414 protein-coding genes, 1 tRNA gene and 5 pseudogenes (1 of these 420 cut by a window edge) are annotated in these 461,373 nt (G+C 71.0%); 200 read left to right on the top strand and 220 right to left on the bottom strand.

All coding sequences use genetic code 11. From position 1 onward, the window contains the following. Window positions 1-410 precede the first annotated feature (410 nt). The 5 genes from O7608_RS11860 (at window position 411) to yicI (ending at window position 7,102) form a co-directional block, all read left to right on the top strand. Window positions 411-1,523, top strand: a complete 1,113-nt coding sequence (locus O7608_RS11860) for a LacI family DNA-binding transcriptional regulator (protein WP_289210005.1) — start codon at window positions 411-413, stop codon at window positions 1,521-1,523. A 36-nt stretch (window positions 1,524-1,559) separates the two neighbouring features. Continuing rightward, on the top strand, window positions 1,560-2,855 hold the full coding sequence (locus O7608_RS11855) for an ABC transporter substrate-binding protein (protein ID WP_289210004.1): 1,296 nt from the start codon (window positions 1,560-1,562) through the stop codon (window positions 2,853-2,855). An 82-nt stretch (window positions 2,856-2,937) separates the two neighbouring features. Next, complete coding sequence (locus O7608_RS11850) at window positions 2,938-3,957, top strand: carbohydrate ABC transporter permease (RefSeq protein WP_289210003.1); 1,020 nt, start codon at window positions 2,938-2,940, stop codon at window positions 3,955-3,957. Next, on the top strand, window positions 3,957-4,868 hold the full coding sequence (locus O7608_RS11845; RefSeq protein ID WP_289210002.1) for a carbohydrate ABC transporter permease: 912 nt from the start codon (window positions 3,957-3,959) through the stop codon (window positions 4,866-4,868). Before O7608_RS11850 ends, O7608_RS11845 begins: the two co-directional genes overlap by 1 nt. Further along, entirely contained in the window at window positions 4,865-7,102 is a 2,238-nt protein-coding gene (gene yicI / locus O7608_RS11840; RefSeq protein WP_289210001.1) for an alpha-xylosidase, read from the top strand. Before O7608_RS11845 ends, yicI begins: the two co-directional genes overlap by 4 nt. Before the next feature lie 6 nt (window positions 7,103-7,108). Here yicI and O7608_RS31980 read toward each other — a convergent pair whose 3' ends face one another. The 7 genes from O7608_RS31980 to O7608_RS11805 form a co-directional block, all read right to left on the bottom strand. Next, complete coding sequence (locus O7608_RS31980; protein WP_353850562.1) at window positions 7,109-8,842, bottom strand: ABC transporter permease; 1,734 nt, start codon at window positions 8,840-8,842, stop codon at window positions 7,109-7,111. Beyond that, window positions 8,740-9,630, bottom strand: a complete 891-nt coding sequence (locus O7608_RS11830; protein WP_289210000.1) for an ABC transporter permease — start codon at window positions 9,628-9,630, stop codon at window positions 8,740-8,742. The genes O7608_RS31980 and O7608_RS11830 overlap by 103 nt, the downstream gene beginning before the upstream one ends. A 1-nt stretch (window position 9,631) precedes the next feature. Further along, entirely contained in the window at window positions 9,632-10,069 is a 438-nt protein-coding gene (locus tag O7608_RS11825) for a hypothetical protein (protein WP_289209999.1), read from the bottom strand. A 217-nt stretch (window positions 10,070-10,286) separates the two neighbouring features. Continuing rightward, on the bottom strand, window positions 10,287-10,952 hold the full coding sequence (locus tag O7608_RS11820; RefSeq protein ID WP_289209998.1) for a response regulator: 666 nt from the start codon (window positions 10,950-10,952) through the stop codon (window positions 10,287-10,289). Further along, window positions 10,949-12,283 carry a sensor histidine kinase gene (locus O7608_RS11815; protein ID WP_289209997.1) on the bottom strand — a complete coding sequence of 445 codons (1,335 nt, stop codon included), beginning with the start codon at window positions 12,281-12,283 and terminating at the stop codon, window positions 10,949-10,951. Before O7608_RS11815 ends, O7608_RS11820 begins: the two co-directional genes overlap by 4 nt. Window positions 12,284-12,309: 26 nt before the next feature. Next, window positions 12,310-12,924, bottom strand: coding sequence for a SigE family RNA polymerase sigma factor (locus tag O7608_RS11810; RefSeq protein ID WP_289209996.1), 615 nt, complete (start codon window positions 12,922-12,924; stop codon window positions 12,310-12,312). Further along, on the bottom strand, window positions 12,921-13,562 hold the full coding sequence (locus tag O7608_RS11805) for a permease-like cell division protein FtsX (protein WP_289209995.1): 642 nt from the start codon (window positions 13,560-13,562) through the stop codon (window positions 12,921-12,923). Before O7608_RS11805 ends, O7608_RS11810 begins: the two co-directional genes overlap by 4 nt. Before the next feature lie 188 nt (window positions 13,563-13,750). Here O7608_RS11805 and O7608_RS11800 point away from each other — a divergent pair, with 188 nt between their 5' ends. Together O7608_RS11800 and O7608_RS11795 are read left to right on the top strand one after the other, a co-directional pair. Continuing rightward, the gene (locus O7608_RS11800; protein ID WP_289209994.1) at window positions 13,751-15,553 is read left to right on the top strand and encodes a sulfatase-like hydrolase/transferase; all 1,803 of its coding nucleotides are present in this window, start codon (window positions 13,751-13,753) and stop codon (window positions 15,551-15,553) included. Between the two features lie 322 nt (window positions 15,554-15,875). Continuing rightward, window positions 15,876-19,310, top strand: coding sequence for a reprolysin-like metallopeptidase (locus tag O7608_RS11795; RefSeq protein ID WP_289209993.1), 3,435 nt, complete (start codon window positions 15,876-15,878; stop codon window positions 19,308-19,310). 75 nt (window positions 19,311-19,385) lie between these two features. Here the strand turns inward: O7608_RS11795 and O7608_RS11790 are convergent, their stop codons facing one another. Both O7608_RS11790 and bluB read right to left on the bottom strand, forming a co-directional pair. Further along, window positions 19,386-21,056 (bottom strand): bifunctional NAD(P)/FAD-dependent oxidoreductase/class I SAM-dependent methyltransferase, encoded by a 1,671-nt coding sequence (locus tag O7608_RS11790; RefSeq protein WP_289209992.1) that lies wholly within the window; start codon window positions 21,054-21,056, stop codon window positions 19,386-19,388. Between the two features lie 96 nt (window positions 21,057-21,152). Continuing rightward, window positions 21,153-21,767, bottom strand: coding sequence for a 5,6-dimethylbenzimidazole synthase (gene bluB / locus O7608_RS11785; RefSeq protein ID WP_289210863.1), 615 nt, complete (start codon window positions 21,765-21,767; stop codon window positions 21,153-21,155). Window positions 21,768-21,846: 79 nt separating this feature from the next. On the opposite strand from bluB, the gene O7608_RS11780 reads away from it, so the two are divergent. Continuing rightward, a complete protein-coding gene (locus O7608_RS11780; RefSeq protein ID WP_289209991.1) occupies window positions 21,847-22,443 on the top strand; it encodes a GNAT family N-acetyltransferase in 597 nt (198 codons plus the stop codon). Window positions 22,444-22,447: 4 nt separating this feature from the next. On the opposite strand, the gene O7608_RS11775 is transcribed toward O7608_RS11780, so the two are convergent. Next, entirely contained in the window at window positions 22,448-23,977 is a 1,530-nt protein-coding gene (locus O7608_RS11775; RefSeq protein WP_289209990.1) for a class I SAM-dependent methyltransferase, read from the bottom strand. Window positions 23,978-24,041: 64 nt separating this feature from the next. Here O7608_RS11775 and O7608_RS11770 point away from each other — a divergent pair, with 64 nt between their 5' ends. Together O7608_RS11770 and O7608_RS11765 are read left to right on the top strand one after the other, a co-directional pair. After that, window positions 24,042-24,560, top strand: a complete 519-nt coding sequence (locus O7608_RS11770; protein ID WP_289209989.1) for a mycothiol transferase — start codon at window positions 24,042-24,044, stop codon at window positions 24,558-24,560. A 104-nt stretch (window positions 24,561-24,664) separates the two neighbouring features. Then, window positions 24,665-25,336 (top strand): class I SAM-dependent methyltransferase, encoded by a 672-nt coding sequence (locus tag O7608_RS11765; protein ID WP_289209988.1) that lies wholly within the window; start codon window positions 24,665-24,667, stop codon window positions 25,334-25,336. 90 nt (window positions 25,337-25,426) lie between these two features. Here the strand turns inward: O7608_RS11765 and O7608_RS11760 are convergent, their stop codons facing one another. Both O7608_RS11760 and O7608_RS11755 read right to left on the bottom strand, forming a co-directional pair. Next, window positions 25,427-26,101, bottom strand: a complete 675-nt coding sequence (locus tag O7608_RS11760) for a potassium channel family protein (protein WP_289209987.1) — start codon at window positions 26,099-26,101, stop codon at window positions 25,427-25,429. Then, the gene (locus O7608_RS11755; RefSeq protein ID WP_289209986.1) at window positions 26,094-27,545 is read right to left on the bottom strand and encodes a TrkH family potassium uptake protein; all 1,452 of its coding nucleotides are present in this window, start codon (window positions 27,543-27,545) and stop codon (window positions 26,094-26,096) included. Before O7608_RS11755 ends, O7608_RS11760 begins: the two co-directional genes overlap by 8 nt. Here O7608_RS11755 and O7608_RS11750 point away from each other — a divergent pair. Together O7608_RS11750 and O7608_RS11745 are read left to right on the top strand one after the other, a co-directional pair. Beyond that, window positions 27,544-28,461 (top strand): potassium channel family protein, encoded by a 918-nt coding sequence (locus O7608_RS11750; RefSeq protein ID WP_289209985.1) that lies wholly within the window; start codon window positions 27,544-27,546, stop codon window positions 28,459-28,461. The genes O7608_RS11755 and O7608_RS11750 overlap by 2 nt on opposite strands. A gap of 147 nt (window positions 28,462-28,608) precedes the next feature. Continuing rightward, the gene (locus tag O7608_RS11745; RefSeq protein WP_289209984.1) at window positions 28,609-30,015 is read left to right on the top strand and encodes a trypsin-like serine protease; all 1,407 of its coding nucleotides are present in this window, start codon (window positions 28,609-28,611) and stop codon (window positions 30,013-30,015) included. Window positions 30,016-30,049: 34 nt separating this feature from the next. Here the strand turns inward: O7608_RS11745 and O7608_RS11740 are convergent, their stop codons facing one another. The 6 genes and pseudogenes from O7608_RS11740 to O7608_RS32160 form a co-directional block, all read right to left on the bottom strand. Next, window positions 30,050-30,898 (bottom strand): LLM class flavin-dependent oxidoreductase, encoded by an 849-nt coding sequence (locus O7608_RS11740; RefSeq protein ID WP_289210862.1) that lies wholly within the window; start codon window positions 30,896-30,898, stop codon window positions 30,050-30,052. Window positions 30,899-31,020: 122 nt separating this feature from the next. Next, window positions 31,021-33,093 carry an amylo-alpha-1,6-glucosidase gene (locus O7608_RS11735; RefSeq protein ID WP_289209983.1) on the bottom strand — a complete coding sequence of 691 codons (2,073 nt, stop codon included), beginning with the start codon at window positions 33,091-33,093 and terminating at the stop codon, window positions 31,021-31,023. Further along, window positions 33,090-33,518 (bottom strand): SCP2 sterol-binding domain-containing protein, encoded by a 429-nt coding sequence (locus O7608_RS11730; protein ID WP_289209982.1) that lies wholly within the window; start codon window positions 33,516-33,518, stop codon window positions 33,090-33,092. The genes O7608_RS11735 and O7608_RS11730 overlap by 4 nt, the downstream gene beginning before the upstream one ends. A gap of 130 nt (window positions 33,519-33,648) precedes the next feature. After that, the gene (locus O7608_RS11725) at window positions 33,649-34,311 is read right to left on the bottom strand and encodes a GNAT family N-acetyltransferase (RefSeq protein WP_289209981.1); all 663 of its coding nucleotides are present in this window, start codon (window positions 34,309-34,311) and stop codon (window positions 33,649-33,651) included. 161 nt (window positions 34,312-34,472) lie between these two features. After that, entirely contained in the window at window positions 34,473-37,166 is a 2,694-nt protein-coding gene (locus O7608_RS32165) for an NAD-glutamate dehydrogenase domain-containing protein (protein ID WP_502959213.1), read from the bottom strand. A 53-nt stretch (window positions 37,167-37,219) separates the two neighbouring features. Further along, window positions 37,220-39,338 (bottom strand): annotated as a pseudogene (locus tag O7608_RS32160) (NAD-glutamate dehydrogenase); the annotation flags it as partial. 371 nt (window positions 39,339-39,709) lie between these two features. Here O7608_RS32160 and O7608_RS11715 point away from each other — a divergent pair. Together O7608_RS11715 and O7608_RS11710 are read left to right on the top strand one after the other, a co-directional pair. Beyond that, window positions 39,710-41,677, top strand: a complete 1,968-nt coding sequence (locus O7608_RS11715) for a penicillin-binding transpeptidase domain-containing protein (protein WP_289209979.1) — start codon at window positions 39,710-39,712, stop codon at window positions 41,675-41,677. A gap of 189 nt (window positions 41,678-41,866) precedes the next feature. Continuing rightward, window positions 41,867-43,243 carry a helix-turn-helix domain-containing protein gene (locus tag O7608_RS11710; protein WP_289209978.1) on the top strand — a complete coding sequence of 459 codons (1,377 nt, stop codon included), beginning with the start codon at window positions 41,867-41,869 and terminating at the stop codon, window positions 43,241-43,243. On the opposite strand, the gene O7608_RS11705 is transcribed toward O7608_RS11710, so the two are convergent. Next, the gene (locus O7608_RS11705) at window positions 43,240-43,803 is read right to left on the bottom strand and encodes an NUDIX hydrolase (RefSeq protein WP_289209977.1); all 564 of its coding nucleotides are present in this window, start codon (window positions 43,801-43,803) and stop codon (window positions 43,240-43,242) included. The genes O7608_RS11710 and O7608_RS11705 overlap by 4 nt on opposite strands. A gap of 482 nt (window positions 43,804-44,285) precedes the next feature. Here O7608_RS11705 and O7608_RS11700 point away from each other — a divergent pair, with 482 nt between their 5' ends. The 6 genes from O7608_RS11700 (at window position 44,286) to O7608_RS11675 (ending at window position 48,413) form a co-directional block, all read left to right on the top strand. Next, entirely contained in the window at window positions 44,286-45,308 is a 1,023-nt protein-coding gene (locus O7608_RS11700; RefSeq protein ID WP_289209976.1) for a hypothetical protein, read from the top strand. Between the two features lie 138 nt (window positions 45,309-45,446). Continuing rightward, a complete protein-coding gene (locus tag O7608_RS11695) occupies window positions 45,447-46,313 on the top strand; it encodes a nucleotidyl transferase family protein (RefSeq protein ID WP_289209975.1) in 867 nt (288 codons plus the stop codon). Continuing rightward, window positions 46,310-46,564, top strand: coding sequence for an SDR family oxidoreductase (locus O7608_RS11690; RefSeq protein WP_289209974.1), 255 nt, complete (start codon window positions 46,310-46,312; stop codon window positions 46,562-46,564). The genes O7608_RS11695 and O7608_RS11690 overlap by 4 nt, the downstream gene beginning before the upstream one ends. 32 nt (window positions 46,565-46,596) lie before the next feature. Beyond that, complete coding sequence (locus tag O7608_RS11685; protein ID WP_289207449.1) at window positions 46,597-46,908, top strand: transposase; 312 nt, start codon at window positions 46,597-46,599, stop codon at window positions 46,906-46,908. Continuing rightward, a complete protein-coding gene (locus O7608_RS11680; RefSeq protein ID WP_289207450.1) occupies window positions 46,905-47,831 on the top strand; it encodes an IS3 family transposase in 927 nt (308 codons plus the stop codon). Before O7608_RS11685 ends, O7608_RS11680 begins: the two co-directional genes overlap by 4 nt. A gap of 231 nt (window positions 47,832-48,062) precedes the next feature. Beyond that, window positions 48,063-48,413 (top strand): hypothetical protein, encoded by a 351-nt coding sequence (locus tag O7608_RS11675; protein WP_289209973.1) that lies wholly within the window; start codon window positions 48,063-48,065, stop codon window positions 48,411-48,413. 22 nt (window positions 48,414-48,435) lie between these two features. Here O7608_RS11675 and O7608_RS11670 read toward each other — a convergent pair whose 3' ends face one another. The 7 genes from O7608_RS11670 to icmA all read right to left on the bottom strand — a co-directional run bounded on the left by O7608_RS11670 (window position 48,436) and on the right by icmA (window position 60,703). Next, entirely contained in the window at window positions 48,436-49,455 is a 1,020-nt protein-coding gene (locus O7608_RS11670; protein ID WP_289209972.1) for a tryptophan--tRNA ligase, read from the bottom strand. Between the two features lie 103 nt (window positions 49,456-49,558). Then, window positions 49,559-50,851 carry an arginase family protein gene (locus O7608_RS11665; RefSeq protein WP_353850526.1) on the bottom strand — a complete coding sequence of 431 codons (1,293 nt, stop codon included), beginning with the start codon at window positions 50,849-50,851 and terminating at the stop codon, window positions 49,559-49,561. A gap of 8 nt (window positions 50,852-50,859) precedes the next feature. After that, a complete protein-coding gene (locus tag O7608_RS11660) occupies window positions 50,860-51,801 on the bottom strand; it encodes a tetratricopeptide repeat protein (protein ID WP_289209971.1) in 942 nt (313 codons plus the stop codon). Between the two features lie 6 nt (window positions 51,802-51,807). Continuing rightward, window positions 51,808-54,873 (bottom strand): FtsX-like permease family protein, encoded by a 3,066-nt coding sequence (locus O7608_RS11655; protein WP_289209970.1) that lies wholly within the window; start codon window positions 54,871-54,873, stop codon window positions 51,808-51,810. Then, window positions 54,870-58,001 (bottom strand): ABC transporter permease, encoded by a 3,132-nt coding sequence (locus tag O7608_RS11650; protein ID WP_289209969.1) that lies wholly within the window; start codon window positions 57,999-58,001, stop codon window positions 54,870-54,872. Before O7608_RS11650 ends, O7608_RS11655 begins: the two co-directional genes overlap by 4 nt. A 5-nt stretch (window positions 58,002-58,006) precedes the next feature. After that, complete coding sequence (locus tag O7608_RS11645) at window positions 58,007-58,918, bottom strand: ABC transporter ATP-binding protein (RefSeq protein WP_289209968.1); 912 nt, start codon at window positions 58,916-58,918, stop codon at window positions 58,007-58,009. 96 nt (window positions 58,919-59,014) lie between these two features. Then, window positions 59,015-60,703 (bottom strand): coenzyme B12-dependent isobutyryl-CoA mutase large subunit, encoded by a 1,689-nt coding sequence (gene icmA, locus O7608_RS11640; protein ID WP_289209967.1) that lies wholly within the window; start codon window positions 60,701-60,703, stop codon window positions 59,015-59,017. Between the two features lie 213 nt (window positions 60,704-60,916). On the opposite strand from icmA, the gene O7608_RS11635 reads away from it, so the two are divergent. The 5 genes from O7608_RS11635 to O7608_RS11615 all read left to right on the top strand — a co-directional run bounded on the left by O7608_RS11635 (window position 60,917) and on the right by O7608_RS11615 (window position 66,321). Continuing rightward, complete coding sequence (locus O7608_RS11635) at window positions 60,917-62,464, top strand: arylsulfotransferase family protein (protein WP_289209966.1); 1,548 nt, start codon at window positions 60,917-60,919, stop codon at window positions 62,462-62,464. Window positions 62,465-62,484: 20 nt separating this feature from the next. Continuing rightward, complete coding sequence (locus O7608_RS11630) at window positions 62,485-63,414, top strand: LLM class F420-dependent oxidoreductase (protein WP_289209965.1); 930 nt, start codon at window positions 62,485-62,487, stop codon at window positions 63,412-63,414. A 251-nt stretch (window positions 63,415-63,665) separates the two neighbouring features. Beyond that, a complete protein-coding gene (locus tag O7608_RS11625) occupies window positions 63,666-64,457 on the top strand; it encodes a putative endonuclease domain-containing protein (protein WP_353850524.1) in 792 nt (263 codons plus the stop codon). A 101-nt stretch (window positions 64,458-64,558) separates the two neighbouring features. Next, on the top strand, window positions 64,559-65,212 hold the full coding sequence (locus O7608_RS11620; protein WP_289209964.1) for a GntR family transcriptional regulator: 654 nt from the start codon (window positions 64,559-64,561) through the stop codon (window positions 65,210-65,212). A gap of 83 nt (window positions 65,213-65,295) precedes the next feature. Next, complete coding sequence (locus O7608_RS11615) at window positions 65,296-66,321, top strand: 1-aminocyclopropane-1-carboxylate deaminase (RefSeq protein ID WP_289209963.1); 1,026 nt, start codon at window positions 65,296-65,298, stop codon at window positions 66,319-66,321. Between the two features lie 19 nt (window positions 66,322-66,340). Here the strand turns inward: O7608_RS11615 and O7608_RS11610 are convergent, their stop codons facing one another. From O7608_RS11610 to O7608_RS11600, 3 genes are read right to left on the bottom strand one after another with little or no spacing between them, the layout of a single operon-like run. Continuing rightward, window positions 66,341-67,045, bottom strand: coding sequence for an ATP-binding cassette domain-containing protein (locus O7608_RS11610; RefSeq protein ID WP_289209962.1), 705 nt, complete (start codon window positions 67,043-67,045; stop codon window positions 66,341-66,343). 28 nt (window positions 67,046-67,073) lie between these two features. Then, window positions 67,074-68,063: a methylmalonyl Co-A mutase-associated GTPase MeaB gene (meaB, locus tag O7608_RS11605; RefSeq protein WP_289209961.1), complete on the bottom strand. Its 990-nt coding sequence runs from the start codon at window positions 68,061-68,063 to the stop codon at window positions 67,074-67,076. Beyond that, entirely contained in the window at window positions 68,060-69,247 is a 1,188-nt protein-coding gene (locus O7608_RS11600; protein ID WP_289209960.1) for an acetyl-CoA C-acetyltransferase, read from the bottom strand. Before O7608_RS11600 ends, meaB begins: the two co-directional genes overlap by 4 nt. Window positions 69,248-69,326: 79 nt before the next feature. On the opposite strand from O7608_RS11600, the gene mce reads away from it, so the two are divergent. The 4 genes from mce to O7608_RS11580 all read left to right on the top strand — a co-directional run bounded on the left by mce (window position 69,327) and on the right by O7608_RS11580 (window position 74,186). Beyond that, window positions 69,327-69,806: a methylmalonyl-CoA epimerase gene (mce, locus tag O7608_RS11595; RefSeq protein WP_289209959.1), complete on the top strand. Its 480-nt coding sequence runs from the start codon at window positions 69,327-69,329 to the stop codon at window positions 69,804-69,806. Between the two features lie 357 nt (window positions 69,807-70,163). Then, a complete protein-coding gene (locus O7608_RS11590) occupies window positions 70,164-71,411 on the top strand; it encodes a DivIVA domain-containing protein (RefSeq protein WP_289209958.1) in 1,248 nt (415 codons plus the stop codon). 235 nt (window positions 71,412-71,646) lie between these two features. Next, window positions 71,647-73,428, top strand: coding sequence for a coiled-coil domain-containing protein (locus O7608_RS11585; RefSeq protein ID WP_289209957.1), 1,782 nt, complete (start codon window positions 71,647-71,649; stop codon window positions 73,426-73,428). A gap of 50 nt (window positions 73,429-73,478) precedes the next feature. Then, the gene (locus O7608_RS11580; RefSeq protein ID WP_289209956.1) at window positions 73,479-74,186 is read left to right on the top strand and encodes a hypothetical protein; all 708 of its coding nucleotides are present in this window, start codon (window positions 73,479-73,481) and stop codon (window positions 74,184-74,186) included. 28 nt (window positions 74,187-74,214) lie between these two features. Here O7608_RS11580 and O7608_RS11575 read toward each other — a convergent pair whose 3' ends face one another. Next, entirely contained in the window at window positions 74,215-74,862 is a 648-nt protein-coding gene (locus tag O7608_RS11575; protein WP_289209955.1) for an acyltransferase, read from the bottom strand. A 378-nt stretch (window positions 74,863-75,240) separates the two neighbouring features. On the opposite strand from O7608_RS11575, the gene O7608_RS11570 reads away from it, so the two are divergent. The 8 genes from O7608_RS11570 to O7608_RS11535 are packed head-to-tail and all read left to right on the top strand — an operon-like array spanning window position 75,241 to window position 83,518. After that, entirely contained in the window at window positions 75,241-76,314 is a 1,074-nt protein-coding gene (locus O7608_RS11570; RefSeq protein WP_289209954.1) for a Gfo/Idh/MocA family protein, read from the top strand. Further along, window positions 76,311-77,360 carry an SDR family NAD(P)-dependent oxidoreductase gene (locus O7608_RS11565; RefSeq protein ID WP_289209953.1) on the top strand — a complete coding sequence of 350 codons (1,050 nt, stop codon included), beginning with the start codon at window positions 76,311-76,313 and terminating at the stop codon, window positions 77,358-77,360. Before O7608_RS11570 ends, O7608_RS11565 begins: the two co-directional genes overlap by 4 nt. Further along, window positions 77,357-78,505 (top strand): DegT/DnrJ/EryC1/StrS family aminotransferase, encoded by a 1,149-nt coding sequence (locus O7608_RS11560; RefSeq protein ID WP_289209952.1) that lies wholly within the window; start codon window positions 77,357-77,359, stop codon window positions 78,503-78,505. The genes O7608_RS11565 and O7608_RS11560 overlap by 4 nt, the downstream gene beginning before the upstream one ends. Further along, window positions 78,502-79,197, top strand: coding sequence for an acetyltransferase (locus O7608_RS11555; protein WP_289209951.1), 696 nt, complete (start codon window positions 78,502-78,504; stop codon window positions 79,195-79,197). Before O7608_RS11560 ends, O7608_RS11555 begins: the two co-directional genes overlap by 4 nt. After that, window positions 79,194-80,324, top strand: coding sequence for a DegT/DnrJ/EryC1/StrS family aminotransferase (locus tag O7608_RS11550; protein ID WP_289209950.1), 1,131 nt, complete (start codon window positions 79,194-79,196; stop codon window positions 80,322-80,324). Before O7608_RS11555 ends, O7608_RS11550 begins: the two co-directional genes overlap by 4 nt. Before the next feature lie 11 nt (window positions 80,325-80,335). After that, on the top strand, window positions 80,336-81,607 hold the full coding sequence (locus O7608_RS11545) for an MFS transporter (protein WP_289209949.1): 1,272 nt from the start codon (window positions 80,336-80,338) through the stop codon (window positions 81,605-81,607). Then, complete coding sequence (locus tag O7608_RS11540) at window positions 81,607-82,632, top strand: TolB family protein (protein ID WP_289209948.1); 1,026 nt, start codon at window positions 81,607-81,609, stop codon at window positions 82,630-82,632. Before O7608_RS11545 ends, O7608_RS11540 begins: the two co-directional genes overlap by 1 nt. 19 nt (window positions 82,633-82,651) lie before the next feature. Further along, window positions 82,652-83,518, top strand: coding sequence for a DUF6492 family protein (locus O7608_RS11535; RefSeq protein WP_289209947.1), 867 nt, complete (start codon window positions 82,652-82,654; stop codon window positions 83,516-83,518). Window positions 83,519-83,579: 61 nt separating this feature from the next. Here the strand turns inward: O7608_RS11535 and O7608_RS11530 are convergent, their stop codons facing one another. Then, window positions 83,580-85,016, bottom strand: a complete 1,437-nt coding sequence (locus tag O7608_RS11530) for a hypothetical protein (RefSeq protein WP_289209946.1) — start codon at window positions 85,014-85,016, stop codon at window positions 83,580-83,582. A gap of 171 nt (window positions 85,017-85,187) precedes the next feature. Between O7608_RS11530 and O7608_RS11525 the strand changes: the two genes are divergently transcribed. After that, the gene (locus O7608_RS11525) at window positions 85,188-86,261 is read left to right on the top strand and encodes a glycosyltransferase (protein ID WP_289209945.1); all 1,074 of its coding nucleotides are present in this window, start codon (window positions 85,188-85,190) and stop codon (window positions 86,259-86,261) included. Window positions 86,262-86,308: 47 nt separating this feature from the next. On the opposite strand, the gene O7608_RS11520 is transcribed toward O7608_RS11525, so the two are convergent. From O7608_RS11520 to O7608_RS11485, 8 genes are all read right to left on the bottom strand, one after another. Beyond that, window positions 86,309-87,424, bottom strand: coding sequence for a glycosyltransferase family 2 protein (locus O7608_RS11520; protein ID WP_289209944.1), 1,116 nt, complete (start codon window positions 87,422-87,424; stop codon window positions 86,309-86,311). Window positions 87,425-87,485: 61 nt separating this feature from the next. Then, window positions 87,486-89,081 (bottom strand): lipopolysaccharide biosynthesis protein, encoded by a 1,596-nt coding sequence (locus O7608_RS11515; RefSeq protein ID WP_289209943.1) that lies wholly within the window; start codon window positions 89,079-89,081, stop codon window positions 87,486-87,488. Next, window positions 89,071-90,285, bottom strand: a complete 1,215-nt coding sequence (locus O7608_RS11510) for a glycosyltransferase family 4 protein (RefSeq protein WP_289209942.1) — start codon at window positions 90,283-90,285, stop codon at window positions 89,071-89,073. The genes O7608_RS11515 and O7608_RS11510 overlap by 11 nt, the downstream gene beginning before the upstream one ends. Window positions 90,286-90,351: 66 nt before the next feature. Further along, window positions 90,352-95,025 (bottom strand): DUF4082 domain-containing protein, encoded by a 4,674-nt coding sequence (locus O7608_RS11505; protein WP_289209941.1) that lies wholly within the window; start codon window positions 95,023-95,025, stop codon window positions 90,352-90,354. 352 nt (window positions 95,026-95,377) lie between these two features. Then, window positions 95,378-96,751, bottom strand: coding sequence for an O-antigen ligase family protein (locus O7608_RS11500; protein ID WP_289209940.1), 1,374 nt, complete (start codon window positions 96,749-96,751; stop codon window positions 95,378-95,380). Window positions 96,752-96,767: 16 nt separating this feature from the next. Beyond that, window positions 96,768-98,003, bottom strand: coding sequence for a hypothetical protein (locus O7608_RS11495; protein WP_289209939.1), 1,236 nt, complete (start codon window positions 98,001-98,003; stop codon window positions 96,768-96,770). A gap of 305 nt (window positions 98,004-98,308) precedes the next feature. Then, window positions 98,309-100,216, bottom strand: coding sequence for a DUF4082 domain-containing protein (locus tag O7608_RS11490; RefSeq protein ID WP_289209938.1), 1,908 nt, complete (start codon window positions 100,214-100,216; stop codon window positions 98,309-98,311). 405 nt (window positions 100,217-100,621) lie between these two features. Next, the gene (locus O7608_RS11485; RefSeq protein WP_289209937.1) at window positions 100,622-101,551 is read right to left on the bottom strand and encodes a glycosyltransferase family 2 protein; all 930 of its coding nucleotides are present in this window, start codon (window positions 101,549-101,551) and stop codon (window positions 100,622-100,624) included. 115 nt (window positions 101,552-101,666) lie between these two features. On the opposite strand from O7608_RS11485, the gene O7608_RS11480 reads away from it, so the two are divergent. Both O7608_RS11480 and O7608_RS11475 read left to right on the top strand, forming a co-directional pair. Then, window positions 101,667-102,575 carry a WecB/TagA/CpsF family glycosyltransferase gene (locus O7608_RS11480; RefSeq protein WP_289209936.1) on the top strand — a complete coding sequence of 303 codons (909 nt, stop codon included), beginning with the start codon at window positions 101,667-101,669 and terminating at the stop codon, window positions 102,573-102,575. Further along, on the top strand, window positions 102,572-103,603 hold the full coding sequence (locus O7608_RS11475) for a glycosyltransferase family 2 protein (RefSeq protein WP_289209935.1): 1,032 nt from the start codon (window positions 102,572-102,574) through the stop codon (window positions 103,601-103,603). The genes O7608_RS11480 and O7608_RS11475 overlap by 4 nt, the downstream gene beginning before the upstream one ends. Window positions 103,604-103,618: 15 nt before the next feature. Here O7608_RS11475 and O7608_RS11470 read toward each other — a convergent pair whose 3' ends face one another. The 4 genes from O7608_RS11470 to O7608_RS11455 form a co-directional block, all read right to left on the bottom strand. Continuing rightward, window positions 103,619-104,452: an alpha/beta hydrolase gene (locus O7608_RS11470; RefSeq protein WP_289209934.1), complete on the bottom strand. Its 834-nt coding sequence runs from the start codon at window positions 104,450-104,452 to the stop codon at window positions 103,619-103,621. A gap of 90 nt (window positions 104,453-104,542) precedes the next feature. Next, window positions 104,543-104,908: an Rv1322 family protein gene (locus tag O7608_RS32155; RefSeq protein WP_502959197.1), complete on the bottom strand. Its 366-nt coding sequence runs from the start codon at window positions 104,906-104,908 to the stop codon at window positions 104,543-104,545. 31 nt (window positions 104,909-104,939) lie between these two features. Further along, complete coding sequence (locus O7608_RS11460) at window positions 104,940-106,652, bottom strand: 3-hydroxyacyl-CoA dehydrogenase family protein (RefSeq protein WP_289209933.1); 1,713 nt, start codon at window positions 106,650-106,652, stop codon at window positions 104,940-104,942. 77 nt (window positions 106,653-106,729) lie between these two features. Continuing rightward, the gene (locus O7608_RS11455) at window positions 106,730-107,269 is read right to left on the bottom strand and encodes an FHA domain-containing protein (RefSeq protein ID WP_289209932.1); all 540 of its coding nucleotides are present in this window, start codon (window positions 107,267-107,269) and stop codon (window positions 106,730-106,732) included. A 288-nt stretch (window positions 107,270-107,557) separates the two neighbouring features. Between O7608_RS11455 and O7608_RS11450 the strand changes: the two genes are divergently transcribed. Continuing rightward, the gene (locus tag O7608_RS11450) at window positions 107,558-109,060 is read left to right on the top strand and encodes an aldehyde dehydrogenase family protein (RefSeq protein WP_289209931.1); all 1,503 of its coding nucleotides are present in this window, start codon (window positions 107,558-107,560) and stop codon (window positions 109,058-109,060) included. 60 nt (window positions 109,061-109,120) lie between these two features. Here the strand turns inward: O7608_RS11450 and O7608_RS11445 are convergent, their stop codons facing one another. Together O7608_RS11445 and nucS are read right to left on the bottom strand one after the other, a co-directional pair. Then, window positions 109,121-110,494 carry a DUF2786 domain-containing protein gene (locus tag O7608_RS11445; protein WP_289209930.1) on the bottom strand — a complete coding sequence of 458 codons (1,374 nt, stop codon included), beginning with the start codon at window positions 110,492-110,494 and terminating at the stop codon, window positions 109,121-109,123. Window positions 110,495-110,571: 77 nt separating this feature from the next. Continuing rightward, entirely contained in the window at window positions 110,572-111,228 is a 657-nt protein-coding gene (gene nucS, locus O7608_RS11440; protein WP_282229044.1) for an endonuclease NucS, read from the bottom strand. Window positions 111,229-111,298: 70 nt separating this feature from the next. Between nucS and O7608_RS11435 the strand changes: the two genes are divergently transcribed. Next, on the top strand, window positions 111,299-111,916 hold the full coding sequence (locus tag O7608_RS11435) for a DUF4126 domain-containing protein (protein WP_289209929.1): 618 nt from the start codon (window positions 111,299-111,301) through the stop codon (window positions 111,914-111,916). A gap of 126 nt (window positions 111,917-112,042) precedes the next feature. Further along, window positions 112,043-112,747 (top strand): annotated as a pseudogene (locus tag O7608_RS32150) (polysaccharide deacetylase family protein); the annotation flags it as partial. Window positions 112,748-113,006: 259 nt separating this feature from the next. On the opposite strand, the gene O7608_RS11425 reads toward O7608_RS32150, so the two are convergent. From O7608_RS11425 to O7608_RS11405, 5 genes are read right to left on the bottom strand one after another with little or no spacing between them, the layout of a single operon-like run. Next, complete coding sequence (locus O7608_RS11425) at window positions 113,007-113,750, bottom strand: ABC transporter permease (protein ID WP_421359630.1); 744 nt, start codon at window positions 113,748-113,750, stop codon at window positions 113,007-113,009. Continuing rightward, complete coding sequence (locus O7608_RS11420) at window positions 113,747-114,649, bottom strand: ABC transporter ATP-binding protein (protein ID WP_289209927.1); 903 nt, start codon at window positions 114,647-114,649, stop codon at window positions 113,747-113,749. The genes O7608_RS11425 and O7608_RS11420 overlap by 4 nt, the downstream gene beginning before the upstream one ends. Window positions 114,650-114,659: 10 nt before the next feature. Then, window positions 114,660-115,385, bottom strand: coding sequence for a hypothetical protein (locus tag O7608_RS11415; protein ID WP_289209926.1), 726 nt, complete (start codon window positions 115,383-115,385; stop codon window positions 114,660-114,662). Continuing rightward, window positions 115,382-116,272, bottom strand: a complete 891-nt coding sequence (locus tag O7608_RS11410) for an ATP-binding cassette domain-containing protein (protein WP_289209925.1) — start codon at window positions 116,270-116,272, stop codon at window positions 115,382-115,384. Before O7608_RS11410 ends, O7608_RS11415 begins: the two co-directional genes overlap by 4 nt. Continuing rightward, the gene (locus tag O7608_RS11405) at window positions 116,269-116,664 is read right to left on the bottom strand and encodes a GntR family transcriptional regulator (RefSeq protein WP_289209924.1); all 396 of its coding nucleotides are present in this window, start codon (window positions 116,662-116,664) and stop codon (window positions 116,269-116,271) included. Before O7608_RS11405 ends, O7608_RS11410 begins: the two co-directional genes overlap by 4 nt. A 144-nt stretch (window positions 116,665-116,808) precedes the next feature. Between O7608_RS11405 and O7608_RS11400 the strand changes: the two genes are divergently transcribed. Together O7608_RS11400 and O7608_RS11395 are read left to right on the top strand one after the other, a co-directional pair. Continuing rightward, entirely contained in the window at window positions 116,809-117,669 is an 861-nt protein-coding gene (locus tag O7608_RS11400) for an ABC transporter ATP-binding protein (protein ID WP_289209923.1), read from the top strand. Window positions 117,670-117,698: 29 nt separating this feature from the next. Next, complete coding sequence (locus O7608_RS11395) at window positions 117,699-118,541, top strand: ABC transporter permease (RefSeq protein ID WP_421361482.1); 843 nt, start codon at window positions 117,699-117,701, stop codon at window positions 118,539-118,541. Between the two features lie 10 nt (window positions 118,542-118,551). Here O7608_RS11395 and O7608_RS11390 read toward each other — a convergent pair whose 3' ends face one another. Together O7608_RS11390 and O7608_RS11385 are read right to left on the bottom strand one after the other, a co-directional pair. Beyond that, window positions 118,552-118,851, bottom strand: a complete 300-nt coding sequence (locus O7608_RS11390; RefSeq protein WP_289209922.1) for a P-loop nucleotide/nucleoside kinase family protein — start codon at window positions 118,849-118,851, stop codon at window positions 118,552-118,554. A 157-nt stretch (window positions 118,852-119,008) separates the two neighbouring features. After that, window positions 119,009-119,227, bottom strand: coding sequence for a winged helix-turn-helix domain-containing protein (locus tag O7608_RS11385; RefSeq protein WP_289209921.1), 219 nt, complete (start codon window positions 119,225-119,227; stop codon window positions 119,009-119,011). A gap of 350 nt (window positions 119,228-119,577) precedes the next feature. Here O7608_RS11385 and O7608_RS31975 point away from each other — a divergent pair, with 350 nt between their 5' ends. Then, a complete protein-coding gene (locus O7608_RS31975; protein WP_353850523.1) occupies window positions 119,578-119,982 on the top strand; it encodes a DivIVA domain-containing protein in 405 nt (134 codons plus the stop codon). After that, window positions 119,979-120,644: a GNAT family N-acetyltransferase gene (locus O7608_RS11375; protein ID WP_289209920.1), complete on the top strand. Its 666-nt coding sequence runs from the start codon at window positions 119,979-119,981 to the stop codon at window positions 120,642-120,644. The genes O7608_RS31975 and O7608_RS11375 overlap by 4 nt, the downstream gene beginning before the upstream one ends. A 340-nt stretch (window positions 120,645-120,984) precedes the next feature. Here the strand turns inward: O7608_RS11375 and O7608_RS11370 are convergent, their stop codons facing one another. Together O7608_RS11370 and murA are read right to left on the bottom strand one after the other, a co-directional pair. Beyond that, window positions 120,985-121,833 carry a 3-hydroxyacyl-CoA dehydrogenase family protein gene (locus tag O7608_RS11370; protein WP_289209919.1) on the bottom strand — a complete coding sequence of 283 codons (849 nt, stop codon included), beginning with the start codon at window positions 121,831-121,833 and terminating at the stop codon, window positions 120,985-120,987. Between the two features lie 189 nt (window positions 121,834-122,022). Next, window positions 122,023-123,450, bottom strand: a complete 1,428-nt coding sequence (gene murA / locus O7608_RS11365; RefSeq protein WP_289209918.1) for a UDP-N-acetylglucosamine 1-carboxyvinyltransferase — start codon at window positions 123,448-123,450, stop codon at window positions 122,023-122,025. On the opposite strand from murA, the gene O7608_RS11360 reads away from it, so the two are divergent. Both O7608_RS11360 and O7608_RS11355 read left to right on the top strand, forming a co-directional pair. After that, window positions 123,449-124,021 (top strand): cob(I)yrinic acid a,c-diamide adenosyltransferase, encoded by a 573-nt coding sequence (locus O7608_RS11360; protein ID WP_289209917.1) that lies wholly within the window; start codon window positions 123,449-123,451, stop codon window positions 124,019-124,021. The two genes, murA and O7608_RS11360, sit on opposite strands and share 2 nt — an antisense overlap. A gap of 15 nt (window positions 124,022-124,036) precedes the next feature. After that, window positions 124,037-124,426 (top strand): VOC family protein, encoded by a 390-nt coding sequence (locus O7608_RS11355; protein ID WP_289209916.1) that lies wholly within the window; start codon window positions 124,037-124,039, stop codon window positions 124,424-124,426. Window positions 124,427-124,433: 7 nt separating this feature from the next. On the opposite strand, the gene O7608_RS11350 is transcribed toward O7608_RS11355, so the two are convergent. From O7608_RS11350 to prmC, 15 genes are all read right to left on the bottom strand, one after another. Then, the gene (locus tag O7608_RS11350; protein ID WP_289209915.1) at window positions 124,434-124,871 is read right to left on the bottom strand and encodes a DUF2550 domain-containing protein; all 438 of its coding nucleotides are present in this window, start codon (window positions 124,869-124,871) and stop codon (window positions 124,434-124,436) included. Between the two features lie 13 nt (window positions 124,872-124,884). Further along, window positions 124,885-125,175, bottom strand: a complete 291-nt coding sequence (locus tag O7608_RS11345; protein WP_289209914.1) for a F0F1 ATP synthase subunit epsilon — start codon at window positions 125,173-125,175, stop codon at window positions 124,885-124,887. A gap of 85 nt (window positions 125,176-125,260) precedes the next feature. After that, window positions 125,261-126,391 carry an LCP family protein gene (locus O7608_RS11340; protein WP_289209913.1) on the bottom strand — a complete coding sequence of 377 codons (1,131 nt, stop codon included), beginning with the start codon at window positions 126,389-126,391 and terminating at the stop codon, window positions 125,261-125,263. Window positions 126,392-126,557: 166 nt separating this feature from the next. Then, window positions 126,558-128,012 (bottom strand): F0F1 ATP synthase subunit beta, encoded by a 1,455-nt coding sequence (gene atpD, locus O7608_RS11335; protein ID WP_289209912.1) that lies wholly within the window; start codon window positions 128,010-128,012, stop codon window positions 126,558-126,560. Beyond that, on the bottom strand, window positions 128,012-128,944 hold the full coding sequence (locus tag O7608_RS11330) for a F0F1 ATP synthase subunit gamma (protein WP_289209911.1): 933 nt from the start codon (window positions 128,942-128,944) through the stop codon (window positions 128,012-128,014). Before O7608_RS11330 ends, atpD begins: the two co-directional genes overlap by 1 nt. Window positions 128,945-128,955: 11 nt before the next feature. After that, window positions 128,956-130,602: a F0F1 ATP synthase subunit alpha gene (atpA, locus tag O7608_RS11325; protein ID WP_289209910.1), complete on the bottom strand. Its 1,647-nt coding sequence runs from the start codon at window positions 130,600-130,602 to the stop codon at window positions 128,956-128,958. A gap of 56 nt (window positions 130,603-130,658) precedes the next feature. Continuing rightward, the gene (locus tag O7608_RS11320) at window positions 130,659-131,483 is read right to left on the bottom strand and encodes a F0F1 ATP synthase subunit delta (protein ID WP_289209909.1); all 825 of its coding nucleotides are present in this window, start codon (window positions 131,481-131,483) and stop codon (window positions 130,659-130,661) included. Continuing rightward, window positions 131,483-132,025 carry a F0F1 ATP synthase subunit B gene (locus O7608_RS11315; protein ID WP_282229070.1) on the bottom strand — a complete coding sequence of 181 codons (543 nt, stop codon included), beginning with the start codon at window positions 132,023-132,025 and terminating at the stop codon, window positions 131,483-131,485. Before O7608_RS11315 ends, O7608_RS11320 begins: the two co-directional genes overlap by 1 nt. Before the next feature lie 67 nt (window positions 132,026-132,092). After that, window positions 132,093-132,302: an ATP synthase F0 subunit C gene (gene atpE, locus O7608_RS11310; protein ID WP_278171189.1), complete on the bottom strand. Its 210-nt coding sequence runs from the start codon at window positions 132,300-132,302 to the stop codon at window positions 132,093-132,095. A gap of 111 nt (window positions 132,303-132,413) precedes the next feature. After that, on the bottom strand, window positions 132,414-133,214 hold the full coding sequence (gene atpB / locus O7608_RS11305) for a F0F1 ATP synthase subunit A (RefSeq protein WP_278171190.1): 801 nt from the start codon (window positions 133,212-133,214) through the stop codon (window positions 132,414-132,416). Window positions 133,215-133,242: 28 nt separating this feature from the next. Then, window positions 133,243-133,374: a hypothetical protein gene (locus O7608_RS11300; RefSeq protein ID WP_282229072.1), complete on the bottom strand. Its 132-nt coding sequence runs from the start codon at window positions 133,372-133,374 to the stop codon at window positions 133,243-133,245. Window positions 133,375-133,720: 346 nt separating this feature from the next. After that, window positions 133,721-134,119, bottom strand: a complete 399-nt coding sequence (locus O7608_RS11295) for a Cg1360 family ATP-synthase-associated protein (RefSeq protein WP_289209908.1) — start codon at window positions 134,117-134,119, stop codon at window positions 133,721-133,723. A gap of 56 nt (window positions 134,120-134,175) precedes the next feature. Next, window positions 134,176-134,793, bottom strand: coding sequence for an arsenate reductase/protein-tyrosine-phosphatase family protein (locus tag O7608_RS11290; protein WP_289209907.1), 618 nt, complete (start codon window positions 134,791-134,793; stop codon window positions 134,176-134,178). After that, the gene (locus O7608_RS11285) at window positions 134,794-135,438 is read right to left on the bottom strand and encodes an L-threonylcarbamoyladenylate synthase (protein WP_289210858.1); all 645 of its coding nucleotides are present in this window, start codon (window positions 135,436-135,438) and stop codon (window positions 134,794-134,796) included. 90 nt (window positions 135,439-135,528) lie between these two features. Beyond that, window positions 135,529-136,467 (bottom strand): peptide chain release factor N(5)-glutamine methyltransferase, encoded by a 939-nt coding sequence (prmC, locus tag O7608_RS11280; protein ID WP_421359616.1) that lies wholly within the window; start codon window positions 136,465-136,467, stop codon window positions 135,529-135,531. Window positions 136,468-136,573: 106 nt separating this feature from the next. Between prmC and O7608_RS11275 the strand changes: the two genes are divergently transcribed. After that, on the top strand, window positions 136,574-138,130 hold the full coding sequence (locus O7608_RS11275) for a GGDEF domain-containing protein (RefSeq protein WP_289209905.1): 1,557 nt from the start codon (window positions 136,574-136,576) through the stop codon (window positions 138,128-138,130). A 43-nt stretch (window positions 138,131-138,173) separates the two neighbouring features. Here O7608_RS11275 and prfA read toward each other — a convergent pair whose 3' ends face one another. The 4 genes from prfA to thrB form a co-directional block, all read right to left on the bottom strand. Then, window positions 138,174-139,262 carry a peptide chain release factor 1 gene (gene prfA, locus O7608_RS11270; protein WP_289209904.1) on the bottom strand — a complete coding sequence of 363 codons (1,089 nt, stop codon included), beginning with the start codon at window positions 139,260-139,262 and terminating at the stop codon, window positions 138,174-138,176. A 101-nt stretch (window positions 139,263-139,363) separates the two neighbouring features. Next, window positions 139,364-139,588, bottom strand: coding sequence for a 50S ribosomal protein L31 (gene rpmE / locus O7608_RS11265; RefSeq protein WP_289209903.1), 225 nt, complete (start codon window positions 139,586-139,588; stop codon window positions 139,364-139,366). Between the two features lie 235 nt (window positions 139,589-139,823). Continuing rightward, window positions 139,824-141,773: a transcription termination factor Rho gene (gene rho / locus O7608_RS11260; RefSeq protein WP_289209902.1), complete on the bottom strand. Its 1,950-nt coding sequence runs from the start codon at window positions 141,771-141,773 to the stop codon at window positions 139,824-139,826. Window positions 141,774-142,062: 289 nt separating this feature from the next. After that, a complete protein-coding gene (thrB, locus tag O7608_RS11255; protein WP_289209901.1) occupies window positions 142,063-143,007 on the bottom strand; it encodes a homoserine kinase in 945 nt (314 codons plus the stop codon). 75 nt (window positions 143,008-143,082) lie between these two features. On the opposite strand from thrB, the gene O7608_RS11250 reads away from it, so the two are divergent. Continuing rightward, a complete protein-coding gene (locus O7608_RS11250; protein ID WP_289209900.1) occupies window positions 143,083-143,460 on the top strand; it encodes a hypothetical protein in 378 nt (125 codons plus the stop codon). Here the strand turns inward: O7608_RS11250 and O7608_RS11245 are convergent. From O7608_RS11245 to O7608_RS11230, 4 genes are all read right to left on the bottom strand, one after another. Next, the gene (locus O7608_RS11245; RefSeq protein WP_289209899.1) at window positions 143,389-143,628 is read right to left on the bottom strand and encodes a type II toxin-antitoxin system antitoxin; all 240 of its coding nucleotides are present in this window, start codon (window positions 143,626-143,628) and stop codon (window positions 143,389-143,391) included. The two genes, O7608_RS11250 and O7608_RS11245, sit on opposite strands and share 72 nt — an antisense overlap. Window positions 143,629-143,642: 14 nt before the next feature. Next, on the bottom strand, window positions 143,643-144,518 hold the full coding sequence (locus O7608_RS11240) for an SPFH domain-containing protein (RefSeq protein WP_289209898.1): 876 nt from the start codon (window positions 144,516-144,518) through the stop codon (window positions 143,643-143,645). An 83-nt stretch (window positions 144,519-144,601) separates the two neighbouring features. Next, a complete protein-coding gene (locus O7608_RS11235; protein WP_289209897.1) occupies window positions 144,602-145,831 on the bottom strand; it encodes an MFS transporter in 1,230 nt (409 codons plus the stop codon). 111 nt (window positions 145,832-145,942) lie between these two features. Then, the gene (locus tag O7608_RS11230) at window positions 145,943-149,230 is read right to left on the bottom strand and encodes an efflux RND transporter permease subunit (protein WP_289209896.1); all 3,288 of its coding nucleotides are present in this window, start codon (window positions 149,228-149,230) and stop codon (window positions 145,943-145,945) included. Between the two features lie 155 nt (window positions 149,231-149,385). Between O7608_RS11230 and O7608_RS11225 the strand changes: the two genes are divergently transcribed. Continuing rightward, window positions 149,386-149,931 carry a MarR family winged helix-turn-helix transcriptional regulator gene (locus O7608_RS11225; RefSeq protein WP_289209895.1) on the top strand — a complete coding sequence of 182 codons (546 nt, stop codon included), beginning with the start codon at window positions 149,386-149,388 and terminating at the stop codon, window positions 149,929-149,931. On the opposite strand, the gene thrC is transcribed toward O7608_RS11225, so the two are convergent. The 4 genes from thrC to argS are packed head-to-tail and all read right to left on the bottom strand — an operon-like array spanning window position 149,899 to window position 155,432. Beyond that, entirely contained in the window at window positions 149,899-150,948 is a 1,050-nt protein-coding gene (thrC, locus tag O7608_RS11220) for a threonine synthase (RefSeq protein ID WP_289209894.1), read from the bottom strand. The genes O7608_RS11225 and thrC overlap by 33 nt on opposite strands. Before the next feature lie 40 nt (window positions 150,949-150,988). Further along, window positions 150,989-152,293, bottom strand: a complete 1,305-nt coding sequence (locus O7608_RS11215; RefSeq protein ID WP_289210857.1) for a homoserine dehydrogenase — start codon at window positions 152,291-152,293, stop codon at window positions 150,989-150,991. Window positions 152,294-152,327: 34 nt separating this feature from the next. Next, window positions 152,328-153,713, bottom strand: a complete 1,386-nt coding sequence (gene lysA, locus O7608_RS11210) for a diaminopimelate decarboxylase (protein ID WP_289209893.1) — start codon at window positions 153,711-153,713, stop codon at window positions 152,328-152,330. Window positions 153,714-153,767: 54 nt separating this feature from the next. After that, window positions 153,768-155,432 (bottom strand): arginine--tRNA ligase, encoded by a 1,665-nt coding sequence (argS, locus tag O7608_RS11205; RefSeq protein WP_289209892.1) that lies wholly within the window; start codon window positions 155,430-155,432, stop codon window positions 153,768-153,770. Window positions 155,433-155,536: 104 nt separating this feature from the next. Between argS and O7608_RS11200 the strand changes: the two genes are divergently transcribed. Further along, on the top strand, window positions 155,537-156,406 hold the full coding sequence (locus tag O7608_RS11200; RefSeq protein WP_289209891.1) for a thioredoxin-like domain-containing protein: 870 nt from the start codon (window positions 155,537-155,539) through the stop codon (window positions 156,404-156,406). Window position 156,407: 1 nt separating this feature from the next. Beyond that, window positions 156,408-157,064 (top strand): DUF305 domain-containing protein, encoded by a 657-nt coding sequence (locus O7608_RS11195; RefSeq protein WP_421359603.1) that lies wholly within the window; start codon window positions 156,408-156,410, stop codon window positions 157,062-157,064. Between the two features lie 50 nt (window positions 157,065-157,114). Here the strand turns inward: O7608_RS11195 and O7608_RS11190 are convergent, their stop codons facing one another. Beyond that, window positions 157,115-157,924: an AfsR/SARP family transcriptional regulator gene (locus O7608_RS11190; protein WP_289209889.1), complete on the bottom strand. Its 810-nt coding sequence runs from the start codon at window positions 157,922-157,924 to the stop codon at window positions 157,115-157,117. A 272-nt stretch (window positions 157,925-158,196) separates the two neighbouring features. Between O7608_RS11190 and O7608_RS11185 the strand changes: the two genes are divergently transcribed. The 4 genes from O7608_RS11185 to O7608_RS11170 all read left to right on the top strand — a co-directional run bounded on the left by O7608_RS11185 (window position 158,197) and on the right by O7608_RS11170 (window position 160,328). Continuing rightward, window positions 158,197-158,568 (top strand): hypothetical protein, encoded by a 372-nt coding sequence (locus O7608_RS11185; protein WP_289209888.1) that lies wholly within the window; start codon window positions 158,197-158,199, stop codon window positions 158,566-158,568. A gap of 270 nt (window positions 158,569-158,838) precedes the next feature. Beyond that, window positions 158,839-159,534, top strand: coding sequence for a winged helix-turn-helix domain-containing protein (locus O7608_RS11180; protein ID WP_353850522.1), 696 nt, complete (start codon window positions 158,839-158,841; stop codon window positions 159,532-159,534). A 76-nt stretch (window positions 159,535-159,610) separates the two neighbouring features. After that, window positions 159,611-159,682: transfer RNA gene (locus O7608_RS11175), tRNA-Arg, on the top strand. Window positions 159,683-159,956: 274 nt separating this feature from the next. Next, window positions 159,957-160,328 (top strand): GntR family transcriptional regulator, encoded by a 372-nt coding sequence (locus tag O7608_RS11170; protein ID WP_353850561.1) that lies wholly within the window; start codon window positions 159,957-159,959, stop codon window positions 160,326-160,328. A gap of 9 nt (window positions 160,329-160,337) precedes the next feature. On the opposite strand, the gene O7608_RS11165 is transcribed toward O7608_RS11170, so the two are convergent. Continuing rightward, window positions 160,338-161,506, bottom strand: a protein-coding gene (locus O7608_RS11165; RefSeq protein ID WP_421357131.1) for an IS3 family transposase whose coding sequence is annotated in 2 segments (ribosomal slippage) — window positions 160,338-161,251 and window positions 161,251-161,506 — 1,170 coding nt in all. Because the reading frame shifts where the segments join, the coding sequence is not laid out codon by codon here. Window positions 161,507-161,733: 227 nt separating this feature from the next. Beyond that, complete coding sequence (locus tag O7608_RS11160; RefSeq protein WP_289209886.1) at window positions 161,734-162,621, bottom strand: SAM-dependent methyltransferase; 888 nt, start codon at window positions 162,619-162,621, stop codon at window positions 161,734-161,736. Window positions 162,622-162,834: 213 nt separating this feature from the next. Between O7608_RS11160 and O7608_RS11155 the strand changes: the two genes are divergently transcribed. Further along, window positions 162,835-163,284, top strand: coding sequence for an SCP2 sterol-binding domain-containing protein (locus O7608_RS11155; RefSeq protein ID WP_289209885.1), 450 nt, complete (start codon window positions 162,835-162,837; stop codon window positions 163,282-163,284). Window positions 163,285-163,319: 35 nt separating this feature from the next. Here the strand turns inward: O7608_RS11155 and O7608_RS11150 are convergent, their stop codons facing one another. Beyond that, window positions 163,320-163,586, bottom strand: a complete 267-nt coding sequence (locus tag O7608_RS11150; RefSeq protein WP_289209884.1) for a helix-turn-helix transcriptional regulator — start codon at window positions 163,584-163,586, stop codon at window positions 163,320-163,322. 84 nt (window positions 163,587-163,670) lie between these two features. Here O7608_RS11150 and map point away from each other — a divergent pair, with 84 nt between their 5' ends. Continuing rightward, complete coding sequence (gene map / locus O7608_RS11145) at window positions 163,671-164,468, top strand: type I methionyl aminopeptidase (RefSeq protein ID WP_289209883.1); 798 nt, start codon at window positions 163,671-163,673, stop codon at window positions 164,466-164,468. Between the two features lie 96 nt (window positions 164,469-164,564). Further along, entirely contained in the window at window positions 164,565-166,265 is a 1,701-nt protein-coding gene (locus O7608_RS11140; protein WP_289209882.1) for a glucuronyl esterase domain-containing protein, read from the top strand. Window positions 166,266-166,269: 4 nt separating this feature from the next. On the opposite strand, the gene O7608_RS11135 is transcribed toward O7608_RS11140, so the two are convergent. Further along, window positions 166,270-167,139, bottom strand: coding sequence for an AfsR/SARP family transcriptional regulator (locus O7608_RS11135; protein ID WP_289209881.1), 870 nt, complete (start codon window positions 167,137-167,139; stop codon window positions 166,270-166,272). Window positions 167,140-167,448: 309 nt separating this feature from the next. Here O7608_RS11135 and O7608_RS11130 point away from each other — a divergent pair, with 309 nt between their 5' ends. Further along, the gene (locus O7608_RS11130) at window positions 167,449-167,883 is read left to right on the top strand and encodes a hypothetical protein (RefSeq protein WP_289209880.1); all 435 of its coding nucleotides are present in this window, start codon (window positions 167,449-167,451) and stop codon (window positions 167,881-167,883) included. Between the two features lie 40 nt (window positions 167,884-167,923). Here O7608_RS11130 and O7608_RS11125 read toward each other — a convergent pair whose 3' ends face one another. The 3 genes from O7608_RS11125 to O7608_RS11115 all read right to left on the bottom strand — a co-directional run bounded on the left by O7608_RS11125 (window position 167,924) and on the right by O7608_RS11115 (window position 170,636). Further along, on the bottom strand, window positions 167,924-168,808 hold the full coding sequence (locus O7608_RS11125; RefSeq protein ID WP_289209879.1) for an IS3 family transposase: 885 nt from the start codon (window positions 168,806-168,808) through the stop codon (window positions 167,924-167,926). Window positions 168,809-168,908: 100 nt separating this feature from the next. Beyond that, complete coding sequence (tnpC, locus tag O7608_RS11120) at window positions 168,909-170,312, bottom strand: IS66 family transposase (protein WP_289208516.1); 1,404 nt, start codon at window positions 170,310-170,312, stop codon at window positions 168,909-168,911. A gap of 45 nt (window positions 170,313-170,357) precedes the next feature. Further along, window positions 170,358-170,636, bottom strand: coding sequence for a transposase (locus tag O7608_RS11115; RefSeq protein WP_289209878.1), 279 nt, complete (start codon window positions 170,634-170,636; stop codon window positions 170,358-170,360). A gap of 310 nt (window positions 170,637-170,946) precedes the next feature. Here O7608_RS11115 and O7608_RS11110 point away from each other — a divergent pair, with 310 nt between their 5' ends. From O7608_RS11110 to O7608_RS11100, 3 genes are all read left to right on the top strand, one after another. Continuing rightward, a complete protein-coding gene (locus O7608_RS11110) occupies window positions 170,947-171,540 on the top strand; it encodes a hypothetical protein (RefSeq protein WP_289209877.1) in 594 nt (197 codons plus the stop codon). Between the two features lie 167 nt (window positions 171,541-171,707). Then, window positions 171,708-173,234 (top strand): catalase, encoded by a 1,527-nt coding sequence (locus tag O7608_RS11105; protein WP_289209876.1) that lies wholly within the window; start codon window positions 171,708-171,710, stop codon window positions 173,232-173,234. 201 nt (window positions 173,235-173,435) lie between these two features. Continuing rightward, a complete protein-coding gene (locus O7608_RS11100) occupies window positions 173,436-174,986 on the top strand; it encodes an NCS1 family nucleobase:cation symporter-1 (RefSeq protein ID WP_289209875.1) in 1,551 nt (516 codons plus the stop codon). Here the strand turns inward: O7608_RS11100 and O7608_RS11095 are convergent. Beyond that, entirely contained in the window at window positions 174,878-175,552 is a 675-nt protein-coding gene (locus tag O7608_RS11095) for a TetR/AcrR family transcriptional regulator (RefSeq protein WP_289209874.1), read from the bottom strand. The genes O7608_RS11100 and O7608_RS11095 overlap by 109 nt on opposite strands. Before the next feature lie 146 nt (window positions 175,553-175,698). On the opposite strand from O7608_RS11095, the gene O7608_RS11090 reads away from it, so the two are divergent. Next, on the top strand, window positions 175,699-176,532 hold the full coding sequence (locus O7608_RS11090; protein WP_289209873.1) for an alpha/beta fold hydrolase: 834 nt from the start codon (window positions 175,699-175,701) through the stop codon (window positions 176,530-176,532). A gap of 70 nt (window positions 176,533-176,602) precedes the next feature. Here the strand turns inward: O7608_RS11090 and O7608_RS11085 are convergent, their stop codons facing one another. Together O7608_RS11085 and O7608_RS11080 are read right to left on the bottom strand one after the other, a co-directional pair. After that, entirely contained in the window at window positions 176,603-176,977 is a 375-nt protein-coding gene (locus O7608_RS11085; protein ID WP_289209872.1) for a sensory rhodopsin transducer, read from the bottom strand. Window positions 176,978-177,101: 124 nt separating this feature from the next. Further along, window positions 177,102-177,380, bottom strand: coding sequence for a type B 50S ribosomal protein L31 (locus O7608_RS11080; RefSeq protein ID WP_289209871.1), 279 nt, complete (start codon window positions 177,378-177,380; stop codon window positions 177,102-177,104). A gap of 149 nt (window positions 177,381-177,529) precedes the next feature. Between O7608_RS11080 and O7608_RS11075 the strand changes: the two genes are divergently transcribed. Next, entirely contained in the window at window positions 177,530-177,823 is a 294-nt protein-coding gene (locus O7608_RS11075) for a hypothetical protein (RefSeq protein WP_289209870.1), read from the top strand. On the opposite strand, the gene O7608_RS11070 is transcribed toward O7608_RS11075, so the two are convergent. The 11 genes from O7608_RS11070 to O7608_RS11020 form a co-directional block, all read right to left on the bottom strand. After that, window positions 177,808-179,463, bottom strand: a complete 1,656-nt coding sequence (locus O7608_RS11070) for a TIGR03773 family transporter-associated surface protein (protein WP_289209869.1) — start codon at window positions 179,461-179,463, stop codon at window positions 177,808-177,810. The two genes, O7608_RS11075 and O7608_RS11070, sit on opposite strands and share 16 nt — an antisense overlap. After that, window positions 179,463-180,578 (bottom strand): WxL protein peptidoglycan domain-containing protein, encoded by a 1,116-nt coding sequence (locus O7608_RS11065; protein ID WP_289209868.1) that lies wholly within the window; start codon window positions 180,576-180,578, stop codon window positions 179,463-179,465. Before O7608_RS11065 ends, O7608_RS11070 begins: the two co-directional genes overlap by 1 nt. A gap of 90 nt (window positions 180,579-180,668) precedes the next feature. Beyond that, window positions 180,669-182,138, bottom strand: a complete 1,470-nt coding sequence (locus tag O7608_RS11060) for a choice-of-anchor M domain-containing protein (RefSeq protein WP_289209867.1) — start codon at window positions 182,136-182,138, stop codon at window positions 180,669-180,671. A gap of 94 nt (window positions 182,139-182,232) precedes the next feature. Beyond that, complete coding sequence (locus O7608_RS11055) at window positions 182,233-183,174, bottom strand: anchored repeat-type ABC transporter permease subunit (RefSeq protein ID WP_289209866.1); 942 nt, start codon at window positions 183,172-183,174, stop codon at window positions 182,233-182,235. Next, a complete protein-coding gene (locus tag O7608_RS11050; RefSeq protein WP_289209865.1) occupies window positions 183,174-183,929 on the bottom strand; it encodes an anchored repeat-type ABC transporter ATP-binding subunit in 756 nt (251 codons plus the stop codon). The genes O7608_RS11055 and O7608_RS11050 overlap by 1 nt, the downstream gene beginning before the upstream one ends. Next, a complete protein-coding gene (locus O7608_RS11045; protein ID WP_502959212.1) occupies window positions 183,926-184,846 on the bottom strand; it encodes a choice-of-anchor M domain-containing protein in 921 nt (306 codons plus the stop codon). The genes O7608_RS11050 and O7608_RS11045 overlap by 4 nt, the downstream gene beginning before the upstream one ends. Window positions 184,847-184,877: 31 nt before the next feature. Further along, entirely contained in the window at window positions 184,878-186,518 is a 1,641-nt protein-coding gene (locus tag O7608_RS11040) for an anchored repeat ABC transporter, substrate-binding protein (RefSeq protein ID WP_502959196.1), read from the bottom strand. A gap of 94 nt (window positions 186,519-186,612) precedes the next feature. Next, window positions 186,613-187,269, bottom strand: coding sequence for a choice-of-anchor M domain-containing protein (locus O7608_RS11035; protein WP_289209864.1), 657 nt, complete (start codon window positions 187,267-187,269; stop codon window positions 186,613-186,615). Between the two features lie 28 nt (window positions 187,270-187,297). Beyond that, on the bottom strand, window positions 187,298-187,930 hold the full coding sequence (locus tag O7608_RS11030; RefSeq protein WP_502959211.1) for a choice-of-anchor M domain-containing protein: 633 nt from the start codon (window positions 187,928-187,930) through the stop codon (window positions 187,298-187,300). A 113-nt stretch (window positions 187,931-188,043) separates the two neighbouring features. Then, window positions 188,044-189,363 (bottom strand): GTP-binding protein, encoded by a 1,320-nt coding sequence (locus O7608_RS11025; protein ID WP_289209862.1) that lies wholly within the window; start codon window positions 189,361-189,363, stop codon window positions 188,044-188,046. Between the two features lie 48 nt (window positions 189,364-189,411). Continuing rightward, entirely contained in the window at window positions 189,412-190,287 is an 876-nt protein-coding gene (locus O7608_RS11020) for an AraC family transcriptional regulator (RefSeq protein ID WP_289209861.1), read from the bottom strand. Between the two features lie 91 nt (window positions 190,288-190,378). Between O7608_RS11020 and O7608_RS11015 the strand changes: the two genes are divergently transcribed. Then, window positions 190,379-191,392 (top strand): aldo/keto reductase, encoded by a 1,014-nt coding sequence (locus O7608_RS11015; RefSeq protein ID WP_289209860.1) that lies wholly within the window; start codon window positions 190,379-190,381, stop codon window positions 191,390-191,392. A gap of 27 nt (window positions 191,393-191,419) precedes the next feature. Here O7608_RS11015 and O7608_RS11010 read toward each other — a convergent pair whose 3' ends face one another. After that, complete coding sequence (locus tag O7608_RS11010) at window positions 191,420-191,920, bottom strand: DUF456 domain-containing protein (RefSeq protein ID WP_289209859.1); 501 nt, start codon at window positions 191,918-191,920, stop codon at window positions 191,420-191,422. Between the two features lie 109 nt (window positions 191,921-192,029). Between O7608_RS11010 and O7608_RS11005 the strand changes: the two genes are divergently transcribed. After that, complete coding sequence (locus O7608_RS11005; RefSeq protein WP_289209858.1) at window positions 192,030-194,096, top strand: alpha-glucuronidase; 2,067 nt, start codon at window positions 192,030-192,032, stop codon at window positions 194,094-194,096. Between the two features lie 133 nt (window positions 194,097-194,229). Next, the gene (locus O7608_RS11000) at window positions 194,230-197,100 is read left to right on the top strand and encodes a type 1 periplasmic-binding domain-containing protein (protein ID WP_289209857.1); all 2,871 of its coding nucleotides are present in this window, start codon (window positions 194,230-194,232) and stop codon (window positions 197,098-197,100) included. A gap of 43 nt (window positions 197,101-197,143) precedes the next feature. Here O7608_RS11000 and O7608_RS10995 read toward each other — a convergent pair whose 3' ends face one another. Both O7608_RS10995 and O7608_RS10990 read right to left on the bottom strand, forming a co-directional pair. Further along, on the bottom strand, window positions 197,144-197,707 hold the full coding sequence (locus tag O7608_RS10995; RefSeq protein ID WP_289209856.1) for a Uma2 family endonuclease: 564 nt from the start codon (window positions 197,705-197,707) through the stop codon (window positions 197,144-197,146). A gap of 210 nt (window positions 197,708-197,917) precedes the next feature. Beyond that, a complete protein-coding gene (locus O7608_RS10990) occupies window positions 197,918-198,508 on the bottom strand; it encodes a hypothetical protein (protein ID WP_289209855.1) in 591 nt (196 codons plus the stop codon). A gap of 159 nt (window positions 198,509-198,667) precedes the next feature. On the opposite strand from O7608_RS10990, the gene O7608_RS10985 reads away from it, so the two are divergent. The 6 genes from O7608_RS10985 to O7608_RS10960 all read left to right on the top strand — a co-directional run bounded on the left by O7608_RS10985 (window position 198,668) and on the right by O7608_RS10960 (window position 202,212). Beyond that, entirely contained in the window at window positions 198,668-199,516 is an 849-nt protein-coding gene (locus tag O7608_RS10985) for a helix-turn-helix domain-containing protein (protein ID WP_289209854.1), read from the top strand. Then, window positions 199,513-199,722, top strand: a complete 210-nt coding sequence (locus tag O7608_RS10980; RefSeq protein WP_289209853.1) for a DUF397 domain-containing protein — start codon at window positions 199,513-199,515, stop codon at window positions 199,720-199,722. The genes O7608_RS10985 and O7608_RS10980 overlap by 4 nt, the downstream gene beginning before the upstream one ends. Before the next feature lie 33 nt (window positions 199,723-199,755). After that, window positions 199,756-200,277, top strand: coding sequence for an HAD domain-containing protein (locus O7608_RS10975; RefSeq protein ID WP_289209852.1), 522 nt, complete (start codon window positions 199,756-199,758; stop codon window positions 200,275-200,277). Between the two features lie 145 nt (window positions 200,278-200,422). Further along, window positions 200,423-201,274: an ATP-grasp domain-containing protein gene (locus O7608_RS10970; RefSeq protein WP_289209851.1), complete on the top strand. Its 852-nt coding sequence runs from the start codon at window positions 200,423-200,425 to the stop codon at window positions 201,272-201,274. Window positions 201,275-201,422: 148 nt separating this feature from the next. After that, the gene (locus O7608_RS10965) at window positions 201,423-201,635 is read left to right on the top strand and encodes a helix-hairpin-helix domain-containing protein (RefSeq protein WP_289209850.1); all 213 of its coding nucleotides are present in this window, start codon (window positions 201,423-201,425) and stop codon (window positions 201,633-201,635) included. 16 nt (window positions 201,636-201,651) lie between these two features. Beyond that, complete coding sequence (locus tag O7608_RS10960; RefSeq protein WP_289209849.1) at window positions 201,652-202,212, top strand: GNAT family N-acetyltransferase; 561 nt, start codon at window positions 201,652-201,654, stop codon at window positions 202,210-202,212. On the opposite strand, the gene O7608_RS10955 is transcribed toward O7608_RS10960, so the two are convergent. Continuing rightward, complete coding sequence (locus O7608_RS10955) at window positions 202,197-202,622, bottom strand: hypothetical protein (protein ID WP_289209848.1); 426 nt, start codon at window positions 202,620-202,622, stop codon at window positions 202,197-202,199. The two genes, O7608_RS10960 and O7608_RS10955, sit on opposite strands and share 16 nt — an antisense overlap. A gap of 73 nt (window positions 202,623-202,695) precedes the next feature. On the opposite strand from O7608_RS10955, the gene O7608_RS10950 reads away from it, so the two are divergent. The 8 genes from O7608_RS10950 (at window position 202,696) to katG (ending at window position 209,642) form a co-directional block, all read left to right on the top strand. Beyond that, entirely contained in the window at window positions 202,696-203,370 is a 675-nt protein-coding gene (locus O7608_RS10950; RefSeq protein WP_289209847.1) for a nucleotidyltransferase domain-containing protein, read from the top strand. A gap of 125 nt (window positions 203,371-203,495) precedes the next feature. After that, window positions 203,496-203,903: a YciI family protein gene (locus O7608_RS10945; protein WP_289209846.1), complete on the top strand. Its 408-nt coding sequence runs from the start codon at window positions 203,496-203,498 to the stop codon at window positions 203,901-203,903. Further along, the gene (locus tag O7608_RS10940) at window positions 203,900-205,045 is read left to right on the top strand and encodes an RNA polymerase sigma factor (RefSeq protein WP_289209845.1); all 1,146 of its coding nucleotides are present in this window, start codon (window positions 203,900-203,902) and stop codon (window positions 205,043-205,045) included. Before O7608_RS10945 ends, O7608_RS10940 begins: the two co-directional genes overlap by 4 nt. A 63-nt stretch (window positions 205,046-205,108) precedes the next feature. Beyond that, a complete protein-coding gene (locus O7608_RS10935; RefSeq protein WP_289209844.1) occupies window positions 205,109-206,005 on the top strand; it encodes an ADP-ribosylglycohydrolase family protein in 897 nt (298 codons plus the stop codon). A gap of 184 nt (window positions 206,006-206,189) precedes the next feature. Next, on the top strand, window positions 206,190-206,417 hold the full coding sequence (locus O7608_RS10930) for a hypothetical protein (RefSeq protein WP_289209843.1): 228 nt from the start codon (window positions 206,190-206,192) through the stop codon (window positions 206,415-206,417). 4 nt (window positions 206,418-206,421) lie between these two features. After that, window positions 206,422-206,832: a type II toxin-antitoxin system VapC family toxin gene (locus tag O7608_RS10925; RefSeq protein ID WP_289209842.1), complete on the top strand. Its 411-nt coding sequence runs from the start codon at window positions 206,422-206,424 to the stop codon at window positions 206,830-206,832. Between the two features lie 84 nt (window positions 206,833-206,916). Beyond that, the gene (locus O7608_RS10920) at window positions 206,917-207,372 is read left to right on the top strand and encodes a Fur family transcriptional regulator (RefSeq protein ID WP_289209841.1); all 456 of its coding nucleotides are present in this window, start codon (window positions 206,917-206,919) and stop codon (window positions 207,370-207,372) included. Next, window positions 207,369-209,642: a catalase/peroxidase HPI gene (gene katG, locus O7608_RS10915; RefSeq protein WP_289209840.1), complete on the top strand. Its 2,274-nt coding sequence runs from the start codon at window positions 207,369-207,371 to the stop codon at window positions 209,640-209,642. Before O7608_RS10920 ends, katG begins: the two co-directional genes overlap by 4 nt. A 75-nt stretch (window positions 209,643-209,717) precedes the next feature. On the opposite strand, the gene O7608_RS10910 is transcribed toward katG, so the two are convergent. The 7 genes from O7608_RS10910 to O7608_RS10880 all read right to left on the bottom strand — a co-directional run bounded on the left by O7608_RS10910 (window position 209,718) and on the right by O7608_RS10880 (window position 219,705). Further along, the gene (locus tag O7608_RS10910; protein ID WP_289209839.1) at window positions 209,718-211,424 is read right to left on the bottom strand and encodes an FAD-binding oxidoreductase; all 1,707 of its coding nucleotides are present in this window, start codon (window positions 211,422-211,424) and stop codon (window positions 209,718-209,720) included. Between the two features lie 311 nt (window positions 211,425-211,735). After that, on the bottom strand, window positions 211,736-213,772 hold the full coding sequence (locus O7608_RS10905; RefSeq protein WP_289209838.1) for a beta-galactosidase: 2,037 nt from the start codon (window positions 213,770-213,772) through the stop codon (window positions 211,736-211,738). After that, window positions 213,769-214,458: a DUF624 domain-containing protein gene (locus tag O7608_RS10900; protein WP_289209837.1), complete on the bottom strand. Its 690-nt coding sequence runs from the start codon at window positions 214,456-214,458 to the stop codon at window positions 213,769-213,771. The genes O7608_RS10905 and O7608_RS10900 overlap by 4 nt, the downstream gene beginning before the upstream one ends. Next, a complete protein-coding gene (locus tag O7608_RS10895; RefSeq protein WP_289209836.1) occupies window positions 214,455-215,981 on the bottom strand; it encodes a GH39 family glycosyl hydrolase in 1,527 nt (508 codons plus the stop codon). Before O7608_RS10895 ends, O7608_RS10900 begins: the two co-directional genes overlap by 4 nt. Window positions 215,982-216,069: 88 nt before the next feature. Beyond that, complete coding sequence (locus tag O7608_RS10890) at window positions 216,070-217,719, bottom strand: ABC transporter substrate-binding protein (protein ID WP_289209835.1); 1,650 nt, start codon at window positions 217,717-217,719, stop codon at window positions 216,070-216,072. A 64-nt stretch (window positions 217,720-217,783) separates the two neighbouring features. Beyond that, entirely contained in the window at window positions 217,784-218,710 is a 927-nt protein-coding gene (locus tag O7608_RS10885; protein WP_289209834.1) for a carbohydrate ABC transporter permease, read from the bottom strand. Beyond that, entirely contained in the window at window positions 218,707-219,705 is a 999-nt protein-coding gene (locus tag O7608_RS10880; protein ID WP_289209833.1) for an ABC transporter permease, read from the bottom strand. Before O7608_RS10880 ends, O7608_RS10885 begins: the two co-directional genes overlap by 4 nt. A gap of 299 nt (window positions 219,706-220,004) precedes the next feature. Between O7608_RS10880 and O7608_RS10875 the strand changes: the two genes are divergently transcribed. Together O7608_RS10875 and O7608_RS10870 are read left to right on the top strand one after the other, a co-directional pair. After that, entirely contained in the window at window positions 220,005-221,111 is a 1,107-nt protein-coding gene (locus tag O7608_RS10875) for a LacI family DNA-binding transcriptional regulator (protein ID WP_289209832.1), read from the top strand. Beyond that, window positions 221,112-222,098, top strand: a complete 987-nt coding sequence (locus O7608_RS10870) for an acetylxylan esterase (RefSeq protein WP_289209831.1) — start codon at window positions 221,112-221,114, stop codon at window positions 222,096-222,098. Here the strand turns inward: O7608_RS10870 and O7608_RS10865 are convergent. Next, window positions 222,088-222,615 (bottom strand): hypothetical protein, encoded by a 528-nt coding sequence (locus O7608_RS10865; protein WP_289209830.1) that lies wholly within the window; start codon window positions 222,613-222,615, stop codon window positions 222,088-222,090. The genes O7608_RS10870 and O7608_RS10865 overlap by 11 nt on opposite strands. A gap of 444 nt (window positions 222,616-223,059) precedes the next feature. On the opposite strand from O7608_RS10865, the gene O7608_RS10860 reads away from it, so the two are divergent. Together O7608_RS10860 and O7608_RS10855 are read left to right on the top strand one after the other, a co-directional pair. Further along, window positions 223,060-224,637, top strand: coding sequence for a S8 family peptidase (locus O7608_RS10860; RefSeq protein ID WP_289209829.1), 1,578 nt, complete (start codon window positions 223,060-223,062; stop codon window positions 224,635-224,637). A gap of 122 nt (window positions 224,638-224,759) precedes the next feature. Next, on the top strand, window positions 224,760-225,272 hold the full coding sequence (locus O7608_RS10855) for a DinB family protein (RefSeq protein WP_289209828.1): 513 nt from the start codon (window positions 224,760-224,762) through the stop codon (window positions 225,270-225,272). Window positions 225,273-225,339: 67 nt separating this feature from the next. Here O7608_RS10855 and O7608_RS10850 read toward each other — a convergent pair whose 3' ends face one another. Continuing rightward, window positions 225,340-226,437, bottom strand: a complete 1,098-nt coding sequence (locus O7608_RS10850) for a cellulose binding domain-containing protein (RefSeq protein WP_289209827.1) — start codon at window positions 226,435-226,437, stop codon at window positions 225,340-225,342. Window positions 226,438-226,627: 190 nt separating this feature from the next. Then, window positions 226,628-227,320 (bottom strand): SanA/YdcF family protein, encoded by a 693-nt coding sequence (locus tag O7608_RS10845; RefSeq protein ID WP_289209826.1) that lies wholly within the window; start codon window positions 227,318-227,320, stop codon window positions 226,628-226,630. A gap of 105 nt (window positions 227,321-227,425) precedes the next feature. On the opposite strand from O7608_RS10845, the gene O7608_RS10840 reads away from it, so the two are divergent. Beyond that, window positions 227,426-228,811, top strand: a complete 1,386-nt coding sequence (locus tag O7608_RS10840) for an outer membrane protein assembly factor BamB family protein (RefSeq protein WP_289209825.1) — start codon at window positions 227,426-227,428, stop codon at window positions 228,809-228,811. A 114-nt stretch (window positions 228,812-228,925) separates the two neighbouring features. Here the strand turns inward: O7608_RS10840 and O7608_RS10835 are convergent, their stop codons facing one another. The 4 genes from O7608_RS10835 to O7608_RS10820 form a co-directional block, all read right to left on the bottom strand. Continuing rightward, a complete protein-coding gene (locus tag O7608_RS10835; protein WP_289209824.1) occupies window positions 228,926-229,957 on the bottom strand; it encodes an iron-siderophore ABC transporter substrate-binding protein in 1,032 nt (343 codons plus the stop codon). Between the two features lie 145 nt (window positions 229,958-230,102). Then, window positions 230,103-231,164: a FecCD family ABC transporter permease gene (locus tag O7608_RS10830; protein ID WP_289209823.1), complete on the bottom strand. Its 1,062-nt coding sequence runs from the start codon at window positions 231,162-231,164 to the stop codon at window positions 230,103-230,105. Window positions 231,165-231,183: 19 nt separating this feature from the next. Next, window positions 231,184-232,209, bottom strand: a complete 1,026-nt coding sequence (locus O7608_RS10825) for a FecCD family ABC transporter permease (protein WP_289209822.1) — start codon at window positions 232,207-232,209, stop codon at window positions 231,184-231,186. A gap of 48 nt (window positions 232,210-232,257) precedes the next feature. Further along, complete coding sequence (locus O7608_RS10820; RefSeq protein WP_289209821.1) at window positions 232,258-234,483, bottom strand: glycosyl hydrolase family 95 catalytic domain-containing protein; 2,226 nt, start codon at window positions 234,481-234,483, stop codon at window positions 232,258-232,260. A 136-nt stretch (window positions 234,484-234,619) separates the two neighbouring features. Between O7608_RS10820 and O7608_RS10815 the strand changes: the two genes are divergently transcribed. Beyond that, window positions 234,620-235,486: a DUF3152 domain-containing protein gene (locus O7608_RS10815; RefSeq protein WP_289209820.1), complete on the top strand. Its 867-nt coding sequence runs from the start codon at window positions 234,620-234,622 to the stop codon at window positions 235,484-235,486. A 3-nt stretch (window positions 235,487-235,489) separates the two neighbouring features. Here O7608_RS10815 and O7608_RS10810 read toward each other — a convergent pair whose 3' ends face one another. Together O7608_RS10810 and O7608_RS10805 are read right to left on the bottom strand one after the other, a co-directional pair. Further along, entirely contained in the window at window positions 235,490-236,479 is a 990-nt protein-coding gene (locus O7608_RS10810) for a sulfite exporter TauE/SafE family protein (protein WP_289209819.1), read from the bottom strand. A 217-nt stretch (window positions 236,480-236,696) separates the two neighbouring features. Continuing rightward, the gene (locus O7608_RS10805) at window positions 236,697-238,112 is read right to left on the bottom strand and encodes a GH1 family beta-glucosidase (protein WP_289209818.1); all 1,416 of its coding nucleotides are present in this window, start codon (window positions 238,110-238,112) and stop codon (window positions 236,697-236,699) included. 182 nt (window positions 238,113-238,294) lie between these two features. Between O7608_RS10805 and O7608_RS10800 the strand changes: the two genes are divergently transcribed. Continuing rightward, complete coding sequence (locus O7608_RS10800) at window positions 238,295-238,936, top strand: hypothetical protein (protein WP_289209817.1); 642 nt, start codon at window positions 238,295-238,297, stop codon at window positions 238,934-238,936. Window positions 238,937-239,169: 233 nt separating this feature from the next. Then, a complete protein-coding gene (locus O7608_RS10795; protein WP_289209816.1) occupies window positions 239,170-240,369 on the top strand; it encodes an RtcB family protein in 1,200 nt (399 codons plus the stop codon). Between the two features lie 190 nt (window positions 240,370-240,559). Here the strand turns inward: O7608_RS10795 and O7608_RS10790 are convergent, their stop codons facing one another. Continuing rightward, a complete protein-coding gene (locus O7608_RS10790) occupies window positions 240,560-241,600 on the bottom strand; it encodes a glycoside hydrolase family 11 protein (RefSeq protein WP_289209815.1) in 1,041 nt (346 codons plus the stop codon). Window positions 241,601-242,114: 514 nt separating this feature from the next. Here O7608_RS10790 and O7608_RS10785 point away from each other — a divergent pair. The 4 genes from O7608_RS10785 (at window position 242,115) to O7608_RS10770 (ending at window position 245,297) form a co-directional block, all read left to right on the top strand. After that, window positions 242,115-242,654, top strand: a complete 540-nt coding sequence (locus O7608_RS10785) for a SigE family RNA polymerase sigma factor (RefSeq protein WP_289209814.1) — start codon at window positions 242,115-242,117, stop codon at window positions 242,652-242,654. 14 nt (window positions 242,655-242,668) lie between these two features. Then, a complete protein-coding gene (locus O7608_RS10780; protein WP_289209813.1) occupies window positions 242,669-243,328 on the top strand; it encodes a hypothetical protein in 660 nt (219 codons plus the stop codon). 70 nt (window positions 243,329-243,398) lie between these two features. Beyond that, window positions 243,399-244,256 carry a class I SAM-dependent methyltransferase gene (locus O7608_RS10775; protein ID WP_289209812.1) on the top strand — a complete coding sequence of 286 codons (858 nt, stop codon included), beginning with the start codon at window positions 243,399-243,401 and terminating at the stop codon, window positions 244,254-244,256. Between the two features lie 33 nt (window positions 244,257-244,289). Continuing rightward, window positions 244,290-245,297 carry an ADP-ribosylglycohydrolase family protein gene (locus tag O7608_RS10770; RefSeq protein ID WP_289209811.1) on the top strand — a complete coding sequence of 336 codons (1,008 nt, stop codon included), beginning with the start codon at window positions 244,290-244,292 and terminating at the stop codon, window positions 245,295-245,297. Between the two features lie 37 nt (window positions 245,298-245,334). Here O7608_RS10770 and O7608_RS10765 read toward each other — a convergent pair whose 3' ends face one another. Beyond that, window positions 245,335-245,862, bottom strand: coding sequence for a hypothetical protein (locus tag O7608_RS10765; RefSeq protein WP_289209810.1), 528 nt, complete (start codon window positions 245,860-245,862; stop codon window positions 245,335-245,337). 267 nt (window positions 245,863-246,129) lie between these two features. Here O7608_RS10765 and O7608_RS10760 point away from each other — a divergent pair, with 267 nt between their 5' ends. The 4 genes from O7608_RS10760 to O7608_RS10745 all read left to right on the top strand — a co-directional run bounded on the left by O7608_RS10760 (window position 246,130) and on the right by O7608_RS10745 (window position 250,305). Next, complete coding sequence (locus tag O7608_RS10760) at window positions 246,130-247,017, top strand: helix-turn-helix domain-containing protein (protein WP_289209809.1); 888 nt, start codon at window positions 246,130-246,132, stop codon at window positions 247,015-247,017. Window positions 247,018-247,063: 46 nt separating this feature from the next. After that, window positions 247,064-247,462, top strand: a complete 399-nt coding sequence (locus O7608_RS10755; protein WP_289209808.1) for a hypothetical protein — start codon at window positions 247,064-247,066, stop codon at window positions 247,460-247,462. 358 nt (window positions 247,463-247,820) lie between these two features. Next, window positions 247,821-248,147, top strand: a complete 327-nt coding sequence (locus O7608_RS10750; RefSeq protein WP_353850559.1) for a DUF397 domain-containing protein — start codon at window positions 247,821-247,823, stop codon at window positions 248,145-248,147. A gap of 430 nt (window positions 248,148-248,577) precedes the next feature. After that, window positions 248,578-250,305, top strand: coding sequence for a family 43 glycosylhydrolase (locus O7608_RS10745; protein WP_502959210.1), 1,728 nt, complete (start codon window positions 248,578-248,580; stop codon window positions 250,303-250,305). A 200-nt stretch (window positions 250,306-250,505) separates the two neighbouring features. Here O7608_RS10745 and O7608_RS10740 read toward each other — a convergent pair whose 3' ends face one another. The 4 genes from O7608_RS10740 to O7608_RS10725 form a co-directional block, all read right to left on the bottom strand. Then, window positions 250,506-254,147 (bottom strand): hypothetical protein, encoded by a 3,642-nt coding sequence (locus tag O7608_RS10740; RefSeq protein WP_289209806.1) that lies wholly within the window; start codon window positions 254,145-254,147, stop codon window positions 250,506-250,508. Between the two features lie 32 nt (window positions 254,148-254,179). Further along, window positions 254,180-258,820, bottom strand: coding sequence for a hypothetical protein (locus tag O7608_RS10735; RefSeq protein WP_289209805.1), 4,641 nt, complete (start codon window positions 258,818-258,820; stop codon window positions 254,180-254,182). Between the two features lie 82 nt (window positions 258,821-258,902). Then, window positions 258,903-259,745 (bottom strand): ThuA domain-containing protein, encoded by an 843-nt coding sequence (locus O7608_RS10730; protein WP_353850521.1) that lies wholly within the window; start codon window positions 259,743-259,745, stop codon window positions 258,903-258,905. Then, window positions 259,742-260,485, bottom strand: a complete 744-nt coding sequence (locus tag O7608_RS10725) for a GbsR/MarR family transcriptional regulator (protein WP_289209804.1) — start codon at window positions 260,483-260,485, stop codon at window positions 259,742-259,744. Before O7608_RS10725 ends, O7608_RS10730 begins: the two co-directional genes overlap by 4 nt. A 185-nt stretch (window positions 260,486-260,670) precedes the next feature. Here O7608_RS10725 and O7608_RS10720 point away from each other — a divergent pair, with 185 nt between their 5' ends. Next, a complete protein-coding gene (locus O7608_RS10720; RefSeq protein ID WP_289209803.1) occupies window positions 260,671-261,621 on the top strand; it encodes an ABC transporter ATP-binding protein in 951 nt (316 codons plus the stop codon). Next, complete coding sequence (locus O7608_RS10715) at window positions 261,618-263,225, top strand: ABC transporter permease (RefSeq protein WP_289209802.1); 1,608 nt, start codon at window positions 261,618-261,620, stop codon at window positions 263,223-263,225. Before O7608_RS10720 ends, O7608_RS10715 begins: the two co-directional genes overlap by 4 nt. 13 nt (window positions 263,226-263,238) lie before the next feature. Here O7608_RS10715 and O7608_RS10710 read toward each other — a convergent pair whose 3' ends face one another. The 4 genes from O7608_RS10710 to O7608_RS10695 form a co-directional block, all read right to left on the bottom strand. Continuing rightward, a complete protein-coding gene (locus O7608_RS10710) occupies window positions 263,239-264,339 on the bottom strand; it encodes a sensor histidine kinase (protein ID WP_289209801.1) in 1,101 nt (366 codons plus the stop codon). After that, window positions 264,332-265,081: a response regulator transcription factor gene (locus O7608_RS10705; protein ID WP_289209800.1), complete on the bottom strand. Its 750-nt coding sequence runs from the start codon at window positions 265,079-265,081 to the stop codon at window positions 264,332-264,334. The genes O7608_RS10710 and O7608_RS10705 overlap by 8 nt, the downstream gene beginning before the upstream one ends. An 8-nt stretch (window positions 265,082-265,089) precedes the next feature. Further along, a complete protein-coding gene (locus tag O7608_RS10700) occupies window positions 265,090-265,689 on the bottom strand; it encodes a DM13 domain-containing protein (protein WP_502959195.1) in 600 nt (199 codons plus the stop codon). Between the two features lie 107 nt (window positions 265,690-265,796). Next, a complete protein-coding gene (locus O7608_RS10695) occupies window positions 265,797-266,198 on the bottom strand; it encodes a hypothetical protein (RefSeq protein ID WP_289209799.1) in 402 nt (133 codons plus the stop codon). Between the two features lie 115 nt (window positions 266,199-266,313). Here O7608_RS10695 and O7608_RS10690 point away from each other — a divergent pair, with 115 nt between their 5' ends. The 7 genes from O7608_RS10690 (at window position 266,314) to O7608_RS10660 (ending at window position 273,837) form a co-directional block, all read left to right on the top strand. Beyond that, on the top strand, window positions 266,314-266,883 hold the full coding sequence (locus O7608_RS10690) for a TetR/AcrR family transcriptional regulator (protein ID WP_289209798.1): 570 nt from the start codon (window positions 266,314-266,316) through the stop codon (window positions 266,881-266,883). A 49-nt stretch (window positions 266,884-266,932) separates the two neighbouring features. Beyond that, window positions 266,933-267,910, top strand: coding sequence for an oxidoreductase (locus O7608_RS10685; RefSeq protein ID WP_289209797.1), 978 nt, complete (start codon window positions 266,933-266,935; stop codon window positions 267,908-267,910). Then, complete coding sequence (locus O7608_RS10680; RefSeq protein WP_289209796.1) at window positions 267,907-268,494, top strand: TetR/AcrR family transcriptional regulator; 588 nt, start codon at window positions 267,907-267,909, stop codon at window positions 268,492-268,494. The genes O7608_RS10685 and O7608_RS10680 overlap by 4 nt, the downstream gene beginning before the upstream one ends. A 2-nt stretch (window positions 268,495-268,496) precedes the next feature. Continuing rightward, window positions 268,497-269,408, top strand: coding sequence for an oxidoreductase (locus O7608_RS10675; RefSeq protein WP_289209795.1), 912 nt, complete (start codon window positions 268,497-268,499; stop codon window positions 269,406-269,408). A 92-nt stretch (window positions 269,409-269,500) separates the two neighbouring features. Further along, window positions 269,501-272,164 (top strand): LuxR C-terminal-related transcriptional regulator, encoded by a 2,664-nt coding sequence (locus tag O7608_RS10670; RefSeq protein WP_289209794.1) that lies wholly within the window; start codon window positions 269,501-269,503, stop codon window positions 272,162-272,164. A 192-nt stretch (window positions 272,165-272,356) separates the two neighbouring features. After that, window positions 272,357-273,208 (top strand): hypothetical protein, encoded by an 852-nt coding sequence (locus O7608_RS10665; RefSeq protein WP_289209793.1) that lies wholly within the window; start codon window positions 272,357-272,359, stop codon window positions 273,206-273,208. Further along, complete coding sequence (locus O7608_RS10660; RefSeq protein WP_289209792.1) at window positions 273,205-273,837, top strand: hypothetical protein; 633 nt, start codon at window positions 273,205-273,207, stop codon at window positions 273,835-273,837. Before O7608_RS10665 ends, O7608_RS10660 begins: the two co-directional genes overlap by 4 nt. On the opposite strand, the gene O7608_RS10655 is transcribed toward O7608_RS10660, so the two are convergent. After that, on the bottom strand, window positions 273,802-274,722 hold the full coding sequence (locus O7608_RS10655) for an SDR family NAD(P)-dependent oxidoreductase (RefSeq protein ID WP_289209791.1): 921 nt from the start codon (window positions 274,720-274,722) through the stop codon (window positions 273,802-273,804). The genes O7608_RS10660 and O7608_RS10655 overlap by 36 nt on opposite strands. A 62-nt stretch (window positions 274,723-274,784) precedes the next feature. Between O7608_RS10655 and O7608_RS10650 the strand changes: the two genes are divergently transcribed. Beyond that, complete coding sequence (locus O7608_RS10650; protein ID WP_289209790.1) at window positions 274,785-275,414, top strand: winged helix-turn-helix transcriptional regulator; 630 nt, start codon at window positions 274,785-274,787, stop codon at window positions 275,412-275,414. On the opposite strand, the gene O7608_RS10645 is transcribed toward O7608_RS10650, so the two are convergent. Next, entirely contained in the window at window positions 275,389-276,678 is a 1,290-nt protein-coding gene (locus O7608_RS10645) for a PLL family lectin (protein WP_289209789.1), read from the bottom strand. The genes O7608_RS10650 and O7608_RS10645 overlap by 26 nt on opposite strands. Before the next feature lie 349 nt (window positions 276,679-277,027). Between O7608_RS10645 and O7608_RS10640 the strand changes: the two genes are divergently transcribed. Then, entirely contained in the window at window positions 277,028-277,222 is a 195-nt protein-coding gene (locus tag O7608_RS10640; protein ID WP_289209788.1) for a hypothetical protein, read from the top strand. 8 nt (window positions 277,223-277,230) lie between these two features. Here the strand turns inward: O7608_RS10640 and O7608_RS10635 are convergent, their stop codons facing one another. Next, window positions 277,231-277,563 carry a ribbon-helix-helix domain-containing protein gene (locus O7608_RS10635; protein WP_289209787.1) on the bottom strand — a complete coding sequence of 111 codons (333 nt, stop codon included), beginning with the start codon at window positions 277,561-277,563 and terminating at the stop codon, window positions 277,231-277,233. A gap of 587 nt (window positions 277,564-278,150) precedes the next feature. Here O7608_RS10635 and O7608_RS10630 point away from each other — a divergent pair. Both O7608_RS10630 and O7608_RS10625 read left to right on the top strand, forming a co-directional pair. Beyond that, window positions 278,151-278,579, top strand: a complete 429-nt coding sequence (locus O7608_RS10630; protein ID WP_282229209.1) for a hypothetical protein — start codon at window positions 278,151-278,153, stop codon at window positions 278,577-278,579. A 25-nt stretch (window positions 278,580-278,604) separates the two neighbouring features. Beyond that, a complete protein-coding gene (locus tag O7608_RS10625) occupies window positions 278,605-279,039 on the top strand; it encodes a hypothetical protein (RefSeq protein WP_289209786.1) in 435 nt (144 codons plus the stop codon). A 69-nt stretch (window positions 279,040-279,108) separates the two neighbouring features. On the opposite strand, the gene O7608_RS10620 is transcribed toward O7608_RS10625, so the two are convergent. The 3 genes from O7608_RS10620 to O7608_RS10610 all read right to left on the bottom strand — a co-directional run bounded on the left by O7608_RS10620 (window position 279,109) and on the right by O7608_RS10610 (window position 282,294). Continuing rightward, window positions 279,109-279,978: a carbohydrate ABC transporter permease gene (locus O7608_RS10620; protein ID WP_289209785.1), complete on the bottom strand. Its 870-nt coding sequence runs from the start codon at window positions 279,976-279,978 to the stop codon at window positions 279,109-279,111. Next, window positions 279,975-280,928 (bottom strand): carbohydrate ABC transporter permease, encoded by a 954-nt coding sequence (locus O7608_RS10615; protein WP_289210851.1) that lies wholly within the window; start codon window positions 280,926-280,928, stop codon window positions 279,975-279,977. Before O7608_RS10615 ends, O7608_RS10620 begins: the two co-directional genes overlap by 4 nt. A 79-nt stretch (window positions 280,929-281,007) precedes the next feature. Then, entirely contained in the window at window positions 281,008-282,294 is a 1,287-nt protein-coding gene (locus O7608_RS10610; protein ID WP_289209784.1) for an ABC transporter substrate-binding protein, read from the bottom strand. 228 nt (window positions 282,295-282,522) lie between these two features. Here O7608_RS10610 and O7608_RS10605 point away from each other — a divergent pair, with 228 nt between their 5' ends. After that, complete coding sequence (locus O7608_RS10605) at window positions 282,523-283,167, top strand: LysE family transporter (protein WP_289209783.1); 645 nt, start codon at window positions 282,523-282,525, stop codon at window positions 283,165-283,167. 25 nt (window positions 283,168-283,192) lie between these two features. On the opposite strand, the gene O7608_RS10600 is transcribed toward O7608_RS10605, so the two are convergent. From O7608_RS10600 to O7608_RS10585, 4 genes are all read right to left on the bottom strand, one after another. Beyond that, window positions 283,193-284,125, bottom strand: a complete 933-nt coding sequence (locus O7608_RS10600; RefSeq protein WP_289209782.1) for a methylenetetrahydrofolate reductase — start codon at window positions 284,123-284,125, stop codon at window positions 283,193-283,195. A gap of 397 nt (window positions 284,126-284,522) precedes the next feature. Next, the gene (locus O7608_RS10595) at window positions 284,523-286,733 is read right to left on the bottom strand and encodes a hypothetical protein (RefSeq protein ID WP_289209781.1); all 2,211 of its coding nucleotides are present in this window, start codon (window positions 286,731-286,733) and stop codon (window positions 284,523-284,525) included. Next, a complete protein-coding gene (locus tag O7608_RS10590; protein ID WP_421361473.1) occupies window positions 286,730-287,059 on the bottom strand; it encodes a DivIVA domain-containing protein in 330 nt (109 codons plus the stop codon). The genes O7608_RS10595 and O7608_RS10590 overlap by 4 nt, the downstream gene beginning before the upstream one ends. A gap of 294 nt (window positions 287,060-287,353) precedes the next feature. Then, window positions 287,354-287,572: a hypothetical protein gene (locus tag O7608_RS10585; RefSeq protein WP_289209779.1), complete on the bottom strand. Its 219-nt coding sequence runs from the start codon at window positions 287,570-287,572 to the stop codon at window positions 287,354-287,356. Window positions 287,573-287,713: 141 nt separating this feature from the next. Here O7608_RS10585 and O7608_RS10580 point away from each other — a divergent pair, with 141 nt between their 5' ends. Both O7608_RS10580 and O7608_RS10575 read left to right on the top strand, forming a co-directional pair. Further along, the gene (locus O7608_RS10580; protein ID WP_289209778.1) at window positions 287,714-287,902 is read left to right on the top strand and encodes a hypothetical protein; all 189 of its coding nucleotides are present in this window, start codon (window positions 287,714-287,716) and stop codon (window positions 287,900-287,902) included. Between the two features lie 156 nt (window positions 287,903-288,058). Then, complete coding sequence (locus tag O7608_RS10575; protein WP_289209777.1) at window positions 288,059-289,198, top strand: NsdA family TPR-like regulatory protein; 1,140 nt, start codon at window positions 288,059-288,061, stop codon at window positions 289,196-289,198. Here the strand turns inward: O7608_RS10575 and O7608_RS10570 are convergent. The 6 genes from O7608_RS10570 to O7608_RS10545 form a co-directional block, all read right to left on the bottom strand. Then, complete coding sequence (locus O7608_RS10570; protein ID WP_289209776.1) at window positions 289,195-289,815, bottom strand: NUDIX hydrolase; 621 nt, start codon at window positions 289,813-289,815, stop codon at window positions 289,195-289,197. The genes O7608_RS10575 and O7608_RS10570 overlap by 4 nt on opposite strands. Before the next feature lie 735 nt (window positions 289,816-290,550). Then, the gene (locus O7608_RS10565) at window positions 290,551-291,486 is read right to left on the bottom strand and encodes an RHS repeat-associated core domain-containing protein (protein WP_289209775.1); all 936 of its coding nucleotides are present in this window, start codon (window positions 291,484-291,486) and stop codon (window positions 290,551-290,553) included. Between the two features lie 84 nt (window positions 291,487-291,570). Then, window positions 291,571-291,756: a hypothetical protein gene (locus O7608_RS10560; protein WP_289209774.1), complete on the bottom strand. Its 186-nt coding sequence runs from the start codon at window positions 291,754-291,756 to the stop codon at window positions 291,571-291,573. A 6-nt stretch (window positions 291,757-291,762) separates the two neighbouring features. After that, the gene (locus tag O7608_RS10555) at window positions 291,763-293,286 is read right to left on the bottom strand and encodes an RHS repeat-associated core domain-containing protein (RefSeq protein ID WP_289209773.1); all 1,524 of its coding nucleotides are present in this window, start codon (window positions 293,284-293,286) and stop codon (window positions 291,763-291,765) included. A 69-nt stretch (window positions 293,287-293,355) separates the two neighbouring features. Further along, window positions 293,356-293,727: a hypothetical protein gene (locus tag O7608_RS10550; protein ID WP_289209772.1), complete on the bottom strand. Its 372-nt coding sequence runs from the start codon at window positions 293,725-293,727 to the stop codon at window positions 293,356-293,358. A gap of 81 nt (window positions 293,728-293,808) precedes the next feature. Beyond that, window positions 293,809-300,042, bottom strand: a complete 6,234-nt coding sequence (locus O7608_RS10545; protein ID WP_289209771.1) for a DNRLRE domain-containing protein — start codon at window positions 300,040-300,042, stop codon at window positions 293,809-293,811. A 314-nt stretch (window positions 300,043-300,356) separates the two neighbouring features. Here O7608_RS10545 and O7608_RS32145 point away from each other — a divergent pair. Then, a pseudogene (locus O7608_RS32145) lies at window positions 300,357-300,731 on the top strand (NsdA family TPR-like regulatory protein); the annotation flags it as partial. Here the strand turns inward: O7608_RS32145 and O7608_RS10540 are convergent. From O7608_RS10540 to O7608_RS10530, 3 genes are all read right to left on the bottom strand, one after another. Then, complete coding sequence (locus O7608_RS10540; protein ID WP_289209770.1) at window positions 300,685-303,090, bottom strand: hypothetical protein; 2,406 nt, start codon at window positions 303,088-303,090, stop codon at window positions 300,685-300,687. The pseudogene O7608_RS32145 and the gene O7608_RS10540 overlap by 47 nt on opposite strands. Window positions 303,091-303,465: 375 nt before the next feature. Continuing rightward, window positions 303,466-304,056, bottom strand: coding sequence for a DUF4276 family protein (locus O7608_RS10535; RefSeq protein WP_289209769.1), 591 nt, complete (start codon window positions 304,054-304,056; stop codon window positions 303,466-303,468). Between the two features lie 16 nt (window positions 304,057-304,072). Then, window positions 304,073-305,263, bottom strand: coding sequence for an AAA family ATPase (locus O7608_RS10530; RefSeq protein WP_289209768.1), 1,191 nt, complete (start codon window positions 305,261-305,263; stop codon window positions 304,073-304,075). A gap of 382 nt (window positions 305,264-305,645) precedes the next feature. On the opposite strand from O7608_RS10530, the gene O7608_RS10525 reads away from it, so the two are divergent. Continuing rightward, entirely contained in the window at window positions 305,646-307,526 is a 1,881-nt protein-coding gene (locus O7608_RS10525) for a S8 family serine peptidase (protein ID WP_289209767.1), read from the top strand. A gap of 102 nt (window positions 307,527-307,628) precedes the next feature. On the opposite strand, the gene O7608_RS10520 is transcribed toward O7608_RS10525, so the two are convergent. After that, a complete protein-coding gene (locus O7608_RS10520) occupies window positions 307,629-308,675 on the bottom strand; it encodes an NAD-dependent epimerase/dehydratase family protein (protein ID WP_289209766.1) in 1,047 nt (348 codons plus the stop codon). Between the two features lie 132 nt (window positions 308,676-308,807). Between O7608_RS10520 and O7608_RS10515 the strand changes: the two genes are divergently transcribed. Genes O7608_RS10515 through O7608_RS10505 form a run of 3 tightly spaced genes read left to right on the top strand, consistent with a single transcriptional unit; the run spans window position 308,808 to window position 312,945 of the window. Beyond that, window positions 308,808-310,850, top strand: a complete 2,043-nt coding sequence (locus O7608_RS10515) for a serine hydrolase domain-containing protein (RefSeq protein WP_289209765.1) — start codon at window positions 308,808-308,810, stop codon at window positions 310,848-310,850. Between the two features lie 53 nt (window positions 310,851-310,903). Beyond that, on the top strand, window positions 310,904-312,244 hold the full coding sequence (locus tag O7608_RS10510) for a sensor histidine kinase (RefSeq protein ID WP_289209764.1): 1,341 nt from the start codon (window positions 310,904-310,906) through the stop codon (window positions 312,242-312,244). After that, window positions 312,241-312,945: a response regulator gene (locus O7608_RS10505; protein WP_353850519.1), complete on the top strand. Its 705-nt coding sequence runs from the start codon at window positions 312,241-312,243 to the stop codon at window positions 312,943-312,945. The genes O7608_RS10510 and O7608_RS10505 overlap by 4 nt, the downstream gene beginning before the upstream one ends. Window positions 312,946-312,982: 37 nt before the next feature. Here the strand turns inward: O7608_RS10505 and O7608_RS10500 are convergent, their stop codons facing one another. Further along, window positions 312,983-313,396 (bottom strand): RidA family protein, encoded by a 414-nt coding sequence (locus tag O7608_RS10500; protein WP_289209763.1) that lies wholly within the window; start codon window positions 313,394-313,396, stop codon window positions 312,983-312,985. An 80-nt stretch (window positions 313,397-313,476) separates the two neighbouring features. On the opposite strand from O7608_RS10500, the gene O7608_RS10495 reads away from it, so the two are divergent. Then, on the top strand, window positions 313,477-313,851 hold the full coding sequence (locus O7608_RS10495; RefSeq protein ID WP_289209762.1) for a winged helix-turn-helix transcriptional regulator: 375 nt from the start codon (window positions 313,477-313,479) through the stop codon (window positions 313,849-313,851). On the opposite strand, the gene O7608_RS10490 is transcribed toward O7608_RS10495, so the two are convergent. Next, entirely contained in the window at window positions 313,830-314,726 is an 897-nt protein-coding gene (locus O7608_RS10490) for a hypothetical protein (protein ID WP_289209761.1), read from the bottom strand. The two genes, O7608_RS10495 and O7608_RS10490, sit on opposite strands and share 22 nt — an antisense overlap. Window positions 314,727-315,111: 385 nt before the next feature. On the opposite strand from O7608_RS10490, the gene O7608_RS10485 reads away from it, so the two are divergent. The 4 genes from O7608_RS10485 (at window position 315,112) to O7608_RS10470 (ending at window position 321,449) form a co-directional block, all read left to right on the top strand. Continuing rightward, complete coding sequence (locus O7608_RS10485; RefSeq protein ID WP_289209760.1) at window positions 315,112-317,766, top strand: sensor histidine kinase; 2,655 nt, start codon at window positions 315,112-315,114, stop codon at window positions 317,764-317,766. Window positions 317,767-317,798: 32 nt separating this feature from the next. Further along, window positions 317,799-318,203, top strand: coding sequence for a roadblock/LC7 domain-containing protein (locus tag O7608_RS10480; protein ID WP_282229226.1), 405 nt, complete (start codon window positions 317,799-317,801; stop codon window positions 318,201-318,203). A gap of 5 nt (window positions 318,204-318,208) precedes the next feature. After that, on the top strand, window positions 318,209-319,426 hold the full coding sequence (locus O7608_RS10475) for an ABC transporter substrate-binding protein (protein WP_289209759.1): 1,218 nt from the start codon (window positions 318,209-318,211) through the stop codon (window positions 319,424-319,426). 130 nt (window positions 319,427-319,556) lie between these two features. Then, a complete protein-coding gene (locus O7608_RS10470; protein ID WP_289209758.1) occupies window positions 319,557-321,449 on the top strand; it encodes a CocE/NonD family hydrolase in 1,893 nt (630 codons plus the stop codon). A 152-nt stretch (window positions 321,450-321,601) separates the two neighbouring features. Here the strand turns inward: O7608_RS10470 and O7608_RS10465 are convergent, their stop codons facing one another. From O7608_RS10465 to O7608_RS10455, 3 genes are read right to left on the bottom strand one after another with little or no spacing between them, the layout of a single operon-like run. Then, the gene (locus O7608_RS10465; RefSeq protein WP_289209757.1) at window positions 321,602-322,258 is read right to left on the bottom strand and encodes a TlpA family protein disulfide reductase; all 657 of its coding nucleotides are present in this window, start codon (window positions 322,256-322,258) and stop codon (window positions 321,602-321,604) included. Further along, window positions 322,255-322,728 (bottom strand): hypothetical protein, encoded by a 474-nt coding sequence (locus O7608_RS10460; RefSeq protein ID WP_289209756.1) that lies wholly within the window; start codon window positions 322,726-322,728, stop codon window positions 322,255-322,257. The genes O7608_RS10465 and O7608_RS10460 overlap by 4 nt, the downstream gene beginning before the upstream one ends. Further along, window positions 322,725-324,773 (bottom strand): M6 family metalloprotease domain-containing protein, encoded by a 2,049-nt coding sequence (locus tag O7608_RS10455; RefSeq protein WP_289209755.1) that lies wholly within the window; start codon window positions 324,771-324,773, stop codon window positions 322,725-322,727. Before O7608_RS10455 ends, O7608_RS10460 begins: the two co-directional genes overlap by 4 nt. 220 nt (window positions 324,774-324,993) lie before the next feature. Here O7608_RS10455 and O7608_RS10450 point away from each other — a divergent pair, with 220 nt between their 5' ends. Continuing rightward, window positions 324,994-326,226, top strand: a complete 1,233-nt coding sequence (locus O7608_RS10450; protein WP_289209754.1) for a PucR family transcriptional regulator — start codon at window positions 324,994-324,996, stop codon at window positions 326,224-326,226. Window positions 326,227-326,272: 46 nt separating this feature from the next. Here O7608_RS10450 and O7608_RS10445 read toward each other — a convergent pair whose 3' ends face one another. From O7608_RS10445 to O7608_RS10435, 3 genes are all read right to left on the bottom strand, one after another. Beyond that, window positions 326,273-326,671, bottom strand: coding sequence for a hypothetical protein (locus O7608_RS10445; protein WP_289209753.1), 399 nt, complete (start codon window positions 326,669-326,671; stop codon window positions 326,273-326,275). A gap of 108 nt (window positions 326,672-326,779) precedes the next feature. Then, window positions 326,780-327,220, bottom strand: a complete 441-nt coding sequence (locus O7608_RS10440; protein WP_289209752.1) for a GNAT family N-acetyltransferase — start codon at window positions 327,218-327,220, stop codon at window positions 326,780-326,782. Window positions 327,221-327,251: 31 nt separating this feature from the next. Next, window positions 327,252-329,759, bottom strand: coding sequence for a PLL family lectin (locus O7608_RS10435; RefSeq protein ID WP_289209751.1), 2,508 nt, complete (start codon window positions 329,757-329,759; stop codon window positions 327,252-327,254). Window positions 329,760-329,904: 145 nt separating this feature from the next. Here O7608_RS10435 and O7608_RS10430 point away from each other — a divergent pair, with 145 nt between their 5' ends. Continuing rightward, window positions 329,905-330,615 (top strand): aspartate/glutamate racemase family protein, encoded by a 711-nt coding sequence (locus tag O7608_RS10430; protein ID WP_289209750.1) that lies wholly within the window; start codon window positions 329,905-329,907, stop codon window positions 330,613-330,615. A 132-nt stretch (window positions 330,616-330,747) separates the two neighbouring features. Here O7608_RS10430 and htpG read toward each other — a convergent pair whose 3' ends face one another. The 3 genes from htpG to O7608_RS10415 are packed head-to-tail and all read right to left on the bottom strand — an operon-like array spanning window position 330,748 to window position 334,717. Then, the gene (gene htpG, locus O7608_RS10425; RefSeq protein WP_289209749.1) at window positions 330,748-332,661 is read right to left on the bottom strand and encodes a molecular chaperone HtpG; all 1,914 of its coding nucleotides are present in this window, start codon (window positions 332,659-332,661) and stop codon (window positions 330,748-330,750) included. 20 nt (window positions 332,662-332,681) lie between these two features. After that, a complete protein-coding gene (locus O7608_RS10420) occupies window positions 332,682-333,827 on the bottom strand; it encodes an ABC transporter ATP-binding protein (protein WP_289209748.1) in 1,146 nt (381 codons plus the stop codon). Beyond that, complete coding sequence (locus tag O7608_RS10415) at window positions 333,824-334,717, bottom strand: ABC transporter permease (RefSeq protein ID WP_289209747.1); 894 nt, start codon at window positions 334,715-334,717, stop codon at window positions 333,824-333,826. The genes O7608_RS10420 and O7608_RS10415 overlap by 4 nt, the downstream gene beginning before the upstream one ends. 404 nt (window positions 334,718-335,121) lie before the next feature. Between O7608_RS10415 and O7608_RS10410 the strand changes: the two genes are divergently transcribed. The 11 genes from O7608_RS10410 to O7608_RS10360 all read left to right on the top strand — a co-directional run bounded on the left by O7608_RS10410 (window position 335,122) and on the right by O7608_RS10360 (window position 347,886). Next, on the top strand, window positions 335,122-336,123 hold the full coding sequence (locus O7608_RS10410) for a sugar transferase (RefSeq protein ID WP_289209746.1): 1,002 nt from the start codon (window positions 335,122-335,124) through the stop codon (window positions 336,121-336,123). Continuing rightward, window positions 336,116-337,723: a lipopolysaccharide biosynthesis protein gene (locus tag O7608_RS10405; RefSeq protein WP_289209745.1), complete on the top strand. Its 1,608-nt coding sequence runs from the start codon at window positions 336,116-336,118 to the stop codon at window positions 337,721-337,723. Before O7608_RS10410 ends, O7608_RS10405 begins: the two co-directional genes overlap by 8 nt. Further along, window positions 337,720-338,568 carry a class I SAM-dependent methyltransferase gene (locus O7608_RS10400; protein ID WP_289209744.1) on the top strand — a complete coding sequence of 283 codons (849 nt, stop codon included), beginning with the start codon at window positions 337,720-337,722 and terminating at the stop codon, window positions 338,566-338,568. Before O7608_RS10405 ends, O7608_RS10400 begins: the two co-directional genes overlap by 4 nt. Continuing rightward, window positions 338,565-339,479 (top strand): class I SAM-dependent methyltransferase, encoded by a 915-nt coding sequence (locus O7608_RS10395; protein WP_289209743.1) that lies wholly within the window; start codon window positions 338,565-338,567, stop codon window positions 339,477-339,479. The genes O7608_RS10400 and O7608_RS10395 overlap by 4 nt, the downstream gene beginning before the upstream one ends. Further along, window positions 339,476-340,807, top strand: a complete 1,332-nt coding sequence (locus O7608_RS10390; RefSeq protein WP_289209742.1) for a glycosyltransferase family 2 protein — start codon at window positions 339,476-339,478, stop codon at window positions 340,805-340,807. Before O7608_RS10395 ends, O7608_RS10390 begins: the two co-directional genes overlap by 4 nt. Beyond that, window positions 340,800-341,996 carry a glycosyltransferase gene (locus O7608_RS10385; protein ID WP_289209741.1) on the top strand — a complete coding sequence of 399 codons (1,197 nt, stop codon included), beginning with the start codon at window positions 340,800-340,802 and terminating at the stop codon, window positions 341,994-341,996. The genes O7608_RS10390 and O7608_RS10385 overlap by 8 nt, the downstream gene beginning before the upstream one ends. 29 nt (window positions 341,997-342,025) lie before the next feature. Continuing rightward, complete coding sequence (locus O7608_RS10380; protein ID WP_289209740.1) at window positions 342,026-343,270, top strand: O-antigen ligase family protein; 1,245 nt, start codon at window positions 342,026-342,028, stop codon at window positions 343,268-343,270. Next, window positions 343,267-344,226, top strand: coding sequence for a glycosyltransferase family 2 protein (locus tag O7608_RS10375; RefSeq protein ID WP_289209739.1), 960 nt, complete (start codon window positions 343,267-343,269; stop codon window positions 344,224-344,226). Before O7608_RS10380 ends, O7608_RS10375 begins: the two co-directional genes overlap by 4 nt. Further along, on the top strand, window positions 344,157-345,452 hold the full coding sequence (locus O7608_RS10370) for a glycosyltransferase family 4 protein (RefSeq protein ID WP_289209738.1): 1,296 nt from the start codon (window positions 344,157-344,159) through the stop codon (window positions 345,450-345,452). The genes O7608_RS10375 and O7608_RS10370 overlap by 70 nt, the downstream gene beginning before the upstream one ends. A 26-nt stretch (window positions 345,453-345,478) precedes the next feature. Next, window positions 345,479-346,921 carry a hypothetical protein gene (locus tag O7608_RS10365; protein ID WP_289209737.1) on the top strand — a complete coding sequence of 481 codons (1,443 nt, stop codon included), beginning with the start codon at window positions 345,479-345,481 and terminating at the stop codon, window positions 346,919-346,921. Between the two features lie 110 nt (window positions 346,922-347,031). Next, a complete protein-coding gene (locus tag O7608_RS10360; RefSeq protein ID WP_289209736.1) occupies window positions 347,032-347,886 on the top strand; it encodes a TylF/MycF family methyltransferase in 855 nt (284 codons plus the stop codon). 25 nt (window positions 347,887-347,911) lie between these two features. Here O7608_RS10360 and modA read toward each other — a convergent pair whose 3' ends face one another. After that, complete coding sequence (gene modA, locus O7608_RS10355) at window positions 347,912-348,709, bottom strand: molybdate ABC transporter substrate-binding protein (protein ID WP_289209735.1); 798 nt, start codon at window positions 348,707-348,709, stop codon at window positions 347,912-347,914. 43 nt (window positions 348,710-348,752) lie between these two features. Then, window positions 348,753-349,328 carry a TetR/AcrR family transcriptional regulator gene (locus tag O7608_RS10350; protein WP_289209734.1) on the bottom strand — a complete coding sequence of 192 codons (576 nt, stop codon included), beginning with the start codon at window positions 349,326-349,328 and terminating at the stop codon, window positions 348,753-348,755. 79 nt (window positions 349,329-349,407) lie between these two features. On the opposite strand from O7608_RS10350, the gene O7608_RS10345 reads away from it, so the two are divergent. Both O7608_RS10345 and O7608_RS10340 read left to right on the top strand, forming a co-directional pair. Continuing rightward, window positions 349,408-351,312, top strand: a complete 1,905-nt coding sequence (locus O7608_RS10345) for an ABC transporter ATP-binding protein (protein ID WP_289209733.1) — start codon at window positions 349,408-349,410, stop codon at window positions 351,310-351,312. Window positions 351,313-351,384: 72 nt separating this feature from the next. Continuing rightward, entirely contained in the window at window positions 351,385-352,062 is a 678-nt protein-coding gene (locus tag O7608_RS10340; protein WP_289209732.1) for an HhH-GDP family DNA glycosylase, read from the top strand. On the opposite strand, the gene O7608_RS10335 is transcribed toward O7608_RS10340, so the two are convergent. Beyond that, window positions 352,040-352,867 carry an AfsR/SARP family transcriptional regulator gene (locus tag O7608_RS10335; protein WP_421361469.1) on the bottom strand — a complete coding sequence of 276 codons (828 nt, stop codon included), beginning with the start codon at window positions 352,865-352,867 and terminating at the stop codon, window positions 352,040-352,042. The genes O7608_RS10340 and O7608_RS10335 overlap by 23 nt on opposite strands. Window positions 352,868-353,181: 314 nt before the next feature. Between O7608_RS10335 and O7608_RS10330 the strand changes: the two genes are divergently transcribed. The 12 genes and pseudogenes from O7608_RS10330 to O7608_RS10275 all read left to right on the top strand — a co-directional run bounded on the left by O7608_RS10330 (window position 353,182) and on the right by O7608_RS10275 (window position 364,542). Beyond that, window positions 353,182-353,517: a TcmI family type II polyketide cyclase gene (locus O7608_RS10330; protein ID WP_289209730.1), complete on the top strand. Its 336-nt coding sequence runs from the start codon at window positions 353,182-353,184 to the stop codon at window positions 353,515-353,517. After that, window positions 353,514-355,247 (top strand): annotated as a pseudogene (locus tag O7608_RS10325) (acetyl-CoA carboxylase carboxyltransferase subunit alpha); the annotation flags it as partial. The gene O7608_RS10330 and the pseudogene O7608_RS10325, both read left to right, overlap by 4 nt. A 134-nt stretch (window positions 355,248-355,381) precedes the next feature. Continuing rightward, window positions 355,382-355,918: an acetyl-CoA carboxylase biotin carboxyl carrier protein gene (locus O7608_RS10320; protein WP_289209729.1), complete on the top strand. Its 537-nt coding sequence runs from the start codon at window positions 355,382-355,384 to the stop codon at window positions 355,916-355,918. 50 nt (window positions 355,919-355,968) lie between these two features. Further along, window positions 355,969-357,342, top strand: coding sequence for an acetyl-CoA carboxylase biotin carboxylase subunit (locus tag O7608_RS10315; RefSeq protein WP_289209728.1), 1,374 nt, complete (start codon window positions 355,969-355,971; stop codon window positions 357,340-357,342). Between the two features lie 31 nt (window positions 357,343-357,373). Continuing rightward, a complete protein-coding gene (locus tag O7608_RS10310; protein WP_289209727.1) occupies window positions 357,374-358,180 on the top strand; it encodes an SRPBCC family protein in 807 nt (268 codons plus the stop codon). Further along, a pseudogene (locus O7608_RS10305) lies at window positions 358,177-358,548 on the top strand (cupin domain-containing protein); the annotation flags it as partial. The gene O7608_RS10310 and the pseudogene O7608_RS10305, both read left to right, overlap by 4 nt. A gap of 125 nt (window positions 358,549-358,673) precedes the next feature. Next, entirely contained in the window at window positions 358,674-359,957 is a 1,284-nt protein-coding gene (locus tag O7608_RS10300) for a beta-ketoacyl-[acyl-carrier-protein] synthase family protein (RefSeq protein WP_289209726.1), read from the top strand. Then, on the top strand, window positions 359,954-361,222 hold the full coding sequence (locus O7608_RS10295) for a beta-ketoacyl synthase N-terminal-like domain-containing protein (protein ID WP_289209725.1): 1,269 nt from the start codon (window positions 359,954-359,956) through the stop codon (window positions 361,220-361,222). The genes O7608_RS10300 and O7608_RS10295 overlap by 4 nt, the downstream gene beginning before the upstream one ends. A 129-nt stretch (window positions 361,223-361,351) precedes the next feature. Continuing rightward, complete coding sequence (locus O7608_RS10290) at window positions 361,352-362,080, top strand: CdiA C-terminal domain-containing protein (RefSeq protein WP_289209724.1); 729 nt, start codon at window positions 361,352-361,354, stop codon at window positions 362,078-362,080. A gap of 16 nt (window positions 362,081-362,096) precedes the next feature. Next, window positions 362,097-362,546, top strand: coding sequence for a SitI3 family protein (locus O7608_RS10285; protein ID WP_289209723.1), 450 nt, complete (start codon window positions 362,097-362,099; stop codon window positions 362,544-362,546). Between the two features lie 81 nt (window positions 362,547-362,627). Continuing rightward, window positions 362,628-363,494: an ion transporter gene (locus O7608_RS10280; RefSeq protein WP_289209722.1), complete on the top strand. Its 867-nt coding sequence runs from the start codon at window positions 362,628-362,630 to the stop codon at window positions 363,492-363,494. A gap of 79 nt (window positions 363,495-363,573) precedes the next feature. Beyond that, window positions 363,574-364,542, top strand: a complete 969-nt coding sequence (locus O7608_RS10275; protein ID WP_289209721.1) for a TIGR03557 family F420-dependent LLM class oxidoreductase — start codon at window positions 363,574-363,576, stop codon at window positions 364,540-364,542. 31 nt (window positions 364,543-364,573) lie between these two features. On the opposite strand, the gene O7608_RS10270 is transcribed toward O7608_RS10275, so the two are convergent. Further along, the gene (locus tag O7608_RS10270) at window positions 364,574-364,792 is read right to left on the bottom strand and encodes a hypothetical protein (RefSeq protein WP_282229254.1); all 219 of its coding nucleotides are present in this window, start codon (window positions 364,790-364,792) and stop codon (window positions 364,574-364,576) included. Between the two features lie 166 nt (window positions 364,793-364,958). On the opposite strand from O7608_RS10270, the gene cobF reads away from it, so the two are divergent. Both cobF and O7608_RS10260 read left to right on the top strand, forming a co-directional pair. Then, window positions 364,959-365,729 (top strand): precorrin-6A synthase (deacetylating), encoded by a 771-nt coding sequence (gene cobF, locus O7608_RS10265; RefSeq protein ID WP_289209720.1) that lies wholly within the window; start codon window positions 364,959-364,961, stop codon window positions 365,727-365,729. Continuing rightward, window positions 365,711-366,682: a helix-turn-helix transcriptional regulator gene (locus tag O7608_RS10260; RefSeq protein WP_289209719.1), complete on the top strand. Its 972-nt coding sequence runs from the start codon at window positions 365,711-365,713 to the stop codon at window positions 366,680-366,682. Before cobF ends, O7608_RS10260 begins: the two co-directional genes overlap by 19 nt. Window positions 366,683-366,694: 12 nt before the next feature. Here the strand turns inward: O7608_RS10260 and O7608_RS10255 are convergent, their stop codons facing one another. After that, on the bottom strand, window positions 366,695-367,609 hold the full coding sequence (locus O7608_RS10255) for an SDR family oxidoreductase (RefSeq protein WP_289209718.1): 915 nt from the start codon (window positions 367,607-367,609) through the stop codon (window positions 366,695-366,697). A gap of 312 nt (window positions 367,610-367,921) precedes the next feature. Here O7608_RS10255 and O7608_RS10250 point away from each other — a divergent pair, with 312 nt between their 5' ends. Continuing rightward, window positions 367,922-369,484 (top strand): RICIN domain-containing protein, encoded by a 1,563-nt coding sequence (locus tag O7608_RS10250; protein ID WP_289210849.1) that lies wholly within the window; start codon window positions 367,922-367,924, stop codon window positions 369,482-369,484. Between the two features lie 148 nt (window positions 369,485-369,632). Here O7608_RS10250 and O7608_RS10245 read toward each other — a convergent pair whose 3' ends face one another. The 3 genes from O7608_RS10245 to O7608_RS10235 all read right to left on the bottom strand — a co-directional run bounded on the left by O7608_RS10245 (window position 369,633) and on the right by O7608_RS10235 (window position 373,283). Continuing rightward, window positions 369,633-370,508, bottom strand: a complete 876-nt coding sequence (locus O7608_RS10245) for a hypothetical protein (protein WP_289209717.1) — start codon at window positions 370,506-370,508, stop codon at window positions 369,633-369,635. Then, a complete protein-coding gene (locus tag O7608_RS10240) occupies window positions 370,505-371,617 on the bottom strand; it encodes a WxL protein peptidoglycan domain-containing protein (RefSeq protein ID WP_289209716.1) in 1,113 nt (370 codons plus the stop codon). Before O7608_RS10240 ends, O7608_RS10245 begins: the two co-directional genes overlap by 4 nt. A gap of 157 nt (window positions 371,618-371,774) precedes the next feature. Continuing rightward, window positions 371,775-373,283 carry an HtaA domain-containing protein gene (locus O7608_RS10235; RefSeq protein ID WP_289209715.1) on the bottom strand — a complete coding sequence of 503 codons (1,509 nt, stop codon included), beginning with the start codon at window positions 373,281-373,283 and terminating at the stop codon, window positions 371,775-371,777. 217 nt (window positions 373,284-373,500) lie between these two features. Here O7608_RS10235 and O7608_RS10230 point away from each other — a divergent pair, with 217 nt between their 5' ends. Genes O7608_RS10230 through O7608_RS10200 form a run of 7 tightly spaced genes read left to right on the top strand, consistent with a single transcriptional unit; the run spans window position 373,501 to window position 378,879 of the window. Then, the gene (locus tag O7608_RS10230) at window positions 373,501-374,391 is read left to right on the top strand and encodes a hypothetical protein (protein ID WP_289209714.1); all 891 of its coding nucleotides are present in this window, start codon (window positions 373,501-373,503) and stop codon (window positions 374,389-374,391) included. Then, complete coding sequence (locus O7608_RS10225) at window positions 374,388-375,419, top strand: heme/hemin ABC transporter substrate-binding protein (protein ID WP_289209713.1); 1,032 nt, start codon at window positions 374,388-374,390, stop codon at window positions 375,417-375,419. Before O7608_RS10230 ends, O7608_RS10225 begins: the two co-directional genes overlap by 4 nt. A gap of 5 nt (window positions 375,420-375,424) precedes the next feature. Continuing rightward, on the top strand, window positions 375,425-376,474 hold the full coding sequence (locus O7608_RS10220) for a FecCD family ABC transporter permease (protein ID WP_289209712.1): 1,050 nt from the start codon (window positions 375,425-375,427) through the stop codon (window positions 376,472-376,474). Continuing rightward, complete coding sequence (locus tag O7608_RS10215; RefSeq protein ID WP_289209711.1) at window positions 376,471-377,319, top strand: heme ABC transporter ATP-binding protein; 849 nt, start codon at window positions 376,471-376,473, stop codon at window positions 377,317-377,319. Before O7608_RS10220 ends, O7608_RS10215 begins: the two co-directional genes overlap by 4 nt. Then, window positions 377,316-377,993, top strand: a complete 678-nt coding sequence (locus O7608_RS10210; protein ID WP_289209710.1) for a biliverdin-producing heme oxygenase — start codon at window positions 377,316-377,318, stop codon at window positions 377,991-377,993. Before O7608_RS10215 ends, O7608_RS10210 begins: the two co-directional genes overlap by 4 nt. Continuing rightward, on the top strand, window positions 377,990-378,391 hold the full coding sequence (locus O7608_RS10205; protein WP_289209709.1) for a DUF2470 domain-containing protein: 402 nt from the start codon (window positions 377,990-377,992) through the stop codon (window positions 378,389-378,391). Before O7608_RS10210 ends, O7608_RS10205 begins: the two co-directional genes overlap by 4 nt. Before the next feature lie 41 nt (window positions 378,392-378,432). Next, entirely contained in the window at window positions 378,433-378,879 is a 447-nt protein-coding gene (locus O7608_RS10200; protein WP_289209708.1) for a hypothetical protein, read from the top strand. A 25-nt stretch (window positions 378,880-378,904) separates the two neighbouring features. Here O7608_RS10200 and O7608_RS10195 read toward each other — a convergent pair whose 3' ends face one another. After that, window positions 378,905-380,533, bottom strand: coding sequence for a PQQ-dependent sugar dehydrogenase (locus tag O7608_RS10195; RefSeq protein ID WP_289209707.1), 1,629 nt, complete (start codon window positions 380,531-380,533; stop codon window positions 378,905-378,907). Between the two features lie 114 nt (window positions 380,534-380,647). On the opposite strand from O7608_RS10195, the gene O7608_RS10190 reads away from it, so the two are divergent. Beyond that, window positions 380,648-381,805 carry a tetratricopeptide repeat protein gene (locus O7608_RS10190; protein ID WP_289209706.1) on the top strand — a complete coding sequence of 386 codons (1,158 nt, stop codon included), beginning with the start codon at window positions 380,648-380,650 and terminating at the stop codon, window positions 381,803-381,805. 60 nt (window positions 381,806-381,865) lie between these two features. On the opposite strand, the gene O7608_RS10185 is transcribed toward O7608_RS10190, so the two are convergent. Further along, complete coding sequence (locus O7608_RS10185) at window positions 381,866-382,135, bottom strand: GlsB/YeaQ/YmgE family stress response membrane protein (RefSeq protein WP_289209705.1); 270 nt, start codon at window positions 382,133-382,135, stop codon at window positions 381,866-381,868. 246 nt (window positions 382,136-382,381) lie between these two features. Between O7608_RS10185 and O7608_RS10180 the strand changes: the two genes are divergently transcribed. The 5 genes from O7608_RS10180 (at window position 382,382) to O7608_RS10160 (ending at window position 388,371) form a co-directional block, all read left to right on the top strand. Further along, window positions 382,382-383,542 (top strand): LCP family protein, encoded by a 1,161-nt coding sequence (locus tag O7608_RS10180; RefSeq protein WP_289209704.1) that lies wholly within the window; start codon window positions 382,382-382,384, stop codon window positions 383,540-383,542. 110 nt (window positions 383,543-383,652) lie between these two features. After that, entirely contained in the window at window positions 383,653-384,393 is a 741-nt protein-coding gene (locus O7608_RS10175) for a Crp/Fnr family transcriptional regulator (RefSeq protein ID WP_289209703.1), read from the top strand. Window positions 384,394-384,572: 179 nt separating this feature from the next. Next, window positions 384,573-385,451: a hypothetical protein gene (locus O7608_RS10170; protein ID WP_289209702.1), complete on the top strand. Its 879-nt coding sequence runs from the start codon at window positions 384,573-384,575 to the stop codon at window positions 385,449-385,451. Further along, window positions 385,448-387,658 carry a hypothetical protein gene (locus tag O7608_RS10165; protein WP_289209701.1) on the top strand — a complete coding sequence of 737 codons (2,211 nt, stop codon included), beginning with the start codon at window positions 385,448-385,450 and terminating at the stop codon, window positions 387,656-387,658. Before O7608_RS10170 ends, O7608_RS10165 begins: the two co-directional genes overlap by 4 nt. Next, window positions 387,658-388,371, top strand: coding sequence for a hypothetical protein (locus tag O7608_RS10160; RefSeq protein ID WP_289209700.1), 714 nt, complete (start codon window positions 387,658-387,660; stop codon window positions 388,369-388,371). The genes O7608_RS10165 and O7608_RS10160 overlap by 1 nt, the downstream gene beginning before the upstream one ends. A 43-nt stretch (window positions 388,372-388,414) precedes the next feature. Here the strand turns inward: O7608_RS10160 and O7608_RS10155 are convergent, their stop codons facing one another. Together O7608_RS10155 and O7608_RS10150 are read right to left on the bottom strand one after the other, a co-directional pair. Next, window positions 388,415-389,260, bottom strand: coding sequence for a response regulator (locus O7608_RS10155; protein ID WP_502959209.1), 846 nt, complete (start codon window positions 389,258-389,260; stop codon window positions 388,415-388,417). Continuing rightward, entirely contained in the window at window positions 389,239-390,501 is a 1,263-nt protein-coding gene (locus tag O7608_RS10150) for a sensor histidine kinase (protein WP_289209698.1), read from the bottom strand. Before O7608_RS10150 ends, O7608_RS10155 begins: the two co-directional genes overlap by 22 nt. Window positions 390,502-390,654: 153 nt before the next feature. On the opposite strand from O7608_RS10150, the gene O7608_RS10145 reads away from it, so the two are divergent. The 4 genes from O7608_RS10145 to O7608_RS10130 all read left to right on the top strand — a co-directional run bounded on the left by O7608_RS10145 (window position 390,655) and on the right by O7608_RS10130 (window position 393,338). After that, on the top strand, window positions 390,655-391,554 hold the full coding sequence (locus tag O7608_RS10145; RefSeq protein WP_289210848.1) for an ATP-binding cassette domain-containing protein: 900 nt from the start codon (window positions 390,655-390,657) through the stop codon (window positions 391,552-391,554). Then, entirely contained in the window at window positions 391,551-392,285 is a 735-nt protein-coding gene (locus O7608_RS10140; protein WP_289209697.1) for an ABC transporter permease, read from the top strand. Before O7608_RS10145 ends, O7608_RS10140 begins: the two co-directional genes overlap by 4 nt. Further along, the gene (locus O7608_RS10135; protein WP_289209696.1) at window positions 392,272-392,985 is read left to right on the top strand and encodes a YqeB family protein; all 714 of its coding nucleotides are present in this window, start codon (window positions 392,272-392,274) and stop codon (window positions 392,983-392,985) included. Before O7608_RS10140 ends, O7608_RS10135 begins: the two co-directional genes overlap by 14 nt. Window positions 392,986-393,131: 146 nt before the next feature. Further along, a complete protein-coding gene (locus tag O7608_RS10130; RefSeq protein ID WP_289209695.1) occupies window positions 393,132-393,338 on the top strand; it encodes a hypothetical protein in 207 nt (68 codons plus the stop codon). A gap of 30 nt (window positions 393,339-393,368) precedes the next feature. Here O7608_RS10130 and O7608_RS10125 read toward each other — a convergent pair whose 3' ends face one another. Further along, window positions 393,369-393,836: a PPOX class F420-dependent oxidoreductase gene (locus O7608_RS10125; protein WP_289209694.1), complete on the bottom strand. Its 468-nt coding sequence runs from the start codon at window positions 393,834-393,836 to the stop codon at window positions 393,369-393,371. Between the two features lie 69 nt (window positions 393,837-393,905). Here O7608_RS10125 and O7608_RS10120 point away from each other — a divergent pair, with 69 nt between their 5' ends. Both O7608_RS10120 and O7608_RS10115 read left to right on the top strand, forming a co-directional pair. After that, entirely contained in the window at window positions 393,906-394,658 is a 753-nt protein-coding gene (locus O7608_RS10120; protein WP_289209693.1) for a YqjF family protein, read from the top strand. Between the two features lie 97 nt (window positions 394,659-394,755). Beyond that, a complete protein-coding gene (locus O7608_RS10115) occupies window positions 394,756-396,405 on the top strand; it encodes a hypothetical protein (protein ID WP_289209692.1) in 1,650 nt (549 codons plus the stop codon). A gap of 34 nt (window positions 396,406-396,439) precedes the next feature. Here O7608_RS10115 and O7608_RS10110 read toward each other — a convergent pair whose 3' ends face one another. The 7 genes from O7608_RS10110 to O7608_RS10080 all read right to left on the bottom strand — a co-directional run bounded on the left by O7608_RS10110 (window position 396,440) and on the right by O7608_RS10080 (window position 402,089). Further along, the gene (locus O7608_RS10110) at window positions 396,440-397,315 is read right to left on the bottom strand and encodes a Sco1979 family transcriptional regulator (RefSeq protein WP_421361463.1); all 876 of its coding nucleotides are present in this window, start codon (window positions 397,313-397,315) and stop codon (window positions 396,440-396,442) included. Between the two features lie 8 nt (window positions 397,316-397,323). Further along, window positions 397,324-398,133: an SAM-dependent methyltransferase gene (locus tag O7608_RS10105; RefSeq protein WP_289209690.1), complete on the bottom strand. Its 810-nt coding sequence runs from the start codon at window positions 398,131-398,133 to the stop codon at window positions 397,324-397,326. 101 nt (window positions 398,134-398,234) lie between these two features. Further along, window positions 398,235-400,568, bottom strand: a complete 2,334-nt coding sequence (locus O7608_RS10100) for a putative bifunctional diguanylate cyclase/phosphodiesterase (RefSeq protein WP_289209689.1) — start codon at window positions 400,566-400,568, stop codon at window positions 398,235-398,237. 101 nt (window positions 400,569-400,669) lie between these two features. Further along, on the bottom strand, window positions 400,670-400,954 hold the full coding sequence (locus O7608_RS10095) for a HesB/IscA family protein (RefSeq protein WP_289209688.1): 285 nt from the start codon (window positions 400,952-400,954) through the stop codon (window positions 400,670-400,672). Window positions 400,955-401,246: 292 nt separating this feature from the next. Then, window positions 401,247-401,414, bottom strand: coding sequence for a 50S ribosomal protein L33 (gene rpmG, locus O7608_RS10090; protein WP_282223713.1), 168 nt, complete (start codon window positions 401,412-401,414; stop codon window positions 401,247-401,249). Continuing rightward, window positions 401,414-401,650, bottom strand: coding sequence for a 50S ribosomal protein L28 (gene rpmB / locus O7608_RS10085; RefSeq protein WP_289209687.1), 237 nt, complete (start codon window positions 401,648-401,650; stop codon window positions 401,414-401,416). The genes rpmG and rpmB overlap by 1 nt, the downstream gene beginning before the upstream one ends. Beyond that, window positions 401,634-402,089, bottom strand: a complete 456-nt coding sequence (locus O7608_RS10080; protein ID WP_289209686.1) for a winged helix-turn-helix domain-containing protein — start codon at window positions 402,087-402,089, stop codon at window positions 401,634-401,636. Before O7608_RS10080 ends, rpmB begins: the two co-directional genes overlap by 17 nt. Before the next feature lie 46 nt (window positions 402,090-402,135). Between O7608_RS10080 and O7608_RS10075 the strand changes: the two genes are divergently transcribed. Continuing rightward, window positions 402,136-403,377 (top strand): CobW family GTP-binding protein, encoded by a 1,242-nt coding sequence (locus O7608_RS10075; protein ID WP_289209685.1) that lies wholly within the window; start codon window positions 402,136-402,138, stop codon window positions 403,375-403,377. A gap of 89 nt (window positions 403,378-403,466) precedes the next feature. On the opposite strand, the gene O7608_RS10070 is transcribed toward O7608_RS10075, so the two are convergent. Beyond that, a complete protein-coding gene (locus O7608_RS10070) occupies window positions 403,467-404,060 on the bottom strand; it encodes a hypothetical protein (protein WP_289210847.1) in 594 nt (197 codons plus the stop codon). 484 nt (window positions 404,061-404,544) lie between these two features. Between O7608_RS10070 and O7608_RS10065 the strand changes: the two genes are divergently transcribed. Continuing rightward, complete coding sequence (locus O7608_RS10065) at window positions 404,545-405,456, top strand: ParA family protein (protein WP_289209684.1); 912 nt, start codon at window positions 404,545-404,547, stop codon at window positions 405,454-405,456. A 9-nt stretch (window positions 405,457-405,465) separates the two neighbouring features. Continuing rightward, the gene (locus tag O7608_RS10060) at window positions 405,466-405,927 is read left to right on the top strand and encodes a hypothetical protein (RefSeq protein ID WP_289209683.1); all 462 of its coding nucleotides are present in this window, start codon (window positions 405,466-405,468) and stop codon (window positions 405,925-405,927) included. 3 nt (window positions 405,928-405,930) lie between these two features. On the opposite strand, the gene O7608_RS10055 is transcribed toward O7608_RS10060, so the two are convergent. The 7 genes from O7608_RS10055 to O7608_RS10025 form a co-directional block, all read right to left on the bottom strand. Beyond that, on the bottom strand, window positions 405,931-408,093 hold the full coding sequence (locus O7608_RS10055; RefSeq protein ID WP_289209682.1) for a HelD family protein: 2,163 nt from the start codon (window positions 408,091-408,093) through the stop codon (window positions 405,931-405,933). A gap of 76 nt (window positions 408,094-408,169) precedes the next feature. Next, window positions 408,170-410,734, bottom strand: a complete 2,565-nt coding sequence (locus O7608_RS10050) for an ABC transporter permease (protein ID WP_289209681.1) — start codon at window positions 410,732-410,734, stop codon at window positions 408,170-408,172. A gap of 7 nt (window positions 410,735-410,741) precedes the next feature. Continuing rightward, on the bottom strand, window positions 410,742-411,512 hold the full coding sequence (locus O7608_RS10045; protein WP_289209680.1) for an ABC transporter ATP-binding protein: 771 nt from the start codon (window positions 411,510-411,512) through the stop codon (window positions 410,742-410,744). 96 nt (window positions 411,513-411,608) lie between these two features. After that, entirely contained in the window at window positions 411,609-412,337 is a 729-nt protein-coding gene (locus O7608_RS10040; protein WP_289209679.1) for a response regulator, read from the bottom strand. Next, the gene (locus O7608_RS10035) at window positions 412,334-413,578 is read right to left on the bottom strand and encodes a sensor histidine kinase (RefSeq protein WP_289209678.1); all 1,245 of its coding nucleotides are present in this window, start codon (window positions 413,576-413,578) and stop codon (window positions 412,334-412,336) included. Before O7608_RS10035 ends, O7608_RS10040 begins: the two co-directional genes overlap by 4 nt. 54 nt (window positions 413,579-413,632) lie before the next feature. Then, complete coding sequence (locus O7608_RS10030; protein ID WP_289209677.1) at window positions 413,633-414,826, bottom strand: FAD-dependent oxidoreductase; 1,194 nt, start codon at window positions 414,824-414,826, stop codon at window positions 413,633-413,635. After that, the gene (locus O7608_RS10025) at window positions 414,823-415,443 is read right to left on the bottom strand and encodes a TetR/AcrR family transcriptional regulator (RefSeq protein ID WP_289209676.1); all 621 of its coding nucleotides are present in this window, start codon (window positions 415,441-415,443) and stop codon (window positions 414,823-414,825) included. The genes O7608_RS10030 and O7608_RS10025 overlap by 4 nt, the downstream gene beginning before the upstream one ends. Window positions 415,444-415,629: 186 nt before the next feature. On the opposite strand from O7608_RS10025, the gene O7608_RS10020 reads away from it, so the two are divergent. Beyond that, the gene (locus O7608_RS10020; protein ID WP_289209675.1) at window positions 415,630-416,460 is read left to right on the top strand and encodes a DUF8757 domain-containing protein; all 831 of its coding nucleotides are present in this window, start codon (window positions 415,630-415,632) and stop codon (window positions 416,458-416,460) included. Here O7608_RS10020 and O7608_RS10015 read toward each other — a convergent pair. Next, window positions 416,444-418,315: an AfsR/SARP family transcriptional regulator gene (locus O7608_RS10015; RefSeq protein ID WP_289209674.1), complete on the bottom strand. Its 1,872-nt coding sequence runs from the start codon at window positions 418,313-418,315 to the stop codon at window positions 416,444-416,446. The genes O7608_RS10020 and O7608_RS10015 overlap by 17 nt on opposite strands. A gap of 218 nt (window positions 418,316-418,533) precedes the next feature. On the opposite strand from O7608_RS10015, the gene O7608_RS10010 reads away from it, so the two are divergent. From O7608_RS10010 to O7608_RS09990, 5 genes are all read left to right on the top strand, one after another. Further along, entirely contained in the window at window positions 418,534-418,668 is a 135-nt protein-coding gene (locus tag O7608_RS10010) for a hypothetical protein (RefSeq protein ID WP_289209673.1), read from the top strand. A gap of 83 nt (window positions 418,669-418,751) precedes the next feature. After that, the gene (locus O7608_RS10005; RefSeq protein ID WP_289209672.1) at window positions 418,752-420,065 is read left to right on the top strand and encodes a YcaO-like family protein; all 1,314 of its coding nucleotides are present in this window, start codon (window positions 418,752-418,754) and stop codon (window positions 420,063-420,065) included. A gap of 147 nt (window positions 420,066-420,212) precedes the next feature. Further along, window positions 420,213-421,334 carry an NHL domain-containing protein gene (locus O7608_RS10000; protein ID WP_289209671.1) on the top strand — a complete coding sequence of 374 codons (1,122 nt, stop codon included), beginning with the start codon at window positions 420,213-420,215 and terminating at the stop codon, window positions 421,332-421,334. Window positions 421,335-421,409: 75 nt separating this feature from the next. After that, window positions 421,410-421,748 carry a hypothetical protein gene (locus O7608_RS09995; protein ID WP_289209670.1) on the top strand — a complete coding sequence of 113 codons (339 nt, stop codon included), beginning with the start codon at window positions 421,410-421,412 and terminating at the stop codon, window positions 421,746-421,748. A gap of 38 nt (window positions 421,749-421,786) precedes the next feature. Continuing rightward, the gene (locus O7608_RS09990; RefSeq protein ID WP_289209669.1) at window positions 421,787-422,203 is read left to right on the top strand and encodes a helix-turn-helix transcriptional regulator; all 417 of its coding nucleotides are present in this window, start codon (window positions 421,787-421,789) and stop codon (window positions 422,201-422,203) included. Window positions 422,204-422,224: 21 nt separating this feature from the next. Here the strand turns inward: O7608_RS09990 and O7608_RS09985 are convergent, their stop codons facing one another. Together O7608_RS09985 and O7608_RS09980 are read right to left on the bottom strand one after the other, a co-directional pair. Next, on the bottom strand, window positions 422,225-422,752 hold the full coding sequence (locus tag O7608_RS09985) for a DUF6036 family nucleotidyltransferase (RefSeq protein WP_289209668.1): 528 nt from the start codon (window positions 422,750-422,752) through the stop codon (window positions 422,225-422,227). Continuing rightward, window positions 422,749-423,135: a hypothetical protein gene (locus O7608_RS09980; protein ID WP_289209667.1), complete on the bottom strand. Its 387-nt coding sequence runs from the start codon at window positions 423,133-423,135 to the stop codon at window positions 422,749-422,751. Before O7608_RS09980 ends, O7608_RS09985 begins: the two co-directional genes overlap by 4 nt. Before the next feature lie 145 nt (window positions 423,136-423,280). Between O7608_RS09980 and O7608_RS09975 the strand changes: the two genes are divergently transcribed. Further along, entirely contained in the window at window positions 423,281-423,688 is a 408-nt protein-coding gene (locus tag O7608_RS09975; protein WP_289209666.1) for a VOC family protein, read from the top strand. 51 nt (window positions 423,689-423,739) lie between these two features. Here O7608_RS09975 and O7608_RS09970 read toward each other — a convergent pair whose 3' ends face one another. The 4 genes from O7608_RS09970 to O7608_RS09955 all read right to left on the bottom strand — a co-directional run bounded on the left by O7608_RS09970 (window position 423,740) and on the right by O7608_RS09955 (window position 425,671). Further along, window positions 423,740-424,735, bottom strand: coding sequence for a hypothetical protein (locus O7608_RS09970; RefSeq protein ID WP_289209665.1), 996 nt, complete (start codon window positions 424,733-424,735; stop codon window positions 423,740-423,742). Beyond that, a complete protein-coding gene (locus tag O7608_RS09965) occupies window positions 424,732-425,088 on the bottom strand; it encodes a PadR family transcriptional regulator (RefSeq protein ID WP_289209664.1) in 357 nt (118 codons plus the stop codon). The genes O7608_RS09970 and O7608_RS09965 overlap by 4 nt, the downstream gene beginning before the upstream one ends. A 105-nt stretch (window positions 425,089-425,193) precedes the next feature. Beyond that, window positions 425,194-425,451 (bottom strand): hypothetical protein, encoded by a 258-nt coding sequence (locus O7608_RS09960; RefSeq protein ID WP_289209663.1) that lies wholly within the window; start codon window positions 425,449-425,451, stop codon window positions 425,194-425,196. Further along, window positions 425,441-425,671 (bottom strand): hypothetical protein, encoded by a 231-nt coding sequence (locus O7608_RS09955; RefSeq protein ID WP_289209662.1) that lies wholly within the window; start codon window positions 425,669-425,671, stop codon window positions 425,441-425,443. The genes O7608_RS09960 and O7608_RS09955 overlap by 11 nt, the downstream gene beginning before the upstream one ends. 169 nt (window positions 425,672-425,840) lie before the next feature. On the opposite strand from O7608_RS09955, the gene O7608_RS09950 reads away from it, so the two are divergent. From O7608_RS09950 to O7608_RS09940, 3 genes are all read left to right on the top strand, one after another. Next, the gene (locus O7608_RS09950; protein ID WP_289210846.1) at window positions 425,841-426,620 is read left to right on the top strand and encodes a helix-turn-helix domain-containing protein; all 780 of its coding nucleotides are present in this window, start codon (window positions 425,841-425,843) and stop codon (window positions 426,618-426,620) included. After that, complete coding sequence (locus tag O7608_RS09945) at window positions 426,617-426,868, top strand: DUF397 domain-containing protein (protein WP_289209661.1); 252 nt, start codon at window positions 426,617-426,619, stop codon at window positions 426,866-426,868. Before O7608_RS09950 ends, O7608_RS09945 begins: the two co-directional genes overlap by 4 nt. A gap of 426 nt (window positions 426,869-427,294) precedes the next feature. After that, entirely contained in the window at window positions 427,295-428,275 is a 981-nt protein-coding gene (locus tag O7608_RS09940; RefSeq protein ID WP_289209660.1) for a hypothetical protein, read from the top strand. A 66-nt stretch (window positions 428,276-428,341) separates the two neighbouring features. On the opposite strand, the gene O7608_RS09935 is transcribed toward O7608_RS09940, so the two are convergent. From O7608_RS09935 to O7608_RS09920, 4 genes are all read right to left on the bottom strand, one after another. After that, a complete protein-coding gene (locus O7608_RS09935) occupies window positions 428,342-429,259 on the bottom strand; it encodes a glycine betaine ABC transporter substrate-binding protein (RefSeq protein ID WP_289209659.1) in 918 nt (305 codons plus the stop codon). Between the two features lie 118 nt (window positions 429,260-429,377). Continuing rightward, the gene (locus O7608_RS09930; RefSeq protein WP_289209658.1) at window positions 429,378-430,265 is read right to left on the bottom strand and encodes an ABC transporter permease; all 888 of its coding nucleotides are present in this window, start codon (window positions 430,263-430,265) and stop codon (window positions 429,378-429,380) included. After that, window positions 430,262-431,506, bottom strand: coding sequence for a quaternary amine ABC transporter ATP-binding protein (locus tag O7608_RS09925; RefSeq protein ID WP_289209657.1), 1,245 nt, complete (start codon window positions 431,504-431,506; stop codon window positions 430,262-430,264). The genes O7608_RS09930 and O7608_RS09925 overlap by 4 nt, the downstream gene beginning before the upstream one ends. 210 nt (window positions 431,507-431,716) lie before the next feature. Then, window positions 431,717-431,980, bottom strand: a complete 264-nt coding sequence (locus O7608_RS09920; RefSeq protein WP_289209656.1) for a hypothetical protein — start codon at window positions 431,978-431,980, stop codon at window positions 431,717-431,719. Between the two features lie 513 nt (window positions 431,981-432,493). On the opposite strand from O7608_RS09920, the gene O7608_RS09915 reads away from it, so the two are divergent. Further along, the gene (locus O7608_RS09915; RefSeq protein ID WP_289209655.1) at window positions 432,494-433,432 is read left to right on the top strand and encodes a hypothetical protein; all 939 of its coding nucleotides are present in this window, start codon (window positions 432,494-432,496) and stop codon (window positions 433,430-433,432) included. 290 nt (window positions 433,433-433,722) lie between these two features. Beyond that, a complete protein-coding gene (locus O7608_RS09910) occupies window positions 433,723-435,126 on the top strand; it encodes an FAD-dependent oxidoreductase (RefSeq protein ID WP_289209654.1) in 1,404 nt (467 codons plus the stop codon). On the opposite strand, the gene O7608_RS09905 is transcribed toward O7608_RS09910, so the two are convergent. The 3 genes from O7608_RS09905 to O7608_RS09895 all read right to left on the bottom strand — a co-directional run bounded on the left by O7608_RS09905 (window position 435,078) and on the right by O7608_RS09895 (window position 438,582). Beyond that, a complete protein-coding gene (locus O7608_RS09905; protein WP_289209653.1) occupies window positions 435,078-436,817 on the bottom strand; it encodes a M16 family metallopeptidase in 1,740 nt (579 codons plus the stop codon). The two genes, O7608_RS09910 and O7608_RS09905, sit on opposite strands and share 49 nt — an antisense overlap. Beyond that, window positions 436,814-437,761 (bottom strand): hypothetical protein, encoded by a 948-nt coding sequence (locus tag O7608_RS09900; RefSeq protein WP_289209652.1) that lies wholly within the window; start codon window positions 437,759-437,761, stop codon window positions 436,814-436,816. Before O7608_RS09900 ends, O7608_RS09905 begins: the two co-directional genes overlap by 4 nt. A gap of 101 nt (window positions 437,762-437,862) precedes the next feature. Continuing rightward, a complete protein-coding gene (locus O7608_RS09895; RefSeq protein WP_289209651.1) occupies window positions 437,863-438,582 on the bottom strand; it encodes a helix-turn-helix transcriptional regulator in 720 nt (239 codons plus the stop codon). A gap of 207 nt (window positions 438,583-438,789) precedes the next feature. Here O7608_RS09895 and O7608_RS09890 point away from each other — a divergent pair, with 207 nt between their 5' ends. Then, window positions 438,790-439,479, top strand: coding sequence for a DsbA family oxidoreductase (locus tag O7608_RS09890; RefSeq protein ID WP_289209650.1), 690 nt, complete (start codon window positions 438,790-438,792; stop codon window positions 439,477-439,479). Between the two features lie 29 nt (window positions 439,480-439,508). On the opposite strand, the gene O7608_RS09885 is transcribed toward O7608_RS09890, so the two are convergent. Further along, a complete protein-coding gene (locus O7608_RS09885) occupies window positions 439,509-439,862 on the bottom strand; it encodes a hypothetical protein (RefSeq protein WP_289209649.1) in 354 nt (117 codons plus the stop codon). Between the two features lie 69 nt (window positions 439,863-439,931). After that, a complete protein-coding gene (locus O7608_RS09880) occupies window positions 439,932-441,188 on the bottom strand; it encodes an extracellular solute-binding protein (RefSeq protein ID WP_289209648.1) in 1,257 nt (418 codons plus the stop codon). A gap of 212 nt (window positions 441,189-441,400) precedes the next feature. Between O7608_RS09880 and O7608_RS09875 the strand changes: the two genes are divergently transcribed. From O7608_RS09875 to O7608_RS09860, 4 genes are all read left to right on the top strand, one after another. Beyond that, complete coding sequence (locus O7608_RS09875) at window positions 441,401-442,414, top strand: hypothetical protein (protein WP_289209647.1); 1,014 nt, start codon at window positions 441,401-441,403, stop codon at window positions 442,412-442,414. A gap of 125 nt (window positions 442,415-442,539) precedes the next feature. Next, window positions 442,540-443,757, top strand: coding sequence for a M20/M25/M40 family metallo-hydrolase (locus tag O7608_RS09870; protein WP_289209646.1), 1,218 nt, complete (start codon window positions 442,540-442,542; stop codon window positions 443,755-443,757). 28 nt (window positions 443,758-443,785) lie between these two features. Continuing rightward, a complete protein-coding gene (locus O7608_RS09865; protein ID WP_289209645.1) occupies window positions 443,786-444,907 on the top strand; it encodes a carboxylate-amine ligase in 1,122 nt (373 codons plus the stop codon). A 189-nt stretch (window positions 444,908-445,096) separates the two neighbouring features. Continuing rightward, window positions 445,097-445,696, top strand: coding sequence for a nitroreductase family protein (locus O7608_RS09860; RefSeq protein ID WP_289210845.1), 600 nt, complete (start codon window positions 445,097-445,099; stop codon window positions 445,694-445,696). Between the two features lie 27 nt (window positions 445,697-445,723). On the opposite strand, the gene O7608_RS09855 is transcribed toward O7608_RS09860, so the two are convergent. From O7608_RS09855 to O7608_RS09845, 3 genes are all read right to left on the bottom strand, one after another. Further along, window positions 445,724-447,277 (bottom strand): NAD(P)-binding domain-containing protein, encoded by a 1,554-nt coding sequence (locus O7608_RS09855; protein WP_289209644.1) that lies wholly within the window; start codon window positions 447,275-447,277, stop codon window positions 445,724-445,726. Between the two features lie 125 nt (window positions 447,278-447,402). After that, the gene (locus tag O7608_RS09850) at window positions 447,403-448,071 is read right to left on the bottom strand and encodes a copper resistance CopC family protein (RefSeq protein ID WP_289209643.1); all 669 of its coding nucleotides are present in this window, start codon (window positions 448,069-448,071) and stop codon (window positions 447,403-447,405) included. 5 nt (window positions 448,072-448,076) lie between these two features. Beyond that, window positions 448,077-448,664, bottom strand: coding sequence for a hypothetical protein (locus O7608_RS09845; RefSeq protein ID WP_289209642.1), 588 nt, complete (start codon window positions 448,662-448,664; stop codon window positions 448,077-448,079). A gap of 298 nt (window positions 448,665-448,962) precedes the next feature. On the opposite strand from O7608_RS09845, the gene argG reads away from it, so the two are divergent. Continuing rightward, complete coding sequence (gene argG / locus O7608_RS09840; RefSeq protein ID WP_282223750.1) at window positions 448,963-450,381, top strand: argininosuccinate synthase; 1,419 nt, start codon at window positions 448,963-448,965, stop codon at window positions 450,379-450,381. Window positions 450,382-450,453: 72 nt separating this feature from the next. Here the strand turns inward: argG and O7608_RS09835 are convergent, their stop codons facing one another. The 5 genes from O7608_RS09835 to O7608_RS09815 all read right to left on the bottom strand — a co-directional run bounded on the left by O7608_RS09835 (window position 450,454) and on the right by O7608_RS09815 (window position 455,214). Continuing rightward, a complete protein-coding gene (locus O7608_RS09835; protein WP_289209641.1) occupies window positions 450,454-452,895 on the bottom strand; it encodes a DUF4132 domain-containing protein in 2,442 nt (813 codons plus the stop codon). Continuing rightward, window positions 452,895-453,293 (bottom strand): hypothetical protein, encoded by a 399-nt coding sequence (locus O7608_RS09830; protein WP_282223752.1) that lies wholly within the window; start codon window positions 453,291-453,293, stop codon window positions 452,895-452,897. The genes O7608_RS09835 and O7608_RS09830 overlap by 1 nt, the downstream gene beginning before the upstream one ends. A 118-nt stretch (window positions 453,294-453,411) precedes the next feature. Continuing rightward, window positions 453,412-453,675: a hypothetical protein gene (locus tag O7608_RS09825; RefSeq protein ID WP_289209640.1), complete on the bottom strand. Its 264-nt coding sequence runs from the start codon at window positions 453,673-453,675 to the stop codon at window positions 453,412-453,414. Window positions 453,676-453,953: 278 nt separating this feature from the next. After that, window positions 453,954-454,346, bottom strand: coding sequence for an Imm1 family immunity protein (locus tag O7608_RS09820; RefSeq protein WP_289209639.1), 393 nt, complete (start codon window positions 454,344-454,346; stop codon window positions 453,954-453,956). 418 nt (window positions 454,347-454,764) lie between these two features. Further along, complete coding sequence (locus O7608_RS09815) at window positions 454,765-455,214, bottom strand: DUF4143 domain-containing protein (RefSeq protein WP_502959194.1); 450 nt, start codon at window positions 455,212-455,214, stop codon at window positions 454,765-454,767. A gap of 213 nt (window positions 455,215-455,427) precedes the next feature. Between O7608_RS09815 and O7608_RS09810 the strand changes: the two genes are divergently transcribed. Together O7608_RS09810 and O7608_RS09805 are read left to right on the top strand one after the other, a co-directional pair. Beyond that, a complete protein-coding gene (locus O7608_RS09810; RefSeq protein ID WP_282223753.1) occupies window positions 455,428-455,745 on the top strand; it encodes a helix-turn-helix domain-containing protein in 318 nt (105 codons plus the stop codon). A 51-nt stretch (window positions 455,746-455,796) separates the two neighbouring features. Then, on the top strand, window positions 455,797-456,180 hold the full coding sequence (locus O7608_RS09805) for a helix-turn-helix domain-containing protein (protein WP_289209637.1): 384 nt from the start codon (window positions 455,797-455,799) through the stop codon (window positions 456,178-456,180). Here O7608_RS09805 and O7608_RS09800 read toward each other — a convergent pair. Then, window positions 456,112-457,335 carry a helix-turn-helix domain-containing protein gene (locus O7608_RS09800; RefSeq protein WP_289209636.1) on the bottom strand — a complete coding sequence of 408 codons (1,224 nt, stop codon included), beginning with the start codon at window positions 457,333-457,335 and terminating at the stop codon, window positions 456,112-456,114. The two genes, O7608_RS09805 and O7608_RS09800, sit on opposite strands and share 69 nt — an antisense overlap. Beyond that, entirely contained in the window at window positions 457,332-457,475 is a 144-nt protein-coding gene (locus O7608_RS09795) for a hypothetical protein (protein WP_289209635.1), read from the bottom strand. The genes O7608_RS09800 and O7608_RS09795 overlap by 4 nt, the downstream gene beginning before the upstream one ends. Window positions 457,476-457,724: 249 nt before the next feature. On the opposite strand from O7608_RS09795, the gene O7608_RS09790 reads away from it, so the two are divergent. Further along, a complete protein-coding gene (locus O7608_RS09790) occupies window positions 457,725-459,092 on the top strand; it encodes an NsdA family TPR-like regulatory protein (protein WP_289209634.1) in 1,368 nt (455 codons plus the stop codon). Window positions 459,093-459,118: 26 nt separating this feature from the next. Then, a complete protein-coding gene (locus tag O7608_RS09785) occupies window positions 459,119-459,307 on the top strand; it encodes a DUF397 domain-containing protein (RefSeq protein WP_289209633.1) in 189 nt (62 codons plus the stop codon). Between the two features lie 200 nt (window positions 459,308-459,507). Here the strand turns inward: O7608_RS09785 and O7608_RS09780 are convergent, their stop codons facing one another. Both O7608_RS09780 and O7608_RS09775 read right to left on the bottom strand, forming a co-directional pair. Then, entirely contained in the window at window positions 459,508-459,765 is a 258-nt protein-coding gene (locus tag O7608_RS09780) for a MafI family immunity protein (protein ID WP_289209632.1), read from the bottom strand. A gap of 1 nt (window position 459,766) precedes the next feature. Beyond that, window positions 459,767-461,373, bottom strand: the 3' end of a protein-coding gene (locus tag O7608_RS09775) for an RHS repeat-associated core domain-containing protein (protein ID WP_502959193.1). Its footprint extends 6,085 nt past the window's final position; 1,607 of the gene's 7,692 nt are visible here — the last part of the coding sequence; its start codon lies off the right edge, out of view; its stop codon occupies window positions 459,767-459,769.

The raw sequence follows: 461,373 nt of genomic DNA, 5'->3' as shown, positions 1-461,373 counted from the left end.
ACGGGGATCGCGCAACCGGACGGCTCGACTCGTTCTACCGCAAACGTCAGCGGCGCCCAGGGCCTGGTGGTAGGTCGGCATCCGGCGGACCGTCCAGCGGTACCGGCAACCGTTGACAACGATCGGCCGACGCCCCCCGCTTGACGACCGCCACCGAGGCACCTCCTCCGTCTCCACAACAGCGCCGCCAGCCATACAGCCGAGGCACGCTGCCAGCGCGGACGTCGGCCGGCAGTCACGGACGAAGGTGCCGACGCGGACCTGTCATTGCCTATTGACGTGGCCGTAACACGTGGCCTACGTTCTGTCGAACCGCTTCGTCGAAGCGATTCGACGAAGCGCACGGGGCCCACCCATCCGGCCACCGGCCGGGCGAACCGGGCCCGACGCGACACGCAGGGAGGTGTCCGATGGCCACCATGCAGGACGTCGCACGCCTCGCTCAGGTGTCGGCCAGCACGGTGTCGTACGTGCTCACCGGCACCCGGCCGATCTCCCCGGCGACCCGGGACAAGGTGCTGGCCGCCATGGCCCAGCTCGGCTACCAGCCCAACGCGATGGCCCGGGGGCTGGCCAGCCGGCGCAGCCGCATCCTCGGCCTGCTGATGCCGATGGACGAGCGGGGGCTCGGCGCCACCGAGACGGCGTTCGTCACCGGTGCGGCGGCCGCAGCCGGCGCGGCCGGCTACCACCTGGTGCTCTCGCCCATCGGCGCGGGCGACCTCGATGAGCTGCGCCGTCTCGCCAGCCAGCGGATGCTCGACGGCGCGCTGCTGATGGAGGTGCAGCTGCACGATCCCCGGGTGGAGGTGCTGCGGGAGATCGGCGTACCGCAGGTGTTGATCGGCCGCACCGCCGACACCACCGGCTTGTCGTACGTCGATATCGACTTCGACCGGACGGTCCGGGACGCGGTCGGCTACCTGGTCGGCCTGGGCCACCGCCGGATCGTCTACGTCAACCATTCCGCCGACGCGGTTGCCGCAGGCTACGGCCCGGCGCTGCGGACCCGCGACGCGTTCACCGCCGCGATGGCCGACCACGGCCTGACGCCGCTGACGACCTTCGCCGAGGACAGCGCGGCCGGGGGCCGAGCCGCGCTGGCCACCGCCCTGCGGCTGGCGCCCGACCTGACCGCGATTCTCGCCATGAACGAGAGTGCCGTCTTCGGCCTGCTCGGCGAGCTGACCGCCCGGGGCCGGACCGTGCCCGACGACGTCTCGGTCGTCTCCATGGTCACCTCGCCCCAGGTCGCCGACCTGGCGACGCCGGCGTTGACCGCCATGAACTCACCCGGCTCGGCACTGGGCCGGATCGCCATCGAGACGCTGCTGCGGCACGTCGACGGTGGCAGCGACGAAGTCCACCAGCAACTACTGCCGTGCACGTTGGAGATCCGAGGGTCCAGCGGGTCTCCGCGTACCCGAAGCGACACCGCGCGCGACGACGGGGCCGGCGGCGACCCGCCGACCCCCGACACCGAAGTAGCCCGCCGCCGCGCTGGCACGCGGCGACGGGCTTGAGGAGTACCGGCTAGATACTCATCAGGGAGATTAGCAATGCGACGATTTCACAGAGTAGCCACGGCGGTCGTGGTGGCCGCGCTCACGGCGACCGGGCTGACCGCCTGCGGCGACGACACGGCCGACGGCGAGGCGAACGTTCTCAAGCTCTGGCACTACGAGAGCGAGAACAGCGCGATGGGCATCGGCTGGGACCGGGCGATCGAGATCTTCGAGGAGGAGCACCCCGGGGTGGAGGTGCGCTTCGAACGCAAGGCGTTCGAGCAGATCCAGCAGAACGCGGGCATGATCATCAACTCCGATGAGGGCCCGGACATCATGGAGTACAACAAGGGCAACGCCACCGCCGGCCTGCTCTCCTCGCAGGGGCTGCTCGCCGACCTCACCGAGGAGGCGACCGCCCGCGGCTGGGACACCGCACTCAGCCCCAGCCTGCAGACCACCGCCCGGTACGACAACGGGGTGATGGGTTCGGGCGCCTGGTACGGCGTACCCAACTACGGCGAGTACGTGATGGTCTACTACAACACGGAGCTCTTCGCCGAGCACGGGGTGAGCGTCCCGACCACCCTGGCCGAGATGACCGCCGCGATGGACACCTTCGTCGACGCGGGCATCACCCCGCTGGGCATGTCCGGTGCCGAGTACCCGGCCGGGCAGCTCTTCTACCTGCTCGCCCTCTCCCGCGCCGACCGGGGCTTCGTCGACGACTACCAGCTCTACGAGAACCCGGTCGACTTTCAGGCCGACCCGCTGCGCTACGGCGCCCAGACCTTCGCCGAGTGGGTCGAGAAGGGCTACATCGCCAGCGACTCGGCCAGCCTCAAGGCCGAGGACATGGGCACCGCGTTCATCGCCGGCGACGTACCGATGATCGTCTCCGGTAGCTGGTGGTTCGGCCGGTTCAAGAGCGAGATCAGCTACGACTGGGACACCTTCCTCTTCCCCGGCACCACCCTGCACCCCGGCTCCTCGGGCAACATCTGGGTCGTCCCGGAGTCCAGCAAGGCCAAGACCCTGGCGTACGACTTCATCGACATCACCCTGCGGCCGGAGATCCAGGCGTTGATCGGCAACAACGGCGGGGTGCCGGTGGCCGGTGACCCGGCGACGATCAGCGACGAAAAGGACCGCAAGCTGGTCGAGAACTTCAACACCATCAGCGCTCAGGACGGCCTCGCCTTCTACCCGGACTGGCCGGTGCCGGGCTACTACGACGTGCTGGTCTCCGGCCTGCAGGGGCTGATCAACCAGTCCAGGTCGCCCGAGGAGGTCCTCGACGCGATCGCCAAGCCCTATCAGGACGGCGTCGCGGAGATCACGCGCGACTGAGCGGCGGTCGGGACGGGCGCGCGCCCGGCGTACTCCGGTCGATCCGGTCACCGTGCGCCCGTCCCGCCGTGGAGGAACCCCCATGGCAGTTCCCGAGACCGTCACCGCCGCCGGGCGGACGACGGCGTCACCCTCAGCCACGTCACCCCCGGCCCAGTCACCCCCGACCCCGACCAATCCGACCCGGGGCGGCCGGTCCGCGCGCCGGCCCGGCGGACGCGGGACCGTGTACTGGCTCTACCTGCTGCCCGGCGTGCTGCTGTTCCTGCTCGTCATCGGCGGTCCACTCGGCTACACCGGCTACCTCTCGCTGACCAGGTGGTCCGGCGTGGGTGAGCCCCGGTTCACCGGCCTGACCAACTACCGGAACCTGCTCACCGACGACGTCTTCTGGACCTCGTTCCAGAACACGGTAGCGATGATCATCGCGATGGTGGTGCTGCCCACCCTGATCGGGCTGGTACTCGCCGCGGTGCTCTTCGACACCATCGGACGCCGGTTCCGTCCCCGCACCGCCGCCGCGCTGCGCGCCGCCTTCTACCTGCCGCAGGTGCTCCCGGTCGTGGTGGCCGGCATCATCTGGGGCTGGATTCTGCGCCCCGACGGGGCACTCAACGGGCTGCTCGACGCGGTCGGGCTCGGCGCGTTGGGGCACGACTGGCTCGGCGACCCGGACAGCGCACTGCCGGTGGTGATGGCCGTGATGATCTGGGTGCAGCTCGGCTACCCGGTGGTCGTCTTCATGGCGGCGCTGGAGCGGGTCAACCCGGAACTGTACGAGGCGGCCGAGATCGACGGTGCCGGCTGGTGGCAGCGGTTCCGGTCGATCACCCTGGCGCAGATCCGCCCGGAGACCTTCGTGGTCGGCCTCACCTGCACCATCGCCGCGATGAAGGTGTTCGGCCCGATCTACGCGCTGACCCGTGGTGGCCCGGAGAACGCCACGAACGTGCCGTCCTACTTCGCCTACTACACGTTCTTCAAGCGGCTGGAGGTCGGCTACGGATCGGCGATCTCGATGGTGCTGACCCTGATCATCGTCCTGATAGCGGTGGGCTTCCTCGTGGCACAGCACCGCGCCGAACGCCGGGGAGGGCTCTGATGGCCGTCGTACCCGCCATGCCCGACACCGACCGCGTACGCCGGCCGGTACGCCGGCCCGGCCGGGCCCGGCGGCCCGCGGACCGGCACCACCGTGGGGTCAGCCGCTGGATCGTGCTCGCCCTCGTCGGCGCGGCCGCGCTCGTCATGCTGGTGCCGTTCGCGTTCATGCTGCTCAACGCCTTCAAGGCGCCGGGCGACTACTCCACCAACGGGCCGCTGTCCTGGCCGACCGAGTTCTACACCACCGGTCTGCGCACCTACTGGGAGCAGGTCGACTACCCGGTCAAGTTGTGGAACTCGATCCTCATCTCCGGCTCCGTCGCGGTCCTCGCCGTACTCGTCTCGCTGCTCAGCGCGTACGCGCTCGGCATCGGCCGGGTCCGTGGCCGGCTCTGGATCGTCGGCGTCTTCCTGCTGGCCAACATGCTTCCGCAGGAGGCGCTGGTCTACCCGCTCTACCACTTCGCCAAGGAGGCGGGGCTCTACAACACCCGGCTGGCCGTGATTATCATCTTCACCGTCATCCAGGCCGCGTTCGGCACCTACCTGCTCTCCTCGGTGCTCGGCACCTTCCCCCGCCAGCTGCTGGAGGCCGCCGCGCTCGACGGCGCCGGCACCTGGCGAATCCTCTGGCGGGTGGTGCTGCCCAACATCCGCTCCACCATCTCGGTGCTGCTGGTCTTCTTCTTCATCTGGACCTGGAACGAGTTCCTCATCCCGTTGGTCATGCTGATCGACAACCAGACCCAGACCGTCCCGGTCGCGCTCGCCTCGTTGCAGGGCGACCGGCTGATGGACGCGCCCACCACCAACGCCGGAGCGCTGCTGAGCATCCTTCCGGCGATCATCTTCTTCGTCATCTTCCAGCGCACCCTCGCGCGCGGCGTCACGGCAGGAGCCGACAAGTGAAGTTCACCGACGGGTACTGGCAGTTGCGTCCCGGGGTCAGCGTGCTGCGCCCCGGCACGGTGGAGTCGGTGGAGGTGGAACCGGACGGACGCGCGCTGACCGTCTTCGCGCCGATCGGGAAGATCACCGGACGCGGGGACACCCTCAACCGCCCGGTGATCACCGTACGGTTCTTCTCCCCCGCCCCCGGCGTGGCCGGGGTGACCATCGGACACCACTCCGGCGGCCTGCCCAAACAGCCCCGGTTCGCGGTCGCCGACCGCACCGACCATCCGGTGCAGGTGACCGTCACCGGGCTCAGCGCGCAGCTGACCACCGGCGAGTTGACCGTCCGGGTGGCGCTGACCGGGCCGTGGCGGGTCGACTTCCGGCGGGGCGACCGGCTGGTCACCTCCTCCTCCGAACGCAGCATCGGCGTGGTGACCGACGCGCAGGGGCACACCTACGTGCACGAACGGCTGGCGCTGGGCGTCGGCGAGACCATCTACGGGCTGGGCGAGCGGTTCGGGGCGTACGTCAAGAACGGCCAGACCGTCGACATCTGGAACGCCGACGGCGGCACCGCCAGCGAACAGGCGTACAAGAACGTGCCCTTCTATCTCAGCGGCGCCGGCTACGGGGTGTTCGTGGACCACCCCGAGCATGTGTCGTTCGAGGTCGGCTCCGAAGTGGTCTCGCAGACCCAGTTCAGCGTGCCGGGCCAGTCGCTCACCTACTACCTGTTCGACGGACCCACCCCCAAGGACGTGCTGCGCCGGTACACCGCGCTGACCGGCCGGCCGGCCCGGGTGCCGGCCTGGTCGTACGGGCTCTGGCTCTCCACCTCGTTCACCACCTCGTACGACGAGAAGACGGTCACCGAGTTCATCGACGGGATGGCCGAACGGGACCTGCCGCTGTCGGTGTTCCACTTCGACTGCTTCTGGATGCGGCAGTTCCACTGGGTCGACTTCATCTGGGACCCGGCGACCTTCCCCGACCCTGAGGGGATGCTGCGCCGGCTGCACGAGCGCGGCCTGAAGGTCTGCGTCTGGATCAACCCGTACATCGCCCAACGGTCGTACCTGTTCGAGGAGGGCCGCAAGGCCGGCTACCTGGTCCGCAACCCGGACGGTTCCATCTGGCAGTGGGACAAGTGGCAGGCCGGCATGGCGCTCGTCGACTTCACCAACCCGGCGGCGGCGCAGTGGTACGCGGGCAAGCTGAAGGTCCTGCTCGACATGGGCGTGGACTGCTTCAAGACCGACTTCGGCGAACGCATCCCGACCGAGGTCGTCTGGCACGACGGATCCGACCCGCAACGGATGCACAACTACTACTCGTACCTCTACAACAAGGCCGTCTTCGAACTGCTGGAGGCCGAGCGCGGACCGGGCGAGGCGGTGCTCTTCGCCCGGTCGGCGACCGCCGGCGGCCAGCAGTTCCCGGTGCACTGGGGCGGCGACTGCGAGTCCACCTTCGTGGCGATGGCCGAGTCGCTGCGCGGCGGCCTGTCCCTGGCCGCGTCCGGCTTCGGCTACTGGAGCCACGACATCGGCGGCTTCGAGGGCACGCCGGACCCGGCCGTCTTCAAGCGTTGGATCGCCTTCGGGATGCTCTCCTCGCACTCACGGCTGCACGGCTCCGGCTCGTACCGGGTGCCGTGGGCGTACGACGACGAGGCGGTCGACGTGCTGCGCCGCTTCACCCGGCTCAAGCTGAGCCTCATCCCGTACCTGGCGGCGGCGGCCGAGGAGGCCCACCGCGACGGCGTACCGGTGATGCGGCCGATGATCGTGGAGTTCCCGGACGACCCGGCCACCGCGTACCTCGACCGGCAGTACATGCTCGGCCCCGACCTGCTCGTCGCCCCGGTGATGAGCGCGGACGGACAGGTCACCTACTACCTGCCCGCCGGCACCTGGACCCACCTGATGACCGGCGCCCAGGTCACCGGCCCGGGGTGGATCACCGAGAAGCACGGGTTCGACAGCGTACCCGTGCTGGCCCGGCCCGGCGCGGTCATCCCGTTCGGGGCGGTCACCGACCGGCCCGACTACCCCTGGGCCGACGGGGTGACGCTGCGGCTGTACGCGCCGGCACCGGGCCAGCGGACCCGGGTACGGGTACCCGCCCCCGACGGTGGCCCCGGTGCGGAGTTCGAGGTGCGCTACCAGGATGGAACGGCCACCGTGGACCTGGTAGCGGGCCACTCGTCGGGTTACCACTGCGAGGTGGTGCGGGTGGCGACGTGACCGGGCTCAGTCCGGGGTGCCGATGGCGGCGACCGGGCTGACCCGGGCGGCCCGGCGGGCCGGCGACAGCCCGGCCAGCGCGGTGATGGCGCCCAGGGCTGCGACGATCACCAGCAGCTGGCCCGCCGGCAGCGCCAGCGGGGTGCCCAACTGCAGTGCCTCGATCGTCAGCCAGGCCAGCGGTACGCCCAGGGCAAGGCCGAGCACCGCACCGACGATCCCGTACATGCCGGATTCCAGCAGGATCATCGCCCGTAGCCGGGGGCGGCTGAGGCCGAGCGCCCGCAGCAGGCCGACCTCCTGGGTGCGTTCCAGCACCGACAACGCGGTGGTGGTGCCGACCCCGACGACCGCTATCGCCACGGTCAGGGCAAGCAGTCCGAGCGCGATCAGGAACAGCGACGACACCTCTGACTCGACGGTCTCCCGGTAATCCGCCATCACCCCCACGTCGGCACCGTTGGCGACCGCGAGCTGCCGTACGGCGGCCACTGTCGCGCCGTGGTCGCCGCCGGCGAAGTCGGCCAGCACCCCGGTCTCGGTGGGGTCGGTACCACCGAGCAGAGCCAGGTCGCCCGAGGTCAGCACCACATCGGTGTCCAGCGGTGCACGGCCGCCGAGCACCGCCGTGACGGTGACGCTCACCTGCCCTGCGTCACCGGTCAGGGTGATCTGGTCGCCGACGTCGGCCGACAGGTCCTCGGCCAGGTTCTGCCCGAGCACCGCCTGCCCCGGCCCGACGTTGGTCAACGTGCCGTCGTCGACGGCCAGCGCCGCCATCCGGGGCAGCGCGTCGAGGTCGATGGTGACAGCCGTGTACGAGAACTGGTCGATGTTGAACGAGAGCAGCTCCATCGGGGTGACGTGGCGGAGTTCCGCCATCGCCCGCAACTGGTCGACGACCGCCGGGGTGAGCGGCTGGTCGCTGCCGACCACCATCAGATCGGCCGGGGCGCGGGCGGCCATCGTCTGGTCGGTGAAGGCTCGCAGGCTGGCGGCACCGACCGCCGCGCCGCCGACGAGGGCCACCCCCAGGGCGACCACCACCGAGACTGCGGCGGCCCGGCGCGGCACCCCGCCGATCGTGCTCACCGCGAGGGTGCCGACCGGCCTGAGCTTGCGCAGCGGCCAGCCGACGACTGCCAGCACCGGCCGGATCAGCAGTGGTCCGAGTGCGACGAGCGCACCGAACGCGAAGGCGCCGATCCCGACGATGCCCAGCAGCGTCCCGGCCGAATCCGGTGCCTCCGGCGCCGAGACGCGGGAGATGGTCGACGCGACCGTGGCGGCCGACGCGGCGGCCAGCAGCAGCCCGACGAGCAGGCGCCCGGCACTGATTCCCGACTCGGCGGTCACCGTGCCGGCGCTGCGCAACGCCTGCAGCGGCGGTACGTTCGCGGCGGCCAGCGCCGGCACCAGTCCCGCGCCGGCGGTCAGCACGACCGCCCCGACGACGACCGCCACCAGGGCTCCGACCGGCACCTCGGGCAGGGAGACCTGCTGGCCCGCGGCGGCGAGCGCCGGTGCGGCCAGCCCGAGGCCGACCGCGAGCAGCACCCCGACGGTGCCGGCGAGCAGACCGACCAGCGCACCTTCGATGGTCAGCGCCACGACCAGTTGCCGGCGGTGGGCGCCGATCAGGCGCAGCAACGCCAGCTGGCCCATCCGCTGGGCGAACACGATGCGGAACGTCGACGAGGCGACCAGCAGGGCGGCGACCACGGCGACGGCCAGGAACATCGCGGCGAGCGCGAAGACCTGGTCGAAGCGGGCCACGGCCTCCTGTGCCTCGGCCAGCCGTTTCGATTCGCCGGGTGCCGCGCTGGGGTACAGCTGCGGGTCGACCGGTCGAGGTAGTTGAGGATCTCGTCCGAGAGCCCGCCGACGTCGGTCCCCGGCGCGGCGGCGACGTCGATCCGACCCCAGCCGACCGGGGTCGTCGTCACCGTCGCGAGCAGCGTGTCCGGCGTGTACGCCCGCTCCCAGTTGGCGTCCGGGCCGTCGACGACGCCGGTCACCGTCGCCGTTGTCGGCGCGGCGGTCGGGTCGCCGCCGTACAGCCGAAGGGTGCTGCCGGGGGCGATGCCGAGCCGGTCGACGGCGCGCTGGTTGACGGCGATCTCGCCGCCCGCTGTCGGGTACCGTCCGGTGAGCAGCGTGGTCCGCGCCAGCGGTCCGGCGCCGGGGTCGGTGACCAGCAGGATCGACGTGCCGGCAGACGGTTCACCCACCCCGAGCTGGACCTCGTCGCGGCCGACGGCCTGGCTGACGCCCGGGAACGCGGCGATCGCGGCCCGCTGCTCGTCGGCGATCAGGGTGCCGTTCACGGTGACCACCAGGCTGGCACCGGGTGGGGTGTCGCTGAAGGTGTCCAGCGTGGTGCGGGCGACGATCTCGTAGGCGAGCATGGCACCGGCCACCACGAACGCGGCGACCAGCACCGACAGGCCGGTGAGCAGCAGGCGGCCGGGTCGGGTCAGGATGCCGCGCAGCTGGGTACGTGGCACGGCGGTGTTGACGACACTCATCTCAGAAGGCCAGCTCAGGGAAGGTCAGCTTGACGCCGCTGCTTGCGCAGTGGCCCTCGGCGTTACTGCGCGCCTCGCTGATCTGCTCCTTGGTCGGACGCTCGCCCGCGCCGGTCGCCTTGACCCGGGACCAGTGGATGAACCGGCCGACCTCAGTGCTGATCCCCTGATCGACGAACTGGGCGTAGCGAATCTTGCGCAGGTCCTGTTCCCACTGCTCGGCCTCGGCCGGTTCGCTCGGTGGGTTCTTCGTCTGGTCGAGCAACTGCTGGGCGAGCCGGCAGTCGGCGGCTGACGCCTGGGTCGGCCCGAACTGCTGCTGCCACAGGTAGTTGACGCCGAACGCGACAGCGGCCAGCACCGCGACGGTCACCACGCCGAGGATGATCAGTCGCAGCGCGGCGGGGCGGCGGGTTCCGGTGTCAATCTGGGTGCTCATCAGGTGCCTTCCGATGGTCGGGGTTCGCAACGATGACCATCGTCGGCCGGCGGGGGTGTCCGACGCGTCGGCGCACGATCGGATCTGCGGACGGCGCCGGGTACGACCGTGGTCGTACATCCGATCCGATACCGGTCGCAACGCCCCAGGTCAGGGCAAGGGACGGACCGGTCACGGCCCGAAGTCCGGACAGGTCACGGCCTGAGTTCCGGACAGGTCACGGCCCGGGACGGACCAGACCGATCCGGTACGCGAAGACGACGGCCTGCACCCGGTCCCGCAGGTCCAGTTTGGTGAGGATCCGCCCGAGGTGGGTCTTGACGGTCGCCTCGGCGACGTAGAGCTGGTTGGCGATCTCGGTGTTGGACAGGCCGGCCGCGACCAGGGCGAGCACCTCACGTTCCCGGGCGGTCAGCGCGGCGAGCCGGTCGTCGGCGGCCGGCTCCGGGGTGAGGTGCCCGGCGAAGCGGTCCAGCAGCCGACGGGTCACCCGGGGTGCGACGACCGACTCGCCGCTGGCCACCACCCGGATCGCGGCCAACAGTTCGGCGGGACGCACGTTCTTGAGCAGGAAGCCGCTGGCCCCCGCCTGCAGCGCGGCGAACGCGTCCTCGTCGGTGTCGAACGTCGTCAACGCCAGGACCTTCGGCGCGTCGGCACGGTCCTGGGCCCGGAGCCGGCGGGTGGCTTCGACGCCGTCCATCAGCGGCATCCGGAGGTCCATCACCACCACGTCGGCCTCGATGGTGGCCAACGCGGCGAGTGCGGCGGCACCGTCGGCGGCCTCACCGACGACGGCCATGTCGGGCTGGGCGGCCAGCACCATCGCGAACCCGGCCCGGACCAGCTCCTGGTCGTCGACGAGGAAGACTCTGATCGTCACGACGTCACCTCCGTCGGCTCCGTCCCGGCCCGCGCCGGGGACCTGATCGGCAGTACGGCGTGGACCTGCCAGCCGCCGGCCGGGCGCGGTCCGGCAGTCACCTCGCCGCCGTGCACGGCCACCCGCTCCCGCATGCCGAGCAGGCCGTTGCCACCGGACGCCGGTCCGGCGGTCGATCGGGCAGTGGCCGGCGGGGCAGTGGCCGGCCGGGTGGCGACCGTCCCTCGACCATCGTCGATCACCGTCAGCTCGGCGGTGTCCGCATCGATCCGGACGGTCACCGTGACGGCCGTGCCGGGACCCGAGTATCGCAGGGTGTTGGTCAGCGACTCCTGCACCACCCAGAACATGGTCAGCTCCTCGGCGGGTGACAACCGGGTCGGATCGCCGTCGATGCTCAGTTCGACGACGAGACCGGCTCCCCTGGTCCGCTCGATCAGGGCGCTGAGCTGGGCGATTCCGGCCCTACGCCGGTCGGTGTCGTCGGGCGTTCCGGCCGCCCCGGGCTGCGGGGCGGCCGGTGACGCGTCGACCCCGCGCAGCACGGCGACGATCCGGCGCATGTCCTCCAGCGCGTCGCGGCCGGTGTCACCGATGGTGATCATGGCCTTGCGGGCCTGCTCGGCGTCCAGGTCGATCATGTAGCTGGCGCCGTCCGCCTGCACCGTCATCACCGCCAGGCTGTGGGCGACGACGTCGTGCAGCTCCCGGGCGATCGCGGCCCGTTCGTCGGCGGCGGCCAGCCGGGCAAGCTGGTCGCGTTCCCGTTCGGCCGCCGCCGCCCGCTCGGCGGCGACCGCCGTCTGTTCCTTGCGGCTGCGCAACATGTACGCGGTCAGCCAGATCGCCACGCAGATCAGCATCAGGACGGCGTACTCGCTGAAGTCGGCGAGGCCGGTCACGTGGTGGTCGTCGGCGAGCAGTTTGGCGTCGACGGCGAGCACGGCGACGCCGACCAGGGTGATCCCGCCGGCCAGTACGGCGTGCCACTGCCGGTCGGCGTGGGTCACCACAGCGGCCATCGCGATCAGCACCGCGACGTCGTAGAACTCCGGCACGCTCAGGGCGACCAGCAGCTGTGCCGCGCCCAGGCCGGCGACGACCAGCATGACGGTCATCGGACGGCGGCGGCGCCACACCAGCGCCACCGCCATGCCGAGGCCGATCACCAGGTCGGCCAGCGAGGCCCGGTACTGCCAGGCGATGGTGGCCACCGCCGTCGCGACCGCCAGGTCGAGCAACGTCCACCGGTACGGCGACGTCGACCGATCCGGCCCGGTCGGCTGGCGCGGTGACGTCGACGGGTCCGGTGACGTCGACACGGGGGGCATGCGCCCAGCCTAGGTCGCCGGTCGGATCAGCTGGTCGGGAAGTCCTCCCCGAGCTCGGTACGCAGCCGCTGCAGCGCCCGCATGCTGGTCATCTTCACCGCCGACGTGGTCATCCCGAGGATCTCGGCGACGGATTCGACGCTGCGGTCCTCCCAGTGCCGCAGCACCAGCACCGCCCGGTCCCGTACCGGCAGCTCGGCCAGCGCACGCAGCAGCGTCACCTGCAGGTCAGGGGCACCGGCCGGTGCCGGAGCCGACGGTTCGGGTGGCTCGGCGAGCACCAGTTCGGTACGGCTGCGCCGCTTCATCGCGTCGGCGACCGCGTTGACCAGCACCCGCCGGCTGTACGCGTCGAGGTTCGCCGCCGGCCAGATCCGCGCCCACGAGGCGTACATCCGGGTGAAGGTGATCTGGGTCAGGTCCTGCGCCAGGTGCCAGTCCCGGCACATCAGGTACGCGATGCGCCGCAGCCGGGGTGCCGCGGCGACGACGAACGCCGTGAACGCCTCGTCGCGGACCGCCCGCTGCCCTCGGCGGGCCGCCGCCCAGCGGGCCACCGGCCCGCCCACCGGGGTCGCCGGGGTCGGCGGTCGCACCGGCAGCCCGTCGGCGGCCGGCTCCACGGTCCGTACGCCGGTCATTCGCCCTCCTGCTGCGCCGACGTACGGTGCGGACAGAACCGGCCGACGACCTCGTCGACCCCGGGCAGGGCCCGCAGGTCCGGCTCCAACTGCGGGTACGCCGCCGGATCCGTCAGGGTGAGCCGGAACGACTCGGGAAACTGCTCGGCGGTGACCTGTGCGATCTCCTCCGGGGTGTACAACGAGAACACCTCGGTCGGGCCGTCCCGGTACATCTGCCGGAACCTCTCGTACGCATCCTGCCGGCTGTCGTAGCGGACCGTCGACAGCCGTGGGTCGGCACGCAACGCCGTGTCGATGGCGGCCCGCTGCGCGTCGGTGACCTGCTCGGCCAGGTAGACCGACGCCTCGGTGGCGACATCCTCGGCGGACACGCCCTCGCACAGCACCGGGGTCGCCGACGGCAGCACCACCTGCGCCGGCACCGGGGCCGGTGCGTCCCGGACGGGCACCGCCAGGCCGGCCGCGACAGCGGCGAGGGCGGTCACCGCGACGGCGGCACCACCGACGGTGAGCCGTCGGCGGCGGCGCAGCCGGGTGCCGCCGGCCATCGCGGCGCGGGCCAGTTCCTCGCCCGGCGTCGCCGGTGGCGGTTCGCCGTCGAATGCCTGCTCGAAGTGGGTACGCAACTGATCCATCTCCGCTCCCTGGGGTCGTGCGTCACCGTGTCGTAGGGATGACCGGTCGGACCGGTGTTCCGGTCACCGGCCTGGGATGATCGATCCGGCGCGGCGGTCCGTACGTGTTGTCGGGTATCCGGCGGTGTGGTTATCGTGCGGAGCCCGGCCCGGCAGGGCACGCCGCCCGGTCGACGATGAGGAAGGCCGTGATCTTGTCCTCCGCCACGCACTCCGACGCTCCCGCTGCTGACGCGCAGACACCGGCGGCCACCGAGACCACAGCCGAGGTAGCGGACGAGCCGACTCCGCCGGCCGAGCAGGCGCAGCAGGCCGCGCCGACGGAGGCCGAGCCGACTTCGCCGGCCGCAGCGGTCGGCTGGCGGCAGCGGGTACGGCGTACCGTCGGCTGGGCGCTCAGTGCGCTGGCGGTGGCCGGCCTGCTGGCGGCGATGACGCTGCCGTACCAGCGTGACCTCGTGGTGCCGGCGGCGTTCGTCCGGATCCCGCTGGAGGCGGTCGTGGCGGCCGCGCTGCTGCTGGTGCTGCCCGGCCGGCTGCGGACCCCGGTGGCGGCCGGGCTCGGTGCGCTGCTCGGGGTGCTGACCGTGCTCAAGGTCGCCGACATGGGTTTCTTCTCCGTGCTGGCCCGCCCGTTCGACCCGGTGATGGACTGGGGGCTGCTGGCCGACGGGTACCGCTTCCTCGACGCCTCGTACGGGCGGGCGGCGGCGGTCGGCGCGGCCGTCGGCGCCGTTCTGCTCACCGGCGCGGTGCTGGCGCTGGCGGTGCTCGCCACGGTGCGCACGGCCCGGCTGCTCGCCCGGCACCGGCGGGTCGGCGGCGGTGTGGTCGGCACGATGGCGGCCGGCTGGCTGGTGTTCGCCCTGCTCGGTACGACGGTGACCGTCTACGAGCAGGAGCAGGTCACGTTCGCACTGCCGGTGGCGGACCGGGCCACCGCCCGGCTGGCGTACGACCACACGCTGCAGGTCGGCGCGAGTCTGCGGGACCGGCAGGAGTTCGCCGAGCTGGCGGCGGTGGATGCGTTCCGCGACGTGCCCGGTGACGAACTGCTGACCGCGCTGCGCGGCAAGGACGTGCTGTTGGCGTTCGTGGAGAGCTACGGCCGGGACGCGGTGACCGCCCCGGAGTTCGCCCCGTACGTCGCCGACGTGCTCGACGACGGTTCGCAGCGGCTGGCCGCGCAGGGCTTCGGTTCGCGCAGCGCGTTCCTGACCTCGTCGACGGTCGGCGGCAGCAGCTGGCTGGCGCACGGCAGCACCCTGTCCGGGCTGTGGGTGGACAACCAGCAGCGGTACCACAGCCTGGTCACCAGCGACCGGTTGACGCTGACCCGGGCGTTCGGTAGCGCCGGCTGGCGGGTGTCGGGCTTCTTCCCGGGCAACTCGCGGGCCTGGCCGGAAGGGGCGTTCTTCGGCTACGACCAGGTGTACGACTCCCGCAACATGGGCTACGCCGGTGACCGGTTCGCCTTCGCCTCGATCCCGGACCAGTACGTCCTGTCGGCGTTCGACCGTCTCGAGCGCCAGGCCACCGACGGGCCGGTGATGGCCGAGGTGGCGTTGCTGTCCAGCCACGCGCCGTGGACGCCGGTACCGCAGCTGGTCGACTGGGACACGGTGCGCGACGGCGCGGTCTTCGACCGTCAGGAGATGGCCGCCGACCAGGAGAACCGGTCCGTGGAGGAGAGCCTGCGCGACGACTACCCGAGGGCCGTCGGCTACTCGTTGAGCACGATCATCTCCTACATCGAGGCGCGGGGCGACGACGATCTGGTGGTGGTCTTCCTCGGCGACCATCAGCCGTCGCCGGTGGTGACCGGGCCGAGCGCCAGCCACGACGTGCCGGTGACCATCGTGTCCCGGGATCCGGCGGTGCTCGACGCGGTCGCCGACTGGGACTGGCAGGACGGGTTGCGGCCGGACGGGCAGGCTCCGGTGTGGCAAATGGACCAGTTCCGGGACCGGTTCCTGACCGCATTCCGCTGATCCGCCCGTCGACCGTCTGAGCCGTCTAGGCCGCCTGTCGAACGCCTGAGCCGCCTGCGCCGTCCGTCGAACGCCTGCGCCGCTAGCGGCGCGGCGTTTCCCGCAGGTTTCCCAGTGGAACCGTTCCAGCGTCGGATCCGTGGCCGGCGTACTGGCCGGACTAGGGGATCGGCGGTGATTGGCACTGTCTCATCCCTACGGACGATGCCGACCGCCGACGCCGCCCCCTAGCGTCGGTGCGACCCCCCAAGATCCATGGCTCGTCGGCCTCGGCACCCCTGGCAACGGGTCGTGGTTCGTGACGGACCCCCAAGGAGACATCTTGCGGACCCCCTCGACACCGATCCCCCCGACAGCGGGTGGCCAGTCGCCACCGCCCCCCGGGACCGGCCGGTCCCGTAACCGGCGGCTGGTCGTCCTGCTCGTCGCCGTCGTCGCGGCGGCGCTGCTGCCCGCCGTCGGCCCGACCGGTGCGGCCGTCGCCGCCCCGGAGCGCGGTACGCCGATCGCAGACTCGCCGTGGGCGACCCTCGACGAGGCTCCGACGGCGAGCCGGTCCGGGCGTACCCCGGACATCGAGGCCAGCCGGCTGGCGGCGTACACCCTGGACCGGGACGCGATCGCCGCGCAGCTGGACCGGGCGCCGGACGAGTCGGCCCGGGCCGCCGCGACGGCGCCGCTGCTGCTGACGGTGCCCGACCCGGACGGTGACCTGCAACGGTTCGAGGCCGTCAACTCTCCGGTGATGCAGGACGGTCTCGCCGCCGCCCACCCGGAGATCCAGACGTACGCCGGCACCGGCGTCGACGATCCGACCGCGACGATCCGCGCCGACCTGACCCCGCTGGGCTTCCACGCCTCGGTCCGCTCGTCGAGCGGTTCCTGGTACGTCGACCCGTACCACCGCGACCAGAGCGTCTACGCCAGCTACTACGCACACGACCTGGTCAACCGGCACGGTGACCTGATCGAGCGGGCCGACGTCGGGGCCGCCGCCGAGCAGATCGGCGAGGGGATCGACCAGGCGCAGGCCGACGAGCCGGCCGGGCCGCTGGTCCAGCTGCGGACGTACCGCCTGGCGTTTCTGACCGATCCGTCGTACGCGACCTACTTCGGCGCGGAGAACGTGACCGCCGCGAAGGTGACCCTGATCAACCGGGTGACCCAGATCTACGAGGACGAGACCGCGATCCGGCTCGTGCTGATCAACGACACCGACAAGACCAACCTGAACACGGCCGAGCTGGCCACCGGCCCGAACGGGCCGTGCGGTGCCGCGCCGTGCTTCACCGAGGCGAACCTGACCGGCTGCTCCGGTGCCACGCTCAACCGCAACCGGATCGTCCTCGGCCAGCTCGTCGGGGCCAGCAACTTCGACGTCGGGCACATCGGTTTCGGGCTGCCCGGTGGCGGCGTCGCCGGGCTCGGCGTGGTCGGCGGCGACGGCAAGGCCCGGGGCTGCACCGGCCTGCCGAACCCGGTCGGTGACTTCTACGCCGTCGACTACGTGGCGCACGAGATCGGCCATCAGTTCGCCGGCAACCACACCTTCAACGGCACCCAGTGGAACTGCTCCGGCAGCAACCGCAGCGCCGCCAACTCGTACGAGCCGGGCAGCGGTTCGTCGATCATGGCGTACGCGGGGATCTGCCAGCAGGACAACCTGCAGCCGCACTCCGACCCGTACTGGTCGCAGCGCAGCTACCACGAGATCACCACGTTCGTGAACTCGTCGCGGCCGGCGATCAACGAGGTGCAGACGGTCTCGCTGCGTGACTTCGACACCGACGGCGACGCCTTCACGATCAGCTACGGTGGACAGTCGTCGGCGCCGATCGTGCGTGGTGTCAACTACACCACCGCCGGTATCAAGGCGGCGATCGAGGCGATCAGCGGCTGGCCGGCCGGCGCGACGGTCACCGTGGCGGCGTTCGGTGGCCTCGGCGCGCTCAACGACACCGGTTTCCAGGTGACGTTCAACGGCGGTGCGGTGGCGCAGGCCAACGTACCGGCGCTGGGGTTGACCGGTTTCGTGGGCGCGGCCGGTTTCGTCGGCGAGACCGCCAAGGGCGGTCCGGTCGACAACGGCGGCTGGCAGGTCACCGAGACCACCAACCACGCGCCGGTGGTCACCGTGCCGGCCTCGTTCACCATCCCGGTACGGACCCCGTTCGCGTTGACCGGTAGCGCCACCGACGCCGACGGCGACCCGCTGACGTACATGTGGGAGCAGAACGACCGGGGCGGGATCCTCGGCGGCAGCACCGCCGGCACCGCGTTGACCGACAACGTCAAGACCAACGGCCCGCTGTTCCGGGTCTTCGGCACGTCGGCGCTGGTCAGCCCGCAGGACACCCAGCAGTACTACTCCCCTGGGCTCAACGCGGTCGACGACGACCCGACGCGGGTCTTCCCGGACATGGCGCAGATCCTGGCCGGCAACACCAACGCGAAGACCGGTGCCTGCCCGGCCGTGCCGGAGCCGCCGGCCAGCGGCAGCACCTCCAACCTGACCCAGGCGCTGGTCGACTGCTACTCGGAGTTCCTGCCGACCGCCGACTGGGTGGGCTACGACAACGACCGGACCATGCACTTCAAGTTGACCGCCCGCGACGGTCGGGTCGGCGGCGGTGGGGTCGGCAACGCCGAGACCGAGGTCGTGCTGGCCCCGGACGCCGGTCCGTTCCTGGTCACCTCGCAGCCGACGCCGTCGTTCTACCTTGGTGGCTCCACGCAGGAGGTCACCTGGGACGTGGCCGGCACCGACGCGGCGCCGGTGAACGCCGCGCAGGTGAAGATCTCGCTGTCCACCGACGGGGCGAAGACGTTCCCGTACGTGCTGGCCGAGGCGGTGCCGAACACTGGCAGCGCCACGGTCACGTTGCCGAACATCGACACCACCACCGGTCGGATCAAGATCGAAGCGGTCGGCAACGTCTTCTTCGACCTCAACGACGCCGACATCCGGGTCAGTCAGGTACGGTCGGCCGCGCTGACGTACACCGGGGACACCCTGGTGCACCCGGTGGCCGGCGCGGACACCGCGCAGGTCCTGCTGCGCGCGGCGGTCGGTGCCGAGGCCGGCGACGTACGCGGCACCCAGTTCGCCTTCACCACCGGTGACACCACGCTGTGCACCACCGAGGTGAAGCTCTGGGGCAGCGACGTCACCGGCGGCGTGGCCAGTTGCACGGCCACCCTGCCGGTCGGCAACCACCCGGTGACCGCCACCGTCGACGGCCGCTACACCGGAGCCGTCACGGCCACGGTGACGGTCGCCCCGTCGACCGGGCTGCGGATCAGCGGCGACGGCTACCTGCGCAGCGGGTCGACCGCCGGCGCGTACCCGCTGGACCCCGAGCGCCGGGTCGAGGTGAGCCTCGACGGGCGGGTCACCAACGTCGGTGAGCTGGCCGGCAAGGTGCTGGTCGGCTACCGCTCCGGGGACCAGCGGTACAAGTTCCAGGGCGCCGTCCTGGAGTCGTACGGCGCGACCACGGTCGCCGGCGTGCCGGTGGCGCAGCTGCGCTACCAGGTGACGCTGTTCGACCTGTCCACCCCGCAGCAGCCGGTGCCGGTGGCGACCGGGCTGACGATGCGGGTGACCGCGACCGACGCGGGCGGACCGGGCCGGCGGGACACCATCGGCATCACCGTCTGGGACGGCGACACGCTGATGTTCTCGTCGAGCTGGACCGGCACCGCCACCGAGGAGGTCAACCTGACCGCCTCCGGTGGTGACCTCGTCATCGGCTGACGTCGGTCAGCCCTCCGGGGGCGTCGGGCGTCCTCGCCCGGCGCCCCCGGCTGGTTCACGGGCCGTCCCGGCCGCTCACCTACGGCGGACGGCGTGCAGCACCGCGTCGTGGATCGTGATCGGGTCGCCGTCCGGGCCGGTGACCGACCGGGCGATCGTCTCGACCCGTACGCTGGCCCACTCCGACGGGTCCAGCACGGCCGCTACCTGCTCGGCGGTGAACATCAGATCCGGCAGGCGCGGCCGGCGGATCCCGGGGATTTCCAGGTCGCTCGGGTGGTGGCCGACGATCAGCAGGGTGCCGCCGGGGCGGACCGCCGCCGCGAGCCGGCGGTGCAGCATCGCCCGGTCCGGGTCCGGCAGGTGCATGAACTGCGCGCTGACCAGGTCGAACCGGGCCGCACCCGGATCCCAGGTCCGCAGGTCGGCCTGCTGCCAGGTGAGCCGCTTCGCCACGTCGTCACCGACCGCCGCCGCCTGGTCGGCGGCCCGGCGCAGCGCCACCGGCGACACGTCGACCGCGGTCACCTCCCAGCCCTGGTCGGCGAGCCAGATCGCGTCGGCCCCCTCGCCGGCCCCGACGTCGCAGGCGGTGCCGGCGGGCAGGCCGGCCACGACGGTGACGAGCTGCGGATTGGGGTTGCCGCTCCACACCCGGTCGACGGCGCCGTACCGCTCGTCCCAGAACTCCTGGCTGACCATCGCGGCGACGTCCGCCGGCCCGTGGTGCACCGGCAGACCGTAGTCGTCCTCGCCGACGGCGACGGCCCGGTGCCGGCGGACCGCTTCGGTGGTGTCCGCCTGCGCCAGATCGGCGTTGAGCGCTGCCGCCGCCATCGCCCCGGCCGCCGCCGACGCCATCACCTGGGCGAACGGGTTGGTCAGGTTGCCGGCGGCCCAGATGCCCGGCACCGGGGTCTGCCCGGTCGGGTCGGCCTCGACCTGCTCGGCCATGCCCGTCGGGTGGGCCGTCACCGGCACCCCGAGCTGGGCCAGCAGCCCGTCGGCGCCGCCGATGCCGTCGCCGATGTGCAGCCGGGACGCCACCGTCACCGCTGTACGGGGCACCACGGTCCCGTCGGCGAGGCGCACCCCGGTGAGCCGGTCGTCGGTGGCCTCCACCCCGGTGACCTCACCGGGCACCACCCGTACGCCCCGGGCGGCCAGCGCTTCGGCCTGCTCGTCGGTGAGGGTGACCCCGGTGTGGGTGAACAGCACCAGGTCCGAGGTCCACTGCCGGAACAGCTGCACCTGGTGCAGCGCCATCTCGTTGGCGCCGATCACCCCGACCGGCTGGTCGCGGATCTCCCACCCGTGGCAGTACGGGCAGTGCAGCACGTCCCGGCCCCAGCGCTCGCGCAGCCCGGCGATCGGCGGCAACTCGTCGACCACGCCGGTGGCCAGCAGCAGCCGCCGGGCGGCGACGGTAGCCCCGTCGGCGAGCCGGACGGCGAATCCGTCGTCGACCCGTTCGGCCGCCACCGCCCGGCCGGGCAGCACGATGCCGCCGTACCGTTCGACCTCGCGCCGACCGGTGGCGACCAGGTCGGCCGGGCGCATGCCCTCGCCGGTGAGGAAACCGTGCACGCCGCCCGAGGGCGCGTTACGGGGCTCGCCGGCGTCGATCACGATGACCCCGCGCCGGGCGCGGGCCAGGGTCAGCGCCGCGCTCAGCCCGGCGGCACCGCCGCCGATCACCGCCACGGCGGTACGGTATGCGGGTCCCCCCGCCTCGTTGTCAGTCAAGCTGACCACCTCCGGCACCCACGATCCGCGCAGGGTCAGCGTATCGGCAAACTTCCTTGCTGTTTCAGCAAATCGCGGGTTCGGGGGGCCAGTGGCTCACCAACGGTCGTGGTGCAGGGCCTCGGTCAACGGCCGACGCGCCCGCCAGCCGTGCCGCTCCAGGTCAGGCACGTCGGCCAGCCCGCTCACCGGCCCGACGCAGAGCCACGCCACCGGCCGGACGCCGGCCGGGACACCGAGCAGGTCCCGCAGGAACGGCTCCCGGTAGAACGAGACCCAGCCGACCCCGAGACCTTCGGCGGTGGCGGCCAGCCAGAGGTTCTGGATGGCCAGGCAGACCGAGTAGAGCCCGGCGTCGGCGATGGCATGCCGGCCGAGCACCGCCGGGCTGCCCCGCTGCGGGTCGTAGGTCACCACGATCGACAACGTGGCCTCCCGTACCCCGTCGATCTTGATGTGCGCGAACCGGGCCGCCGCCGCCGGGTCGAGGCTCCGCGCGAACGTCCGCCGTTCCTGCTGCACATGGGCGTGGAAGGCGTCGCGGACCGCCGGATCCCGGACCAGCACGAAATCCCACGGCTGGGTCAGCCCGACGCTCGGCGCGGCGTGCGCGGCGGCCAGGACGCGGTGCAGCACGTCGTCGGGCACCGGCGCGCCGGTGAACTCGGCCCGCACGTCGCGGCGGCGGTGAATGACGTCGTACAGATCGATGGGCATGGCCGACGATTGTCCCGCGCCGCGCCGCGAATCCGGTTGCCGGGTCGGTGCACCGCCTGATCGGATGGCGGCCATGCTGGTCAGACGGGAACGCGCCGACGATGTCGCGGCGGTCCGGGCGGTCGTGACGGCGGCTTTCCGCCGGCCTGCGGAGTCGGGGCCAGGGCAAGGGCCGGAGCCCGACGACCGGCCGCCGGTCGAGGTCGGGCTGCTGGACGAACTCCGCGCCGACCCCGGGTGGATCCCGGCGCTGTCGCTGGTCGCCGTCGACGGACCGGCCGACACGGACCCGGGCGCACCGGCCGCCGTCGCGGGCCAGGTCGACGCGGGCGGGATCGTCGGGCACGTGGTCTGCACCCGGGGGTACGTCGACGACCGGCCGGCGCTGGGCCTCGGCCCGTTGGCGGTCCGCCCGGACCGGCAGCGCGCCGGTGTCGGCTCGGCCCTGATGCACGCGGTGCTCGCCGCCGCCGAAGCCCGTGACGAGACCCTCGTCGTGCTGCTCGGCGACCCGGCGTACTACCGGCGGTTCGGGCTGCGCCCGGCCAGCGACTTCGGCATCGTCGCGCCCGATCCGCAGTGGGGGCACTACTTTCAGGCCCGGCCGCTGGGCCCGACGCCGCCGACACCGGGCCGGTTCCGCTACGCCGCACCGTTCGATCGGCTCTGACCGCTCAGCTGTTCACCGGCCGGCGGGCCACCAGCAGCACGTGCGTCACCGGCCAGTCCATCGGCCGGCCGTCGAGGGTGGACAACGATGCGACCGGGGCGAGCCGATGGTCGCCGATCCAGTCGTTGCGCAGCGGCCCGCTGGCCGGGTCGATCTCGAACCCGACGTCGGCCAGCAACGCCTTCCAGTCGGCGTACTCCAGCCCGCAGAACTGCTCCCGGGTCTCGGACAGCCAGTTGTCCGGGTAGTCCTTGCGGGTCAGGAAGTCCATCGCCGCCGCCAGGGTCGTCTCGACGACCTCCGGTGCCCCGTCGACCGGCCGGTGGTCGAACGGGAACGCGAAGTCGACCGCGAACTGGTCCAGCCGGGCCCGGGTGGACAAGCCACGCACGTAGGCGGCGACCTCGCTGGCCGGCCCGTCGGCGAGGTCGGTACGCGGCCCTGGCGGGTTCGCGCCGTCGGCCGTCGACAGCCGCAGCCGTACCGGCCGGTCACCGCCGTCCGGACCGCAGACGTCGCTGTTGATCCACACCCCGCCGGGCACCGTGTGGTCGTAGATGGCCTGCACGAACCGGCGTACGGAGGACAGCTGCTCGCCGTACGACCAGATCTCGTGGGTCAACGCGAACGTCAACGTGGTGTCCACCGACCGGGGCGCGAACACCGCCCCGCCGAGCACGTTGCGCTGGTAGAAGAAGACGTTCGGGTTACGGAAGTAGCCCTGTGCCCGTTTGTGCACGCACTCCTCGTACAGGTGCCGGGCCACCTCGACGCCGATCAGGTCGCTCTCGCGCAGCGCGGGCTCCCGGTCGGCCAACTCGAGCACGGCGCCGGCACCGCAGCCGATGTCGACGATCCGCCCGGGCCGCACATGTTCCCGGACGGCGTCCCATTTGCGCTGCGCCGCCTCGGCGAACGCCTCGGCGTAGCTGCGGTAGTCCCGGGTCGCGGTGAGCCCACCCTCGGCGCCGACGACCGGATCGTTGACCACCGACCGGACGTGCCCGGCCAGGCCGTACCGGTCGAAGACGTCGACGCTCGCCGGATGAGCCAGCTCCCGCCAGCCGTCGTCGTCGCCGGCCAGCCGCAGCAACACGTCCCACGGGCGGTCCGGGGTCGGGTCGACCTCGGCCTCGACGCCGGCCACCGGGAAACCCAGCCGCTCGTACATGGCCGCGACCTCCGGCGTCGAGCAGGCCAGGACCGTGTCCGCCGGGGTCAGTTCCAGCCCGGTCACCGCCGCCACCGTCTTCACGGTGACCTCGGCGAACCGGCCGGTGGCGACCGTGTCGAAGACCGGCACCACCACCGAGCGCAATCCGGTCAGCACGCTGAACCGCTCGATCGCGGCTTCCCGCCGGTGATAGGGCACCGGGTTGCGCCGGGTGTTGCTGTGGTTGGCCGACGTCACCGCCCACACCACCGTCGCCGGTCCGTCGGCGTCGCCCTCGGCGACGGCCAGCCGGGTCAGGTATTCGCCCTGGAATCGGGTGAGAAGGTGGTGGCGACCGGGAAAGAGCAGGTAGCGGGCCATGTGACGTTGATAGCCTACGGCCGCCACGGCCGGCCAGGCAGGGCCCGCGCAGAGGGGAGGCACGGTGCGCACGAGCGAACTGCTGGTGGAGACCTTCGACCGGCTGCCGGACCTGGTACGCGAGGCGGTCGACGGGCTGAGCCCGCAGCAGCTGCGCTGGACCCCGGCACCGGGTGCGAACCCGATCGGCTGGCTGGTCTGGCATCTGACCCGGATCCAGGACGACCACCTGGCCGAGGTACGCGGCGAGCCGCAGGTCTGGACCGGGGGCGGCTGGGCGAAGCGGTTCGGCCTGGACCGGGCCGAGCCGGCCGACACCGGGTACGGCCACACCGCCGCTCAGGTCGCGGCGATCGCCCCGGAGAGCGCGGCGGCGCTGGTCGACTACCACACGGCGGTCGCCGAGCGGACCCGTCGGTTCCTGCACGGCCTGGCCGACACCGACCTGGACCGGGTCGTCGACGACAGCTGGGATCCGCCGGTCACCCTCGGGGTCCGGCTGGTCAGCGTCGCCAACGACGACCTACAGCACGTCGGTCAGGCCAGCTACCTGCGCGGGCTGCTCGGCGACGGCACCGGCTGAGCGGGGGTGTCGACCGGTGCCCCGTTGACACTGCGCGCCATGATCGCCGATCCTGTAGGCTGCCGGTCCACCGGCGCACCCCCCGCGCAGAGGAGCCCCGCCGCATGTCCGTACCCGTGTCCGAGACCGCCGCCACGTCGCAGCCCGGACCGGCGGCGCAGCCCGGGCAGGTGCCGGCCGCGCGCCGCAGCGGTGACGCCGGGACGTTCCTGCGCGAGTTCCTGCGCGCCCCGACCCGCATCGGCGCGGTCGCCCCGAGCTCCCGGCGGCTGGCCGAGGCGATCACCGCCCCGATCCCGGAACGCGGTGCCCCGGTCGTCGTCGAGCTCGGCCCCGGCACCGGCGCCTTCACCGGCGTCATCCAGGACCGCCTCGGCGGCCGCGGCCGCCACCTCGCCGTCGAGCTGAGCCCGACCCTGGCCGACCTGCTCGCCGACCGGCACCCGCAGGTCGAGGTGATCACCGGGGACGCGGCGCAGTGCCGGTCCCTGGTCACCGCCCGTGGAGTGGACGCCGCCGACGTGGTGGTCAGCGGGCTGCCGTGGGTGTCGTTCCCGCGTGACCTGCAGCTGGCCGCGCTCGACTCGGTGTGTGACGTGCTGACCCCGGACGGGGCGTTCACCACCTTCGCGTACGTGCTGACCGCGCAGACCCCGCCGGCCCGCCGGTTCCGCCAGCTGCTGCGGGACCGCTTCGAGGAGGTGGTGATGGGCCGTACGGTGCTGGCCAACCTGCCGCCGGCCTTCGTCTACCACGCCCGCCGCCCCCGCCGGTGACCCTACGGCCGGATTAGGTGGGTAGGTCCCCCGTCGCCCGGCGGGTCAGTCGCCGTCGCCCGGCCGGGCAGTCCGCCGTCGCCCGGCGGGTCAGTCCGCCTCGGCGAACCGCTCCACGTCGTTGATGGTCCCGATCACCAGGATGAGGTCGCCGTACATCAGCACGGTGTCCGGGGTGGCGTAGGTGAACTTCGCCCTGGCCCCGTGCGCCTCGCTCTTGACCGCCACCACCGTCACCCCGTACCGCGACCGCACCCGCGACTCGCGCAGCGGCACGCTGACCACCTCCTGCGGCGGGGTGGTCTTGACCATCGCGAAGTCGCGGTCGACCTCGACGTAGTCGAGCAGCCGGCCGGTCAGCAGGTGGGCGACCCGCTCCCCCATGTCGTGCTCGGGCAGGATCACGTGGTGGGCACCGATCCGTTCCAGGATCCGGCCGTGCTGGCGGCTGATCGCCTTCGCCCAGATGTCCGCCACTCCCAGCTCGGACAGCAGCGAGGTGGCCAGGATGCTGGCCTGGATGTCGGTGCCGATGCCGACCACCGCCCGGTGGAACTCGCCCACCCCCAGCTGCCGGAGCGCCTCCAGGTCGGTGGCGTCGGCGGTGGCCAGGTGCGGCAGCTGCCCGCTGAAGCCCTGGGTGGTCCTCGGGTCGCCGTCGATGCCGAGCACCTCGGTGCCCCGGGACGTCAGCTCCATCGCGAGCGCGCCGCCGAAGCGGCCCAACCCGATCACCACGACCGGTTCGTTGCGTTTCTCAGCCAACGATGATCCTCTCCTCTGGCAGTTCGTAGCGTCGGCTCCGCTCGCGCAACGCGAGCGCCGACGCGACGGTCAACGGGCCGATCCGGCCCATGAACATCAACCCGATCAGCAGCAGGTCCGCCGCCGGTGGCAGTCCGGCGGTGATGCCGGTGGAGAGCCCGACCGTGGCGAACGCCGACACCACCTCGAACAGCACCTGGTCCAGCGTGAAGCGGGTCATCGCGAGCAGGGCGAACGTCGCCACCGCCACCGCGCCGAGCGCCAGCAGCAACACCGCGAGGGCCTGCCGCTGGTTGCCCGCCGGCACCCGGCGGGCGCCGACGTTGACCTGGGTCTCGCCGCGCATCTCGGCCCAGAGCACGAACGCCAGCAGCCCGACGGTGGTCACCTTCACCCCGCCCGCGGTGCCGGCGCTGCCGCCGCCGATGAACATCAGGATGTCGCTGAGCAGCAGACTCTCCGGACGCATCCCGGCGATGTCGACGCTGTTGAACCCGGCCGTGCGGGTCATCACCGAGGCGAAGAAGCCGGCCAGCAGCTTCTCCGGGGCGGACAACGGGCCGAACGTCGCCGGGTTGCGCAACTCCACCAGGGTGAACAACACCGTGCCGAGCACCAGCAGACTCACCGTCAGCACCACGGTGATCCGGGTCAGCACCGACCAGCAGCGCGGTTCGCGCCAGGACCGCAGCAGCTCGAACACCACCGGAAAGCCGAGGCCGCCGACGATCACCGCGACCGCGACCGCAGTCATGATCCAGGGGTCGGCGACGAACCCGATCAGGCTGTCGGCGTACAGGGCGAAGCCGGCGTTGTTGAACGCCGAGACCGCATGGAAGATCCCGTGGTACGCGGCCCGGCCCCACGCGTAGTCGTAGCCGAGCGCGAACCGGGCGGTCAGCACGACCGCCACCGCCGCCTCGACCACCAGGCTGAACAGCACGATGTTGCGCACCACCCGACGGACGTCGCGCACGCTCAGTGCCTTGGTCTCGGCCTGGGCCAGGAACCGCGCCCGCAGACCGAGCCGCCGGGACAGCAGCACCGTCAACAGGGTGGCCAGGGTCATGATGCCCAGTCCGCCGACCTGGATCAGGCCCAGGATGACCAACTGACCGAAGGTGGACCAGTAGCCGGCCGTGTCGACCACGACAAGGCCCGTCACGCAGACCGCCGAGGTCGCGGTGAACACGGCGTCGACCAGCGACGGCGAGGTCCCGTCGCGGGTCGCCACCGGCAACATCAGCAGGGCCGTGCCGATCAGTACGGCAATGGCGAACCCGCCGGCGATCACCTTCGCCGGGTGGTGCAGCCGGTCGGCACCACGACGCCACATCGGCCGCCGCCACCGGCCGTGGCGGCCGGCCCGCCGCGCCCCGGCCGGCTGGTCGGGTCGTCGGCCGCTGATCAGCCGGTTGCCGCCATGAGGCAGCCTGTTCGGCATGTCTCTCCATGATCCGGGGACCGGCCTCCGTAGCGAGGACCGGGTCGCCAGCTGGGAACGCCGCAGCGCGGCCGGGTTGACCGTGCTCGCCGTGGCGTTCCTCGTCGTCTACGCCGCGCCCATTCTCTACCCGCAACTGCCGCCGCGCTGGCGTGCCGTGTGTGTCGCTGCCAACATCGCGATCTGGCTGCTGTTCTGGGTCGACTACGCCGTCCGGCTGTGGCTGGCCGACGACCGGTGGCGGTTCGTCCGCGGTCACGCGTTCGACCTGGTCGTGCTGCTGCTGCCGGTGCTGCGGCCGCTGCGGATGCTGCGACTGGTCACCGCCGTGCTCACCCTGACCCGGCGTACCGAGATCTGGGCGCGCGGCCGGTTGGCGCTCTACGTCGGCTCGACCACGGTCCTGCTGGTGATCGTCTCCGGGCTGGCGGTGCTCGACGCCGAGCGGGCCGATCCGGACGGGGCGATCAACAGCTATCCGGATGCGCTCTGGTGGGCGGTGGTGACCATCACGACCGTCGGCTACGGCGACTACTTCCCGGTCACCACCACCGGCCGGTTCGTCGCCCTGGCCCTCATGATCGGCGGAATCGGCCTGATCGGTTTCGTCACCGGTTCCCTGGCCAGCTGGATCGTGGAGCGGATCTCCACCGCCTCGGCGGAGGCGGAGGCGGCGGAGGACGAGGCGGGTGCGACGGAGGCCGCCGGTGCGGGCTCGGCGGCGGAACGCACGGCCGCCGAGGCGGGTACGGCGCCGGCCACCCGGGCGGACGTCGCCGCGCTCACCGCGCAGCTGGTCGAACTGCGGGCCGAGGTCGCCGCGCTGCGGGCCGACGTCGGCGGGCCCGCCTCGGTACCGCAACAGCAGCACCGGACGGCGGACGCTACGCCGGCGACGCCACCCCTCTCAGATTGACCATCACGCCGTCTACCCAATTCGTGCCACAACACCGACGGTGATCGTCCGGACGCGTCCGGAAACTCCACTCTGGTCGACAACAGCCCACGGGCCCACCCTCCCCGGGTGACACCCCCGTCGGCCCGTCGATTCCGGAGTACCGCCATGCGACAGCACCACCGACCGACCCGAGGCCCGTCCCGACACCGGCTGGCCACCCCGCTGGCCGCCGTCCTGCTCGCCGGACTCACCCCACTGCTCACCCCCGGCCCGGCCCAGGCCATCGTCGGCGGCCAACCGGTCGCCGCCGGCGACTTGCGCTTCGTCGCCGAAGTGCGCAACACCGCCGTCGGCGGACTCTGCACCGGCAGCCTCGTCCACCCCGGCTGGGTGCTCACCGCCGCCCACTGCGCGGCGCCGACCTCCGTCGGCGACGTGACCGTCCGGGTCGGCAACACCACCGCCGGCACCGGCGGCGAGCTCCGCCGAGTCCACCGGATCGTGGCCCACCCGCAGTACATCGGCGGTCACAACGACCTGGCACTGCTGGAACTCAGCTCGCCGATCACCAGCATCACGCCGGTGCGGCTGACCACTCCGGCCGAGGTGCACCTGTCCGACGGTGTACAAGGCGGCCCGTTCACCCCGTACGACCAGGGCATCGCCGTCGGCTGGGGACGCGACGGCGCCGGGAACCTGCCGTCGCGGTTGCCGTTCGTCGGCGTCTTCATCACCCCGTCACAGCCGGACAGCCTGGGCATCAAACGGCTGATGGTCGACCGGGGGCCCTGCCAGGGCGACAGCGGCGGCCCGCTGCTGGTCTCCGCCGGCGGCACCTACGTGCAGGCCGGTGTGTTGAAGGCGGCCAGCTGCACCGGGGCCGCCTCCTACAGCGAGGTCGGTGCCGGCGGCAACCGGACCTGGCTGCTCAGCCAGCTCACCGCCGTGCCGTACACGCCGTTCGGGACGGTCGACTGGGACGGTGACGGCCACGCCGACATCCTCACCCGCAACGACACCACCGGCGACCTCTGGCTCTACCCCGGACAGAGCAAGCGCGGCTACTCCACCGCCACCCCGGTGCGGCTGAGCACCGGCTGGGCCGGATTCACCCCGTACGGGGCAGCGGACTGGGACCGTGACGGCAACCCCGACATCGTGGCCCGCCAGGACGGCACCGGACAGCTGTGGCTCTACCCCGGCACGGGCACCCGTGGACCGGCCGGCACCCCCCGGGTGCTGATCGGTTCCGGCGCCAACGCCCACAGCCCGTTCGGGCTCGTCGACTGGGACCGCGACCGCCACGTGGACCTGATCAGCCGGGACAACGACACCGCCGATCTATGGCTGTACCCCGGACAGAGCGTCCGCGGCGGGTCCACCGTCCCACGGGTCCGGATCGGCAACGGCTGGCGCGGCTACACCGCCTTCGGCACCGTCGACTGGGACCGCGACGGCCACGCCGACATCGTCACCCGCAACGACGCCACCGGCGACCTCTGGCTCTACCCCGGACAGAGCAACCGTGGCTACTCCACCGCGACGCCGGTGCGCATCAGCTGGGGCTGGTGACCAACTGAGCGACGATTGAGCGCCCCGGGCCGGGTCAACCGGTCCGGGGTCGTCCGCGCAGGGACGGCAGCACGTCGGTGGCGACCTCGACGAGGACCCGCTCGTCGCCGGCGTACCAGCTGCTGCGGCGCGGCCAGTGGGTGATCACGTCGGTGAAGCCGAGCCCGGCGGCCCGCTCGACGGCGTCGGCGAAGAACCCGGCGCTGCTGAGCGAGAAGACCGGCGCGGAGTCCAGCGACAGGTAACGGCGCAGATCCGCCGGATCCCGGTCGACCTGGTCGAGGGTCGCCGTACACCGCTCGGCCAGGCGGGCCACCGACGCCCACCACGATTCCAGGTCGTCGAAGTCGGTGCCGGTGGTCACCCAGCCGGCGCCGAACCGGGCCGCCAGGGCCAGCGACCGGGGGCCGTTGGCGGCCAGCACGAACGGCACCCGGGGCCGCTGCCGGCAGCCGGGGGTGCTGCGGGCGTCCACCGCCTGGTAGTACCGGCCCTGCCAGGTGACCCGGTCGGTTCGCAGCAGCAGGTCGAGCAGTTCGACGAACTCGGCGTACCGGTCGACGCGGGCGCGCGGCGTCAGCGGCGGCGTACCGAGGACGGTGGCGTCGAAGCCGAGCCCGCCGGCACCCACCCCGAGCAGCACCCGGCCGTCGGAGATGTCGTCCAGGGCGGTGATCTCCCGGGCGAAGTGCACCGGGTGCCGGAAGTTCGGTGACGAGACCAGAGTGCCCAGCGCAATCCGATCCGTGACGGTCGCGGCGGCGGTCAGCGTCGGCACCGCGTCGAACCAGGGCCCGTCGACCAGGTCCCGCCAGCCCAGATGGTCGTACGTCCAGGCGTGGTCGAAACCCCACTGCTCGACCTGCCGCCACCGGTGCGCCATCACCGACCACGGCTCGTCCGGCAGAATGACGATCCCTACTCGCACAGCCACGACATCGACCCTAAGCCCGACCCGGTCCACGGGCCGGGCCGGGGCTCAGGTCGGGCCGGGCCGCAGGGTGGTCAGGCGCTCTGCCGGCGCGAGGTGCGGTTCAGGTCGATGCGGCCCCGGCCGAACGCGTCGATGTGCCCCCACCTGCCGGGAATGTCGAGCAGTTCGATGCGGCCCAGGCTGATCGGCAACGCCGGGTCGACGACCAGATGCTCGCCCTGCGGCTCCAACCCGAGCAGGGTCCGCAGCAGCAGCAGCGTCGCACCGGTCGACCAGGCCTGCGGACTGCAGGAGGTCGGATACTCCACCGGGTACTTCGTCAACGCCCGGTCGTAGCCGCCGAACGCCTCCGGCAGCCGGCCGTTGAAGTACTGCGCGGCGTTGATGATCCCGTCGGCGATCCGGGCCGACTCCTCCAGGAACCCGTACCGGCGCAGCCCCCAGGCGATGAACGAGTTGTCGAACGGCCAGACCGTGCCGACGTGGTAGCCGATCGGGTTGAACCGGCCCTCCCCCTCAGCCAGGGTCCGCACCCCCCAGCCGGAGAACATCTGGGGGCTGACCAGGTGCTTGGCGAGCTTCTTCGCCTTGCCGACGTCGACGATCCCGCTCCACAGCAGGTGGCCGATGTTCGACGACAACGCGTCGACCTGACCGCCCTCCGGGTCCAGCGCGAGCGCGAAGTACTCGCCGTCGGCAACCCAGAAGTCCCGGTTGAACCGGCGCTTGAGGTCGGCGGCCTCCCGCTCCAACTGGTCGGCGTACGCCGGATCCTTCCAGACCTGCCGGGCCAGCCGGGCACCGCGCACCTTGGCGTCGTAGGCGTACCCCTGCAGCTCACAGGTGGCCCGGGGAAACCCGGGCAGCCGCCCGTCGCGGTAGCAGATGGAGTCCCAGGAGTCCTTCCAGCACTGGTTCTCCAGACCGGTGTCGGTGTTGCGCCGCTCGTACCAGACGTAGCCGTTGCCGAGCAGGTCGCCGTAGGTGTCGATCCAGTGCAACGCCCGCCGGGCCTCGGACTCCAGCGCCCGCACCAGTTTGACGTCGCCGGTCCACCGCTCGTACTCGTCGAGCAGCACCACGAACAGCGGCGTCGAGTCGGCCGCACCGAAGTACGGAGTGTGCGGCTGCTCCTCGAACGCCGACGACTCGCCGTACCGGATCTCGTGCAGGATCTTGCCCGGCTCCTCGTCCCGGAAGTCGTCGAGTTTGCTGCCCTGCAGCGCGGCGAGCAGTTTCAAGGTGGCCGAGGCCAGCTCCGGAGCGAACGGCAGGGTCTGCAGGCTGGTGAAGATGCTGTCCCGGCCGAACATGGTGGCGAACCAGGGCACACCGGCCGCCGGCACCGACTGCCCGCCGAGCGACAGCGGGGTGTAGCGCAGCGCGGCCAGGTCGACCAGGCTGCGCTTGTACGTCGAGGCCAGCGGTTCGCAGTCGCAGGCCAGCCGGGGTGCCCGGGCGATCCACTCGTCCAGGTCGCGGCGCATCTCCGGCTTCGGCCGGTCGAAGTGCTGACCGAGCAGCCCTTCCCGCAGGTCCCGCCCGTCCGGCCCGATCGCGGTCGTCTTCACCTTGATGTGGGTCACCCACTGGCCGTGCGGCTCGACGACGATCTGGAACGCCAGGCCGTGCTCGTCGATGCGGGCCGGCTCGCTGCTGGAGATGATCGTCTCCCGGTGGAAGCTCTCCCGCTGGTAGCCCAGCCGCAGGCAGTCCCGGTCGACGTGGGCGTAGTGCTTGCCGACCTTGTTGCGGACGTCCTTGATCTCGAACAGGTCGGCGAAGTCGGCACCCGCCTCCAGCCGTACGGTCAGCTCCATCGGCTCCTGGGCGTGGTTGAGGATGGTGATCTCCTCGTCGAAGCTGCCGCCCACCCACCGTTGCCGGATCACCGACAGTTCGGCGTCGACGTAGTGCGTCGGTTCCCCCGGCACCAGGAAGAACCGCGCCTCGAAGTACTGCAGGTCGTCGACCGACAGCGAGGAGAGCCGTTGCCCGTCGATGGTCAGCTGCCACTTCGACAGGAACCGGGTGTCGAAGGAGAACAATCCGGTCGGTGCCGCCGGCGAGGCGTCGATGTCGCCCTGGCTGTCACTGACCACGAACGTGTTGCCGTCCAGGATGCTGACCATTCCCTCGGTCATGACTCCGTCCTCTCCCGCCGGGCGTACGCGCGCGGATCATGAGCGCCGGGTGGGCCGGGCATCATCCGTTCGATCAGGATCAGCAGCCGGAGATCGCCGAGGACCAGGATCTGCCCGCGCAGCATCGCCGCCATCGGGTTGATCTCCCCCCGCGCCATCGCCTCGAAGATCACCCCGTCGGTGCGCAGCACGCATTCGGCGTCGCGGTGTTCACGGGACAGGGTGGCGACCCCGTCGTTGAGGGTGACCAACCAGTAGTCCACCTGCTCGTCGTGGGCCAGGTCGAAACGGACGGTGCCGGTTATCTGACGCAGCAGGGCCGCGTTCTCCTTGTGGCCGAGCCGGTCGAAGAACTCCGCCGTGGCCGGCATCGCGCCCGCCGACCCCGGCTGGTTCGCCTGTACCCGCTGCCTTGTCTGCGGCATGATCCGCTCCCTCCACCCACGGGCAGAGTCGCCGAGGAACGGGTGGCCCGGCATCGCCCGTACCGGGTGAACCGCCCCCGGACGGGAGAAGACAGCGGCACCAGCCAGCACCGGGACGGTGGCCGGGGCGTCAGTCGGCGGAGATGCCGTACGCCGACCAGCCCCGGTCGCGGAATCCCGCCGCCGAGGCGACCTTCGCTGACGCGGCGTTGGTCGCGTCGTGCAGGTAGGTGGGAACCGCCCCGTCGTCGAGCACCCGCCGCGCCGCCTGGGCGACCAGTCGGCGGGCCAGGCCCCGACCGCGCGCGGCCGGGGCGGTACCGACGGCGATCTCCTGACCGTGGGCGTCGTGACGCTTGATCCCGACGCCGGCCAGGAAGGTCCCGTCGGCGTCCCGGGCCACCAGGACCGCCTGGGGGAACAGCCGCAGCCACGGCGGCAGCGAGTCGTCGGTGGGATCGATCCAGTCGCCGGCGTCCGGCAGCGGCGCCGGTGCCAGGCAGTACCGGAACACCGCCCGGTGGGCCTGCCAGCCCGCGTAGCCGACCGCCGCCGGCAACTTCGCCAACAGGTCGTTGACCGGCAGGTCGGCCAACGCCCGCACCGCCTCGACCTTGTCCGGCGGTACCGACAGCACCGCGCCGCCGGGGGCGCCGACGCCGACCACCGGGCGGGGTCGGCCGTCCCAAGCGGGCTCGACCCGGCGTTGCGAACCCACCACCTGCAACGCCCGCCCGGCCGGCCACTGCCCCAGCCAGCTGACCAGGTGGTGGTAGAGGCGCTTGTCCAGCATCCTGCCTCCTGACCCCGCGCGGTGGCCCACGCCGGCACCGCCCGCCGTACCGGCACCGCCGCGCCAGGCACCGCCCGCCGTACCCGACAGACCCGGCCCGGTCCGCCCGCAAGACTTCGCCCTGCCCTGCCAAAATTATGCAGCCTCTGCGGCTGTCGTGGTCAGCTCGCCGAAGATGTCCGGACCAACGTGCGGATCTGACGCAGCAGAACGGACAACGCGGCGAGATCAGCCGGTGAGTGGGCGAAATCCTCCATCGCCCGCCGGACCCGGGCCACCGCGCTGGCGTTGTCCTGCTCCCACTGTTCGGCCCGGTCCTCCACCGACAGCTGTGCCGACGTGGCGGTGAGCACCTCCACGGTGAGCGCGGCCAACGCCGCGTACAGGTCGTAGCGCAGCGCCGTACGGGCCAACGTCTGCCACCGGTCCTCCCGGGGCAGCAGGGAGATCTTGCTCAGCAGCCAGTCCACCCGGAACCGTTCGGAGAGCATGAAGTACACCGAGGCCACCTCGGTGACGTCGGCTCCGGTGTCGGCGGCGGTCTCCACCACGTCGAGCAGGCCGAAGCTGTACATGATCCGGGTGGCCCGGTCGGCGAGGTCCGCCGGCAGCCCCCGGTCGACCATCGTGGCGACGTGTGCCCGCAGCGACTCCCGCTCGTCGCCGCGGAAGAAGCTGCCCAGCTGCGGCAGCAGCCGGGACACCCCGTCGCGCAGCCGGGCCGTCTCCTCCGGCACGTCCAGCGGCGACTTGCGGTTGGTGACCAGCCACCGCACCGCGCGGTCGAGCAGTCGGCGGCTCTCCAGGTAGACCGACACCTGCGACTCGGTGCTGACCACGGTGTCCAGCGCGTCGATGCCGGCCCACAGCTCGTCGAGGCCGAACACGTCACGGATCACGACGTAGGCGCGCAGCACGTCGGCGGCCGACGCCCCGGTCTCCTCCATCGTCCGGTAGACGAAGGACATGCCGCCCCGGTTGACGGCCTCGTTGACCAGGCTGGTCACCACGATCTCGCGGCGCAGCCGGTGGTCGGCCATCCGGGCGGCGTACCGCTCGCGCAGCGGGGTCGGGAAGTAGTCGACGAGCACCCGGTCGGTCCACGCCTCGTCGGGCAGCCCGTCGGCGAGCACCTGCCCCTCGACGGCGATCTTCGTGTAGGCGAGCAGCACCGCGAACTCGGGCAGGGTCAGCCCGTCCGCGTCGGCGCGGATCCGTTCGGCCAGGTCGTCGTCGCTGGGCAGCGCCTCCAACTCCCGGTCCAGCTGGCCGGACTGCTCCAGGTCGGTGATCATCCGCCGGTGCACCGGCAGCAGCGACCGGGCCTGGGCGCAGGCGTTGGCCAGCGCCCGCGCCTGGTCGTAGTTGTCCCGCAGCACCAGCGCGGCGACCTCGTCGGTCATCTCGACCAACAGTTCGTCGCGCTGCGCCACGGTCAGTTCGCCGTCGGCGACCGCGCCGCCGAGCAGGATCTTGATGTTGACCTCGTGGTCGGAGCAGTCCACCCCGGCCGAGTTGTCGATGAAGTCGGTGTAGCTACGCCCGCCGGCGCGGGCGTACTCGATCCGGCCCCGCTGGGTGAGCCCCAGGTTGCCGCCCTCGCCGACCACCCTGGCCCGCAGCGACCGGCCGTCCACCCGGATGGCGTCGTTGGCCTTGTCGCCGACCTCGGCGTGGGATTCGGTCGACGCCTTGACGTAGGTGCCGATGCCGCCGTTGAACAGCAGGTCGACCGGGGCGCGCAGGATCGCCCGGATCAGCTCCGGCGGGGAGAGCACGTCGACGGCGTCGTCGAGGCCGAGCGCCGCGCGGACCTGCCGGCTGACCGGCACCGACTTCGCGGTACGCGGATACACGCCCCCGCCGTCGGAGATCAGTGCCGGGTCGTAGTCGGCCCACGACGAGCGCGGCAGCTCGAACAGCCGCCGCCGCTCGGCGAAGGAGGTGGCCGCGTCCGGGTCCGGGTCGAGAAAGACGTGCCGGTGGTCGAAGGCGGCGACCAGCCGGATGTGCTCGGACAGCAGCATCCCGTTGCCGAACACGTCGCCGGACATGTCGCCGATGCCGACGGCAGTGAAATCCTGTCGCTGGATGTCCACCCCGAGGTCCCGGAAGTGCCGTTTCACCGACTCCCAGGCACCCCGGGCGGTGATGCCCATCTTCTTGTGGTCGTAGCCGGCCGAGCCGCCGGAGGCGAACGCGTCGCCCATCCAGAAGCCCCGGGCCTGGGAGATCGCGTTCGCCACGTCGGAGAAGGTGGCGGTGCCCTTGTCGGCGGCGACCACCAGGTACGGGTCGTCGCCGTCGTGGCGGACCACCGCCGGCGGCGGCTCGATGCGCCCACCGACGATGTTGTCGGTGACGTCCAGCAACGCGGAGATGAACTGCTGGTAGCAGGCCACCCCTTCGGCCTGCACCGCCTCCCGGTCCGGTGGGTGCGCCGTCGCCCGGCCCCGCGCCGTACCGCCGGGCTGCTTCACCACGAAGCCGCCCTTGGCGCCGACCGGAACGATCACCGCGTTCTTCACCATCTGCGCCTTGACCAGGCCGAGCACCTCGGTACGGAAGTCCTCCCGCCGGTCCGACCAGCGCAACCCACCCCGGGCGACCTCACCGAAGCGCAGGTGCACGCCCTCGAAGCGGGGCGAGTAGACGAAGATCTCGTACGCCGGCCGGGGCGCCGGCAGCTCCGGCACCGCCTGCGGGTCCAGCTTGATCGCCACGTACGGCACCGGCCGGCCGTCGGCGCCGCGCTGGTAGAAGTTGGTCCGCAGGGTGGCCAGGATCAACGTCAGGTAGCTGCGCAGAATCCGGTCCTGGTCGAGGCTGTCCACCTCGTCGAACTGCCGGCCGATGGCCGCGACCAGTTCCTGCCCGCGCAGCCGACGGCGGTCGTCGTCGACTTCCGGCGTCGGCGCGAACCGGCACTCGAACAGGTCGATCAGCAGCCGGGTGACCACCGGGTAGGCGACGAACGTGGCCTCCATGTACTCCTGGGAGAAGACGGTGCCGGCCTGGCGCAGATACTTCGCGTACGCCCGCAGCACCACCACCTGTCGCCAGGTCAGCCCGGCGCGCAGCACCAGTTCGTTGAACCCGTCGACCTCCGCCTCGCCGCGCCACGCCGCCGAGAACGCGTTCTCCACGTGTGGGCGTACCTCGGCCAGCGCCCAGGCACCGACCGGCAGGCGCAGCCCGAAGTCGTACAGGTAGATCAGCTGGTCGGCGCGGTCGATCTCGTACGGCCGCTCGTCGACGACCTGGACGCCGAGGGAGTGCAGCACCGGCAGCACGTCGGAGAGGACCATCGGTTCGCCGTACCGGTAGACCTTGAACCGCACGTCGCGTTCGTCGCCGCCACCGCCCGGCGGGCGGAACAGGTGCATCTCCAGCTGGCCCGGCTCGTCGAGCAGCTCCAACTTGGCCAGGTCCTGCACCGCCTCGTACGCGGAGTGCTCCTCCTTGTAGCCCTCCGGGTAGGCCTCGGCGTAACGCCGGTGCAGCGACTTGGCCGACTCGTCGCCGAGTTTGCGCTCCAGCACCAGCCGGAAGTCGTCCTCCCACAGCCGGGTGGCGTCGGCGAGCAACTCGGCCAGCCGGTCCGGGTCGAGCGCGGCCGGCGGCGCGGCCGGGTCGGTACGCACGATGAAGTGCACCCGGGCCAGCATCGACTCGGTGACCCGGGTGGTGTAGTCGACGCCGACGCCGTTGAGCTCGCGCAGCAGGATCTGCTGCATCCGCAGCCGGTTCTGCGTGGTGAACCGGTCCCGGGGCAGGTAGATCAGGCAGGACAGGAACCGCCCGTACCCGTCGGGGCGTAGGAACAGCCGCAGCTGGCGGCGGCCGGCCATCCGCAGTACGCCGAGCACGGCCTGGTAGAGGTCGTCGGTGCGGATCTGGAACAGCTCGTCGCGCGGGTAGGTCTCCAGGATCTGCAGCATGTCCTTGCCGGAGTGGCTGCGTGGGCTCAGCCCGGAGCGTTCCAGCACCTCGGCGACCTTGCGCCGGACCACCGGCAGCTCCTGCACGCTGGTGCGGTACGCGGCGGTGGAGAACAGGCCCAGGAACCGCCGCTCGCCGACCACCTGGCCGGCGGCGTCGAAGGTCTTGAACCCGATGTAGTCGAGGTAGGCGGCCCGGTGCACGGTGGCCCGCGAGTTCGCCTTGGTGATCACCAGCAGCCGCTGTTCCATCGCCTTCGCCGCCGCCTGCGGGGTCATCGACGCCAGCGGTCGGGGCCGGGTCTGATCCTGACGCAGGATGCCGAGCCCGCTGCCGAGCACCGCGACCAGTGCCTTGTCCCCGTCGCCGCTGTCGACCAGGCGGTACTCGCGGTAGCCGAGGAAGGTGAAATGGTCGTCGGCCAGCCAGCGCAGCAGCTCGACCGAGTCGGTCACGTCCTTGTCCGGTACGGGCAGCGCCTGCTGGTCACGCCCGGTCGCCTCGACGAGCTCGTCGGCCAGGGCCAGGGCCCGTCGGCGCATCTTCGGCCAGTCCTCCACCGCCTCGCGGACGTCGGTGAGGACCCGCTTGAGGTCACGGCGCAGCCGGTCCCGGTCGACGGCGTCGCGCACCGGGTCCAGCTCGATGCGGATCCAGCTCTCCACCAGGTCGCCGTCGATCGCGTCGTCGGGCTCGACGTCGGCGGCCACCTCGGTCAGCTGACCCAGCGGCTCCCGGCGGACCACCACCAGCGGGTGGACCAGCAGCTGCACATCCAGGTGCCGCTCGGTGAGCAGCGCGGTCACCGAGTCGACCAGGAACGGCATGTCGTCGGTGACGATCTCGATCACGGTGTGCGGCTGGCCGTCACCGGGTGGGGTCAGTCGCAGCTTCAACTCGCCGGGCAGGCGGCTGCCGGCGAGCTCGCGGTGCGACCGGGCGGCGGCGATCATTTCCTGCGGGGTGTAGCCGACCAGTTCCTCGTCGGCGGCGAACCGCCAGAAGCGGTCGACCAGGGAGGCGGTGTCGTGGTCGGTGTCGGCCAGCGACACGGCCTGCGCGATCAGCCGTTCCGCGCTCGGCATCGGGTCGTCGAGGCCGGTGTCGTCGCTGTCGTCGGCGACCGCGGCGAGGGTCGTCTCCGGCGGTGGGAACGTCCGTGGGGTAATGGTGCGCTTCGTCTTCGTCGCCGGACGCCGGTTCATTGGTGCAGACTCCCCTCGCCCCACCACGCTGTGGGGTCAACCTTCGCCAAGCCTATTCCCCAGGGATCGGTCATCTGACGGCAGATGGGCCCGACACCGTCGACTTGGTGACACCATTTCGGTACTTTGTGTGATAGGTCCTCGTCGCGGCGGGGCGTGGGTCACTGCCGCCCGGCCAGGGGCAGCGGACGCATGCGTCGGGGTACTACGGTGCGTGGAGTCCGCCATGCGTCCGGAAGGGGACCGCCCGCATGCGTCATCAGGCAGCGCACCAGCCCCGTCGCGCGTACCGCTGGGGTCGCCGGCCGGTCGCGGTCGCGGCGGCGGTGCTCACCCTGACCACCGTGCTGACCGCCTGCTCGTCCGACGACGGACCGGAAGCCACGGTCGACGCCTTCATCGAGGGCTGGCAGCGCGGCGATCTGTCGGCGATCGGTTTCATCACCCCGGCCGGTCAGCGGGTGCCGGCCACCCAGGTCACCGAGGAGCTGACCGCGCTGGTCGGCGACCTGGACGACAGTCCGCCGCAGCTGCGCCGCGACGGCGACGCCCCGGTCACCGAGGACATCGCCACCGGCACGGTGACGGTCGAGTGGACGCTGCCGGGTGAGGTGCGGTGGAGCTACCCCACGTCGGTACGGCTACGCCGGGGCGCCGACGACGCCTGGCAGATCATCTGGAGCCCGGAGATCGTCCACCCGCAACTGGACAGCGGCGACCAACTGGCGGTGAACCGCATCGCGCCGGTCCGTGGATCGGTCCTCGACGGGGCCGGGCAGCCGATCGTGGCGCCCCGCGCCGTCGTCGTGGTCGGCGTCCAACCGAGCGAGGTCGACGACCCGGCCGCCCTGGTCACCGCGCTCGACACCGCGTTCCGCGCGATCCGCCCGGCGCTGGACCCGCCGATCGACGTCGCGGGGCTGTCCGACCGGCTCACCGCCGCGCAGCCGGACGCCTTCGTCGAGGTGGTCACCCTGCGCGAGGAGGCGTACCAGCAGATCCGGGACCGGATCTACGACCTGCCCGGCACCAAGTTCCGCCGCGAGGAACGCGACCTGGCCCCGACCCGGGAGTTCGCCCGCGCGCTGCTCGGCACGGTCGACCCGGTGCAGCGGCAGGACATGGAGGCACACCCCGGCCGGTACGAGATCGGCGACCTCGTCGGGCACGGCGGGCTGCAGGGCACCTACGAGGAGCGGCTACGCGGCGTACCGGGCTACTCGGTGCAGATCGTCGGCACCGCCCCGGACGGCACCCAGTCCAGCGGCGACGTGCTGTTCCGCGCGGACGCCCAGCCGGGCGAGGCGCTGCGGACCACGCTCGATGTGCGCACTCAGACCGCCGCCGACGCCGCGCTGGCCGGGGTCTCCCGGCGCAGCGCCCTGGTCGCGATACGGATCAGCGACGGCGCGTTGCTCGCCGTCGCCAACGGCCCCGGCGGCGGTACGGAGAACCTGGCGTTCACCGCCCAGGTCCCGCCCGGATCGACGTTCAAGATGGTCAGCACCCTCGGCCTGCTCGAAGCCGGCGCGGTCGGCCCGAACGACCCGGTCGACTGTCCGAAGACGGCCACCGTCGACGGCCGGACGTTCACCAACGCCAACGGCTTCGAGCTGGGGCGGGTGCCGATGCGGACGGTCTTCGCCGAATCCTGCAACACCACCTTCGCCAACCTGGCACCGAAGTTGGGGGCCGACGGGCTCGCCGAGACCGGCCGGCTGCTCGGGCTCGAAGGTCAGTGGCGGCTGGGCGTGCCGGCGTTCACCGGTACGGTCTCCACCGGCGGCCCACCGGCCGAGCGGGCCGCCGCCGCGTTCGGGCAGGGCACCACGGTGGTCAGTCCATTGGCGATGGCCGGTGCGACGGCGGCGGTCGCCCGGGGGCAGTGGCGTCAGCCGAAACTGATCTCGGAGCCGGCCCCGCCGACCCCGGAGCCGGACGGCCCGCAACTGGACACCGGTGCCGTCGAGGCGCTGCGCTCGATGATGCGCGACGCGGTCACCGTCGGCACCGCCGAGGCGCTGCGGGACGTGCCGGGCGATCCGGTGCACGGCAAGACCGGCACCGCCGAGTACGACGACGACCCGGCCAACACCCACGCCTGGTTCGTCGGCTGGCAGGGTGACGTGGCCTTCGCCGTCTTCGTGGAGCAGGGCGGGTCCGGCTCCGGTCAGGCGGTGCCGATCGCCGAGACCTTCCTGCGTGGCCTCGCCGGCTGACCCGCTCGGTGTCGTACTCCACCGTCGTTGCCTCGGACGGCACTGGCCAAAGTCCAGATTGCTCCTAATTGGTAGTCCACTTCGGTTAGATGCTCCACGACTACGATTCAACGAGTACTGTCAAGGTACGTCTTAGCTCCGGCAAAACCAATCGGCCAATCGTGACCTCATTTCCGAGGAGAGCGTGCCATGCCGCGACAGCTCGTTGTCGTCGATCCGGCCTTCGGGCCGCGCTTGAGGTCGCTACGCGAGGAGCGGGGCCTGTCGCTTCGCCGGCTCGGGCAGCTGGTCCACTGCTCCCACGGATACCTCTGGGATCTCGAGGCCGGCGGCAAGCGGCCCAGCGCGTCCGTGGTGGCGCTGCTCGATACGGCGCTCGGTGCCAACGGCGAGTTGTCCGCCCTGGTGAGCGAGGTGTCGGCTGACAGCGGCGAACTGGTCACGGGTCCCGCTGAGCCGGGCCCCGACGCGGCGGTGGGATTAGACTTCCCGCAGGACTGGCGACACAGCGCGGAGGTCGCGGCAGAGCTGTGGCGGGGAGATATGCAACGGCGAGATCTCCTGATGGGTGCGGGATTCAACGCGGCGGCGTTCCTGACGCCGGCGCTCCGCTGGCTGACCGCTCGACTCGAAGAGGAGCCTGTCGGCCACGGTGACAGGCTCGTTGGTGAACCTCACGTCGAGACGATCCGGCATATCTCCGGCGTCTACCGGTCGCTCGACAACCGTTATGGTGGCGGCCACGTCCGTGAGGGGTTGGTCCGGTTCCTTGATACCGAGGTGGCTCCGCTCCTGCGTGGTCGGTACGACGCCCGCACCGGTATCGCGCTGTACTCGGCGGCGGCCGAGGCCACCCAGCTCGCGGGCTGGGCGTCGTACGATGCTGGGCTGAACGGCTTGGCGCAGCGGTACATGGTCCAGGCGCTACGGCTCGCCACAGCCGCAGGCGATCGCCCGCTGGGCGCGGAGATCCTCGCGGCGATGAGTCACCAGGCGGCCTACTTGGGGGCGTCGGCAGAGGCGGTCGACTTGGCGCGTGCCGCAGGTCGCACGGCGGCCGAGTCCGGGATGGCTGCGATCCAGGCGGAATCCGCAGTGCTGGAGGCGCAGGGCCACGCCGTGGGCGGCGACGAGGCGGCCTGTACGGCAGCGCTCGACCGCGCTGAACGCGCCTTCGACCGCGCGGAGAACACGAGCAACCCACAGTGGATCGGCTACTTCGACGAAGCGTATCTCTCGGCCAAGTTCGGACACTGCTTCGCCGCGCTCGGCCGAGGCAAGCTCGCGGCCCGGTTCGCGGTGCGGTCGTTGGAGATGGACGGCAGCGCCTATGCCCGCGGCAAGCAGTTCAACCTGGCGTTGTTGGCGCTTGCCCACGTGCAGTCCGGTGAGCCGGAGCAAGCCGGCGCGGTGGGGGTGCAGGCAGCACAAGCCGCCGAGAGTCTGAGCTCCGAACGGGCGCGCGCATACCTCGCCACTCTCGCGGACCGCCTCACGCCGTACGCCGGGCTGCCGACGGTGCAGGAGTTCTCCGCGCGCGTACGGCCGCTACTCCAAGCCGCCTAAATTCGCCCTGTCGCTTTGGCCAGCAGCACGGCGAGCAGACCGGCGACAGACCCCGCACCGACGATCTCCCCGGCCTGGATCCGTTGCTCTACCTCGGCCAGCGGGATCCAACCGATTCGCGCAGTCTCGTTGACGTCAGGCACGGTGCCCGTGGGGTCTGCCCCTCGGGAAAGGTAGATGATGTTCTGCTGATCGATGGTGCCGACCATGGGCTGGAAGCCCAGCAGCGGCTCCATGGTCCTGGGCCGCCAGCCGGTCTCCTCCTCGACCTCCCGCGCCGCACAGACGACGGGGTCCTCGTCGTGGTCAAGGTAGCCGCCCGGCAACTCCCAGACCCACCGGTCGATGATGAACCGGTGCCGCCACATCATCAGCACGCGGTCGGCATCGTCCAGCACGATCACCATCGCGGCGGACGGCACCCTGAGTACGTACTGCTCGAACCGGACGCCGTCGGGTAGTTCGACATCGGCGACGCTCAGCACGGCACGCCTCGTGTCGTCGATGACCCGCTCGTCATGGATCGTCCACTCACTTGCCCGCCGAGCACCGGTACTCATATGCCGCACCCTATCGCCGCTTCGCTGGCCCCCGCGCGTCGTGGCTGCCCGGTGTCGGCTGACACCGGCTGACGGAGAACCACTTCAGCTGATCTATCGGCGTGACCAACCTGTTCATCGAGGGATGCGAACGGCGAGCCGTTGAGTCCCGGTGACGGCGACGGCAGGCGACGTCGATGGAAGCGACACGCACGACGTGCCCGCCACACCACCCATTGAACAAATGACCTTGGAGGAACCGTGGCGACGTATCTCGGCGGCGGGCAGCTGGAGGAGGCGCAGGCCGTCCTGACGCAGCACGTGGTGTCGTGCGCCGATGGGAGGTGCCTGGCTTGCGGAACGCTCGGACCGTGCGCGGCGCACGAACGGGCGGCGCGGGTGTTCAGCCTGTCTGCACACCTGCCTCGGCGTACGCCTGGAGCGTCTCGTCCTGAGCTGTCCGGTGCCCGCACGGCTGGCTCGACGCGCTCGTGGTGGACCAAATGAACGCCCCGTCCCTGGCCGCACCGTCTGACAGATGGTCGCCCGATCAGCTGTACGCGTTTCTTCGGGACGAATCACCATCGGCGAACATGCAATGGCGGCGGTGGTGCGTCGACCTGCTCCGCGCCGACCGCCTCGGCCCGGCGGAACTGTCCGAGTGGTGGACGGTGATCACACAGTTCGACCCGGTGCTCGCCAACTACGCCAGCCAGCCGGTCGACGTACCCGGGGGCACTGTCGTCGTCGCCGGCAGCGGAAAGGAGCAGTACAAGACCTTCAACGTCAGCACTGCGGCCGGGATCCTCGCCGCCGCCGCCGGGACCCGCGTCGTCAAGGGAATCTCGCGATCGGTATCCGCGGTCTCCGGAGCCGCCGACGTCCTGGATCTCCTCGGCATACGACCGGTCAGCCAGCCAACGGGCATTCCTGAAGTGCTGGAGCGTTACGGCATTGCTTTCGTCGGCTACCCAGTCTTTTGCCCTCGCTACGCAGACCGGTACGACGACGTCTTCGACACCCTGAATCCGGCAAGTTTCTTCATGCCAGTCGCCGCTCTCTGCGTCCGCGCGAGCAGCTACCTGCTCGGCCTGGCGCACCGCGACGTCACGCTCGCGGCCGCAGCGCTACAGAGAATCAGGCCAGAACTCGCCCTCGGCGTCGTCACCTGCACGGAGCTCTCCCCCGGCGAGACCGTCGACGAGTACGCCGGCGTTGGTCAGGCGCGGCTGGCCCGTCTCACCGACGGGCTAATCACCTGCGGCATCCATCAGGGCACCGAGCCGACGTCCTCATGGCGTCAGGCCGTCGCGCACCAACCCACACATGCCGGGAACGCCGCGCTCGTCACCGCTGCGCTCGCCCCCGGAGACGACACGGCCGCAACCATGCTGGTCGAGCTGAACGCCGCGCTCGTCGTGGGAGCAAGCGGAGTCGACATCGACGAAGCGAGCGCCCGGGTTCGTCACGCTCGCCGCTCCGGTAACGCCATGCGGCTGCTGACCATGCTCACCGACCTCAGGTAGAGGAAGCCAGACATGCCACCAGCGTCAATAGATCTGCGATCGGCCGAGGTCTTGGCCGAAGAGCTCGGGCAAACCGCAGCCCGATTCGCCCACGCTGACAACGCGCTCACGGTCCTGGACCCATACAAGCGCCAGTCGATGTCTGTCGTGACCGGCTTCGGTCCGACGAACGCACCGACCGCAGGCACCCTGTCGGTCATGCTCGGCATCGTCGAGTTGCAACGCCGACTCGGCGCGCCGATGACCGTCGTCATCTCGGACCTCGGCGCGTGGAACTCCCGCAACGTGCCCTGGCAGACGCTGGTCCAGGTCAGGGACCAGATGTCCGCGTTCCTCGTCGCGATCGGCCTGGACCGGGACGCGGCCGAACTGCGGTCTCACCTTGACCACGCCAACCTGATCCGTGCCGGGAGGGTGGCCCGTTACCTGTCTCGGGCCGACTTCCAGGAGCACCGGGAAAGCCTGTTGGAGCTGTACGCCGACCACGGGCTGCTCGGCAGTGAGACTGGAGTGGTCGTCGACTCGCTGTACACGGTCGCCGACATTCTCGGCCCTTTCGAGGGCGGCGCAGGTGACGTCCTCATGGTCTCCGGCGTGGAAGAGTCCTACTTCACCGACCTGGCCCGGCTGGTGCTGCACCGGCAGGCCGGTGCCGGCGATTTGAGTCTCGGTTGGCAGGGCGGGATCGGCGCCCTGTATTTCCGGGTCCTTGAAGGACTGGCCGGCTACCCGAAGATGTCCAAGAGCATCCCGGCGTCGAGCATCCATCTGAACATGACTCCGGCCGAGATCACCGACCGGGTGATGCGCGACGACGAGGCCAGCCAGGCACCGCTGCTGTCGGCCATCGAGCTGAGCAGCGGCTGGGACGCCACGGACATCACCCGCGCCCGTGAGGCGTTCGCCGATCGGCTGCTCCGGCCAGGCCCCTGGCGCCAGGCACGCCGAGAGTACTGCCGCTCCTTCACCCAGTTCGCCGAGACCTGGCAGTGGTGCACTCGATGAGCCCACTCCTTGTCCTGCTCGGCGCGTCCGGACGCCTTGGTCGTGCCATTGCGCCGCTGGCCGTCGCAGCCGGTTTCACCGTCGTCGCCGTCGCGCGAAGCCGCCCAGCGGACCAGGCATCCGCCGACGCGCATTGGATTCTCGCGGATCTGACGGTTGCCGAGCACCGCGCCCGCGTTGCCGTCACGACGGCCATCCTTGCCGCCTCTCGCGGTCGGGTTGAGGTCCCCCCGGTTTCACGGAGCTTCTGATCGTGGTCTGATGGCCATGGGAGGAGGCATTCGTGCCAGCACCGAAGAAGTACCCCGATGAGCTGCGTGCTCGTGCTGTCCGGTTGTATCGGGAGTCGGATCCGAAGCCGGTGATCCGTCGGCTGGCTGACCAGCTCGGCGTGCATCACGAGGCGCTGCGCAACTGGATCCGTCAGGACGAGGCCGACCAGGGTCAGCGCGGTGATCGGCCGACGACGGACATGGTTGAGGAGAACCGGCGGTTGCGGCGGGAGAACACCGAGTTGCGCAGGGCGAACGAGATCTTGAAGGCCGCGTCGGTGTATTTCGCCCAGGAGCTCGACCCGACCCGGCGTCGGTCATGAGGTTCGTTGACGAACATCGTGGCCGTTACGCGGTCGCGCTCCTGCTACGGGTCCTGAACATCACCGCGTCGACGTACTACGGCTGGCGCGACAAGACGGTCCGGCCGTGTGATCGGGCTGAGGTCGACCGGGCGTTGTTGTCCAACATCCACGAGATCTGGGTCGCGTCGGGGCACACCTATGGCGCGGACCGGGTGCATCGGCGGTTGGCGCGGGACGGTGTCCGGGTCGGCCGTAAGCGGGTGGAGCGGCTGATGGCCGGCCAGGGTTGGCAGGGGGCGTTCCTGCGACGTGGCTGGCGGGGCGGGTCCACGAAGCAGGACCCGCGGCACACTCCGGCACCGGACCTGGTCAACCGGGACTTCACCGCGTCGGCGCCGAACCGGTTGTGGGTTGCCGACGCGACCCGGATCCCGTGCGGTCAGGGTGTGTTCTGGCTGGCGGCGGTCCGGGACGCGTTCTCGAACCGGATCGTGGGGTGGAAGACCTCCGATCGGTGCGACACCGACCTGATCCTCGGCGCGTTGGAGTACGGGATCTGGTCGCGGGATGTGCGGGATCAGGAGTTGATCCACCACAGCGACAAGGGGTCGAACTATACGTCGTTCCGGTTCGGGCAACGGTTGGCGGACAACGGGATTCTGCCGTCGATGGGTTCCACTGGGGATAGTTATGACAACGCTCTGATGGAGAACTTCTTCTCGACGTTGAAGACCGAGTTGGTGTACCGGACGTCGTGGCGGACCCGCGACGAGGCCGAGAACGCGATCTTCACCTACATCGACGGGTGGTACAACCCTCGTCGGATCCAGCGTGACCTCGGCTACCTCAGCCCGGACGAGTACGAGACCGCCTGGGCGTCGACACGAATCGATCAGCCAGACTCGAACGGAACCATCCCGGCGCCGACCGGCGTCAGGTAACCACCGCTCCACGAAAGCGGGGGGACCTCAGAGGTCACCCTACGTCGAGATCCGGCCAGTTGCCTCGTCTCCATCGCACAGAACGCACCGCGTGCCGCCCCACGGGCACGCATGCTGGTCCTGGCAGCCGGCGCCGGTACACCGCGACTGTTGGCCCGAGCCGGGATCCGGCACACGCTCCGCACCCGGCGCATCGCCTGGGGACGGCAGGCCGGCACCCGCGTACGGAGCTTGACCTACTGGCTGGACGGCGACCTCCTCGCCCTCAGTCCAGATCTCGGGGGCACCCGTGTTGGCCTGCCCGCAGTCGACGGCCAGTATGGACCGGCCGAGGAAGAACATGCCCGGCTACAGACCGCCCTCCACCTGCGCGGAGTTCAACGGCCCGGCCGTGACCTCAGCCTGCTGTGGGGCACCGTGTGCGAGCCGGCCAGCCCGCAGGCCGACCCATCGAGCCTGGTCGTCGATCTCAGGAAACCACCAACCGGCTGGACCCCAGCGGCCAACCTGCTGGTCGCGCTGCCCGGCAAATGGACGACCGCCTGGCACTGCGCCGATCAGGTAGTCGACGCACTCGTTTGACGGCAAGGCACGCTGTCAGCGCCTACCCGATGCCGACGGCGTCGCGCACCCGCTCCAGCAACGGTCGGGTCTGCTTACGGGCCTTGTCCGCGCCGTGCGCGAGGAGGTCGTCCAGTTCGCTGCCAGGTGCCATCAGCGCCTCGTAGCGCTCCCGCAGCGGCGCGAACTGGGCGATCAACGCATCGGTCAGCTGGGCCTTCACCTCGCCCCAGCCCATCCCACCGGCCGACAGCCGTGCCCGGGTCTCGGCAACGACGTCCGTCTCGCCGAACCGCTCCAGCAGCGTGAAAACAGCAGCCGAGTCAGGGTCCTTCGGCTCCTCGACCGGCACGCTGTCAGTCGGGATCCGCCGGATCATCTTCCGCAGGGCGGCGTCGGACTCGAACAACGGAATCGTGTTGCCGTAGGACTTGCTCATCTTCCGTCCGTCGACGCCGGGCAGGGTCTGCGCCGAGCCCTCATCCGGTATGACGGCAGCTGGGATCTTCAGCCTGAATCGATCGCCGTAGACGGCGTTGAAGGCACCGGCGATGTCAGCTGCGTACTCAACGTGCTGGACCTGGTCACGGCCAACCGGCACCACATCGGCGTCCATGATGAGAATGTCAACCGCCATCAGCACCGGGTAGTTGAACAGGCCCATGTTCACACCCGCGTCCAGATCCTCCTTGCCGGCCGCACGGTTACGGTCGCGCGCCGCCTTGTACGCGTGCGCCCGGTTCATCAACCCCTTGCCGGTCAGGCAAGACAGCACCCAGGACAGCTCAAAAATCTCCGGGATGTCCGACTGACGATAGAAAGTGGTGCGGTCCGGGTCGAGGCCGGCCGCGAGCCACGTCGCGGCCACCGAACGGGTGTAGTGCCGCAACAGATCGCGGTCACGGATCGTCGTCAATGCATGATAGTCCGCAATGAAGTACAGAGACTCATAGCTGTCGGCCAGCCTCAATGCGGGAAGGATCGCGCCGATGTAGTTGCCCAGGTGCGGCTCACCAGTCGGCTTGATACCAGTCAGCGAGACCTTACGCGCCGTCGACACCATGGACAGGAGACTACCGTGCGGCAACGTCGATCTTCGGCCCACACCCGATGTTCGGGACACCCGAGCGCACAGCGCAAATCTCCCCGGCGTCTTTGACCAGGATCTACTCCGTGGCGGGCGGGGCGGGCACTTCGTCGGGCGTCGGCTGCGGTGTCGGGTCGGCGGAATCCGCGACAGCGGGCCGTGGGGACGGCGCCGGTCGCCGTAGCCGTCCCGGCTTGGTCGCCCCACGCGGCGCGATCCGGTCGGCGATCGTCAACGTCACCGGCGGGACCGGTGGCACCGCAGGTCGCAGCGCCGCCACCGCCGGAGCGTCCGGCTCGGCCGACCCGGCGGCGGTCGAGGTGGTCGCGGTCGAGGCGGCGGCCGGAGCTGTCGCCGGGACCGCCGGGACCGCAGCCGGGGCCGCCGGCTGCGTGGCCGGCGACGGCGAGGTCTCCGGCGCCGGCGACGGCGAGGCCGTGGCCGCGTCGCCGGCGGGCCGGTCACCGTGCACCGGGCGCAGCCCGGCGACCAGGGTGGCGACGATGTCCGCCGCATAGCTGCCGTCCGGGTCGTAGTCCGGGTCGAAGACGGTCAGCTCGACACCGAGACAGTGCGGCGTGTCGACCAGCTCCGCCAGCAGCAGCTCCAGCTCGGCGAAGGCGATGCCACCCGGGTCGGGGGCGTCGACGGCCGGCATCACCGCCGGGTCCAACACGTCGACGTCGACGTGCACCCAGTAGCCGGCGCAGTCGACCAGCTGGTCCCGGGCCCACTGGGCGCTGCGCGCCGCGCCCTCGGCCCGCAGCGCCGGCACCGGCCGGGTGACGATCCCGGCCGCCTGCAGGTCGAGCCGGTACTCGTCCTGGGCCCGGATGCCGAGCACCACCACGTCGACGTCGCGGAAGTACGGCCGGCGGCCCTCGATGGCGGCCAGGTCCGGCTGGCCCCGGCCGGTGACCAGGGCCAGGTCCTCACCGGCCGCCGCGCCCACGTAGGAGGCGTTGCCGGGGTGGCGGAAGTCGGAGTGCCCGTCGACGAAGACCAGCCCGATCCGGCCGCCGACGGACTCACCGAGCCGGTGCATCGCCAGGGCCGCGCCCAGCAGGATCGAGCAGTCGCCACCGAGGACCACCGGAAACTCGCCGGCGTCGATGATCGCCCCGATCCGGCCGGCGAGCGCCGTCGAGTACGCCGAGATCGACCCGGCGTGGCACACCCCGTCACCGGGGCGCCAGTCCGCCGGGTCGAACCTCGGTGGAGTGAGGCAGCCGGCGTCGCGGGCGCCGAGCCGGGCCACCAGGGCGTGGTCACGCAGTGCGCCGGGCGCTTTCGCGCAGCCGGGCACCGACGTCTCGGTCGGCGGGCGCAGACCGAGATTCGACGGTGCGTCAAGAACGGCTATCCGGCGCATCGCGCGGCTCAGAACAGCGCGCTGGCCAGCGCGCGGCGAGCCTTGATCACTGCCGGATCGTCCGGGCCGGCCACGGTGAACAGCGAGACCAGGTGCTTGCGGATGGTCTCCCGGTCGTCGCCGGCGCTGCGCCGGATCAGGTCGATCAGCCGTTGGTAGGCCTGATCGGCCTGGCCGCTGAGCACCTCGACGTCGGCGGCGAGCAACTGCGCCGCGACGTCGTCCGGCGCGGTCCGCGCCGCGTCGAGCGCCGCCGCCGGCTGCACCCCCTGCACCCGCCGGGCCAACCCGACCTGCGCCAGCCCGGCCTCGGCGGCGGCGTCGGCCGGTGCCTCGTTGAGGATCTTCCGGTACGCCTGTTCGGCGGCGTCCAGGTCACCCATCATCAGGGCCTCGTCGGCCGCACCGAGCATCGGATCCTCGGGTGCCTCGACGGCGACGCCACCGGCCTTGAGCACCGCGCCGATCCACTGACGCAGCTGGGCCTCCGGGACCACACCGGCGAATGCGTCGACCGGCTGGCCACCGACCACCGCGTACACCATCGGGATCGACTGCACCCGGAACATCTGGGCCAGCCGCTGGTTGCTGTCCACGTCGACCTTGGCCAGCACCCAGGCGCCGCCACCTTCGGCGGCGAGCTTCTCCAGCACCGGGGAGAGCTGCTTGCACGGTTGGCACCACTCGGCCCAGAAGTCGATGACGACCGGTGTGGTCATCGAGCGTTCCAGGACCTCCGACTGAAACGTCGCCTCGGTGACGTCGATGACGGCGACACCGCCGCCGGCCGGCGCATCTGTCGGACCGCTCGGACCGGCGGCCGGACCGCCACCGGCGCTGGTCGGGGCCCCTGTGCCGGGACGCGGGGCGGCCGGCGCGGCGCTGCGCAGGGAGCTCAGGTCTACCGCGCCGCGGGTGAAGATCGACGGGGTGGTACGTGGGTCGCTCATGGTTACCTAGTCTCGCACGCGAACCGCACGTCCCAACGCCAGCGCCACCGCTGCGAACAGCAGCATGACGCCGATCACCGGAACCAGTACGGTGGCCGGCCGGGGCCAGTCGACCGGGGCGAGCGCGACGTCGCCGTCGGTGGCGACCGGCAGATTGTCGCCGGTGACCCACCAGGCCAACAGCGCGGCGCCGAGCCCGGCCACGGCGGCGAGCACCACCGCCGGAAGCGCACTCCAATGCAGCGACCGGACCGCGATCCGGGTCGGCAGCCCCTGGACGGTCAGCGCCGTCAGGTCCTCGCCCCGACGTCGCCGTTCGACCACCGCCAGCAGCACCATCCCGGCGCAGGCCAGCACGACCGCGAGACCGGCGGCGAGCAGATGGAACCAGATCGCCAGGGCTGGCGCCGTACTGTCGAGCCGCTGCCGGATCCGCTCGGGGGTGACCTCGCCGGTCACGGTGAGCCCGGCGGCGTCGAGCCGCTCGGCGACGTCGGCTGGGGCGTCCCCGCCGAGCCACACCTGGGCCGCGTCGAGCACGGTGTTCTCCGGCACCGCCCGGACCGCGTACTCCAGGTCGACCAGCAGGCCACGGGTGCCCAGGGCCGGCAGCATCCCGACCGGCTCGGCGGTCACCGACTCCACCGGCGCGCCGGTCTCCAACTGGATGGTGGTGCGTTTGAGCCCCTGCGGCCGGTCGTCGGCCGGGGTGACCAGAGCCGGCAGCGGGACCGGGACGTCGGCGGGCAGGGTCCACGGGTCGGCGGCGTCGCCGGGGCGTACCCGCAGCCCGGCCGGGTCGGCCTCGACGGCGGCGCCGGAGGGCCGGCGCCAGCGGGACCCGTCAGCCAGCGCGGCAGCGTCGAGCAGCGGCGTCCCGTCGACGGCCAGCCCGGTCACCGTCACGTTCGGGACCACCCGGAAGGTGCCGTCCGGCGAGGTCGCCCCGCCGGCCGGCTCGGGCCGGACGGAGAACCCGGCCAGCTGGCAGCCGTCGGCGCACTCGACGGGCAGCGGATGAAAGCGCTGCCCTTCGCCGGCGGTCACCGACGCTGTGACCAGGCGTCCCGACGGTGACCGCAGGTGCACGGTGAACCGCACGTCGCTGACCGGTGTGGCGTCGCCGTCCGGCGGTTCGTCTCCGCGACGCCCGGGGGCGGCGACGGTCAACTCGACGGTCAACTCGGTCCCGTCGACGGCGATCGGCGCGGCGGCGGGGGTCCGTAGCAGGTCGGCGACCTCGGCCGCACCGGCGGGGCCGAACTCCGGCCGCCAGCGGGCGGTGGCGGCCAGCGCGGCGGTGTCGGCCAGCAGCACCGGGACGTCGGTACCGGTTCCGGTGTCGGCGCTGGTCCGTCCGACGGCCATGGCGTACCTGCCGTCGGGGTCGACGCTGCGCACGGCGGTCAGCAGGGTCCCGGCGTCGACCGGCAGCACGGTCAGCGCCCGGTCGGCGCCGGCCTGCACCTCGGCCCGCGCCGACCGCGACTGCTCCGCCACGTCGAACGCGACGGCCGCGTAGCCGGTCACCGCGACAGTGACCGTGAGCAGGGTGAACAGGCGTTGACCGGCCGGCTGGCGGGCCAGGTGCAGCAGCCCCAGGGCGGCGGCGAGCTGGCCCCGGCGCAGGGCGGCGGCACCGAGTCGCCCGGTCAGTGGTGCCACCAGCCGGGCGGCGACCAGCGCCACGGTCACCCCGATCAGCGCCGGCACCAGCAGCGACAGGCCGACCAGTTCGCTGTCGAAGAGCCGCAGCTGGGCGACGGCGACCACGGTCAGGGCGAGCATGACCGCTTCGGCCAGCAGTGACGCCCAGAGCCGGGTCCGGGGCGGCACCCGCCGCAGCAGGTCGACCACCGGGCTGGCCAGTTCCCGACGTTGGGCGAGGACCGCGACGGCCAGCGCGCCGACGAGCGTGGCGCACCCGGCCAGCACGGCCGTACCGGAGGTGACCGGCGCGAACCGGCCCTCCTCCAACCGCAGGCCGGCGAGGACGCCGACGAACACCGACCCCAGCAGGTAGCCGACCGGTGCGCCGAGGGCGATCGCGACCGCCGGTTCGCCGGCGGCCAGCAGCCAGCGGGCCCGCCGAGGCGTGCCGCGCAGCGCGAGCAGGCCCAGTTCGGTACGGCGGGCGACGGTCCCGGCGGCGACCGCCATGAAGACGACGAACAGGCAGAGGATCACCAGCGGTACGGCGGCGACCGGCACCACCTGGCGGGTCAGCGTCTGGGCTGCGGCGATCCGGTCCAGCAGCGGGCTGACCCCGTCGACCAGGTGGACGAACCCACCGCCCTCGACGCTGAGCCGCTCACCGACGTCGACGAGCTGCCGGTCGAGGGCCGCCAGCCGCTCCGGGCGCAACGCGTCGTCGCTGGCCAACGCCTCGACGCTACGGAAGTCGCCCGGCCGGTCGATGTCGTCGACGGTGAACCGACCGGTGAAGACCGGCTCACGGTAGGCGTCCAGGGTGCCCGGGACGAAGTACGGCGTACGGCCCCAGTAGAGCGCCTGCGGATCCAGCGGCGCGTAGAGGCCGACCACGGTGACCTCGGCCGGCGCGCCCGCCGGCCGGTAGATGCGTTGCCCGGCGTCGTACTCGGCGACGGTGACGGTCAACCCCTGTCCGGGGACCATCCCCAGCCGGCGGGCCGTGTCGACGCCGAGGACGACCTCGTACGGCGAGACCAGGCAGCGGCCCTCGACCATCCGCAGGTTGGCGCAGACGTCCTCACGGAAGACCAGGTACGACACGTCGGTGGGGCCCGGTTCGACTCCGAGGATCGGCGACTGCACCGAGTAGACGGTGCGGAAGCCGGGCAGGTTACCGACGGCGGCCGTGACAGCCCGGAACGAGCCCTCCTGGTCGGGCAGCAGGGTGGGGACCGACAGGCTGACGCTGCGCTGCGACCGGGCGGCGGCCGACGTCTCCGCCGCCACCACGGCCCGGTCGGCGGCGGCGAGGTACGCCGGGCCGGTCACCGCCGCCGCCGTGGCGAAGACGCTGAGTACGAAGACCACGATCGCCTGACCTCGCCGGGCGGCCACCATCGACAACAGCAGTGGGATCATCGGTGGCTCCGGTCGGCGGGTCGGGGTTCGGCGCTGGCTCCGGCGGTGCCGGATTCACCGGCAGCCGATTCGACGGCGCGGACCAGCCGGTGGCCCGCGAAGACGGCGGCGCAGCCGAGCACGACCGTCGCGGTGACCAGGGTGATCAGCAGCGGCACCGGTCGCGGGCCGATCCGCAGCGGCAGCACCGCCCAGTTGTCGACGAACACCGGCATCGTCTGCAGCACCGGCAGCCGGGCGACGACGGTCACCAGCAGTCCGACCGCGACCGCGAGCGCCCCGGCGACGACGTACCCGCCGTAGGCGATCCGCGCCACGGCGGCGGCCGGCAGGCCCTGCGTCCGCAGGGCGGTCAGTTCGGCGGCCCGGTCGCCGCGTTCCACGGCCGCTACCACCATCAGCGCGCCGGCCGCCAGCAGCAGACCGATGAGCCCGGCCGCCAGTTGGAACCGCAGCGCCGACGGCGCCCCCTGACGGCCCAGCTGGCCGAGCATGTCGGCGTAGGACTCGACGCCGACCACCGTCAGGCCCTGCGCGGTGAGCCGGTCGACCAGGTCGGCGGGGGCGTCGGGGGCCAGCCACACCTGGGGTACTTCGCCCCGGCCGGAACCGCCGGCCAGCCGGTCGGCCAGCTCCAGGTCGACGAGGTAGCCCCGGAACCGGGCCTGCGGCAGCGCGTCGGCCACCGCCACGTACCGCACCGGCAGGGCGTCAGCACCGAAGACCTCCAGCCGAGGGTCACCGGGCAGCTCCGGAGCGAGCTTCGGCCCGGAGCGCACCACCGGCAACGGGACCGGTGTCTCGATCACGTGGACGTGGGTGGACCGGTCCCGAGCCGGCCCGGGCGCGGTGACGGTCAGGCTGCCGTCGGCGACGGTCAACGCGGGCCCGATCGCCCCGGGCGTCACCGGGCCCCGCCAGTTGCGCAGATCGGTGAAAAAGTCGCGGTCCACGGCGGGTGTGGTCCCGCCGGCCAGTTCCCACAGGGTGACCGCGACTCCGTCGGCGGCCGGCACCGGGCGACCGTTCCAGCCCGGTTGACGCAGTTCCAGTGAGGCGAGGCGGCAGCCGTCCGGTCCGCACCCGTCGACCGTCGCACGGTGTTCGGCGGGGGTGGACCCGAGCGGGCCGAAGACGACCGTCACCGGATCTCCCGTCTGGTCGACCAGGTGGGCCAGGACACTGACCGGTACGTCGGCCGGCCCGGCCGCGGTCAGTCGCAGCTCGCCGTCGGCCACGGCGACGCTGGTGAGCGGCGCGGCCAACGCGGCGGCCACCTCGGCCGCCGCCGGCCCGTACCAGGGGTGCCAGGCGGCGACGGCGGCGAGCCGTGTGCTGTCCACCGCCAGGATCTGCTGGGCCGAACCGGTGCTCACCACCGCCATCGCCTGCCGGCCGGACGGGTCGGCCGCCCGGACGGCGGTGAGCAGATGGGTGCGGCTGCGGGCCTGCACGGTCAGGACCTGGTCGGTGCCGACGGCGTGGGTCGCCCGGGTGGTGCGGGCGTCGACCGACTCGGTCCAGCCGGAGATGGCGGACCCGAACAGCGCCACCGCCACTGTGAGCAACGCGACCAGGCGGGCGGTGCCCGGGCGGCGGGCCAGATGCAGCGCGGCCAACGCGGCGGGTAGCCGGCCCTGGCGCAGCAGGGCGGCACCGGCGCGGGCCGCTCCCGGGGTGGCGAGCCGGCCGGCGATCAGCGCGATGGCGAGCGCCAGCAGGGCCGGGGCGAGCAGCACCAGGCCGCTGACCTCGCCGGGCTCGGTGGCGGCGGTGTACGCCTGGTACAGCCCGGCTGCCGCCACCGCGACGGCGACCAGGTCGACGGCGTCGGCCCGCCACCCCCGGTGCCGGGCGGGGACGTGCCGGAGCAGGTCCACCACACCGGCCCGGCCGTTGCGCAGATCGGCGGCGATCGCGGCGACCAGTGCGCCGGCGACCGCCGTACCGGCCGCTGCGGCGGCAAGTCGGGCGGCGGCGGCCAGCCGGTCCGGGTCCGGGCCGGCACCGGCGAGCAGCCGGGCACAGAGCAGACCGGCGGCGAGGCCGACCAGTGCGCCGACGAGCATCGGCAGCCCGCTCTGCCCGATGGTGAGCAGCCAGACCCGCCACCGGGCGCCGCCCCGGAGTTTGACCAGTCCCAGGTCCCGGCGGCGGTGCTCGGCGGTGTGCTGGACGGCGAAGAACAGGGCGAACCACGACAGCAGGAGCAACTGCCCGGCGGCCACGCCGACACCCAGGTTGACCAACTGGCGGTGCCGGGTGATCTGGTCGACCAGGACGGCGGATTCGGTACGGGTCAGCCAGCGTCCGCTGCCGCCGCCGGCCGATCGGCGCAGTTCGCTGGCGACGTCGACGCCGTCGACGAAGGCGGCACCGGGCAGGATCAGGTGATGGTCGACGGAGAGCGTCGCGGCCGGGGCGGCGGCGAGGGTGCCGGCGGTGGCGAAAACCGGATCCCCGCTCTCGGCTTCCGCGTCGTCGGTGCCGGCTCCGGTGCCGAGCAGGCCGAAGGCCCAGTACGGCGAGAGCGGGTCGGTGACCTGGTAGGTCCCGGTGACGGTGAGGGCGATCGCCGCCTGGCGACTCGCCTGGTGGGTCAACCGGTCCCCGACGTCGACGCCGAGCCGCTCGGCCGTCCGGGAGCTCACCAGGACGTCACCGGGGTCGCGGGGGCAGCTGCCGGTGATCGTCAGATTCGCGCAGACCTGCTCCCGGTGTACCAGGTCGGCGGTGAGGCCGAACTCTCCCGCGGCCAGGGTGCCGGTGTTCCACATCGAGCTGCTGGTTTGCGCGTCCGGGAATCCGATGGTCGCGGAGCCACCGTAGCGGGCCTGGTCGAGCAGCTCGTCGCCGGCCGCGTCGAGGGCGGCCCGGTCGCTGGTCGTGGGGTCGACCACCTGGTCGCGGTCCAGGCCCGGGGCGTCGCGTTCGATCCGCCCGGTCGCCCGGGCAGCCAGCTGGCCCGGCCCGGCGTCGGCGACGGCCGCCTGGGCGACGGTGCGGGTGGCCGCGGCGGCGTACCAGGGGGCGGCGGTGGTCGCGGTCACCGCGAGCGCGGTCAGCACCAGCAGGGCGACGGTCTGGCCGGCGCGGGACCGCAGCGCCCCGACGATCAGTGCGAACATCGCGGTCAGTCCACAGTGGCACTGTTGGTGGCACCGGGCGGCGGGCCGGGCGGGGCGGCACCGCCGGGCAGCAGGTGGGGCGGCGCGGCGTCACCGCCGACGACCAGCGTCACCGCGCCGTCGACCTGCGCCACCCGCAGCAGCGTGCCGGGTGGAAAGTCGCCGAGCACCTCCGGCGGCAGCTGCACCGTACCGTCGCCGGCGACCACCGCGAAGTCCTCACCGTCGCGACCCTCGGCACCGACCCGGCCGTCGCGGATGGTCACCGCCCGGCCGAGCCGGGCACCGACGGCGGCGTCGTGGGTGACCACCACGATCGTGGTGCCCCGCTCGGCGTTGACGGTCTCCAACGCGTCGAGCACCTCGTCGCGGCCCCGGGTGTCGAGCTGACTGGTCGGTTCGTCGACCAGCAACAGGCCGGGCGAGGCGGCGACGCCGACGGCGAGGGCGGCCCGCTGCCGGGCACCGGGCGTCAGCTCGGCGATCCGGTCACCGCCCTGACCGGGCAGCCCGACCAGGTCGAGGATGCGGTCGGGATCGTCCAGATCGACACCGGCGGTGGCGGCGGCCCGCCGCTGCGCCAGCCACACGTTGCGCCGCAACGTCGCGTACGGCAGCAGGTTGCGCACCGCGCCCTGCAGCACCACCCCGATCTGCGTACCCCGCATCCGGGAGATCTCCCGGTCGGAGAGCTTGCCCAGGTCGTACGTGCCGACGCTGACCCGACCGGCCGACGGGCGCATCAGCCCGGCGAGCAGCGCCACCAGGGTCGACTTGCCGGAGCCGGAGGGGCCCACCAGGGCCAGCATCTCGCCCGGATTGATCGTCAGATCGACGCCGGAGAGCGCCACCACGTCGCCGGCCTCGCCCCGGTAGATCTGCACCACCCGTCGACAGCTCACCGCAAGTCCCGTCACGGCGTACTGCCTACCACGATCATGCTGGGCCCGCTGACCCGGAAGAGGTCCACCCTAGGCCGGCGGCCCGGTTGGGCAGGGGGATCCTCGGCAGGGTCAGAAGCGCGCCGGCTCGTGGTAGACGCCCCACTCGCCGCGCAACGCGTCGCAGATCTCCCCGAGGGTCGCCTCGGCGCGGACCGCGTCGAGCATCACCGGCACCATGTTGTCGCCGCTGCGGGCGACCGCGACCAGCTCGTCGAGGCTGCGACGGACTGCCGCGTCGTCGCGGTCGGCCCGACGGGTGGCCAGCAGCCGGCGCTGCGCGGTCTCCACCTCGTGGGAGATGCGCAGGATCTCCAGCTCCTTCGCGACGGTGCCGGTGTGACAGTTCACCCCGACGATCTTCTTGTGCCCCGCTTCCACCGCCTGCTGGTAGGCGAACGCCGCTTCGGCGATCTGCCCGGTGAACCAGCCGTCCTCGATGCCGCGCAGGATGCCGGAGGTCATCGGACCGATCGGGTGCGGGCCGTCGCCGCCGAGCTGGCGGATCCGGGCGAAGATCTCCTCCGCCTCGGCCTCGATCCGGTCGGTGAGCGCCTCGACGTACCAGGAGCCGCCGAGCGGGTCGGCCACGTTGGCCACCCCGGTCTCATCCATCAGCACCTGCTGGGTCCGCAGGGCGATCTCCGCCGACTCGTCGGTGGGCAGTGCCAGGGTCTCGTCGAGGGCGTTGGTGTGCAACGAGTTGGTGCCGCCGAGCACGGCGGCGAGCGCTTCGACCGCCGTACGCACGACGTTGTTGACCGGTTGCTGCGCGGTCAGCGACACCCCGGCGGTCTGGGTGTGGAACCGCAGCCAGAGGGCGCGTTCGTCGGTGGCGCCGTACTCCTCGCGCAGCCAGCGGGCCCAGATCCGCCGGGCGGCCCGGAACTTGGCGATCTCCTCGAAGAAGTCGACGTGCGCGTCGAAGAAGAAGCTCAGCCCGGGGGCGAAGCGATTGACGTCCAGGCCCCGGGAGAGCCCGAGCTCGACGTAGCCGAAGCCGTCGGCCAGGGTGTACGCCAGCTCCTGCGCGGCGGTGGAGCCGGCCTCCCGGATGTGGTAGCCGGAGACCGACAGCGGCTTGTAGCGCGGGATCCGCTCGGCGCAGAACTCCATCAGGTCGCCGATCAGCCGCAGGTGCGGCTCGGGGGCGAACAGCCACTCCTTCTGCGCGATGTACTCCTTGAAGATGTCGGTCTGCAGCGTACCGTCCAGAGTGGCCAGGTCGGCGCCCTGGCGTTCGGCGGCGACCAGGTACATGCAGAACACCGGCACCGCCGGACCGGAGATGGTCATCGACGTGGTGACCGCCGCCAGGTCGATGCCGTCGAAGAGCACGTCCATGTCGGCGGCGGAGTCGATCGCCACGCCGCAGTGGCCGACCTCGCCGAGCGACTGCGGGTCGTCGGAGTCGCGGCCCATCAGCGTCGGCATGTCGAACGCCACCGACAGCCCACCGCCGCCGGCACCGAGGATCATCTTGTACCGCTCGTTGGTCTGCCGGGCGTTGCCGAACCCGGCGAACTGCCGGATCGTCCAGGTCCGCCCCCGGTAGCCGGTCGGATACAACCCCCGGGTGTACGGGTACTCGCCCGGCCAGCCGATCCGCTCGAAGCCGGGGTGGTCGGTGCCGTCGAGCGGACCGTAGACCGGGTCCACCGGCGTACCGGACAGCGTGGTGAAGTCCGCGTCCCGCTTCTTCGCGGCGTCGTAGCGGGCCTGCCAGCGGGCGCGGCCGGCGGCGATCTGTTCGGCGTCCATCGGGGCCTCCTCGTCGTACGGCGACTCCGAGTCTAGAGGCACACTGAACGATCGCTAAGCCCACTGGGTGGGAACCGGCGTCGGCTCCGGCCGGTCGACCGGCCGGAGCCGGGACCCGCGCATGATCGCCTCTCGATCGCTCGGCAACCTACCCAGGAACCACACAGCGTCGATGCAGTTTGAGCCCAGTTGGCGATGGCAACGTAGCCCGACATGTTTGCCGACCGCGACGACGTTTCCTCGACCCGACGATTCAGCCGGCGTGGTCTGCTGGGTGTCGGCGGCGGCCTGCTCGCCGCCGGAGCGACCGGGGCCGCCGGGGTCGGACTGGGGCGACGCTCGGCGGCACCTTCGGCCGCACCGGCACCACCCGAGGCCACGCCGGACCGGATCCGCAGCTACGTCACCCGGCCGGACCTCCGCATTCCGGTCGTCGAGACGACCGTCGACGGCCCGGTGACCGACGGGTTGATCTTCCTCACCCCGGCCGCCGGTGCCGGCGGCCGGGGCCCACTGATCGTCGACGGCGACGGTGAACCGGTCTGGTTCCGCCAGGTGGCCGGGCCGGCCGATGTCGCCGTCGACCTGCGGGTCCAGCAGCTCGCCGGTGAGCCGGTGCTGACCTGGTGGGAGGGTGCGATCACCAGCGGCATCGGCGGCGGCGAGTTCGTCATCGCCGACACCGCGTACCGGGAAATCACCCGAATCCGCGCGGACGGTGACCTGCCGACCGACCAGCACGACTTCATCCTGACCGACGACGGTACGGCGCTGTTCTTCGTCTACGAACTGGTCGCCGCCGACCTGTCCACGGTCGGCGGCATCACCGACGGCGCGCTGTACGACGGGGTGGTCCACGAGGTGGAGGTCGACACCGGCCGGACCGTCCGCCGCTGGCAGGCCCGCGACCACGTACCGCTCACCGAGTCGTACGCCGATCCGCCCGCCGACGACCGGACCCGCACGCCGTACGACTTCTTCCACCCCAACTCGGTTGACGTCGACCACGACGGCCACCTGCTGATCTCGGCCCGGCACACCTGGACCGTCTACAAGATCGACCGCGAAAGCGGAGCGGTGCTGTGGCGACTCGGCGGCAAACGCAGCGACTTCGCCCTCGACGAGGGCGCCGACTTCTCCTGGCAGCACGACGCCCGACGGCGCTCCGACGGCACCATCGGGATCTTCGACAACCGGGCCGGCATCAGCGACGAGGCGGACCAGTCACGCGGGCTGATCCTCGCCGTCGACGAGACCGGCCGGACCGCGTCGGTGGTCCGCGAGCTGCCGCCGCCGGGCAACCTGCTCGCCCGCACCCAGGGCGGGGTGCAGGAGCTGCCCGGCAACCGTTCGTTCGTCGGCTGGGGTGCCGAGCCGCACTTCTCCGAATACACCGCGGACGGCACCCTGGTGTTCGCCGGTCACCTGCCCGAGGACAACGGCTCCTACCGGGCGTACCGGTTCGACTGGACCGGCCGACCGAGCGGCCGGCCCGCCGTCGTCGCCGAGGCCAGCAGCGGCGACGCGGTCACCGTGCGGGTCAGCTGGAACGGTGCCACCGAAGTGGCCAGCTGGCAGGTGCGCGGCGGTGCCCAACCGGACGGGTCGACCGTGCTCGGCGAGGCCGACCCGACCGGTTTTGAGACCACCGTGACCGTGCACGGTCCGGTCGCGTACGTGGTGGTCGACGCGCTCGACGCCGATCGGCGGACCCTGGCGTCGTCGGTCACTGTCCCGGTGCCCCCGGCCGAGGGCACCTGACCAGGCATATGCTCGACGACGTGGACTTGCGGATCTTCACCGAACCCCAGCAGGGCGCCAGCTACCAGCAGCTACTGGCGGTGGCCCGATGCGCCGAGGACGCCGGCTACGACGCGTTCTTCCGCTCCGACCACTACCTGGTGATGGGCGACGCGGACGGGCTGCCCGGCCCCACCGACGCCTGGACCACCCTCGCCGGGCTGGCCCGCGACACCAGCCGGATCCGGCTCGGCACCCTGATGACCGCCGCCACGTTCCGCTACCCCGGCCCGCTGGCGATCACCGTCGCCCAGGTCGACGAGATGAGCGGCGGTCGGGTCGAGTTCGGCCTAGGCGCCGGCTGGTTCGAAGCCGAACACACGGCGTACGCCGTGCCGTTCCCACCGCTGGCCGAACGGTTCGACCGGCTGGCGGAGCAGCTGGCGGTCATCACCGGGCTGTGGGAGACGCCGGTCGGCGACACGTTCGACTACTCGGGCCGGTACTACCAGGTCACCGACTCCCCCGCACTGCCCAAGCCGGTCCAGCGGCCCCGACCGCCGGTGCTGATCGGCGGCAAGGGACGCAAGCGGACCCCGCAGCTGACCGCCCGCTACGCCGACGAGTTCAATGTCCCGTTCGAGGGCGTCGCCGAGTCGGCCCGGCTGTTCGCGCAGGTCCGCGCCGCGTGCGCGACCGGCGGCCGCGACCCGGACAGCCTCCGGCTGTCCAACGCACTGATCCTGTGCTGCGGACGCGACGACGCCGAGGTCGCGCGGCGGGCAGCGGCGATCGGCCGGGAGCCGGACGAGCTGCGCGAGAACGGTCTGGCCGGCACGCCGGCCGAGGTCGTGGAGAAGATCGGCCGGTACGCCGAGATCGGTGCCCAGCGCATCTACCTGCAGGTGCTGGACCTGGCCGACCTCGACCACCTCGAACTCGTCGCCGCCGAGGTCGCCCCGCAACTGTGACGGCGGCGCTCGACGGCGACCCGTCACCGGGCGCTGGTGCGTCCCGGTTGTCCCGGTCGGGTTGACTCTCGCGGCGAGAATCGATGGATGTGGCTGTCCCAGCGCTTGCCTGGCCCTTCCGCCGAAGATCTCGACTGGCTCGTGTTCGAGCAGTCCGGTGTGCTCAGCACGAGGCAGGCCGTCGAGCATCTGGGCCGGTCGGGGCTGCGGCGCAGGCTGGACCGTGGTCAGCGGCGGCGGATCTGCTCCGGGTGGTGCTGACCCACAACGGTCCGTTGACCGCTGGTCAGGCGCTCTGGGTGGCGGTGCTGCTGGCCGGTCCGACCGCACTGCTTGCCGGACTGACCGCCGCCCGTGAGGGTGGTCTGCGCTTCACCGGCCCCGGTCCGATCAGAGTCCTCGTCGACAGCGACCGGCAGTACCCGGACCTGCGTCGGCGGCTGCCGCTGGACATGCCGGCGATGGTGGTGCACCGGACCGGCGTGCTGCCTGACGATCACCGCCAGGTCGGGCGCCCGATGCGGACCAGCATGGCGCGGTCGTTGGTGGACGCGGCCGGCTGGGCCCGGTCCGACGATGAGGCACAGGCGATCGTCGCCGCCGGATGTCAGCAGCGTCGGGTCACCCCGGCGGAGATCCTCGCCGTGCTGCGGCGGATGCCCCGGGCCAGGCGACGCCAGCTGATCAGCGTCACCGCCGTGGACGCCGACGGTGGTGCGACGGCGCTGTCCGAGATCGACTTCATCCGACTTTGTCGACATCACCGGCTACCGCTACCGGACCTGCAGGAACGGCGACGTGGCCGGTCCGGCCGGCTGCGCTACCTCGACGCGTACTGGCGTCAGTGGCGGCTGCAGGTGGAGGTGGACGGGGCACACCACATGGACGTACGCGAGTGGGCTGCCGACATGAAGCGGCAGAACGACGTGTGGATCGCCGGCGACCGAATCCTGCGCTTTCCTGCCTTTCTGATCCGCTCCCGACCGGCGGAGGTCGTCGACCAGGTACGTGGTGCGCTACGGGCTGCCGGCTGGGCTGGCTGAACCGATTACCTGCTGGCGATCTAGAAGGATTCTGGTCGATATACCGGCCAGATTCTTCTAGATCGCTGGCGACGGGACGACTTAACATCTAACATTTCAGTGTGCCGTTGCAGCCTGTGCCCCGAACGCTGCTGCGCGACAGCGCGTACGCGGCCATCCGTGACGCCGTCGTGCGCGGTGACCTCGCGCCCGGGGTCGCCGTACGCGATCAGGACCTCGCCGAGCAGCTCGGGCTCTCCCGGGCACCGGTGCGCGACGCACTCGCCCGGCTCGCCGACGAAGGGCTCGTCGAACGCAAGCCGCAGAGCCACACCCGGGTCACCCCGCTGGTGCCGCACGAGGTCCGGGACGCCGCCGCCGTGGTGCGCGCCATGCACGAACTCGCCGCCCGCACCGGCGTACCGGCTCTCACCGACGCTCAGGTGGCCACGATGCGGGCCGCGAACCGCCGGTTCGCGGCGGCCTGCGCGACCGGCGACCTCGACGCCGCGTTGGCCGCCGACGACGACCTGCATCAGGTCCTGGTCGACGCGGCCGGCAACCGGGCCGCCGCCGCGACCATCGCCCGCTACACGCCGTTGATCCGCCGGTTGGAGCGGCACCAGTTCAGCCCGGCCGGCGCCACCCGGTCGGTCGCCCTGCACGAGCAGCTGATCGACGCGTGCGCCGACCGCGACGCCACCCGCGCCACCGAGATCACCGCGCTGATCTGGCAGTCGCTGGTGACCCTCGCCGCCGACCCGACGCTCACCTGACCTGCCCACCGCACCTGACCTGCCCACCTCGCCTGACCTGCCCACCTCGCCTGACTCACCCACTGACGTACCGGGAGACCGACATGTCGATCACCGCGTTCGCGCGCCACCCGCTGCTGTTCGGCCCCTCGCCGGTGCACCGGCTGGACCGGCTCACCCGCCACCTCGGCGGGGCGGCGGTCTGGGCCAAACGCGAGGACTGCAACTCCGGCATCGCCTACGGCGGCAACAAGACCCGCAAGCTGGAGTACCTGGTCGCCGACGCGCTCGCCACCGGCTGCGACACGCTGGTGTCGATCGGCGGTGTGCAGTCCAACCACACCCGGCAGGTCGCCGCCGTCGCGGCACACGTCGGGCTGAAGTGCGTGCTGGTGCAGGAGAGCTGGGTCGACTGGCCGGACGCGGTCTACGACAAGGTCGGCAACATCCTGATCAGCCGGCTCGCCGGAGCGGACGTACGGCTGGTGCGGGCCGGGTTCGACATCGGCTTCCGCGAGAGCTGGGAGCAGGCGCTGCAGGAGATCACCGACGCGGGCGGACGGCCGTACCCGATCCCGGCCGGGGCCTCCGACCACCGCCTCGGCGGCCTCGGCTTCGCCAACTGGGCGTACGAGGTGGCGCAGCAGGAACAGCAGCTCGGTGTCTTCTTCGACACCATCGTCGTCTGCTCGGTCACCGGCAGCACCCAGGCCGGCATGGTCGCCGGGTTCGCCGCGCTCGCCGAGGCCGGCGCCGGGGCGCGGCCCCGGCGGGTGCTCGGCGTCGACGCTTCGGCGGCCCCGGACCGCACCCGTGAGCAGGTGACCCGGATCGCCCGGCAGACCGCAGAGCTGATCGGCGTACGCCGGCCGATCGGTGCCGACGACGTCGAGTTGGACGAGCGCTACCACGCCGGTACGTACGGCATCCCCGACGAGGCGACCCTGGACGCGATGCGGCTCGCCGCCCGTACCGAGGGCATGGTCACCGACCCGGTGTACGAGGGCAAGTCGATGGCGGCGCTGATCGACCTGGTCGGCCGGGGTGAGATCGACCGCGACGCGACCGTGCTCTACGCCCACCTCGGCGGCCAGCCGGCGCTCAACGGCTACAGCGCCCTGTTCTCCTGACCCGGGTGTCGGGGGCCGGTCAGGCGTCGGGAGACCTCTGGTCCGGGTCGGGCCAGGGCCGGACCAGCTCCGCGCGGCCGTCGAGCAGGTGCAGCTCGGCGTCGCAGGCGGCCGCCGCCTCCGGGTCGTGGGTGGCGAAGACGACGGTGGCACCCCGGTCGGCCTCGGCCCGCAGCAGTTCGAGGACCAGCTGGCGGTTGGCCGCGTCCAGTTCGCTGGTCACCTCGTCGGCGAGCAGCACGTCGCCGCGCAGCGCCAACGCCCGGGCCAGGGCGGTGCGCTGCTGCTGCCCACCGGAGAGCTCCTCGACCAGCTGCTCGGCCTGGCCGGCCAGGCCGAGCCGGTCCAGCGCCGTGTGGGCGGCCCGGCGGGCGTCGACCGGGCTCAGCCCGACCGCCATCAACGCGACCTGCAGGTTCTCGCTGGCGGTCAGGACGGCGGCCAGCCCGTTGTCCTGCGGGACGAGCACCACCTTGCGGGCGACGGCGTGGTCCCGGTCGCGCAGCGGCTCCCCGCCGACCGACACGGTCCCGGCGGTCGGGCGCAGTGCCCCGGCCAGCGCGGCCAGCAGCGTGGTCTTGCCGGCACCGGACGGGCCGGTCACGGCCAGCAGCCGACCCGGCCGCACGGTCAGGGAGACGTCGCGCAGCACCGGCTCGGCACCGCCGTGGCCGAGGGTCACCGCGTCGAGTTGGACGCTCGCGTGATCGACAGTGGTCTGCACCCGGTGACCCTAACGCTTCCGGTCGTCGTCAGCTGCCCCGTGTCAGGTCGTCGAGGAGGCGGTCGGCGGCGGCGTACGGGTCCAGTCGACCGGCCAGCACGTCGGCGGCGATGCCGGTCAGCAGCGTACCGTCGCGCAGCGCGCCGATGCGTTCCCGCAGCCGGCCCAGCGCGATCGCCTCGACCTCGGCGGCGGCCCGCCGGGCCCGACGGGCGGTGAGCTCGCCGCGCCCGGTCAGCCAGTCCCGGTGCCGGCGGATCGCCTCGGCCAGCTCGTCGACGCCCTCGCCGCGGGCGGCGGCGGCACGCACCACCGGCGGCCGCCAGCCGCCCGGGCCGGTCGCGGTGAGCGCCAGCATCCCCTTGAGATCCCGTACGGTGGCGTCCGCGCCGTCGCGGTCGGCCTTGTTGACCACGAAGACGTCGGCGATCTCCAGGATGCCGGCCTTGACGGCCTGGACGGCGTCACCCATGCCGGGGGCGAGCAGGACCACCGTGGTGTCGGCCAGCCCGGCGACCTCGACCTCCGCCTGACCGACGCCGACGGTTTCGATCAGTACGACGTCGCAGCCGACGCCGTCGAGGACCCGCACCGCCGCCGGGGTGGCCGACGCCAGCCCGCCGAGGTGGCCACGGCTGGACATCGACCGGATGTAGACCCCCGGGTCGGTGGCGTGTTCCTGCATCCGAACCCGGTCGCCGAGGATCGCCCCGCCGCTGAACGGGCTGGACGGGTCGACGGCGAGGACGCCGACCCGTTGGCCGCTGCTGCGCAACCGCCGGACCAGTTCACTGGTGGTGGTGGACTTGCCCACCCCCGGTGCCCCGGTCAGGCCGACCACCACGGCGTTGCCGGTGAACGGCGCGAGCGCGGCGGCGACCTGCGGTAGTTGCGGCGCGCCCGTTTCGACCAGGGTGATCAGCCGGGCGACCGACCGGGGGTCGCCGTCGCGGGCCCGCCGGACGAGCCCGGGTACGTCGGGGGAGCCGGCCCTGGTCGTCCGGTCGATGCTGGTCACGTGCCGGCGGGCACCCGCAGGATCAGGGCATCGCCCTGGCCGCCGCCGCCGCAGAGCGCCGCCGCGCCGGTGCCGCCGCCCCGGCGGCGCAGCTCCAGCGCGAGGGTCAACGCGAGCCGGGCGCCGGACATGCCGATCGGGTGGCCGAGGGCGATCGCGCCGCCGTTGACGTTGACGATGTCGGCGTCGACGCCGAGGTCGCGCATCGACTGGATGCCGACCGCGGCGAACGCCTCGTTGATCTCGATCAGGTCGAGGTCGGCGACGGTCAGCCCGGCCTTGTCGAGGGCCTGGCGGATGGCGTTGGAGGGTTGGGAGTGCAGCGAGTTGTCCGGGCCGGCGACGTTGCCGTGCGCCCCGATCTCGGCGATCCAGTCGAGCCCGAGCGCCTCGGCGCGGGCCCGGCTCATCACCACCACGGCGCAGGCACCGTCGGAGATCGGCGACGAGCTGCCGGCGGTGATGGTGCCGTCCGGGGTGAACGCCGGGCGCAGCCGCCCCAGCGTCTCGACCGTGGTGTCCGGGCGGATGCCCTCGTCGTCGAGCAGCCGCACCGGGTCACCCTTGCGTTGCGGCACCTCGACCGGGGTGATCTCCTCGGCGAAGACGCCGTTCTTCTGGGCGAGCGCGGCGCGCTGGTGGCTGGCGGCGGCGAAGGCGTCCTGCTCGGCCCGGCTGATGCCGTGCCGGACACCGTGCCGTTCGGTCGACTCGCCCATCGCGCAGCAGTCGAAGGCGTCGGTGAGCCCGTCCAGGGCCATGTGGTCGGCGACGACGACGTCGCCGTACTTGTAGCCGGCCCGCTGGCCGCGCAGCAGGTGCGGGGCGTTGGTCATCGACTCCATGCCGCCGGCGACCACGACGTCGAACTCGCCGGCGCGGATCAGCTGGTCGGCCAGGGCGATCGCGTCGAGGCCGGACAGGCACACCTTGTTGATGCTCAGCGCCGGTACGCTCATCGGGATGCCGGCGCCGATCGCCGCCTGGCGGGCGGGCATCTGCCCGGCGCCGGCCTGCAGCACCTGGCCCATGATCACGTACTGCACCTGGTCGGGGTCGACGCCGCCGCGGCCGAGCGCGGCGGAGATGGCGACCGCGCCGAGCGTGGTCGCCGGGAAGTCCTTGAGGTTGCCGAGCAACCGGCCCATCGGGGTCCGTGCGCCGCTGACGATCACCGAGGTCATGGGAACTTCGCCTCCGCGCGGTGTGGGGAAAGCCGGAGTGCCGGCGACAACTTAACGATAGTTCGGTCAGACTAGCGCCATGACCGAAGATGCTCCCGCCGAGACCGCTGCCGACTACGTCACAGACATCGGCCTGCTGCGGATCGACCACGTCGGCATCGCCGTGGCCGATCTGGACACCGCGATCGATTTCTACACCCGTACGTTCGGCATGCGTTGCGTGCACACCGAGGTCAACCACGCTCAGGGGGTACGCGAGGCGATGCTCGCCGTGGGTCCGGCGCCCGACGGCGGCCAGGTGCAGTTGCTCGCCCCACTGTCGGCCGACTCGACGATCGCCCGGTTCCTGGACCGCTGGGGCCCCGGGGTGCAGCAGGTCGCCTACACCGTGGTGGACATCGACGCGGCGTGCGCGGCGCTGCGTGAGCGCGGGCTGCGGCTGCTCTACGACGCGCCCCGGCCGGGGACCGCCGGATCCCGGATCAACTTCGTGCACCCCAAGGACGCCGGCGGGGTGCTGGTGGAGTTGGTGCAGCCGGCCGGGCCACCGATTCCGTAGTCGTGGTCGGGCGACGGACCGCCGGCCCGGGCTGTCGAATCACGTCCGGGGTGAATACCGAAAGAAAACCACCGGCGCGGCCGCGTCAATTTTGGCCGGCGGCGACGCCGCCGCCGGCACCCCTCGGGTACCTGACCCGTCGGCAGCCGGCGGCAGCCGCCGTGAGCTGCGTAAACACTCGTCGATGGCGACGACATCCCGCATCCCTCGACACCAACTAACTCCGCTGCGTACGCAACCGCCTACAATTTGTGCACCGATCGCCGGACGGCCAGGGAAAGATGACCATGTCGGCTATCGTGGTGACGAGCAGTCCGCTCTTGCGAAGCCCCCTGGTGTGTCTGCCACTATGTCTCAATGCCCCAGCAGCAGTCCTCCCTTGCGTTCTTCGATAACGCCAGCGCTCCGCACGACTTCACCGTCGTGCTTCGTGGCTATGACCGCAGCCAGGTGGATGACCACCTGCAACGGCTGGTAGCCGCCCTCACCCAGTCGGAGCAGGCTCGAGCTGAGGCCGAGCAGCGGATGAACGACGCGCAGCGCCGGCTCCGCCAGGCCGAGCAGCGCCTCAACTCCCTCGAGCAGAAGCTCACCGACACCAACAAGCAGCTCGAGGAGAACAACCGACCTACCCTCTCCGGACTGGGCACCCGGGTCGAGCAGATCCTGCGGCTCGCCGAGGAGCAGGCCAACGACCACCGTGGTGAGGCGAAGCGGGAGTCGGAGGGCATCCTGTCCGGCGCGCGGCTGGAGGCGCGGGAGATCACCGACAAGGCGCGGGCGGAGGCGGCGGCCATGAAGGCCGGCGCCGAGCGCGAGGCGGGCAGCGTACGGACCGCGGCCGAGCGGGAGGCGGCCGAGGTCAGGGTGCAGGCCCGCCGGGAGGCGGACACGCTACGGGCCGACGCGGAGCGGGAGACCAAGCAGCTGCGGGCGGTCACCGCCCACGAGGTGGCCGAGCTGAAGTCGACCGTGGAGCGCGAGGTCGCCACGCTGCGGGCCACCGCCGAGCGCGAGATCACCCAGCTGCGGGCGAAGGCCGCACGGGAGGCCGAGGAGAAGCGCGCCGAGGCCACCAAGCTGCTGACCGACGCCCGGGACAAGCGGGACAAGGACCTGCAGGCCCTGGAGCTGCAGCTGGCCGAGCGGCGGGAGAAGGCCGAGCGGGAGGAGTCCGAGCGGCACGCCGCCCAGGTGGCCCAGACCCAGCGGCTGGTCGCCGAGGCCGAGGGCCGGGCCCGGGCCGCCGAGGACCGGGCGAAGGAGATCGAGCAGCGGGCCGAGGCACGCCGCATCGAGTCCGAGCGGTCCGCCCAGGAGACCGTGGACAAGGCCAAGGCGTTGGCGGACAAGACCCTCAGCGAGGCACGGGCCGAGGCGAACCGCCAGCTGACCGAGGCCCGTACCGAGGCCGAGCTGACCACTCAGGCGGCCCGCCGCGAGGTGGAGGACCTGACCCGGCAGAAGGACGCGGTCACCTCGCAGCTCGGGCAGATGCTCTCCGGCCTGGCCGGCATAGTTCCGGGCGTGCCGGGCGGTGGCGACGCCAAGAAGGGCGACGCCGGCGAGAGCGCCGACCGGGTCGACGCCAAGTCGGCAGGCTGAGCAGACCGCAGCCGCACGAGGCACACCGCACCACGCGACACGACGGTCGGACGGGCCGCGCCGGGACACCGGCGCGGCCCGTCCGACGTCTGCGGCCCGTCCGCTGTTCGCCCGACGTTCCGGCGTACCCGCCGGACGAACCGTTCACACCTGACAATTCCTCCGAAGTGACGCGCGTCCTTCCAGGAGCGTGGGTATCGCCGCGCAACGGGGCGCTGCGTGTGAGGATGGAGCCATGGCGCAAGGCGAAGAAATCTTCACGCTCGACGGCGACACCCGGTCCGGGCCGGACTTCGAGCTGGCCCTGCGTGGGTACGACAGAAGCCAGGTCAACAGGTACATCGCCCGGACCGAGAACGAACTTGCCACCCTGGGTGCCGAGCGCGAACAGGCGTACGTGCAGCTGAACACCATGGCCGCGCAGATCGAGCAGCTCCAGGCCGAGCTGACCGAGTCACGCCGCGAGGCGAGCTTCATCGGCCAGGTGTCGTTCCGCCACCTCGGTCCCCGGGTCGAACACATCCTCACCCTCGCCGAGGAGCAGGCCGACGAGATCCGGTTCCACGCAGCCGAGGAGATCAGCGCCCGGCGGGCCGAAGCCGAGCAGGTGCTGGCCGACGCCCGGCAGCAGGCCGACACCGCCATCCGCGACTTCGAGCTGGCCCTCGCCGCCCGGCGGACCGAGGAGGAGAAGGCCAACGCCGCCCGCCGCGCCGAGGCCGAGGCGACCGTGGCCGCCGCCCGCGAGGAGGCCGAGAACCTGCGGGTCGCGGCCGAGGCCGGCCTGACCGCCGCCCGCGAGGAGGCCGACCGTGTCGTCGCCACCGCCGGGCAACAGGCCGCCGACACCGTCCACGCGGCGCAACGGGAGGCCGACGAGACGATCAAGGCCGCACAACGGCAGGCCCGGGACACCGTCACCGCCGCGCAGGAGCAGGCCGACACGACGGTCACCACCGCCCAGGAGAGCGCCGACCGGACGATGGCCGACGCCACCGCCGAGGCGGAACGCCTGGTCACCCAGGCGCGGATGGAAGCCAGCCGAATGGTCACCGCCGCCCAGGAAGAGGCCACCAACCTGCGGGACGCCGCCGAGGCAGCGGTCGCGGCGGCCCGGCAGGAGGCCGAACGCATCCGTACGGAGGCCGAGGCGGCCGCCGACGCGGCCCGGCGCGAGGCCGCCGAGGCGGTCGAATCGGCGACCGAGTACGTCACCCGTACCCATGCCGAGACCGATGCGTTGGTCGCGCAGACCCGCTCCGAGCTCGACCAGGAGGTGACGGCCCGCCGCGACACCGTCGAAGCGGAACTGGCCGCGCTGCGTGCCGAGGTGCAGCAGGAGGTCGACCAGCGGCGCGCCACGATGGAGCAGGAGATCGGTGAGCTGCGCGGCACCGCCGAGCAGGAGGTGGAGCAGTGGCGCACCGCCGCGCAGGAGATCATCGCCAACCAGCGCGGTGAGGCCGAGGAGTACGCCACGCATCTGCGCTCGCGCGCCGAGGAGCAGGCGGTGACCATCCGTCAGCAGGCCGAGGAGTACGCGTTGAGCACCCGGGGCAGCGCCGACGAGCACGCGGCCAGCGTCCGGCGACTCTCCGAGGAGCACGCGGCGATCGCCCAACGGCAGCTGGCCAGCAGCCAGCAGCAGGTGGCGTCGGCGCAGCGTGAGGTGGTCGCCGCTGGCCAGCAGTTGACCGAGGTGCTGCAGGAGGTCGCCGAGGCCCAGCAGGCGTTGGCCGACCTGCGGCACCAGATGGTGGTGACCCGGCAGGAGTCCGACGAGGCCCGCCGGACGCTCACCGCGGTCCAGGCCGAGCTGGCCGCCGAACAGCAACGGCTCGCCGGGATGCGTCAGGACGAGGAGGAGACCGTGCCGAAGGAGCCTGTGCAGGAGGAGACCGTGCTGGAGGACGCGCTGCCGGTCGACGCGGTGCCGGCCGAGGCCGTGTCGGTCGAGCAGACCGCCGAGAAGGTCGCGGCAGGTGCCAGCGAACCGGAACGCCGTACCCACGCCTGACCCGGCCGGCCACCGGACTTCCTGTGGTCCGGACTGCCTATGATCCTGCGGTGCCGCCCGTCGACGACCCGGAGCCGACCGCGACGCAGTGGGTCACGCTGGTGGCGACCGACCGGGTCGCCGCACTGCGCGACTTCGTCGCGGGCTGGTACGCCGACGTGCCGGCTCACCCGACCGCCACCGGTGACGCCGATCAGGGCGACGTCGCCGTACCGCCGCCGTTGCGCCAGTTCTACCGGGCCGCCACCGGGCGGGCGGTCGTGTACGGGGTGCAGAACGCCATCCGGCCGGTCGACCGGCTGGTCCCGGACGCCGACGGCTGGGTGGGCTTCGCCGACGAGAACCAGGGCGCGTTCACCCTGCGATACCGGCCAGGGCCGGTCGACCCACCGGTGCGGTGCGACGACGGACGTACGGCAGTCGACGAGGCCGAGCCGCTGAGCGGCGTACTGCTGCAGTTCGTGCTCTCGGAGGCGGCGGTCGGCGCACCGGTCGGCGGGTTCGGCTGGCTCGGACCGACCGCGCTTCACCGGTTGACCTCGGCGCTGCGTACGGTGCCGCTCGCCCCGGCCGGTTGGCGCGGCGGACCGGTCAGCCTCCACGCCGGGCCCGGTCTGGTGGTCGCCGTGGCGGCCGCCGACTCCGACGGCGACCACCACGTGTTCGTCGGTGCCCGCCACCGGCCGGCGTTGGACCGGCTTCGCCCGCTCGACCTGCCGTGGGAGGAGTTCGACGTCCTCGGCACCCACGGAGCTTGACGACGCCGTCCGGTGCGGCGGGCCGAGGTCACTCCTCGGTGAGCAGCCCGTCGTGTTCGACGTACCGCTGCCCGGTCCGGGGGCAGACGAACCGGCCGGCACCGTTGGCGGCCAGCGGTACGCCGGCCCGCCCGACCCAGCCGACCCGCCGCGCCGGGACCCCCACGACCAGCGCGAAGTCCGGTACGTCGCGGGTGACCACGGCGCCGGCGGCGACGGTCGCCCAGCGGCCGATGCGCACCGGGGCGACGCAGACGGCCCGGGCACCGATCGCCGCACCGGTGCCGACGGTGACGCCGACCGCGGTCCAGTCGTCGCCGGTTTTCAGCCGTCCGTCCGGTGTGACGGCGCGGGGGTACTCGTCGTTGGTGAGCACCGCCGCCGGGCCGACGAACACCCCGTCGTCAAGCTGCGCCGGCTCGTACACCAGGGCGTAGTTCTGCAGTTTCACGTTGTCGCCCAGGCGGGCCCCCGGCCCGACGTACGCCCCTCGGCCGATGATGCAGTCACGGCCGACCGTGGCGTCCTCGCGGACCTGGGCCAGGTGCCAGACGCGGGTGCCGGCGCCGATGCGTGCCGCGTCGGCCACGTCGGCGGAACCGGCGACAGTGACGCCCGGGTGTGGCCCGGAGCCGGCGTCGGCGGCGGTGCCCCGGTCTGGTGTGGTGGCGGCCATCAGCAGTGATCCTCCCTGGTCACCGGCAGTGTGTCAGAGCTGCCGGAGGTGCGGCGCACACGGTAGGCGCTCGCCGCCGGCACCGATGTCGGGAAGCTGACCCGGCACCCCGGCACGGCCCGAGGATCCGAGCACGAGGCGGCCGACTCTCCGGGCCGGCACTGGCCGACAGGCGGGCCCGGGTCACCGAAGGTACCTCGTGGCCTCGCGGTTGTGCCGGGTTTACGTCACAGCGCTAGCGTCGGGACGGCAACGCTCGGTAGCTTCGCCGACGGACCCTCTCCGCCGGGCCGGCCGGTGGGCTGCGCACACGCCCTTCGGTGGCCCGGGTCTCCCGGCCGTGTCCGGGTCACACGCCCCCCGACGAAATGGACATCCGTGACTCATCCGCCTGCCACGCCGGACGAGCCCATCGGCGTAGCCGTCATCGGCGCCGGCTACTGGGGCCCTAACCTGGTCCGCAACTTCATGTCCAGCCCGGCGTTCCGGCTGCGCTGGCTCTGTGACCTCGATCTCGGCCGGGCCCGTACGGTGCTCGGCGACTACTCCACGATCGGCGCGACCGACGACCTGGCGCAGGTGCTCGCCGACGACACGGTGCAGGCCGTGGCGATCGCCACCCCCGCCGGCACCCACCTCGACGTCGCGTCCGCCGCGCTGCGGGCCGGCAAGCACGTGCTGGTCGAGAAGCCGCTCGCCGCCAACCACGCCGACGGCGCCACCCTGGTCGCCGAGGCCGAGCGGCGTGGTCTGACGCTGATGTGCGACCACACCTACTGCTACACCCCGGCGGTGCTGCGGATCCGCGAGATGCTGCACGCCGGTGAGCTGGGTGAGCTGCACTACCTCGACTCGGTACGGATCAACCTGGGCCTGGTGCAGCGCGACATCGACGTGATCTGGGACCTCGCCCCGCACGACCTGTCGATCCTCGACTTCATCCTGCCGCCGGGGGTACGCCCGGTGGCGGTCGCGGCGCACGGCGCCGACGGCATCGGCGCCGGCCGGGCCTGCGTGGCGTACCTCACGCTGCGGCTGAGCACCGGCGCCATCGCCCACGTGCACGTCAACTGGCTCTCCCCGGTCAAGATCCGAACGACGATCGTCGGCGGGTCCAAGCGCACCCTGGTCTGGGACGACCTGAACCCGGGCCAGCGGCTGGCCCTGTTCGACCGGGGCGTCGACGTCGCCACCTCCGACGAGCTCGGCTCCGAGGCACGCCGCGACATGCTGGTGTCGTACCGCTCCGGCGACATGGTCGCCCCGGCGCTGACCGAACGGGAGGCGCTGCGCACGATGGTCGAGGAGTACGCCCGCGCCATCCGTACCGGCACCCCCGCCCTCACCGACGGCCGCTCCGGCCTGCGGGTGCTGGCCATCCTGGAAGCCGCCACCCGCAGCCTCGCCGCCGGCGGCACGATGATCCCGCTGGACGAGGAGTCCGCCGCATGACCGTCGCATCCTCCCCCGCCGCAGGCACCGCCCCGGCCGTGGACCTGGCCAGCGCCACCGTCCTGGTGACCGGTGGTGCCGGCTTCATCGGCTCGCACCTGGCCGAGCATCTCGTCTCGCTCGGGGCGCAGGTCGTGGTGCTGGACAACTTCCGCAACGGCACCCGGGAGAACCTGGCGTTCCCCGGCGCGGAGTCGATGCGGGTGATCGAGGGCGACATCTGCGACCCGCGGACCTGCGTCGACGCGATGACCGGCGTCGACGTGGTGTTCCACCTGGCCTGTCTCGGGGTACGCCACTCGCTGCACAGCCCGGTGGAGAACCACCAGGTCAACGCCCTCGGCACGCTCAACGTGCTGGAGGCGGCGCGGGCCGCCCAGGTGTCCCGGCTGCTGTACGTGTCGACCTCGGAGATCTACGGCCGGGCGCTGGAGTTCCCGATCACCGAGGAGACCACCCCGTGGCCGTTGACCGTCTACGGCAGCAGCAAGCTCGCCGGTGAGCACTACGCCCGCTCGTACCTGGAGTGTTGGGGCCTGCCAGTGGTCTGCGTCCGGCCGTTCAACAACTACGGGCCGCGTTCGCACTTCGAGGGCGACTCCGGTGAGGTGATCCCCCGGTTCATCCTGCGGGCGCTGGCCGGGCAGCCACCGGTGGTCTTCGGCGACGGCGGCGTCACCCGGGACTTCCTCTATGTGAAGGACTGCGTCGAGACGCTGGCCCGGGTCGCCGAGTCGACCGAGCTGGTCGGCGAGGTCGTCAACCTCGGGTACGGCGAGGAGCTGACCATCGGGCTGCTGGCCCGCACGGTGCTGGAGGCGGTCGGCCGTACCGACCTGCAACCGGTCTTCGAGGCACCGCGCCCGGCCGACGTGCCCCGGCTGTGGGTGGACACCTCGAAGCTGCGCAAGACCATCGACTTCGCGCCCCGGGTGTCGCTGGCCGAGGGGATCGGCCACACCCTCGAGTACTTCCAGCGGCTGCTGCGTGAGCAGCCCGGCGCGCTGGAGCGGATGCAGACGAAGAACTGGAGCCAGCCGGTATGAGCGAAACCAGTCCGCGCCGCATCCAGGTCATGCTGCCGATGCTCGGCGAGGAGGAGGAGCAGGCCGCCGCCGCGGCGATCCGCTCCGGCTGGGTGGCCCAGGGCCCCCGGGTGGCGCAGTTCGAACGCGAGTTCGCCGCCGCCGTCGGTGCCGACCACGGGGTCGCGGTCAGCTCCTGCACCACCGCGCTGCACCTGGCGCTGGTGCTGCACGGCGTCGGCCCCGGCGACGAGGTCGTCGTGCCGTCGCTGTCGTTCATCGCGACCGCCAACGCGGTCCGCCACGCCGGTGCCGAGCCGGTCTTCGCCGACGTCGACCTGGCCACCGGGAACCTGACCGTGGAGACGGTCGAGGCGGTCCGCACGCCGCGTACCCGGGCGGTGATCGCGGTCCACCAGGGCGGCGTGCCGTTCGACACGGTCGCGCTGCGCACGGCGGCCGCCGGCTGGGGCGTACCGCTGATCGAGGACGCCGCCTGCGCGGCCGGTTCCCGCGCGTACGGGCAGCCGGTGGGTGCCGGCGCGGCGATCTCGGCCTGGTCGTTCCATCCGCGCAAGGTGATCACCACCGGGGAGGGCGGCATGCTGACGCTGGACGACGCCGACGGCGCCGTCCGGCTGCGCCGGCTGCGCGAACACGGCATGAACGTCTCCGCCGCCGACCGGCACGCCAGCGCCCAACCGGTGCTGGAGGCGTACCTGGAGCCGGCGTTCAACTACCGGATGACCGACATCCAGGCCGCCGTCGGCCTGGTCCAGGTGGGCCGGCTGCCCGGTCTGATCGCCGGCCGCCGGGCGCTGGCCGCCCGCTACCACGCGCTGCTGGCCGACATCGACGGGCTGGTGCCGGTGGTCGACCCGGCGTACGGCGAGACCAGCTACCAGTCGTTCTGGGTGCGCATCGACCCGGCGTACGGGGTGACCCGCGACGACGTACTGGCCGGGTTGGCCGACGCCGGGGTCTCCGCGCGGCGCGGCATCATGGCCGCCCACCTGGAGCCGGCGTACGCCCACGTCACCCCGGCCCCGCTGCCGGTGACCGAGCGGCTGACCCGCGACTCGCTGATCCTGCCGCTGCACCACGCGCTCACCGAGGCCGACCAGGACCACATCGTCGCGGTGCTGCGCAAACTGGCCGGCCGATGAGGGACCTGCTGATCGTCGGTGCCGGCGGTTTCGCCCGGGAGACCGCCGCCGCCGTCGCGGCGGTCAACGCGGTGACGCCGACCTGGCGGCTGCGCGGCTTCCTCGACGACGACCCGGCGCTGCACGGCACCCGGCGGGTCGACGTCCCGGTGATCGGCGGCACCGACCTGGTCGCCGAGCTGACCGACGCGGCCGTGGTGGTCTGCGTCGGCAACCCCCGCGACTACCGGTCCCGGCAGCGGCTGGTCGACCGGTTCGGCCTGGCGCAGCAGCGGTACGCCACCATCGTGCACCCTGCGGCCCGGGTCGGCGTCGGCTGCACCGTCGGGCCGGGCAGCGTGCTGCTGGCCGGGGTGGACCTGACCGCCGACGTCGCCGTCGGCGCGCACGTCGCGGTGATGCCGCAGGTGGTGCTGACCCACGACAACCTGATCGGGTCGTACGCCACGATCGCCTCCGGGGTGCGCCTCGGCGGCGGGGTCCGCCTCGGCGACGGCGTCTACGTCGGGGCCGGCGCGCTGCTGCGCGACGGTGTCACCGTCGGTGCCTGGTCACAGCTGGGCATGGGCGCGGTGGTGCTGCGCGACGTGCCTACCGGTGAGGTCTGGGTCGGCGCGCCGGCCCGGTTCCTGCGCCTGGCCCACGGCCCGGCCGACCGAACGAACGAGTCCCAGTTGAGGAGTCCCGCGTGAGCAGCATCCCCCTCGTCGACCTGGCCGCCGCCCACGCCGAAGTGGCCGAGGAGGTCGACGCCGGTTTCAAACGGGTCATCGCCGGCACCGCGTTCATCGGCGGTGCCGAGGTCGCCGCCTTCGAGGCCGAGTACGCCGCGTTCAGCGGCGTACCGCACTGTGTCGGCGTGGCCAACGGCACCGACGCGCTGGAGCTGGCCCTGCGGGCGGTCGGGGTCGGGCCGGGCAGCGAGGTGATCCTGCCGGCCAACACGTTCATCGCCACCGCCGAGGCCGTCGCCCGGGCCGGTGCCCGGGTGGTGCTGGTCGACTGCGACCCGGCGACGTACCTGATCGACGTGGACGCCGCGCTGGCCGCGGTCACCCCGGCGACCCGGGCGATCGCCCCGGTGCACCTGTACGGCCAGCTCGCCGACGTGCCCCGGCTGCGGGCCGGGCTCGCCGGCGGGTCCGCCGCCGGGCAGGAGATCGCGATCGTCGAGGACGCCGCGCAGTGCCAGGGCGCCACCCGCCACGGCGTCGGCGCCGGTGCCGACGGGATCGCCGCCACCAGCTTCTACCCGGGCAAGAACCTCGGCGCGTACGGCGACGCCGGGGCGGTGGTCACCGCCGACGCCGGGCTCGCCGCCGACGTACGGCGGATGTCGGCGCACGGCAGTGTCCGCAAGTACGTCCACGAGGTGGTCGGCTTCAACAGCCGCCTCGACGGGCTGCAGGCGGTGGTGCTGCGGGCCAAGCTGGCCCGGCTGGCCAGCGGCAACGACCGGCGTCGGGCGATCGCCGCCCGCTACGACACGCTGCTGGCCGACCTCGACGTGGTCCGCCCGGTGACGCTGGCCGGCAACGTGCACGTCTGGCACATCTACTGCGTCCGGGTGCCCGGTGGGGCGCAGCGTCGCGACGCGGTCCTGGCCGCGTTGAACGCGGCCGGGATCGGTGCCGCCATCCACTACCCGGTGCCGGTGCACCTGACGCCGGCCTTCGCCGACCTCGGCTACCCGGCCGGGTCGTTCCCGCACGCCGAGTCGACCGCCCCGCAGCTGCTGTCGCTGCCGATCTACCCGCAGCTGACCACGGCGCAGCAGGACCGCGTCGTCGAGGTGCTGGCCGCCGCGCTGGCAGCCTGAGCGGTACGGCCGTGTATGTCACCCTGCGCGACCGTCCCGGCGCGGACGAACACACCCCGGGTCGCCAGGTCCGTCGGCGGGTGTCCGGCACCGTACTGCTGCTCGGCACGGTCAGCCTGCTCACCGACGTCTCCTCGGAGATGGTCGCCTCGGTGCTGCCGCTGTACCTGACGGTGGTGGTCGGGCTCAGCCCGGTGGCGTACGGCTTCCTCGACGGCGTCTACCAGGGGGTCAGTGCCCTGGTCCGGATCGCCGGCGGGTACGCCGGGGACCGGGGTGGGCGGCCCAAGTGGGTGGCGGTGGCCGGGTACGTGGCGTCGGCTCTGAGCCGGATCGCGATGCTGCCGGCGCAGGGCTTCGCCGCGATCACCGCGGTGATCACCATGGACCGGCTCGGCAAGGGGCTGCGGACCGCGCCCCGGGACGCGCTGATCGCCGCGTCGTCGGACCCGGCGGCGCTGGGCCGGGCGTTCGGCGTCCACCGGGCGTTGGACACCTTCGGCGCCGCGCTCGGCCCGCTGGTCGCGTTCGCCCTGCTCGCCGCGGTGCCGGGCAGCTACGACTCGGTGTTCGGGGTGTCGTTCGCGTTCGCGCTGGTGGGTGTGGCGGTCCTGGTGCTGTTCGTGCCGAACCTGGCCACGGCCGCCGGGACGGCACGGCTCGGCGTACGGCGGATGGTGGCCGAGGTGACCGGGGCCCGGCTGCGTCGGCCGCTGCTCGCCGCCGGACTTCTCGGGTTGGTTACCGTCGGCGACGGGTTCCTCTACCTGACGTTGCAGGACCGCGACGAGTTCGCCGCGTTGTACTTCCCGCTGCTGTTCGTCGGCACCAACGTGGCGTACCTGCTGCTGGCGGTGCCGATGGGACGGCTGGCCGACCGGGTGGGCCGGGCGAAGGTGATGGTCGCCGGGCACGGCGCGCTGCTCGCCTGCTACCTGCTGGCCGCCGCGCCGGCCGGCGGTGTCGGGCTGACCGTCGCCGTCCTGCTGCTGCTCGGGGTCTTCTACGCGGCCACCGACGGGGTGCTGGCGGCGCTGGTCGCCAAGCTGATGCCGGCCCAGGCGCGGGGCAGCGGGATCGCCGCCGCGCAGACGGTGGTGGTGCTGACCCGGTTCGCCGCCTCGGTCGCCTTCGGGCTGCTCTGGTCGGCCGCCGGGCCGGGTACGGCGGTGCTGGTCTTCGCGGCGGCGTTGACCGTCGCCATCCCGGCCGCCGGTTGGCTGCTGCGCGGCGTGGACCGGGCGCCGGCGGCCGGCGACGCCGTACCGGTGGGTGGGTCCTGATGGGGATGGGGCTGCGGACCCGGCTGGCGATCCTCGTCGCCGTCGTGCTGCTGGCGGCGGCCGGCGCCGGCGGCTACGTCTGGCAGGTCCGGCAGGCACAGGCCCGGGTACAGGCGCAGGCCACCCCGGTGCCGGTGCGGACGGACCTGGCGGCGGTCCGGGACCAGCCGCATCTGGTGTTCCGCTCCACGGCGCTGGGTGACGGCTACGGCGAGGTCGCGGTGACCCCGTTGAGCGACCCGGACGGGCCGCGGGCGTTGACCGGCCGATCCTGCGAGCGGGTGTACGCGACCCGCACCCAGTCGATCTGCCTGTCCGCCGAACGCGGACTGCTCACCGTCTACCGGGCACAGTTGCTCGACGCCGAGTTCGCCCCGACGCAGGATCTGCCGTTCACCGGCATCCCGTCGCGGGCCCGACTGTCGCGGGCCGGCACCCTCGCCGCCACCACGTCGTTCGTCGCCGGTGACTCCTACGCCAACCCGGGCGAGTTCTCCACCCGTACGGTGATCAGCCGCACCGGCGGCGCGGTGGTCGGCGACATCGAGCAGTTCCCGCTCTACGTCGACGGCGAACTGGTCACCGCGATCGACAAGAACCTGTGGGGCGTCACCTTCGCCGACGACGACCGGTTCTACGCCACCGCCGCCTCGGGTGGCACGACCTGGCTGGTCGAGGGCAGTGCCAGCGGCCGCCGGGTGGACGCGCTGCGCGCCGACGCAGAATGCCCGTCGCTGTCGCCCGACGGCACCCGGGTGGCGTTCAAGAAGCGCGGCGACCTGCCGCCGGGCCAGTGGCAGCTGGCCGTGTACGACCTGGCGACCGGCGCGGAGACGGTGCTGGCCGAGACCCGCAGCGTCGACGACCAGGTCGAGTGGCTCGACGACGACCAGGTCGTCTACGGCCTGCCGCGCAGCGGTGGCGCTGGCGCGGCGACCAGTGACGTGTGGCGGGTTCCGGCCGACGGCTCGGGCTCGCCGCAGGTGCTGGTGCACGACGCCTGGTCCCCGGCGGTGGTCCGGTGACACGACGAAGGAGACCATCTTGACCGAGCTTGCCGTGGTCACTCCGAGCTTCGGCCCGGACTTCGACCTGTGTGCCGCGCTGCACCGTTCGGTGCTGGCCCACTCCCCCGACTCGGTACGCCACCACATCGTCGTGCCCCGGGCGGACCTGCCGCGCTTCGGTGCGCTGCGGGGCGACCGTACGGTGTTGCACGACGAGGCGGAGTTCCTGCCGTCGGCGGTCCGGTCGGTGCCGGGAACGAAGTACTCGGTGAACCTGCGTCGGCCGTTCCCACCGCTGCGCGGCTGGATCCTGCAGCAGATGATCAAACTGTCGGCCTCGGCCCGGATCCCGGCGGACGTCGTGGTGCTGGTCGACTCGGACATCGAATTCGTCCGGCCGTTCGACGCGACGACGTTCCGGCGTGACGACGTGGTGCGGTTCTACCGAAAACCCGGTGAGGTCGACCAACGGCTGCCGCGGCACGTCCGGTGGCACGAGGTGGCCCGTGAGCTGCTGGGGCTACCGGCACAACCACCGCCCTACCCGGACTACGTGTCGTCGCTGCTGGCCTGGGATCCGGCGGTCGTCCGCGGGTTGCTGCACCGGATCGAGTCGGCCACCGGCCGGCAGTGGGCCGATGCCGTCGGCGCTCAGCTGCACTTCTCCGAGTGGACGCTGTACGGCGTCTACGTCGACGAGGTGCTCGGCGGCCGGGCCGCGACCGGATTCGCCGCTACCGACACCCGCTGCCACGCGTACTGGGACGAGGTGCCGCTCGACGAGGCGTCGGTGGCCCGGTTCGTGGCCGGGATCGACCCGGCCGACGTGGCCGTGATGATCTCGGCGAAGTCGCGGACGCCGCTGGCGGTGCGCCGCGCCGCAATCGCCGCGCTGACCGGCTGAGCCGACCGGCCGCGCTGACCGGCTGACCCGACCGGCTGACCCGACCGGCTGGGGCCGACGGTCAGTACGCGCCGCAGCTGGAACCGCCGTCGACCCGGTAGATGTGTACGGCGTTGCCGTCGATGAACGAGTCGGTGAACCGGCCGTCGTCGGCGAGCAGGGTGCGGTCCTCGTCGAGGACGGTGATCCGGGCGTCACCCACGCACGGCAGTTGGAACGTCGCCTCGGCGACGCTGCCACCGGCCGAGCCCGCCAGCAGGTAGTAGTGGCCGTCGTACCACTTGGTGGCGAGGTCGACGCCGGCGGAGACGCTGGCCACCCCGTCGGCGTACGGCGCGTTGAGCACCGGCGCGAGTCCGGTGATCCGGGCGTTGACCGCCGCGACGGCCGACCGCACCGGGGCGTAGCAGGGCTCCCGCAGGGCGTGCTGACTCTGGCAGGGGCCGCTGAAGCTGTGGTTGAAGTAGACGATGCCACGGGCGCCGTGGATGATGCTGCTCCAGACCGCCGCGACGACCTCCTCGGGGGTGATCGTCGGGTAGTGCTCCTCGTTGAAGGGGCGCCCGACCTCGACGAAGCTCCAGACCGGTCGGCTGCCGGGCGGGGAGACCAGCGAACGGACCCGGTCGACGGTGCGGCCGTAGTTGGCGGCCCGGTGGCACAGCTCGGCCGGCAGCCGCTCGGCACCGTCGACGGTGGTCAGTTGGTCGGGGTCGAAGAACCGGCCGCCCTCGCTGTGACCGCAGATGCCTCGGTCGGTGAACCAGTAGGTGTCGACGGAGACGACGTCGGCGAACTCGTTGACGAAGCGGGCGGCGTCGGCGTCGCTCTGCCAGAACGCGATTCCCTTGCCGTAGTTGGCCATCCGGAGCCGGTCGTCGGCGGGCAGCCGGGCGAGGATGTCCCGCTGCACGGTGTAGCCGCACTCGCCGTCGGCGGGTTGGCAGATGTCGCCCTGCCCGGGGAAGTTGCCGGTCCACGGGTCGTCGCCCGGCCCGGCCCACATGTCGACCTCGTCGGAGATGAGCCAGCCACCGGTCTCGTCGCCGTGCTCACCGATCGGGCTGGTGACGGTGTGCATCCCGGCGGCGCGGACCAGGTCGAGGTTCGTGGTCGCGGTCAGTTCGACGTACGTGTTGAGGCCGATCTCGATGTCCTTGGCGGTGTCCGCCGGGTCGGTGACGCTCTCCAGCCAGACGCCGATCGGGAAGAACCCGGGGTCGCTGGGCAGCGACGGGGAGAACCGGGAGTAGAAGTCCGGGCCGCCGTCGACCGGGCGCAGCGTCGCTCCCGCGCCACCGGCGGTGGCGACGGTGCCCGGCGCGATCCCGGCGGCGACCGGACCCCGCGTCAAGGTGCCGATCAGCCAGGCGGTGCCGGCAACGACGAGCGCACCGACGATGGCCGCGGCGACGATCAGGGTCCCCCGGCGGCGCGGCCGGCGGGTTCCGGGGGCGACGACCATGAACAACCTCTCGAACGGTACGTAGTCGGACAACCACAGTGAGCGGAGCACTCGATGCCAACAACCGCCCACCGCCACGACCGTCCGCATTGTCCATTACGGTCCGTGTTCAGTTGACCAATGTCCGGGACAGTAGTCGAAGCCATGATTGCAGCCCAGGTACGATCACTGCCGTAATCGTTTCCCCGCTGTGCGGAGCCTCACGTGATCGACCGTCTCGCGGGCCAGACCAAAGGCTTCGTCCGGACCCGCCTCGCCGCCGCGGAGTTGAACCGCCGACAGGTGCCCGCCTTCCGGACCACCACCAGCAGCGCCGGTACGCCGACGGTCTACTACCTCGCCCCGGACAACCCCCGGCCCAGCGGCGGGGTACGGGTCATCTACCGGCACGTGGACCTGCTCACCGAGCTGGGCGTCCCGGCCTACGTCATGCACAAGGAACCCGGGTTCCGCTGCACCTGGTTCGCCAACCGCACGCCGGTGATCGCGGCAGCGGCCGCCACCCTCGGCCCGGCCGACATACTCGTGGTGCCCGAGTGGTACGGCCCCGGGCTGGCCGCGATGCCGCGCGGGCCGCGCGTGGTGGTCTTCAACCAGCGGGCCTACGACACCTTCGACCATGTTCCGTACGCCGATTCCGGCCCCGGGGCACCGTACGCCGGGCTGCCCGGCATGACCGCGCTGCTGGCCGTCTCGCAGGACAACGTCGATCTGCTCAGCTACGCCTTCCCCGACATCCCGGTACGGCTGACCCGCAACGTCGTCGACCCCGACGTGTTCGCCCCCGGCGACTGGCCCCGGCGGCGACGCATCGCCTACGTCGGGCACCGCCGGGCCGACGAACGCGACCAACTGCTGCACATCCTGCGGTCGCGCAACGTGCTGGACGGTTGGGAGCTCACGCTGATCGCCGGGCGGACCGAGGAGCAGACCGCGCAGATCATGCGCGACTGTGCCCTGTTCCTGAGCTTCAGCGACCGTGAAGGGTTCGGCATGCCGCCGGCCGAGGCCATGTCCTGCGGCGCGTACGTGGTCGGCTACCCGGGCCTGGCCGGTCGGGAGTTCTTCGACCCGGCCCACTGCGCGCCGGTACCCGACGGCGATCTGCTGGCCTTCGCCCGCGCCGTGGAGCAGGCCTGCGCCACCTGGGCAGACGAACCCGAGATGCTCGCCAAGCGGGCCGCGGCCGCCTCGTCGGCGATCCGGGACCGCTACACGGTCAGTGGGCTCCGCGACGATCTCACCGCCTTCTACCAGCCGCTGCTGGCCGCCGGCTGACCCACCCCCGGGCCGCCGGCTGACCACTCGCGCGCAGCCGCCGGCCCTCAGACGCCGTGCCGGCTCCAGGTGCGGTACCGGGCGTCGTTACGCAGCCGACGGCGGACCACGCTGGCGGCGAAGCCCGGCACCAGCGGCGCGAACCGGGGCCCGACCGCACGCCGTCGCTGCAGGCCACGCCAGTGCGGCAACCGCTGCGCCTGCGGGTACGTCGCCAGGGCGAACTCCACGTACCACTCGACCGGTTCACGGTCGGTCAGCCGCCGGTCGTAGGCGTGGCAGGCCGATTCGAGGGCCTCGGTGGCCAACGCCCGGCGGGCCAGGTCGTGCAGTTGCCCGGCCCGGGGCAGTTTTCCGCCGGGTCCGTCGAAAAGCACGTCGAAGGCGGTCCGCCGCTCGATCAGGTCGGTCCGCCGACCGGAGGCGTCGGTGACGCTGACACTGGCCGCGTGCTCCCGGTGCCAGGCCTGGTCGGCGCCGTCGAGGTGCCCGACGTCGGAGACCGCCGCCGCGCGCATCCAGGCTTCCATGTCGCAGGCGTAGCGCATCCGGCTGTCCCACGGACCGACCTCGGCGTAGACGCTGGCCCGGACCATCGCCTCCGGGGTGGTGATGCAGTTGACGCCCAGCCGGCACCGTTGCGCGATCCAGTCCTCGCCGGACCAGATCGTCCAGCCGGTCGGCTCGGCCCGGAAGGCGGTCGGCACCTCCCCGTGGAAGTGCACCGGGTGGCCGTACACCAGGCCCACCTCGGGAAACTCGTCGAACAACCGCACCGCGCGGTGCAGCGCCCCCGGGGTCAGCAGGTCGTCGGCGTCGAGCCGCACGACGAACTCGCCCGTCGCCACGGCCAGCCCGTCGTTGAACGCGACGCAGGGCCCATGGTTGGTCTCGTTGTGCACGACGACCAGCCGTGGCTCGTCGACGGCCAGCGCCGCCAGCACCTGGCGGGTGTCGTCGGTGGACCGGTCGTCGACGACGACGACCTCGGTCTCGACACCGGCCTGGGTGAGGGCGCTGCCGACGCTGGACGGCAGGAACCGCCCGTAGTTGTAGCTCGGGATGATCACGGACACCCGCGCGAGGCGGGTCGGATCACCGGCCGGGACCGGGGCTGGCACCCGGGTACGGGGCAGCAGCGGGCGGTGGGCTGGCACAGGCACGTCAACCTCTTTCGGGATCTACCGCACGGTCACTGTCGGCCAAGCCTGGCCGCCCCTGCCGTCAGCGGCCGGCCACTGTCGTGGCCAGGGGGGTCGTCGCGCCGGGTGGCGTCGGCGGTGGCGGACCTGACGTCGCCGGACCGGACACCGCCGGGTCGGCCGTCGTCGGACCGGATGTCGTCGGACCGGATGTCGTCGGCTCCGAGGGCTGCTCGGCACCCTCACCGGCCGCCTTCAGCTCGCGCAGTCGACGTCGCAGCCAGGGCAGCAGCGGGCCGACGAAGGTCACCGTCATCACCGCGCCACCAGCCAGCAACTGCCACAGAGCACCCGGCACCGCGCGTACCACCAGCAGCCCGAGCGCCACCGCCGGCACCGCGACCACCAGCGGCAGCACCAGCGCCCCGGTCAACGACCGCAACCGTACGCCGTAGCGGCGCAGGGCGACCGCGTACATCGGCAGGATGATCACCGCGCAGACCAGCGCGTGCCCGACCCCGGCACCGGCCAGCCCGTACCACCGCACGCCGAGGATCACCGCCGGGAAGAGAGCGACCAGCCAGACCACCTGGGCGACGAACAACGCCCGGCTCGCCCCCACGGCGATGAGGAAGGTGGCGATCAGGTCGAACAGCACCCGGAAGGCGCCGAAGAAGGCCAGCCCGGCGAGCGCGTCGGCCGCCATCGACCAGCGCTGCCCGTACAGCACCGGCACCACGACGCTGGCCAGCCCGGACAGCAGCACCCCGACGAGCAGCGCCACCGTCCAGGTCAGCGCGGCGGCCGAGACGAACCCGGCGGCCTTGCGCCGTGGCTCGGTCACGGTGGCGAACGCCGGCAGCGCCACCGCCCGGATCGCCACGCCGAGAGCGCTCATCGGCCAGGTGGAGATGTTGAACGCCAACGTGTACAGGCCGAGCAGCAACGCGCCGGCGGTCGCACCGACGGTCAGGTGACCGACGTTCATCACGACCCAGGACAGCACGTTGGCGCCGGCCAGGGGCACCCCGAAGCGCAGCAGGCTGCGGGCGACGGCCCGGTCGAATCCGAACACCGGCCGGGACCGGGTGAGGACGAACTGCAGCACGGTCACCATCGACTGGGCGACCACCCGGGAGACCGCCAGCGACATGGCCCCGAAGCCGAGCAGCACCAGGCCGACCGTGACCGTGGTGCTCAGCACCAGGCTGGCGCCGTCGAGGCCGAGCTGGGCGCGTTGGCGGAACTCCCGCTGCATCACCGCGTACGGCACCACCGACAGGCCGCTGAGCACCAGGGTCAACGACATCACCTGCACCACCGGGGTGGCCTGTGGGCTGCCCATCGCCGCCGACACCGGGCCGGCGGCCAGCGACATCGCACCGGCCAGACCGATGCTGGTCAGCAGCGAGATGGTGGTGACGGTGCCGGCGCGGCCCTGCACCCCGTGCCGGATGATGTCGGCGCTCATGCCGAGATCGGCCAGGGACATCACGATGGTCTGCACGGTCAGTGCCACCGCGAAGACGCCGAACTCCTCCGGCGCGAGCAGCCGGGCGAGCAGTACGCCGACCCCGAGGCTGCCGATCCGCAGCGCGATGCTGTTGAGGGTGCTCCACGCGAGGGCGCGGCGGACCCGGGCACCGAGCGGGGCTGGTGCCGTCGCCTCAGCTGTCACTGCCGCTCCTGGTCGTGGGCCGGCCGGCGGCGAACCGCTGCCGGGCGAGGCTGGCCTTGAAGTTGACCAGGTGCGCGGTCGGGTGGGCCAACGCTCCGGCCCGCCGGGCCAGGTTCAGCCGGCGGGCGATCGCCTGCTCGTAGATCTCCGCCTGGCGCCGTCCGGCGGCCTGCAGGCTGAACCGGTCGACGACCGTACGGCGGCCGAACTCGCCCAGCTCGGCCCGGTGCTCCGGGTCGGCGGTGCCGAGTTCGGTGAGGGCTGCGGCGACCCGATCGGTGCCGTCGGTGCCGTCGCCGAGCCCGTAGAACCCCTGATCGAGGAAGACCGGCAGGGTCTGCGGCGTGAGCGGCAGCCAGAACCCCCGCTCGCCCTGCACGACGACCGGCTTGGCGAAGGCCATCGCCCGCAGCGCCGACGACCCCATGCCGATGACGATGTCGGCGGCGGCGTACGCGTCGCGCGGGTCGAGCATGGCACCGGTGAGGGTGACCGCCTCGGCGCCCACCTCCGCGTTGGTCTTGTCGGCCACCTGCTGGATCTGAGCGCGGGACTCGCCGTCGCCGACGATCAGCAGCCGCATCCGCAGCCCCGGGTCGATCCCGGCCATCGCCCGGGTCGCGGCGAGCAGCCCTTCGAGTTTCAGCTCCGGCACCAGTCGGGAGACCGAGACGACGGCGATCTCGTCGTCGGCGATGCCGAGGGCGCGACGGGCCGGCCCGGGGTCGGCGACCGGGGCGTTCGCGGCGGTGTCGATCGGCGGCTCGATGACGTGCACCTCGGCCCGGTGGGGACGCTCCTGGGCGGCGATCTGCTCGGTGCCGACGATCAGCGGCAGATGCCGGGGGACCCAGGCCGGCACCTCCATGGAGAGCACGGTGACCACCAGCGGTACGCCCCGGCGCAGATACGCGCCGTACGCGGCCTCCAGGGCGGGGGCCCACTCGTAGGCGTGCACCAGGTCGACACCGCGCTGGCGGGCGACCTCACCGATGGCCGCGACGTTGCGCGGCGACGGCGCTTCGCCCTTGGGCGGGGCCTGGACGAACTCCAGGCCCCACTCGTCGACCATGCTCCGCAGGTCGCCGTCCGGACCGTAGACGATCACCTCGTGGCCGAGCCCGGCGACGGTTGCCGCGATCTCGATGGCGTTGATCTGGCTCCCGCCGATCTCCATCGTGTGCAGGCAAGTGAGGATGCGCACCCATGTCCCTTTCAGTCGCGGCGAAGCCGCCCTGCCGATGATTCAACGGCGTCGCCGCGACTGCCCTCAAGAGTTAGGCGTGAACACGACATCCACCCAGTAGTTGTGGTTGACCGAGTGGCCGGGGAACACCCAGCCGTACGGGTCGTAGTGGTAGGCACCACCGCCGACCAGCACGTGCAGCGGTGACCGGTCCAGTTCGGCCGTCTGGAACTGGTTGGCGGTGACCGCGTACTGGCCGACCGATGTGTGGTAGGAGGCCACATAGGTGGTGTTCGCGAGAATGGGCACCGGCTGGTCGAAGGTGACGGTCTGCCAGCCGGATTCCGTCTCGTCGACGAACACCGCCGTCGCCAACCGGACGCCCTCGGCCGACCAGAGGGAGCCGCGATGCGTACCGGTGTTGGCCGGGCCCTTGTAGAACCGGACCCCGGTGATCTGCCCGGCGACGTCGGACCGGAACCGGACACCCACCTCGACGGCGTCGTCGTCGGTCCAGTTCACCGCGGTCGGCACGTCGTCGGGGCCGAAGATGTGCACCGCCGGGGCCGGTGGAGCGGTCGGGCCGACCGTCGGCTCCGGGCTCGGCGAGGGCGTCCCGGTCGGTGACGGGTCCGCGGTCGGGCTCGGGGTCGGCGACCCGGTCGGTGACACCGTCGGGGACGGCGACGACCCCGGTCCGTCGGGCGACGGGCTCGTCGTCGGCGACGGGTCAGGGCCGGTGTCCGCCCCGGTGTCGGGGACGTACAACGGGTCGACCCAGTAGTTCGCCGAGTTGTACGTTCCGGTGGGGAAGCCGCCACCGGCGCCGTACCGGTAGATGCCGTTCTCCCCCGACGGCGCACTCAACGGACCCCGCGAGTACCCCGACACAAAGAACCCGGAATCATACGCATAATTACCATTCGGCGCGTAGTACGACAACACGTACGTCGTCCCCGCCGACACCGTGACCGGCTCCGCGAACGCCGCCGCCTGCCAACCCGTACCGCCACCGGTCGGGAACGTCACCTCCGCCAACGGCGCACCACCACCGACCGGCCACAACCGGCCGACCTGACTACCGGTGTTGCCCGGCCCACGGTAGAACCGCATCCCCACGACCTGCCCGTCCACCGACGGCGTGAACTTGACCCCGAGCTCCACCGCGGCGCTCTCCCCGACCGACGACTGCTGCGGGACCGCGTCGGGCGGGAAGAGGCTCACCACGTCGTCACCGTAGGTGGTGGTGAACGACCAGGTGTGCGGCTGGGCCATCGCCGTGCCGGCGCTGCTGGCCGACACCGAGGCGGTGTAGGTGTGCAGTGACTGCAACGCGGCGCTCGGCGTGAACGTCGCCAGCCGCGTCGCCTCGTCGTAGGCGACCGTGCCGGCGACCAGCGCGTTCGCCGCGTCACGCAGCTCGAACTCCAGCGACGGGACGTCGATGTCGGCGTCCAGGAGTGCGGAGACGACCGCTTGCGCCGCCACCGCGGTGGCGTCGGAGGTCGGTACGGTCGCCGAGACCGCCGGCGCGGTGCCCTCCGCCCCTCCGCCGCCGCTGGTGGGCGATGGTGACGGTGTCGGGGACGTCGAGCCGCCGGTCGGCAGGAAGTACGGATCGATCCAGTAGTTCGCCGAGCCGTACGTCTCGGTCGGGAAGCCGCCACCGGCGCCGTAGCGGTAGATGCCGTTCTCCCCCGACGGCGCACTCAACGGACCCCGCGAGTACCCCGACACAAAGAACCCGGAATCATACGCATAATTACCATTCGGCGCGTAGTACGACAACACGTACGTCGTCCCCGCCGACACCGTGACCGGCTCCGCGAACGCCGCCGCCTGCCAACCCGTACCGCCACCGGTCGGGAACGTCACCTCCGCCAACGGCGCACCACCACCGACCGGCCACAACCGGCCGACCTGACTACCGGTGTTGCCCGGCCCACGGTAGAACCGCATCCCCACGACCTGCCCGTCCACCGACGGCGTGAACTTGAGCCCCACCTCGACCGGCAGGTTCTCGCCGGAAGCGGTGGTCTGCGGCGTGGCCCCGGTCTCGAACAGGGTCACCACGTCGGCGGCGAAGGTCGAGGTGAACGACCAGGAGTACGGCGCGTTCATCGGTACGTCGGCGTCGTCGCGCGCCGACACCGTCGCGGTGTAGGTCGTCTGCTCGGCCAGCGGCACCACCGGGGTGAAGGTGGCCCGGCGGGCCTCCTCGTCGTAGCTGACCGCGCCCGGCACCGGGTCGTCGTCCGCGTCGACCAGCGTGAAGGCGATCGTGGACTCGTCGACCGGCTTGCTGAACACCACCGACGGGGTCACCTCCGCCGGCACGTTCGCCGCGTCGGCGATCGGTGCCGTCGACGACACCGTCGGCGGCGCGTTGGCGGCGGTCACGAAGGTCACGTCGGCGTAGTAGTTGGTCGAACCCCAGGAGCCGTTCGGGAAGCCGGGTTCGTCCTCCCGGTAGACACCGTTGCCGACGGTGCCCTCGGTACCGGGAGCCACCAGCGGTCCCGAGACATGGTCGGTCAGGAAGAAACCAGCGTCGCTGGCGTACCGCCCGTTCGGCGCGAAGTAGGACACGACATAGCTGGTCCCGGCGGAGACCGGCACCGGTGCGGGCAGGCTGACCTGCTGCCAGCCGGTGTCGGTCTCCTCGGTGAACACCGCCGTGGCCAACACCGAACCGCCGTTGCTCCACAGCGTGCCCCGGTGCTCGCCGGTGTTGCCCTCGCCCTTGTAGAACCGCAGACCGGTGATCAGTCCGTCGATCTGGGGGGTGAAGCGCACCCCGACCTCGACCGCCGGCTGGGTGCTCAGCGGGGTGCCGTTGGGGGAGCCGTCCACCGTCTCCACGAACGCCGGGGTGTCCGGCACCGCCTGGCCGAACAGCGAGTACGGTCCGGAGACCGACAGGGTGACCGGCTCGGACGGCGCACCCAGGTTGCCGCTGTCGTCGACGGCTCGGGCCAGCACCACCTGGGCGGAAGTGTCGGTGGGCAGAAACTCGTAGGTCCAGGAGTGAGTGCCGGTCGTGGCCGGATGCCAGGTCTCGCCACCATTGGTGGAGACCTCGACGCCGGCGACCAGACCGCCACCGGCGTCCGAGGCCGTCCCGGTGACCGTGATCGGCGCGCCGTGCGCGACGGAGGCCCCGTCGGCCGGCCCGGTGATGGTGACGGTGGGCGCCAGCACGTCGGTGGACCCACTCGTCACCATGATGCCGGGCATCGGCGTGGTCGGCTCGGCACCCATGTCGGCGAAGAGGTTGACGGTCGCCTGCTGGATGGCCTCGTCGGCGGGCGCACCCGACCCACCGTCGTGGTAGGCGTCGAGGCCCCACGACCACTGGATGGTGCCGGCCCCGAACACCAGCGCACCGCTGGCCGCGCGGTACATCGTCATGTGATGGGTGGTGTCCCCCGGCTTGTTGTCGGGGCCGTAGCCGACGAGGTACTCGGGGGTGAAACCGGTGGTCGTCGAGAGCCGGAAGGTACCGGCCGGCCGGAAGCCGTTGTCCAGATCCTCGTTGGACTCGTAGCCGACCGTGTGCGGAGCCAGGGTCGCGGTCTGCCCGGGAGCCAGGTCGGCCACCCCGGTGTGCCGCCAGAAGCGCAGTTTGCCCTGCTCGGCGGGGACCTGCATGGCCAGGTCGGTGTTGTTGGCCATGTAGAGGTTGCCGACCAACGCGTTCTCCGGCTCGCGCGTCTCGCCGGTCGGGAACCGCGGATCGCGCCAGACGCCGGTCCACTCGTCCGAGGGGTCGATCCGCGCGTTGTCCCAGGTCTCCTTGTAGCAGACCAGGGTGCGGTACGCAGTGCCGTTACCGTCGACGCTGTCCTCCCAGCGCACCTTCCAGTAGACCTCGTTGCCGGTGAAGAAGGCCAGGTGGACACCGGCGTCGCGGGCCGCCTCGACGTTGGCCCGCTGCTGCGGGGACCAGTACTCGTCGTGCCCGACGGAGACGTACACCTCGTGGTTGAGCAGCAGCTCGCCACGGATGTCGGCGTCGAGCCCGCTGATGTAGCTGACGTCGTACCCGTTGCGCTCCAGGAAGCGGATCATCGGGTACTCGTTGGAGAAGAGGAAGTCCCGCCCCTGCTGAGCCCCCCGGGTGGCGAACGGCCGGTTGTAGCTCAGCTTGTAGGCGCGGGGCAACGGACCGCCACCTGCGCCCCAGTAGAAATCGGCGCCGCCGTACCGGTTGTAGGCCTGCCAGGTGGTGTCGGAGGTCTGAAACACGAGCTCCGAGGTGCTGGTGTCGTCCCGGACGATGAACGGAATGTGGCTGTCCCCGCCGGTGTCCGAACGGATGACGCGGGCGATGTAGACACCGGAGACCGCGTCGACCGGCACGTCCCAGGTGGCACCGACCTGCCAGGTACCGCAGTCGAAGATCTGGCTGTCGGTGGCGTGGACGCAGTCCGCGTCGTCGTTGGGTGCCAGCGGCAGGGTCGGGTTCAGCGTCGCCCATTCCCGGGCACCGTCGCCGCCGTACCAGCCGAGGCGGTAGACCTTGATCGTGTAGGCGGACGCCTCGGTCCGGACCTTGAAGCCGATCTGATCGCCGACGTCGACACTGATCGAGGTCGCGAAGCCCTGAACCGTCGGGTCGCCGACCCCGTCGATGTCCCACACCGAGCTCGGTGTTCCCGGTTTGCTGTTCTCGCAGGCGATCACGTTGACCGGAGGAGCGCACGGATCGGTGGATGCGGACGCCGCAGGCATCGCAATCATCAGGGTCGCCAACATGGCGACGACGGTGGCGACAACGACGATGTGCCGACTGCCGCGATCAATAAATGGAAACACGCCCGCCCTCACCGAATATCCCTTCAGGAGCCAGCCCAACGCGATACCGCGTGCCTCCCCCAGCTACGGCAGCGCCGACGTTACCAGCGCGAGTCAAGCTCACAACCGGGCGTGCATCTGGCCCTCGACGCGACCCGGACGGCCCACCATCAACCATTCGGACAGCGAGGCTTAGCCAAGATGTAATGACCCGCATTCGAGCAGTTAATTGATAGATAATCTTTGAGATGTCGGATCGACGACCGACGGCGGACCAGCCGGAAGTCGACGACGGGTAGTGGCGTCGCAGGCGCTACGCGCCGAACCACCGGGGCGTCGACGTACGCACCTTCAGCGCCGGGTGGCTGAGTCGCCACACCGCGCCGCACATACCGACCATGAGTGACATGGCGGTGGCGTACGTACTGAAGCTCAGCGAGTCGAAGGTGAAACCCGCCGCGATCGCGACCAGCTGCACCGCGACGAGGATCGTGCAGAGGTGCCGGTCCCGCTCCGACCGGGACCTGCTCCGCGCCAGCAGGGCGACGACGATCGCCGTGACATGCATCGCAGCGAGGACGGCGACCCCGACCACACCGTTGGTGAGGGCGAAGGCGAGCCACTGGTTGTCGAGGTACTGGTACTGCGGTGAGACCCAGGTCCCGGTCCCCCGACCGAGCCACGGCCGCTGCGCGAAGTAGTAGCCCACCATCTCGTACCGCTCGGTGCGCGAGGTGATACTCGGGTCGGTGCTCGCGCCGAGGAACATGTTGGTGATCGTGGTGACCAGCGACGGCTTCGCCACCGCCATTGCGGCGAACAGGACCAGACCCAGCGCCATCATGTTGTAGCGCATCCGCCACGCCCAGGTCGGCATCAGGACGAGCAGCACGATCGCCAACGCCACGAATCCCGTACGGGACATCGTCGCCGGGATCGCCGCAGCGATGAGCAACGCCATGAAGCTGAACAACTGGCGCTGCAGCGAAGTACTCGAAAAGCGCGCAAAGTGGATCGCGAACGGCAAGGCCATCGCCATCAGGAGACTGAACTCGATGTAGTGGAACGTGGTACTGGGGACACGCACTCCCCCGCCACGGATCTCCAGGCCGACGATCCAGCCTTTCATCTGCAAACCGGGCACCCGCATGTACTGGGTCAGATCAAAGTACAAAAACGCCTGAATCAGTCCGACCACGGCGACAAAGGCACAGCAGTAGACGAACACCCGCAGTACGCCGTCGAGGCGGTCCCAGTTGGGCATCCCGTCCGCAGTCAGCAGGATGACTCCGGAGATCGCCGCAGCGGTCAGCATCCAGCGGTCCGCCGAGTTCGCCTCCATCGTCGTCAGCCCACGGAGAAACCCGATGGCGTACGACAGCAGCATCGACAACAGGAACGCCAGGATCGCCCAACGCAGCGGTTGCGGACCGGTGAGCACCAGCCGGGAGTTGAGCCGGGCGGTCATCCACCAGAACCACATCAGGATGGCCACGACCAGTGCCGGGCGCCCCAGGTCGGTCATCCCGGGCAGAATGAGGTGCGACGGGATCAACGTGAGCAGGCAGATCATGAGCGACAACATGACCGGCGCGTCGATCCTGGTCAGCCGGCGTCGGGTCACATAGGTGCGCTCGCCGATCCACGCTGGTTCGAGGTCCGCCGGGTGCACCCCGGACGACGTCACGAGGTCCTGCCCCCGCTCATCGGGCCCGGCTACCGTTGTCCGACGTCTCCGGGGGTGCCCACTGCTCCCGGCCCGTGCCCGTCTTGGGCAGGATGATCGTCGCGTCGTCACGGACCACACTGATGACCGCGGTGTCGTCGCTCGCCGTGGGCGGCGGGTCGGCCGGCGGCTTGTCCGGCTGCGGCGCGGCGTCCCGCCGGTCGGCGGAGCCGTTGGTGCCCCGGTTCTCGGCCGGCCGATAGGTCAACGAGGCGTTGTCGACCACGCCGCTGGCCCGGACCGGGCCACCGGACACCCCGCCGCCCGCCACCGGTGCGTCCTGCGACGTCGGACCGGATTGGCCACGGCCCTCCTGGCGGATCGCAGCGGCGTTGCCGGAGCTGTAGACGCCGCCACCCGGGCCGGTGCCACCACCCGGGCCGGCACCCTCGCGGTCAGCCGGCCGGGGGCGCGGCACCTGTTGCGCGGTCGCGGTGACCCTCGGCGGCGGAGCCTGTCCGGCATCGTCGCGCACCGGCACGCCGTTGCGCGACGAGCCGGCTGTCGTCGGTTCCGAGAGGTTGCGCGCGCCCACCGCCGGCATGGCGATCGTCTCGTCGGAGCCGGCGGCCGGCACCCCTGCGGGGTCGGCTGGCCGGGGTCGACGCCGCCGCAGCAGACCGTCGATCCCGATGGTCAGCGCCGCACTGAGCAGGACGCCGACCCCGGCGACCGCGATCATCGCGCGGTTGACCTTGGAGTTCGCCTCCTGGATGTTGTCTCCCCGGTCCAACCGACGAGCGGTGATGAAGCTGTCCTCGCTCGCACCGTAGTCGGCCTGCAGGCCCACCACGCTCGCCTCCAACCTGCGGACGACCTCCTCGGTCGTCTCGGTGGCCTGCTCCTCGGACTCTCCGACCACTTGGATCGTCATGATCGGCTGCTGGTTGTCCAGCGTGATCGCCACGTTCTCGCTGAGACCTGCGGCGTCGAGCTGCTTCAGGACGGCCTGGTCCTGCACGGTGAGCGCGGCAGCCCGGCTCAGCGAGCCCAGCCCAAGCTCCAGCCAGGGGTTGCGGGGTGTCGCGGGAGCGTCCTCGTCGGGAGCGGTGTTGGCGGCGGTGGGCGGAATCAGCTGAACGTAGGATGTGGCGATATAGTCCGGATCAACACTCGTTCTGGTCCAACCGGCCGCTGCGACCGAAATGAGCAGAAGTGGTGCTGCTATGTACCACCGCCGGAACAGCAGTTTGGTGAGATCCCAAAAGTCCACTGCTGTCCTTCCATCGGGTGGCGAGGTCGGGGCGCTCGTCTTCCATCGTATGGCCAGCCGGGAAGCATGCCGGAGCGACGTCGAGGTCGCGGCCGCCAGCGCAGCACCAGTGTCCGGCCGGGCGCGGCGCATCCGCAAGCCTCAAGCGGCCACCCCGTACCGGACATATGTCCCCTTACGCCCCGCCGAACGCCGGTGCCACGCCGAAAGTCGTCAACGCGACAGGTGGGCCTCGGCTACCGGGGGGACAGGCCGATGGGCCGGGTGGACGCGCGATGCGTCCGCCCGGCCCATCGGATCGATCCTTACGGCGTGATCCGGTAGATGTGGTACGTGTGTTCCTGGGCGAAGCTGTCCTGGATCGCACCTGCGCTGATCGGCACCGACCGGTTCTCGAACAGCACTTCGGCGGTGCTCCCGGTCACACCGGGCGGCAGCGCCAGGGAGTGCGTACCGGTGGCGGTGTCCTTGCCGAGCATCGCGAAGACGTAGAACGATCCGTCGTGGGCCTTGAGCATCGTGTCCAGGCCGTTGTTGAACTCCCACTCGTACGACTGGGTGTTCAGCACCGGCGCGAGGCTGGTGACCCGCTTGTTCACCTCGGCGACCGCCGGGCGGACCGCGTCGCCGCACCGCTCCCGCAGCACATGCTGTGAGATGCACGGCCCGCCGAAGTTGTGGTTGAAGTACTGGATGCCCCGCGCCTCGTTGATCAGCGAGTTCATCACCGCGCCGGCGACCTGCTCCCCGGTGATGGTCGGTGCCCAGTCCTCGGTGAACGGGTGCCCGACCTCGACGAAGGCCCAGACCGGCTGCCGCTTGCCGTCCATCGCGTCCAGCTCGCGCATCCGCTGCATGGTCAGCCCGTAGTTCGCCGCCCGACGGCAGTTGTCCTTGTTCACGCCGTACGTCGGGCCTTCCGCCGGGGCGGTGCAGACGTGCGGGTCGGTGTACCAGTAGATGTCGTTGGAGACCACGGAGCTGAACCCGTTGACGAACTTGCTCGCGTCAGCGTCGGACTGCCAGAACATCACGCCCTTGCCGTAGTTGGCGTAGCGCAGGCCCTGGTCGCCGGCCGGGACGGTGGCCGACTCCTTCTTCATCACGTCGAGCCCGCAGCCTTCCCTGCTGGAGGTGCAGATCGGGCCCTGGCCGGGGTAGTTGCCGGTCCACGTACCGTTACCCGGACCACCCCACATGTCGGCTTCGTCACCGATCACCCAGCCGACGCTTTCGTTGCCCCGGTTGCTGAACGGCTGCGGGATGAAGGCGTACATGTCGTTGCGCCTGATCAGCGAAACGTCCGACTGGTCGGTCAGCATGACGTAGGTGTTGAGGCCGGCTGCCTTGTCCCGGTCGATGTCCTGCTGCGTGTACACGCCCTCGTACCAGACGCCGATCGGGAAGAAGGACGGGTCGGTCCAGCCGGACGCCCGCGCCTGCGGGAAGTTGGCGTAGAAGGCGGGACCACCCTCCCAGGGCACCCGGGGCAGGTCGAGTACGGCCGGCGTACCGCCGGTCGGTGAGGCCGTCGGGCCGGCGGTCGGCGTGCCGGTCGGGCTGGCCGAGGGCGACGGGGTCGGCGTCGGCGCGGCCGTGGCCGAAGGTGTCGGGGTCGGCTCCGGCCGACCCGCACCGTTCGGTTCGAACGCCAGGTCGACCCAGTAGTTGCTGGCCTTCCAGGTCTGCTGTGGGAACCCGCCCGACCCGTAGGCGTAGACGCCGGCGGTCCCGACGGCACTCAGCGGGCCGGCGGACACCTGCCGGTCGAAGTAGCTCTGGGTCGCCCGGTACCGGCTGGTGTGGTACGAGACGACGTACACCTCGCCGGCCTGCACCTCGACCGGTTCGGGCAGCGCGACGTGCTGCCAGCCGGAGCGGGACTCCCGCTTCGGCACGGCGGTCGCCAGCCGCTGACCGGCGTCGGTCCACAGGTTGACCCGGTGCGCGCCGCGGTCGCCCTTGGCCTTGAGGAACCGCACAGCGGTGACCACACCGTCGCTGTCTGCGGTGAACCGCAGGCCCAGTTCCACGGGTCGGGTGTCCGGATCCACCGGAACCTTCGACACGTCGGCCTCGGCGAACAAGGTGTAGCCGTCGACCTGCTCACCCGCGACGGACGTGGTGACCACCGTTGCGGTGGCGAGGAAGCTGAGCACCACCGCGCCGATCATCACCAACCGGCCGCGCCGGCCGGTGGGCCGCCGCAACATCCGGCGCCGGCCGCGGCGGGGCGCCGGGCGGGCGTCTCCACGGGCGCGTGGCGACCCGGGTAAATCGGGCGAACTGCGCATGGACGATTCCGGGAACGATTCGTCCCGCCCCCCGCCCGTCTCGTAAGAATCCTTGCTCACCACGAGATGTACACCTCTCGGGACAAAGGTCCGTAGTCGGTATCGCGTTTGGTGGATCTCCCCCAGGCACTCCGACCCCGACGCGGTGGCAGCGGCTCACGCTGCCCGTTCAGGGCCGAGGCTGACGGTAGCCCAGCCCACAGACCTTCCCAAGGAACTTAATGCTCTCTTATGGCAACCCGGCAGGACGAAGATCACTCACCCGTTCATCGTGAATGATGAGATTTCTTCGCGGCAATGATCGACAGATCGAGATCGTTGATCTCATCCCCGACCGGCGTCAGAGCTGTTGACCGTAGATTGTGGATCATCAGTGGCGCCACGGGGATTCGCCCCGGTGCCACCGGGGCGGCCCCAGCCGGACCGCACGTTCCATCCAGGAGTACGACGCATGAACTCTGCGGCAACAGTGATCGCCACATAACAGAATGCCGCAGGAACAAGGCGGGGAGTCGTCAGCACCACTCGGCGCAACCACGACCAAGGGCTGGATCCCGGCACCGGATCGAGCGCAAGATCCGCGCCGCGCGGGTCGGTCCGGACGAAATGCCAGAATTCCGCGTTGCCCGCCCGGGAGCGGGCCACCCGGCGGACAAGTTCGCCGGTACGGCGTGGAGCCACCACCCGTACGGGCAGGTCAACGTCGCGCTTCTCGGTCGAATGCACCACGGCGTCAAGAAACATGTCGTCGGCGATAATGTCCGGAAAATTGGTGAATCTCGCCCGCGCCTCGGCCGACAATGCGATCAGACCCCGGCCGAACAGACGGCCACTGAAGACCGGCAGGCGCGAGTTGATCGCATAGTAGGCACGCACCGGCCACGTGCTGCCCGACGCGTCGATCACCGGCCGGGGGGCCGCCGCCGCCACGCCGGGTTCGGCGATCGCGGCCGCCAGCGCGCGCAGCAACTCGACCGGCGCGGCGATGTCGGCATCGAGATAGATCCGTACGTCTCCGTCGGCGATCGCGTCGGCCGCGTTCAGCGCGGCGATTTTGGACGGAGTGGTGATCTCCAGGACCCGGACGCCACAGGCGCGGGCGACCTCCGCCGTACGGTCGCTGCAGCCGTTCGCGGCCACGATAATGTCGATGTCCGGCCCAAAGTGTGGGGATTCGGTCATTGCACGCAAGGCTGCGCCGATCCCCTCTTCCTCGTTGAAGGCCGGCATGATGACAGTAATCTGCACAGGCATGATGATTCCATTTGTGGGGGATACGGCAACCAGTCGAATGGGCAACCTCACTATCGCCTAGCTGACACCGTATGGCCCATCCGTTGGACCATCCCGGCAAGTACCGTGTGCTGCTGTGCCCCACGACCAGGACACCATCACCCCAAATAGGCGTCGCATTACTCTGCGTAACGTCAGTTTCGACCCCGTCCGCGAGCAGGACGTGGTCGACGAGGTGGTCACCGCACTCGATGCCGGGCGCGGCGGACAGATCATCACTCCGAACGTGGACATTCTGCGCCGTGCGAGCCGCGAAGTGGAGTGCCGCCAACACGTAGAGTCATCAACGTTGGTGGTGGCGGACGGTGCCCCCCTGATCTGGGCCAGTCGCCTCCAGGGCGACCCACTGCCGGCCCGGGTCCCCGGCTCCGACCTGATCTGGAGCCTGTCGGCAGGCCTCGGCTCCCGGGGCCGGTCGGTCTACCTGCTCGGCGGCGAGCCCGGCACCGCCGTACGGGCGGCCGAGGTGCTGCGCGCCGCGTTCCCGCAGTTGGTGATCGCCGGCGAGCTGAGCCCGCCGTTCGGGTTCGACACCTCCGAGGAGCAGCTCGCCGCGATCTGCGACGAGGTGACCGCAGCCAAGCCCGACCTGGTCTACGTCGGTCTCGGTTTCCCCAAGCAGGAGCGGCTGATCGCCCGGCTCCGCCCGCTGCTGCCCGGGACCTGGTTCATGGGCTGCGGTGCGGCGATCGGCTTCGTCGCCGGGGTGCACCGCCGTGCCCCGCGCTGGATGCAGCGCACCGGACTGGAATGGGTGCACCGGCTGCTCGGCGAACCGCAGCGCCTGATGCGCCGCTACCTGCTGCACGACGTACCGTTCGCGGTGCGGCTGCTCGGCGGTAGCGCCCGGAACCGGTTACGGCACGGCCGCCCGGCGGACGCACCGACGGAGGCCGCGGCCGCGCCGACCCGGCGGATCCCGGCCCCACGGGCCGGCCGGCGGCAGCGTCGGCCCGACGCGGTGAGCACCGGGAGGCAGCGGTGAGCCGCCCGGACGTCTCGGTCGTCATCGTCTCGTACAACACCCGCGAGCTGATCCTGCGTTGTCTGACCGAGCTGTACGCCAGCCTCGCCGGTGGCCCGTCGGAGTCGGTCACTACGCAGTCAGGGTCGGTCACCACGCCGTCGGGGTCGGTCAGCGCTGAGGTGGTGGTCGTCGACAACGCTTCCACCGACGGGTCGGCCGACGCCGTCGCCGACCGGTTCCCCCAGGTCAGGCTCGTCCGGCTCACCGACAACGTCGGGTTCGGCCGGGGCGTCAACCGGGGTGCGCTGGCCAGCTCCGGCCGCTACCTGCTCTGCCTCAACCCGGACACCGAGCCGGTCGGCAACCCGGTGGCCACCCTGGTCGACTTCGCCGACCGGCACCCCGGCCACGGCATGTACACCGGCCGGACGCTGCGCCCGGACGGCACCGACGACAACTACTCCTGCTGGGGTCTGCCGACGGTGTGGAGCACGGTCGGGTTCGCCACCGGGCTGTCGACCGTCCTACGCGGCAGGGCCTGGGCGGATCCGGAGGGGCTGCCGGGCTACGACCGGCGGACCGTCCGCGAGGTGCCGGCGCTCTCCGGCTGCCTGCTGCTGATCGAACGGGAGCTGTTCGGCCGGCTCGGCGGCTTCGACCCGCGCTACTTCCTCTACAGCGAGGACATCGACCTGAGCACCCGGGCCCGGGCACTCGGCGCCAGACCGGTGCTCACCCCGGACGCGCAGGTCGTCCACCTGGTCGGCGCCTCGTCCAGCTCCGAGGGGCAGCGCATCCGACTGCTCCGCGGCCGGTCGACCTACCTGCGGCAACACTGGTCGCCGACGCGCGCCAGGCTGGGGATCGGGTTGCTGACCGCCGGGGTCGGGCTCCGGGCGCTCGGCAGGACGCTGCTGGGCCGCGACCGGTCCCGAGGGGTCGACTGGGTCGACGTCTGGCGGGCCCGGGGCGACTGGGCATCCGGGTATCCGCCCGTCGACGAGGACCGGCCGACGACCGAACGGCTCGCCGGCCTCCCCCGCTGACCGATCCCGGCGCGGTCAGGCTGAGTCGGCGTCGGCGTCGGCGTCGGCGTCGCGCTGCGCCGGACCGGTGACCGGCACGTCCGCGAAGGCGGCGACCGTCCGGTCGGCGTACGCGCTGGAGTCACCGACCTCCATCGGGCCGTCCCAACTGGTCGGCAACGGCACCTGCACCTGCGGCGCGACCCGCCGTACCACCTCGTCGAGCACCCGTTCGACGTCACCGACCCACAGATGCCGGGCACCCGCCACCCCGACCACCTCCGCCTGACCGATCGCGGCGAACCGTTCGGTCGCCGCCGCCGGTCGCAGGTAGTCGTCCAGCTCCGGCACCAGGGCGGTCACCGGCTTGCCCGACTCCGACCAGGTGGCCAGGTCCGCATCGGTGGCGAAGCGCAGCGGCGGGGACAGCAGGACGGCCCCGGTGACCGCCGGGTCGCAGCCGTACCGCAGGGCCAGGTCGGTGCCGAACGACCAGCCGACCAGCCAGATCCGGGGCAGCTCGGCGAACTCGGCGTACTCGATGGCCGCCGCGACGTCGTACCGCTCCCCCTCGGCGTTGTCGAAGCTGCCCTCGCTGGTGCCGCGTTCGCTGGCCGTACCCCGGGTGTTGAACCGCAGCACGGCCAGCCCGGCCAGCGCCGGCAGCCGCCAGGCCGCCTTGCGGAACACGTGGCTGTCCATCATGCCGCCGTGGGTCGGCAGCGGATGCAGGCAGATCAGCGTGGCGACCGGCGGGCGGTCGACCGGCAGCGCCAGCTCGCCGACCAGGGTCAGCCCGTCGGCGGTGTGCAACTCGATGTCGCGGCGCTCGGCGGGCAGGATCGACATGGACCGGATCGGCTCGCTCACCGGACCAGTCTGCCACCGTCGCGACCGGGTCGGCCGTGGCGGGGGTCGGCCGTGCCGGGTTCAGCCGTGCCGGGTTCAGCCGTGCCGGGTTCAGCCGTAGCGGGGTGCGGACCGGGAGCGCTCGATCCCGGGCTGGCGCTGCTGGCGGGCCCGCCAGCAGCCGGTGTGCCAGTGCCGCCGGTCAGCCAGGTCACCGCGGCCGTCCACCGGCCAGGCGACCAGGTGCGGCACCCCGGGGCGGATCTCCTGGACGCAACCGGGACACCGGTACGTCTTGGTCGCCGCCGGTCCCGGCACCGACCGGACCATCCAGTCGCCGTCGGACCACGACTGCACCGCGGCGACGCCCCGGCGTACCCGCTCCGGGTCGATCGGCTCGGGCTGACCTGCCGCGCCGGGCCCGGCGCGGCCGCCGGAGCCGGTCCGGCGGACCGGACGGTTGCGGCGCGGACTCATGGTCGCAAGGGTACGTCGGTCGACCGCCCGGTCAGCTCTGCGGGTGCGGGCGGAACCCGTGGCCGACGTGCCGGCCGAGCCGGCCGGCGGTCACCAGGTGCCGTAGCAGCGGCGCCGGGGCGAGACCCGGTTCCCGCGTCTCGTCGTACAGCGCCTCCTGGACGGCAAGCACCGTGTCCAGGCCGAGAGTGTCGATCAGCGCGAACGGTCCGGTCGGGTAGCCGCAGCCGAGGGTCATCGCCGCGTCGATGTCGTCGGCCGTCGCGTAGCCGGCCTCCAGCATCCGGACGGCGTCGTTGAGGTACGGCGTCAGCAGCGCCCCGACCAACTGCCCGGCCCGGTCGTCGCAGGTCACCACGGTCCTACCGAGGCCGGTGCAGAACCCTGCGACGGTGGCGACGGCCGGCGGGGCGGTGCGGACCGTGCGGACCACCTCGACGAGGTCGCCCTGCGGGGCCGGGGCGGGCAGGTGCAGGCCGAGGACCTGTTCCGGCCGGCCGGTGGCCATCGCCAGGTCGACGACGGGCAGTGTCGAGGTGGTGGTGGCCAGGACGGCGGCCGGCTGGCAGGCGGCGTCCAGCGCGGCGAGCAGCGCCCGGGTGGTCGCCAGGTCCCCGGCGATCGTCTCGACGACCAGGTCGGCGGCGGCGAGTCCGGCCAGGTCGGTGCCGGGGCCGTCGTAGGCGACGGCGACGACGGTGTGCCCGGCGGCGACGCTGGCCGCCGCGAGGTGGTCGGCGGTCGGTCCGCCGCCGACGATTCCGACGGTACGCACCGGCACCGCGCCACCGGCCGACTCACGAGCAGCCGGCTGCTGACCGGCCCGGCCAGGTTGACCGGCCGACGGGGTCCGGTCGTCGACGACGAGCCGCGACGAGCCGGGCGCTTCGTAGGTGTAGAACCCCCGCCCGGACTTGCGACCCAGCAGCCCGGCGGTGACCATCTGGCGCAGTAGCGGAGCCGGGGCGTGCCGGCGGTCCCGGCCACCCCGGCGGTACATGGTGTCCAGCACCTCGTAGGCGGTGTCCAGGCCGATCAGGTCGAGCAGCGCCAGCGGGCCCATCGGCAGTCGGCAGCCCAGTCGCATCGCCGTGTCGATGTCCTCGCGACTGGCGTACCGGGACTCGTACATCCCGATCGCCTGGTTGAGGTAGCCGAACAGCAGCCAGTTGGCGATGAATCCGGCCCGGTCGCCGAGCGTCACGCCGACCTTGCCGAGCCGCCGGCAGAGCGCTTCGACGTCGGCGACGACCGCCGGGTCGGTGACCACCGTGCGGACCACCTCGACGAGCTTCATCACCGGTGCCGGGTTGAAGAAGTGCAGGCCGACGACCCGTTCGGGGCGGCTGGTGGCGACCGCGATCTCGGTGACGCTCAGCGAGGAGGTGTTGGTGGCCAGGATCGCGTCCGGCTTGCAGGCCTGGTCGAGGGCGGCGAGCAGGCGTTGTTTGAGGTCGAGTCGCTCCGGGACCGCCTCGACGACCAGGTCGACCTCGCTCAGCGCGGCCAGCCCCACGGCGAAGGTGACCCGCGCGTGCAGGGCGTCGCGGTCGGCCGGGTCGAGCTTGCCCCGGGCGACGGCCCGGTCGGTGGAGGCGGTCAGGTTGGCCCGGCCCCGGTCCAGCGCCGTCTGGTCGATCTCGACCGCTACCACCGGTACGCCGTTGCGGGCGAAGACCTCCACGATCCCCGCGCCCATCGTGCCGAGTCCGACGACTCCGACCGTGTTGCACTCGCGCGCCATGCTACCTCCACCCGCCGTGCCTTAACGTCAGCTAAGCCTTGCCGGGCAGTCTGCCATGTCTGCGGCCGCGACACCGCTCAGGTGATCACCACGACCAGCCAGGTGACCCAGCCGACCAGGAACACCGCGGCGAGGCCGGCCATCAGCATCAGGCTGGGCCGGCGGGACGGACGCATCGCCTGGGTGGGTTCGCCGAGCGCGGCGTGCAGCGGCGACCGCAGGCCGGTGGTCGGCCGGACCGGTACGCCCGACGGCACGGCGGTCGGCAGCGAAAGCCTGGTACCGACCGGGTCGGTCAGGGCCGACGCGGGGTCGTAGTAGCGCAACTCGATCCCACCGATGCGGATCCGGTCGCCGTCGCGCAGCTCGGTGGGCTGGGCGATCCGCAGCTCGTTGACCCAGGTCCCGTTGGTCGAGGCCTGGTCGGTGAGGACGGTACGGCCGCCGCCCACCTCGATCGTGGCGTGACACCGGCTGACCTTGACGTCGTCGATCGTGATGTCCAGGCCGGTGTCCCGGCCGATCACCCGGTTGCCGGCGGAGAGGCGGTAACTCGCCCCGGGGGTCGGGCCGTTGACGATCTGCAGGAGAGGTAACAGCGACTGATGTTCGGACATCTGCTGGTGTGGCGCCCTTCCACCCTCGATCGCGACGCACGTCGCGTCACCCGGTGCAGCTTGCCAGGTCCCGCCCACGCGTAGCCACGGTCCCTCGTCCGGTGTTGGCCGCCGGGCGGGCCAGCGCCGCGCCACCGGTTCGGCGACCGCCTGCGACAACCGGACACTCGACGCAACGACACCCGGTCAGGCATGCCAATACATTGCCATGAATCAACGTCCGATTACCTGCGAGTATCTTTCACGAATACACTTCGGGTCGGTGCCGGCGAGCGACGAGGAGCGACGATGACAGCGGTACGCATTCCCGGTCAGCCGGAGGTCGCCGACGGGTTCCTCGTCTCCTCGCACCCGGCCACCGGCACCGAGATCGGCCGGTTCCCGGTCGCCGACGCCGACGCCGTCGCCGCAGCGGTCACCGCCGCCCGCGCCGCGAGCGCCTGGTGGGTCGGGATCGGCCACGCGCAGCGGCGCCGCCGGCTGCTGCGCTGGCGGTCGCTGATCGCCAACCGGATGACCGAGCTCGCCGAGGTGATCAACCGGGAGGGCGGCAAGCCGGTCGCCGACGCCGTCGTCGAGATCGCCGCCGCCGTCGAGCACATCGACTGGGCGGCGCACCACGCCAAGCGGGTGCTCGGCCACCGGCGGACCCGTACCCGGCTGGTCACCGCCGAGTTCAGTGGTCACCTCGAGTACCAGCCACTCGGCGTGGTCGGGGTCATCGGCCCGTGGAACTACCCGGTCGTCACCCCGATCGGTTCGATCGCGTACGCGTTGGCCGCCGGCAACGCCGTCGTCTTCAAGCCCAGCGAGTACACCCCGGGCATCGGTCAATGGCTGGTCGACACGTTCGCCGAGGTGGTCGGCGAGCACCCCGTACTGCAGATCGTGCACGGCCTCGGCGACGTCGGCGCCGCGCTATGCGGCGCGGGTGTCGACAAGATCGCGTTCACCGGCTCGTCGCGCACCGGCCGGGCGGTGATGGCCGCCTGCGCGCAGACCCTCACCCCGGTGCTGATCGAGGCCGGCGGCAAGGACGCGATGATCGTCGACGACGACGCCGACCTCGAGGCGGCGGCCGAGGCGTGCGTCTGGGGCGCGATGACCAACGCCGGGCAGAGCTGCATCGGCATCGAGCGGGTCTACGTGCTCGACGCGGTGCACGACGCGTTCGTCACCGCCGTGGTGGACCGGGCCGCCCGGCTGAGCGTCGGCACCGACCCGACCGACCAGCTCGGCCCGATCACCATGCCCGGTCAGCTCGACGTCATCCGCCGGCACATCGACGACGCGATCGCCGCCGGCGGCCGGGCGGTGCTCGGCGGCCCGGCCGCGGTCCGCCCGCCGTTCGTGCACCCGACGGTGCTGGTCGACGTGCCGCACGACTGCGCCGCGGCCCGGGAGGAGACCTTCGGCCCCACCGTCGTGATCAACCGGGTCGCCGACATCGACGAGGCGATCGCCCGGACCAACGACAGCCGGTACGGGCTCGGCGGCGCGGTCTTCGGCAAGCGCCGGGCGATCGCGGTCGCCCGGCGGATCCGCAGCGGCATGGTCTCGGTCAACTCCGCGCTGACCTTCGCCGGCTTCAGCGAGCTGCCGTTCGGCGGGGTCGGCGACTCCGGGTTCGGTCGCATCCACGGCGAGGACGGCCTGAAGGAGTTCGCCCGGGCCAAGGCGATCACCTACCGGCGGGCCCCGTCGCTGCTGCCGACGACGACCTTCGACCGTACGGCGGCGGACGTGGCCCGGATCGTCACCGCGATCCGGCTGCGCTACGGCCGCTGGTGACACCTGCGGCGCAGCCGGTGACCGGCGCGCCTTGCGTCAGCGGGTGACCGGTGTCTTGCGTCAGCGGGTGACCGGCGCGCGGGTGCCCAGGCTGGCCTGATCGGCGGCGGCCGTACCGGCGACCCAGCCGGCCTGGTTGTTGCCGGAGATCATCCGCGCACCCAGCTCCGGGAAGAGCTGCTCGGTGGTCTGCCGGACCTGCTCGTCGCGGGCCGCCAGCACCGGCACCAGGTCGGTGCCGGTCCGGGCGGCCGCCGCCCGGCCGGCGTCGTCGGCGACCGCGCTCAGCCGCTGGCCGATCCGGACCGCGTACGCCTCCAGGAACGACTGGCGGAACGACCGGGTCGTCGACTGACCGGACCGGCCCCGCTGCGACCCGTTGCGCAGCATCGCCGCGGTCGCCTGGACCAGCAGCGAGGTGTGCAGCAGCTCCACCGACTCGCAGTCCGCAGCGAAGCCGACCACGGTGGCGAAGCCGAGCCGCCCCGACCACACCGACCGGCACCGGTTCGCCTCCGCGACCTGCTGCAGCAGGAACGCCTTGGCCTGCTCGTACGGCGCGTCGAGGCCGATCCGTACGGCGATCGGCGTCGGCGCGGTGTCCCCGGCCCGCGCGGCGGCGGCCAGCAGCGCGTGGTCGATGCTGTGCCGGGTCATCAGCTCCTGCGCCTTGGCCGACAACGCCTCGGCCTCCTCCGGGAACTCGGTGGACTCGGCCTTGGCCAGCAACGCCCGGATCCGGCCGAGCTGACGTTCGTCCACGCTGGAGACATCTGGCGTGACCGTCCGTGCTCCACGGTCCGGGCCGGCGTCACCGGGACGGACGGTGCCCGGGGGCGGGGCGACCGGTTCCAGCGACGGCAGTCCCGACAGCAGGGCGAGCGCCTGCGCCGCCGACACCACCGCCGCCGTACGGTCCAGCTTGGACCGGCCGGCCCAGGCGGTCAGCCGGTGGTCGACCGGATCGGCGCCCCAGACGTCGATCTCCAGCTCCCGCAGTTGCCGGTGCCAGCGCTCGGCGACGGTCGCCGCCGCGTACCCGCGCAGTTGCGCCGTCAGCTGCCCGGCGACCAGGCCGACCGGGCGTTTGCCGTGCTCCCGCCGGACGACCCGCAGCAGGTCGGCGGGCATCCAGCCGTGCCGCCACAGGGCGGCGAGGACCTGTGTGAAGGCGGCGTCCACCACCTGGTCGACCAGCCGGTCGTCAGCGGCGACCAACGCCGCGACGGCGTCGTCGAACGCCGCGGCCCGGTCCTCGGCCACCGCGTGCGCGGCCGCCCGCAGCAGGTCGTCGATCCGGTCCGCCTCGGTCGGCGCGGCGGCGAAGGCGGTGAACGGCGGGTACGCCGTACCGCCAGCCTCCTGCCGCAGGCGTTGGCGCTGCTCGCGGGCCTTCTTCTTGGCCGCCCGGCGCTGCTGGTTGCGAATGCCCACGCTGGACCTCCTCGGGGGGCCGGCACCGTTGTCCGGTCTCGACGGAGTCAACGGCGCGACCGGCCCGCTGGTGCCGGTCAGAACAGGGTCAGCTCGTCACGTTCGATGCCCCGCAGCTTGTCGTAGTCGACGACCACGCAGCGGATGCCCCGGTCCTCGGCGAGGACCCGGGCCTGGGGCTTGATCTCCTGAGCGGCGAAGATGCCGGCCACCGGGGCGAGCAGCGGATCCCGGTTGAGCAGTTCCAGGTAGCGGGTGAGCTGCTCGACGCCGTCGATCTCGCCCCGCCGCTTGACCTCGATCGCGACGGTGGCGGCACCGTCGCGGCAGAGCAGGTCGACCGGGCCGATCGCGGTCATGTACTCCCGCCGGACCAGGGTGAACCCGTCCCCGAAGGTGGTCGGGTTGGCCGCCAACAGCTCCTGCAGGTGGGCCTCCACGCCGTCCTTACGCAGCCCCGGGTCGACGCCGAGATCGTACGAGGTGTCGTGGATGATCTCCTCGATGGTGATCCGCAGCTCCTCGCCGGCCTTGTTCACCACCCGCCAGACACCGGGCGACTCGGTCAGCCGACACGGTGGGCTCATCCAGTTCAACGGCTTGTAGGCTCGGTCGTCGGCGTGGATCGACACGGACCCGTCCGCCTTGACCATCAGCAGTCGGGTCGCCGGCGGCAGATGCGCCGAGAGTCGACCGACGTAGTCCACCGCACACCGCGCAATCACCAGCCGCACCCGACGAGGGTAGCGGCAGCGGCGGCGGCTCGCCGCGCAGGGCTGGCGCGGCGGTGCGATCCTGGATCATGTGTTCGAACTGCTGACCGGGACCGGGCTGGCGGCGTCCGCCGGGCTCAACGCGTACATCCCGCTGCTGACCGTGGGGCTGCTGGCCCGCTACACCAGCCTGATCACGCCGCCCGACGGGTGGCAGTGGATCAGCAACGGCTGGGTGCTGGCCATCCTCGCCGGGCTGCTCGCCGTCGAACTGGTCGCCGACAAGGTGCCGGTCGTCGACCACGTCAACGACGTGGTGCAGACGGTGGTCCGGCCGACCGCGGGCGGGCTGGCGTTCGGCGCCGGCTCGTCGTCGGAGACCGTGACGGTCAGCGATCCGGGCGAGTTCTTCACCTCGAACCAGTGGATCCCGGTGGTCGTCGGGGTGCTGATCGCACTCGGCGTACACGCGCTCAAGGCCACCGCCCGGCCGGTGATCAACACGGCGACCGCCGGGGTCGGCGCTCCGGTGGCCAGCACCGCCGAGGACGTCACCAGCGTGGTGATGTCGGTGGTGGCCATCCTGTTGCCGGTGCTGATCCTGGTCTTCCTGGTCGTGCTGGTGATCGGCGGGCCGCTGCTGATCCGTCGGGTCGTACACCGCCGCCGGGAACGCCGGGCCGCCCGCGCCGCCGGATACCGGGTCTGACCGGGCACACCATCCTGAACTGATCGCTTCCGGCCACGGACTGATCGCGCCGATCCTGCCCGCCGAACGGTCGAAACGCGAGAGGCCGTTCATCACCGGTCGGCCCCGCCTGCGACGATCTCCGCCGTGCGTTCACGTTCGACGGCTCTGGCGGTGGCGACGGCGGTGGCCGTCGTCGGCCTCGGCGCGATCGTCGTCGGCCTGGTCACCACCGGCGACGGCGCGACCGAGGCCCCGGCCGTGGCCGGCACCGTCGGTCCGGCACCGTCGACCGGCGGTCCGGGCGACGGCACCGGTACGCCGCTCCCGCCGTCAGCCACACCGTCCCCCACGCCGTCGGCACCGCCCGGCCCGGCCGAGCAGCCCGGCGCTACCCGACCCGGGACCCGCCCGCCCGTCGTCGACCACGGGCCGCGCAGCGGCAACCTGGTCGCGTTGACCTTCGACGCGGACATGACCGAGGGGATGCGCTACAGCCTGCGCAGCGGCGAGGTCCGCTCGTACGCGAACCTGGCCATCGTCGAGTTGCTGGAACGCGAGCAGGTGCCGGCGACCTTCTTCCTCACCGGCATGTGGGTCGAGGAGTACCCCGACCTGACCCGCCGGCTGGCCGCCAACCCCCGGTTCGAGCTGGCGAACCACACGTACGACCATGCCGCCTTCACCGCCGACTGTTACGGCCTGCCGCAGGTGCCGGCGAACGCGATGACCGCCGACGTGGCGAAGACCTTCGACGTGATCGCACCGTACGGCGGCCGGCAGACCCGGTACTTCCGCTTCCCCGGCCTGTGCCACGACGGGGCGGCGCTGGCCGCGCTCGCCCCGCTCGGGCTGACCGTGGTCGACGGCGACGTGATCAGCGGCGACCCGTTCGCCACCGCCTGGCAGCCGGTCGTCGACGCCGTGCTGTCCGGCGTGCGGCCCGGCTCGGTGGTGGTGCTGCACGTCACCGAGGCCAACGCCGCGATGACCGACGAGGCGTTGCCGCACATCCTGGCCGGGTTGCGGGACCGGGGGCTGACCCCGGCCACCCTGTCGGAGGTGCTGGCCGGACAGCCGGCGTCGGAGGTGCTGGCCGGACAGCGCCGGCTCACCGCCAGCGGAACAAGCGGGCGGCCAGCACTCCCGCGCCGACCAGGTAGCCGACCAGCACCAGCAGGTGCAGTGGTCGCACCGGGCCGCCCGTCCAGGTGGCCTGCATGCTCTGGCTGAGCGCGCCGAGCGGCGTGACGTCGGCGATCCGGCGGATCGACTCGGGCATCAGCGGTCCCGGCGTCCACACCCCGGCGAAGAACAGCATCGGGAAGTACAGCAGCATGCTGACCGCGTTCGCCGATCTGCTCGTCGGCACCAGGGCGGCGACCAGCAGGCCGACGGCGAAGGTGGCCGCCGCACCGAGCAGGAAGACCCCGGCGAAGCTGGCCGGCCGGGCCGGCAGCGGCACCCGGAACCCGACCGCCGCCGCCGCGACCGCCAGGCCGATCGCGACCGTGGTGGCGGCCACCGCGACGACCAACTGCGCGCCGAGCAGCTTCCCCGGGCGTACCGGGGTGGTCGCCATCCGGCGCAGCACCCCGCGCTCCCGGTAGCCGGCCACCGTCGTCGGCAGCGAGTTGAGCGCGACGGTCGCCACCGCCAGGGCGACGACCACCGGCAGGTAGACGTCGATCGGGCGCAGCCCGGCGAGCTCCGGGACCGGGGTACGGAAGCCCGGCATCACCGCACCCAGGACGATGATCAGCAACATCGGGAAGGCCAGCGCCATCACCACCGCCGCCGGGTCGCGCAGCAGCAGCTTGGCCTCCATCACGGTGAGTCGCCGCAGCGCGGTCATCGGTGGCCTCCGGTCAGTGCCAGGAACGCGTCGTCCAGGGTGGCCTGCTGCATCCGCAGCTCACGTGGGGTCACGCCGTGGCGCGACAACGCCGCCACCACCGCGAACAGCAGGTCCGCCGTACCGTCGACGACGATCTCGCGCCCGTCCACGGTGACCGCCGTGACCTGCGGCAGGCCGGCCAGCAGCGCCGGGTCCAGCGGCCGGTCCACGACGAAGCGGATCCGCTGCCCGGCATCGACGCTGGCGGCCAGCCCGGCCGGGGTGTCGACGGCGACCACCCGACCGGCGTCGATCACCGCGACCCGGTCGCAGAGCCGCTCCGCCTCCTCCATCAGGTGGGTGACCAGCACCAGGGTGACTCCCCGGTTGCGGACCGACTCGATCAGCGACCAGGTGTCCCGGCGGGCCGCCGGGTCCAACCCGGTGGTCAACTCGTCGAGGAACGCCACCTGGGGGTTGCCGACCAGGGCCAGCGCCACCGACAGCCGCTGTTTCTGCCCGCCGGAGAGTTGGCCGAACCGGGCGTCGTGTCGCGACGACAGGCCGAGCAGGTCGAGCAGCTCCCGCCAGTCGGCCGGCTGACGGTAGAAGGAGCTGTACAGCTCCAACGCCTCCCAGACCTTCATCCGCTCCGGCAGCTGGCTCTCCTGCAACTGGGCACCGAGCCGTTCGCGCAGTGTCGCGCCGTCGCGCTGCGGGTCCAGGCCGAGCACCCGTACGCTGCCCCGGTCCGGCCGACGCAGCCCGAGAGCGCACTCCACTGTGGTGGTCTTGCCGGCGCCGTTGCGCCCCAGGACGCCGAAGATCTCCCCCTCGTCGACGGTGAACGACACATCGTCCACCGCGACCAGATCGCCGTACCGTTTGTGCAGGTGTTCGACCTCGATGACGGACATTACGGCCTCCTCAGCCGGTGATCTTCTTGATCGGCAGCCGGCGGACCAGCACCCAGGTGACCGCGCTGGCGACCAGCAACGTCGCCAGGGCGACGATCGCGCCGGCGCCGAGGTGTCCCTCGTCGCCGAGGCCGAGCAGCCGGCCGAGCACGAGACCGGCCCACTCGGTACGGAAGCCGATCTCGATCACGAAGGCCGGCAGCAGCGCCACTGGCAGCAGCAGCGTCGCCCACCATGGGTTGATCAGGTGGTAGGCGATCGCGCACAGCGCGCCGGCCGCCGTGTAGCCGAGGTACACCAGGGTGAACTCGAGACAGATCGCGGCTGCCGCCCCCAACGAGTCGACCGGGTACGGCTCGGTCAGCCCGCCGAACAGCCCGAGGGCATCGAACGTCAGGTACTCGACGCCGAAGCCGACCGTCGTCATGACGGCGAAGCCGACGGCGTACGGCAGCAGGAAACCCCAGGCACCGATCAGCGCGTCCCGCCGGGTGACCCCGTGGGCGACGAACACCGGCAGGTAGGCGCCGACGGCGGTGATGCCGAAGACGAAGGTGAACCAGCGCGGCGCCTGGAGTCCGACGTTGGCCCACATGCTGACCTCGACGGTCCCCAGCCGTGCCGTCAGGCCGATCACCACGGCCCAGGCCAGGTAGAGGATCACCCAGTACCACCCGGCCAGCGGCAGCGACCGGCGCAGCAGCGTCCGGCTGACGGTCCACGCGGTGGCGTTCATCGCCGCGTCTCCTTCTGGTTGTCGGCGGTCAGGTGCACGAACAGGTCCTGCAGCCCGATCGGGCCGAGCTCCAGACCGGCGGCGTGGGCGGCCGCCCGGTCGCTGTCGTCGAGGGTGCCGAAGATGGTGGTGGAGCGGGTGCCGCCGAGTTGCTGGGTGCCGAGCACGGTGCGTCCGGCGACGAACGCGTCGACGGCGGCGGCCGGGCCGGTCACCGCGGTCCCCCGGGCGCGTAGCGTCTCGGTCTCCTCGTGGGCGACCAGCCGGCCCCGGTGCAGGATCACCACTTCCTCGAACAGCGCGCCGACCTCCTCGATGAGGTGGGTGGAGAGCACGATGGTGCGCGGGTGGGCGACGTAGTCGGCCAGCACCTCGTCGTAGAAGGCGTACCGGCTGGGCGCGTCGAGACCGAGGTAGGCCTCGTCGAAAATGGTCAGGGGTGCCCGCGCGGCGAGCCCGAGGGTGACGCTGAGCGCGGACTTCATGCCCCGGCTGAGGGCGTTGAGCCGCTTGCGCCGGGGCAGGTCGAAGCGCTCGATCAGGCGTTCGGCGTAGCCGGCGTCCCAGTTGGGGCGCAGCGTCGCGGCAAGGTCCAGGATGCAGCTGACCCGGTCGGTGTCCTGGGCGTCGACCCGGTCCCGGACGAACGCGATCTGCGACATGATGGCCGCGTTCTCGAACGGGTCGGCACCGCCGACCTGGACGGTCCCGCTGCTCGCCTGCCGGAAGGCGGCCAGTACGGCGAGCAGGCTGGTCTTGCCGGAGCCGTTGCGCCCGAGCAGTCCGTAGATCTTGCCGGGGGCGAGGGTGAGGTCGAGCGAGTCGACGGCGACGGTGTCGCCGTAGCGGATGGTGAGGCCGCTGGTGGAGATACCGAGGCCGGTCACTGCTGCTCCCCTTCTGCTGCGTGCTGGCTGCCGGCAGCTTCTGCTGCTTGCTGGATGCGGGCGACGACGTCGGCGAGCGGGATGCCGATGATCCGGGCCTCGGCGAGCATCGGGTCGACGACCTCGGCGAAGAACCGGTCGCGGCGCTGGCCGCGCAGGGTCTCGCGGGCGTTGGGGCTGACGAACATGCCGATACCGCGCTTCTTGAACAGCACGCCTTCGTCGATGAGCTGATGGAAGCCCTTGGCGGCGGTGGCGGGGTTGATCCGGTAGTAGCTGGCGTACTGGTTGGTGGACATGACCTGCTCGCCCTCCTGCAGCGCCCCGCTCAGGATGTCGTTTTTGATCTTGTCGGCTATCTGCTGATAGATCGGACTTCGATCATCGAACACGGGAGCACCTCTGGTTCACTGGTTCGTTACTTGTGTGATGAACCGTAGCACCAACGAACCAGCGCGGTCCAGCTCCGGCGGCCTCCGTCACCTCCCCGACACCCGACCGCCTCCCCCTGTGCGGCAGGGGCGATAGTTGACGTCATGAGCGACAAGGCGGCGGACCAGCCGGCCATCGAGGTACACGGACTCCGCAAGTCCTACGGCGGATCGGCGGCGGTGGACGGGGTCGACCTGAGCGTCCAGCGCGGCGAGGTCTTCGCCCTGCTCGGCCCGAACGGCGCCGGCAAGACCACCACAGTGGAGATCCTGGAGGGCTACCGCCGCCGCGACGCCGGCGAGGTCCGGGTGCTCGGCGTCGACCCCGACCCCGGTACGCCGCAGTGGCGCTCCCGCATCGGCATCGTGCTGCAGGGCACCGGCGAGTTCGACGAACTTACCGTCGGCGAGGTCGTCGCACACTTCGCCGCCTTCTACCCGGCGCCGGACGACCCGGCGACGGTGATCGACCGGGTCGGCCTGTCCGCCAAGGCGAAGGCCCGCACCCACACCCTCTCCGGCGGGCAGAAACGCCGCCTCGACGTGGCGCTCGGCATCGTCGGCCGCCCCGAACTGCTCTTCCTCGACGAACCGACGACCGGCTTCGACCCGGAGGCGCGACGCGAATTCTGGGAACTGATCCGGGCACTCGCCGCCGGCGGCACCACGATCCTGCTGACCACCCACTACCTCGACGAGGCGGAAGCCCTCGCCGACCGGGTCGGGGTGATCGCCGCCGGCCGGCTCGTCGAGGTGGCACCGCCGGCCGAGCTGGGCGGCCGACGCGACGCCCTGGCCACCGTCTCCTGGCGTACCGCCGACGGGACGACGCGGCACGAGCAGAGCGCGACGCCGACGGCGCTGATCGCCGACCTGGCCGCGCGCTTCGACGGCGAGGTCCCCGGCCTGACCGTCACCCGCCCCACCCTGGAAGACGTCTACCTGCGGATGATTGGACACAAGTGAACGCGACCACGGGCGGTACCGCCGGCGCTGTGACCTCTCCGGCGGCCGGCGCCCCCAGCACCTCGCCGGCCGTGACGCGGGTCGGCCCGGCGCGGCTGGGGCTGCGGCAGGGCAAGCTGGAGATCCGGCAGTTCATGCGCAGCCGTGAGTCCGTCGTCTTCACGATGGCCTTCCCGGTCATCATGATCCTGATCTTCGCGTCGATCTTCACCGGGGAGATCACCGACGGCGTACGGTTCACCCAGTACTTCATCACCGGCATGATCGCCACCGGGCTGATGACCGTCGGCTTCCAGAGCCTGGCCATCCAGATCCCGATCGAGCGCGACCGGGGCGTGCTCAAGCGGCTGCGCGGCACCCCGATGCCGAAATGGGTCTACTTCGCCGGCAAGGTCATCATGGTCGCCGTGATCGGCTTCGCCGAAACGGTGCTCCTGCTGGCCGTCGCGACCCTGCTGTTCGACCTGCAACTGCCGGACACCGCGTTCAAGTGGTTCACCCTGGGCTGGGTGTCGGTGCTCGGCATCACCGCCTGCACGCTCTGCGGCATCGCCTTCTCGTCGCTGGCGAGGAGTGGGCGCAGCGCGTCGGCGGTGGCCACCCCGGTCTCGCTGATCCTGCAGTTCACCTCCGGCGTCTTCTTCGTCTTCACCGCGCTGCCCGGCTGGATGCAGCAGATCGCCGCGCTGTTCCCGCTGAAGTGGATGTGCCAGGGGCTGCGCTCGGTCTTCCTGCCGGAGGCGTTCGGCACCCAGGAGCCGGGCGGCTCGTTCGAGCTCGGCATGGTCGCGCTGGTGCTCGGCATCTGGTGCGTCATCGGCCTGGTGCTCTGCCTGACCACGTTCCGCTGGACCACCAAACGCGACGGCTGACCCTGGCCGCTCATCGTCCAACGTTCACGAAAGCGCCGATCTCGTCGAGCCCAGGACGATAGCCGTCGCTGGTGTCCACCTCGATCTCATTTGCGGTCAGCAGCAGTTGCAACACGTTGAAGAAGGTGGGCAGGGTCCGAAGGGTCAGCTCGTCGCTCGGTGCGGCGTTGAAGTCGCCGGCTGAGTGGACCATGCCCTCCTTGATCTCGTCCCGGCAGATCGCCGGGCAGCCGATCCGCCGGGCGAGCAGGTGGGCAAGCGTCGTCTTACCAGCCCCCGGTGGTCCACTGATGACGACAAGGGTCGGCATTGTTTCCACCACGTCGTTATAGCTCGACCGGTGCACGGGGACCGCTGTCGAGGTGACGCCTACGCACGTCAAAACGCGAAGATGACGTGCGTAGGCGTCACCTGATCATGCAACCTGGCCGCCCGAACCACTCTGGCCTACCCAAGTCGGCACTTAGTCACCTCGGTTCGGCCACGAACACGCCGACTCCTTCGAGGGTCTCGGTCAGCCCGGTGGCACGGAGGATCATCATCGCCTTGCCGACGACGGTGTCCGAGACGTCGTACTCGCGGCAGAGCTGTGAGCGGCTGGGCAGCTTTGTGCCCGGTGGCCACTCGCCAGACTCGATCTTCGCTCGTAGTTCGTCGGCCAGAACTTGGTACTGCTGCTTGGGCATACACACTCCCCGGATGGCATGCCCATTTGATCACGCTTCTACCTCCAACCTCAACCAGTTGCACGTTGCGCGTTGACCTACAACCGGTGGCAATTGTAGGTTGATGGCGAACGCCCCCGGATGGCTCTTGGGGCGGTCGCCCTCGGTCGGGGCGGGTAGCGAGTCACGCCGCTGGGCGTCCCGGCCACCAAGGTTCGCCCTGGTCGCCGTACCGCCAAGGAGGGCTGCGGCGATTGGGGTGGGGTGGCCCTGCCGGCATCGGCAAGCGGCAGGGCCACCCCGTCCACCCGTCGACGACAACCGACTGAGCGGAACCAGCGGCAGTAGCGAGCAATGGGGAGGAAGACGAGATGCGTGAACTGTGGCGCCGGTGGCAGGTCCGCCGGCAACGACGCACCATGGCGACCACACCACCGGCCAGCTGGCCCGCTGGCGGCGCCACCGGCGTCTACCGGGCACCTGGCAACCCCGCCGGCCGCAATCAGCGCGGGTCGGCGTACCGGCCGATCCGGCCCTGGCAGGTCCGCAGCCACCGCTTCCCGACGGTCCCCCGGCGCGGCGGCGGCCGGGGCCTCGACCCCGGCGAGGTCGCCGCGTTCCTCGACCGCGTCGCCCACGACCTTGGCATCGTGTACGCCGAGCTCGAACGCACCTGGGAGCAGAACGACCGGATCAAGGATGCGTTGCGCCGCTGGCAGTCCGCCCAGGCAACGCCCACGCGGCACGGCGTCTACCAGGCCGGCGCGCGCCGGTGACCGGGCCGAGGCCAGCGGCCGGCGGCGGTGGCGGTCCGGCGCTGACCGTACGGACCGCCACCGCTGCCGACACCGAGCCGTTGGCGGAGTTGCTGGCGCAAGCCAGTGTGGTGGACCCGGTGGTGGCCTGGCTGATCAGAGATCACGCCCTGCGCTATCTGACGATGCACCAGTTCTTCACCGCCGAGTTGGCGTTCGCCGTCCGGCACGGGATCGTCGACGTCGTCGGGCACTGCGACGGGGTCGCTATCTGGTATCCGCACCCGGCCGACCGGCTCCTCGGGGCGGAGCATCAACACCGCAGGTTGCGGTCCTGCGGTGACCGGCACGGTCCGTACGCGCACTACACCTTCGCCGCCGGCCGGCTGGAGCCGACCGGCCGGCACCACCACCTGGCGTTCCTCGCGGCGGCGCCCTGGCTACGCCGCCAGGGCATCGGGTCGGCGCTGTTGGCCGCGCATCATGCCCGGCTCGACCGGATCGGCATGCCGGCCGTGGCCGAGGCCAGCAGCCAGCGGCAGCGGACGTTCTACGAACGCCACGGCTACCGCGTCGTCCGCGTCGCCCACCTGCCGGCGGGCGGGCCGCCGCTGTGGGCGATGCGCCGCTCCGGCGACCCGGTCGACCAACCACCCCTGGCAGCCGCACTCCGGGTCGGCTGATCCCGGACTGCATGACCGACAGGCGGCCCCTAAGTCAGGCTCGCCGGGCTGCGGGCGCTACGGAAGCTGGTGCGCCTTGTCGCTCACTGCTTTCGCGCTCCGCGCGGGCAGCGAGCTGGCGCAGTAGTTCGTCAGCGTCGACGCCGTGGCCGGCGGCGATGTCTGCCTCAGCGTGCCGGATCTCCTCCAGCGCGCTGGGCGTGGACAACAGGTCGAGGGTCTCTAGGTCACAAACAGCCATGATTACTACTATTCTAGTCACGAACCTCGGTCAGGCGGCCATGCCAAGCAGGACGCTCGCGCGGGCCACCAGGCTCGGCGACGTTCGTGGACTCCATGGTCAGTAACTGTAGAAACCCTGGCCGGTCTTGCGACCCAGATCGCCGGCGGTGACCATGCGCTGCAGCAGCTCCGGCGGGAAGAACTTCTCGTCGGCGGTGTCGGCGTAGATGTTCTTCGACGCGTTCAGCAGCACGTCCGCACCGGTCAGGTCGACGGTCGCCAATGGACCCATCGCGTGGCCGAAGCCCAGCTTGCACGCGGTGTCGAGGTCCTCGGCGGAGACCACACCGGACTCGACCAGTTGCACCGCCTCGACGACCAGCGCGGAGATCAACCGGGTGGTGACGAAGCCGGCGATGTCCCGGTTGACCACCACGCACGTCTTGCCGATCTCCTCGGCGAACGCCCGCGCGGTGGCCAGCGTGGCGTCCGAGGTCTTGTAGCCGCGCACCAGCTCGCACAGCTTCATCATCGGCACCGGGGAGAAGAAGTGCGTACCGACCACCGACTCGGGCCGGTCGGTGACCGCGGCGATCTGGGTCACCGGGATCGCCGAGGTGTTGGTGGCCAGAACGGCGTCCGCCTTGCAGACCTTGTCCAGGACCCGGAAGACCTCGTGCTTGATCTCGATGCGCTCGAAGACGGCCTCGACGACGATGTCCGCGTCGGCCGCCGCTTCCAGATCGGTGGTCGTGGTGATCCGGCCGATCGCCGCTTCGACGTCGTCGGCGCTGATCGTGCCCTTGCTGGCGAACTTCTCCAGGGACCGTCGGATGCCGTCGACGCCCCGGGCGGTGGCGGCGTCGTCGAGGTCGCGCATCGTGACCTGCCAGCCCGCCTGGGCGGCGACCTGGGCGATGCCCGATCCCATCAACCCGGCACCGATCACTGCCAGCCGACCCGCCATCTGCATCTCCTCGTTCGTGCCTACCCGATCGGAGTCCACGCCGACCCGGCGGGACGTGCCCGCCTGCACCGGCGGAACGCGCCCGCCCCGTACTCGACGGGATGTGCCCGCCAGCTTAACCGGCGGACCTGAACGATCGGTAACCCGGCGGGGCATGGTCGGACCGCCCGGGTACGGCGACCACCTGATTCAGCCGCCGTACCGCCGCACCAGCACCCCGAGCGCGCGCAGGTCGGCGACGTAGTTCGGGTAGCCACGGTCGATGTGGTGCACGTCGGCGATCTCGGTCACCCCGTCGGCGCAGAGTCCGGCGATCACCAGCCCGGCGCCGGCCCGGATGTCGGTGGCGGTGACCCGCGCCCCGACCAGCCGTTCGCGGCCCCGCACCACGGCATGGTGGCCGTCGGTCTTGATGTCGGCACCGAGCCGTAGCAACTCGTCGACGAAGCCGAACCGGCCGTCGAAGATGTTCTCGGTCACCAGGGAGGCCCCTTCACTGATCGCCGCCAGCCCGATCGCCATCGGCAGCAGGTCGGTCGCGAAGCCCGGGAACGGCAGGGTGACGACGTCCACGGCGCGCGGCCGGCGGTCCATCCGTACCCGGAAGCCGTCGTCGGTCGCCTCGACGCTGGCTCCGGAGTCCGCCACCTTGTCCAGGGCGACCTCCAGGAACGCCGGATCGACCCCGTGGACGGTGACGTCGCCCCGGGTCATCGCGGCGGCGAAGGCCCACGTCCCGCCGACGATGCGGTCCCCGATCGTGGCGTGGCGCACCGGCTGCAACTCCGGTACGCCCTCGATCCGCAGGGTCGCCGTACCGGCACCGTCGATCTGCGCCCCCATCGCGGTCAGCATCGCGCAGATGTCCACGATCTCCGGCTCCCGCGCCGCGTTGTCGATCTCGGTGATCCCGTCGGCGAGCACCGCCGCCATCACCAGGTTCTCGGTCGCACCGACGCTGGGGAAATCCAGACAGATCGTCGCGCCGTGCAGCCCGCGCGCAGCGGAGGCCACGACCAGGCCGTTCTCCCCGGTGATGTCGGCGCCCATCCGGGCCAGGCCGGCCACGTGCATGTCGAGCCCACGGGAGCCGATCGCGTCGCCGCCGGGATGCGCGACCCGGACCTGCCCGCACCGGGCCAGCAACGGCCCGAGTACGCAGATCGACGCCCGCAGCCGCCGCACCAGGTCCACGTCGGGTCGGCAGCCGGGGGCCGCCGGTACGTCGATTGTCACCGTGCTGGCCCGGGGCGAGCCGGTGGCCCGCGAGCCGGCGAGTTCCGCACCGGCGGCGGTCACCGTGACCTCGCAGCCGAGTCCGCGCAGCACGTCGGCCATGATGGCGATGTCGGTGATCCGGGGCACGTTGTCGATCACGGTCCGGCCCGGTGCCAGCAGCGCCGCGGCCATCAGCTTCAGGGCCGAGTTCTTCGCCCCCTCCACCGGCACCGAGCCGACCAGCCGACTTCCGCCGGTGACCGAGATGAGGTCGCCCTCGACCACCGGGACACCGCCGCCCTCGACTGCCGGGGTGAGGTCGTCCTCGGCCGCCGAGGACGACGTTGTCCCGACACCGGCGCTGCCGGTGCGGTGCAGAATCCGTACCCTGTCGCTCATGGCCGTCCACCTCACCCGCATCTACACCAAGGCCGGGGACACCGGCACGACCAGGTTGAGCAACAACGAGCAGGTCGCCAAGACCGACCTGCGGATCTGCGCGTACGCCGACGTCGACGAGTGCAACGCCGCCATCGGGGTGGCGCTCGCCCTCGGCGGGCTCGACGAAAGCCTGAGCAACGTGCTGGGGCAGATCCAGAACGACCTGTTCGACGTCGGCGCCGACCTGGCGAACCCGGTCGAGCCGGAGCCGGCGTACCCGCCGCTGCGGGTCACCGAGGCGTACGTGACCCGGCTGGAAGGCTGGTGCGACGAGTACAACTCGCGGCTGGCCAAGCTCGACTCCTTCGTCCTGCCTGGCGGCACCCCTGGCGCCGCGCTGTTGCACGTGGCACGGACCGTCGCTCGACGGGCCGAGCGCTCCGCGTGGGCGCTGATCACCCATGAACCGGAACGAACCGGCCCCCTTCCGGCAAAGTATCTCAACCGTCTCTCGGATTTGTTGTTCATCCTGGCGAGAACCGCCAACCCGGGCGGCGACGTGCTCTGGGTGCCCGGCGGCGGCCGCTGACCCGGCGAGGAGCACATGCCGGGACTGCACCACGTCGAGCTGTGGGTACCCGATCTACCCGCAGCTGAACCCGGCTGGGCCTGGCTGCTGGGTGAACTCGGCTGGCAGCCGTACCAGCGGTGGCCCGCCGGCCGGTCCTGGCGCTACGACGGCAGCTACCTGGTGCTGGAGCAGTCCCCCGCGTTGACCGGCGACGTCCACGACCGGTGCGCGCCGGGCCTCAACCACCTGGCGTTCCATGCCGGCAGCCGGCAGCGGGTGGACGAGCTGGTCGCGGCCGCGCCGGCACACGGGTGGTCGCTGTTGTTCGCCGACCGGCATCCGTACGCCGGCGGGCCGGACACCTACGCCGGCTATCTGAGCGACCGGTACGGCTACGAGGTGGAACTGGTGGCCGACGGGTGAGCGCTGCTCAGGCCGCCAGCCGGCGCGAGTCCTCCCCCGGCAGGCTCGCCTCCAGCCACGAGCTGAACCCGGTGACCGTGGACTCGGCCATGGCGATCTCGACCGGGGCGTGATGGCTGGTACAGCGCAGGATCACCCAGTCATGCGGCAGGGCCAGCCGCTCCTGGCCACGTGGGCTGCGCCGGCTCTCCACGGCCAGCCCACGGCGGGACAGCACCCGCTTGGGGCGCAGCGCGAAGCTGAACAGCCGGTACCAGCGCAGCTCGTCGCCGACGAACCGGCCGAAGCCGGGTGACCAGCCTCGGCCGTCGACGATGGTGTTGACCCGGAAACTGAGCTTGATGGTGCCGCGTACCCGGGCCATCAGGGCGCGGCGGACGATCAACGTCAGGATCGCGACGAGCAGGACGAGGACGCCGATCCCGAACCATTCGATGGTCGACATCGACGCCGCCCGCTCAGTGACCGGACGCGGTGGCGGGGGCGGCCGGGGTGGCTTCCTCGGCGAGGATCGTCACGCCGTTGGTGGTGACCGAGAGGAACCCGCCGGCGACGTCGTAGGCGACCTGTTCGCGGCCCGGCAGCGTGATCCGCACCTGGCCGGGCTCGGCGAGCTGGCCGAGCATCGGCGCGTGACCGGGCAGTACGCCGAGCTCGCCTTCGGTGGTCCGGGCGATCACCATTTCGGCCTCGCCGGACCAGACCATCTGCTCGACGGCGACAAGTTCGACGTGCAGTTGCTTAGCCAACGCGGTCTCCTTTGGTGGCGAGGTCGTCTGCGAGTCTAGTCGGGGCGGTCTCCCGTACCCGCGCCGGGTGGCCGGCCGACAACCGTCACTTTTCGCGATTGACCAGTTCAGGACGGGTTGCAACAAACTGGTCGAGAGTTCCGGCGCGCAGTGCCGCGAGGCAGTCGTCGGCATCGGTGGTGAACCGCTCGCCGAGATACTCGCCGTCGCCGCCGGTGACCGCGACACCCGGCAGGTCCAGCAGGACGATCCGGTCGCCCCGGATCTGCCGCAGCCCCATCGCGAAGTCGACGAGTGACCGGCCCCGGGTGTCCACGACCACGGCCGTGCCGGCGGCGTCCAGGACTGCGGTCAACCGGCCCGGATCGGTGACCAGGTCCCGGGTGACCACCTGTTCGGCGAGGGCCCGGACCAGTTGCCGCTGATGCCGCTGGCGGCCGTAGTCACCGTCGGGCAGGCTCTCCCGCTGCCGGACGTAGTCCAACGCCTGCCAGCCGGAGAGCAACCGCTCCCCCTGCCGGTACTCGGCCTGTGGACCGACGTAGCCCGAACCGTCCGGGTTCGCCGGGCGCGGCCGGCCGTCGGGTTGCCGATGCGCCGACCGCACGTCGGCGTCGATCCGCATCCGTACCCCACCGATCGCGTCCACCAGCCGCTCCAGCCCGGCGAAGTTCACGATGACACCGGCATCGAAACGGTCGACACCGGTACGGGCGGCGACAGTCGACGCGAGCAGTTGGAAACCGGACACGGGGTCCGGCTCCGCGCGACCCGGCACTCTGCTGCCGTACGCCATCGCCGCGTTGATCCGGTCGACCCCGCCGGGATAGTCGCTGACTCCGAACGCCGGGATGTCCACCAGCAGGTCGCGGGGCAGCGAGATCAGGTACGCCCGGTCCAGCCCCGCCGGCACGTGCACCAGCAGTACGGTGTCCGCCCGGGGCACCCGCTGCGGCTGGTCGGTCGGCCGGTCCACGCCGACCAGCAGCAGGTTCACCGGCCCGGTCAGCGGACCGTCCAGCGCGGCTGTTTCGCCGCCGTCGCCGAACAGGTCCGCCGTGGGCACCGACCTCGCGGCCCGGTCGACGACGGTCCGGCTGAGCACCACCACCGAGCCCGCCACCATGACCAACCCGACGAGCACGGCGAGCAGCGCGAGCCGTTCCGGCCGGCTCAGCCGCGATGGGCGTGTCCGTGTCCGATCCCGCTGCGCCATCGCCCCGACCCCCGTCCGCCGCAGAGCCGGTCGGGTACCCCTGGCCGGCAGACGCAAACGACCGACGGGGGAAACGCGACGGGCGCCGCACCGGATGTCCGGTGCGGCGCCCGTCGGGGTACCGCCGGGTCGGCCCTGCACTCCAGGCCGACGGCTGACGCCGTCGTCAGCCCTTCATCAGCTCGCGGGCGTTGCGCTCCAGGTCGTCCAGCCCACCGCACATGAAGAAGGCCTGCTCGGGGAAGTGGTCGTACTCCCCTTCGCTGATCTTGCGGAAGGCCTCGATGGTGTCCTTGACCGGCACGTAGGAACCCTTGATGCCGGTGAAGACCTCAGCCGCGAAGGTGTTCTGCGACAGGAACCGCTCGATCCGCCGGGCCCGGGAGACGGTGATCTTGTCTTCCTCGGAGAGCTCCTCCATACCGAGGATGGCGATGATGTCCTGCAGGTCCTTGTACTTCTGCAGGATCCGCTTCACCTCGGAGGCCACCGCGTAGTGCTCCTGGCCGACGAACTCCGGGGCGAGAATCCGCGACGAGGACGCCAGCGGGTCAACCGCCGGGTAGATGCCCTTGTCGGAGATGGACCGCTCCAGGTTGGTGGTGGCGTCCAGGTGGGCGAAGGTGGTGGCCGGCGCCGGGTCGGTGTAGTCGTCGGCGGGCACGTAGATCGCCTGCATCGAGGTGATCGCCTGGCCCCGGACCGAGGTGATCCGCTCCTGCAGCTCACCCATCTCGTCGGCCAGCGTGGGCTGGTAACCCACTGCGGACGGCATCCGGCCGAGCAGGGTGGAGACCTCGGAACCGGCCTGGGTGAACCGGAAGATGTTGTCGATGAACAGCAGCACTTCCTGCTTCTGCACGTCGCGGAAGTACTCCGCCATGGTCAGCGCGGCAAGCGCGACCCGCAACCGGGTGCCCGGCGGCTCGTCCATCTGGCCGTAGACCAGGGCGGTCTTGTCGATGACGCCGGACTCGGTCATCTCGTGGATCAGGTCGTTGCCCTCACGGGTCCGCTCGCCGACGCCGGCGAAGACCGACGTACCGCCGAAGTTGTTCGCGACCCGGATGATCATCTCCTGGATGAGCACCGTCTTGCCCACGCCGGCACCACCGAACAGGCCGATCTTGCCGCCCTTGACGTACGGGGCGAGCAGGTCGAGCACCTTGATGCCGGTCTCCAGCATCTCGGTCTTCGGCTCCAGGTCGGCGAAGGCCGGCGCCTTCTGGTGGATCGACCGGCGCTCGGTCACCTGCAGCGTCTCGCCCTCGGCGAGGTTGAGGCACTCACCGATGGTGTTGAACACCCGGCCCTTGATGCCGTCCCCGACCGGCACCGTGATCGGGGATCCGGTGTCCCGGACCTCCGCGCCACGGACCATGCCGTCGGTCGGCTGCATCGAGATGGCCCGGATCACGTTGTCGCCCAGGTGCTGGGCGACCTCGAGGGTCAGCGTCCGCTCGCCACCGGCGAGCGCGACGTCCACGTGCAGGGCGTTGAAGATCGCGGGCATCGCCTCGCGCGGGAACTCGGCGTCGACGACCGGGCCGATGACCCGGACCACGCGGCCGGTAGCCGTACTGGTCGCTCCGGTTGCCTGGGTTTCTACAGAGGCAGTCATCACACTTCACTTCCCGCCGCCGCGAGCGCGTTGGCGCCGCCGACGATCTCGCTGATCTCCTGGGTGATCCCGGCCTGACGCGCCGAGTTCATTAGCCGCGTGTACTTCTCGATCATTTCCTCGGCGTTGTCGGTGGCGCTCTTCATCGCCCGCCGCCGCGCCGCCGACTCACTCGCCGCCGATTCGACCAGCGCCGCGTAGATCCGGGTGTTGATGTACTTCGGCAGCAACGCGTCGAGCAGCGCCTCGGCGTTCGGCTCGAACTCGTACGCCGGCAGCACTCCCGCCGCGGCCTCCATCGGCCGGTCCTTGACCTCCATCGGGCCGAGGATGCGGGGCACCGGGGTCTGCGTCATCAGCGACTTGAACTCGGTGGAGACGATGTGCAACTCGTCCACCCCGAGCACCTGGTCGGCCCCGGCACCGTCGGTGTCGTCGGCACCACGCTGGAACGCCGCGATCAGCGTCTGACCGACCTCACGGGCGTCGGCGAAGTTGGGCTGCTCGGAGAAGCCGGTCCAGCTCGCCTCGATCGGCCGGTTGCGGAACCGGTAGTACGACACGCCCTTGCGGCCGATGACGTACAGCACCGGTTCCTTGCCGTCGGCCTTCAGCCGCGCGATCAGCGACTCGGCGGTCTTGATCGCGTTGGTGCTGTACCCACCGGCCAGACCCCGGTCGCTGGTGATCACCAGCACGCCGGCCCGCCGCACCTTCGCACGGGCGGTCAGCAGCGGGTGGTCGACCGAGGCGTTCGAGGCCAGCGCGGTGAGCACACCGGTGATCGCGTTGGCGTACGGCAGCGAGGCCGCCACCCGCGCCTGGGCCTTGGCGACCCGACTCGTCGCGACGAGCTCCATCGCCTTGGTGATCTTCTTCATCGACTTCGCCGAGCGGATCCGCTGGCGGAGTACCCGAACCTGCGCTGGCATCCGGAACCGCCTTACTCTTTCTCGGCGTCGGCGTCGGCCACGTACCGGGTGACGCTCTCGCGCTCCTGCTCGCCCTCCAGGGCCTCGGCCGGCGCCTCGTTGATCACCCGGGCCGGGTCCTTGGACAGGAACATCTGCTTGAACTTCTCGATCGCGTCGCTGAGCGTGGCGATGATCTCGTCGTCCCAGTTGTGCGCGGCGATCGAGTCCAAGGTGCCGGAGTGGGAGTGCCGCAGGTACTCCAGGAACTCCGACTCGAAGCGCCGGATCTCACCGACCGGGATGTCGTCGAGCTTGCCCTCGGTGCCGGCCCAGACCGAGACGACCTGCTCCTGCACCGGGAACGGCGAGTAGTTCGCCTGCTTGAGCAGCTCGACCAGGCGGGCACCACGGTCCAGCTGGTTACGCGACGCCTTGTCCAGGTCGGACGCGAGCGCGGAGAACGCCTCCAGCTCCCGGTACTGGGCCAGGTCCAGCCGCAGCCGGCCGGCGACCTTCTTCATCGGCTTGACCTGCGCGGCGCCACCGACCCGGGAGACCGAGGTACCGACGTTGATCGCCGGCCGCTGGCCCTGGTTGAACAGGTCGGTCTCCAGGAAGATCTGACCGTCGGTGATCGAGATGACGTTGGTCGGGATGAAGGCCGAGATGTCGTTGGCCTTGGTCTCGATGATCGGCAGGCCGGTCATCGAGCCGGCACCCAGCTCGTCGGAGAGCTTCGCGCACCGCTCCAGCAGCCGGGAGTGCAGGTAGAAGACGTCACCGGGGTACGCCTCACGGCCCGGCGGGCGACGCAGCAGCAGCGACACGGCCCGGTACGCCTCGGCCTGCTTGCTCAGGTCGTCGAAGACGATGAGCACGTGCTTGCCGGCGTACATCCAGTGCTGGCCGATCGACGAGCCGGTGTACGGCGCGATGTACTTGAAGCCGGCCGGGTCGGAGGCGGGCGAGGCGACGATGGTGGTGTACTCCATCGCGCCGTGCTCCTCCAGCACGCCCTTGATCGAGGCGATGGTGGAGGCCTTCTGTCCGATCGCCACGTAGATGCAGCGCACCTGCTTGGTCGGGTCGCCGGACTCCCAGTTGGCCCGCTGGTTGAGGATCGTGTCCAGCGCGACGGTGGTCTTGCCGGTCTTGCGGTCGCCGATGATCAGCTGACGCTGACCGCGACCGATCGGGGTCATCGCGTCGATGGCCTTGATACCGGTCTGCAGCGGCTCGTGCACCGACTGCCGGGCCATCACGTTCGGCGCCTGCAGCTCCAGCTCACGGAAGCCATCGTTGACGATGTCGCCGAGGCCGTCGATCGGCTCGCCGAGCGCGCTGACCACCCGGCCGAGGAACTTGTCGCCGACCGGTACGGAGAGCACCCGGCCGGTGCGCTTGACGCGCTGCCCCTCCTCGATGCCGGAGTAGTCGCCAAGCACGACCACACCGATGTCACGTACGTCGAGGTTCAGCGCCACGCCCAGCGTGCCGTCCTCGAATTCCAACAGTTCGTTCGCCATCGCGGAGGGCAGGCCCTCGACGTGGGCGATGCCGTCCCCGGCGTCCGCCACGGTGCCGACCTCTTCGCGAGACAGCTCCGGCGTGTAGGAGGAGACGTAGCGTTCTAGGGCACCACGGATCTCGTCCGACGAGATGGTCAGCTCGGCCATCCTCTGCTTCCTCTATGTCTAGTGGCCCGGATGAACCCGGAACGGCATGGACTGATTCAGCGCCCGGCGAGCGCCTTGCGGGTGTCGATGAGGCGGCGCCGCACGGTGCCGTCGTACAGGTCGGAGCCGATCCGTACGCTCATCCCGCCGAGTACGGCAGGGTCGACCGTCAACTTGACGGAGACCTCCCGACCGTACATTCCGGCCAGCGTGGCGCCCAACCGCTGCTCCTCGGCATCGGTCAGGGGGGCGGCGACCGTGACGTGCGCGACCTGCTGGTCGCGTCGGGCGGCGGCCATCTCGACCAGACGGTTCAGCCCGGCCCCGACGGACCGGCCACCGAAGCCACGGACAGCCTGCTCGGCCAGGCGCACCGTGGCCGGCAGCGCCTTGCCGGTGAGCAGCGTGTGCACCAGTTCGACCCGCCGGTCGGCGGGTACGGTGACGTCACCCACCACGGCACCCAGCTGCGGGTCACCGTCGATGATCTTGCCGAAGCGGAACAGCTCGTCCTCCACCTCGGCCAGCTCGCCGGCGGACTCGGCACCGGACAGCGCCGCGTCGACGCCGAGTCGTTCGGTGGCGTCGAGCAGCTCCGACGGCGCCGACCAGCGGGCCGCGACGACGGCGCTGAGCAGGTCGACACTGTCCGCGCCGACCTTGCCGTCGAGCAAGCCGCGCAGCAGCCCGATCCGGTCGTCGGCGGGGCGGGCCGGGTCGGCCAACGCCCGCCGCAGCCGGGGCTGACGGCGCAGCAGGTCGGCCACGGAAAGGATCTCGTCGGCCGTGCTGGCGACCGCCGCCGGCGTGGCACCGGCGACGTAGCCGACCAGTCGGCCGGTCACCGCCGCGTAGGACTCCCGGCTGGTGGCGGACTGCATCAGCGGGCTCCCGTGCTTTCCAGGTCGGCCAGGAACCGCTCGACGGTGCCCTTACGGCGGGCCTCGTCGGCGAGCGCGTCGCCGACGATCCGACCGGCCAGGTCGACCGCGAGCGTGCCGACCTCGGCACGCAGCTCCCGGACGATGGTCTGCCGCTCGGCGGCGAGCTGCTCCTTGCCGGCCGCGATGATCCGGTCGGACTCCTCCCGCGCCTTGGCGAGGATGTCCTGTCGGATGCCCTCGGCGTCGGCCCGGGCGTCGTCACGGATGCGGGCCGCGTCGGTACGCGCCTCGGCCAGCTGGGCCTTGTACTGCTCCAGCAGCTGGTTCGCCTCGGCCTGGGCGGCCTCGGCCCGCTTGATCCCGCCCTCGATCGCCTCGACCCGCGCCTGGTACATGGCTTCCATCCGCGGGAACACGAACTTCAGCAGGACGGCGACGAGCAGACCGAAGGCGATCAGACCGACGATGATCTCGGACAGCGGTGGGAGCAGGATGTTCCCGCCCTCTTCCGCGGCTATGTACGTGACTTCTTCGTACATGGACACTTCCCTTCGCCCGGACCGGCGCTCGCGCTGCCGGTCACCGAGTCAGACCTCGCCGGTCGTCTTAGAGTGCGAACGCGAGCACCAGACCGAGCAGGGCGAGCGCCTCGATCACGGCGAAGCCCATGAACATGTAGACCCGGGTCAGGCCGGCGCTCTCCGGCTGGCGGGCGGTCGCCTGGATGTAGGCGGCGAACACCAGACCGACGCCGATGCCGGGGCCCAGGGCGGCGATGCCGTAGCCGATGGCGTTCAGGTTGCCGGTGATCTCCATGGTTGTTTTCCTCCTGCGTTGAACGCGTGTCCATCACGCGCACGTTTAGGTGAATGTTCAGTTGTCGCCCGCGTGACGCACTGCGGACGTGTGCCGATCAGGGGGCCGGGATCAGTGCGACTCGGCCAGGGAGTGCTGCAGGTAGGTCGCGCTGAGCAGGGTGAACACGTAGGCCTGGAGGATCATGATGCCGAACTCGAAGAAGGTCATCACGATCGCCATGCCCCAGCTCAGGACGGCGATGGGCTTGATGAACAGACTGTCGGCCTGGAACAGCGCCACGCCACCGAGGACGAAGACCAGCAGGATCATGTGGCCGGCGAACATGTTCGCGAAGAGCCGGACTGCCAGCGTGACGGGCCGCAGAATCAGGTTCGAGACGAACTCGATCGGCACCAGGATCGGCTGCACCCACAGCGGCGCGCCGGAGACCCAGCAGGAGTGCTTGATGTAGCCGACGAAGCCCCACTTGGCGATGCCGTGCCCGATGTACATCAGCCAGCTGATCACCGCGAGCACCATCGGGAAGGCGATGTGCGACATCGGCGAGATCTGGGCGAACGGAACGATGCCCCAGAGATTGTTGAGCAGGATGAAGCAGAACAGCACCGTGAGGTACGGCGCGAACCGCACGCCGTCCTTGCCGATCACGTCCCGGGCGATGTTGTCGCGCACCATGCCGTACACCGACTCGGCCAGCCACTGGCCCTTGGTCGGCACCAGCTTCGGGCTGCGGTACGTCACCAGGAAGAAGATCATCACCAGCGCGGCGGCGATCCAGAGCAGCAGCGTGATCTTGGTGAAGGCGGCCGCCCAGGCGGTACCGTCCAGCCCCGGGATCAGGCTGCGAAAGTCGAAGGCATCCACGCCGGGAGGGAACTCCGCGGCGAGAACGGTCGGCTGCTCAATCAACGCGCATCCTCCGTCGGTCGGGCCTGGTTCACGCGCCCAGCTTCTTAACGGTCAGGTAGACCCCGGCCGCCGTCCCGCCGATCAGCCCGATCAGCAGCCCGACGTTGGGCAGGTCCAGCCAACGGTCGACGAGCCACCCCGCCCCGCCCCACACAGCCATCCCGCCGAGTAGGTAGCCGAGCGCGGCGAACCCCGTGTCGGCCCCCGAGGGACCTGCGGGTTCAGAAGGTGGTTCACCGGCCATGACGCCGGAAACATATCAGGGCAACGATGGAGGCTGTGCGTCACCCCCCGCACAACCCTCGTTGTGTGGGCGACCCGGTGGCACCTCAGATGGGAGCACACGGTACTCCTCTTCCGGGCCCGCCGGTATCCACTCCCCGCAGCACGCCTGTCACGGCGTGGCACGAACCTGCCGATCGTACCGATATTTGCCGACAAATCCGTGAAATACCCTCGACGATGGCGGTACGTGGACCAGGCTTCCTCGGGCGACGGCGCGACGGTCAGCGCGGGTCGATCTCGACGTACGGGATCCGGGCCCGCCACGTCCACCACACCTGGGCGGTGATCCACGCGACAGTGCCGACGATGATCGCCACCGCGAGCATCCGCTGCCCGGCCCAGTCCGACGCCGCCACCGCGAACACCGCCGCGCCCAGGACCGCGAACTTCAGGCTGTACGTGAGCAGCCCCACACTGAGCACCATCCGGGGATGCACCGAGTCCGCCCAGGCCAGCGCCAACGACGACGCCACGTAGCTGACCACCACCAGCAGCACCCCGGCGGCCGCCCCGAGCGCACCCGGCGCACCGTCGAGGCCGGCACCGACGGCGGTCAGCACCGCCAGCAGCACCGCCGACACCAGCAACGGCACCGGCAGGTGCCGCAGCCGTACGGCCATCACCGCCGCACCCCGCGGACCGGCACGTCCACTCCGATCGCCTCCGTCCGACGGGCTCAGGGCAGCAGCGCCACGCTCAGCGCCCCCACCGTCTCCTCGATCTCGTCGGCGACCCGCGCGAAGGTGTGGTCGCCCCGCCCCCACGGATCGTCCAGATCGTCACCAGGCTGTGGACCGGCGTCGTCGCGCACGGCGGCGACCGCCGCCACCAACGCCACACCCCGCGCGTACACCGCCTCCGGGTTCGGCGCGACGGCCGGCAGCGCCGTGACATCCACCGCCGGCAGCAGCCGACCGAACTCGCCGAGCACGAAGGTGCGGTCGGCGGCGTCCGGCCGCAGCGCCACGACGTACTCCAACTGGTCGGCGGTGGCGGTGAGGATCAGGTCGGCGGCGTCGATCTGATCGGACCGCAGCTTGCGGGCGGCGAACCCGTCGGTGTCACCACCTCGGCCGATCACCTGGCGGGCGGCCGGCGGGTTCATCTCCTCGCCGGCGTGCCAGCCGCCGGTGCCGGCGCTGTGGCTGTGCAGCAGCTCCTCCACCGCCGACGTCCCGGCCGTCGGCGGCAACCGGTCGAGCCGTTCGGCGACCGCGAGCACCAGCAGGCGTTCGGCCATCGGCGACCGACAGATGTTGCCCATGCAGACGTGGAGAACGGTGAACGGCGGCACTCAGGACTCCGTACCGATGATGTCCGGCACCACGTCACGCAGCTTCTCGATCGGCAGCGCGCCGGCCCGTACCACCCGGGGGGTGTCCCCGGTGAGGTCGACGATGGTGCTCGGCACCGGGTCCGGACACGGCCCCGCCTCCAGGTAGGCCCGTACCGAGTAGCCGAGCTGATCGCGGGCCTCGGCGGCGGTCACCGCCGGCGGCCGACCGGTCTTGTTCGCCGACGACACCGCCATCGGGCCGGTCTCCCGCAGCACCTCCAGCGCCACCGGGTGCAGTGGCATCCGGACCGCGACCGTGCCGTTGGTCTCGCCCAGATCCCAGTTCAGGCTCGGCGCGTGCTCCACGATCATCGTCAACGCCCCCGGCCAGAAGGCGTCGGCGAGGTCCCGGGCGGTCTGCGGCAGGATCAGCACCAGACCGTCGAGGGTGTGCCGGGAGCCGACCAGCACCGGCGGCGGCATCTGCCGGTCCCGGCCCTTGGCGTTGAGCAACGCGGTGACCGCGTACGAAGTGAAGGCGTCGGCACCGACCCCGTACACCGTGTCGGTGGGCAACACGACCAGCTCGCCGTTCTTGACCGCCTCGATCGCCGCGGCGATACCTTTGTCGCGGTCGGCGGCGGACCGGCAGTCATAGAGCATCACGGTGAGCCAGTCTGCCACGTGCCCGCAGCCTGATCCGCACCGATCAGCCCGTACCGGCGGTCGCCCCGGCCAGCAGCGCCGGCCGTCTCAGCCCGTACCGGCGGTCGGCGCCGCCCGACGGGCCGTGCCGAACCGGGGTCGACCGGCCAGGTCCCGGTGCCCGGTCACGTCGACGAACCGCCGATCGGCGGCGATCAGCGCGCCGACCGCGGCCGCGTGGCTGTCGTCGTGTTCGACGGCGAACAGGCCGCCGGCGCGCAGCAGCGTGGCTGCCAACCCCACCACCGGACGGATCACCGCCAACCCGTCCGGGCCGCCGAAGACGGCCTCCGCCGGATCGTGTCCGGCGACCTCCGGCGGCACCGGGGTGGCCTCCGGCACGTACGGCGGATTGCAGACGACCACGTCCACCCGGCCGGTCAGCTCGGCGAGCAGCCCAGGGTCGGTGACGTCACCGCCCACCACCTCGATCGGCCGGTCCCCGGCCGCCGCTTGCGTCGCGGCGTTGCGGCGCAACCACGCCAGCGCGGCGGTGGACCGCTCCACCGCGACCACCCGCGCTCCCGGCACCTCGTGAGCCACCGCGAGCGCCACCGCGCCGCTGCCGCTGCAGAGGTCGACGACGGTCGGGGCGTCACCGGCCGGGGCGTCGACGGCCGGGGCGCGCACCGCGTCGACGACCATGCCGGCGAGCACCTCGGTCTCCGGCCGGGGAACGAACACCCCGGGACCCACCGCGAGCTCCAGATAACGAAACGGTGCCGATCCGGTGAGATGCTGCACCGGCTCCCGGGCCACCCGCCGGGACACCAGCTCATCGAAGCGGGCCTCGTCGATGGGAGTGAAGCCGCTGCTCAGCGCCAGTCGGCTGCGGGTGGTTCCCAGCACCGAGGCGGCGATCAGCTCCGCGTCCACCCGGGCGGACGGCACCCCGGCGGCGGCCAGCCGGGCGGTCGCAGCGGTCAACACCGTCGAAATCGGCCGTCGATCCGGGATCCCGGAGGTGTTTTCTGACAAGCGGTTCACGACATAATCATGGAGCGTCCACCCGGACGTCCGTGACAGCGGTCCACGGAACGTCCCCGGTGTGCGTCGCGCGCCAGGTTCCAGCGGGCCCCCAGGGAGGTTGTGCGTGGGTTGGGTCGACCGGCTCACCGACCAGGCCGAGGCCCTGATGCAGGCCCGGACACTGATGGAGAGCAGCCGATCGGCTGAAGCCTGCGTCGCCTTCGAGCAGGTGATCCGCACCAGCGACGATCCGTACGTGCGGGCCGACGCCCTGGTGCAGCGCCTCTCCGCGCTGCTGAACCTGGGCCGTTCCGCCGAGTACGCGGCGGCGGTGGACCACGCCTTCGAGGCCGCCCGCGACATCGCCGAGCCCTACCTGCACGGCCACCTGCACGCCCTGGCCGCGCTGGCCGCCCACCACCAGGGTGCGTTCGACCGGTGCGTGACGCACCTGGTGCAGGCCTCCCGGGCGTTGGGCACGGCGCCGGACGTAGACCGGGAGACCGCCTGGGGCTGGCACGACCTGGCGATGGCCTACTCCTACCTGAGCTTCCACGGACACGCGTTGAGCGCGATCGAGCGCGCCCGCCAACTCGGCAACGCCACCGGCATCGCCGAGGAGACCTTCGCCGCGCCGGCCATCAGGCTGCGCAACGCGGTCGCACTGGACCATCACGGCGACACCGACGGCTGTCTGCGGGTGCTCCGGGACATCGGCACCGACCTGGTCAAGTTCGTCACCACCGGGCGGACCCACCTGCTGCGGCCGAGCAGCCGGGTGGCGTACGGGTACGCCCTGGCCCGGCTGGCGGCGCTCGGCGAGCCGGCCCGGCTGCCCGCCGGCGCGCCCGAGGCCACCCGCCTGATGATCGACGGCGGGGACAGCGCCCGCGCCCGGGACCTGCGGCAGCTCGGCGCGGTCTGCCTGGCGATCGCCGCCGACCGGTCGGCGGAGGCGTTGACCCGGCTGGACACGGCGATGGTGTCGGCCGAGACGCTCGGCGCGGCCGAGTCCGCCCGGCTGCGCAGCGTCGCGTACACCCGCTGTGGCGACCACGTGGCGGCGCACGACGCCGACCGGTACGCGTTCCGCCTGGCCAACCGCCGCAACGACCGGCTCCGCGACATGTACGTCGACGGCATCGCCGCCCGGCTCGACCACGAGGAGATGCGCCGCACCACGGCGCAGTACACCGCGGAGGCGCTCACCGATCCGCTGACCGGGCTGGCCAACCGCCGCCAACTCGACCGGTACGTGTCGGACCTGGCCGGCCGCGCCGACCGGGCCATGGTGATGATCTGCGACCTCGACGGCTTCAAGTCGGTGAACACCGTGCACGGTCACCACTCCGGGGACCTGGTGCTGCAGCGCGTCGCCGGGGTGATCAACCGGGTGATGCGTCGGGGTGACTTCGTGGCCCGCTTCGGCGGTGACGAGTTCGTCGTGGTGCTGCCGGGTGCCGGCCGGGTCGAGGCCGCCGAGGTGGCCCGGCGGATCACCGAGGCGGTGGCCGGCGAGGAGTGGGAGTCGCTGGTGCCGGGCACCCCGGTCGGGGTCAGTGTCGGTTGGGCCGAGGTCGACGGGACCGGGCCGGCGCTGCGGGACGCACTCAGCCGCGCCTTCGACGTCGCCACCAGACAGATGCGCGCCACCCGCCAGCACCCGCATCCGCTCCGTTGAAAGCCCGGCAGGCACCCGCTCCGGGACCGGCTCCGGGGGCAGGTCAGCGGCGGCCCAGTTCGGTGTCGCCGGCGAGCCGGGCCGCCCGGTCCGCCTCGGCGAGAGCGTCCAGGACGCCGTCGAGTTCTCCGCCGAGCGCCAGGTCCAGGTTGTACGCGGTGTAGCCGATCCGGTGGTCGGTGATCCGGTTCTGCGGGAAGTTGTAGGTGCGGATCCGTTCCGAGCGGTCGACGGTGCGCACCTGGGAGCGGCGGGCGTCGGAGGCCACCGCGTCGGCCTGCTCCTGAGCCGCGGCGAGCATCCGGGCACGCAGGATCCGCATCGCCTGTTCCCGGTTCTGCAGCTGGCTCTTCTCGTTCTGGCAGGAGACCACGATCCCGGTCGGCAGGTGGGTGATCCGGACCGCCGAGTCGGTGGTGTTGACCGACTGGCCGCCGGGGCCGGACGAACGGAACACGTCGATGCGCAGCTCGTTCGGGTCGACGGTGACGTCGACCTCCTCCGCCTCGGGCAGCACGAGTACGCCGGCCGCGCTGGTGTGGATGCGACCCTGCGACTCGGTGACCGGCACCCGCTGCACCCGGTGCACCCCGCCCTCCCACTTCAGGCGGGACCAGACGCCGTTGCCGCCCTCCGGTACGCCGCGTGACTTCACGGCGAGGGAGACGTCCTTGACGCCGCCCAGGTCGGAGTCCTGCGAGTCGAGCACCTCGACCTGCCAGCCGCGTCGTTCGGCGTACCGCACGTACATCCGCAGCAGGTCGCCGGCGAACAGCGCCGACTCCTCGCCGCCCTCGCCCGCTTTGATTTCGACGATGACGTCCTTGGCGTCGTGCGGGTCGCGGGGGATGAGCAGTTCGGCGAGGCGGGCCTCCAGGCCCGCCAGGCTGGCCGCGATCGCCTCGGCCTCGGCGGCGAAGCTCGCATCCTCACCGGCGAGTTCCCGGGCGGCGACCAGGTCGGCCCGGGCCTGGGCGAGCTCGTCGGCGGCCTTGTGCAGCGGGGCCAGCTCGGCGAATCGGCGGCCGACCCGGCGGGCGGTGACCTGGTCGGCGTGCAGGCCCGGATCCGCCAGCTGCCGTTCCAGCTCGGCATACTCGTCGAGAAGCCCGGCGAGGCGTTCGCTGCTCATACCCGTGACTCCTTCACCGAGCGGACACCCGTGAACCCGTCTGCAGACACCGCGACGCCCGCCCCCGTCGTGGTGACGGGCAGCGGGCGTCGTACGGAGCGCTACTTGGCCTTCTTGGCCTGGACCTTCGCGTACTTCTGCTGGAACTTGGCCACCCGACCCGCGGTGTCGAGGACGCGCTGCTTGCCGGTGTAGAACGGGTGGCAGGCGCTGCAGGTCTCGACGTGGATCTTGCCACTGGAGGCGGTGCTGCGGGTGGTGAACGAGGCGCCGCAGGAGCAGGTGACCTCGGTGGTCACGTACTGCGGGTGAATGTCCTTCTTCATGGGTGAGGTCCTCTCATCGTCGGTCGCCGGGTCGCCGTCGGCATCGCCCGCACCGGTGTGCGGGTCGACTCGGGCGTGAACCGGAACCCTGGCCGTCGACCAGTCTGCCATGTGTCACGGTGCCGGATCGCGGCGGGCGGGCAGTGCCACCCGCCGCGACCGGCACGTCGTACCGCCGGACGTAACGCCCGACGCGCCCGGGCGATTCCCGCACCGGACGCGGTCGGTGCCGGAGTCACTCCCCCGGCGTCGACTTGGCGATCTGCATCAGGAACTCGATGTTGGTCCGGCTCTGCTTGAGCCGGTCCAGCAACAGGTCGAGACCGCCCTGCGAGTCCAGCGAGTGCAGCACCTTGCGGAGCTTGTGGGTGATCGCCAGCTCCTCCGGCGCGAGCAGGATCTCCTCCTTGCGGGTGCCGGAAGGGTGGATGTCGATGGCCGGGAAGACCCGCTTGTCGGCGATCTTGCGGTCGAGTTTGAGCTCGGCGTTGCCGGTGCCCTTGAACTCCTCGAAGATCACCGTGTCCATCATGGAACCGGTCTCGACCAGTGCGGTGGCCAGGATGGTCAACGACCCACCGTTTTCGATGTTGCGCGCCGCACCGAGGAACCGCTTCGGCGGGTAGAGCGCCGTCGAGTCGATACCACCGGACATGATCCGGCCGCTGGCCGGTGCCGCCAGGTTGTACGAGCGGCCCAGCCGGGTCACCGAGTCGAGCAGGACCACGACGTCGTGCCCCAGCTCGACCAGGCGCTTGGCCCGCTCGATCGCCAGCTCGGCGACGGTGGTGTGGTCCTGCGGCGGCCGGTCGAACGTGGCCGCGATGACCTCGCCCTTCACCGACCGCTGCATGTCGGTGACCTCTTCGGGCCGTTCGTCGACCAGGACGACCATCAGGTGGCACTCGGGGTTGTTGTGGGTGATCGCGTTGGCGATCGCCTGCAACACCATCGTCTTGCCCGCCTTCGGCGGGGAGACGATCAGCGCCCGCTGCCCCTTGCCGATCGGCATCACCAGGTCGATGACGCGGGTGGTGAGGATGTGCGGCTCGGTCTCCAGCCGCAACCGGTCCTGCGGGTAGAGCGGGGTGAGCTTGTAGAACTCCGGCCGCCGCCGCGCCTCGTCCGGCTCCATGCCGTTGATCGTGTCCAGCCGGACCAGCGGGTTGTACTTGTCGCGCCGCTGCTCGCCGTCCCGGGTGGCCCGCACCGCGCCGGTGACCGCGTCACCACGACGCAGGCCGTACTTCTTGACCTGCGACATGGACACGTAGACGTCGTTCGGCCCGGACAGGTAGCCGGTGGTGCGTACGAACGCGTAGTTGTCCAGGACGTCGAGGATGCCCGCGACCGGCACCAGGACGTCGTCCTCGGCCACCTGCGGCTCACGGCCACCGCCGCTGTCGCCGCCACCGCCCTCACCGCGGTCCCCCCGCCGCCGACGGTCGCGGAACCGGCTGCGCCGCCCGCGCCGGCCACCGCCGTCGCCGTCGCCGTCGTCGTCGCTGTCCCGTGGCCCCCGGTCGCCCCGGTCCCGACCCTCGTTGCGGTCGTTACGGTCGTTACGGTCGTTACGGTCGTTACGGTCCCGACCCTCGCCACGGTCGTTGCGCTCGTTGCGGTCGTTGCGGTCACCCCGGTCGTTGCGCTCGCCGCGCTCGCCCCGGTCCCGACCGTTACGGCCGTCACCGGACCGGTCGGCGCGCGCGTCGCCGCGCTCCCGCTCACCCGGCTCGGCCGGAGCGGTCGCCGTCGCGGTCTCCGGCTCGTCGGTCCGCGGCTCCTGCGCCGCCGCCCGACTCGACCGGCCCCGACGGGTGCCCCGCTCCCGCGCCGGCGGCTCCTCGACGATCGCGAGCTGCTCGCCGCCGCCGCTGTCTCGGCGCTCCGGCTCGGCACGCACCTCGGCGCGCACCTCGTCCCGAGGGGGTGCGGTCGCCGCGGCGACCTCGGCACGTGGCCGCGGGGCACCGCCACCGGCCTGGCGCTCGGAGATCGCCGCGATCAACTCGCTCTTGCGCATCCGGGCGGTACCGGAGATGCCGAGCGACGCGGCGAGGCTCTGCAACTCAGGCAGCAGCATCGCGGACAGCCCGGTGCCGGACCGCCGTCGGCGGGCAGGAGCAGCGGTGGTGTCGTCAGCGACGTTGGAGACATCCGACGTCACGTCGGTGGTGTCGCTCAATGGATTCCTTCCCTCGATAAGGCCGGGCAACCCGGATCGAACAGCCAGGTGGCCGGGTGGCCTCGGTGCACCCGCCTCGCATGACACGTCGCGGGAGTCTTCGCGCAGCTCGCCGGATCCGCCACACCAGCCTCGGTGAGCAGGTCTCAGCGTCTGCAGCGATCCGTGGAGACTGCGGTTTGGCGGAGGCCTAGGCAGGGGTGAGACGGGCTTACCGCCGATAGCTTCGGGGGTGCGCCGCCCCGCAGGAGATCGCGTGCTTCGCGGCTGTGCTTGGCCTAGAGCGTAATCAACTCTTCCGACCTGCGGCAACAGGGTCCCGCTCGGCGTGTCCCACTATAGCGCCTTCGATCTGCGCTCCGGCAACGTCTACCAGCAACGTCTGACTCTGCCAGTCCATTCCCGGACAGAAATCACCCGGCACGTCGGTCAGCGCCAGCACACTGGGCCCCGCTCCGCTGATCACCGCGGCCACCCCGGCGGCGCGCAACCGGGCGACCAGGTCGGCGCTGGCCGGCATCCCGGCCGCCCGGTACTCCTGGTGCAGCCGGTCCTCGGTGGCGGCCAGCAGCAGCGCCGGATCGGCGGTGATCGCATGCACCAGCAGCGCGGACCGGCCGGCGTTGAACGCGGCGTCGGCGTGCGGCACCGTCGGCGGCAGCGCCGCCCGCGCCACCTCGGTGAGCCCCCGGCCGGTCGGCACGAAGACCGTCACCGCCCGGTCCGGTGCCACCGGCAACGCGACGGCGTGCGCGCCGTCGGCCGCCGTCCAGGCGATGGTGAACCCGCCCAGCAGGCAGGGTGCCACGTTGTCGGGGTGACCCTCCAGGTCCGCGGCGATCCGCAGCGCGGCGGCGGTGTCCAGGGCCTGCATGCCGCCGACGGACAGGCCACGGGCAAGCTGTACGCCGGCCACGATCGCCGCCGACGACGAGCCCATCCCCCGGGCCTGCGGGATCCGGTTGACACAGCTCAGCGCCAGGCCGGGCGGGCGGGCGCCGAGGGCGTCGAAGGTGGCGTACATGGCCCGTACCACCAGGTGGCTGTCGTCGACCGGCAACTCGCCGGCCCCTTCACCGGAGACCTCGACCCGGCAGCCGCCGGCGGTCACCCGGGCGGTCACCTCGTCGTGGTGCCCCAGGGCCAGCCCGAGCGCGTCGAACCCGGGACCGAGGTTGGCGCTGGTCGCCGGGACCCGTACGGTCACCGGCCCGGGAACGAAGCTGATAGCCATCGCACCATGCTAGGGGCGCGGCTTGCCCGCCGACGCTAGGGTGCGGCAGGTCGGGGCGGCAGGAGGATGACTGGCATGGAGTTCGGCACGAGCGGCGGGATCGACCCCGGCTACCTGGCGATCCAGGTGGCGGTCCGGCTGCCGGTGATCGCGGTGCTGGTGACGGGCGTGGTGCTGCTGATGCTGCGGCGTACGGCGGTGACCGGGCGGGGCGGCGGACTGGCGCTCAGCGGTCTGGTCGTCCTGTTGGCCGCCGTGGCGGTCGGCATCGTCTGGTCGGCGTACCTGCCGGTGTTCGTCGACGGCAGCGCCTCGGCGAACCAGGTCGGGCTGGTCTCGGCGCTGGTGGGCGGCCTGACCACCGTGCTCGACGCCGTCGGGCTAGGGCTGCTCCTCGCCGGCCTGCTGGTCCTGGTCCGGCAGCTCGCCGCCGCTCGAGGTACCGGCCGCTGAGTCGCCGGCGCGACCACCGCCGACGGCACGACCGGCCGAGCGCAGCGCGAGCCGCAGCGCGTACTCGATCTGGGCGTTGACGCTACGCAGGTCGTCGGCGGCCCATTTGGCCATCGCCTCGTGGACCGCCGGATCGAGCCGCAGCAGTAGCTTCTTGCGTTCGGCCATCAGCCGCAACCGCCTCAGCTGTAGAGAGATCCCGTGTTGACCACCGGCTGCACCGACCGGTCACCGCAGAGCACGACCAGCAGGTTGGCCACCATCTGGGCCTTGCGCTCCTCGTCGAGGTCGATGACGTGCTCGTCCCGCAGGCGTTCCAGGGCGTTGGAGACCATGCCCACCGCGCCCTCGACGATGCGGAACCGGGCCGCGACGACCGCTGCGGCCTGCTGCCGGGCGAGCATCGCGTGGGCGATCTCGGCCGCGTACGCGAGGTGGGTCACCCGGGACTCCAGCACCTCGACGCCGGCCAGCTCGACCCGCTCGCGCAGCTCGGCGGTCAGCTCCTCGGCGACGACGCTGCCGTCGCGCAGGCTGGCCCGGCCGCTGTCGTGCGCCTCGTACGGGTAGCTGGTGGCCAGGTGGCGTACGGCCGCCTCGGCCTGCACCGCGACGTAGGCGACGTGGTCGTCGACCGAGAAGACAGCGTTCGCCGAGTCGACGACCCGCCAGACGACGACCGCGGCGATCTCGACCGGGTTGCCGTCGGCGTCGGCGACCTTGAGCCGGTCGGTCTCGAAGTTGCGCACCCGCAGGGTGACCCGCCGGCGCGCGGTCAACGGCCACGTCCAGTGCAGACCGGCGACCCTGATGGTGCCGAGGTAGCGGCCGAAGAACTGCACGACCTGCGCCTCGTTGGGGTTGACCACGGCGAAGCCGGTGGCGGCGACGGCGACCACGGCCGCGTACAGCGCCGCCGGTACGACGATCGCGGCCGCGTCGGCGCCGGTGACCGAGGAACCGACGGTGAGCAGCACGGGCAGCGCGACGACCGCGCCGAGTGCCAGCAGCACGCCGACCGCCAGAAAGCCCGACACCCGGAAGACCGACCGTTCCATGACTGCTCCTCGCCCGCGAAACCGCACTATCAAAGTGATATCATGATGCTAGCAGACGGGTGCCGGGACCGGATCCGCCGGAATCACCGGGTCTCGGCGGGGGCCACCGCCAGCGGCAGCCGCCGGGTCACCAGCCACCAGCCGATGGCGTACGTCACGGTCACCAGGCCACAGCCGGCCAGGATGACCCGGATGTCCACCGTGTCGATCACGGCGGCCACCACCAGCTGACTGACCGAGATCGCCAGCGTCGCCAGCATCAGGTCGGCGGCGAACACCCGGCCGCGCAACCGGTCCGGCACGACGGCCTGCAGGGCGAAGTTGGACAGCACCCAGTTGCTGCCGCCCCCCAGGTGCGCCAGGAACACCAGCGCCAGCACCAGCGGGAACCAGCTGATCAACGCGATACCGGTGTAGGACAACCCGTACACCGACATCGAGGCCGCCAACGCGGTCAGCAGCCAGCGCCGCCGGTTGAGCACCGGACGCATGAGCAGCGGCCCCACCACCGCACCGGCACCGCGCACCGCGAACAGCAGCCCGGTGCCGATCGCACCGACCCCGTACACGCCGGCGAGCAGCGGGAACAACGTCAGCACGCCGTTACCGAGGCCGACCGCGCTCTTGGCGGTCACCAGGGCCAGCACCTGCGGGCGGCGACCGATGTAGACCAGGGTCTCGCGGATCGCGGCCAGGGTGCGCAACGCCGGTTCGGCGCTGTCCCGTGGGGCCTGCATCGGCCGGCGGATGGTGACGGTGAAGCCGGCCGCCACCAGCAGCGCGCCCGCCGCGATCCAGAAGCAGGTGTACGGGCCGACGGCAGCGCTGACCAGGCCACCGAGCGACGCGCCGACGATCGCCATCGTGCCCCACGCGGAGCCGGCGAACACGTTGGCACTGGGCAGTTCCTCGGCCGACACCACGTTCGGCAGCGCGGCCTGGGCGGCGGGCGAGTAGCACGACTTCGCCACGGCGAGCGCGGCCACGGCGGCCAACGCGAGCCAGGCGGTGCCCGACGAACGCACCCCGAGCAGTAGCAGTACGGCCACCACCGCCGCAAGGTTCGCCAGGATCAGAATGCGTCGGCGGTCGAACCGGTCGGCCAACGTCCCGGTGAACGGCAGCATCAGGGCGTGGATGCCGGTGTCGGCGGCGAGAACCAGAGCTCCCCAGACACCGCTGCCGGTCAACTCCGGCAACAGCACCAGCAGCGGGACCATGACGAACCAGTCGGCACCGAACATCACCAGCTCGGCGCTGAGCAGCCGACGGAAGTCACGATTGCCGGTAAGGACCGCTAACGGTGAGGCCACGTACCGGCACCCTACCGACCGGGGCGCGGACAGCGACCGGAATGTGATCTGCGTGACCAGCAGGCCGGTCGGGTCCCCCGGGGTTCGCCACAAGGGACCCGACCGGTCACCTCAGCTGTCCGCTGGCGGCAGCGGCGACTTGCGGCTCTTCGGCAGCTTCAGCACCTCGAACTGGTCGGTGCCGTCGACCAGGGCCGCCGACGGCCGGGCCGGCGGCGCGGCCACCGGTGAGCTGCGCTGCGCCGTACCGTCGGAGGTCGCCGCCCGGTCGGCCGCCGCGTCGGCGGCGGCCGACCCCTCGCCGGCCGCGCCCGTCGGCCCGGTGCCGGCGTCGCCGGTCCGGGCGGCACCACGACGCTCCCGCCAGCGTTCCTTGGTCCCCTCGACCATCGTGTAGAGGGTCGGCACCAGCACCAGGGTGAGCAGGGTCGAGCTGAACAGACCACCGATCACCACGATCGCCAGCGGCTGGCCGATGAACCCGGCCACCCCGGTCAGCCCCAGCGCCATCGGGGTCAGCGCGCAGATGGTCGCGATCGCGGTCATCAGGATCGGCCGCAGCCGACGCCGGCCCCCCTCCACCACCGCCTGGGACACGCTCATGCCCTGGTCGCGGTACTGGTTGATCAGGTCCATCAGCACGATCGCGTTGGTCACCACGATGCCGACCAGCATCAGCGCCCCGATCAGCGCCGGCACGCCCATCGGCGTACCGGTGACGACCAGCAGACCGATCGCGCCGGTCGCCGCGAACGGCACCGACACCAGCAGGATCAGCGGCTGGATCAGGCTGCGGAACGTCGCCACCATGATCACGAAGACGATGGCGATCGCGGCGAGCAACGCCAGGCCGAGGTCGGCGAACGCCTCCGCCTGGTCGGCGCTGACCCCACCGATGGTGTACGTCACACCCGTCGGCAGCGACAGCCCGTCGAGCCGTTCGGTCAGGTCGGCGCTGGTCTGCCCGACGTTCGAGCCGGTCGCGGTGCCGGTGACGGTGGCGCTGCGTTCGCCGTCCATCCGGTTGATCTGCACCGGCCCGCTGACCTCGACGATCTCCGCCAGCGCGCTCAGCGGCACCGGGCCGATCGGCAGCGCCGCCAGTTCCTCGACCGACGTGGGGGTGGCGGTCGGGCTGAGCAGCACGCTCATCCGCTCGCCGTCGAGGGTGACCTCACCCAGCGGGCTGCCCCGGAACGCCTGGGCGACGATCTGGCCGATCGCCGCCTCGGTGAGCCCCGCGCCGGCTGCGGCCGCCCGGTCGATGCGGACCTCCAGCCGGGTGGCGTCGGCGGCCAGCGAGGTGGTCACGTCGGCGACGTCCGGGGTCTGCGCCATCGCGGCTCGGACCCGTTCGGTGGCGGTCGCCAGGTCGTCCGGGTCGTTGGCCTGCACGACGACCTGCAGCTGGTTGGTACTGGCACCGCCCGGCCCACCACCGGCGGCGCCGACGGTGATCTCACCGAGGGAGTCGCGGCCGGCGAAGGCGTCCCGCAGCTGCTGCTGCAGGGCCACGTTGTCGGTGCCCTCGGTCAGGGTGATCGAGTAGCTGGCCGTGGTGGCGCCACCGCTGCCGGCGAACGGGTTGCTGCTGTTGCCGATGGAGACCTGGTAGGACTCGATCCCGTCGGTGCGGGCCAACTCACGCTCCACCTGGCGGGCGGCGGCGTCGACCGCCGTGAGGCTGGTGCCGACCGGCAGCTCCTGACGCATGCTCAGGGTGTCCTGGCCGGCATCGTCGATGAAGTTGGTCTCCAGCCTGGTGCCCAGCGCGAAGGTGCCCAGCAGCACCGCCAGGCCGATACCGACGGTCGCCCACCGTCGGGTGGTGGCGAACCGGATCACCGGCAGGTAGCCGCGCTGCAGTGGGTTGCGCAGCTCCTTCGCCTCGGCCTGCTCGCGGACGGCCTCGACGTCGGTGCCGGCGGCGGCCGGCTTGAGGAACCAGTACGCCAGCACCGGGATGATCGTCAGGGAGACCAGCAGTGAAGCGAGCAGGGCGACGGTGACGGTGATCGCGAACGGGGCGAACAGCTGGCCGACGAACCCGCCGACGATGGCGATCGGCGCGAAGACCGCCACCGTGGCCAGCGTCGAGGAGGTGACCGCGCCGGAGACCTCCCGGACGCCGGTGAGGATCGCCGTACGCCGGTCCTCGCCGTACTCCAGATGTCGTTTGATGTTCTCCAGGACGACGATCGAGTCGTCCACCACCCGGCCGACCGAGATGGTCAACGCGCCCAGGGTGAGCAGGTTGAGCGAGTAGTCGCCGATCCAGAGCGCGATCAGCGCGATGAGCACCGACAGCGGGATCGAGACGGCGGTGACGACGGTGGACCGTACCGACAGCAGGAAGACCAGGATGACCAGGACCGCCATCACCAGGCCGAGCAGGCCTTCGGTGGTCAGCGCCTCGATCGAACGCTCGACGAACGGCGCCTGGTCGAAGACCACGACGAGTTCGGTGTCGGCCGCGTCACCCAGCTCGGCCAGCCGGTCGCGGATCTCGTGCGAGATGCCGACGGCGTCGCCGTCCGGGCCGGCGGTGACCGCGATCCCGAGGCTGACCGCGCCGTTGGTCCGGGTGATGGAGGTGGCCGGTGAGGTCTGCTCGGTGATCTCGGCGACGGCGTCCAGCCGTACGGGTGCCCGACCGGCCGTGGTCAGGAAGATCGCGCCGAGGTCCTCGATGGTCTCGATCCGGCTGCCGACCTGCACGGTGAGGGTCTGGTCGTCCTCGGTCAGCGCGCCGGCCGGGATGGTGACGCCGTTGGCCCGCAGGGCGGCGCTGATCGCGCCCGGGTCGTAGCCGGCGGCGGTCAACGCGGCAAAGTCCGGGGTGATCGCGACGATCTGCTCGCTGGCGCCGGTGACGTCGACGGCACGTACCCCGTCGATGCCTTCCAGCTCGGGTACGACGGTCTCGCTGAGCCGGCGGGACAGCTCCTGCTGCTCGTCGTCGGCACCGGTGGCGGCGAGCACCACGGCGGGCAGGTCGTCGGTGCTGCCGGCGAAGACCACCGGGTCGACGCCGTCGGGCAGCTGCGCCCCGATCCGGTTGAGCGCGGTCTCCAGGTCGTTGACCGCGCCGTCGAGGTCGGTGCCGAAGGCGAACTCGATCTGTACGGTCGCGAAGCCTTCGCTGGAGGTGGAGGTGACGCTCTCCACGTCCGACACGGCCGCGACGGCGTTCTCGACCGGCTCGGTGACCTGCGCCTCGACGATCTCCGGCGCGGCGCCCGGGAAGACCGCGCTGACGAACGCGGCCGGGAACTCCAGCGAGGGCAGGAGCTGCTGTTTGAGCGTCGGGATCGTGAACGCGCCGAACAGCGTGATCACGACCGCGACGAGCGCGACGAGGCCCCGGTTGGCGAGGCTGAGTCTGGCGAGCAACGACATGTGCGGGCTCACTCCTGGGAAGGGGTCCTGCGGCGGGAATGACGGAAGAATACTTTGGCCAAGGCTAACAGTTAGCCTCATATGGAGTTGTTGGGATAGCCTTCGCGGCACGACGGGCAGCTCGCCCGCGTCGGACGACGGCAGAGGGAGCGCGGGTGACCCAGCGGGACGAACTGATCGACCAGATCATGGCGACCCACCGTCGGCTGCAGTTGCTGTTCGCCTCCGACCGCTCCGACCCGCTGTTCGACGCACAGCTGACCGTGTCGCAGCTGAAGATACTGCTCCTGCTCTACCTGCACGGCAGCACCTCGGGTCAGGAGCTGAGCCAGGTGCTCGGCGTCCGGATGGCCACCGTCACCGGCATCGTCGACCGGCTCGTCGCCCACCGGCTCGTCGGCCGCCGCGAGGATCCGCAGGACCGCCGGGTCCGGCGGGTCGAACTCACCGACGACGGGCGGGACCTGATCGACCGGATCGTCACCGCCGGCACCGAACGGCATGCCCGGCTGCTGGCCCGGCTGGACACCGACGAGCTGCGTACCGTCGCGGCGGCGGTCCGGCTGCTGGTCGACGCCGCCGAGGCCGACCTGGCCGAGACCGACGGCGCGGCCGGTCCGTCGTGGGCGGCCGGTGCCTGCGGTACGGCGTCGCCCGCACCGCCGGGGTCAGGCCAGGTGGAGCGCGCGGGCGGCGAGTAGCGGATCGTTGCCGATGGTCGTCGGCGCCGGCGCGGTCGAGATCGCCCACTCCGGGTCCTTGAGGCCGTGCCCGGTCACCGTGCAGACCACCGTCGACCCGGCCGGCACCTTCCCGGCCGCGGCGACCTGCAGCAGCCCGGCCACGCTCGCCGCGCTGGCCAGCTCGACGAAGACACCAACCTCCCGGGCGAGCAGCCGGTACGCCGCCAGAATGTCCCGGTCGGTGACCGCGTCGATCAACCCACCGGAGGTGTCCCGGGCGTCGAGCGCCCTGGTCCAGCTCGCCGGGTTGCCGATCCGGATCGCGGTGGCGATCGTCGACGGCGCGCGGACCACCTCACCCGCGACGATCGGGGCGGCACCGGAGGCCTGGAAGCCGAACATCTTCGGTGTCCGCGTCGCGTTGCCGGCCTCGAGATCCTCGACGTAACCCATCCAGTAGGCGCTGATGTTGCCGGCGTTGCCGACCGGCAGGCAGTGGATGTCCGGGGCGTCACCGAGCCCGGCGACGATCTCGAACGCGGCGGTCTTCTGCCCGTGCAACCGGAAGATGTTCACCGAGTTGACCAGCGCCACCGGGTAGTCCTGGGCGAGCTTGGAGGCCATCGCCAGGCAGTCGTCGAAGTTGCCGTCGACCTGCAAAAGCTTCGCCCCGTGCACCAACGCCTGGGCCAGCTTGCCCAGCGCGATCTTGCCCTGCGGCACAAGCACCGCGCAGGTCAGACCGGCCCGGGCCGCGTACGCCGCCGCCGACGCGCTGGTGTTGCCGGTGGAGGCGCAGATGATCGCCTTGTTGCCCTCCTCGACCGCCTTGGAGACCGCCATCGTCATGCCCCGGTCCTTGAACGACCCGGTCGGGTTCGCCCCTTCGACCTTGAGGTAGACGTCGGCACCGACCCGGTCGGAGAGCACCGGCGCCGGCAGCAGCGGCGTGTTCCCCTCATGGAGGGTGATCACCGGCGTGGTGTCACTGACCGGCAACCGGTCCCGGTACGCCTCGATCAGACCCCGCCACATGGCAACCTCCTCGACTCGGCCGGCACAGCGTACCGGCTGCCTACTGGCCGCCCTCGACCCGCAGCACGCTGGCGATGGACCGGACGATGTCCAGGCCGCGCAGCTCCTCGACGGTCGCGGCCAGCGCGGCGTCCGGAGCACGGTGGGTGACGATCACCAGGCTGGCGTCGGCCTCCCGACCGGACTGGCGCACGGTGGCGATCGACACGTCGTGGCGGGCGAAGACCCCGGCGACGGCGGCCAGCACCCCGGCGCGGTCGGCCACGTCCAGACTGATGTGGTAGCGGGTGACCGCCTCCCCCATCGGGCGGATCGGCAGATCGGCGTAGGCCGATTCGCTCGCCGCGCGTACCCCGGCGAGCCGGTTGCGGGCCACCGCGACGATGTCACCGAGCACGGCGCTGGCGGTCGGCGCCCCGCCGGCACCCCGGCCGTAGAACATCAGCTGGCCGGCGGCGACCGCCTCGACGAAGACCGCGTTGAACGCGTCACCGACGCTGGCCAGCGGGTGGCTGCGCGGGATCATCGCCGGATGCACCCGGACGCTGACCGACTCGGCGCCGTCGGCACCCGGGCCCCGCTCGGCGATGCAGAGCAGCTTGATGGTGCAGCCCATCGCCTTGGCGCTGGCCATGTCGGCGGCGCTGACCTCGGTGATGCCCTCCCGGTGCACGTCGGCGGCGCCGACGCGGGTGTGGAAGGCCAGCGAGGCGAGGATGGCTGCCTTGGCGGCGGCGTCGAAGCCCTCGACGTCGGCGGTCGGGTCGGCCTCGGCGTACCCGAGCGCGGTCGCCTCCTCCAGCGCCTCGGTGAAGCTGGCACCGGTGGCGTCCATCCCGGACAGGATGAAGTTGGTGGTGCCGTTGACGATGCCGGTGACCCGGGTGATCGAGTCGCCGTGCAGGGATTCACGCAGCGGGCGCAGCAGCGGGATGGCCCCGGCCACCGACGCCTCGTAGTACAGGTCGGCACCGCCGGCGGCGGCCGCGTCGTGCAGGGTGCCGCCGTCCTCGGCGAGCAGGGCCTTGTTCGCGGTGACCGCACTCTTGCCGGCCCGCAGCGCCTCGACGAGCCAGGTCCGGGCCGGTTCGATCCCGCCGACGACCTCCACCACCACGTCGACGTCGTCGCGCTTGACCAGCCCCAGGGCGTCGGTGGTGAACAACGCCGGGTCGACCGGCAGGTCGCCACGGGAACGGTTCGGCCGCCGTACGGCGATCCCGGCGATCTCGACCGGTGCCCCGATCCGGGCGGCGAGGTCGGCAGACTGCTCGTGCAGCAGCCGCACCACCTCGGCACCCACCGTGCCGCAACCCAGCAGCGCCAACCGTACCGGCTTACCCATGCTCACCCCATACCTCGCGACCGCGCGCCACGCGCTATCCCACGTCCAGTGCCAGCAGATCGTCCTCGGTCTCCCGACGGACGAGGACCCGGGCCGCGCCGTCGCGGACCGCGATCACCGGCGGCCGGGGCACATGGTTGTAGTTGCTCGCCATGCTCCGGCAGTACGCCCCCGTGCCCGGCACCGCCAGAAGATCTCCCGGCTGCACGTCGGCGGGCAGGAATTCATCCTTCACTACGATGTCCCCGGACTCACAATGCTTTCCCACCACGCGGGCCAGGACCGGTGGCGCCACCGAGGCCCGGGAGGCGAGAGTCGCCGAGTAGGAGGCGTCGTAGAGGGCGGTCCGGATGTTGTCGCTCATCCCGCCGTCGACGCTGACGTAGCTGCGGATGCCGTCGACGTCCTTGACCGTGCCGACCTGGTAGAGGGTGAACACCGCCGGTCCGACGATCGCCCGGCCCGGCTCCACCGACAGGTGTGGCACGGCCAGCCGCAGCGCCTCGCACTCGCTGTCGACGATCTTGTTCATCCGCTTGGCCAGGTCGTGGGCGGGTGCCGGGTCGTCCTGGGTGGTGTAGGCGATGCCGAAACCGCCGCCGAGGTCCAGCTCCGGCAGCTGCACGCCCCGGGCGTCGCGGATCTGCGCCTGCAACGCCAGCACCCGCCGGGCGGACACCTCGAACCCGCTGGCGTCGAAGATCTGCGAACCGATGTGCGAGTGCAGCCCGCGCAGCTCCAGCACGCCCTCGTCGAGGATCCGGGCGGCCGCCTCGAAGGCCGCCCCGCCGGCCAGCGAGAAGCCGAACTTCTGGTCCTCGTGGGCGGTGGCGATGAACTCGTGGGTGTGCGCCTCCACCCCGACGGTGACCCGGACCAGCACCTTCGGCCGGATCTGCCGGTCGCGGGCCAGCGCGGTCAGCCGGTCGATCTCGTCGAACGAGTCGACGATGATCCGGCCCACCCCGGCGTCCAGCGCCCGGGTCAGCTCGGCGACGCTCTTGTTGTTGCCGTGGAACCCGATCCGCTCCGGCGGCATCCCCGCCGACAGCGCCACCGCCAGCTCACCGCCGGTGCAGACGTCCAGGTGCAGGCCCTCCTCGGCGATGATGCGCACCACCGCCCGGCACAGGAACGCCTTGCCGGCGTAGTAGACGTCCTGCCCGGCGAAGGCGGCCCGGAAGTCGCGGCAGCGGGCCCGCAGGTCCTCCTCGTCGAGCAGGTACGCCGGGGTGCCGTACTCGGCGGCCAGGTCCCGCACGTCCCGGCCGCCGACGGTGAGCGCCCCGGCGTCCGCGCGGGTCACCGTCCGCGGCCACAGCTGCGGCAGCAGGGAGTTGACGTCATCCGGGGTACGCAGCCAGCCCGGCCCCCGGCTGCCGAGGTCACCGTGCAGGGCCCCGGCCTCGTGTGCGCGCACGGCACTACCGTCCTTCGTCGTTCATGGATCCGGCTCCGGGTCCGTCGGCCCGGTTCACATCCGCTCGGGCGCGGAGACGCCGAGCAGGTCCAGGCCGTTGGCGATCACCGTACGGGTGGCGTCGTTGAGCCACAGCCGGGCCCGGTGCCGGTCGGTGATCTCCTCGTCGCCCAGCGGCATGATCCGGCACTTGTCGTAGAAGCGGTGGTACGCCCCGGCCAGCTCCTCCAGGTAGCGGGCGATCCGGTGCGGCTCGCGCAGCTCGGCGGCGGAGGCGACCACAGCGGGGAACTCGCCGATCGCCTTGAGCAGCTCGTTCTCCTTGTCGTGGTCGAGCAGCTCCGGGCGGAACGCCGCCGGTTCGCCCCGCTGCAGGCCGACGTCGGCGGCGTTACGGGCCACGCTGGCGGTCCGGGCGGCGACGTACTGCACGTAGAAGACCGGGTTGTCGTTCTTGGCCCGGGTCCACCGCTCCACGTCGATGTCGATCGGCGAGTCCGACGAGTAGCGGGCCAGCGCGTACCGGGCGGCGTCGACGCCGACCGACTCGACCAGGTCCTCCAGGGTGACCACGGTGCCGGCCCGCTTGGACATCCGCACCGGCGCCCCCTCGCGCACCAGGTTCACCATCTGCCCGATCAGGATCTCCAGCGTCACGTCCGGGTCGTCGCCGAAGCAGGCCGCCATCGCCCGGAGCCGGCCGATGTAGCCGTGGTGGTCGGCACCGAGCATCATCACGATCCGCTCGAAGCCGCGCTCGCGCTTGTCCAGGTAGTAGGCGCAGTCGGCGGCGAAGTAGGTCCACTCGCCGCTGGACTTGCGCAGCACCCGGTCCTTGTCGTCACCGAAGTCGGTGGTGCGCAGCCAGACCGCGCCGTCGCGTTCGACGATGCGGCCCTGCTCGCGCAGCCGGGCCAGCGCGTGGTCCAGCTCACCCCGGGAGTGCAGGTCCTTCTCGTGGAAGAACGTGTCGAAGTGGGTGCCGAAGTCGGCCATCGACGACTTGATCTCGTCGAGCATCAGCGCGACACCTTCGACCCGGAACAGCTCCCGGGCGGCGTCGTCGTCGAGATCGCGTACCTGCGGGTGCTTGCCAACGAGGACGCCGGCGATGTCGGCGATGTACGCCCCGGCGTAGCCGTCGGCCGGGGTCGGCTCACCGCGCGCGGCGGCCAGCAGCGAGTTGGCGAACCGGTCGATCTGCGCACCGGCGTCGTTGACGTAGTACTCGGTGCCGACATCGGCCCCGGTGGCCCGCAGGATCCGGGCCAGCGAGTCACCGACGGCGGCCCACCGGCTGCCGCCGATGTGCACCGGGCCGGTCGGGTTGGCCGAGACGAACTCCAGGTTGAGCCGCTGCCCGGCGAGGTGGGTGCTGCGGCCGTACTCCCGACCGGCCAGGACCACGGTGCGGGCCAGTGCCCCGGCGGCGGCCGAATCGAGCCGGATGTTCAGAAACCCCGGGCCGGCGATCTCCACCGACGCGATCCCGTCGGCCTCGCCGAGCCGGACGGCGAGTGCGGCGGCCAGCTCGCGCGGCGGCGTGCCGACCCGCTTGGCCAGCTGCAGCGCCAGGTTCGAGGCGTAGTCGCCGTGCTCCGGGTTGCGGGGACGCTCGACGGTGACCACGTCGGGAAGCAAAGATAGATCGAGGTCACGATCGACGAAGACCGACCGGGCCGCGGCGCGGACGATCTCAGCGAGATTAGCGGGAGTCACCAAAGCATGTTACCGGGGGTAGACTCGTGGACTTGGCGGCGACCCTTACCTGCTGGCTCCCGCTGAAAGCCCCTTGACCGACCGACCTGACGAGGCACCACACCATGAGCATCAGCACCCAGGGTGGCGACAACAGCCGTCCGTCCGTGGTCAGCACCGGCAAGCCGTCGGCCGGCGGCAAGCCCAAGGCTGCGAACAAGGCCGGCGGTAGGCCGGCGACGGGCACATCGACCAGCGGCAAGACCGGCGGTGCCAAGGCCGGCGCGGGTGCCGCGAAGGCCGGGCGACCGGGCACAGCGGGCAAGGGCGGCAAGGGCCCCCGTAAGGCGGTCAAAGCGGTCAAGGTCTCCCAGGGCCGCAGCTGGGGTCCGATCGCGCTGATGGTCGCGGTCGGCGTGCTGGCCACCGGGATCATCGGGTACGGCGCCTGGGCGGTCTCCCAGGAGGCCCGCTCGTGGCAGGACCGTGCCTCCGACATCGCCGGCCTGGTCAACTACCGCGAGACGGACCCGGAGAGCATCAGCAACCAGGAGCACCGGTCCGGCAAGATCGAATATCCGCACAGCCCGCCGGTCGGCGGCCCGCACAACAACACCTGGCAGCGCTGCCTCGGCGACGTCTATGACGCGCCGATCGCCAACGAGCACGCGCTGCACAGTCTGGAGCACGGTGCGGTCTGGCTCACCTACCGTCCGGACCTGCCGGCGGCCGACGTGGAGCAGCTGGCCAGTGTGATCCGCGGCAACGACTTCATGCTGATGAGCCCGTACGAGGGCCTCGACCGCCCGATCTCCATCCAGGCGTGGGGCTACCAGCTCAAGGTCGACAACGCCGACGACCCGCGGATCAAGGAATTCGCCACCGTGCTGGCGCAGAACGCCTCGATGGAGCCGGGCGTGCCCTGCTCCTCCGGCAACTACACCACCGGTACCGGCACCGAGCCGCGCGAGATGCAGCCGTCGATGGGCGGCTGACATGGCCACTGCGACGCAGGACCCACCGGTGTCGGAGCGAATGGAGCCGGCGGAGCCTCGCCCGACCTCCCGGACTGTGCGCTACCTGACCCTGGCCATGGCCGCGTTGCTGCTGCTCGGCGTCGGCTGGACAGCCGCTACGTTGGCCACCGGGCGCACCCCGGGCGAAAATTCGGCCGAGGCCGGCTTCGCTCGGGACATGTCCCGCCATCACGCGCAGGCGGTGGAGATGGCAATGATCGCGTACGCCAAGGGGCAGGATCCGGCTATCCGGCAACTCGGCTACGACATGGCCCTGACCCAGCAGGCCCAGATCGGTCATATGCAGCGCTGGTTGCAGGAGTGGAACCTGTTGCCGACCGGCTCCCGTCCGGCCATGGAGTGGATGCCCGATGGCGTGGGGGTGGACGCGAACGGGCTGATGCCCGGCATGGCCACCCGCGAGGAGATCACCCGGTTGCACGAGGCGGAGGGCACCGAGGTCGACCGCCTGTTCATCGAGCTGATGATCAAGCACCACATCGGCGGCGTCCACATGGCCGACGGTGTGCTGGATGCCTCCGACCGCGCCGAGGTGGTCCGGCTGGCCGAGGCGATGAAACAGGCGCAGCAGAAGGAGATTAACGAGCTACGCAAGCTTCAGGAGTCCAACGGCTGAGAGCGGCGGGCCGGCGGGCAGTGGATGCCGCCGCCGGCCCCGTCCGACGCTCAGCTCGAGGTTTGCCAACCATCGATCCGCACGGGTGACGATGGCGCGCTGCCGACTCGCCGCCTTCCGGGGATGTCCTGGCGCAGCACACCCAGGTGGGCGGCTCTCAGACCCGACCCGGGCTCCAGACCCAACTCCTCGGCGAGCCGGGACTTCACCTCCTGGTACACCCTTAGTGCCCGCGCCTGCTGACCGGCCCCGGCCAGAGCGAGGACCAACTGCGACGCCAGGCGCTCCCGAAGTGGATGCGCACTGACCAACGCGGACAGCTCCGGGACGAGAGAGGCATGCCTGCCGAGACTCAACTCGATGTCCGCCAAGTCCTCGATTGCCGCCAGGCGCTGTTGCTCCAGGGCCGCCGAAGCAGCCGCGACGAAGGCGCCGTTGGCGCCGCTGAGCGGCGCTCCCCGCCACAGCACCAGTGCCGAACGGAGCTGGTCGGCCGCCTCCTCGGACCGCCCGGCGTGTTGGGACGACCGGGCGTGACTGACCCGTTGGACGAAATCTTCATGGTCCAGCTCACCGTTCGCCACCACCATTCGGTAGCCGCCGGCCTCGCTGACCAGCGGTCCGTCCGCCGGGTTGATAGCGATGGCCTGCCGGAGCGCGGAGACGCACGCCTGCACCTGTAGCCGAGCACTCCGCGGTGGGGTATGTGCCCACACGGCATCGATGAGATGGCCGGTAGAGACCACCCGGTTGGCGTTGAGCAGTAGATAGGCGAGCACAGCCCGCTGTCGGGGCCGGAGCCGGCGCACCTGTCGGTCGACTCTGTGCACCTCTACCGGCCCAAGAAGTTTCCACTTCATCCTGCCCCCGTAGCCCGAAGTGGTCACGCTCTCACATGACAAGGCCAGACTAGCGCATCATCGAGGTCGATCGCTTTCTCGCGCTACCGGCAGACCACCACCCGGGTACCCGGATGATCGCGCATAGCGAACGCATAGCAACTGCGCAGCCGGCTCCGACAGACTCCTCTAGGGACGATCGACCGAGAGTCCCGATGCAGGCAGTGGCTAGTCGAAGGGGAACCAGCATGATCAAAAAGTTGGGTCGGTACCTCGCTGTGATCGCACTCGTCGTGGGCGGCACAACCGTGATCACCGCGTCACCAGCGCTCGCCGTCGGCGGCTGCGACCAGGCCAACCCGACAGTCGGGGCGTGCATCGACCACGGCTCCTACGGCAGCAACGCACGAGCCGACTTCTACTTCAACCGGACCCCCGACAGCAGCTACTACTACTACTCGGTGTGGATCCAGGTCAACGGCACCTGGCACCAGAAGGTCAACCAGGCACGCCTGACCAGTTCAGGACGCTGGTGCTGCTGGTATCAGCCCGTCGCCAGCCAGCCGGCCAGCTACAAGACCATCCGGAGCAGGGTCACCATTTACACGAGCAACAGGACGGCGCACACCACATCCACGAGCCCGGCCTTCACCATCTACACCTGATCCTCACCCCGCGCGGCGGTTCGCGCGCCGGCCACTGACATCGGCCGGTGCACGGACCGCCGCGCGGTCCGTGCACTCCCATGCCTTCGATGATGAACATCCTCCCGAGTAGCGCAGCCCCTCGAAGCTGAGATGCAGGAAGGGCGGATCGGGACAATACACCCAGAACGGGCGATAAACCTACTTCAGACACTTTGCCGGACTCTACGGTCTCAGACGTTTTCTGGCTAGATATCGCTACCGTCCTGATACAGCATCGTTGGTCCTGACGTGGGGGCAGTTCTTAGTGACACTCGGAAATCGATCACGAGCTGGTGCCGGCGGCACACGCTCGGCGGTGACGGCGCGGTGGCGGCCCGCCGTCGCGGAACACGTACCGGTGACGCTGGCGGGCTGACACCGGATCAGGAACTCGAACTCATCGACATGCTGCGCGGGCGTTGGCCCGAGGAGCTCGACGTCGACGACGAGTTGTGGAGCCGCCGTACCGTCGGCACGCTGATCGAACGCCGGTTCGGGCTGACTCTTGGCCCGACCGACGTCGGCCACTACCTCGACGCCTGGGGGTTGGCACCCCGACGGCCGGCGGAGCGGGCCTGCGGGCTCTGTGTCGACGCGGTCAACGCCTGGATGGAACGGGTCTACCCGGAGGTCCTGCGGGCCGCCCGGGACCACCGTACGGATCTATGGTGGTTGGGGCGGACCCGGCTGCACGGCACGGCCCCGGCCGCCGACGTGCTGTCGGCCGCCTCGGTACGCGGCCAGATCCGGTTCATGATCCTCACGCCGTCGGTCGAACCACCGCTGCCACGCGAGTTCCTGCTCCGACTGTGTGGACCCGACCGGCGCGGCGCGCATCTCGTGGTGGACGGCTCCTGGGCCAGCTCCGAGCTGCCGCGCCGGCTGCCCCGCAGCATCGTCGCGCACCTGCTGCCGAGCTGCGCCCGGCCGGCCCGCGCCGCGTGACGGCCGGCGTCGGGACACGCCCTGATACCGATTCGGCAACCCGGGTAGGGGTTTGCTAGTCTTCGTGGGTCGCTGAGCCCCCGTAGCTCAGGGGATAGAGCACCGCCCTCCGGAGGCGGGGGCGCAGGTTCGAATCCTGCCGGGGGCACACTTGCCAAAGAACCCTCGACTTGCACAACAAGGCCGCTAACCAGGGCAATCCTGGTCAGCGGCCTTCATCGTCTGTCCGGCTGTGTCCGGCCGTCACCGGCCCTTGGCGAGCATCTGTGCCGAACACGTGCAGAAGTTCGGCACGGTCTCAGTCGTGGCCCGGTACCCGTTCGATGCGCTGCCGCAGCGCCGTCTCTCCCCCGTCGAGACACTCGGCGTAGATCCGCAACAGCACCTCAACGGACTAATATCCCGCCCACTCGGCGACTGACCTGCGCCTGAGGATCCAGACGGGCGAGTTGCCACCCGGTGGCAAGCTGCCATCGGAGCGGGACCTCGCCGCCAGCTACGGCACGGCACGCAACACCGCCAGGGAAGCGATCAGCATCCTGCAAGGGGAAGGCCTGGTCGTCGCGCAGCACGGGCGAGGCGTCTACGTCCGCCCCAACCGGCCCCTGATGCGCCTCGGAGCCAACCGCTACTCCCGCCAGCTGCGCAACGAAACGGGACTGTCGCCGTTCCGCATCGAGGTCACGAAACAAGGCCGCGTACCCCGGACCGAATGCCGGTCGGTCACCCGCGACCAGCCTCCACCGGACGTCGCCGAATGGGCTGTGTCAAGGATCTTGGACAGGTCTTCGTAGGTTTGCTGGTCAGGCGGCTATCAGGGCCTGGTAGCCGGTGAGGGCTTCGGCCGGGGTGCGGTAGTCAAGGCTGGAGTGCAGCCGTTGTCTGTTGTAGAACACCTCGATGTACTCGGCGACGGCGAACCGGGCGCGGGCACGGGTGTCGAAGCGTTCCCGGTGGTACATCTCGTTCTTCATGGTGGCGAAGAACGATTCGGCGGCGGCGTTGTCCCAGCAGACACCGGTACGTCCCACGCTCACCCGCACCTGGTTGTCGGCGCAGTGGCGGGCGAACCTGGCCGAGGTGTACTGCGCGCCCCGGTCGGAATGGAACACCGCATCCGGGCGGACGTGGCCGTGTCGGATGGCCATGGCCAGGGCGTCGACCACCAGGCTCGTGCGCATGTGCTCGGCGGTCTGCCAGCCCACGACCATCCGGGTGGCCAGGTCGATGACGGTGGCCAGGTACAGCCAGCCCTCACCCGTCCTCAGGTAGGTGATGTCGCCGACCAGGCGGGTGCCCGGGGTGTCGGCGGTGAAGTCCCTGTCGATCAGATCCTTCGCGGTGACCGGGTCCCGGCCGGGCACCGTGGTCCGCTTGTACGCCCTGGGTTGACAGGCCCGCAGGCCGAGCTCGCGCATCAGGTCGGCGACGAGCCCGACGCTGCACGCGACACCCTTGCGGTTGAGCGCGGCGGTCACCCGCCGGCAGCCGTAGGTGCCCCGGGAGGCGTCGAAGACCCGCCGCACGTGGTCGGCGAGGGTCCGACGTCGGGCGGCGGTGACCGTCTCGGCGCGTTCCCGCCAGGCGTAGTAGGTGGAGCGGGGCACGCCCAGCAGGCGGCACATCCAGGCGATCGGGTAGGTGGCCTTCTCCGCGTCGATCACCGCGCACCGCAGGGCTACGGGTGCGTCCGGGCGAAGAAGGCCGCGGCTTTTTTCAGGAACTCGTTCTCCATCCGCAGGCGGCGGATCTCGTCTTCCATCTCCTTCACACGGGTGTCCTCGGTCCGGTCGGTGTGCGGCGGTACGGGCGTGGCGTGTTCACGGCGCCAGGTGTTGACCCAGTTGCCCAGGGTGGCTTCGTGGACCTCCAGATCACGGGCCACCGCGGCGATCGGTCTACCGGTCTCGACGACCATCTGCACAGCCTCGGCCTTGAACTGCGGACTGTATCGACGACGTTGCTCGGACATGGATCCATCCTCTCAACTCGGAGGACATGTCCAAGATCCTTGGTACACCTCAGTGCCCGTCATCGTGCTGCTACACGCCTCCTACGACAACGACGGCTTCCCATTCGAAGCAACCCGATACATTATGCGCTCCGACGCCATGAGAGTTCAGTACCTGGCGATGGTCGCTGCCTGATCTTCGGGCAGCCCGGCGCGCTGGCGGCCGGAGCACGGCAAACCTTCTGCGGTCAGGTCCGTTCGAGGACCAGCAGGCGGTACTCCAGCCAGCGCCGCGACAGCCCGGTCTGCAACGCCGAGCCACCGATCATGTTGGCCCAGAAGGGCGTGCCGACCAGCCGGTCACGCATCCGGGGCACGACTGTAGCCGCGCCCAGCACCACGTCGATCGCCCGGTCGCGGGGTCGGCCCAGCCGGACGTGTGCGGTGAGGTCCAGATCCTCGACCAGCCGCAGACCTGCGGGTTCACCCATGGCGGCGAACTGCGCCACGGTGTGCAGGCTGCCGATCCGCCAGCCGGCGCGGAACTGGTCCAGGCACCGTTCGCGGGCGGCGAGCCCACGGTCCTTGTCGGTCATCCAGTCGTCGCAGACGATCAGGCGACCGCCTGGACGCAGGCGCGCGGCCAGCGATGGGACCAGCTCCGCCAGCGACGGGGCGTGGACCATCGACTCGATCGCGACCATCGCGTGGTAGAGCGGCTCGGCGGGAAGCTGGGCGAAGTCGCCGCAGACGACCTGGCACCGGTCGGTCAGGCCCTCGGCCGCCAACCGCCGCTCGGCGATCTCGACCTGCACCTGACTTATCGTCACGCCGGTCACCTGGGCGTCGATGGCGTGGGCCAGTCGGACCACTGTCGCGCCTACTCCGCAGCCGAGGTCGAGCACCCGCCCCTCGCCCGTCGGCACGTGGCCGCTGAGGCGCTCGACCAGCAGGCGGTTGACCGCGTCGGCGGCCTCGGTGGTGTTGGTGACGCCCGGTAGCCACAGGCCACGGTGGATGGCGTCGTTGCTGGCGCTCTCGCCGAAGCGCAGGAACCGCCGGGTGTTGGCGTCGTAGTAGTCGGCCACCCGGGTGACATGTTCTGCGGCGGCATTTCCGGGCGAATCAGAACCCATCGGCGCAACCTACCACGGGCCACACCGGCGGCGACGCGCCTGCCCGGGCGGTGCCACTATGGCCGTAGGTGACCGTCGGTGCCGGGCACAATCGACAGCACGTACCCGTGGTGCGCACGGTGGGAGACCCGCCGCAGGTCCGGCACCAGAGACACTGAAACGTGCAGGCCGGGTCAGCGGAGGCCGGGGCCGGGGAACGTCGGGAGGCGACCGATGTCCATTCACGAGGTGGATCCGGCGGTGGCGGATCCGGTGGAGTTCGCCCGGTTGGTGAAGCGGACCCCGGTGGAGGAGCTGCGGCAGGTGCTCGCCGGGCAACGGCGGGACGAGATCCTGCACGGGCTGCTGCGCCGGATGCCGGAGGCGTTGCGCACCGACGTCGCGCGCGGCACCGAGGCGGTGGTGCACTGGAGCATCGGCGGGCGCCCCGACGGCCGCTACGACGTCCATCAGATGGTGATCAGCGACGGCCGGTGTGTCCTGTCGGCGCAGCCGGACCAGCAGCCGAAGCTGACGCTCACCCTGGCCGCCGTCGACTTCGTCCATCTGGTGACCGGCAACGCGCGGGCCGTGATGCTCGTCATGAAGGGCAAGCTCAAGACGCGGGGCGACATCGGCCTGACCGCCAAGTTCCCGAACCTGTTCCAGGCGCCGAAGCCCTGAACCGCCCGGGCGCGGCGGTCGTCCGGCACCGCAGGTCAGGACGCCCTTCGGACCGTTGGGGTGGACCGCCAGGCGGCGGCGAGATCGACCAGCGGTACGCCGAGGACCTCGCTGAGTGCGACGACGATGCCGAACGACGGGGCCGGCAGCCGGCCGGTTTCGATCTTGCGGAGCGTCTCGGGTGAGATGCCGGCTGCCAGTGCCACGTCGAACAGTCCGCGATCGCCGCGCGCCGACCGTAGTGCGACACCGAGGCGGCGACCGGCCTCGATCTGTTCAGGCGTGAGTGGGCGGCGAACCATGACAGTACGGTAGGTCAGGGCCGCACGGGCGGCAACGTCGACACGACATGGTATAAATATACCAACTGCCGACGGAGGGTCACCGTGATCGAGCTCAAGTCTCCCCGCGAGATCGAACGTATGCACGTCACCGGCCAGTTCGTCGCCGAGGTACTCACCCAGCTCGGCGAGATGGCCGACGTCGGGGTCAACCTGCTCGACCTGGAGCACCACGCCCGGTCACTGATCGCGGCACGCGGCGCGGAGTCCTGCTACTGGGACTACGCTCCATCGTTCGGCAACGGGCCGTTTCGCAACGTGCTGTGCCTGTCGGTCAACGACGCGGTCCTGCACGGGCTGCCGCACGACTACGTCCTGCGCGACGGCGACGTGCTGAGCATCGACATGGCTGTCGGCATCGACGGCTGGGTGGCCGACTCCGCGCGTACCGTGATCGTCGGCACCCCGGCCGACGACGACCTGCGCCTGGTCGAGGCCACCGAGGTCGCGCTGGCGGCGGCAATCGGGGCGGCGCGACCCGGCAACCGCCTCGGGGACGTCTCGGCCGCGATCGGCGAGGTCGCCCGGCGGTACGGCTACCCGGTCAACCTGGAGTTCGGCGGCCATGGACTCGGCCGCACGATGCACGAGGCACCGCATGTGCCCAACGACAGCCGCCGGGGCCGGGGCATGAAGCTGCAACCCGGTCTGACGATCGCGATCGAGCCGTGGTTCGCCAAGACCACCGACAAGATCGTTTTCGACGCCGACGGCTGGACGATCCGCTCGGCCGACGGTTCGCGTACCGCCCACTCCGAGCACACCGTGGCAGTGACCGAGGACGAGCCGTTGGTGCTGACCAGCCGCCCGGGCGGCGGGGACACGACCCCACAGCAGTATTGACACGTTTCGCTGGGCTACCCGAAACTAGAAAGATGGTTATATCGGTGATCATCAATTGATTGCCGTACGCCATCACCTAGTCAGAAGGAGAGCCCCGTGAGCATCAGCTCGGGCCGATCGAAGGTCCGTCCGACGGTCGTCATGCTGTCCGCCGCAGCGCTGACGATCGCTGCGGCCGCGACGGTGGTGAGCGTCGGCTCCGCCTCCGCCGATGCCGCCGCCACCCCCGGCCTGCTCGTCGCCTCGACCGTCGAGGACGAAGGCGCCGACTGCCCCGTACCCGGCACCGGGCCCGGCTCCTCCGCCCGGCTGCCGGACCCCTTCCGCAAGGCCAACGGCACCCGCATCACCACCAAGGCCGACTGGCGCTGCCTGCGCGCCGAGACCCGCGAGCTGGCCGAACGCACCGTGTACGGCGACAAGCCGGCCAAGCCGGCCACCGTCACCGGAAGCGTGTCGAGCAGCAGCATCACGGTCAACGTGTCCCACCAGGGCCGCAGCGCGAGCTTCTCGGCCAGCGTCCAACTGCCGACGAGCGGCGGCTCCGGACCCCACCCGGCCGTCATCGTCTACGGTGGATTCGGTGCCGACACCGCCACCATCCGCTCCGCCGGAGCGGCCGTCATCAACTTCGACCCGGCCTCGGTCGCCCGTGAAGGCACCTCCCGGAGCAACAAGCAGGGCGCCTTCTACACCCTGTACGGCGCGACCAGCAGCACCGGCCTGCTGATGGCCCAGGCGTGGGGGGTCAGCCGGATCATCGACGTCATCGAAGCATCCGGCGGCAACATCCTGCGTACCGACATCGGCGTCACCGGCTGCTCCCGCTACGGCAAGGGTGCCTTCGTCGCCGGCGTGTTCGACCAACGAATCGCGCTGACCATGCCGATCGAGTCCGGCAGCGGCGGGGTCGCGGCCTTCCGCAGCATCGCCACCGAAAGCGGCGCGCAACCGCTGAGCAGCGCGTACGGCGAGCAGCCGTGGCTCGGCGACGCGTTCGGCTCGTACACCGGCAACCCGGCCGGCCTGCCGGTCGACACTCACCAGATGGTCGGCATGATCGCCCCGCGCGGCCTGTTCGTCATGGACAACCCACACATCGACTGGCTGGCCCCGACGTCCGGCAGCGTCGGCGCCCTCGGCGGCGCGGAGGTGTACCGGGCGCTCGGCGCGATCGAGAACATCACCTACTGGTCCGCCGTCTCCGACGGCACCCACTGCGCCTCCCGGTCGGAGTGGCGGACACCGTTGCAGCAGCACATCCAGAAGTTCCTGCTGAAGACGGGCAGCTCCACCGGTACGTTCCGGATCGCCAGCAACCGGCAGGGCAACCTCGCCCAGTGGCGTGACTGGACGACGCCGACCCTGGCCGATGGCCCGACCACCCCGCCACCGACCACCGCACCGCCGACCACCGCTCCCCCGACGACCCCGCCGCCCACGACGGCACCGCCGACCACCACGCCGCCCACGACGCCACCGCCGCCGACCACTCCGCCACCGAGCGGCGGCTGCACGGCCACCGTCTCACTCAACCAGTGGAACGGCGGATTCGTCGCCACCGTACGGGTCACCGCCGGGTCGGCGTCGATCAGCGGCTGGACGGTCTCGACGACCCTGCCGTCGGGCGCGACCGTCACCAACGCCTGGAACGCCAGCCGCAGCGGCAACAGCGGCGCCGTCCAGTTCACCAACGTCAGCTACAACGGGTCGGTGGCCGCCGGCCAGTCGACCGAGTTCGGCTTCCAGGGCACCGGTACGGGCTCAGGGATGTCCCCGACCTGCGCCGCCCGGTAACCTGTCACCGGACCACCACAGGGCCGGTCCGCGTGTGGAAGGTTGCCGCCTCCACACCCGGGCCGGTCCGCCCCCACCAGAATTCCCTCATCCTGCTGGGCACAGGTGGGTGTCGGCCGGCGTGGTGAGAGTCGGAATCGGCTGCGAGTATCCGCTGGTGCAGCCGTTGCAGCTCGGGGCTGGGGTCGGTGCCGAGTTCCTCGGCGAGGTGGCGACGGACCCCGGCGTAGTGCCGCAGCGCGTCCGCCGGACGGGAGACCGCACACAACGCCTGCATGTACGCCGCTTGCAGCGACTCGGCCGTGGGATGCTCGGCCACCGACTCGGCAAGCCGGGGCAGGGCCCTACCCGGGTCACCGGCCCGCAGGCAGGCCAGCGACCAGGCGACCAGGGCCTCCAGATGCTGCTGCAGCCACCCGTGCCGCACCCTGACCGCCCACTGGCTGTGCAGGTCGGCGAGGGGTACGCCGCGCCACAGCTCGAGTGCCTGACCCAGCAACGCCGCGCGGTGCTCCGCTGACCGGTCCGCCCGGCGGCCCTGATCGACCAGTTGTCGGAACCTGATCACGTCGACCCGGTCCGGATCGAGGTCCAGCCGGTAGCCGCCGGAGCATCGGCGGACCGCCGCCGGCGGAACGGTCGACGGGCTCCGGCTGGTCAGCAGGCTCCGCAGTCGGCTGAGGTAGACCTGCAGGGTCCGCCGGGGGTGATCCGGCGGCTCGTCCCACACCCGGTTGATCATGCTGGTCACGCTGACCGGCCGGCCGGCCTCGGCCGCCAGTACGGCGAGCACCAGTCGCTGCCGGGGCGGCCCGACATCGAGCGCCTGCGCACCGGAGACGACGCTCACCGGACCCAGCAGTCTGAGTTCCATTCCCTGCCTCCAAGTTGTGATCATTCATCGGCTGCACCAATTACCACTTTGAATGCCCGCCACCGGTTCCAATTGATCCACTATGGATCTTTTCTGGCTCGACCGGCCCCGCGTATGACATCGAGAGGTACGCCCAACACGTCCGAACAGGATCTTGATCTATCGATACCGCCTGGGCTGCGGCGCAACACTCCTGCAGCAAATCAGCAGGCCGCCCGGCCGATGCTTCATCCAACGGCGGCCCGTGAATGCATCTCAGCAGGGTCACGGTTCGGCCGCCAATTCGACATCACGCCGAAGGAGCGTCCCATGCCCACAGGAACGATCGACAGAATCGGCGGCGGAGCCGTCATCCGGCGTCTGGCCACCGGCCTGGCCGTAGCCGCAGTGGCGCTGACCAGCGCGCTGGCCCTGGCCAGCCCGGCGGCGGCGCAGGAGCCGAAGGACGCTGCCCCGGGCACCGTCCTCGTCCTCCCGTCGGCGCCCGCCGACACCGGGGCCAGCAGCCTGGCGGCTGCCTCGCCGACGATCTCACCCGCCGCCGCCCGGGTCCGGTACTTCGCACCGGGCAGCACCGCCAGCTGCCCGAGCGGAAACCTCTGCCTCGCCGTGTGGAACTCCCCAGGGTCGAACTGGAAGGTCTTCGACCTGTACTACTGCCATCGGTACGCCCTGTCGAACTGGTACGGCCAGGGCCATTGGGTCAACAACCAGACCGGCGGCGCCACCGCTTACGCGTACTGAGGGGCCTCGCGTTTTCCGGACAGTGGTTCGGCCGGTTCTTTCACGCCGCGATTTGAAGGTTCTCGAACTCTGCGTGGACTTCCCGGGGAGGTCGGTAGCCCACCGCTGAATGCAGACGCTGACGATTGTACCAGAATTCGATGTAGGCAGTAACGTCCCGGCGTGCCGCCTCACGAGTGGGATACTTCACACGCGACACGCGTTCGTTCTTCAGCGCACCGAAGAACGATTCCGCCATCGCATTGTCGAAACAAGTTCCGGTCCGGCCAGCAGATCGCCGCAACCTCAGATCCCGCAGCGTTCTGCCGTAGTCGTCCGACATGTAGTTGCTGCCCCGGTCCGAATGAAAGATGGCGTTCTTCCTGAGTTCGCGATTCCGGGCGGCGTTACGGATGGCGCGGGATATCAACGGCGTCTGGTAGTGGTCGTCCATCGCGTATCCGATGACTTCCTTCGTGCAGCAGTCGATGACGGTCGCCAGATACAGCCACCCCTCGCCGGTCGGGATGTACGTGATGTCGCCGACGAGCTTCTCGCCAGGCGCGTCGGCGGTGAACTCCCGGCCGACGAGGTCAGGCACCGTGCCGGACGACGACTGGGTGAGACCCCACCGCCTCGGGCGGGGCTGGCACGGCACGAGCCCGAGCTCGCGCATCAGCTGGCGGACGAGTTCCGGCCCGGCGGACACGCCCTGGCGCCGCAGTTGCGCGTGGACACGTCGATGCCCGTAGGTGCCGTCGGACGCGGCGAACACCTCCTCGATGGCCGATCGAAGGTGGGCGCGGCGGGTGGCGGTCGCGGAGTCGGGGCGGGTTCGCCATTCGTAGTATCCGGACCTGGACACGCCGAGTTGTTCGCACATGAAGTCGACGGGGTAGGCGTACTTCGCGGTGTCGAGTCGCATCGTCTCGATGAACTCGTACAAGCTCGTTACCGAGGGTCCTTCGCGAAGTACGCCGCGGCTTTTTTCAGGGTGACTGGATAGGTGCGTGGGACCTTGGAATACCGCAAGCGCGCGAGGTGGGTTAGGCGGTTGTGGGGATCCAGGGGCTGCCGGCGGCGGCTCGGGTGAGTGCGTCGAGCATGTTGATGCCGTGTCGGGTGGCGGTGGCGGCGTAGCTGCGGATCGCGGCGAAGTGTTCGGCTCCGGTCATGGTGCGCATGCTGCCGGAGACCTTGATCCGGAGTTTCGGCATGCGGATGGTCCGCTCGGCCGGGTTGTTGTCGAACGGCACGGCCGGGTCGGTGAGGAACCGCAGGTAGTCGGCGCGTCGGTCCCGTAGTCGCACGAACAGGGCGTGGTACTTGCGGTGCAGCTTGTCGGTGCGGGTGGCGGTGGCTGCGGCGCCGAGCACGACGGCCGAGCGCAGCAGGTGGGTCTGTTCGGCGAGGTCGGCCGGGTCGGGTTCGCAGCCGTCGGCGCGGGCCGTGACCGTCAGGCGGTTCAGGTGCCGCAGGGCGTCGATGGCCTGGCCGGCGAGGTCGGCGACCTGCCCGGTGGCGGTGTCGACCACGTAGACCAGTTCCCGCAGCACGTGGGCGTTGCACAGGGCGTGCCGGGCGGTGGTGTAGGTGTCGTACGGGGCCCACGCGTCGTGCACGGCGGTGCCGGTGTATCCGGGTAGCACGCCGGCGTCGTCCATTGCGGCGGTGCCGCGCCGGCGGTGCACGGTGAGGAACACGTCGGTGGGTGTGGAGGCGGAGTGCAGCCAGGCGAGGCGGCCGTCGACGCGTATGCCGGTCTCGTCGAAGTGCGCGACCGGCGCGTTCTTGATGCGGTCGCGGATGACGGGGAGCACCGTGTCGATGACGCCGAGGGCGGTGCGGGTGACCCAGGCGGTGATGGTGGCTGGCGCGACGGGCAGGCCGAACAGGTCACGGATCGCGTCGGCGGTGCGGCCGATGGACAGGAACTGTCCGTGGAGCAGGTAGACGCCGATCGCGGCGATCCGTGGTCCGTAGGCGGCGGGCGCGGTGGCCCCGGCGGGTGTCGCGGCGGTGGTGTGGTGCCCGCACGGGCAGGCGACGGTGACGATCTGGTGCTCGGTCACCACGACCCGGGGCTGGGGGATGTCGAACACCTGCCGGCGGGTGACCGTCACCTCGGCGGGGTCGGTCAGGCCGTCACCGCAGCCGCCACAGATGTCCGGCACGTGCCGGACGATCACGTCCGGATCGGCCACCTGGGACAGGGTGGTGCCCTCGCCCCCGGTGGGGCGGCCCGGCCGGCGACCCGAACGGCCCCGCAGCGACTTCGGCGCCGGTTTGGCCAGCCCGTCGCTCGACGGCGGTTTCGACGAGTTGCTCGACGACTGCTTCAACCGGGCCTCAAGCTCAGCGATCCGCGTCAGCGCCTGCTCCAGCCGTGCGGCCAGCCCGGCGTTCAACGCCAACAACTCGTCATACGACGGCGGCGGATCGGCGGGCATGGCTGGTCAACCTACCAGCCTCCACAGCAGACAGCATCACCGGGATCAGGAACCTATCCAGTCACCTTTCAGGAAGCTGTTCTCCATTTCGAGTTCCCGGTTGCGACGTTCGAGTTCCTTCAGTCGAGCGCGCTCGTCGACGCCGATCGGTGGGCTGTCCTGGGCGCCGCTGTTTTCCCGCCGGTACTGGCGGACCCAGGAACGGAGCGTCTCCGGGTGAACGTCGATCTCCCGGGCAACCTGCGACACTGGCTTGTTCGACTGTAGAACGAGTTGCACTGCTTCTTCACGGAACTCTGGGGTGTATGAGCTTATGCGTGCCATCGCGCTTCTTCCCTCGACTTTCCTTACAGGGTAACCTTATTGGCTCCCTGTCCGGAATCCTCGGGGCACCTCATACGGCCAGAGTTTCAACATCCTCGTCTCGTTCCGTCCCGGTTACAGCGGCACGATCAGCAGCTGGACGCCGGTCTGGTACGTCCGCAACTGCTGAGCTGGAACTTCGTCCGGCAAGCGGCCCGTGCTGGTCGGGACCTTGGTCCCGGCCAGCACGGGTGTTCCGCCTCAGGTGCCGGGACCTGCCACCGCGGGAAGCTGATCTCGTCACAGAGGCAAGCGAGTCGCGGAGGCGACAATGACCACCCAGCACACCACCCACCGATCGATCGAACGGCCCCTCGAGCACGCCGAACTCCCCGGCCACATGCTCACCAGCACCGCCGCCCGGATCATGGCCGTGCTGCGGATCTCCACCGGATTCGTCTTCCTCTGGGCGTTCCTCGACAAGACCTTCGGCCTCGGCTACTCCACCCCGGCCGAACGGGCCTGGATCAACGGCGGCTCGCCGACCAAGGGCTTCCTCTCCTCGGTCGAGGTCGGCCCGCTGCAGTCGTTCTTCCACGCCATCGCCGGCACCTGGTGGGCGAACACCCTGTTCATGGTCGGCATGGGCGCCATCGGCGTCGCGCTGATCGCCGGTGTCGGACTGCGGATCGCGGCCGGTTCCGGCGCCCTGATGATGATCTTCATGTGGCTGGCCGAGCTGCCGCTGGTCCGGTTCACCGCTGGCGGCGAGCCCACCGGCTCGACCAACCCGCTGGTCGACTACCACATCCTCTACGCGGTCGTCGTGGTCGCCCTCGCCGCCGCGTACGCCGGACACACCTGGGGTCTCGGCCGGCTCTGGGCCAAGCTCCCCTTCGTCCAGCGCCACCGCTGGCTGATCTGACCTGCCACGGAGGGTCGACCCTCCCCCCGGCCCTCCCACCCGGTGCGCCCGGACCGAGACCTCGGTCCGGGCGCACCGGCGTTCGCGCGCCGACAGGGCTGAGATGGTCGTTGGCCGGGTATGGGGTGCGTAGCGCACACGCGACCGAGCCGACCCGAGGAGCCATCGTGACCGACCAGCGACAACGCCCACCGACCACCACCGACGCGGGGGTGCCGGTCGCCAGTGACGAGCACTCGCTGACCGTCGGCCCGAACGGACCGCTGCTGCTGCAGGACCACTACCTGATCGAGCAGATGGCCACCTTCAACCGGGAACGGATCCCGGAGCGGCAGCCGCACGCCAAGGGCGGTGGCGCGTTCGGCACGTTCACGGTCACCGGCGACGTCAGCGCGTACACCCGGGCGTCGGTCTTCCAGCCGGGCACCGAGACCGGGGCTGTCGTCCGGTTCTCCACGGTCGCCGGCGAGCGGGGCAGCCCGGACACCTGGCGCGACCCGCGCGGCTTCGCCGTCAAGCTGTACACCACCGACGGCAACCTGGACATCGTCGGCAACAACACGCCGGTCTTCTTCATCAAGGACCCGATGAAGTTCCAGCATTTCATCCGGTCCCAGAAGCGCCGGGCGGACAACAACCTGCGCGACCACGACATGCAGTGGGACTTCTGGACCTTGTCGCCGGAGTCGGCCCACCAGGTGACCTGGCTGATGGGCGACCGGGGCATCCCCCGCACCTGGCGGCACATGAACGGCTACGGCAGCCACACGTACATGTGGATCAACGCCCGGGGCGAGAAGTTCTGGATCAAGTACCACTTCAAGACCGACCAGGGCATCGAGTTCTTCACCCAGGACGAGGCCGACCAGATGGCCTCGGCCGACACCGACTACCACCAGCGGGACCTGTTCGAGCACATCGCCGACGGGCAGTTCCCGTCCTGGACGCTGCAGGTGCAGATCATGCCGTTCGAGCATGCCCGCACGTACCGGTTCAACCCGTTCGACCTGACCAAGGTCTGGCCGCATCGCGACTATCCGCTACGCGAGGTGGGCCGGCTCACCCTGGACCGCAACGTCACCGACTACCACACCGAGATGGAGCAGCTGGCCTTCGAGCCGAACAACGTGGTGCCGGGAACCGGCCTGTCGCCGGACAAGATGCTGCTGGCCCGCGGCTTCAGCTACTCCGACGCGCACCGGGCCCGGCTCGGGGTCAACTACCGGCAGATCCCGGTGAACGCGCCGAAGGTCCCGGTGCACAGCTACTCCAAGGACGGCGCCATGCGCGTGCACAACGTCACCGACCCGGTGTACGCGCCGAACTCGTACGGCGGTCCGGTCGCGCAGCCGGGTCTGACCGACGACGGTGGCACCTGGTACGCCGACGGCGACATGGTCCGGGCCGCGTACACGTCGCACGCCGAGGACAACGACTGGGGTCAGGCCGGCACCCTGGTACGCCAGGTGCTCGACGACGCCGCCCGGGACCGGCTGGTCGACAACATCGTCGGGCACCTGCTCAACGGGGTGAGCGAGCCGGTGCTGGCCCGCGCCTTCGCGTACTGGCGCAACGTCGACAAGAACCTCGGCGACCGGGTCGAGGCCGGCGTACGGGCCAAGCAGGGCGAGAAGGATCCGAAGGCCGCCGACCAGGCCAATCCCGCCCGGTCCGGCATGCAGGCCAAGGCCTGAACCCCGGTGGTGGTACGGCGGACCGCCCGGTTCGCCGTACCACCACCTCGGCGGTGCCGCTGTAGATCACGAGTCGAACGGCATCCACCGGCCCCGATATGAAGATTTAACCGAACAGGTACGCGGCACGCGACGGTCCGGCACTAGCTTGAGCCAACCCTGCAGGACGCCTCCGGATCCGACGCACTCCCAGGAGAAGCCGTGTCCGCTGATTCGCCCTCCGCCGTGTCCGTCGTGGGCGGTGCTGGCGACGATCCGCATCCGAGTCTGCACAACGACGACCTCGCGCCGCTGCCGGCGGCGCAGCGCCGGTGGGGCTGGTTCGAGATCTTCAACGTCTGGACCAACGACGTGCAGAGCCTCGCCGGCTACACCCTGGCGGCCAGCCTGTTCATCACCGCCGGGATCAACGGTTGGTGGGTCTTCGCCGCCATCGTCCTGGCCGGACTGTTCGTCAACTGGCTGGTCAACCTGACCGGTACGCCGAGCGTCCGGTACGGCATCCCGTACGCGGTGATGGCCCGGGCCAGCATGGGTGTGCGCGGCGCGACGTTCCCCGCGCTGATCCGTGGCATCGTCGCCATTTTCTGGTACGGCGCACAGACCTACTTCGCCTCGACGGCGGTCGCACTCGCGATCAACGCGGTCCTGGGCGGTCCCGACGGTCCGCCGCTGTTGCTCGGCATGACCGGCGTCGACTGGGTGTCGTACCTGATCGTCGCGGTCATTCAGATCCTGCTCTTCGTCCGGGGCATCGCCTGGATCGAGAAGTTCCTCAACGTCGCCGGCCCCGCCGTGTACGTGGTGATGGTCGCCCTGCTGGTGGCGATCTGGGTGCAGGCCGGCGATGAACTGCTGCCGGCGGTCAGCGGCATCTTCAGCAGCGCCGACGTGCAGGGCTGGGCGGTGGTCACGGCGTTCCTCGGGGTGGTCGGCACGATGGTCGCCTACTTCTCGGCGGTGATCATCAACTTTGGCGACTTCTCCCGCTTCTCCCGGACCGAACGCGGGATGAAGGTCGGCAACTTCACGGGTCTGCCGCTGAGCCTGGCGTTCTTCACCTTCCTGTCGTTGTTCATCACGGCCGGCGCCTACGTGGTGTACCAGGACGGGCAGGGCGATCCGCTGACCAATCCGGCGGACATCGTCGGGCAGGTCGGCGACACCGCGTTGACCGTCGTCGCCGCGTTGACGTTCCTGGTCGCGACGATCGGCATCAACCTGGTCGCGAACTTCATCCCGCCCGCGTACGACCTGTCGAACCTCGCACCGCAGCGGATCAGTTTCCGACGCGGCGGCTACCTGACCGCACTGTTCGGCTTCGTCATCGGCGCGCTGTGGGTCGCGGTGATCGATCAGATCGGGCTGCCGAAGTTCGTCGACACGCTGGGCGCGGTGCTGGCGCCGTTGTACGGCATCCTGGTCGCCGACTACTACCTCGTGCAGCGCCGCGCACTCCTGGTCGCCGATCTGTACAGTATGGATCCCGCCGGCCGGTACCACTATGTCGACGGCTGGAACGTACGCGCGATCGGCGCGTTCGCCGTGGCGGCCGTCTTCTCGGTGGCGACGGTGTGGGTGCCGTGGCTGGCGGAGTTGAGCGGCTTCGCCTGGGTGATCGGGGCGGTGATCGGCGCGGTGCTCTACGTCGCAGTCATGCGCGTCGGGACGCCGTCGGGTGGGCCGGCCGTGCCGGTGAGCCCGGCGCCTGCGGATGCCTCGCCGGCCGATGCCGGGTCGACGGCGGGGTGACCGGCGAGCGCGGCGTCGATCAGGGTCCGGGCGGCGGCGCGGGCCTGGCCGGCGGCGGCGTTGCTGCCGGCGATTGCGGTGGTGGTCTGCGCCCCTTCGGCGAGGATGGCGAGTTGGGCGGCGAGGCTGGCGGGGCCACCGGCCTCGGCGACCAACGCGGCGACCCGGTCCTGGAACTCGGCCTTCTGCGCCCGGATGATCCCGGCGATCCGGGGGTCGACGCCGCCGAGTTCGCCGAAGGTGTTGATGAACATGCAGCCGCGGAAGTCGTCCTCGGCTGACCAGCGGGCGAGCATGTCGTAGATGGCCAGCAGTTTGTCGCGGGCGGCCGCTGGCGTGGCGACGGTCTGCTCGACGAGCCGGTTCCACGCTTCGCGTTGCCGGTGGAGCACCTGTTCGACGATGGCGTCCTTGGATCCGAACAGCTGGTAGAGGCGTTTGAGCGAGACACCGGCGGCGGTACGCAGCGTGTCCATCCCCACTGCCTGCACGCCTCGGGTGTAGAACAGCTGGCTGGCGGCGGCCAGCACCTGTTCGCGTGCCTCGTCGTCGGTGGGTCCCGGCATGTTTCCTCCTGCTGTGCGATCGCCTGGTGACGACTGTCACCGTCCGGTTCGCCCCGCACCACTGGCGGCGGAGAACGCTCGTTCTCTACGCTACCCCCAGGACACCGGAGAACGATCGTTCTCTGGAACACGACACGGAGGCCGTCATGCCGTACATCACCGTCGGGACCGAGAACACCGCCAGCATCGACCTGCACTACACCGACCAGGGCACCGGGCAGCCGGTGGTCCTGATCCACGGCTACCCGCTGGACGGCGACTCCTGGGAGAAGCAGAGCGCGGAGCTGCTCGCCGCCGGCTACCGGGTGATCACCTACGACCGGCGCGGATTCGGCCGGTCCAGCAAGCCCAGCGTCGGCTACGACTACGACACCTTCGCCGCCGACCTGAACACCGTGCTGGAGACCCTCGACCTGACCAACGTCGTGCTGGTCGGGTTCAGCATGGGCACCGGCGAGGTCGCCCGCTACCTCAGCCGGTACGGTTCGGCCCGGGTTGCCAAGGCCGCCTTCCTGGCCTCGCTGGAGCCGTTCCTGTTGCAGACTGCGGACAACCCGACCGGCGTGCCACAGGAGGTGTTCGACGGCATCCTCGCCGCCGTCACCGCCGACCGGTACGCCTACTTCACCGATTTCTACCGCGACTTCTACAACACCGACGAGACGCTCGGCGGCCGGCTCTCCGAGGAGGCCCTGCGCAACAGCTGGAACGTCGCGGCCGGTGCCGGCTGGTTCGCCTCCAGCGCGGTCGTGCCGACCTGGCTGACCGACTTCCGCGCCGACATCGACCGGATCGACGTACCGGCGCTGATCCTGCACGGCACCGCCGACCGGATCCTGCCGATCGACGCCACCGCCCGCGAGTTCCACAAGCGACTGCCGACCGCCGACTACGTCGAGATCGACGGGGCCCCGCACGGCCTGCTCTGGACCCACGGCGCCGAGGTCACCACGGCCCTGCTCGCCTTCCTCGGCAAGTAGCCCAGGCGCCGCCGGGCGAGGGGGCCCGTGCGCGACAGGACAGGTGAGGGCAGGGCCGGGGGGCCTGCCCTCACCCGGCGTACGGGGTCACGTCGGTCAACGCCACCACCCCCGACAGCCGGGTGTCCTGCCGCTGGAACTGCACCACCACCGGCTCCGACGAGGTCAGCACGCAGCCGAAGGGTCGGCCCAGCCGGATCGGCTCCGGGTCGACGAGGTCGTTGAGCCGGGCGTGCCGGATCCGGCGGGCCCACACCACCCAGCGGTACGGCCCCGCCGGCTCCTGGTCGTCGTAGTACACGGTCAGCTCGACCTCGGCGTCGACGTCTCCGGCGTTGAGCAGGCAGAGCTGGTCGAAGCTGGTGAACTCCGGCTCGTCGCCGTTGCTGACCAGCGGAATCCGCCCGCCGGCCACCACCCAGGTGCGGGCACCGATGCCAGCCATCACGCCTCCTCGCCGACCACTGCAGGCAGCCCAGTCCGCGACCCACCAACGCCTGCCGGCTACCCGGCGCCCCGCCCGGCAAACCGGCCACGACCGCACCGCCGGACCTGACGGCCGCCGTGCGTCAGCCGCCAGCGGCGTCACCCTGCTCCGGAGGCTTGCGCCTGGCGTACTTGGCGCGGAACTTCTCCACCCGGCCGGCACTGTCCAGCAGTCGTTGCCGGCCGGTCCAGAACGGGTGGCTGGCCGAGGAGATCTCCACGTCGACCACGGGGTACGTCCGCCCGTCGGTCCACTCGATCGTCTTCTGACTGGTCGCGGTCGACCGGGTCAAAAATGCGAAATCCGCACTCCGATCCCGGAAAACCACATAATTGTACTTGGGGTGAATATCGGGCTTCATCCTCCGGAACCAGCCTTCCTGGCAACACTTGATAATGATAGTCATTTTAACAAGGCGTCGCCACCCGCGAGAGTCGGGCGCGGCCACGCCGGATGGCCACCGAAGATGTATGCTCGTATCGCGATATGAAGATACATGAGGAGGCATCGATGTCCCACGCAGTGCACACCGAGCACCCGCACAGCCACTCCGCGACCTGCGGACACGCCACCGTCAGCCACGACGGACACCTGGACTACCTGCACGACGGGCATGTCCACCACGAGCACGCCGGGCACTGGGACGAGTGCGGGACGGACCAGCACGTGACAGCCGAGTCACATGGCGACCACACCCACGGGCCGGACTGTGGTCACGAGATGGTGCCGCACGGCGACCATCAGGACTTCGTCCACGCCGGGCACCGGCACGCCGCACACGGTGACCACTACGACGAGCACTGAGTCGGCTGCCGTCGACGCGCGGCGAGCAGCACCAGCACGCCAGCGATCAGCAGGGTGGCGCCGGTGGCCGGCAGATGCCACGACGATCCGGTCCGAGGCAGTCTGTCGTCACCGGAACCACCGCCACCCGGGTTGTCGCCGCCACCCGGATTCCCGCCCCCGGGTCCGAAACCGGTGTCCGGGTCCGTCGCGTCACCGACCGCCAGGGTCAGCGTCCGGGAGTCGGTGACCGTCGACCCCGACGTCGTCGTAGCCGACATCTCGAAGGCCAGTCGGTAGATACCCGGCTCGCTGAACGCCCAGTTGCCGTGCGCGTGCGTGTTGATCGGCACATCGAGTCGCTGTGGCAGCCGGTCCGCCGAGTTGAACAGCACCTCGGACTCGCCGAACGACCCGGTGAGGAACAGGACGAACCGGCCGGGACCGTCGACGCCGGCCAAGGTCCAGGTGACCTGGCCACGGACCCCGGCCACCACCGACGGATGCTGGGTGTTCCAGCCCGGCCAGACGATCCCGGAGCGCTGCCCCTGCGGCAGCAGCCACACCTCGTCACCGGGGGCACCGAGGAAATCGGCGTTGTCCGGAACGGTGATCTTCGCGTTGTCCTTGACGTGCAGCACCACGTCGGCGAGCTCACGCCACACCGGGGGTGAGACGGTGTCGTCCTTGAGCCGGATGGTCCAGTCCGCACCGGCGAGTTCCGGGCCCATGTCGACGTGACCGTCGTCGATGACCACCCGTGACCCGTCCTGCTGCGCCGCGGCGGCGAGCGCCGGCGCGGCGCTGGTCGCCGCCGGCGCGGCACCCGCCGCCAGCGGCTGCGCGGCGGGACCGGTCGCCGCCGCGCCACGCGGCGCGCTGCCGCCGGTGGCGGCATCCGATGCCCTGGCCAGCTCCGCCGCAGGAACGGGAGCCGGGGCCGGGGCCGGGCGCGGATCATCGAGGGCGGGCCGGGCCGCATCGAGCGGCGGCACCAGCACCCGGTAGTCGGCGTCGGCCGTCACCACGGTGCCGTCGGCCAGGGTCGCCGCCGCCGACAGCGTCAGCCGGTACTCGCCTGCCGCGTCGAAGAGCCAGACCACCCCGCCGGTCCTGGTCGCGGCCGGCAGCCGGGCGGTACGCGGCATGGCGTCGAGGGTGCCGAACAGCGGCGTCGGCTGGCCGAGCCCACCCAGGGTGTACGCGGCGAATCCCCCCGGGCCGTCGACCTCGCGCAACGACAAATCGACCGTGTCACCGCGTACCGCCCCTGCGGGCACCGCCCGCGTGTCGAGGTACGGGAAGTCGGTGTCGCCACCGGTCAGTGCCCACACCGGCCGGCCGGCCGCGCCGAGGAAGCGGAACGCCGGATGGTCCGGGGTCCGCACCACCACCCCACCGGTCGGCCCGAGAACCACCCTCGCCGGCTTCCGGTCGGGCCCGGACACCTCGCGGGTGACCACCGACAGCGTTGCGCCGTCGAGCGTGACCGCTACCAGGTCGGCACCTGCCGGATTCACTAACGCCGGCGGATCGGTCGCCGGCGCGGCGGTCACCTGGGCCGGCACGGTCAGGGCCGCGGCCAGCGCCGATACGGCCAACAGCGCGGCGTACCGGCGTCGGGTCGCCGTACCGGTCGGGCGGTGGATCGTCGTCGTCATCAGGTTCCCTGGGTCGTCTTCTCGTGATTGGCATCGGTGACCGCGCGGTCGCGGGCGGCCTCGGCCCGGCCCTGTTCGCGGGCGGCGGCGACCGCCCGTTCGAGCTGGGCGGCCCGGCGCCGTCGGGCGCGGCGACGTCGGGCGGCGGCCAGCCAGCCGGCCAGTGCGACGACCAGCAGGATCACCAGCTGCGACCACGGGACGGCCCACAGGCCGACCTCACGGGTCACGGTCGCCGGCGCCGGGTCGAGCACCTCGTCGGTGACGGCGGTCGGTGCGAGGGTGAGTCGCGCACCGAGCCGGAACATCGGCGGTACGCCGTCGACCCTGATCGTGGTCCGGAAGCTGTCACCGGGCAGGATCTCCGGCAGCGGATCCGCCGCGACGCTGCGCCCGGCCAGCCCGAACGGTCCGGTGACGGTCAGCTGCGGGCGCCCGGTGAGCCGGACGTTGCCGGTGTTGCGGACGGTGAAGCTCGTCGTGACGGTGCCCCCGCCGATCGGGTTCCAGGTGCCGTCGTACGTCGTCGACAGATCCACCATGTCCAGTCCCGGCTGCAGTTCTCCGGTGACCCGCAGGTAGATCCGCGAGCCGACCCGGTGGTCGACGGCCACCTGGTTGCCCTGGGCGTCGGTGCCGGTGGCGGCGAGTGAGGCGACGATGCCGCCGGGGTGGTCGCCAGGGGTGGCGTTGTCCGGTACGGCGATGGTGAACGGTACGTCCAGCCGCGACGTCGACGGCACGGTGAAGGTGCGGGACTCGAAGGTGACCCAGGAACCGACGTCGACCGGTTCCCCGGTCGCGGGCAGCAGGTCGAAGCCGCCCTGTTCGGTGGTGAACGCGTCGCTGGCGTACACGTCGAGGGTGATCGGCTGGTCGGAGTGGTTCGTGATCGCCACGTAGTCGGTGAGGGTGGCGCCCGGGTCCAGTTTGTACTCGAATGCCGGCCGGCCGTTCGGTCCGTCGGGGCTGGACGGGGCGACACCCCAGGTGAGCGACTGCGCCGCGACGGGCGTGTGGCGCGGCGATCCGGCCGGGACCGTTGCGGTGGCCGGGCCGGTCGCCGCGACGGCGGCGACGAGGAGTCCGGCGAGCAGGGCTGCTGGCGTACGCATGCGGGGTGGGTCCGTTTCGCGGAGGGGGCGGGACGGGCCGGGCGACGACCGGCACGGTGCCGTCGCCCGGCCCGTCACCGGGCGCGATCGTCAGATCGCGGTGAGGGTGAGGGTCGCGGTGTAGGTGCCGGGTGCGGTCTCGGTCGGCAGCCGCAGCTGCAGACCGGCACCCAGGGTCGCGGTGCCCCGGCCGGCGCCGGTCGGCGCCGAGCCGAGCACGGCGCTGCTGCCGAGCCCACCGCCGACGCCGACGACGTACGGCTCGACGACCGGTCCGGCCACCACGCCCTGACCGGTGGACTGGCTGGCCACCTGCGGAGTCCAGCCGAGGTAGCCGGAGCTGAAGGTGGCACCGTCGGGTCCGGTGAAGGTCTCCGGCAGCTGGCCGGAGGCGCTCCAGCCGGGGGTGCCGGCCCGGGTGTCCGTGACGGTCACCGGACGCAGCGTCCCGGTGCTCTCCCAGCTGTCACCGCTGCTGGTCAGCTGCGCCGGTGGCAGGACGACGCTGCGGTCGTCCGGGTCGACGCTGATGACCAGCGCGCCCTGGGTGGGGTCGATGGACGCGGTGATGGTCTGCGAGGCGCTCGGGTCGGTCGAGGTGAAGGCCACCCAGAGCCAGACCTCCGCGCTGGTCGCGACCACGCTGTGGTTGTCGTCGTAGAGCTTCACCTGGTATTCGCAGGCGTTGAGCTCACGGGTGGCGGTGAAGCTGTAGGACGCGCCGGCCTCGCCTGCAATGATGGCGAAGTCGTCGGATCCGGGGCAGCGGCTGAACCAGTGGTAGTGGTCCAGCGCGGTCTGCGGGGTCTGCACCGCCTGCAGGGTGACGGTGTCGCCGGGCTGGTACTCGTCGGCCATGCCGGCGATGCTCAGTACGGTGTCCGGGCCGGTGCCGCCGAGCTCGCCGACGACGAACGAGTAGTCGACCGGGCCGGTGCTGACGGTGGTGCCGTCGGTCAGGGTCGCGTCGGCCTGGAAGGTGAGTGTGTAGTCGCCCTCGGCGCTGAACGCCCAGTTGGCGTGGGCGTGGGTGCGGATCGGTACGGTGATCGTGTCCGGCAGGCCGTCGTCGCTGCGGAACTTCATCAGCGGGCTGCCGAAGCTGTCCTGAGTGAACACCGAGACGTTGCCGGGGCCGGCGACGTCGACGAGGCTCAACTGGACCTGGTCACCGGCGAAGGTACCGGCACCGAGGGTCGTGGTGTTCCAGCCGGGCCAGAGCAGGTTTGGGTCCTGGGTGAGCGGCAGCAGCCAGATCTGCGAGCCGGCCGGGCCGAGGAAGGCGAAGCGGGGGTCGTCCGGCACCGCCATCGCGGCTTCGGGCAGCACCTGGAAGATCACGTCGGCCGGGTCGTGGCTGACCGACGGGCTGACCGTGTCGTCGTGGACCTCCAGGGACAGTTCGCCGTCGTGGTAGTGGATGTCGACCGCGTCGGTGTGGCCCTTGGCGAGCACCACCTTGTCGGCGGCGGCCGCGGCGGTCGGCGCCAGCAGCACGCCGCCGGCGATCACCGCCGCTGCGGCCAGGGCCGCGAACCTGCGGGCACCTGTCGAACTCATCGTTGTTCCTCCCCTCGCCCGCACCGCGGACCGGTGCGGGGCGTGGTCGTGACGGGGCGGGAGCCCCGCCACACCGTAACGACAACCGTTTTCATTAACCTATCGGCCGTTCGGCCACCACTGCCGACGCCGGTGTGACCTGGGACTCCTGCCCTGTGCCCGGCTCCCGGTCCGGCGCCTCGTCCGGTTCCCGGCGACGGCGGGCGAGCAGTCCGTGGCGGGGGGCGAAGACCCAGGCGAGCAGGAAGACAGCCGTCGCGACCAACACGACCGTGCCGCCGACCGGCAGGTCGTAGCTCCAGGACAGGTACAGCCCCACCAGCGCCGAGCCGCCGCCGATCACCGGGGCGAGCAGCATCATCACGCCGAGCCGGTCCGTGAGCAGCCGGGCCGCCGCCGCCGGGGTGATCAGCAGTGCCAGGACCAGGATGTTGCCGATCGTCTGCAACGAGATCACCACGGCCAGGGTGACCAGCACGTACAGCACGATGTCCAACCAGAACACCGGCAACCCGACCGACCGGGCCGACTCCCGGTCGAGACTGACCGCGACCAGCTCCTTGTGCAGCAGGAACAGCACCGCGAGAATCGCCAGACCGGTGAAGCCGACCGTGTAGAGGTCCCGGTCCGGGATGCCGGTGATCGAACCGAACAGGAACTGCTGCAGCGAACCGGCGTACCCCGGTGCCTGCGAGATGATCACGATGCCCAGGGCGAAGGCGGCCACGAAGAACACCCCGATCAGGGAGTCCTCCTTCAGCCGGCGCCGCTGGGCGAAGACCGCGATCAGCAACGCGGTCACGATCCCGGCGACCGCGCCGCCGAGCACCAGGCTGCCCTGCAGTACGAAGGCGACCGCCAGCCCGGGGAAGACCGCGTGCGCCACGGCGTCGCCGATGAACGCCATCCCGCGCAGCACCACGTAGCAGCCGACCACGCCACAGACCACGCTGGACATGACCGCGATCAGCAGCGCCTTCGGCAGGAACGCCAGATCCGGGTTGAACAGGTCAGCGATGAACTCGGTGATCGGCATCAGCCCTCGCCCTCCCCCGCGCCGACCAGACGCAGCAACGGTGACCGTTCACTGACCCCGAACGTCCGCATCCACAGCTGCGGGTCGCACAGCTCGGTCGGTTTGCCCTCGGCGATCACCCGCCGGTTGAGCAGCACCAGCCGGGAGCAGGCGTCCATCGCGCCGATCAGGTCGTGGGTGGTCATCAACAACGGCGTGCCCTCGGCCGCCAGCCCGGTGAACAGCTCACCGAGCAGCTCCTGGGTCGGCATGTCCAGCCCGGTGAACGGCTCGTCGAGCAGCAGCAACGCCGGCTGCAGCGCCAACGCGCGGGCCACCAGCACCCGCTGGCGCTGGCCGCCGGACAGTTCGGCGACCGGCCGGCGACGCAGGTCACCCAGGCGTACCCGGTCGATCGCCTCGGCGGTGGCCCGCCAGTCGGCCGCCCCCGGTCGCCGCAGCAGGCCGATCCGACCGGTACGGCCGCTGAGCACCGCCTCCTGCACCGAGATCGGGAACTCCCAGGCGAACTCGTGCCGCTGCGGCACGTACCCGATCGCACACCGCCCCGGCCGGCTCGGCACCCCGTCGACCAGCACCTGCCCGGACCGAATTCGGATCAGCCCGAGCACCGCGCGCAGCAGGGTGGTCTTGCCGGCCCCGTTCGGCCCGACCAGCCCGACCAGCTCCCCCGGGTCGACGTGCAGTCCGACGCCGCGCAGCACCGGGCGGCCGCCGAGGTCGACGTCGAGATCGTGTACGGCGAGCGCGGTCACGACTGCGTACGCTCCTGTTCGACCCGGCGGCGTACCGCCCGCCCGCGCAGCACCACGACGACCAGCGCGCCGGCCAACCCGACGGCGACCACGACGAGGCCGACGACCAGCCACGGCCCGCCACCGGCGGTGTCGTCGGCCGGCGCGGCGTCGTCCGTACCGGCCGGCGGCGGCGCGGCCGCCACCTCGCCGGGTTGCGCGGCGAGCGCGTCGTCGGGGCTGGTGGCGTCGCCGACGGCGAACCGCAGGTGCCGGGTCGCCGAGACCTGCTCGCCACCGACCAGGTCGGCGCTGACCCGCACGGCGACCAGGTACACGCCGGGGGCGGTGAACACCCAGTTGGCGTGGGTGTGGGTGTTGACCTCGACCCACATCGGCTGGCCGGGCGGCTCGGCGGAACGCCACAGCACCTGCGGTTCGCTGAACGTGCCGTCCTGCAGGTACATGACGACCTCGCCGGGACCGTCCACGTCGGCCAGCTCCAGGGTCACGCCCCGGTCGATGGTCTGCATCACCCGGGGGTCCTGGGTGTTCCAGCCGACCCAGACCACGTCGGGGTGCTGCACCTGCGGCACCACGTGCACGTCGGTGCCGGCCGGTACGCCGAGGAAGCCGTACACCGGATCGTCCGGGACGGCCCGCAGCGCGGCGTCGGTGACCCGCAGCACGGTCCGGTCCGGGTCCCGCCACACCGGCTGCGCGGCGTCGTCGTGGATCAGCAGGGTCCACTCGTCGTCGACGTAGCGCGGCCCCAGGTCGACGTGACCGGCGTCGAGCACCGCCGGTCCGTCGGCGACCGGCAGGTCCGGCGCGATCGACTGGTCCAACGCCGGGTCGGGCGACCCGGGCTGGGCGGCGGCGGGCGATGCCGGCTGGGCGGCGGCCAGCGTCATCGCCAGCAGCGCGGACACGGCCATCGACAGGCCAATCGACTTCACTCATGCCTCCTCAAGGTGCCAGGCAGTCGAGCAGCGACTCGGCGTTGAACCGCATCAGCTCGACGTAGCTGGTCACCCGGTCGTCGAACGTGTCGCCGTAGATCTCGCAGACCCGTACGTCGAGGTCGTCGGCGAGTTCGGTCAACGTCGACGACCGCGACCGCAGGCCGGGTTCCAGGAACACCGCCGGCACCCGCAGGTTGCGGATCGTCTCGGTGAGCCGACGCCGGTCGGCCAGGCTCGGCTCGGCCGCCGGGTGCGGGGTGACGAAGCCGGAGATCTGCACGTCGTACGCGGCCCCGAGGTAACCGAACGCGTCGTGGGTGGTGATCAGGTGCCGCCGGCCGGGTGGGATCCGGGCGATGGTCTGGCGGACGTGGTCGTCGAGCGCCGACAGTTCGGTGATGTAGGCGGTGGCGTGCTGGCGGTATTCAGCGGCCCCGGCCGGGTCGACGTCGATCAGCGTGTCGCGGATCAGCTCGGTGTACGCGATGACGTTGCGGACGTTCTGCCACAGGTGCGGGTCGATCTCGCCGTGCACGTGCTTGCCGAGCACCGCCTGCGGCAGTTGGAAGATCTCGGTGCCGGGGCGGCCGAGGAAGCGGAAGTCCCGGCCGGCCGGCACCTGGGCGAGGGCCTTGTTCGGCACCTCGATGACGGTGTCGGCCGGGTCGTGCACGTGTTGGTGGGCTTCGCCGGCGCCGTGCGGGTCGGCGAACAGGTAGAGCGACGGCTCGCCGCGCGCCGCCGCGTCGAGGTCAACGGTGATGTCGGCGTGTCCGCCGCGCAGCACGTCGACGCCGGCCATCCCGGGCACGCTGTGCGGGTCGACGCCGACGGCGAAGGTGAAGGTCTGCTCCCCGAGGGCGACGGGGCGGCTGTCGGGGGTGACCGCCAGCCGCGCCGACATGGTGAGCCGGTAGACGCCGGGCTCGGTGAACGCCCAGCTCATGTGGGTGTGGGCGTCCGGCGGCAGGGTGGCGGTGTCGTCCCGGTAGCCGGTGGCTGCGTCGAACCCGTCGGCCGAGTCGAGGTAGACGGCCGGGTTGCCGAACGACTCGGTGAGGTAGGCGGCCATGGTGCCGGGGCCGGTCACGGTGGTGCTCTGCAGCAGGACGTCGGAGGCCCGGTCGGCGCCGTAGGTCTCGCCGGTGCCCCGTACCCGCATGCCGAGCCAGATGGTGTCGAGCGCGACGTCCTCGACCAGCGGGATGATCTCGGCGGCGTACTTGACGGCCCCTTCGGCGAGGGAGATGTTCGGTACGCCGTCGGGCAGGTTGGCGTCGAGTGCCTTGATGATGGCGTGCTCCTCCAGCAGCAGATAGTTGCTGAAGGCGACGTCGGCGTAGACGACGTTGCGCACGTCGCGCAGCGACGGCTCGTACGAGTGGGGGTCGGCGCCGTCGGGGACGAGCGCGGCGACCGCGACCCGGTCGCCGCCGACGTTGTCGACCAGGTCCCGCAGGATGCCGGTGGTGGTGACGACCTGGAGGCGGTCGTCGGTGGCGCTCAGCGTCGGCGGTGCCGCGCAGCCGGTCAGGCCGACGGCCAGCAGGATCGACCCGACGAGCCCCCGTACGCGCACTGTCCCACCTGCTCCCCATCGTCTCCGCGCACCGGAGGGTAGCACGCAAACGATAACCGTTGTCATAGTCGTTCCGGCGTCCGGCCGGTGCCGAAGAGGTGCGGATCAGCACCGGCCGGACGACGTGTCGGCAGACGCCGACCCACCGTGAGCCGAGGGGTCAGCCGACCTCGAAGGTGAACTCCTCGGTGGCGCTCACCGTCTGGCCGCTCGACGTCCGTACGCCGCTGACCTCGAACGTCGCCACGTAGGTGCCGGCAGCGTCGAAGCCCCAGTTGACGTGGGCGTGGGTGTTGCGGTTGACGTTCAGGCTGTCCGGCAGCCCGTTGCCGCTGTCGAACAGCACGGTGGGCGTGCCGCCGGAGGCGGTGAAGACACTGAAGCCGCCGGGGCCCTGCACGTCGGTCAACTTGACCGTGACCCGGTTGAACTGCAGGGCACCACTGGCGACACCGGTGGTGTCCCAGCCGGCCCAGAGCAGACCGGCGGTGTTGGTCTGCGGCAGGACGTAGGCGTACCCACCGCTGCCGAGGAACGACCACGCCGAACTGGACGGCACGGCCGTGTACGCGGCGGACGGCACCACGAAGACGACGGTGGACGGATCCCGCTCGACGCGCGTCGAGCCGGTGTCGTCACCGACGGTGAGCTCGATCGGCCCACCGGCGACGTGGTCGATGTCCAGGACGTCGACGTGGCCGCTGGTCAACTCGATGACCGTGGCCTGCGCCGCGGCCGGTACGGCGACCGCGAGCGCCGCAGCGATGACGCTCGACGCGGCACCGGCCAGCAAGCGACGGGTAGGGGCGTTCATCATGGAAGACTCCTCTGCGATCTGATACCGGTCAGGGCAGGACGACGAATCGCAGGTAGACCGAGTCGGACTCGACGACGGTCGTGGTGCCGGCCAGGGTGGCGCTGGCCTTGACCTTCAGCAGGTAGACGCCGGCCTTGCTGAACGCCCAGTTGGCGTGCAGGTGCTCGCCGACCGGCAGGTCGACGACGTCCGGCAGCCCGTCACGGCTGTTCGCCAGCACGGTCGGCTGGCCGAACAGGTCCTCGGTGTAGACGGCGACCTGGCCGGAGGACGGCGCGCTGATCAGCTGCTGCACGGTCAGGTCGAGCGAGTCGCCGGCGAAGACGCCCTCTTCGAGCTCCTCGGTGGCGATGCCGGCGAAGAGCAGGTCCTCGTTCTCCACCTGGGGCAGGATCCAGACCCGCGAGCCGGCGGTGCCGAGGAATCCGAAGGCCGGGTCACTGGGGACGACGGTCCTGGCCTGCGGCTTGACGACGAAGATCACGTCGTCGTGGTGCCGGTGCTCGCCGGGCTCGACGGTGTCGTCGTGGACACCGAGCTCCAGCTCGCCGTCCTCGTACTCCACCTCGATCACGTCGACGTGACCGGCGGACAGCAGCACCGGCAGGCCGGTGCCGTGGGCCTGCGCCGGAGCCGCCGAGATGGCCAGTGCGGCGATCATCGCGGCTCCGGTGACGAGCGCTCCGGTGGCCCGGCGGCGGGTTGCGGTCAACACAGGACAGACTCCCTCCCGGTGATCCCTGGTGGACCACCGGGAGCTAACGATAATCGTTTTCACCTAGCGGCGATAGGGGTGCCGCCTGTCGGGCTCGACACATGTCCATGTTCGTCCAGCTCGCCGAGATCCCACTCGGGGAACGGATCCGCCAGCGCGCTCCAGGCGGCCAGCCCGGCCGCCAACCCCGCGCCCGCCGCCGCGAGCTCCGCGCCGGTCAGCAGCGCGCCGTCCAACGCCGACCGCAGTCCGTCGCCGTCCAGCCCGATGCCGATGAACACCAGCTCCTGGTGCCGGTCGCCGAAGACCGGATCCCACCGGCGCTCCAGGTCGGCCCGCTCGTGCGGGTCGTCCGGCCACTCGCCGGACGCGGCCACCGGCACCCCTGCCGGGTCGCACCGCGCCGACGGGCCGGCCTGCGACCACAGGGCCTGCACGTCCGGCCGGGTGGCCAGCCAGAGAAAACCCTTCGACCGTACGACGCCGAAGCCGTCCAGCTCGGCGAAAAGATCCCAGAGCCGCTGCGGATGAAACGGGGCGACCGCCCGGTAGACGATGCTGCTGATGCCGTACTCGATGGTTTCCGGCACGTGCTCGCCGTTGAGCTCGGCGACCCAGCCCGGCGCGGTCTCGGCGGCATCCAGGTCGAACCGTCCGGTGTCGAGCACCTCGGCCATCGGGACCTGCGCCCGCACGGTCCGCAGCTGGCGGGCCTTCGGGTTCAGCCGGGTGACCAGCGCCTCGACCGTCGCGAGCTCGTCCGACCCGACCAGGTCGGTCTTGTTGATCAGGATCACGTCGGCGAACTCGATCTGGTCGACCAGCAGATCGGCGATGGTGCGATCGTCGTCGTCGTACGCGGCCAGCCCCCGCTGCTCCAGCGACTCCCCCGCCCGCAGTTGAGCGATCAGGTGCGGCGCGTCGACCACGGTGACCATGGTGTCCAGCCGGGCGATGTCGTCCAGCACTCCGCCGTCGTCGGTGCCGAAGGCGAAGGTGGCCGCCACCGGCAGCGGCTCGGAGATGCCGCTGGACTCGATCACCAGATAGTCGAAGTGGCCCTGCCGGGCCAGCCGGGCGATTTCCACCAGCAGGTCGTCGCGCAGGGTGCAGCAGATGCAGCCGTTGGTCATCTCGACCAGGCGTTCCTCGGTCCGCGACAGGCTGCCGCCGTCGCGCACCAGCGCGGCGTCGATGTTGATCTCGCTCATGTCGTTGACGATGACCGCGACCCGCCGCCCTTCCCGGTTGGCCAGGATGTGGTTGAGCAGCGTGGTCTTGCCGGCGCCGAGGAATCCGGACAGCACGGTCACCGGCAGCCGACGGTCACGACGGTCGCGGGCGTTCGGCCCCGGGGTGCGGCGCTTCGGTACGGCCATGGACGGCTCCCCTCATCTCGGATCAGATGATAACGGAAGCCGTTTCCATTAAAGCCTGACGGCCCGGACCTGGGCCGCGTCGCGACCCGGCGGTACGCCGTACGCCCGCCGGTACTCCCGGTTGAACTGCGTCGCGCTGACGTACCCGACGGCCCTGGCCGCCCCGGCGGCGGTGTCCGCGCCGGTCACCAGCAGCCGCCGGGCCTGCTGCAACCGCAAGGACTTCTGGAACCGCATCGGGCTCATCCCGGTCACCGCCTTGAAGTGCCGGTGCAGGGTCGCCACGCTCATCCGGGCCGCCGCAGCGATCTCCTGGACCGTCAACGGCTCGGCGTACCGCGCCCGGATCAGCCCGGCCGCCGCGCGGATCTGCGACAGCCGGGAATCGGCGACGGTGAGCTGACGCAGCGCCGGCCCGACCGGGCTGCCCAGCAGCCGGTACAGAATCTCGCCCTCCATCCGGGCGGCGAGCGGCCGGATGTCGACCGGATCGTCGAGCAGCCGCGCCCACCGGGTGACCGCCTCGACGATCGCCGGGGACATCGCCGCGCTGGTCAACGCGACCGGGTCCGGCGACCCGGCCGTCGGCGGCGCAGGCTCGTCCAGCTCCAGCAGCAGATCCGCGAGCAGCCCGACGTCCAGCCGTAGCACCACCGACCGGTACGGCACCTGCTCGAACACGGCGGTCACCGGCAGCTCCACCGAGCTGAGGAACATCGCCCCCCGGCCGACCAGCCAGCTGCGCCCACCGGCGGTGCTGCGCTTGGAGCCCAGTGCCACGAAGCAGACCATCGGCTCGTACAGCAGGTCGGTCGGCCCGGCCGGCGCGTCGTCGAAACGGACCAGCCGCAGCCGGGGCACGACGGTCTCGACCGCCTGCGCCGGGCAGTGCCGGGCCACGACCCGCGCCAGCTCGTCGAGCATCGGTCACTCCGCCGTCGGTGAGAGGATCAGGCAACAGTACGCGCGACACACCCCATGCCGGCACGCCCGGTGCGGGCATAGCGTCGCAGGCATGACACAGACAGCGGACAGCCGGCGGCTGCCCCGGCGCGGACTCGGATCGCAGGGGCTCGAAGTCGGCGCGATCGGCCTCGGCACCATGGGCATGACGATGGCGTACGGTCCGGGCGACCCGGCCGACGGCGTCGCCACCATCAGGCGCGCGTACGAACTCGGCGTCACCATGTTCGACACCGCCGAGGTGTACGGCATGGGCAGCGGCAGCAACGAACAACTACTCGGCAAGGCGGTCCGGACATTCCGCGACGACGTCGTGATCGCCACCAAGTTCGGCTACGACCTGACCGACCCGAGCCGGTTCGGCATGGCCTTCGACAGTCGCCCGGAACACATCCGCGAGGTCACCGACGCCAGCCTGCGCCACCTCGACACCGATCACATCGACCTGCTCTACCAGCACCGGGTCGACCCGGACGTGCCGATCGAGGACGTCGCCGGCACCGTCGGTGACCTGATCGCCGAAGGCAAGGTGCGCTACTTCGGGCTCAGCGAGGCCGGCCCCGCGATCATCCGCCGGGCACACGCCGTCCACCCGGTGTCGGTGCTGCAGACCGAATACTCGGTGTTCGAACGGGCAGTGGAGTCGCAGGTCCTGCCGACGGTCCGGGAACTGGGCATCGGGTTCGTGGCGTACTCGCCGCTCGGTCGCGGGTTCCTGACCGGCGCGGCCCGGCCCGCCGCCGAGTACCCGGACGGTGACATGCGGACCTGGGACGAACGCTGGCAGCCCGGCAACTACGAGCAGAACCTGGCGGCGGTACGCGAACTGACCGCGATCGCCGCCGACAAGGGCATCGCCGTCACCCAGCTCGCCCTGGCCTGGCTGCTCGCCCAGGGCGAGGACATCGTGCCGATCCCGGGCACCCGCAGCCCGCAGCGGCTCGCCGAGAACGTCGCGGCGGCGTCCGTCGCGCTCAGCCCGGCCGAGGCCGACCGGATCCGTGCCGTCCTGCCGCACGGCGCGGCCGGATCCCGCTACCCGGCGGCCCGGATGCCGGTCTGGTGAACTGCCCGCTGCCCGGTCTGCTCGTGGTCACGCCACGAGCAGACCGAGCAGCCACAGTCCGGCGATGGCCAGCGCGGCACCCAGCTCGATCAGCATCGCCAGGCCCACCGCCAGCACCGCCCGTTTCGTCGCCGGCCAGGCGGCGGCGAAGTCACCGAGCCGCAGCCGCTCGGCCAGCCACACCCCCAGCACGAAACCGACGATCAGCCCGATGAACGGGATCACGAAGAACCCGACCAGGCCCAACGCGCCACCGATCAGCAGCGACCGGTTCGGCACGCCCGCCCGCTTGAGATCCCGCCCCGGCCACAGGTACTTCACCGCCGTACCGCCGACGGCGACCAGCGTCGCCGCGGCGACGATCAGCCACCGGCCGCCGCCCGCGTCGCTGAAGATGGCCCAGCCGAGCACGCCGGCCCAGCACAGCAGCAGACCGGGCAGGATCGGCACGACCACGCCGATCAGCCCGACCAGGATGGCCAGCCCGCTGAGCAGCGTGACAAGCGTCTGTGTGTCGTTGAGATCCACACCGACAGGGTGACCGACGATCGCCACCCGCGCGAAATCCGACGGCGCCGGAGGCTGCGATCGGCGTACTGATCGGGAAGAATGTCCCCTAGCCTGGGGAGGATCCGCCGTGACTGCTGCACCACCGACCGGCCGCCGTTCGATCGATGTCCATCCGGCCTGGTTGCCGGCGGAGGTGTTCCGGGCGATCGGGACGCGGCGCGTCCTGGTCTCCGGCGACGGCCCGCTCGTCGACACCGTCCACGCCGAGGTCCGGACGGCCTGCGCCCGCTTCGGCGGGTCGGTGACCCGGCTGTCCATCGACGGCGACGCCGACCTGCTGCTCGCGCTGACCGGCAGCGCCCGTGCCGACCTCGACGGCGACCTCGGCGACGAGGGCTACACCCTCGGCCGGGCCGACGGCCGCACCACGGTCACCGCCGACTCCCCCGCCGGCCTGCTGTACGGGCTGTTCCACGTGGCCCGGCTCGGCGAGTCGGCGTTCGCCGACGACATCCCGACGCAGGCACACCGGCCGGCGATCCGGCGACGGATGCTCGACCACTGGGACAACGTCGACGTGCACCCGGTGATGGGGCAGGTCGAGCGCGGCTACGCCGGCGGGTCGATCTTCTGGCGCGACGGCGCGATCACCGACGACCTCGACCGGATCCGGGCGTACGCCCGGTTGCTCGCCGCCAGCGGCGTCAACGCGCTCACCATCAACAACGTCAACGTGGGGCGCACCGAGGCGCGGCTGCTCACCGACCGGCTCGACGACGTCGCCACGTTCGCCGACGTCTTCCGCCCGTACGGCATCCGGACGCATCTGTCGGTGACGTTCGCCGCGCCGATGGTGCTCGGCGGTCTGGCCACCGCCGACCCGCTCGACGCGGCGGTCCGCGACTGGTGGGCGGCCACCACCGCACAGGTCTACCGGGCGGTGCCCGACTTCGGCGGGTACGTGGTGAAAGCCGACTCGGAGGGCCAGCCCGGCCCGTTCGCGTACGGGCGCAGCCACGCCGACGGCGCCAACCTGCTCGCCGACGCCCTCGCCCCGCACGGCGGGGTGGTCCACTGGCGGGCGTTCGTCTACAACCACCGGCGGGACTGGCGGGACCGCTCCACCGACCGGGCGCGGGCCGCGTACGACCACTTCGCCCCGCTCGACGGCCAGTTCCGCGACAACGCGATCGTGCAGGTCAAGTACGGTCCGGTCGACTTCCAGCCCCGGGAGCCGGTGTCCCCGGTGATCGCCGCGATGCCGGCGACCCGGCTGGCCGTCGAGTTGCAGGTGACCCAGGAGTACACCGGTCAGCAGCGGCACGTCTGCTACCTGGCTCCGCTGTGGAGCGAGGTGCTCGGCTTCCGGTTCGACGGCGACAGCCTGGAAACCGACGGCGACGCCGACGGCGACCGGGGTGCGTCGGTCGCCGCGATCACCGCCCGCGGCGGCACCCTGGCGGCCGTGTCGAACGTCGGCGACGACCCGTTCTGGTGCGGTCATCCGCTGGCCCAGGCCAACCTGTACGCGTTCGGCCGGCTCGGCTGGGACCCGACCGCCGATCCGGCGGCGCTGCTCGACGAGTGGATCGACCTGACCTTCCCGACCGGCTCCGTCGACGATCCTGTGCTGCTGCGGCAGACGTTGCACGCGATCATGGACGACTCGTGGCGTACCTACGAGCGGTACACCGCGCCGCTCGGCGTCGGCTGGATGGTCAACCCCGCCGGCCACTACGGCCCGTCCGTCGACGGGTACGAGTACTCCCAGTGGGGCACGTACCACTTCGCCGACCGCGACGGCGTCGGCGTGGACCGGACCAGGGCCACCGGCACCGGCTACGCCGGGCAGTACCCGAAGCCCTGGTCGGACGTGTACGAGTCGCTCGCCGACTGCCCCGACGAGCTGCTGCTCTTCTTCCACCACGTGCCGTACGGCCACGTGCTGCACAGCGGGTCGACGGTGATCCAGCACATCTACGACACCCACTTCGCCGGGGCCGACGAGGCGATCGCCATGCGGGACCGGTGGCGCGACGTCGCCGACGCCGGCCTCGACCCCGCCCTGTACGCCCGGGTCGCCGAGCGCCTCGACGAACAGGTCCGCTCCGCGCGGGAATGGCGCGACCAGATCAACACGTACTTCTTCCGCAAGTCCGGCGTCCTGGACGCCCACGGCCGCCGCATCCACTGACCCGGACCCACCTTTCCGACCCGACCCGAGTCGCGCAACAGACAGTCACAGCAGCCGTACGGGCGACCTCTGCAGTGGACATCGGTGCCTAGCATCGATACCACTCGGAAGTGAGGAGACGGCGATTCCAGCGATGACGGCACGACCCCGGTTCGCGGGCGTACACCGTCTGTTGTCGCTGATCCGCCAGCTCGCCGCCCGACCGCCGTTCACCCACCGCGCACCGGACCTGCAGGTACGCGGCGACGAACCGCTGCCGCTGGTGTGTCTGGTCGGCCGCGAGGCCCCGGACCGGTTCCTCACCGCCCTGGAATCGACCCTGGGTGACGCCTCGCCCCGGATCCCGCACGCCCTGGTCGACGCCGACACCGCAGGCACCCGCAGCGCCGCGCGGTGGGGGCTTTCCGGCGAGGATCCGGCCGCTGCCGCCGCCGCCCGGGAACCGCCGCTGCTGCCGCTGCTCGACGAACTCAGCTTCCGGCTGGCCGCAGACTCGTTCGGTGCCGGCCGACTGACCCGGTTCGACCACTACCGGCTGGCCGACTGGCTGTCCGGACACCGGTTGCCGCCGGCCCGGGGCCGTGACGACCGGTCCGCGGTGCTGGCGTTGCTGCGTACGTGGAGCGGCCGCGCCCCCCAGCCGGTCGGCGCCGCCGGCACCGACCCGTCGGTGTCGGTGGCGGAGGTGGCATCCGGGGTGTGGACCCGCCTGGGGCTGTGGCTGCTGATGTGGGTCGGTCAGGGTGCGTTCCGGCGCTGGCTGAGTCAGCGGCCGGCCGGGCTGGGCCGCGAGGCGCGGTGGTTCATGCGCCGCCAGCCGTACATGGTGCCCCGGCACTCCACCGATTTCCTCGGCTTCGCCGAACGGCTGACCCTGGACCGACGCAGCTTCGAAAACGCCGAACAGGTCAAGAAGCTGCTGGTGCACGCGTTCCTGGAGGATCTACGCGCCGCGTACCGGCGGCGTCGGTGGCGGTGGTTCCCCCGCCGGTCCGGCTGGCGGCGCACCGCCTACGTGACCGTCCTGGTCAGCAACGCCACGGACGACAACGGCGGCTGGGAACTGCTGCGCCTGATCAACGCGGTGCGCAACGAGACCGGCGAGCTCGATCCGCTGCTGGTCGTGGCAGCCTGCGACCGTCCACCGGACCGGTCGGGAGGCACCGACGGCCGACCGATGCCGGCGCACGACGCCGACCGTGCGCTGCAGCTGTGGCGGCGCGGGCTGCCCCATCGACGTCAGCTACTGGCGACCGACGCGCGTTACCTGGTGCTCGACCTGCCTGAGCCGGTCCCACCGGGCCGTGTCGGTGCACTCGCCGCCGACGACGCGGCCGCCTGGGATCCGTCCGAGACCACCTGGCGGCTACCGCCGCCGCCCCGGCTGGCCCGGCGGGGGGCCGTGGAAGGGCTGCTCGCCGTCGCCCTGGTCGCGGTGCTGGCCGCCCCGCTGCTCACCGTCCGGCAGTACTGGCAGGAACACTGCTCGGTGCTACGGTCCCAGGTGGACGCTGCGGTGAGTGTCGAGCTGCTGCGCTTCGGGCCCGACGACATGCAGTGCGTCGGACACAGCGACAGCGCGGCGCAGGTCTTCGGCACCAACGCCCGGCTGCGGGCGGCGCAGCTCCGGGTGTTCGCCGGGAACGAGACCGCGGCGCGCAAGCTGGCCGCGATCCCGCACCGGCCGATGATCAGCCTGGTGTACTTCGCCGGCCTCACCCACGCCGGCAGCGACCTCGACACCGATCACGCGGTCGCCGAGGAACTCGAAGGCATCGCACTGGCCCAGCAGCAACAGCACGCCGCGTCGTCGCTGTCCGAACCGCTGGTACGGGTGGTGATCGCCAACGCCGGCCGGGGCATGCGGCAGGCCCACCACGTCGCGCAGCAGCACCTCATCCCGCTGATCGACGCCGACGACAGCATCAAGGGCGTGATCGGGATGGACCGCACCGTCCCGGAGACCGAGGAGGCGATCCGGATCCTCGGCGAAGCCGGCATCCCGGTCTTCGGCACCACCCTCACCGGCACCGGGCTGGCCGAACTGTCCCAGTTGTACTTCCAGCTGGTGCCGGACAACACCCGGCAGGCGGAGCTGGTGGCCCGCTACGCCGCACACATTGGACGAGACAAGGTGACGGTGTACCACCCGCCGATCGACCCGGACCACCCCGACGAGTACGTGAAGACACTGCGCGACGCCATCGCCGACCGGATGGGCGAAGCCGTCGAGCTGGTCGACTGGCGCGACGACGTCAACGAACTGCCGCCGCCGTGCCGCCGGCCGGACTGGGCGCAGGCGTACCAACGGGAGTTGTTCTTCTACGCCGGGCGGGAGAACCACTACCGGGACTTTCTGCGGACGATGAACGACGGCTGCGTCGATTCGGACCGTACGCCGCACATCGTCGCCGACGACGCGGTCACCCGGGCGGTCGCCCAGGCCAGCTTCCGGACCGACGACACGTTCGCCGGCTCCCGTGTGCGCTACGTCGGCCTGGGCAGCCTGGTGGTGCTCGGCGGCCGGGACTGCGTGACGTACGGCAGGCCCGCCCCCGCGCTGTCCGACATGCAGCCGATGCAGTCGTTCTGCTCCGGCTACCAGCGGCTGCGGGCGCGGCTCGCCGCCGACCTGCCGACGGAGGAGCTGCCCGCCACCTCGTACCCCGGTGAACGGGTCGGCGTCGCCTACGACACCGTACGGATGCTGGTGGACCTGGTCCGGCTCGGCGGCCGGCACCGGTGGCACCGCGCCGCGCTGGTCCAGCTGCTCCGGGAGCCGGGGTACGAGTTCCTCGGCGCGAGCGGGGTGATCAGCTTCAGTGCCTCCCGGATCGGCGACTCGCGCAACATCGCGATCCTGGAGCTGGCGATCCCGCCGTCGGGCGATCCACAGTCGCGCGAGCCCGAGCCTAGCTGTGTGTTCCTGATCGGCGACCTGTACCGGGTCGGCGAGCCCGGCAGCGACACCGGCAACGGCTGCCCCGTAGCACCGGACGACTGAACCGCCCTCGGTCCCCCACATCCGGGGGTGCCCGTGGGTTGCGCTACCCGTCGAGCAGTGCGCCGGAGTCGATGCGGAACGGGAACGGCCGCTCGGCGGCCAACACCTCGCTTTTCGTCGCGGTCGCATGCTCGACGTAGTGCTCACCGTCGAGTCGGAACAGCCGCAGGGTGACAGCGGAGAAGGCAGGTAGCTCCGGCTCCACGAGCAGGTACCACCCGATCCGCGCGGCGGCGTAGAACTGCATCTTGAGCAGCCGGTCGGTGGCGGCGTTGCTCGGCGAGGTGATCTCGCAGATCAGCACCACCTCGGCCGCATCGGTCACCGACCCGTCCCGGCTGGTGTCGGCCACGACGAGGTCCGGGATGACGATCCGGTCGGGGCGCAACCGAACGTTGATCGCCTCGTAGGCGGTCAGGCCGACCGCCCGGGCTGCCGGGTACAGCGCCGACATCAGCAGGAACGACAGCTGCTGATGCGGCTTGCTCGGGGCCGGACTCACCCACAGACCTCCGTCGATCAGCTCGATACGGTTGGGAGTCTCACCGAGGGCGAGGTACTCCTCCTCGCTCCACGGCCCCACGTGATCAAGGACGGCCACGCTCACCGGCAGACTCACCTCCAGACTGATGCCTCCACCAGTCTGCCATCTGCCCCTCGGGGGCGGCGGTGGTGGCGGTGATCCCGCCCCAACGGTCCCGGCAGACGTACGCCAGGTCGGCGTGGATCCACCTGCCGTCGTTGTCGCGCAGCACCGGCCGGCCGCAGTGCCGGCACGGCGCGACCCTCGGGTACGGCGGTGTGGCGGGTGTGCCGGTCACGGGGCGTCGCCAGTGCTGTCTGCGTCGCCGTCACCGTCGCCCCAGCCCAGTCCGCCGAGCCCGGCCGCCCGGTGGAACCCCGGGTGGTGGCGGACCTCTGCGCACACCTCACCGTCCGGACCACGTACCCCGCAGAACAGCGGCTCGTTGAAGTTCCACGCCTCCGCCCGCGACAGCAGCGGCGCGTGCTCCCCCAGCTCCGGGCACAGGATGGTGAGCCCTTCGGCGTACGCGACGGCCTGCTCGCGGGCGGTGTCGACGTCGACGGCGGCAAACGTCAGGTGCAGCGTGTACCGGCCACGCCGGTCGTACCGCAGCCAGTCCGGCAGGTTGCCGATCCCACCCGGACCGTCCCCGCTGCCGTTGACCCGCGCTGCCGGGCGGCGACGCTCACGCTCGTTGAGGTAGCGGTTGACCAGCGCTTCGGCGTGCCCGGCCGGGCCGGCCCCGGGGCCGAGGGCGTGCGCGACGGCGGCCCGCGCCGGTTCGGACAGGTCAGCCCGATCGAGTACGGCGAACAGGTCCCGGTTGCGCTGCGTCGGATCGAGGGTCGGGTCGGTCCAGCGTGCTGAACGGTTGTCGGTCACGGACACACCTCCCGGTCGTAGCGGCTAACGCCGACATCGATACGATGCCACCGCACTGACCAAACTGCAATGTGCAGTTTTGGAGTTGAAGATCCAACTGTGCTTGCCGAGAACGGCAGCCCTCAGGTTGGATGACTCAGGACCAGCAGGGAGGCCGCAATGACGAAACGGTTCAGCCCGACCGTGCGGCGACGCAGACTCGCCAGCGAGATGCGCCGCTACCGCGAAGCCGCCGGCCTCACCCTCGAACAGGCAGCACGACACCTCGACAGCTCACACTCCCGACTGTCACGCATCGAAACCTCTCAGGTCGGCATCCGACCACCCGACCTACGCGTCCTGCTCGAACTCTACGAAGTGCCACCAGACGCCCGCGAAGTCATGATCACGCTCTGCCGCGAGTCCCGACAACGCGGCTGGTGGCACGGGTACGGCAACGCCGTGCCCGAGTGGTTCCAGTTCTACGTCGGACTCGAGTCCGAAGCCGCCGGCCTCGCCATCTACGAGTCCCAGTTCATCCACGGGCTACTCCAGACAGAGCAGTACGCCCGAGCCGTACTCCACGCAGCCGTGAACCCACTCCCACCCAATGAGCTGGAACGCAAGGTCCAGCTCCGCATGGACCGCCAGACCCTGCTCATCGACAACGGGCTACGGATGCGCATCGTGCTCGACGAAGCGGTCCTGCGACGCCCGATCGGCGGACCTGCCACCCTGCGCAACCAGCTACAGCACCTTCTGAAGGTCACCGACCTGCCGAACGTCTCACTTCAGGTGCTGCCGCTGGCAGCAGGCGCGTCAGTGCTCAACTCGTTCACGATCATCGACTTCCCGGACCCCGCCGACCAAGCTGTCATCTTCGTCGAGAGTCTGACCGGCGCCCTGTACCTGGAGAAGCCGGAGGAGATCCGGGACTATACGCTGAAGTTCGACTACCTACGGGCAGAGGCACGAGACCCGGCGCAGTCGACACAGACGATCGCCGAGCTGGTGAAGGAGCTGACATGAGCCACGTCGGGCACGCCACGGACCTGCCGAACGCATGGTGGCGCAAGAGCAGCCGCAGCGGCGACAACGGTGGCTCCTGCGTCGAGGTGACCACGCTGGCCGGCAGCACGATCGGCGTACGCGACTCCAAGGACCCACACGGCCCGGCGCTGCTCTTCCCCGCCGACGCCTGGGCCGCGTTCCTCACCACGGTGTCCGGCCACTGACGCGACCGGCCTACCCTCCGACGATCGACACCCGTGCCGGTCAACCGTCCGTACGTCTTCCTCGATGTCGACGGCGTACTGATTCCCTTCGCCGCCCGTGCCACTGGCCGCGCGCCGTCGCCCGTCGCCGCAGCCGATCTTGATGTCGGTGGTAATCCGCTGCTGGAGCGACTCGATCCGGAGGACGGACGCCGGCTGCTGGCGCTCGATTGTCAGCTGGTCTGGGCGACCACGTGGATGACCGAGGCGAACGAGGTCGTCGCGCCGCTACTCGGCCTGCCGGAGCTGCCGGTCGTCTCGTGGCCGGACTCCGACGACGAGCCCCTGCGCGGCGTGCATTGGAAGACGGCGTTCCTCACCACATGGGCGGCCGGACGCGCCTTCGTCTGGCTCGACGACGAAGTCACCGACCTGGACCGGCACTGGGTATCCGAGCACCACCCAGGCAGTGCTCTGCTGCACCGCGTCGACCCACGTCTGGGCCTCACCGACGCTGACTTCTCCGCCGTCGGCCAGTGGCTCGCAGTCGACGGCCGCAAAGCCGCGTCGATGTGAGGCGGAGATACGCTACAACCGCGTCGTAAGGTATCTGAGCCTCACATCGATGAGCGCTCCAGCCGCCCGAGACGCTCATGCCGACGGCGCGCGGTGGCCGATAACCGCTGGAGGCGACACCGTCGAGTCGGGCAGCATCGGACGCATGATCTTCCTCGTGCCCGGCGACCCGCTGCGGCCGACCCGCCCGGACGAGCACTTCGCGCCGGAGGCCCGAGCCGCCCGGGAAGCCGGCTACGCCGTCGCGGTGGTTGACCACGACAAGCTGGCCAGAGGCGATGACGCGGTACGGGCGGTGGCGTCGGTGGCCGGCGACGGCATGGCCATCTACCGAGGCTGGATGCTGGAGGCTGACCGGTACGCGCGGTTCGTCGACGCACTCGCCGCGCGAGGCGTGACGCTACGTACCACCGCCGAGCAGTACCGACAGGCCCACGAGTTCCCTGGTTGGTACCCCACGCTGGCGACGGTGACTCCGCGCTCGGCCTGGACTGTCGGCGCATCCCGAACAGACTTCGACCAGGCCCGACTCGCTCTCGGCAACGGCCCTGCCGTCATCCGCGACTACGTGAAGTCGATGAAGCACTACTGGAGCGAGGCCGCCTTCATCGCGAGCGTCGAGGACGGCGACGCCGTGTGGAGGGTCGCGAGCCGCTTCCGGCAACTACGGGACGACGACTTCGTCGGTGGATTCGTGCTGCGCGAGTTCGAGCAGTTCACGGCTGCGGAGGTACGGACCTGGTGGGTGCACGGTCGATGTGTCCTGGTCGGGCCGCATCCGGACACCCCACACGATCACCCGCCGGAAGGGATCGACCTCGGCTGGCTCGCCCCACTGATCGATGCTCTGGGTCTGCCGTTCGTGACGGCCGATCTGGCGCTGCGCGCCGACGGCGTGTGGCGGGTCATCGAGGTAGGCGACGGGCAGGTCAGCGACCGACCCGTCAGCATCGATCCAGCCATGCTCATCGCGGCAGCATTCGACGAGGCTCGGTGAGCTTGAGGCAGCCGCCCAGGAGCGCTACCGCCGAGCGACAGTCACATCGAGGTGAGGGCTATCCACCTCACAAGGCACAGATGACGTGGATAGCCCTCACCTCGATGCAGCGCGGCACCGGCGACGCAGGACGGACTACGGTGGGTCGATGAGCACTCGCCATCTGCCCGCCCAGGTCGGTGACCTGCCGCCGATCGGGCGGCCCGCCAACAGTGCCCTGCTCGCAGCCGGCGTCACCACCCTCGCCCAGGTCGCCACGTACCGCCGCGACGACCTGCTGGCCATGCACGGGATCGGCCCGAAGGCCGTCGGCATCCTGGCCACCGCGCTGGCCGAACGCGGCCTCGCTTTCGCCGACTGACCAGAGGAGATGCCGGATGACCTCGCCTGACGGTGTCCACCTACCGCGCCGCCAGCCCGCATCGGCCCTCGTACGAGAAGCGACGCTCGCCGATGTCGACCAGCTGACCGAGGTGCACACGCTGGCCCGCACCACCTACTACACGGCGGCAGGTGGGCTCGACCCGGCCGACCCGTCGCTGTCGTCGCCCGAGGCGTACGCCGAACGTCGTGCCGCCTGGGCCAACGCGGTGACCTCGCCGGAACGGTTCACCGTCGCCGCGGTCGCCGACAGCCGGGTCGTCGGCTGCGCCGCGATGGGACCTGCCCTCGCCGGTCATGTCGACCCGGCCCACGTCGGTCAGCTGTACCAGATCCACGTGCTCCCCGACTGCTGGGGCCGAGGAATCGGTGGGCTGCTGCACGACGCCTTCATCGGGTACCTGCGCCGGACCGGTCGGACCGGCGGGGTGCTGGAGGCGTGGGAACACAACGATCGGGGCCAGCGCTTCTACGCCGCTCGGGGCTGGCGGCCCGACGGCCACAGCCGCCCCGGCCCGGGCGACACCCGCTACCGCTACTTTCAGCTCACGCTGTGACGGTTGACGATGAACTCGGCCCAGTACTCCGGCGTCTCGTGGTAGACGATGTCGGAGCCGACGATCCACACCCGTGGTGAACGCTCCCCGGGTTCGGCCTCGGACCACTGCCGGTTGACCACCGCCACCGCCGCGTCCCGCGTCGACCCGTACCGGGAGACGATCAGGTCCGCGATCTCCTCGCAGAAGGCAAGAGCCTCCGCGTCACCGGCGCACGGGAACTCGCCGTGCGGATGCAACACCGAATCGTGCACCAGATATTCGTCGTCGAAGGTCTTGCCGTCGATCCAGGACCGCGCCGGACGGGCGCGGAGCCGATCGCCCAGGCCGGCCTCGGTCAGCCCGTACTCGCGCAGGAAACGGTCCAGATATGGCCGAGGGCCGACCGCCGCCCAGGACGAATCCACCATCGCCCCATCCTCGCCTGGTCGAGCAACACCGGGTCCGCCGGGGCACCACCTGGCCAGGAGTAACGTGCCGGGCGTGAGCGAGCTTGTCGAGCGGCACACCGTACTCGCCGTCGTCGTCGGATCCCGGGCGTACGGGCTGCACGGGCCGGACTCCGACTACGACCGGCGCGGCGTGTACGTGGCCCCGACCCGGGCGTTCTGGCAGCTGGACAAGCCGCCCACCCAGCTCGACGGGCCGGCGCCGGAGCAGTTCTCCTGGGAGTTCGAACGCTTCTGCACCCTGGCGCTGCAGGGCAATCCGACCGTCCTGGAGGTGCTCTGGTCCCCGCTGGTCGAGACGCTGCGCGAGGACGGCGAGCAGTTGGTGGCGGCCCGGCAGGCGTTCCTGTCGACGCGGCTCGCCCAGACGTACGGCGGCTACGCCCGCGACCAGCTCGACCGGGTGGCGGCCCGCCGGGACCGCACCGGCGAGACCAACCACAAGCAGGCAATGCACATGATCCGGCTGCTGACCGCCGGTGCGCACGTGCTGCGGACCGGGCAGGTCCTGGTCGACGTGGGACCGTTGCGGGACCGGCTGTTGGCGGTCCGGCGCGGCGAGCTGCCGTGGGCGGCGGTCACCGCGTGGGCAGCGGACCTGCTGGCCGAGCTCGACGACGCTGCGGCCGGCACCGCACTACCGGAACAACCCGACCGGGCCACCGTCGACCGGCTGCTCATCGCCGTACGGGAAAGGCACCTGCGGTGACCGGCGCGCGGGGTCGTTGAAGTTTCCCGGAGAAATTCCGCGCCGGCATGTCGAGAACCCGGGAGCGGCTCCGTCCCAGGTGCGAACACGGCCACAATGGGCCGTACCTCACCAAGGAGAACATGATGACCAAGTACCTGCTGCTCAAGCACTACCGGGGCGCGCCGGCGGCAGTCAACGACGTACCGATGGACAAGTGGGAGCCGGCGGAGGTCACGGCCCACATCCAGTACATGAATGACTTCGCCGCCCGGCTGGAGGGCACCGGCGAGTTCGTCGACGGTCAGGCGCTCTCCCCGGAGGGCACCTTCGTCCGCTACGACGGCGAAGGCCGGCCACCGGTCACCGACGGCCCGTTCGCCGAGACCAAGGACCTGATCGCCGGCTGGATGGTGATCGACGTGGAGAACTACGAGCGCGCGATCGAGCTGGCCGGCGAGCTGTCCGCAGCTCCCGGTGCCGGTGGCAAGCCGATCCACGAGTGGATCGAGGTGCGGCCGTTCTACGCCGAGCAGCCCACGGCCACCGAGTGAACGAGTCCCTGCTGCGGGAGCTGGTGCCCGCGGTGATCGGCGTCCTCGTCCGCCGCGGAGCCGACTTCGCGGCGGCCGAGGACGCCGTGCAGGACGCCCTGGTCGAGGCGGTACGCGGATGGCCCGACGACCCGCCGGGCGATCCCAAGGGCTGGCTGGTCACGGTGGCCTGGCGCAGGTTCCTCGACGCCGTCCGCGCCGACGCCTCCCGACGTCGACGGGAGGATCTGGTCGACGCCGAACCCGTGCCCGAGCAGAGCACGGCGGCGGACGACACGCTGGCGCTGTACTTCCTGTGCGCTCATCCGGCCCTGACCCCAGCCTCGGCGGTCGCGCTCACGCTGCGCGCGGTCGGCGGACTGACCACGCGGCAGATCGCGCAGGCCTACCTGGTGCCGGAGGCGACCATGGCCCAGCGGATCAGCAGGGCCAAACGGACCGTCACCGGCGTCCGGTTCGACCAGCCCGGTGACATCGCCACCGTGCTGCGCGTGCTCTACCTGGTCTTCAACGAGGGCTACTCCGGTGACGTGGACCTCGCCGCCGAGGCGATCCGGCTCACCCGCCAACTGGCAGGCATGATCGACAACACGGAGGTCGCCGGCCTGCTGGCGCTGATGCTGCTGCACCACGCCCGGCGTCCGGCCCGCACCGGTCCCGATGGTCGGCTCGTGCCGCTCGCCGAGCAGGACCGCAGCCGGTGGGACACCGCACTCATCACCGAGGGCGTCGACGTGCTCCAGTCCGCCCTCACCCGCGACCGGCTGGGCGAGTTCCAGGCCCAGGCTGCCATCGCCGCGCTGCACGCCGACGCGCAGACCGCTGAGGAGACCGACTGGGTGCAGATCGTCGAGTGGTACGACGAACTGGTACGCCTCACCGACAACCCGGTGGCACGACTCAACCGGGCCGTCGCGCTCGGCGAGGCCGACGGCGGCCGAGCCGGTCTGGCCGCCCTGGCAGAGCTCGACCCGGCCCTGCCCCGGTACGCCGCCGTCGCGGCACACCTGCACGAGCGCGACGGGGATCCGGCGACCGCGGCACGGCTGTACGCGCAGGCCGCCCGGTCAGCGCCCAACCTGCCCGAACGCGACCACCTCACGCGACAGGCCGCCCGGCTCAACGCGCAGCTGCGAAGTTGACGGTGACCCGCAGTGGCTCCGGCCTTCCCGACGGCCGCCGCAACTGGCAGAGTCTGCTGCGACATGACGATGCTCGACCTCTGCTATGACAGTCTTGACGGCCTTTCCGTCGGTGACGCCCTCGGCGCGCAGTTCTTCGTCCCCGGCACCAGCTCCGCCGCGCTACCTGGTGGTGACCCACCGGCCGGGCCGTGGCCGTGGACCGACGACACCGAGATGGCCTGCTCGATCGTCGCCGAGCTGCGCGAGCGCGACGGTATCGACCAGGACCGCCTGGCGGCCCGGTTCGCGGGGCACTTCGAGGCGTACCGTGGCTACGGTGCCGGCGCGGTGGTCCTGCTACGCCAGATCCGGCAGGGCGTCGCCTGGCGGGACGCGGCAGGTGCGGCGTTCGACGGCCAGGGGTCGATGGGCAACGGTGCGGCGATGCGGGTCGCCCCACTCGGCGCCTTCCACGCGGGCGACAACCGTACCGCCGCTCTGCAGGCCTGGCGGTCGGCGGAGGTCACCCACGCCCACCCCGAGGCGATCCTGGGTGCGGTCGCGGTCGCCGTCGCGGCGGCGGAAGCCGGCTGGTCCCGGCTGACCCGGTCCCGGCCCGAGCCGGCCGAGCTGCTCGACGTGGTGCTGGGCCATCTAATCGACGGCCGGCTGATGTCCGGCATCGTCCGGGCCAGGCAGCTGCTGGGGGTCGGCGTCGCCGAGGCGGCGTACGAGTTGGGCAACGGCTCGCAGGTGCTGGCCTTCGACACCGTCCCGTTCGCACTGTGGGTCGCCGCGACCCGGCTCGACGACTACCCGGCGGCGATCCACGCCTGTGTCGAGGCCGGCGGCGACGTCGACACGACCGCGGCGATCGTCGGCGGCGTCGTGGCCGCGTACACCTGCTCCGGACCGGGCGGGATCCCGGCGCGGTGGCTGGCCCGCCGCGAGCCACTCCCCGACCGCGTACGCCGGTGATGGGCCTGCCTGTCACACGGCGAGCAGCGGATCCGGCCGCCGCAGCAGGCGGCGCAACGTACAGGGCATTCGGTTACGCCAAGTCGGCTACGACGTTCCTCCGGTCCGGCGACCTCGCCCATCGCAGGCAGAGACTCCCGTCTGGTAAGAGACGCCCGGCCTTCACGGGCGTAAACTCGTCGACATGAGCGTGACCCTGGACCTGCCCGATGACGCGCTGCAACGGCTGACTGCCGAGGCGACGCGGCGGGGTGTCGCGCTGGCTGACGTGGTGGCGGATCTCGCGACGCGTCTGCTTCCAGCCGATCAGCCCTCCCGCCGACGTATCGCCTTTGTCGGCTCGGGTGCCTCCACGTCCGGCATCACCAGCCGAATGGATCAACTACTCGACGAGGGGTTCGGTCGAGACTGACATCGTGCTCATCGTCGACACCGGCGTCATCGTCGCGGCCGCAGACCGCAACGACCCGCACCACGAGTCAAGTGCGCAACTCCTGGAGACCGCAGCGGGCCCGCTGGTCACCTCGCCGATGATCGTCGCCGAAGCCGCATATCTCATCACCCGCGAACTCGGCCCAACCGCTGAGCAGTCGCTCTACACAGCGATCATCGAGGGTGACCTTCGGGTTGAGACCCTGACGCGCACGGACTGGATACGGATCCGCGAACTGGTCGACCGATACCGCGATCTTCCACTCGGCGGCACCGACGCCAGCGTCATCGCGCTAGCCGAACGCTTCGCAGTCAGGCAGGTCGCGACCCTGGACCGTCGTCACTTCACCGTTGTCAGACCGGCCCACACCCCGGTGTTCACTCTACTGCCCTGACCTGCGGGTTTACCGGTCGCCGCAGGTCGACGGCACCCCGTACCGAAACTTGAATGATTCCAGAAAACGGCCTATCGTGGCCCGGTGACATCCGACCTCGAGGCGCAGCTGAGGGCGGCCTCGTTGCGGGTGACCCGACCGAGGCTGGCGGTCCTCGCCGCGCTGCACGACCACCCGCACGTCGACACCGACACGGTGATCGACCTGGTGCACGCCGATCATCCGACCGTGTCCCACCAGGCGGTCTACGATGTGCTGCGGGTCCTCACCGACGCCGGTCTGGTACGCCGTATCCAGCCCGCCGGCGCGACCGCCCGCTACGAACGGCGGGTCGGGGACAACCACCACCACCTCGTCTGCCGCTCCTGCGGCGCGATCACCGACGTCGACTGCGCCGTCGGCTCCGCCCCCTGTCTCACCGCCTCCGACGACCACGGCTTCGTGGTCGACGAGGCGGAGGTCGTCTACTGGGGCACCTGCCCCGGTTGCACGACCGAAAGCGCTCCCTCGTCATCGACCAATCCGGAAGGGAACAGATGAGCGACATGCAGGACAACGCTCCCACCAGCGCCCAGGGTGTGGAAAAGATGTCGGCGGCCGGCTGCCCGGTCGCCCACGACTCGGTCACCTCGCACGGCAGCGAGAGCGAGAACCCGGCGATCGACTCGCCGACGCCGAAGACCGGCGGTCGGCCGCGGACCAACCGGGACTGGTGGCCCAACCAGCTCGACCTGTCGGTGCTGCACGCCCACTCCCCCAAGGGCAACCCGCTCGGCCCGGACTTCAGCTACGCCGCCGAGTTCACCAAGCTCGACGTCGAGGCCCTCAAGCGGGACATCGTCGAGGTGCTGACCACCTCGCAGGACTGGTGGCCGGCCGACTTCGGCCACTACGGCGGCCTGATGATCCGGCTGAGCTGGCACGCCGCCGGCACGTACCGGATCGAGGACGGCCGTGGCGGCGCCGGCGACGGTGGGCAGCGTTTCGCCCCGCTCAACAGCTGGCCGGACAACGCGAACCTGGACAAGGCCCGCCGACTGCTCTGGCCGGTCAAGGCCAAGTACGGCCAGAAGATCTCCTGGGCCGACCTGCTGGTGCTCGCCGGCAACGTGGCCCTGGAGTCGATGGGCTTCAAGACCTTCGGCTTCGGCTTCGGCCGGGAGGACGTGTGGGAGCCGGAGGAGATCTTCTGGGGTCCGGAGGACACCTGGCTCGGCGACGCCCGTTACCTCTCCGAGAAGGAGATGTCCACCGGGGTCGGTGCCACCGAGATGGGTCTGATCTACGTCAACCCGGAGGGTCCGCGCGGCAACGCCGACCCCCTCGCCGCAGCGCACTTCATCCGGGAGACGTTCGCCCGGATGGCGATGAACGACGAGGAGACCGTCGCGCTGATCGCCGGCGGCCACACCTTCGGCAAGACCCACGGTGCCGGCAACGCCGACCAGCACGTCGGCCCGGAGCCGGAGGGCGCACCGCTGGAGGCTCAGGGCCTGGGCTGGCTGAGCACGTACGGCAGCGGCAAGGGCGGTGACACGATCACCAGTGGTCTGGAGGTCACCTGGACCGACAAGCCGACGCAGTGGAGCAACCGCTTCTTCGAGATCCTCTTCGGGTACGAGTGGGAGCTGACCACCAGCCCGGCCGGCGCCAAGCAGTGGGTGGCCAAGGACGCCGAGGCGATCATTCCGGACGCGCACGACCCGGCGAAGAAGCACAAGCCGACGATGCTCACCACCGACCTGTCGCTGCGCTTCGACCCGGCGTACGAGAAGATCTCCCGCCGGTTCCTGGCCAACCCGGACGAGTTCGCGCTGGCCTTCGCCAAGGCCTGGTACAAGCTGCTGCACCGCGACATGGGTCCGGTCGCCCGCTTCCTCGGGCCGTGGGTTCCCGAGGCGCAGCTGTGGCAGGACCCGGTGCCGGCCGTCGACCACGAGCTGGTCGGCGACGCCGACGTCACCGCCCTCAAGGCGAAGGTCCTCGACTCCGGTCTCAGCGTCGACCAGCTGGTGAGCACCGCCTGGGCGTCGGCGGCGAGCTTCCGCTCCACCGACAAGCGTGGCGGCGCCAACGGTGCCCGCATTCGACTGGAGCCGCAGCGCAACTGGGAGGTCAACCAGCCGGAGCAGCTCGCCACGGTGCTGAGCACCCTGGAAGGCATCCAGCAGGAGTTCAACGCGGCCGGCGGGGCGAAGATCTCGCTTGCCGACCTGATCGTGCTGGCCGGTTCGGCCGCCGTGGAGAAGGCGGCCCGCGACGCCGGTGTCGAGGTGACCGTACCGTTCCGCCCGGGTCGCACCGACGCCAGCCAGGAGCAGACCGACGTCGAGTCGTTCGCGGTGATGGAGCCGCGCGCCGACGGGTTCCGCAACTACCTGCGTCCGGGTGAGAAGACCCAGCCGGAGGTGCTGCTGGTCGACCGGGCGTACATGCTCAGCCTGTCCGCGCCGGAGATGACCGTGCTCGTCGGCGGTCTGCGTGCGCTCGGGGCGAACGTCGGCGGTGCCCGCCACGGCGTGCTCACCGACCGGCCCGGCGTGCTCACCAACGACTTCTTCACCAACCTGCTCTCCCCGGGCACCCGGTGGAAGGCGTCGGCCGACGAGCACGTGTACGAGATCCACGACCTGGCCACCGACGAGGTGAAGTGGACCGCGACCGCGGTCGACCTGATCTTCGGCTCGAACTCGCAGCTGCGGGCCCTCTCCGAGGTGTACGCCAGCAGCGACGCCCGGGAGAAGTTCGTCACCGACTTCGTCGCCGCCTGGGTCAAGGTCATGGAGCTGGACCGCTTCGACCTGGCCTGATCCCGCGCATCCGACAGTCGTCGCCCCGCCGACCGGGTCACCGGTCGGCGGGGCGACGGCCGTTGCGACGTCGGTTCACCGGGGACACCAGCGGTTGGCGTAGCCGTCGACGGAACCACAGGAGCCGATGCCCTGCGGATAGGTGAAGAAGTCGGTCGGGTCGTACTTGCGCTTGACCTCGACCAGCCGCTGGTAGTTGTCGCCGTAGTAGGCCCGCCGCCAGTCGGCCAGGTCCGGGTCCGGAAAGTTCTGGTACGCACCCTGCGGCGGCTGCCCGACGAGCAGCGCGTCGTACAGCGCGGTCAACCAGCTGACGCTGGCCACCTCGGTCGCCGGCGGGTCGTCGTCGGCCCAGCTGGCCTCGGCGGCCATGATGAACAGGGCGTCGCGGTGCACGAACGCGGTCGCGGCCGGCGGTACGTCGTTGATCCGCCCGCCCATGCAGAACAGCGCCACCCCGGCGCCGTCAGGGTTACGGCTGCCCGGCCACTGCCGCAGCCCGGCCACCAGGGTCGCCAACCGGGCATCGTCCAGCGGGGCGCGTAGCACCGCCGACTTGACCGCGAACTGCTGCACCGGGGTGGTCGCCGACAGCAGCTCCGCCGCCTGGGCCGGGGTGACCTGACGGATGCTGGCCCGGTTGGCGGTGCGTTCGGCCGCGGTGCCGATCGCCAACGCCGGGGCGAGGATCGCGGCCAGTTCGTCGGCGTACCCGTAGAACTGGCCGAGCGCGTCGGCGAAGACCTGGCGGTTGCCGTCCGCGTCGAGGGTCACCCCGGCGCCGATCCGGCAGTCGAAGCGCCGGTCGGCGACCCGGGCTGCGGCGACGTGCTGCATCGCCGCCAACGCCGCCGCCATGCTGTCGGCGCCCCAGCGCAGCTGGAAGTACGCGACCTCGCCCTGCAACCGCACGTACCGGAAGGTGAAGGCGGTGTTGACGCCGAAGTTGTTGCCGGCCCCGCCCCGGCAGGCCCAGAACAGGTCCGGTTCGGTGTTCTCGTCACAGGTCGTCGTCGTGCCGTCGGCCAGCACCACGGCCGTGGCCGCCAGCCGGTCACAGGTCAGCCCGAACATCTTGTCGCTGAACCCGATGCCGCCGCCGAGGACCAGCCCGGCCACCCCGACCGTCGGGCAGCGGCCGGCCGGTACGAAGATGCCCTGCCGTTGCAGCAGTGGACGCAGATCGGCGTTGACGACGCCGGCCGCCACGGTCAGCAGTCCGGCGTCCGGGGTGACCTCGACCGGGCCGTACCGCTGCGGTGGTGCCGGCGCCGGGTTCGGTGCCACGGCGATGTCGCGCAGTCGGCTCGCCACCAGCAGCAGGCCGGGGGTGGTCGAGTAGCCGGCGTAGTTGTGGCCGAGGCTCGACCGGGGCACCAGCGGCATGCCGACGTCGCGGGCCCAGTTGACGGCCACCGCGACGTCGTCCGGGGTGCCGGCGGCCAGGATCGCCGCCGGTCGGACGTTGGCGTACCGGTGGTTGAACGGGATGCTCAGCGCCTCGTAGCTCGCCCCGCCCCGCCGGTAGAGGGTCGCGGCCGGCGACAGCCGCCGCTGCAGCGCGTCCCACTGCGCCTCCGGTAGGTCTGGCAACGGCCGGTCACCGGGGCGGACCCCGATGTCCGGGTCCTGCGGCCGGACCTGCGACGGTTGGTCCGACGGGGCCGGCAGCGGTGCACCCGACGGGGTCGGTACGGCCCCGGCGGGCCGCCCGAGCAGCCCGACCGTCGGGACCAGACCCGCCACCGCTCCGGCCCGTAACGCCGTCCGTCTGCTCACCATCGTCTGCTCCCCCGCTGGCATCATCCGGCCTGTGCGGTCCCTGCCGCCCCGGCCACCGCACCGACCCTGCCACCGGTCAGCTGTCCCGCCCGCCCCGCAGACCACACGTCACCCGTCCGGCGTACGCCGATCACAGCGCTCATGATCCACAGCGCTTCGGCTGACCGGGCCTCGGCGTGTCGGTTCGAAAGGGCGATGTGGATCATCCAGTCGCGGGGTCGTCGCGGCGGGTGGAGGGTGGTGCACCCTAGCTGGCGCGGTAGGGTGCACCACCTTCCACCCACCGCGACGGCGGGACCCGCTCCGACCAGTCAGTTCTCCTCGCGCAGCACCAGTACGCCGTACCGGTCCAGGTGCAGCGGTGCGCCGGCGGCGACCCGGTCCCCGGTCAACAGGTCGACCCCGGCCGCGCAGGCCGACAGCTCGACCGGTTCCTCGCCGTGGTTGAGCAGGAACCGGATCCGGGCACCGTCCGGGGTGACCCGCACCGTGGACTCCAGCTGCGGCACCTCGGCGTACGGGCCGAGCAGCCCGTGCCGGTCGAGGATCCGGCGGACCACCCAGGACACCCCGGCCTGGTCGAGCCCGGTGGCCACGTACCAGCCTTCGCCGGCGCCGAACCGGTTGCGGGTGACCGCCGGGGTGCCGGCGTAGAAATCGGCCTGATAGGTGCCGACCACCTCGGCCCCCTGCGGGACGACCAACTCGAACAGCAGGGTGGCGGCAGCCACGATCGGCTCCGCGCCGTCCACCGTCAACGCCACCGGGTTGACCACGTCGGCGTCGCGGGCGTCCCACTCGTCGATCCGGATTCCCATCAGCGGTGCCAGCGGCCCCGGCACGTCGGCCAGGAACGCCTGGTCGTTTTCGTCGACCCGCCCGGACAGGTAGGTTCCCAGCACGGTGCCACCCTGCTGGGCCACCTCCGCCAGGCGGGCCGCGAGATCGTCTCTGACCATGTGCAGGGCCGGCGCGAGCACCACGTCGTAGCCGGTCAGGTCGGCGGTGACCGGGACGACGTCGACGTCGATCCCGGCGTCCCACAGCGCCCGGTGGTAGGCGAGCATCACCTGCTGGTAGCGGACCAGCCGGGACGGGCCGTCGGAGATCTCCAACGCCCACCAGCTGTCCCAGTCGAACAGGATCGCCACCTGGGCGGGGGTGCGGGCACCGAGGGTCGCCCCACCGAGCCGGTCCAGCTCGGCGCCGAGCGCGGCCACCTCGGTGAAGACCCGGGTGTCGGCGCGGCCGGCGTGGCCGATCACCGCGCCGTGGTACTTCTCGCTGGCGCCCCGGCCGGCCCGCAGCTGAAAGTAGAGGACCGCGTCGGCACCGTGCGCCACCGCCTGCCAGCTCCACAGCCGCAGAATGCCGGGGCGTTTCAGCGGGTTGACGTCGCGGCAGGCGGTGACGCTCGGCGTCTGCTCCATCAGCCAGAACGGCTGGCCGCCCTTGAGCCCGCGCATCAGGTCGTGGGTGAGCGCCATCCGGGCCGCCGACCGGTCGTCGGGCGGATAGTTGTCCCAGGACACGAAGTCCAGGTGCTCGGCCCACCGGTGGTAGTCGATCGGCCGGTACATGCCCATGAAGTTGGTGGTCACCGGGACGTCGGGGCTGGCCTCGCGGATCGCCGCCTTCTCGTCGACGAAGTTGGCCAGCATCGCGTCCGACATGAACCGCAGGTAGTCGAGGGTGATGCCCTGGAAGGCGGTGTGGTCGGGTCCGCGCCAGTGTTCGGTCAACGCCGACGGCGGCTCGATCTGGCCCCATTCGGTGAAGGTGTGCGACCAGAAAGTGGTGTACCAGGCGGCGTTGAGCGCGTCGAGGCTGCCGTAGCGCTCGCGCAGCCAGAGCCGGAAGTTGGCGGCGCACAGTTCGCAGTAGCAGGCGCCGCCGTACTCGTTGTTGACGTGCCAGGCGACCAGGCCCGGGGTCCGCGCGTAGCGTTGCGCGACGCGGCGGGCCAGCTCGGTGGAGAGCCGGCGGTACGTCGGCGAGCACGGGCAGGAGTTGTGTCGTTGGCCGAACCGGTGCCGGCGACCGGAGAAGTCGACGCGGGTCACGTCGGGGTGCGCGCGGGCCATCCAGGCAGGGTGGGCGGCGGTGCCGGTGGCCAGGCAGATCTGCCGGCCTTCGGCGACCGCCCGCTCGACGATGCGGTCGAAGCGGGAGAAGTCATACACCCCGGGTCCGGGCTGGTTGAGCCCCCAGACGAAGACCCCGATGGTGACGGTGTCGATCCGGGCGGCGTCGAACAGCCGGTAGTCGTCCTTCCAGACGTCCTCGGGCCACTGTTCCGGGTTGTAGTCGCCGCCGTACGGGAGCTTCGCGACGTCGGGCAGCGTCACCGGACGAACTCCTTCTCGATCGCCGTGGTCATCGGTCGGCTGGTGCGCAGCAGCAGCAGGGTCAGCACCGAACCGGCCAGCGCCAGCACCGCCTCCGAGGTGTACGCGGTGATTCCGGCCGCCACCACCGTCAGCGCCAGCACCCCGAGGGAGGTGCTCGGCGTACGGGTCAGGAAGTGGGCGGCGAGCCGGGCCACGTCCCGGGTGCGGAACGCGAACAGCGAGGTGATCACCAGGGCGGTACCGCCCCACACCGTCGCGGCCAGCGCGATCAGCACCAGCAGCACCGCCCACCAGGTCGGTACGCCGGCCGCGTCGAAGTAGGCCAGGTTGACCGCGACGACGGTCAGTCCGCCCAGCAGCGGCAGCCAGAGCCGCAGTGTCGCGCCGAGGTTGGTGCGGTAGCCGCGCCAGAAGTCGGCGGCCGGGTTCAGGTCGGTGATGTCCGGACGGTGCTGGGCGAGGGCGTACAGGGCGGCGGACAGTGCCGGGCCGAGCGGCACCGCGCAGAGCGCGTACAGCGGGATGTTGCTGGGGTCGCGGGCCAGCAGCAGCGCCGGCACCAGTCCGGGCGCGACAGCCGCGAGCAGCAGCAGCTCGACGACGATCAGCCGGTAGACGATGGCGGCGACCCGCGACAGCGGGCCGGTGCCGAACTGCCGCTGCGCGGCGACGAGGTCGTTCATGCCGGGCCGTTCCCGCCGAGCAGCCGCCGGTCGTCGCACCAGGGCGGGGTCTGGTCGACCACCGGGGTGATCTCGACCAGGGTGACCTCGTGCCGGGCGAGGGTCAGGTCGACGTCGGCCCGGCCGGCGACGACCGGCAGCGCGCGGTGGCTGCGGGCCGGTTCGGCGGCGGTACGCAGCGCGTCGAGCTGCGCCGGCCGGGGTGAGCGGGGGCGGCCCATCTCGCACCAGGCCCGCCAGGCGTTGCCGGCCTCGTCGCTGACCGACGCGCGCAGCAGAAACGCCGAGCCGGCCGACGCGGCGACCGGCACCGACAGCTGCACGGTGTGCCGCTGCGGCGAGCCCTCCAGGTCGGTGACTTCGACCGGCGCCCAGGCCAGCACGGTGACCCGGCCGTCGGTGTCGTCGCGGGTGACCAGGTGGTCGGTGCCCCGGGCGAGCACCTGACGGCCCATCCGGGCCAGGAAGGCGTACAGGTGGTAGGTGGGTTTTCTGATCTGTCGGTGGGTGAGCAGCCCGAAGCCGCCGTGGAAGATCGCGGCCGGGATGCCGACCTCCTCGAAGACGTCGCTGAACGTCCAGTAGGAGAACGAGTCGACCAGGTCACCGCCGGCGGCCACGACCGGGGCCAGGTACGCGGCGTGGAAGGCGGTGTCGTGGATCGGGTTGTCCGGCCGGTAGGAGGAGTTGAACTCGGTGATGTGCACCGGCAGGTCGGCCAGGGCGGTGCCGGCGAGGTGCTTGCGCGGGCTGGCGAACTGCTCCAGCAGGTGGTCGGCGGGCATCAGCGTCTGGTGGGTACCGAACGGCACGTGCTGGGCCGGCCCGGAGGTGTACGCGTGTCGGCTGACGAAGTCGACCGGCACCTCGCGGTCGGTGACGTACTCGGCGAACGGCACCAGCCACTCGTCGGCACCGGGCGAGATTGCCGGTCCGCCGACCTGCAGGCCGGCGTCGACGTCCTTGACGGCGTGCGCGGTCACCTCGTACAGCCGGTGGTAGGCGGCCTGGTCGGCACCGGCCCAGAAGATGTCCAGGTTGGGTTCGTTCCACACTTCGATCGGCCAGGTGCGGACCTGCTCCAGGCCGTACCGGTCGACGAGGTTGCCGATGGTGGCCCGGACCAGGTCGGCCCATTCGGTCTCGGAGCGGGGCGGGGTGACGTTGCCGCGCCACCAGAAGACGGTCTGCTCGCCGGAGGCGAGCGCTTCGGGCATGAAACCGAGCTCGATGAAGGGGGCGATGCCGAGGTCGAGGTAGGTGTCGACGATCTGGTCGGCGTAGGTGAACGAGTGGTGCACGCCGCGCCGGCCGGCGTGTTCGTACGGGCGGTGGATGCCGACGCCGTCGCTGAGCAGCCCGTGGCCGCGGATGTGGCGGAAGCCGATCTCCCGTTGCACCAGGGCGAGGGACTCCTGGTAGTCGCGGCGCAGCGCCAGCTCCAGCCGGCCGGTGCCGACGCAGGCGCGCCAGGCGTCCGGCAGCGGGCCGCTGCTCTGCTCGGGTACGACGGTCCGGGGCATCCGTACTCCTGTTTCACGTGCTGGTGCCGGGTGCCGGTCGCGTCCTCGCTTCGGACGCGACCGGCACCGGCGGGGGCGGTACGGGTGGTCAGCCGTGTTCTTCCTTGTACCGCTGGTACGCACCGTTGACGAGGTCGATGAACTGCTGGGCGTTCTTGCCCTCGACCTCGGCGACGTAGGCGTCCCATTCGGACAGGTCCCGCTGGCCGAGGATGAACTGCAGGGTCTGCTGCTGGACGTAGTCCTTCAGCGGGGTCTCCCAGAGGGTGGCCTGCTCGCGCTCCTCCTCGCTGAACGGCCGTGGCGGGGACACCGGCAGGGTCTCCTTCTGTCCCATCGCCTCCTGGAACGTCAGCTCCTCCTCGGAGAAGGTGGACTGCAGCAGGTCGGTGGTGCCGCCGTAGGCGAAGACGCCGTTGCTGAAGCCGAAGTCCTTCTGCAGGTGCTTGCTTCCGTCGGGGTTGAGCCCGATGAAGTCGATGTCGGCGTCGAGGACCCGCTTGCCGTCGGCGTCGGTGGTGTAGGTGACGCCTTCGATGCCCCACTTGGCGAATTCCTGGCCCTCGTCGGAGTACCAGAGCCAGTCGATGAACTGCATCATCGCGACGAAGTTCTCGCTCTTGCGCGCCTCGCTGGAGATCATGATGCCGTTCTCCAGCCGGGACCCGGCCTTCACCGAGCCGACGTCACTGTCCGGCCGGGTGATCTTGGAGATGGTGGCGTTCGGGTTGTTCTGCGCCAGCGCCGGCCGGTAGTCGTTGACCAGGGTCTGCGCGTTGGTGCTGATGACGAACGACTTTCCGGTGGCGAGCTTCTGGATCGCGGTGTCGTCGTCCTGGGTCACGCTCTCCGGGTCGAGCAGCCCCTCGTCGACCAGCGAGTGCAGGAACTCCACCATCTCCTTGTACTCCGGCATGGTGCCGGTGAAGACGAACTCCTGGGCCTCCCGGTCGAAGCTGGCGTTCTGGTAGCCCCAGCCACCCATCGTGTCGTAGCCGTACGACGGGCCGATGATGTTCTGCAGCGCACCGAGCGGGGTGGGGATGCTCCACCGCTCCGACATCGGGTACACGTCCGGATAGGCGGTCTTCATCGCCCGCAGCATGTCCCGGAACTCGTCCCAGGTGGTCGGCTCCTCGAGGCCGAGTTCGGCGAGGATGTCGGTACGCACGGCGATGGTGTAGTCGGTCCAGACGTCCTCGTGCAGGCCGGGCAGCAGGTAGTACTTGCCGTCCTGCTGGCGCAGCGAGTCGATGTCACCCTGCAGGTTCCACTTGGCGACCTTGTCCTGGAAGTGCGGCATCAGCTCGACGTAGTCGCTGACCGGCAGGATCGCGCCGCTGGAGACGTACGCCGACTCCTGGCCGGGGTAGGTCTTCGGGATGATGAACGGTGCGTCGCCGGCGCCGATCAGCAGGCCACGCTTCTGCTCGTAGTCGCTCAACGGCACCTCGACCGTTTCGAGCGACACGTTGGTCCGCTTGGCCAGCTCCTCCCAGAACATCCACTCCTTGTCGATCTGGTAATTGGGGTGGTTGTTGTAGAGCAGGGAGAAGTTCAGTGCCTCGGTGGCAGTGAACTGGTCACCGACGCCGTAGCTCTCCATGGCGCCGACCCTGTTGCCGTCCAGGTCCTCGGCATCGGGCTCCTCGTCGCTGCCGCAGGCGGCGACGCTGAGCGAGAGGGCGAGCAGCCCGGCGGCGACCGCTGCGTAGCGGCGCCGGGATCGTGTGAACATCGGACTTCCTTTCGGTGCGTGGGGAAAGGCATTCAGGTGAATGGGGCGATCCTGTCCCGCAGCGCTATCCCTTGACGGCGCCGAGCATGATGCCGGACACGAAGTAGCGCTGGATGAAGGGGTACACCATGATGATCGGAAGAACGGTCAGGATGATGGTGACGGACTGGATGTTCGCGGCGGCCTGCGCGAGGCTGTCGCTGCTGCTTCCGGTGGAGGTGGCGGTGGTGGCCCCGGCGATCAGGTTGCGCAGGTAGACGGTCACCGGGAACAGTTCGGAGCGGTCCATGTAGAGGAACGCGGAGAACCACGAGTTCCAGAACGAGACCGCGTAGAAGAGCACCATCGTGGCGATGATCGCCTTCGACAGCGGGATGACGATGCGCCAGAGGATGCCGTACGTGTTGAGCCCGTCGACGGCGGCGGCCTCCTCCAACTCGGTCGGCAGACTTTCGAAGAACGCCTTCATCACCAGCAGGTTGAACACGTTGATCGCGTTGGGCAGCACGATCGCCCAGAGACTGTTCTTCAGTCCGAGACTGGTGATCAGTACGTAGTTGGGGATCAGCCCGCCGGAGAAGAACATGGTGAACACGGCGATGCCGACGAGCACACCCCGGCCCTTGAGGTCCTTCTTCGACAGCACGTACGCGTAGCAGGTGGTCAGCACGATCGAGATGACGGTGGCGACCACGGTGTAGACGATGGTGTTGCGGTAGTTGGTCCAGAACATCGAGTCGGACATCACCAGCCGGTAGGTGTCCAGGTTGAACCCGCGCGGGATGATGCTGACCTGGCCTGAGCGGATGTAGCCCTCCTCGCTGAGCGAGCGGGCGACGATGTTGGCGAACGGGTAGAGCGTGACGATCACGACGGCGGTCAGGACGACCGTGTTGACGATCCGGAAGATCCGGTAGCCACGGGTGTCGTCGGGGCCGCGGGGTCGACGCCGGGTCGGCGGGAACAGCTTGCGCGAGGTGTCGACGGTCACCACAGGCTCGTCCCTACTGCGCGGCGGGCGATCAGGTTGGCCGACAGCACCAGGGTCAGCCCGATCAGGGCCTCGAACAGACCGATGGCGGCGGCGTAGCTGAAGTTGCTGGAGACCACACCCATCCGGTAGAGGTACGTCGATATGACGTCGGCGGTCGGGTAGGTCAGCGGGTTGTACAGCAGCAGGATCTTCTCGAACCCGACCGCCATGAAGGTGCCGATGTTCAGGATCAGCAGCGTGATCATGGTGGGCCGGATACCGGGCAGGGTGACGTGCCAGGTCTGCCGCCACCGGTTCGCGCCGTCGATCCGGGCGGCCTCGTAGAGGTCCTCGTCGATGGTGGTGAGCGCGGCGAGGTAGAGGATCGTTCCCCAGCCGACGGTCTGCCACACCTCGGACGAGACGTAGATGGTGCGGAACCAGCCCGGCTGCTGCAGGAACGGGATCGCCTCGCCGCCGAGCGACCGGATCATCGTGTTGACCGTGCCGTCGATCGACAGGATCTGCATCACCATCGCCGCGACGATCACGATCGACAGGAAGTGCGGCAGGTACGACACCGACTGGACGAAGCGCTTCCACCGCCGGGCCCGCACCTCGTTGAGCAGCAGCGCCAGGACGATCGGCAGCGGGAAGACAATGACCAGGGTGAGTGTGCCGAGAATGAGGGTATTGGTGAAGACCTGCCAGAAGGTCGGGTCGGCGAGGAACATCCGTACGTAGCGCAGGCCGACCCAGTACTCGCCGAAGACGCTGCCGCCGGGCTGGAACCGACGGAAGGCGATGACGTTGCCGAGCATCGGCAGGTAACGGAAGATCAGGAAGAACAACAACGGCAGGACGATCAACGAGTAGAGCTGCCAGTCCCGCCGCAGCGCGCGTCGCCAGGTACGTGACCGGGGTCGGCTCCGCCCCCGTCGGGGCAGGTCGTCGACGGGCGGCAGGGGCACCTGCGCCTGCGGGGACGCATCGACCGCGCTGGGTGTACTCATCCCAGTCGCCACCCCTCATGTCCAGTGCGCGTCGGACAGTCTCCCGGCAGCAGGAGACACCCCGACGCGACACGAAACTCGAAACTTTCGGAAATAGGCGCGTTACCTTGCGGGGAACCTAGATTCCCCGGCATCGTTGTGTCAAGAGTCGCCGAACCGGACCTTCAACTGCATAGAGTGTGTGCCTGGTCGTCCGGGAGGTCTCATCGTCGCACGCGCACCACGCCTTCGGGCCGGCGGAACCGGGTCCACCAGCAGAATGAGCTCCGGAAGTTTCGGTAACTTTTCGTGAGGTACGCATGACAGAGGCACCACCGGCCACCCCGCCGCCACCAGCCGGCCCACCAACCCGGGCATCGCACGACGCCGGCGGACAGCCGTCGCCGGCCACCATCGCCACCATCGCCGACGAGGTCGGCGTCTCGGTCACCACCGTATCCAAGGTCCTCAATGGTAAATCCGACGTCGCGCCACAGACCAGGGCCCGGGTCGAGGCAAGTCTCGATCGACACCAGTACCGGCGGCGGGCCCGTCGCCCACCGATCCGTACCGATCAGCTCGACCTGGTCTTCCACCAGTTCGACTCACTCTGGGCAATGGAGATCATCAAAGCGGTCGAAACAGTGGCCAGCGCCGCCGGAATCGGCCTGCACCTGAGCCAACTCGGCGGCCGGCACACGCCGCCGGACCAGTGGCTCGATGCGACCCTGGCGCGTCGGCCACTCGGGGTGCTCTTCGTGCTCTGTCACCTCAGCGAACGACATCGGGACCTGTTGGCCCGCCAGCTGATCCCGTTCGTGGTGATCGACACCGACAGCGCGACCTCGGCCTCGGTACCGACGGTCGGCTCGAACAACTGGAACGGTGGACTCATCGCCACCCGGCACCTGCTGCAACTGGGCCACCGGCGGATCGCGATCATCTCCGGTCCCAGCGACGTGCTGTGCGCACAGGCCCGTACCGCCGGATTCCGGTCGGCCCACGACGAAGCCGGCCTGCCGGTCCCGGCCGACCTGATCCGGCACGGCGACTTCTACGTGGACGCCGGCTTCGCACACGGCATGGCGCTGCTGGACCGGCCGGACCGGCCGACCGCCATCTTCGCCGGCTCGGACATGCAGGCGCTGGGAGTGCTGCGGGCCGCCCGGCAACTCGGTCTGGACGTGCCCGGCGACCTGTCCGTGATCGGCTACGACAACGTGCCGGTGGCTGCCTGGACGGTCCCCGCCCTGACCACGGTCCATCAACCGCTGCGCGACATGGCCGGCACCGCCGCCCAGATGCTGCTCGACCTGGCCCGTGGCGCCGAGTTGTCGACCAGCCGGATCGACCTGGTCACCGAGCTGGTGATCCGGGAGAGCACCGCCCCGCCCGCCCCCGCCCGAGCTGTCCGTCAAGGAGGATGAATGCCCCAGTTCGACCTGCCGTTGGAACAACTGCAGTCCTATGCCCCGTCGCTGCCGGAACCAGACGACTTCGACACCTTCTGGAAGTCCACTCTCGATGAGGTGGCCGCGCACGAGATCCTGGTCGACGTCCGACCCGAGCCGACCGACCTGCGGTTGTTCGACACCTGGCAGGTGACCTTCACCGGGTTCGGCGGCGACCCGGTCCACGCCTGGTACACCCGCCCAGCCGGGGTCGACACCGCGCTGCCGGCGGTCGTGGAGTACCTCGGCTACGGGCGTGGGCGGGGCCTGCCGCACGAGCGGCTCACCTGGCCCGCCGCCGGCTACGCCCACCTGCTGATGGACTCCCGCGGCCAGGGTGACCAGTACGGCAACGGCGGCGACACCCCCGACCCGCACCCGGCCGCCGCCGGTGGGCCGGGTCCGGTGACCCGGGGCATCACCGACCCGTCCCGGTACTACTACCGACGGTTGATCACCGACGCCGTGCGCGCCGTCGCGGCGGTCCGGGCGCTGCCCGGCGTCGACGCGACCCGGGTGACCGCCGCCGGCAACAGCCAGGGCGGTGGGCTGGCCCTTGCCGTCGCCGGCCTGGTCGACGACCTGGCCGCACTGGTCAGCACCGCGCCGTTCGGCTGCCACTGGCAGCGGGCGATCGAGATCACCGACAACGAGCCGTACGGTGACGTGGCCCGCTACCTGGCCGTACACCGCAACGCCGAGTCCAGCGTACGCCGGACCCTGTCCTACTTCGACGGAGTGACGTTCGCCCGGCGGGCATCGGCACCGGCGCACTTCGGTGTCGGGCTACGCGACACGGTCTGCCCGCCGAGCACCGTCTTCGCCGCGTACAACCACTACGGCGACAAGCTGACGGAGCCACCACGGCGGGAGATCCACGTCTACCCGTTCAACGGCCATGAGGGCGGTGAGGCCGAACAGGTCCGTCGGCAGCTGCGCTGGCTGCGTGCCCTCATCGGCTGACCGGCCTCGCGATGGCTGCGCCCCGCGGCCGGCCTCGCCCGAGCAGCCAGGTACCGGCGGCCGCGAGCCCGACGCCGACGACGAGGAGCAGCGACCCGGCGGAACGCACGCCGGCCGAATGAGCGATCCAGCGGTCGCCGAAGGGGGCCATCCTGGTGGCAGTGATCTGGTCCGGATCGGTACGCCCGTCCGGTGCCGCGAAGGTGATACGCGTGCGTTGGCGCTGCACGGGCGGCCGGTCCCGCTGATCCGGGTTGGCGACGATCCACGGCAGGGTCGCCCGGCGGGCCGATTCGTCGTTCGCCGCTGCCTGCTCGGGGCTCTCGCCGAAGCAGTGCCAGGCGCTGCCGCCCTTGGCCACGCGCTGCTCGTTGCATTCGATCCGGGTGAACGTCTCGGTCTGCGCCCCGAACGCACCGACACCCAACCCGCCGGTGCCGGCGCCGAGCACGGTGAGACCGATCGCCGCGAACAGTAGGCCGGCGGCCAGGCAGCCGACGCCACGCCAGTGACCCACCTTCACGATCCCTTGTAGTTGGCCGGATGCTTGCCCGGCCGATGGTAGGACGTCGCCGCCACGGCGGTTTCCGGATCTACGGGTAGGTGCCGAGAATTACGTCGAGAGCCGCCGGCGGAACGGCATCGAGCGAGCGGTTCCGCCGCATTTCCGGCAGTTAATGCATAACGGCTGGCCTCCACTGCCAGCCGGCAAACGAAACGCCGCGCGGGAAATGACTCCTTCTGGCACTATCCACCACATATTCACCCCGCTGGACATCGAAGTCACGCTGAGATAATCTGCGATCACTCAGAGACGTACATCGAAGTCTCACACCGCGTCCCGTTCTCCCTCAGCAGTTCCGGCCAGGCGACCTGATCGCCTGGCCCGTCCCTGCCTTCGGTTGGCACAACCGCAGCACAGGTCGGTCGGCGTCGCCGACACCTCGAGAAGGGAATGCACATGCGTGGATCCCGTTCGCCCTGGCTCAGCCGGGCCGCCAGACACAGCGCGGTGGCCGCAGCGGCCGCCATGCTGATCTCGGCAGCACCGTCACCCGCTTTCGCCGCCACCGGCGAGATCCTCGGGGCGGACCGCCAGGACGCCATCGCGGGCAGCTACATCGTGGTGTTCAAGGACAGTGTCCCGGCCGACAGCCGGACGCACGGCACCGATGTGGCGTGGCGGTACGGGGCGAAGATCCGGCACGTCTACTCGCACGCCCTGCACGGCTTCGCCGCGACGATGAGCGAATCCGCCGCGCGGCGGCTGGCGGCCAGACCGGACGTCGCCTACGTCGAGCAGGACGGCCTGGTCCAGGTGACCGACACCCAGCCCAGCCCGCCGTCCTGGGGCCTGGACCGCATCGACCAGCGCGATCTGCCGCTGAACAACAGCTACACCTACCCGACGACGGCGCCGGCCGTACGTGCGTACGTCCTCGACACCGGCATCCGCACCACCCACACCACCTTCGGCGGCCGCGCCTCGTGGGGCACCAACACCACCGGCGACGGCAACAACTCCGACTGTCACGGCCACGGCACTCACGTCGCGGGTACGATCGGCGGTTCCCAGTACGGCGTGGCCAAGGCGGTCTCGCTGATCGCCGTCAAGGTGCTCAACTGCGCCGGATCGGGTTCCTTCGCCGGAATCGCCGCCGGAATCGACTGGGTCACCGCCCACCACGGTCCGGGAGCGCCCGCCGTCGCCAACATGAGCCTGGGTGGGCGCGGCACGAGCGCCGTCGTGGAGGATGCGGTCCGCAACTCGATCGCCGACGGCATCGTGTACGCGATCGCCTCCGGCAACAGCAACGCCGACGCCTGTGGCTTCACCCCGGCCCGGGTCGCCGAGGCGATCACCGTCAACGCGAGCACCCGCACCGATGCCCGCGCGTCCTTCTCCAACTGGGGTACCTGCACCGACGTCTTCGCCCCGGGCGACGGGATCACCTCGGCCTGGGCCAGCAGCGACACCGCCACCAACACCATCAGCGGCACCTCGATGGCCGCCCCGCACGTCGCGGGCGCTGCTGCCCTGATCCTCGCCGACAACCCGGCCCTGACCCCGGCGCAGGTGGCGAGGGTACTGCTCGGTGCCGCCACCCCGAACAAGATCACCAACCCGGGTACCGGGTCGCCGAACCTGCTGCTGTTCGTCGCCCAGGGTCCACCGCCGCCGGCGTCGGTACTCTACCGCTTCTGGAACGGCCGCGACCACATCAGCAGCACCGCCACCTCGATCGCCGGGTACCAGCGGGAGGGCCCGCTGGGTTCGGTCCGTACCAGCCCGGAGGCCGGCACCCGCCCGCTCTACCAGTGCCTCGTCTCCGGCTGGGACTACATGACGTCGCTCGACTCGAACTGTGAAGGGCAGCGGGTCGTCGGTCTGATCGGGTACGCGTACACCGCGCCGCCGGCCGGGTCGTATCTCACGGTACGCCGGTGCCGGATGTCCAGTGGGGACCACTTCGACTCCACCACCAGCAACTGCGAGGGGCAGATCGTCGAGGGTCTGCTCGGTTACCTGACCAGCTGATCCCACGGTCGCTCACGATGGTCGGGGCCGTACGCGGACGGCGTACGGCCCCGGTCCGACCAGGCTCCCGACAGCGGTAATCGCGGTGCGGTCCGAGCGGCCCGACGGCTAGCCTGCCGCGCATGACACCTGAACGCGTCCGGCCGCCGTTCGATGCCGACGAGCGCACCCAGTTGGTCGGCTGGCTCGACCTGCAACGCGCCATCGTGCACCTCAAGTGCGAAGGGCTGTCGGACGACGACGCCCACCGGCCGCTGCTGCCGTCGTCCCCGCTGATGACCGTCGCCGGGATCGTCTCGCACCTGCGCTGGGTGGAACACACCTGGTTCGAGGTGCTGTTCCTCGGCGGACCGGCCGACGGGCCGCAGTTCGACGAGACCCGTGAGGACGCCGACATGCTGGTCGACGGTGTGCCGCTGGCCCAGCTGCTCGCCGACTACGAGCGGCAGTGCGCCATCTCCAACGAGATCGTCGCCGCGCATCCGCTGGAGCAGACCGGCCGGCACCCGGACTTCCGCTCGGCGGCGGCGTCGCTGCGCTGGATGCTGATCCACATGGTCGAGGAGACCGGTCGGCACGCCGGTCACCTCGACGTCATCCGGGAACTGTTGGACGGGCGCAAAGGCTACTACTGACCTGCCGACCCGCCGGTGTGCGTGACGGGGGACGGTAGGCCACCCACACCGGTACGAACGTGTCAGGTCAGCTGGCGGTGCAGGACGGGGTCATGCCGGAACCACTGCCGGTGCCCTGGAAGCCGAACTCGGTCGACTGCCCGGCGGCGATCCTGCCGTTGTAGCTGACGTTGCGGAACTGGACCGCCCCGCTGTTGCCGCTACGGTCGGCGTTCCAGGCGTTGGTGACGGCCGCCCCGCCGGGCAGGGTCATCGCGACGGTCCAGCCGTTGGTGCCGGCGGAGCCGGCGGTCACCCGTACGGTGGCGACGAAGCCGCCGTTCCACTGATTTAGCGTGACGGCCGCCGTACAGCCGCCGTTGCCCGGTGGTGGGGTCGTCACCGGTGGCGGGGTGGACGGCGCGGGCGAGGTGTCCGGCGTGGTGGTCGGCCCCGGCGTGGACGGCGACGGGGTGACCCCACCCGGGTTGAGGCTGCCCGGTACGGCGGTCAGCGCGTTGTACCAGGCGGTGGCCATCTTGCCGTACCCGGTGGCGTTCGGGTGGACGCCGTCGGCGAGGTCGGCGGTGGTCAGCGCGGCGTACATGTTCACCAGGTGCACCTTGCGGCCGGCGTTCGCCCGGCTCTGCACGATCTGCGGGATGGCCGCGTTGAAGCTGCGGATCTGAGCGTCGGCGAAGCCGGCCGGGATGATCGTGGCGACGAACAGGTACGCGTCGGGTGCGTTGGTGGTGATCTTGTCGATCAGCGCGGCGAGCCGGTTCGGGGCGTTCGGCAGGTCACGGTTCTGGGTGATGTCGTTGGTGCCGATCTGCAGCAGGATCGTCTGCGGGTTCGACGCCCGGAGCCAGTTGACGATGTTGGCGTCGATCTGGTCGATGCGCCAGCCGGAGTGGCCCTGGTGGTTGCGGTCGGGCAGGCTGGCCGGCCCGTTGGACTGGGAGCCGACGAAGTCCACCGAGTGGCCGCCGGCCTGGAACTTCTGCCACAGGTCGATGCGGTAGCCACCGGACACGTTGAAACCGTCGGTGATCGAGTCACCGAGCGGCATCACCCGGACCGGGGTGGCCGACTGGGCGTGGCCGCTGTTGCCGACCAGCAAGGTGGCCGCCGCGAGCAGCACGGCCGCCAACACCGCCGTACATCGACGAATGGACACGGTCATGAAGAACTCCTTCCGAAAACATCTAAGATCGTGAATGTAGACGCTTTCCTGTGGAGTGCAGCGACGCGTCCCGACGGTCCGGCGACGAACGGCCGGCACCCTGCGCCGAGCGGCACAGCACAGCAGAAAGGCAGGAGTACGACTCACCAGCGGGCACGTTCACCGGCAGCAGCACCGGCAGGTCGCGCCGTCAGTTGCGCAGGGCGTCGTCGAGGCTGGTCTCACGAGGTCCGGGCAGCGCCGGCTCCCGGCCGACCAGCACGTCGTACGCGGCCTTGACCGCCGCCAGCCGCTCCCGGAACGCCCCCCACCGCCAGGCCCGCTCAAAGCGGCGTACCGAGTCGTCACCGACGCCGACCGCGTCGACGCCGACCCGCCGGCAGACCGTCACCGCCCGGTCGATGTGGAAACTCTGTGTCACCACGATCGCCTGCTGTACGCCGAAGACCTGCCGTGCCCGCAGGCACGAGTCGTAGGTGTCCAGGCCGGCGTGGTCCTGCACGATCCGCTCCGCCGGCACGCCCCGCTCGATCAGCCAGCGCCGCATCGCGCCCGGCTCGTCGTAGTCCCATTCGCGGTGGTCCCCGGAGACCAGGACCGCCCGCACCCGACCGGCTTCGACCAGTCGCCGGGCCACCTCCAACCGGCCGGCAAGGAACTCCGACGGCGTACCGTCCGGGCGGACCTGCGCGCCGAGGACCAGGGCCACCGGCGCGGCCGGCACGTCCGCCAGGTCGTACACGTGCGCGGCGGCCGACGCCCGGATCCAGTACCCGCTGGCGGTGACCAGCAGCGCCGCCGCGACCGCGACCACGGCGACGAGAAGAAACTTGCGGCGCAGCCAACGTGAGCGTCGGGACTGATGAGCCGGGGCGTCGTCCATCCCGTAAGTATTGTCGACGGGCTCCGTCGCGCCCCGACGCGGACATCCCGGTCCAGGCACCCGGGATGCTGGACACCCGCAGCGGCAGAGAGAAGTGTGGAACGCATGGTCATCGAGCTGGGCCTGACCCGCGAGCCGCAGGCACCGCCGCCGACGACGGCCGGTGGTTGGTGGCGGCGGCGACCGTCGGGCCCGGCAGCTGGCGGCTGGTCGCCCGTGCGCCGGGCGCGCCCGTACGCCGTACTGGCCGGCCTGGCCATGCTGCTCGGGCTGACCGGTGCCGCGCCGCCGGACGGCCCGCTGCTGGTCCCGGTCGCCGCGCACCAGGTGAAGGCCCGCGACATCGTGCTCGCCGGGGACCGACTGCTGGTCACCTCGGCCGCCGTCCAGGGCTCGACCACGACGTGGCAGCTCTCGGCGTACGCGATCCCCGCCGGCGATCTGCTCTGGACGGTACCGCTGCACGCGGCGAGCTGGCGGCTGCGCCAGGTACGCCGTACCGGTGACGTGATGCTCGTGGATCCGCGCTCCGCGCCGGGTGCCGGGGCGACGATGATCCTGGACGCCGCCACCGGGCAGACCCGGTGGGTCGCCCCGGACGGGTTGGTGCTGACCGACGACGGCCGCACCGCCCTGCTCCCGGAGCCGGGTGAGTCCACCGGCGTCCCGTCGACGTTGGTCGCCGTCGACGTCGGCAGCGGCGACGAGTTGTGGAGCACCGGGTTGGCCGCCTCGACCGAGGTGCTCGCCGGGGCAGCCGGTCAGGTGCTGCTGGTCGGCGCCGACGGGCGGGCCGAGGTCCGCGAGGGGCGCACCGGCGCGGTACGGCGTACCGCCGAACTGGGTGCGGTGTCCCGGCCGGACAGCATGGGCGGCACCCTGGTGATGCGCCAGTCCAATGGCGGCCAGTTGGGCATGGTCGGCTACGACCCCACGACGTTGCGGCAGCTCTGGCAGCGGCCGGTGCCGTACGGGCCCGGCCGGATCACCGAGTGTGGCGAGCTGATCTGTTTCCCGGCCGGGGCCCAGATCGAGGCGGTCGATCCGCTGACCGGCGAGTTGGTGTGGCGCATCGACGCGGACCTGGTCGTCGACTTCGACAGCTATCTGGTGGCGTACAGCGTGGCGGGTGTGCCGGCGGCGGACGGCGGCTCCGGCGCCAGCGGTGGCAGCGGCGGTACCAGCGACAGCACCAGCAGCGGGGCCGGGGCGGGCAGTGGGCGGATCGTGGACCCGGCGACCGGGCGGACGCTGCTGCCGATGAGCGCGTGGTACACCGAGTTGGAGGGGCGGGGCGACGCCACGTTCGTCGGCTACCGTCAGCCGGTGGAGGACGGCCCGGCCTGGCTCGCCGTGCTGACCCCCACCACCCAGGTGTTACGTCTCGTCGGGGTCGTGCCCGGACCGGTCGGCGGATGTGTCGCCGACGAGGCCACGATCGTCTGCCGCAGCGGCGCCGATGGCATCACCATCTGGCGTTACCAACTCTGACCCCCGACCACGCCCTCCAAGATCCCGACGATCTTGCGCTTATCGTTGGACGAATACGACATATCCTCTCGATAAGCGCAAGATCGTCGGGAAAGGGGGCGGGAAAGGAAGCGGTCAGGAGGCGGCGTCGACCTTTTCCGCGGCGGCGGCGAGGGCGGCGACGTAGTCGTCGAGGCCCCAGGTCACCGACAGCGCGGTCGGCGGCGACACCGAGGCGATGAACTCGGCCCCGACCAGCGAGGCGACCGCCCCGGACTGAACCTGCGGCATGGTCTGCGCGGCCGGCGAGGCCAGGAAGGCGTCCTGCTCCTCCTGGGTGGTGGCGAACGAGACCAGGACGTCCGAGGTGAGCTGGTCGAGTTGCTCGTAGCTCATGGTGAAGTAGAACGTCGACTCGTCGGTGCCGAGGTCGTTGACGCTCTGGGCGCCGGTCATGCCGAGATCGAGGGCGAACTCCACCCGCGGGTCGGCTTCCTTGTAGACGTAGAAGGTGTCGGCGGAGTCCCAGACCATCGCGACGCTCTTGCCGGCCAGCTGCGGGTTCTCCTGTGCCTTGGTGGCGATCTGGGCGTCGATGTCGTCGAGCAGCGCCTGCGCCTCGGCGCTCTTGCCGAGCGCGGTACCTACCGTGGTGATCAGGTCGCGCCACGGGGTGGCCCACGCCTCGTCCGGGTAGGCGACGGTCGGCGCGATCTTGTTGAGCAGGTCGAACTGCTCCTGGTCGATGCCGGAGTAGACGGCGAGGATCAGGTCGGGTTCGGCGGCGGCGATCTCGTCGAACGGCGGCTCCTGCGCGTCCGGCAGAACGGTGGGCACCTCGGCACCGGTCTCGTCGAGCTTCTCGGCGATCCACGGCAGTACACCGTTGGCATCGCCGCCGTAGCTCTGGAACGGGATGGCGACCGGCACCACGTCGAGGGCGATGGCCGCGTCGGCGCTGCCCCAGCCCCACGCGACGACCCGGGTCGGGGCGTCGGAGATGGTGGTCTCGCCGAACGCGTGCGAGACGGTCACCGGGAAACCGGCGGTGCCGCCACCGTTGTCGGTGTCGCCGGTGGAGTCGTCGCCGGAAGAGCAGGCGGCCAGGCCCAGGGTCAGGGCGAGCGGTACGGCGACAAGGACGCGGCTGAGTATTCTGCTGTTCACTGTCTCTCCTACAGGCGCGGTCGGTCCGCGAGTCGACCCATGCAACCATGGGTAAGTTAGGTTTGGCTAGCCTTTGTAATCGCGGTTACCCAGCCGTGATACCGGCCCGTACCGGACCAGGCCCCGCGCCCGTCCCGGCGCACGATCAGGCCCCGCGCCCCTCCCGGCCCGTCGTGGCCAGCAGCCACAGCAGGTACGGGCCCCCCAGCACCGCGGTGACGATGCCGACCGGTGCCTTCACGTTGCCGGGCAGCAGATGCTGGGCGATCAGATCCGAGCCGGTCACCACGACCACGCCGACCAGCGCGGCCGGCAGCAGCACCGGAGCGCCGGAGCGCATCAACCGCCGAGCGATCGGCATGGCGACGAAGGCCACGAACGCGATCGGACCGGTCGTCGCCGTCGCCACCGCCGCGAGCGTCACCGCGACCACGAGCAGCACGATCCGGCCGCGTTCCAGCCGTACGCCAAGCCCGGTGGCGGTGTCGTCGCCGAACTGCAGCAGCTCCAGCGTCGCCCGCGCCACCAACAGCACCATGGCGAGCACGGCCAGGGTCACCGCCAGGACGACGATCTCCGGCCACCGGGCGGCGCCGAGGCTGCCGACCATCCAGGCCAGTGCGGTCTGCGCCTCGCGTACCTCGCCCCGGGTCAGCAGGTAGCCGAGCGCTCCGTGGGCCATGAACGCGGCGGCGATGCCGACCAGCACGAACCGGTATCCGGTCAGTCCGTTCCGCCAGGACAGCAGGTAGACGGCGGTCGCCGTACCGGTCGCGCCGACGAACGCCGCGACCGAGACACCCAGGCTGCCGACACCGAACATCGTCAGCGCGGCCACCGCCGCGACACTGGCGCCACCGGTGACGCCGATGATGTCCGGGCTGGCCAGCGGGTTGCGCAGCACGGTCTGGAAGATTCCGCCGGCGAGGCCGAACGCCGCCCCGGTGAGGATCCCGGCGATCAGCCGAGGCAGCCGCAGGTCGAGGATGATGAACTCGTCACGGCCGGTGCCCTGCCCGGCGAGGGTGCGCAGCAGATCGTCGGGCGCGACCCGGTAGGAGCCGAGGCTGAGGCTGAGCGCCGCCAACAGCAGCGCGACCACCACCAGCGTCGACACCACCACGGCGGCCCGGACGCGGCGACGCCAGCGCAGCCGGCGCAGCGCCGGCCACTCCCCCTCGGCGTGGCGGGTTCCGGTGACGGTCATTCCACAGCCATCCATGCCTTCATACCGCGGCCATCCGGGCCTTGCGGACCAGGGCGATCAGCACCGGAGCGCCGAGGAACGCCGCGACCAGGCCGGCCTCGACCTCGCCGGGCAGGGCGACGAGCCGGCCGACCACGTCGGCGGCCAGCAGCAGGGCCGCGCCCAGCGGCAGACTGTAGGCGAGGATCCACCGGTAGTCGGGCCCGGTGGCCCAGCGGGCGGCGTGCGGCACGACCAGACCGACGAAGACGATCGGGCCGGCGAGCGCGGTCGCCGACCCGCAGAGCAGCACGGTCGCCAGCAGGATCGACGCCCGGTCGCGGACCACGTGCTGCCCGAGCCCGTGGGCGACGTCGTCGCCGAGACTGAGCGCGTTGAGCAGCCGGCCGGAGGCCACCGCCAGCACGGCGCCGACGACCAGGAACGGCAGCACCGTACGGGCGGCGGACAGGTCCCGCCCGACCAGCGAGCCGACCTGCCAGAACCGGTAGCGTTCCAGGGTCTGCAGGTTGGTCAGCAGCACCAGGGTGATCAGCGAGGTGAGGACCGCGGTCAACGCGGAACCGGCGATGGCCAGTTTCACCGGGGTGGCGCCGCCCCACCCCATCGAGCCGACGCCGTAGACGGCCAGTGCGGCCAGTGCGGCCCCGGCGAAGGCGAACCAGATGTAGCCGACGGTGGTGCCGATGCCGAGCCAGGTGATCGCGACGACGACGGCGAGGGACGCCCCGGCGTTGACGCCGAGCAGCCCGGGGTCGGCGATCGGGTTACGGGTGAGCCCCTGCATGAGCGCGCCGGACAGGCCGAGGGCCGCCCCGGCGAGCAGCCCGATCACGGTCCGGGGCAGCCGGAGATCCCAGATCACCACGTGGTCGGCGATGGTCGGATCCCGGTGCGCCAGTGCGTCGAGCACGATCGGCAGGGCGATGTCGCGGGCCCCGAGGGCCAGGCTGGCGAAGATGGTGCCGGCCAGCAGCGCGACGGCGATCAGCAGGCCACCGAGCCTTCGACCGATGGTGAATCGTCGCCGACTTTCGGTAACCAAGGAGTCGTCGACCTCACCTCGACCGCGCCGAGGTGAGGTAAGCATTCCCTAAGTATGCAGGTCCAGGGTCACCGGCTCGTCGGCGGGCAGGTCGACCGGCAGCACCCCGTACGGGCTGGTGACCGTGACCCGTTGGGTGAGCGCCGAGCGGAGTCGGACCCGCACCGAGGCCGCGTTCCAGGTCAGCTCCTCGACGGTGATCCGCCCCCGGCAGGTGACCCCCCGCAGGGTGCCGCCGGGCAGCTGCGCCGGCCAGGCCGGCACCAGGTGCAGGGCCACCGACCCGTCCGCCGGGTCGACCCGCGAGTCGACCAGCGCCTCGATCAGTACGCCGGGCAGCGCGTGCGCCGCGTCGGCGTTGTACGTCTGCAGCCCCGGGTTGTGCGCGCTCATCAGCGACCGGAAGAACATGTCCGCACAAATGATCTTCCGCAGGTTGGCAGCGACCCCGTCGGCGTCGCGCAGCCGGGCGGCGACCAGCGCCCGGTGCAGGCTGCCGTGCGCGGAAAGGTTCTCGTCACCGCGTACGGCCAGCGCCCGGTGCGCCGCGCGGGCCAGCTCCGGCGTGCCGTCCGGGGTGATCTCGTGCAGCGGCCACACCGGGTAGAGATGGCTCACGTGCCGGTGGTCGTCGTCGGCCCGGTAGCCGGGCCAGGCCCATTCGGCGAGCGCTCCCCGGTCGTCGACCAGGTACTCCGGCAGCCGTGCGGCCAGCTCCGCCCACTCGGGCGACCCGGTCAGCGCGCCGGCCAGGCCCATCGCGTGCCGGGCGGCGGCGATGTCCATCGTCGCGTTGACCGCCAGGTAGACCGGCTGGTCGTTCTCATCGAGCGGACCGGTCTCGCCGGAGAACGACGGCACGAACACGAACCCCCCGTCGTCGTCGACCCGGGTCAAAAAGTCGGCGAAGAACTCGGCCGCCTCGACCAGCCACCCGGCGGCCGCGCCCAGCGGCTCCCCGGTGACCAGGTGATGCTCCCAGAGCGGGTACAGCAGCCAGTCGGCTCCGGGCAGCCAGGCCGGCCACGGCCACTCGTCGCAGAAGTGGAACAGGTGGCCGTGTTCGCCGTCGGTGCGACCGGGGGCGAGCAGGCCCCGGCCGCCGTACACCGCCCGCGCGTTGCGCCGCCAGTCGTCGACCTGGCCGGCGATCAGCCGCCGGTACGCCGCCGTCACCTCCGGCAGGGCGCCGATCGCGGCCCCGGCCATCTGCAGGTTGAGGTTGGCGTCGGTGGTGAAGTCACCGGCCCAGGCCGCGTCCCAGGACGCCAGCCAGAGGCCGGTCAGCCGGGGCGGCAGCACACCGCTGGAGCTGATCAGCAGGTACCGGCCGGCGTGGAACAGCCGCTCCAGCAGCACCGGTGACAGTCGTTGGTCGTCGGCGCGCTGGGCGTCGAGCAGCTGGCCGACCGGATGGTGCCGGTCGGTGTCGTCGACGCGCAGCCGCAGGTCGAGCCGCTGGTACATCGGTGCGTGCAGCGCGACGTGGCGTCGCAGCAGCCGGTCGTAGTCGTCGCCGGCGAGCGCCGTCAGCCGGGCGTGCAGCGCCGCCGTGCCCCAGCCTGGTGTGTCGTAGCGGTCGAGCACGGTCAGCGTCAGCGCGTCCCCGCCGATGCGGATCCGGTCGCCGACGATCTCGGTGTCGCCGACCACCAGGGTCAGCCCCTCGAACCCGTACGCGCCGAGTCCGGGCGGGTAGCTGCCCCGGACCCGCAGGACGGCGTACCCGTCGTGCCGGTAGGCGGCGACGTCGTAGCCGACGGCGACCGGCCGGCCGGGCAGGTCGCCGGTCGCGCCGAGCAGGCACGGCCCGGCGGCGAGCGCGACCACCGCGACGGCGTCGGCGCGGGAGACGAAGGCCCGCCGGGCGCGGTCGCCGTCCCAGGTCGCGCTGACCTCGCCGGTGGCGAAATCGGTGGTACGCCGGTAGTCGGCCGGTGGCGACGGGTCGGCACGGGTGGCGACACTGTCGATGGTCAACGCGTACCCGGGGTGGTAGGACTGGGTCCACTCCAGTTGTCGCCCGTCGGCGAGCAGCCGGCCGGCCTCGGCCCGCCGGTCGGCCAGGATCAGCTCGCGGACCTGTTCGATGACGCCGGCCAGCTCCGGTGGCCGCCGGTCGCGGGTGCCGTTGGGCAGCACGAACCGGTGGTGGTTGACCACGATCCGCTCCGCGACCGGGTCGCCGTGCACCATCAGCCCGTACTCGCCGTTGCCGGTGAGGAAGGCGTCCTCCCAGCGGGCCGCTGGCGCGGTGTCCTCGATCCGGTGCACCGATCGACCTTAGCCAACGTCCGCCACACGGCAACCGCCTAGTGTTCCTGCCATCTGGACCTGTGCACTCACCGGTTGCGGCGCCGGATCCGTTCTGTGATGAGGTGGCCTGACGTCACCGAGGGGAGTGATATCGGTGCACATCGGTCGAAATCGGGGCACGACCGCCGGACTGCTGGCGGCGCTGCTGGCTGCCGGCGTCCTGGTCGGATGCGGAACCGCCCCCGCGACGCCCGTGTGGCAGCCGGCACCGGGCGCGGCGGGCGGCCAGGCCGCCCCCAGCGACGGCGCGCCCAGCACCGCACCACCGAGCACCGCACCACCGAGCCCCACCCCCAGCCCGACGCCGACGACACCACCGGACTCGGCGATCCCCCGCTCCGGTGCCGGCAGCTTCGACGCCGCCGCCGGGTCGCCGGGCCGGATCGGCATCGGCACCCGGATCGTCACCTACCGGGTGGAGGTCGAGCGGGACATCGACTGGGGCGACCTGGAGCCGTGGACGGTGAGCCGGTTCGCCGACCGGGTGGACGGCATCCTCGCCGCGTCGCAGGGCTGGACCGAGTCGGGGTTCCACCCGGTGACCGACCGCAGCGTCGGGCTGAACCAGGCGTCCTGGTCGTTCCGACGGGTCGGCGGGGACCGCTACGACGTCCGGATCCGGTTGGCCACCCCGCAGACCGTCGACCGGCTGTGCGGCCGGGCCGGGCTGGACACCGCCGGCGTCTTCTCCTGCCGGACCGGCACCACGATCATGATCAACCTGCGCCGGTGGCTGCAGGGGGCCGATGGCTACCCGGTGACCATCGACGATTACCAGACCAGTGTGATCAACCACGAGGTCGGCCACTACCTGGGCTTCGACCACATGGGGTGCGCCGGCGCGGGCCAACTGGCCCCGGTGATGGGGCTGCAGACGACCGACCTGGGTGGCTGCCTGCCGAACCCGTACCCGTTCGACGTCGACGGCCGGTTCGTCAGCGGCCCCTGGCGGCCGTCCTGACCGTCACGGGCCGCCGCTACCGACCCGCGCCGGTTCGGCGGACCGGTCGTCGGCCGGCGGCGACATCCGCAGTTCGGTACGGGCCAGGGCGGGCAGCCCGTGCCGGCGGCGGGCGGCCATCCAGCCGACCGAGCCGGCGACCACGACCACCACGAGCAGCGCCAGCAGGGCGATGTCCGGGGTGCCGAGCAGCTTGAGCGCACTGGCCAGCAGGACCAGGGTCAGCGCCCGGCGGACCAGCCCACCCGGGGCCCGGGAGGAGAGCTGGGCACCGATCCACGCCCCCGGTACCGCGCCGAGCAGCAGCGAGGCGGTCAGGTCGAGGCGGAAGTCGCCGAAGAGCAGGTGGCCGATGGCTGCGGCGATCACCAACGGAACCGCCTGCACCAGGTCGGTGCCGACCAGGAACGCCGGGCGCAGCAGCGGGTAGAGCATCAGCAGCGCGATGATGATCAGCGAGCCGGAGCCGACGCTGGTCATCCCGACGATCAGCCCGCCGACCGCGCCGATCGCCACGGTGGGCAGCGGGCGGGCCTTCAGCGGGGCCTCAGCCGGGGCGGCGACCGCCGGTTCGGTGCCGGCGGCGACCGCCCGGCGGCGGGCGGCGTGCTCGACCATCCGGGTGTAGGTGCGGAAGACCAGGCCGGCGGCGGCCAGCAGCAGGGCCACCCCGAGGGCCACCTTGATCCCGTGCTGCAGGCTCTCGCCGTCACCGAGCGCCCGCAGCAGCAGGACGCCGGCGAAGGCGCACGGCACGCTGCCCAGGCAGAGCCAGCCGACCAGGGACCAGTGCACGGTCCGACGTCGGATGTGCACCAGCCCACCGACCGGCTTCATGACCGCGCTGACCACGAGGTCGCTGGAGACGGCCGCGAGCGGCGGGACGCCGAAGAAGATGACCAGCATCGGGGTCATCAGCGCCCCGCCGCCCATCCCGGTCAGCCCGACGATGATCCCGATGCCGCAGCCGGCGAGCACCAACACCCAGTCCACCCCACCGAGGGTGCCGGACCGGACCGGCAATGTCTAGCTTGTCGATCGGGATTATCAAGGCGATAGGTAAACCGGATCAGGTCGATTCCCGGTCAGTCCGCCGGCAGCGCGTCCGGCTCAGGCCGCCGGCAGCGCGTTCGCCTCAGTCCGCCGGCAGCGCGTCCGGCTCAGGCCGCCGGCAGCGCGTTCGCCTCAGGCCGCCGGCAGCGCGTTCGCCTCAGGCCGCCGGCAGCGCGTTCGCCGCGACCACCCGGCGGTACCAGTGCGCGCTCTCCTTCCAGGTCCGCCGCAGCGTCTCGCGGTCGATGTGCACGATGCCGAACGTCTTCGCGTAGCCCCGCGCCCACTCGAAGTTGTCCATCAGCGACCACACGAAGTAGCCCCGCACGTCCGCCCCGCCCTCGATCGCCTCGGCCACCGCGGTCAGGTGCCGGTGCAGGTAGTCGATCCGCCGGGGGTCGTGCACCCGACCGTCGGGGTCGACCACGTCGTCGAACGCCGCCCCGTTCTCGGTGATCATCAACGGCAGCCCCGGGTAGTCGCGGTGCAGCCGCAGCAGCAACTCGGTCAACCCGGTCTCGTCGATGTTCCAGCCCATCTGGGTGTACGGGCCCGGCTGGGCGACGAACTCGACGTCGGTCACCCCGATCCACGGCGACGCGGCACCGTCGGCGTGGCCGTCGGCGGTCGACCGGGGCGACACACCGTCCCACTGCCGTACCAGCACCGGGTTGTAGTAGTTCACCCCGAGCAGGTCCAGCGGCGCGTGCGCGGCGGCCTCGTCCCCGTCCCGCACGAACGCCCAGTCGGTCACCGAGGCGGTGTCGTCGATCAGGTCCCGGGGGTAGGCACCGTCCAGCATCGGGCCGAGGAACGCCCGGTTGGCCAGGGCGTCGATCCGGCGTACCGCTTCGGCGTCGGCCGCCGACTCGCCCCGGACGTGGTGCAGGTTCAGCGTCACGCTGACCTGCGCCGCCGGGTCGATGGTGGCGCGCAACGCCCGTACCGCCAGGCCGTGACCCAGGTTGAGATGGTGTACGGCGGCCAGCGCGGCGGCCGGCTCGGTCCGCCCCGGCGCGTGCACCCCGGAGCCGTAACCCAGGTACGCCGAGCACCACGGCTCGTTGAGGGTGATCCAGGTGTGCACCCGGTCACCGAACACCTCCCCCATCTGGCCGGCGTACTCGGCGAAGCGCTGCGCGGTGTCCCGGTGCGGCCAGCCGCCGGCGTCCTCCAGCTCCTGCGGCAGGTCCCAGTGGTAGAGGGTGGCCACCGGCGCGATGCCCCGGGCCCGCAGGCCGTCGATCAACGCCGAGTAGAAGTCGACACCCTTGCGGTTGAGCTGGCTGCCGCCGTGCGGCAGCACCCGCGACCAGGAGATCGAGAACCGGTAGGCACCGACACCCAGGTCGGCCAGCAGGTCCAGGTCCGCCTCCAGCCGGTGGTAGTGGTCGCAGGCCACGTCGCCGGTGTCGCCGTTGGTGACCAGGCCGGGGGTGTGCGCGAAGGTGTCCCAGATCGACGGCGTCCGGCCGTCGACAGCGGCAGCCCCCTCGACCTGGTACGACGCGGTCGCCGTCCCCCAGAGGAAGGTTCCCGGGAAGGTGCGACCGGACGGTACGGATGCTGACATGTGGGACTCCCCTTACGCGCTGAGCACGATCTCGAGCTGTTCGGCTCCCAGGATGCCTGCCGACCGCCTGCGTACCGGCCCCGGATCCGCCGTCCGACCCAGGTGACCTCGGACACGGCGCCGTCGGCGCCCCGGTGCCAGCCGGCTCAGCCGGTACATGTCAGCGCGGATATCGTCGACACGTGGTCCACCCGCTGCTCGCCGTCCTGCACCGGGCAGTCGACGGCGACTTCCCGGCGGACACCGGCGGCGTCGACGTCACCGGGGCACTGCCCGGCGGCTGGGAGTGCGTCCTGGCCCTCACCGGGTACGCGATCGTCGCGACCGCCGTACCGCCGGCGCAGGTCCTCGCCCACTCCCCCGACGGATTCGGCGGTGCCCACGCCCCCGATTTCCTGCGCTGGCTTGCCGGCCCGCAGGGCTGGCTGGACAGTCTCGACGTCACCCTGGTCGCCCGGGGCCGGGGCGCCGACGGCGGGCCCGACCGGCTCGTTGCCCGCGACGACCTGGCGGAACATCCACGGGTACGCCGGGCGCGGCGGCTGCGCCAGCGGGTCGTCGCGTACGGCGACGACCGGGGCGTGGTCACCCTCGCCGACGGGCTGGCCGGCCGCCGGGAGCTCAGCATCGAGGTGACCCGACCCGCCCGGCGGACCGGCCGGGCGCTGCTCGCCGACGCGCTGACCCTGGTGCCGGCCGGTGAGCCGGTCTTCGCCGCGGTCGCCCCGGGCAATGCGAGATCCCTGCGTGCCTTCCTGGCCGCCGGCTTCATCCCGATCGGCGCCGAGGTGCTGATCGCCCCCGACCCGCGACGCCGGCCGTGATCCTGGCGGCGAGCCGCAGCGATCAAACCGGTTGCGGCCGTCGACCGTACCCGCCTAGCGTGGACCGCACAGCGAGTGACGAGGAGCCACCGATGCGCCAACTGGCGAAACCCGCCGCCGCTGCACGCGGCTGAGCCTGCTCCGTCCGCTGCGGCGCCCGCACACCGACCAGCCCGGCGATGCCGGTGCCGGTGGCCGTCGCCGTCCCACACCGTCCACTCACGGGAGTCCCCATGAGTCCCACCCTGCTGTCCGGCACCCGGGCCCCGGTCAAGGTCTGGACCGATCCGTCGACCATCGAGCCGCAGGCCAGCCAGCAACTGCGCAACATCGGCGCGCTGCCGTGGGTGCACGGCGTCGCGGTGATGCCCGACGTGCACTACGGCAAGGGTGCCACCGTCGGTTCGGTGATCGCGATGCGTCAGGCACTGGCCCCGGCCGCGGTCGGCGTCGACATCGGCTGCGGCATGTCGGCGGTACGCACCAACCTGACCGACGCGCAACTGCCCGACGACCTGGGGGCGCTGCGCAACGCCATCGAGGCCACCATCCCGGTCGGATTCCAGGCCCACGACGACCCGGTCGACCCGCGCCGGGTGCACGGGCTGCCGACCGCCGGCTGGGACCGGTTCTGGTCCGGGTTCACCGGCCTGCACTCCGGGGTCGCCGCGCTGGAGTCACGGGCGCAGCGCCAGCTGGGCACCCTCGGTGGCGGCAACCACTTCATCGAGGTCTGTGTCGAGCAGGGCGGTGCCGACGCCGGTCGGGTCTGGCTGATGCTGCACTCCGGCTCCCGCAACATCGGCAAGGAGCTGGCCGAGCGGCACATCGCGGTGGCCCGCACGCTGCCGCACAACGCCGGCCTGCCGGACCGGGACCTGGCGGTGTTCCTCGCCGACACCCCGGAGATGGCCGCGTACCGGCGGGATCTGACCTGGGCCCAGGAGTACGCGGCCCGCAACCGGGCGATCATGCTGGCGCTGCTGTGCCGGGTGCTGCGTGGGGCGGTGCCGGCGGCCCGCTTCGACGAGCCGATCTCCTGCCACCACAACTACGTGGCCGAGGAGACCTACGACGGGGTGCCGCTGCTGGTGACCCGCAAGGGGGCGATCCGGGCCGGGCGCGGTGAGCTCGGCATCATCCCCGGGTCGATGGGTACCGGCTCGTACGTGGTGCGTGGTCTCGGCAACGAGGCGGCGTACTGCTCGGCGTCGCACGGTGCCGGTCGGCGGATGTCGCGGTCGAAGGCGAAAAAGACCTACACCGTCGACGACCTGGCAGCGCAGACCTCCGGTGTGGAGTGCCGTAAGGATGCCGGCGTGGTCGACGAGATTCCGGCGGCGTACAAGGATCTCGGCCAGGTGATCGCCGAGCAGGCCGACCTGGTCGAGGTGGTGGCCCACCTGCGGCAGGTGGTCTGCGTCAAGGGCTGACCGCTGACCCACCCCCCTTCCCGACGATCTTGCGCTTATCGAGAGTATTTGTCCACTTTGTTCCACGATAAGCGCAAGATCGTCGGGGAGCAGGCGGTGCCGGTGGTACGCAGCGCGGAGCGGGCCGACCCCCCAGCAGGGTCGGCCCGCTCACGTACGGGATGTCTCGTTCCTCAGTCGGTCAGGGTCATCATGTTCGACAGGTGACCGTAGGCCACGTCCAGTTGCCCCCGTGCATGATCGTCACACCGAAGTTGTTACCGCTGCCGTTCGGCCTGGCGGTGATGTTTCCGGTAGTGCCGCTGACCGCAGCGTTCCAGCTGTTCTGCAGGCTCTGGCCGCCGTGCAGGCTGAGGGTGACCGTCCAGTTGCTGACATTCTGGACCGAGACGTTGAGGTTGAACCGGTCGCCGAACTGCTGACCGGCCGACAGAACGGCGGTGCAGTTGCTCTGACCCGGGTTACCCGGGTTGCCAGGGTTCCCCGGGTTGCCGGTGGGGCTGGGACCGGGGTTGCCGGTGCCGCCTTCCCAGACGGTGATGTCGGAGCTGCCCTGGCTCTGGTAGCCCTCGGTCGCCATCACCTGGTAGCTGTGGTTGGAGCCGAGCTGCATGCCGGCACGCGCCCAGGCGTCGAAGTGGTTCGCGGTGGTGATGGTGCCGCCGGTGCGCTTCTGCTGCCGGACGCTCCAGTACTGGTAGAACGTCTGGGTGCCGTCGATCGACGGCGCGTTGACCCGCTGGCTGCGCAGGATGTCGTAGGTGCCGCCGTCGGTGGTGACCGAACCCATCCGGGTGGCGCCGCTGCTCGGGTTGTAGCTGCCGAAGTTCTCGACCACGTAGTACTCGATGAGCTGGTTACGCGTCCACCCGTACAGGGCGAGGTAGGTGTTGTTGTTGCCCGGGTTGTAGCTGCCCGAGTAGCTGATCGTCCGGCGGGTACCGGTGGCCCAGCCCTTGCCGCCGACCCAGTTGTTGGTGCTGCGGTCCCACGAGCTGGAGTAGCGGCCGTTCTCGCGCAGCGTCATGCTGGCGTTGCCGCTGTCCTTCCAGAACGAGAAGAAGTATCCGTTGTGCGTGCCGGTCTGGTTCGAGCTGAGGTACCGGTCGGCCTCGGCGTGCGCGCTGGGGGCGATCACCAGACCGCCGGCGACCAGCGCCGCGGCGCAGGCGGCACCGAGGAGCAGCCGCAGACGACCGCGGCGCCTCCGGGTGGTGGGGATGTCGTTCATGTAGTCGCGTCCTTCTCGTGACGGCTGGCAGGAGGCCAGCGATGCGGTACGACCCGACAGCTCCCCGCGGCCAGGTGACGGCCCCGGTCATCGGCGTCGCACCACGCGGTGGTGGTGAGGGGACCGGTCGTGCTGCCCGACCGGTCGGAGTGGATCGCCGTGGGGTGGCATCGACAGTGATTGAGTACTGTCGATGGCCGAGAGTATTGGTCCATCGACCGACTCGTCAACGACTTTCGGAAACATTACGGAAACACCGTCGACCGACAGACCCTGCGTGAGCGAGGCGTTCCCACTGTCCAGTACCGGCGGGCGATCCGACGGGCAGCAGCCTCCACCTCGGCTGGGCGATCACGTGGCCCGGTCGATGTCGGTCAAGGTTCCGGAAGAGTTCCGGAACCTTGCGGCGGCCACCCGGCCCGCCCGTGCAACCTCGTACGGCCACCCGGCTCGCCCGTGCAACCTCTCGGCGGCCGGTTCCGTCACTAGGGTGTCACGGCGGAAGGAGACCCTCTTGAGCAGCGAGCGTGACGAGCAGTTCCGGGACTTCGTCCTGGCCCGGCGTACCGATCTGGTCCGGACCGCGACGCTGTTGACCGCTGGCGACCCGCATCTCGCCGAGGATCTGGTCCAGTCGGCACTGACCAAGCTGTACGTGTCGTGGCCGGCCTTCCGACGATCCGGCAACCCCGGTGGGTACGTCTACCGGACACTGGTCAACACCCTGCGCGACGAGTGGCGACGACCCTGGCGGCGCCGCGAGAGAACAACACCCGACCTGCCCGAACACGCGTACTCACCGGTGGGCGACGGCGGCCCCGACGAGCGGCTGCGCGGTGCGCTGCGCGCGCTGCCGCCACGGATGCGCGCCGCGATCGTCTTCCGCTACTTCCACGATCTCGACGTGGCCGAGACCGCCGAGGCGCTCGGTTGCTCGCAGGGCACGGTCAAGAGCCAGACCGCCCGTGGACTGGACCGGCTGCGCGCCGCACTCGGCAGCGCCGACGGCCACCGGCTCTCCTCCCCCACCACCAGCCTGCCTGCGGCCTTCTGAGAGGTGTTCGACCAATGACTGACCTGCACTCCCGTCTCCAGGCGATCGCCGGGCCGGTCGCCCCGCCGACGCCGACCATGCTCGACGCCGACCTTGCCCGAGGGCGACGCGCGCTGCGCCGTCGCCGTACCGCTCAACTGGTCACCGGCTCCGCGGTCGCCGTGGCCGCGGTGCTCACCGCCGCGTTGGCCCTGCCGGCAGCCGTTCTCGACCGGCCCGGCGACGGTCCCGGAGGCGATCCCGGTCGCGTCAGCACCGGCGCTGGCGCGATCACCCAGCTCGTCGCCTACACCGGCGAGCAGCCGAGTGGCTTCACCCTCGACCGGGTGCCGGACGGCTGGCAGGTGCAGGGCCAGGACGAATGGACAGTGGTCCTGGCCAGTACCGACGCGGCGGACCAGAATGTCCGCAGCTGTGTCGGGAAGATCTGCCTCTGGCTGCAGGAGTTCGTGCCGACCGACGTGGTGAGCAGCCAGGTGCAGGTGGCCGGTCGACCGGGGATTCTGGCGACGATGCGCGACACCACCCATCCCGGCACCCTCTTCGTCGAGGTGGATCCGGATCGCTACCTGACCGTCCAGTTCTGGGACGGGTTGAACTGGACCGAGGCCGAGATCGTCGAGTTCGCCGCCGGCATCCACGTCCACGAGGATGCCAAGATCACCCACGGCTGACCTCCACGGGCGGCAGGTGCCGGCGGGATATTACGTCGCCGGTGCGCCGGCACTCGCCGATGATGAGTCGATGGCCGACAACGCATCGACGGCGACCATCGTCGACTACTACACGTTCCGGTACCGGGAGGACCAGCGGCTGCGGTCGCGCCCGTGCAACCGCCTGGAGTGGCGGCGCACCTGCGAACTGCTCGACGAACTGCTGCCGGCGGCTCCGGCCCGGATCCTCGACGTCGGCGGTGCCGACGGTGCGTACGCCCGCCGGCTGGTCACCGCCGGTCACCGGGTCCGGCTGCTGGACCTGGTCCCGGCGCACGTCGCGCAGGCCCGCGCCGGCCGGCCTGCGATCGACGCCGCGGTCGCCGACGCCCGCGCGCTGCCCGAGCCGGACGACGCGTACGACGTGACGCTGCTGCTCGGGCCGCTGTACCACCTGCCGGAGCCGGCGGACCGGCGGACCGCGTTGGCCGAGGCGGTGCGGGTCACCCGACCCGGAGGCCTGGTGGTGGCCGCTGCGATCTCCCGGTTCGCCGGACCACTGCACTTCGCCGCCACCCGCCGGTGGAGCGACACGATGGCAGCTGAGGCGCGGGCGCTGGCCGCCGACGGGCGCAACGACCCCGGGATCGGATTCACCGTCGCCTACTTCCACCGGGTCGAGGAGTTGACCGGCGAGCTGCAGGCCGCCGGCCTGACGCGGGTCACCGTACAGGGGATCGAAGGCCCCGGATGGACGGCGGCCGAGGCATCGGCCGACGCTCCGGACGCGGACGTGGTGTTCGACCACGCGCTCGCCCTCGCCCGGATCTACGGTCACGAGCCGGCGCTGCTCGCCGCCAGCGCACATCTGCTCGCGGCCGGCACCGTCACGGCCGGCACCGTCGTCGACCTCGCTGCGGCCGGTGCCGGTGTTGACCCTGCCGGTTAGGCTGCCGGCGGTCGGGGCGGGGGAGGTAGCGCGGTGAGTGGTGTGGCGACGGCGGACCGGGCGTCGGGGTGTCTGTTCGGGCTGGCGTACGGTGATGCGCTCGGCAAGCCGACCGAGTTCATGCAGGCCGCCGAGATCCGCCAGCGGTACGGCCCGACCGGCCCGCGCGAGCTGGTCGGCGAGCCGGCGCTGGTCACCGACGACACCCAGATGACGCTGGCGGTCGGCTGGGCGTTGCACGACGCCCCGACGGCGACGCCGCAGGTGGTCGAGCCGCTGCTGAGGGACCGGTTCCTGGCCTGGGCGGCCAGCCCGGACAACGACCGGGCGCCGGGGATGACCTGCCTGCGGGCCTGTGGCGAACTGTCCACCGGGGTGCCGTGGCAGCAGGCGACCGTCGCCGGTTCGAAGGGCTGCGGGGCGAACATGCGGGTCGCCCCGGTCGGCCTGGTCGCCGGCTACGACGACGACACCGTTGCCGGGCTGGCCCAACTGCAGGCCGGGTTGACCCACGGGCATCCGACCGCGTTGGCCGCCAGTGAGTTGACCGCCGTCGCGGTCCGGCTGCTTCGCACCGGTACGCCGTTGGCCGACCTGCCGGCGGCGCTGCGGGAGCACTGTCACCGGCAGCGGGAGGTCTACCGGGTCGACTGGCTCGGCCCGTTGTGGCAGCGGCCCGGCGTGGACAGTCCGACCGGGTTCATCTCACGGGGCTGGGACGAGTGCCTGGCAGCACTGGACCGGCTCGACGCGGCGCTCGCCGCCGGGGACGACGGCGGTGACGCCTGCCGGCTGACCGGGGAGGGCTGGATCGCCGAGGAGGCGCTGGCCACCGGGCTGCTGTGCGCCCTGTGGCACGCCGACGACCCGGTGGGGGCGCTGGCCCGGGGCGCGGCGACCACCGGGGACTCGGATTCGATCGCCTGTCTGGCCGGGGCGTTCGTCGGTGCCGCGTACGGCATGGCGGCCTGGCCGTCGTCGTGGTCGGACCGCATCGAGTACGCCGACCAACTGCGTGCCCTGGGCCGGGCCTGGGACTGAGCCGGTCAGCCGGGCCTGGGCGTGAGCCGGTCGGCGGTCAACCGAGCGTGACCTGGGTGACCACGCCGAGCAGGGTGCCGAGCAGGAAGGTCGCCCAGGCGGTGCGGTTACCCGATCGGCGCAGGGCGGTGAGCTCCTCGTTCAGGCCGTCGAGTCGGCGGGCGACGGCGTCCACCTCGGCCTGGACCGTCGGGGCGGCACCGTCGACCGTGGCCGCCTCGACCTCCCGCCGGGCGTCGTCCAGGGTGTGCGAGGCCTGTCCGAGCTCGACCGCTGCCCGCTGGGCCCGTTGGCCGGTGACCGCCACCGTGCGGGTGATCAACGATCCGGCGCCGGCGGCGATGACCACCGCCAGGAGCAGCAGGATCGTGCTGACCCAGGATGAGCTGGCGGTTGGTTGCTCCCGGTCGACCGCGACGGTGATGGCCAGGCCGACCAGCATCCCGCCGACCGCGAGCACCACGAGCTTCCGACCGAGGTTGCCGCTGTCCTGCCCGACCGGCTGCGGCTGGTCCGCGACAGCGCCATGCGGCGGGTCCACGGTGACGTCATGCTGCCGGCTCATAGGCCAACGGTAACGACCGTACGCCACCTTCGGCAATGTCTCCGAAGACGAGCGAGTCTTCTGCGATGTCGCAGATTCTCAGATAGTGCAGAGCGATGTGATGGGTCGGCGGCTGTTCGTGCCCTGATTTGAGCGTAAAGAGACGCTTTTCCTGCGCGTGCCGGCGTCAGGAGACGCCATGCTCCACCATGTCGCTGAGTGCGATCCGGTGATGGGACAGCTAACCTGGTGCTACATCACACATTAGTTGATCTTAGGGGAACCGCGATGATCAAGAGTGCTGATCCCGAGGTGCAGCGTCGCCGCTTGCGGATCCAGCTGCGCGACTTCCGGCAGACTCGGCAGTTGACCCAGAAGGACGTGGCCAGGGAGCTGGACTGGTCGACGTCGAAGCTCATCCGGATCGAGACCGGTGAGTCGAGCATCGCGGTCAGCGACCTGCGCGCCCTGCTCGCCCACTACGAGGTGACCGATCCCGACCTCGTCGAGCAACTCGTCGGGATGGCCCGCACCGCCAAGCACCAGACCTGGTCGTCGTACCGGGACGTACTGAGCCCCGCACTGATGCTCTACCTCGGCTACGAGAGCTCCGCGTCCCGGATCCGCCAGTTCGAGCCGCTGCTGATCCCCGGCCTGCTGCAGACCGAGGAGTACGCCCGCGCGATCATCCGGGCCTACTCCCCGCCGTCGCGGTCGGACCGGGACGTCGATCGAATCCTCCAGGCCCGGATGGAACGCCAGGAGTTGCTGACCCGTGACGACCCGCCGGAGATCTCCTGCCTGATGGACGAGGCCGCGGTCCGCCGGGCGGTCGGCAAGCCGAGCGTAATGGTCCGGCAACTGCAGAAGCTCAAGGACCTCAACGCGCAGCCGAACATCTCGATCCAGATCGTGCGGTTCAGCGCCGGTGAGCACCCTGGGATGCAGGGCCCGTTCTCGATTCTCGACTTCCCCGACCCCGCCGACGACGACCTGGTCTACCTCGAGTCGGCCACCGCGCAGACACTCAGCGGTGAATCCGCTGCGGTCTACATCGAGAAGTATTTCCAGATCGAGGATCTCGCCACGCCGAAGGCTCGGCTGAACGAGGTCATGGATGAGCTCATCGCAGAGATGCAGCGCAATCGGAAACTGACACCGACAGCCGACAACTGACAACTGGTGGCACCGGGTGCGACCAGGTCGACTAAGGGGAACGCGGATGACGTCCTCACGCCCGGCGGATGAGCAGATGGAACCGTCGACCGTTGCCGGCCTGGTTCCGGGCACGCACGCTGGCCGGGCGTCGTGGGCTGCGGTACGTGGCCTGCCCACGGCGCTTCGCCGGCGCGTGCAGTGGCAGCCGGTGGCGCTCACCGCGACGCCCATGACGAGCCTGTTGACCGTGGTGCTCTATCTCCAGCTGCATCCCGCCCGGTGGGCGTGGACCGCCGTGACGCTGGTCGCCGTCTACTTCAGCGCGCGACTGTGGCCGACTGCCAGTCGGGTGCTGCCGGCCGTCGCCGGGCGACTGTCACGACGGTCCACCGCGCCCCGCGCGGACGGCCAGGCGGTGAAGCACGCCACCAGCGGCGATCACCAGTACGCCGGCGACCACTAGTTGCGCCGGCCACTCGGCCCGCCCGTCGATCAGTCGGGCACCGGCTCCGGCGGCGGCGGCGAGGCCGACCACCAGTGGCGCCGCGACGGCCGCGTAGGTCAACAGTCTGCGTCGCGATGGCACCACCGTAGCGCCATCGCCGGCACCGGCCGATGGGCCGACATCGGCACCGGAACCGATCCGTGGGTCGTCACCGGCCACCGGCACCCTCCTCACCCTGCACATGATCCGGTCAAACAGCGTCGCGGTGGACCACAAGCGCGGCCGAACAGCAGCCAGGCGGAGCTGATGTTAGCATTTTCAGCCCCTGCAAATTGGACATGACGCGCAATCAATCGCGATTCGCCAGTTGATCTCGATGTGCCCGATGGCACACATATACGCGACTGCCTATACTTTGGTTGCTCGATGCCGAGCGGCTCAAGCACATCAGGCGACCCGGATCATGATGCGTGGGTCGACACCCACACACGGCGGGTCGATCCCTCGCGACAAGTCGGGAGAGACCGTGGCAGGCACACCGCAACCAGTCAACTGGCGGACGAGCACCTACAGCGGCAGTGACGCGTGTGTCGAGGTCGCGCACGACGGTCGCCTGGTGTACGTCCGTGACTCGAAGAGCCGCACGGCGACCCTGCGGTTCGGCCACCCACAGTGGACACGCTTGCTGCACTCGCTGCGGTAGCTCCCCGAGCCACCCGAACGCCCGCCCCGACCCCGGAGCGGGCGCCCTTGTCGTGCGTCCGCACCCACCCGACACGACCGCCGGCCCGGTGCCGTGTTAGCGAAAACATCGGTAATTCGTACCGGCCGACCAGCCCCTTCCACAGCCCACCCGCAGCGCCGCGTCGACTCCAACAGAAGACAGGTCATCGTCGATGGATTGCTGATGTTATCGATAACAGCTATCCTCGGCTGCGGGAGCGAGGGCACGCTTCGACGCACCGCGGTCACGACCGACGGACCGTACGCGTCGACGGCATCGCCCGATGGCGTCCGGGCACCCCTGTCGATACGACCAGGTAGTGGTCCCGACGGCCGGCACCGTCCGCCGGCAGTCGTACCGGTCGATCTCCGCGCCCACATCGACGCTCCACCAAGGAGTCCCGGTGACTATCACGAGACGCAACCGTGCCGTCGGTGTCGTCACGAGCCTGCTGTGCCTGGCGACGTTCCTCGTCGCCACGCCGGCCCGGGCCGACAATCGGGTCTACCTGTACACCAGCCACGATGAGGACGGCTCGACGTATTTCACGATGCGCGACTGGCAACTGTTCTCCTCCGCGGACATGGTCAACTGGACCCACCACGGCTCGCCGCTGAGCCTGACCACGTTCAGCTGGGCCAGCACCGATGCCTGGGCCGGGCACGTCATCGAACGCAACGGCAAGTTCTACTGGTACGTACCGGTGAAGGCCAGGGCGACCAACTCGATGGCCATCGGGGTGGCGGTCGCGGACAGCCCGACCGGCCCGTTCCGCGACGCCCTCGGCCGACCGTTGGTGGCCAACGGCGAGATCGACCCGCACGCCTTCATCGACGACGACGGGCAGGCCTACCTCTACTGGGGAAACCCCAACCTGTGGTACATCCGGCTCAACGCCGACATGATCTCGTATTCGGGCAGCCCCACCCGGATCCCGTTGACCACGGCCGGTTTCGGCACCCGTACCGGCAATCCGGACCGACCAACGCTGTACGAAGAGGGCCCCTGGGTCTACAAACGCAACGGGATCTACTACAACGTCTTCGCCGCCGAATGCTGCTCCGAGTTCATCGGCTACTCGACGGCCCCAGGGCCGACCGGCCCGTGGACCTACCGGGGGACGGTCATGCCCCGGCAGGGCGCCAGCTTCACCAACCATCCCGGTGTCGTCGACTTCGCCGGTGGGTCGTACTTCTTCTACCACAACCGGGCGCTGCCCGGCGGCGGCGGATTTACCCGGTCCGTCGCGGTGGAGAAGTTCAGCTACCGTGCCGACGGCACGATCCCGACGATGAACATGACGACCGCCGGCGCTCCCCAGATCGGCACCCTGAACCCGTACGTCCGGCAGGAGGCCGAGACCGTCGCCTGGTCGGCCGGGATCGAGACGGAGCCGTCCAGCGAGGGCACCATGAACGTCGGCTGGCTCGAGAACGGCGACTACATCAAGGTGAAGGGCGTCGCCTTCGGCACCGGGGCGAGCACGTTCACGGCGCGGGTCGCCTCCGGCTCCAGCGGCGGGAGCATCGAACTTCGCCTGGGCGGCCCGACCGGCACCCGGGTCGGCACCTGCGCCGTGCCCGGCACCGGCGGCTGGCAGACCTGGACCACGGTCAGCTGCCCGGTCACCGGTGCCACCGGCACCCAGGACCTGTACCTGCGGTTCACCGGAGGCAGCGGGTATCTGCTCAACGCCGACTGGTGGCAGTTCTCCACCGGCGGCACCCCGCCGCCGACCACGGCACCACCCACGACCACGCCGCCGACCACCGCACCCCCGACCACCGCACCCCCGACCACCGCACCCCCGACGCCCGGCGATCCGGGAACGTCCTGCACCGCCGCCGTGACGGTCCCGGCCATCTGGCAGGGCGGCTACGAAGGGCGGCTGACGGTCACCAACGGCACCGCGGCGACCATCGACGGCTGGCGGGTGACCTTCAGCCTGCCCGCCGGGCAGACGGTGACGCAGGGCTGGAGCGGCACGTTCAGTCAGCAGGGCACCCAGGTGACGGTGGCCAATGCCAGCTACAACGGGCAGCTGGCACCCGGGTCGTCCACCACCGCCGGCTTCATCGCGTCGACCGGCGGCAGCAGCGGTCCGCCACCGGGCAACGTCACCTGCACCGCCAGCTGACCCCCGGGTCAGCTGGCCGGCCGGCCAGCTGACCCGATGAGCCAGCGGAGTTCCCGGGCCGGGGCGGTCGACGCCGACGACCGCCCCGGCCCGGGAACTCCGCGACCTACCCGCCGCCGACCACCACGACCATCCGCCCGACCGCCGACCACCGGCCGGCGGGGTCGACGGGGTCGACGGGGTCAGCGGGGTCGACGGGGTCAGGACACGCAGCAGTCACGCTCGACGGCGGACAGCGGCGACGTCCGCAGAATCCGCACCTGGCCGAGGTCACCGCCGAGCGGGTCGGCGAAACTGCCGTTCGGCTCCGGCAGCACCTCGACGACGAGGGTGCTGACCGGCAGCCCGGCCGGCAGCCCGGCGGCTGCCAACGCGGCCCGCACCTCCGCGCCGGACCAGGCGGTCTCCCCCTCCACCGGCAGCGGCACCGAGCGGAGCTCGACCCGGCGTCGCGGGATCGTCAGCTGGCGCAGGCCGATCTGCACGTTGCGCCGGGTGCTCGCGTCGGCCTGCACCACCCGTGCGTACAGCACCGCCCACAGCCGGGTGTTCGGCGGTGACGGCAGCGCCCGGCGCAGTCCGACGTACGGGGTGGCGTACGGGGCCCGCACCCGGACCGCCCCGTCCGGCTCGGCGAGCACCGTGGCCGCCAGCTCCGGTGCCGGGTGAGCCACGCCTTCCAGCGTCAGCGGTTCGCCGTACCGGCCCTGCGCGGTGGACCAGAGTGGATCGTCGGCCGGCCCACGGTCGTGACCGACCCGGATCTCGTAGGTGTAGAACGAGAACAGCTCCGGCGAGCCGGGGTCGGTGTTCGGCGGCAACGGCACCAGGAAGTGCCGGTCGCTGTCGGCGGCCGGCTCCATCCGCTGCATGGTCGCGTACCCGGCGAGGTCCTGGACCTGGCCCGGGGTGATCACCCGGACGGTCTCCGGGTCCAGCGGCAGCGTCGGCACGGTGGCCGGGTCGGCCACCGGTTCGGTGCCGGGCAGCAGCATCGGGTCCGGAGTGACGGTCAGCGGCCGGACGAAGTAGGCGTCGCGCGGGTCGGCCAGCGGCTCGGCGAACTCCAGCCACAGCCGCCGGATCCGGGGCGTGGTCGTCGCGTACGCCGCGTCGGTACCGTACGGGGTGAGGGCGACACCGGCGGCGACGACCCGGGGCACCTGCCGGGGCGGGGTGACGATCGGCAGGGTCGACGAGATCGCCTGTCGCACCACGTCGCCGGTTTCCAGGCGCACCGCCAGCTGGTACTCGACCTGCGGCTCGTACGGCAGCCCGTCGGGGCCCGGCGGTGCGGCCAACGCGTCCAGGAAGATCATCCGTACGTGGCCCCGGTCGGGCGTGCCCCGGGTGGCCTGCACGTTCACCGATCCGACCAGTTCGAGCACGCCGACCTCGGTGACCTGGTCCGGAAAACCGGGGACGTCCGGCAGCCGTACGGTGCGGGTCAGGGTCACCGTCGGCGAGCCGGCACCGCGCCAGGTCCAGTCCCGGTCGATCACCAGGGTCACCGCGTTGAGCCACTGCCCGGCGAGTGCGGTCGGGTCGGTGAACTCGACGCTGCCACCGTCGGGGGCGAGGTGGTGGCCGAGCCCGGCGCAGCCGAACACCACCCGCTCCCCCGGCACGCCGAGCAGGGTCGGGCCGTCGGCGACCAGGCCGAGCGCGCCGGCCAGCCGGCCGAGCAGGGCCGGGGTCGGGGCGGCCTGGGCGGCGACGGCGTGGGCCGCCGGCGGGGCACCGGCCGGGTCGGGGCGCAGGAACACCGAGCGCAGGGTGTCCGCCGACGGCAGCGGGCGCAGCAGGTCGGCGTCGGCCGCCGGGTCGGCCAGCCCGTGCAGGTCGATCCGGTCGACCGGTCCGTGCCGGGCGGCGTCACTGCCGAAGTAGCCGAGGCCGTCGCGGCCCAGGGCACGGACCTCCAGCCGCAGGTCCCGCGCGGTGACCACGGTGACCGGGCCGTCGACCAGCCCGTCCGGGCCGAGCTGGTCGGTGACGTCGACCGACCGGTAGTCGCCGGCGTCCACCCAGGAAAGTTCGAGGTCGTACGCCGACGCCGGGTCGTCGGGGAACAGCCGGGTGGTGGTGTACCACTCGGCGTACCCGTCGGCGTCGGCGGCCGGGTCGAAGGCCGGCGCTTTCAGCAGCACTCGCACCTGCAGCAGTACGGCGTCCGGGTCGGCGATGCCGGGCACGGTCACCGCCTCCGGCGGGGCGGCGTCGTTGGCGGCGATCTGGGCGAGCAGGTCGGCGCGGGCCGCCGGGCCGGCGGCGTACACCGCTTCGGGGTAGCCCAGACGCGGGCGGTGCACCCGCAGCGCCGCGAGGGTCCCGTCCGGTTCCGGGGCGTACGGGTCGTAGCTGAGCCGGGCCGGCGGCCGGTGCCGCCGCAGGTGCAGCAGCGCGGTCGGGGCCTCACCGACGCCGCTCGGCGCGGCGTCGACCGGCGGTCCGCCACCGGTGGTGTCGGCGAGGCGGACCCGGAACTCGTACGACTGGCCGTAGCGCGGCGTCACGGTGTCGGCGTCGACCGGCACCGCCTCCCCCGGCGGGCCGGGTGTCACCTCCATCAGGCGCTGCTCGTCGTCGGTGTCGACGACGAGGGAACCGCCGCGCCAGCGGACGAACCAGGCGGGCAGCCACAGTTGGCCGCTGTGTTCGGCCGGGGCGACCTCGCTCCAGCGTTCCTCGCGGGCCGTCCCGAGATCGACGCCGATGGTCAGCGGCGCGTCGACGAACGACAGCGACGTCCAGTCGGTGCCGCCGGCCGGGCGTACGTCGACCCGGTAGCCGAGCACGCCCCGGGGGGCGAGCACCGGGTCCTCGCCGTCGGGTGGGGCGCCGAGTGCCCGGTTCTGGCCTTCGAGGATGTCCTCGTCGTCCCAGCCGAGCTGGACGCCTTCGTCGCGGGCGATCGGCGCGCCGTCGCCGGATTCGTCGAGCAGGTCGGCGCTGACCGGCTGCCGGGCGTGCACGATCTTGGCGAAGCCGTCGTCGAAGCGCAGCGCCTCGGCGAAGACCTTGTCGTAGTTGCCGAGGGTGGCGGACTCGGTGGCGTCGGCGCTGACCGGGAACGTCACCGGGGTGAAGATCGGCCGGGTGCCGTCGGCCGGCAGCGGCGGTACCCGGGTGGCGAAGGCGCGCAGCAGCGTCGGGTCGGCGGTGACGGCGTCGGCGTAGTCGCTGTGGTCGGCCAGGTCGACCCAGAGCCAGCCGCCGGCGGCCAGTCGCGGATCGGCATCGACCGGTACGTCGAGGGTGACGACCAGGCCGAGGGCTTCGGCGAGCCGGGGGCGGCGCAGCGCGTAGGCGATCGCCTCGCCCCAGCCGATCACCATCGGCGGTGCCGGCGGTGCCGCGTCCGGCGGGCACTTCATCAGGCAGTGGTAGCTGGCGTCGGTGACGGCGAGCGGGGTACGTGGGCGGACGAACCCGAACGACCGGCGGTAGCTGCCCGGCAGGTACTTGCGCAGTTGCCGGGTGGTGTCGCGGCCCTGCGGGGTGAACGTGTCACCGGCCGGTCCGGCCGGGATCTCCAGCGCGGCGCCGATGGCGGTGAAGATGTCCCGGGCGTGCGGGGCGTGCCGGGTCGCCGGTGCGGTGGGCAGCGCGACGGTCTGGTCGACCCGGTCCCGCTGCGGCAGCGCCCCGACGGTGTCCGAGATGGACACGGCGAAGGCGAGGTGGGCGTCGGCGAAGGCCGGCACCCCGGCCGGGGCGGGCAGCAGAGGCGCGAGCGGGTCGGTGGCCGGGGCGACCAGCAGCCGTACGGTGAGGGTGCGGCCGGTGTGGTCCCAGCGCCGCAGGTACGGCACCAGGGTGAGTTTGTGCGGGGTTGCCATTGTCCGACTCCTTCGCCGACCCGACCCTTGGCTCACAGGGTCGCGGTCTCGGTGACCTGGTAGGACGCGCTGATGGAGATGATCAGGAAGAGATCGACCTGGATCTTCACGGAGCCGGAGTAGTCGCACTTGGTGGTGCCGGCGTCGTCGTACACCAGGCCCTTGAGCTCGGCCCTGATCTTGACCTTGACGACCTTGAGGTCCACCCCGGCTTCCAGCGCGACAAGTCCGCCGTACTTGGTCTGGCCGGCGATCGCGTCGTAGACGAGCACGAAGCCGATGCCGAGGAACGCGTACGCCTTGAACGGGCCGATCTGGCCCTGCACCCCGACGCCAGCGAACGCGACCAGTTCGAGCTTCTCGCTGGTGACCGTGCCGGAGACGAGGGCGATGGAGAAGGTGATGCTGCCGGAGACGATGATGAAGACCTTCGCGACGCCGACCGACAGCACCGGGATCTTGCCTTCGAGGCCGATCCCGAGGCTGGCCGCCCCCTTGGCCTTGCCGTCGGTGAGGCTGACCCCGGCGCTGAGCGCCACCGCCAGGCTGAGCTTGAAGTAGTCGCCGAGCGGGACGATCGTGTCCGGCAGGTCGACCTTCAGCTTCGTCTCGAACTTCAGCTCGTGCTTGGCGTTGGCCGCCGCCAGGTCGATCGGGCCCTGCACCCCCCGGTCGGCGACGAACGGCAGGTACTGCAGGATCTGTTCGATCTCGGCGAGCAGCAGCGACCGCAGCTGGGCGACCTGCGGCCGCTGGTCGGTGCCGCCGACGATGTGCAGCTCGGATCCGGTCAGTTCGGCCAGGCCGGCCACGTCGGTCCAGATCCGCAGCCCGGTGAAGTCGGCCGACCAGCGGTCCCCGGTGACCTCCAGCCGCAGCGTCGCGCCGTCGTAGCGCAGCGCCGAGCCGTGTCCGGGGGTGCCGGCCAGTTGCAGCGCGGTCGGCGGGTTGGTGAAGGTCAACGGGTTGCTGAACGCCAGGGTGCCGGCCGGTCCGACGTCCAGGTGCAGTGTGCCGGGGGCGGTCTCCAGGGTGTTCGGCGGCGGCGGGAACGCCCCCTTGGAGGTCGACCGGGCCAGGATGTCGGCCAGCGCGGGCCGGTGCCGCGACTCGATGCGCGGCACCCCGGGTGCCGGCACCACCGGGCGGGGGAACAGGAACGCGTGGGTCGGGGTCGACTGCACGAAGGCGTACTCGGTGGCCGGGTCGGTCGGGCACAGCAGGTCGGCGGCGTCGGCGAACCGGTACTCCCCCGGTGTGCCGGCCAGTGGCGGTACGCCGATCGGCGTCTCGTTGGCCGGGTAGGCGACCGGGTAGCGGCGGATCAACGGCGTACCCCGGGTGTCGGCGACTCCGGTCGCCTCGCCGCCGCCGGGCGGCGCGGTGGCGACCGGGCGGACCGCCATCGACCAGGAGCCGGTCGTCGGCAGCTGCGGGGTGCCGCGCAGGGTCGCCACGAACACCGGGGTGCCGGCGTCGTCGGCGAGGCCGACCTCGATCCGTTGGGCGCGCATCGGCAGGCCGCTGCCGCCGACGTCGACTACGGTGTCGACCGGCCCGCCGACCGGCCCCTGCGCCTCGATCAGTGCCCGCAGCGCGTCCGGCCCGGCCGGTACCCCGCTGGGCGCGACCTGCAGCCAGCCGAGCACCCCGAGCGCCGGCGTCGTCGTGGCGGCGCCGTCGAGGGCGAGGTCCGCGTCGAAGTGGTACGGCACCAGCCGCGCGCCGCCGTGGCCGAACTCGGCACCCGGTGCCGGTCGGATGTTGCGCACCCCGAACAGGCCCCGGAACACTCCGGCGTCGAAGGTGTACGGGGCGACGGTGACCGCCCCCGCGTCGCGGTAGCGGTAGTCGAACAGGCCGGGGGTGAACGGCTGCCAGCCGCTGTCGCGGCGGATCACCCCGCCGCCGGGGCGGCGTTCCACGGTGACCGAGCGGGTCACCCGGATGCCCCACGGGTGCAGCACGCTGTTGACCTTGACGACCTCCAGCGCGGTCCGGCCGATCATCACCCGGAACTGCACCTTGGCGGCCTCGGCGAACGCGGCGAACGGGTTGTTCCAGTCGCTGAAGTTCGAACCGCCGTAGCCGGACAGGTCGATCCGGGTCACCGGCACCCGGGGGTCGGTGGCCATGTCGGTGTTGAAGACGGTCTCGACGCTGCCGCCCGGGTCGGCGGTGGCACCGAGCACCGACAGCCCCAGCGGGGCACCGCTGGGCAGGTCCACGCCGTTGATCAGCTGTCGCATCCGGCCGGCGAAGGTCGCCGACACACCGCCGCCGTCGGGCCGGCCGCCTTCGGCCCGCGCGGTGATCTGGATGCCGCCCCGGGCGTCACCGAACTCGGGGCGGGTCAGCCCGAGCAGGTCGGCCGGGCGCGGCCCACTGCCGTGCGGCTGCACCAGCACCGCCGCGATCAGGCCGAACGGGAACGTGGTGCGCACCCCGACCGGCGTACCGTCGCCGAAGGCGTCCAGGGTGCCGTCGACCGCGTCGGCGGGCACCACCGGGACGAGCCGCTGCGACCGGGCGCCGAGTGAGGTGGCCCCACCGTCGGTGGCCGAGGCGAGCGGGGTGGGGAACCAGCCGAGGGTCATGATGTCCTGGTCGGTGTCCAGGGTGCGGACCGGTTCCCACTGCACCTGGGGCAGTGCCGTCACCCGTAGCGCACCGACCTCGGCCTGGCTGGCCAGGCCGGCGACGGTGTAGTGGGTGTCGGGGTGGTTCGGACCGACGCCGAGCCCGACGCCGAGCAGGTCCTGGTTGGTGGAGACGTCCAGCAGCAGCAGGTTCGGCACCCGTCCGACCACTTCGGCCAGGTAGCCGTCGACCATCGAGGTGGAGGTGGCGTCGGACCGGGCGGCGGCCTGGATCCGCTGGCCGCGCAGTTCGAGCTCCAGCCGGCGGGCGGCGTCCCACTGCGCACCGGTCGACTTGTCCAGACCGACGCTGCCCTGCTCGACCTGGCTGGGCCCGATATCGGGACCGGAGGATTTCGGCGGCGGCTGCGGTGTGCCCGGTGAGGCCGGGCGGCCGGTGACGGCCACCGCCGGTCCGAGTGGACCGTCGAAGGCCACGGTCACGTCGTCCGGCGTGGTCCAGTCGATCCGGCAGACCAGCGCCGCCGGTGGCGGTTCCCGGCCGATCCGGGGCGCGGTCAGGGCGCCGTTGGACACGTACGGGTCGGGCAGCGTCGGTGCCCAGCCGTGCAGGCCGAACGCCAGTTGGGCGCTGCCGGTGTCGATCAGCAGCGGCCCGTCGGCGCTCGGCCCGGCCGGCCCCGCGAGGGCTCCCCGGACGTAGACGAACGCCGGTACGGTCGTCCACAGCAGCACGTTGCGCAACGCGAACTGATGGTGGCGTCGGGCGTTGGCCGGGATCGCCGCGCCGAGCAGGGCGGTGGTCCCGCCGCCGTGGCGGTGCAGCAGCAGGGTGCCGGCGTCGGTCAGGGTCGGCACCGGCTGCCCGGCGGTGGTCACCGGCCGGTCCAGGGCCACCTCGCTGTGCCCGGTGACCATCAGGTATTCACCGTCGACGGCGTCGCAGCGGTAGAACAGCCAGAACGGTGCGGCGTAGCGCTGTCGCCAGGGCAGCCGGTGCCCGCCGCCGCCGGCGATCGCCCACAACTGGATGTCATGGGCGACCGGCGGCGCCAACGGGGCGACCGGGTCGGCGAGCACCGTCGCGCCGGACGCGGCGATCACGATCCACGCGTCGCCCAGCGGGTGCTCGCGCAGGTCCGGGGCGTACCAGCGGGCAGCCAGCCCGGTGACCTGCAGCAGCCAGGTCGCCGCGGTCGACGCCTCGCCGAGGATCGCCGGGTCGGTGGCAGCCACCACCGGCAGGCCGAGCCCGGCGTCGCGGACCGTGCCGGTGCCGGTGACGCCGATCAACGGGTCGCCGGCCGGGTCGGCACCAATCGGCGTACCGTCCACCGTGGTCGGCTCGACGACGTAGCCGAGCACCAGGGTCCAGAGCCGCTCGACGAACGTGGTGCGCCCGGTGGCCGGACCGAACCGGAACTCCTGCCGCCAGGCCTTGGCCGCACCGGGGTCGCCGACGATCTCGACCGCGCCGGCCCGAAACCGGAAGGTCACCGACGCGGGCAGCGCGGTGCCGGCCTCGGCGCCGCGGCAGCCGTCCGCCGCACCGGTCGGCGGCGGGTCAGGGGCCGGGTCGAGCCGTAGCACGGCGCTCAGTGGCGCCGGCACCTCGATGACGTCGCCGTGCACCGTCGCGGTGCCCAGCGTCAGGGTCCCGCCGGTGACCCGCAGGCCGGCGTACGCGCCGGCCGGCAGGCCGCCGAACAGGTCGCCCCGGATCCAGACGGTGCCGGCTTCGATCTCCACGACGGTGCCGGTCCGCCCCACGACCGGCGGCCGGGCCTGGGTTACCACGAACGCGGGTGCGGTGGCACCGGCCTCGCGCACCTGCAGCCGGCGGGCGGCGACGAACGCCTCGTACCAGACGTCGACGCCGCCGGGGGTACGCAGCGGGCCGACCCGGCGGGCCGGCGCCAGCCCGGTGAGGCTGTCGACGAAGCTGCCGGCGAGGAGTTGTTCACGTTCGTCGCGGCGGTGCACCAGCCGGGCGTCCCGGGGTAGTTGCGCGGCGGACCGGGCGGCGACCGACGCCGCGAGATGGTGCAGGGCGGTACGGAATGGCTCTGACACGCGCTGCTCCTCGGGGAGGCTGCTGCTGTCGGACGTGGCCGGTATGCAGCGTGCGCCAGATCACACTCCGTGTTCAATCAGATCATGGATAGTCCGCCGGACTGCAGTCGGCGGGCAGCTGACCTGCGGCGTACCGGATGGCGCCGAGCAGGTGGGCGCGGAAGGCCGGCTCGGCGTACGCCTCGACGGTGTGGCCGCCGCCGGTGTAGAAGGCGCGGCCGCCGGCGTACGACCGGCACCAGGCGTGTGGGTGCGCGGTCCCCGTCCCGGCCCCGGTGTAGCTGGTCTCGTCGAGGACCGCGAGAATCCGCGCACCGGTCGGGTCGGCCTGGTAGTCGTACCACTCGTCGGTACGCTCCCAGCGGGCCGGCAGGTGCGCGGTGGCCGGGTGGGTCCGGTCGACGACCTCGACGGTGGCCGGCTGCACCGGCGGGTGCCGGGCGAAGTAGGCGCCGACGAGTTCGCCGTAGAACGGCCACTGGTGTTCGGTGTCGGCGGCCGCGTGCACCCCGACGAATCCGCCACCGGCACCGATGTAGCCCTCGAACGCGGCCCGGCCGGCGTCGTCGAGTACGTCGCCGCTGGTGTTGAGGAAGACGACGGCGGCGTAGCCGCGCAGATTGTCCGGGGTGAAGGCGGCCGGGTCCTCGGTGGCGTCGACAGCGAAGCCGTGCGCCGCGCCGAGTGCGCCGACAGCGGCGATCCCGGCCGGGATCGACTCGTGCCGGTACCCGGTGGTCCGGCTGTAGACCAGCACCCGGTACGCGGCGTTCGTCGCCGTCGGGGCCGGGCCGGTTGACGTCGGCGGGTCGCTCGGGCCGCCGGCCGGCCCGGTGCAGCCGAGCATCATCAACGCCGCGAGGCAGCCGAGCAGACCGGCGCCGACCCCGCGACGGGTGACGGCAGACGGCCTCCACGCGGTCACCGGGCCGCCTCCGGGACGGGTGCGGCGGCCGGCGGCGGCAACGGCTGGCCACGGGCGGACAGGAACGCCTGCCACTCGGCGGTGATCCGCTCGACGTCCCGGACGACCAGGCCGAAGAACTCGCCCATCAGCTGCAGCCGGTCACCGGCGGGAGTCTGCGGGCCGAGCACCCCGGCGCCTTCGGCCGCCGCGTCCGCCCAGGTCCGAAAGACGTGTACCCGTAGCGACCAGGCCCGGTACCAGAGGCCGTCGTCGACGGCGTACCGGTCGCGGCGGTGGCCGGGGGTGCGCTGCCGGGCGACGAAACCGATCCGTTCCAGGAACGCGATCGACTTCGAGATCGATGCCGGGCTCACCCGCAGGCGGGCGACCAGGTCGGCGGCGGTGAGCGCGCCGCTGTCGCTGACGAAGAGGCTGACCAGCACCCGGGCGGTCATCCGGGGGAAGCCGGACTCGACCATCATCGCGACGAACCGCTGCTCGAAGGCGGCCACGGCGGCTGGGTCCCGGCCGTACCCGGTGGTCTGCTCGACCGGCGGCCGGGCGACCGGGCCGGTCCGGCGGGCCCGGTGCGCGGTGGCCCGGTTGGCCGCGAGGGCCCGGTAGCCGCGGGACCCGCCGTTGCGGGCCACCTCGCGGCTGACGGTGGAGGTGGGCCGCCCCAGTCGCCGGGCGATCTCGGCGTAGCCGGCGCCGTCGGCAAGAGCCTGCTCGATGTGCTGCCGGTCCTGATAGGTCAACCGTCCTCCGGGCATCCGCCCCGCCCTCCACTGCGTTCAGTTCCATTCCATTGCAACTCATCCTCTGCTTCCATTGCATTAGCCGCAAGAGTCATTGCAACGATTTGCGCCCGCGAGCTCGCGTTCTGTGTCGTTGACCAGGTTCTTTATTGACGGAAGAGCAAACGCAACTTAGCTTTCTGAATATGGAAACGACGATCCGGGTCCGTGGCCTCACCAAACGGTACGGCCGCAGTACCGCGCTCGACGGGCTCGACCTGACCGTGTCGGCCGGCGAGGTGCACGGCTTCCTCGGGCCGAACGGGGCCGGCAAGACCAGCACCATCCGGGTGCTGCTCGGCCTGGTGCGCGCCGACGGCGGGCAGGCGCAGGTGCTCGGCGGCGACCCGTGGCGGGACGCGGTCGCGGTGCACCGGCGCCTCGCGTACGTCCCGGGCGACGTCAGCCTCTGGCCGAACCTGACCGGCGGCGAAGTCGTCGACCTGCTCGGCCGGCTGCGCGGCGGCCTCGACCGGCGCCGCCGCGCCGACCTGCTGGAACGCTTCGCGCTGGACCCGACGAAGAAGTGCCGCACCTACTCCAAGGGCAACCGGCAGAAGGTGGCGCTGATCGCCGCCCTCGCCGCCGACGTGGAGCTGTTGCTGCTCGACGAGCCCACCTCCGGGCTGGACCCGCTGATGGAGGCGGTGTTCCGCGACTGCGTCGCCGAGGCGGGTCGGCAGGGCCGGACCGTCCTGCTGTCCAGCCACATCCTCGCCGAGGTCGAAGCGCTGTGCGACCGGGTCACCATCGTCCGGGACGGACGGACCGTCGCCAACGGCACCCTCACCGAACTGCGCCACCTGACCCGTACCACGATCGTCGCCGACCTGCCGGAGGCGACCGACGCCGCGCCGGCCGGGGCGGACGCCGGGCTGGGCCCGACCGGGGCCGACCCGGCCGGGCTCGGCGGCGTACCCGGGGTGCACGGGCTCACCGTCGACGGCCACCGGGTGCGGTGCGAGGTCGACCCGGACGCGCTCGCACCGGTGCTGCGCCGGCTCGCCGAGGCCGGCGTACGGACACTGGTCAGCCAGCCGCCGACGCTGGAGGAGCTGTTCCTGCGGCACTACCAGAGCAGCGGGGCGCAGCGGTGAGCGCGCTGACCGGCACCGGCCACCTGGTCCGGCTGATCCTGCGCCGCGACCGGCTGATCCTGCCACTGTGGATCGTCTGGCTGTCGGTGATGCCGGCGAACTTCGCCGCCGCCTTTCCCGTCCTCTACCCCACCGCCGCCGACCGGTCGGCGTTCGCGCAGACCAGCAACGCCAACGCCGCGCTGGTCGCGCTCTACGGCCCGGTGCACACCGCCGACCCCGGTGGCCTGGTCGCCTGGCGGATCAGCATCGTCACGGTCATCGTGGCGCTGATCGGCCTGCTCACCGTCGTGCGGCACACCCGCGCCGAGGAGGAGGCCGGCCGGCGCGAGCTGCTCGGCGCCGCCCCGACCGGCCGGTACGCCGGCCCGGCCGCCGCCCTCACCGTCGTCTTCGCCGCCAACCTGCTGCTCGCCGGCGCGGTCGCCGCCGGGCTGGCCGGCCAGGGCCTGCCGGTCGCCGGGTCGCTCGCCCTCGGAGCCCAGTTCGCCGCGTCAGGCTGGCTGTTCGCCGCCGTCGGCGCGGTCACCGCCCAGCTCGCCGCCACCGCCCCGGCTGCCCGGGGCATCGCCGTCGCCGCGCTCGGGGCCGCCGTACTCGGCCGGGTCGTCGGGGACGTCAGTGGTCACACCGGCGGTCCGCTGGGCTGGCTGAGCGGGGTGTCGCCGTTCGGCTGGGTGCTGCGGCTGCGCCCGTACGCCGACGACGCCTGGTGGATGCTCGGACCGGTCGTCGCCGCGACCGCCGGGCTGGTCGCGGTCGCCGCCGTGCTGCACGGCCGCCGTGACCTGGGGTCCGGCCTGCTGGCGGCCGGCAGCGGTCCGGCCACGGCCGGACCCCGGTTGACCGGCCCGGTCACGCTGGCGTGGCGACTGCACCGGGGCCCGCTCGTCGGTTGGACGGTCGGCTTCGCACTCACCGGGGTGGTGCTCGGTGGGGTGGCCGGCGGAGTCGGGGACATGTTGACCGACAATGCCACGCTGCGCGAGCTGTTCACCCGGCTCGGCGGGGCCGGCGGGCTGGTCGATCTGTTCCTGGCCGCGATGCTCGGGCTGTTCGGGATGGGTGCCGCCGGGTACGCGATCGCCGTCGTGGGGCGGCTACGGGTCGAGGAGACCAGCGGGCGGGTCGAGCCGGTGCTCGCCGCGCCGGTGTCGCGGACCCGCTGGGCGGCCGGCCAGCTGATCTTCGTCCTGCTCGGTCCGGTCGTGGTGCTGGCCGGTGCCGGGCTGGCGATGGGGGCGACGCATGCCCTGGTCGCTGCGGACTCCGGCCGGGAGGTGGCCCGGGTGCTGGCCGGCGCGCTGGTGCAGCTGCCGGCGGTGTGGCTGCTCGCGGCGCTCGCCCTCGCTCTGGTGGGGCTGGCACCCCGGTTGGCCGGTGCCGGTTGGGCGGTGCTGGTGGTGGCCGTCGGGCTGACCCTGTTCGGCGCGCTGCTACGACTGCCGTCGGCGGTGCGCGACCTCTCCCCGTTCAGCCATCTGCCGACCCTGCCCGGCGGGCAGGTGTCCGCCGTACCGCTGGTCGTTCTGGTCCTGCTGGCCGCCGGGTTCGCCGCCGCCGGTCTGGTCGGGCTGCGCCGCCGCGACCTGCCGGTCGGTTGAGCCGCACCGTTGGTCAACCGGCGGCCGGCAGGTGGACCAGGAACCGGCAGCCGGGACCGGCGTTGGTCACCTCGACCCGGCCGCCGTGTGCCTCGACGAGACCCCGGACGATCGCCAGGCCGAGCCCGCCGCCGGCCGGCACCGGCTCGGCGCGGGCCGAACCGAGCGGGCCACGCACCGCACCGACCGTTGCCGGGCCGTGCGTCGCGCCGACCGCTGCCGGGCTACGGGCCGGTTCGCCGCGGAACGCCACGTCGAACACCCGCGGCAGGTCGGCCTCCGGGATGCCGCCGCAGGTGTCGTCCACCGCCAGCCACGCCCACCCGTCCGCGCTGCCCGCGCTGACCTGCACCACCCCGTCGTACGGGGTGAACCGGATCGCGTTGCGCAGCAGGTTGCCGACGATGCGGGCGAGCTCCGGTTCGCTGGCCACGACCGCCGGCCAGCCGTGTTCGGCGGCCCGCAACCGGATGCCCTGCAGCCGGGCCAGCGGCGCGGCGGAGGCCAGGGCGTCGGAGACGACGTCGGCCAGCGGCACCGGACGCAGCGACAGCCGCAGCGCCCCGGCGTTGATCCGGGACAGCTCGAACAGGTCGTCGACCAGTTGGGTCATCCGGTCGGTCTCGACCCGGATCCGCCGGTGGTACTCGGCGGTGGTGACCGGGTCCGCCACGACGCCGTCCTCCAGTGCCTCGGCCATCGCCCGCAGCCCGGCCAGCGGCGTCCGCAGGTCGTGTGACACCCAGGCGACGAGCTCCCGCCGGTTCGCCTCGGCCTGGCGTTCGCGTTGGCGCAGCTGGTCGGCCCAGACCGCCTGGCGGGCCAGCCGGGCACCGAGCCATCCGCCGACGGCCAGACTGACCACTCCGGACGCGACGAGCACCAGCACGACGACATCGCGGTCGTGGGCGGACAGGAACATTGCCTGGGCGGCACCGACGACCCCGGCGAGGACGGCCAGGACGGTGACGGTGAGCAGAATGGTGAGGTGCACGACGATGCTGCGCCGACGCAGGACCTGCAGCGTGGCCGCGCCGGGCACGGCGACCAGCAGGGACGCGGCCAGCCCGATGCCGAAAACGGCGAGGATGTCACCGACGGGCAGGTCAGGCATGGTCGGCTCCAGCCGGTTCGTAGCGGTAGCCGACACCCCAGACGGTGACGATCCGCCGGGGGCGGGCCGGATCCGGTTCGATCTTCTCCCGCAGTCGTCGTACGTGGACGGTGACCGTCGACTGGTCGCCGAAGTTCCAGCCCCACACCTCGGCGAGCAGCTCGTCGCGACGGAACGCGCGTGCGGGATGGCGGACCAGGTGCAGCAGCAGGTCGAACTCGCGGACGGTCAGCGCCAGGTCGGTGCCACCCCGGCGGGCGGCCCGGCGGCGCACGTCGAGGGTGAGGTCACCGTCGCCGACCAGCACGGGCCCGTCGGCGGCGACGGGGGCGGGTGCCGGGCCGGTCACCGTTCCGGCGCGGCGCAGCACCGACTGCACCCGCAGCACCAGCTCTCGGGGGGAGAACGGCTTGGTGACGTAGTCGTCGGCCCCCATCTGCAGGCCGACGATCCGGTCGGCCTCCTCACCGAGGGCGGTCAGCATGATCACGGGTACGCCGCGGGCCTGCCGGTGCAGTCGTCGGCACACCTCGAGCCCGTCCAGCCCGGGCAGCATCAGGTCCAGGACCACCAGGTCGGGCCGGTGCCGGTCGACCGTGGCCAGCGCGGTGTGCCCGTCGGCGGCCTGGTCGACCTGGCAGCCGGCCCGTTCGAGATAGCGGCGGACCACGTCGGAGACGGTGGGGTCGTCGTCCACGACGAGGATCCGGGCGGGCGGGCCGGCGGCCAGGGGGGTGGTCATCGGCTGGCTCAGGCGCTCAGGTCGGCGGCGCCGAACGACACCGAGAACCGCTTGCACCAGATGCTGACGCTGGTCAACGCGTCCAGGTCGACGTCGTCGGGGATGTCGTACACCTGGTTGCCCCGGTTGCCCTTGAGCCGGTCGAGCTCGGCCCACCGACCGTCGTCGAAGACGAACCAGCCGTCGCGGCCGTCGATCACCGGCTGGTCGGAGAGCCAGACCCGCAGGTCCGGGCCGTTGGAGGTGGCGAAGTCCCGCAGCACCAGCTGGTGTCCGCCGTCGGCGAGGCGGATCAGCTGGGCGGTGCCGGTGGTCTCGTGCTCGTGGGTGACGAACTCGCCGGCGGCGATCAGCTGGTTGCCGGCCGGCGACGGGCTGGCCGGTGCGGAACTGGTCGGCTCGGGACTGGCCGAGGCCGGGTCGGCCGGGTCGGTGTCGGGCTCCGCGGTCTGCGGAGCCGGCACCTGGGCCACCGGTACGGCTTCGTCGACGACCTCGTCGGTGACGAGCTTCCAGGGCTGGAACCAGTAGCCGCCGAAGGCCACCGCGCCGAGCAGGGCGACGGCGAGGACCCAGGTCAGTGGTTTGGTTGCGAGGCGTTTCCACACGCCGGTCAGCCTACGGCCGGCGCCGCCGGTCCCGGGACGGTCGGCACCTTGCGAAAGTCTTACGGAGCGAACGCCTGACGGCGCGAGCGTTCTGCGGCGTGGCTGTCTCACGGCGCGGTGGCGACGCCCCAGGCGAGCAGCAGCAGGGCGACGGCGAGCTCCGCCGCGCCGAGCACGGTCAGCGTGGTGCCGAACGAGCGTTTGCCGGGCTGGCCGATCGCGGCGTGCAGGAAGAACCCGCCGGACTGGCTGATCGTGCCGGCGGCGAGCAGCCCGCCGACCACCCAGGTGTACGGGTCGGACAGCCCGGCGCGGCCGGCGATGGTCAGCGCGGTCAGGGTCAGCACCAGCAGCACCCCGGCGTGGGCGTGGCCGGCCTTGAACAGGGAGCGCTGGAAGTCGTTGAGTTTGCCGGCGGCGGTCAGCCGCATCAGCGAGTAGCCGCCGAACATCACCGTCGGAACGCTGACCAGTGCGATCACGGTCAGCCACTTGTCGGCCGTACTCATGGGGCCTTCTCCTCGGGGTCGGCGCGGGGTGCGCGGGCGTACGGTCACATCTTGACACTGCCAAGATAGCCATGTCGGGTAGCATCTTGTCAACGACAAGATGGGAGTTCGGCCGATGCCGCAGCCGTACCACCACGGGGACCTGCGCCGAGCGCTGCTGATCGCCGCGACCGAGGCGATCGCCGAGAGCGGGCCGGCCGCACTGAGCCTGCGGGACCTGGCCCGCCGGGTCGGCGTCTCGCACGCCGCGCCGACCCACCACTTCGGCGACAAGACCGGCCTGTTGACCGCGATCGTCACCGAGGGCCTGCACCTGCTCGCCGACCGGCTGGACGCGGCCGGCGGCGACATCCTGGCGGCCGGCCAGGCGTACGTCCGGTTCGGCGTCGAGCACCGCGGGCACTTCGAGGTGATGTTCCAGCCGGGCCTGCTGCAGTTCGACGCGCCCGAACTGACCGCCGCCCGCCAGCGGGCCGGCCAGGCGCTGCGCGACGCCCTCGCCGACCCCCGCGTCCCGGCCGACGACCGGGACAGCGCCTGGCTGGCGGCCTGGTCGATCGCGCACGGCTTCGCCACTCTCTGGTTGTCCGGCGCGGTACCGCACGACCCCGACGAGGACGCCTCGAGCACTGCCGCCGGGGTGCTCCGCCTGCTGTTCAGGGATCAGACGCGGTTGACAGATTAGAGCTATTGAGTAAAGCTCGTCTCATCAGTCAACCAAGGACAGGTGGGCAATGACGCACTGGACGTACAACGACGCCCCCGACCAGACCGGCCGGACCGCCGTGGTGACCGGCGCGAACACCGGCATCGGCTTCCACACCGCCCGGATGCTGGCGCACAAGGGCGCCCACGTCACGCTGACCTACCGGGACGCCGGCAAGGGCGCGGCCGCCCTGGAGCGGATCCGCGCCGAGGAACCGGCCGGCGAGGTCACCGGGGCGCTGCTCGACCTGGCCGACCTCGACTCGGTCGGGGCGTTCACCGACGCCTACCGGGCCGCACACGACCGGCTCGACCTGCTGATCAACAACGCCGGGGTGATGGTGCCGCCGCTGGGGCGCACCCGACAGGGCTTCGAGCTGCAGTTCGGCACCAACCACCTGGGGCACTTCGCGCTCACCGGTGAGCTGCTGCCGCTGCTCGACGCGGCCGCAAGCGCCGACCGGTCCGGAGCCGACCGGGCAGGTGCCGTGCGGGTCGTCACCGTCTCCAGCGTGGCGCACTGGACCGGCGGCATCGACCTCGACGACCTCAACTGGCGGCAACGCCGCTACCGGCCGTGGCCGGCGTACGGGCAGAGCAAGCTCGCCAACCTGCTGTTCACCCTCGAACTGCAGCACCGGCTGACCGAGGCCGGCTCGGCGGTCCGGGCGGTCGCCGCCCACCCGGGTCTCACCTCCACCGACATCGGCCGCCACCAGGGCCGCGCCGCCAGCGACAACCCGTCGCGCATCGACCGGATGATCCGGATGCAGCCGCCGGACGGGGCGCTGCCGAGCCTGCGGGCCGCCACCGACCCGACCGTCACCGGCGGCAGCTACTGGGGGCCGGCCCGACGATTCGGCACGTACGGGCCGCCGGCACCCGCCCGCGCCTCGGCCCGCGCCCGGGACACCGTCGTCGCCCGCCGGCTGTGGACCGAGAGCGAACGGTTGACCGGCGTGACGTACCCGTTCGCGGCGGTGGGGCGCGCGGAGCATCCGGCGTGACCTCCGGCAGCGCCCGCCGGGACGCGATCGCCGACGCCGCCATCGACGTGTTCATCCGCTACGGGTTCAAGAAGACCTCGATGGACGACCTGGCCAGGGCGGCGAACATCTCGCGGCAGGGGCTCTACCTGCACTTCAAGACCAAGGAAGAGCTGTTCGTCGCCGCTGTCGAGCGGATGGTGAGCGCGGTGTGCACGGCGACCCGGGCCGCCTTCGACCGCACCGACCTCGACGTGCGGCAGCGGATCCTCGGCGCGTTCGAAGCCTGCCAGGCACCGGGGGTGGGGGCCGCGGTGCACGGCAACTTCGAGGAGCTGTTGAGCGCCGCCGCGACCCTGAACTGCCCGCTGGCCGGCCGGATCGAGGCGGGGCTGGTCGACGGGATCGAGCAGGTGCTGGCCGACAGCGGGGCGGCCGACCGGTGGCGGTCGGTCGGGCTCTCCGCCCGCGATCTGGCCGACCATCTGCACGCGACGTCCTTCGGCCTCAAGCACAAGGTGTCGTCGATCGACGAGTACCGTGCCGGTCTGAACACCGCCGTGACCATCGTCCTCGATGGCGGCACCGCAGTGGAACAGGAGTGACCATGGCACAGTGGACATTCGATGACATCCCCGACCACAGCGGCCGGACCGCCGTCGTCACCGGGGCGAACACCGGCATCGGCTTCGAGACCGCCCGGATGCTCGCCGCGAAAGGCGCGCAGGTCACGCTGGCCTGCCGGGACGCCGACCGGGCCGCCGGCGCGGCCGAACGGATCCGGGCCACCGGGGTGCCGGGTACGGTGACCTGCGCCCCGCTGGACCTGGCCGACCTCGACTCGGTGGCCGCGTTCGCCGAGGCGTACCGGGCCGGGCACGACCGGCTCGACCTGCTGATCAACAACGCCGGGGTGATGGCTCCGCCGCTGGGGCGCACCCGGCAGGGCTTCGAACTGCAGATCGGGATCAACCACCTGGGGCACTTCGCGCTCACCGGCCGGCTGCTGCCGCTGCTGCTGGCCGCCGGCCCGGGTGCCCGGGTGGTGTCCGTGTCCAGCGGTGCCCACCGGGCCGGCCGGATCGACTTCGACGACCTCAACTGGCAGCGTCGGCGTTACCGGCGGTGGGCGGCGTACGGGCAGAGCAAACTCGCCAACCTGCTGTTCACCCGGGAGCTGCAGCACCGGTTGACCGGAGCCGGGTCACCGGTGCGGGCCACCGCCGCCCACCCGGGCTGGACCGCGACCGAGCTGACCCGGCACACGGTCAGCGTCGCCGCCCGGATCGGCCAGCTGGTGGCGATGACCCCGCACGACGGTGCGCTGCCGACGCTGCGGGCCGCGACCGACCCGACCGCCGCCGGCGGCAGCTACTGGGGGCCGGGCAGGCCGCTGGGGCTCAGCGGACCGCCGGTCGCCGTCGGGTGCAGCGCGGCCGCCCGCGACGACGCCACCGCGCGCCGCCTGTGGACCGAGAGCGAGCAGCTGACCGGCGTCAGCTTCCCGGCCCCCGCCTAGACTCCGGACGCTGTCGGCCGGGCCAGCGGGTTCCGCACCTGCCGGGGCCGGTCAGGTAGTCGGCGGTGGCCGCCACCTGCGAGCCTGTTGACATGAGTCACAAGGAGGTGGATCAACCGCCCATGGTGGGCCGGCAGGCCGAGTTGCGGGCCGTCCGGGCCGCATTGACCGGCCCGCCCGCCGGCAGGCACGGTGCACTGATCGCCGGGTCGGCCGGTGTCGGCAAGTCCCGGCTCTCGCAGGAGGTCACAGCGGGTCTGGCCGTCGCCGGCTGGCGGCTGTTGCGGGCCCACGCCTCGGGTTCGGGCACCGGCCTGCCGCTGGCCGCACTCGCCGGCCTGATCCCACCGCCGGCATCGGCCACACCGCTGCCGCCGCCCACCCCGGTGCGGCACGCGCTGGCCGGGCTCAGGGCAGCAGCAGCCAGGGCTCGAAGTGTCCTGGTCATCGACGACGCGCACCTGCTCGACGAGGCCTCCGCCGCCGTCGTACACCAGCTGGTGGCAGACGGGACCGTGCCGGTACTGGTCACGGTACGCGCCGACAAGCCCGTACCGGAGGCGGTGACAGCACTGTGGAAGGACGCCGGCGTACACCGAATCGATCTTGCGCCGCTGAGCCCGCCGCAGACCGAGGCGCTGGTGGTGGCCGTGCTGGGCGGTCCGGTGAAGGGTCGGACGCTGCGCCGGCTCAGGGACGCGGCCGCCGGCAACCCGCTGCTGCTGCGTGAGTTGATCGCCTCGGCCCGGGAGGCCGGACTGCTCGACCGTCCGGCCGGCCTCTGGCGGCTGGCCGGGCCGCTGGATGCGACGCCACGCCTCACCGAGCTGCTGGGCAGCCGACTGACGGGCGCCGACCCGGCCGAACGCGACGCGTTGGAACTACTCGCCCTCAGCCAGCATCTGCCGCTGCCGGCTGCTGTAGCCGTAGCCGGGTCGGTGACGCTGGAAACGCTGGAGCGGCGCGGCCTGGTCGCCGTCATCACCACGGACGGGCAACAGGTTGTCCAGCTCAGCCACCCGTTGTACGCCGAGCTGCTGCGGGCCGGCACGCCGGAGCTTGCCCGGCTGCGGCACAGCCGCCAACTCGCCGACGCGATCGAAGCTGCCGGGGAACTGCGCGGCGTGGACGTCATGCGGGTCGCGTTGTGGCGTCTCGACGGCGGCGGCACCGTCGACGTCGGCCTGATGTTGGCCGCCGCCCGGGAAGCGGCCTACCTGCGGGAGTACGAGCTGGCGGCGCGGCTCGCCCAGCGGGCGTACCAGGCCGGCGGGGAGGTGGCCGCCGGACTCGCGGCGGTACGCGCACTGTTCCAACTGGGCCGGCTCGACGAGGCGGTACGCCGCTGCGCCGCGCTGAGCAGTTCGGCGACCAGCGGTGCGGGGCACGGCGACGCCGAACGGACCCAGATCGCCATACAACTGGCGGTGATCCTGGTCCACGGCGCCGACGACGTGGCAGCCGCGCACGCCGCCCTCGACGCGGTCGCGGCGGCGGATCCGGGCTGCCGCGAGCAGATCGACGCGGTCCGGCTCTATCTGCGTGCGTACCAGCTTGACTGCTCCGTCGTGGCACCGGCACTGACGTTGTTCCACACCGACGGGCCGGTCGAGCTGCGGTTGGCCGCAGCTGGCGCGGCCAGCTGCGGACTGCTGCTCGCCGGGCGGTTCACCGAAGCCGAACAACTGCTGGCGGACGTGGTCCCGGTGGCGCGCCGACACATCGGGCCCGGCCAGGTGCAGTCGGACGGCTTCCCGGCCGCCATCGCGTCGCTGTTGGTCGACCTGCCCGACGTGGCGGGCGCACAGGCCGCCGCCGAGTCGACGTACCAGACCAGCCTGCAACCGCCGGACCGGGTCGGTCAGGCCCTGGCGGCGTTCTTCCTCGCCAAGATCGCGTTACTGCGCGGGCGGCCGACGACCGCGCTCCGCTGGGCGAACGAGGCGTACCTGGTCGCCGACGATGTCCAGCTGCGCGGGGTACGCCGGTGGGCGGCCGGGCTGCGGCTGCAGGCCGCCGCCCAGCTCGGCGACCGGGCGGCCGCCGGACAGGCGGCCGCGGACCTGGACCGACATCCGGGCGGGCCGCACGGGGTGCGTCTGTTCGACATCGAACTCGCCCGGGGCCGGGCCTGGCTGACCACGCTGACCGGCGACACCGACCGGGCGTTGCGGCTGTTGGAACAGGAAGTGGTGCGGCACGGGACGACCGGAGCTGTCGGAGCCGGCACCCTCGGCGCTCTCGACCTGATCAGGCTCGGCGGTGCCGCTGTCGCTGTCCGGCTCCTCGCTGACCATCAGCCACCGCACGGGTGGGTGCTCGGGCGGACCGTGGTCGACTACGCCACCGCAGCCGCGACCCGCGACGCCGAGGTCCTGCTGCGGGTCGCAAGAACGTTCGCCGGGTACGACATGCCGCTGCATGCGGCCGAGGCGGCGACGCTCGCGGCGGCCGCCGGCGCGGCGGGTGGCGGGGACGGCCGGGTGACGGCCGTCGCCCGCCTGTTCGCCGACCGGGAGCTGGCCCGATGTGAACGGCCGACCAGCCCGGCCCTGCGCCAGGGCGGGCCGACCGCCGGGCTGACCAGCCGGGAGCGGGAAGTGGTGCTCGCAGCCGCCGGTGGCGAGTCCGCCAGGGAGATCGCCGCTCGACTGCACCTGTCGACCCGGACCGTCGAGAACCACCTGCACCGTGCGTACGGCAAGTTGGGCATCGCCGGTCGGGCCGAGCTGCATGCGGTGCTCACCCCCCGGTGAGCCGACACCCCGGACGGCCGTGCTGAGTGTCCCGCTCCGGCAAATTGAGTAGACCATCGCTCACGCCGGGCCGGTATCCGCCGTGCTGGACTGTGTCCTCCGCTCGATCAACTTCGTCGACCGGCCGCCGGCGTGGGCCGCTGTCCCGGTCGTTTGCCTGACAGTCTCTTATCTGGAAGAGGTAGTACCGCAATGTGTTCACGTCAGCTGATCCGACGGCTGCCCGCCGTCGGCGGCGCAGTCGCGGTCGCCACCGCCGGTCTCGTGCTCGGTGCCGGTTCCCCGGCGCAGGCCGTCCCGCCGGAGCTGGCGGTGGAGATGGTGTGCGGTGCGCTGGACGTACGGTGGACATCCGACCCGCTGGACGACGACGTGGAGCCGGTCGACACCGTGGTGCTGCGCAACGACGTGGTGGTGGAGCAGTTCACCATGCTCGGCAGCGGATTCCGGCGCTACGGTGCGGCAGACGGCGACATCTTCGTGATCCGTCGCGCGGGCGAACGGGACACCCCGCCGGTACCGTTCCGGGCTCCGGACGGCTGCGCCGACAGTCCGGTCCTGCAGGTCAGCGCCGACGACGGGTGCGCCGGGCCGGAGTTGACGGTGACCAACCTGGGCACCGGGTCCGTCGACGACCTGCTGCTGGTCACGGCCGAGACGTTCCCGGTCGGGGAAACACTGGCACCGGTCCCGCCCGGCACCACCGAGCTGGCCTTCGCGCTGCCGGACGGCGCCAGGTACGAACTGATCACCGGGCCGTTCGCCCTCGACGCTCCGACCTGGATGGCCGGAACGTACACCCGTCCTTCGGCCTGCGACGCACCGAGCCCGACTCCGACGACCATGGTGACCACGTCACCCGCGCCGGCCTCGCCGACCGTTGCGGCGACGCCGGGCGGCGGGGGCGCGGGCGGCGAACTACCGGTGACCGGGACGGCCGGCATCGCGTACGCGGTCAGCGGTGTCGCCCTGGTCGCCGCCGGCCTGGCCCTGGTCGCCGGGCTGCACCGGCGGCGCATCCGGTTCGTGGCAGGTGACCGATGATTCCGGCACGCGGGTTCGCCGCAGGTCTGCTCGCTGCCCTGCTGGCGTCCCTCACGGCGTGCGGCACCGACGCGGCGGACCCGGCGGCCGGTGTTGCGAGCGGGCCAGCCGGTGGGGAGCGGCCGTCACCGCCGGCCAGCTCCACTGCGAACTCGGCACCGGTCGGCTCCACTGCGAACTCGGCGCCGGTCGGCGGTGACGCGGACGACGGGCCGGACTTCGGCGACCCGTGCACCCTGCCGACCCGGCCGGAGCTGGCGACCGTCTTCGGCGACGGCGTACCCGAGCCGACCGGTACCGATTACGGGGCGGGCTTCGCCGAATGCGTGTGGCAGGACCCGGCCGGGCAACTCGTCCGGTTGAGTGTGGTGCCACCGGAGAACCTGCAGGCCGACTACATCGACCAGCTCACTGCCCGCGACGGCGTGACCGGCCTGGGCGCCGGCTCGGTGACCTTCCCGGGAACGGTCGGCATCGGCGTGGCGAAACGCGGCGGCGTCACGGCCGCGTTCACCGCCGCCGACACCGGCCTGCTGCTCGCCGTGAAGACCGGCGATGGCACGGACGAGACCGCGGACCTGATCCATGTGACGCTACTCGGGCAACGCATCCTTTCCCGCAGCCACTGACCGGCTGTCGGTGCGGGCGTATCCGCAGGTCGCCTGGCTGAGCGCGGTGACGGCCCGGATCACCGTCGGATCGGTGGCGCGGGCGTCCGGCCGCACCGGTGTGCCCTTCGGGCCGAGCACCGTACCGGATGGGAAGCCGCCGGCCGGCAGGCCGCCGATGGCGGCGGCGATCGAGCTGCGGGCAGCGTCGCCGGGCCTGGTCCGGAACAGGTTGAGGTAGATCAGCGGGAAGGCCAGCCGGGCCGGCATCGGGAACAGGTCCGCGCGCATCGACCGGCCCATGTCGGTGGCGCTGGCCCCCGGGTCGGCGGCGAGCACCGTGACGCCGGTGCCGGCGAGTCGGTCGGCCAGACCCATCGTGTACGCGAGGTTGGCGAGCTTCGCCCGCCCGTACGCGGCGAAGCCGTAGTAGCGCCCGGCGACCTCGACCCGGTCCAGCGGGGTGCGGTCGGCGAACCGGATCGCACCCGAGGTCAGGTTGACGATCCGCCCCTGGCCGGCGGCGATCATGTCGTCGACCAGCAGCTCGGTGAGCAGGTAGCCGGTCAGGTGACTCATGGCGAAGGTCGCCTCGATGCCGTCGGCGGTGTACCAGCGCTGGCGGTAGACCCCGCCGACGTTGTTGACCAGCAGGTCGAGCGGGCCGGCGGCGCGGATCTCGTCGGCCAGGGCGCGCACGGCTGCCAGCGACGACAGGTCGGCCCGGATGAATCGGGCAGCGGCGGGGCCGGCGGCGCTGACCTGGTCGCGGGCGGCGTCGCCGCGGCGCGGGTCGCGGCCGACGATCGTGACGGCGTAGCCGTGTCCGGCCAGTGCGTGGGCGGTGGCCAGGCCGATCCCGCCGGTGCCGCCGGTGACCAGGGCCTGCTTGATTGATTCGGTCATGACTAAAAAAATAGTACTAGCTACCGCGCTTTAACAAGTGTGCCACTGGATACAGTGGCGACGTGCAGGCCGATGCGGGCGTACTGCTGGCCGCCGTGGGTCGACTGCGGGGCCGCTGGACGCTGCACATCGTGCACGCACTGCTCGACGGACCCGCCGGCTTCAACGACCTGCGCCGGGCCGTCCCGGCCGTCGGGCCGAGCACCCTGGCCCGCCGGCTCGGCGAGCTGGAGGCGGCCGGCATCGTCAGCCGTACGGTGATCGACACCACCCCACCGGGCACCCGTTACGCCCTGACCGCGACCGGCATCGGGTTGCGCCCGGTCCTCGCCGAGCTGGCGGCCTGGGCCGGCGACACCAGCGACCCGGACGTCCGCGACCGCCAGCTCGACGGTCTCCTTGCCCTGATGCAGGAACGCTGGATGCTGGAGCTGCACTGCGCGCTGCTCGTCGGCCCACGGCGCTTCACCGACCTGGCCCGCGACACCGGCGTCAACCAGGTCACCCTGACCCAGCGCCTGGCCGACCTGGAGCAGCGCGGGCTGATCCAGCGGCTCGCCGACGGCAGCTACGCCTTCAGCGCCGCCGGCGAAGGCTTCCACCGGGTCGGCGAAGCCCTCGCTGACTGGGCGGCGGCCACCTCGGGCACCGCCGCCGACCGGCAGGTCAGGGCACCAGGCCCCGGAAGTTGACCATCAGCTGGGTGGGGCCCTGCCGGGACCAGTAGAAGACGTACGGCCGTTGCGGCAGCAGCGGGGCGTCCTGGATGCCGACGGCGACCCCGGCGGTCGGGTCGATACCGAGGGCGTCCGTACCCTCCTGCGCCGACCAGGTCCACTGCTGCTGCGGCGTGAACCAGTTGCACTCGATCACGCCACCCTCCAGATCGACGGTGAACACGTACGGCCGCTGCCGCACCAGCCGAGTGTCCGCGACGGCGACCGCACCGGTGCGCCGCAGATAGACCACGGAGCCGGGACCACCCTGCGCCGTCCACTTGTACTCGCTGCCGGTCCAGCTCAACGCGTACATGATGCTGAGGTTGCCGACGAAGGCGGACGGGAACGTTCCCTCGCCCGGTGCGCCGAGCATCGTCACGGCGCCGACGCCGTTGGTCGCCCCGGCGTTCGGGAACGGCGCCAGACCGTGGTTGGTCCAGGCCCAGGAATAGCCGGTGTCCGCGCCGCGCCACAGGTTGCCCTGCCGGTCGAGCAGGAACGTCTGGGCCCGGTCCGGGCCGGCGGCGGTGGTGGTACGCAGGTTGGCGACGCCGACCACCCGGCTGTCCCGGAGGTTGTCGAACGTGCCGGTACGCGGGGTGCCGTAGTTGAGCCAGTCGCCCGTGCCGCTGATCCAGTTGTGCAGCCACAGGTTGCCGTCCGAGCCGACCACGAAGGTCTGCGGCACCTGCGGCCCGTCCGGAGTCTGCTGGACCGTGAGGACGCCGACTGGCGTGCCGACCCGGACGCCGTCGAACGGGAAGCCCAGGTCCTGCCAGAGCCATCTGTCGCCGGTCCACCGGTTGACCCACAGGTGCCCGTCGGCGGTGCTGACGAAGGCGTACGGGTAGTCCGCCCCGTTCGACCTGTTCTGGACCGTGATGGCCCCGACGGCTTTGGCGATCGGGCTGCCCGACGGCACGCCACCGAACCCGGTCCAGATCCACTGGTCACCGTTCCACCAGTTCAGCCACAGTTCACCGTCGACGACGTTGAACACGTACGGCCGCTGTTTGGCACCTGGAGCGTCCCGCACCGCGACCGCCCCGACGAGCAGGATCGAGGTGGGGTCCGGCACCGGTGAGCCGAGCCGATCCACCTGCCACACCGCTTGCGATACGGCCGCCTGCGGCGCGGCCGTCGCGGCAAGTGGCGTCAGGCCGGCGGCCAGCAGTACGCCGGCCAGGATGGCGGCCAGCGTGCGCCGCCGCAGTCGTCGTCGATGTGTGCGCAGCATGGCGACCAACCCCTGTCTTCGTCGCGGCGGTCGGTTCGCGCGCACCTCTCGCGCATCGGCGACCGCCGCCGGTACGCCAGATGCTCCTCGCACCGGTACGCCGACACCGTCGTCACATCGACAGAGTTGACAATCAGCCGATGCCGTTGACACCCGGAACGACGGGCCGAACCACGATGTCTACACAGACGACTGTCAGGACAGGACACCCGGGTAGCCGGCCGCACCGGCTGAAAGTCCGTTACGTCGCACCGGAAGGAGCACCGACCGGCCGGCCCAGTTCTGGCACAGTGTGGCGACGACGATCGTCGAATCCCCGCAGCAACGCTCGCCGACGGAAGGACGACCCATGCCAGAACGTACCGGCCGGATCGACCTCTCCGACGAGGAGCCGACTCCTCGGGCGGACATTGTCGTCGATCATTCGTCGCGACGGCGGACGACAGGTCGGCCCGGGGTACAGCTGAACCTTGCCGACGTCGAACGGCCCAGCAGCGACGCCGAAGTCCGGCTGCGCCGACATCGGGTCGACCGGGACGACTGACCAACGGGTCAGATGATGTACACCCGCTCGTGCTCGCCGTTGGGGTGGCGTACCAGGATGCTGCCCTCGCCACGGTCGAGCAGATCCTCGACCACCTGATAGATCTGCAGGGCCCGGTTGATCACGTCGGTCTTCGACAGGCCGGTCGTCACGCTGATCTTGTCGAGCGCGTCCGCCGAGCGTGGCGTCAGGTTGACCGTCACCCGGACGAGCCCGCCGGCCCCACCTGGCGCGGCAGGCGGTGGCGGCTCGGGCGCTGCCGGAGAACCGTGCGGAGGATCGGTGTGCGGTGAGCTGGTGGCGGGTTCCCTGACCGCCGCAGGGCGACTCTTAGAGCTCATGACAGTTCTCACCTCCGTCGGCGGCGGTACGCCCGACCGGGTGCGCCTTCCGGCGCGCGGTCACGGTTCACCGCCACACTGATTGCCTTGTCGACCATACGTCCATGAACGCATGAAGCCACGGCTCACCGCCATCTCGACCTGGGTGGTCAGATGGGCCGGCTCCCGCGGATGGGTCAGGTCTGGCGCGACCTCGGCGTCTGCGTACTATCACCACGATGCATGTAGCAATGCTGCCCCTCAAGCTGGTAGTCGTCAAGTTGCACGCAGGTACCTCGCTATCCATCGATCAGCGGAACACCTCTCCCCTGAAGGTAGGATACATGCCTGGTAGATAGCAGGGCACAGCTTCGCATCACCGGCCAAAACCGACATTGCCGGATCGCCACCGACCGCCGTACCCCAGCAAAGGCCAGCCCTTTGTTTGCACAGCAGTGTGCATGTCTGCCAGTTCATGACCATCAGATGCTACTCGCTTAATGCTTACATCACTCACATGCTGCTAACGTGAGAGCAGGTCGGCTGGATCACCGACCTGGAGGTGGCCGCGCAGACACCTTCACCCCGCCGATCAGCGAGGTGGCACGATGGCAGCACGAGCCAGGGTGACCCGGTCGATCGACCTGCAGAGTGAGCCCGCACCAAAGGATCCGTACATCGGCCGCACGCCCACCACCGTGGACATCAAACTCGGCGTCCGGGACATCGTGCGACTGTCACTGGGTCTGCGGACGGCGGACCGCCTCCAGGGTTCGCTCGCCTTCGGCGTCATCGCCAGTCTCGCCCTCGCCGCCAGCGCCATCTTCGCCACGATCAGCATCGCCGCCGATGGCGGCTACGTCGCCACCATGCTGACGGCGGCCGCAGCGTTCCTGATCATGCTGGCGGCCGGCATGACCTTCAACTGGCACACCGTCGAACGCATCCGGCGCAGCGTCACCGAGACCGCCGCCACCAGCGGCAGGACCGACAGCCGGCGGAGTCGGCGAGCCCGCAGGACCCGGCGGAAGAAATAGCACCACGCTGCTAACGTCGCCGTTCGTGGAGACACCGCAGAAGTCGTACCGCCCCGCACCGGACGCGCTGATGCTGGTCGGGACGGTCACCGCACTGCTCGGCTTCCTGCTCCCCTGGTTCAAGGCCACGGAACGTCGCCAGTGGTGGTACTCGGGCTGGAGCTACCTGACGGTCAGCAGCGGGGGCGGCTGGGTCTGGTGGGTCGTGGTCTTCCTGGCCGTCGCGATTCTCGCCAGTCTCTGGGCCCGGCGCAGCGTCGAGCTCGCTCTGCTCAGTGCCGGCGCCGCCGTCGCCGGCCTGTTCATGGCCGCTGCCGTCGTCGCGGTGACCCTCGGCGGCCTGCCGGAGCGCAGCAACATCAACTGGGTCGGGGAACTGCCGTTCGGGCTCGGCCTACCGCTGATGGCGGTCGGGTTCGGCGCCACCGCCGCCGGGGCGCTGGCCGCCACCCGCCGCTGACCTGGGCCGCCACCCGCCGCTGACCTGGGCCGCCACCCGCCGCTGACCTGGCAGCGGCCCGGGAACTGGTCAGCCCTTGAACGCCCCTTCCATGATTCCCTGCACCAGGCGCCGGCCGACGAAGACGAACAACACCAGCACCGGCAACGTGGCCAGGAACGAGCCGGACATGGCCAGGCCCAGGTCGATGTCCCGGTTGTTCTGCAGTGCCTTGATGGCGATCTGGACGGTGTAGCGCTCCGGGGACTTCAACACGATGAACGGCCACAGGAAGTCGTTCCACGCGTAGACGAAGCCGAACAGGCCCAGGATCAACGCCGCCGGGCGGACCACCGGGAAAGCGATGCGCCAGAAGATCTGCCAGGTCGTCGCCCCGTCCACCCGGGCGGCGTTCATCAGCTCGTCGTCGACCACGTTGCCGATGTGCTGCCGCATCCAGAAGATGCCGAACGCGCTCACCAGCCCGGGGACGATCAACGCCTGCAGGGTGTCCACCCAGTTGAAGCGGGACATGATCAGGTACTGCGGTACGACGGCGAGCTGGGTCGGCACCGTCATCGTCAACACGACGATGAGGAACAACGTGTTGCGGCCCCGGAAGGACAGCTTGGCGAAGGCGAACCCGGCCAGCGCGCAGAGGAATGCCTGACCCACGCCGATCGAGGTGGCCACGACCAGGCTGTTCATCAGCGCCTGCACGAACGGCACGATCTCGAAGACCAGGCTGGCCAGGTGGAAGAAGTTGCCGCCGGGCAGCACACGCGGCGGCAGGTTGTACGCGGTGGCCGAGTCGGTGGTGGCCACCACGAACATCCAGTAGAGCGGAAACACGCTGAAGAACACCATGCCGCAGAGCGCCACGTACACGGCCGGGTGGATCCGGTTGGCGCGACGCCGCCGGTGCGGCGTGCGCCCGCTGGTCGAGGGGGCGGGGTTCATGGGCGCTCCGAGCGGATCCGGGTGACCAGGAGGTAGTTGATCGCGGAGATGATCACGACCATCACGAAGAGCGCGACGCCGATGGCCGCGCCGTAGCCGAAGTGGAACCGGCCGAAGGCCTGCTCGTAGAGGAACAGGGTGAGGGTCTGACACTGGCGCGCCGCGCCGCAGGTGAGTCCACCCACCGGGTTGGCCAGCAGCGGCTCGGTGAAGATCTGCAGCCCGCCGATCGTCGAGGTGATGACGGTGAACACGATGATCGGCCGCAGCGAGGGAACGGTGATGTGCCGGAACTGCTTCCAGCCGTTGGCGCCGTCCACTGCGGCGGCCTCGTACAGGTCGCGGGGCACCGCCTGCAGTGAGGCGAGGTACAGCAGGGTGTTGTAGCCGGTCCACCGCCAGGCGACCATCACCGCGATCATGAAGTGGCTGCCCCACGGCGACGCGGTGAAGTCGACGTGCTCGAATCCCAGCAGCCCGATGAGCCAGTTGAGCAGGCCGTAGTCGCGGTCGAACAGCTGGGCGAAGACGATGGTCGTCGCGGCCACGGAGGTGACGTAGGGGACCAGCATCGACATCCGGAACAGGGTGGCCGCCCGCAGCCGTACGTGGTTGAGCACGTGCGCCATGCCGAGCGCGATCAGCAGCTGCGGAACGGTCGACAGCAGCCAGATGCTGAACGTGTTGCGCAGTGCACCCCAGAACCGTGGGTCGTCGACGAGGTCGGAGAAGTTCTTCAGCCCCACGTAGCTGCGTTCGCCGATCGGATTCCAGTCGAACAGGGCGATGTAGAACGTGAACAGCAGCGGGAAGAGCCCGAAGACGAAAAAGAGCAGAAAGAACGGCGCGACGTACACGTACGGCGCCAGTCGTTCCCGTACGCCCTGCTGGATGTGACGGGACCGGCCCGGCCGGCCGGCGGTCCGGCGAGCCGTGGCCGGGCTGAGCATGGTGGTCACAGCGCTCACCTTCCGTGACACGCGGCGGCCGGCCGGATGCTCCGGCGGCCGCCGCACGTGGGTCGTCTACTCAGCCGCGGAGGGCGTTCCTGACGTTGGTGAGCGCGGTTTCCCACGCCTCGTCGGGTGCGACCTGGCCCTGCTCCACGCTGGTGAGCGTGTTGAGCAGTTCGGTGCCGATGGTGGCGTCGTCGGGGCCGATGTAGAACGGCTCGATGTTCACCACGGACTCGGTGTAGATCTGGCCGATCGGCGCGTCGGAGAAGAACGGGTCGGTCTTCGCGATCAACTGCGGGTTGGTGTAGACCGACGGCGTGGTCGGCAGCGCCCCGTGCTCCAGGAAGTGCGCGAGCTGGCCCTCGGGTGACTGCATCGTGGCGATGTAGTCCCAGGCCGCCGCCGGGTTCTGCGCCCGCGCGGGGATGGCGAGGTAGCTGCCGCCCCAGTTCCCGGATCCACCGGGAATGGTGGCGACGTCCCATTTCCCGGCGCTGTCCGGGGCGTTGGTCTTGATCGCGTTGAGCATCCAGGACGGTGCCGACATCACCGCGAAGTCGCCCTTGCTCATTCCGGCGGTCCAGCCGGGCGTCCAGGAGGCGATCCGACCGGAGATGCCCGCCTCGTACATCTCCAGCGTCAGGTCGAACGCCGCCTTGACCTGCGGATTCTTGTCGTACGACAGCTCGCGGTCGGCGTCGTAGTAGCGTTCCGAGCCCTGGTTGACCGCTTGGAAGAAGATGCTCGTCGGAGTGTTGTCCAGGAACGGTTTGCCGGTTGCCGCGACGTACTGCTTGCCGACCTCCAGGAACGCGTCCCAGGTAGGCCACAGTTCGGAGACCTCGTCCCGGTCGGTGGGCAGGCCGGCGGCGGCGAACAGGTCGGTCCGGTACGCGATCGCCATGCCACCGACATCCGTCGGTATTCCGATGACCTTGCCGTCCTCGGTGGTCGACTGCGAAATGACCCAGTCGAGGTAGTCGCCGGTCATCTGGTCGGCGCCGAGCGTGGTCAGGTCCACGAAGTTCTCCGGGGCCTGCATGAACTTCGGCATGTTGTCGCCCTGGATCAGCACCAGGTCGGGCACCTTGCCACCGGCCAGTGCGGCGGTGAGCGCCTGGGCTGTTTCGCTGGTGTCGCCCACTTCGGTGAGCTTGACCTCGATGTCCGGATGGTCGCTGGTGTACGCATCGACGGATGCCTGCTGGTTGATCCCGGTGAACGACCAGAACTCGAAGGTGTTCGGGTCCGATGATCCGGAGCCGCCTGACCCTGGCGTACAGCCGGCGGTCAGGATCATGGCCGCCGCCGCAGCGACGGCGGTGGCGGTGGTGACGACGCGCTTAAAGCGGCCCTCCATACGGTGGTCGTCAACTGCGGCGGCTTGAGCGATTGTCGTGATCACCCCTACGCGCAAAACATTGACGAACGTTAACATCTCCAGACTGGGAGTGACGTTAGTCAATACAGTCCACCTCGTCAACGCATCGGTGCCGGGCCCCTGGCCGGGCACCCGTACGCCGCCCCGGACCGGACGGGGCGGCATAACTGGTTGCCGCCTGATCAGGCGGGTCGGCATAGTCCTGCCGTGATCGAGGCACTGACATCCGGGCTGCTCGCCGGCTACGGCATCGCGATCCCGGTCGGCGCGATCGGGGTCCTGATCGTCACCCTTGCCGCACAGGTGTCGCTGCGCCACGGTGCGGCCGCCGGGCTCGGCACCGCCACCGCCGACGGGCTGTACGCCGTCGCCGCCGTGGTCAGCGGCGCGGCGATCGCCCGGCTGCTCCAACCGACAATCGGCGTCCTGCGGGCCGCCGCCGCCGTGGTGCTCGTCGCGATCGCCGTACGGGGAATCCTCACCGCAGTGCGGGCCCGTCACGCGGCGGCCGACGCGACGCAGCCGGTGCCGACCGGGTCGGCCGCCCGGACGTACGCCGTCTTCGTCGGGCTGACGCTGCTGAACCCGATGACCATCGTCTACTTCGCCGCCCTCGTGGTCGGCTACCAAGGGCACACGGCGGATTCGGCCGATGGTCGAGTGCTCGTCGGCACGGTGTTCGTCGTGGCGGCGTTCGTCGCCTCGGCGAGTTGGCAACTGCTGCTGGCCACCGGTGGCGCGATCCTCGGCCGCGTGCTCACCAGTCCACGCGGCCGGCTGATCACCGCACTGGTCGGCAACGGCATCATCGGGCTACTCGCCGTCCGCCTCGCCTGGCAGGCGGTCAGCTAGGTCCGGTAATCGGTCAGTTGAGTCGTCAACGGTTCCGGTCGAGCATCGCCCGCAGTTCAGTCGCGAGGGAGACCGCGGCCTCGATCTCGACCTTGCGGATCGACACGCTCTCCACGTGGAAGCCGAACGGCAACCCGAGACGGCGGCAGAAGTCGAGCAGGTCACTCGCGTTGCGCAGGCACTGGGCGTACGACTCGGCGAGTGGGTCATCGGCGCGCCGCAGCGCGTTCTCCAGCCAGCGGGGAACGTCGACGCCGAGCCACTGGAGAAACGACAACGTCTTGAGCGACCCACACACCGACATGGTCAACACGACCGTACGCGGCGCCACACCTCGATCGAGGCACGCGTAGTAGTAATCCGACAACATGCTCTTGGTCGCATCGACGTCGTAGACGACCTGGGAGATGAAGAACGCGCAGCCCTGCTCCTGCTTGGCCAACATGCGCAGGTGCTCGTCGCGGCCACGGGTGTACCGCTCGGTGATGGTCACCGCGCCGGCGAATAGATCCGGCCGAGTCTCACGGCGTACCTCGTGCGCCCGGGTCAGGCTGGTGTGCACCGGCTTGTCGCGCGACGACGAGCCGACGAAGACCGCGCCGACCTGGTCGGTGTCCGCCGACGTCAACCACGACCGCAACTGCGACTCCTGGTACTTCCCGACGCAGCGGTAGATGATCACCGGACGTCGCCAGGCACCGAGGTGTTCGGCGTGGAACTCCGCCGGGTCGGCGGTCGGCAGGTACGGGAACGGCCGTTCGTCCGGGTTACGGTCCGCCTCGTCGTCGATGTCGTAGAGCACCAGGGCGTCGAGGTCGAGCGGCGCGAGCCGATCCAGGGTGACCTGGGCGATCTCGCGCATCCGCTCTGGTGCGGCGTCGCGACGCGGCGGGGTGATGCCGAACAGCAGCAGCCCGTCCGACCCTCCGCCGAACAGCGAGTGGGGTGTGTGGGCCATGTCGGCGAGAATATCGACCGGCGATCGGCCCTCAACGACGGAGAGCACCTGGATGACGTCTCGCACCCGGGCCGGGTAATCACGAAGCATCGACTTCCCCGGCTGGAGTGCTTCGAACTCCTCGCCGTCCACCACCTTGATCCATTGAACGCCGGTGTCCGACTGGTTCTGCGCCGTCCAACCCTGCGTGCGGAGGTAAAAGGCAAGCTCCGCTGGCGACCGTGCGGCCAGTGCAGCGCGGTCGGGGACCTGTGCATCGATCACTTGGGCATTCTCCGTGCCTGGGAGGCGGTGCTCGGCTGAACCACCTCGTCGATGTGAGGCTGAGATACCGAATGATTGCGGCGTAGGGTATCTCAGCCTCACATCGACGCAGACCCCCAGCGGGCAGGGGGCGTCAGGTTGCGGGTGGGTGCAGGCGTAGGGCGGTGACGGCGGCCCGCAGGTCGGCCGCGGTGACGAGACAACGGGTGTTTTCCGGACCTTCGCGTACGTGCACCGCGCAGTGGGACGCGGCGAGCACGACGATCACCGTCTCGCCGGCGTAGTGCGCCGCGAGCAGCGACAACAACGGCACCAGTCCGTCGTCCGGTTCAGCGTCGTCGACAGCAGGACCACCGTAGACCGCAGGCGTCGGCGCGGATTGCGGTACGGCGATCGGGGTGCCCGGCTCGGCCGGCACCGCCGCGTTGGTGTCGACCGACAGATACTCGACGGCACGGGCCAACGCCTGCCCGATCGTGCGCCGGTCCGGGTACGCCTTGAGACCGAAAGCCGCGCCGGACGCGCCGGCCGCACCGGGCGGGGCGAAGTAGGCACCCCACGACACCCCCTGCACCTGGTACGGCGTACCGGCGTTGTGCCGGTGGTCGGCGACGGTGACGACCAGGGCGAGCCCAAGCCCGTGGGCGAGGGCGAGCACCCGCGCCAGCGACGGCGCGTCGGGCTCGGCGGCGTACAGCAGCAGCCGGCCGCCGGGGTGGCCGTTGGCGACGTCGGCCAGGTACGCGGTGAGCGGGTCCTGCCCAGGGTGGTCGAGGGTGGTCCAGCCGTGCCACAGCTCCTCGGGGTAGACGCGGGCGTGGTCGTCGAGCGGCGTGAGCTGCGCCAGGCTGACCGGCTGTCCGCGTACGGCCAGACCACCGAGGTGTGCGGGGAGCCGGTACGGCGGTGGCACCTGGTGGATGGGTTTACCGCCGGGCTGGCTGCCGATCTGCGGTGCCACGGCGGAGCCGGCGGCGGGCACGGCCCAGTTGAGGTGCCGCGCCCAGTGCTGCCCGTCGGTGACGGTGACGACGACGCCGTGCCGGATCTGGGCGGTGTCGCCGCAGCTGAAGCAGCGCAGCAGGCCGGAGCCGTGCCGGCCGCTGAGCCCGGCACCGCCGCAGTGGCGGCACTGCGGGTCGGCGGTGGCGGCACCGATGGTGCAGATGCAGCGGCGCAGCCCCTGCTCGGGTACGCAGTACGGGCACGGTTCGTACGGGATCGCCGGCCCCTGCCAGCTGGGCGGCGGCGGTTGCCACGAGCGGGCGAGCTTGTCGACCGTACGGCGGCGAATCTGACCGGTCTGACCTTCGGTGAGTTCCTCGACGACGGCGACCACCCGCAGGCTGGTGTGCCACCAGCGTCCGTCGCGCCAGATGGCCTGCGCGCCCGGGGTCGGCGCGCCGGTGACGAGGGTGGTGCAGTCGGCGATCATGCGGCGTTCGAGCTGGTCGAGGTCGAGTTTCGGCGGTCCGATCGGCAGGCCGCCGCGCTCGTTGGGGTGCAGGAAGTGGGCGGGGGCGTCGCGGCTGCGGTCGGCGAGGCCGGCGGCCAGGCCGGTGAGGTCGGCGGCGGCGATCGCCGCGTCGAGGGTGTCGGCGCCGGCGATGCTGCCGGCGAAGGTGTCGCCGACGTCGGTGTCGGGCAGTTCGAGGCGCAGCTGCCAGCGGTGGCGGCCGTCGCCGTACGGGTCTGGTCGGGTTTCGACGACCAGGTCGAGGCAGAGCAGTTCGGCGAGGGCGCAGAGTTCGCCGAGGTGGCGGGCCGGTTCGGGGCGCGGCGGCCGGGTGGTGCGGCCGAGCCAGACCCGCCACGGGTACGTGGCACGCTCGGCGATCGCGGCGGCTTCCAGGGCGTGCCGTCGCGCGGCGGGCAGGTCGGGCCGCCACTCGTGGGGCAGGCTGAGGCTGCCGGCGTAGATGACGCGGTCGGGGGCGTCCGGTTCGTAGAGGTGCGCGGCGTCGACCCGGCCGGCCAGGTCGGTGACGACGGCGTCGAGGTCGAGCAGCCAGTCACCGTCGCGGCGTACCGGGTCGAGCGCGCCGGGCACGACGGTGACGGAGGCGACGGCGGCGGTGTCGACGTTGGCGACGGTCAGCACCAGTTGGGCGCGGCGGCGGCCGAGCCCGCCGCAGGACAGGCAGGTCGTGCAGGTCGCGCCGGTGCCGCCGCAGACCTGACAATCGCGGTACGCCGACCCGCCCGGGGGTGCGCTCGACCGGTCGTCGTCGACGATGAGCGTGTCGCCGTACCAGGTGCAGCTGCACCGGTGGGAGGTGACGCCACCGCCGTCGCAGCTGGTGCAGTCGACGACGGTGGCGTCACTGTCGTTCTGGTCGGTCACCGGGCGGCACCCGCCCTGTAGTGGACGGCGGCCTGACCGATCGTGGCCTGCTGGGCTGCGGCCTGCTGGGCGGCGGTGTGGTTGGCGGCGGCCTGGCTGATCATGGCCTGGGTGGTCTGCCAGCGGCGCAGTGCCTCCTTGATCCGGTTGTTCTGCTCCCAGGTGCGGTCCAGCTCGGCGTACAGGATCCCGAGGTCGTGGGCGACGCGGTCGAGGAACGCGCTGACGTCGGCCGGGTCGAGGCCGCGGGTCGCGACGCCGGCCGGGCGGAACCGCTGGTTGCGCACCTGCCAGGGCCGGATCGGCCGGTACGCCGCCGAGCGCATGTTGGTGCCGGGCACCCGGTGCACGCCGGGGCTGCTGCCGGCCGGCCACTGGCTGGGCGGGGTCGACGCCATCCGTCGGCGTCCCCAGCGGACCCGGATTCGTTGCCACATCCTGCGCATCATCGATGCTCCTCCCCTGCTGCGTGTGCTGATGTGCCTACTGGATGGGGGTGGCCCGGCCCCTTGCCGACTCGGGCAGGGCCACCCCCGCCCCGATCACCGCAGCCCTCCTTGGCGGTACGGCGACCGGGGCAGATCATGGGTTGCGATTACGTGCGCTGTGTCAGTGCCGGGTCAGGCGCAGTCGCCCAGGTCGGGGCGCGGGCTGGTCGGTCCGGTCGCGCTCCAAGCAGCGGTACGGGTGCCGAAGCGGCTGCTCGGGTCGTCGTCAGCGGACCGGTCGTCGGGCACGGGCACGGGCGCGGGTACAGGTGCGTCGTCTGGCAGTCCTCCGGGGCCACTGCCCGGGTCTCGCCAGTCCGACCCGCACTCCCGCCACCGGTCGTCGTCCATCTGGGTCATGGTGGGGCTCGCCTCCCATCAGTTGGTGATGCTCGCTCGTGGATTCAGCGTATGATTAGACATTCGTCGACGCAGATGTAAGGGCTGTCAAGTTGACGGGGTTGACGCCCGTCAAGTCCTTAACTTCTCCGCATGCGGTTGGCTGCCATGGCGGAGATACAACAAATGCTCGGCGGGATCTCGCGTCAGCGTGCATCCGAGATCGTCAAACGGCCCACCTTCCCTGCACCCCTGGATTCCCTGACCACCGGGCGTATCTGGTCCCGCGAGGCGGTTGCCGAGTGGATCATGCAGCATCGCCCTTCCCAACTCGACGATTAGCTTTCGATCTTGTGGCCGACCAACGCTGTCTGTCGTCATCGACTAAACCGGCTCAGCACCGCAAGAGGACAGACCACAATGGTTAACTCCTCCCTGTTAACCCCTGTCGTTCCCGGTCCAGGTGAGGCATCATGAGCGTGACCGGACGGAGGCGGGATGAACGCGCTCAAGGCAGCACGCGAGTCGCGCGGATGGTCGCAGGCACGGCTCGTTCATGAAATCGCTCGGCGGCGCGCCGCCGCTGGCGCAGCTACGGCCACGCGGGCAAGCCTCAAGGTCTACGTTTCCGAGTGGGAGAACGGTCGACGGTCGGTCAGCGACGAGTATCGCGCGGTCCTGCGAGCGATTTTCGGGCTGACCGACGCCGAGCTGTTCGGACCGACCGCAACGCCAGGCGAGACGCTGGACAACGCGTACTCCGAGTTGGCCAAGCGCATCGAGGCGTCCAAGTCGGTCGACGTCGGGTTGGTCGGCGTGCTGACGCAGCAGACCGAGCTCTTTCGCTCCATCGATCGCCAGATGGGCGCTCCCACGCTCGGCGATCAGATGCGCACCCACGTCGAGACGCTGGAGAATGCCCTGGCGTACTCCGTACTGCCGGCTGCGCGACGGCCCGTCGCGCGGGCGCTCGCCGGTGCCGCGACGCTGGCCGGCTGGCAGGCGCTCGACGTCGGCGCGGTCGACCGCGCCTGGCGCTGCTACGAGTTGGCGCGACGAGCAGCGGTCGAAGCCGCGAGCCCAGCACTGGTCGCGCACGCCATGGGCGAACAGGCGTACGTCCTGGTCGATGCCGGAAAGCCGGAGCTTGCCCGCGCGCTGATCCTGGAGGCGTTGGCCGTGGCCGAGCGGAAGGCCCCCGCCCGGCTGCTGGCTTGGCTGCATGCCGCCCACGCCGAGTTCGCCGCGATGCTGTCGGACGCACCGGCAACCCACGCCGCACTCGACCGGGCCGCCGCGACACTGCCGAGCGGTGCGGAAATGCGAGACGAGGAGGTCGCCGGAATCTTCCTCAACGAGGCCCACCTGACCCGCTGGCGCGGTAACGCCCATGCCCTACTGGGTGAAGGCGCAGCGGTCGAAGACCTGCATGCCGCCCTCGCCGCGATGGACGGCACCTTCACTCGCGCCGAGGCCGGTCTCCGGATCGGTCTCGCTCATGCCCACCTGGCCAGCGGCGACCTGCGCGAAGCCGAGCAGGAAGCACGACGTGCGCGGGCGCTGGCCAGCCGGACCGGATCGCTGAGGAACCAGCGACGCCTCAACCAACTGATGACCCGAATCACCGCAGTTGTCTAGCCCTTTGGTACGCCGAACGCCAGCACGTGTAGCAGTCCGACGATCGAGCCGGAGCCGAGGATCTCGTTCCGGTCCAGCAGCCCTCGGATACTGGCGAGTGGCACCCACGCGACCTCGCCGGCTTCGTCAGATGCCGCTGGCCGGTTGATGAACGTCGCCCCCTCGGCGTAGTAGACGTCGTGCGGCGAATCGATCATGCCGACCATCGGCTGATACGAGATCAGGTGCCGCATGGTCGTCGGCCGCCAGCCGGTTTCCTCCTCGACCTCGCGGGCCACGGCTACCGCCGGGCTCTCGCCGTCGTCGACGATGCCACCGGGAAGCTCCCAGCCCCACTGGTCCGACACGAATCGGTGCCGCCACAGCATCAGCACCTGGTCCCGATCGTCGACAACGACGCCGATCGCAGCCCGAAACAGCCGTACGACGTGATGCTCGAACCGCTCGCCGCCGGGCGGCTGGACGTCGACCAGGTCAAGGCTGACCCACGGCCGCCGCTCATACACGGTCCGCGCCCCGAACACCTGCCAGCGATGGGCATCGGACTGCTCGGGGCTGGTGCCGTCGTCGGTCCGACCCCACAGCAGCCCATCGGCTCCACCCGTCGCATCGCCCATACCGGCCAGCCTATCGACGCAGCCGTTCACACCAGCCATGCGCCCGATCCGCAACAAGGACGTCGAACGTTGGACCTCACACGGCCATATCCATGTAGGGGAATGAACTGCACCGTCCGAAGTAGCCATGGAGAGGATGCGAACTCATGTCCAACCCCGGAAAGTCTGGGCGTAGCCCGCCGCAACATCGTCAAGGCGCCGTTCGTGCTCGCCGCACTCGGAGCACCCAGCCGGAACTGGCTGCGCACCGCCCTCGACCGAGTGATCCCCACTACCTTGGCGACTGCCATTGGCGGCGATACTGAATCTCCTCCACAAGAGCCCGGGCTGGGACGTGCCGACGGATCACGTCGATCAGCGATCGATGACACGCGCGAGCGTGGTCCTTGTCAGTATCATGCGGTCTTAGCAACTCTATGATCACCTTTGGGCCGCACCAGTCCCACGTCACCTTTCAATCAGGCAACGAGATCGCGCATGCCCAGGTCAGAGACACCTCATTCAACTACACAAGGCCCTGGCACCATGGCCGATCTCATTCAGCCGATGGCGGTCGCCTCCGTTTTCGCACCAGGACGGAAACCTCGTGAAGAAATAGATATAGAACCAGTATCATTGTCGGCACTGCACCCCATGCGCGCCACGAGCCTTCAATGATGATTTCTGGAAGCAGGCAAGCCCCCAGCAGGAGCATCACACCAGTTGTGATCACCCCACTCTTCGAGTTCTCGCGTTTCACCATCGCCAATTCCTCCTATATTTCCTCATCGGGCACGAGGTTCGCGACATCCCTCGAGTCAAGTTGTAAAGCGACCCACATATTACATTCTGCGCTTTCGCGCGATTGTCATGCGTGGAATCCCTCCAGAAACGACCGGCAGTTTTTGCATTATCCCAGTCGCCGCCAAAATACGCCTGGAAGGCAGCCTTTCCAATTCCCGAAGATGCTTTCCTTGCACAATTCTGCCATCCCGACCTGCAGTTTTTCCACTTCGCCTTCGTGAATCTCTTCTTTGCCTTCCAGGAAGCCTTTCCGAACTTATAGGCGAACCGGGCGCCCTTATATGCAGCACCACCGGGAACGACCCAGGCAGCTAGAGAAACATGAGCATGGATCGTCTCGCGGTGACTGCCGGACGGACGACAGGACGAGGTTATTACCCATTTCCAGGTTCGACAATTACGTCCGTCCAAATCGAATGAATTCACCGGGTCGCCACACACGTACTCGTAGGCATTGCAACTGCCGCCATACACAGGGTCGACGGTGAGGAAGCGTCCGGCGGTCGTGTTGTAGAGGCGGACGCCCATCAGGATCAGGCCGGTGGCGGGGTCGGTGGCGCGTTGTTTCGCGCCCAGCCAGCCGTAGCGTTCGCTGCCGATGGCGTCGGGGTTACGGGGGGTGCCGTACTCGCTGGCATCCGTGGTGGCCGACAGACCGGCATCGTCGGGGAGGATGGTGGCGACCATGTCGCCGTGCAGGTTGGCCAACCGCCACGTCACCTGCCCGTTGTCGCTGTTCCAGATACCACCCATCCCCGACACACCGGCCACGATCCGCGTCCAGGTGTCGACGTTCTCCTGGGTCCAGGCCGGGTTGTCCCCGTCGTCGTCGTAGTAATGCACCGTCGTCACCGGCGTGCCGTCAGCGGTGTCGGTGAACGACCGCACCCGCTCCCCGGTGACATCCAAGGCGTAGTCGACCGTGCGACCGCCTAACAGACCGTGCCGTCGATGGTCATCCAACCCAGATGTTCAGTTCCGCTCTGTGCCGATGAGTGTGACAAGCCAGAGCGGCACGCTGCAAACCAGTCCAATCCAGATCACGGTCTCCCAGGCAATAATCTCGAATTCGGCCAGCACTATACATATCACCCAAACAACAAGACCGAACAGGAAGATGGCCCACTTGAGTTTTCTTTCAACTCTCAAATCCGTCACCCTCGATCATCGATGCGCACACCTAACTTCCATAAAGGTTACATGCGCCGCAAAAGGAATCCCTGCAATAGAGAATCCGGCCACAAAGCTAGCAACTGTTATATACGAACGCGTCCGCGCCCCCCTACTGCAATACCAGTTTTCGTAACGCTTAGCGCCAGCCCGAGTGCGGCGGTAGTGATGCGGGCTTCCATGTGCGCACCTGAACCGCCGACACTCACCCGATTTCCAGGAAACCTTCACGCCGAATTTGGCGCGTTGATAGTAGCTACGCACTCGGGACTTGGCCTTTTTATATACTCGACAATGCCACCGAAACCTCTTGCATGAACGTTTGCCGTCGAGGTCTTCCTTGTTGATCGGGTCGGCGCAAGTGTACTCGTAGGCGTTGCAGCTGCCGCCGTACACAGGGTCGGTGGTGAGGAAGCGTCCGGTGGTGGTGTTGTAGAGACGTACGCCCATCAAGATCAGCCCGGTCGCGGGGTCGGCGGCGCGTTGCTTCGCGCCCAACCAGCCGTACCGTTCGCCACCGATCGCGTCCGGGTTGCGTGGGGTGCCGTACTCACTGGCGTCGGTGGTGGCGGACAGACCCGCGTCGTCGGGCAGGATGGTGGCGACCAGGTCGCCGTGCAGGTTGGCCAGGCGCCACGTCACCTGCCCGTTGTCGCTGTTCCAGATGCCGCCCATGCCGGAGACGCCAGACACGATCCGGGTGTAGGTGTCGACGTTCTCCTGCGTCCAGGCGGGGTTGTCGCCGTCGTCGTCGTAGTGATGCACCGTCGTCACCGGCGTGCCGTCAGCATCGTCGGTGAACGACCGAATGCGTTCGCCGGTGACATCCAAGGCGTAGTCGACCGTCCGACCTGCCTGGGTGATCGTGTCGACGAGGTCGGTGACGTGGTAGCCGAGCGTGGCGTCACCAGCCGTCGGGGTGGCGGTGTCCGCCGCCGGCACCGTCGTCGTACGCCCGAGCGCGTCATAGACCGTACCAGCGGTGGTGATCCGGTCGGCCGCGTCGTAGGAGCGGGTGACGGTGGAGGCGGCGGTGCCGGTCTGGCAGGCACCGTCACCAGCGGGGGCGTACTCGACCAGGCTCGTGCGGTTGCTGCTGGCCGAGAAGGCGTAGCTGCGGGTCGTGCACTGGCCGCCGATGGTGTCCTCGACCGTCGTCAACCGACCCGACGCGTCGTAGGAGTAGGTCTGCTCGGCCAGGGTGGAGGCGTGCTGCCGCCACTGGCCGTGCACCGACTCCGCCACCGACCCACTGTAGAGAGTGCAATCCGACGCACCACAACCCGGCCGGTCATAGGTGATACCGACACTCGTCCCCGTCTCGTCGTACTCATGGGCGACCGTGATCCCCGACGGCCAGCTCTCCGTGACCAGGTTGCCGTCGACGTCGTACCCGCCGGTAAACACCCCGGCCTGGGTGTCGTCGACCGACGTCAGCAGACCACGCCGCTCGCTGCCGCCGTCGTAGGTGTAGGTCCGGGTCGCCTTACCATCCGAACTCGTCGCCGTCCGCCCCAACAGGTCGTACGTCGTCGTCGACACGTTACCGTCCACATCGGTGTACGACGTCTGCCGACCCAACAAACGTTAGTACCGCTTGCCAAGCCTCGCCTTCATCCACGTCTCATGGAAGTCCTTCACTGAGATTCTAGATTCAGTTAATGCGGGAATATCAGGAAGATCGCCCAGCTGGTCCCACTTAGCCGGCAGTGCGCTTCCCGCACCCCGCAACATTCGAAGCGAGGTTGAGCCAAAGCACTCAACAAGAAGCAGCTCGGAACCCTCGACCCCTTCCATTATCCGCAACCCAGCTGGATCGAAATTGTCGGGAACAGTTTGACAGACCAACAGCTCAAGCGCCCAAACAATGAGCCGGACTCGTTTACCCTCCATGTCCAAGCAGACATACTCGGGGTCATGGTCGTCAACATACTCCGCCGTCGTCTCGATGGCTTCCACGTCGTGGAGCATATCCGACCCAACATCGACTTCCGAATAACGGAGCGGAAAGCGCGGGAGCACGCTAGGAGACTGCATTATCTACCATCCACCTTCCCACGGACGGTGCTTACCAATTCCCGGACGCCGGTGATAGTGCGGCCGATACTTACCCTTCACGCGATGATAGTGCACACCAAATTTCCTCGTTCCCTTGTACCGCAGATCGCAGCCGAACCCACCGACGTTGGGGAATCGGTGGCAGCGGATCGACGTGTTCCGAATGAAGTTGCGCGTCCCGGTCCAGGATCTCTTGGCCCTACTCCAGGCTTTCCGACCAGCCCACTTCGCACCACGCCAGGCCTGTTTGCCAGTCCACACCGCTGCCCGTTTGCACCAATTCCGACCGAGTTTGCAGGCTGCTGCCGCTCCGCGTATCACCAGGCTGACCCATTTGCCGTCGAGGTCTTCCTTGTTGAGCGGGTCGGCGCAAGTGTACTCGTAGGCGTTGCAACTGCCGCCGTACACAGGGTCGACGGTGAGGAAGCGTCCGGTGGTCGTGTTGTAGAGACGCACCCCCATCAGGATCAGCCCGGTGGCGGGGTCGCTGGCGCGTTGCTTCGCGCCCAGCCAGCCGTACCGTTCACCGCCTATCGCGTCAGGGTTGCGAGGAGTCCCGTACTCGCTGGCATCCGTGGTCGCCGACAGCCCGGCGTCGTCGGGGAGGATGGTGGCGACCAGGTCGCCGTGCAGGTTGGCCAGGCGCCACGTCACCTGCCCGTTGTCACTGCTCCAGATGCCGCCCATGCCGGAGACGCCAGACACGATCCGGGTCCAGGTGTCGACGTTCTCCTGCGTCCAGGCCGGGTTGTCGCCGTCGTCGTCGTAGTGATGCACCGTCGTCACCGGCGTGCCGTCAGCATCGTCGGTGAACGACCGAATGCGTTCGCCGGTGACATCCAAGGCGTAGTCGACCGTCCGACCTGCCTGGGTGATCGTGTCGACGAGGTCGGTGACGTGGTAGCCGAGCGTGGCGTCACCAGCCGTCGGGGTGGCGGTGTCCGCCGCCGGCACCGTCGTCGTACGCCCGAGCGCGTCATAGACCGTACCAGCGGTGGTGATCCGGTCGGCCGCGTCGTAGGAGCGGGTGACGGTGGAGGCGGCGGTGCCGGTCTGGCAGGCACCGTCACCAGCGGGGGCGTACTCGACCAGGCTCGTGCGGTTGCTGCTGGCCGAGAAGGCGTAGCTGCGGGTCGTGCACTGGCCGCCGATAGTGTCCTCGACCGTCGTCAACCGACCCGACGCGTCGTAGGTGTAGGTCTGCTCGGCCAGGGTCGACGCGTGCTGCCGCCACTGACCATGCACCGACTCCGCCACCGACCCACTGTAGAGAGTGCAATCCGAAGCACCACAACCCGGCCGGACATAGGTGATACCGACACTCGTCCCGGTCTCGTCATACTCATGGGCGACCGTAATCCCCGACGGCCACGTCTCCGACGTCAGATTGCCCTCGACATCGTAGCCGCCGGTGAACACCCCGGCCTGCGTGTCGTCGACCGACGTCAGCAAACCACGCCGCTCGGTGCCGCCATCGTAGGTGTAGGTCCGGGTCGCCTTACCATCCGAACTCGTCGCCGTCCGCCCCAACAGGTCGTACGTCGTGGTCGACACGTTGCCGTCCGAGTCGGTGTACGACGTCTGCCGGCCCAACATGTCGAAGGTACGGATCACCTCGGCCGTGACAGTCCCACCCACGATCGACTGGGTCCGCAGGTGCCGACCGGTGGCAGCCTCGTACACGTTGCGGGTGACCGGCACCGCCGCACCCAGCCCGGGCGCGGTGCTGACCGCCACCTCGTGCATCCGACCAGCGACGTCGTAGCTGGTGGTCGTGGTGCGCAGGGTGCCGGCGCTGGTCTTCTCCACCACCGTACGCGGCTGGTTGAACATGTCGTACGTAGTGACCGTGACCGGCAGCTCCGGCCCGGATCCGGCCTGCCCGCCGGGCTCGATCCGGCACGGCAGGTTCGCCCACTCCGGCCGCAGATCACACTCGCTGTGCCCGGAGCCGCTGGTGGCCCGGTAGTACACCGTCCGCCGGGTCGATGGTGTCGTGGTCGACGTGCCTCCCGCTGGGGCGGTCGTAGTCACTTCGAGACCGGTGATCGGGTCGTACGTGGTGCGGGTAGCGAGGGCCAGGCCGGCTGGGTCGACGGTCGCCACCGTCGGCTGCCGCAACCCCCAGTCGTACGCCGTCGTCGTGGTGCGGATGTCGGAATCGGTGGCCACCCCGGCGGTGTTCCACCAGCGGACCATCACCTCGGCCGTGGTGACCAGGTTGTACGGCCCGCCGGTGGTCGGCGCACCCTGGTCATAGGTGTTGCGGGTGTGCTGACGCCCGCGCACCACCGTGCCGTCCGGCAGCATCACATCGTGCTCCGGCTCCAAGGTGCTGATCAGCCGCTGCCCGTCGTCGGAATAGATGTTCAAAGTCGAACGCGCGAACGCGAGCGCGGTCTCCGCCGCCGAGTCGTCCGAGCCGCTGGCGTCAAGTGCCCGCTGGCGGTTACCCGCACTCAACGTACGGGTGGTGTTGCCCCACTGGTCGAACCAGGTGGCGCTGATCCCGCCGCCCGGCACCGCGACGTTGGTCTCGCGGGCGTTGGCGTCCATGTAGGTGACGGTCGCCCGCTCGTACGACGACGGCAGCACCCCGGTCGACGGGCTACCCGACGGCACCTCGCTGGCCGGGAACACCGCCGTCGCGTCGGTCGGCGCTTCGACCTGGCCCCACCGCACCGTCTGCGAGAACGACAGGTCGTACGGCGCGCCCGTGCCGGAGGTCGGTACCTTGTAGACGACGGTGGTGGTCGCCGTACCGGCCGACAGCGCCGACCGGGACACCTGGTGCAGCCGGCCCAGACCTGGGTCGCCCGGCAGTGTCGTATAGGTCAGCTGCCACGGCTCCTCCGCGGTAGGCTGCACCGACGCCAGCACCCCATCGAGGTTGTACGAGTACGTCTCCCACAGGTGGTGCGTCGTCGTGCCGTCGACGTAGTCGAGGCGGGGATCCCAGACCGCCCGCAGCCGTCCGGCGTTGTCGTAGGCGTAGCCGGCGACCGCGATCGTGCGCATCGCCGGGGTCGACAGGTCCGGGTCCCACGCGGTGAACGACACTTGCCGTACCCGTCCGAGGTAGTCGCCCCACCCCGCCTCGGTGGTCCCGGTAGCGGTCGTCGATGTGGCGTAGGTGAACGTCAACGCCCGGCAGCCCCGGATCAGCGTCGTGCAGGCCACCCCGTCGGCGACCGGCGCAAGCATCCTGGTCGGCCGGACGATCTCCGTACCGCCGATCGTCACACGCTCCCAGCTGATCGTCGTGGTCTGGCTCGACCCCGGCACCGTCACCGCCGTCGGGAAGTACTTCCCGGCCGCGCTGCCCGAGACCCGGGTGAACGTCACCAGGTTGCCGTCCTCGTCGGTCAGGCTGTACGAATCCGGCCCCGACGCGTACGTCAGCCGTAGGAACTCCATTCCCGGCTCCGAGTCGAAGTCGGTCGCGGTCCGCTTGGTGAAGCCGAGCGTGTCACCTTCGGGCAGGCCCACCTGCACCAACGAGCCGTACACCGTCAGCGACGTGTAAGGCGACTCCGACTCCTCGACGAGGACACCCGACACCCAGCCCGGTCCGAACATGTTCGCCGAATCGGTCGCCGTCGCCCGGCGCGAGTTGTACGACCGAGTCACCGTCAGATCTGTGCCATACGAGCCCACCGACACGTCCGTGTCCGACAGGCTGTAGTTGCCGGTGATCAGGTTGACCGAACCCGGTCCGATGCTGAAGGAAGCCGCGGTCGCCTGGTCCCGGTCAAAGGTGAACGTCACCGCGCTCGACGTGCCGCCCGTGCCGCCGACGAACACCCCACGTAGCTGCAGCGGGCCGTTGCGGGCGATCGACTGCGCGTCCACGGCGGCGAGGGTCGCCTCCACGTCCCAGTTGAGCTTCGGGAACGCCCCTCCACCGGTCGTCGCCACCGGCCATGACGTCACGGCACCGCCCGCCGCGAGGGACACATGCCCGGTCGGGATGTTGACCCAGGTGTCGGTGTCCGCGCGCCGCCACTGGTACGTCACGCCGGTCGCCGCCGTCTGGCCGACACCGGTGATCGCCGTCTTGGCCGCTGCGATGTCACCAGCCTTCGGCCCGGTCACGGCGCCGCTGCCCACGTTGAAGGTGTAGCTGCGGATCGCCGACTGGTTCCCTGCCCGGTCTCGTGAGCGCACGTACAGCGTCTGTGGGCCGTCCTGCGTCGGCGTGATCGACACCGACGCACCGCCGCCGAGGCTGGCCGCGTTCACCGACTGGTTCGGCGGGTTGGCGTTCAACCCGTACTCGTAGGCCGCCACGTCCGCGACCCCCGACGCACCGAACGTGAAAGCCCCGGCCGTACCGACACCACCGGCCCACTGTCCCGACGGGTACGTCGTCGACGACACCGTCGGCATCGCCGACGGGGCGACGGTGTCGATGTAGAAGTAGCACCACGACGTCCACGGTCCGTTTGACGTGCTGTCCGAGCCGCGCGCCCGCCACGAGTACGGATTGCCCTCAGCGAACGCGCCCGACGGCACCACCGTCGCCAACCACGAACCGGACGCGCCAGGGCCGACGGTGGTTGCGCCGATCGGTGCCGAGGTCGCCGGCACCCACCACTCGAACCGTGTCGTCACCTGCGAACCCTCGGTGTCGGTGACCTGTGCCCGTAGCTGTGGCGTCTTCGTGTTGATATAGGGCGCGCCCGACGTCGACGTGTGACACGGGACGGACGGGACCGTCGCCCTCGCCGTCACCGTCGGCGGAACCTGGTACACCAACGTCACGTACGGATCTTTGGTGTTCTCGACCGAGTGAAACCGCTTCCAACTCAGGTTGTCCGTCTCCGACGTCGCCTGCAGCCCGATGTTGACTGTCGTCTGCGTGGTAAATGCCGCGAGATCGGCGAACGCGGTCGTCACCGGTACGCTCACCCAGCCGTCACCGCAGGAGCTGTTGTAGCCCTTGGTCTGCGACGACGTCCCAACGACCTTGATCCATGTCGGCTGGTTCGTCCACCGTGCCGTGTAGTCGACATAGCTGGTCGACCATGCCTGCCACTGGCGTGCCTCACACGACCACGAGTGATAGTTCCACAGGTAGAGGTTGGCCGACTGCACCTGCTTGCCCTGCAACCAGGCCAGGTTGCGGAAGCTGAGGAACGATCGCGCCTTGTTGGTACCGCCGTCGTACGTCCCCAGCTTGAGTTCGTTTACCGTCGACTGGTCTGTCGTGTAGCCGTTCTGCACGAACGCGTCATAGTTGGGATTCAGCGTCACCGACGGATCGATCGTCACCGGGAACACCGTCCCCGGGTCGGACAGCCACTCCATCGACGGCGTCAGCTCAAACTCCGTGTCGCCACCGCGACGGGTACTCACCCGTACGTCGACCGGAGCCTTACGTACCTGCTCGCCGGACTGCTCATGCACCTGGGCGTCCCACATCACCGGCGCTGGCACCACGCCGACCCGGTCGCCATCGTCACCCAAGACCTCCCACCCGCCAAGACCGTCCTCAGCCACCGCCAGACCCGTACCCCGCAGCGTCAAGGGCACCTCGCCGACCTGCTCCACCGCGCCCCGGTTCTTCACGATGAGGAACTGTTGGAAGCCGGTCCGGGTCGATTCCACCACCAGATCGACACCAGGACGCACCTCCTGGTACGTCGCCCGCGTCCCCGACACCACTGGAGCCGGCAGGCGGCCGGACCAGCCCAACGCGAGGCGGTCCTCACCGAGTCCAAGCGAGAGCAGGTCGTGCTCGCCGTCGTCGGCGGCACCCGACAGCCGGAGATCGTTGGGGTGTGCGCGCGCCGCCACCGAGCCGTCCGGCTGCGGCGCCAGAGTGAAGTCAACCGGCCGCCATCCGCCCTCGCCGTCAGGCAACCGCACCGGCCCCAGGTGTGCCTCCACCTCGACCTGACCATCAGGCAACGCCCAGAACTCCGACGTCTCCGACGTCAACCCGGTAATCCTCACCCGCTTGCCGGTCATTCGCGCCGTCACCAAGGCCGCCGCTTCGTCCGGCCGCTCCAGCTCACCGGCCGGCTCGTCAACGGTCTGTTCCTCACCAGCGGGAGCGGCCACCGCCGACTTCCTGACCGCCCAGTCAGCCAGCGTCACCACGAGGATCGCGGTCAGAAGGTACGTAACCCATCTAGCGAGCCGCCCGCCGACCAACCCGAGACGAACAACCAGCCGACCACTTCGATTGAAGCCAGCGCTGACCGAGTCCACAGTGCCTCCCCCGTTGCCGCCACCGTGACATCGATGGCAAGCAGACCCTAAGGGTTGCTAACGGAGACAACAAGACCCGCCACCAAGAGTTAACTCTACAACGGACACCGCTGGCAGATGCACATTAAGTAAGACAATCGACTGATTGACGTCATCCTGCAGACAGGCAGGTATGCACAAGGCGGACACCCAGCGGGCACTCTACGCCCACCTGCTCGGCCAACCCCGCGAAGCACTGATGCTCGCCCGCGCCGGCCGCTGCCGTAGCCAAGGCCGAACACACCTTCGCCCAGGTCGACCACGACGACGAACCCGTCTGGGCCAGATTCATCGACACCCCATACCTGTACGGCGAAGCCGCCCACTGCTTCCGCGACCTCCGACAGCCCGACGACACCGAACGCTTCGCCACCGCATCCGCCGAAGCCGCACGCCAGCAGGGCCGCGCCCGCCGCGCCGCTCTCAGCCACGCCGCCCTGGCCACCGCCGACCTCGACCGCGCAGACGTCGAAGCCGCCGCCACCCGCGCCACCCACGTCGTCGAACTGGCCGCCACCGTCAACTCTTCCCGCACAATCGGGACCGTCCGAGACCTGCAACACCGCCTGAAGCCGTACGCCACCCTCCCCGAGGTACGCCACTTCACCACCCGCGCCACCGAACTCCTCGGCCTCGCCGCCAGGCAATAGCACCCGGAGTAACACGAAGCCGCAGAGCAAGATATTTCGACCGACTCACCTCAGTCCAAACTGATCCAAGCTTGGCATCCACAAGCTCCTTAAGATCGTCTTCCGACAAACCCCGAAGCCTCAAATTGAATTCGATCGTGAATGCAGTTGCAACCTCGCCCCATAACGCAATTCTCGCTCGAACCAGATCATGCCACCAACGCTCACGAACGCAACGCCCCGATCGATTTAGCCGCAGAAGCATAGCATGCAAATCATTGTTAATTTTATCAATCTTCTCAATTCCAGCCCCACAGGAACGAAACAGGGCATCCACGTAATCGACCTTTTTATCGACCCATGCGTTCACATCTTCCTCACTTGCGCCAGCAAGCCAGGAACTACTATCTTCTGCAAACTCCACAAGTAGGTCGGCGAACCCTGGACGGCGGCCATCTGGCGGATTGGACGATACGTCACTCGCCCAACAGCTTAGCTTGTCCGTAAGACGAAGCCTAGTCTGCCAATGTCGATGATCCCGACACAATCGTCTGAGATCTAGCCAAAGATCCCGCTCCCTATCCCAGATCGCAACGCGATCGGATGCAGAGGCGACAGCAGGTCCCTCCTTTTTCCAAAAACACTCCGACATGAGAGCAAGCTGCCGAACCATAGAAGCAGTTTGATAGACGTTCTCGAACTTCTGCACCTGAACTGGGATAGCAACCCGAGGACGCCGCTCCGGCAAGTACCGATCGGCGAAATCCCTAAATTCCTTGGTGCTACGGAGTGTCATAAGGTCCGGGTCTTCATACCTGAACCAAGACCTATAGTTGCGCAAAGACGACTTATCGATCTGCCCAGCAGCACGCTTCAGCCACCAAATTGATTGATCCACGAAGTAGCGTCGATGCCTTTCTTTGTCGGAGGCCGAGAGCTGAATGCCCTCCAAAAGTGAAAGGTGGATCGAAAAAAAGCAGGCTGCGTTGTAGGATTCAATCCAGATTTGCGGATGATCCTCTTTTGTTCTTCCCCGCAATTCTGCAAGCTCGACCGCAACACTCCTACCCGCTTCTGCAACCATTTGAACAGCCTCAGGAGAAATGCCAACAGCCACAGCTTCTCGACATCGGGTACTTTGGCGAATCAGCGCGAAACTAATTTTGCTCAGTCCCAGACACTCCGTGAAAACAGTCGACTTTCCCGAGCCCTGATCACAATTTTTGAAAATTGAGAGCAGAGCGTCGACTTGCTTCAGAGCGGCACAATACGAAAGCCGCTCCACCTCGATATGGGAGATCTGGCCGGTATAGCTTGTTACGTCGATACCCGAGAGCATATAGAGGTCGGGCAGCAAGCGCTCAGACAAACGGGCCCTCTCAATTCCGCGACCACATACTGGAATCTCCTTACCTAGAACCGTATTAAGATTGCCAGATTTTGCCCACTGCTCAGCCAATATAGAGCCAGAGCTAAGCAGGATCAGTCGACGATACTCGGCAATTGCAAGTACTAGATTGTATGTGCGCTCCTCAAATTGTCTGCTGATTCCAAGATCGTATTGTTTCTTGCCGAGATTGGCGAGCAGGTCCTTCGCAATCAAGGCGACGTCGTTGTATACAACTAGGGCATCAATCCAAAGACCAAGCTTCAGAAGCGTCGCGGCCACATCGAGACGAATATATAGGTTCTTCGAATCGAACTGCAAAGCGTAATAGAACTTTCCAAGCGCCTCATCGTATCGCCTATCGTTCATCAAATCCTTCCCTCGCAGGTATGCTATGATTGCAGGAACATACTCGTCACCCCTTAGCCAGTCTGGCCAAATCTGACGCTCGGGATCCATTCTTCTCTGTGAAGTCGCTATATCTGGAAGAACTTTCACCATCGCAGCTATGGCAGCATCTTCTACGCCAACCCGCCAGTCATCGCAGATGAAGTTCTCGGGTGCAGAACTAACAGCCTTCATAAGTCCATGACGCACCTCAAGGTTAAGGGTTACCAGGAAGCCGTCCGCCGCCTCTCGGCGAACGGCGACCGTTGCGGTGTGGGCGAACTGCGGATAACACGCATGGGCTAGGCGCGCAAAAACTGCAAATTTAGTCGCCGGCGCGACTTCAGCAAGCGCCTCGAGCACTGGATCAGAGCTACCGCTGCCCGGAAGCGCGTTAGCATGGTAAAGTTTCGCCGTTACCAGCTTATGAACGAATCGATCCCTCAAGCTTTCAGCGGTGAGGCCATCGACCTCTGCATCCTCAGTAATCCTGACTCTCACCGGCCCAGGCTTCGCCACCAACCAGCGGTACCTGAAACCCTGAACGGTTACCGCTATCAGCGCCAGCAAGATAGCCGTTCCAGAAATCAGCAAGGTGTCGACCACCAAAGGTACCGCCCGGTCCTCACCACTTCTATTCAGGTCGGATTTGATACGACTAGCCCATAGGCAGAACATCAAGCCAGTAGCAACCACAGAAGCAACGAGCATCAATATTGGAGACTTATATCTTTTAATTCTTCCGGAAGCTCGAATAGTGGACACCATTTCCCCTCGCTCCAATATCGCTACAAGGTGTCACTTCAGACACTTCTCCTGACACGATCCTCCGTACCACGAAACCGGAGCCTCAAACCTTCCAGGCGAGGCAGGCACACAACTCGTTAGTGCGACGAACTCTGGCCGGCTACTAGATCGAACGCCTGCTACGTCCACGGTGAAGAACGCCGACAGTTTCGAACACTGAAGCTGGCGACCAGGTCAGGCGATCAGCATGGTCAGGTCGCGCCATAGTTTGTCGAACGACGGGGAGTGCTCGCGGGCCATCGCCAGGTCGAAGGCGGCGGCCAGTGCCGCCTGGTCGCTCGCCGGTTTGTAGCTGCGGCCGTCGACCCGGTTGGCACTCAGCCAGCCCTTGCAGTCCCGAGGCACCTCCGGGTCGGCCGGCCGGTGCAACGGATCCGCCAGCCCACGCTCGCCGGCCAGTGACGGTGCCGCCGCCAGGAACCACGCCTCAAACTCCCGGTTGGCGATCACAGCGGCGCTCTTTACGTCCGACCTGGTCCGGCGGGCCCGCTCGACGAGCGCCGGGCCGAGCTTCGCGGGGCAGTCGTCGTCGGCGTCGACCACCATCAGAATGCCGGCGGACGGGCCGACCTGCTCCACCAGGGTGGCAACCGCGTTCTCCACTCCCCCGGCATGTAGCAACCTCCCCCGGGCCACCCGGTGCGGGCGCGGCAAGTCGACGTACAGCTGGGGGTTGACTTGCTCCGCCAGTCGGCGCAACAGCACCGGCATCGCGGCGACCTCGCCCTGACCCTCGACCACCGTGGCGATGCGGACCAGGGTCATGCGCCTCGCTCCTTCGTCAATGTTCCGGCGCTGGATAGCCCACCTGGGCGGGCAGCATCTGCCCACTGCGGTGCAGTTCGCTGAGGGTCATCAGCTCTTTGTCCACGATGGCGCGGCCAGCGGAGTCGATCTCTCCGACGTACGTTACGCCGTCCACATTAGCGACCGCACGAACGTGTTCCAGTTTCACGTATTCGTTGTCCAACAGCTCGGAGCTTTGGCTGGTCACGATCACCTGGGTGCGCTGCGCGGCGTCGTCCAACGCCTCGTACAGCGCGCCCACCCCGGCGGGGTGCAGCGCCGTCTCCGGCTCCTCGATGCCGATCAACGGAATCCGTCCGGTGAACGCCGCCGGCTGGAACAGCGCCGTCAGCACCCCGGCCGCGAGCAGTGTCCCCTCCGACAGCGACTCCCGCAGGAAGACTTCCTCGCCGTCACCTGCCCCGGCCCGGAACCGGGCCTGCACCGTCGAGTAGCGCCCCTCGACCCGCTCGTTCACCCCGAGCGCGTTCGGCACCAGCGCCCCGAGGTAGCTGTCCAGCCGTTCCTTGCCGATCGGGTCCTCCCGACCCAGCGCACCCAGGACCGAGCCGAGGAAGTGGCCGGTCGGGCCGAGTTGCCCACCGGGCAGCAGCTGCTTGTCCAGCGCCCGCAGCGCATTCGAGTGCAGCTCGTAGAAGGCCATCGCCCGCAGCCGGGTCTCCAGCACCCCTTGCGGGTCGTCCTCCCGGATCACCGACGCCGGCAGCCGCAACCGCATGCTCCGGTCCGTGCCCGGGTCCAGCGGCAACCGCAGGTCACCGTCGGGCAGCCCGATCGTCGCGGCCTCACCGCGCACCAGCAGCGGTAGTTCGCCCTGCGGGTCCTGCGCGACCTCGAAGCCGTACGTCGCCGGGATCGGCTCCTGCCCGGCCTGCCGGGGCGGCAACGCCAGGTCGAGCCGGATCTCGAACGACTCCACGGTGCCGCCCGGCCCTCGGTGCAGCAGCGCGCCGAGTCCGCCCCGGTCGGCCACCGCGTGCGCCACCGAGCCGTTCACCGCATCCGCGACAAACCGCAGTACGTCGAGAAAGTTCGACTTGCCGGACGCGTTGAACCCCAGCAGTACGGTCAGCGGCCCGAGCGTCACGTCGCAGCCGGCGAGCGACCGGAAGCCGCGCACCCGCACTCGCCGGACGAACGGCACCGTCAGGTCAGGCGCGTTCATCGGCGGCTCCCTTCACAACCAACGTCGGTCCCGCACCGTCCGGTGGGTCACAGGTTCACACCTTCCGGTGCCGACCCTACCGGTGGTGCGGCCCCGGCCACCGGCGGCCGGGGCCGGGGCCGGCACGTCTCCGGGTCGGCTATTTGACAGGGTGAGGGCAATCACGCGCGGAGCTTCATTTTTCTATTTCGTTAACAGCTCCTGGCCACACCCGATTCTTAACAGAGTTTATTCATGTTGCAGAAGATCGAGGTATTGGCCGACGCCTGCGCCCGTGATCCAATTGCAGCCGACGGGGGTCGAGCGCTCCGTCCGGCCGCAGCGCCCGGTCACCCCGGCGACTGACCGCCCGGACACACGCCGTCACGTTCGCTGGCAGTCCATGCGTCACCGTGCCCAGGAGGGCAGCATCTCCATGTCCGCACAGCGCCGATACCGCATTTCTGCGGTAGCAACAGCCGCAATTACCGCCGCTTTCGTCGCACTCGGATCCACTCCCGCAACCGCCCAGCAGTCGACTCCACTCGCGCCGCTGCTGCCTGCCGAAACAGGCACGCCGAATGGCGGTTACATCGTCGTACTCAAGGACCGGCCGGTCGTCGGCGGCGCGGCCAACGAGCCCGCTGCCGTCGCTGAGCGCGCCGGCGGTCGGGAGATCCACCGGTACGCGCGGGTGCTGCGCGGCTTCTCCGCGAAGCTGGACGCCCGTGCCCTCGACACGGTGCGGGCCAACCCGAACGTGGCCTACATCCAGGCCGACTCGCGGGTGCTGGCCATCGAGTCCGCGCCCACCGGCGGCGGTGCCACCACCCAGCCCAACCCGCCGTCGTGGGGCCTGGACCGGGTCGACCAGCGGAACCTGCCGCTCGACCAGTCGTTCAGCTACGACACCGACGGCACCGGGACCACCGTCTACGTGCTGGACAGCGGGGTCCGGACCAGCCACACCGACTTCGGCACCCGGGCGCAGTTCGCCTACGACGCGGTCAACGACGGCAACAGCCCCGGTGACTGCCACGGCCACGGTACGCACGTCTCCGGCACCATCGGCGGGGCGACGTACGGCGTCGCCAAGGACGTCCAGATCCGCGACGTACGGGTGTTGGACTGCTTCAACTTCGGCAGCCAGTCGGACCTCATCGAAGGCCTGGACTGGGTGGCGGCGAACGCCGGGCCGCGGTCGGTGGCGAACATGAGCCTGCAGAACTACGGCACCCTGGTGAACACGGCCGTCGAGAACATGATCGACGCCGGGGTGTTCGCGGTCTTCGCGGCCGGCAACAACAACGGTGACGCCTGCAACAACAACCCACGGTCGCCGCGCGGCATCGTGGTGGGCGCGACCACCAGCTCCGACGCCCGGTGGTCCAGCTCCAACTTCGGCTCCTGCATCGACATCTTCGCCCCCGGCGCGAGCATCACCTCGGCCGGCAACTCCAGCGACACCGCCGTCGCCGCCGGCTGGTCCGGCACGTCGATGGCCGCGCCGCACGTCGCCGGCTGGGTGGCCCGCTACCTGGAGACCAACCCGACCGCGACCCTGGCGCAGGCCAAGACGGCCCTGGTGGGTGCCGCGACCACCAACGTGCTGACCGGCATCGGCGCCGGGTCGCCCAACCGGCTGCTGTACGCCGACCCGGGCGGCACGGTCACCGACACCGTCGCGCCGTCGATCCCCGGCACCCCGGTCGCCTCGGGCGTGACCTCGACCTCGGCCAGCCTGACCTGGACGGCGTCGACCGACAACGTCGCGGTGACCGGCTACGACATCCAGCGGTCCACCGGTGGCGGCAGCTTCACGCTGGTCGGCACCTCGACGACGAACTCGTACGCCGCGACCGGGCTGACCGCCGGCACGTCGTACCAGTTCCGGGTGCGGGCCAGGGACGCCGCCGGCAACGCGTCGGCGTACTCGTCGGCGGTCACCGTGAACACGCCGACGTCGTCGGGCTCCTGCAACGTCGAGTACGTCGTCTACCCCGGCGGTTCGACGTTCACCACCAACATCGTCATCACCAACACCGGCAGCAGCACGATCAACGGCTGGACGCTGGCCTTCACGCTGCCGTCCGGGCAGTCGTTCAGCAGCGGGTGGTCCGCCACCTACGGCACCAGCGGCCAGAACGTCACCGCGACCTCGCTGTCGTGGAACGCGACGCTCGTGCCGACCGGTACGGCGACCATCGGGTTCAGCGGCACCGGCTCCGGCACCCCCGAGCCGGCCGCGTTCACCCTGAACGGGGCCGCCTGCACCGTCTCCTGACGACAGGGGCCTGAGGTCCATCATCGAGGTGACGCCTACGCACCCTAAAACGTCCTCGAGACGTGCGTGGGCGTCACCTCGATCCGTGGGTTCCGTGTCCCGTCAGGTGTCCGGCCCGCGTCCCGTCAGGCTGGTCGCCATGGCGAGTACGGCCTCTTCGGCATCGCGGGGCCGCCAGTCCAGCAGCTGCCGCGCCTTGTCGGACGATGCCTGCCGGGGCGCTCCGAGCTCCGGCACCACGAACGCGGCCCGTGGGCTGAACCGGGCGGCGAGCCGGACCGCCCAGTCCGGCAGGGTCCGGGTCGGCATCTTGCCGGCCGCGTCCCCGAGACGGTCCCGCAGCAGGGCGGCGAGCTGCGGCAGCGACATGCCGCCAGCGCTGGCCAGGAACCGTTCCCCGGCGGCGGCCGGGTCGGTCATCGCCCGCAGGTGCAGGTCGGCGACGTCGCGGACGTCGACCACGTTGACCCACATCCGGGGAACCGCCCGCTGCCGACCGTCGAGCAGCTTGCCGACCAGGTCGGCCCAGAGGGAGGGCTGCGGGCCGAGCACCGGCCCGAACACCCCGACCGGGTTGACCACCGCCAGCTCCATACCCTCCCCACCGGGGCCGGCACCGGCGGTTTCGGCCACCGGGTCCCAGGCGGCGCGTTCGGCGTACAGCTTCGATTTCGCGTACGCCGACATCGTCTCGCCGCCGGCCGGGTCGCTCCAGTCTGCCTCGGTGAAGATCCGCTTGCCCGGTTGGCCGAACTTGACGGCGGCGAACGACGAGGTCAGCACCGTACGCCGGACCCCGGCGGCGCGGGCGGCGGCCAGCACCCGGCGGACGCCGTCACGGGCCGGCGCGATGACGTCCTCCTCCCGCCGCGGTTCGACCAGCGGCACCGGGGAGGCGACGTGCAGCACGTAGTCGCAGCCGGCGACCGCCGCCGGCCAGCCCTCGTCGGTCAGCAGGTCGGCGGTGGCGAAGCTGAGCGCCTCTCCCGGCTCGACCCCGCCGGCGGCGATCAACGCCCGTACGTCGGCCTGCCGGCCCGGCGTGCGGACGGTCGTGCGGACCCGGTAGCCGGCCTGCAGCAGATGCCGTACGCAGTGCGCGCCGATGAACCCGGATCCGCCGGTCACCAGCACCAGTTCGCCGCTCAATCCGGCCTCCCCGCCTCGATGAGGCGTCCACGGTAATACCTGTGGAGGTAGGCGATCTCCTACTTTGGTCGCAGGTCGAATGTGGTCCCGCGCCAGATGGCCCGGGCGCTGCGCTGCAGCAGGCTGATCCCCATGAACGCGAACGATGCACCAGCGCATACTCCGCCCACGCCGGGACACCGGCTGCGCCGCCTCGGTGCCGCCCTGGTGACCGCCCTCGCCGTCGGGGCCGGCGTCGCCGGCTCCGGCGGGCCGGCTGCCGCTCAGGAGCCGGCTCCGGCGGTCGACGCCCCTGCTGCGGCCACCGGAGCAGCCGTCCTGGACGCCAGCGACGTCGACGCCTGGCTCGACGAGCGGCTGCCGGCGGCGCTGCGGGACAACAAGATCGCCGGGGCGACGGTCGCCGTCGTCGCCGACGGCGAGATCGTCACGACCCGGGGGTACGGCGACGCCGACACCGGTGCCGACGACTCGCCCCGCACACCGGTCGACCCCGAGCGGCATCTGTTCCGGATCGGTTCGGTGTCGAAGTTGATCACCGCGACCGCCGCCATGCAGCTCGTCGAGTCCGGCAGTGTCGACCTCGACGCCGACATCGACGCGTACCTCGACTTCGACCTGCCACGCAGCTTCGACGAGCCGATCACGATGCGGCACCTGTTGACCCACACCGCCGGCTTCGAGGAGCGGATCGCCGGCCTGATCGGCAAGGAGGGCACCCAGGTCGACCTGCGCAAGGCGCTCGTCACCGACCCTCCGGAGCAGGTCTACCGGCCGGGCACCATGCCGGCCTACTCCAACTACGGCAACTCGCTCGCCGGATACATCGTCGAACAGGTCAGCGGGCTGTCCTTCGACGACTACGTCGAGGAGAACATCTTCGACCGCCTCGGCATGACGTCGTCGTCGTTCCGCCAGCCGCTGCCGGCGGACCTGGCCGACCGGGTGTCGAACGGGTACGACAACGTGTCGTCACCCGCCGGGTATTTCGAGATCATCGGCACGCCGCCCGCCGGGTCGATGAGCGCCTCGGCCCCGGACATGGCCCGCTTCATGCTCGCCCACCTGGGCGAATCCGTCGGCGACACCCCGATGCTCGACGAACCGACGCGGGAGCTGATGCACCAGCCGGCGCTCGACGAGTCCACGCTCGGCACCCTCGCCGGTGCACCGAGGATGACGCTGGGCTTCTTCGACGAGAGCCGCAACGGCCGACGGATCATCGGGCACGGCGGCGATACCCAGTACTTCCACTCGCACCTGCAGATCTACCCGGAGGAAGGCGCCGGCCTGTTCGTCTCGCTCAACAGCACCGGGACCTCGGGACTGGCCGTCCACGAGCTTCGGCAGGACCTGACGAAGGCTTTCGCCGACCGCTACTTCCCGGCAGTGCCCGATACCGCAGGGAACGACACGCCGGTGAACAACTCGCCGGCCGGCTCTGCCGAACGAGCCGCGATGGCCGCCGGCACGTACGGAAGCTCCCGCGCCGTCGAGAGCAACTTCATGACCCTGTTCGGCCTGGTCGGGCGGACCACGGTGAGCGTCCAGGACGGCGATCGGCTGCTGTTCGAGCCCCGCCCGCTGTCCGATTCCGCTGCCGTCTACGAAGAGATCGAGCCCTGGGTCTGGCGTGAGGTCGGCGGGCAGAACACGGTCGCGATGCGGGCGGTCGACGGCAAGGTCGACGCGATCAGCTTCGACTCCGCGTTCGCCCTGGTGCCCGTCGAGACCGCGCGCAGCACCTACCTGGCCATCCCGGTGATCGTCGCCTCGACGCTCATCCTGCTGCTCACCGTCCTGGCCTGGCCGATCGGGGCGATCGGTCGCCGGCTGCTGCGGCGGACACCACGTGATCGGGCCGGCCGCACCGCGCGCATTCTGAGCCGGGTCGCCGTCGTCAGCGCTCTGCTCGCGATCGGCGGCTGGGTGGGGAGCATCGTGCTCATCATGGGCATGGAGAACCTCTCCACCGTGTCGCTGCGCAACGTCCAGGTGGCTCAGCTGATCGGCCTGATCGGGGTGGTCCCCGCAGCGGTCCGGCTGGCCGACGACATCCGTTGGCGGGTCGGCTGGTCGCGGATCGCCGGCAGCGCCCTGGTCCTGCTGGCTCTGATCGGTACAGGGTGGTTCGCTGTCGAGTTCATGCTGCTCTCACCCAACATCTCCTACTGACCGTCGCGACCCGCCCGATCCGTCTCGATCAACGAGTAGAGGATGCTGACACGGTGAACGAGCACATCGGGAGCGACCCGGTCACCGCACCGACCGGCGGGCCGACCGGGCCGGCGGACCCGTCCCGGCTGACCAAGCGGATGGACGTACTGCTCGCCCGCCTCGGGGTGACCGGGCCGTTCGCCCGGGACTGCCTGCTCGCGGTCGGCGTCGCCGGGCTGACGTTCACGTTGATGGCGGCTGTGTTCTGGGTCGTGACACCGCCGGGCGAGATCGCGCTCGACCCGGCGCAGGCCTGGCTGCTCGTCGCGCTCGGTGTCGGGCAGGCGCTGCTGCTCTGCCTGCGGCGGGTCCACCCGTTGGTCTGCCTCGTCGGCGTCGTCGGACTGCAGGTGGTCATGATCGCCCTCTCCCCGCCGGACGCGACGATCCGCGGGTTCGCGCCGCTCGTCGTCGCGTACACCATCGGGGCCCTGCTGCCGGCCCGGCGGGCCGTGGCGCTGGTCGGCGCGGCGGTGGCGGTCGAGGTGTCGGCGGCGTTCGGCACCGCCGCCGTGACCACCGGGGACATCGTGCTGGTGGCGCTCGGGCCGGCCGGGTCGAGCGCGCTGTCCTACCTCGGTGGGACCTTCGTCGGCAGTTACGTCGCCACCCGCCGGCACTATCTGCGGCTGGTCCGGGAGCAGGCCGCCGAGGTGGTCCGGACCCAGCAGGCGAAGGTCCAGGCGGCGATCGGTGCGGAACGCACCCAGATGGCCCGGGAGCTGCACGATGTCGCCGCGCACCACCTGTCCGGGATGGTGGTGCAGGCGGCGGCGGTGCACCGGCTGATCGACCGGGATCCGGCCGCGGCGAAGGAGGGGGTGGCCTGGATCCGGTCGCAGGGCAAGGAGACGCTGGACAACCTGCGGCTGGTCGTCGGGGTGCTGCGGGGCACCCCGGCTGACCGGGCCGCCGAGGCGTCCGGGCCCGGCGGGGGGAACGTGCCGGTGCCCGGACTGGCGGTGCTCGGCGAGCTGATCCGCACCGCCCGGGACCTGGGTACGCCGGTCGAGTTCGACATCGACGGGGTGCCCCGCCCGGTGCCGCCGATCGCCGACGTGGCGCTGTACCGGATGGTGCAGGAATCGTTGTCCAACGCCCGCCAGCACGCCCCCGGCGCGTCGGTCCGGGTGGAGCTGCGCTACCTGCCGCGCGAGGTGACCGTGTCGGTGCGCAACGCCCCGCCGGCGCGTCGACCCGCGCCGGCGGCCCGGATCAGCAGCGGCGTCGGGCTGGTCGGCATGCGGGAACGGGCGCAGTTGATCGGTGCCCGGTTCGCGGCCGGCCCGACCGCCGATGGTGGCTGGTCGGTCACCGCGACACTGACAGACAAGGGAGGCGACCGGTCGTGACCGGGACACAGATGGGCAGCGGGGCCGCCGGCGGCACCGGGACGATCCGGGTGATGCTGGTCGACGACCAGGCGGTGGTGCGGGCCGGTTTCCGGGTGCTGCTGGAGCAGGCCGCCGACATCGAGGTGGTGGCGGAGGCGTCCAGCGGGTCGGCGGCGGTCACCACCGCCCGGCAGCTACGGCCCGACGTGATCTGCATGGACGTGCGGATGCCCGGCGGGGACGGACTCACCGCGACCCGGCAGATCCTGGCCGAGGCGGGTGAGCGGGCACCGGCCGTCCTGGTGGTGACCACGTTCGACCTCGACGAGTACGTCTTCGGCGCGCTCGAATCCGGGGCCAGCGGTTTCATCCTCAAGGACTGCGAGCCGGAGGAGCTGGTCGACGCGATCCGCCGGCTGGCCAGCGGCTACGGCCTGGTCGATCAGACGGTGACCCGCCGGGTGATCGCCGAGTTCGCCCGACGGCGGGCGGCAGCGGCACCGACGGAGTCGGCGGCCGCGCAGCAGCTCACCCCGCGGGAGGCCGAGATCGTCCGGCTGCTCGCCAAGGGCCTGTCCAACAACGAGATCGCCGACGAGCTGTTCATCGAGACCAGCACCGTCAAGTCGCACCTGGGGCGGGCGATGGCGAAGATCGGGGTACGGGACCGGCTGCAGACGGTGGTGTGGGCGTACCAGAACGGGCTGGTGCCCCGCTGACGACGCAGCCCGGCCCCGGGTCCCGACCCGGGGCCGGTCAGTCGAGGAGGGCGTCGGCTTCGATCTCGACGCGTACGTCCGGTGCGTACAGCACCTCGACGCCGATCAGCGACGACGGCGGCAGCGGCTGCGGGAGGCCGACCTCGTCGGCCACCCGGGCCACGCCGGCCATGAACTCGTCCATCTGCTCCGGCGTCCAGCGGGTGACGTAGAACCGGAGTCGGACGACGTCGGCGAAGCCCGCGCCGGCACCGGCGAGACCACGCGCGGTGTTGCGCAGCGCCTGCGCGACCTGGTCGGCGAGGTCGTCGGCGTCGCCGACCGGCTTGCCGTCGGCGTCGCGGCCGACCTGGCCGGCGACGTGCACGTGGCGGGTGCCGGTGGCGACCGACACGTGGTGGTACGGGACGGGCTGGGCCATCCCCTCCGGGGAGAACAGTTGCACGCTCACGGATGGTTCCCTTCGTCGACCCGAATAGGTATCGAATTTATACCTGGTATCAGAAGGGAACTTCAACGATACTAGGTGTCATGCCGGAGACCACCCGCCCACCCACTGACTCCCCGCTCAGCGTCGAACAACGGGAACTACTCGACCAGGTGCTCGACAAATGGTCACTGCGGGTGCTCGAGACACTCTGCGAGCGACCGCTGCGGTTCAACGAACTCCGCCGGGCGATCCCGGCGGTCACCCAGAAGTCGCTGACCGCCACGCTGCGCCGGCTCGAACGCAACGGGATGGTCGAACGGGTCGTCACCGGCACCCGCCCACTCGCCGTCGAGTACCGGGTCGCCCCGCTGGGCAAGACCCTGCAGGACCTCGTTGACGCCCTGTTCGGCTGGACCGCCGCCAACTACCCCGAAGTCGAACGCGCCCGCCGACGCTACGACGACGCAACGGCGTAGCCGCGCGCCAACTCCGACCAGCGCCGCGAACCGCCGGGCAGCGGCCAGGCCCGGGTGGCGGCGTGACCGGACCGGATCGTCGCCAGCCGCGCGGCGTACCGCCGGGTGACCGCGACCACCGCGTCGGCCGCCCCCGGCGTGCCGGCCTCGACCAGCCGCCGCATCCGCTCAGTCGTCGCCTCGTAGTCCCGCAGCGCGGCCTCCGTCTCGACGGCGACCCGCCGGGCCGACGAAAGCGACAGGGCCAGCACCGGCGGCTGGCCACCCTCGGCGTGCGCGGCGACCAGCCGGTCGTGCCCGTCGAGCAGGACGTAGCTGTCCAGGCCGCTGATCCACCACAGCAGCACCGGCGCGAGCGTGTCGTCGCGGACCTGCTTACGGTACGCCCGGACCCGGGGATCGTCCGGTGCCCCGAGCCGGCGCAGCGGCAGCACCTGGCCGGGGTCGCGGGCGGCGAACCAGTCGATGACGCCCGGGTCGTCCGGCAGCGGGGTGACCGCCGGGTCGGCCACCGGCCGGCTGATCACCCACCGTCCATCGTGCAGCGGGCCGAGCGGGGCCGCGTCCAACGCGGTGGCGAACCGGTGCGCCCACCGGGCATGCCAGGCTCCGTCGCCGGTACGCAGCCCGACCGACCTGGCCTGCGCCGCCCGCACCGGCGGGACCGGGGCGACGAACCGGCCGGTACGCACGTAGTCGACGCCGCCGTGATCGGCCGCGACGACGGCGAACAGCACCGGGCTGCCGGCCTGCTCCAGCAGCAACCGGCCGGCACCGGCCACCCGCACCCGCAGGCCCGGCCGACGCGGTGCGGCGACGTCGCAGACGAGCGCCTGCCACGCACCGCCGGCGACCGGCTCGTCCATCCTGTGCACCTGCGGCATCGTAGGACCCGCCCGCTGCCGCTGTGGGTGCCGCTGTCGATCGTCGTGGGAACGCGCCCACGGCGCGCCACCGGGCCTGCGGCTTTACGCCGACGTGGGTGCACGTGCGGACGACCGGACGTGCCGGCAACCGGTCGATCGGTGGACCTGTGGTCGACCGTTGCGCGATCCGGACGGGCCGGCCCGTCAATCCCGCCCGAACGCCGACCAAGAGTCTGGAATCCGACTCACGTCGCATGGTACGAATGCGCCCTGACGCGGGGTCAACGCCCGCACACGGATCGGTTTAGCTACATTCACCGACATCTGCGGCGACTGACGGCGGCAACTCAGGGGACGGAGTTCGCAGTTGACACGGGCCTTGACGGCAGGCAGGGTGCCCAGCGACTCGGGTGCACGCCATCGGTGGCGGATCGGCGGCGGCAGCATCGTCGGCCTGCTGCGTTTCCTGGTGGCCGTACCGCTGGTCGCCGTGATCGGGTTCGCCGGGCTGGCGCTGCAGGGCACGGTACGCCAGGTCCTGACCGCCGACCGGGCCTCCGAGTTGGCGCTGCTGTCCACCGAGGCCGGTGCGCTGGCCCGAGCCCTGCAGTCCGAACGCGTCGTCGCCGCCGCCGAGCTGACCACCGGCAGTGAGACCGCCAGCGCCAGCTACGCCGAACAGGTCGTCCGTACCGACGCGGCGATCGCCGCCTTCCAGCAGCAACGCGGTGAGGTGGACACCGACAGCGCGGTGCTGCAGCGGGTCGACGCCGGGCTGAACGCCCTGGCCACCGTCCGCGAACAGGTCCGGTCCAGCCCACGGGTGTCGCTGTCCGCGATCGCCTTCAGCTACCGGATCCTCATCGCCGACCTGCTCGCCTTCCGTACCTCGGTGGTCGCCGAGACCTCGGCACAGACCGCCGACGAGGTACGCGCGGCGGTGGCGGTGTCGGAGGCGGGCGAGGCGATCGGGCAGTTGCAGATCATCGTGCTGCGGAGCCTGGTCGGCGGTGAACTCACCGCCGCCGGCCAACAGGAGAGCGCTGGCGCGCAGGCCCGCTTCGTCGAGGCCAGCACCTCGTTCCTGGACCTCGCCGACCCGCAGTGGGTGGTGCGCTGGGAACAGATCGGCACCGACCCGCAGGTCGTCGCCGGCCAGCGACTCCAGGACCAGGTGGGTCGGACGCTGCCCGGGGAACGGTTCGCCCTCGACCGGGACGTCTGGATCGAAGCCACCGACGGGTGGATCGGCCAGCTGTACGGCATCCAACGCGAGATGGACGTCGCGGTGGCCGACGCCGTCGCCACCGAACGTCAACAGCGCCTCTACACCGCGATCCTGCAGGGCACCGGCATCCTGCTCGTACTGGTCCTCACCGCGGTCCTCACCGGTGTGGTGGCCCGACGGATCACCAAGCGGCTACGCAGCCTGCGCAACATCGTCACCACGGTGGCGTACGACCGGCTGCCGGCCGTGGTGCGCGAACTCGACGCGGCCCCGGCGGGCACGGTACGACCCGACGAAGTGGCCGACCGGTCGGTCTCGGAGTTCCCGATCACCGGCACCGACGAGATCGCCGAAGTGGCGACCGCCACCCGTGCGCTGCACCGCGAAGCGGTCCGGGTCGCCGGCGTGCAGGCCGTACTGCGGGCCAACGTCGCAGAGATCTTCGTCCACCTGTCCCGTCGTGAGCAGCGACTGGTCGACGCGATGCTCGCCCAGGTCGACGAGGTGGAGCGCGACGAGACCGACCCGGACCGGCTGGAGCAGCTGTACCGGTTGGACCACCTCGCGACCCGGATGGCCCGGATCAACCAGAGCCTGCTGGTGCTCGGCGGTTCCGGCATCTCCCGGGTACGCCAGGAGGCGGTGCCGCTCGACAGCGTCATCCAGGCCGCGCTGTCGCAGATCGAGCACTACACCCGGGTCCGCATCGGCACCGTCGACCGGGAACTGTCCGTCGTCGCCACCGCGGTCGACGAGGTCGCGCACCTGCTCGCCGAACTCCTGGACAACGCGACCCGGTACTCGCCACCGGAGACCGAGGTACTGGTCAGCGGTCACGCCCTGGCCGACCGCGCCATCGTCGAGGTGGTGGACCGGGGGGTCGGGCTCTCCGCCCAGCGCTGCGAGCAACTCAACGCACAGCTCGCCAGCCCCGGATCGGTCGACGTGTCCGGCGTACGGGCGATGGGGTTGGCCGTGGTCGCCCGGTTGGCCAGCCGGCACCGGATCCGGATCGAACTGCACCCCGGGCCGGCCGGCGGCACCGTGGCCGAGGTGATCATGCCCGCGGCGGTGGTCACCCGACGGCCGGTCGCACAGCCCGAACCGATGCCGGTCGCGGCCCAGGTCCGGCCGTCGATGGTCGGCGGCCGATCCACCGCACCGGGAGCCGTCGACGGTGTCCCGCCGTACCCCGCGATCGGAGCCGGCCGCGCCGTGGTCGGTGCCGGCCGCGCCGTCGCCAGCGCCCCGGCGCCGCTGTTCCGCCCCGCGCCGACACCGACGCCGACGCCGAACCCCGTGCCCGCGCCACTGACCGCGCCGGCGGTCGCCCCGGCACCGGCAGCCACGCCGCTGGCCGCGCCGCCGTCCGCGCCGGCCATGCCGCCGTCCGCGCCACTGACCGCGCCGGCGGTCGCCCCGGCACCGGCAGCCACGTCGGTGCCCGCGCCGACGGCCGCGATCGGCGTCGCCACCTCGACGCACTCCGACGGAGCGGCGACCGGCAACCCGGCGGCGACCGGCGACCGGCGGACAGTGAACGGCTGGTTCCGCACCGCTCTGGACGGTGAAGCAGTCATCGTCACCTGGCCGGACGACGGCGGCCGGCGATGGGCCGAGGCCAGCGAACCCCCGCCCGCCCCGACACCCGCACCCGACGGGCTGCTGCCGCGCCGCGTACCGCAGCACCACCTGATCCCCGACGCGCCGCAACCCGCGCCCGCCGCCGCCCGCAAGCTCGACCCCGGCGCGGTGTCGGCGGCCATGTCGGCCTACGCGAAGGGCGTCGCCGGACGGCGTGCGCCAGCCGCCACCTCCTGACGCTGATTCCTCATCCGACCTGGAGCGACACCGTGACAAGCCCGAACGACCTGAGCTGGCTGCTGCAGCACTTCGTCAGCCAGACCCCGGAAGTCAGCCACGCCCTCGCCATCTCCACCGACGGGCTGGTCCTGGCGCACAACTACGGACTGCCCCGCGACCGCGCCGACCAGCTCGCCGCCACCGGAAGCGGCCTGATCGCCCTGCTGGTCGGGGCGGCCCGCTTCTTCGAGGCCGGTGAGGTGATCTCCAACGTGACCCAGATGGACGGCGGTTTCATGTTCTGTATGGCCTTCAGCGACGGGGCCTCACTGCTGGTCCTCGCCTCCCCCACCTGCGACGTCGGGCAGGTCTCGTACGAGATGACCGACCTGGCGAACCGGATGGGCGAGGCGCTCACCCCGGCCGTGCGGGCCGAACTGCTGCGGATCCTGTGATCGAGATGCGACGCCCAACCTCGTGGCAGCGGCCGCACCTGACCCGGGCCGGTCACCGGCTGCTCGCGGCCGGCCTGGTCGGCGTACTCGTCGCCGGCACCGCCGGCTGCTTCGGCGGCGCGGACGACGCCCCGCAGCTGATCAAGATCGGAATGCTCGCCAACATCGACGGCCAGCTCGAGGCACCCGGCTCCGAGCTGCGCGACGGATTCCAGCTCTACCTGGACATGCACGGCGGCCAACTCGGCGGCCACCCGGCCGAAATGGTCGTCGCCGACGAAGGCTACGACCCTCAGGTGGCCGTCGAGTCCGCCACCCGGCTGCTGGAGCAGGACGGCGTCTCGGCGATCACCGGCATCATCAACGGCGGAAACGTCACCGCCATCCTGCCGCTGATCAACGAACGCCAGGTGCCGCTGGTCGGCGGGCTGGGCCGCCCCGAGATCGACGACGTGACCTACGTCTGGCACACCAATCTGCTCTCCGAGGAACCGGGCGTCGCCATGGCACCGTTCGTCAAGCAGGAGGTCGGCAACGGCCGGGTGTACGCGATCGGGCCGGACTTCCAGGGCGGCCGCGACGAGCTACGCGGCTTCGTCGACACCTTCAAAGGACTCGGTGGCCGGATCGCCAACCCCGGCGGGCAGGCGGTGTTCTCCCCGTTCCCCGGCACCACCGACTTCCAGCCGTACCTGGAGGAGATCGCCGAGTCCGACGCCGACGCGATCTACTGCTTCTTCGACGCCCAGAGCGCCATCTCCTTCGTGCAGCAGTACGCCGAGTCGGACGTGGCCGACCTGCCGCTCTACGCGGCCGGCTTCGTCACCGAACCGGCGAGTCTGGAGGCGCAGGGCGAGGCGGCGGAGGGCATCTACAACGGGCTGAACTACTCGCCCGACCTGGACAACGCGGCCAACCGGGAGTTCGTCGCCGCGTGGAACGCGGCCTACCCCGGCCGGGTGCCCACCTCGATCGTGATGGCGTCGTACGACGCGGCGGCCGTGCTGGACCGGGCGATCGCCGCCGCCGGGACCAACCCGACGCCGGCGCAGATCAACGCGGCGATCGCCAACCTCGGGCAGCTCACCAGCCCGCGCGGGCCGTGGCAGTTCGCCAAGACCACCCACGCGCCGATCCAGAAGTGGTACCTGCGGCAGGTCCGCCGCGACGGCCGGGCGCTGGCCAACGTCGTGGTCTCCGAGCTGACCACCCTCGGCGGCTGACCCGCCGCCGGGTCGACGCACCCGCTGGCGGCAACTGCTGCGTACCGGCGCGGTGTTTTCCGACAGTTGCCGATAGTCCCGGCCGCCACGGCCTGCCTAGCCTGACACTCCAGCCTATAAAGGAGTGTGGATGGGACGTATCGGCAGATCGTGGGGGGCCGCCACCCTGGTCCTGCCACTGGCCGTGGTGGCCGGATTCGGCGCGTCGTCACCGGCGTACGCCCGACCGGCCCCGTCGATCGTGGTGTCCGACGGCGTCACGCAGCCGGTCTTCGGCTACGCGGACGCGATCCGGGAGAAACTGTTCATCGACTCGACCTTCGACAGCGACGGTGACGGGCTGCGCGACATCATCGCCTTCGACGTCATCCGCCCGGCAGCCACCGCCGACGGGCTGCGGGTGCCGGTCATCATGGACGCCAGCCCGTACTACACGACGCTGTGCCGGGGCAACGACGCGCAGTGCAAGCAGGACCTCGACGGCGACGGGCTGCTCGACACCTGGCCGCTGTTCTACGACAACTACTTCGTGCCGCGCGGGTACGCGGTCATCCTGTTGGACATGGTCGGCACCGGTGCCTCCACCGGCTGCCCGACCACCAACGCCAACCAGGACAACCTCAGCGCCAAGCAGGCGGTCAACTGGCTCAACGGTCGGGCGGTGGCCCGTGACGCGGCCGGCGCGGTGGTCACCGCCGACTGGCACAACGGCCACACCGGCATGATCGGCAAGTCGTACGACGGCTCGCTGGCGATGGCGACGGCGGTGACCGGTGTCAAGGGGCTGACCACGATCGTGCCGATCGGCGGCCCGTCGGAGTACTACGACTACGTGCGCAGCAACGGGGTGGTGACCCGGGGCAACGACTACCCGTCGTACCTGGCGAACGTGGTGACCAACCCGGACCGGCGGGCGTACTGCAAACCGGTGCGCGACGCGCTGGCCGCCGCCGACGGCGACGAGCACGGCGACTACACGGCCTTCTGGAACGAACGCAGCTACGTCAAGAAGGTCGACAAGATCACCGCGAGTGTGTTCCTGGTGCACGGGATCAACGACGACAACGTGCGCGCCGACCACATGAGCAAGTTCTGGTACGCCCTCGCCGAGCACGACGTGACCCGCAAGCTGTGGATCACCCAGACCGGGCACGTCGACCCGTTCGACTTCCGGCGCGCCGAATGGGTGGACACCCTGCACCGCTGGTTCGACTTCTGGCTGCACCAGGTGCCCAACGGGATCATGGACGAGCCGATGGTCGACGTGGAGCGGGCCGCCGACGTGTGGCAGACGTACGCCGACTGGCCGGTGCCCGGCACCGCCGAAACGGAGATCTTCCTGCAGCCCGGCGCGGCCGGTGCAGGCGGCCTCGGCCTGGTCCCGGTTGCCAAGCCGACCACCGAGAGTTTCCAGGACAACCCGACGCAGAGCCAGAGCACGATGATCGGCAACCCGGAGGCGCTCCAGCCCCACCGGTTGGTCTACCTCTCCGAGCCGCTGACCGCGCCGCTGCACGTCTCCGGCACCCCGCAGATCCGAATCCGGGCCGCCGCCGACCAGACCGACACCCACCTCGGGGCGATCCTGGTCGACTACGGCACCGCCGAACGGGTGGCGCACCGGGCCTCCGGCGAAGGCATCGTCACCCTGACCACGAAGGACTGCTGGGGCGAGGCGAGCGCCACCGACGACGGCTGCTTCCGACAGACCGCCAAGCGGGTCGCCACCGCCGACACCGAGCTGGTCACCAAGGGCATCATGGACGCCAGCAACCGACAGTCGATCCGGGTCGACGCGCCACTGACCCCGGGTACGGCGTACAACTTCAGTTTCCCGCTGCTGCCCGAGGACTACGTGTTCGCCCCCGGTCACCGGATCGGGGTGATCCTGGTCGGCTCCTACCCGCAGTATTCGTCGCAGGCGGTACAGACCCGGGCCACCATCGACGTGGCGCTCAAGACCAGCCGGATCGTGCTGCCGGTGGTCGGCGGGACCGCCGCCGCCCACGCCGCCGGCCTCTGACCCCCCTGCCCCCGACGATCTGACCCACCGCTCCCGACGATCTTGCACTTATCGCGGAACAAAGTGGACAAATCCTCGCGACAACCGCAAGATCGTCGGGGGCGGGGACGGGCGGGCGGGGACGGGCGGGCGGGGCGGGTCAGAGGGTGGCGTCAGAGGGTGGCGAGCAGGTCGGTGAGGGTGGGGGTGTCCACTCCGCCGGGGAAGCCGCGCAGCAGCACCCCGCCCTTGGCGATCAGCACCACCGCCGGCGGCTCCCGCACCGCGTACGCCCGCCAGATCGTCTGGTCGTCGTCGACCAGCACCGGGTGCTCCACCCGGTGGCGGTGCAGGTAGTCGCGCACCTGCGCCGGGTCGTCCTCGGCACCGACCACTCCCACGAACACCACCCGGTCGGCGTTCGCCCTGGCCAGGTCACTCAGCGCCCTCTGCTGGTCGGCGCAGAGCGTGCACCAGGAAGTGAAGAAGGTCAGCACCACCGCCCGCTCGGCCCACAGGTCGGCCAGCTCCAGCGGGGTGCGGTCGGTCAACGTACCGCTGACCGCCGGAGCCGGCGGGGAGTCGGTCGGGGCCGGACGTAGGCCCAGGTCGGTCGGCGCCGGGCCGGGCAGCGTCAGCACTCCCCCGGGCACCGGCGACGCCACCGGGTGTATCGCCGGGCCATCGCCGTCGCCATCAACGTCACCAGCGGCGCTGGGTCCGGCGGTGCAGCCGGCCAGCGCCGCCGTCAGCATCAGCGTGCCGGCGAGCAGCAGGCGGACACCGGCGGGCAGCAGGCGGACCGCGTGCCGGCGCGGCCTGGCGGTCACGACGGCACCACGGCGACCAGCGCCGGGCCCTCGCTGTCGTCGCGGGTCAGCACGATCGGCGTACGGTCGTCGACGACCAGCCGGTAGCCGCCGCGCGCCGCCACCTCGACCGGTACGGCGAACTCGCAGTACGTCGGCACCCGCTCCACCTCGAGGTCCTCTTCGAAGGTCGGCACCGATGTCCCCGGCGGCAGTTCGCCGGCGGCCAGCACCTCGCCGGCCGGGTCGACGATCCGGTACGGCGCCCGGTTGTGGAAGAACGTGTACGCCCCGGTGCCGGCGCAGTCCACCCCGACCGGTCGGATGTTGATGTCGCGGACCAGCACCCGCACGGTGACCGCCGACCGGGACTCAGCCGACCGGGGCCCGGCCGACCCGGTGCAGCCGGCCAGTAGCGCCGAGGCAGCCCCCGCCGCGCCGACCAGCAGCGCGGCGAGGGCCGCCTTCGGATGCCAGGACAGCCTGGTCACGACTTGTCGACCCGGCACGTCTCGGTCCGGGTCTTCGTCGGGTCGCTGACCGAGGTGGCGGTCAGCTTGATGTAGCCGGTGGAGACCGCGTCCGCGGCGGCGGCGACCGACACCTTCACCGTGGTCGACTGGCCGAACTCGGCGGTGGCCAGCGCGTTGGGCAGGTCCGAGCGCCAGCCGACGCCGGCCGCCCGGGTCGACAACCGGTACACGTCCGCGTCGAGGTACGCCGAGACGTCCTCCGGGTGCTGCTGACCGCCGGCCGAGAAGCTGCCCGTGTTGGTAAGGGTGAACGAGCAGGTCACCCCCCGGTTGGTGGGCTTGCTGTTCGGGGTGGTCACGGTGCCCCGGGTCAACGCGACACCGTGGGCGCTCGGGCCGCCGGCACCGTCGAGGGAGCGCACCGCCACCGTGTACGACAGCACTCCGGTGCGGTCCCGCCGCAGGTCCAGGATGTAGAAGTGCAGCCGGTTGGCCTCGTCGACGTACTCGAACTCGCTGCCGGAGCCGGTGCCGGCGTGGAACAGCGCGTCGGACAGCTGCCGGTAGTCGCCCATGGTGATCTTCTGTGGCGTGCCGTCGGGCCGGTAGAAGTCGACCATGTCGATGTCCTGCGGGTTGGCGTCGACGACCCAGACGAACGGCGCGCTGTCGGCGTTCTTGGTCTTGCTCAGCAGCACCCCGGCGTCCGGGGTGAACGAGTCCGCGCCCATCCGGTCGACGACCTCGACGGTGTAGTTGTTGAAGTTGCCGCCGTCGCACAACGGGTCGGCGCTGGTGCTGCAGGCCGGTGAGCGGTCCCGGTCCATGGCGACGATGATGCCGGTCAGGCCGTTGCGGCCGGCGTCGACCGCGCGGGCGGTGACGTCGGCGACGACGATCCCGGACGAGGCGAGGGCCTCCCTGGACAGTCGCAGGATGTGTTCCTCGCCGACCAGCCCGATCTTGATCTTGTCTCGGACCATGTGCAGCGAACCCATCGCGCCGCCGTTGGTCGGCGGGATCTGCCAGCGGGTGTGCGGGCCACCCGGTCCGTTGAACGACCCGCGCGACATCATCCCCCAGATACCGGTGTACGTACGGCGCAGCGGCGTGCCGTACGGATTGTTGTAGTTGTCGCCGATGGTGAGCAGGTGGCTCAGCTCGTGCGCGTACACGCCCATCCCGGAGCTCTCCGCCTGAGTGGACGAACCGCCACCGGCGTTCGGCCAGATCGTCGACGCCGCCTTCCACGAGGTCCACTCCACGTAGCGGGTGCGGGCCCAGTTCGGCAGGTTCGGGTCCGGCGGCCCCCAGGCGTCCGGCACGTCCTCCTTGGTCTGGAACGTCATCTGGCCGAACTCCTGCCAGGTCGACGACTCGTCCTGGCCGGCGGAGAGGATGAAGACCAGCTCGTACGAGTCGGCCACCTCGTCGCCGACCGCCGCCCGCCAGGCACCCAACCCGTCGGTACGGATGTTGCGGGCGCACTGCTCGCCGGCCGGGCAGGCACCCGGGTTGAACCCGTTGTCGATGCCGTACTGGTAGGACTTCGCCGGCAGCTGGTACGGGCCGAATCCGGTCAGGTCCACCCCGTAGCGGCCGTTGGAATCCTGCATCCAATATTCGTGCAGCGTGTGACCCTTGTTCAGATCGTTCGGCGTGTTCAGGAAGTCGGTGTAGAACTGGGCGACCTGCTCACGCGGGATGTTCGACGCCGTCGCCTGCGGGTTGCCGAAGACCGTCGACCGGGGACGCTGGGTCACCACGAACGGCTGATCCGGATAGTCCAGGGTGACCAGAGCGATGTCGAAGTTGCGCTCCGATCCGGTCACCGTCGGATCCGACCAGTCCCGACCCGGCACCGCCACCCAGTCGTCCCAGGTCATCGTGTCCGGGTTCTGCCAGTACTGCGGGTCGAGGATCTCGAACGGTCCGCCGCCGCCGGCCGGGTTGCCCGGCGCGGCGGCTGCGGAGAACCCGCCGGTCGGCACGATCAGTGCGGTGGCGACAGCCGCGCCGAGCACCGCGCGGCGCACCGGGCGGCTGGTGGACAGTGTGCGCATCGCAGTCACCTCTCGCAGCGGGAGCTGGCCGAGCTCGAATCTAGGAGCCGGGTGACCGGCCGGTCACCGTGCAGCTGTCGCCGAGATGAGTCGATCTCTTCCGACACCTGCCGGAAGCCTGCCGACGGAGTCTTGCGTCGTGGCCCGGCGCGGCCGAAGGTGGTTACTCGACGGCGGTCGGGGCACCGCCGCAGGCAGACACGACGACGGGGAGTACGGATTGCAGGCGGATCTGCAGCGCATCGTGGACACCGTCGCTGCCCGGGTCGGCCGACCGGCGTTGATCGAGGACCGCCGCCAGCGGGTCGTGGTCTACAGCGAACACAGCGGCCCGATGGACGACGTACGCCGCGACTCGATCCTGCGCCGGCACACCGCCGCCGAGGTCGTCGCCTGGTTCCGCGACATCGGCATCATGACGGCCCGTGCACCGGTCCGCACCCCGGCCTGCCCCGAGCTGGAGCTGCTGCCCCGGGTCTGTGTGCCGGTTCGGCACCGGGACCTGCTGCTCGGCTTCGTCTGGTTCATCGACGCCGACGGCACCATGTCCGACACCGACATCGCCGCCGCCGTGGAGGCCGCCGCCGACCTGGCGTTCGCGCTCTACCGTACGAACCTGATCGGCGAGCTGGCCTCGCAGCGGGAGGCCGAAGCCGCCCGTACCCTGCTGTCCGACTCGCCCGACATCCGCGACGAGGTGGTCCGCTCGCTGCTGTCCGACGGCGTCGTCACCAGCGACGGCCGCAGCACCGCGCTGGTCGCCCAACCGGTGTCGGCCCCCGGTCAGGCACTCGACGAGACCACCCGGATCGCCCTGGAACAGGCCCTGGTCGCCACCCGACGCTGGGTCGGCACCCGGGAGGCCCTGCACCTGGTCCGGCACGACCACGGGGTGCTGCTGCTACGCGACGCGCGGTCGACCGGGCGGGGCTCACCGCCGGCGACCGCCACCCAGCTGAGCAGCGCCCTGGCGACCGTCACCGACCGGCTCGCCCCGGTGCAGCGGGTCGTCGTCGGACTCGGCCAGCCACGGCCCCGCCTCGCCGACACCGTGCACTCCTACGCGGAGGCGCTGCAGGCTGCCCGGGTCGGGGTCCGGCTACCGGCACTCGGCCCGGTGGTCGCCTGGGCCAACCTGGGCATCTACCGGCTGTTGTCGCAGCTGGACGAGGATCAGCTGGACGTCGCCGGGGTGCATCCCGGGCTGGCGCGGATGCTGCGCGACGACACCCACCGGGTGCTGCTGGAGACCCTGGAGGTCTACCTGGACCTGGCCGGCAACGCGCACGCCGCCGCCGAGGCGCTGCGCCTGCACCGGACCACGCTCTACTACCGGCTGCAGCGGGTGGAGCAGCTGGCCGACACCGACCTCAAGGACGGCAACGAGCGGCTCTGCCTGCATCTGGCGTTGAAACTGCACCGGCTGGCCCGGCCGGCCCAGGGCGGCGGTTGACCGGCCGGCCCGACGCGGCGGTTGACCGGCCGGGCCAGCCGACGGATCAGCCGATCAGGGTGACCCGGTAGTCGAACGTGGTGCCGGTGACCGTGTACGTGGCGGTCTGCCCGTTCACGCAGTACGACACGAAGCCACTCGGCGTACGGGTGGCACCGGCGACCGCGTCCACCACCGGGCGGACGTCGGCGCCGACCGGCAGCGCCGTGGTGGTCAGGTCGATCACCCGCCACTGGTTGATCGGGTACGTGTCGGTGGCGGACGTCTGCAGACCGGTGCTGGTGGCTACCTGGAACGACATCACGAAACCGGCGTTGTTGACCACCGCGACCCGTTGCACACAGGGCTCGGCCTGGGCGCTCGCGGGCGAGGGCACGGCGACCGCTGCTGCGGTCGCGACCAGTGCCCCGGCCACCGCACCACCGGCGAGACGAGAGATTTTCATCATTGGGTCCCTTCCTGCTCGGCTCCGACACCGGCCGACATCCCCGGTGGACCGGGTGACGCCGGCCGGTGTCGCTGTCGCATAGGGACCTACCCGCGAATTCGATCGTCACACATCGTTGTCTGCCTCCGGTGCGGCATCGAAGGACCAGCTGTAGACCACCTGCCCGTCCTCGTCGACACCATCGGCCCGGCGGTACGTCGCCCGTGCCGGCACGTTGTCGACGTCGGTGATCACCCACATCCCGAAACAGCCCCGCGTGCGCGCCAGCTCCGCCAGGGCCTCGACCAACGCCGTGCCGATCCCCCGACCCTGGTACGCGTCGTCGACGCCCAGTTCGTACAGGAACATCTCGGTGCCCTTGTCCGGGTGGGTCGTCTCCACCCCGGTGACCATCCCGGCCGGCACCCCGTCGTCGACGTAGGCGACCAGCAGGTGGTGCCGCTCGTCGGCGAGGAACCGCTCGGTCGCCGCCGGCTGCGGCGCGTCGTCGAACAGCGCGCCAGCGGCCAGTACCTCCGCCACCGTGGTGACCCGTCGGATCCGCATGCGACTGATTGTGCCGTACCGGTGCTGCCGGTCAGCCCCACCAGTTGACGGTCAACTGGTCCGGGGCCACGCTGTCGGTGGCCCGTGGCGTCCAGTAGAAGACGTACGGCCGCTGCGGGCCGATGCCGGCGTCGGTGATGGCGACCGCCGACCCGCAGCCCGGCTGACCGGGCACCGCCCGGGTGCCGTCCTGGTTCGACCAGGTCCACCGGCCGTCGGCGACGTACCAGTTCACCGAGATCGGCCCGCCGATCTTCATGTGGTCGCAGATGAACACGTACGGCCGCTGGTCGGCGCCGGGCCGGTCCGCGACGGTGAGCACCCCGGCCGGCGCGGGCGCGAGAGCCGACGGCTGCGGACCCTGGTGGTCGGCCCACGCCCACTGACCACCACCGGCGTACGACAACGCGTAGACCCCGTGCGCCCACTGGCCGACGAAGACCCAGGGTCGGACCAGCCCGGTCCCGGCGTCGGTGGTGGTGGTCACCCCGAGACCGGTCAGGATGCTGCCCGGGCTCCCCCGGTCGCTCCACGACCAGCGGGAGCCGTCCCAGCCGAGCTGCCACACCCGGCGGTGGGGCTCGATCACGAACAGCTGCGGGAACTCGGGTGCGTCCGGCGCGTACCGCATGACCGCCGCCCCGACCGGTGCCAGTCGGTACGTCGGGTCGGCCAGCGGGTTGCCGTGATCGGACCACTGCCACCGCAGCCCGGTCCACCAGGCCGACCAGGCCCGGTGGGCACCGGCACCGTCGACGGCGTCGACGAACACGTACGGCCGCTGCGGCGCACCGGGGCCGTCGCGGACGGCCACCACACCGAGCGCGACGGCGATCTCGGCACCGGGCGGGGCGCCGAGGTCGCTCCACGTCCAGTTGGCCCCGTCCCACCAGCGGCACCAGAGCCGACCGTCGGCGACGACGAACACGTACGGCCGGGCCGCCGAGTCGGCGCCGTCGCGGACGGTGACCGCGCCGGCGGCCGTCACCTCGGCGGCGTCCTGCGGTACGCCGTGCCAGCTCCACCGCCACCGGCCGGCGACGAGTTCGGCGCCGTACAGCTGTCCGTCGATCAGGTTGAACACCGCCGGTCGCTGCTGCCCGCCGGGCTGGTCGTCGACGGCGAGCGCGCCGACCAGCTGGGCGGAGCGCGCCTCGGGCACCGGGTTGCCGACCGCCGTGACATGCCACTTGCCGACGACGTCGGCGGGCGCGGCGGGCGGCACCCACCAGCTGACCATCAGGTGGCCGACCTGGTCGTCGTCGGCGCCCGGTGACCAGTAGTAGACGAAGGGCCGCTGTGGGCCGGACGCCGTATCCCGGACCGTCGTCGCCGCGCCGCAGCGCGGCCAACCCGGCGCCGCTTTGGTCCCCGGCAGTTCGGTCCACTGCCATCCGGTGCCGTCCCACCAGTTCGCCCGGACCGGGCCGGCCGTGATGGCGTCGCAGATGAACAGGTACGGCCGGGAAGCGCTGGTCGGGCTGTCGGTGACGCTGACCGCTCCGGCTGACACCGGCAGCTGCACGTCGTAGTAGGGCAGGTCCTGGTCGGACCAGGTCCACCGGGGGCCGACCGTCGGATACGACAGCGAGTAGAGGCCGTAGACGACGCCGGTGAAGGCGATCGGTGCGACCGTCGCGCCGGCGGGCGCGGCGGCGGTGGTCACGTCGAGCCCGACGGTGGGCTGCGGGCCGGCCGGCCCCACCCCGTGGTCGGTCCACCGCCAGCCGCTGCCGTCCCAGCCGTTTCGCCACACCTCGCCCTCGCCGGTGACGACGAACGCCTGCGGCCACTGTGGGTTCTCCGGGGCAAGCTGGATCAGGCCGACGCCGACCCCGGTGGTGTACTGCGGGTGGACCACGTCGGGGGTGCCGAGACCCTCCCACCGCCACCGGGCACCGGTCCACCAGTTCAGCCAGAGCTGCCCGCCGGTGCCGAGGACGAACACGTACGGCCGCTGTGCCGCGCCCGGGGCGTCCGCGACGGCGACGACGCCGACCCCGTTGGTGACGGCCGCCCCCGGTGGTGCGCCGAGGCCCGACCAGTTCCAGCTGCCCCCGTCCCACCAGCGACTCCACAGCTGGCCGTCGGCGGTACGGAGGAAGACGTGCGGTCGGGCCGGTGACGCCGGGCTGTCCCGTACGGTGATCGCGCCGATGCCGCCGGCGATCGGGCTGCCGCTCGGCGGCACCCCGAGCGGCACCCAGCTGCGGCCGCCGGTGACCAGCGTCAGGTACAGCGCACCGTCGACGACGGTGAACACGTACGGCTGCTGCGCCCCGCCGGGGTGGTCGTCGACGGTGACCGCGCCGACCACCTCGGCCCGGTCGACCTTCGGGGTGGGGGTGCCCAGGTCGGCGACGAGCCACTGACCGGCGGAGACGTCCGACGCGCCGACGGTCGCGGTCGCGGTCGCCACCGCTGCGGTCGCTGTCGCGGTCGCCGGGGGCGGTGGGGCGGCGACGGTGAGCGCGGCGGCCAGCGTCGCGGCGGCGGTGACGACGGCTTTCGGCCGCTGAGTCCGGGACGGTACGCGCACGACCACCAGCTCCTCGGTGGGATCCGCACGAACGGATGAGTCCACAATAGTCGACACATCGACATCCGCGACAGCGTTCGACCGGGTCGATGTCCGCCGGCGAATATCCGCCCGGTGCCCGGACGCTGGGTGGCACGATGGCGTCATGATGACGATCGGCATGCTCGGCGGCATGAGCTGGGAAAGCAGCGCCCACTACTACCGGCTCGCCAACGAGCTGGTCCGCGACCGCCTGGGTGGGCACCACTCGGCGCGGTGCGTGCTCTACTCGGTCGACTTCGCCGACATCGAGCGCCGGCAGGCGGCCGGCGAGTGGGACGAGGCCGCCGACCTGCTCGCCGACGCGGCCCGACGGGTCGAGGCGGCCGGCGCCGACCTGCTGCTGCTGTGCACCAACACCATGCACAAGGTCGCCGACCGGGTCGCCGCCGCGGTCGACATCCCGCTGCTGCACATCGCCGACGTGACCGCCGAGGCGGTCCGCGCGCACGGGCTGCACACCGTCGGTCTGCTCGGCACCGCGTTCACCATGGAGCAGGACTTCCTGCGGGACCGGCTGGCCAGCCATGGACTGACCGTCCTGGTGCCGGAGGCCGAGGACCGCAAGATGGTCCACTCGGTCATCTACGACGAACTGTGCCTCGGCGTGGTGAACGAATCGTCCCGGGCCAGGTACCTGAAGGTGATCGAGCGGCTGATCGCGGCCGGCGCGCAGGGCGTGATCCTCGGCTGCACCGAGATCGAGCTGCTGGTCCGCCAGGAGGACACCCCGCTGCTGCTGTTCCCGACCACCCGCCTGCACGTCGCAGCCGCCGTCGACCAGGCGGTCGCCGCCGACCAGACGGTCGCCGCCTGAGCCGATCCGGGCGGGCCGGGACCGGCCGAGCTGATCCGGACAGGCTGGCACCGGCCGAGCTGATCCGGACAGGCCGGCACCGGCCGAGCCCCCGGCGGGTGGACACCCGCCGGGGACCTGCGGCGGTGCGGCTCAGACGGTCCGGGCCAGCCGGTCGGCGAGCAGCTTGGCGAACCTGGCCGGGTCGTCCAGCTCGCCGCCCTCGGCCAGCAGCGCGGTGCCGTACAGTAGCTCGGCGGTCTCGACCAGCGCCGGATCGTCGCCGCGCGCGTCGTGTGCCTCGCGCAGGCCGGCGACCAGCGGGTGGGTCGGGTTCAGCTCCAGGATCCGCTTGATCTTCGGCCCGTCCTGGCCCATCGCCCGGTACATCCGCTCCAACGCCGGGGTCATGTCGCCGGCGTCGCCGACCAGGCAGGCCGGCGAGGTGGTCAACCGGCTGGACAACCGGACCTCCTTGACCTGCTCATCGAGGGTCTTGCCGAGCCAGGTCAGCAACGACGCGTACGTCTGCTTCTGCTCCTGCCGCTGCGGGTCGGCCTCGGCGGCCTCGGCGTCGCCGTCCAGGTCGACCTGGCCCTTGGCGATGGAGCGCAGCTTGCGGCCGTCGTAGTCGGCGACCGATTCGACCCACATCTCGTCGATCGGGTCGGTGAGCAGCAGGACCTCGTACCCCTTGGCTTTGAACGCCTCCATGTGCGGCGAGTTCTCGATCATGGTCCGGGACTCGCCGGTCATGTAGTAGATGTCCTCCTGGCCGTCGGGCATCCGCTCGATGTACCCGGCCAGGGTGGTCAGCTGCTCCGCGTCGTGGGTCGAGGCGAACGACGAGATGTCCAAGATCGCCCGCTGGTTGTCGAAGTCGTTGAGCAGGCCCTCCTTGACGGCCCGGCCGAGCTGGGTCCAGAAGGTGCGGTAGCGGTCGGCGTCGCGCTCCATCAGCTCCTTGAGCGCGGAGAGCACCTTCTTGACCAGCCGGCGGCGGATCAGCTGGATCTGCCGGTCCTGCTGCAGGATCTCCCGGCTGATGTTCAGCGACAGGTCCTGCGCGTCGACGACGCCCTTAATGAAGCGCAGGTACTCGGGGACCAGCGCCTCACAGTCGTCCATGATGAACACCCGCTTGACGTACAGCTGCACGCCGCGTTTCGCGTCCCGCATGAACAGGTCGAACGGCGCCTGCGCCGGCACGAACAGCAACGCTTCGTATTCGAAGGTGCCTTCGGCCTTCCAGTGGATGATGTCGAGCGGGTCGTTCCAGTCGTGGCTGACGTGCTTGTAGAACTCCTTGTACTCGTCGTCGGTCACCTCGGAGCGCGGCCGGGCCCACAGCGCCTTCATCGAGTTGAGGGTGACCACCTCGTTGGTGGTCTCCCCCTCGGTCTCGCCGGGTCGTTCGGTGGTCGTCCGGATCGGCCAGGCGATGAAGTCCGAGTACCGCTTGACGATTTCCCGGATCTTCCATTCGTCGGTGTAGTCGAAAAGCTGGTCCTCGGTGTCCTCCGGCTTGAGGTGCAGGGTCACCGTGGTGCCCTGGGGGGCGTCGTCGAGCTCCTCGACGGTGTACGTGCCTTCGCCGGAGGACTCCCAGCGGGTCGCGGTGGACTCGCCGGCCCGGCGGGTGGTCAGGGTGACCCGGTCGGCGACCATGAAGGTGGCGTAGAAACCGACCCCGAACTGCCCGATCAGCTCCTGCGACGCGCTGTCCTTGGACTCCTTGAGTTTGCGCAGCAGCTCGGCGGTGCCGGACTTGGCGATCGTGCCGATCAGGCTGACCACCTCGTCGCGGGACATGCCGATGCCGTTGTCGCGCACCGTCAGGGTGCGCTGCTCACGGTCGGTTTCGATGTCGATGTGCAGGTCCGAGGTGTCGACCTGCAGATCCTTGTCGATCAACGCCTGCAACCGCAGCTTGTCCAGCGCGTCGGAGGCGTTCGAGATCAACTCACGCAGGAAGATGTCCTTGTTCGAGTAGATCGAGTGGACCATCAACTGCAGGAGCTGGCGCGCCTCCGCCTGGAATTCGCGCGTCTCGACCCCGGTGCTCACGTGGGTTCCCTCCCTGGAGACTAACTGTGGTCGGAAGACTTCACTTCCATCATGGGAATCGTACGATCCGGCCCGGCCGGGTAGACGGCGGTCTCGGTTGCTTTCAGGCTCGCCCAGATCTGTTCGCCCGGGTGCAGTCCGAGGTGCGCGGCCCCGGCCGTGGTGACATCGACGCCGACGGTGACCGGCCCGGTCAGCTCCACCCGCAGCCGGTCGCCGTTGGGGACGAGCGCGGCGACCGTCGCCGGCCAGGTGTTGCGGGGGCTGCCGTCCGGGCGCTGCCGGTAGAGCGCGACCGCCGCCGGTGGGAAGGCGACGAACACCTCGCCGTGCTGGGGCTCCCCGACGAACAGGGTGAAGCCGTCGGCCAGGGTGACGGTGGTGCCGGCGGCCCGACCCCGGTAGAGGTTAAGCCCGACCAGCCGGGCCACGTAGTCGGTGCGGGGCCGGGCGGTGACGGTGGCGGCGTCACCGGACTGCACCAGTTCCCCGTCCTCGATGATCAGCATCCGGTCGGCGAGCACCATCGCGTCCAGCGGGTCGTGGCTGACCAGGACCGCCACGCCGGGGTGCGCGGCGAGGTGCTGGCGCAGGTGGGCGCGGGTCGCCAACCGGGTCCGGGCGTCGAGCGCGGCGAGCGGCTCGTCGAGCAGCAGCAACTGCGGCCGTACGGCGAGTGCACGGGCCAGCGCGACCCGCTGCGCCTGCCCGCCGGAGAGTTCCCGGGGCCGCCGCCGCGCGTACCCGGACAGCCCGACCCGGTCCAGCCAGCCGGCTGCCTCGTCGCGGGCGACCCGACGCGGCACCCCGTGGCTGCGGGGCCCGAACGCGACGTTGTCCAGCACGCTCAGGTGCGGAAAGAGCAGATAGTCCTGGAAGACCACGCCGATGGACCGGTGCTCCGGGGCGAGGAAGGTACGCCGGGCCGGCTCGTCCCAGGGCCGGCCGCCCAGGCGCAGGTGGCCGCCGCGCAGCGGCTGCAGGCCGGCGAGGGCCCGCAGCGCGGTGGTCTTACCCGCTCCGTTGGGCCCGAGCAGGGCCACGACCTCTCCGGCGGCGGCGGTCAGCCGCAGATCGAGGGTGAAGCCGGCCCGGCGCACCAGCAGGTGCGCGTCGAGGGACACCGCCGTCTGGTCCGTGGTCACCGGCGCCTGGTCCGGGGTCACCGCAGCCCACCCACCCAGCGGTCGCGCAGCCCGGCCAGGATCGCCACCGAGACGACCAGCAGCAGCAGGCTGAGCACGATCGCGGCTTCCAGGTCCTGCTCCAGGGCAAGGTAGACGGCGAGCGGCATGGTCTGCGTACGGCCGGGGAAGTTGCCGGCGAAGGTGATGGTGGCGCCGAACTCGCCGAGCGCCCGCGCCCAGCACAGCACCGACCCGGCGGCGATCCCGGGTGCGACGATCGGCAGGGTGACCCGGCGGAACGTGGTCCACCGGCCGGCGCCGAGGGTGGCGGCGGCCTCCTCGTAGCGGGGGTCGGCCCCGCGCAGCGCTCCTTCGACGGCGATGATCAGGAACGGCATGGCGACGAACGCCTCGGCCAACACCACGGCGGCGGTGGTGAACGGCACGGTGACGCCGAAGGTGGTGTCGAGCCAGCCGCCGACCAGCCCTCGCCGGCCGTAGACGAGCAGCAGCGCGAGACCGCCGACCACCGGCGGCAACACCAGCGGTACGGTGACCAGCGCGCGGATCGCTCCTCGGCCCGGGAAGCGGGTACGGGCCAGCAGCCAGGCCAGCGGCACGCCGAGCAGCAGGCACAATCCGGTGGCGGCGGTGGCGGTCAGCAGCGACAGCCGCAGCGCGTCGAGGACTCCGGGCGCGGTGAGGCGCTGCGGCAGTTCGGTCCAGGGCGTCCGCAGCAGCAGGCCGACCAGCGGCAGCATCAGAAAGATCAACCCGGCCAGGGCGGGCAGGGCGAGGAAGACCGGCAGTGAACCGCGCTGCCGAACCCCGCGTCCGGGATGTGGGTAGGCCGCCACACGCGCGGCCGGCCCGGAGTCGCTGTCGCCGGGCGCGATGTCGTCTGGATGTTGGCGCCGCTTAGCAGTCATAGGAGTCCCGAGGATGGCCGACCGTGGTGTCGGTGGCTGTTCAGACGGCCCGCGCCGGCCGTACACGTTCACGCGCCCGGAGGTCAACTCGCCGGCCCGGTGCCGTCAATGCCGGTTCGGAGACGGCACCGTTCTTTGACCGGGGCCGACAGTCCAGGTCGAAGATAGCCGAGCCGACCTGGGTGTGGCCGCCCGCCCGCGTCGCGGTACGGGCACCGGCGGCTGTCTTGATCAACGGCCGATAGGCACCTCCGGTCAGTAGCCCCTTTTATCGGATATAGCGCAATATCAGACCTTACGTAGGGTATACAGGCTTTAGTAGCTAGTTACGGCTTAGAGAGCATCTAGTGCATCTTGCTGACGTTGGGGGGGGATTGATGCTTGGCTACAGCACTATGTCCGCAGTGGCCCCCACCGTGCCCGTCCTCGATCCGGACCGGCCGCAGGGCCCGACTGACAGCCGGCTCATCGGCGTCACGACCCGCGACGATGGCTCGCATCGTCGGACTCGCGGCGAGCGGGTACTGGTCATCGAGGGAGCTGGGCCGGATACCCCTACCGACCGTCTGGACGACGAGTTCGACGTCGCGATCCGGCTCCGTGGACCGGTCGATCCGGAAGCCCTGCCGGGCCTGTTGGCCAGCTGTCGGCCGGAGCTGCTGCTGTTGAAGCACTCCCTCGATAACATCGACGTGCGGGTGCTCGCCGCCTGCCGGGCGTACCGGATCCCGATCCTCGTTCTCGCCCGGCCGGTCTACGGACTGCTGCGACCGGCCCGCCTGCGACGCCACGGGGGCCTGCCGTGGTTCCAGCTGCGACCGGGTCCAGGCGGCTGCACGGCGGCGTACGCCAAACGGGTACTGGATCTCGTCCTGGTCATCGCCGCGGCTCCACTCCTGCTCCCTCTGATGTTGATCATCGGGGTCGCGGTCGCTATGACCGGAACACCCCTCTACGTGCAGACCAGGGTGGGTGCCGGCGGCAAACCCTTCCGGCTGATCAAGTTTAGAACGATGCGCGTCGATGCCGAATCCGAAACCGGGCCCACGTTGGCCACCGCTGACGACAGCCGGATCACCAGGCTCGGCCGGATACTTCGGCGTACCCGGCTCGACGAACTTCCGCAGCTGTGCAACGTCGTTCGCGGCGAGATGAGTCTGGTGGGCCCGCGACCCGAACGGCCCGAGTTCATCGACGACTTCCGCCGGCTGCCGCACTATCACCTCCGACAGCTCAGTCGGCCAGGTCTGACCGGCATCGCCCAGCTGACCAACGGGTACACGGCGACCGCCGAGGACAAGCTGCGATGTGACTTGCTCTACCTCCACTGCTGGTCGCTGCGGCTGGACCTGACACTGCTCCTACTCACCGTCGTGGAGCTCCTTCGAGGATTTCCACGTGGCTGACCCGTCGACCCCGGCGCACCACCGGGTGGCGCGCAACACCGCCAGCATGGTGACCGGGCGGCTGATCGTCACCGCAGTCGGGCTGGTGACCTTGCCGCTCGTGTACCAGCGGCTCGGCGACGAGGAGTTCGGCGTCTGGGTACTGCTGACGGCCGCTGTCGCCGTGCTCGCCATTTTCGATCTGGGACTCGGCTCGGCGATGGTGCGTGAAGTCGCGCGAGCCGGTGTCGACCCGGTGCCGGGGCGGCTCCGTGCCGTCCTCGGTCTCGGCATCGGCTGGGCGGTCTGTCTCGCCGTCCTGGCGCTGGCCGCGCTGGCGGCGTCCTGGCCGTGGATCGACAAGCTGCTGCAGCTGGGCGAGACCGCTGACGAGGCGCGCCGGGCGATGCTGTGGATGCTGTTGGGGCTCTTTTTCGGCGGGGTGGAACTCCCCTGGCGCGCGGTCTTGGAAGGCAACCAACGCCACGGCCTGGTCGCCTGGATCGGTGCTGGCGTCGCGCTCGTCGCCGGGGTGCTGACCGTCGTGCTGCTACGGATGGGCGTTGGCCTGGTCGGCCTGGCGGTCGTAACCGCCGTCACCGGCGGCCTGCGTACCGCCCTGACCGTCGCGGCCGCCCGGCGGTACGGTCCGACGTACGCGCCACGGTTGCGGGACGTACGCCGTCAGGATCTGCATGTCGTCAGCGGCTACGGGCTGCGGGTGCAGGCGACGAGTGCCGCCGGCGTCGTCAACACCGAACTCGACCGCTTCCTGCTCGGCGGGTTCTTCGATCCCGCCACGGCAGGGCACTTCGACCTGGGCACCCGGCTGCTGAACCTGCTACGGCTGCCCCCGGGGTTCGCGCTGATCGCCATGTTTCCGACGGCTGTCGCGGGAGCGGCCCGGGCGGGAACAGCCTGGCTCGACGACTTCTACCTGCGAACCACCCGGCGTCTGGCCGTCTTCCTGGCACCGTGTACCGCAGCAGTGGTAGTGTCCGCCGACCCACTGGTACGGCTATGGATCGGGCAGCCGGTGCCCTGGGCAGCGGCGAACCTCGCCGTACTCGCTCCGGCGTACGCGCTCAATCTCGCCCTCGGCGCGGCCACCGTCGTGACCCGCGCCGAAGGCCGCCCAGGACGCGAGACCCGATACATCTTGCTGTCAATTGTGCTGAACGCCGTCCTGACCGTGCCGCTACTGTGGCTGTACGGGCCGATCGGGGTCTCGGCGGCGACGTCGCTGGCGATTGCCACGGCCTCGGCCTACTACCTGTGGCACTTCCACCGAGCCACCCGGCGACCCGTCACACCCGTCATGCGGATCCTCGTCACGGCGGCCGCCGTGGGAACCGTCGCCGCCGCCGTGACCAGTGTCGCGGCCGGACACCTGCCGGACGGTGCCGGCCGGATGGACGCGGCATGGGCGGTGTGCTGCCGGACCGGCGTCGTCCTGCTGGTCTCGGCGGCGGTGCTGGTCGTCTTCCGGCTCGCCGGGCCGGTGGCCGGGACAGGTCGACCCCGCCACCCCGATCACGACATCGACGCGAGGGCCGGCGCCGCCGACACCATCGACGCACGGGCCGGGGTTCGGTCGGCCGACGAGGTGAGCAGCTCATGAGTGCCGTCCGACCTACCTGCCTGGTCTGCGGACCCTACCCGGTCAGCGAACCGATTTTCGGTGGGCAGTTGCGTCAGTGCCTGGCGTGCGGATTCGCGTGGACGGTGACCGCCGCCGAGCCGACGCCGGAGCTGTACGACGACGCCTACTTCGACGGCGGCGGATACGAGAACTACTTCCTGCCCGCACCGCGACGATTCGAAGCCGGTCGTCGGTTGCGCTGGCTTCGCGCCGTGGCCCGGCCCGACTCATTGCTCGAGGTCGGACCAGCGGGCGGGTTCTTCCTGGAAGCCGCTCGTCGATACGGCATGAAGGTCTACGGCGTCGAACTCTCGGCGACAGCGGCCCGGTACGCCCGCGACTGCCTGCGCCTTCCGGTCCAGCAAGGCAGTTTCGAGTCCGTGACGCCACCGCACCGGATGGACGCCGTCTGCGCGTTTCACGTACTCGAGCATGTGGCGGATCCATGGCAATTCCTCGCGACCGCGCGATCGGTGCTGCGTCCCGGTGGCGCGCTGGTCCTCGAAGTCCCCAACATCGCATCGGCATCGGCGCGTCGGCTCGGCGACCGATGGCCCGGGCTCCAGCCCGAATACCACCGATGGCATTTCTCACCGAATTCGTTGGCACGGCTGGTCACGACGGCGGGGTTTCGGCTACTGCGACAGGACACCGCCACCTTCCGCTACTACATGCCGTTTCGGTATCAACTGCGGCACGCCCACCGCATCTTGCCGGAGCACGTGATTTCCATGCGTTCGCTGCGCACGGTCCATCCGCTACGGGGCGACTTGATCCGTCTGGTGGCCCTGTCGACGAACGGTACGGAACGGGAGAATCAATGATCACAGGGGAAAAGCTGATCTCCGGCTGTCGACTGTGCGGGGCAGACACCGCCGGCGAACCAATCACCGATGGACTGTTGCGGCGATGCCCCAGCTGCCAGTTCGTCTGGACCGCCAGCGACCTGCCGCCGCCCGAACAGCTGTACGACAGCGCCTACTACGAAACCGACGGCTACCAGGACTACTTCACCTCAGCCAGGCAACGGCGTTACGAATCGATTCGACGGCTGCGCTGGTTGCGTTCACGCGTGCGGCCGGCGACCCTCCTCGAGGCAGGATCGGCCGGCGGCTATTTCCTGCGAGCGGCCCGCGACGCCGGAATCGACGCTCGTGGCGTCGAGGTGTCGGACGCCGCGGCCAGCTTCGCCCGCGAGCAGCTCCGCGTACCGGTACGGACACTGCGGTTCGAGGACCACGAGCAGCCCGTTCCGGTAGACGTGGTGTGCGCCTTCCACGTACTCGAGCATGTAACCGATCCATGGCGGTTCCTCGCCGCCGCGCGGGCCGCGCTGCCGCCGGGGGGATGGCTGGCGCTCGAAGTGCCCAACATCGCCTCGGCGGCGGCCCACCGACTCGGCAGTGCCTGGCCGGCCATCGCACCCGAATACCACCGTTGGCACTTCACCCCAGCCTCGCTCGCCCGATTGTTGACCGACTGCGGATTCGACGTGGTCGCCCGGGACACCACCTTTTCACGCTTCTACTGGCAGGCACCAGCACGGCTGCGAAACGTCCGCAACCTGCTGTTCGCGGACTTCGCTGCCAGCAGATCCCTCCGGGTCACCCATCCCGGTCTTGGTGACCTGCTCCGGGTCTTCGCGCGACGGTCGGGAGACGGCAGAACCGTCGACAGCCTCCAGGCTCGTCCGAGGCCCAGCCAACGGTCCATCCACGAGAGGAAGCACCCGTGAGCTCCGTGACGTTGTCCATCCTGTTGGTCAGCTGGAACACTCGGGACGAGACCGAGGCATGTCTCGACTCGATACCCGTCGGGATCAGTAGCGACGTACGGTACGAGATCGTCGCGGTCGACAACGGCTCGTGTGACGGGTCGGCCGAACTGCTTGCCAGCTATCCGAAGGTGCGGCTGCTTCGCAACGACCACAACATCGGATTCGCCGCTGCGGTCAACCAGGCCTACCGGCACGCCGAGGGCAAGCTGATCCTGCTACTCAACAGCGACGTGCGAATGCATCCCGGCACGCTGAGCACGATGATTGAGTATCTGCGTCAGAACCCAGACGCAGCCGGAGTCAGTCCACTCTACCTCAACCCGGACGGAACCTTCCAACAGCACTACGTTAACCTGCCGAGTTTCGCCGCGACAATTGCCCTCGCCACTTCCCTTCGCCGCCTCCCGGGTTTTCGCCACGCGCTGCACCGGTTCCAGATGCGCGGCGAGGATTTCAGCCGCCCGCGACAGCTGGCATCCGGCAGCTGCCTCTTGCTACGCCGTACCGTCCTCCCAACAGACTGGATATTCGACGAACGCTTTCCGATCTACTGGAACGACGCCGTACTCGCCCGTACCCTGCAGGACGCCGGCCACCGGCTGTGGATGATCCCGCACGCGGCGGTGACGCACAGCAGAGGCGCGTCGTGTCGCAGACTCGGACCGACGATCCGGCAGAGACACCTGCTCGGCAGCATGATCGGCTTCCTCGCGCTGACCGAGCCCCGCTACAAACTGATCGTGTTCCGGGCAGTGGCGCTTGGTGACCATGTCGTCAAACGACTGTGCAACCGTCCCGTCACCCTGGGGCTGGGCGATCTGCGAGCGGCGTTGCGCGGCGACGTCGGCCCCCTGCCCGACGGAGACATCCGCGACTGGTGGGTGACCTTCGACGCGGAGCAGCCGGCCGATGGACGCGGCACACGTCCACCCCGCGATCCGGTCACCGGTCCGACCGCCACGGCGGAACAGCCGGGCACGAGGATCCTGCACCTGCGGTCAGCGCCCCGGGCACTGCCGCGCTGGAGGCTGACGGTGCGAACCGAGGACAAGGACGTCTGGTACGCGACACTGTCCTCGGTGCTCCCCTTCGGTGCCCAGTCCCGATGGATCGACCGGCTCAACTTACGAATCGGCGCCGGCCAGGTGCGCCGATGGTTGGATCGGCAAGCCGGTGCCCGCGTGCTGCACCTCGCCGACGATCGGGGTGCGGCGATGATCGGCTACCTCGGCGAAGACGAGGTGCGGCAGAGTCCCGCCCCGCAGCCGGATCGAGTCCATGCCTGACGGTCCTCGGCCGGTCCCGCTGGTGGCCCGACCACGTACCACCAACGGGACCGACCCACCACGGCAGCGTTCCCAGGGGCCCGGTGACTGGGTGGTGATGTTCAGCGCCAGTCCCTGGCACGTCGGAGCCCACCGCCAGCACGCCCTGGCCCGGCAGATCGCCGTCGACCGCAGGGTGCTCTTCGTGGATCCGCCCGGGCAGCGGCCGAAATGGCGAACGTCCGTCGCGCAGGTCGAGCGCAACGTGTGGCTGGCCACGCCGCCCGCCGTACTGCCCCTCGGCCGACAGGTGTCGCCGGCGAATGTAATCAACCGACGGTGTGGCGCGTACCTGATACGACGTTGGCTCGACGATCGTCCGGGCAACCGGCTCCTGTGGATCGACGACGACCTGGCGGCGGCGGTCGTGGGCCGTCTCGGCGAGCACGCCGTGGTCTACGACGCGACCGACTTGGACTGGACGTTCACCCGGCCCTGGAACCGGTACCACCTGCGCCGAGCGCTGCGTGACGCGTTATCCGCCGCCGACCTCGTCCTGGTCTCTTCCTCGGCGCTGCCCCAGCGTATGCCGCTCGGGAATCGACCAGCCGTGGTCCTGCCCAACGGCTGCGATCCGGAACTGTTCACTCCGGACGGCCCGGTCGCGACATGGTCCACCCGGCTACGCCGGCCGGTCGTCGGCTACATCGGCGCGGTCGACACGCGGGCATTCGACGCCGACCTGGTGGCGCGGATCGCTACGGCCCGCCCCGATTGGACCTTCGTACTCGCCGGTCCGGTGACTGACGGTGGTCGGAGCCCGCTCGACGGGCTCCGCAACGTCGTACTCACCGGTCCGGTCGCCTTCGCCGAGGTGCCCGGTATCCTACGGGGATGTGACGTCACGATCATTCCCTACCGGATCGGCGGGTTGATCGACTACGTCCACCCCAAGAAGTGCTTCGAGTACCTAGCGGTGGGCAAGCCCGTGGTCGCCACCCCGCTGCCGGCGTTGCGAGAGATCGACGCCCCGATCCAGCTCGCCACCGGGCCACAGCGGTTCGTGGCCGCGATCGAGGAGGCGCTGCGGACGGCGCACTGCCCCACGGAGGTGGCCCGGCGCCGCGCGGTAGCCGCCAGCAACAGCTGGGCGGCCCGGGGCGCCCAGCTACGCACCCTGCTCACCGATCTGGCGGGGTCGGCCCGGTGAGACTGAGGTACGGGCTCTACACCGCGCCGTTGTCGATTCTGTTCGCCACGGCGATCGTCGCGGCGACAGCGGCCTCACCGAGCACGCTCGGTGCCCTGTCGGCGGCCGCCGCGCTCTGTTGCGCGGCGTTCGTCCTGTGGCCCTGGGCCGTCCTGCCGGTCAGCATCCTCGGCGGATCGATCGCCGGGGTAATGATCGGGGGTGGTGACGTGGCGACCATAGTCATGGCCCACGCCGCCATCCTGAGCGCCGGCGGCGTCGCGCTGCTCCTCAGGATGGCGGCGAACGTCGAGCCGGTCCGTCGTAGCGCGGCTGATCTGCCGATGCTCGGCCTCACACTGTTGGTCCTAATGGCTGCCGTCTACGGTCTCGCCCTCGGCAACCCGCCGCGCGACGTACTCGTCGGCACCTACCAGATCGTCATCATCCCACTCGTTTTCTGGATCGCGGTACAGACACTCGCCGAGCCACGTCGACAACGCGCGGCCGCACTCCTCTACCTGGTGCCGACGGTCGCGCTCACCGTGACGGCCATGGCCACGTCGAGCCGGACCGGCGGGTTGGTCGCCCTTCTCGGGATACCGCCGCTGATCGTGCTGGCTGGGCGTACCCGTGGCTGGAGCCGTGCCGGTTTCGCGGTGGTCGCCGGTCTGCTCCTGGTCGACGTGGCCCTGTCGATGTACCGAGCCCTGTGGTTGGCCGCGACGGTCGCGTTGGGCATGATGCTGATCTGGGGAGGGCGGATACTGCACCGCGGGATCGCGGCGACCGTCACCGTCGCCGTAGCGGGCGTCGCTCTGCTCTCCCTGGGATCGGACCTCGGTGAACACCTCGGCACCCTGCAACGGGAACTACAGGAATCGTCTGGTTACCGGGGCCCGGAGTCCGCCGTGGGGCTGAGCGCGTTCGCGGAACAGCCGCTGGTGGGCGGCGGACTGGGCCAGTCGGTGCGGGACATCTATCTCCCCGACTTCACCCGGGGCGATGTCGGGCCGGTCTATCACGCCTTTTATGTGACGGTACTCGCGAACATCGGAATCCTCGGCTTGATCTCGGTGATCTGGCCGCTCTACCAGACAATTCGGGATGGATTCCTGTATCGTGACGGAATGAAATTCGGCTTTGCCGCCCTCACGTGCGGATTCCTGGTCGGCGCCGCTTTCGCCGGTCCGACCGCCGGCCATTGGGAGCTCGGACTACTCCCCGCACTCACCCTAATCACGGGAAACGCGAAAGTCCTTCGACACATCACACTCGACGGGTCAAAGACATGACCACACCGAACGCGACCGCCGTCGTCGTGACGTACAACTCCGAACAACATATCCGGGCCAATCTGCGGGCGCTCGACAACAGTCACCTACCGATAGTCGTCGTCGACAACGCGTCTCGCGACTCCACCGTGTCGATCGTACGGTCGGAGTTCCCAGGCGTGTCACTGCACGCCAACACCGTCAACGTCGGATTCGCGACCGCGGTCAATCAGGCGATCACCGACGTCCGAACGGACGTTGTCCTTCTGGTGAACCCTGACTGCGTCTGTCCGTTGTCGACAGTTGAGGCGTTGCTTGACACACTCGACGATCATCCGACGACGGCGATCGTAGGTCCTCGGATTCGCCACCCCGACGGCCGGGTCGCCATCAGCGCCCACCCCTTCGAATCACTGGCCACTGTTGTCGCCAGCCGCTTCGGCGGCAGCCTGCTGCCGGTCGGACTACGCCGGTTGATGTCCGGCAACGCTCGTCGGACGGCGTACGACGCGTGCCGCGACTACCGTCACCCGGTACATGTCGACTGGGTCTCCGGAGCGTGCATGGCCGTCCGAACCGATCTGCTGCGCAGGATCGGCGGACTCGACGAGGGATACTTCCTCTACTACGAGGACGAGGAACTCTGCTTGCAGGCGTGGCGGAACGACGAAGCGGTCATGTATCTACCCGGGGTCGAGGCCGTACACGTCGGCGGCGGCAGCAGCAACGACCCTACCCGGAGCTGGCCTCATCTGTACCAAAGCATGTTGCGCTTCTTCGCGCTCAACCAACCGTCGACCCTGACCGCCGTACGGGTCGCCGTGCTGCTACGTGCCGCACTCGGCATCGGCCTGGCCGGAATCCGGCTTCCCGTGCAACCCCGAGCAGGAGTGGCTCGCGTCTGGGCATGGTCGAGCATATCCCGCATCGCGCTTTCCAGACAGCCCGAGAAATCATGGAGAAACAAATGCACGTGATGATCAGCGCAGTCGGGGCACGGACAGAGCACTGGATCGAGTTGTTCGCCGCCCTCGGAAGTCGATCCGACACGACGGTGACGTTGGTAGCCGCCGATGTGTCCGACGTCACCCGTACCGAACTCGGCAGGCTATCGGAGCGTTATCCACGATTCCACCATCATATCGTCCCTCACGCGCTCAGTGAGCAGCACACCGGCCACATGGCATCGGTACTCTTTCGGACCGGCGTGAGCCGGTATCCGCGCTACCGGCCAGACGTCCTGCATGTCATCGGAGAGGCCGCCTACCTGTCCACCTGGCAGGTCATCCGGGCATGTCGTCGACGCTGGCCCAGCATTCCGGTCTCACTGTACGCCGCGCAGAACATCGTGATCAAATTTCCGGTTCCTTTTCCCTTTATCGAACGGCAGACGTATCGGCGTATCGATCACGCGTTCCCGATCACCCCGGCCGCGCTGTACGTGCTCCGCGCGAAGGGATACGCCGGTGCCGCGTCGCTGGTGCCGTTGGGGGTGGACACGGACCTCTTCACGCCACGGCGGACACAGCGGGCCGACGGTCGCTTCACCGTAGGCTTCGTCGGACGGCTGGAGCACCACAAGGGTGTATCCGATCTCCTGCGCGCGACAGAGTCGACCGACTGTGACGCCGTGTTCATCGGTACGGGCACGTTGGCGGAGCTGGTGGAACAGGCTGCCCGGCGACGTCCCGGCCGTGTCACGCTGCACTCCTGGGCACATCACGACGATCTACCCGACCACCTCGGCCGAATGGACGTCCTGGCGCTTCCCTCCATCGAGGTCGTGCAGCGCAACGTCCTCCCCTGGGTGGGTATCCCGTTGCGCGAGCAATTCGGTCGGGTACTGGTCGAGGCGATGGCCTGCGGGATCCCGGTCGTCGGCAGCGATGTCGGCGAGATCCCGTACGTGGTCGGCGACGCCGGCCTCACCTATCCCGCCGGCGACTGGACCGCCCTAGCCGACCGGCTCGCCAGGCTGCGGGACGACCCGCGTCTGCGCGCAACGCTGTCCGCCAACGGCTTACGACAGGCGACGGAGCGCTTCAGCTGGGGACGAGTCGCCAACGCGATGTGCGAGGTATGGCACGAGCTCGCCGCGGTCGGTGGTCGGCCGCCGGCGGTGGTTTCCCCCGGCGCCGGCCCGGCACTACGGCCACAGCCCACGCGAAAGAACGTGTCATCCCAATTGGAGGCGAAGCAATGATCGCCGGCGCTCGAGTCCCGACGGCGGTGCGAACCATCGTCCGCGTCACCGGTCTGCCCGTGATCGGCTGCTGTCTCGGACTACTGGCGGCCCAACTGGTCACCCAGTTCACGCCACCGACCTACTACGCCTCGAGTTCACTGGTGATCAGCGCCGCCCCGGATCAGCAGTCCAGCGGTCAGGGCACCGCGTCGATCAGCCTCGCGCAGAGTCTCGCCCCGACGATCGCCAAGATGGCCGAGTCCCGGGAGATCGCGATCGACACCGCCGACAGATTGAAGCTGCCCTCGGACGCGGTCGTCGGTCAGGTCACCGGGCGATTCGAACCAGGGCTCCAGATCGTCACCGTCACGGCGGCCGCAGCGACCGGCGAGAGATCGGCTTCGATCGCCAACGCCGCGACCGAATCGTTGATCCAGCGACTGTCGGAGTTCTCGATCGCCCAGGGCGTGCAGATCGATGCGCGAACCCTGGACCGCGCGGCCCCACCGGCACGGCCGGCCCTGCCCAAGCCGCTCCTGAACGACGCGCTCGGCGCACTCGCGGGACTGCTCAGCGGGCTCGGCCTGGCCACCGCCCGCAGTCGGTTCGACAACCACCTCTCCGACAGTCACACGATCGAGGTCCGGCTGGGCCTTCCGGTACTGGCGGTCTTCCCCAGGCTGCCTCGACGGTTCAGGCAACGTCATGGCCGGCTGCTGCGCCACGGACCCGCGTCGACGGCGACGGAAACGCTGCTCGCCGGCCTCGACGTGTTCACCGAGTCGCTGTCCGGGCGGCGGATCCTGCTGACCAGCGTGCGAAACGATGACGGAAAGGCGATGGTGGCCGCACTACTGGCACTGCGGATGGCCAGCCACAGCGATCGGGTGACCCTCGCCGAGGGACACCCGCCCGGTAAGGCGACCTCACCTGACGGCGAACGGTTGCCGACGGCTGATCGGATCCTGTTCGGCCTGATGAAAGGCGGTTCCGGCTGGTCCTGGGGTACACCGGCTCCAACTGTGCTCGCGTCGGACCCGACGGACCACCGGGTGTACGGCAGATCGGGCCGAGACCTACTTGACGATGTCGACCCGCGAGGCGACGTGGTGGTGCACGGCCCACCGATCCTGTCCGGAGCGACCGCTACCGCGCTCGTCAGAAAGGTCGACAGCGTCGTCCTGGTGGTGCGGCGGGGCTCCACGGACGTCGCCGAGGCAGAGCGCGCGGCACTACTGTTGCGCAATCTCGACGTCCCCTTCGTCGGAGTGGTGGTCGTCGACGGCGTGGACGGGATGTCCCGACCCGCGGCGTGGCGCTCCCGGCACCTCGACGGGCCGGCCGAGGATCACGGCCGGCACCGCGACTCGAGCACCGATTCGGCGGTGACCGCTGCCGGACTCGGCACGCCAAGGCCATCAGGAAGCCGTGCCGAAAGACCCAAGGAGTTGGCCGGATTCCTCCCCGTCGGCAAACTCCAGAAATGACACCCAACACAGATGATGTCATTGTACGATCACCTCGCCACCCTACTGCGCAAGGTGCCGTGTGCATCGATTCCAACAATCGACCCGCTAAGCGAATGCAAGGAGTACACATGACGGCCATATCGGCTCCCGAGAACGTCGCCACCACTGACGATGCCCGGCGGCTGTATCTCGATCTGATGAAACGAACCCTAACCAGATACACCTTTGGCGAGTCCTGGATCCCATACCAACCGCGCCGCAGGTCGTTGAAGTCCTCCTTGATCCAGCAAGGTCAGCGGCTACTGAACCGACGGGACATGGAGCTGGTGATTCGGTTTCCGTTCGACTCCGACGCACGTGCCAACGGCCGGGACTGGCCCCCGGAAGCAGAAACGATGATCGGACTTCGACGACTGGACAATCTCGAAAACTGCGTCACCGAGGTAATCGAAAACGGGATTCCCGGAGACTTGATCGAGACCGGAGTATGGCGTGGCGGAGCCTGCATCTTCATGCGGGCATTGCTGAAAGCCTACGGAGAGCACGATCGCACGGTCTGGGTCGCAGACTCGTTCCGCGGTCTGCCACGGCCCGATCCGCACAGGAGTGCAGATGTCGAGGACGCCCTCTGGAAAGAACCCTTCCTCGCCGTACCCTTGGACCGCGTCCAGGCCAACTTCCGCCGGTATGATCTGCTCGACAGCCAGGTACGTTTCCTTCCAGGGTGGTTCGAGGACACCCTTCCCAACGCAGCGATCGACCGGATCGCGGTCATGCGCCTCGACGGGGACCTGTACGACTCGACCATGGTGGCGCTCGACTCGCTGTATCCGAAGCTGTCGGTCGGCGGCTATGTCATCATCGATGACTACCACGCCGTCCGGGGCTGCCGTGAGGCGGTCGACGACTTCCGACGCACACACGGCATCGACGGTGAGCTGCAACAGGTGGACTGGACCTGCCGGTACTGGAAGAAGTCGTAGGAAGGACAGGACGGAACAGCAGAAGTCAGGGCACGCTGTTCTCGAAGCCGGCTTCGGCGAGTATCGCCTGCCCGGCGGTGGAGCTGACGTACGCCACGAACGCCTCGGCCGTCACCGGGTTGGCGGCCTGGGCCAGGGTCACGATCGAGTAGTCGTTGATCGCTTCGGCGGATTCGGCGAACTCGACGGCGTCCACCTCGTCGGCGGCGCTGGCGGCGTCCGTACGGTAGACCAGTGCCGCGTCGACCTCGCCGAGGCGCACCTTGGACAACGCCGCCCGTACGTCTCGTTCGTAGGTGACCGGCGCCAGGTCGCTGCCGGCGGCGTCGAGCGCGACGCGAGCGGCGGCCCCACAGGGCACCTGTTCGGCGCAGAGCGCCACCTTGACCTCGGGCGCGGTGAGGTCGGCCAGACCGGTAACGCCGTCGGGGTTGCCGTCCGGCACGGCGATGACCAGCTGGTTTCGGGCGAAGACCACCGGTTCGTCCGCCGCGTCACCGGCGTCGACGACGGTCGCCATGGTGACGGGGCTGGCAGCGGCGAAGACGTCGGCCGGGGCACCGGCGGTGATCTGCTGGGCGAGTTGAGAGCTGCCGGCGAAGTTGAACGTGACGGTGACACCAGGGTGGGCGGCCTCGAAGTCGGCGCTGATTCGGATGAACGTGTCCGTCAGCGAGGCAGCGGCGAGTACGCTGAGCGATCCGGTCACCGTCGTTGATGAGGTGCCGGATACGGCGGAGTCCGGGGACACGGGGTCGGAGCAGCCGACGGCGACCAGGGCGGCAGCGGCGGCGAGCAGGGCGGTGCGCGGTACCCGGCGCATCAGCTGCTCCGTTCGACGACGACGTTGGCGCACCTTGCGGATGCTAGCTGCCGAGCGCCTTGCGGAGCGTACGGAGGCACTGGTCGAGCACCTGGTAGCGAGGTGCCGCGTGGTCGTTGACGTACTGCCAACTGGCGTACAGCAACGCCCAGAGCATCTGCTGCGCCCAGCGCGGGTCGACCTCGGGATCGATGCTCCCGTCCGCGTGGCCGCGTTCGATCAACCGCAGCATCGACCGGTCGGCCTCGGTCTCCTGGTTCCACTCCGGCCGGCAGGCGAGCTGCGGATCGGTGAAGATCAGGGTGAGCGCGTCGCCGAGGGCGAAGTACTCCTGGCAGAGGCGTTCGATGGCGGCCAGGGCACTGCCCTGCCCGGGGCAGGCCCGCTCGGTGGCGGCCGCGATGCGGTCCAGCACGTGCTGACCCAGCGCGTCGATCAGGTCGGACCGCTCCGGGAAGTAGCGGTGCAGCGTCGTACGGCCGACACCGGCCTCGACGGCGATGTCGCCGAGCGACGCCGCCTGGTCCCGGGCGAGCACGACCAGCGCCGCGTCCAGGATCGCCCGCCGGGTGCGCGCCCGGGTGGCCGTCTCCGCTGCCCCGATCTGCGTCTCCACCATACTCGGCAACCTACCCGACGACGTTCCGATAACGAATAGTCGTTGACGATTCTGGAACACTTGTGTTCCACTTCAAGCTATGACCGCTCCGGTACGCGTCGCGCCTTCATCCGACGACCGCAAGCTGCCCCGGCTCCGCCTGCTCTGGTCGTTCGCCCGACCACACCGCCGCGCCCTCGGGCTCGGCCTGTTCCTCGCCCTGCTCGGATCGGCCGGCAGCCTGGCCACCCCGATGGTCACCAAGTGGGTGCTGGACAGCCTGTCCACCTTCGACTCGTTGCGCGGACCGGTCCTCGCGCTGCTCGGCCTGCTCGTCCTCGGCGTCGTCATCTGGCTCTGGCAGTGGATCCTGCTCGGCACCGTCGGCGAGCGGGTGATCCTCGACGCCCGCGAGTCGATGGTCCGCCGGTTGTTCCGGGCCACCGTCCCGGCGGTGACCAGCCGGCCGACCGGCGAATTCATCACCCGGGTCACCTCCGACACCGTCCTGCTGCGCGAGGCCGCCTCGTCCAGCGTCATCGGCCTGATCAACGGCTCGGTGATGCTGGTCGGCACCCTGGCCCTGATGGCCGTGCTCGACCTGGTGCTGCTCGGTGCCACGGTGGCCGCCGTGGTGGTGATGGCGGTGCTGTTCAGCCTGCTGATGCCCGGCATCGCCAAAGCGCAGGAGCGGGCCCAGGCGCACGTCGGCACCCTGGGGGCGGTGCTGGAGGGAACCCTGCGGGCGATCCGTACCGTCAAGGTCAGCCGGGCCGAGCAGCGCCAGTCCGATCGGATCGTCGGCGAGGCGCGCGAGTCGGCCCGGCAGAGCGTACGGGCCGTGCGCCGGGAGGCGTACGCCTGGACGCTCGCCTGGAGCGGCATCCAACTCGCCATCATCATGATCCTCGGCATCGGCGCGTGGCGGGTCAGCACCGGCGACCTGGCCGTGTCCAGCCTGATCGCGTTCCTGCTGTACGCCTTCGGGCTGATGGAACCGGTCACCACGCTGAGCCGGCACCTCACCGCGCTGCAGTCCGGTATCGCCGCCGCCGGCCGGATCCGGCAGATCGAGGCGATGCCGGTGGAGTCCGACCCCACGGCCGCTACCGCCACCGACCCGGCCACCGTCAGCACCGACCCGGCCACCGCTGCCGGCGACCCGCCGGTGCTGGACCCGCCGGTGCTGGAGTTGCGGCGGATCACCGCCGGCTACGGCCCCGATCTACCGGCGGCCGTCCGCGAGGTGGACCTCGCCGTGCCCCGGCGCGGTCACGTGGCGATCGTCGGACCGTCCGGTGCCGGCAAGACCACGCTGTTCTCACTGATCCTGCGCTTCCTCGCCCCGCAGCACGGCGAGGTGCTGCTCGACGGTCGACCGTACGCGGACCTGAGCCACGCGCAGGTACGGCAGCGGCTCGCCTACGTCGAGCAGGACACCCCGGTGATTCCCGGCACCATCCGGGAGAACCTGCTGTTCACCTACCCGGACGCCACCGAGGCGGAGATCCGCCGGGCGCTGCACGCGGTCCGGCTCACCGAGAAGGTCGACTCACTGGGTGCGGGTCTGGACATCCCGCTCACCCCGTCGTCGATGTCCGGCGGTCAGCGGCAGCGCATCGCGTTGGCCCGGGCCATCCTGCGCCGCCCGGACGTACTGTTGCTGGACGAGGCGACCGCCCAGGTCGACGGCCTCACCGAGGTCGCCATCCACGACTGCATCCGGGAACAGGCCGCGCATGGCGCGGTGGTCACCATCGCGCACCGGCTCTCCACCGTCATCGACGCCGACACCATCGTGGTGATGGAGGCCGGGCAGGTCCGGGCCCGTGGCGACCACCAGAGTCTGCTCGCCACCGACCAGCTCTACCGGGAACTGGTGGAGGCGCTGCGGATCGCCCAGGCCGGGGAGCCAGCTGAACAGCCGGCCGAGCCGGTTGCCGCCGGTGTGGCCGGGCACGACGAACCGGCGGCGGAGCCGCTGACGGCCAGCGGTGCCCGCTGAGTCGTTTCCTGCGCCCGGCCCGGGGTAACCGGGCGACCTGGAGGTGGCACGGGCGACCTGGAGGTGGCGCGGATGGCCGGTCGGCGACCGGGGACGACGGTGACGGCCCTGCTCGACCAGCAGGGCCGTACGTTCAGCGCGGACGCGGGAATCACCCTGGCCGACAAGCCCGCGCCGCTGTACCAGTTGCTGGTGCTGGCGACCCTGCTCAGCGCCCGGATCTCGGCGCGGATCGCGGTCGACGCGGCTCGCGAACTGTTCGCCGCCGGCTACCGCACCCCGGCGGCGATGGCGAAGGCCAGTTGGCAGGACCGGGTGGACGCGCTGGGCCGGGGTCAGTACCGGCGCTACGACGAACGTACCGCCACGATGCTCGGCGACTCGGCCGAGCTGTGCCAGCGCCGGTGGGGCGGTGACCTGCGGCGGCTGCACGGCGACGTCGGTGACGACCCGGCGGCGCTGCGCCGGGCGCTCACCGCGTTCCCCGGCATCGGCCCGACCGGCGCGGACATCTTCCTGCGCGAGGTGCAGGCGGTCTGGCCCGGTCTGCGCCCGTACCTGGACCGGCGGGTGAACGTCGGAGCCGAGGCGCTGGACCTGCCGACGGCGCCGGACCGGCTGGCCGCCCTGGTGTCCGACCGGGACCTGCCCCGGTTCGCCGCCGCGCTGGTGCGGGTGGCGCTCGGCGGTGACCTGGCGGTGGCGGCCGCACGCGACGGCCGACGGGTCAGCGGGTCGGACGCGGGCTGATCACGCCGTCGTGGCCGGGCCGGGGCCGCCGACGTGCCGGCCCGGGGGCCCGGGCGGCCCGCATCGGGGTCAGGATGTCGGCCAGCAGCGCCGACATCGCCGCCGACGGCTCCAGCTGCAACTCCCGCAACACCAGGTCCCGGTACGCGTAGAAGGCATGCAGCGCCTCGTAGACGTTCCCCTCGGCCAGGTGGATCTGGACGATCAACCGGTGCGGGGTCTCCCGCAGGGGTTCGGCGCCCATCGCCTCCAACGCCGCCTGGAGGGCCTCGTCGTGCTCGCCGGCGTCCAGATGGGACCGGGCGACGTGTTCGAGCATGTGCAGGCGGAGTTGGCGCAACCGTTCCCGCTCCAGCAGAACCCAGTCGTCGTACCAGCCGGGTAGCAGATCGTGCCGGGCGGCGGTGAGCACCGCGTCGGCGAGCCGGGGATCGCCGCCGTCACGGACCCGGGCGGCAGTGCGGACCAGGTCGTCGACGTCGACCTGGACCCGCGGGTCGAGCCGTACGGTGTCCCCGACCGTCCGCAGCGGACAGGCGGGCTCCTGCCGCAGCCGCCACAGGGCGGTACGCAGCGACGACAGCGCCCGTTCCTCGGCCGCGTCCGGCCAGAGCAGGCCGGCCAGGTGGGCGCGGGTGGCACCGGGGCGCAGCCCGATCAACGCGACGATCCGCTGAAGTCCACGAGGGACGGTCACTGGCTCGCCGTGGCGCACCAGGCGGAACCCGCCGAGAAGGAGAAGTCTGACCGATGCCTCCGCGTTGCCTGCCTCTGACGTCACGGCCGAACCCCCTGCACGCGTCAGTCACCGGTCGCCGTACCCGCACCATGCCTCTGCGTCACGAAGATTATCAATCATGGTTACTCTCAGTCAATGACGGAGTCGGTTAGCCGATTCGCCCAACGGTTGACCACAGCCCGTCTGAGCTGCCAATTCTCCAACACCAACCGGCCAGGCACCCAACAGCGACATCGTCGACCATCACGCGCTGTACCGAAGCGCCGTGACCTCAGCGTCACCGTGGCAGACCTCCACGATCGGTCTGCCGCGACGCGGCGGTGACGCCGCCGGCGGGATGGTGACGGGCGCAACCGGTTGGACGCCGCTGGGAGGAAACCATGGACAGGTCACTGATCATCGCCAAGGTGGTCCCGAACGCGGAGCAGCAGGTCGCCGAGATCTTCGCCGAGTCGGACCGCACCGACCTGCCCGGCCTGGCCGGGGTCCGGCACCGGTCGCTGTACCGGCTGCACGACCTGTACGTGCACCTGATCGAAACCGACCACACCGGCCCGGACGCGGTGGCCGCCGCCCGGCAGCACCCGGAGTTCGACCGGGTCAGCCGCCAGCTCGCCGCCTACATCAGCCCGTACCTGGCGACCTGGCGCAGCCCGCGCGACGCGATGGCGCACCGGTTCTACCACTGGGACGCGCCCACCGGGCGGCGGCCGTGAGCGGCCCCGCGACCGCCCGCGACCTGTGGCTGCGCTGCAGCGCCTGCCACGCCCTGGTCTACCGCCGGCGGATGCGCCGCAACTTCGAGGTCTGCCCCGAATGTGGACACCACCGCCGGCTGGCTGCACCGGACCGGATCACCCAGTTGACCGACCCGGACAGCTTCACCGCACTGCCGCACCGGGCGGCCGAGGTCGATCCGCTGGGATTCGTCGACACCCAGCCGTACCCGCGTCGGTTGGCCCGCGCGCGGACCGCGACCGGCCTGGCGGAGGCCGTGGTCTGCGGCACCGCCCGGATCGGCGGACAGCGCGTCGTCCTGGCCGTGATGGACTTCCGGTTCCTCGGCGGCAGCCTCGGCGCCGCCACCGGTGAGCTGATCACCCGGGCCGCCGAGCACGCCCTCACCGCCGGCGACCCGCTGGTGCTGGTCACCGCCTCCGGCGGCGCCCGGATGCAGGAGGGTGCCCTGGCGCTGATGCAGCTGGCCACGATCAGCTGCGCCATCGCCGACCTGCGCGCCGCCGGCGTGCTGACCGTCAGCGTCGTCACCGACCCCACGTACGGCGGGGTCGCCGCCTCCTTCGCCACCAACACCGACCTGGTGATCGCCGAAGCCGGCGCCCGGATGGGCTTCGCCGGCCCCCGGGTGATCCGCGAGACGATCCGCCAGGAACTGCCCACCGGTTTCCAGACCGCGGAGTTCCTGCTCCGGCGCGGCCAGGTCGATCTGGTCGTCGAACGGCGTGACCTGCGCCCCCGGCTACGCGCCCTGCTCGCGTCGACCGCCGGTGGCCGCGCCGGAGCAGGTCCGGGGCCGGCAACCGCCGCCCGCACATCGGCAACCGTCGGCCGCCCGTCGGCAACCGTCGGCCGCCCGTCGGCGCCGGGCAGCCGGGCGACACCATCGGCGGCGGTCGTCCCGGCCGCCCGTCGGGGAGCCGACCCTGACCCCTGGCGGTGCGTACGGCTCGCCCGCGACCTGGCCCGACCCACCACACTGGACTATCTGGCCGGCGCCTTCGACGGCTTCGTCGAGCTGCACGGCGACCGGCTCGGCGCGGACTGTCCGGCGATCGTCGCCGGGCTGGCCCGCCTCGGCGACCAGCCGGTGGCGGTCGTCGGGCATCAGAAGGGACACGACGCCCGGGAGATGCTGTGCCGCAACTTCGGCATGGCCAGCCCCGCCGGCTACCGCAAGGCACTGCGGGTGATGGGCCTGGCCGCCCGGCTGGGGCTGCCGGTGGTCACCCTGATCGACACCCCGGGGGCGCACCCCGGCATCGAGGCCGAGGAGCAGGGCCAGGCCGGGGCCATCGCGACCTGCCTGCGCACCATGGCGCGGCTGCCCACCCCGGTGGTCGCCGTCGTCACCGGCGAAGGTGGCAGCGGTGGGGCGCTGGCTCTGGGCGTCGCCGACCGGGTGCTGATGCTGCAGAACGCCGTCTACTCGGTGATCAGTCCGGAGGGCTGCGCGGCGATCCTGTTCCACGACCGGGCCGCCGCGCCCCGCGCCGCCGCCGCCCTGCGGCTCACCGCCGCCGACCTGGTCCGCCTCGGCGTCGCCGACGACATCGTCGCCGAGCCACCGGGCGGGGCCCAGCAGGACCCGGCCGGTGCGGCCGAGCGGCTGCGCGCCGCGCTCACCGCCACCCTGCCCGACCTGCGCGCCCTGCCGACCGCCGAACTGCTGCGACGGAGGGCCCGACGGTTCCGCCGCTACGCCGCCGGCCTCGACCGGCCCGTCGGCGGCGGCGGCGAACCGACCACCGGCGACGACGGGCAACCGCACGGCGGCGGCGGGGAACCGACCACCGACGGCGGGCCGACCGCCACCGACCGACCGATCCAGGTGATTACGTGATGACCACAGCCTCCGCCAACGGCACCCCGGCCGGCCCGGATCTGGCCAGCCAGCTGCGTCGGCTGGCCGAACAGACCCGGGAACTGGTCGGCGAGCTGACCGGACCACTGCGCCGGGTGCAGGTCCGCCACGGCGACACGGTGATCGAAATCGAGTGGCACGACCGGCCCGCGTCGCCGGTGGGTGTCGGGCCGGCCCGGCCCGACCCGCGACCCGGTGGTACGGACCCGGGCGATGCCGGGTCCGGCCGTACCGGCGTGGAACCCACCGGGACGACCCCGCCGGTACGGGCGGTCGCGTCACCGATCGTCGGCACCTTCTACCGGGCCGCCGAGCCGGGCGGCAGGCCGTACGTCGACGTCGGTGACCTGGTCGAACCCGGCCAGGTGATCGGGATCGTCGAGGCGATGAAGCTGATGAACGAGATCGTCGCCGACCACCGCGGCGTCGTCGTCGAGGTGCTCGTCGGCGACGGCGAGCCGGTCGAGTTCGACCAACCGTTGATCACGCTCGGCCCTGGCCGGGAAACCGGCTGAGCAGCGGGCCGAGAAGACCGCCGAGGGATCGGCGCAGAGAGGCGGGCACCATGTTCGAGAAGGTCCTGATCGCCAACCGGGGTGAGATCGCGCTGCGGGTCGCCCGGGCCTGCCGGGAACTCGGGGTGAAGACCGTCGCCGTGCACTCCACCGCCGACCGCGACTCGGCGGTGGTCCGGTTCGCCGACGAGACCGTCCACATCGGCCCGGCACCCAGCCGGGCCAGCTACCTCAACGCAGCGGCCATCGTCGAAGCGGCCCGGCGCACCGGCGCACAGGCGGTCCATCCCGGCTACGGTTTCCTGTCCGAGGACGCCGACTTCGCCGAGATCTGCGCCGAGAACGGTCTGGTCTTCATCGGCCCGCCGCCGTCGGTGATGCTCGCCCTCGGCGACAAGGCCAAGGCCCGTACGGTGCTCGGCGCCGCCGGGCTGCCGTTGCCGCCGGGCAGCCAGGAGCCGGTGGTCAGCGCCGCGCACGCCGCCACGGTCGCCGCCGAGATCGGCTACCCGGTGATCATCAAGGCGGCGGCCGGCGGCGGCGGCCGGGGCATGACCGTGGTCGGAGCCGAACCTGAGCTCGCGGCGGCGTACCACCGGACCCGGCAGGCGGCCCGCGCCGTCTTCGGCGACGACCGGGTCTACCTGGAACGGTTCCTGACCCAGGCCCGGCACGTCGAGGTGCAGGTGCTCTGCGACGGCCACGGCAACGGCGTACACCTGGGCACCCGGGACTGCTCGGTGCAGCGTCGGCACCAGAAACTCATCGAGGAGGGGCCGGCGCCGACGCTGCCTGCGGCGATGCTCGACGAGATGGCGGCGGTCGCGTTGCGCGGCGCGCTGGCGGTCGGCTACGTCGGCGCCGGCACGTTCGAGTTCCTCGTCGACGAGCACGACCAGTTCCACTTCATCGAGATCAACTGCCGGATCCAGGTGGAGCACCCGGTCACCGAGATGATCACCGGGGTGGACCTGGTGCAGGAACAGATCCACGTCGCCTGCGGCACCCCGCTGCGGCTGCGCCAGCCGGACATCCGGCCGCGCGGCGTCGCGATCGAATGCCGGGTCAACGCCGAGGATCCGCAGCGCGGCTTCGCGCCGACCGCCGGGCGGCTGGACCGGTTCGTCGTACCGGGCGGGCCGTTCACCCGGGTCGACACGCACGGCTACCCCGGGTACGTCGTCGGCCCGCACTACGACCCGCTGCTGGCCAAGGTCGTCGTCTGGGCGCCCGAACGGGACCAGGCACTGAACCGGATGGAACGCGCGCTCAGCGAGTTCCAGATCGACGGCCCCGGGGTCCGTACCACGATCCCGTTCCTGCGCCGGGTCCTCGACGACGCCGCGTTCCGCAAGGGACGACTGACGACATCCCTGGTCGACCGGCTGGTCGGGCCGCCTCCGGCGGACCGCACCCGCCGATGACCGCGCAGTTCCACCACCGAGGAGGGGACGGATGAGCATCACCGATCAGCACCGGCCGGTCACCACCGCCGACATCACCGCGATCCTGGTCCGCAACTGCGGACTGGACGCCGCCAGCGCCGCCGACGCCCCGTCGGCGTCGCTGGCCGAGCTCGGCATGGACTCGCTGGCCCTGCTGGAGCTGCAGGCCGTGGTGGCCGACCAGTACCAGGTCCGGATCCCGTCGGACAGCGCGGAGCTGACCATCACGCAGATCGCCGACCTGGTCGCCGCCGCGCTGGACACCGGCGGCTCCACCACCGCCGAGACCGCGCCGACCACCGCCGGGGCGACGCCGGCCACCACCGGGGTCGCACCGGTTCCGCCCGGCCACACCGAGAACAGCGTGGTGATCGCCGCCGGGCTGGACCTGGTCTGGGAGGTCACCAACGACGTCAGCCGCTGGCCCGACCTGTTCACCGAGTACGCGTCGGTGCAGATCCTGCACCGACGGGGCGACACGGTCCGGTTCCGGCTGACCATGCACCCCGACGAGAACGGCATCGCCTGGAGCTGGGTGAGCGAACGCACCGCCGACCGGCAACGTCGGCGGGTGCTGGCGCAACGGGTGGAGACCGGACCGTTCGAGTACATGCGGATCCGCTGGGACTACACCGAGGTCCCCGAAGGCACCCGGATGACCTGGCTGCAGGACTTCGCAATGCGCCCGGACGCGCCACTGGACGACGCCGCGATGACCGCACGGATCAACACCAACAGCCGGATCCAGCTGGACATCATCCGGGACCGAATCGAGACCCTGGCCCGTACCGCCGACACCACTGGAGGCCGGCAGTGAACGACCCCCGCTTCGTCGCCGCCCGCGACCTCACCCCCGACCGCCGCCGGGGCGGTGAACTGCGGGTGCTGCTCGGCCCCCGGACCGTCGGCAGCACCTCGGGATTCCTCGGCATGGCGGTGCTGCGCCCCGGTGAGCGGATCAACGAGCACTACCACCCGTACAGCGAGGAATTTCTCTATGTCGCGCGCGGTGAGATCATCGTCGACCTGGACGACCTGCCGGTCGCGGTCCGTCGCGCCGAGGCGCTGTTCGTCCCGATGAACACCCGCCACCGGCTGCGCAACGTCGGCCGGGGTCCGGCCGAGGTGGTGTTCCACCTCAGCCCGCTGGCACCCCGACCGGAACTCGGCCACGTCGACACCGAGGGACCGGCCGTGCTCGGACCAGGGCCGGAGACCAACGGGCCGCAGACCAACGGCACCGACACGACCGGGCACGGCACGAACGGCAGCGCCCGGTCGCGGTCGGCGACACCGTACGGCGGACAGCAGTGACCGCGCCCGGGTCGCCCCGGCGGACCGTCGTCACCGGCATCGGGGTGGTCGCCCCCGGCGGGGCGACCCGGGACAGCTTCTGGGCGACGATCACCGCCGGGCGGACCGCCACCCGCCGGATCAGCTTCTTCGACCCGGCACCGTTCCGCTCCCAGATCGCCGCCGAATGCGACTTCGACCCGGTCGCCGCCGGGCTCGGGCCACGCGAGATCCGCCGCGCCGACCGGTACGTACAGTTCGCGCTGGCCTGCGCGGACGAGGCGGTCGCCGACGCCGGGCTGAGCCTGGACGACGCCGGCCGGCAGCGGGCCGGGGTAGCGCTCGGCTCGGCCGTCGGCGGCACCATGGCCCTGGAACAGGAGTACGTGGTGGCCAGCGACTCGGGCAGCCACTGGCTGGTCGACCCGGACCGCACCACGCCGTACCTGTATCAGGCCCTGGTGCCCAGCAGCCTCGCCGCTGACGTGGCCTGCCGGCACGGGCTGCACGGCCCGGCCCAGGTCGTCTCCACCGGCTGCACCTCCGGCATCGACGCGATCGGCTACGCCCACCAGTTGATCGTCGACGGTGACGCCGACGTGATGCTCGCCGGAGCCGCCGACTCGCCGATCTCGCCGGTCACCGTCGCCTCGTTCGACGCGATCGGGGCGACCAGCCCGGACAACGACGACCCGGCGCACGCCAGCCGGCCGTTCGACAACGACCGGCACGGCTTCGTCCTCGCCGAGGGGGCCGCCGTGCTGGTGCTGGAGGAGTTCGACCACGCGCGGCGGCGCGGCGCGCGGATCTACTGCGAGGTGGGCGGGTACGCCACCCGCAGCAACGGCTACCACATGACCGGGCTGCGGCCCGACGGTGCGGAGATGGCGCTGGCCATCGTCGACGCGATGGACCAGGCCCGGCTGCGCCCCGACGACGTGTCGTACGTCAGCGCGCACGGCTCCGGCACCCGGCAGAACGACCGGCACGAGACCGCCGCGTTCAAACGGGCGCTCGGCGACGCCGCGTACCGGGTGCCGATCAGCTCGATCAAGTCGATGGTCGGGCACTCGCTCGGCGCGATCGGGTCGATCGAGATGGCGGCCTGCGCCCTGGCGATGGCCCACGGCGTGGTCCCGCCGACCGCCAACTGGCGGACCCGGGACCCGGAGTGCGACCTCGACTACGTCCCGAACACCGCCCGTGAGCTGCCGGTCGACGTCGCGTTGTCGGTCGGCAGCGGCTTCGGCGGTTTCCAGTCGGCGATGGTCTTCGCCCGTCCGGAAAGGACCCCACGGTGAACGACGACGAGGCACTGCCGCGCCACGGCCGGCGACGGGCGGTGGTCACCGGCATCGGGGTGGTGGCGCCGACCGGGCTGGGCGCCGACGCGCACTGGAAAGCGACCCTGGCCGGGCAGGTGCGTACCGGGCGGATCAGCCTGTTCGACCCGCAGCCGTACCCGGTCACCCTGGCCGGCGAGGTGGCCGACTTCGACGCCCTGCAGTGGACCGACAACCGGCGGGCGGTGCAGACCGACCGGTGGACCCACCTCGGTTTCGCCGGTGCCCGACTGGCCCTGGCCGACGCCGGGCTGCCGGAGACCGCCACCGACCCCGACCGGTACGCGGTCGCCCTGGCCAGCTCGTCCGGGGGCAACCTGTTCGGGCAGCGGGAACTGCAGCGGCTGTGGAGCCGACCGGGGCGCACCGTCGGGGCGTACCAGTCGATCGCCTGGTTCTACGCGGCCAGCGTCGGCCAGCTCTCCATCGCCCACCAGTTCAAGGGCGCCTGCGGGGTGCTCGTCGCCGAGGCCGCCGGCGGCCTGGACAGCCTCGCGCACGCCGCCCGGACCATCCGGCGCGGTGCCGACGTGGTGCTCGCCGGTGCCACCGAATGCGCGCTGAGCCCGTACGCCCTGGCCTGTCAGCTGCGCGGCGGGCTGCTCAGCACCGGCACCGACCCGGAGTCGGCGTACCTGCCGTTCGACGTCGACGCCGCCGGTTACCTGCCGGGTGAGGGCGGCGCGGTGCTGGTCGTCGAGGAACTGGGGCACGCACTGGCCCGGGGCGCGCCGGTCGTCTACGGCGAGGTCGCCGGCTGGGGTGCCAGCCACGACGCCCGGCACACCGACCGGCACAGCGGCGGTGACGTCGGCCAGTACGCGCGCGCCATCTGGCGGGCGCTGGAGAGCGCCGGGGTGGCACCCGTGGACGTGGACGTCTGCCTGCCGGACGCGCTCGGCGTACCGCGTTTCGACCGGGCCGAGGCGCAGGCGCTGCGGGCGGTCTTCGGCCCGCAGGGGCCGCCGGTGACGACGCCGAAGCCGTTGACCGGCCGGGCGCACCAGGGCAGCGCCGCGCTGGACGTGGCGACCGCGCTGCTGGCGCTGCGGCACCGGCTGCTGCCGCCGACGGCCGCGCCGCGCCGGCCGGCCGCCGGCTGCGACCTCGACTTCGTCCGTACGGCGCGGGAGTCCCCGGGGCGGACCGCGCTGGTCGCCGCCCGGGGCTTCGACGGCTTCAACAGTGCGCTGGTGCTGCACCGTGAGCCGGACTGGGAATGATCGACTACCACCGACGGAATTTGCACAACTGGACGAACAGAAGATCAACAGGTTGAAGACCTTCCATGCGTCGGACGATCTGACGTAAGGTCGCCGGTATGGCACCCGACGTCGCCGGCGCGGTCTGAGATGACCCTGGACAGCGTCGGCCGCGCTGTCGACGCGTTCCTCGAACACGTCAGCGGGACCAGTTCACGAATCGTCGGGACGTCCAGAAAAATGACCAGGGCTCAGCATGAATTCCTTCACCTGACCCGTGGTTCCCGCAACGACGAGGTCGACACGACCGTCGCCAACGTCGCCGGCGCATTGAGCCGACTGGACGAGGCCCACCGGGCGAGCATCGCCGCGATGTACGCGATCGAGGAGTACTGCCGCGCGGTGGGCATCCCGGTGCGGCCCAGGGCCGCCGACTTCTCGGCCGTCACCAGCACGGCCACCCTGCCCTCGCACGCCGGTGCCCCCCGGCCACCATCGGGTGTGCCGACGCCGGCGCGGCCGACCAGGAAACCGGAGACCGGGCTGCGCCGGGAGAACGAATGCGCACAAGTCCTCGCCGCGTACGGATACCACCTCGAACAGAACCCACCGAAGCGACCGAACGGAAAGAAGCCGGATTACCTGCTGGAAGGCCGATACTTCGACTGCTACGCACCCACGACGGAAAAGATCAGCGAAATCCGAAAAATGATCAGCCGCAAGATCAAGAAGGGCCAGGCAGAGCGAATCGTACTCAGCCTCGACGACAGTCCCGTCGAACTGGACGACATCCGACAGATCCTGCACCGCAAACCAGTGTCCGGGCTGTGTGAGGTGCTGGCCATCAGGCGGAACCGGGTAATCGCCCTGTACCCGTGACGACGAAAGGACCCGTGTGGCGGACGAATACTGGCTCTACAGCGCGGCCGAGGTGACCCGCGAACAGGTGCTCGCCCTGCTGGCGGCGGCGTTCGACGCCGAGTACACCGACTTCGGGCTGGGGCGCGGTGAATCCCTCGCGGTGACCGCCTGGATCGTCGACGACCCCGAGGAGGTCGAATCGGGGCAGGACGCCGGCATCGCCGAGCCGAAGGTCGGTGCGCTGTTGCGGCTCCGCTCGGTCGACACCGTCGAGACCGCCGACCGGGAGACCCGGGAGATCATCAACGCCGTGCTCGCCCTGCTCCGGGCGTACCCTGCGGACGCCGTACTGCAGTTGGACACCGCGACCGTCCTGCGCCACGCCGACGGGCAGGTCGTACTCAACAGCGACTGGCCCGGGTGGGCACAGATTCCCACGCTGTCCGCCGTCGTGGCCGACCACCCGGCCCGACCCCTGGACTGACCGGCGTCGCGTCGAGCCACCGGTCCGGCCCACGGATCGACCCGTCGAGCCCGGCGACCGCCGCCGGTAGAGTCCCCGGACGTGCCGACCGATCGCCCCGACTTCGCCCGGCGCTGCACCGACCTGGTCGAGTCCACCCCGTTCGGCCTGGTCGTCGTGGGCGTCATCCTCGCCAACGCGGTCGCCCTGGGGCTGAGTACGTACCCGTCGGTCAACGCGGTCGCCGACCGTGCGCTGACCGGCCTGGAAGCGCTCTTCCTCACCGTTTTCGTCGTCGAACTCGCGATCCGCGTCGCCAGCTACGGCCGGCGACCACAGGACTTCTTCCGCAACGGCTGGAACGTCTTCGACTTCATCGTGGTGGCGGTCGCCGTACTGCCCGGCCTGCCGGCCGGATCGACGCTGCTGCGGCTGGCCCGGATCGCCCGGGTCCCCCGGGTGGTGCGCTTCTTTCCTGCGCTGCGGGCCATCGTGACCGGGATCGGCCGCAGCCTGCCCGGCGTCGCGGGCTTCCTGGCACTGTCCGTGTTGACCCTCTACGTGTACGGGATGGTCGGCTGGCTGCTCTTCGCCGACGACTACCCGGACGACTACGGCAACATCGGTCGGGCGGTGCTGACTCTGTTCGTACTGCTGTCGCTGGAGACCCTGCCGGATGCGATCGACGCCGGCCGGGCGGTCGGCGACTGGACCCTGCTCTACTTCGTCTCGTACGTGCTGATCGCCTCCTACCTCCTGGTCAACGTGCTCGTCGCGGTGATCATCAACTCGATGGAGGAGGCCCGGCAGTTGCAGATGACCGAGCGGCTGCGGCCGGACTACGACGCCGACGGCGACGGCGTACCGGACGAGATCGACCGGGTCGTGGTCGCCCAGCGACTCGACGACCTGCGGGCCGCGATCCTCAGCCTGGAGCGCAAACTGCGGATCGACCGCGATCGTGAATAGATCCGTCGGGCACGGGTAGGGAGACCCTGGACGGCGCCACGGACATCGGACGTGGCGCGGGCGACCACCGGGAGACGACATGCGGATCGGGTACAAACTGGCCACCGAGGCGTTCGGGCCGGCCGAGCTGATCGCCCAGGCGGTCCGGGCCGAACAGGTCGGCTTCGACTTCGTCGAGATCAGCGACCATTTCCACCCGTGGCTGGACTCCCAGGGTCACTCACCGTTCACCTGGAGTGTGCTCGGCGCGATCGCCGCCCGTACCGACCGGATCGGCCTGGCGACCGGCGTGACCTGCCCGAGCCTGCGCTACCACCCGGCGATCGTCGCGCAGGCCGCAGCGACGATGGCGTTGCTGTCCGACGGCCGGTTCACCCTCGGCGTCGGCGCCGGTGAACGGCTCAACGAGCACGTCACCGGTCAACCGTTCCCCAGCGTCCAGGGACGGCACGAACGACTCCGCGAGGCGTTGGAGATCATCCGGCTGCTCTGGTCCGGCGGCTACCACTCGTACCAGGGCAGGCACCTGCAGCTCGACGACGCCCGGGTGTTCGACCTGCCGGAGACGTTGCCGGTGATCGCGGTCGCCGCCAGCGGGGCGGCCTCGGCGAGGCTGGCCGCCGAACTCGGCGACGGGCTGTTCGCCACCGAGCCGAAGGGGTCGATCGTCGAGCACTTCCAGCAGGCCGGCGGCACCGGGCCACGGTACGCCGAGGTGCCGATGGCCTGGGCGGTCGACGACGACCAGGCGGTCAAGGCCGCCTGGGAGTCCAGCCGGTGGGCGCTGACCGGCTGGAAGGTGATGAGCGAGCTGCCCAACCCGGTCAACTTCGAGGCGGCCTCGGCGATGGTCGACGCCGGCGACATCGCCGGGCACTTCAGCGTGGGGCCGGACCCGGCGGTGCACCTCGAAGCGGTCAGACCGTACGTCGACGCCGGTTTCGACCACATCGTGCTGCAGAACGCCGGGCCCGACCCGGACGGATTCATGGACTTCTTCGAGCGGGAGCTGGCCGACCGGCTGCGGGGGCTCGACAACGGCCGGTAGGCCAGCTTCCACGTCAGCTGCGCGCCGCAGGTCAGGCGCGGGCCGGGCCGGAGTAGTCGGGGGCGACGTAGACCGGCAGCCGCTCACCCTGACTGCGGGCGTAGCGACGGGTGTAGATGACGGGCGTGGCTCCAGACTGCAGCGGCACCGTGTACTGCGTAGGCAAGGTGTCCGCGGCAGCGGCGAGGCGGCGGGGGGTCACCTCGCGACGTTGGTCGTGCCACGGGCCACCCAGGAAGAGAACCTTCATATTGCGATCCTTGCCGTTCGCCGGCTCCCGCGCCTCCCCCGTCCGACCAATTGCCGCAAAACTGTGCTCAAAAGCGGCCACCGACCGCTAAACCTGGACACCACTGAGTAGCCACCACGCCGAGAGCGCGGCGACCGACCCGCCGCCGGTGGGGCACACTCGCCAGGTGCGAGAGATTCTTGTGATCGGTATCGGGGCCGGTGACCCCGACCAGTTGACCGCGCAGGCGGTTGCCGCGATCCGCCGGGTGGACGTGTTCTTCCTCGTCGACAAGGGCCCGGTCAAGCAGGATCTGACCGCCCTGCGGCAGGAGATCCTGCGCCGGCACACCGCCGGGGCGTACCGGCTGGTCGAGATCCCGGACCCGGAGCGGGACCGGACCGCGGCGGCCTACCCGGCGGCGGTGCAGGACTGGCGGCGCCGGCGCGCCGACCGCTTCGCCCGGCACCTGGTCGAGGACCTGCCCGACGGTGGCTGCGGCGCATTCCTGGTCTGGGGTGACCCCGCGCTGTACGACAGCACCCTCGCCATCCTCGACGACCTGCGCGAGCGCGGCGTCGTCGAATTCGACCACCAGGTCATCCCGGGGATCAGCAGCATCGCGACGCTGACCGCCCGGCACCGGATCGCGCTGAACCGGATCGGCCGGCCGGTCCAGATCACCACCGGCCGCCGCCTCGCCGACGACGGCTTCCCGGCCGACGTCGACGACCTGGTGGTGATGCTCGACGCGCAGTGCGCCTTCACCCGGTTCACCGCCGACGACCGGGTGGACATCTACTGGGGCGCCTACCTGGGCACCCCCGACGAGATCCTGGTCGCCGGCCCGGTGCACGAAGTCGCCGACCGGATCGTCACCGCGCGCGCCGAGGCGCGCCGCCGCAAGGGCTGGATCATGGACACCTATCTGCTCCGCCGATGCGCGCTGCCCGGCTGATCTCGCTGGTCCTGCTGCTGCAGGCACGGGAGTCGATGACCGCCGCCGAGCTGGCCCGCGAGCTGGAGGTTTCCGAACGCACCATCTACCGCGACGTGCTGGCGCTGTCCGCCGCCGGGGTGCCGGTCTACGCCGACCAGGGCCGGGCCGGCGGCTACCGGCTGCTCGACGGCTACCGGACCCGGCTGACCGGGCTGAGCCGGGCCGAAGCCGAATCGCTGTTCCTGTCCGGGTTGCCGGGGCCGGCCGGGGACATGGGACTGGCCGAGGCGCTCGGGGTGGCCCAGCTGAAGGTGACCGCCGCGCTGCCGGCCGGGCTGCGCGACGCCGCCGGCCGGGCCCGGCAGCGGTTCCACCTGGACGCGCCCGGCTGGTTCCGGTCGGCGCAGCCACCGCCCGCGCTGGCGGTGCTGGCCCGCGCCGTCTGGCAGGATCAGGTGGTACGGCTGGACTACCGCCGGGGCGACGCAGAGGTGTCGCGGACGGTCGCGCCGTACGGTCTGGTGCTCAAGAACGGCGGGTGGTACCTGGTGGCCGCCGTCGACGACGATCACCGGATCTACCGGGTGGACCGGATCGCCACGGTCGTCGCGACCGGGGCGACGTTCACCCGGGCGGACGGCTTCGACCTCGGCGAGGTGTGGGCGCGGCGGTCGGCCGAGTTCGTCCGCCGGGTGCTCGCGACCCAGGTCACCGTACGGCTGAGCCCGGCCGGCCTGCGGGCACTGCGCTGGGCGGTCGAGGAGCCGGCCGCCCAGGTGGCGGTGGCGGCGGCCGGGCCACCCGACGGGCAGGGCTGGGTGCACACCCGGCTGCCCGTCGAGTCGCCCGACGTGGCGTTCAGCCAGTTGCAGGCGCTCGGACCGGAGGTGGAGGTGCTCGCGCCGGCAGCGCTGCGGGACCGGATGCGCGCTGCCGCCGCCCGACTCACCGCCCTCTACGCCGCCGACTGACCGCTGGTGGGGTCAGCGGTAGCCGGTGGTGTCCGCCGGCCGGCCCGTCTCCACCACCTCGACGATGTAGCGGTACGCGTCCGGCTGGCTGCCGTCGACGTCGGTGAAGCCGTACTCCTTGGCCAGTTGTCCGCTGGACAGCGACTGTCCGGTGAACCGGGCCACCTGCGGATCGGCCGCCAACGCGGCGACCGCCCGGCCGACCAGGACCGGTGTCTCGGAGATGGCGAAGTGCGGATCCTTGGCGGTGCCGTCGCGCCAGTTCGCCTCGGTCACCTCGAAGTGCTCCAACATCGCCTCGGACCGGATCCAGCCGGGGCTGAGCGCCACCGCCGTTCCTCCGTACGGCCGCAGCTCCTGTGCCTGGGCGAAGGCCAGCCGCAGAACGGCGTTCTTGGCGGTGTCGTAGAAGATCGACTCCCGGTAGTGGGTGCCGTTGTAGTCGGCGGTGCCGTCGGTCATCTCCACGACCAGCCCACCCGGTCGGCGGATCAGCAGGGGCAGCGCGTAGTGGCTGGTGATCAGGTGGGTGTCGATGGCCAGCCGCAGCGACCGTAGGCCACTGTCCAGTGGCTGCTTCCATACCGGTGATTCGAAGTCGGTCAGATGGTCGGCCCCCCAGATGTCGTTGACCAGCACGTCCAGCTTGCCCTGTTCGCGGTCGATCCGCTCGACCAGTGCCTGGACCTGGTCGGGCTCCAGGTGGTCGGTGGGGACCGCGATGCCGACGCCGCCGGCGGCGTCGACCAGCTCGGCGGTCTCCTCGATGGTCTCCGGGCGGTTCATCTCGGAACGCCGTTCGCGGGTGGTCCGCCCGGTGACGTAGACGGTGGCACCGGCGGTTCCGAGTTGAACCGCGATCTGCCGGCCGGCGCCGCGGGTCGCCCCGGCCACCAGCGCGGTCCTACCAGTCAGTGGTGTGTCCATGGTGCCGACGGTGCCAGCAAAACCTGACAACCGACGTCACCTTTCCGCGTCGATCTTGCACTTATCGAGAAGATATGTCGCGTTTGTTCAACGACAAGCGCAAGATCGTCGGGAGCGCGGGGCGGGGCGAGGTGGTTGGGTTGACGGGATTGAAACCCTTCGATACATTGCCGTAACGCTGGGAAAACCCTTTCCTGACGCGCTGCCGTGGGAGCGCCTCCAGCGACCGTCCAGTACCTCCGGGAGGATCCAATGACAGCCACCAGATGGCGGCGCTGGCGTACCGGCATCGTCGCGCTGGCGACGACCGCCATGGTCGCCACGGGCGCCACGGTCGGCCTGACGCCCGCATCTGCCGCCACCGTCGACACCAGCGCCTGGTACGTGCTGGTCAGCCGACACAGCGGCAAGGCGATCGACCTGTACAACTGGGCCACCTCCGACGGCGCCCCGATCGTCCAGTGGACCCGTAACGACATGGCGGTCCAGCAGTGGCAGTTCGTCGACGCCGGCAACGGCTACTACAAGATCCGGTCCCGGCACAGCGGAAAGTTCCTCGAGCTACCGAACGCCAACGACGGCACCCAGCTGATCCAGAACTCCGACAACGGCACCACCCGCCAGCACTTCGGGGTCCGCGACTCCGACAGCGGCTACGTCCGCTTCGTCAACCGGCACACCAGCAAGGCCCTGGACGTGTGGGAGTGGTCCACCGCCGACGGCGGGATCATCTCCCAGTATCAGGATGTCGGCGGCTGGAACCAGCAGTGGCAGATGGTCCGGGTCGGCAGCGGCAACCCACCGCCGACCACCCCGCCGCCGGCCGGCGGCTGCGGCTCCGGCGGGTTCAACGCCGAGGCCGTCCTCAACGGATCCACCTGGACCGCACGCAACGGCGGCAGCACCCTCTACACCGGTAGCAGCATGTTGTCGGCCATGCAGGCGGCGGTGAACAGCCTGTCGGCTGGGCGCACCAGCAAGCAGAAGGTGATCGTCCGGGGCTCCGGATCGATCAGCGCCGGCTCCCGACTGTCCCTGCCGTCGTACACCACGCTCGAGGTCTGCGGCACCGTCAACGTGACCGGTTCCGGCTCCGGTGACCAGGCCGTGGTGTACGCCCGGGGCGTCACCGACGTCGAGGTCACCCGCCTGAACATCACCGGCAGCCCGCTGTACGGGATCTTCGTCCGCAACGGCAACAACATCACCCTCGGCCAGATCGACATCCGGGTCTCCGCCGGCCTGGGTATCCGGATCGACAACCACGGCGACCGCAGCCAGCGCTCCCGCAACGTGCGGATCGACAACGTGTACGTGCAGGGCACCAGCAGCCACGGGGTCGAGACGTACGGCGTGGACGGGTTGACCGTCGGCACCGTCACCGCCCGCAACACCGGCTACTCCGGGCTGCTGCTCAACGACACCATCAACGCGACCGTCGGCACGGTCGACGCCCAGGGCGCCGGCACCGGCACCGGGTACGCCGGGTTCCGGATGGCCAACCGTAACGGCCGGGTCGGCGACAGCTACCCAACGAACATCCGGGTCGGTACGGTCGTCGCGCGCGGCGGCGGGCGGGGCATCTTCTGCGTGTCCGAGTCCGGCGGCGCGGTCATCGACCGGATCGACATCTCCGGTACGGGGAGCAACTCGATCCTGTTGGAGAACTGCTACAACGTGAACATCGCCGCGGTCTCCGGCACGGTCAACGGCTCGGACGTGCGGATCGCCTCGCGGACCGAGTTTCCGGTGTCGCGCGACATCACGCTGCAGAACCTGACCCTGACCAATTCGCGGATCACCGAGAGCCCCTGCGGGCAGAACATCGTGATCCGCAACATCGTGCTGAACAACTCGACGATCAGCCGCTGCTGACCGTCCGGACGCCGTACGGCACCTGCGCCGGCGGCCGGCCACCGTCGTCACGGTGGCCGGCCGCCGGCGACGTTCACGGCGGGGTGACCGGCGGCCGGCCTGCACGGCGGGATGGCCGTCGCAGCCTGCGAGGCTCAGCTCGAAAGGCTCAGCTGGCCGACCGATGGTCGCGACGCCAGCCAACGGTCTGCCGGACCAGCAGCCCGACAACGAGCAGGCCGGCCAGGGCGGCCCAGCCCCACGGATACCGCTCGGTCTGCACCTCGAACACCACCGCGTCGGCGTCGCCGACCGGGTCCGCCGTGGTCAGCCGCCCCTGTACGGCGTACCGGCCGTACAGCGGGCCGTTGACCGGCACCACGATCCGTACGGTCGTGCCCCGCCCCGCCGGCAGCGGCGCGACGTCGGTCGCCTCGACGACCGACGTCGGACGACCGGGTCGGCCGGTCAACAGGGACAGCTGTGCCGCACCGACCTCGGCGGTGCCGTCGTTGCGCAGGTCGACGTCGATGACGATCTCGCCGCGCAGCGCGAACACGGTCGCCCAGTCCCGCTCGGCCGGGGCCACGCTCAGCCCGGTCAGCCGCAGCCCGGTCCGGTCGGGCCCGGCGGGGGCGACCGGCGCGGTCAGGTCGGTGACGTCGATCGCGGCGGTACCGACCACCGAGGCAGCCGCGTCCGGGGCGAGGGTCCGGGCCCGGACCACGCAGGGGCAGGCCACCGGCGGCGCGGCGACGGTCAGCCGGGCGGCCAGCGGCTGCGGGTCGGCGACGTACAGCTGCCGGGCCGCCCCGGCGGCGCAGTCGAGCGCGCCCCGCCGGGCCTGGTTGCCGCAGATCTCCAGCTGCACCGTGCCGGTCGGCCAGCCGGTCAGGGTGACGGTGACCGGCGCGCCGACGGGGGCGTCGGTCGGTGCGACGGCGACCTGGGGCGCGGTGGCGGTCGCCGGTGCGGACGGCAGGCCGCCGGCACCGGCGGCCAGGACCAGGGCCAGGGCGCACGCCGAGGTCCGCCGACCGGTCATGGCGCGGTGGTGGTCGCAGCGGCCGACGACGGCGCGGGCTGCCCAGATGCGGCTGCCGGGTCGGCAGGAGACTCGGCGGACCGGCCGGTGGCCGACTTCGCGGCCCGGTCGGTGGTCGCGGCCGCGTGGCGGGTGCGCCAGCGCCGGACGGCGAGCCAACCGGCGAGTACGGCGATCGCGGCGAGCAGCAGCCACGGCGGTGCCCAGGCGCTCGCTGTCCGGGTCACCGGCGGCAGCGCCTCGTCCACGGTGGTCGGGGCGAGGTCGACGGTGGCGGTCAGCCGCAGCGCCGGCGGTACGCCGGTGATCCGTTCGGCCACCGTGAAGGTGCTGCCGGGCAGCAGTTCGGGCAGGTCGACCGGGTCGGTGCGGGCCAGGTCCCAGCCCAGCGGGCCGGCCAGCAGCACCGCACCGGTGCCGCCGACCCGGATGTTGCCAGTGTTGCGGACCTGGTAGGTGACGACGGCGTCGCCGTCGCCGAGCGGGTTGACCGGGTTGTCGTACTCGATGCGCATCGACTCGACGCTGATCGACGGCTGGACCGGCCCGTCGACCCGCAGGTAGATCCGGGCGGCCACCCGCTGGTCGACGGCGACCTGCTGGCCGTCGTCGGCGGTACGGACCTGGACCAGCGAGCCGATGATGCCGCCGGCGTGGTCACCCGGGGTGGCGTTGGCCGGCACGGTCAGTCGGAACTCGATGTCCCGCCGCTGGCCGGCCGGCACGACGAATTCCCGCTGGTCGAAGTGGACCCAGGTGCCGACGTCGGTGGCCGGTTCGTCGGCGGGCAGCAGCGCGAAGGCGCCGTCCGGGGTGAGGAAACCGTCGGTGCCGTACACGGTGAAGGTCTGATCCTGGTCGCCGAGGTTGCTGATCCCGACGTGGTCGGTGATCTCGGTGCCGGGGGCCAGGTCGTAGACGAAGTAGTTGCGTCCGGTCGGCCCGTCCGGGCCGGACGGTTGCACCGCCCAGGTCACCGCGTCGGCCGGGGCCGGGTCGGCCGGCTGTGCGACGGCCGGGGCGGCGCCGGGCAGCGTGAGCAGGCCGGCAGCCAGCAGGACGATGACGGCGTGGCGACGGGGCGGGCGGCGGATGGGCGGGGCGGACATCGGGCACTCCAGTCGGGCCGGTGGCCGGTGCGGGGCCGCACGGCCCCGCACCGGCCGGTGGAGCTGATCCTCGGTTCAGAGGTCAGCTGGAGCTGATCCTCAGCTCAGAGGTCAGCTGGTGCTGATCCTCAGCTCAGAGGTCAGCTGGTGCTGATCCTCAGGACAGGGTCAGCGTCAGGGTCGCGGTGTAGTCACCCGGCACCGCCGCGGCCGGTACGCCGAGGTTGAGCTGCGCGCCGCAGGTGAAGCTGCCGGCGCTGGTGCCGGCCGCCGAGGTGCACAGCGCCCGGGCGGTGCCCAGGCCCGCGCCCGGTTCGGCCACCGCACCCGGGGTGACGGTGCCGGTCGTTCCGACCAGCGGATCGTCCACCGGGGACGCGCTCGGTGCCCAGCCGAGGTTGTCGGCGGCGATGGTCGCGTCGCCGGTGGCCACGAAGTCGCCGACCTGGCCGACCAGGCTCCAACCGGCGTTGGTGCCGCGCAGGTCGGACACGGTGGCGGTGTTCAGCGCACCGCTGGTGACGGCACCGTTGGCCGCCGCCGGCAGGGTGACCGACGAGCCGGCCACGCTGAGCGTGAGCGGTCCGCCGGCCAGGACGGTCGCGGCGATCTGCTGGCTGGCGTCGCCGCCACCGGCCGGTGCCGCGAAGCTGACCGGAGTGAAGGTGTCCTGGCTGCGGTCGGCGGAACCACGCGCCGCGAACGTGATCACGTAGCACTGGGTGACGGTGCAGTCGACCGCGTTGCCGTTGCGGTCGGTGTACCGGGCGCTGATCGGCAGGGTGGTGCTGAACGAGCCGTCCGGGTTCATCGTGTCCCGGGCGTCGGTCGGCGTGTTGGTGGCGTTAACCCACTTGGTGACCTGCAGAACGCTGGCGTTGGTCCAGTGTTCGTCGACCTTCGGGCCGAACGACACGTAGATGCCGGCGGCGGCGTTGGCTGCGGGGTCGAAGCCGCTGCCGGTGACGGAAATCGTCGCGCCGGCCGGGTCGACGCTGGTGTCCGGGGTGACGGTCACCGACGGCGCGCCCGGCTCACCGCCGCCGGAGGTGGCTGCGGTGAAGGAGACCGGGTCGAGCGATTCCCCGGCGGAGTAGAAGCCGGCGAAGGCGCTGGCACCCTCGGTGGTCAGGACGGCCGCCAGGGCGGTGCCGGTGATGCCGTCGGAGTCGGCGACCGGGTTGGCGTCCGTGGTGGTGAGGTCGGCGATCGTGGCCTGGGTGACGTCGACCGGCGGGAAGGCGGTGCTCTCCAGTTCGACGTCCGCCTTGAGCACCGCGGTGCCGCCGGCGACGGCCACCGTCGGGTTGGCCAGGGTGATGGTGAACATGTGTGCCGGGTAGGAGAAGACGATGGTGCCGCCGTACGTGGCGTTCGTCTCACCGGTCTCGGCGTCGTAGCTGCCGCCGGTGGCGGGGAAGGCGAAGGTGCCGTCGGCGTTGATCGACGCACCGTCACTCGCCGCGATCGGCGGGTTGCCGTTGCCCAGTGCGACGTAGTTGCGGAACGACGCCTTGAAGCCCCAGCTCAGGCTTCCCTCGGTGATGTCGGCCGGGGCGGCCACGGCGGGTGCGGCGCCGACGAGTGCGGTCGTGGCACCGAGTACGGCTGCTGCCGCCCAGGTCGCCGACCGTCGCCCCAGAGCACCTGCTCTGGTTGAGATCATCAACTGGTCCTTTCCGGATGGTTACTCACCGTGCTCAGACTCTGCTGTAGACACGGCCTGCGATCGAAGTTAGGTTAGCCATACCTAACGACGAGCGGAACCAGCGGGAGTACTTGATCTTCGACCCGGTCGGGCCCTTGTCCTGACCTGCGCTGGTGACTTAGCTTAGGCAAACCTTCATTGAGACCTCAACCGGCGACCGTCGGAAGGATCACCCATGCCTACGCCGCTGGTCAGCGGCCGTGTCGTCGCGACCGCCACCATCGCCACCATCGCCGTACTCGCCGCGCCACCTCTGGCCGCACCCGCCGCCGCCGACACCACCGCCACCGGATCCGGCGGCCAACGGCTCACCGTCTCCACGTCCAGCGGAATCAGCCGCTCCGGCCAGACCGTCACCGTGACCGGCACCGGCTACGACACCGCCAAGGGCATCTACGTCGGCTTCTGCGTGGACAACGGCGACGGGCAACTGCCGACGCCGTGCGGCGGTGGGGTCGACACCTCCGGCACCGGCGGCAGTTCGCACTGGATCTCCAGCAACCCCCCGTCGTACGGCGAAGGACTGGCCGTGCCGTACGGGGCCGGCGGGTCGTTCCAGGTCACCATCCCGCTCACCACGAAGATCGGTGACGTCGACTGCACCGTACGCACCTGCGCGGTGGTGACCCGCGCCGACCACACCCGCAGCAGCGACCGCAGCCAGGACGTACGGATCCCGGTCAGCTTCGCGGCCGCCGCCGCACCGGCGCGCACCAGCGCCGCACCCGCCGGCGGCGACCCGGCCCGTACCTCGGCCGCCCCGGCGGCGACCCGGGCCGGCACCGGGACCGCCGGCACCGCACCAGCCGACCCCACCACCGGCGGTACGGCGAGCACCGCCCCCGCCGCCACCGACGGCACCACCCTCGACGGCACCGGTACGCCGACCACCGACGACGGCACGACCACCGTCGTCGACCCGGCCGGGCTCGCCGTCACCCGGGTCAGCACCGTCGGACCGGCCGGCCAGTGGTGGCGCAGCACGCTGATCCTGCTGGCGCTCGGCGTACTCGCCCTGCTCGGACTGTCGACGGCCCGCCGCCGGACCCGCCGGAGCCGGTCGTGACCGCCCGCCGAACCCGACCGGGCCGGCTGGCCGCCCTGCTCACCGGCGCCCTGCTCGCCGGCTGCGTCGCCGCCTGCGCCACGGCCGACGCCGACCCGACCGGCACCGCCGTCAGCTGCGGCCCGGTCACCGCGACCGTCGCCGACGCCGACGTGACCCCGCTGGACCCGGCCCCCACGCCGGTGCTGCCGGTCACCGTCACCGACGCCGCCGGCGACCGGGTCACCGTCACCGACGCCAGCCGGATCCTGGCCGTCAACCTGTACGGATCCATCGCCGAGATCGTCTTCAGCCTCGGCCTCGGTGACCGGGTCGTCGGGCGGGACACCTCCACCGACTTCCCGGCCGCCGCCGACCTGCCGGTGGTCACCCCCGGCGGGCACGACCTGTCCACCGAGGCGATCATGTCGCTGGACCCGAGCGTGGTGCTGCTCGACGACAGCATCGGCCCGCCCGAAGTGCTCGACCAGCTGCGCACCGCCGGTATCCCGGTGGTCCGCATCGGCGACGAGCAGAGCCTGGCCGCCGTACCGGTGCACATCCGTGAGGTCGCGGCCGCACTCGGCGTCGCCGACGCCGGTGAGACGCTCGTCGCCCGGGTCGACGGCGAGATCGCCGCTGCCCGCGACGGCGTCGACCCCGACGCCGACCGGCCCCGGGTCGCCTTCCTCTACCTGCGCGGCACCGCCGGGGTGTACCTGATGGGCGGCAAGGGCGCCGGCTCCGACGCGATGATCGACGCCGCCGGGGGCGAGGACGCCGGCACCGCCATCGGGCTGGAACGGTTCCGGCCGCTGACCAGCGAAGGCCTGATCAACGCCGCACCGGACGTCATCCTGGTGATGACCAAGGGTCTCGAATCGGTCGGTGGCGTGGACGGGCTGGTCGCCATGCCCGGCGTCGCCCAGACCCCGGCCGGCCAGCAGCGACGGGTCGTCGACATGGACGACACCGTGCTGCTCAACTTCGGCACCCGTACCGGTAGGGCGATCCAGGCCCTCGCCCGCGCCATCCACGAATGCCGGTGAGCCCGGTGACCGCACCCGTGCTCGCGGCCCGCCGGCCGCTGCTGCTCACCGCACTCGTCGGCGCGCTGCTGGCGGTCGGAGTGGTCGCCGCCGGCACCGGCCAGGTGCAGATCGCCCCGGCCGAGGTGCTCGCCTCGGTGCTGCACCGGCTCGGCCTGGAGGTCGGCGCCCTGCCGACCGCTCCGCACGGCGAGAACGCCCTGTGGATCGTCCGCTTCCCCCGGGTCGTGCTGGCCGCGATCGTCGGCGCCGCCCTCGGCTGCGCCGGCGCGGTCATGCAGGGCGTCTTCGGCAACCCGCTGGCTGAACCCGGCGTCATCGGGGTCTCCGCCGGAGCCGCCGTCGGTGCCGCGCTGGCCATCGTCACCGGGGTCACCGCCCTCGGCGGCTGGACCCTGGCCGCCGCCGCGTTCGCCGGTGGGCTGGCCACCACCTACCTGGTCTACGCGCTGTCGCGGGCCGACGGCCGCACCGAGGTGGTCACCCTGGTGCTGACCGGGATCGCGGTCAACGCCGTCGCCGGGGCGACCATCGGACTGCTGATGTTCGTCACCGACGCCGCCGGGGTGCAGGCGATCGCCTTCTGGAACCTCGGCAGCCTGGCCCAGGCCAACTGGAACGCCGTCGCGGTCACCCTGCCCTGCCTGATCGTCGGGCTGGCCGCCGCGTTCACCTCGGCCGGCAAACTGGACCTGCTCGCCCTCGGCGAACGCTCCGCCCGCCACCTCGGCGTCGACGTGGAACGACTGCGGGTACGGCTGATCGTGGTGACCGCGCTGCTCGGTGCGGCCGCCGTCGCCTTCACCGGCGTGATCAGCTTCATCGGCCTGGTGGTGCCGCATCTGGTCCGGATGGTCGCCGGCCCCGGCCACCGGGTACTGCTGCCGGCCAGCGCGCTGGGCGGCGCGATCGTGGTGATCGCCGCCGACCTGGCCGCCCGTACCGTCGTCGAGTATCAGGAGCTGCCGCTCGGGGTGCTCACCGCCGTGGTCGGCGGCCCGGCCTTCTTCTGGCTGCTGCGCCGGACCCGCCGCCGCGCCGGAGGTTGGGGGTGACCCGGCCGCCGAGGATGCCCGCCGGGCACCCGGTCGGCACCCCACTGATCGAGGTCGACGGGCTGCGGGTACGACTCGGCGGCCGTACGGTCCTCGACGAAGTCGGCCTCGTCGTCCACACTGGCGAAGTGGTCGCCCTCGTCGGTCCCAACGGTGCCGGCAAGTCGACCCTGCTTGCCGTCGTCGGCGGTGACGTGTCGCCGACCGCCGGGACGGTCCGCGTCGACGGTGCCGCGCTGAACGCCTGGACGCCGGTCGAGCTGGCGTTGCGGCGGGCGGTACTGACCCAACGCAGCGTCCTGTCGTTCCCGTTCACCGTCGCCGAGGTGGTCCGGATGGGCCGGGCACCGTGGGCCGGGTCGGCCGCCGAGGCCTCCGACGACGAGATCGTCGACGACTGTCTGCGGGCCACCGACGTGGCGCAGTTCGCCGGCCGTACCTTCACCTCGCTCTCCGGCGGGGAGCAGGCCCGCGCCGCGCTGGCCCGGGTGCTCGCCCAGCGCGCGACCGCGCTGCTGCTCGACGAGCCGACCGCCGCGCTCGACCTGCACCATCAGGAGCTGGTGCTGCGGATCGCCCGGGCGCGGGCCGCCGCCGGTGACGCGGTCGTGGTGGTGCTGCACGACCTCGGCCTGGCCGGCGCCTACGCGGACCGGATCGCGCTGCTGTCGGCCGGCCGGCTGCGGGCCGTCGGACCACCGGCCGAGGTGCTCACCGGCGACCTGCTCAGCGAGGTGTACCGGCACGACATCGAAGTGCTGACGCACCCTGGCACCGGGCTGCCGCTGGTCGTCCCGAGACGGCAGGGCCTGACCGTCGACAACTGGAAGGAACCCCCACGATGAGCGACACCTTCTCCGCCCGGCTGCGGGCGGCCAGCTGGCAGGACCATCAGGCGGCCGAGTCACAGCGGTACGTCTCCGCGCTGGTCGCCGGGGAGCTGCCCCGCGAGCGCTACACCGACCTGGTCGCCCAGCACTACTTCATCTACCAGGTGCTGGAGGAGGCGGCGGAGGCGATGCGCGACGACCTGGTCGCCGGCGGCTTCGTCGACGACCGGCTGACCCGGTTGCCGGCGCTCGAAGCCGACCTGGCGTTCCTGCTCGGCCCGGACTGGGCCGGCCGGATCAGCCCGAACCTGGCGACCCGCCGCTACGTCGCCCGGATGCAGGAAATCTGTTTCACCTTCGCGCCGGCGTTCGTCGCCCACCACTACACCCGTTATCTCGGCGACCTCTCCGGTGGGTTGTACATCGGTCGGCAGGTGGCGCGGGCCTACGACCTGACCCCGGCGGGCGGGGTGGCGTTCTACCACTTCGCCGGCATCGACGACGCCCGCGCCTACAAGGACGCGTACCGGGCCCGGCTGGATGCCCTGCCGTTGGACGTCACGGCGGAGGCCGCCCTGGTCGGCGAGGTCGCCGTGGCGTACCGGCACAACACGGCGGTCCTCGCCGAGCTGGGCCACGACGGCGACCCGAAGCCGGCGACGCCGGAGTCGATGGAGTCGGCGGCGTGACCGCGGCGCACGACCGGCCACAGGACCAGCCGCAGGAACAGCCGGCCGACCAGCCGCAGGAACAGCCGGCCGACCGGCCGCAGGACCGGTCCGTCGGTCCGTTCACCCCGGACGTCGTCGCTCAGATCGCCCACCACATGAACGACGACCACGCGGCGGACTCACTGCTGATCTGCCGTTCGCTCGGCGGCGCGCCGGCCGCCAGCGCGGCCCGGATGACCGGGCTGGACGCCGACGGGATCGACTTCGCCGCCACCATCGACGAGGCCGAGGTCCCACTGCGGGTGCCGTTCGCGTACCGGTTGACCGAGCGGGCGCAGGTCCGCCGGGAGGTGGTCCGGATGTACCAGGAGGCGTGCGCCCAGCTGGGCGTACCGGCCCGCCACGCAGAGTCCTGACACGCCGCACCGCATCACCTACTCTGTGCAACCATCACCGCATGGCGCAGACGCGACGCAGCGGTCTCTCCGCAGCGCTGACCCTGGCGGTCGTCGCGCTGCTGGCACTCGGCGGATGCACCGGCATCGGAATCGGCGAGGCCCCTGAGTCGGGCACGGCCACCTACTCGGCGTGGGGGCTCAACGAGGCGTCGAGCGCGCTGACCGGCTCCGACCGGATGATCGTGCTCAACGGCGACCGGCAGCGCAGCGAGCAGGAGTTCTTCCAGGTCAGCGGAGTCTGGGGGCCGGACGGATTCACCCTCGACGAGTCGTCGGCGACGAAGGTCCGGGCACTGGCGGGACAGTTGCCCGACCGCACCGGCGATCCGGACTGCCACCGGCTGGTGCTGGTCAACCACGGATTCTTCGGCGGTGGTGCGATCGCCGTGCTGGACCCGCAGGCCTTCGCCCCCGGTGAGCCGGTCGTCGCCAGGCCGTTGACCTGACCCGACCGGCCCACCCTGGCGGGCGTCAGCCGACCGGTGCCGGCGCGCAGGGCGCGCCGTTGAGCGTGAAGTCGGTCGGGGCCGGGCCGGCACCACCGCCGGTGCCGCTGGCCCCGAGGAACCCGAAGGCGACCCTGCCGCCGGCTGGGATCGTCCCGTTCCAGGCCGCGTTCGTCGCGGTCACCGCCGGGCCGACCTGCGTCGCCACCGCGTTCCAGGCGACCGCGACCCGCTGGTCGCCGGCAAAGGTCCAGCCGACGGACCAGCCGTCGACCGGTTCGTCGCCGGTGTTGACGACCGTGACCGAGGTGCTGAAGCCCGCACCCCAGTCGCTGTCCACCCGGTACCCGACCTGGCAGCCGGGCTCCGGCTCCGGTGCGCCGAACGAGATCCGGTGCAGCTGCCCCGGCAGGTCGTTGACCAGGTAGAACTCGCCGTCGGCGGCCACTCCGATCGAGGTGGGTTGGATCGGCAGTTCGCCGATGACCGCCGTGTCGTACCCGCCGTCGACCCTCGGTCGGACCGCGTACGCCGTCGCCGAGCAGTAGTCGGTGGCCAGGTAGGTCCCGGCGGCGATGTCGGCCGACGCACTGCCCCGGTAGACGTGCCCACCGATCACCGCGCAGCCGCCGACCGAGGTCTGGTAGTGAAAGACCGGGTCGACGTAGTCGGCGGCCGGGTCGCAGCGCTGCGGGTCGAACTCGACCGGGCCCTCCCGGCAGGACCAGCCGAGATTGGCGCCGGGCTGCCCCCGCAGGTGGTTGACCTCCTCGTACCGGCCCTGGCCGACGTCGGCGATCCACAGCGAGCCGTCGGCCGGGTCGACCGAGAAGCGCCAGGGGTTGCGCAGCCCGTACGCCCAGATCTCGGCGCGGGCGTCGGCGTCGCCGACGAACGGGTTGTCCGCCGGTACGCAGTACGCCAGCTCGCCGCAGCGGGCCGAGACGTCGATCCGCAGGATCTTGCCGAGCAGGGTGCCGAGGTCCTGCCCGGTGCCGAGCACGTCGTCGGCTCCGCCGCCGTCGCCGATGCTCCAGTACAGGTAGCCGTCGGTGCCGAACGCCAGCTGGCCGCCGTTGTGGTTGGCGAACTCGGCGTGCGGCTGGGCGAGGACGACTTCCACCTCGTCCACCGGTACCGGCTGCTGGCCGGGGTCGTCGAGGGCGATCCGTGCCAGGGTGACCGCCCCGTCGGGCAACGCCGTGTACGCCAGGTAGATCACCGGGTCGGTGGCGAAGTCCGGTGAGGTGGCGATGCCGAGCAGGCCACGCTCGTTTCCGCTGGTGTCGACCCGGTCGCCGAGGTCGAGCAGCGGTGCGGCGGCGAGGCCGGTGTCCGGGTGGTAGACCCGCACCCGGCCGGTCTTCTCGGTGATGAAGAGTCGGTCGCTGTCGTCGTCGGGTGCGACCATCGCGGTCGGGCGCTGCAGTCCGAAGGCGACCTGCGTGGTGGTCACGGTGAGCTGGTCGAGCGGTACGGCGAGCGGACCGACGTGCGCGTCGGTGTGCGGCGCCGCCAGCGGCGCCACGTGCGGATCGGTGTACGGCGTGGCGTGGCCGGCGGCGGGGGTCAGCATCAGCAGCGACGTCGCGACGAGGACCGTGCCCGCGCGGCGGGCCACCGACCCGAGATATCGAGGCTTTCTCATATTCATGTCGGTCAGCCTATGGCCGACCGGTCGATCGCCACACCCCCATCGACCGGGCGGCGCATCAGTTTGGCCACTTAGAGTAGTCAATCACGCGCACAGTGTGGTTACGCTGGGTACATGGAGCCGGCCACCCCCGACCCGATCCAGATCGCCGAACTGATCATCGCCTGGTCCGGTGGGATAATTGCGGCTTTTGCACTACTGGTCACCGCGTTGACAGTCGTCTTCGTGCTGGCGGGTTTCGTCGGAGTCCGGGAACTACGCACCATCCGGCGCACCGGGGCCCGCGCCCGGCTCGAACTGGACCGGCAACGGGTCGTCGCCCAGGAGATCGTCGCCCAGGCCGACCGGGCGATCCTGCAGGCCGAGACGCTGTCCGGGCAGACCGACACGCTGGTCGGCCGGGTCGAGACCGCCGTCACCCGTGCCGAACGTCAGTCCGAGCAGGTCCACCTGCTCATCGAGGACATGCAGTCACGGCTGAGCGACTTCGACCACCGGCTGACCACCCAGGTCGAGGTCTCCTACCTGTTCAACCTCGGTGAGGCCGCCTACTGGGAGGGCTACTACGAGAAGGCGGTGGAGTGCCTGCGCCGGGCGGTGGAGCTCGACCCGCGCAACCCACGGGTGCGCTACCGACTGGGCCGGTCACTGACCAACCTCGGCGAGGACGCCGCCGCCGAGGAGGAGCTCACCACCGCGATGGCGTACAAACTGCCGGCGGACGCGACCGAGCGGGCCCTGGCCCTGCTGCACCGCTACGCCCACCCCGACCGGGCACTCGCGTACGCACGCAGCGCCACCAAACACGGCCCCGACGACGCCCAGAACTGGAACTGCCTCGGTCTGCTGCTGCGCGACAACGGTGACTTCACCACCGCGCGCGACGCCCACCAGCAGGCCAACCGGCTGGACCACGAACTGGTCGCGACGCCGTTCTTCCTCGCCCTGCTCGCCGCCCAGGCGCAGGCGCTGCCACACGCCCGGGACCGCTCGGCCGAGGCGATCAACCGGCTCGACTCCAGTGAACGCCGGGCGAAGATCAAGCCGATGTGGACCTCGCTGATCCGCTGGACCGACGAGGTGCTGCGGGGCAACTACGCCGAGGCCGACCTGCACGCGGCGGTGCTCTACCAGACCTGCCAGTCGACCCGCCGGGCCCGGGAGATCTGCGACCACATGGACTTCCTGCTGCGGGCCCTGGCCCGGGAGGAACACCGCGAACGCTATCTCGGCGCCATCGAGCGCACCTGGCTGACCGGCCGCGTCGGCTGACGCTGCGGACCGTCGGCTGACGTCAGGACTTACGGCGGGCGTCAGGACTTACGGCTGACGTCAGGACTTGCGGCGGGCGCTGGCACCGGAGATGACCGCCACCCCGGCGGCGGCGAGGCCGACCTGCAGCGCCAACTCGATCCAGTCGGGCCCCCGGGTGTCGGCCACCCCGATCAGACTCGCGACGAGCGTGCCGAGCAGGGCTGCCACCACCCCGATCAGCAGCGTCACCCAGATCTTCAGATCCTGCTTGCCGGGCACCACCAGCCGCCCGAGCGCCCCGACGATGAGACCGATGATCAGTGCCGAGAAGATGCCGCCGATTTCCATCTGCTGCCTCCTTGTGCCGCCTGACCGGGTTGGCCGGCCCTTCCACCATGCCAGAACCAGACAACCACCAGGCAACCACCGGATGGCCACCGACACCAGGGCCGGTCGACCCTCCGCCGCCGCGTCCAAACACAGTGGACTGTTTCACGACATGGTACTTCTCAGTGAATTCGCAGCTTGACGACGTAGGGTCGGGGGTAAGACATCGGTGTCCTGGCCCCGTCACCCCTCGACTGGAGCATTGGCATGTCGGCACCGGGCGCAACCACCAGCGCACCGAGCAGCCCCCCGACCGCGCAAGCGTCGCGACCGCAACGGCGTACCCCGATCTGGGCGGTGCTGACCGTGGTCGTCGGCAGCCTGCTGATGGCGACCAGCGCCGCCGCCCTGGTCACCAGCCGGGTCCTCGTCGAGCGCTACACCGGTCAGATCCAGCAGCAGGACCTGCTGGCCGGCGCGGCACGGCTGCCGGCACAGGACGAGGAGCCGGGCGAGGCACTCGACGGACCGGTCACGATGCTGCTGCTCGGCGTCGACGAGCGGGGCAGCCGCCCCGGCGAGATGCGGTCCGACACGATCATCATTTTGCACATCCCGGAAACCCACGACCAGGCGTACCTGATCTCGGTGCCCCGGGACACCTGGGTCGAGGTGCCGGCGTTCGCACCGAGCGACCATCCCGGCGGCGAGTCGAAGATCACCGACGCGTTCTTCGCCGGATCCCGCAACGGTGCCGGCCGGGCCGGCGGGGCCCAGCTCGTCGCACTCACCCTCAAGGAGCTCACCGGGATCGAGTTCGACGGTGCCGCGATCATCGACTTCGGCGGCTTCCGCGACGTGATCGACGCGCTCGGTGGCGTCGAGATGTGCGTCGACCAGCGGGTCATGTCGCAGCACATGCGCCTGGTCGACGGCACGCCGACGTGGCTGGCCGAGGCCCGTGAGGTGGGCGGCGGCGAGGAGCTCTGGCACGAGGTGGGCTGCAAGCGGATGGCCGGCTGGGAGGCCCTCGACTACTCCCGCCAGCGGTACGGCCTACCCAACGGCGACTACGACCGGCAACGCCACCAGCGACAGCTGATCAAGGCCATGGTGCAGGAGGCCAGCAGCACCGGCGTACTGACCGACCTGGCCAGGATCGACCGGGTGATCACGGCGGCGGGCAAAGCGTTCGTCCTCGACACCGGCGGGATCCCCATCGCGGATTTCGTGTTCACCCTGCGCGGGGTCACCGCCAATGACCTGATCATGGTGAAGACCAACGGCGGCGAGTTCAACCCGGCCGGATTCAGCAGTACGGCGGCCGAGCGGCTCACCCCGGAGAGCCTGGAGATGTTCGACGCCGTCCGCGCCGGCACCCTCGACGATTACCTGCTGGCCAATCCCGACGCCGTCCAGCAGGACTGACGTCGGACCGCTGCCGCGTCCGTACGGGTGGGGGAAATTGTCCCTACGACACCCGCGGACATACGTCACCGTGATTTCCTCCGTTCCGTCCACATCGGTACGGTGTGCGCATGGCCGCCGCATACCCGGTACGGGTCAGCTTCACCGATCACATCACCGCCACCGACTGGCAGGCGCTGCAGCAGGCCGGTCAGCTCGTGCAGATCCGGCGCAGACAGGGGCTTTTCCTGCAGGACGACCAGAGCCGCGACGTCTTCGTCCTGGTCTCCGGTGCGGCCAAGGTGTACCGCACCGAAGCCAACGGCAGTGAAACCATGTTGACCGTACGCTCCACCGGCGACCTGCTGGGCGACATCGCGGCGCTGGACGGAACGCCCCGGTCGGCCAGTGTCTCGGTGCTCAGTCAGATGACCGCCCGCAAACTCACCAACGAACAGTTCCTCACTCTGGTCGAGGAGCGGGGGCTGCACGTGGCGCTGCGCCGGTACACCAACGCGCGACTACGCGAGTCCGACGAACAACGCGTGGAGATCGCCTCCCTGCCGGTGCCACAACGGCTGGTCCGGGCCCTGTTGCGACTCGCGAAGGCGGGCCCGGACGGACCCCGCCGGGCCGTCCTCGATCTCGGCATCTCCCAGGACGGCCTGGCGCAGTTGATCGGCGCCTCCCGCAACGCGGTGGTAACCGCGATCAGCGAATTGCGTCGCGACGGCCTGCTGCGCACCGCACCACGCCGCTTCGAATTACTCGACGTCGATCGACTCGCGACCATCGGATACCGCGCCCGGCCGTACGACGACAACGGACGACGACAGCCGCGCCCCGACGACGACCCGGACCGCCGCCGCTGACCGAACAGGTCGACGGCACCCCCAACTGTCGATCAAGTAGCGCCCTGTTCAGGCGGCTGCGGTCCGTCGAGGGTGCATAGTCGCCGGCAAATAGCGACTGTGCCCACTGGATGGCAGAGATCAGTGCCGGATCCTCGGCAGGATGCGAGGCCGACGATCTCGAAGCGACAGGAGCACCAGTGGTCGCCATACCTGCGCCATTCACCACCACCAGGGAACTGCCCCCGTACACCGGCGTCCTCGCGGTCGACGCGTTGGGCTTCACCACCGAGCCCGGCAGCACCCACCAGCACATCAGCCACCTGATTCCGCAGCTCGTCCGCCAGGCGTTCGACGAGTCCGGCGTGGGCGAGGCATGGCAGTCGCCGCCGTTCTTCGCCAACACCGGTGACGGGCTCGCCATCGGCGTACCGACCAGGCTGCTGCCCGCGCTGGTCCATCCGTTCCTCGCCGTCCTGCAGCAGGTGCTGACGAACCACAACGCCACGGTCCTGCGTGGTCAGCCGGTCATCCGGCTACGGGTCAGCCTGCACGTCGGCCCGCTGCCGGTCGACCCGGACCGGCCCGAGTACTCGGGAAACGGCACCGCCCGCAACGACACCCACCGGCTGCTGGACTCCGACGCCGTCCGGATCATGCTGGCCGCCGCCGAACCGTCGGTCACCCACGTCGCGGCGATCCTGTCCGACCGGGTCTTCTGCGACGTCGTCCGGGACGGCTACACCAGCCGGCACCCGGACCATTTCATCGAGGTCGCGGCGAGCGTGCCGGGCAAGGGATTCAGCCAGCGTGCCTGGCTGTACGTGCCGGAGCCGTCCGGCAGCCTGCTGGCGGCCCCCCGGTTCGCGGTGCAGCCGGCCGGGCAGCCGGCCGGGCCGGAGCAGGACCAGGCCGGGTCGGCCCAGCCCACCGGCGCGGACGCGGGCCGGGAGCCGGGCGCCGACCCGCGACGGGCCCCGGACCAACGGGGTGAGCTACGGATCCGGCGCAACTCCGGGCAGGCCGCCAACCAGGTCAACGGCGGGATGTGGCAGTCCCGGGGTGGGCGTACCGGATGACACTGACCGACGGACTCGACGATCTGCTCGACGACGACCTGCTCGGTGCCGACGAACTCGGCCCGGAGCCGGCCGCCAGCGTCGCCGTCACCCACAACGACGGGCAGGTCGCCCACACCGTCTACGGCGGACTCCACCAGTACGTGCAGCGGGTCCGTGACTACCACGAGCTCAGCCCCGACTTCGTACGGGACCGGCTCGACGGCTTTGTCGACCCCGGCTACCACACCGTCGGCGGCGACCGGCTCGACGGCGACGGCGCGCTCACCCTGCTGCGCCGCTACGGCGGAGCGATCCTGGTCGGCGGGCCCGGCACCGGCCGGTACACGGCGGCGCTGCGCCTGCTGCAGGGCACCGGACAACAGCTGCGGGAGATCCGCCCGACGTACGATCCGGCGCGGCAGGAGCAGCTGACCGTCGCCGAGCTGCCGGTCGCGACGGGCTTCGCGTACCTGCTGGAACTGCCCGAACAGGCCCACCACATCCAGTACGGCTTCGCCCGCGACCTGGGTGCCTACTGCGCCAGCCTGGCGCGCCGCGGGTCCAGCGTCGCGGTCACCGTCACCGAGGCGACGTGGGCCCAGCTCGGTGCGGTACGCGACGGCCCGGTACTGCGGGTCGGCGTACCCCCGCCGGGTCAGGTCCTCGGGTTACGGCTGCGCCGGTTGCGCCCCGACCTGGATCTGCGCTGGCTGGTCGACGACCCGCAGGTGGTCGAGCTGCTGGCCGCAGCGGCACCGGCCGAGGCGGTACGGCTGGCGCAGCTCGCCGCCGACGTGCTGGCCGTGACGGTCGGGCCGGTGGCCGCCGACTCGCCGGCCGGCAAGGAGGTCGTCGCCGCGCTGCTCTCGGCGTACCACAACTGGGAGGCCGAGCTGACCACCTGGTTCCACCAGCACCCGGATCCGCACCACCGCGCCTTCCTGGTGGCCGCCGCCGCGTTGGAGGGTTCCCGCGCCGGGCGGGTGCTGGCCGCCGCCGAGGCGCTCGACGCCCGACTCACCGACCCCGCACAGCCTGCCGGGCTGCGCCGCGACGGCGTACGGGCCCTCGTCGCCGCGGTCGACGCCGACCTCGGCCCCGATCACGTGGTCCGGTTCCGCCGGGCCCGGTACGCCGAGGCGGTGCTCGACTTCGTCATCACCGACCGGGCCGACACCTTCCAGACGGAGCTGTGGCGGTGGGTGGCCGACCTGCCGGTGCGAGGTGACCAGCAGCGGTCCAGCGTGGACCGGACACTGGCCGCCCGCAGCGCCGAAATGGTCCTGCACACGGCGCTGCGGCGACGTGCCCCGGAGGTCCTCGGCCAGGTGGCGTCGCCCTGGAGCCGCCGGGCCGAGCTGCGTGCCACGCTGGTGCAGATCCTCGGCATCGCCGCGCTCAGCCCGGAAATCGGTGCGGCGGTCCGCCAGCACCTCTACCGCTGGGCGCACTCGGGCGGCCGACCCCAGCTGCTGATCACCGTGGCCGAGGTGTGCGGCGGTCAGCTCGCCGACTTCTACGTCGAGCAGGCCATGGTGCGGCTGAGCCATCTGGCCCGGCACGGGCTGGTCGAGGTCGACGACGCGGTGCTCGCCGCGCTCGCCGCCCTCTGGCAGCGGTCCCGGCTGCGACAGCCGGTGCTGCTGCGGCTGGCCCACTGGCTGGCCGGCGATCAGCCGCAACGGGCAGCGCTCGCCGCCCGCGCGCTGGAGCGCCTGGGCCGCCCGCCGGGCACCGGCCCCGCCGGAGACCCGGCCGGCGGCGACGCGGACGACACCGTCGGTGCTCCGGCCGCAACGGACGACACCGCCGCCGGTGACACCGTCGGTACCGCGCCGCTTCGGGTACGGCGGCCGGACGCGGTACTCACCGAGGTCGTCGACGCGGCGGTGGCGGTGCAGGACGACGTCGGCATGGCGCTGGGTCGGGCGTTGGACGCCCGGCAACTGCCGGACGGCATCGAGACGCTGCTGCACCGCTGGTTCGACGACGCCGCCGCCGACCCGGAGATCGTCGGCACCCTGACCCACGTGCTCGGCCGTACCGTCACCGCCGGTCCGGCCGCCGGCCGCCGGGTGGCCCGGTTGCGGGCGCTGCTGGCCGCCTGGCCGACCAGCGACGACCCGGCCCGCCAGGCGGTGCTGCGGCGGCACCTCGTTCATCAGCTGCACCGTGCGGACCCGATCACGGCCCGCCGGCTCTCCCGCCCTTCCCAGGAGCTGTGATGCCCGGATTCCTCGACCTGTTCCGCGCCCCCGTGCCGCCCGTCCCTGCGCCCCCGCCGGCCCAGGACGTCTTCACCGACCGGCTGCCGGCCGCCCTGGCCGGCACCGAGTTCGTCGCCACCTTCACCGCCGCCTGGCAGCCGCTGCGCCCCAGTGACCGGGCGGCGGCCACGCTGCGCTGGTGTCTGCTCGACGCCGCCCGCCGGATCGCCGCCAACCGCAAGGTCACCGAGCGGACCATGCTGGAGGCCGAGCTCAACACCCGGATGCCGCAGGTGGACCTGACCGCCTCGCATCTACGGCTGTTGAGCTGCACGATCAGCCTCAAGGTGGACAGCGAGGCCGAGCAGGACACCAAGATGGTCGACAAACTCAGCCGGGAACTGCGGTTGCAGCGCATGCGTCACCAACTGGAGCAGGAGCAGATGACGTACCTGCGGGAGCGGGTGCTCACCGATCCGACGACCGCCCGCTGCTACTGGCTGGCGCACCATCCGGGCACCTTGGAGCCGCTGCTCGACGACACCTTCGAACGGGTCGCGACGAAGCTGACCGGCGGCACCGACCAGCAGGGTTCGGTGATCGCCGAGACGGTGCACGACTTCGTCGGCGGGCTCAGCCCGGAGGAACGCCGCTACCTGCTGGACCGCCTCGGCGACGTCTTCGTCTCCTTCGACCGGGGCGACCTCGCCGGCCGGGTGCTCGACGCCTGACCGGTGCCACGGGTGCCGGACGGTATCCACGTCACCGGCGTCGTCAGCACAGGTCGGCGTCGTGCACCAGCAGCGCGACCTGCACCCGGTTGTTCAGCTCCAGCCGGGCCAGCAGCCGGGACACGTACGCCTTGACCGTCGCGACGCTCATGAACAGCTCGGCGGCGATCTCCGCGTTGGACCGGCCCTGGCCGACCGCGACGGCGACGTCGCGTTCCCGTGGGCTCAGCTGGTCCAGGAGTCGGCGGGCGCGGTCCCGGCGCCCGGCCTGCTCCCGCTGCGGTCCCGGCCGCCGCCCGACGGCGGTGGCCGGGACCGCGTGCGGCCCGACTGCGGTGGCCGGGACACCGGACGGCCCGACGGCGGTGGCCGGGTCGGCAGGCAGTCCCGCCACATGGGTGATGAGCCGGCGGATGACCGCCGGGGAGAGCATCGGCTCCCCGGCGTGCACCCGACGCACGGCGGCGACGATCTCCGCCGGTGGGGTGTCCTTGAGCAGGAAGCCGCTGGCCCCGGCCCGTAACGCCCGCAGCACGTACTCGTCGGCGTCGAACGTGGTCAGCACCACCACCTGGGGCGCGTCGGGCCGGGCGCGCAGCGCCTCGGTGGCGGCCAGCCCGTCGACCTGCGGCATCCGGATGTCCATCAGCACCACGTCCGGTCGGCAGGCGGCGACCGCCGCCGGCACCTCGGCACCGTCGCCGGCCTCACCGACGACCCGCAGCTCGGCCGCGCCGCCGAGGATCATCGACAGGCCGGCCCGGACCAGCGGATCGTCGTCGACGATCAGGACCCTGATCACAGCCGGTCCGGTCGGGCCGGTCCGGCCGGCCGCCGCCGGCGGGTCCGCCGCGTCGGATGCCGGTGTCACGTCGGCCACGGCAGCCAGACGGCGAGTCGGAAGTCACCGGTTTCGGTCGGACCGTGGACCAGCCGGCCACCGGCCAGGGCGGCGCGTTCGGCGAGGCCGACCAGCCCGGTACCGGTGCCCGGAATGGCGGTGGCCGCCGGTGCCAGCGGCTTACGGTTGACGACCTCGATGGTCAGCCCGTCACCGGGCCGACCGGTCATGGTGACCCGGGCCGCCGCACCGGGGGCATGCTTACGGGAGTTGGTCAGGCCCTCCTGCACGATCCGGTACGCCGTACGGCCGAGCCCGGTCGGCAGTTCCGGCGCGCCGTCGATCCGGTCGACCAGACGTACCCGGGCGCCGGCCTGCCGGGACTCGTCGACCAGGGCCGGAAGGTCGGCCAGGGTCGGCTGGGGAGGTTGGGGAGGCTGGGACGGCTCCGCCGGTCGGTCGTCCGGGGCAGGGTCGGTGCGCAGTACGCCGATCACCTCCCGCAGGTCCTGCAGCGCCTGATGGGCGGTCACCCGGATCACCCCGGCGGCCCGGGTGACCTCCTCACGGGGCGCGTCCGGGCGGAACTCCAACGCCCCGGCGTGCAGGCTGAGCAGGGATATCCGGTGCGCCAGGACGTCGTGCATCTCCCGGGCGATCCGGGTGCGTTCCAACTGCCGGGCCTGGCTGACCCGGAGCTGCTGCTCGGCCTCGGCGCGGTGGGCCCGGTCCCGCAGCGACAGGATCAGCTGCCGGCGGGCCCGCACGAACATCCCCCAGGCGAGCACGGCCCCGAGCACCAGACCGGTGAAGCTCACCGCCCCGATCAGGCTCAGATCCGGGTCGGGGTAGACCAGGTAGTACACCGGCGCGAGCACCAGGTGCCCGGCGGTCGCCGCCGCCGCGATCAGGAACGGCCGGTGCACCGCCAGGGTGAACAGCAGCACCAGCAGCGCGATACCGCCGGTCACCGACAGCAGCCCGACCGGCGCGGCCAGCACCACCAACGCCAACGGCCAGCGTCGGCGTACCCAGATCGCCGCGCAGCCGACCAGCCCGAGCGCCACGTCGAGGCGGTACAGCCAGTCCGACGACGGCCCGGCGGCGGTCATCGTGGGCTGCGGCTGCCGCAGGTCCCAGGCCGCCCAGACCAGGTAGGCGACGGCGAGCCCGAACGCGACACCGTCGACGATCCAGTCGCGGGTGCTGCGCCGCCGGGTGCCGGCCGGCTCGGCGACCAGTGCCGCAGGCAGCAGCCAGGGGTTCTCCGGAGCCGGCACCGCACTCATCCGCCCAGCGTACGGAACCGGCGCCGACCCGCGACAGCGACCAAAGTCGGCACCGGAGCACCGACCAAAGTTCATCCGACAATGGTCCGACGACGCCCCGGGATCGACCGTCGGCCGCTGCGCCGGCGGCTGCCCGACCGCGACGCTGGTGCGGTGATCGAGATACGCAACCTCACCAAACGGTACGGGCGGCAGGTCGCCGTCGACGACGTGTCGTTCGCCTGCGCTGCGGGCACGGTGACCGGATTCCTCGGGCCGAACGGCGCCGGCAAGTCCACCACGCTGCGGATGCTCTGCGGCCTGGCCGCCGCCTCGGCCGGCTCCGCCACCGTCGACGGGGTGCCGTACCGGCGGCTGACCGATCCGGGGCGGGTGGTCGGCGTACTGCTGGACGCGGCGGCGATGCACCCGGGCCGCAGCGGCCGGGAGACGCTGACCGTCGCGGCGCTGGCCATGGGGGTGCCGGGCCGACGGGTCGGTGAACTGCTCGACCAGGTCGGGCTCAACCAGGCGGCGGCCCGTCGCCGGGTGCGGGCCTACTCGCTGGGGATGCGCCAGCGGCTCGGCCTGGCGCACGCGCTGCTCGGCGAGCCCCGGGTGCTGGTCCTCGACGAGCCGGCGAACGGGCTGGATCCGGAGGGCATCTTCTGGATGCGGGAGCTGCTGCGGGACTTCGCCGACCGGGGCGGCACGGTGCTGCTCTCCTCCCATCTGCTGCGGGAGGTGGAGGCGGTGGCGGACCGGCTGGTGGTGATCGGGGGTGGCCGGATCGTCGCCGACGGCGACAAGGCGGAGCTGCTCGCCGGCGACGCCGGCACCCTGGTCCGGGCCCGGGACCCGCAGGCGTTGCGGGCGGCGCTGCACCGGGCCGGCCTGGCCGTCGACGAGGTCGACGGCCGGCTGCTGGTGCAGGCCGGACCGGAGGCGGTCGGTCAGGTCGCGGCGCAGATCGGTGCCGTGCTGCTGGAGCTGCGGCCGGCGGACAACGGCGGCCTGGAGCAGATGTTCCTGGCCCTGACCGCAGGTGACTCGGTACGGGAGGCGGTCCGATGAACGCACTGTGGTGGCGGCTGATCCTGGTCGAGCTGCGCAAGATGCTCGACACCCGGGCCGGTTCGTGGCTGCTCGGGGCGATCGGGCTGTCGACGGCGGCGATCGTCACCGTGATGGTGATCTTCGCCGAGCCGGCCGAGCAGACCTTCGCGACCTTGTTCGTGCTGGCGCTGCTGCCGGTCGCGTTCCTGCTGCCGGTCCTGGGGGTGCTGCTGGTGACGACCGAATGGTCGCAGCGCACCGCGTTGACCACCTTCGCGCTGGTGCCGGTACGCCACCGGGTGCTGGCGGCGAAGCTGGCCGCGGCGGTCGTCGCCTCGGTCGCCTCGGTGCTGACCAGCCTGGCGTCGGCGGCGGCCGGGATGGCGGTCGCGTCGGCGACCGGCGGCACCGGCAGCTGGCGGATCGAGGCGGCGCTGATCGGCTACGCCGCCCTGTTCCAGGTGATCAACGTGGTGATGGGGGTGGCGTTCGGCATGCTGCTGCTGAACACCCCGGTCGCGATCGTGCTGCTGCTGTTGCTGCCGACGGTGTGGACCGTCCTCGGCGGCATCGTCGTACGGCTGCGCGGCGTCGCCGAGTGGCTGGACCTCACGTTGACCACCGAGCCGCTGCTGACCGCCGAGGTGACCGCCGGGCAGTGGGCCCGGTTGGCCACGTCGGTGGCGGCCTGGGTGCTGCTGCCGCTGGTCGCCGGGATGCTGCGGATCCAGCGCCGTGACATCGCCTGACCCTGATGGTGCCGGCACCGTCGTGGGGCCCGGTCCCGGGCAGCGGTACGGCGTGGCCGTCCTGCTCGCCGGGCTCGGCGCCGGGGTCGGCGCACTGGTCAAGCCGGTTGCCGGCTGGGCGCTGAGCCTGCCCTGGGTGCCGTTGGCCGGCCCGCTGCGCCTGATCGACGCGGTGCCGCCGGTGCCGGCGTTGATCGGCGGGGTGCTGCTGGGGGTCGTCGCCGGCCTGGTGCTGGCCGCCGCCGACGCCGACGAACATCTGTCCGTCGTGGTCGGCCGGGACCGGTTGACGTTGCGGCGCGGCGAGTTCCAGGCGACGGTACGCCGAAGCGAGGTCGGTGCGGTGTTCCTGGACGGCACCAGGTTGGTGGTGCTCGGCCACCGTGGCGAGGAACTGTGTTCCCGGGCGGGTGACGTCCCGGCCGCGCGGCTCGATGCCACGTTGACCCGGTACGGCTACCCGTGGCGGCCCGACGGTGATCCGTACCGGTCGGCGTACCGCCTGTGGGTGCCCGGCCTGCCGGGGCTGCCCGCCGGCGCGGACGCGCTGTTCACCGCCCGCCAGCGCGCCCTGGACCGCGACGACCGGGCCGAGGCGGAGCTGCTGCGCACCGAACTGGCCACGATGGAGGTCGTGGTCCGCGACGAGGTCGTGCCGCAGGTCGGGCGGCGGCAGTTCTGCCGGGTGGCCACCGGCTGATCGTCGTTACCGGACCCGGCGGGCGAGGTGACGGCGTTACCGGGGACGCGCCGCTGGGTACAAGGGTGCCCATCCGCCGACGCGGAACCCGACGGGCCCCCGCCCGAGACGGGCCGGTACGGCGAAGTGACCTTGAGGAGGAAACGATGCGACGCGGTTCGATATCCGGGGTGATCGTGCTCATCTGGCTGGTCATCGGTCTGGTGGCGGCGGTGCAACGTGGCTACTTCGAACGCGACGACACCAACTGCGCGCACGCCGGCAGCACCATCGTCACGGTGCTCGCCGGCCCGCTGAACTACATCGGCGTCAACCCGCAGGTCGACTGCGACCTGCCGGAACCGTCCGAGTGACCGGAACCGGTCCCGGGTGACCCGTACCGGTCAGGCGTCGGCGAGGTGGGGCGGGAAGCCACCGGTGGCGACCGGCCCCCACCTGTCGATGGTCAGCCGGATCAACGACTTGCCCTGCCGCCGCATCGCCTCGCGGTACTCGTCCCAGTCCGGGTGTTCGCCGGCGATGCAGCGGTAGTACTCGACGAGCCCGTCCAACGCCTGCGGCAGGTCGACGACGGTGGCGGTGCCGTCGACCTGCACCCACGGCCCGTTCCAGTCGTCGGAGAGCACCACCGCCGACACCGTGGGGTCGCGGCGGATGTTCACCGCCTTGGCCCGGTCCGGGTAGGTGGCGACGACCAGCCGCCCGTCGGTGTCGACGCCGCAGGTCACCGGCGAGGACTGCGGGCGACCGTCGGCCCGGGTCGTGGTCAGCACCGCCCGGTGCCGGGTCCGCAGGAAATCCACCAGCCCGGCCCGGTCGACCCGGGTGTTCGTCGCGATGGCACGTGCCACGGGTGGGCTCCCTCGGGTCGGCGCCCACGACCTGCGGGCGCATCTGGACCGGACCGGCACAATGATCCCATGCCCGCTGCTGGCCGACCGCCGTGTGAGCCGATCACCCCGACCGCCACCCGGCCGGTCCGCCGCCCGGTGCTCGTGCAGAGCTGGCACGATCTGGCGTTCCTGCACTGGCCGGTGGACCCGTCGGTGGTCGCCGGGCTGCTACCGCCCGGCACCCGGCCGGACACCGTCGACGGCGTCACCTACGTCGGGCTGATCGGGTTCCGGATGGTCGGCGTCGGCATGTTCGCCGGGCCCGGCATCCCGTACCTGGGGACCTTCTGCGAGACCAACGTACGGCTCTACTCGGTGGACGACGCGGGTCGGCGGGCCGTGGTGTTCCGCTCGCTGGACGCGGCCCGGCTGGTGCCGGTGCTGGTGGCGTTGGCCAGCCTGCGGCTGCCGTACCGGTGGTCGTGGATGCGGCTGGACCGCACCGGTGACACCCTCACCTACCGGTGCCGGCGGCGGTGGCCGGGGCCGCGCGGCGCGGCCAGCCGGATGTCGGTCCGGGTCGGCGCGCCGATCGCCGAGCCGACCCCGCTGGAGCATTTCCTCACCGCCCGCTGGGGTCTGCACGAGCGGGTGTACGGCCGGACCCGCTACCTGCCGAACGACCACCCTCGGTGGCCGTTGCACCGGGCGGAGCTGGTGGACCTGGACGACGGCCTGCTCGTCGCCGCCGGGCTGCCCGCCCCGGACGGACCACCGGTGAGTGTGCTCTACTCCCCCGGCGTACCGGTCCGCTTCGGCGCCCCGGTCGCCGTGCCGTGAGACCGGCCGGCCGGCCGTCGTGACCTGAGAGCGGCCGTCCCGGCGTGCGGCCGGCGCTGCGGTCGCGGAACTTGCCCCCGAAGATCACAATGCGGGGATGGCACGACGATGGTGGGCAGTGGTCGCGACGACGGTGCTGGTGGTGACGACCGCCGGCTGTGTCGACGGGGGCGCGTCGCAGTTGCCGGCCCGCGTCGGGCAGCTGCCGGAGCAGGTCCGTGGGCTCGGTCCGGCGGTGTTCGCCGTGGCGGTGGCCGACGAACGCCGTACCGACCTGACCGGGCTGGTGGCGGTGGAGCGCTTCGGCGACGAGATCGCCGGGGTGGCACCCGACCGCCGCCATGCCGAGATCGCACTCGGCGACCCCCGCTTCCCGACCGTCGCCGACGGGCTCGCCGAGGACCGACGGGCCGCCCTGCTCACCGACGGCCGGATCATCGACGTCGCACTGCCCGACCACGTCTACCTCCGGACCGCGACCGGGGTCGGCCCGCAGTTGTCGATCACCGGGCCCCGCTGCCTGATCGTTCGCCCGGACGGCACGGTCGAGCAGCCGGCGGTGGAGGCGGCCTGCGTCGTCGCCGAGCACGGCGGCGTGATCTGGCAGGAGCGACCGGGCGACCGGTTCGGCGGGGTCGACCTGACCACCGGGGCCGTCAGCCCGGCGATCTCGCTGCCCACCTACCCGTTCGCCGCCGCACCGGACGGACGGCTGCTGGCCGCGCTGACCGACGAGCGGCCGGCGCGGCTGATCATCGCGGACACGGCCGACGGGAGTTGGCGCCCGACGGTCGAGGTCGCCCGTACCTTCGTCTCCGGGGTCTTCACCGACGCCGGGTTCGCCGTGACACACCTGCGGGACGGGTTGCGGGCGGTGAGCGTGGTCCAGCCCGACGGCGTGGTCCGCACCCTGCTCAGCCCGGTCGGCGACGTGACGTTCGCGCCGGCCGGCCGGTACGCGCTGGTGGAGGAGACCGGGTCCGGTGCCCGGCGGTTGGCGGTGCTGGACCTGACATCGGGGTCGGTGGTGCCGGTGACGGAGGCACCCGAGCCGGCCGGTGCGTCGCCCGCCGGTACGTCGCCGACCGCCCCGGCCGGTGACGCGGGCCGGCCAGGTCCGACCGATCTGCCCCCGGTGGCGGGCAGCCTCGCCGTCGCGGTGGCCGGCGAGGCGGCGCTGGTCGTCGAGCTGCCGTACGACGCGGATGTGCGCCGCGACGCCGACCTGCCCAACCGGGTCTGGTCGGTCGATCTGGCGAGCGCGACCGCACGGCCGGGCCCCGACCTGCGGGGGGTGTCGTCGGCCACGGTTCTGCCCTCGACCGGGGCGTCCCTGGCGGCGCTGCGGCTGGGGCCCAGCGGTGACGCCATGACCATCGACACAGCCGGCACCGTCACCACCGCCGGATCGCTGGCGACTCCCCGGACCGCGTTCCCGGACGGCACGGTGCTGCACGATCTGCACGACGAGGACGGCGAGCTGCGCGTCGACCGGGTGCTGCTCACCGACGGCGCGGGCCACCGCACCGAGATCGCCACCGGCGGCGGCTCCGGGCAGCGGGTGGGTGGTGTGCTGGCGACCCCCGACGGCGCGTACCTGCTCGTCTCGCTGCGGTCGGATCGCGGGGGCAGCCGTCCGCCGGGGCCGGAGGATGCCCTGGTGCTGGTCCGCCGGGACGGCACCGGCGAGCCGCTGGTGCTCTACCAGGGGGCGGTACTGGTCAGCCTGGGCTTGACCACCGAATAGGCAGGCGGACGCGGGACGACGGTGGGTAGCTGGGTCACAGGTCGCGTAGGGCGCGGTGCAGCAGGTCGCGGCTGGCGTCGGGCGGTTCGGCCTCGATGAACAGCCGGCCGACGGCGGCCGCGTACCGGTCGACGTCCTCCCGCTTGTCCAGGTAGAGCGCGCTGGTCAGGTGCTCCAGGTAGACCACGTCGGCCAGTTCCTGCTCCGGGAAGCGCAGGATGCTGAAGGCACCGCCGGCGGCGGCGTGGCCGCCGCTGCGGAACGGCACCACCTGCAGCCGTACGCCCGGCAGCTCGCTGATCTGGGCGAGCGCTTCGATCTGACCGCGCAGCACCCGGGTCCCGCCGATCGGCCGGCACAGCACCGCCTCGTCGACCACCGCCCAGATCCGCGCGTCCGGTCGGTCGAGCACCCGCTTGCGGGCCATCCGCAGCTCGACCCGCCGCTCCACCTCGGCGGCACCGGAGCCGCTGAACCCGATGCTGACGACGGCCCGCGCGTACTCCTCGGTCTGCAGCAGCCCCGGCACGAACTGGATCTCGTACGTACGGATCAGGCTGGCCGCCGATTCGAGGTCCAGGTAGTACTGGAACCAGGTGGGCAGCAGGTCGGCGTACGGGTGCCACCAGCCCGGCTGGTTCGTCTCCCGGGCGAGGGTGGTCAGCGCCGTCCGCTCGGCGAGGTCGACGACGCCGTAGAGGGTGAGCAGGTCGTCGACGTCGCGTTCCTTGAATCCGACCCGGCCCAGCTCCATCCGGCTGATCTTGGACTCGGAGGCCCGGATCGCCCAACCGGCGTCCTCCCGGCTGACCCCGTTCGCCTCCCGCAGCCGGCGCAGCCGGGCACCGAGCTGCATCCGGCGGACCGTAGGTCCGCCGGTCGGCTGCCCGTGCTGCCCGACCACGATGATGGCGGCGGCTACGGCTTGCGGCCGACGCCGCAGTACTGGTCGGATTCGGGTAGCCGCGCCTGGTCCGGCTCCGGCCGCCAGCGGTTCACCGGTGCCACCCCCGGCTCGACCAGGTCGAGCCCGTCGAAGAACCGGCTGATCCGCTGTGGGCTGCGCAGGTGGTACTGCGGGTTGGCCGATTCGTTCCAGATCCGGGCGGCCTCGACCACGCCGGGACTGGTGTCGGCACCGTCGTAGAGGGCCAGGTAGCTGCCGGACGGCAACGCGTCGAGCAGGCGGCCGACGATGCCTGCGGCATCGTCGTCGTCGGCGATGTGACCGAGAATCCCCATCAGCATCAGCGCGACCGGCTGGCTGAAGTCGAGGGTACGGCCGGCCTCCCGCAGGATCGACTCCGGATCGCGCAGGTCGGCGTCGATGTAGTCGGTGACGCCCTGCGGGGTGCTGGTCAGCAGGGCCCGGGCGTGCACCAGCACCAGCGGGTCGTTGTCGACGTAGACGATCCGGGCCTCGGGTGCCACCGCCTGGGCGACCTCGTGGGTGTTGTCGGCGGTCGGCAGGCCGGTGCCGATGTCGAGAAACTGGCGGACGCCGGCGGGGCCGGCCAGGTGGCGCACCGCGCGGGCCAGGAAGTCCCGGGACAGCCGGGCGTTCTGCGCCATCTCCGGGAAGGCGTCGCGGATCTGGTCGCCGACCTCCCGGTCGACGGCGTAGTTGTCCTTGCCGCCGAGCAGGTAGTTCCAGATCCGGGCGGTCTGCGGAACGGTGGTGTCCAGCTTGGGCGCTGGAGCGGGCCCGTTCGAGGGGTCGTCGACCACGGTGCATCCTCACGATTCGGGCATGAACGAACGGTTCGCACTATAGCCCCGACGATCATCGCCGCCAAGGTCGCTTGTAGAATTTCCACATCGTTTTCTGATCACCTCGGCGGTACGGCGAGCAGCCGCCGCAGGTCGGCGACCGGCTGCGGCCGGCCGTACCGGTAGCCCTGCCCGCGTGGGCAGCCGATCGCCGCGACCGCCCGGTGCTGCGTCTCGGTCTCCACCCCCTCGGCGACCACGACCAGCCCGAACGCATCCGCCAACCGGGTGACCATCTCGACCGTCGCGTACGCGGTCGCGTCCCGGGTGTCGAGCCGGTCGACGAAACTGCGGTCGATCTTCAGGTCGGTGGCCGGCAACCGGTGCAGGTAACTCAGCGACGAGTAGCCGGTGCCGAAGTCGTCGATCGAGATCCGTACCCGCAGCTCCCGCAGCCGGCGCAGGCCGGCGAGCACCTCGTCGGCGCTGTCGATCAACGCCGTCTCGGTCAGCTCCAGGGTCAGCCCGGCCGGTGCGAGCCCGGCCGCCGTCAGCGCCTCGTCGACCGTACCGACCAGATCGGCACGGAGCAGATGGGCCGGGGCCAGGTTCACCGCCACCGACATGCCCGGCGCCAGGTCCTGCCAGGACGCCGCGTCCCGGCAGGCGGCGGCGAGCACCCACCGGTCCAGCGGCAGCACCAGCCCGGTCTCCTCGGCCAGCGGCAGGAACCGGGCGGGGCTGAGCAGCCCGTGCCGGGGATGCCGCCACCGTACGAGCGCCTCGGCCGCCCGGACCACCCCGCTGCCGACCTCGACGATCGGCTGGTACGCCAGCTCGAACTGGTCGCCGTCGTCGACCGCGCGGCGCAGGTCGGCGATCAGGTCGGCGCGGGTCACCGCCGCCTCCCGCAGGGCCGGCGTGCAGAACCGGTACGCCGACTTGCCGGCCGCCTTCGCCGCGTACATGGCGATGTCGGCGTCACGCAGCAGGTCGGCGTCACCGGTGTGCTGCGGCCCATACGCGGCGATGCCGATGCTCGCCGACGTGCCGCTGCCGTCGGCGAGCGCGGCCAGCAGCCGCTGCGCCAGCCGTTCGGGATCGGCCGCCGGATCGTCACGGCGGTCCGGCTCCGGGCCGGCCGACGGGTCGAGCAGGACGGCGAACTCGTCGCCGCCGAGCCGGGCGGTCAGCCCCGCGCCGGCCACGACCGCCCGCATCCGGGTCGCGACCTCGGCCAGTACGGCGTCGCCGCTGGCATGGCCGAACCGGTCGTTGACCTGTTTGAACCCGTCGAGGTCGAGCAGCAGGACCGCGACGGCGGCCCGGTCGGGGTCGGCCACGGAATCCGGGTACGGCTCTCCCGGCTGGTCGCCGTGCCCACGTCGGGCGACGATGGCCTGCCGGAGCCGCCGGGTGAACAGCAGCCGGTTCGGCAGGCCGGTCAACTGGTCGGTGTAGGCGAGTTGCCGCAGCCGCGCGGCCAGCCGCCGGTTCTCGTTGGCGGCCAACGCCTGACGCAGGGCGAGCGCCGCGAGCAGCGCCACCGCACTGCCCTGCACCACCGGTACGGGTTGCCCGGCGACGACGATCGCCACGATCGCCGCCCCCACCGTCAGGTACGGCAGCGCCACCCGCCACCACGGTATCGGCGCGGGTTCGGCGGTCTCGTCGAGGCGGCCAAGGTCGGCCGGGGGCGGGTAGCGGCTGGCGCAGGCGACCAGCAGGTAGCTCAACGGCCAGCAGACGTCGATCGGATGCCCGGCCTGGTACTGCCCCTGGGCGATCAGCGACACGTACACCGCGTCGGCTCCGGCGCGCAGGGCGAGGCTGGCGCCGAGCAGGGTCAGCGGCGGCCACAGTGGGCGTGCCGGCGCGGCGACCGAGATCAGCACGACGAGCTGGATCAGGTCCAGCATCGGGTAGAACATGCCCAGGCTGCGGGCGGTGCCGTCCAGGTCGGCACCGGCCATGTCCCGGTAGACCACGACCCAGGCGACCGGGACGAGCGCGAGTCCGACGATCACCCCGTCGAGCACCACCCGGGCCCGGCCCAGCCCGCTGCGGGGCGCGGACACCGCCGACAGCAGCGCGGCGGTGCCGGTGACGATGCCGGCGACGAAGACCGCGCCGATCAGCGGGGTGTGCGGCAGCCCGTCGGCACCGAGCCGGTTGACCGTCCAGATGGTACGGCCGGCGGCGGCCAGCCCCATGGTGGCCGCCAGCAGCAGCCAGAAGCGGCGCAGCGCCGGCGGGTGCCGACCGGCGGTCTCGGCGCAGGCGACGGTGGCGCAGCCCGCGACGACGGTGGCGCCGAGGTCGCTGGCGAGCGCCGCCGCCGGTCCACCGGCGACGAGCCAGACGACCTCGACCGTGGCGGCCCCGACGCCGACGCCGAGGGCCGCCGTACCGGCTCGTCGGGGCCGCGCCGGCACCGGACGGTCTGCTGCCACCGGCGGAATCTATCGTCCCGTACGGATGTTGCTCGGTAGGCTGTCGGCGAGTTTACAAGGGACCTGACCAGGTGGACGGTCCCGGCGGACCGGACGTCGACTCAGCCGGCCTGGCTGGCGATGCCGAACCGCACCCCGCCGTCGTCGTCGACGGCCGCGTCGAGAGCCTTGTCCTGCAGCATGGCGGCGGCGTCGGGGTCGAGAAAGACCCGGGCACCGGAGGAGTCCACCACCTGGTCACCGGTGTCCGGCTGGTCGGCGAGGGTGAGCGTGAGCGAACCTGCGGTCGGGTCGGCGGCGATCCGCAGTCCGGCGCTCTCCGGCGCCTGCTGCTGCGCGGCGATCTCCCGGATCACGAACACGGCGTTGTCGGTCATGGTCAGCATTGCGACTCCTCGGCTGGTTATGGTCACCGGCGGGCGTGCCCGGCACGCGACACCACACGATCGGCGTGCGGCGGGATCGGGATCTGCGGGATTTCTGACGGCGCGGCGGACAGGGCGCGGCGGGCGGTCAGGGCGGGCGGCGGAAGCTCCAGGTACTGGGTCGGTCGGCGGCCGTCTGCCACCCACCGTGCCCGACATCCGCCGGCCCGTCAAATTTCCCCGGGTGATCCCGGCGTTTCCCGCGCGACTCCTCGACGCTCGCCGCGCGGCGGCCGGCACTCGCCGGGAACGCTCAGCGCTCCTCGCGGAACAGCACGTGGCGGCGCAGCACCGGGTCGTACTTGCGTAGCACCAGCCGGTCCGGATCGTTGCGGCGGTTCTTCCGGGTGACGTACGTGTAGCCGGTGCCTTCGGTGCTGCGCAGCTTGATCACCGGGCGGAGGGCGGTCTGTCGGGCCATCAGATCCGCGCTCCCTTCGCCCGCAGGTCGGCGACGACGGCCTCGATGCCGCGACGGTCGACGGTCCGCATGGCTCCGGCGGTGAGGGTCAGGGTGATCCAGCGGCGCTCGGCGGCCAGCCAGTACCGGTGCCGTTGCAGGTTGGGTCGCCACTGCCGGCGGGTGCGCCGGTGCGAGTGGGACACGGCGTTGCCGAAGCTAGGGGTGGCGCCGGTGACGTCACATCGTCGGGACATGGACACTCCTGTGATAATGGGAATCGTTATCATTAGAGCGTAGCACCGCGACCGGGACGGCCCCGTCCAACCGGTAGCCGACCCCGTGGATGGTGCGCACCACGGGCAGGTCGTCACCGAGCTTGGCGCGCAGCCGCCGCACGTGCACGTCGACGCTGCGTGGGCCACTGCGCCGGTGCCCCCACACCTGATCGAGCAGCTGTTCCCGGGTTAAGACCTGTCGGGGGCGACCAGCCAGGCAGAGCAGCAGGTCGAACTCGCGCCGGGTGAGCGCGATCTCGGCCAACCCCAGGAACACGGTCCGCGAGTCCGGGTAGATACGCAGCGCGGCGGGATCGACCAGCTCGACCGGTCCGGCCGGGTGGGTACCGGCGGCGGGCGGCTCGTCGAGCAACCGCTCGAGCAACGCGATGAGGCGGAGTCGTACGTCGGCGTCCATCCCGCTATAATGACAACCGTTTTCAAGTACGTCGAGGGGAACGTGAATGCCGTCACCGCTCGCTCCGGCCGGCCGTACCGCCCGGCCACCCGCCGACATCCGCCCGGCGGTCACCGTCCTGACCGGCTTCTGGCCCGCCGCCACGATGGCCGTCGCCCGGACCCTGCTCGCCGCCGACCCGAGCCTGCTGATCGTCCGCCACGACCTCAGCGGAGTACGCGACGGCACCGTGCACCGGGTCGTCCGGGACGGCACCGGGATCGTCGAGGACGTCCGCGTCGATCTCGTCCACGGCTGCGTCTCCTGCACCCTGCGCGAGGACGTCCTGCCCACCCTGGCCCGGCTCGCGACCGACCGGCCCGGCAGCGACATCGTGCTCGTCCTGCCCGAGGTCGTCGAACCCGAAGCGGTCGCCGCCGCCTGCCGGCACTGCCGCGTCGGCGGCGCGGCCATCGACGACCTCGTCCGGTTCGACTCGTACGTCACCGTGGTCGCCGCCGAACACCTGCTCGACGGCCTGATCAGCACCGACGACCTGGTCCACCTCGGTATCCACGCCGCCCCCGACGACCACCGCGCGCTGGCCGACGTCATCGCCCGGCAGATCGAGTACGCCGACACGGTGGTGCTCTGGGGTGAGGCCGACGGCGGCGACTTCGAAACCCACCGGCTCGGTGTCCTGCTGCACCGGATGGCCCCCTGGGCGGTCCACCTGCGCGCCGGCGACCAGCCGGTCGTCGACGCCGGCTGGCTCGCCGCCCGACTGCGGCACACCGCCCGGCACCGTCCGGAAACCCCGGACGTGCTCACCCGTGGCATCGAGGGCTACACCCTCGGTGTGCACGAGCCGGTCGCCGACTGCGGCATCGTCTCGGCGGTGTTCCGCGCCCGGCGGCCGCTGCACCCGGGCCGGCTGCACGCCGCACTGGACGACCTGACGGCGGAGGCGCTGCGCTCGCGCGGCCACATCTGGCTGGCCAGCCAGCCGGAGACCGTGCTCGGCTGGGAAAGCGCCGGTGGCGGCCTCGGCCTACGCACCCTCGGCCCGTGGCTGGCCGCCGTACCCGACGCCGAGTGGGAGCAGGCCAGCGCGCAGCGGCGACTGGCCGCCGCGATGGAGTGGGACCCCTACTACGGCGACCGGCACCAGCACCTGGTCTTCGTCGGCGTCGACCTCGACCCCGCCGGCCTGCACCGACGGCTCGCCGCCTGCCTGCTCACCGACGCCGAGCTCGCCGACGGCGAAGCCGGCTGGCGGGCCCTACCGGACCCGTTCACCGGCTGCTGAGCCGCCCTGGGCACACGGGCAAGGGCCGGACCCTGGGTACGGGGTCCGGCCCTTGCAGATGCCGTGCTGCTCCGTGGTGCCTGTTGCGGTCAGCTGTTCCAGTGCTGGGCGACGAGTTCGGCGGCCTGGGTCTCCCACTGGGCGTAGTGGTCCGGGTACGCCGACACCTGCACGGTCTGCGCGGCCTCGGTCAGCGGCATGTCCTGCCAGCCGTCGACCTGCTTCAGCCCGTTGAGGAACGCGGTGGTCGAGTACTCGACGTCGGTGATCTGCTCCACCGTGCCCCAACCCGACGACGGCCGCTGCTGGAACAGGCCCTGCGAGTCGTGGTCGTTACGGTCACCCAGGTGGCCCAGGTTCTCCAACTTCGACTCCTGCAGCGCGGTCGCGATCGCGACCACGGCGGCCCGCTCGTCCATGCCGGCCTTCTTCGTGGCGGCGATGATGCCCTTGACGTTGTCGGTCTGCTCGCCCGACAGGGTGATGCGGGACTGTTCGCCCTGCACACCGTGCGGGATCAGCTTGGCGGTGTCGACACTGCCGCTGTCGCTCGCGGCTGCTGCGGCGGGTGCGGCCAGGGCGGTGGGGGCGTGGTCGGCGGCCAGCGCGGGGCCGGCGATCGCGCCGCCGGCCAGGGCGAGACCGGCGATGCCCAGGGCGGTGGTGCGCAGGCTGGTGGCCAGGGTGCGGGTGATGATCGTGGTCATAGGGGGTCCACCTTCCGTTTTCCGAGGGGGCACACCCGCCACCCGGGCCCCTCAAGCGTGCCGGGGCGGGCGGTCGTGTGGGGTGTGCGGTAAACGGTCGTCCGGGTGGTACGGGGACGCGGCGGCGGCTTCTCGCCCGCTCGGGGCTGGCCTTCCGTGCGTCGCGACCATGTACAACCACGCGGGCCGGCCGGCCATTCCCCGCCCGGGGACCGGTCCATCGGCCCGGGGTGCCGGCCTGACATGTCACCGTCCGTTACGGCACCCCAGAGGGAGATCTGTCCGGGCGATATACCTCAGAGGAATGATTATTCCCCTGGGGAATACTGCGCTACCGCAGTACCGGTCCGCCAGGACGCCCAGGCAGGTTGGAACGGGCAGGCCTGCCGGGGCCTTCCAGGCCTGCCAAGAGGTGGTCGTGGCGTGGCATGCTGCTGACCATGTGTGTGCGGAGCGGCCGATGACCGTGGTGTCCGTCATCAACTACAAAGGTGGCGTCGGGAAGACCACGCTCACCGCCAACATCGGCGCCGAACTGGCGTACCGGGGGCACCAGGTCCTGATGATCGACCTGGACCCGCAGGCGAGCCTGACGTTCTCGTTCGTCGAACCGACCGGGTGGGAACGGGAACTGGCCGACGAACGGACGATTCTGCAGTGGTTCGGTGACGTGCTCGACGGTGGCGGTGCCGCACCTCTGGACCGGTACGTGTACACCCCGCCGACTGTCAACGAGGTGATCAGCCAGGCCGGGCCGGGACGTCTCGACCTGGTGCCGTCACATCTGATGCTCACCGATGCCGATCTGGACTTCGCGGCCAGTCTCGGCGGCTCCCGGTTCCAACACGGCAGTCCGCGCTTCCTCGCGCTGCACCGGGCGCTCGCCGACGCGCTGGCCGCCCCGGCCTTCGCCGGATATCAGGTGGTCCTGGTCGACTGTCCGCCGAATTTCACTATGGTGACCCGGACCGGAATCGTGGCCAGCGATCACATCCTGATCCCGGCGCGCCCCGACTACCTGTCCACCCTCGGCATCGATTATCTGCGCAAGAAGGTCTCCGAGCTGGTCACCGACTACAACCGGGTCGCCGTCGGCAAAGCCGACCAGATCAGCCCGGAGATCCTCGGCATCGTCTTCACGATGGTGCAGTACACCGGTCACGGCCCACTGTTGGCGCTGCGCAACTTCATCGGTCATCCCGCCACCATCGAGATCCCGCGCTTCCAGCAGATGATCCGGGACAGCAAGACCGTGTTCGCCGCCGCAGGCGAGCAGGGGCTGCCGGCGGTGCTGATGCCGGATGCGAACATCAACGTCCAGTACGAGCTGCAACAGCTCACCAGTGAGTTCCTCGCCAAGATCCGCCCGTAGGAGTCCGTCGTGACCAGCCCCGCCGACCTGTCCCACGCCGTCCTGATCCGGGTCGCCGATTTCCTGCGTAGCCTGACACCGGATCAGCTCGCCGCGCTCGCCGACGGCAACGCTGCGCTGTCCGTCACCGGCGCGTCGACACCGGCGGAGTCGGCGTCGACACCGGCGTCGTCCGTACCGCAGCCGCCGCCCGCCCGGCGGACCCGCAGCACGGCCGCGAAGGCACCGACCGTCGTCGACACCGAACGGATCCGCGCCGATCTGGCTTCGATCGACGACCGGGTGGCCGCCGGCCGGTACCTCGACGATCTGGGGCTGAAGGTCGCCGAGTTGCGGACGTTGGCCGCCGAACTCGGCGTGGCGCTGCCCAGCCGGGCGACCAAGGCCACCATCGGCAAGAGCATCGTGCAGGCGACGGTGGGGCGCCGGCTCACCTCGGCGGTCCTGAGCCGCCCGGCCGCCGGCGGCTGAGGCTCAGCTGTCCAGTTGACGGCGTACCTCGTCGAGGACCTGGGCCCAGTGCGCGGCCGGCGCACCCGCGCGCAGCTGGCCGGCGAGATGCTCGGCGAGCTGACGGGCGACCCGGTCGGTGAACTCGGGCTGGTCGTCGGTCGCGCCGGACGTGGCCGGGCGCGGTGCCGCCAACGGCATCGGCTCGCCGACGCAGACCACGTCCAGATGTCCGGTGGTCCGGGTCAACGCGACGTACAGCATCCGGTGGCCACGGTCGTCGTCGGCGACGATCTGCTCCGGCTCGACGACCACCACGGCGTCGAACTCCAACCCCTTGGCCTCGGCCGGACTGACCAGGTTGATCGCCGACCCGAGGTCACCCTGCTGGGCGCTGCTCCAGGTCACCTCGTTGTCGGCCAGGGCCGCCTCCACCTCGCGGCGGCAGCGCGGCGGGCAGACGATGCCGACGAACGCGCCCTTCTCGGCGTGCGCCGTGGCGACGGCGACGACCCGGCCGGCCCGTTCGGTCAGCCCGACCCGGTGCACGCCGGGCTCGGCCGGCCCGTCGCGGACCACCTCCGGCGGGGTCACCTGCGGCGCGGCGACCGGCAGCAGCTGGGCGGCGAACTGGTACGCCTGCCGGGGCACCCGGTAGCCGTACCGTAGCGGCGCGACCCGTACCGGGTGGGTCGCCGGCAGGTGCCGGGTCACCTCGTCCCAGCTGTCACGGGCCCAGGCCCCGGTGGACTGGGCCAGATCGCCGAGTACGGTGCACGACCCGGTGCGGCTGCGTCGGGCCACCGCCCGCAGCTGCATCGGCGACAGGTCCTGCGCCTCGTCGACCACCACGTGTCCGTACCGGCGCTGCGGTGCGCCGTCGATGAGATGGTCCAGCTCGTCGAGCAGCGGCAGGTCGGCGGCGGACCAGACCTCCTCGGAGATGCGGTCGGCGCCCCGGCGGTGCAGCAGGGCCAGCTCCTCGGTGGTGAACCCGGCGTCGTCGGCGGCCCGCAACCGGGGCCGGGAGGCGAGCAGGCCACGCAGGAACACCGGCGGGGTCTGCTGCGGCCAGAGCCGTTCGACCAGGTTGGCCAGCGCCGGTTCGCCGCGCGGGTCGACCCCGGCCCGGTCGTGGACCAGGTCGGCGAGCCGGTCCCGGAACAGCTGCCGGCGGCCGCTGTACGGCAGGTCGGCGGCTGCTGCGGCGTCCAGCGCCGCCTGCACCTGCTCGCCGGGCAGGGTGACGAACCGGCTGCCGAGCAGCAGCCGCTCCGCCGGATCGGGGGTGCCGATCCGGTTACGCAGGGCCCGGTCGAGCAGCCCGGCCATCCGGGCGTCCCCCTTGAGCCGGGCCACCGCCGCCGGTTCGGCCCGGCCCCGCCGTACCGCCGGGGCGAGCCGGCTGATGTCGCGCAGCTCGACCTCGGCGTCGCCGAGGCCGGGCAGCACCTGGCTGATGTAGCGCATGAACGTCGGATGCGGCCCGACCACCAGCACGTCGTCGGCGGCCAGGTCGGCGTGCTGGAACAGCAGCCAGGAGACCCGGTGCAGGGCGATCGCGGTCTTGCCGGTGCCGGGCCCGCCCTCGACGACGAGCACCTGGTCCAGCGGGGAACGGATCAGTTCGTACTGGGCGGCCTGGATGGTGGCGACGATGTCGCGCAGCGTCCCGGTGCGGCCCCGGGCCAGCTCGGCGAGCAGGTGGGCGTCGACCCCGGCCGCGCCGCCGGGCTCCGGGCCGCCGGCCGCTGCGGCCACGCCGGCGGCGATCTCGGCGAACAGTACGTCGTCGAGGTGCTCGATGGTGTTGCCGGTGCACCGGTAGCTGCGTTTGCGGACCAGGCCCTGCGGGTCGTCCGGGCTGGCCGTGAAGTAGCGGGCGGCGGCCGGTGCCTGCCAGTTCACCACCAGCGGATCGGCGCTGCCGTCGGCGCTGATCAGGTGCCGGCCGAGGTACAGCGCGGGGCCGGAGTCGGCGTCGATGCGGCCGAACGCGACCGCCTCGTCGGCGTCGCCGAGGGCCCGGGCGGCTGTCGTGGCGTACTGGCGCAGCCGGGCCGCCGCCGCCTTGTCGGCGCCGCTGCCGGCGAGCGCGTCGAGCCGGGTGCGGCGGCGGTCCCGTTCGGCGGCGGCGGCGTCGAAATGCTCCTGCTCGGCGGCGATCTCCGCGGACATGTCGGCCATGGGCGTCCCTCCCCAGGTCGGCAGGCTCGCCACACCGTACCGGCCGGTGCCGCCGCCCGGCAGCCCCGGCTCCGACCTATTCGGCGGCCAGCGAGGTGACCACGGGTTGCCGTAGCGCGCGGCGGGCCGGCAGCACCGAGGCGACCAGGGCGGCGACCGCCGCGCCGGCGACGATCACGCCGAGCTGTGCCCATGGCACCTGCAGCGCGAAGATCCCGTCCTCGGCGTTGTTGAGGACGGCGAGCGCGCTCAACGCCCCGGCCACGCCGATCGCGATGCCGCACGCCGTACCGCTGACCGCGGTCAGCACCGCCTCGGTGGCGAGCATCCGACGTAGTTGCCCCCGGGTCAGGCCGACCGCCCGCAGCAGGGCGTTCTCCCGGGTCCGTTCGACGACCGACAGGGTGAGGGTGTTGGCCAGGCCGAGCAGTGAGATGAGGATCGCCAGGGCCAGCAGGGCGAGCACGAACTGCAGGACCGTGTCGACGGTGCTGGTGCGTGATTCGGCGTACGCGGCCCGGTCGACGAACGTCACGAACGGGTAGCTGACCACGATCGACTCCACTGCCTCGCGGGCAGCCTGATCGTCGACGCCGGTGGCCGGGTCGAGCTGCACCAGCCAGGTGTCGACGCCGGGGTAGGCGGCGGTGACGTCCTCTTCGACGGCCAGCACCGTGGCGGGGACCGGCTGGTCGCCGCCGGGCGGGTCGGCGAGGACCGCGACGACGACGGCGTCGCGGGCCTGCCCGACCGGCCGGACCTGATCAGCAGGATCTGCAGCATCTGCCGGGTCCGGTTCCAGGCGGATCCGGTCGCCGACGGCGTACCCGGTCGCCTCGTTGACGATCACCCGGCCCGGGCCGAGTTCGCGGACGTCCCCGTCGACCACCGTCAGTTCCGCCTTGGCCAGCAGGTCGGGGTGGGCGGCGGCCACGTCGAAGCCGCCGGGTGCCCCGTACACCTCGGCGTCCGCGAACACCACACCGAGTTCCGGCAGGTCACGCAGCCGATCGATCAGCTCCGGCGGCACCGGGTCCAGATCGGACTGTACGACGAACCCGGTTCCGATCCGGGTGTCGACCTCCCGCTCCACCGCCCGCTTGACGCTGTGCGCGCCGACCGCGAACGAGGTGACCAGGCCGATGCCGATCACCAGGGCCATCGCGGTGGCGGCGGCGCGGCGCGGGTTGCGGACCGCGTTGGCGACCGCGAGCCGGGCGGTCGGCCCGGCGGCCCACCCGGTCAGCCGGCCGAGCCCCCGGGTGACCGCCGGCACGATCAACGGGCTGGCCAGCACCAGGCCGAGGAAGGTCAGGATGCCACCGGCGACGACGACCAGCAGGTCCTCCAGCCGAGCGGCGACGACCAGCCCGAGCACGCCGACGGCGATCAGCAGCAGGCCGGTGCCGAGCCGCAGCCGGCCGACCGGGCGGGCGACGGTCAGTGCCGCGTCGGTCAGCGCGGCGACCGGCGGTACGGCGGTGCCGCGCCAGGCCGGCAGCAGCGCCGCGCCGACGGTGACGCCGACGCCGCAGATCAGGGCGACCGCGACGGTACGCAGGCTGACCACGGTGCCGCTCGGCGTACCGGCGCCCAGCTCGGCGTAGAGCTGGCGCAGGCCGGCGGCGGCCACCACCCCGAGCAGCAGTCCCCAGACCGCGCCGATCAGCCCGACGGCGGCGGCCTCGACGATGCCGGCGCGGAACAGTTGCGCCCGGGTGGCGCCGACGAGCCGCAGCAGCGCGGTCTCCCGGGTGCGTTGGGCGAGCAGGATGGTGAAGGTGTTGGCGATGACGAAGCCGGCGACGAAGACCGCGATCGCGGCGAACGCCAGCAGCAGGCGGGTGAACTGCTCACCGTTGCCGACCGTGTGGTCCAGCGCGTCGGCGCGCAGTTGTGCACCGGTGCGGGTGACGACGTAGCCGCCGACGGCGGTACGCAGCCGTTGCGCCAGTTCGGCCTGGCCGACGCCGGGTTCGGCGACGACCAGCACCCGGTCCGGGTCGGTACGGCCGATGAGCCGGCGGGCGTCGGCGTCGACCATGCCGAGCAGCGCGCCACCGGAGTCGACGCCGGTGCCGGCGACGTCGACCAGGCCGACCACCTGCAACGGCTGCGGCTGCCGGTCGGCGGCGGCGACCCGGATCTGGTCGCCGACGGCGATGTCGCGGCGGTCGGCGGTCCGGGCGTCCAGCACGGTCTCGCCGGGCCGTTGCGGCAGCCGACCGGCGGCCAGCGGCAGACCGGCGAGTCGGGGGTCCGCCGGGACGGTGACCATGCCGTTCATGCCGGGAATGGACTGGTCGTCCGGGCCGAGCAGCCCGATGCCGAATGAGCTGAAGGTGCCTTCGGCGGCGGCGACCCCGTCGACCTGTCGGACGGCGTCGACAAGGCCGGTCGGCAGGATCGCGCCGTCGATGTCGGGTGCGCCGGCCACACCGGGCGGTACGTCGAAGTCGCGGGTCAGTTCGACGTCGACGAAGCGGTCGAGCAGGCCGGCGCGTTCCTCGGTGGCGGCGGTCAGCCCGTCGGAGAAGATCAGGGTGCCGGTGACGAAGCCGACGCCGAGGACGATCGCCAGCGAGGAGAGCAGCAGTCGGGTGGCGTTGGCGCGCAGGGAGCGCAGGGTGAGCCGCAGCATCTCCGGTTCACCTGCCCGCGTGGGCGTCGCGCCCGGCGGAGTCCAGGCGGGACATCACGTCGAGGATGGCGTCGACGTCGGGGCGGTCCAGGTCGGTGACCCGGCGGCCGTCGGCGAGGAAGGTGACCCGGTCGGCGCGGGTGGCGGCGAGCGGGTCGTGGGTCACCATCACGACGGTCTGGCCGAGCTGGTCGACGGCGTCACGCAGCAGCCGCAGCACCTCGGCGCCGGAACGGGAGTCCAGGTTGCCGGTCGGTTCGTCGGCGAAGATCACCGCCGGGCGGGTGATCAGGGCGCGGGCGACGGCGACCCGCTGCTGCTGCCCGCCGGAGAGTTCGGCGGGGCGGTGGCCGAGCCGGTCGGTGAGCCCGACGGCGGCCACCACCTGCCGCAGCCAGTCGCTGTCGATCCGGCCGCCGGCGATCGCCACCGGCAGGGTGACGTTCTCCAGGGCGGTGAGGGTGGGCAGCAGGTTGTAGCGCTGGAAGACGAAGCCGATCCGGTCGCGCCGCAGCATGGTCAGCCGGCGGTCGTCGAGCCGGGTGATCTCGGTGTCGCCGATCCGGACGGATCCGGCGGTGGGGCGGTCCAGCCCGGCGAGGCAGTGCATCAGGGTCGACTTGCCGGACCCGGAGGCGCCCATGATGGCGTGGAACTGGCCGGTGGCGAAGGCGATGTCGACGCCGTCCAGTGCGGTGACCGCCGCCGCACCGTTGCCGTACACCTTGGACAGGCCGGTGGCGGTGACCGCTGCCGCGGTCGAAGTGATCGTTGACATGCCGGTAACGCTAGGGACGCGGGCGGTGCGCGGCGTCCGCCGTTCTACGTCACTTCCGGGTCCGTCGCGGGTCGCACTCCGGGGCCGGCGTACGCCTCAGGTCGTACTTCCGGGGCGGATCAACCCCGTCTCGTACGCCAGCACGACGGCCTGGACCCGGTCCCGTAGCCCCAGCTTGGCCAGGATCCGCCCGACGTGGGTCTTGACGGTCGCCTCGGCGACGGTGAGCCGGCCGGCGATCTCTGCGTTGGACAGCCCCTGGCCGAGCAGCAGCAGCACTTCACGTTCCCGGTCGGTGAGCCCGTCGACGGTGGGGGCGGCCGACCCGGCGGTGACCAGCTGCCCGGCGAAGCGGTCCAGCAGTCGGCGGGTGATCCGGGGCGCGACGACCGAGTCGCCGGCGGCGATCACCCGGATCGCGGCCAGCAGCTCCTCCGGTGGGACGCTCTTGAGCAGGAATCCGCTCGCCCCGGCCTGCAGTGCGGCGAAGGCGTCGGACTCGGTGTCGAAGGTGGTCAGCACCAGCACCCGGGGGGTGGGTCCGGTGGCGCAGATGCGCCGGGTGGCTTCGACGCCGTCGAGGACCGGCATCCGTACGTCCATCACGACGACGTCGGCGTCGACGGTACGCAGCAGCCGCAGTGCCTCGGCGCCGTCGCCGGCCTCGCCGACCACGGTCATGTCGCCGGAGTAGTCGAGCACCATCCGGAAGCCGGCCCGGACCAGGGCCTGATCGTCGACGAGGACGACCCGGATGGCAGCGCCCGGGGCGGCGGCGGAGCCCTCGGTCGCCGGGCCGCCGGCGGTCGTCGCGCCGCCGGTCATGCCGCCGCCGCCAGGCTCAGCGGGATCGACGCGCGGACCTGCCAGCCGCCGTCGAGCCGCGGGCCGGCGGTGAACTCGCCGCCGTACAGTCCGGCCCGCTCGCGCATGCCGATCAGGCCGTGCCCACCGGCCGGCAGCGCGGCGGCCGGCAGCGGCAGCGGGGTGACGTTGGTCAGCGCGGGCGCCGCGGCCGCCCGGCGGCCGCCGTCGTCGACCACCTCGATGGTGATGGCCTGCCGGGTGTACGTGATCGACACCCGCGCCGTGGTCCGCTCCCCTGCGTGTTTCAGGACGTTGGTCAGCGACTCCTGCACGATGCGGTAGACGGCGAGGGAGACCCCGTCGGGCACCTCCGGCGCGGTGCCGGTCACCGCGAACTCGACGGCCAGCCCGGCGCCCCGGGCCTTCGCCACCGCCTCGCCCACCTGGTCGAGGGCGCCGCGCGGGCGTTCCACCACCGATTCGGGGGAGCGCTCCGGATGACGCAGTACGTCGATCAGCTGCCGCATCTCGCCGAGCGCTTCCCGGCCGGCGGCACCGATCGTGGTCAACGCGGACCGGGTGCGTTCCGGGTCGCGGTCGAGGGCGAACCGGCCGCCGTCGGCGTGCACGATCATGACCGACAGCGAGTGGGCGATGATGTCGTGCAGTTCGCGGGCGATCCGGCCGCGTTCCTCGACGACGGCGATCCGGGCCAGGTGGTCGCGTTCGCGTTCGGCGGTGGCGGCGCGTTCCTCCAGGCTGAGTACGTACAGGTGCCGGATCCGCACGGTCAGGCCGAGCAGCGTCACCCCGATGGTGACCGAGGCGGCCAGCGTGAGGATGTACTGGTCGAGCCACGGCTGGCCGGGGCCTGACGGGCTGAGCAGTACGGCGGCCGCGAAACAGCCGAACAGGGTGACGCCGAGGGCGGCGAACCCGACCCAGGCGCGGCGGGCGTACTTCACCACCGAGTAGAGCGCGACGAAGATCGCCACGTCGTGCGGCAGCAGGGTGAAGGTGTCGCCGGCGAGCAGTTGGGCGGCGGCAAGGCCGGCGACCACGGCGAACGTGGCGACCGGGAAGCGACGACGGGCGAACAGCGGCAGCGCCATCAGGACCCCGTGCACGATGCCGATCGTGCCGTACGCGCCGCCGGCGATCACCGACGCGGAGCCGACGACGGCGACGATGGCGAGGTCGAACAGCAGGTCACGACCGCGCCGCAGCCAGCGCGGGAGGACCGGCGTGGGCATCGACATGCTGCGAGCGTACCCACGGTCAGGTGCGGGACCGGCCGGCCCGCCGGGTCCGCCTCAGGTGCGGGACCGGCCGACCATCGCGCCGACGATCATCCGGTCGACGCCGGGCAGGCCGGCGGCGGCCAACGCGACCCGGCGGGCCCGTAGCCACCACTGGCGCTGCGGCACGAACCAGCGGGCACCGCGCCGGGCCACCTGCTGTTTGTCGGTGATGACCGGCCGCATCGCCGTCTCGTAGCGGCGCAGGGCGGTGGCGAGCAGGGTGGGGTCGGCGGCGGCCGTCGGGTCGGGAGTGGTGCCGAGGGCCCGGGTCAGCTCGTCGGCGAGGGTCTGCGCCCCCGCGACCGCCAGCGAGGCACCCTGCCCGGCGAGCAGCGACACCGCCTGGCAGGCGTCGCCGACCAGCACGACCCGGCCGTGGTTCCAGTACGGCAGGTCGATCTGGGCGACCTGGTCGTAGTAGATCTCGTCGGCGGGTGGGCAGGCGGCGAGCGCCTGCGGCACGATCCAGCCGAGGTCGGCGTACTCCTGGTGGAGGGCTGCCCGGGGATCCGCCGGCAGCGTCGGATCGCTGCTGTGGTGCACGGCGAAGGCCGCGACCCGGCCGTCGCGCAGGGCGTAGCAGCCGAGTTGGCGGCGGGTGCTGTCGGTGAGGGCGAACTCGTCGCCGATCTCGGCCCGTACCGCCGGGTCGTCGAACACCCAGGCGGCGGTGTGGAAGCCGAGGTAGCGCAGGAAGTGGCGTTCGCCGCCGTAGACGAGCCGCCGCACGGTGGAGTGGATGCCGTCGGCGCCGATCAACAGGTCGGCGCGGTGGACGGTGCCGTCGGCGGTGGTGGCGTCGACCCGGTCGGAGCGATGGTCGATGCGGGTCAGCCGGCTGTCGAAGCGCAGCGCGACCCGTTCGGGCAGCGCGTGGCGCAGGATCCGCTCCAGGTCGGGGCGCATGATGCTGGTCAGTCGGCCGTCGACCATCTCGGCGAACCGGGCGTAGCTGAGGCTGGCCCGGCGGCGACCGCGCTCGTCGCGGTAGGTCAGCGCCTGCACCCGGTAGCCGTGCTCCTGCAGTTGCGGCAGCAGCCCCATCCGGTCGAGCACGTCGTAGCCGGGACCGAAGAAGTCGATCATGTAACCCTCGGTACGCGGGGCGGCCGCCTGCTCCAGCACGGTCACCGACCAGCCGGCGGCGTCGAGTCGGTGCGCCAGCGCCAGCCCGGCGATCCCGGCCCCGCAGATGACCGCCTTCACTGTCGGCCCCCTTCCGTCGTGGCGCTTTCGGTCGTGGCGCTCTCCGTCGTGGCGTCGATGATGATCATCCGGGTGAGCGGCCCGGCGACCGCGCCCGAGGTGAGAGCGGGTGACAATGGACGGTGCAGCAGCAGCCCGTCGACGGCGGCGGCCAGCACGGCGGCGGTGGCCGCCGGGTCGGCGACGCGGTGGCCGGCGAGCCAGTCGGCGAGCCGGCCGCGCAGGTCGTCGAGGATGCCGGCCAGGGTACGCCGCAGGTCGTCGTCGCGGGCGGCGGCGAGGTAGGTCTCGGCGAACAGCAGCGAGGTCGGGTCGGTGCCGGAGTAGCCGTCCAGGGCGGCGAGCATCGACCGTACGCCGTCGGCCGGGGTCGCCGCCGTCGTCAGCAGCGCACCCAGGTCGGCGGTCAGGTCGGTGACCGCGGTGGTGGCCGCCTCGATCAGCAGCGCCTGGATCGACGGGTAGTGGTAGTGGACCAGGCCGGGGGCGACCCCGGCCCGGTCGGCGACCACCCGGGTGCTGACCGCCGACCAGCCGCGTTCGGCGATCAGCGTGACGGCGGCGGCCCGCAGTCGGGCCCGCACCTGTCGGCCGCGTTCTGCGGCGCTCTGCGTCATCCGCACACTCCGATCCCGTATTGGTCGCCCGCCCTGGTCGTTTGTCCTGGGCGAACGTCCAACACGTTACCACGTCGATGCGATGCGTGAAAACGACTCTGGATTCCGAGGCCGCCGCCGTGCGATCCTTGTTGGCGTTCAGTAATCACACGATCACCGATGGCTACCCCTCGGCCGGAGGCGCACGTGAGCGAGCTGTACCGCACGCCCTACTACGAACCGCCGCCAGGCAAGGACAGCGGTGCGACTCAGATGCAGGTGCTGGTCACCGGCATCACCCCGCCGGTGCCGTCCGCCACGTACGGTGCCATGACCACCCTCGTCGGCCTCCGCCTCGACGGCCCCCGACACTGGATCCGGTTCGACGAGATCCCCGCCCACCCGCTCAGCCAGGCCGCGCCCGTACGGCGCTACGACATCGTCTCCGCCGTCGCCGAACCCGACCCCGACGACCCACGCCCGGAAAGCTGGCGGGCCCACGACGGCACCTTGCGGGTCCGTCACGAGGCGCGCCAGTGGCCCCGGCGCACCGCGATCCTGCACCCGCACGCCGAATGGTCCATGTGCGACATCCACCAGGCGGCGACCGGCCGCGACGACGCCCGGTCGGTCGCCCTGATCCGCGCCGCCGAGCTGCGCTACCTGCGGATCGGTCGCACGCCGGTGGCGGCACCGGCCGAACGCTGGTCCGCCGCCACCTGGCGACGCCACGAACCCGACCTGTTCCGACCGATCGTGCACGACCTGCTGCGCCGCCCACCGTTCACCCTCGCCTACCGGTACCGGTGCCACCACCCCGGCTGCGCAGGCCACGTACAGCAGCTGCGCGACCGGGACGTGGTCGCCTTCCAGCAGCGCCGCCGCAGATACTGCGGGCTGCCGCTACGCCGCGCACTGGTCGGCGAGTTCTGGTGGCCGCTGCGCCAACCCGGCCGCGAAGTGGCGTTCCTGGTCGGCAACCGCCGCGACGCCCCGGCCACCTTCGACATACTGGACACCGTCATCCTCCGCCGCTAGCTCGCCGGCCCGGATGCTGGGCGAGGGCGAACGACCGCACGACGGGATGCAGGTGGTAACGCCCGACGGTGTCCGACTCCAGCAACGCCAGGTCGACCAGCTCCTCCAGCAGGTCCTCGCTGTCCGGCTCGGGCCGGCCCAGCACCCGCGCCACGACGGGCAGCGCGAAGTCCGGCCGGTCGGTGACGGCCAGCAGGACCAGGGCGCGCTGCTGCTCCGAGGTGAGCTGCCGCCAGCTGGCCAGAAAGGTCGCACTCACGTCGAGACCACCGGCCCGCAACGAGCCCAGCCGGTGCCCGTCGGTGAACCGGTCGCGCAACGCCCCGATCGACCAGCCCGGCCGGGCGGCCAGCCGGGCCGCCACGATGCGGACCGCCAGCGGCAGCAATCCGCAGGCCACCACGAGCTCCCGGGCCGTCTCGCGCTCGGCCGCCACCCGGTCGTGGCCGATCACCCGGCTCAGCAGCTCGATCGCCTCGGTCTCGTCGAACACGTCGAGATCGGCGTGCACGGCACCGTTCAGGCCGGCCAGCCGGGAACGGGAGGTGACCAGGACGCCACAGGTCGCGGTACCCGGCAGCAGCGGGGTGATCTGTGCGAGGCTGTGCGCGTCGTCCAGCACCACGAGCAACCGGCGGTCGTGCGTCGCCGAGCGGAACAGCGCCGGCCTGCTGTCCAGGCAGTCCGGTACGAACTCCACCCCGAGCGCCTCGAGGAAGCCGTCCAGGACGTCCTGCGGTGACGCCGGCACGGCGTCACCGCCCCGCAGTTCCGCGTACAACTGTCCGTCCGGGTAGTGCGCGCCGAGCCGGTGGGCGACGTGCCGGGCCAGGGTGGTCTTGCCGACACCACCCATCCCGGCTACGGCCACGACCGGCAACGATTCGCGGTCGGGCCGGCTCAGGGCGTCGGTGACGAGACGGGCCACCGCCGCACGCCCGGTGAAGTCCGCCGTGGTGGCCGGGACCTGGGCCGGAACCTGGGCCGGGACCTGGGCCGGTCGTGGCGCCGGTTCCTCACGTCGCGGCGACTCTTCACTTTGTGCCGGCCCTTCACTTCGCGCCGGCTCCGACCTTCGCACCGGCTCCGCACGCCGCCTTGGCGGGGCGGCGGGTCGCTCGCTGATCAGGAGCTGCCGGTGGGCCTCGGCAAGCTCGACGCTGGGTTCCAGCCCCAGCCGGTCCACGATCCGGCGCCGAGCGGCCGGAAACACCGCAGCGGCCTCCCCCGGCCGGCCGCTGGCGTGCAGCGCCCGGATCAGCAGCACGGAAAGGCTCTCCCGCAACGGGTTCTCGTCACTGAGAGCGCGCAACTCGGGCACGCACCAGGAGGCGCGACCGAGGTCGATGTCCAACGCCAGACGCGCCTCCAGCAGATCGAGGTGCAGCTCACTGAGCCGGCGACGATGCCGTTGCGCGAACGGGCCGGGCACCCCGGCCAGCGGCTCGCCGTTGAAGAGGGCGAGCGCCTCGGCCAGCATCGCGCGAGCGCTCCGCGCGTCGCCGGCCTGACGGGCGCGGCGGGCCAGTGCCTCGGCGTACCGCACATCGACGGCGTCCTCGGGCACCGTCAGGCGGTAGCCGTCACCGACGGTCGTCAGGATCCGGGGCTCGGCGGCGTCGTTCTCCAGCACCTTGCGCCACCGCCAAGCGTACGTGCGGAGGGCTTTCATCGCGGTGACCGGCGGATCGTCGCCCCACAGCGCCTCCATCAGAACGGTCGCGCTCACCCCCTGGCCCGGCCGCAGGAGAAGGACGGCGAGCAGTGCCTGTTGCTGCGGGCTTCCCATGTCGAGCTCGACGGAGCCCCGGCGGCCACGCACGACGCCGAGCAGGTCGAACCGAAGGGGCTCCATGTCAACCGCAGACGATCGCATCGGCGGCGGCCCGCAAATCCACCCTCATGTCGCCATCCTGGCAAACCGCAGCGGTCGGCGGTCCGGACAGTAGGCAAACCCATAGGACAGACGTCGTGTCCACAAGCTACGCCTGCGGATATATCAACCAGGTATCGGATATCTATCGGTGTACACGAATCTTTGACCAAGGCACCTCTCGATGAAGGAGGAAGCACATGGGACTGCACGACGCGATCTACCGGCCGCAGAAGGACAAGCCGGAACTCGCCGAGACCGAGCAGCGGACCCTCGACGAGCTGACCGAGCGTGACCAGGACTCCGAGGTGGCGGCGGTCGAGTCCGCCGGCTGAGTCGACGTCACAGGGCCGGGCGGGGTGCCCGTCCGGCCCACCCGCAACCCGCAGCGTCGGTGCGTTCAGTCGGAGGTGGAGCGATGTCGAGGACAGATCTTGCGGCCGGCCCGGTGGTTCAGGACGGTGAGCGGACGCTGAGTCTGCCCGAGGCCCACCAGCGGGGTACCGCGGCGGCAACCGAACTCGACCTCCGGGTCGACTGCACGGCGGTGCTCGACGGCGACCCGGCGGTCTGGACGGCGACGCTGTGGCGGGGCGACGACCCGGTGCCCAGCGGGCTGGGACTCGGCAAGGGAAGTTCGGCGGCGGCGCAGGTCGGCGCGATCTTCGAGGCGTTGGAACACCACCTCAGCGGGCTGCAGGGCCTCGCCGGCGGCGGGACGACGCTGCGCCACGCTGGTGAGATCTCCCGCGATGCGACGCTCCGACGGGACGTGGCGCTCGGCCTGCTCGGGGAGTTGCCCGACGGACCGATGGGGTGCCTGCCCTTCCGGGTGCTGACCAGCGGCGCCGAGGTCGACGTACCGCTGTTCCTGTCCGTGCCGGACTACCTCGACGAGGAGGCCGACCCGCTGCGGGAGAACCTCGGTGACCGCTACGACTACACCGGGGTGAGCCGCTACTCCTGCAACAACGGCTGGGCGGCGGGCACCGACCCGGTCGAGGCGGCGGTCCACGCACTCAACGAGACCATCGAGCGGGACGCGCTCTCCCTCCTGCTGATCGACCAGTTCCTGGGGCGGCGGAGATCCCCGCTCGTCCTCATCGACACGGACACGTTGCCGGACGACCTCGCCGACCTGGTGTCGGCGGCGGAGACCATCACCGGCCAGCCGCTGCACCTGATCGACATGACCAGCGACCTGGGCGTACCGGCGATCTTCGCCTATCTCCCCACGCGCGACGGCGGACCGGCCCGGATCCGCGGCTGCGGCGCCTCCCTCTCCCGGCACTACGCGATCGCCCGTGCGGTGAGCGAGCTGGTCCAGGTCCACCTGGCGTCCTCGCTCGGGAACATCCACTCCGCGTTCGCCGCCATGACGCCCGTGCGGCACGACTGGACCAGGCCCTATCCCGCGCTGCACGCCTGCTACCGCAGCGACTTCAGTACCCGGCTCGACGACGCGACCGTCGTGCCGTACCGGGACACGGAAGCTCCGGCCACCGCCGCCGGCCACTTCGACGCGCTCGTCGACGCCCTCTCCCGACGCGGCTTCACGCCGTTGCAGCGTGACCACTATGTCACCGGAAACCTGGCCGTGGTCAACATCTTCGTCCCCGGCCTGGAGAGGTTCATGCTCGTCACCGACGGACAGGTGGTGGTGCCGGGAGCGCGGGGCATGGCGGTCCGCAACAACGGAGTACGGCCTGGACCCGTGAACGACACCAGGTGACTCACGTGCAGATGGCGCCGGGCTGAGCACAGACCACGCTGGAGATAGGGACCGGCCAGATGCCACCTGTGCTAAGACAGGGCGGTGAAACGAACTGCGCGCGGGTTCGCAGCGGCACTCGTCGTAACGGCGACAGTTGGCATGCCGGTGCCGGCACTGGCAGCCGACGCCGTGGCCCCGGCCGACGCGGTGGCAGCCGACGCCGTGGCCCCGGCCGACGGCGCGACCGCCACGCCGTACGCCGGGACCGGCGACCCCGGGTACGCCGGCGACGACGGCCCTGCCGTGGCGGCGGTGCTGAACCAGCCCGGCGGGGTCGCCGTCGCGCCGGACGGGGTCGTGTACGTCGCCGACACCGGCAACGGGGTCGTCCGGGCGATATCGGCCGACGGCGTGATCCGGACCGTCCCCGTCGGCGAGGACTCCCTGAACCATCCGAGCAGTCTGGCGGTCGACGCGGCCGGGACCATCTACATCGGCGACAACGGCAACGCCCGGATCCTCTCCCTGCCGCCCGACGGTGACGTGACCGTGGTGGCGGGCGGCAACGGGGCCGGGTTCGCCGGTGACGGCGGGCCGGCCACCGAGGCACAGCTGCGCGACGTCAGCGGCCTGACCGTCGACGCCGACGACGGGTTGGTCTTCGGCGACCTGCGCAACTACCGGGTCCGGCGGATCGACACCAGCGGTCTCATCGACACCCTGATCGGCAGCGGCGACGTCGGCCTGGTGGCCGGCGGCGACGCGGCGTCGTTCACGTTCCCGTACGCACCGATCTCGACGGCGGACGACCCCGACGGCGGCCGCTGGGTGGCGAGCACCCTGCTGTACGGCCTGTCCGACAACCGGATGCGCGCGGTGGTCCGCGACGGCGACAGTCGGTGGACGTACTCCGAATCGCAGTCGGCGGAGATCCCCGCCGGCGCCTGGCAGGGCACCCTCTACCTGGCCGCCACCGCGAACGCCCGGTACCTGTCGACCGACGACGGCCTCTACCGCTTCCACCCCGACGGCCGGGTGGAGACCCTGCTGGCGGATCCGTCCATCGCTGGACCGTTGACCATGGTGGACGACCAGCTCGGCTACCTGGTCGACCCGCGCCAGCACAAGGTGTACCGGCTGGAGCTGCCAGCGATCTCCAGCACCGGCGGCGACGGTGACCGCGACCCCGACGGTGCGGTACGGCCATGGTGGGTGCTGGCCGCCGGGTTGCGGTCGCGGTGGCACTCCTGGTGGCGGTCGTCGCGGTACGCCGCCGCAGGGCGATGAACTGAGCGGCCACGCCGCAGTAATACCGGTCGGAGCCGTGTTTCCGCTGCGCACTCTGCGCACTATGGTTGCCGCATGGTGGAGACGTTCGCAGTCGACCGGGTCGACCGCATCGCGGACATCCTGTTCGGAGTGGCGACGGCCAAGGGGCTGATCGGCTACGGCCCGCTGGCGAAGCGGGTAGGCACCCGCCCCGACTTCCTGGGCCAGCCGCTTGACAAGCTCTCTCGGCTCGCCGCCGAGCGGGGCGAGCCGCTGTGGAGCGCGCTTGTCGTGGCCCGCAGCAGCGGACGTCCCAGTTCCGGCTTCTACGGGCTCGCGCGCAGCATCCGCCCGGAGTACGAGGACAAGAGTGACGACGAGGTGTGGGCGCAGGAGCGCGAGCGCTGCTACGCGGCCGCCGCGTCGGCGTAACACCGCTGCGTGTCGGTGGGGCGTGGCACTCTGACCGGGTGAACGTCGAGGAAGCCGTCCGACTGCGCCGGGCCCGGGACCTGCTGGACCGGGAGTACGCCCGCCCGCTGGACGTGCCGGCGATGGCGCGGGCCGCGTACATGTCGCCGTCGCACTTCACCCGGCTGTTCCGGGCCGCCTACGGCGAGAGCCCGTACGGCTATCTGTCGACCCGGCGGGTCGAGCGGGCCAAGGCGCTGCTGCGCCGTGGCGACCTGAGCGTCACCGACGTCTGCATGGCGGTGGGGTTCACTTCACTCGGCTCGTTCAGCTCCCGCTTCACCGAGTTGGTCGGCGAGTCGCCCAGCGCGTACCGGGCCAGGTCACATGCGGCCGGCGCGGCCATCCCGGCCTGTTACGTCAAGGCCGTCACCCGCCCGACCCGGCCGGCCGCGCCGCGCTTTCCTGTTCAATGACGACTGAGACGAGGCTCTGAGCTAACCGAACAGCTCGCGGATCACGCCCATGGCTCGTGGCGAGATCACCTCGTCCGGATAGAAGTCACGGCACAACCGCACGGCATCGTCCACCGTCGCGACCTTGGCCAGCGCGGCGAGGGTACGAAGGTCGTCCACGTCGCGTGTCCGAGCCGCGAGAGCCTTCATTGCGAAGGTGTGCTCGGGCGAAGCCGCCATGACGCGAATGCCGGGATGGTCGAAGACCCGCCGTCGTCCCGGGTCCTCTTTGCCGGACACGTAAACGCTGGCCTGCTCGTTGAGCCACCACGGGGGCAGTCCTAATTCGTCGGCCACTGCACGCGCCTCGTCGAGAACGACGCCGTGCGGCACGAACATCGCATCGACGTCCCTTGTCACCCGTTTTGCGTCATAGGCCAAGGCCATCGCGGCACCACCGACGACGAAGATGTCAGCAACGACCCCTCGACGGACGAGCCGATCACCTAAGCTACTGAACGCTCGCTCAAGTTCCGCGCGCCCCATCAGGACGCCGTCTGAGCCGGTCACGCCGCCGCCAGATCGTGGACGGACAGGTACACCCCATGCTTGCGAAGGGCGGCAGGCGCCCAGGCCAGCGCATCTGCCCGGTGGATCGCCAATTCGGCAGGGAACCATGGTCGGCGCAGCACCCGCGCCTCGGCCCATTGCGGCGGGGCGATGTCCGCCTGCGCGAGCAGATGCTCTGCGAGTGCCGCGAGTAGTGCGTCCCACCGCTCGTCCCCGGTCGGCTCCGGTTCGTCCAGCAGCAGCGTCACTCTGGTGTCCGCCGGCTCCCAGCGGAACTCCTCCAGGAATTCCCACACCAACTTCCACCGGGTCTGGTCGACGTCTGTGGATGCCAGATGACTGGCCAGCACTGCCAGACTCATCGGTTCGTAGCCGGTACCCACAACGCGAACCTCACTTTCCGAACCTCGGCATCACTTCGGCACCATCAGCTTCAGGCTACCGGGCGACGGCCTGTCCAGGACCGGGCGGAGCATCAAGTCGGTTTGGAGAAGCCCAGGTCAGCCGGTCCGGCGTAGCGTCACCGGCATGACGATCACGCTTTCCCACACGTTCCTGCTCGTCCACGACCAGGACGAGGCATTGAAGTTCTACCGCGACGTGCTCGGCCTGGAGGTCCGCACCGACATGGCGTTCGAGGGCGTCCGCTGGCTGACCGTCGGCCCGCCCGGACAGCCGGACGTCGAGATCGTGCTCGAAGTCGCCGCGATGGGTCGCGCCGCCGACCAGGAGACCCTGGAGCTGCTGCTCGCCAAGGGCTCGCTCAGCGGGCTGATCTTCCTGGTCGACGACGTGGACGCGACGTTCGAGCGGGTCAGGGCCGCAGGGGCGGAGGTCATGCAGGAGCCCATCGATCAGCCGTACGGCTTCCGCGACTGCGGTGTCCGCGACCCGTCCGGCAACAACATCCGTTTCTCCCAGAAGCTGTCGCAGTGAGCTGACCGACGACGCAGACCGGCGGCGCTGACTGGACCGGGCTGTCCCGGCTCATCCCGAGGCAGCCCGGTTGCCGCAGGTCGGACAGACCGTGGGTGGTTGCTTCGGGCGGCGGCCACGGATCGCGACAGTCAGTGGCAGGGCCGCGCCAGCCGCCAGCACCGAGACGACGGCCACCCAGGCGGTCGACGCCCAGGAATCCGCAGCAGTCCCGGCATAGCTGGCCACCAGCCCGGTGAGCGGTTCGACCAGCAGCGTCGCGAACGCCGGCAACATGATCACCGTCGCCAGCCAGCCCCGATCGTCGCCACGCACTGCGAGCAGGGCGCTGGCACCCAGCAGCCCGATCAGCAGGATCGCAGCGATCGCGGCAAGCAGATCGCCGTCGAACCACCGGTACGGGCTGCCTGGCATGGTGATGGTCGCGACCCCGGCGGCGGTCACCGTCACCAGGGCGACGACGACTCGCAGCCGCAGCCCGGCCCGGCTGCCGGGACTGTCCGGCAGGCCGAGCGCGACCAGGCCGAGCGCCAGTTGCGGCACCAGTACCGTCAGCGGGGGCCGGTCGTACGGCAGCAGGGCGGCGGCGGGGAGCAGCGCGACTGTCACCGCCAGGGCCGCCAGGACACCGACCCGAACGACACGGCCGGGCGATACGAGGGCGGTGAGCCCGACGGCGAGCCAGGCGACCCAGGCAACTACACCGATGGTCTGAAAGGGGCCGAACATCGGCACTGGCCCAGCCAGCGCACCGCCGATCACTTCGGCGCTGATCAGCCAGAAGGTGGCAAGCATCGTGACCGTGCCGATAGCGACGGTGGCGGCGATCGGCAGCGCCGCCGCCATGCCGCTGCTGCGCAGGTGGGCGCGGGTCGCACCGGCCAGCACGTCCCGGACGTCGGCAGCGCTCGGTCGTCGGCGGCCGCCGTCCACCATCGCCAGATAGGTGTCGAGCATCTCGTCGCTGCGGTGGGCCTGGTAGTGCGCCGGATAGCAGCGCAGCAACGCCCGGTACCTGCGCTCCAGGACGGATCGGTCGTCGGTCATGCCACACCTGCGGCGAGTCGGGTGCTGGTGGCCCGCTCGCGGGCGCGCAGTCGTTGGCTGGCGGCCTGCACGTTGAGCCGCATCCGTTCGGTTTCGGCCCGCAGCACCGTCTCGCCGCGATCGGTGAGGCGGTAGTAGCGGCGGAGCCGACCGTCGACGATCTCCTCGCGGTCGGTGGCGACAAGGCCGTCGTCACCGAGCCGGTCGAGTGCACCGTAGAGCGTGCCGGGACGCAGGGTCAGCCGACCATCGGAGAGGGTGGACACCTCGGAGATCAGTCCGTAGCCGTGCATCGGCTCCCGGGCAAGGGCGGTCAGGATGAGGAACGTCGGCTCGCGTAACAACTCGGGCATGACCACAACGTATCGGTGACAAACATATATCGCAAGCGAAGGTATTAGTGAGGGGTGACTGTGCCTCCGGTCGGCTTGCCGGTCCCGGCCGGAGGCACAGTCAGCTCACGGGCGGCGACGGGCCGGCCGGGTCACCGCGCCGGGGCGGCGCAGCGCGTCCGCCCGTACGACGATTGCCCTGAAGCGGTGGTCCTCGCCGCCGACGACCTCGACCCCGACCAGGTGGACCCATTCGATCCCTGGATGCTGCGCGCCGTCGTCGACCCGGGTGACCCGCAGCACGAGTCGACCGAGCCCGTAGCAGTAGTCGCCGGTATTCAGCGAAACCGTGTCGCCGGGTTTGACCAACGGGTCATTCTTCATCGGTGATCATTTCCACCGACTTGCCGTCGCGCAGCAGTTCCGCAAGCCGCTCGTACACCTTGAAGTCTTCCATTTGTAGAAATTGCAGCGCGGTGTCCATCGGGCGGCATCCGTCGGTCAGACAGACCGGGCAGCCGGCCCACTCCACCGAGGGCCAGTGGTCGGTGACGACGCTCCTCGCGTACCGGATCGCGACGTCGCGGGTCTGCTCCTCGCTCAACTCGGGGATGGCCGGCGGTTGGGAACCTGGTACCAGGACACTCATTTCTGCCCTCCGCTGATCCTCGTAACTTCTCCTGCGAACACTCTGGACTCCGCCGGCACTCTCCCGTAAGGATGGAGCGGCATACCCGTGAAATTACTCGCGTACGGAGGGGTAAGCGGTGGACATGATCATGTGGATACGCGCGCTCAAAGCAGCGCGCGTCGCCGCCGGAGTAAGCCAGGACGGACTCGCCGATAAGATCAATTGGAGCGCGTCCACGATTGCCGCGATCGAGACCGGACGGCGCAAGCCGACCTTCAAGTTCGCCGAGGAAGCCGATGAGGCGCTGGAGACCGGCGGCCTGCTGACCGAACTGCTGGACCGCGCCGAACGCCAACGCACCCCCGCCTGGTTCCTTGCCTGGCGCAGGATCGAGTCCGAGGCCAGGCGCCTCCGTAGCTTCGAGCTGGCCGTCATCCCGGGCCTGTTACAGACCGAGGAGTACGCCCGAGCGATCATCTCCGCTGGCGGGCTACGCACCCCGGCCAAGGTGGAGGAGCTGGTGCGGGTCCGGATGGAGCGGCAGGAGCTGCTGACCCGCGACGACCCGCCGGAGTGCATCTTCATCCTCGACGAATCGATGTTGGCCAGGCCAATCGGCGATCACGCGATCCTCGACCGGCAGCTGCAGCACCTCCAGGAGGTAGCCAAGCTGCCGAACGTGCGAATCCACATCCTGCCGACCGAGGTCGGCGCACACGTCGGCCTCGGTGGCGGCTTCGCCATCGCTCAGCTATCGGATGTCGATCCAATGCTCTACCTGGAGAACAACGCCCGCGGGCAGGTCGCCGACGACGAGGAGACGATCGACCTGCTCAACCGGAAGTGGGACTGCCTGCTCGGCGACGCCGCCTCCACCAGCGCATCGCTACGCATCATCGCGAAATATAGGCTGACGCCATGACGACTCCTGACGGTCTGCAGTGGCGCAAATCCAGCCGTTCCGGCGACACGGGCGGTAACTGCGTCGAGGTCGCCGCCGTGTGGCGCAAGTCCAGCCGCTCTACCGACAACGGCGGCAACTGTGTCGAGGTCGCCGGCAACCTGCCGGGTCGGGTCCTGGTCCGCGACTCGAAGGACCGGGACGGCGGCACCCTCGCCTTCTCCCCCACCGCCTGGACCAGCTTCCTCACCCAAACCCCCGCCCGCTGACTTCACAGGAACGTCCGCAGCTGGCCGCCGCGCCCCCCAACTGGAGAAACCCTGGCGCGATGGCCAGCTGCGGACCAACCCGCTTAGCTAAGGGGGTGCACGATGACGAGCGAGGCTCTGGAGCAGTTCAACATCCATGAGGCCAAGACGAACCTGTCACGGATCATTGAGCGGGTGGAGCACGGCGACCACGCGACCGTCGCGGGGCACGCCTTCCGATGATCCAGCGGGATCCCTTCGACCGAATGCTCGTCGCGCAGGCGCAGTGTGCAGGGTTGACCATCGCCACTCGCGGGGCGGATATCCGCATGTACGACGCGAGCGTCCTACCCGTCTGAGCAGAGCTCACTCTTGCGGGACAACCTGCTGCCGCTGACCGTGTTAGTCTGCCCCGGCCAATCGCCCGAGAGCACAAGGGATGGTCGCATGCAGCTGGTCGGACGACTCGACAGGTTACGCCCCGCCGCACTCCTGATCGGTGCCTTGGCACTGTTGCCTGCCTGCTCGCCGGCCTCGAGCGACCCCGCGACAGCGGATGCCCGCGTCGCCGGATCCGGTGCCGGTGCCGGTGCCGCGCAGGCCGAGCAGGGTGGGCACCCGCTGCTCACCGAGGCGCTGGCGTTGGAGCCACAGGTGCGCGACGTCATCGGCCGGCTCACCGAGGAGTGCCTGCGCGACGCCGGCGTAGACGAGTTCCCACCGCAGGGCTCGGCGCAGGAGGCGCGGTCGGCGGTCGTGGCACCGCAGCTGTCCCCGACGCGCGACGAGGCGACGGCGAACGGGTACGGCATCCACGCCACCGCCACCAGCGGCGAGCCCGGCGCTGAGCAGTTCGTCTGGTCGTCGCCGGACGACGAGCGCCGGTTCCAGGAGGTGCTCACCGGAGGCGCCGACGGCGCGGAGGTCACCGACGACGCCGGCCAGCCCACCATCGGCGGATGCATCGGGCAGGCCCGGACCGCCGTCTACGGCGAGGTCGCCGGCCCGCCGAATCCGACGCCGCTGATCAGCGAGGCGGCGTGGGCCGCGTACGACGCCGATCCGACCGTGACCACGGCGGTGGCCGACTGGTCGCGGTGCCTGCGGGACGCGGGCCACCCGCAGCTTTCCGACCCGGTCGACGCGCACCGCTACGCCCAGTATTTCCATCAGCCGGTGGGCGACCGGCCCGGTGGCCCGGTGCCCGACGGCGGGCCGTGGCCGGTCGACGTGGCGCGGGACAAGGAGATCGACCTGGCCGTCGTGGACGCCGGCTGCGCCGACGAATCCGGGCTGCGCGACGCCCAGCAGCGGGCGTGGGACGCGGCGCTCGACGCTGCGGTCGGCCAGCACGGCACCGAGTTGGCCGACTACCGGGACGCGCTGGCGGCCGCGCTGCAGCGGGGCCAGCAGAGTCTCGCCGGCTGACAGGTTCGCCCGGTCCGGCGTGAGCGCCGGACCGGGCGAAAAGCACCGATCAGAGTCGTACGGTGGTCAGGAGACGCCGAGCGTACCGAGGTAGTCGGGGTTCTCGGACAGCCACGCCTCGACGGCGCCGGCCTCGTCGCCCTCGTGGACGTTGAACATCAGGTCCTCGAGCGAGCCGAGCTGCTGGTCGTCCATCTTGAACTTGCCGAGCATCTCGGTGACCTCGGGGAAGTCCTCGCCGAACCCGGTGCGGGCCAGGGTGTGGATCTCCTCGGCCTGCCCGAGGGTGCCCTCCGGGTCGGCCAGGTCCTTCAGTTCGTAGTTCGAGTACGCCCAGTGCGGGTGCCACAGGGTCACCACGATCGGCTCCTCGTCGGCGATGGCGCTCTGCAGCGCGGCGAGCATCGCCGGGGTCGACGAGGTGCGCAGCTCGTAGTCGTCCAGGCCGTACGTCGGCATGACCTGGTCCTGGGTGGCGGCGGTCAGGCCGGCACCCGGCTCGATGCCGATGATCTCGCCGTTGAACAGGTCGGCGTTGGCGGCGAGGTCGGCCAGCGAGTCGACGCCGTCGACGTACGCCGGTACGGCGATGCTCAGGCTGGCGTTGTCGTACCAGACGCCGAGCTGTTCGATGTCGTCGCCGTACTGCTCCATGTAGGAGGCGTGCGTCTGGGGCAGCCAGCCGTCGAGGAACAGGTCGATGTCGCCGGAGGCGAGACCGGAGTAGACGACGCCGGCTTCGACGTTGGTCAGCTCGACCTCGTACCCCTGGGATTCAAGAACGTTCTGCCACAGGTAGGAGGCGGCGATCGCCTCGTCCCAGGCCATGTAGCCGATGGTGATGCTCTTGTCGGCGGAGCCGGTGGAACCGGTACCGGTGCCGCTGTCGTCGGTGTCGTCGCTGCCGCAGGCGGCGACTCCACCGAGGGCGAGCGCGGCCGCGGCCGCGACTGCGGCCCGGCGGAGCAGTGTGTTGCCGAACATGTGTTCGTCCTTTCCGTGTGTTGCCCGTTCACCGGCGGACTCGCGGTAGGCGAGGCAGGGCGCCGGCACCGGTGACCCTCCCTGCGGGATCTCGGTCTTGCGGTGCGGTTCGGGGCGGTCAGGCCTGTGCGACGGCGCGCTGTGCCCTGGCCGACTTGGTGCGGGCGCCGATCGAGTCGGTCAGCCGATCGAGCACGACCGCGAGGATGACGACGGCGATGCCGCCTTCGAAGCCACGGCCGACCTGGATCCGGGCCAACGCGGTCATGATCACCTCGCCGAGGCCGCCGGCACCGACCATGCCGGCGATGACCACCATCGACAGCGCGAGCATGATCACCTGGTTGACGCCCTGCATGATGGTCGGCAGGGCCAACGGCAGTTTGGTGCGCAGCAGCACCGCCCAGGGCGAGGCGCCGAACGCCTCACCCGCCTCGATCACCTCGCGGTCGATCTGGCGCAGGCCGAGCTCGGTCAGCCGGACCCCCGGCGGCATGCTGAACACCACGGTGGCGAGCACGCCGGGGACGGCTCCGACGCCGAAGTAGAAGATCGCCGGGATCAGGTAGACGAACGCCGGCAGGGTCTGCATGAGGTCCAGTACCGGGCGGGCCAGCGCGGACACCCGCGGATTCTCGGCGATGAGGATGCCCAGCGGTACGGCCATCAGCAGGGACAGTCCGCTGGCGACCAGCACCAGCGCGAGGGTGCTCATGGTCTGTTCCCAGTACGGCATGCCGGCGACCATGCCGAGGCCGATGGCGGTGCCGATGCCGAACTTCCAGCCGCGCAGCCACCAGCCGAGCGCCGCGAAGATCAGCACCATGACGATCGCCGGGGGCGCGTTCAGCAGGTCGTCGAGCGGGTCGACCAACGCCTGGACCAGACTGGAGATGCCGTCGAAGAACGGCTCCATGTGCTCGGTGGTCCAGTCGACGACGGCTTCGAACCCCTTGCCGACCTGCACGTACGGCAGCAGCCCGTCCAGGCCGTCCGCGACGTTCACTGGTCTTCTCCTTCGGCAGTCGCATCGCTGGCGGTGTCGGCGGCGGTCGGCTCCGTGCCGATGGCGCCGAGCGCCCGCAGCAGCGTGATCCGGGGGATCACGCCGACGAGGCGGCCGGTGCCGTCGGTCACCGCCAGCGGGTGTGGGCTCTCGGCGCACGGGGCGAACAGCTCCGCGACCGGGGTCTCCTCGGCCGCCACCCAGACCTGGTCGGTCGTGACGACGTCGCGCAGCGTCTGCCGGCCGTCGCGGATCGCCTGTTCGATGCCGTCGTCGGAGACGGTGCCGACGAACCGTTTGCCCCGGCCGGTGACGTAGACCGCCGAGATCTGGTTCTCCCGCAGCACCCGGGCGGCGACCCGGGGGCCGGAGTTCTCGTCGACGACGCCGAGCGGTCGTTCCATCACCGACGAGGCGGTGAGGATCCTGGTACGGTCCACGTCGGCCACGAACTGCGCGACGTAGTCGTTCGACGGGTCGGTGAGGATCTCCTCGGCGGTGCCGATCTGGACGATCCGCCCAGCCCGCATCACGGCGATCCGGTCACCGAGGCGCATCGCCTCGTTGAGGTCGTGGGTGATGAAGACGATGGTCTTGCCGAGTTGGGCCTGCAGGTCCAGCAGCTGGTCCTGGACCTCGCGACGGATCAGCGGGTCGAGCGCGGAGAACGCCTCGTCCATCAGCATGATGTCGGTGCCGGCGGCCAGCGCCCGGGCCAGGCCGACCCGTTGACGCATCCCGCCGGACAGCTGCTGGGGCAGCTTGTCCGCCCACTGGTCGAGGCCGACCAGGCGCAGCGCCTCCATCGCCTGCTCGCGGCGCTGGGCGCGGGGCAGACCTGCCGCCTCCAGCGCGTAGCCGGCGTTCTCCAGCACTGACCGGTGCGGCAGGAGCGCGAAGTGCTGGAAGACCATGCTGATCTTCTCGCGCCGGACCTTGCGCAGGGCGGCCGGTTTGAGCCTGGTGATGTCGACGCCGTCGATCTCGACGGTGCCGCTGGTCGGCGGGAGCAGGCCGTTGAGCATCCGGATCAGGGTGGACTTGCCGGAGCCGGACAGCCCCATGACGACGAAGATCTCGCCACGGCGGACCTCGAAGTTGGCGTCGACGACCGCGCCGGTGGCACCGAGCGCCGGGAGGGTGTCGTCCCGGCCGGCGCGCAGCTGTTCGAGGGCCTTGTCTGCGCGTTTGCCGAATATCTTGTACAGGGATTTGACGACGATTGCGGACACGATCTCCATTCCAACGGATGTCGTGACGATGGTCCCAGGCGACACATGCATCACACATGCATCGATGGCATCAAATCGTCTGACGGTCGGCGGGCGAACCAGTCCCGGTCGGTGATTGGGGGTTGCGGTCGACCATACCTGATGGGATCCGGAGAACGAAAAATGTCCGATACCGTCACGTTACGGGCATACCGTACCTGGCTGTGTTCGTCACTCCCATCAATTGTTCACCTGTTCCATTGTCGACCGATGCACATCCGCGTCAGCATTGGCACCGAGCGTGACGAGCCCGCCAGCAGCGGCCATCCGGCACCAGCCGCGAGGCATACGGGCGTCCACGCGGATTTCCGGGACGAAACCCCCCACCCCGAGCCGCCAGCAGGGCGCAATCAACGAAACAATTTGGTATCCGTTCGATAAAGGGGGTTGAAAATGCGGGATTTCATCCGCCAACCCCGTCACGACAAATGTGACAGTCGCCACGATGCATCGGGCACCCCGCCACCCCGACACAGAATCACAGCGCCATTCCCCTGAGGGGCCGCCAATTTTCCCGGGCCGGCGGCGTGGACGCGACCGCAACCGGCACCCGGCACCAGCGCCACGTCGACATCGGTGCGCCCAGCCGGCCGCGCCACCCGACGGACCGGCGTCAGCCATGCTGCCCAGCCCGACCCGCGCCACGCCGCCCAGCCCGACCGGCGTCAGCCATGCTGCCCAGCCCGACCGGCACCGCACCGCCGACCGGCGCTACGCTGGAACAGTGTTCCTCAGAGGAGCGAACAATCCGCTGAGGAACAGCGTCCCGGCAGATGTTCCGGTGAAGTCTCGTCACGGGCGGCGACGGCGACGTCAAGGGCCAGTACCGGACGACACGGCATGACGACCGCCGTGAATATCGCGACAGTGAGTGCCCGCGTAGTACCGTGAGGTAGTCATTGCCGCCCGTGCCGGGCGAGGCGGCCGCCGGCACGGGAAGTGGGAGATACACGCGTCATGGCCACACCGACCGTGCACGCGCCGACGCCACCCCGGCGACGCAGGCGCGTCATCATCCTCGTCACGGCGGCGACGGCACTGCTCGCCATGCTGAGTGCCGGAGCCGCGCTCGCGCTCGCGCCGGGCGACCGTCCTCCTGCGACGCACACTGCCGCCAGCCCCTGCATCACACCACCCGGCGGCACCGCGACTCCCAACAACGACACCGCGACTCCCAACAGCGACACCGCGAACCCCGGCAGCGGCACCGCAGCCGGCACTGCGGCCGACGTCGGGGCGGCGGCTCCGGACGGGGGCGAGTTGAGCATCGTCGAGTCTGGCTTCACCCAGTTCGGCAGCGCCGCCGCACCGATCACCCGTGACGGGGTGGTGAGCACCGGTGCGGTCATCGTCAACACCAGCGGCCACCTCGCGTACGGGGCGACGGTGAGCTTCCGCGTCCTCGACGCCGAGGGTCGACCGGCCTCTCTCGACCCGGCCCGCGAACAGCCCCGGCAGATCCCGGTCATCCTGCCCGGGCAGCAGGTCGGGGTGGGCGAGCGACACTGGGTCGCCTCCCGGGGCGGCCGGCGGGTGGAGGTCGCCAGGGTCGATGTCACCGTCACCGGGGCGACCTGGCTGCCGGTGGAGGGTACGCCGACCGCAGCGGTCACCACCCGCCATCTGGACACCGCCCGGTACGGCCCGGACAGCATCGACACCACCGTCAGCTACGAGGTGCACTCGCCGTACTGCCGGGAGTTGGCCTCCACCGGCGTGGGCATCGTGTTCCGCGACGCCGCTGGCGTGATCGTCGGCGGCGGCTTCGACCCGACCGCTTCACGCTCGGGCTGCCGGCCGGGCCGGCACCGGGAATCGGCGCTGCTGGTCCGCAGCCTGCCGCCGACGGCGGACGACGCCCGGACCGAGGTGCACCAGTACTGCGTGCCCCGGTAGGCGGTCGCAGACCCGGCCGGTTGGACGGTTACCGGCCGGGCCTGCGCTCCGCGAGGGTCCCGCCCGGATAGGTCCCTCGGTCATCATGTGGTTCGTGCGGCCGTGATGAACCTCTCGTGTCATGACACGGCAGACTCCATGTTACCGCTAACATCGAACGATGTACATACCGTGACCCCGATGTCAGATCGTGACCTGACTGCGCATTCTCGAACAAGATCGTCGACATTCGACAGACGAGAATCCTCCTGGCCCGTTCCATCTCCACAGTGGCATCAGCAGGAGGAACCATGAGTGGATCCCTGGGCGGACGCGCCGTGGTGCTCGGAGCCAGTATGGCCGGGCTGCTCGCGGCCCGGGTCCTGACCGACCGGTACGACCAGGTCACCCTGGTCGACCGGGACGAACTGCCAGCCCACGGCGACCAGCGGCGCGGCGTACCGCAGGGTCGGCACCTGCACGCGCTGCTCGCCCGGGGCGCGCAGATCCTCGACGACCTGTTCCCCGGCCTGACCGCCGACCTCACCGCCGCCGGCGTACCCAGCGGCGACCTGCTCGGCGGCATCCGCTGGCTGGTCGCCGGACAACGAATTGCCCGCGTCGACATCGGTCAGCCGGTGCTCTTCCCGAGCCGGCCACTGCTCGAACGGTACGTCCGCGACCGGGTCCGGGCGCTGCCAGCCGTCACCGTCGTCGACGGTGCCGCCATCGTCGCGGTGACGACCACCCCGGACCGACGGCAGGTCACCGGGGTACGGGTCCGCAGCGCCACCGACGCCGAAGCCCTGATCGACGCGGACCTGGTCGTCGACGCCACCGGCCGGGGCTCCCGCACCCCGGGCTGGCTTGCCGAACTGGGCTACCCGTCGCCGGTCACCGAGAAGATCCGGGTCGACGTCGGGTACGCCTCCCGGTCGTACCGGCTGCCACCCGGCGCGCTCGGCTCCGACACGGTGATCCTGCAGAACTGGACGCCGCGCCACCCGTACGGCGCCGGCCTGGCCCAGCAGGAGGGCGGCCGGCACATCCTCACCCTGGCCGGCATGCTAGGCGAGCACCCGCCCGCCGACCCGGCGGGGTTCGAGGCCTTCGTCGACCGGCTCGAGTTCCCCGACATCGCCCAGGCGATCCGGTACGGCGAACCACTCGACTCCCCGGTCACGTTCCGCTATCCGGCGAGTGTGCGGCACCGGTACGAGCGGCTGACCCGGTTCCCGGACGGGCTGTTGGTGATCGGCGACGCGATCTGCTCGTTCAACCCGTTCTACGGTCAGGGGATGTCCGTGGCCGCCCTGCAGGCGCAGGCGCTGCGCGACGCGCTGGCCGACGGTGGGCCGCAGTGGCGGCGGTACTTCGCGGCGGTGGCGCGGGCGGTCGACGTACCGTGGCGGATCGCCGCCGGCGGCGACCTCGCCTTCCCCGGGGTGGCCGGCCGGCGCGGCGCGATGGTCCGGCTGACCAACGCCTACCTGCCCCGGTTGCACGCCGCCGCCGTGCACGATCCGACGCTGTCGGCGGCGTTCGTCCGGGTCACCGGGCTGCTGGACCCGCCGGGCAGCCTGCTGCGCCCGGACCGGCTGGCGCGGGTACTGCGCCCGGACCGGCTGGCGCGGGTACGCCCCGGCCGGTCACCCGGGCCGGGCGGTCACTCCCCCAATTCCCGCCAGGTGCCGAGGAGTGACCGGGCGACGTAGACGCTCACCCCGAGCGCGGCGATCATCGGCACCACCCGGCCGGGGCCGACGGCACCGGTGACGATCCCGACACCGATGCCCACCCCGAGGACCGCGCAGAACACCGCCCAGAAAGCGGACAGCAGGTACTTGACCCGCTCCCGTACCGGCAGCCGGCGCAGCCGGTCCCGGACGCCGGGCGGCTTCGGCCTGGTCGGCTTGCGGTAGACGGTGTCCGGCCGGGGGATCTCGTCCGGGTCGCGGGCCGGCAGGTCCACCCGCAGCTGCGGCGGTACGGCCGCGTCCACCGCCGCCGGGTCGACGTCCCGGTAGAGGGTGGGTTCGACCCGGACCACGATGGCGTCGTCGCCGATCAGCTGCCGGCCGCCGTCGGGCCAGGCCAGCATCGCCACGCAGCGGTCGTAGCGGACGGTCGCCACCCGGTCCGCCGCCGAGTCGTCCGCGTCGGAGGGATCGGTCGGGTCGGTGACGATGCTGACGCCCTGTGCGCCGACGATCAACCTCTGCGGCAGGTCGTCGAGCCCGGGGTGGGTGGTGCCGTCGACGGTCCCGGTCGACCCGGTCGGTGCCGCGACGAACCCGGCCCAGTCGGCGGACCGGCCGTACGGGGTCATCAGCAGCGCCGACGCCGCCGCCTCGGTCGCCACCCGGTGCACCGCCTCCGGCGTCACCGCCTTGATCTGCCGCAGCAGGTCGTCGCTGGTGTCGATGGGGAAGCCGGTCAGCAGGTTGAACGCGGCCGAGGGCAGCCGGGCCCGGTCGGCGTCGGCGGTGGCCAGCGCGTCGGTGGCCTTGCCGATCACCGCCGCGACGTCCGCCTCCTCGATCCGGCCGACGCGCACCTTCGCCAGTACGTCGATCATGCCGCCGAGCACCGCGTCCTGCTTCTGCGGCAGCGCGTCCGCCAGGGCGGTGATCACCGAGTACCCGTCGCCGCGCGGCTCGTAGTGGGTCGCGGCGGTGTACGACAGTCCGTCGCGTTGGCGCAGCGCCCGGAACATCTCCCGTTCCAGGACTCCGCTGAAGACACTGGCGGCGACGTCGCGCGCCACCACCGCGTCGTAGACCGTGGACCGGCTACCGCCGGGGAAGTACGCCGGGGTGGTCGGCAGCGCCGACGAGGCCGCCGGGGTCGGCATCCGTACCCCGGAGGGCAGGTCCAGCCGCAGCCCGGCCGGGATGTCGTCGCCGGCCAGCCACAGCACCGCGTTCTCCCGGGTGAAGTAGCGGGCGACCCACTGCTGCAGGTCGTCACCGGTCAACGCGGACAGCCCCCATTCGGGGAAGGCGACCAGCCCGTGGTCGCGGGCACCGTGGCGCCACAGCGGGATCGGGTCGGTCACCGAGCTGCCCCGGTTGCTCCACTCGGTCCGCAGGATGTCCTTCTCCATGCCCAGCCGCTGCAGCGGCAGCTGGCGCAGCGACTGGCACACCCCGGTCAGGAAGGTGGTGACGTCGTCGACCGAGCCCTGCAGGTGGAACTGGGTGACGACGCTGCCGGTGCTGCCGTTGTAGTGGTAGTCGGCGGTGCCCAGCGGATGCAGGACGAGATGCTCCAACAGGTGGGTGACGCCCCGCCGGGCCAGGGTCTCGTCGGCCTGACCGACCCGGAACATCAGCCCGGCGTGCACCGGCCCGCTGGTCGGGGCCAGCAGCGCCGGTACGCCGTCGACGTCGAGTTGCCGGATCATCGCCGACCTCCGGCGGCCAGCGCCTTGCGGCGAAACTCGGCGAACATGGCGACCGGGTCGTCGAACCGGCCCCAGACGTCCGTGCTGACCCGGTTGCCGAGCGCGACGAAGTGTGGTGCGGCGGCGGCGTGGTCGCCGAGCAGGCTGTGGACCATGGCGAACTGGCTGGCCGCGTCGATCCACCCGTACGTCGGGCGGAAATCGGCGTGCAGCACCGACCGGGCAGCGGCCATCCGTACCTCTTCCTTCACTTCCGTGGTGGCGTACTTGGTCTGCTCCCAGGAGTTGAGCTCGACCAGGTGCTCGAAGTGGGCCTGGGCGATCAGCGACGCGTTCAGCGCGCCCTCGGGGGCGGCGGCGGCGCACTCGCGGGCGAACGTGTGCATCTCGTCGAAGCTGCCGCCCCATTTCGGACAGAGCTGCTGCAGCAGCAGTTCCTGGGCGGGCAGGTGGTGCGGGTCCTGTTCGGCGAGCCGGTCGTAGCGGCGGCGCGCCTCGGACTGGCCCAGTTGCAGGCCCCGGGCGGTGATCAGCCGAGCGGCCCAGATGGAGCAGTTCGTCGGCTGGTGCGCGGCGGCATCGATCAGCATCAGCTCGGCGGCGCGCAGAATCTCGTGGAAGGTGCGGAACTGGCTGCGGCTGACGTGCTTGGCGCGGGCGCTGGTCCGTACCTGCCAGGCGTTGTGGATCATCAGCCAGCCGAGGAGGGCGGCGGCCACCGCGTCGGCCGGGTCGGCGTCGACCTGCTGCTGCACCATCGGTCGGATGCCGGGCTCGGCGTCGGCCTGAGAGATCAGCCCGGTCTGGGTCGACGGTGGCTGGCCGGTGATCAGGGCGCGCGCGGTCGGCCAGTCGCCGGCGCGCAGCGCGGCCCGCAGCTCGCGCCATTCCGGGTACGCGTCGGTGAGGTCGGTGGTGAGCGCGAGTTCGGGCGCGGCAGGCATCCCGGCATCGTAGGGCCCGCCGCGCCCCCGCGTGCTCCCGGTCGCCCCGTCAGTGCGCGCTTCCGGTCGCCACCCTTCCGTGTGTGCTCCCGGTCGCCCCGTCAGGAGGTGCCGGCGCGGGCCCGGGGCCGGATGGACTCGCGGGCCTCGGGGGCCAGCCGGGGCGGCCAACTGCCGGGCACCAGGACTCCACAGTGGTACGCCCAGGCGACCAGCGCCGTCCGGTTGGTGACCCGGGCCTGCCGCAGCAGCGCGGTCACGTGGTATTCGACGCCCTTGCGGCTCAGGTGCATGCTGGCGGCGAGTTCGGCGGTGGAGGCGCCACCGGCGAGGCCTTCCAGGACCCGGGCGCCGACCTCGGTCAGCTGTGGGCGGCGTACCCGGTTCTCCGGGGTGAGCAGCACCAGCACGGAGTCGGCGGGCGGCTCCATGCCGCGCACGGCGACGGCGGTGACGTGGCTGGCGGCGAGGCGACCGTCGGTGGCGGTGACCTCGGCGAGGCCGACGAAGTGCGGGTAGGCGTCGGTCAGCAGGACGCTGAACCGGTGCCGGAACCAGGCCCGCCGGTCGGGGTGCAGGACCAGTTCGAAGGGGCGACCGGCGAGTTGGGCGCCGGACCAGCCGATCCATCGGGTCAGGCCGGCCGACACCCGCACGACCCGGCCGTACCGGTCCAGTTGCACCGCGCGGGCGTCGGGGCGCAACCGGATCCCACCGATCAGGTCGGGATCGGCGCCGTGGCCGGGGCTGGTTTCCGTACGGGCGGCGTTGAGGATGCTGGTGGTCTCCACGACGGTACGGTGGCCCGTCGGACTGCTCATTCGGCAGTCCATTCTCTGCTCACTTCGGCCGGCGGCACACTGAAGTGGCCCGGATCGGGCGGTCAGTGCGGATCATCGTGGCAGTTGATCATCCCGGCTTCCACTGGTTACTGGGTGGTACCCCGGATATTCGTGTACGCCGTCCTGACTCTCCGTGCGGAACTGTCGTCACCGGCAGTAGGCTCGCCGACGACCTGAGAGGTGATCATGAGCGTTTCCGACCCGACCGGCACCGACCTGGACAGCAGCGTGCGGGTCCGGGTCGACGTCTGGTCCGACGTCATCTGCCCGTGGTGCTACCTGGGCAAACGGCGGTTGGAGGCGGCGCTGCGCGACCTGCCGTACGCCGACGTGGTCGACGTACACTGGCACAGTTTCCTGCTCGACCCGACCCACCCGCGCGGGGTACGCCAACCGGTGCCGCAGATGCTGGCGGCGAAGTTCGGGGCCGCGCCGGAGCAGGTACGGGTGATGACGCAACGGGTGACCGAGCTGGCCGCGGCCGAAGGGCTGACGTACGCGTTGGACCGGGCGATCATGGTCAACACGGTCGACGCGCACCGGGTGACCCAACTGGCCGCGCGGCACGGACTCGACGGGGCGATGCACGAGCGGCTGCTGCGGGCGCATCTGATCGAGGCCGAGGTGCTCGACGACCCGCAGACCCTGACCCGGCTCGCCGTCGAGGTCGGCCTGGCCGCCGACGAGGTCCGGCGGCTGCTGGCCGGCGACAGGTACGCGGCCGAGGTCGCCGCCGACGTGCGGGCGGCCCGGCAGCGCGGCGCGACCGGGGTGCCGTTCTTCGTGGTCGCCGACCGGTGGGGTATCTCCGGTGCGCAGCCGGTCGAGGTGTTCACCGCCACGTTGCGGGCGGCGCACACGGCGGCCACCGGCTGACCGACGCACCGCCGGCCGGTCGACGGCCGTCAACCGGCCGGCGGACCTGCGGTGCGGTCCCCGTCCGCGGTGCGGTCCCGGTCCGTGGCGCGGTCCCCGTCCGTGGCGGCCGTCGCGCGGTACGACCGCCAGGTCAGCCAGAGCGCCACGAAGCCGGAGATGGTCGCGGCGACGCTGGCCAGCTGGTCGGCCAGGGACGGGCCGAGGGCCGCGACCACCAGGGCGGCGACCAGCAGCAGGGCGAGCAGGCCGAGGGACGCCGTCCGCAGGGTCTGCTTGAGCACCGTGCCGCCCCAGCGGCGCAGCGCCGGCACGGTCACCGTCTCGGCGACGATGATGCCCGCCATCACCAGCAGCGGGATCTGCCACGATTGGATCTCCATGGGCACCTTCCTGCCTGGTCGCCTCCACTCGGCGAGCGTCCGCCGAACGGTCGCAGGGGCGGCCGGCGGTCAGTCGAGGGCGGTCAGCATTTCGTCGGTGAACCGGGGGCCGAGGTCGGTCCCCTGGTAGAGGAACTGTTCGACGTGCTCCTTGACCACGTCGGAGAAGCGTCGGTAGTTGCGGTGCGCCGGGCGGGGCAGCGCCTGCTCGACCGCCGCACGGATCGCGCCCAGGTGCGGCACCGCCGCCCGCAGGTTGGGGTCGTTGTAGGCGGCGATCGAGGTGGGCGCGAGCCCGTGCATCGCCAGGATCTTCTGGGCGTCGTCGCCGGTCACGAAGTCGATGAAGGCGCGGGCACGGTCGGCGTACGGGCTGCGGGCGACCACTGCCAGGCTCTGCCCGCCGAGGACACCGACGGTCAGCTGGTCGACCCGCACCCGGCCGGCCCGCACGTCCGGGTTGGCCAGTTGCTGCAGCTCCCGGTACTTGACCGGCCAGTTGCGCATGTAGCGGGCCGAAGAACCGGGTGCGGCGAAGCGGTCCCGGGAGTCGGTCTCGTCGCCGGAGGTCATGACGCGGCCGGTGGCAATCGCCTCGCGCAGCGGGGTCAGTGCGCTCCGCCACAGGTCGAGGTCCTCGGAGACACGCTCGGCTGCCGCGCCGGCGCTGGGTCCGTCGACGGGTTTGAGGACGCCGGGCCGCTGGGCGGCGGCGTGTTCCAGGACGTTGACGACGAACGCCTCGTAGAACGCCGAGACGCTGGGCCGCAGTTGTCCGATGAACTGCTGGCTGCCGTCGGGGACGGTGTCGAGCAGCTCGGGCAGCGACGGCGGGGGTGCCGGCGGCTCGGCGTCGTCGTCGGTACGGGTGAACAGCATCCCGACGTCGGTGTTGAACGGCACCGCCCAGTAGTGGCTGTCGTCGGCGCCGACCCGGTGGATGCCGCGCAACGAGGGCAGCAGCGGCCCGTTGTCACCGAGCGGGAGCGCGGCGACGAGTTCCTGGTCAGCGAACTCCGGTACGTCGATGATGTCGAGGTTGAGCAGGTCGGCGGCGCCCTGCCGGGCCTTGTCGAGCATGATCTGCCGCTCGTCGCCGGAGCCGACGGCGATCGTCTCGACCCGGACGGTGGTCTGTGGATTGTTCCGGTTCCAGATCGAGATCAGCAGGTCACGGGCGCCGGTCGGGTCGGCTCCGGTGGCGAGTGTGAGCTCCACCGACGGGGGCCGGCGACCGCCGGGCATCAGGTAGAACGTGGCGGCGGTGAAGGTCCCGGTGGCCAGCACCCCGCTGAGAAACGACCGCCGGGAGTACTGCTCCGGCATTGACTCCCCCCTCTCTACGACGTCGCCGACACCCGCACGCCCAAGATCGACATCTGGCGATTGGTTGTGTGGGTCACACTACGGGGAGATGTCAAGGGTGTGACGGATGGCGACAACCGACACGGCCGTACGTCAAGGTCAGCAGCACCCCACGTCAGAGTCAGCAACATCGGAGAGGAACTATCTGATCACCCAGCGGATAATTCGCTGTCATGACGACTCCCAGAAGTGGATCCTCGGCTCCGCCGCCCGTCACCACCGGGCCCGTCGCTACTGGGCCCGCCGCCACCGGGCCTGCCGCCAGCCGGCCCGCCACCGCAGGCCGGATCGTCGTCGCCGCCATCGCTGCCGGCGTCCTCCTGGCGATCCTCTGGTCCTACGAGTTCGTCGACCACGTGATCGGCGACAACGTGGCGAACGCACTGCTCGGCCACGACGCGAAGGCCACCGCGATCGGCGGCACCGCCGCCGCGCTCGTCTTCGCCTTCGTTTCCGGCCTCGCCGGCACCTTCACCGCCTGCAACATCGCGATGGCCGCGTCGATCGGCCCGATGAGCCAGGCCGGCAGTGGCAGCGCCGGCGGTGGCGGTAGCAGCGCCGGTGGCGCGACCGGCTCCGGCCTGCGGGTCCTGGTGAAACCGATCGGCTGGCTCACCGTCGGCATGGTCGCCGTCTCCGCCGCGTACGGCGTGATCGGCGTGCTGCTCGGCGACCGACTGCCGCAACTGTCCACCGCCTCGGTGGGTGGCCTGCCGGTCCGACTCATCCAGGCGATGGTCGTGTTCGGGGTCATCGGGCTGGTCTTCGTCTACCTCGGCCTGGCCGTCGTGGGAATGCTGCCCGACCCGTTCGCGCGCCGGCCGGTGGCCCGGGTGGTGCTGCTCGGCGCGCTCGTCGGCGGTTTCCTGATCGGCCGACCGTACCCGCTGTTCAACAAGCTCTTCCTGTGGGCGGTGGACAACGGCAACCCGCTGTACGGCGCGGGGGCGTTCGTCCTGCAGTCGATCGGCAACATCGTCATCGTGTCGGCGCTGTTCGCCCTGCTGATCGTGGCCAGTCGGGGCCGGTTCGTCCGCTGGCTCGCCAGCGACCCGGCCAGGACCGCCGCGATCACCGGCGCAATGCTGATCGCCCTCGGCGTCTTCATGATCGTCTACTGGAACGTGCGGCTGCCCGCCATGTTCGACTACGGCTGGTTCCCGACGATGCCGTACAACAGCCGCTGAACCAGCCCGGTCGTTGTCCCGACGTGCTCAGTTGCCCGCCACTGCGTTGGCCGCGCACCGGCACCCGCATGGAACGCAACCAGGAAGCTTGTCAGCCGACGCGGCACGGCCAGACCATCGGATCCATGATGGATGCAGCTGCGATCCGACGCGAAGCACAGGGCCAGGCATCGACGATGGCGCACAGACTCGGCGTACTGGTCGCCGCCGAGTCACCACCGGGCGCACCCGGGCAGCTCGCCGCCTGCGCGGACCTGCTCGACGAGTGGGGCAGCGCGGCACTGGGCCGCCCGGCCCGCCGGGTCGTCGTCGACGGCGTCGTCCACCTGCTCTGGCCCGCCCGCGACCAGCGGGTCCTGCTGATCGGGCACTACGACACGGTGTGGCCGGCCGGAACGATCGACGACTGGCCGTTCCGGGTCGACGGCCCGATCGCGACCGGCCCCGGAGTGTGCGACATGAAGTCCGGGATCGTCCAGATGGTCACCGCGTTGGCGTTGCTCCCGGACACCTCGCGGGTCGGTCTGCTGCTGACTGGGGACGAGGAGAGCGGGTCGCCGACCTCCCGGGCCCTGATCGAGCAGCAGGCGGCGCGGTCCCGGGCCGTACTGGTCGGTGAACCCGCCACGGAGGACGGCGCGCTCAAGATCGCCCGCAAGGGCGGGTCGGTGTACCGGATCGCCGTACACGGGCGGGCCGCGCACGCCGGAGTCGAGCCGCACCGGGGCGTCAACGCCGCCGTCGAACTGGCCCATCAGGTGCTGGCGGTACGGGCGTTGGCCACCGACGGCACCAGCGTCACCCCGACCATGCTCAGCGGCGGCCGGATGACCAACCAGGTGCCCGAGTCCGCCGAATTCAGCGTGGACGTACGCGCGTGGACCCGCGACGAGCTGCACCGGGTCGACCGGATGATCCGGGCGGTCACCCCTCACCTGGCCGGCGCGACCGTCACCGTCGACGGTGGTGTCAACCGCTACCCGCTGCCGGAGCAGGTGGCACTGCCGCTGCTGGCGATCGCCCGCACGGCCGGCGGCCGGATGGGGCTGGCGCCGATCGACGGCGCGCACGCGCCCGGCGCCTCCGACGCCAACTTCACCGGCTCGCTGGGTGTGGCCACGTTGGACGGGCTCGGCGGCGTCGGCGGGGGCGCGCACGCCCGCCACGAATGGGTCGACGTGTCGCAGATGCCGGACCGCACGGCGCTGCTCGCCGCGATGATCGCCGACATCACCGGGACGACCGCAATCGCCGCAACGGCTGGGACGACCGGGACGACCGACGGGCCCCGCGCCTCGACCCGGACGACTACGCTCCGGTCAACCGCGATCGGCGAACGGTGAACCTCGGTCGAGAAGGGACTCCCCCACCATGCCACCATCGAGCAGTCCACCGGATCCGGCTCCCCGGTTCGGTGTGGAGGAGGAGTTCATCGTCGTCGACGCGGCCAGCCGGGCCCCCGTACCGCAGGCGGGCCAGATCGTCCGGGACGCCGCGCCGTACCTCGCCGACCGGGTCGCTGGCGAGATCACCCCGCTGCAGGTGGAGACCCGCACCGCGCCGTGCGCGAGCGTCGCCGACCTGGTCGCGCAGCTCACCGGGGCCCGCAAGGTGATCGCCGACCGTGCCCGCTCGCGCGGGCTGCGCGTCGTCGCCAGCGGATCCGCGGTGATCGCCGGCCCGGTGCCACCGCCCATCACCGTCGGGCCCCGACAGACCCGGGGCACCGAGACGTTCCGGGGTCTGCACGACGAGCTGGCGATATGCGCGTTGCACGTCCACGTCGAGATGCCCGACCGGGAGCTGGCGGTGCAGGTCGGCAACCACCTGCGGCCGTACCTGCCGGTGCTGCTCACGTTGACGGCGAACTCGCCGTACTGGGACAACCGGGACTCCGGGTACGCGAGTTGGCGGACCATGACCTGGTCGCGGTGGCCGGTGGCCGGGCCGCCACCGCTGTTCGCCTCGGCCACGCACTACGAGCAGGTGGTCGACTCGCTGCTCGCCGCCGGTGCCATGGTCGACGAGGGCACCATCTTCTGGGACGTCCGGCCGTCGCACACCAAGCCCACCCTGGAGGTCAGGGTCGCCGACAGCGCCGTCACCGCCGAGGAGTCGGCGCTGTACGCGGCCGTGGTGCGGGCGCTGGTCACCCACCTGTGCGCAGCGGTACGCCGAGGCGAGCCACCGGTCGACGTACCGGTCGAGCAGCTCCGGGCGGCGTACTGGCGGGCGGCCCGCGACGGCCTCGACGGTCAGGGGCTGGACCTGTTCACCGGCCGGCTGCGGCCGGCCGCCGACCTGGTCGGCGCGCTCATCGACACCGTCGCACCGGTGCTGCACGACCAGGAGGCCCACCCGTTCGTCGTCGACTGGTGGGGGCGGGTCCGCGCCGAGGGCACCGGTGCCCGCCGGCAGCGGGCGGTGGCGGCCGACAACGGCGGTGACGCCGCCGCCGTCGTCGACTGGCTCGCCGACCGCACCGCGGACTGACCCGACGGCGGACCAGGCGGACCAGGCGGACCGGCGGGCTGAGCTGCCGGCGGACCGGCGTCGCAGCAGGAACGCAATTCTGAGTAACCATATGGTCACGCGTTGGCGCATCCTGAGGTGGCGACCCCGACTCCGGCTGGAGGACCGTTGACCACCCCGTTACAACTCGACCGGCTCGAACCGGCGGTCATGAGCCGTACCGCCAGGGACTTCGCCGACCGGATGGCCGCCCGCCGGTCGGTGCGGCACTTCTCCGCCGAGCCGGTGCCGCTCGACGTGATCGACGAGGCGGTCCGGGCAGCCGCGTCGGCACCCAGCGGCGCGAACCTGCAGCCGTGGCGGTTCGTGGTGGTCACCGACCCGGAGCGCAAACGCCGGCTGCGGCAGGCCGCCGAGGCCGAGGAGTGGGAGTTCTACCATCGGCGCGCCTCCGAGGAGTGGCTCTCCGCCATCGCCCCGATCGGCACCGACTGGGAGAAACCCTTCCTGGAGATCGCCCCGGTGGTGATCGTGGTCTTCGAGGTGCACCAGGGGCCGCACACCCCGAAGCCGTACTACGTCAAGGAATCGGTGGGCATCGCGACCGGGATGCTGATCACCGCGCTGCACCTGGCCGGGCTGGCCACCCTCACCCACACGCCGAGCCCGATGCGGTTCCTCAACGAGATCTGCGACCGGCCCGCCGAGGAACGCGCCTGCGTGGTGATGCCGGTCGGCTACCCGGCCGACGGGGTCACCGTGCCCCAACTGGAGCGCAAACCACTCAGCGAGGTCCTGGTGCGGCGGTGACCGTGACCGACGCCAGTCTGCGGGCGGTCAGCGCGGCAGGTCCTTGGCGAGATGGTCCTGCAGCGGCAGGACGTGCCGGTCGGGGCGGCGCCACTCGGCCAGCAGGTCCTCCAGCAGGTGCAGTTCGTCGACCAGCTCACCGTGGCGGTAGCGGCGCAGCACCGGGTGGATGAAGGCGCTCTCCGCGGCCCGGTCCGGCTGCGGGTGACGCTCGATGGCGAACACGTCCGGGTACGGGTCCCGACCCCAGCGCAGCCCGAACGTGTAGCAGTACTCCTCGTCGGCGAACCGCGCCGCCACGAGATCCTCCGGCAGGTCGTGGTAGTGCCGGGCCTGCCCGGTGCCGGGGTCGACGACGACCGCGTCGACCAGGAACTCGAACTGCGTCCACAGCGCGGAACTCCAGTTGACCCGGTCCAGCAGCACGCCGGTCAGCGTCTCGGCGTCGGCGGGCACCGTGTCGAAGGGCAGCGGTACGCCCTCGTACCGCTCGCGCAGCAGTGCCGTCAGGGTGCGCAGGTTGTAGCGGAAGCCGTCGACGAAGGCCGACGAGGCCTTCTTGAAGTCACGGTCCTGGGCGATGGTGCCGGCGAAGTAGAGCCCGTCGACGTCGACGGACTGCCAGTCGGGTGCGGTGGCCGGCATCCGGCCGCTGGGCACCAGTCGGGGCCGGGCACCGGCGCCGAACACCGAGGTGTCCATGGCGAAGCCGGTGCAGCGCAGCACCGACTCGTAGTCCATCACGGCGGTCTCGCCGTCGGCGTGGGTGTACGTCAGATGCACCCGGTAGCCCTCGCCGGTCGGCACGATCTCGTCGACGACGCAGTCGAGCACCGAGTGCAGCGTCTTGAACTGGTAGCTGTCCATCACCGCGCCGTGGTGTCCGCGTACGTCGCCGGGGTGTTTGGTGTTCCAGGCCAGGCGCATCGGCCGAGGGCTGGCCAGGTGCACCATCGAGGCGTGGCCGAGGATCGCTGACGCGGTCTCGAACGCCGAGTTGCCCTTGCCGAGGATGAGCACCCGCTGCCCGGCGTAGTCGGCCGGGTCGGTGCTCATCGACTCGTACCCGACGGCGTGCTCGATGCCGGGGACATCGGGGATGTTCGGTCGGCCCCAGCCGGTCGCCATGATCAGGCAGTCGGCGCTGTAGATCCGGTCGGCGGTGTGCGCCAGGAAGATCCCGTCCTGCTTCGTCACCTGGTCGACGGCGACCCCGTAGCGGATCGCGAGCCGGTGGTGCGCGGCGAAGTCGACGAGGTAGCGGACCATGTCGTCGGCGCTCGGGTAGTACTGCCTGCTGTAGTCGGCGAACGGCAGGTCGAACGGTTCGTGCAGCAGCGAGTTCCAGTCCCAGCGCAGCCGGATCTCCGGGTCGGTGCTGACCGTGTGCACCTTGTTGAGCGAGATGAGCCCCCGGTGGCGGGGGAACCGCCGGAAGAACTCCCCCGGCGCCTCGGCCCGCTCCACTGTGGCATAGTCGCAGCCGGCCTGCTGCAGGTAGTAGCTCAGCTGCAGGCCGGCCGGACCGGCGCCGATGATGAGGTACCGGTGGTGCTCGGTAACGCCGGACGGGTGCGTCATCGTGGTCTCCCCGGGGTTCGGAATATCCACGACGATCGAGCACCCGCGCCGGACGGTCAATACCGCGACCCGGTATTTCCCGGTCCGATGAGGAGCGAGGGTTCCCGGCTCGTCTGTCGGGGTCGTCAGTCGGGGTCGTCGGGCCGGTAGGTCATCGGTCGGCCGTCACGGGGCCGCAGCCAGAGCATCAGGATCACGCCGAGCAGCACCACCCCGTCGATGATCAGCAGCGTGGCGCTGAAGCCGTCGATCTGGTGGGCGTGCGCGGACACCTCGTCGACGCGGGCCTGCCGGTCGGCGGCCGCGAGCGGCGCCGGCGGCACCCCGGTGCCGACACTGAAGCGGTACGCGTCGGAGGCGCTGCTGCCGTCGGGGAAGGTGACGTGGTACGCCACCGTGTAGTCCCCGGCGGCGGTCAACTCGACCGGCAACCGGATCCGGGTGGGCGTGGGCTGGTCGAAGCCGCCGCCGGTGAGCCGCTGTCCGTCGGCGTCGAAGACATCCAGGTGCGACAGTTCGGGCTGGACGGTGTCGCCGAAGGTCACCGACACGGCCGTCGGCGGCTCGGCCAGGACGGCGCCGGCCACCGGTTCGGCGGCCACCGCCGCGCGCTGGGCCACCACCACCGCAGGCTGGGCCGTCACGTCCGCCGTCCGGTCGTCGGCGTGCGCCGGGCCGGGGGTGACCGTGAGCAGGCCGACGATGGCGGCGAGGCCGGCGAAGGCGGCGGCAGCCGCAGGTCGCCGCCGCCCCCGCCGCCATCCCCGCCGGACCGGGTCCAGGTCGGGCCGCATCCGGATCAGGCCGTGTGCGGGGCGAGCCGCTGCGCGGGCGTACGGTGACCGGCGCAGCTGCAGCTCATCTGCTCCCGTTCGGTGGCGTTCGGCCGCAGGTGCAGGTACATCGCGATCAGCATCGGCACGAACACCACCGAGTTGTAGAACAGGTGCAGCTCGACCCGGGGGATGATCAACTGCGCCACGCTGGTGACCACCGGCTGGCCGAAGAAGATGGTGCCGGTCTGCGCCTGGATCAGCAGCAGCAGGTGTTCGATGTGATGCCAGAACTGGATGGCCAGCGCGATCGTCCACCAGGTGCGTGCCCGGCCGGTGAAGCCGCGCCGGAGCAGGAACAGGAAGGCGAGCATCACGATGGCGTAGCCGTAGTGCAGCCATTCGGAGGTGACCAGCCAGGGGAACCACTGGCCGAGCACCCCGCGGGCCTGCGGCCGGGGATAGCCGAGGACCCAGATCTGGTACGCCTGCACCAGGTGCTCGGCCCAGTGGGCGATCACCACGGCGAGAAATCCGTTCAGGGCCAGTTTGTGGTGGGCACCGTTGAGCCGCGCCAGCAGCCCGCCCGGCGCGGCGGCGACGTCCTGAGCCATGAGCGCGCACCTTCCGTGAGGCAGAGATTGACCAAGTGTGATGAAACTATCGGACCGTTGCGCGCGACTCTTCTCCCAGACTGGGCAGTTGCCGGGTCGTAGTTGGCGCATGACCGAGCCACCGGCATTTGTCGCAACACTCGGCGAAGGCTCGGATGCGGTCGAGGGCACCCGAACAGGACGGCGGGGCGCAGCCCGTACGCCGGGGCACCGCCGGCTTCCCACGGTCGGCCGGTCACGCCGCCGGAGGTGAGGGCGGCCCGGCCCGGCCCGCCCGCCCTCGCCTAGACTGACGGCCATGTCGAAGGTGCTGCGCAAACTGCCCGTAGGTGAACGGATCGGCATCGCGTTCTCCGGCGGCCTGGACACATCCATCGCGGTCGCGTGGATGCGTGAACGCGGCGCCGTCCCGTACGCGTACACCGCCGACGTCGGCCAGTACGACGAGCCGGACCTCAGCGACGTACCCGACCGGGCCCTGATCTACGGCGCCGAGAAGGCGCGCCTGGTCGACTGCCGCGCGGCGCTGGTCGAGGAGGGCCTGGTCGCGCTGGCCTGTGGCGCCTTCCACATCCGCTCCGGCGGGCAGACGTACTTCAACACCACCCCCCTCGGGCGGGCCGTCGTCGGCACCATGCTGGTGCAGGCCATGCAGTCCGACGACATCTCCATCTGGGGTGACGGTTCGACGTTCAAGGGCAACGACATCGAACGCTTCTACCGGTACGGGCTGCTGGCCAACCCGGGGCTGCGGATCTACAAGCCGTGGCTGGACGGCGCGTTCGTCTCCGAGCTCGGTGGCCGACTGGAGATGTCGCACTGGCTGGCGCAGCGCGACCTGCCGTACCGCGACTCGGCGGAGAAGGCCTACTCCACCGACGCCAACATCTGGGGCGCCACCCACGAGGCAAAGCAGCTGGAGCACCTCGACACCTCGATCGAGATCGTCACCCCGATCATGGGGGTGCCGTTCTGGCAGCCGGACGTCGACATCGCGACCGAGGACGTCACCGTCGAGTTCGCCCACGGCCGCCCCGTGAAGATCAACGGCCAGGGCTTCGCCAGCGCCGTCGACCTGGTGCACGAGGCCAACCGGATCGGCGGCCGGCACGGGCTGGGCATGTCCGACCAGATCGAGAACCGGATCATCGAGGCCAAGAGCCGCGGCATCTACGAGGCCCCCGGCATGGCGCTGCTGAACATCGCGTACGAGCGGCTGCTCACCGCCATCCACAACGAGGACACCGTCGCGGCGTACCAGATCGAAGGCCGCCGGCTCGGGCGGCTGCTGTACGAGGGCCGCTGGTTCGACCCGCAGGCGCTGATGCTGCGGGAGAGCCTGCACCGCTGGGTCGGCTACCCGGTCACCGGCAGCGTCACCGTCCGGCTGCGGCGCGGCCAGGACTACTCGATCGTCGACACCACCGGGCCGCACCTGAGCTACCACCCGGACAAGCTGTCGATGGAGCGCAGCCACTACCCGGCGTTCAGCCCGGACGACCGGATCGGCCAGCTGACGATGCGCAACCTCGACATCGCCGACTCCCGGGACAAGCTGGAGCAGTACGTCGCCGACGGCCCGCTGCTGCCCGGCAGCGGACTGATCAGCGAACTGCCGTTCGGCGGCGCCACCGACATCGTCCGCACCGGCGGTGAGGACGTGTCGGTCAAGCCGGACGCGTTGGACCGGGCCGCGATCGAGTCCGGCACCGACTGAGACCAGCAGGCCGGCGGGGGTGCACCGACGTGTCGGTGCACCCCCGCCGGCGTACTCAGCTCGCCGACGTCCTCAGCCGGTGGCGATGCCGATCTGCTGGGTGATCGTCACGTCGGTGATCTCGGTGTCCCGGGCCAGCAGCATCGCCTTGCTGAGGATCACGGCGAGCACGGTGTCCCCCTCGAACGGCAGGAACGCGTCGTGGCGGTCATCACCGGGGCGCGTCGCCGACCGGTCCGGCACGATGCACAGGTAGGTGTCGTTCGGGCTCATCAGGATGTTCCCCGACCCCAGGTGGATCTTGTAGGTGCGCAGCTCACCCCGGACCACCAGGAACCGGCCGTCGATGCTGGCCCGGGCACCCACCGCCAGCCGGGGCAGCAGCCGGGCCAGCAGGTCCCGGCGGGTCTGCGCCGTCGCCGACAACTCCCCGAAGCTGTACGACGACCAGTAGTCCCGGAACCGGCCCGCCGGCCCGCCGTCGGACCAGGTCGGGTCGTTGCCGACGCTGGCCACCCCGACGAACAGGTCGACGTCGCGCAGCACCTCGCTGAACACCAGCGGCGGCACCTCGCTCAGCGGCATCGGCACCACCGGCGCCCGTTGCGTGCCCCACCGGCCGCCGGTGTAGCCGCCGCCGCTGGCGTGCGCCACGTTGCCGGGGGCGTCGATCGGATAGAACCGCACCTGGTCGGTGACCAGCCGCAGGTAGGTACCGCTGTCGGTGGTGTCGACGCCGTAGTCGTCGCCGATCCCCTCCACCCAGTACTCCGCCCGCAGCCCCCACTGCGGCAGCTGCCGCACCGTCGGCGGATACGTGTCGTCGACCATCAACCGCAGCTTGTCCGCCCAGCCCCGGGCGGCGGCGAGCGCATGGAACTGGTGCTGGCGCAGCACGTGCCCGGCGAACCGGTTCGAGTAGGTGCCGGTGGACTCCTCCGCCGGGGTCAGCAGGTACACCTCCCGGTGGGCCTGCTTGAACGGCTGCACCACCCGGTGGCGCTCCAGCCACTCCCGCCAGGCGAGCACCTCCGGCACCGGCCGCCCGATCGGATGCCACAGCTGCACCACCGCGTCGTCGGCGGCCGACACCGGGGTGTCGTCGACCGTCCGCAGCGCGCCGTCGGCCCAGCCGCACACCACCCCGTCGACCAGCCACAGCAGCCGCCGGGCCAGGACGCCGACCAGCGGATGGTCCAGGTAGCGCTCCCGCCACACCGACAGGCTCCAGTCGCGTCGGGCCAGGAAGAGCCGGTCCAGTCGGGCCGACTGCGCCGCCAACATCCCGGAAACGTCCTTGGCCAGCGCCTTCACGTCGGCCACGACCTGCGGATGGTCACGCCGTACCGCCGCCGGAGGCGACTTCACCACCCGGCCCGCGTCGTTGTGCCAGGTCACCGCGACGGTGCTGGCGCCCGCCGACAGCTCCACCCGGCAGCCGCCGACCGTCACCTCGTGCCGACCGACGTCGGTCAACCCGTAGTCGGGGACCGCCAGCTCCTCGATCTCGTCCCGGCCGATGCCGAGCGCGGCGGCCCGCGCGTCGAGCGCCTTGTCGACCTCGTTGCGGGTGCCCTTGTACGTCAGCCGCGCCGACAGCCGGGCCAGCTGGGCCAGGGCGGCGTCACCGTCGAGGCGGCCCAGCACCCCGACCGCCGCGTTGGCGATCTTCGGGCAGGCCGGCCCGACCCCCGGCAGCCGCCGCAACATCACCTCGACCAGTACGCCGAACAGGCGTACCTGGTCGGTCGTCGGGCCGGTCAGCTCCGCCAGCCAGAGCAGGCCCCGCAGCACGTCGGCGTTGCCGGCGTCCGGCACCTGCTGAGGGGTGACCGACGCGGCGGTCAGCCACCGGTCCAGCACCGTACGGGCCTGCGCCGGGTCGACCTCGGCGAGCAGCTCCCGGGCGGCCTTCAGCCAGGCCGCCGGCGGGCGGGCGGCGGTCGCGGTGCTGGCGTGCGCCAGCAGCCGGGGCCAGGCCGGGCCGAGGGTCGGCAGCTCGGTGAGAATCTGCGCGGCCCACGGGTCCACCGGCTCCAGCGGTACGCTGCCCCGCTCCGCGAGGAACTGCCGCAACCGGGGGCTCTCCCCCGACCGCAGCTGCACCCATTTCAGTACGTCGTCCGGCAGCCCGCTGGTGTCCTGCAGCCGGCGCGCCACCAGCTCCAACGCGGTCGGCGGCAGTGCGTGCGGCGACAGGACGACGAACGCGCCCAGGGCCTCGGCGTCCTCGGCGGACACGTCCTCGGGCAGCCGCCGGGCCAGCTGTGACAGCAGCTCCGTCGCCGCCCACGGCAGGTGGCCGCCGTCGAGCCGGACGTCGATCAGGGCACGCATCAGGTGTACCAGATCGGGCCGGGACAGCGGTCGCAGCAGCGCCCGGTGCTCCGCCTTGTTGACGACCTGCCAGGAGTGCCGGTAGAGATAGCTGGCCAGGCCGGGTACGTCGGCACCGGCGACCAGCTCACGCAGCCGCTCGGCGCGCCACGGCTCGGTGTTGCCCGTGATCGACATCAGCCACCGACCAGCGGTACGAGCTTGAGGAACGTGACCTCGGTGTCCCGGCGCAGGTCGACCTCGTCGTCGAGGTCCTCGACCTGCCGGTCACCGACCAGCACCACGAACCCGTTGCGGCGAAACGCCGTTTCGGCGAGCGCGACCTGGGTGTCGGGGTCGACCCGGGGGCGGCGGCGGGCCGCCGGGTCGCCGTTGAGGGTCTGCTCGACCGGGGTCGGCGCCACCAGCGACCGGTTCGGCACGACCCCTTCGGCGGCGTGGTACTCGGCCACCTCCTGGTGGATCCGCCGACGGATCAGCTCCCGCAGCGTCAGTCGCTCCTCGAATATCCGCAGCGCCCAGGCCGGGGTACGGGCCCCGGCAGTGCTCTCGTCGACAAAGGTCACCATCGCCATGGCGCCGCAGTCTAGGTCCGCCCTGCGACAACCAGCCCCGACCGACCCTGGCGATGGCACGACCTGGGGACCTTCCTCGACCGACCAGCCGGAACCGGCCCACCCGATCCAGTTTCGGCTAATCCACCTCGACGCCACCCTCCAATTCATCATGAAAGCTCGAGTGCTCTGCTACTATCCCGCCCCAGACGTCATTCTCAACAACAGCCTCTTTTGCATCCGACATAGACAATCCGCGTCGCCGCGCGTAGACAATTGTCGACTGAATGATTGACAGGCCCTGACCTTTCAGGAACATGAGGATTTCATCGGTATCAACCTCACCCGGAATGGCCTCACCAAGGAGGGCAAGATATTTATCAGAGTAAAACATCGTTGCCAACGTCCACCCCTTTCATATGGGGGATATTGCGACGGTGACGAACCTCGGAGTCCGAGCCGCGGCCTCCCCCTGCAATGACGGCCCATGCCTTCGCCTCCCGGACGTTGAGGGTTCAGTTATCCTGGGCGGAGCGGCCGGCAGAGTACGACCATACCGCCCGCCAAAATGAGCGTAACGGCAACCCTGACGGCAACATGGGCAGACCACCGCGAAACTCCAAGACCTGCAACAACCATGCCGCAACTCTCCGCGACGTTCGCTCACCTAGCAAGGCGCCGTTACACCTCACTCCAAAGAATATTATCCGGCAGAACTCCAGCAGCAACGAACCTGCATACCGCCTCCAGTGCATCATTTCTGGATACAGCCTGCCATTCTGGAAATTCTGTCATTGAACCAAAGTACTCGAACCTTACGACACCAAAACGGGACCCCGGCAGGCGGCCCTCACTCGCAAAATAGGGCGGCTTCTTGGATGCCGAAGTGAAGTTGAGGACCGACACTTCTCGACCCAAAGCGACGCTTATCGTGTCGCCACTATCAATAGTCACGTCAACGATGAATGGGCGCGCTGCGGCATGCCGATCCAACTCAATCAGCCTGCCTCTCAACTCATCGCCGGAAACGACGGCCGCCTCGCCGGAGCCGCCGCCCCACGTGATCGCCAGCATAGCCAAGCACTCCGATCCGAGAGTCCAGTGAAGGTTCCATCATAACCATTTTGCCCCGTACATGCAAAGGGTTACATCTTCCGGAATCACTTACGGAAAGATCGCCGCACAGCAATTACGCAAACAGCACAGCACTCTTTTGATATACAGCTCGGCACCCAAAATTCAATCTACCTCATTAGGGCAGCCGCATGCCCTTCAACATGACTCTTTACAGACTGCCAGCTACTACACGGTACGTTAGGACGCGGCCGATGGTGCGATCGTGGACGACGACGTGGAGGACGGTCCGCGCGGTAGTTTGCGTTGATTCGTTCACATATGCCAGAGCTTGTCTGGAGCCATTGCCAGGCCTGTAGGTCGGTGGCGCTGATCGGGGGCGGGGCCGGCCCGATTCCCCCTTGATGAAAGGCCGATGTTAGCCTCTGACGGGTGTCCAGAGTCGGTCGACGGGCATGACGTGAATGCGGTCTTCGTAGGTGAACGTGCGCAGTCCCGTGCTGAACGCCACACCGGTGATGAATCTATCGCCGAGCGCGTCCCGTAGCGCTCGGAGGCCTTTGAGGTCTGCGCCCGCGACGCGTTCGTTCGCCTTGACTTCGAACGCAAGGACCCTGCCGTCGTCGAACTCGATGACGTAGTCGACCTCGTCGCCTTCATCGGTACGCCAGTGCCCCGTAGTTTCGTATTCGTCAAGCCAGGAGGCCTGCTTGCGAAGCTCGCCGACGACGAAACTTTCGAGGAGGTGCCCGAACTCCGTCAATGCGGTCGGGTCGAGGGTGGCGAGTTTGGCGGGAGAGACTCGTATAAGCCGGGCGGCCACTCCCGTGTCGACGACATGCACCTTCGGTGATGCTGCGGCTCGCACGCGTAGCGTCGTACCCCAAGCAGGGAGTCGGTCGAAATACCAAGATCCGAGCAGCCTAGCTACCAAATCTCGAGCGCTCACAGGAGTCGAGCTCCTGCAGTCGGCGTAGCTGAAAGCTGAAATGCGGAACGAGTGGTACACCGAAGCCATCCCACTGGCCGAACACCGCTACGAGATCTACCTGAAGGAACGCGCCCAGCAGGAGGGGAAACCGTGATGGGCTACACGCGTTGGAGCGACGTCCGGAGTGCCTATGTCGAGCGGGCCGGCGGTGAGGAGGCGGTCGAGGCCGGCAAGCGGGAGTTGCTGGCCACCGTCGTCGGGCACCGCCTCGCCGAGGTACGCAAAGCCCGAGGTCTGACTCAGCAGCAGGTCGCTGACCGGATGGGCGTCACCAAGGGCCGGGTTTCCCAGATCGAGCAGGGCAAGATCTCCGGGCAGGATGTGGTGGCTCGCTACGCCGCCGCGCTCGGTGGCCGACTGCACCAGGCCATCTACTTCGACGACGGCGACATCGCCGCGATCGCCTGACCTGCGCTCCCCGCCCGGAAGCTTCAGGCTGCAACGGCGTTGGATCTAGTCATGGGTGAGGGTGGCGGTTGGGCCGCGATGCGGGAGCGGCGGCTGGCTGAGCCGGGAGCCGCTGAGGCGTACGAGGCGGCGCGGTTGGCGTTCGAGCTCGGTCGTTCGGTGCGTGAGTTGCGTGAGCGTCGTGGTTGGAGTCAGACGCAGTTGGCCACGGCGTCGGGGATGACGCAGTCTGCGGTGGCCCGGTTCGAGGCTGGCGGAACCGTGCCGACACTCGTGGTGCTGGAGCGGCTGGCGACAGCGCTGGAGGTGAGCCTGAAGGTCGGTTTCGAGCCCGCGACGCCGCCGCGTAGCAAGGCTGCCGGCTGGTCAGGGTCGTGGGGTGAGGCCGATGGTGGTGGCGAGGCGGGTCAGGTCGGGGGTGGGACCGGCCCGTAGGAGGGTGGTGATGATGGTGTGGGCGGTGGGTCGGGTGCGGGTTTCGGCGGGGGCGGTCTGGTCGGCGGCGATGATGGCGTGAGTGGCGGCGGTGGGGTTGCCGGTGTCGAGGTAGGCGCGGGTGATGTCGATCAGGTGGGCGGCGCGGTGTTCGGCGGGTAGTTCCCGCCAGCCGTGGCTTGCGGTGGCGTATTGGTGGTGGGTGATGGCCTGGTGCGGGTCGCCGAGGATGGTGGCGATGTGGGCTCGGGCAAGTTCGACGGCGGTGGGCCCGAAGCCGGCGGTGGTGGTGGCGTCGTTGCCGCCAGGGCGGGTGGCGGCAAGCTGGGCGGCACGGTGTGCGTAGTGGTGGGCGGTGGTGGGGTCGTTGCCGGTGGCGGCGGCGAGGGCGGCTTCGATCAGCAGGGTGCCGGCGAGGGCGTGGTCGTCCGATGTCGGGTGGTCGGTGGTGGCCGGGTCGATCAGCGGTACGGCGGTGAGCGCGGCCTGTGTCGCGAGGGTACTCCGATGCAGGGCGCGGAGCACCTGGGCGAGGGCGATCGCGGCTGCGGCGATGTGCCGGGGGTGGCCTGCGGCGGTGGTGATGGCGCGGTCGGCGGCGAGCCAGGCGAGGTGGGGTTCGTCGAGTTTGGTGAGCAGGTGGGCGGTGAGCCGGTAGACCCGGGTTTGCAGGTGGGCGGCGTCGGGGGCGTTGTTGGTGGTGGTGTGGCGGGTGTGGGTGAGCAGGTCGGGCAGTGTGCGGAGTAGTTGCGGGTAGTGGGCGTGTTGGTAGGCGGTCCAGGCGTACTGGATGTGGTGGCGCAGGTCGGCGGCGGACGGTGACGGTCGGTCGGGGGTGGGGGTGTCGTAGCGGGCGAGGGCGGCGCGGAGGTGTTCGACGGTGGCGGCCGTGGTGTTGGTGGCGGGTTCGGGTCGGCTGGTGGCGGGGCCGAGGATGACCTCGGGGGTGACGCCGAGGACGGCGGCGATGGTGTGGACGACGGAGATGCGGTCGAGGGAGCGGATGCCGCGTTCGACCTTGTCGACCCACGAGTGGGATTTGCCGATGCGGTCGGCGAATACCTGTTGGGTGAGGCCACGTCGGGCGCGGAGTTGGGCGATCCGCCGGCCGATCGGTAGTTCGGTGATGCGGTGGCGGCCGGGCGCGGTGGTCATTGGTGCAGGCTGCGGTAGATGGCCTCGGTGGTTTCGCCGCAGCGCGGGCACCACCGGGACTTGACCCGGAATGTGAACAGGCCGAGGAGGAAGCCGGGCATCAGTCCGGCGAACACGATCGGCAACAGTCTGGCGATCACGAGCACTCTCACCTTCTGGCGAGGCCGGCGGGTCGGAGCGTTGCCGCGCTCCGACCCGCCGACCCGGTTCACCGGTTTCGGATTCGGGTCACCGCCGGAATCCGATGTGCCCAGTTGACCTCAGCCGGGTGGTGGCGGGAGGGGGTGCGCGTGGTGCGTATCGGTGCGGATCAGTGTCGGGGCAGCCCGCCGGACACCAGGTTCGCTACTGTGCGTGGGAGCGACCACTACGGGTGAAGGGTCGATGCGGTGGCAGCCAGCGGGGACGGGATCACCCGGTTGTTGGCCGAGGCGGGCTGGCAGCCTGAGCAGCTTGCCCGGCGGCTGAACGAGTGCGCCGAGCGGCACGGACGTGCGGAGCGGCTGCACCTCAAGACGCCGTACAAGTGGAAGAAGGGCGAGGTGCCGCGTAGCCCGTGGCCGTCGCTGACCGTCGCATTGCTGTCCGAGCAGGTGCAGCGGACGGTCACCCTCGATGAGCTGGGCTGGCCCGATGACGGCTTCGACGCCGCGCCAGCGTCCGCCGGTCTGGAACTACCGTGGACATCTGCCGGGGCCTTGCAGGCGGCCATGGTCGTGAACGAACCTGAGACAATGACGCACCGACGGATGTTCCTCGCTCTGCTCGGTTCCGCGCTGACGTCGCCGGCGCACGAGTGGATCATCGCCCTACAGCCGTCGGACGTCGCCTCGACGACCGGCCGGCCGCTGTCCGGTGAGGTCGTCGACCACCTGGACACCGTCACCGCGAGCCTGCGGCGGATGGACGACCACCTCGGCAGCGGCCAGACACTCGGCCTGGTCCGTCAGCACCTGGCGACCGTGGTCGAGGTGCTACGCGAGCGCCGCTACACCGACTCGGTCGGTCGGCGGCTGCACGGCACCGCCGGTGAGCTGATGCGCCTCGCCGGCTGGCTGTCGTTCGACGACGGAAACCACAGCCAGGCGCAACGGTTCTGGATCGCAGGCCTCTACCAGGCCCACGCCGCCGGTGACCGTGGCCTCGGTGCGAACATCCTCGGCTTCATGTCCTGCCAGGCCAAAGACCTCGGCCAGCTCCGGCAGTCGGTCACCCTCGCCGAGACCGCGCGGGCCAGCTACCCCGCCACCAGCCCGAAAGTCGGAACGATCCTCGACCTGCGTGCCGCTGAGGCGTACGCCAACAACCACGCCGTGGCCGACACCCGGCGTGCGCTGGACAGCGCGTTCGACCGGCTCACCGACGAACGCCCGGAACACGGCGACCCCGACTGGGCGTACTGGATCAACGAAGCCCAGGCCCACGCCCAAGCCGGCTACTGCTACGTCAAACTCGAAGACTGGACCCGCGCCCGCGAACACCTCCGGGCAGCGCTGCGGCTGCAGGACAACGAGTACAGCCGCGAAGGCGCGCTGCGCAACGCCCTGCTCGCCACCACCTACGTCCGACAGGACCAACCCGAGCTGGACAAGGCACTCGCCCTCGGCGACCAGGCCGTCCAGACCCTCACCGGCCAGGTCACCTCCGCCAGATGCATCAAACACGTACGCAACCTCGTCAGCGCACTCGGACCGTACCGACGCACCCCCGCCGTCCGCCGCTTCTGCACCGACGCCAAAGAGCTCATCGTCACATGAGTACGACATCGGACGAGGGAGCGAGAATGGAACGTAACACTTGGCGCACGTCGAGCCGGTCCGGCAGCAACGGCCGGTGCGTCGAGGTCCGCGACCGGGGCACCCAGATCGACGTACGCGACTCCAAAGCCCCCGCCGCCGGGATGCTGACCTTCGCCCCCGCCACTTGGACCACCTTCACCACCACCCTCAAGTCCGACGGCGCCCGCCCGTAATCCCTGACTCCCCCTGCTCGTGGCGGCTCTCCACACGGACCACCACGAGCGCACCAGCTGTGCGTCAGTCACAGCCGATGATGACTGCTGAGTCGGGAGGCGGCATGCGCCGATCTGAAGGTCGATAAACCGGGTGGCAACCGACACGACACCACCCGGTTCATCCGAGATGAATCTCAACTACATGTCGGCGGAACCATTCAGTCAACTATAAGCTCGTCGAGCCTCTCCAAGGCAGCGAGCTCCTCCAAGTAGTTCGCAACCACTCTGAGGCGTTCATAAAATGACCGCGATATAGCAAGGGAGTCCTCGAATAGCCAGGAGCAAAGGGTATCGAACGCCAGCCCTATTTCCCCGACCTGCACCAACTCCCGCACGTCGCCCCTGACATCACTCGACACGATAGGAGAATCGTCCAACAAGGCTAAAATGTCCGCTTGCGCCTGCCTGAAGTCCATGTCATCGCCCAATCGGGAAGCCCGTGATGATTCGGTCCGTAGCCGGTTCGAAGATCACCCGTATATTCACCCCATCATAGACGCCCTCGATCTTGACTCGCGACAGCTCGCCCTTCTTGGTATACAGCGATCCATGCGCGCCCTTCTGCCAAGTCCAAGTACTGGATGGATTCGTAGCAATATCAGCGACGCTTTCCAGAATCTTGTCGGTATCCCAAGACTCCGGGAAAACTGTCTTGCCCGGCTGTCCCGGCCACTTATGTCCGCCGCCAGTACGGTTGCCAGAAATGATGTGATATTGGGCATCGCCATCAATTAGATCCCGACCAGGGCCGCCGCAGTTGTGGACCAACACCGGCACGTTGCCGGCGAGTACATGGTACGTGTGGACGTGGCTGATGGTGAGGTTGTGGACGACGGCGCGTGGGGTGGTCCAGCGTTGGATGGCGGTGATCTGGACCCAGGTGCCGGAGCTGGTGTGGAGCCATTGGCCGGGTTGCAGGTCGACGGCGTCGATCCACTCGCCCAGCTCGGGGACCCAGAAGGGGTGACCGTCGGTGGCGGTAATCTCGGCGGTCTCCGGGCCGTGGTGGCCGTCGGTGTCGATGGTGATCTTGACGAGGTGTTTGACGCCGTCGCCGGTGATGGTGGCGGTGACGGTCTCCACCTCGGTTTCGCCGGTTTCGGGGTCGGTGGCGATGACCTCGTCACCGGGCTTGACGTCCTCGATGGGTGTGGTGGTGCCGTCGGCCATCAGGACCTTGGTGCCGGGGGTGAAGCTGTTGGCGGGGTCCTCGCAGGAGCCACCGCCTCCGGACCTGCCGCCACCGCCACCGCCTCCGCCGCTGGATCCGCCGTTGGAGCGTGAGCTGGCGCCGGTGGTGCCGCCGGGTTTGGAGGTGTTCTTACCGCCGCCGCTGGCTCGGCCACCGCCACTGCTGGAGGCTTTGGGGTTGGTTTTGGCTTGTGCCTGTTTCTGGACGGGGTTGCCGGTCTTCTTGGACGCGTTGACGGCTTTGTTGCTGGTGGTGTTGGCCTTGTCGGCAGCCTTCTTCGCGAGGGCCTGGGCGGCGCGTTTGGCGCGTTCGGCGGCGGCTTTCTTCGCGTTCAACGCGGCGGTTTCGGCGGCGCGGGCCGCTTTGAGGACGGCCTGGGCGGCGGCTTTGGCTTTCTGCCAGGCTTTGATCGCGGAGAAGGTGCGTTCGACGGCTTTGACGATCCGGCCGAACGCTTTGAACATCTTAAAGGCGGGGATGAACTCGGTGACCAGGTCGACGCAGGACCAGACGCTGCCGCCAAAGCAGCCCAGCGCGGCGTCGAGGCCGATGAACTCCTTCAACACGTCCCACGCCACCGACAGGATGACCGAGGTCATGGTCCGGCCGGCGGCCGATCGGGCCTGGGAGACCTGCGCGGCGGACAGACCCACCCCGGCCAGCGCAGCCGCGCGTTCGGAGGCGGTGAGGCTGATCGACAGGCCGGTCGGGTCGGAGTGGGTGACGGGGTTGTTGTGGGCGTAGGTGTAGCCGTTGGCCTGGGCCGGGTCGGCCAGGTCCAGGACCGGGTCGGCGGACAGGAACCGACCCACCTCCGGGTCGTACAGCCGCG

It is taken from the genome of Solwaraspora sp. WMMA2056 (assembly GCF_030345095.1).
Lineage (GTDB): Bacteria > Actinomycetota > Actinomycetes > Mycobacteriales > Micromonosporaceae > Micromonospora_E.
Note: the sequence above shows the minus strand (reverse complement) of the source record. Positions and strands in the feature narration are given on the sequence as shown.

Bases quoted from the DNA above. Each gene is read 5' to 3' on its own strand.
- O7608_RS11505 (WP_289209941.1), bottom strand. From the start codon at position 95,025: ATGTTGGCGACCCTGATGATTGCGATGCCTGCGGCGTCCGCATCCACC.
- O7608_RS10890 (WP_289209835.1), bottom strand. From the start codon at position 217,719: ATGTTCACACGATCCCGGCGCCGCTACGCAGCGGTCGCCGCCGGGCTG.
- O7608_RS09965 (WP_289209664.1), bottom strand. From the start codon at position 425,088: ATGCCCGAGTTGTTACGCGAGCCGACGTTCCTCATCCTGACCGCCCTT.
- O7608_RS10130 (WP_289209695.1), top strand. From the start codon at position 393,132: ATGCGACGCGGTTCGATATCCGGGGTGATCGTGCTCATCTGGCTGGTC.
- O7608_RS11040 (WP_502959196.1), bottom strand. From the start codon at position 186,518: ATGACAACGGTTATCGTTTGCGTGCTACCCTCCGGTGCGCGGAGACGA.
- O7608_RS10345 (WP_289209733.1), top strand. From the start codon at position 349,408: ATGACCGCTCCGGTACGCGTCGCGCCTTCATCCGACGACCGCAAGCTG.
- O7608_RS09905 (WP_289209653.1), bottom strand. From the start codon at position 436,817: ATGATCCGGCAACTCGACGTCGACGGCGTACCGGCGCTGCTGGCCCCG.
- O7608_RS09995 (WP_289209670.1), top strand. From the start codon at position 421,410: ATGGTGGAGACGTTCGCAGTCGACCGGGTCGACCGCATCGCGGACATC.
- O7608_RS11295 (WP_289209908.1), bottom strand. From the start codon at position 134,119: ATGGCCGTACGGCTGCGGCACCTGCCGGTGCCGTTGCTGGTGTCGGCG.
- O7608_RS10695 (WP_289209799.1), bottom strand. From the start codon at position 266,198: ATGAGTACGGCCGACAAGTGGCTGACCGTGATCGCACTGGTCAGCGTT.
- O7608_RS11350 (WP_289209915.1), bottom strand. From the start codon at position 124,871: ATGTCGACCATCGAATGGTTCGGGATCGGCGTCCTCGTCCTGCTCGTC.
- O7608_RS11020 (WP_289209861.1), bottom strand. From the start codon at position 190,287: ATGCTCGACGAGCTGGCGCGGGTCGTGGCCCGGCACTGCCCGGCGCAG.
- O7608_RS11065 (WP_289209868.1), bottom strand. From the start codon at position 180,578: ATGCGTACGCCAGCAGCCCTGCTCGCCGGACTCCTCGTCGCCGCCGTC.
- O7608_RS10360 (WP_289209736.1), top strand. From the start codon at position 347,032: ATGACGGCCATATCGGCTCCCGAGAACGTCGCCACCACTGACGATGCC.
- O7608_RS11215 (WP_289210857.1), bottom strand. From the start codon at position 152,293: ATGGGTAAGCCGGTACGGTTGGCGCTGCTGGGTTGCGGCACGGTGGGT.
- O7608_RS10640 (WP_289209788.1), top strand. From the start codon at position 277,028: ATGCCAGAACGTACCGGCCGGATCGACCTCTCCGACGAGGAGCCGACT.
- modA (WP_289209735.1), bottom strand. From the start codon at position 348,709: ATGCGCCGGGTACCGCGCACCGCCCTGCTCGCCGCCGCTGCCGCCCTG.
- O7608_RS11855 (WP_289210004.1), top strand. From the start codon at position 1,560: ATGCGACGATTTCACAGAGTAGCCACGGCGGTCGTGGTGGCCGCGCTC.
- O7608_RS11385 (WP_289209921.1), bottom strand. From the start codon at position 119,227: ATGCCCAAGCAGCAGTACCAAGTTCTGGCCGACGAACTACGAGCGAAG.
- O7608_RS10705 (WP_289209800.1), bottom strand. From the start codon at position 265,081: ATGACCACCCCCCTGGCCGCCGGCCCGCCCGCCCGGATCCTCGTCGTG.
- O7608_RS10515 (WP_289209765.1), top strand. From the start codon at position 308,808: ATGAACGCGAACGATGCACCAGCGCATACTCCGCCCACGCCGGGACAC.
- O7608_RS10795 (WP_289209816.1), top strand. From the start codon at position 239,170: ATGAGTCCCACCCTGCTGTCCGGCACCCGGGCCCCGGTCAAGGTCTGG.
- O7608_RS11285 (WP_289210858.1), bottom strand. From the start codon at position 135,438: ATGCTCTATGACTGCCGGTCCGCCGCCGACCGCGACAAAGGTATCGCC.
- O7608_RS11115 (WP_289209878.1), bottom strand. From the start codon at position 170,636: ATGGCACGCATAAGCTCATACACCCCAGAGTTCCGTGAAGAAGCAGTG.
- O7608_RS11860 (WP_289210005.1), top strand. From the start codon at position 411: ATGGCCACCATGCAGGACGTCGCACGCCTCGCTCAGGTGTCGGCCAGC.
- O7608_RS10445 (WP_289209753.1), bottom strand. From the start codon at position 326,671: ATGAAAATCTCTCGTCTCGCCGGTGGTGCGGTGGCCGGGGCACTGGTC.
- O7608_RS10645 (WP_289209789.1), bottom strand. From the start codon at position 276,678: ATGCTGCGCACACATCGACGACGACTGCGGCGGCGCACGCTGGCCGCC.
- O7608_RS10115 (WP_289209692.1), top strand. From the start codon at position 394,756: ATGGCACGACGATGGTGGGCAGTGGTCGCGACGACGGTGCTGGTGGTG.
- O7608_RS10690 (WP_289209798.1), top strand. From the start codon at position 266,314: ATGCCGCAGCCGTACCACCACGGGGACCTGCGCCGAGCGCTGCTGATC.
- O7608_RS11135 (WP_289209881.1), bottom strand. From the start codon at position 167,139: ATGGAACTCAGACTGCTGGGTCCGGTGAGCGTCGTCTCCGGTGCGCAG.
- O7608_RS11750 (WP_289209985.1), top strand. From the start codon at position 27,544: ATGTCTCTCCATGATCCGGGGACCGGCCTCCGTAGCGAGGACCGGGTC.
- O7608_RS10255 (WP_289209718.1), bottom strand. From the start codon at position 367,609: ATGGACACACCACTGACTGGTAGGACCGCGCTGGTGGCCGGGGCGACC.
- O7608_RS10385 (WP_289209741.1), top strand. From the start codon at position 340,800: ATGCCTGACGGTCCTCGGCCGGTCCCGCTGGTGGCCCGACCACGTACC.
- O7608_RS11085 (WP_289209872.1), bottom strand. From the start codon at position 176,977: ATGGCTGGCATCGGTGCCCGCACCTGGGTGGTGGCCGGCGGGCGGATT.
- O7608_RS11680 (WP_289207450.1), top strand. From the start codon at position 46,905: ATGAGGTTCGTTGACGAACATCGTGGCCGTTACGCGGTCGCGCTCCTG.
- O7608_RS11160 (WP_289209886.1), bottom strand. From the start codon at position 162,621: ATGGGTTCTGATTCGCCCGGAAATGCCGCCGCAGAACATGTCACCCGG.
- O7608_RS10685 (WP_289209797.1), top strand. From the start codon at position 266,933: ATGACGCACTGGACGTACAACGACGCCCCCGACCAGACCGGCCGGACC.
- O7608_RS10370 (WP_289209738.1), top strand. From the start codon at position 344,157: ATGGTCGAGCATATCCCGCATCGCGCTTTCCAGACAGCCCGAGAAATC.
- O7608_RS11660 (WP_289209971.1), bottom strand. From the start codon at position 51,801: ATGAGCGACCCACGTACCACCCCGTCGATCTTCACCCGCGGCGCGGTA.
- O7608_RS10245 (WP_289209717.1), bottom strand. From the start codon at position 370,508: ATGACCGGTCGGCGGACCTCGGCGTGCGCCCTGGCCCTGGTCCTGGCC.
- O7608_RS11000 (WP_289209857.1), top strand. From the start codon at position 194,230: ATGACGGCACGACCCCGGTTCGCGGGCGTACACCGTCTGTTGTCGCTG.
- O7608_RS10830 (WP_289209823.1), bottom strand. From the start codon at position 231,164: ATGACCGTCACCGGAACCCGCCACGCCGAGGGGGAGTGGCCGGCGCTG.
- O7608_RS11540 (WP_289209948.1), top strand. From the start codon at position 81,607: ATGGGGATGGGGCTGCGGACCCGGCTGGCGATCCTCGTCGCCGTCGTG.
- O7608_RS10720 (WP_289209803.1), top strand. From the start codon at position 260,671: ATGGAAACGACGATCCGGGTCCGTGGCCTCACCAAACGGTACGGCCGC.
- atpD (WP_289209912.1), bottom strand. From the start codon at position 128,012: ATGACTGCCTCTGTAGAAACCCAGGCAACCGGAGCGACCAGTACGGCT.
- O7608_RS11650 (WP_289209969.1), bottom strand. From the start codon at position 58,001: ATGTTCGCACTGATCGTCGGGGCGCTGCGGTCCCGCGCCGGCCAGACC.
- icmA (WP_289209967.1), bottom strand. From the start codon at position 60,703: ATGGACGCCGAACAGATCGCCGCCGGCCGCGCCCGCTGGCAGGCCCGC.
- O7608_RS10525 (WP_289209767.1), top strand. From the start codon at position 305,646: ATGCGTCACCGTGCCCAGGAGGGCAGCATCTCCATGTCCGCACAGCGC.
- O7608_RS10850 (WP_289209827.1), bottom strand. From the start codon at position 226,437: ATGACCGTGTCCATTCGTCGATGTACGGCGGTGTTGGCGGCCGTGCTG.
- O7608_RS10190 (WP_289209706.1), top strand. From the start codon at position 380,648: ATGGAGCCGGCCACCCCCGACCCGATCCAGATCGCCGAACTGATCATC.
- O7608_RS10080 (WP_289209686.1), bottom strand. From the start codon at position 402,089: ATGGACGCCGACGTACGACTCCGCCTCATCGCGTTGCTCGAGCGGTTG.
- O7608_RS09950 (WP_289210846.1), top strand. From the start codon at position 425,841: ATGATCATGTGGATACGCGCGCTCAAAGCAGCGCGCGTCGCCGCCGGA.
- O7608_RS10580 (WP_289209778.1), top strand. From the start codon at position 287,714: ATGCGGTTGGCTGCCATGGCGGAGATACAACAAATGCTCGGCGGGATC.
- O7608_RS10495 (WP_289209762.1), top strand. From the start codon at position 313,477: ATGCCGGAGACCACCCGCCCACCCACTGACTCCCCGCTCAGCGTCGAA.
- O7608_RS11740 (WP_289210862.1), bottom strand. From the start codon at position 30,898: ATGGCGCACCGGTGGCGGCAGGTCGAGCAGTGGGGTTTCGACCACGCC.
- O7608_RS10340 (WP_289209732.1), top strand. From the start codon at position 351,385: ATGGCCGGTCGGCGACCGGGGACGACGGTGACGGCCCTGCTCGACCAG.
- O7608_RS11850 (WP_289210003.1), top strand. From the start codon at position 2,938: ATGGCAGTTCCCGAGACCGTCACCGCCGCCGGGCGGACGACGGCGTCA.
- O7608_RS10610 (WP_289209784.1), bottom strand. From the start codon at position 282,294: ATGGAGGGCCGCTTTAAGCGCGTCGTCACCACCGCCACCGCCGTCGCT.
- O7608_RS10670 (WP_289209794.1), top strand. From the start codon at position 269,501: ATGAGTCACAAGGAGGTGGATCAACCGCCCATGGTGGGCCGGCAGGCC.
- O7608_RS11775 (WP_289209990.1), bottom strand. From the start codon at position 23,977: ATGGCCCGCTACCTGCTCTTTCCCGGTCGCCACCACCTTCTCACCCGA.
- O7608_RS11230 (WP_289209896.1), bottom strand. From the start codon at position 149,230: ATGTCGTTGCTCGCCAGACTCAGCCTCGCCAACCGGGGCCTCGTCGCG.
- O7608_RS11805 (WP_289209995.1), bottom strand. From the start codon at position 13,562: ATGGATCAGTTGCGTACCCACTTCGAGCAGGCATTCGACGGCGAACCG.
- O7608_RS11130 (WP_289209880.1), top strand. From the start codon at position 167,449: ATGCCCACAGGAACGATCGACAGAATCGGCGGCGGAGCCGTCATCCGG.
- O7608_RS11340 (WP_289209913.1), bottom strand. From the start codon at position 126,391: ATGGCGCAGCGGGATCGGACACGGACACGCCCATCGCGGCTGAGCCGG.
- O7608_RS11635 (WP_289209966.1), top strand. From the start codon at position 60,917: ATGTTTGCCGACCGCGACGACGTTTCCTCGACCCGACGATTCAGCCGG.
- O7608_RS11400 (WP_289209923.1), top strand. From the start codon at position 116,809: ATGAGCGACAAGGCGGCGGACCAGCCGGCCATCGAGGTACACGGACTC.
- O7608_RS10750 (WP_353850559.1), top strand. From the start codon at position 247,821: ATGTGCCCGATGGCACACATATACGCGACTGCCTATACTTTGGTTGCT.
- atpE (WP_278171189.1), bottom strand. From the start codon at position 132,302: ATGGAGATCACCGGCAACCTGAACGCCATCGGCTACGGCATCGCCGCC.
- O7608_RS10965 (WP_289209850.1), top strand. From the start codon at position 201,423: ATGAGCACTCGCCATCTGCCCGCCCAGGTCGGTGACCTGCCGCCGATC.
- O7608_RS11560 (WP_289209952.1), top strand. From the start codon at position 77,357: ATGAGCGAAACCAGTCCGCGCCGCATCCAGGTCATGCTGCCGATGCTC.
- O7608_RS11390 (WP_289209922.1), bottom strand. From the start codon at position 118,851: ATGCCGACCCTTGTCGTCATCAGTGGACCACCGGGGGCTGGTAAGACG.
- O7608_RS11765 (WP_289209988.1), top strand. From the start codon at position 24,665: ATGTCCGTACCCGTGTCCGAGACCGCCGCCACGTCGCAGCCCGGACCG.
- O7608_RS09835 (WP_289209641.1), bottom strand. From the start codon at position 452,895: ATGTCGATCACGGGCAACACCGAGCCGTGGCGCGCCGAGCGGCTGCGT.
- thrC (WP_289209894.1), bottom strand. From the start codon at position 150,948: ATGTGGCGGGGTCTGATCGAGGCGTACCGGGACCGGTTGCCGGTCAGT.
- O7608_RS09860 (WP_289210845.1), top strand. From the start codon at position 445,097: ATGAGCCGTACCGCCAGGGACTTCGCCGACCGGATGGCCGCCCGCCGG.
- O7608_RS11670 (WP_289209972.1), bottom strand. From the start codon at position 49,455: ATGGTGTCGACGGCGCGTAAGGTCTCGCTGACTGGTATCAAGCCGACT.
- O7608_RS10320 (WP_289209729.1), top strand. From the start codon at position 355,382: ATGACCACAGCCTCCGCCAACGGCACCCCGGCCGGCCCGGATCTGGCC.
- O7608_RS10875 (WP_289209832.1), top strand. From the start codon at position 220,005: ATGACAGAGGCACCACCGGCCACCCCGCCGCCACCAGCCGGCCCACCA.
- O7608_RS10620 (WP_289209785.1), bottom strand. From the start codon at position 279,978: ATGAACCCCGCCCCCTCGACCAGCGGGCGCACGCCGCACCGGCGGCGT.
- O7608_RS10185 (WP_289209705.1), bottom strand. From the start codon at position 382,135: ATGGAAATCGGCGGCATCTTCTCGGCACTGATCATCGGTCTCATCGTC.
- O7608_RS11355 (WP_289209916.1), top strand. From the start codon at position 124,037: ATGCCGGGACTGCACCACGTCGAGCTGTGGGTACCCGATCTACCCGCA.
- O7608_RS10755 (WP_289209808.1), top strand. From the start codon at position 247,064: ATGACGTCCTCACGCCCGGCGGATGAGCAGATGGAACCGTCGACCGTT.
- O7608_RS10780 (WP_289209813.1), top strand. From the start codon at position 242,669: ATGACTGACCTGCACTCCCGTCTCCAGGCGATCGCCGGGCCGGTCGCC.
- O7608_RS11825 (WP_289209999.1), bottom strand. From the start codon at position 10,069: ATGAGCACCCAGATTGACACCGGAACCCGCCGCCCCGCCGCGCTGCGA.
- O7608_RS09780 (WP_289209632.1), bottom strand. From the start codon at position 459,765: ATGGACTTCAGGCAGGCGCAAGCGGACATTTTAGCCTTGTTGGACGAT.
- O7608_RS11080 (WP_289209871.1), bottom strand. From the start codon at position 177,380: ATGAAGCCCGATATTCACCCCAAGTACAATTATGTGGTTTTCCGGGAT.
- O7608_RS11755 (WP_289209986.1), bottom strand. From the start codon at position 27,545: ATGCCGAACAGGCTGCCTCATGGCGGCAACCGGCTGATCAGCGGCCGA.
- O7608_RS11055 (WP_289209866.1), bottom strand. From the start codon at position 183,174: ATGCCGATCACCGAGTTCATCGCTGACCTGTTCAACCCGGATCTGGCG.
- O7608_RS11110 (WP_289209877.1), top strand. From the start codon at position 170,947: ATGACCACCCAGCACACCACCCACCGATCGATCGAACGGCCCCTCGAG.
- O7608_RS10195 (WP_289209707.1), bottom strand. From the start codon at position 380,533: ATGAATATGAGAAAGCCTCGATATCTCGGGTCGGTGGCCCGCCGCGCG.
- O7608_RS09935 (WP_289209659.1), bottom strand. From the start codon at position 429,259: ATGTTCGGCAACACACTGCTCCGCCGGGCCGCAGTCGCGGCCGCGGCC.
- O7608_RS11200 (WP_289209891.1), top strand. From the start codon at position 155,537: ATGAGCATCAGCACCCAGGGTGGCGACAACAGCCGTCCGTCCGTGGTC.
- rpmG (WP_282223713.1), bottom strand. From the start codon at position 401,414: ATGGCCCGACAGACCGCCCTCCGCCCGGTGATCAAGCTGCGCAGCACC.
- O7608_RS10180 (WP_289209704.1), top strand. From the start codon at position 382,382: ATGTCGGCACCGGGCGCAACCACCAGCGCACCGAGCAGCCCCCCGACC.
- O7608_RS10400 (WP_289209744.1), top strand. From the start codon at position 337,720: ATGAGTGCCGTCCGACCTACCTGCCTGGTCTGCGGACCCTACCCGGTC.
- O7608_RS11695 (WP_289209975.1), top strand. From the start codon at position 45,447: ATGTCTGTCGTGACCGGCTTCGGTCCGACGAACGCACCGACCGCAGGC.
- O7608_RS09870 (WP_289209646.1), top strand. From the start codon at position 442,540: ATGATGGATGCAGCTGCGATCCGACGCGAAGCACAGGGCCAGGCATCG.
- O7608_RS11485 (WP_289209937.1), bottom strand. From the start codon at position 101,551: ATGCCTGTGCAGATTACTGTCATCATGCCGGCCTTCAACGAGGAAGAG.
- O7608_RS09945 (WP_289209661.1), top strand. From the start codon at position 426,617: ATGACGACTCCTGACGGTCTGCAGTGGCGCAAATCCAGCCGTTCCGGC.
- O7608_RS10005 (WP_289209672.1), top strand. From the start codon at position 418,752: ATGTCGAGGACAGATCTTGCGGCCGGCCCGGTGGTTCAGGACGGTGAG.
- O7608_RS10845 (WP_289209826.1), bottom strand. From the start codon at position 227,320: ATGGACGACGCCCCGGCTCATCAGTCCCGACGCTCACGTTGGCTGCGC.
- O7608_RS11095 (WP_289209874.1), bottom strand. From the start codon at position 175,552: ATGCCGGGACCCACCGACGACGAGGCACGCGAACAGGTGCTGGCCGCC.
- O7608_RS09900 (WP_289209652.1), bottom strand. From the start codon at position 437,761: ATGCCTGCCGCGCCCGAACTCGCGCTCACCACCGACCTCACCGACGCG.
- O7608_RS09910 (WP_289209654.1), top strand. From the start codon at position 433,723: ATGAGTGGATCCCTGGGCGGACGCGCCGTGGTGCTCGGAGCCAGTATG.
- O7608_RS10330 (WP_289209730.1), top strand. From the start codon at position 353,182: ATGGACAGGTCACTGATCATCGCCAAGGTGGTCCCGAACGCGGAGCAG.
- O7608_RS11780 (WP_289209991.1), top strand. From the start codon at position 21,847: ATGCTGGTCAGACGGGAACGCGCCGACGATGTCGCGGCGGTCCGGGCG.
- O7608_RS11730 (WP_289209982.1), bottom strand. From the start codon at position 33,518: ATGCCGCAGACAAGGCAGCGGGTACAGGCGAACCAGCCGGGGTCGGCG.
- prfA (WP_289209904.1), bottom strand. From the start codon at position 139,262: ATGAGCAGCGAACGCCTCGCCGGGCTTCTCGACGAGTATGCCGAGCTG.
- O7608_RS10740 (WP_289209806.1), bottom strand. From the start codon at position 254,147: ATGGCAACCCCGCACAAACTCACCCTGGTGCCGTACCTGCGGCGCTGG.
- O7608_RS09880 (WP_289209648.1), bottom strand. From the start codon at position 441,188: ATGCCGGAGCAGTACTCCCGGCGGTCGTTTCTCAGCGGGGTGCTGGCC.
- O7608_RS11585 (WP_289209957.1), top strand. From the start codon at position 71,647: ATGGCGCAAGGCGAAGAAATCTTCACGCTCGACGGCGACACCCGGTCC.
- O7608_RS11615 (WP_289209963.1), top strand. From the start codon at position 65,296: ATGTCGATCACCGCGTTCGCGCGCCACCCGCTGCTGTTCGGCCCCTCG.
- O7608_RS10980 (WP_289209853.1), top strand. From the start codon at position 199,513: ATGAGCCACGTCGGGCACGCCACGGACCTGCCGAACGCATGGTGGCGC.
- O7608_RS31980 (WP_353850562.1), bottom strand. From the start codon at position 8,842: ATGTTCCTGGCCGTCGCCGTGGTCGCCGCCCTGCTGGTCGCCTCGTCG.
- O7608_RS10455 (WP_289209755.1), bottom strand. From the start codon at position 324,773: ATGCGCACACTGTCCACCAGCCGCCCGGTGCGCCGCGCGGTGCTCGGC.
- O7608_RS10945 (WP_289209846.1), top strand. From the start codon at position 203,496: ATGACCAAGTACCTGCTGCTCAAGCACTACCGGGGCGCGCCGGCGGCA.
- O7608_RS10290 (WP_289209724.1), top strand. From the start codon at position 361,352: ATGACCCTGGACAGCGTCGGCCGCGCTGTCGACGCGTTCCTCGAACAC.
- O7608_RS10235 (WP_289209715.1), bottom strand. From the start codon at position 373,283: ATGATCTCAACCAGAGCAGGTGCTCTGGGGCGACGGTCGGCGACCTGG.
- O7608_RS11330 (WP_289209911.1), bottom strand. From the start codon at position 128,944: ATGCCAGCGCAGGTTCGGGTACTCCGCCAGCGGATCCGCTCGGCGAAG.
- O7608_RS11245 (WP_289209899.1), bottom strand. From the start codon at position 143,628: ATGGCCGAACGCAAGAAGCTACTGCTGCGGCTCGATCCGGCGGTCCAC.
- O7608_RS10210 (WP_289209710.1), top strand. From the start codon at position 377,316: ATGAGCGACACCTTCTCCGCCCGGCTGCGGGCGGCCAGCTGGCAGGAC.
- O7608_RS10065 (WP_289209684.1), top strand. From the start codon at position 404,545: ATGACCGTGGTGTCCGTCATCAACTACAAAGGTGGCGTCGGGAAGACC.
- O7608_RS10045 (WP_289209680.1), bottom strand. From the start codon at position 411,512: ATGTCAACGATCACTTCGACCGCGGCAGCGGTCACCGCCACCGGCCTG.
- O7608_RS09940 (WP_289209660.1), top strand. From the start codon at position 427,295: ATGCAGCTGGTCGGACGACTCGACAGGTTACGCCCCGCCGCACTCCTG.
- O7608_RS10910 (WP_289209839.1), bottom strand. From the start codon at position 211,424: ATGGTGAGCAGACGGACGGCGTTACGGGCCGGAGCGGTGGCGGGTCTG.
- O7608_RS11035 (WP_289209864.1), bottom strand. From the start codon at position 187,269: ATGATGAACGCCCCTACCCGTCGCTTGCTGGCCGGTGCCGCGTCGAGC.
- O7608_RS09805 (WP_289209637.1), top strand. From the start codon at position 455,797: ATGGGTGAGGGTGGCGGTTGGGCCGCGATGCGGGAGCGGCGGCTGGCT.
- O7608_RS10590 (WP_421361473.1), bottom strand. From the start codon at position 287,059: ATGCGCTCGGCGGCGTACCGGCCGATCCGGCCCTGGCAGGTGCGCAAC.
- O7608_RS10440 (WP_289209752.1), bottom strand. From the start codon at position 327,220: ATGCGGATCCGACGGGTCACCACGGTGGCGGAGGTACTGGCCGCTGGC.
- O7608_RS10840 (WP_289209825.1), top strand. From the start codon at position 227,426: ATGGTCATCGAGCTGGGCCTGACCCGCGAGCCGCAGGCACCGCCGCCG.
- O7608_RS10275 (WP_289209721.1), top strand. From the start codon at position 363,574: ATGCGGATCGGGTACAAACTGGCCACCGAGGCGTTCGGGCCGGCCGAG.
- O7608_RS31975 (WP_353850523.1), top strand. From the start codon at position 119,578: ATGCGTGAACTGTGGCGCCGGTGGCAGGTCCGCCGGCAACGACGCACC.
- O7608_RS10075 (WP_289209685.1), top strand. From the start codon at position 402,136: ATGCCGTCACCGCTCGCTCCGGCCGGCCGTACCGCCCGGCCACCCGCC.
- O7608_RS10655 (WP_289209791.1), bottom strand. From the start codon at position 274,722: ATGACCGAATCAATCAAGCAGGCCCTGGTCACCGGCGGCACCGGCGGG.
- O7608_RS09845 (WP_289209642.1), bottom strand. From the start codon at position 448,664: ATGGCTCAGGACGTCGCCGCCGCGCCGGGCGGGCTGCTGGCGCGGCTC.
- O7608_RS11420 (WP_289209927.1), bottom strand. From the start codon at position 114,649: ATGTCCGTCATCGAGGTCGAACACCTGCACAAACGGTACGGCGATCTG.
- O7608_RS10860 (WP_289209829.1), top strand. From the start codon at position 223,060: ATGCGTGGATCCCGTTCGCCCTGGCTCAGCCGGGCCGCCAGACACAGC.
- O7608_RS10395 (WP_289209743.1), top strand. From the start codon at position 338,565: ATGATCACAGGGGAAAAGCTGATCTCCGGCTGTCGACTGTGCGGGGCA.
- O7608_RS11025 (WP_289209862.1), bottom strand. From the start codon at position 189,363: ATGGCCGTACCGAAGCGCCGCACCCCGGGGCCGAACGCCCGCGACCGT.
- O7608_RS11015 (WP_289209860.1), top strand. From the start codon at position 190,379: ATGACACAGACAGCGGACAGCCGGCGGCTGCCCCGGCGCGGACTCGGA.
- O7608_RS09970 (WP_289209665.1), bottom strand. From the start codon at position 424,735: ATGACCGACGACCGATCCGTCCTGGAGCGCAGGTACCGGGCGTTGCTG.
- O7608_RS10015 (WP_289209674.1), bottom strand. From the start codon at position 418,315: ATGGAGCCCCTTCGGTTCGACCTGCTCGGCGTCGTGCGTGGCCGCCGG.
- O7608_RS09875 (WP_289209647.1), top strand. From the start codon at position 441,401: ATGACGACTCCCAGAAGTGGATCCTCGGCTCCGCCGCCCGTCACCACC.
- O7608_RS10660 (WP_289209792.1), top strand. From the start codon at position 273,205: ATGATTCCGGCACGCGGGTTCGCCGCAGGTCTGCTCGCTGCCCTGCTG.
- O7608_RS10880 (WP_289209833.1), bottom strand. From the start codon at position 219,705: ATGAGTACACCCAGCGCGGTCGATGCGTCCCCGCAGGCGCAGGTGCCC.
- atpA (WP_289209910.1), bottom strand. From the start codon at position 130,602: ATGGCCGAGCTGACCATCTCGTCGGACGAGATCCGTGGTGCCCTAGAA.
- O7608_RS10855 (WP_289209828.1), top strand. From the start codon at position 224,760: ATGACACCTGAACGCGTCCGGCCGCCGTTCGATGCCGACGAGCGCACC.
- O7608_RS09830 (WP_282223752.1), bottom strand. From the start codon at position 453,293: ATGGCGATGGTGACCTTTGTCGACGAGAGCACTGCCGGGGCCCGTACC.
- O7608_RS10535 (WP_289209769.1), bottom strand. From the start codon at position 304,056: ATGACCCTGGTCCGCATCGCCACGGTGGTCGAGGGTCAGGGCGAGGTC.
- O7608_RS10055 (WP_289209682.1), bottom strand. From the start codon at position 408,093: ATGGCCGACATGTCCGCGGAGATCGCCGCCGAGCAGGAGCATTTCGAC.
- O7608_RS11370 (WP_289209919.1), bottom strand. From the start codon at position 121,833: ATGGCGGGTCGGCTGGCAGTGATCGGTGCCGGGTTGATGGGATCGGGC.
- mce (WP_289209959.1), top strand. From the start codon at position 69,327: ATGACCGAAGATGCTCCCGCCGAGACCGCTGCCGACTACGTCACAGAC.
- O7608_RS11815 (WP_289209997.1), bottom strand. From the start codon at position 12,283: ATGCCCCCCGTGTCGACGTCACCGGACCCGTCGACGTCACCGCGCCAG.
- O7608_RS10710 (WP_289209801.1), bottom strand. From the start codon at position 264,339: ATGCCTGACCTGCCCGTCGGTGACATCCTCGCCGTTTTCGGCATCGGG.
- O7608_RS10310 (WP_289209727.1), top strand. From the start codon at position 357,374: ATGAGCATCACCGATCAGCACCGGCCGGTCACCACCGCCGACATCACC.
- rpmE (WP_289209903.1), bottom strand. From the start codon at position 139,588: ATGAAGAAGGACATTCACCCGCAGTACGTGACCACCGAGGTCACCTGC.
- O7608_RS11450 (WP_289209931.1), top strand. From the start codon at position 107,558: ATGACAGCGGTACGCATTCCCGGTCAGCCGGAGGTCGCCGACGGGTTC.
- argG (WP_282223750.1), top strand. From the start codon at position 448,963: ATGTCGAAGGTGCTGCGCAAACTGCCCGTAGGTGAACGGATCGGCATC.
- O7608_RS11070 (WP_289209869.1), bottom strand. From the start codon at position 179,463: ATGACGACGACGATCCACCGCCCGACCGGTACGGCGACCCGACGCCGG.
- O7608_RS10260 (WP_289209719.1), top strand. From the start codon at position 365,711: ATGCGCGCTGCCCGGCTGATCTCGCTGGTCCTGCTGCTGCAGGCACGG.
- O7608_RS10935 (WP_289209844.1), top strand. From the start codon at position 205,109: ATGACGATGCTCGACCTCTGCTATGACAGTCTTGACGGCCTTTCCGTC.
- O7608_RS11810 (WP_289209996.1), bottom strand. From the start codon at position 12,924: ATGACCGGCGTACGGACCGTGGAGCCGGCCGCCGACGGGCTGCCGGTG.
- O7608_RS10230 (WP_289209714.1), top strand. From the start codon at position 373,501: ATGCCTACGCCGCTGGTCAGCGGCCGTGTCGTCGCGACCGCCACCATC.
- katG (WP_289209840.1), top strand. From the start codon at position 207,369: ATGAGCGACATGCAGGACAACGCTCCCACCAGCGCCCAGGGTGTGGAA.
- O7608_RS11725 (WP_289209981.1), bottom strand. From the start codon at position 34,311: ATGCTGGACAAGCGCCTCTACCACCACCTGGTCAGCTGGCTGGGGCAG.
- O7608_RS09915 (WP_289209655.1), top strand. From the start codon at position 432,494: ATGGCCACACCGACCGTGCACGCGCCGACGCCACCCCGGCGACGCAGG.
- O7608_RS11320 (WP_289209909.1), bottom strand. From the start codon at position 131,483: ATGCAGTCCGCCACCAGCCGGGAGTCCTACGCGGCGGTGACCGGCCGA.
- O7608_RS11590 (WP_289209958.1), top strand. From the start codon at position 70,164: ATGCCCCAGCAGCAGTCCTCCCTTGCGTTCTTCGATAACGCCAGCGCT.
- O7608_RS09890 (WP_289209650.1), top strand. From the start codon at position 438,790: ATGAGCGTTTCCGACCCGACCGGCACCGACCTGGACAGCAGCGTGCGG.
- O7608_RS10165 (WP_289209701.1), top strand. From the start codon at position 385,448: ATGACACTGACCGACGGACTCGACGATCTGCTCGACGACGACCTGCTC.
- O7608_RS11150 (WP_289209884.1), bottom strand. From the start codon at position 163,586: ATGGTTCGCCGCCCACTCACGCCTGAACAGATCGAGGCCGGTCGCCGC.
- O7608_RS10530 (WP_289209768.1), bottom strand. From the start codon at position 305,263: ATGAACGCGCCTGACCTGACGGTGCCGTTCGTCCGGCGAGTGCGGGTG.
- O7608_RS11600 (WP_289209960.1), bottom strand. From the start codon at position 69,247: ATGACCTCGGTGATCGTCAGCGGCGCACGGACCCCGATGGGCCGGTTG.
- O7608_RS10095 (WP_289209688.1), bottom strand. From the start codon at position 400,954: ATGCTGACCATGACCGACAACGCCGTGTTCGTGATCCGGGAGATCGCC.
- O7608_RS10430 (WP_289209750.1), top strand. From the start codon at position 329,905: ATGATGACGATCGGCATGCTCGGCGGCATGAGCTGGGAAAGCAGCGCC.
- O7608_RS11155 (WP_289209885.1), top strand. From the start codon at position 162,835: ATGTCCATTCACGAGGTGGATCCGGCGGTGGCGGATCCGGTGGAGTTC.
- O7608_RS10570 (WP_289209776.1), bottom strand. From the start codon at position 289,815: ATGGGCGATGCGACGGGTGGAGCCGATGGGCTGCTGTGGGGTCGGACC.
- O7608_RS11360 (WP_289209917.1), top strand. From the start codon at position 123,449: ATGGCCGTCCACCTCACCCGCATCTACACCAAGGCCGGGGACACCGGC.
- O7608_RS10010 (WP_289209673.1), top strand. From the start codon at position 418,534: ATGGGACTGCACGACGCGATCTACCGGCCGCAGAAGGACAAGCCGGAA.
- O7608_RS10615 (WP_289210851.1), bottom strand. From the start codon at position 280,928: ATGCTCAGCCCGGCCACGGCTCGCCGGACCGCCGGCCGGCCGGGCCGG.
- O7608_RS11490 (WP_289209938.1), bottom strand. From the start codon at position 100,216: ATGTTGCGGCGGCCCACCGGCCGGCGCGGCCGGTTGGTGATGATCGGC.
- O7608_RS11240 (WP_289209898.1), bottom strand. From the start codon at position 144,518: ATGGAACGGTCGGTCTTCCGGGTGTCGGGCTTTCTGGCGGTCGGCGTG.
- O7608_RS10930 (WP_289209843.1), top strand. From the start codon at position 206,190: ATGAGCGTGACCCTGGACCTGCCCGATGACGCGCTGCAACGGCTGACT.
- O7608_RS11735 (WP_289209983.1), bottom strand. From the start codon at position 33,093: ATGACCGAGGGAATGGTCAGCATCCTGGACGGCAACACGTTCGTGGTC.
- O7608_RS11555 (WP_289209951.1), top strand. From the start codon at position 78,502: ATGAGGGACCTGCTGATCGTCGGTGCCGGCGGTTTCGCCCGGGAGACC.
- O7608_RS10960 (WP_289209849.1), top strand. From the start codon at position 201,652: ATGACCTCGCCTGACGGTGTCCACCTACCGCGCCGCCAGCCCGCATCG.
- O7608_RS11455 (WP_289209932.1), bottom strand. From the start codon at position 107,269: ATGTCCGAACATCAGTCGCTGTTACCTCTCCTGCAGATCGTCAACGGC.
- O7608_RS11830 (WP_289210000.1), bottom strand. From the start codon at position 9,630: ATGAGTGTCGTCAACACCGCCGTGCCACGTACCCAGCTGCGCGGCATC.
- O7608_RS11045 (WP_502959212.1), bottom strand. From the start codon at position 184,846: ATGGCCGTGTCCGCGCTGCTGGCGATGACGCTGGCCGCCGCCCAGCCG.
- O7608_RS11425 (WP_421359630.1), bottom strand. From the start codon at position 113,750: ATGACCGCGCTGCGGCGACTCACCGTGATGGAGGCCAAGCTGCTGCTG.
- O7608_RS11415 (WP_289209926.1), bottom strand. From the start codon at position 115,385: ATGAACGCCACCGCGTGGACCGTCAGCCGGACGCTGCTGCGCCGGTCG.
- O7608_RS11060 (WP_289209867.1), bottom strand. From the start codon at position 182,138: ATGAGTTCGACAGGTGCCCGCAGGTTCGCGGCCCTGGCCGCAGCGGCG.
- O7608_RS11250 (WP_289209900.1), top strand. From the start codon at position 143,083: ATGGAGTTCGGCACGAGCGGCGGGATCGACCCCGGCTACCTGGCGATC.
- O7608_RS11190 (WP_289209889.1), bottom strand. From the start codon at position 157,924: ATGAAGTGGAAACTTCTTGGGCCGGTAGAGGTGCACAGAGTCGACCGA.
- O7608_RS10350 (WP_289209734.1), bottom strand. From the start codon at position 349,328: ATGGTGGAGACGCAGATCGGGGCAGCGGAGACGGCCACCCGGGCGCGC.
- O7608_RS10760 (WP_289209809.1), top strand. From the start codon at position 246,130: ATGATCAAGAGTGCTGATCCCGAGGTGCAGCGTCGCCGCTTGCGGATC.
- O7608_RS10025 (WP_289209676.1), bottom strand. From the start codon at position 415,443: ATGACGCAGAGCGCCGCAGAACGCGGCCGACAGGTGCGGGCCCGACTG.
- O7608_RS11075 (WP_289209870.1), top strand. From the start codon at position 177,530: ATGTCCCACGCAGTGCACACCGAGCACCCGCACAGCCACTCCGCGACC.
- O7608_RS09855 (WP_289209644.1), bottom strand. From the start codon at position 447,277: ATGACGCACCCGTCCGGCGTTACCGAGCACCACCGGTACCTCATCATC.
- O7608_RS10050 (WP_289209681.1), bottom strand. From the start codon at position 410,734: ATGCTGCGGCTCACCCTGCGCTCCCTGCGCGCCAACGCCACCCGACTG.
- O7608_RS10140 (WP_289209697.1), top strand. From the start codon at position 391,551: ATGAACGCACTGTGGTGGCGGCTGATCCTGGTCGAGCTGCGCAAGATG.
- O7608_RS10200 (WP_289209708.1), top strand. From the start codon at position 378,433: ATGGCGCAGACGCGACGCAGCGGTCTCTCCGCAGCGCTGACCCTGGCG.
- O7608_RS10895 (WP_289209836.1), bottom strand. From the start codon at position 215,981: ATGCCCCGGACCGTCGTACCCGAGCAGAGCAGCGGCCCGCTGCCGGAC.
- O7608_RS10240 (WP_289209716.1), bottom strand. From the start codon at position 371,617: ATGTCCGCCCCGCCCATCCGCCGCCCGCCCCGTCGCCACGCCGTCATC.
- O7608_RS10805 (WP_289209818.1), bottom strand. From the start codon at position 238,112: ATGTCAGCATCCGTACCGTCCGGTCGCACCTTCCCGGGAACCTTCCTC.
- O7608_RS09960 (WP_289209663.1), bottom strand. From the start codon at position 425,451: ATGAAGAATGACCCGTTGGTCAAACCCGGCGACACGGTTTCGCTGAAT.
- O7608_RS10870 (WP_289209831.1), top strand. From the start codon at position 221,112: ATGCCCCAGTTCGACCTGCCGTTGGAACAACTGCAGTCCTATGCCCCG.
- O7608_RS10585 (WP_289209779.1), bottom strand. From the start codon at position 287,572: ATGGACGACGACCGGTGGCGGGAGTGCGGGTCGGACTGGCGAGACCCG.
- O7608_RS10415 (WP_289209747.1), bottom strand. From the start codon at position 334,717: ATGACTGCTAAGCGGCGCCAACATCCAGACGACATCGCGCCCGGCGAC.
- O7608_RS10600 (WP_289209782.1), bottom strand. From the start codon at position 284,125: ATGGCCCACACACCCCACTCGCTGTTCGGCGGAGGGTCGGACGGGCTG.
- O7608_RS10315 (WP_289209728.1), top strand. From the start codon at position 355,969: ATGTTCGAGAAGGTCCTGATCGCCAACCGGGGTGAGATCGCGCTGCGG.
- O7608_RS09865 (WP_289209645.1), top strand. From the start codon at position 443,786: ATGCCACCATCGAGCAGTCCACCGGATCCGGCTCCCCGGTTCGGTGTG.
- O7608_RS10175 (WP_289209703.1), top strand. From the start codon at position 383,653: ATGGCCGCCGCATACCCGGTACGGGTCAGCTTCACCGATCACATCACC.
- O7608_RS10475 (WP_289209759.1), top strand. From the start codon at position 318,209: ATGCGACGCCCAACCTCGTGGCAGCGGCCGCACCTGACCCGGGCCGGT.
- O7608_RS10035 (WP_289209678.1), bottom strand. From the start codon at position 413,578: ATGTCGATGCCCACGCCGGTCCTCCCGCGCTGGCTGCGGCGCGGTCGT.
- O7608_RS09850 (WP_289209643.1), bottom strand. From the start codon at position 448,071: ATGCGGCCCGACCTGGACCCGGTCCGGCGGGGATGGCGGCGGGGGCGG.
- O7608_RS10630 (WP_282229209.1), top strand. From the start codon at position 278,151: ATGGCAGCACGAGCCAGGGTGACCCGGTCGATCGACCTGCAGAGTGAG.
- O7608_RS11655 (WP_289209970.1), bottom strand. From the start codon at position 54,873: ATGATCCCACTGCTGTTGTCGATGGTGGCCGCCCGGCGAGGTCAGGCG.
- O7608_RS11705 (WP_289209977.1), bottom strand. From the start codon at position 43,803: ATGAGTACCGGTGCTCGGCGGGCAAGTGAGTGGACGATCCATGACGAG.
- O7608_RS09975 (WP_289209666.1), top strand. From the start codon at position 423,281: ATGACGATCACGCTTTCCCACACGTTCCTGCTCGTCCACGACCAGGAC.
- O7608_RS10635 (WP_289209787.1), bottom strand. From the start codon at position 277,563: ATGAGCTCTAAGAGTCGCCCTGCGGCGGTCAGGGAACCCGCCACCAGC.
- O7608_RS10575 (WP_289209777.1), top strand. From the start codon at position 288,059: ATGAACGCGCTCAAGGCAGCACGCGAGTCGCGCGGATGGTCGCAGGCA.
- O7608_RS11665 (WP_353850526.1), bottom strand. From the start codon at position 50,851: ATGCGCCGGATAGCCGTTCTTGACGCACCGTCGAATCTCGGTCTGCGC.
- O7608_RS10160 (WP_289209700.1), top strand. From the start codon at position 387,658: ATGCCCGGATTCCTCGACCTGTTCCGCGCCCCCGTGCCGCCCGTCCCT.
- O7608_RS10775 (WP_289209812.1), top strand. From the start codon at position 243,399: ATGGCCGACAACGCATCGACGGCGACCATCGTCGACTACTACACGTTC.
- O7608_RS11315 (WP_282229070.1), bottom strand. From the start codon at position 132,025: ATGTACGAAGAAGTCACGTACATAGCCGCGGAAGAGGGCGGGAACATC.
- O7608_RS11690 (WP_289209974.1), top strand. From the start codon at position 46,310: ATGAGCCCACTCCTTGTCCTGCTCGGCGCGTCCGGACGCCTTGGTCGT.
- O7608_RS10675 (WP_289209795.1), top strand. From the start codon at position 268,497: ATGGCACAGTGGACATTCGATGACATCCCCGACCACAGCGGCCGGACC.
- O7608_RS09885 (WP_289209649.1), bottom strand. From the start codon at position 439,862: ATGGAGATCCAATCGTGGCAGATCCCGCTGCTGGTGATGGCGGGCATC.
- rpmB (WP_289209687.1), bottom strand. From the start codon at position 401,650: ATGTCCCGACGATGTGACGTCACCGGCGCCACCCCTAGCTTCGGCAAC.
- O7608_RS10985 (WP_289209854.1), top strand. From the start codon at position 198,668: ATGACGAAACGGTTCAGCCCGACCGTGCGGCGACGCAGACTCGCCAGC.
- O7608_RS10040 (WP_289209679.1), bottom strand. From the start codon at position 412,337: ATGACCGGCGGCGCGACGACCGCCGGCGGCCCGGCGACCGAGGGCTCC.
- O7608_RS10790 (WP_289209815.1), bottom strand. From the start codon at position 241,600: ATGAACGACATCCCCACCACCCGGAGGCGCCGCGGTCGTCTGCGGCTG.
- O7608_RS11715 (WP_289209979.1), top strand. From the start codon at position 39,710: ATGCGTCATCAGGCAGCGCACCAGCCCCGTCGCGCGTACCGCTGGGGT.
- O7608_RS09800 (WP_289209636.1), bottom strand. From the start codon at position 457,335: ATGACCACCGCGCCCGGCCGCCACCGCATCACCGAACTACCGATCGGC.
- O7608_RS09895 (WP_289209651.1), bottom strand. From the start codon at position 438,582: ATGAGCAGTCCGACGGGCCACCGTACCGTCGTGGAGACCACCAGCATC.
- thrB (WP_289209901.1), bottom strand. From the start codon at position 143,007: ATGGCTATCAGCTTCGTTCCCGGGCCGGTGACCGTACGGGTCCCGGCG.
- O7608_RS10270 (WP_282229254.1), bottom strand. From the start codon at position 364,792: ATGAAGGTTCTCTTCCTGGGTGGCCCGTGGCACGACCAACGTCGCGAG.
- O7608_RS09925 (WP_289209657.1), bottom strand. From the start codon at position 431,506: ATGGAGATCGTGTCCGCAATCGTCGTCAAATCCCTGTACAAGATATTC.
- O7608_RS11090 (WP_289209873.1), top strand. From the start codon at position 175,699: ATGCCGTACATCACCGTCGGGACCGAGAACACCGCCAGCATCGACCTG.
- O7608_RS11745 (WP_289209984.1), top strand. From the start codon at position 28,609: ATGCGACAGCACCACCGACCGACCCGAGGCCCGTCCCGACACCGGCTG.
- O7608_RS10375 (WP_289209739.1), top strand. From the start codon at position 343,267: ATGACCACACCGAACGCGACCGCCGTCGTCGTGACGTACAACTCCGAA.
- O7608_RS10150 (WP_289209698.1), bottom strand. From the start codon at position 390,501: ATGAGTGCGGTGCCGGCTCCGGAGAACCCCTGGCTGCTGCCTGCGGCA.
- O7608_RS11300 (WP_282229072.1), bottom strand. From the start codon at position 133,374: ATGGCTGTGTGGGGCGGGGCGGGGTGGCTCGTCGACCGTTGGCTGGAC.
- O7608_RS10900 (WP_289209837.1), bottom strand. From the start codon at position 214,458: ATGAACGACCTCGTCGCCGCGCAGCGGCAGTTCGGCACCGGCCCGCTG.
- O7608_RS09820 (WP_289209639.1), bottom strand. From the start codon at position 454,346: ATGCTGGCGATCACGTGGGGCGGCGGCTCCGGCGAGGCGGCCGTCGTT.
- O7608_RS10665 (WP_289209793.1), top strand. From the start codon at position 272,357: ATGTGTTCACGTCAGCTGATCCGACGGCTGCCCGCCGTCGGCGGCGCA.
- O7608_RS10250 (WP_289210849.1), top strand. From the start codon at position 367,922: ATGGTCGCCACGGGCGCCACGGTCGGCCTGACGCCCGCATCTGCCGCC.
- O7608_RS11575 (WP_289209955.1), bottom strand. From the start codon at position 74,862: ATGGCCGCCACCACACCAGACCGGGGCACCGCCGCCGACGCCGGCTCC.
- O7608_RS11460 (WP_289209933.1), bottom strand. From the start codon at position 106,652: ATGGCGCGCGAGTGCAACACGGTCGGAGTCGTCGGACTCGGCACGATG.
- O7608_RS10470 (WP_289209758.1), top strand. From the start codon at position 319,557: ATGGGACGTATCGGCAGATCGTGGGGGGCCGCCACCCTGGTCCTGCCA.
- O7608_RS11845 (WP_289210002.1), top strand. From the start codon at position 3,957: ATGGCCGTCGTACCCGCCATGCCCGACACCGACCGCGTACGCCGGCCG.
- O7608_RS10970 (WP_289209851.1), top strand. From the start codon at position 200,423: ATGATCTTCCTCGTGCCCGGCGACCCGCTGCGGCCGACCCGCCCGGAC.
- O7608_RS10120 (WP_289209693.1), top strand. From the start codon at position 393,906: ATGCCCGCTGCTGGCCGACCGCCGTGTGAGCCGATCACCCCGACCGCC.
- O7608_RS11030 (WP_502959211.1), bottom strand. From the start codon at position 187,930: ATGATCGCCGCACTGGCCATCTCGGCGGCTCCGGCGCAGGCCCACGGC.
- murA (WP_289209918.1), bottom strand. From the start codon at position 123,450: ATGAGCGACAGGGTACGGATTCTGCACCGCACCGGCAGCGCCGGTGTC.
- O7608_RS11710 (WP_289209978.1), top strand. From the start codon at position 41,867: ATGCCGCGACAGCTCGTTGTCGTCGATCCGGCCTTCGGGCCGCGCTTG.
- O7608_RS10955 (WP_289209848.1), bottom strand. From the start codon at position 202,622: ATGGTGGATTCGTCCTGGGCGGCGGTCGGCCCTCGGCCATATCTGGAC.
- O7608_RS11195 (WP_421359603.1), top strand. From the start codon at position 156,408: ATGGCCACTGCGACGCAGGACCCACCGGTGTCGGAGCGAATGGAGCCG.
- O7608_RS11565 (WP_289209953.1), top strand. From the start codon at position 76,311: ATGACCGTCGCATCCTCCCCCGCCGCAGGCACCGCCCCGGCCGTGGAC.
- O7608_RS09785 (WP_289209633.1), top strand. From the start codon at position 459,119: ATGGAACGTAACACTTGGCGCACGTCGAGCCGGTCCGGCAGCAACGGC.
- O7608_RS11700 (WP_289209976.1), top strand. From the start codon at position 44,286: ATGAACGCCCCGTCCCTGGCCGCACCGTCTGACAGATGGTCGCCCGAT.
- O7608_RS32155 (WP_502959197.1), bottom strand. From the start codon at position 104,908: ATGAGTCCGCGCCGCAACCGTCCGGTCCGCCGGACCGGCTCCGGCGGC.
- tnpC (WP_289208516.1), bottom strand. From the start codon at position 170,312: ATGCCCGCCGATCCGCCGCCGTCGTATGACGAGTTGTTGGCGTTGAAC.
- O7608_RS10765 (WP_289209810.1), bottom strand. From the start codon at position 245,862: ATGAGCCGGCAGCATGACGTCACCGTGGACCCGCCGCATGGCGCTGTC.